This is a genomic window from Pseudomonas anguilliseptica, from assembly GCF_900105355.1.
Taxonomy (GTDB): Bacteria; Pseudomonadota; Gammaproteobacteria; order Pseudomonadales; family Pseudomonadaceae; genus Aquipseudomonas; species Aquipseudomonas anguilliseptica.
Window position 1 is genome coordinate 1595135 of sequence record NZ_FNSC01000001.1, and the last position, 461373, is coordinate 2056507.

395 protein-coding genes, 2 tRNA genes and 33 pseudogenes (1 of these 430 running past the window's edge) are annotated in these 461373 nt (G+C 61.1%); 239 read left to right on the forward strand and 191 right to left on the reverse strand.

Features of this window, described 5'->3' with window-relative positions; all coding sequences use genetic code 11:
• Positions 1-1651 (forward strand): annotated as a pseudogene (locus tag BLW24_RS07770) (metallophosphoesterase family protein) (it extends 316 nt beyond the left edge of the window).
• Between the two features lie 135 nt (positions 1652-1786).
• Here BLW24_RS07770 and BLW24_RS07775 read toward each other — a convergent pair.
• The 4 genes from BLW24_RS07775 to BLW24_RS07785 form a co-directional block, all read right to left on the reverse strand.
• Complete coding sequence (locus BLW24_RS07775; RefSeq protein WP_090378809.1) at positions 1787-3100, reverse strand: NAD(P)/FAD-dependent oxidoreductase; 1314 nt, start codon at positions 3098-3100, stop codon at positions 1787-1789.
• A gap of 95 nt (positions 3101-3195) precedes the next feature.
• Positions 3196-3369, reverse strand: a complete 174-nt coding sequence (locus tag BLW24_RS25890) for a hypothetical protein (RefSeq protein ID WP_167360343.1) — start codon at positions 3367-3369, stop codon at positions 3196-3198.
• Between the two features lie 95 nt (positions 3370-3464).
• The gene (locus tag BLW24_RS07780) at positions 3465-4436 is read right to left on the reverse strand and encodes a hypothetical protein (RefSeq protein WP_090378812.1); all 972 of its coding nucleotides are present in this window, start codon (positions 4434-4436) and stop codon (positions 3465-3467) included.
• A 134-nt stretch (positions 4437-4570) separates the two neighbouring features.
• Positions 4571-4987 carry a MerR family transcriptional regulator gene (locus BLW24_RS07785; protein WP_090378815.1) on the reverse strand — a complete coding sequence of 139 codons (417 nt, stop codon included), beginning with the start codon at positions 4985-4987 and terminating at the stop codon, positions 4571-4573.
• Positions 4988-5064: 77 nt separating this feature from the next.
• Between BLW24_RS07785 and BLW24_RS07790 the strand changes: the two genes are divergently transcribed.
• Entirely contained in the window at positions 5065-6291 is a 1227-nt protein-coding gene (locus BLW24_RS07790; protein ID WP_090378818.1) for an NADH:flavin oxidoreductase/NADH oxidase family protein, read from the forward strand.
• A 12-nt stretch (positions 6292-6303) separates the two neighbouring features.
• Here BLW24_RS07790 and BLW24_RS07795 read toward each other — a convergent pair whose 3' ends face one another.
• From BLW24_RS07795 to arsS, 7 genes are all read right to left on the reverse strand, one after another.
• Positions 6304-8106 carry a methyl-accepting chemotaxis protein gene (locus BLW24_RS07795; protein WP_420874984.1) on the reverse strand — a complete coding sequence of 601 codons (1803 nt, stop codon included), beginning with the start codon at positions 8104-8106 and terminating at the stop codon, positions 6304-6306.
• Between the two features lie 27 nt (positions 8107-8133).
• Positions 8134-9207 (reverse strand): FAD-dependent oxidoreductase, encoded by a 1074-nt coding sequence (locus tag BLW24_RS07800; RefSeq protein WP_090378821.1) that lies wholly within the window; start codon positions 9205-9207, stop codon positions 8134-8136.
• Between the two features lie 38 nt (positions 9208-9245).
• Entirely contained in the window at positions 9246-9977 is a 732-nt protein-coding gene (locus BLW24_RS07805; protein ID WP_090378824.1) for a DUF3047 domain-containing protein, read from the reverse strand.
• The gene (locus tag BLW24_RS07810) at positions 9977-12118 is read right to left on the reverse strand and encodes an FAD-dependent oxidoreductase (RefSeq protein WP_090378827.1); all 2142 of its coding nucleotides are present in this window, start codon (positions 12116-12118) and stop codon (positions 9977-9979) included. The genes BLW24_RS07805 and BLW24_RS07810 overlap by 1 nt, the downstream gene beginning before the upstream one ends.
• A complete protein-coding gene (locus BLW24_RS07815) occupies positions 12111-13079 on the reverse strand; it encodes a hypothetical protein (RefSeq protein WP_090378833.1) in 969 nt (322 codons plus the stop codon). Before BLW24_RS07815 ends, BLW24_RS07810 begins: the two co-directional genes overlap by 8 nt.
• Positions 13079-14470, reverse strand: a complete 1392-nt coding sequence (locus BLW24_RS07820) for an SLC5/6 family protein (RefSeq protein ID WP_090378836.1) — start codon at positions 14468-14470, stop codon at positions 13079-13081. The genes BLW24_RS07815 and BLW24_RS07820 overlap by 1 nt, the downstream gene beginning before the upstream one ends.
• 61 nt (positions 14471-14531) lie before the next feature.
• Complete coding sequence (gene arsS / locus BLW24_RS07825; protein WP_208600221.1) at positions 14532-15497, reverse strand: arsenosugar biosynthesis radical SAM (seleno)protein ArsS; 966 nt, start codon at positions 15495-15497, stop codon at positions 14532-14534.
• Positions 15498-15786: 289 nt separating this feature from the next.
• Between arsS and BLW24_RS07830 the strand changes: the two genes are divergently transcribed.
• Entirely contained in the window at positions 15787-18678 is a 2892-nt protein-coding gene (locus tag BLW24_RS07830; RefSeq protein WP_090378841.1) for an EAL domain-containing protein, read from the forward strand.
• A 104-nt stretch (positions 18679-18782) separates the two neighbouring features.
• Here the strand turns inward: BLW24_RS07830 and BLW24_RS07835 are convergent, their stop codons facing one another.
• A complete protein-coding gene (locus BLW24_RS07835) occupies positions 18783-19436 on the reverse strand; it encodes a class I SAM-dependent methyltransferase (RefSeq protein ID WP_208600152.1) in 654 nt (217 codons plus the stop codon).
• Between the two features lie 172 nt (positions 19437-19608).
• On the opposite strand from BLW24_RS07835, the gene BLW24_RS07840 reads away from it, so the two are divergent.
• Entirely contained in the window at positions 19609-20481 is an 873-nt protein-coding gene (locus BLW24_RS07840; protein WP_090387660.1) for a LysR family transcriptional regulator, read from the forward strand.
• A 22-nt stretch (positions 20482-20503) separates the two neighbouring features.
• Here BLW24_RS07840 and BLW24_RS07845 read toward each other — a convergent pair.
• The 3 genes and pseudogenes from BLW24_RS07845 to gabD form a co-directional block, all read right to left on the reverse strand.
• A pseudogene (locus BLW24_RS07845) lies at positions 20504-21684 on the reverse strand (HDOD domain-containing protein).
• Positions 21685-22024: 340 nt separating this feature from the next.
• Positions 22025-23305 (reverse strand): 4-aminobutyrate--2-oxoglutarate transaminase, encoded by a 1281-nt coding sequence (gene gabT, locus BLW24_RS07850; RefSeq protein ID WP_090378847.1) that lies wholly within the window; start codon positions 23303-23305, stop codon positions 22025-22027.
• A gap of 177 nt (positions 23306-23482) precedes the next feature.
• Complete coding sequence (gene gabD / locus BLW24_RS07855; RefSeq protein ID WP_090378851.1) at positions 23483-24931, reverse strand: NADP-dependent succinate-semialdehyde dehydrogenase; 1449 nt, start codon at positions 24929-24931, stop codon at positions 23483-23485.
• A 337-nt stretch (positions 24932-25268) separates the two neighbouring features.
• Here gabD and BLW24_RS07860 point away from each other — a divergent pair.
• The 4 genes from BLW24_RS07860 to BLW24_RS07880 all read left to right on the forward strand — a co-directional run bounded on the left by BLW24_RS07860 (position 25269) and on the right by BLW24_RS07880 (position 29202).
• Positions 25269-25345: transfer RNA gene (locus tag BLW24_RS07860), tRNA-Arg, on the forward strand.
• Between the two features lie 558 nt (positions 25346-25903).
• A complete protein-coding gene (locus BLW24_RS07870; protein WP_167360344.1) occupies positions 25904-27370 on the forward strand; it encodes a M66 family metalloprotease in 1467 nt (488 codons plus the stop codon).
• 105 nt (positions 27371-27475) lie between these two features.
• Positions 27476-28693 carry a TagA domain-containing protein gene (locus BLW24_RS07875; RefSeq protein WP_167360345.1) on the forward strand — a complete coding sequence of 406 codons (1218 nt, stop codon included), beginning with the start codon at positions 27476-27478 and terminating at the stop codon, positions 28691-28693.
• Entirely contained in the window at positions 28690-29202 is a 513-nt protein-coding gene (locus tag BLW24_RS07880) for a hypothetical protein (protein WP_139272651.1), read from the forward strand. The genes BLW24_RS07875 and BLW24_RS07880 overlap by 4 nt, the downstream gene beginning before the upstream one ends.
• Here the strand turns inward: BLW24_RS07880 and norR are convergent.
• A pseudogene (gene norR, locus BLW24_RS07885) lies at positions 29199-30739 on the reverse strand (nitric oxide reductase transcriptional regulator NorR). The gene BLW24_RS07880 and the pseudogene norR sit on opposite strands and share 4 nt — an antisense overlap.
• A 174-nt stretch (positions 30740-30913) precedes the next feature.
• Here norR and hmpA point away from each other — a divergent pair.
• From hmpA to BLW24_RS07900, 3 genes and pseudogenes are all read left to right on the forward strand, one after another.
• On the forward strand, positions 30914-32095 hold the full coding sequence (gene hmpA / locus BLW24_RS07890; protein WP_090378867.1) for an NO-inducible flavohemoprotein: 1182 nt from the start codon (positions 30914-30916) through the stop codon (positions 32093-32095).
• Between the two features lie 30 nt (positions 32096-32125).
• Positions 32126-32380 (forward strand): hypothetical protein, encoded by a 255-nt coding sequence (locus BLW24_RS07895; RefSeq protein ID WP_090387661.1) that lies wholly within the window; start codon positions 32126-32128, stop codon positions 32378-32380.
• A pseudogene (locus tag BLW24_RS07900) lies at positions 32367-33558 on the forward strand (NnrS family protein). Before BLW24_RS07895 ends, BLW24_RS07900 begins: the two are co-directional and overlap by 14 nt.
• Positions 33559-33668: 110 nt before the next feature.
• Here BLW24_RS07900 and BLW24_RS25550 read toward each other — a convergent pair.
• From BLW24_RS25550 to BLW24_RS07925, 5 genes and pseudogenes are all read right to left on the reverse strand, one after another.
• Positions 33669-33824: pseudogene (locus BLW24_RS25550) on the reverse strand (CoA transferase); the annotation flags it as partial.
• A gap of 130 nt (positions 33825-33954) precedes the next feature.
• Positions 33955-35124: an MFS transporter gene (locus tag BLW24_RS07910; RefSeq protein WP_244161109.1), complete on the reverse strand. Its 1170-nt coding sequence runs from the start codon at positions 35122-35124 to the stop codon at positions 33955-33957.
• An 88-nt stretch (positions 35125-35212) separates the two neighbouring features.
• Entirely contained in the window at positions 35213-36268 is a 1056-nt protein-coding gene (locus BLW24_RS07915) for a zinc-binding dehydrogenase (RefSeq protein ID WP_244161110.1), read from the reverse strand.
• Complete coding sequence (locus BLW24_RS07920) at positions 36265-37386, reverse strand: flavin monoamine oxidase family protein (protein WP_090378876.1); 1122 nt, start codon at positions 37384-37386, stop codon at positions 36265-36267. Before BLW24_RS07920 ends, BLW24_RS07915 begins: the two co-directional genes overlap by 4 nt.
• Positions 37383-38051, reverse strand: a complete 669-nt coding sequence (locus tag BLW24_RS07925) for a cupin domain-containing protein (protein WP_090378879.1) — start codon at positions 38049-38051, stop codon at positions 37383-37385. The genes BLW24_RS07920 and BLW24_RS07925 overlap by 4 nt, the downstream gene beginning before the upstream one ends.
• Before the next feature lie 230 nt (positions 38052-38281).
• Between BLW24_RS07925 and gcvA the strand changes: the two genes are divergently transcribed.
• Positions 38282-39193 carry a transcriptional regulator GcvA gene (gene gcvA, locus BLW24_RS07930; protein WP_090378882.1) on the forward strand — a complete coding sequence of 304 codons (912 nt, stop codon included), beginning with the start codon at positions 38282-38284 and terminating at the stop codon, positions 39191-39193.
• A gap of 52 nt (positions 39194-39245) precedes the next feature.
• Here gcvA and BLW24_RS07935 read toward each other — a convergent pair whose 3' ends face one another.
• Positions 39246-39947: a type 1 glutamine amidotransferase domain-containing protein gene (locus BLW24_RS07935; protein WP_090378885.1), complete on the reverse strand. Its 702-nt coding sequence runs from the start codon at positions 39945-39947 to the stop codon at positions 39246-39248.
• A 301-nt stretch (positions 39948-40248) separates the two neighbouring features.
• Here BLW24_RS07935 and BLW24_RS26425 point away from each other — a divergent pair, with 301 nt between their 5' ends.
• The 3 genes and pseudogenes from BLW24_RS26425 to BLW24_RS25555 form a co-directional block, all read left to right on the forward strand.
• A complete protein-coding gene (locus BLW24_RS26425) occupies positions 40249-40470 on the forward strand; it encodes a hypothetical protein (protein ID WP_244161111.1) in 222 nt (73 codons plus the stop codon).
• A gap of 174 nt (positions 40471-40644) precedes the next feature.
• A pseudogene (locus tag BLW24_RS26430) lies at positions 40645-40794 on the forward strand (diaminopimelate epimerase); the annotation flags it as partial.
• 81 nt (positions 40795-40875) lie between these two features.
• Positions 40876-41101: pseudogene (locus BLW24_RS25555) on the forward strand (NO-inducible flavohemoprotein); the annotation flags it as partial.
• A 96-nt stretch (positions 41102-41197) separates the two neighbouring features.
• Here BLW24_RS25555 and BLW24_RS07945 read toward each other — a convergent pair.
• Both BLW24_RS07945 and BLW24_RS07950 read right to left on the reverse strand, forming a co-directional pair.
• Positions 41198-42421: a CaiB/BaiF CoA transferase family protein gene (locus BLW24_RS07945; RefSeq protein WP_090378889.1), complete on the reverse strand. Its 1224-nt coding sequence runs from the start codon at positions 42419-42421 to the stop codon at positions 41198-41200.
• Positions 42422-42532: 111 nt separating this feature from the next.
• Positions 42533-43711 carry an acyl-CoA dehydrogenase gene (locus BLW24_RS07950; RefSeq protein ID WP_090378891.1) on the reverse strand — a complete coding sequence of 393 codons (1179 nt, stop codon included), beginning with the start codon at positions 43709-43711 and terminating at the stop codon, positions 42533-42535.
• Between the two features lie 195 nt (positions 43712-43906).
• Between BLW24_RS07950 and BLW24_RS07955 the strand changes: the two are divergent.
• The 3 genes and pseudogenes from BLW24_RS07955 (at position 43907) to BLW24_RS07965 (ending at position 46850) form a co-directional block, all read left to right on the forward strand.
• A pseudogene (locus BLW24_RS07955) lies at positions 43907-44815 on the forward strand (LysR family transcriptional regulator).
• 554 nt (positions 44816-45369) lie between these two features.
• Positions 45370-46518 (forward strand): Re/Si-specific NAD(P)(+) transhydrogenase subunit alpha, encoded by a 1149-nt coding sequence (locus BLW24_RS07960; protein ID WP_090378894.1) that lies wholly within the window; start codon positions 45370-45372, stop codon positions 46516-46518.
• A gap of 14 nt (positions 46519-46532) precedes the next feature.
• Positions 46533-46850 carry an NAD(P) transhydrogenase subunit alpha part 2 gene (locus BLW24_RS07965; RefSeq protein WP_090378897.1) on the forward strand — a complete coding sequence of 106 codons (318 nt, stop codon included), beginning with the start codon at positions 46533-46535 and terminating at the stop codon, positions 46848-46850.
• Between the two features lie 210 nt (positions 46851-47060).
• Here the strand turns inward: BLW24_RS07965 and BLW24_RS07970 are convergent, their stop codons facing one another.
• Positions 47061-48041 carry an IS5 family transposase gene (locus BLW24_RS07970; RefSeq protein WP_090375326.1) on the reverse strand — a complete coding sequence of 327 codons (981 nt, stop codon included), beginning with the start codon at positions 48039-48041 and terminating at the stop codon, positions 47061-47063.
• A gap of 31 nt (positions 48042-48072) precedes the next feature.
• On the opposite strand from BLW24_RS07970, the gene BLW24_RS07975 reads away from it, so the two are divergent.
• From BLW24_RS07975 to BLW24_RS08005, 7 genes are all read left to right on the forward strand, one after another.
• Complete coding sequence (locus tag BLW24_RS07975; protein WP_244161112.1) at positions 48073-49476, forward strand: NAD(P)(+) transhydrogenase (Re/Si-specific) subunit beta; 1404 nt, start codon at positions 48073-48075, stop codon at positions 49474-49476.
• A gap of 381 nt (positions 49477-49857) precedes the next feature.
• The gene (locus BLW24_RS07980; protein ID WP_090378900.1) at positions 49858-50073 is read left to right on the forward strand and encodes a DUF1127 domain-containing protein; all 216 of its coding nucleotides are present in this window, start codon (positions 49858-49860) and stop codon (positions 50071-50073) included.
• A gap of 265 nt (positions 50074-50338) precedes the next feature.
• The gene (locus BLW24_RS07985; RefSeq protein WP_090378902.1) at positions 50339-50545 is read left to right on the forward strand and encodes a DUF1127 domain-containing protein; all 207 of its coding nucleotides are present in this window, start codon (positions 50339-50341) and stop codon (positions 50543-50545) included.
• A 93-nt stretch (positions 50546-50638) separates the two neighbouring features.
• Positions 50639-50956, forward strand: a complete 318-nt coding sequence (locus tag BLW24_RS07990; protein ID WP_090378905.1) for a DUF2388 domain-containing protein — start codon at positions 50639-50641, stop codon at positions 50954-50956.
• A 103-nt stretch (positions 50957-51059) separates the two neighbouring features.
• Positions 51060-51380, forward strand: coding sequence for a DUF2388 domain-containing protein (locus BLW24_RS07995; RefSeq protein WP_090378908.1), 321 nt, complete (start codon positions 51060-51062; stop codon positions 51378-51380).
• Positions 51377-53329: a DUF7844 domain-containing protein gene (locus tag BLW24_RS08000; protein WP_090378910.1), complete on the forward strand. Its 1953-nt coding sequence runs from the start codon at positions 51377-51379 to the stop codon at positions 53327-53329. The genes BLW24_RS07995 and BLW24_RS08000 overlap by 4 nt, the downstream gene beginning before the upstream one ends.
• Before the next feature lie 78 nt (positions 53330-53407).
• A complete protein-coding gene (locus BLW24_RS08005; RefSeq protein ID WP_090378913.1) occupies positions 53408-54499 on the forward strand; it encodes an IS630 family transposase in 1092 nt (363 codons plus the stop codon).
• 12 nt (positions 54500-54511) lie between these two features.
• On the opposite strand, the gene BLW24_RS08010 is transcribed toward BLW24_RS08005, so the two are convergent.
• The gene (locus BLW24_RS08010; RefSeq protein WP_090378915.1) at positions 54512-54916 is read right to left on the reverse strand and encodes a GFA family protein; all 405 of its coding nucleotides are present in this window, start codon (positions 54914-54916) and stop codon (positions 54512-54514) included.
• A gap of 80 nt (positions 54917-54996) precedes the next feature.
• Here BLW24_RS08010 and BLW24_RS08015 point away from each other — a divergent pair.
• The 3 genes and pseudogenes from BLW24_RS08015 (at position 54997) to BLW24_RS08025 (ending at position 57961) form a co-directional block, all read left to right on the forward strand.
• A pseudogene (locus BLW24_RS08015) lies at positions 54997-55963 on the forward strand (AEC family transporter).
• 92 nt (positions 55964-56055) lie between these two features.
• The gene (locus BLW24_RS08020) at positions 56056-57114 is read left to right on the forward strand and encodes a PA0069 family radical SAM protein (protein ID WP_090378918.1); all 1059 of its coding nucleotides are present in this window, start codon (positions 56056-56058) and stop codon (positions 57112-57114) included.
• Between the two features lie 118 nt (positions 57115-57232).
• Positions 57233-57961, forward strand: coding sequence for a carbonic anhydrase (locus tag BLW24_RS08025; protein WP_090378921.1), 729 nt, complete (start codon positions 57233-57235; stop codon positions 57959-57961).
• 107 nt (positions 57962-58068) lie between these two features.
• Here BLW24_RS08025 and BLW24_RS08030 read toward each other — a convergent pair whose 3' ends face one another.
• Positions 58069-58725, reverse strand: a complete 657-nt coding sequence (locus BLW24_RS08030; RefSeq protein WP_090378924.1) for a hypothetical protein — start codon at positions 58723-58725, stop codon at positions 58069-58071.
• Positions 58726-59086: 361 nt separating this feature from the next.
• Between BLW24_RS08030 and coxB the strand changes: the two genes are divergently transcribed.
• Genes coxB through BLW24_RS08050 form a run of 4 tightly spaced genes read left to right on the forward strand, consistent with a single transcriptional unit; the run spans position 59087 to position 63295 of the window.
• Positions 59087-60211: a cytochrome c oxidase subunit II gene (gene coxB / locus BLW24_RS08035; RefSeq protein WP_090378927.1), complete on the forward strand. Its 1125-nt coding sequence runs from the start codon at positions 59087-59089 to the stop codon at positions 60209-60211.
• Positions 60212-60215: 4 nt separating this feature from the next.
• The gene (gene ctaD, locus BLW24_RS08040; RefSeq protein WP_090378930.1) at positions 60216-61820 is read left to right on the forward strand and encodes a cytochrome c oxidase subunit I; all 1605 of its coding nucleotides are present in this window, start codon (positions 60216-60218) and stop codon (positions 61818-61820) included.
• Between the two features lie 11 nt (positions 61821-61831).
• The gene (locus tag BLW24_RS08045; RefSeq protein WP_090378933.1) at positions 61832-62386 is read left to right on the forward strand and encodes a cytochrome c oxidase assembly protein; all 555 of its coding nucleotides are present in this window, start codon (positions 61832-61834) and stop codon (positions 62384-62386) included.
• Between the two features lie 12 nt (positions 62387-62398).
• Positions 62399-63295, forward strand: coding sequence for a cytochrome c oxidase subunit 3 (locus BLW24_RS08050; RefSeq protein ID WP_090378936.1), 897 nt, complete (start codon positions 62399-62401; stop codon positions 63293-63295).
• Positions 63296-63300: 5 nt separating this feature from the next.
• On the opposite strand, the gene BLW24_RS08055 is transcribed toward BLW24_RS08050, so the two are convergent.
• On the reverse strand, positions 63301-63504 hold the full coding sequence (locus BLW24_RS08055; RefSeq protein WP_090378939.1) for a twin transmembrane helix small protein: 204 nt from the start codon (positions 63502-63504) through the stop codon (positions 63301-63303).
• A gap of 88 nt (positions 63505-63592) precedes the next feature.
• Between BLW24_RS08055 and BLW24_RS08060 the strand changes: the two genes are divergently transcribed.
• From BLW24_RS08060 to BLW24_RS08080, 5 genes are read left to right on the forward strand one after another with little or no spacing between them, the layout of a single operon-like run.
• Positions 63593-64324 (forward strand): SURF1 family protein, encoded by a 732-nt coding sequence (locus tag BLW24_RS08060; RefSeq protein WP_090378942.1) that lies wholly within the window; start codon positions 63593-63595, stop codon positions 64322-64324.
• Positions 64299-64883, forward strand: a complete 585-nt coding sequence (locus BLW24_RS08065; protein WP_090378945.1) for a hypothetical protein — start codon at positions 64299-64301, stop codon at positions 64881-64883. Before BLW24_RS08060 ends, BLW24_RS08065 begins: the two co-directional genes overlap by 26 nt.
• A 25-nt stretch (positions 64884-64908) precedes the next feature.
• The gene (locus BLW24_RS08070) at positions 64909-65985 is read left to right on the forward strand and encodes a COX15/CtaA family protein (RefSeq protein ID WP_090387664.1); all 1077 of its coding nucleotides are present in this window, start codon (positions 64909-64911) and stop codon (positions 65983-65985) included.
• Entirely contained in the window at positions 65973-66872 is a 900-nt protein-coding gene (gene cyoE / locus BLW24_RS08075) for a heme o synthase (RefSeq protein ID WP_090378948.1), read from the forward strand. Before BLW24_RS08070 ends, cyoE begins: the two co-directional genes overlap by 13 nt.
• Before the next feature lie 11 nt (positions 66873-66883).
• A complete protein-coding gene (locus BLW24_RS08080) occupies positions 66884-67516 on the forward strand; it encodes an SCO family protein (protein WP_090378952.1) in 633 nt (210 codons plus the stop codon).
• Positions 67517-67520: 4 nt separating this feature from the next.
• On the opposite strand, the gene BLW24_RS08085 is transcribed toward BLW24_RS08080, so the two are convergent.
• On the reverse strand, positions 67521-67946 hold the full coding sequence (locus tag BLW24_RS08085; protein ID WP_090378956.1) for a VOC family protein: 426 nt from the start codon (positions 67944-67946) through the stop codon (positions 67521-67523).
• Between the two features lie 110 nt (positions 67947-68056).
• On the opposite strand from BLW24_RS08085, the gene BLW24_RS08090 reads away from it, so the two are divergent.
• A complete protein-coding gene (locus tag BLW24_RS08090) occupies positions 68057-68926 on the forward strand; it encodes a LysR family transcriptional regulator (protein ID WP_090378958.1) in 870 nt (289 codons plus the stop codon).
• A 198-nt stretch (positions 68927-69124) separates the two neighbouring features.
• On the opposite strand, the gene BLW24_RS08095 is transcribed toward BLW24_RS08090, so the two are convergent.
• The 7 genes from BLW24_RS08095 to BLW24_RS08125 form a co-directional block, all read right to left on the reverse strand.
• Positions 69125-69895 (reverse strand): MetQ/NlpA family ABC transporter substrate-binding protein, encoded by a 771-nt coding sequence (locus BLW24_RS08095; protein WP_090378961.1) that lies wholly within the window; start codon positions 69893-69895, stop codon positions 69125-69127.
• Between the two features lie 49 nt (positions 69896-69944).
• Complete coding sequence (locus BLW24_RS08100; protein WP_090378963.1) at positions 69945-70622, reverse strand: methionine ABC transporter permease; 678 nt, start codon at positions 70620-70622, stop codon at positions 69945-69947.
• A complete protein-coding gene (locus BLW24_RS08105; protein WP_090378966.1) occupies positions 70622-71629 on the reverse strand; it encodes a methionine ABC transporter ATP-binding protein in 1008 nt (335 codons plus the stop codon). The genes BLW24_RS08100 and BLW24_RS08105 overlap by 1 nt, the downstream gene beginning before the upstream one ends.
• A gap of 201 nt (positions 71630-71830) precedes the next feature.
• Positions 71831-72682 (reverse strand): PA5502 family lipoprotein, encoded by an 852-nt coding sequence (locus tag BLW24_RS08110; protein WP_090378969.1) that lies wholly within the window; start codon positions 72680-72682, stop codon positions 71831-71833.
• A 68-nt stretch (positions 72683-72750) separates the two neighbouring features.
• Entirely contained in the window at positions 72751-73539 is a 789-nt protein-coding gene (gene znuB / locus BLW24_RS08115) for a zinc ABC transporter permease subunit ZnuB (RefSeq protein WP_090378972.1), read from the reverse strand.
• Positions 73532-74338 carry a zinc ABC transporter ATP-binding protein ZnuC gene (gene znuC, locus BLW24_RS08120; protein ID WP_090378976.1) on the reverse strand — a complete coding sequence of 269 codons (807 nt, stop codon included), beginning with the start codon at positions 74336-74338 and terminating at the stop codon, positions 73532-73534. The genes znuB and znuC overlap by 8 nt, the downstream gene beginning before the upstream one ends.
• Positions 74335-74820, reverse strand: a complete 486-nt coding sequence (locus BLW24_RS08125) for a Fur family transcriptional regulator (protein WP_090378979.1) — start codon at positions 74818-74820, stop codon at positions 74335-74337. The genes znuC and BLW24_RS08125 overlap by 4 nt, the downstream gene beginning before the upstream one ends.
• An 87-nt stretch (positions 74821-74907) precedes the next feature.
• Between BLW24_RS08125 and znuA the strand changes: the two genes are divergently transcribed.
• The gene (gene znuA / locus BLW24_RS08130; protein WP_420875035.1) at positions 74908-75825 is read left to right on the forward strand and encodes a zinc ABC transporter substrate-binding protein ZnuA; all 918 of its coding nucleotides are present in this window, start codon (positions 74908-74910) and stop codon (positions 75823-75825) included.
• Positions 75826-75901: 76 nt separating this feature from the next.
• On the opposite strand, the gene BLW24_RS08135 is transcribed toward znuA, so the two are convergent.
• Positions 75902-76852, reverse strand: coding sequence for a homoserine kinase (locus BLW24_RS08135; protein ID WP_090378988.1), 951 nt, complete (start codon positions 76850-76852; stop codon positions 75902-75904).
• Between the two features lie 15 nt (positions 76853-76867).
• Positions 76868-77152 carry a DUF2782 domain-containing protein gene (locus BLW24_RS08140; protein WP_090254419.1) on the reverse strand — a complete coding sequence of 95 codons (285 nt, stop codon included), beginning with the start codon at positions 77150-77152 and terminating at the stop codon, positions 76868-76870.
• A gap of 207 nt (positions 77153-77359) precedes the next feature.
• Between BLW24_RS08140 and polA the strand changes: the two genes are divergently transcribed.
• Positions 77360-80212 carry a DNA polymerase I gene (gene polA, locus BLW24_RS08145; RefSeq protein WP_090378990.1) on the forward strand — a complete coding sequence of 951 codons (2853 nt, stop codon included), beginning with the start codon at positions 77360-77362 and terminating at the stop codon, positions 80210-80212.
• Positions 80213-80505: 293 nt separating this feature from the next.
• Here polA and yihA read toward each other — a convergent pair whose 3' ends face one another.
• Positions 80506-81159, reverse strand: a complete 654-nt coding sequence (gene yihA / locus BLW24_RS08150) for a ribosome biogenesis GTP-binding protein YihA/YsxC (RefSeq protein WP_090378993.1) — start codon at positions 81157-81159, stop codon at positions 80506-80508.
• Between the two features lie 247 nt (positions 81160-81406).
• Between yihA and BLW24_RS08155 the strand changes: the two genes are divergently transcribed.
• From BLW24_RS08155 to BLW24_RS08175, 5 genes are all read left to right on the forward strand, one after another.
• A complete protein-coding gene (locus BLW24_RS08155) occupies positions 81407-81697 on the forward strand; it encodes a c-type cytochrome (RefSeq protein ID WP_090378996.1) in 291 nt (96 codons plus the stop codon).
• 46 nt (positions 81698-81743) lie between these two features.
• A complete protein-coding gene (locus BLW24_RS08160; RefSeq protein WP_090378999.1) occupies positions 81744-82349 on the forward strand; it encodes a c-type cytochrome in 606 nt (201 codons plus the stop codon).
• A 153-nt stretch (positions 82350-82502) separates the two neighbouring features.
• Complete coding sequence (locus tag BLW24_RS08165) at positions 82503-83132, forward strand: thiol:disulfide interchange protein DsbA/DsbL (RefSeq protein WP_090379001.1); 630 nt, start codon at positions 82503-82505, stop codon at positions 83130-83132.
• 23 nt (positions 83133-83155) lie between these two features.
• A complete protein-coding gene (locus tag BLW24_RS08170; protein WP_090379004.1) occupies positions 83156-84019 on the forward strand; it encodes an endonuclease/exonuclease/phosphatase family protein in 864 nt (287 codons plus the stop codon).
• A 158-nt stretch (positions 84020-84177) separates the two neighbouring features.
• Positions 84178-86040 (forward strand): GGDEF domain-containing protein, encoded by a 1863-nt coding sequence (locus tag BLW24_RS08175; RefSeq protein ID WP_090379007.1) that lies wholly within the window; start codon positions 84178-84180, stop codon positions 86038-86040.
• A 6-nt stretch (positions 86041-86046) separates the two neighbouring features.
• Here BLW24_RS08175 and BLW24_RS08180 read toward each other — a convergent pair whose 3' ends face one another.
• Complete coding sequence (locus BLW24_RS08180; RefSeq protein WP_244161113.1) at positions 86047-87501, reverse strand: DASH family cryptochrome; 1455 nt, start codon at positions 87499-87501, stop codon at positions 86047-86049.
• A 144-nt stretch (positions 87502-87645) separates the two neighbouring features.
• Between BLW24_RS08180 and BLW24_RS08185 the strand changes: the two genes are divergently transcribed.
• The 3 genes and pseudogenes from BLW24_RS08185 to BLW24_RS08195 all read left to right on the forward strand — a co-directional run bounded on the left by BLW24_RS08185 (position 87646) and on the right by BLW24_RS08195 (position 90702).
• Entirely contained in the window at positions 87646-88239 is a 594-nt protein-coding gene (locus BLW24_RS08185) for a MarC family protein (RefSeq protein WP_090379012.1), read from the forward strand.
• Positions 88236-89021 (forward strand): N-acetylmuramoyl-L-alanine amidase, encoded by a 786-nt coding sequence (locus tag BLW24_RS08190; protein ID WP_090379015.1) that lies wholly within the window; start codon positions 88236-88238, stop codon positions 89019-89021. The genes BLW24_RS08185 and BLW24_RS08190 overlap by 4 nt, the downstream gene beginning before the upstream one ends.
• A 207-nt stretch (positions 89022-89228) precedes the next feature.
• A pseudogene (locus BLW24_RS08195) lies at positions 89229-90702 on the forward strand (nucleobase:cation symporter-2 family protein).
• A 20-nt stretch (positions 90703-90722) separates the two neighbouring features.
• Here the strand turns inward: BLW24_RS08195 and BLW24_RS08200 are convergent.
• The 3 genes and pseudogenes from BLW24_RS08200 to algB all read right to left on the reverse strand — a co-directional run bounded on the left by BLW24_RS08200 (position 90723) and on the right by algB (position 94346).
• Complete coding sequence (locus BLW24_RS08200; RefSeq protein WP_090379018.1) at positions 90723-91127, reverse strand: DUF1330 domain-containing protein; 405 nt, start codon at positions 91125-91127, stop codon at positions 90723-90725.
• Between the two features lie 94 nt (positions 91128-91221).
• Positions 91222-92997, reverse strand: a pseudogene (locus BLW24_RS08205) (ATP-binding protein).
• The gene (gene algB / locus BLW24_RS08210) at positions 92994-94346 is read right to left on the reverse strand and encodes a sigma-54-dependent response regulator transcription factor AlgB (RefSeq protein ID WP_090379021.1); all 1353 of its coding nucleotides are present in this window, start codon (positions 94344-94346) and stop codon (positions 92994-92996) included. Before algB ends, BLW24_RS08205 begins: the two are co-directional and overlap by 4 nt.
• Before the next feature lie 252 nt (positions 94347-94598).
• Here algB and BLW24_RS08215 point away from each other — a divergent pair, with 252 nt between their 5' ends.
• The 9 genes and pseudogenes from BLW24_RS08215 to BLW24_RS08245 all read left to right on the forward strand — a co-directional run bounded on the left by BLW24_RS08215 (position 94599) and on the right by BLW24_RS08245 (position 101659).
• Entirely contained in the window at positions 94599-95465 is an 867-nt protein-coding gene (locus BLW24_RS08215; RefSeq protein ID WP_090379024.1) for a BON domain-containing protein, read from the forward strand.
• On the forward strand, positions 95462-95896 hold the full coding sequence (locus tag BLW24_RS08220) for a ferritin-like domain-containing protein (protein ID WP_090379027.1): 435 nt from the start codon (positions 95462-95464) through the stop codon (positions 95894-95896). Before BLW24_RS08215 ends, BLW24_RS08220 begins: the two co-directional genes overlap by 4 nt.
• A gap of 78 nt (positions 95897-95974) precedes the next feature.
• Positions 95975-96139, forward strand: a complete 165-nt coding sequence (locus tag BLW24_RS08225) for a DUF1328 domain-containing protein (protein WP_090379030.1) — start codon at positions 95975-95977, stop codon at positions 96137-96139.
• A 10-nt stretch (positions 96140-96149) separates the two neighbouring features.
• Positions 96150-96607 (forward strand): annotated as a pseudogene (locus BLW24_RS08230) (inhibitor of vertebrate lysozyme family protein).
• A gap of 216 nt (positions 96608-96823) precedes the next feature.
• Positions 96824-98524, forward strand: a complete 1701-nt coding sequence (locus BLW24_RS08235; RefSeq protein WP_208600153.1) for a VIT and vWA domain-containing protein — start codon at positions 96824-96826, stop codon at positions 98522-98524.
• Complete coding sequence (locus BLW24_RS26150) at positions 98475-98846, forward strand: PEP-CTERM sorting domain-containing protein (protein ID WP_208600154.1); 372 nt, start codon at positions 98475-98477, stop codon at positions 98844-98846. The genes BLW24_RS08235 and BLW24_RS26150 overlap by 50 nt, the downstream gene beginning before the upstream one ends.
• On the forward strand, positions 98846-99967 hold the full coding sequence (gene xrtQ, locus BLW24_RS08240; RefSeq protein ID WP_090379033.1) for an exosortase Q: 1122 nt from the start codon (positions 98846-98848) through the stop codon (positions 99965-99967). The genes BLW24_RS26150 and xrtQ overlap by 1 nt, the downstream gene beginning before the upstream one ends.
• Positions 99964-100239 (forward strand): hypothetical protein, encoded by a 276-nt coding sequence (locus tag BLW24_RS25560; RefSeq protein ID WP_139272652.1) that lies wholly within the window; start codon positions 99964-99966, stop codon positions 100237-100239. The genes xrtQ and BLW24_RS25560 overlap by 4 nt, the downstream gene beginning before the upstream one ends.
• Before the next feature lie 190 nt (positions 100240-100429).
• Positions 100430-101659, forward strand: a complete 1230-nt coding sequence (locus tag BLW24_RS08245; RefSeq protein WP_090379035.1) for a nucleoside recognition domain-containing protein — start codon at positions 100430-100432, stop codon at positions 101657-101659.
• 120 nt (positions 101660-101779) lie between these two features.
• Here BLW24_RS08245 and BLW24_RS08250 read toward each other — a convergent pair whose 3' ends face one another.
• Complete coding sequence (locus BLW24_RS08250; protein ID WP_244161114.1) at positions 101780-102793, reverse strand: DUF5924 family protein; 1014 nt, start codon at positions 102791-102793, stop codon at positions 101780-101782.
• An 11-nt stretch (positions 102794-102804) separates the two neighbouring features.
• Entirely contained in the window at positions 102805-103152 is a 348-nt protein-coding gene (locus BLW24_RS08255) for a VOC family protein (protein WP_090379037.1), read from the reverse strand.
• Positions 103153-103357: 205 nt separating this feature from the next.
• On the opposite strand from BLW24_RS08255, the pseudogene BLW24_RS08260 reads away from it, so the two are divergent.
• The 4 genes and pseudogenes from BLW24_RS08260 to BLW24_RS08275 all read left to right on the forward strand — a co-directional run.
• A pseudogene (locus tag BLW24_RS08260) lies at positions 103358-103906 on the forward strand (NAD-dependent epimerase/dehydratase family protein); the annotation flags it as partial.
• A gap of 47 nt (positions 103907-103953) precedes the next feature.
• Positions 103954-104349 carry an IS66 family insertion sequence element accessory protein TnpB gene (gene tnpB / locus BLW24_RS08265; RefSeq protein ID WP_244161054.1) on the forward strand — a complete coding sequence of 132 codons (396 nt, stop codon included), beginning with the start codon at positions 103954-103956 and terminating at the stop codon, positions 104347-104349.
• A gap of 18 nt (positions 104350-104367) precedes the next feature.
• Positions 104368-105924 (forward strand): IS66 family transposase, encoded by a 1557-nt coding sequence (gene tnpC, locus BLW24_RS08270; RefSeq protein WP_090375563.1) that lies wholly within the window; start codon positions 104368-104370, stop codon positions 105922-105924.
• A gap of 42 nt (positions 105925-105966) precedes the next feature.
• Positions 105967-106635 (forward strand): annotated as a pseudogene (locus tag BLW24_RS08275) (IS110 family RNA-guided transposase); the annotation flags it as partial.
• Positions 106636-106769: 134 nt separating this feature from the next.
• On the opposite strand, the gene BLW24_RS08280 reads toward BLW24_RS08275, so the two are convergent.
• From BLW24_RS08280 to BLW24_RS08285, 3 genes are read right to left on the reverse strand one after another with little or no spacing between them, the layout of a single operon-like run.
• Positions 106770-107750: an IS5 family transposase gene (locus BLW24_RS08280; RefSeq protein ID WP_090375425.1), complete on the reverse strand. Its 981-nt coding sequence runs from the start codon at positions 107748-107750 to the stop codon at positions 106770-106772.
• A 54-nt stretch (positions 107751-107804) separates the two neighbouring features.
• Complete coding sequence (locus tag BLW24_RS26435; protein WP_244161115.1) at positions 107805-107987, reverse strand: helix-turn-helix transcriptional regulator; 183 nt, start codon at positions 107985-107987, stop codon at positions 107805-107807.
• Complete coding sequence (locus BLW24_RS08285; protein ID WP_244161116.1) at positions 107912-108688, reverse strand: AraC family transcriptional regulator; 777 nt, start codon at positions 108686-108688, stop codon at positions 107912-107914. The genes BLW24_RS26435 and BLW24_RS08285 overlap by 76 nt, the downstream gene beginning before the upstream one ends.
• 182 nt (positions 108689-108870) lie before the next feature.
• Here BLW24_RS08285 and BLW24_RS08290 point away from each other — a divergent pair, with 182 nt between their 5' ends.
• The 8 genes and pseudogenes from BLW24_RS08290 to BLW24_RS27140 all read left to right on the forward strand — a co-directional run.
• Complete coding sequence (locus BLW24_RS08290; protein ID WP_090379046.1) at positions 108871-109839, forward strand: TAXI family TRAP transporter solute-binding subunit; 969 nt, start codon at positions 108871-108873, stop codon at positions 109837-109839.
• A 109-nt stretch (positions 109840-109948) separates the two neighbouring features.
• On the forward strand, positions 109949-112507 hold the full coding sequence (locus tag BLW24_RS08295; RefSeq protein WP_090387667.1) for a TRAP transporter permease: 2559 nt from the start codon (positions 109949-109951) through the stop codon (positions 112505-112507).
• Positions 112508-112809: 302 nt separating this feature from the next.
• Positions 112810-113328, forward strand: coding sequence for an Hcp family type VI secretion system effector (locus BLW24_RS08300; protein ID WP_090379049.1), 519 nt, complete (start codon positions 112810-112812; stop codon positions 113326-113328).
• Positions 113329-113517: 189 nt separating this feature from the next.
• On the forward strand, positions 113518-115611 hold the full coding sequence (locus BLW24_RS08305) for a type VI secretion system Vgr family protein (RefSeq protein ID WP_090379052.1): 2094 nt from the start codon (positions 113518-113520) through the stop codon (positions 115609-115611).
• On the forward strand, positions 115608-116432 hold the full coding sequence (locus BLW24_RS08310; protein WP_167360346.1) for a DUF4123 domain-containing protein: 825 nt from the start codon (positions 115608-115610) through the stop codon (positions 116430-116432). Before BLW24_RS08305 ends, BLW24_RS08310 begins: the two co-directional genes overlap by 4 nt.
• Positions 116429-120280 carry a toxin VasX gene (locus BLW24_RS08315; RefSeq protein WP_090379059.1) on the forward strand — a complete coding sequence of 1284 codons (3852 nt, stop codon included), beginning with the start codon at positions 116429-116431 and terminating at the stop codon, positions 120278-120280. Before BLW24_RS08310 ends, BLW24_RS08315 begins: the two co-directional genes overlap by 4 nt.
• A 15-nt stretch (positions 120281-120295) precedes the next feature.
• Complete coding sequence (locus BLW24_RS08320; protein ID WP_139272653.1) at positions 120296-121342, forward strand: hypothetical protein; 1047 nt, start codon at positions 120296-120298, stop codon at positions 121340-121342.
• A gap of 822 nt (positions 121343-122164) precedes the next feature.
• A pseudogene (locus tag BLW24_RS27140) lies at positions 122165-122581 on the forward strand (RbmA family biofilm matrix protein); the annotation flags it as partial.
• A 155-nt stretch (positions 122582-122736) separates the two neighbouring features.
• Here the strand turns inward: BLW24_RS27140 and BLW24_RS08325 are convergent.
• The 3 genes from BLW24_RS08325 to BLW24_RS08335 are packed head-to-tail and all read right to left on the reverse strand — an operon-like array spanning position 122737 to position 125565.
• Entirely contained in the window at positions 122737-123327 is a 591-nt protein-coding gene (locus BLW24_RS08325; protein ID WP_090379063.1) for a hypothetical protein, read from the reverse strand.
• Complete coding sequence (locus BLW24_RS08330; protein WP_208600155.1) at positions 123324-124574, reverse strand: peptidylprolyl isomerase; 1251 nt, start codon at positions 124572-124574, stop codon at positions 123324-123326. The genes BLW24_RS08325 and BLW24_RS08330 overlap by 4 nt, the downstream gene beginning before the upstream one ends.
• A gap of 1 nt (position 124575) precedes the next feature.
• On the reverse strand, positions 124576-125565 hold the full coding sequence (locus BLW24_RS08335) for a phospholipase C/P1 nuclease family protein (RefSeq protein ID WP_090379068.1): 990 nt from the start codon (positions 125563-125565) through the stop codon (positions 124576-124578).
• Positions 125566-125906: 341 nt separating this feature from the next.
• On the opposite strand from BLW24_RS08335, the gene loiP reads away from it, so the two are divergent.
• Together loiP and BLW24_RS08345 are read left to right on the forward strand one after the other, a co-directional pair.
• Entirely contained in the window at positions 125907-126659 is a 753-nt protein-coding gene (gene loiP / locus BLW24_RS08340) for a metalloprotease LoiP (RefSeq protein WP_090379071.1), read from the forward strand.
• A gap of 47 nt (positions 126660-126706) precedes the next feature.
• Positions 126707-127108: a lysozyme inhibitor LprI family protein gene (locus tag BLW24_RS08345; protein ID WP_090379074.1), complete on the forward strand. Its 402-nt coding sequence runs from the start codon at positions 126707-126709 to the stop codon at positions 127106-127108.
• Between the two features lie 35 nt (positions 127109-127143).
• On the opposite strand, the gene BLW24_RS08350 is transcribed toward BLW24_RS08345, so the two are convergent.
• Positions 127144-128790, reverse strand: a complete 1647-nt coding sequence (locus tag BLW24_RS08350) for a Na/Pi cotransporter family protein (RefSeq protein ID WP_090379077.1) — start codon at positions 128788-128790, stop codon at positions 127144-127146.
• 212 nt (positions 128791-129002) lie between these two features.
• Here BLW24_RS08350 and recC point away from each other — a divergent pair, with 212 nt between their 5' ends.
• The 9 genes from recC to BLW24_RS08390 all read left to right on the forward strand — a co-directional run bounded on the left by recC (position 129003) and on the right by BLW24_RS08390 (position 143196).
• Positions 129003-132311: an exodeoxyribonuclease V subunit gamma gene (gene recC / locus BLW24_RS08355; protein ID WP_090379080.1), complete on the forward strand. Its 3309-nt coding sequence runs from the start codon at positions 129003-129005 to the stop codon at positions 132309-132311.
• Between the two features lie 181 nt (positions 132312-132492).
• Positions 132493-133566 carry a Fic family protein gene (locus BLW24_RS08360; RefSeq protein WP_090379083.1) on the forward strand — a complete coding sequence of 358 codons (1074 nt, stop codon included), beginning with the start codon at positions 132493-132495 and terminating at the stop codon, positions 133564-133566.
• A 42-nt stretch (positions 133567-133608) separates the two neighbouring features.
• Complete coding sequence (gene recB, locus BLW24_RS08365) at positions 133609-137145, forward strand: exodeoxyribonuclease V subunit beta (RefSeq protein ID WP_090379087.1); 3537 nt, start codon at positions 133609-133611, stop codon at positions 137143-137145.
• Between the two features lie 112 nt (positions 137146-137257).
• Positions 137258-139096, forward strand: a complete 1839-nt coding sequence (gene recD / locus BLW24_RS08370) for an exodeoxyribonuclease V subunit alpha (RefSeq protein WP_090379090.1) — start codon at positions 137258-137260, stop codon at positions 139094-139096.
• 13 nt (positions 139097-139109) lie between these two features.
• Positions 139110-139403: a hypothetical protein gene (locus tag BLW24_RS26440; protein ID WP_244161117.1), complete on the forward strand. Its 294-nt coding sequence runs from the start codon at positions 139110-139112 to the stop codon at positions 139401-139403.
• 340 nt (positions 139404-139743) lie between these two features.
• A complete protein-coding gene (locus BLW24_RS26445) occupies positions 139744-140253 on the forward strand; it encodes a hypothetical protein (RefSeq protein WP_244161118.1) in 510 nt (169 codons plus the stop codon).
• Positions 140254-140462: 209 nt separating this feature from the next.
• Positions 140463-141599: an RNA ligase RtcB family protein gene (locus BLW24_RS08380; protein WP_090379093.1), complete on the forward strand. Its 1137-nt coding sequence runs from the start codon at positions 140463-140465 to the stop codon at positions 141597-141599.
• On the forward strand, positions 141599-142216 hold the full coding sequence (gene prfH / locus BLW24_RS08385) for a peptide chain release factor H (RefSeq protein WP_244161119.1): 618 nt from the start codon (positions 141599-141601) through the stop codon (positions 142214-142216). The genes BLW24_RS08380 and prfH overlap by 1 nt, the downstream gene beginning before the upstream one ends.
• Positions 142217-142425: 209 nt before the next feature.
• Complete coding sequence (locus BLW24_RS08390; RefSeq protein WP_090379097.1) at positions 142426-143196, forward strand: substrate-binding periplasmic protein; 771 nt, start codon at positions 142426-142428, stop codon at positions 143194-143196.
• Between the two features lie 67 nt (positions 143197-143263).
• On the opposite strand, the gene BLW24_RS08395 is transcribed toward BLW24_RS08390, so the two are convergent.
• The gene (locus tag BLW24_RS08395; protein WP_090379101.1) at positions 143264-143551 is read right to left on the reverse strand and encodes a YheV family putative zinc ribbon protein; all 288 of its coding nucleotides are present in this window, start codon (positions 143549-143551) and stop codon (positions 143264-143266) included.
• Complete coding sequence (gene prlC, locus BLW24_RS08400; protein WP_090379103.1) at positions 143548-145596, reverse strand: oligopeptidase A; 2049 nt, start codon at positions 145594-145596, stop codon at positions 143548-143550. The genes BLW24_RS08395 and prlC overlap by 4 nt, the downstream gene beginning before the upstream one ends.
• 172 nt (positions 145597-145768) lie before the next feature.
• Between prlC and BLW24_RS08405 the strand changes: the two genes are divergently transcribed.
• A complete protein-coding gene (locus BLW24_RS08405; RefSeq protein WP_090379106.1) occupies positions 145769-146311 on the forward strand; it encodes a gamma carbonic anhydrase family protein in 543 nt (180 codons plus the stop codon).
• A 14-nt stretch (positions 146312-146325) separates the two neighbouring features.
• On the forward strand, positions 146326-146982 hold the full coding sequence (locus BLW24_RS08410) for an HAD family hydrolase (RefSeq protein ID WP_090387669.1): 657 nt from the start codon (positions 146326-146328) through the stop codon (positions 146980-146982).
• 106 nt (positions 146983-147088) lie between these two features.
• On the opposite strand, the gene BLW24_RS08415 is transcribed toward BLW24_RS08410, so the two are convergent.
• Both BLW24_RS08415 and BLW24_RS08420 read right to left on the reverse strand, forming a co-directional pair.
• Complete coding sequence (locus BLW24_RS08415; RefSeq protein WP_090379109.1) at positions 147089-147319, reverse strand: DUF1161 domain-containing protein; 231 nt, start codon at positions 147317-147319, stop codon at positions 147089-147091.
• 63 nt (positions 147320-147382) lie between these two features.
• Positions 147383-148435, reverse strand: a complete 1053-nt coding sequence (locus tag BLW24_RS08420) for an aminopeptidase (RefSeq protein ID WP_090379112.1) — start codon at positions 148433-148435, stop codon at positions 147383-147385.
• Positions 148436-148544: 109 nt separating this feature from the next.
• On the opposite strand from BLW24_RS08420, the gene BLW24_RS08425 reads away from it, so the two are divergent.
• Positions 148545-148964, forward strand: coding sequence for a PA0061/PA0062 family lipoprotein (locus BLW24_RS08425; protein ID WP_090379115.1), 420 nt, complete (start codon positions 148545-148547; stop codon positions 148962-148964).
• Positions 148965-148973: 9 nt separating this feature from the next.
• Here BLW24_RS08425 and BLW24_RS08430 read toward each other — a convergent pair.
• Positions 148974-149723: pseudogene (locus tag BLW24_RS08430) on the reverse strand (LLM class flavin-dependent oxidoreductase); the annotation flags it as partial.
• Positions 149724-149784: 61 nt separating this feature from the next.
• Here BLW24_RS08430 and BLW24_RS08435 point away from each other — a divergent pair.
• A complete protein-coding gene (locus BLW24_RS08435; protein WP_090375326.1) occupies positions 149785-150765 on the forward strand; it encodes an IS5 family transposase in 981 nt (326 codons plus the stop codon).
• Positions 150766-150913: 148 nt separating this feature from the next.
• Here the strand turns inward: BLW24_RS08435 and BLW24_RS08440 are convergent.
• The 3 genes and pseudogenes from BLW24_RS08440 to BLW24_RS08450 form a co-directional block, all read right to left on the reverse strand.
• Positions 150914-151168 (reverse strand): annotated as a pseudogene (locus BLW24_RS08440) (LLM class flavin-dependent oxidoreductase); the annotation flags it as partial.
• A gap of 148 nt (positions 151169-151316) precedes the next feature.
• A complete protein-coding gene (locus BLW24_RS08445) occupies positions 151317-151532 on the reverse strand; it encodes a dodecin (protein ID WP_090379118.1) in 216 nt (71 codons plus the stop codon).
• A gap of 65 nt (positions 151533-151597) precedes the next feature.
• Positions 151598-152485, reverse strand: a complete 888-nt coding sequence (locus BLW24_RS08450) for a LysR family transcriptional regulator (RefSeq protein WP_090379121.1) — start codon at positions 152483-152485, stop codon at positions 151598-151600.
• A gap of 135 nt (positions 152486-152620) precedes the next feature.
• Here BLW24_RS08450 and trpB point away from each other — a divergent pair, with 135 nt between their 5' ends.
• The 4 genes from trpB (at position 152621) to BLW24_RS08470 (ending at position 157242) form a co-directional block, all read left to right on the forward strand.
• The gene (trpB, locus tag BLW24_RS08455) at positions 152621-153835 is read left to right on the forward strand and encodes a tryptophan synthase subunit beta (protein WP_090379126.1); all 1215 of its coding nucleotides are present in this window, start codon (positions 152621-152623) and stop codon (positions 153833-153835) included.
• The gene (gene trpA / locus BLW24_RS08460) at positions 153835-154644 is read left to right on the forward strand and encodes a tryptophan synthase subunit alpha (protein ID WP_090379129.1); all 810 of its coding nucleotides are present in this window, start codon (positions 153835-153837) and stop codon (positions 154642-154644) included. Before trpB ends, trpA begins: the two co-directional genes overlap by 1 nt.
• A gap of 431 nt (positions 154645-155075) precedes the next feature.
• Positions 155076-156521, forward strand: coding sequence for a GGDEF domain-containing protein (locus tag BLW24_RS08465; RefSeq protein ID WP_090379132.1), 1446 nt, complete (start codon positions 155076-155078; stop codon positions 156519-156521).
• Positions 156522-156609: 88 nt separating this feature from the next.
• A complete protein-coding gene (locus tag BLW24_RS08470; RefSeq protein WP_090379134.1) occupies positions 156610-157242 on the forward strand; it encodes a TetR/AcrR family transcriptional regulator in 633 nt (210 codons plus the stop codon).
• 67 nt (positions 157243-157309) lie between these two features.
• On the opposite strand, the gene argA is transcribed toward BLW24_RS08470, so the two are convergent.
• From argA to BLW24_RS08490, 4 genes and pseudogenes are all read right to left on the reverse strand, one after another.
• Entirely contained in the window at positions 157310-158608 is a 1299-nt protein-coding gene (gene argA / locus BLW24_RS08475; protein WP_090379137.1) for an amino-acid N-acetyltransferase, read from the reverse strand.
• Positions 158609-158711: 103 nt separating this feature from the next.
• Positions 158712-159713: pseudogene (gene argE / locus BLW24_RS08480) on the reverse strand (acetylornithine deacetylase); the annotation flags it as partial.
• Between the two features lie 19 nt (positions 159714-159732).
• On the reverse strand, positions 159733-160998 hold the full coding sequence (locus tag BLW24_RS08485; RefSeq protein ID WP_090379145.1) for an inorganic phosphate transporter: 1266 nt from the start codon (positions 160996-160998) through the stop codon (positions 159733-159735).
• A 39-nt stretch (positions 160999-161037) separates the two neighbouring features.
• The gene (locus tag BLW24_RS08490; RefSeq protein WP_090379148.1) at positions 161038-161715 is read right to left on the reverse strand and encodes a TIGR00153 family protein; all 678 of its coding nucleotides are present in this window, start codon (positions 161713-161715) and stop codon (positions 161038-161040) included.
• Between the two features lie 112 nt (positions 161716-161827).
• Here BLW24_RS08490 and BLW24_RS08495 point away from each other — a divergent pair, with 112 nt between their 5' ends.
• Positions 161828-163192: a CYTH domain-containing protein gene (locus BLW24_RS08495; RefSeq protein WP_090379151.1), complete on the forward strand. Its 1365-nt coding sequence runs from the start codon at positions 161828-161830 to the stop codon at positions 163190-163192.
• A 149-nt stretch (positions 163193-163341) separates the two neighbouring features.
• Here the strand turns inward: BLW24_RS08495 and BLW24_RS08500 are convergent, their stop codons facing one another.
• Positions 163342-164400 carry an extracellular solute-binding protein gene (locus tag BLW24_RS08500; protein ID WP_090379155.1) on the reverse strand — a complete coding sequence of 353 codons (1059 nt, stop codon included), beginning with the start codon at positions 164398-164400 and terminating at the stop codon, positions 163342-163344.
• A gap of 226 nt (positions 164401-164626) precedes the next feature.
• Entirely contained in the window at positions 164627-166003 is a 1377-nt protein-coding gene (locus BLW24_RS08505; RefSeq protein ID WP_090379158.1) for a glutamine synthetase family protein, read from the reverse strand.
• A 276-nt stretch (positions 166004-166279) separates the two neighbouring features.
• Here BLW24_RS08505 and BLW24_RS08510 point away from each other — a divergent pair, with 276 nt between their 5' ends.
• The 10 genes from BLW24_RS08510 to BLW24_RS08555 all read left to right on the forward strand — a co-directional run bounded on the left by BLW24_RS08510 (position 166280) and on the right by BLW24_RS08555 (position 177610).
• The gene (locus BLW24_RS08510; protein ID WP_090379160.1) at positions 166280-167032 is read left to right on the forward strand and encodes a gamma-glutamyl-gamma-aminobutyrate hydrolase family protein; all 753 of its coding nucleotides are present in this window, start codon (positions 166280-166282) and stop codon (positions 167030-167032) included.
• 43 nt (positions 167033-167075) lie between these two features.
• Complete coding sequence (locus BLW24_RS08515; RefSeq protein ID WP_090379163.1) at positions 167076-168434, forward strand: glutamine synthetase family protein; 1359 nt, start codon at positions 167076-167078, stop codon at positions 168432-168434.
• A 95-nt stretch (positions 168435-168529) separates the two neighbouring features.
• A complete protein-coding gene (locus tag BLW24_RS08520; RefSeq protein WP_090379166.1) occupies positions 168530-169903 on the forward strand; it encodes an aspartate aminotransferase family protein in 1374 nt (457 codons plus the stop codon).
• 158 nt (positions 169904-170061) lie between these two features.
• Positions 170062-171159 carry an extracellular solute-binding protein gene (locus tag BLW24_RS08525; RefSeq protein ID WP_090379169.1) on the forward strand — a complete coding sequence of 366 codons (1098 nt, stop codon included), beginning with the start codon at positions 170062-170064 and terminating at the stop codon, positions 171157-171159.
• Between the two features lie 68 nt (positions 171160-171227).
• On the forward strand, positions 171228-172319 hold the full coding sequence (locus BLW24_RS08530; protein WP_090379171.1) for a polyamine ABC transporter substrate-binding protein: 1092 nt from the start codon (positions 171228-171230) through the stop codon (positions 172317-172319).
• Positions 172320-172432: 113 nt separating this feature from the next.
• Positions 172433-173575, forward strand: coding sequence for a polyamine ABC transporter ATP-binding protein (potA, locus tag BLW24_RS08535; protein ID WP_090379174.1), 1143 nt, complete (start codon positions 172433-172435; stop codon positions 173573-173575).
• A gap of 26 nt (positions 173576-173601) precedes the next feature.
• Entirely contained in the window at positions 173602-174483 is an 882-nt protein-coding gene (locus BLW24_RS08540; protein WP_167360443.1) for an ABC transporter permease subunit, read from the forward strand.
• Entirely contained in the window at positions 174480-175373 is an 894-nt protein-coding gene (locus BLW24_RS08545) for an ABC transporter permease subunit (RefSeq protein ID WP_090379180.1), read from the forward strand. The genes BLW24_RS08540 and BLW24_RS08545 overlap by 4 nt, the downstream gene beginning before the upstream one ends.
• 166 nt (positions 175374-175539) lie before the next feature.
• Positions 175540-176478 carry a sensor domain-containing diguanylate cyclase gene (locus BLW24_RS08550; RefSeq protein WP_090379183.1) on the forward strand — a complete coding sequence of 313 codons (939 nt, stop codon included), beginning with the start codon at positions 175540-175542 and terminating at the stop codon, positions 176476-176478.
• A 151-nt stretch (positions 176479-176629) separates the two neighbouring features.
• Positions 176630-177610, forward strand: a complete 981-nt coding sequence (locus tag BLW24_RS08555; protein ID WP_090376416.1) for an IS5 family transposase — start codon at positions 176630-176632, stop codon at positions 177608-177610.
• Positions 177611-177756: 146 nt separating this feature from the next.
• On the opposite strand, the gene BLW24_RS08560 is transcribed toward BLW24_RS08555, so the two are convergent.
• The 3 genes from BLW24_RS08560 to BLW24_RS08570 all read right to left on the reverse strand — a co-directional run bounded on the left by BLW24_RS08560 (position 177757) and on the right by BLW24_RS08570 (position 181110).
• The gene (locus tag BLW24_RS08560; RefSeq protein WP_090379186.1) at positions 177757-178143 is read right to left on the reverse strand and encodes a hypothetical protein; all 387 of its coding nucleotides are present in this window, start codon (positions 178141-178143) and stop codon (positions 177757-177759) included.
• A gap of 83 nt (positions 178144-178226) precedes the next feature.
• Positions 178227-180425 carry an OsmC domain/YcaO domain-containing protein gene (locus BLW24_RS08565; RefSeq protein ID WP_090379189.1) on the reverse strand — a complete coding sequence of 733 codons (2199 nt, stop codon included), beginning with the start codon at positions 180423-180425 and terminating at the stop codon, positions 178227-178229.
• A 235-nt stretch (positions 180426-180660) separates the two neighbouring features.
• On the reverse strand, positions 180661-181110 hold the full coding sequence (locus BLW24_RS08570; protein WP_090379192.1) for an NUDIX hydrolase: 450 nt from the start codon (positions 181108-181110) through the stop codon (positions 180661-180663).
• 259 nt (positions 181111-181369) lie between these two features.
• On the opposite strand from BLW24_RS08570, the gene tnpB (BLW24_RS08575) reads away from it, so the two are divergent.
• Entirely contained in the window at positions 181370-181765 is a 396-nt protein-coding gene (gene tnpB / locus BLW24_RS08575; protein WP_244161054.1) for an IS66 family insertion sequence element accessory protein TnpB, read from the forward strand.
• A gap of 18 nt (positions 181766-181783) precedes the next feature.
• Positions 181784-183340, forward strand: coding sequence for an IS66 family transposase (gene tnpC, locus BLW24_RS08580; RefSeq protein WP_090375563.1), 1557 nt, complete (start codon positions 181784-181786; stop codon positions 183338-183340).
• A gap of 46 nt (positions 183341-183386) precedes the next feature.
• On the opposite strand, the pseudogene BLW24_RS08585 reads toward tnpC (BLW24_RS08580), so the two are convergent.
• A pseudogene (locus BLW24_RS08585) lies at positions 183387-184280 on the reverse strand (IS5 family transposase); the annotation flags it as partial.
• 334 nt (positions 184281-184614) lie between these two features.
• Between BLW24_RS08585 and BLW24_RS08595 the strand changes: the two are divergent.
• Complete coding sequence (locus BLW24_RS08595) at positions 184615-185595, forward strand: IS5 family transposase (RefSeq protein ID WP_090375222.1); 981 nt, start codon at positions 184615-184617, stop codon at positions 185593-185595.
• A 200-nt stretch (positions 185596-185795) separates the two neighbouring features.
• Here BLW24_RS08595 and BLW24_RS08600 read toward each other — a convergent pair whose 3' ends face one another.
• Positions 185796-186824 carry an IS30 family transposase gene (locus BLW24_RS08600; RefSeq protein ID WP_090375993.1) on the reverse strand — a complete coding sequence of 343 codons (1029 nt, stop codon included), beginning with the start codon at positions 186822-186824 and terminating at the stop codon, positions 185796-185798.
• 627 nt (positions 186825-187451) lie between these two features.
• On the opposite strand from BLW24_RS08600, the pseudogene BLW24_RS27145 reads away from it, so the two are divergent.
• The 3 genes and pseudogenes from BLW24_RS27145 to BLW24_RS08615 all read left to right on the forward strand — a co-directional run.
• A pseudogene (locus BLW24_RS27145) lies at positions 187452-188240 on the forward strand (methyl-accepting chemotaxis protein); the annotation flags it as partial.
• Between the two features lie 223 nt (positions 188241-188463).
• A pseudogene (locus BLW24_RS08610) lies at positions 188464-190304 on the forward strand (putative nucleotidyltransferase substrate binding domain-containing protein).
• The gene (locus tag BLW24_RS08615; protein WP_090379200.1) at positions 190301-191005 is read left to right on the forward strand and encodes a 3'-5' exonuclease; all 705 of its coding nucleotides are present in this window, start codon (positions 190301-190303) and stop codon (positions 191003-191005) included. The pseudogene BLW24_RS08610 and the gene BLW24_RS08615 overlap by 4 nt, the downstream one beginning before the upstream one ends.
• A 41-nt stretch (positions 191006-191046) precedes the next feature.
• On the opposite strand, the gene trhP is transcribed toward BLW24_RS08615, so the two are convergent.
• The 6 genes from trhP to creD form a co-directional block, all read right to left on the reverse strand.
• A complete protein-coding gene (gene trhP, locus BLW24_RS08620; protein ID WP_090379203.1) occupies positions 191047-192366 on the reverse strand; it encodes a prephenate-dependent tRNA uridine(34) hydroxylase TrhP in 1320 nt (439 codons plus the stop codon).
• A 179-nt stretch (positions 192367-192545) separates the two neighbouring features.
• Positions 192546-193052: a hypothetical protein gene (locus BLW24_RS08625; RefSeq protein WP_090379206.1), complete on the reverse strand. Its 507-nt coding sequence runs from the start codon at positions 193050-193052 to the stop codon at positions 192546-192548.
• A 155-nt stretch (positions 193053-193207) separates the two neighbouring features.
• A complete protein-coding gene (locus BLW24_RS08630; protein WP_090379207.1) occupies positions 193208-194977 on the reverse strand; it encodes a sodium:solute symporter family protein in 1770 nt (589 codons plus the stop codon).
• 3 nt (positions 194978-194980) lie between these two features.
• A complete protein-coding gene (locus tag BLW24_RS08635) occupies positions 194981-195241 on the reverse strand; it encodes a DUF4212 domain-containing protein (protein ID WP_090379210.1) in 261 nt (86 codons plus the stop codon).
• A gap of 404 nt (positions 195242-195645) precedes the next feature.
• Positions 195646-195951: a hypothetical protein gene (locus BLW24_RS08640; protein WP_244161121.1), complete on the reverse strand. Its 306-nt coding sequence runs from the start codon at positions 195949-195951 to the stop codon at positions 195646-195648.
• 56 nt (positions 195952-196007) lie between these two features.
• Positions 196008-197366, reverse strand: coding sequence for a cell envelope integrity protein CreD (creD, locus tag BLW24_RS08645; protein WP_090379213.1), 1359 nt, complete (start codon positions 197364-197366; stop codon positions 196008-196010).
• A 257-nt stretch (positions 197367-197623) separates the two neighbouring features.
• Between creD and gbpA the strand changes: the two genes are divergently transcribed.
• The 7 genes from gbpA to BLW24_RS08680 all read left to right on the forward strand — a co-directional run bounded on the left by gbpA (position 197624) and on the right by BLW24_RS08680 (position 203967).
• Entirely contained in the window at positions 197624-199045 is a 1422-nt protein-coding gene (gene gbpA, locus BLW24_RS08650; protein ID WP_090379216.1) for an N-acetylglucosamine-binding protein GbpA, read from the forward strand.
• A gap of 388 nt (positions 199046-199433) precedes the next feature.
• Positions 199434-200996 carry a S8 family serine peptidase gene (locus tag BLW24_RS08655; RefSeq protein ID WP_090379219.1) on the forward strand — a complete coding sequence of 521 codons (1563 nt, stop codon included), beginning with the start codon at positions 199434-199436 and terminating at the stop codon, positions 200994-200996.
• 165 nt (positions 200997-201161) lie between these two features.
• A complete protein-coding gene (locus tag BLW24_RS08660; RefSeq protein WP_090379222.1) occupies positions 201162-201602 on the forward strand; it encodes a DUF2628 domain-containing protein in 441 nt (146 codons plus the stop codon).
• 86 nt (positions 201603-201688) lie between these two features.
• Positions 201689-202159, forward strand: coding sequence for an OsmC family protein (locus BLW24_RS08665; protein ID WP_090379224.1), 471 nt, complete (start codon positions 201689-201691; stop codon positions 202157-202159).
• Between the two features lie 74 nt (positions 202160-202233).
• Complete coding sequence (locus tag BLW24_RS08670) at positions 202234-203070, forward strand: alpha/beta fold hydrolase (protein ID WP_139272654.1); 837 nt, start codon at positions 202234-202236, stop codon at positions 203068-203070.
• Between the two features lie 46 nt (positions 203071-203116).
• Complete coding sequence (locus BLW24_RS08675) at positions 203117-203461, forward strand: DUF2834 domain-containing protein (RefSeq protein WP_090379229.1); 345 nt, start codon at positions 203117-203119, stop codon at positions 203459-203461.
• Complete coding sequence (locus tag BLW24_RS08680) at positions 203458-203967, forward strand: DinB family protein (protein ID WP_090379232.1); 510 nt, start codon at positions 203458-203460, stop codon at positions 203965-203967. The genes BLW24_RS08675 and BLW24_RS08680 overlap by 4 nt, the downstream gene beginning before the upstream one ends.
• Here the strand turns inward: BLW24_RS08680 and BLW24_RS08685 are convergent.
• The 6 genes from BLW24_RS08685 to BLW24_RS08710 form a co-directional block, all read right to left on the reverse strand.
• The gene (locus tag BLW24_RS08685; RefSeq protein WP_090379235.1) at positions 203964-204410 is read right to left on the reverse strand and encodes a GNAT family N-acetyltransferase; all 447 of its coding nucleotides are present in this window, start codon (positions 204408-204410) and stop codon (positions 203964-203966) included. The two genes, BLW24_RS08680 and BLW24_RS08685, sit on opposite strands and share 4 nt — an antisense overlap.
• 25 nt (positions 204411-204435) lie before the next feature.
• Complete coding sequence (locus BLW24_RS08690) at positions 204436-204873, reverse strand: CBS domain-containing protein (RefSeq protein WP_090379239.1); 438 nt, start codon at positions 204871-204873, stop codon at positions 204436-204438.
• Positions 204874-205018: 145 nt separating this feature from the next.
• Complete coding sequence (creC, locus tag BLW24_RS08695) at positions 205019-206452, reverse strand: two-component system sensor histidine kinase CreC (protein ID WP_090379242.1); 1434 nt, start codon at positions 206450-206452, stop codon at positions 205019-205021.
• The gene (gene creB / locus BLW24_RS08700) at positions 206452-207138 is read right to left on the reverse strand and encodes a two-component system response regulator CreB (RefSeq protein WP_090379245.1); all 687 of its coding nucleotides are present in this window, start codon (positions 207136-207138) and stop codon (positions 206452-206454) included. Before creB ends, creC begins: the two co-directional genes overlap by 1 nt.
• 219 nt (positions 207139-207357) lie before the next feature.
• Entirely contained in the window at positions 207358-209388 is a 2031-nt protein-coding gene (locus BLW24_RS08705) for a methyl-accepting chemotaxis protein (RefSeq protein ID WP_090379248.1), read from the reverse strand.
• A gap of 172 nt (positions 209389-209560) precedes the next feature.
• Complete coding sequence (locus tag BLW24_RS08710) at positions 209561-210787, reverse strand: cyclic di-GMP phosphodiesterase (protein WP_090379251.1); 1227 nt, start codon at positions 210785-210787, stop codon at positions 209561-209563.
• Positions 210788-210967: 180 nt separating this feature from the next.
• On the opposite strand from BLW24_RS08710, the gene BLW24_RS08715 reads away from it, so the two are divergent.
• Positions 210968-211861, forward strand: coding sequence for an acyltransferase (locus tag BLW24_RS08715; RefSeq protein WP_090379254.1), 894 nt, complete (start codon positions 210968-210970; stop codon positions 211859-211861).
• A 21-nt stretch (positions 211862-211882) separates the two neighbouring features.
• Here the strand turns inward: BLW24_RS08715 and torT are convergent, their stop codons facing one another.
• The 8 genes from torT to glyA form a co-directional block, all read right to left on the reverse strand.
• Positions 211883-212914, reverse strand: a complete 1032-nt coding sequence (gene torT / locus BLW24_RS08720) for a TMAO reductase system periplasmic protein TorT (protein ID WP_090379257.1) — start codon at positions 212912-212914, stop codon at positions 211883-211885.
• A 182-nt stretch (positions 212915-213096) separates the two neighbouring features.
• Positions 213097-214296, reverse strand: a complete 1200-nt coding sequence (gene fdhA / locus BLW24_RS08725; protein WP_090379260.1) for a formaldehyde dehydrogenase, glutathione-independent — start codon at positions 214294-214296, stop codon at positions 213097-213099.
• Positions 214297-214442: 146 nt separating this feature from the next.
• Positions 214443-215306, reverse strand: coding sequence for a formyltetrahydrofolate deformylase (purU, locus tag BLW24_RS08730; protein ID WP_090387671.1), 864 nt, complete (start codon positions 215304-215306; stop codon positions 214443-214445).
• A gap of 185 nt (positions 215307-215491) precedes the next feature.
• A complete protein-coding gene (locus tag BLW24_RS08735) occupies positions 215492-216124 on the reverse strand; it encodes a sarcosine oxidase subunit gamma (protein ID WP_090379263.1) in 633 nt (210 codons plus the stop codon).
• A complete protein-coding gene (locus BLW24_RS08740) occupies positions 216117-219071 on the reverse strand; it encodes a sarcosine oxidase subunit alpha (protein ID WP_090379266.1) in 2955 nt (984 codons plus the stop codon). The genes BLW24_RS08735 and BLW24_RS08740 overlap by 8 nt, the downstream gene beginning before the upstream one ends.
• On the reverse strand, positions 219068-219394 hold the full coding sequence (locus BLW24_RS08745; protein ID WP_090379269.1) for a sarcosine oxidase subunit delta: 327 nt from the start codon (positions 219392-219394) through the stop codon (positions 219068-219070). The genes BLW24_RS08740 and BLW24_RS08745 overlap by 4 nt, the downstream gene beginning before the upstream one ends.
• A 12-nt stretch (positions 219395-219406) precedes the next feature.
• Positions 219407-220657 carry a sarcosine oxidase subunit beta family protein gene (locus BLW24_RS08750; protein ID WP_090379272.1) on the reverse strand — a complete coding sequence of 417 codons (1251 nt, stop codon included), beginning with the start codon at positions 220655-220657 and terminating at the stop codon, positions 219407-219409.
• A gap of 76 nt (positions 220658-220733) precedes the next feature.
• The gene (glyA, locus tag BLW24_RS08755) at positions 220734-221984 is read right to left on the reverse strand and encodes a serine hydroxymethyltransferase (RefSeq protein WP_090379275.1); all 1251 of its coding nucleotides are present in this window, start codon (positions 221982-221984) and stop codon (positions 220734-220736) included.
• Between the two features lie 286 nt (positions 221985-222270).
• On the opposite strand from glyA, the gene BLW24_RS08760 reads away from it, so the two are divergent.
• Entirely contained in the window at positions 222271-223317 is a 1047-nt protein-coding gene (locus BLW24_RS08760; RefSeq protein WP_090379278.1) for a threonine aldolase family protein, read from the forward strand.
• A gap of 164 nt (positions 223318-223481) precedes the next feature.
• Here the strand turns inward: BLW24_RS08760 and BLW24_RS08765 are convergent, their stop codons facing one another.
• The 9 genes and pseudogenes from BLW24_RS08765 to gbcA form a co-directional block, all read right to left on the reverse strand.
• Complete coding sequence (locus BLW24_RS08765) at positions 223482-223727, reverse strand: hypothetical protein (protein WP_090379281.1); 246 nt, start codon at positions 223725-223727, stop codon at positions 223482-223484.
• A 171-nt stretch (positions 223728-223898) separates the two neighbouring features.
• Positions 223899-224672 (reverse strand): annotated as a pseudogene (gene etfB / locus BLW24_RS08770) (electron transfer flavoprotein subunit beta).
• 95 nt (positions 224673-224767) lie between these two features.
• Positions 224768-225991: an electron transfer flavoprotein subunit alpha gene (gene etfA / locus BLW24_RS08775; RefSeq protein ID WP_090379284.1), complete on the reverse strand. Its 1224-nt coding sequence runs from the start codon at positions 225989-225991 to the stop codon at positions 224768-224770.
• Positions 225988-227952 (reverse strand): dimethylglycine demethylation protein DgcB, encoded by a 1965-nt coding sequence (gene dgcB / locus BLW24_RS08780; protein ID WP_090387672.1) that lies wholly within the window; start codon positions 227950-227952, stop codon positions 225988-225990. Before dgcB ends, etfA begins: the two co-directional genes overlap by 4 nt.
• A gap of 172 nt (positions 227953-228124) precedes the next feature.
• A pseudogene (gene dgcA, locus BLW24_RS08785) lies at positions 228125-230192 on the reverse strand (dimethylglycine demethylation protein DgcA).
• 168 nt (positions 230193-230360) lie between these two features.
• Entirely contained in the window at positions 230361-231341 is a 981-nt protein-coding gene (locus tag BLW24_RS08790; RefSeq protein WP_090379286.1) for an IS5 family transposase, read from the reverse strand.
• Positions 231342-231485: 144 nt separating this feature from the next.
• Positions 231486-232016 carry a DUF5943 domain-containing protein gene (locus BLW24_RS08795; RefSeq protein WP_090379289.1) on the reverse strand — a complete coding sequence of 177 codons (531 nt, stop codon included), beginning with the start codon at positions 232014-232016 and terminating at the stop codon, positions 231486-231488.
• 191 nt (positions 232017-232207) lie between these two features.
• Positions 232208-233185, reverse strand: coding sequence for a dipeptidase (locus BLW24_RS08800; protein WP_090379292.1), 978 nt, complete (start codon positions 233183-233185; stop codon positions 232208-232210).
• Positions 233186-233721: 536 nt separating this feature from the next.
• A complete protein-coding gene (gene gbcA, locus BLW24_RS08805) occupies positions 233722-235014 on the reverse strand; it encodes a glycine-betaine demethylase subunit GbcA (protein WP_090379295.1) in 1293 nt (430 codons plus the stop codon).
• Between the two features lie 351 nt (positions 235015-235365).
• Between gbcA and gbcB the strand changes: the two genes are divergently transcribed.
• Positions 235366-236469, forward strand: a complete 1104-nt coding sequence (gene gbcB / locus BLW24_RS08810; protein WP_090379298.1) for a glycine-betaine demethylase subunit GbcB — start codon at positions 235366-235368, stop codon at positions 236467-236469.
• Positions 236470-236657: 188 nt separating this feature from the next.
• Here gbcB and BLW24_RS08815 read toward each other — a convergent pair.
• Positions 236658-236837, reverse strand: a pseudogene (locus BLW24_RS08815) (GlxA family transcriptional regulator); the annotation flags it as partial.
• Positions 236838-236904: 67 nt separating this feature from the next.
• Between BLW24_RS08815 and BLW24_RS08820 the strand changes: the two are divergent.
• Complete coding sequence (locus tag BLW24_RS08820; RefSeq protein WP_090375347.1) at positions 236905-237885, forward strand: IS5 family transposase; 981 nt, start codon at positions 236905-236907, stop codon at positions 237883-237885.
• Positions 237886-238030: 145 nt separating this feature from the next.
• Here BLW24_RS08820 and gbdR read toward each other — a convergent pair.
• A pseudogene (gene gbdR / locus BLW24_RS08825) lies at positions 238031-238971 on the reverse strand (choline metabolism transcriptional regulator GbdR); the annotation flags it as partial.
• Positions 238972-239447: 476 nt separating this feature from the next.
• On the reverse strand, positions 239448-240827 hold the full coding sequence (locus tag BLW24_RS08830) for an L-serine ammonia-lyase (RefSeq protein ID WP_090379305.1): 1380 nt from the start codon (positions 240825-240827) through the stop codon (positions 239448-239450).
• 443 nt (positions 240828-241270) lie between these two features.
• On the opposite strand from BLW24_RS08830, the gene choX reads away from it, so the two are divergent.
• The 5 genes from choX to BLW24_RS08855 all read left to right on the forward strand — a co-directional run bounded on the left by choX (position 241271) and on the right by BLW24_RS08855 (position 247136).
• Entirely contained in the window at positions 241271-242212 is a 942-nt protein-coding gene (choX, locus tag BLW24_RS08835) for a choline ABC transporter substrate-binding protein (protein WP_090379308.1), read from the forward strand.
• Positions 242213-242871: 659 nt separating this feature from the next.
• Entirely contained in the window at positions 242872-244077 is a 1206-nt protein-coding gene (locus tag BLW24_RS08840; RefSeq protein WP_090379312.1) for a quaternary amine ABC transporter ATP-binding protein, read from the forward strand.
• A complete protein-coding gene (locus BLW24_RS08845; protein ID WP_090379315.1) occupies positions 244070-244951 on the forward strand; it encodes an ABC transporter permease in 882 nt (293 codons plus the stop codon). The genes BLW24_RS08840 and BLW24_RS08845 overlap by 8 nt, the downstream gene beginning before the upstream one ends.
• A 30-nt stretch (positions 244952-244981) precedes the next feature.
• Positions 244982-245926 carry a choline ABC transporter substrate-binding protein gene (locus tag BLW24_RS08850; protein WP_090379317.1) on the forward strand — a complete coding sequence of 315 codons (945 nt, stop codon included), beginning with the start codon at positions 244982-244984 and terminating at the stop codon, positions 245924-245926.
• A gap of 349 nt (positions 245927-246275) precedes the next feature.
• Complete coding sequence (locus BLW24_RS08855) at positions 246276-247136, forward strand: glycine betaine ABC transporter substrate-binding protein (RefSeq protein WP_090379321.1); 861 nt, start codon at positions 246276-246278, stop codon at positions 247134-247136.
• A 155-nt stretch (positions 247137-247291) separates the two neighbouring features.
• Here the strand turns inward: BLW24_RS08855 and BLW24_RS08860 are convergent, their stop codons facing one another.
• Complete coding sequence (locus BLW24_RS08860) at positions 247292-248356, reverse strand: cyclic nucleotide-binding domain-containing protein (protein WP_090379325.1); 1065 nt, start codon at positions 248354-248356, stop codon at positions 247292-247294.
• Positions 248357-248719: 363 nt separating this feature from the next.
• Between BLW24_RS08860 and BLW24_RS08865 the strand changes: the two genes are divergently transcribed.
• The 23 genes from BLW24_RS08865 (at position 248720) to BLW24_RS08970 (ending at position 269558) form a co-directional block, all read left to right on the forward strand.
• The gene (locus tag BLW24_RS08865) at positions 248720-248881 is read left to right on the forward strand and encodes a DUF2986 domain-containing protein (RefSeq protein ID WP_090379328.1); all 162 of its coding nucleotides are present in this window, start codon (positions 248720-248722) and stop codon (positions 248879-248881) included.
• 128 nt (positions 248882-249009) lie between these two features.
• Positions 249010-249537, forward strand: coding sequence for an RBBP9/YdeN family alpha/beta hydrolase (locus BLW24_RS08870; RefSeq protein ID WP_090379331.1), 528 nt, complete (start codon positions 249010-249012; stop codon positions 249535-249537).
• Positions 249538-249627: 90 nt separating this feature from the next.
• The gene (locus BLW24_RS08875; RefSeq protein WP_090379334.1) at positions 249628-249933 is read left to right on the forward strand and encodes a cupin domain-containing protein; all 306 of its coding nucleotides are present in this window, start codon (positions 249628-249630) and stop codon (positions 249931-249933) included.
• Positions 249934-249979: 46 nt separating this feature from the next.
• A complete protein-coding gene (locus BLW24_RS08880; RefSeq protein WP_090379337.1) occupies positions 249980-250567 on the forward strand; it encodes a nucleotidyltransferase family protein in 588 nt (195 codons plus the stop codon).
• 129 nt (positions 250568-250696) lie between these two features.
• The gene (locus BLW24_RS26155; protein WP_276326458.1) at positions 250697-251119 is read left to right on the forward strand and encodes an esterase/lipase family protein; all 423 of its coding nucleotides are present in this window, start codon (positions 250697-250699) and stop codon (positions 251117-251119) included.
• 71 nt (positions 251120-251190) lie between these two features.
• On the forward strand, positions 251191-251328 hold the full coding sequence (locus BLW24_RS26160) for a hypothetical protein (RefSeq protein WP_208600157.1): 138 nt from the start codon (positions 251191-251193) through the stop codon (positions 251326-251328).
• A gap of 29 nt (positions 251329-251357) precedes the next feature.
• Positions 251358-252332, forward strand: coding sequence for an endonuclease/exonuclease/phosphatase family protein (locus tag BLW24_RS08890; RefSeq protein ID WP_090379341.1), 975 nt, complete (start codon positions 251358-251360; stop codon positions 252330-252332).
• A gap of 71 nt (positions 252333-252403) precedes the next feature.
• Complete coding sequence (locus BLW24_RS08895; RefSeq protein ID WP_090379344.1) at positions 252404-252712, forward strand: NIPSNAP family protein; 309 nt, start codon at positions 252404-252406, stop codon at positions 252710-252712.
• 28 nt (positions 252713-252740) lie between these two features.
• On the forward strand, positions 252741-253283 hold the full coding sequence (locus BLW24_RS08900; protein WP_090379347.1) for a DinB family protein: 543 nt from the start codon (positions 252741-252743) through the stop codon (positions 253281-253283).
• Positions 253284-253313: 30 nt separating this feature from the next.
• Positions 253314-253550: a hypothetical protein gene (locus BLW24_RS08905; RefSeq protein WP_090379350.1), complete on the forward strand. Its 237-nt coding sequence runs from the start codon at positions 253314-253316 to the stop codon at positions 253548-253550.
• On the forward strand, positions 253547-254230 hold the full coding sequence (locus BLW24_RS08910; RefSeq protein ID WP_090379352.1) for an L-2-amino-thiazoline-4-carboxylic acid hydrolase: 684 nt from the start codon (positions 253547-253549) through the stop codon (positions 254228-254230). The genes BLW24_RS08905 and BLW24_RS08910 overlap by 4 nt, the downstream gene beginning before the upstream one ends.
• 135 nt (positions 254231-254365) lie before the next feature.
• Complete coding sequence (gene betI / locus BLW24_RS08915; RefSeq protein WP_090379355.1) at positions 254366-254956, forward strand: transcriptional regulator BetI; 591 nt, start codon at positions 254366-254368, stop codon at positions 254954-254956.
• A gap of 412 nt (positions 254957-255368) precedes the next feature.
• Positions 255369-256841, forward strand: coding sequence for a betaine-aldehyde dehydrogenase (gene betB, locus BLW24_RS08920; protein WP_090379358.1), 1473 nt, complete (start codon positions 255369-255371; stop codon positions 256839-256841).
• A gap of 163 nt (positions 256842-257004) precedes the next feature.
• Positions 257005-258693, forward strand: a complete 1689-nt coding sequence (gene betA, locus BLW24_RS08925; protein WP_090379361.1) for a choline dehydrogenase — start codon at positions 257005-257007, stop codon at positions 258691-258693.
• A gap of 191 nt (positions 258694-258884) precedes the next feature.
• A complete protein-coding gene (gene argS / locus BLW24_RS08930; protein WP_090379364.1) occupies positions 258885-260624 on the forward strand; it encodes an arginine--tRNA ligase in 1740 nt (579 codons plus the stop codon).
• Positions 260625-261299 (forward strand): SPOR domain-containing protein, encoded by a 675-nt coding sequence (locus BLW24_RS08935; protein ID WP_090379367.1) that lies wholly within the window; start codon positions 260625-260627, stop codon positions 261297-261299.
• A gap of 141 nt (positions 261300-261440) precedes the next feature.
• On the forward strand, positions 261441-261968 hold the full coding sequence (hslV, locus tag BLW24_RS08940; protein WP_090379370.1) for an ATP-dependent protease subunit HslV: 528 nt from the start codon (positions 261441-261443) through the stop codon (positions 261966-261968).
• Between the two features lie 27 nt (positions 261969-261995).
• Entirely contained in the window at positions 261996-263336 is a 1341-nt protein-coding gene (hslU, locus tag BLW24_RS08945) for an HslU--HslV peptidase ATPase subunit (protein WP_090379373.1), read from the forward strand.
• A 57-nt stretch (positions 263337-263393) separates the two neighbouring features.
• Positions 263394-263768, forward strand: coding sequence for a gamma-butyrobetaine hydroxylase family protein (locus tag BLW24_RS08950; protein WP_090379376.1), 375 nt, complete (start codon positions 263394-263396; stop codon positions 263766-263768).
• 515 nt (positions 263769-264283) lie between these two features.
• Positions 264284-265963, forward strand: a complete 1680-nt coding sequence (gene phaC / locus BLW24_RS08955; protein WP_090379379.1) for a class II poly(R)-hydroxyalkanoic acid synthase — start codon at positions 264284-264286, stop codon at positions 265961-265963.
• A 156-nt stretch (positions 265964-266119) separates the two neighbouring features.
• Positions 266120-266980 carry a poly(3-hydroxyalkanoate) depolymerase gene (phaZ, locus tag BLW24_RS08960; RefSeq protein ID WP_090379382.1) on the forward strand — a complete coding sequence of 287 codons (861 nt, stop codon included), beginning with the start codon at positions 266120-266122 and terminating at the stop codon, positions 266978-266980.
• Between the two features lie 193 nt (positions 266981-267173).
• Entirely contained in the window at positions 267174-268856 is a 1683-nt protein-coding gene (gene phaC / locus BLW24_RS08965; protein ID WP_090379386.1) for a class II poly(R)-hydroxyalkanoic acid synthase, read from the forward strand.
• Between the two features lie 87 nt (positions 268857-268943).
• On the forward strand, positions 268944-269558 hold the full coding sequence (locus BLW24_RS08970) for a TetR/AcrR family transcriptional regulator (protein WP_090379388.1): 615 nt from the start codon (positions 268944-268946) through the stop codon (positions 269556-269558).
• 69 nt (positions 269559-269627) lie between these two features.
• On the opposite strand, the pseudogene BLW24_RS08975 reads toward BLW24_RS08970, so the two are convergent.
• The 3 genes and pseudogenes from BLW24_RS08975 to BLW24_RS08985 all read right to left on the reverse strand — a co-directional run.
• Positions 269628-270356, reverse strand: a pseudogene (locus BLW24_RS08975) (phasin family protein); the annotation flags it as partial.
• 10 nt (positions 270357-270366) lie between these two features.
• A complete protein-coding gene (locus BLW24_RS08980) occupies positions 270367-270807 on the reverse strand; it encodes a phasin family protein (RefSeq protein WP_090379394.1) in 441 nt (146 codons plus the stop codon).
• 202 nt (positions 270808-271009) lie between these two features.
• Complete coding sequence (locus BLW24_RS08985) at positions 271010-271288, reverse strand: polyhydroxyalkanoic acid system family protein (protein ID WP_090254902.1); 279 nt, start codon at positions 271286-271288, stop codon at positions 271010-271012.
• A gap of 174 nt (positions 271289-271462) precedes the next feature.
• Between BLW24_RS08985 and ubiE the strand changes: the two genes are divergently transcribed.
• The 9 genes from ubiE (at position 271463) to BLW24_RS09030 (ending at position 277374) form a co-directional block, all read left to right on the forward strand.
• Positions 271463-272233 carry a bifunctional demethylmenaquinone methyltransferase/2-methoxy-6-polyprenyl-1,4-benzoquinol methylase UbiE gene (gene ubiE / locus BLW24_RS08990; protein ID WP_090254901.1) on the forward strand — a complete coding sequence of 257 codons (771 nt, stop codon included), beginning with the start codon at positions 271463-271465 and terminating at the stop codon, positions 272231-272233.
• Positions 272233-272850: a ubiquinone biosynthesis accessory factor UbiJ gene (locus tag BLW24_RS08995; RefSeq protein WP_090379397.1), complete on the forward strand. Its 618-nt coding sequence runs from the start codon at positions 272233-272235 to the stop codon at positions 272848-272850. Before ubiE ends, BLW24_RS08995 begins: the two co-directional genes overlap by 1 nt.
• Positions 272847-274436 (forward strand): ubiquinone biosynthesis regulatory protein kinase UbiB, encoded by a 1590-nt coding sequence (gene ubiB, locus BLW24_RS09000; protein ID WP_090379399.1) that lies wholly within the window; start codon positions 272847-272849, stop codon positions 274434-274436. Before BLW24_RS08995 ends, ubiB begins: the two co-directional genes overlap by 4 nt.
• A gap of 67 nt (positions 274437-274503) precedes the next feature.
• Positions 274504-274905, forward strand: a complete 402-nt coding sequence (gene hisI, locus BLW24_RS09005; RefSeq protein ID WP_090379402.1) for a phosphoribosyl-AMP cyclohydrolase — start codon at positions 274504-274506, stop codon at positions 274903-274905.
• Positions 274906-274912: 7 nt separating this feature from the next.
• Entirely contained in the window at positions 274913-275245 is a 333-nt protein-coding gene (locus tag BLW24_RS09010) for a phosphoribosyl-ATP diphosphatase (RefSeq protein WP_090387673.1), read from the forward strand.
• A gap of 28 nt (positions 275246-275273) precedes the next feature.
• Entirely contained in the window at positions 275274-275513 is a 240-nt protein-coding gene (tatA, locus tag BLW24_RS09015) for a twin-arginine translocase TatA/TatE family subunit (protein ID WP_090379405.1), read from the forward strand.
• Positions 275514-275516: 3 nt separating this feature from the next.
• Positions 275517-275870 carry a Sec-independent protein translocase protein TatB gene (gene tatB / locus BLW24_RS09020; RefSeq protein ID WP_090379408.1) on the forward strand — a complete coding sequence of 118 codons (354 nt, stop codon included), beginning with the start codon at positions 275517-275519 and terminating at the stop codon, positions 275868-275870.
• On the forward strand, positions 275867-276670 hold the full coding sequence (tatC, locus tag BLW24_RS09025; RefSeq protein ID WP_090379411.1) for a twin-arginine translocase subunit TatC: 804 nt from the start codon (positions 275867-275869) through the stop codon (positions 276668-276670). Before tatB ends, tatC begins: the two co-directional genes overlap by 4 nt.
• On the forward strand, positions 276667-277374 hold the full coding sequence (locus BLW24_RS09030) for a 16S rRNA (uracil(1498)-N(3))-methyltransferase (RefSeq protein ID WP_090379414.1): 708 nt from the start codon (positions 276667-276669) through the stop codon (positions 277372-277374). The genes tatC and BLW24_RS09030 overlap by 4 nt, the downstream gene beginning before the upstream one ends.
• Positions 277375-277436: 62 nt before the next feature.
• Here the strand turns inward: BLW24_RS09030 and BLW24_RS09035 are convergent, their stop codons facing one another.
• On the reverse strand, positions 277437-277931 hold the full coding sequence (locus tag BLW24_RS09035) for a winged helix-turn-helix transcriptional regulator (protein WP_090379417.1): 495 nt from the start codon (positions 277929-277931) through the stop codon (positions 277437-277439).
• A gap of 101 nt (positions 277932-278032) precedes the next feature.
• On the opposite strand from BLW24_RS09035, the pseudogene BLW24_RS09040 reads away from it, so the two are divergent.
• Positions 278033-278761, forward strand: a pseudogene (locus tag BLW24_RS09040) (SDR family oxidoreductase).
• A 182-nt stretch (positions 278762-278943) separates the two neighbouring features.
• A complete protein-coding gene (locus BLW24_RS09045) occupies positions 278944-279531 on the forward strand; it encodes a 2-hydroxychromene-2-carboxylate isomerase (protein WP_090379420.1) in 588 nt (195 codons plus the stop codon).
• A 7-nt stretch (positions 279532-279538) separates the two neighbouring features.
• On the opposite strand, the gene dtd is transcribed toward BLW24_RS09045, so the two are convergent.
• Positions 279539-279976, reverse strand: a complete 438-nt coding sequence (gene dtd / locus BLW24_RS09050) for a D-aminoacyl-tRNA deacylase (protein WP_090379423.1) — start codon at positions 279974-279976, stop codon at positions 279539-279541.
• The gene (gene pip / locus BLW24_RS09055; RefSeq protein ID WP_090379426.1) at positions 279973-280944 is read right to left on the reverse strand and encodes a prolyl aminopeptidase; all 972 of its coding nucleotides are present in this window, start codon (positions 280942-280944) and stop codon (positions 279973-279975) included. The genes dtd and pip overlap by 4 nt, the downstream gene beginning before the upstream one ends.
• Before the next feature lie 122 nt (positions 280945-281066).
• On the opposite strand from pip, the gene BLW24_RS09060 reads away from it, so the two are divergent.
• Positions 281067-281501 (forward strand): outer membrane protein assembly factor BamD, encoded by a 435-nt coding sequence (locus BLW24_RS09060; RefSeq protein WP_090387674.1) that lies wholly within the window; start codon positions 281067-281069, stop codon positions 281499-281501.
• A gap of 24 nt (positions 281502-281525) precedes the next feature.
• Here BLW24_RS09060 and BLW24_RS26455 read toward each other — a convergent pair whose 3' ends face one another.
• The gene (locus BLW24_RS26455; RefSeq protein ID WP_244161122.1) at positions 281526-281753 is read right to left on the reverse strand and encodes a methyltransferase family protein; all 228 of its coding nucleotides are present in this window, start codon (positions 281751-281753) and stop codon (positions 281526-281528) included.
• Between the two features lie 3 nt (positions 281754-281756).
• Positions 281757-282071: a hypothetical protein gene (locus BLW24_RS26460; RefSeq protein ID WP_244161123.1), complete on the reverse strand. Its 315-nt coding sequence runs from the start codon at positions 282069-282071 to the stop codon at positions 281757-281759.
• A 453-nt stretch (positions 282072-282524) separates the two neighbouring features.
• On the opposite strand from BLW24_RS26460, the gene BLW24_RS25565 reads away from it, so the two are divergent.
• Positions 282525-282650, forward strand: a complete 126-nt coding sequence (locus tag BLW24_RS25565; RefSeq protein ID WP_244161124.1) for a hypothetical protein — start codon at positions 282525-282527, stop codon at positions 282648-282650.
• A gap of 7 nt (positions 282651-282657) precedes the next feature.
• Here the strand turns inward: BLW24_RS25565 and BLW24_RS09075 are convergent, their stop codons facing one another.
• The 6 genes and pseudogenes from BLW24_RS09075 to BLW24_RS09100 all read right to left on the reverse strand — a co-directional run bounded on the left by BLW24_RS09075 (position 282658) and on the right by BLW24_RS09100 (position 287366).
• Positions 282658-283221: a lipocalin family protein gene (locus BLW24_RS09075; RefSeq protein WP_208600158.1), complete on the reverse strand. Its 564-nt coding sequence runs from the start codon at positions 283219-283221 to the stop codon at positions 282658-282660.
• Positions 283221-283475, reverse strand: a complete 255-nt coding sequence (gene bamE / locus BLW24_RS09080) for an outer membrane protein assembly factor BamE domain-containing protein (protein WP_090379433.1) — start codon at positions 283473-283475, stop codon at positions 283221-283223. Before bamE ends, BLW24_RS09075 begins: the two co-directional genes overlap by 1 nt.
• 68 nt (positions 283476-283543) lie before the next feature.
• The gene (locus tag BLW24_RS09085) at positions 283544-284161 is read right to left on the reverse strand and encodes a DUF924 family protein (RefSeq protein WP_090379436.1); all 618 of its coding nucleotides are present in this window, start codon (positions 284159-284161) and stop codon (positions 283544-283546) included.
• A gap of 3 nt (positions 284162-284164) precedes the next feature.
• Entirely contained in the window at positions 284165-285172 is a 1008-nt protein-coding gene (locus BLW24_RS09090; protein WP_090379440.1) for a class 1 fructose-bisphosphatase, read from the reverse strand.
• A gap of 92 nt (positions 285173-285264) precedes the next feature.
• A pseudogene (locus BLW24_RS09095) lies at positions 285265-286251 on the reverse strand (GGDEF domain-containing protein); the annotation flags it as partial.
• Between the two features lie 134 nt (positions 286252-286385).
• Positions 286386-287366 carry an IS5 family transposase gene (locus tag BLW24_RS09100; RefSeq protein WP_090375326.1) on the reverse strand — a complete coding sequence of 327 codons (981 nt, stop codon included), beginning with the start codon at positions 287364-287366 and terminating at the stop codon, positions 286386-286388.
• A gap of 85 nt (positions 287367-287451) precedes the next feature.
• Here BLW24_RS09100 and BLW24_RS09105 point away from each other — a divergent pair.
• The 15 genes and pseudogenes from BLW24_RS09105 to BLW24_RS09175 all read left to right on the forward strand — a co-directional run bounded on the left by BLW24_RS09105 (position 287452) and on the right by BLW24_RS09175 (position 305229).
• Positions 287452-288951 (forward strand): annotated as a pseudogene (locus tag BLW24_RS09105) (glycosyltransferase).
• Positions 288952-288968: 17 nt separating this feature from the next.
• Positions 288969-290114: a PilZ domain-containing protein gene (locus tag BLW24_RS09110; protein WP_090379446.1), complete on the forward strand. Its 1146-nt coding sequence runs from the start codon at positions 288969-288971 to the stop codon at positions 290112-290114.
• A gap of 8 nt (positions 290115-290122) precedes the next feature.
• Positions 290123-291583 (forward strand): SEL1-like repeat protein, encoded by a 1461-nt coding sequence (locus tag BLW24_RS09115; protein WP_090379449.1) that lies wholly within the window; start codon positions 290123-290125, stop codon positions 291581-291583.
• Positions 291584-291594: 11 nt separating this feature from the next.
• Positions 291595-292986: an alginate export family protein gene (locus BLW24_RS09120; RefSeq protein WP_090379452.1), complete on the forward strand. Its 1392-nt coding sequence runs from the start codon at positions 291595-291597 to the stop codon at positions 292984-292986.
• A 17-nt stretch (positions 292987-293003) separates the two neighbouring features.
• Positions 293004-294437 carry an MBOAT family O-acyltransferase gene (locus BLW24_RS09125; RefSeq protein ID WP_090379454.1) on the forward strand — a complete coding sequence of 478 codons (1434 nt, stop codon included), beginning with the start codon at positions 293004-293006 and terminating at the stop codon, positions 294435-294437.
• A 9-nt stretch (positions 294438-294446) separates the two neighbouring features.
• Positions 294447-295550 carry an alginate O-acetyltransferase gene (locus tag BLW24_RS09130; protein ID WP_090379457.1) on the forward strand — a complete coding sequence of 368 codons (1104 nt, stop codon included), beginning with the start codon at positions 294447-294449 and terminating at the stop codon, positions 295548-295550.
• Positions 295551-295562: 12 nt separating this feature from the next.
• Positions 295563-296228 (forward strand): alginate O-acetyltransferase AlgF, encoded by a 666-nt coding sequence (locus tag BLW24_RS09135; RefSeq protein WP_090379462.1) that lies wholly within the window; start codon positions 295563-295565, stop codon positions 296226-296228.
• A gap of 34 nt (positions 296229-296262) precedes the next feature.
• Entirely contained in the window at positions 296263-297681 is a 1419-nt protein-coding gene (locus tag BLW24_RS09140) for an alginate O-acetyltransferase AlgX-related protein (protein ID WP_244161125.1), read from the forward strand.
• Complete coding sequence (locus BLW24_RS09145; protein WP_090379469.1) at positions 297672-298784, forward strand: polysaccharide lyase; 1113 nt, start codon at positions 297672-297674, stop codon at positions 298782-298784. The genes BLW24_RS09140 and BLW24_RS09145 overlap by 10 nt, the downstream gene beginning before the upstream one ends.
• Before the next feature lie 15 nt (positions 298785-298799).
• Positions 298800-300281 (forward strand): right-handed parallel beta-helix repeat-containing protein, encoded by a 1482-nt coding sequence (locus BLW24_RS09150; protein ID WP_090379472.1) that lies wholly within the window; start codon positions 298800-298802, stop codon positions 300279-300281.
• A 68-nt stretch (positions 300282-300349) separates the two neighbouring features.
• Complete coding sequence (locus BLW24_RS09155) at positions 300350-301171, forward strand: helix-turn-helix domain-containing protein (RefSeq protein WP_090387675.1); 822 nt, start codon at positions 300350-300352, stop codon at positions 301169-301171.
• Positions 301172-301219: 48 nt separating this feature from the next.
• A complete protein-coding gene (locus tag BLW24_RS09160) occupies positions 301220-302626 on the forward strand; it encodes an NAD(P)/FAD-dependent oxidoreductase (RefSeq protein WP_090379475.1) in 1407 nt (468 codons plus the stop codon).
• Positions 302627-302637: 11 nt separating this feature from the next.
• Positions 302638-302979 (forward strand): cupin domain-containing protein, encoded by a 342-nt coding sequence (locus BLW24_RS09165; RefSeq protein ID WP_090379478.1) that lies wholly within the window; start codon positions 302638-302640, stop codon positions 302977-302979.
• 78 nt (positions 302980-303057) lie between these two features.
• Entirely contained in the window at positions 303058-304134 is a 1077-nt protein-coding gene (locus tag BLW24_RS09170) for a polyamine ABC transporter substrate-binding protein (protein ID WP_090379482.1), read from the forward strand.
• A gap of 114 nt (positions 304135-304248) precedes the next feature.
• Positions 304249-305229: an IS5 family transposase gene (locus BLW24_RS09175; protein WP_090375275.1), complete on the forward strand. Its 981-nt coding sequence runs from the start codon at positions 304249-304251 to the stop codon at positions 305227-305229.
• 135 nt (positions 305230-305364) lie between these two features.
• On the opposite strand, the gene BLW24_RS09180 is transcribed toward BLW24_RS09175, so the two are convergent.
• The 7 genes from BLW24_RS09180 to BLW24_RS09210 form a co-directional block, all read right to left on the reverse strand.
• On the reverse strand, positions 305365-306009 hold the full coding sequence (locus tag BLW24_RS09180; protein ID WP_167360347.1) for a hypothetical protein: 645 nt from the start codon (positions 306007-306009) through the stop codon (positions 305365-305367).
• Positions 306010-306032: 23 nt separating this feature from the next.
• Entirely contained in the window at positions 306033-307340 is a 1308-nt protein-coding gene (locus BLW24_RS09185) for a tyrosine-type recombinase/integrase (RefSeq protein ID WP_090379488.1), read from the reverse strand.
• Between the two features lie 161 nt (positions 307341-307501).
• Positions 307502-307577: transfer RNA gene (locus BLW24_RS09190), tRNA-Phe, on the reverse strand.
• A 296-nt stretch (positions 307578-307873) separates the two neighbouring features.
• Complete coding sequence (locus BLW24_RS09195) at positions 307874-308146, reverse strand: oxidative damage protection protein (protein ID WP_090379491.1); 273 nt, start codon at positions 308144-308146, stop codon at positions 307874-307876.
• On the reverse strand, positions 308143-309219 hold the full coding sequence (gene mutY / locus BLW24_RS09200; protein WP_090379495.1) for an A/G-specific adenine glycosylase: 1077 nt from the start codon (positions 309217-309219) through the stop codon (positions 308143-308145). The genes BLW24_RS09195 and mutY overlap by 4 nt, the downstream gene beginning before the upstream one ends.
• A complete protein-coding gene (locus tag BLW24_RS09205; RefSeq protein WP_090379498.1) occupies positions 309216-311450 on the reverse strand; it encodes an AsmA family protein in 2235 nt (744 codons plus the stop codon). The genes mutY and BLW24_RS09205 overlap by 4 nt, the downstream gene beginning before the upstream one ends.
• Positions 311451-311573: 123 nt before the next feature.
• A complete protein-coding gene (locus BLW24_RS09210) occupies positions 311574-312674 on the reverse strand; it encodes an NAD(P)/FAD-dependent oxidoreductase (protein WP_090379501.1) in 1101 nt (366 codons plus the stop codon).
• A gap of 133 nt (positions 312675-312807) precedes the next feature.
• On the opposite strand from BLW24_RS09210, the gene hisB reads away from it, so the two are divergent.
• The 8 genes and pseudogenes from hisB (at position 312808) to BLW24_RS09250 (ending at position 318567) form a co-directional block, all read left to right on the forward strand.
• A complete protein-coding gene (hisB, locus tag BLW24_RS09215; protein ID WP_090255169.1) occupies positions 312808-313401 on the forward strand; it encodes an imidazoleglycerol-phosphate dehydratase HisB in 594 nt (197 codons plus the stop codon).
• Positions 313402-314040 carry an imidazole glycerol phosphate synthase subunit HisH gene (gene hisH, locus BLW24_RS09220; protein ID WP_090379503.1) on the forward strand — a complete coding sequence of 213 codons (639 nt, stop codon included), beginning with the start codon at positions 313402-313404 and terminating at the stop codon, positions 314038-314040. It abuts the gene before it with no gap.
• A complete protein-coding gene (locus BLW24_RS09225; RefSeq protein WP_090379506.1) occupies positions 314041-314304 on the forward strand; it encodes a DUF2164 domain-containing protein in 264 nt (87 codons plus the stop codon).
• Positions 314305-314340: 36 nt separating this feature from the next.
• Entirely contained in the window at positions 314341-315078 is a 738-nt protein-coding gene (gene hisA, locus BLW24_RS09230; protein ID WP_090379509.1) for a 1-(5-phosphoribosyl)-5-[(5-phosphoribosylamino)methylideneamino]imidazole-4-carboxamide isomerase, read from the forward strand.
• Between the two features lie 63 nt (positions 315079-315141).
• Positions 315142-315912: an imidazole glycerol phosphate synthase subunit HisF gene (gene hisF, locus BLW24_RS09235; protein ID WP_090379512.1), complete on the forward strand. Its 771-nt coding sequence runs from the start codon at positions 315142-315144 to the stop codon at positions 315910-315912.
• Positions 315913-316085: 173 nt separating this feature from the next.
• Complete coding sequence (locus BLW24_RS09240; protein ID WP_090379515.1) at positions 316086-316823, forward strand: substrate-binding periplasmic protein; 738 nt, start codon at positions 316086-316088, stop codon at positions 316821-316823.
• A gap of 97 nt (positions 316824-316920) precedes the next feature.
• Positions 316921-317675: pseudogene (locus BLW24_RS09245) on the forward strand (substrate-binding periplasmic protein).
• A gap of 136 nt (positions 317676-317811) precedes the next feature.
• Positions 317812-318567 carry a substrate-binding periplasmic protein gene (locus BLW24_RS09250; RefSeq protein ID WP_090379518.1) on the forward strand — a complete coding sequence of 252 codons (756 nt, stop codon included), beginning with the start codon at positions 317812-317814 and terminating at the stop codon, positions 318565-318567.
• A gap of 96 nt (positions 318568-318663) precedes the next feature.
• On the opposite strand, the gene BLW24_RS09255 is transcribed toward BLW24_RS09250, so the two are convergent.
• The 3 genes from BLW24_RS09255 to gpmI form a co-directional block, all read right to left on the reverse strand.
• A complete protein-coding gene (locus tag BLW24_RS09255) occupies positions 318664-319965 on the reverse strand; it encodes a S41 family peptidase (protein WP_090379521.1) in 1302 nt (433 codons plus the stop codon).
• Between the two features lie 39 nt (positions 319966-320004).
• Positions 320005-321246 carry a murein hydrolase activator EnvC family protein gene (locus BLW24_RS09260; RefSeq protein WP_090379524.1) on the reverse strand — a complete coding sequence of 414 codons (1242 nt, stop codon included), beginning with the start codon at positions 321244-321246 and terminating at the stop codon, positions 320005-320007.
• A 124-nt stretch (positions 321247-321370) separates the two neighbouring features.
• A complete protein-coding gene (gpmI, locus tag BLW24_RS09265) occupies positions 321371-322906 on the reverse strand; it encodes a 2,3-bisphosphoglycerate-independent phosphoglycerate mutase (RefSeq protein WP_090379527.1) in 1536 nt (511 codons plus the stop codon).
• A gap of 147 nt (positions 322907-323053) precedes the next feature.
• Here gpmI and BLW24_RS09270 point away from each other — a divergent pair, with 147 nt between their 5' ends.
• Genes BLW24_RS09270 through secB form a run of 3 tightly spaced genes read left to right on the forward strand, consistent with a single transcriptional unit; the run spans position 323054 to position 324249 of the window.
• Complete coding sequence (locus BLW24_RS09270) at positions 323054-323467, forward strand: rhodanese-like domain-containing protein (protein WP_090379530.1); 414 nt, start codon at positions 323054-323056, stop codon at positions 323465-323467.
• Between the two features lies 1 nt (position 323468).
• A complete protein-coding gene (gene grxC, locus BLW24_RS09275) occupies positions 323469-323723 on the forward strand; it encodes a glutaredoxin 3 (RefSeq protein WP_090254765.1) in 255 nt (84 codons plus the stop codon).
• Between the two features lie 40 nt (positions 323724-323763).
• Positions 323764-324249 carry a protein-export chaperone SecB gene (secB, locus tag BLW24_RS09280; protein ID WP_090379533.1) on the forward strand — a complete coding sequence of 162 codons (486 nt, stop codon included), beginning with the start codon at positions 323764-323766 and terminating at the stop codon, positions 324247-324249.
• 71 nt (positions 324250-324320) lie between these two features.
• On the opposite strand, the gene trmL is transcribed toward secB, so the two are convergent.
• Complete coding sequence (gene trmL / locus BLW24_RS09285; protein WP_090379536.1) at positions 324321-324785, reverse strand: tRNA (uridine(34)/cytosine(34)/5-carboxymethylaminomethyluridine(34)-2'-O)-methyltransferase TrmL; 465 nt, start codon at positions 324783-324785, stop codon at positions 324321-324323.
• Between trmL and BLW24_RS09290 the strand changes: the two genes are divergently transcribed.
• A complete protein-coding gene (locus tag BLW24_RS09290) occupies positions 324784-325215 on the forward strand; it encodes a hypothetical protein (protein ID WP_090379539.1) in 432 nt (143 codons plus the stop codon). The genes trmL and BLW24_RS09290 overlap by 2 nt on opposite strands.
• Positions 325216-325646: 431 nt before the next feature.
• Here BLW24_RS09290 and ntrC read toward each other — a convergent pair whose 3' ends face one another.
• From ntrC to glnA, 5 genes are all read right to left on the reverse strand, one after another.
• Positions 325647-327080, reverse strand: coding sequence for a nitrogen regulation protein NR(I) (gene ntrC / locus BLW24_RS09295; protein ID WP_090379542.1), 1434 nt, complete (start codon positions 327078-327080; stop codon positions 325647-325649).
• The gene (gene glnL, locus BLW24_RS09300) at positions 327077-328162 is read right to left on the reverse strand and encodes a nitrogen regulation protein NR(II) (protein WP_090379545.1); all 1086 of its coding nucleotides are present in this window, start codon (positions 328160-328162) and stop codon (positions 327077-327079) included. The genes ntrC and glnL overlap by 4 nt, the downstream gene beginning before the upstream one ends.
• 207 nt (positions 328163-328369) lie before the next feature.
• Positions 328370-328987 (reverse strand): DUF4124 domain-containing protein, encoded by a 618-nt coding sequence (locus BLW24_RS09305; protein ID WP_090379547.1) that lies wholly within the window; start codon positions 328985-328987, stop codon positions 328370-328372.
• 2 nt (positions 328988-328989) lie between these two features.
• Positions 328990-329544 carry a DUF4124 domain-containing protein gene (locus tag BLW24_RS09310; RefSeq protein WP_090379550.1) on the reverse strand — a complete coding sequence of 185 codons (555 nt, stop codon included), beginning with the start codon at positions 329542-329544 and terminating at the stop codon, positions 328990-328992.
• 174 nt (positions 329545-329718) lie between these two features.
• Complete coding sequence (gene glnA, locus BLW24_RS09315) at positions 329719-331125, reverse strand: glutamate--ammonia ligase (protein ID WP_090379552.1); 1407 nt, start codon at positions 331123-331125, stop codon at positions 329719-329721.
• A 327-nt stretch (positions 331126-331452) separates the two neighbouring features.
• Here glnA and thiI point away from each other — a divergent pair, with 327 nt between their 5' ends.
• The 6 genes and pseudogenes from thiI to BLW24_RS09345 all read left to right on the forward strand — a co-directional run bounded on the left by thiI (position 331453) and on the right by BLW24_RS09345 (position 344253).
• Positions 331453-332907 carry a tRNA uracil 4-sulfurtransferase ThiI gene (gene thiI / locus BLW24_RS09320; protein WP_090379555.1) on the forward strand — a complete coding sequence of 485 codons (1455 nt, stop codon included), beginning with the start codon at positions 331453-331455 and terminating at the stop codon, positions 332905-332907.
• Positions 332908-333061: 154 nt separating this feature from the next.
• Positions 333062-334882, forward strand: coding sequence for a translational GTPase TypA (typA, locus tag BLW24_RS09325; protein ID WP_090379558.1), 1821 nt, complete (start codon positions 333062-333064; stop codon positions 334880-334882).
• A gap of 436 nt (positions 334883-335318) precedes the next feature.
• Positions 335319-336974 carry a ShlB/FhaC/HecB family hemolysin secretion/activation protein gene (locus BLW24_RS09330; protein WP_420874985.1) on the forward strand — a complete coding sequence of 552 codons (1656 nt, stop codon included), beginning with the start codon at positions 335319-335321 and terminating at the stop codon, positions 336972-336974.
• 45 nt (positions 336975-337019) lie between these two features.
• Positions 337020-338236, forward strand: a pseudogene (locus BLW24_RS27395) (filamentous hemagglutinin N-terminal domain-containing protein); the annotation flags it as partial.
• A gap of 57 nt (positions 338237-338293) precedes the next feature.
• Positions 338294-343153 carry a beta strand repeat-containing protein gene (locus BLW24_RS09340; protein ID WP_477742885.1) on the forward strand — a complete coding sequence of 1620 codons (4860 nt, stop codon included), beginning with the start codon at positions 338294-338296 and terminating at the stop codon, positions 343151-343153.
• Between the two features lie 8 nt (positions 343154-343161).
• The gene (locus BLW24_RS09345) at positions 343162-344253 is read left to right on the forward strand and encodes an IS630 family transposase (RefSeq protein ID WP_090375546.1); all 1092 of its coding nucleotides are present in this window, start codon (positions 343162-343164) and stop codon (positions 344251-344253) included.
• Here the strand turns inward: BLW24_RS09345 and tnpB (BLW24_RS09350) are convergent.
• The 28 genes and pseudogenes from tnpB (BLW24_RS09350) to BLW24_RS09485 form a co-directional block, all read right to left on the reverse strand.
• Positions 344250-344648: an IS66 family insertion sequence element accessory protein TnpB gene (gene tnpB / locus BLW24_RS09350; RefSeq protein ID WP_244161126.1), complete on the reverse strand. Its 399-nt coding sequence runs from the start codon at positions 344646-344648 to the stop codon at positions 344250-344252. The genes BLW24_RS09345 and tnpB (BLW24_RS09350) overlap by 4 nt on opposite strands.
• Positions 344649-344944: 296 nt before the next feature.
• Positions 344945-346993, reverse strand: a complete 2049-nt coding sequence (locus BLW24_RS09355; protein WP_090379569.1) for a type VI secretion system Vgr family protein — start codon at positions 346991-346993, stop codon at positions 344945-344947.
• A gap of 72 nt (positions 346994-347065) precedes the next feature.
• Positions 347066-348064, reverse strand: coding sequence for a serine/threonine-protein kinase (locus tag BLW24_RS09360; protein WP_208600159.1), 999 nt, complete (start codon positions 348062-348064; stop codon positions 347066-347068).
• Between the two features lie 10 nt (positions 348065-348074).
• A complete protein-coding gene (locus BLW24_RS09365) occupies positions 348075-348803 on the reverse strand; it encodes a PP2C family protein-serine/threonine phosphatase (RefSeq protein WP_090379571.1) in 729 nt (242 codons plus the stop codon).
• Complete coding sequence (gene tssM / locus BLW24_RS09370) at positions 348803-352342, reverse strand: type VI secretion system membrane subunit TssM (RefSeq protein WP_090379574.1); 3540 nt, start codon at positions 352340-352342, stop codon at positions 348803-348805. Before tssM ends, BLW24_RS09365 begins: the two co-directional genes overlap by 1 nt.
• A complete protein-coding gene (gene icmH / locus BLW24_RS09375) occupies positions 352339-353220 on the reverse strand; it encodes a type IVB secretion system protein IcmH/DotU (protein ID WP_090379577.1) in 882 nt (293 codons plus the stop codon). The genes tssM and icmH overlap by 4 nt, the downstream gene beginning before the upstream one ends.
• A 2-nt stretch (positions 353221-353222) precedes the next feature.
• Complete coding sequence (gene tssK, locus BLW24_RS09380; RefSeq protein ID WP_090379580.1) at positions 353223-354554, reverse strand: type VI secretion system baseplate subunit TssK; 1332 nt, start codon at positions 354552-354554, stop codon at positions 353223-353225.
• A 3-nt stretch (positions 354555-354557) separates the two neighbouring features.
• The gene (gene tssJ / locus BLW24_RS09385; protein WP_090379584.1) at positions 354558-355040 is read right to left on the reverse strand and encodes a type VI secretion system lipoprotein TssJ; all 483 of its coding nucleotides are present in this window, start codon (positions 355038-355040) and stop codon (positions 354558-354560) included.
• Positions 355041-355045: 5 nt separating this feature from the next.
• Positions 355046-356242, reverse strand: coding sequence for a type VI secretion system-associated FHA domain protein TagH (gene tagH, locus BLW24_RS09390; RefSeq protein WP_090379586.1), 1197 nt, complete (start codon positions 356240-356242; stop codon positions 355046-355048).
• 19 nt (positions 356243-356261) lie between these two features.
• On the reverse strand, positions 356262-356396 hold the full coding sequence (locus BLW24_RS09395) for a type VI secretion protein (RefSeq protein WP_090379589.1): 135 nt from the start codon (positions 356394-356396) through the stop codon (positions 356262-356264).
• Between the two features lie 335 nt (positions 356397-356731).
• On the reverse strand, positions 356732-358861 hold the full coding sequence (locus BLW24_RS09400; protein ID WP_090379592.1) for a lipase family protein: 2130 nt from the start codon (positions 358859-358861) through the stop codon (positions 356732-356734).
• A complete protein-coding gene (locus BLW24_RS25570) occupies positions 358821-359732 on the reverse strand; it encodes a hypothetical protein (RefSeq protein ID WP_139272656.1) in 912 nt (303 codons plus the stop codon). The genes BLW24_RS09400 and BLW24_RS25570 overlap by 41 nt, the downstream gene beginning before the upstream one ends.
• Positions 359733-360039: 307 nt before the next feature.
• On the reverse strand, positions 360040-360951 hold the full coding sequence (locus BLW24_RS09415) for a DUF4123 domain-containing protein (protein ID WP_090379600.1): 912 nt from the start codon (positions 360949-360951) through the stop codon (positions 360040-360042).
• Positions 360948-363014 (reverse strand): type VI secretion system Vgr family protein, encoded by a 2067-nt coding sequence (locus BLW24_RS09420; RefSeq protein WP_090387678.1) that lies wholly within the window; start codon positions 363012-363014, stop codon positions 360948-360950. The genes BLW24_RS09415 and BLW24_RS09420 overlap by 4 nt, the downstream gene beginning before the upstream one ends.
• Before the next feature lie 168 nt (positions 363015-363182).
• A pseudogene (locus BLW24_RS26970) lies at positions 363183-363641 on the reverse strand (putative adhesin); the annotation flags it as partial.
• Between the two features lie 103 nt (positions 363642-363744).
• Positions 363745-365256, reverse strand: a complete 1512-nt coding sequence (locus BLW24_RS09425) for a sigma-54 interaction domain-containing protein (RefSeq protein WP_090387680.1) — start codon at positions 365254-365256, stop codon at positions 363745-363747.
• A 10-nt stretch (positions 365257-365266) separates the two neighbouring features.
• On the reverse strand, positions 365267-367888 hold the full coding sequence (gene tssH / locus BLW24_RS09430; protein ID WP_167360349.1) for a type VI secretion system ATPase TssH: 2622 nt from the start codon (positions 367886-367888) through the stop codon (positions 365267-365269).
• A gap of 6 nt (positions 367889-367894) precedes the next feature.
• The gene (gene tssG, locus BLW24_RS09435; protein ID WP_090379603.1) at positions 367895-368902 is read right to left on the reverse strand and encodes a type VI secretion system baseplate subunit TssG; all 1008 of its coding nucleotides are present in this window, start codon (positions 368900-368902) and stop codon (positions 367895-367897) included.
• Positions 368866-370656: a type VI secretion system baseplate subunit TssF gene (gene tssF, locus BLW24_RS09440; protein WP_090379606.1), complete on the reverse strand. Its 1791-nt coding sequence runs from the start codon at positions 370654-370656 to the stop codon at positions 368866-368868. The genes tssG and tssF overlap by 37 nt, the downstream gene beginning before the upstream one ends.
• A gap of 26 nt (positions 370657-370682) precedes the next feature.
• Entirely contained in the window at positions 370683-371069 is a 387-nt protein-coding gene (locus BLW24_RS09445) for a hypothetical protein (protein ID WP_090379609.1), read from the reverse strand.
• Entirely contained in the window at positions 371062-372621 is a 1560-nt protein-coding gene (locus BLW24_RS09450) for a PAAR domain-containing protein (RefSeq protein ID WP_090379612.1), read from the reverse strand. Before BLW24_RS09450 ends, BLW24_RS09445 begins: the two co-directional genes overlap by 8 nt.
• A 9-nt stretch (positions 372622-372630) precedes the next feature.
• Positions 372631-373035, reverse strand: coding sequence for a type VI secretion system baseplate subunit TssE (gene tssE, locus BLW24_RS09455; RefSeq protein ID WP_090379615.1), 405 nt, complete (start codon positions 373033-373035; stop codon positions 372631-372633).
• Positions 373036-373041: 6 nt separating this feature from the next.
• Positions 373042-374517: a type VI secretion system contractile sheath large subunit gene (tssC, locus tag BLW24_RS09460; protein ID WP_090240793.1), complete on the reverse strand. Its 1476-nt coding sequence runs from the start codon at positions 374515-374517 to the stop codon at positions 373042-373044.
• Between the two features lie 24 nt (positions 374518-374541).
• Positions 374542-375048, reverse strand: coding sequence for a type VI secretion system contractile sheath small subunit (gene tssB, locus BLW24_RS09465; RefSeq protein ID WP_090379617.1), 507 nt, complete (start codon positions 375046-375048; stop codon positions 374542-374544).
• Between the two features lie 33 nt (positions 375049-375081).
• Positions 375082-376644 (reverse strand): type VI secretion system protein TssA, encoded by a 1563-nt coding sequence (gene tssA / locus BLW24_RS09470; protein ID WP_090379620.1) that lies wholly within the window; start codon positions 376642-376644, stop codon positions 375082-375084.
• A gap of 444 nt (positions 376645-377088) precedes the next feature.
• Positions 377089-377994 carry a D-hexose-6-phosphate mutarotase gene (locus tag BLW24_RS09475; RefSeq protein WP_090379623.1) on the reverse strand — a complete coding sequence of 302 codons (906 nt, stop codon included), beginning with the start codon at positions 377992-377994 and terminating at the stop codon, positions 377089-377091.
• 106 nt (positions 377995-378100) lie between these two features.
• Positions 378101-379477, reverse strand: a complete 1377-nt coding sequence (locus tag BLW24_RS09480; protein WP_090379626.1) for a TRAP transporter large permease — start codon at positions 379475-379477, stop codon at positions 378101-378103.
• Positions 379470-380015 (reverse strand): TRAP transporter small permease subunit, encoded by a 546-nt coding sequence (locus BLW24_RS09485; RefSeq protein ID WP_090379629.1) that lies wholly within the window; start codon positions 380013-380015, stop codon positions 379470-379472. The genes BLW24_RS09480 and BLW24_RS09485 overlap by 8 nt, the downstream gene beginning before the upstream one ends.
• A gap of 196 nt (positions 380016-380211) precedes the next feature.
• Between BLW24_RS09485 and BLW24_RS09490 the strand changes: the two genes are divergently transcribed.
• The gene (locus BLW24_RS09490; protein WP_090379632.1) at positions 380212-381312 is read left to right on the forward strand and encodes a TRAP transporter substrate-binding protein; all 1101 of its coding nucleotides are present in this window, start codon (positions 380212-380214) and stop codon (positions 381310-381312) included.
• Positions 381313-381453: 141 nt separating this feature from the next.
• Complete coding sequence (locus tag BLW24_RS09495) at positions 381454-382308, forward strand: AraC family transcriptional regulator (protein WP_090379635.1); 855 nt, start codon at positions 381454-381456, stop codon at positions 382306-382308.
• 61 nt (positions 382309-382369) lie between these two features.
• Here BLW24_RS09495 and BLW24_RS09500 read toward each other — a convergent pair whose 3' ends face one another.
• Positions 382370-382771, reverse strand: coding sequence for an acyl-CoA thioesterase (locus tag BLW24_RS09500; protein ID WP_090379640.1), 402 nt, complete (start codon positions 382769-382771; stop codon positions 382370-382372).
• Positions 382772-383138: 367 nt separating this feature from the next.
• Here BLW24_RS09500 and BLW24_RS09505 point away from each other — a divergent pair, with 367 nt between their 5' ends.
• From BLW24_RS09505 to BLW24_RS09540, 8 genes are all read left to right on the forward strand, one after another.
• A complete protein-coding gene (locus tag BLW24_RS09505) occupies positions 383139-384119 on the forward strand; it encodes an IS5 family transposase (protein ID WP_090375775.1) in 981 nt (326 codons plus the stop codon).
• A 159-nt stretch (positions 384120-384278) separates the two neighbouring features.
• Positions 384279-385250: a PstS family phosphate ABC transporter substrate-binding protein gene (locus tag BLW24_RS09510; protein WP_090379644.1), complete on the forward strand. Its 972-nt coding sequence runs from the start codon at positions 384279-384281 to the stop codon at positions 385248-385250.
• A gap of 180 nt (positions 385251-385430) precedes the next feature.
• Positions 385431-387704, forward strand: coding sequence for an ABC transporter permease subunit (locus BLW24_RS09515; RefSeq protein ID WP_090379648.1), 2274 nt, complete (start codon positions 385431-385433; stop codon positions 387702-387704).
• A 15-nt stretch (positions 387705-387719) separates the two neighbouring features.
• Positions 387720-389396 carry a phosphate ABC transporter permease PstA gene (pstA, locus tag BLW24_RS09520; RefSeq protein ID WP_167360350.1) on the forward strand — a complete coding sequence of 559 codons (1677 nt, stop codon included), beginning with the start codon at positions 387720-387722 and terminating at the stop codon, positions 389394-389396.
• 63 nt (positions 389397-389459) lie between these two features.
• Positions 389460-390293 (forward strand): phosphate ABC transporter ATP-binding protein PstB, encoded by an 834-nt coding sequence (gene pstB, locus BLW24_RS09525; RefSeq protein WP_090379651.1) that lies wholly within the window; start codon positions 389460-389462, stop codon positions 390291-390293.
• A gap of 150 nt (positions 390294-390443) precedes the next feature.
• A complete protein-coding gene (phoU, locus tag BLW24_RS09530; protein WP_090379653.1) occupies positions 390444-391175 on the forward strand; it encodes a phosphate signaling complex protein PhoU in 732 nt (243 codons plus the stop codon).
• Between the two features lie 146 nt (positions 391176-391321).
• Positions 391322-392233, forward strand: coding sequence for a response regulator (locus tag BLW24_RS09535; RefSeq protein ID WP_090379656.1), 912 nt, complete (start codon positions 391322-391324; stop codon positions 392231-392233).
• Positions 392234-392443: 210 nt separating this feature from the next.
• Positions 392444-393340, forward strand: a complete 897-nt coding sequence (locus BLW24_RS09540; RefSeq protein WP_090387682.1) for a peptidoglycan DD-metalloendopeptidase family protein — start codon at positions 392444-392446, stop codon at positions 393338-393340.
• 140 nt (positions 393341-393480) lie between these two features.
• Here BLW24_RS09540 and BLW24_RS09545 read toward each other — a convergent pair whose 3' ends face one another.
• The 5 genes from BLW24_RS09545 to BLW24_RS09565 all read right to left on the reverse strand — a co-directional run bounded on the left by BLW24_RS09545 (position 393481) and on the right by BLW24_RS09565 (position 398594).
• Complete coding sequence (locus tag BLW24_RS09545) at positions 393481-394812, reverse strand: hemolysin family protein (RefSeq protein ID WP_090379659.1); 1332 nt, start codon at positions 394810-394812, stop codon at positions 393481-393483.
• Positions 394813-394881: 69 nt separating this feature from the next.
• A complete protein-coding gene (phoR, locus tag BLW24_RS09550) occupies positions 394882-396189 on the reverse strand; it encodes a phosphate regulon sensor histidine kinase PhoR (protein ID WP_090387683.1) in 1308 nt (435 codons plus the stop codon).
• 68 nt (positions 396190-396257) lie between these two features.
• The gene (phoB, locus tag BLW24_RS09555; protein ID WP_090379663.1) at positions 396258-396947 is read right to left on the reverse strand and encodes a phosphate regulon transcriptional regulator PhoB; all 690 of its coding nucleotides are present in this window, start codon (positions 396945-396947) and stop codon (positions 396258-396260) included.
• Between the two features lie 90 nt (positions 396948-397037).
• Positions 397038-397931, reverse strand: coding sequence for a 4-hydroxybenzoate octaprenyltransferase (gene ubiA, locus BLW24_RS09560; RefSeq protein WP_090379667.1), 894 nt, complete (start codon positions 397929-397931; stop codon positions 397038-397040).
• A gap of 111 nt (positions 397932-398042) precedes the next feature.
• Positions 398043-398594, reverse strand: a complete 552-nt coding sequence (locus BLW24_RS09565) for a chorismate--pyruvate lyase family protein (protein ID WP_090379670.1) — start codon at positions 398592-398594, stop codon at positions 398043-398045.
• A 215-nt stretch (positions 398595-398809) separates the two neighbouring features.
• On the opposite strand from BLW24_RS09565, the gene BLW24_RS09570 reads away from it, so the two are divergent.
• The 6 genes from BLW24_RS09570 (at position 398810) to BLW24_RS09595 (ending at position 402403) form a co-directional block, all read left to right on the forward strand.
• Positions 398810-398977, forward strand: a complete 168-nt coding sequence (locus BLW24_RS09570; RefSeq protein WP_090240746.1) for a rubredoxin — start codon at positions 398810-398812, stop codon at positions 398975-398977.
• Positions 398978-399215: 238 nt separating this feature from the next.
• Positions 399216-399383, forward strand: coding sequence for a rubredoxin (locus BLW24_RS09575; protein ID WP_090379673.1), 168 nt, complete (start codon positions 399216-399218; stop codon positions 399381-399383).
• Positions 399384-399439: 56 nt separating this feature from the next.
• Positions 399440-400594, forward strand: a complete 1155-nt coding sequence (locus BLW24_RS09580; protein WP_208600160.1) for an NAD(P)/FAD-dependent oxidoreductase — start codon at positions 399440-399442, stop codon at positions 400592-400594.
• A 186-nt stretch (positions 400595-400780) separates the two neighbouring features.
• Positions 400781-401053, forward strand: a complete 273-nt coding sequence (locus BLW24_RS09585) for an HU family DNA-binding protein (RefSeq protein ID WP_090379678.1) — start codon at positions 400781-400783, stop codon at positions 401051-401053.
• Between the two features lie 140 nt (positions 401054-401193).
• Complete coding sequence (locus tag BLW24_RS09590; RefSeq protein WP_090379681.1) at positions 401194-401586, forward strand: helicase; 393 nt, start codon at positions 401194-401196, stop codon at positions 401584-401586.
• 79 nt (positions 401587-401665) lie between these two features.
• Positions 401666-402403, forward strand: coding sequence for a hypothetical protein (locus BLW24_RS09595; protein ID WP_090379682.1), 738 nt, complete (start codon positions 401666-401668; stop codon positions 402401-402403).
• 199 nt (positions 402404-402602) lie between these two features.
• On the opposite strand, the gene BLW24_RS09600 is transcribed toward BLW24_RS09595, so the two are convergent.
• From BLW24_RS09600 to BLW24_RS09610, 3 genes are all read right to left on the reverse strand, one after another.
• A complete protein-coding gene (locus BLW24_RS09600; protein WP_090379684.1) occupies positions 402603-404018 on the reverse strand; it encodes an aminoacyl-tRNA deacylase and HDOD domain-containing protein in 1416 nt (471 codons plus the stop codon).
• 90 nt (positions 404019-404108) lie between these two features.
• Positions 404109-406184 carry an ATP-dependent DNA helicase RecG gene (gene recG, locus BLW24_RS09605; RefSeq protein WP_208600161.1) on the reverse strand — a complete coding sequence of 692 codons (2076 nt, stop codon included), beginning with the start codon at positions 406182-406184 and terminating at the stop codon, positions 404109-404111.
• Between the two features lie 8 nt (positions 406185-406192).
• Positions 406193-407119 carry a hydrogen peroxide-inducible genes activator gene (locus BLW24_RS09610; protein ID WP_090379691.1) on the reverse strand — a complete coding sequence of 309 codons (927 nt, stop codon included), beginning with the start codon at positions 407117-407119 and terminating at the stop codon, positions 406193-406195.
• A gap of 268 nt (positions 407120-407387) precedes the next feature.
• On the opposite strand from BLW24_RS09610, the gene BLW24_RS09615 reads away from it, so the two are divergent.
• From BLW24_RS09615 to BLW24_RS09680, 14 genes are all read left to right on the forward strand, one after another.
• On the forward strand, positions 407388-407801 hold the full coding sequence (locus tag BLW24_RS09615; protein WP_090379694.1) for an NADH-quinone oxidoreductase subunit A: 414 nt from the start codon (positions 407388-407390) through the stop codon (positions 407799-407801).
• 10 nt (positions 407802-407811) lie between these two features.
• On the forward strand, positions 407812-408489 hold the full coding sequence (locus BLW24_RS09620; protein ID WP_090379697.1) for a NuoB/complex I 20 kDa subunit family protein: 678 nt from the start codon (positions 407812-407814) through the stop codon (positions 408487-408489).
• A gap of 56 nt (positions 408490-408545) precedes the next feature.
• Positions 408546-410327 carry an NADH-quinone oxidoreductase subunit C/D gene (gene nuoC, locus BLW24_RS09625; RefSeq protein WP_090379700.1) on the forward strand — a complete coding sequence of 594 codons (1782 nt, stop codon included), beginning with the start codon at positions 408546-408548 and terminating at the stop codon, positions 410325-410327.
• 1 nt (position 410328) lies between these two features.
• Complete coding sequence (gene nuoE, locus BLW24_RS09630; protein ID WP_090379703.1) at positions 410329-410829, forward strand: NADH-quinone oxidoreductase subunit NuoE; 501 nt, start codon at positions 410329-410331, stop codon at positions 410827-410829.
• Positions 410830-410834: 5 nt separating this feature from the next.
• Positions 410835-412184: an NADH-quinone oxidoreductase subunit NuoF gene (gene nuoF, locus BLW24_RS09635; protein WP_090387684.1), complete on the forward strand. Its 1350-nt coding sequence runs from the start codon at positions 410835-410837 to the stop codon at positions 412182-412184.
• Between the two features lie 96 nt (positions 412185-412280).
• Positions 412281-415016 carry an NADH-quinone oxidoreductase subunit NuoG gene (gene nuoG / locus BLW24_RS09640; RefSeq protein WP_090379707.1) on the forward strand — a complete coding sequence of 912 codons (2736 nt, stop codon included), beginning with the start codon at positions 412281-412283 and terminating at the stop codon, positions 415014-415016.
• A complete protein-coding gene (gene nuoH / locus BLW24_RS09645; RefSeq protein ID WP_090379710.1) occupies positions 415013-416005 on the forward strand; it encodes an NADH-quinone oxidoreductase subunit NuoH in 993 nt (330 codons plus the stop codon). The genes nuoG and nuoH overlap by 4 nt, the downstream gene beginning before the upstream one ends.
• A 12-nt stretch (positions 416006-416017) precedes the next feature.
• A complete protein-coding gene (gene nuoI / locus BLW24_RS09650) occupies positions 416018-416566 on the forward strand; it encodes an NADH-quinone oxidoreductase subunit NuoI (protein ID WP_090379713.1) in 549 nt (182 codons plus the stop codon).
• A gap of 162 nt (positions 416567-416728) precedes the next feature.
• Positions 416729-417238: an NADH-quinone oxidoreductase subunit J gene (gene nuoJ, locus BLW24_RS09655; protein WP_090379716.1), complete on the forward strand. Its 510-nt coding sequence runs from the start codon at positions 416729-416731 to the stop codon at positions 417236-417238.
• The gene (nuoK, locus tag BLW24_RS09660) at positions 417235-417543 is read left to right on the forward strand and encodes an NADH-quinone oxidoreductase subunit NuoK (RefSeq protein ID WP_090379719.1); all 309 of its coding nucleotides are present in this window, start codon (positions 417235-417237) and stop codon (positions 417541-417543) included. Before nuoJ ends, nuoK begins: the two co-directional genes overlap by 4 nt.
• Positions 417540-419390, forward strand: coding sequence for an NADH-quinone oxidoreductase subunit L (nuoL, locus tag BLW24_RS09665; protein WP_090379722.1), 1851 nt, complete (start codon positions 417540-417542; stop codon positions 419388-419390). The genes nuoK and nuoL overlap by 4 nt, the downstream gene beginning before the upstream one ends.
• A 15-nt stretch (positions 419391-419405) precedes the next feature.
• Complete coding sequence (gene nuoM / locus BLW24_RS09670) at positions 419406-420935, forward strand: NADH-quinone oxidoreductase subunit M (RefSeq protein ID WP_090379725.1); 1530 nt, start codon at positions 419406-419408, stop codon at positions 420933-420935.
• Positions 420936-420958: 23 nt separating this feature from the next.
• Positions 420959-422434 (forward strand): NADH-quinone oxidoreductase subunit NuoN, encoded by a 1476-nt coding sequence (gene nuoN / locus BLW24_RS09675; RefSeq protein ID WP_090379728.1) that lies wholly within the window; start codon positions 420959-420961, stop codon positions 422432-422434.
• A 24-nt stretch (positions 422435-422458) separates the two neighbouring features.
• Entirely contained in the window at positions 422459-423310 is an 852-nt protein-coding gene (locus BLW24_RS09680; RefSeq protein WP_090379731.1) for an SDR family oxidoreductase, read from the forward strand.
• Positions 423311-423329: 19 nt separating this feature from the next.
• Here the strand turns inward: BLW24_RS09680 and BLW24_RS09685 are convergent, their stop codons facing one another.
• The 6 genes from BLW24_RS09685 to BLW24_RS09710 form a co-directional block, all read right to left on the reverse strand.
• A complete protein-coding gene (locus BLW24_RS09685; RefSeq protein WP_090379734.1) occupies positions 423330-424064 on the reverse strand; it encodes a hypothetical protein in 735 nt (244 codons plus the stop codon).
• 48 nt (positions 424065-424112) lie between these two features.
• Positions 424113-424493 (reverse strand): RidA family protein, encoded by a 381-nt coding sequence (locus BLW24_RS09690; RefSeq protein WP_090250570.1) that lies wholly within the window; start codon positions 424491-424493, stop codon positions 424113-424115.
• A gap of 147 nt (positions 424494-424640) precedes the next feature.
• Complete coding sequence (gene spoT, locus BLW24_RS09695) at positions 424641-426749, reverse strand: bifunctional GTP diphosphokinase/guanosine-3',5'-bis pyrophosphate 3'-pyrophosphohydrolase (protein WP_090379737.1); 2109 nt, start codon at positions 426747-426749, stop codon at positions 424641-424643.
• A 60-nt stretch (positions 426750-426809) separates the two neighbouring features.
• The gene (gene rpoZ, locus BLW24_RS09700; RefSeq protein WP_090250565.1) at positions 426810-427073 is read right to left on the reverse strand and encodes a DNA-directed RNA polymerase subunit omega; all 264 of its coding nucleotides are present in this window, start codon (positions 427071-427073) and stop codon (positions 426810-426812) included.
• A gap of 114 nt (positions 427074-427187) precedes the next feature.
• Complete coding sequence (gene gmk / locus BLW24_RS09705; protein WP_090379740.1) at positions 427188-427808, reverse strand: guanylate kinase; 621 nt, start codon at positions 427806-427808, stop codon at positions 427188-427190.
• A gap of 49 nt (positions 427809-427857) precedes the next feature.
• Complete coding sequence (locus BLW24_RS09710; protein WP_090379743.1) at positions 427858-428721, reverse strand: YicC/YloC family endoribonuclease; 864 nt, start codon at positions 428719-428721, stop codon at positions 427858-427860.
• 142 nt (positions 428722-428863) lie between these two features.
• Here BLW24_RS09710 and rph point away from each other — a divergent pair, with 142 nt between their 5' ends.
• The 3 genes from rph to BLW24_RS09725 all read left to right on the forward strand — a co-directional run bounded on the left by rph (position 428864) and on the right by BLW24_RS09725 (position 430748).
• Complete coding sequence (gene rph / locus BLW24_RS09715; protein ID WP_090379746.1) at positions 428864-429586, forward strand: ribonuclease PH; 723 nt, start codon at positions 428864-428866, stop codon at positions 429584-429586.
• A 40-nt stretch (positions 429587-429626) separates the two neighbouring features.
• The gene (locus BLW24_RS09720) at positions 429627-429998 is read left to right on the forward strand and encodes a DUF4870 domain-containing protein (protein WP_090379749.1); all 372 of its coding nucleotides are present in this window, start codon (positions 429627-429629) and stop codon (positions 429996-429998) included.
• Positions 429999-430067: 69 nt separating this feature from the next.
• The gene (locus tag BLW24_RS09725; protein WP_244161127.1) at positions 430068-430748 is read left to right on the forward strand and encodes a tetratricopeptide repeat protein; all 681 of its coding nucleotides are present in this window, start codon (positions 430068-430070) and stop codon (positions 430746-430748) included.
• A gap of 48 nt (positions 430749-430796) precedes the next feature.
• On the opposite strand, the gene BLW24_RS09730 is transcribed toward BLW24_RS09725, so the two are convergent.
• Positions 430797-431576: an exodeoxyribonuclease III gene (locus BLW24_RS09730; RefSeq protein WP_090379755.1), complete on the reverse strand. Its 780-nt coding sequence runs from the start codon at positions 431574-431576 to the stop codon at positions 430797-430799.
• A gap of 93 nt (positions 431577-431669) precedes the next feature.
• Between BLW24_RS09730 and pyrE the strand changes: the two genes are divergently transcribed.
• Both pyrE and BLW24_RS09740 read left to right on the forward strand, forming a co-directional pair.
• Entirely contained in the window at positions 431670-432341 is a 672-nt protein-coding gene (gene pyrE / locus BLW24_RS09735) for an orotate phosphoribosyltransferase (RefSeq protein ID WP_090379758.1), read from the forward strand.
• On the forward strand, positions 432334-432927 hold the full coding sequence (locus BLW24_RS09740) for a DUF4124 domain-containing protein (protein ID WP_090379761.1): 594 nt from the start codon (positions 432334-432336) through the stop codon (positions 432925-432927). Before pyrE ends, BLW24_RS09740 begins: the two co-directional genes overlap by 8 nt.
• Positions 432928-432929: 2 nt before the next feature.
• Here the strand turns inward: BLW24_RS09740 and BLW24_RS09745 are convergent, their stop codons facing one another.
• The 5 genes from BLW24_RS09745 to coaBC form a co-directional block, all read right to left on the reverse strand.
• Positions 432930-433376 carry an acyl-CoA thioesterase gene (locus BLW24_RS09745; protein WP_090387685.1) on the reverse strand — a complete coding sequence of 149 codons (447 nt, stop codon included), beginning with the start codon at positions 433374-433376 and terminating at the stop codon, positions 432930-432932.
• Positions 433377-433510: 134 nt separating this feature from the next.
• Positions 433511-434416, reverse strand: coding sequence for an acetylglutamate kinase (gene argB / locus BLW24_RS09750; RefSeq protein WP_090379764.1), 906 nt, complete (start codon positions 434414-434416; stop codon positions 433511-433513).
• 31 nt (positions 434417-434447) lie between these two features.
• Complete coding sequence (locus BLW24_RS27150; protein WP_090379767.1) at positions 434448-437045, reverse strand: phosphomannomutase/phosphoglucomutase; 2598 nt, start codon at positions 437043-437045, stop codon at positions 434448-434450.
• Positions 437046-437089: 44 nt separating this feature from the next.
• On the reverse strand, positions 437090-437545 hold the full coding sequence (gene dut, locus BLW24_RS09760) for a dUTP diphosphatase (protein WP_090379770.1): 456 nt from the start codon (positions 437543-437545) through the stop codon (positions 437090-437092).
• Positions 437546-437571: 26 nt separating this feature from the next.
• On the reverse strand, positions 437572-438780 hold the full coding sequence (gene coaBC / locus BLW24_RS09765; protein ID WP_090379773.1) for a bifunctional phosphopantothenoylcysteine decarboxylase/phosphopantothenate--cysteine ligase CoaBC: 1209 nt from the start codon (positions 438778-438780) through the stop codon (positions 437572-437574).
• A 190-nt stretch (positions 438781-438970) separates the two neighbouring features.
• On the opposite strand from coaBC, the gene radC reads away from it, so the two are divergent.
• Complete coding sequence (gene radC / locus BLW24_RS09770; protein WP_090379776.1) at positions 438971-439645, forward strand: RadC family protein; 675 nt, start codon at positions 438971-438973, stop codon at positions 439643-439645.
• Here radC and BLW24_RS09775 read toward each other — a convergent pair.
• Positions 439642-441147, reverse strand: coding sequence for an ABC transporter substrate-binding protein (locus tag BLW24_RS09775; RefSeq protein WP_090379779.1), 1506 nt, complete (start codon positions 441145-441147; stop codon positions 439642-439644). The two genes, radC and BLW24_RS09775, sit on opposite strands and share 4 nt — an antisense overlap.
• A gap of 345 nt (positions 441148-441492) precedes the next feature.
• Between BLW24_RS09775 and rpmB the strand changes: the two genes are divergently transcribed.
• Both rpmB and rpmG read left to right on the forward strand, forming a co-directional pair.
• Positions 441493-441729 (forward strand): 50S ribosomal protein L28, encoded by a 237-nt coding sequence (gene rpmB, locus BLW24_RS09780; protein ID WP_090240685.1) that lies wholly within the window; start codon positions 441493-441495, stop codon positions 441727-441729.
• A 10-nt stretch (positions 441730-441739) separates the two neighbouring features.
• Entirely contained in the window at positions 441740-441895 is a 156-nt protein-coding gene (rpmG, locus tag BLW24_RS09785; RefSeq protein WP_007894709.1) for a 50S ribosomal protein L33, read from the forward strand.
• A 172-nt stretch (positions 441896-442067) separates the two neighbouring features.
• Here rpmG and BLW24_RS09790 read toward each other — a convergent pair whose 3' ends face one another.
• Positions 442068-442433 (reverse strand): cupin domain-containing protein, encoded by a 366-nt coding sequence (locus BLW24_RS09790; RefSeq protein WP_090379782.1) that lies wholly within the window; start codon positions 442431-442433, stop codon positions 442068-442070.
• 261 nt (positions 442434-442694) lie between these two features.
• Here BLW24_RS09790 and BLW24_RS09795 point away from each other — a divergent pair, with 261 nt between their 5' ends.
• On the forward strand, positions 442695-444188 hold the full coding sequence (locus tag BLW24_RS09795) for an aldehyde dehydrogenase (RefSeq protein ID WP_090379785.1): 1494 nt from the start codon (positions 442695-442697) through the stop codon (positions 444186-444188).
• A gap of 241 nt (positions 444189-444429) precedes the next feature.
• Positions 444430-445578 (forward strand): MFS transporter, encoded by a 1149-nt coding sequence (locus BLW24_RS09800; RefSeq protein WP_090379788.1) that lies wholly within the window; start codon positions 444430-444432, stop codon positions 445576-445578.
• Here the strand turns inward: BLW24_RS09800 and BLW24_RS09805 are convergent.
• Positions 445568-447025 carry an aminotransferase-like domain-containing protein gene (locus BLW24_RS09805; protein WP_090379791.1) on the reverse strand — a complete coding sequence of 486 codons (1458 nt, stop codon included), beginning with the start codon at positions 447023-447025 and terminating at the stop codon, positions 445568-445570. The two genes, BLW24_RS09800 and BLW24_RS09805, sit on opposite strands and share 11 nt — an antisense overlap.
• A gap of 178 nt (positions 447026-447203) precedes the next feature.
• On the opposite strand from BLW24_RS09805, the gene BLW24_RS09810 reads away from it, so the two are divergent.
• Complete coding sequence (locus BLW24_RS09810) at positions 447204-447449, forward strand: DUF1127 domain-containing protein (RefSeq protein WP_090379794.1); 246 nt, start codon at positions 447204-447206, stop codon at positions 447447-447449.
• A 161-nt stretch (positions 447450-447610) separates the two neighbouring features.
• On the opposite strand, the gene BLW24_RS09815 is transcribed toward BLW24_RS09810, so the two are convergent.
• A complete protein-coding gene (locus BLW24_RS09815) occupies positions 447611-448924 on the reverse strand; it encodes an NAD(P)/FAD-dependent oxidoreductase (protein WP_090379796.1) in 1314 nt (437 codons plus the stop codon).
• Between the two features lie 175 nt (positions 448925-449099).
• On the opposite strand from BLW24_RS09815, the gene BLW24_RS09820 reads away from it, so the two are divergent.
• Positions 449100-449453 carry a YkgJ family cysteine cluster protein gene (locus BLW24_RS09820; protein ID WP_090379798.1) on the forward strand — a complete coding sequence of 118 codons (354 nt, stop codon included), beginning with the start codon at positions 449100-449102 and terminating at the stop codon, positions 449451-449453.
• Positions 449454-449620: 167 nt separating this feature from the next.
• Here BLW24_RS09820 and BLW24_RS09825 read toward each other — a convergent pair whose 3' ends face one another.
• Entirely contained in the window at positions 449621-450109 is a 489-nt protein-coding gene (locus tag BLW24_RS09825) for an Lrp/AsnC ligand binding domain-containing protein (RefSeq protein WP_090379800.1), read from the reverse strand.
• Positions 450110-450264: 155 nt separating this feature from the next.
• Between BLW24_RS09825 and dadA the strand changes: the two genes are divergently transcribed.
• The 5 genes from dadA (at position 450265) to BLW24_RS09850 (ending at position 454254) form a co-directional block, all read left to right on the forward strand.
• A complete protein-coding gene (gene dadA / locus BLW24_RS09830) occupies positions 450265-451563 on the forward strand; it encodes a D-amino acid dehydrogenase (RefSeq protein WP_090379803.1) in 1299 nt (432 codons plus the stop codon).
• Entirely contained in the window at positions 451538-451888 is a 351-nt protein-coding gene (locus tag BLW24_RS09835; RefSeq protein ID WP_090379806.1) for a RidA family protein, read from the forward strand. The genes dadA and BLW24_RS09835 overlap by 26 nt, the downstream gene beginning before the upstream one ends.
• An 89-nt stretch (positions 451889-451977) precedes the next feature.
• Positions 451978-453051 (forward strand): alanine racemase, encoded by a 1074-nt coding sequence (alr, locus tag BLW24_RS09840; protein WP_090379809.1) that lies wholly within the window; start codon positions 451978-451980, stop codon positions 453049-453051.
• Positions 453052-453153: 102 nt separating this feature from the next.
• Entirely contained in the window at positions 453154-453702 is a 549-nt protein-coding gene (locus tag BLW24_RS09845) for a cupin domain-containing protein (RefSeq protein WP_090250501.1), read from the forward strand.
• A gap of 129 nt (positions 453703-453831) precedes the next feature.
• Positions 453832-454254 carry a c-type cytochrome gene (locus BLW24_RS09850; RefSeq protein ID WP_090379812.1) on the forward strand — a complete coding sequence of 141 codons (423 nt, stop codon included), beginning with the start codon at positions 453832-453834 and terminating at the stop codon, positions 454252-454254.
• A 94-nt stretch (positions 454255-454348) separates the two neighbouring features.
• On the opposite strand, the gene BLW24_RS09855 is transcribed toward BLW24_RS09850, so the two are convergent.
• Both BLW24_RS09855 and rep read right to left on the reverse strand, forming a co-directional pair.
• Positions 454349-454921, reverse strand: a complete 573-nt coding sequence (locus BLW24_RS09855; protein ID WP_090379815.1) for a xanthine phosphoribosyltransferase — start codon at positions 454919-454921, stop codon at positions 454349-454351.
• A gap of 118 nt (positions 454922-455039) precedes the next feature.
• Complete coding sequence (gene rep / locus BLW24_RS09860; protein WP_090379818.1) at positions 455040-457049, reverse strand: DNA helicase Rep; 2010 nt, start codon at positions 457047-457049, stop codon at positions 455040-455042.
• Positions 457050-457315: 266 nt separating this feature from the next.
• On the opposite strand from rep, the gene BLW24_RS09865 reads away from it, so the two are divergent.
• Positions 457316-458989, forward strand: coding sequence for a putative bifunctional diguanylate cyclase/phosphodiesterase (locus BLW24_RS09865; RefSeq protein WP_090379823.1), 1674 nt, complete (start codon positions 457316-457318; stop codon positions 458987-458989).
• Between the two features lie 57 nt (positions 458990-459046).
• Here BLW24_RS09865 and pbpG read toward each other — a convergent pair whose 3' ends face one another.
• Positions 459047-459964, reverse strand: a complete 918-nt coding sequence (gene pbpG, locus BLW24_RS09870; protein WP_090379826.1) for a D-alanyl-D-alanine endopeptidase — start codon at positions 459962-459964, stop codon at positions 459047-459049.
• Between the two features lie 142 nt (positions 459965-460106).
• Here pbpG and chrA point away from each other — a divergent pair.
• A pseudogene (gene chrA / locus BLW24_RS09875) lies at positions 460107-461315 on the forward strand (chromate efflux transporter); the annotation flags it as partial.
• Positions 461316-461373: the final 58 nt, after the last annotated feature.

Below are 461373 nucleotides of genomic sequence, written 5' to 3' on the forward strand. Positions count from 1 at the left end.
GCATCGCCGACTGGGCGCCGCACCTGCTGTACGACGGCGCGACCCAGGCCAATTTCGTCCTGCGTGCGCAGCTTGATCATCTGCTGCACGGTTCCTGCCGCAAGCCGCATCACCCTGCGGCCGATGGCCTGCTCTGCGCCGACCGTCTGCTGGCCGAAGCACATGCGCCCGAACAGCGTCCGGCGCTGCTGCTGATGAGTGGCGATCAGATCTACGCCGATGATGTCAGCGGGCCGCTGCTGCGGGCGATTCATCAGGTGATCGAGCGCCTGGGTTTGTTCGGCGAGCATCTGCAAGGTGCGGTGGTCGATGACAGCACGGCGCTGTACCAGCACCCCGCCAGCTACTACCAGCGCACCGAGCTGCTGCCGGCGCTGAAAAGCAATGAAACCCTGCGCGAGCGCTTCTTCGGCGGCGTGGAAAAGCCGGTGTTCACCACCAGCAGCGCCGACAACCACCTGGTGACCTGCGCCGAAGTGTTGGCCATGTACCTGCTGGTCTGGTCGCCGGTGCCCTGGACCTTGCTGGATGCCGAAATGCCGGCGCTGAGCGCCGAGGAAGTGCCGCGTTATCAGGCCGAGCGTGGGCGCATCGAAGCCTTTTGTGGCGGTCTGGGCCGGGTCGCCCGCGCCCACCTGCCGACGCTGATGATCACGACATCACCGATGACTGGAACCTTTCCGCGCAGTGGGAAGAAACCGCCTACGGCCACCCGTTTTCCAAGCGCATCATCGGCAATGCGCTGATCGCCTACCTGCTGTGCCAGGGCTGGGGCAATAACCCGGATGTTTTTGCTGAGCAATTGCAGATGATCCGCGCGATGACCGAGGGCCGCGATGCTGAAAACCAGATGGACAGTCAGCCGCAGGACGCGCTGATCGACAGCCTGCTGAGTTTTCACCAGTGGCAATTCGTTCTGCCGAGCACACCGGCGCTGGTGGTGCTGGACACCCGCACCCGGCGCTGGCGCAGCGAGCGCAACCTCAAGCGGCCGTCTGGTCTGCTGGATTGGGAAGCGCTGTGCGAGTTTCAGCAGGAACTGCTTGATCATCCGTCGGCGATCATCGTGTCGCCGGCGCCGATGTTCGGCGTCAAGCTGATCGAGACCATCCAGAAGGTCTTCAGCTGGGCCGGCCATCCGCTGATGGTCGACGCGGAAAACTGGATGGCTCACCGTGGCGCGGCGCAGGTGATGCTGAACATCTTCCGCCACTCGCGCACGCCGGGTAACTACGTGATTCTCTCCGGCGACGTGCATTACTCGTTTGTCTACGAGGTGCTGATCCGCCAGCGCAAACGCGGGCCGAAGCTTTGGCAGATCACCAGCAGCGGCCTGAAAAACGAATTCCCACCGCGCCTGCTTGACTGGTTTGACCGCCTCAACCGCTGGCTGTATGCGCCCTGGTCACCGCTCAACTGGCTGACCACGCGCCGGCGTATGCAGGTCAAACCACGCATCCCCTCGCGCAGCAAGGCCGGCGAACGTCTGTGGAATGGTGCGGGGCTGGGTCAGGTGTTTTTCAACGAGCAAGGCCAGCCCAGTGCGATCTACCAGCTGAATGCCGATGGCTCGCCCGTGGTGGCGTTTGTCGATGAGCGTGATAAGGCGCCTGCCACCCAAACCGTACTCAGTTGCAATCGAGCGGACTAGCATTTCGGATCTCGCGAGCTAGAGCGAGACAAGGCAGAAATGGCCGAGGACGCGGAGTTTACGGGTTTAAATGAGCAGTCCGAGGCCATTTCTAACTCCGTAGTATCGCCGACGCGCAGCAGATCCGCGGGAGTCTTAGCGCAGCTTTTCCAGCATTTGGTAGTACCACATGCCCGCTGCCAGCATCGGGTTGCCGAACACGTCGCCCAGCGGCACCTTGATGTGCTTGCAGGCGGCGAAGGTGTCGTAGTGGCCCATGGTGCCGGTCAGGGCGTTGGCCATGATTTCACCCATGATGTGGGTGGTGGCGATGCCGTGGCCGGAGTAGCCCTGGCAGTACCAGACGTTGTCCGAGAGCTTGCCCAGCTGCGGGATGCGGTTGATCACGATGCCCATGGCGCAGCTCCACTGAAAATCAATGTCGACGCCCTTGAGCTGCGGGAAGGTCTGCTCGATACCGGGGCGCAGTTCGCCGGCGATATCCCGTGAATCACGTCCGGAATAGTTGCAGCCGCCACCAAACAGCAGACGGCCGTCGGCGGTCATGCGGTAGTAATCGAGGACGAAGCGGCAGTCGTACACGGCCAGGTCCTGCGGGTTGATTTCCTTCGCCAGCTCGCCCAGCGGCGCGGTGGTGACGATGCCGCCCATGGCCGGGAAGATCATGCCCTTGAGCTTTTTCGGCTCCAGCTTGTGGTACACATCGCCGGCCAGCAGCACCTGCTTGGCATTGATCCGGCCTTTGGCGGTGACCACCGCCGGTTTGGCGCCATGCACAATCTCCAGCACTTCGGAGTGCTCGAATATCAGCGCACCCAGGCTGGCGGCGGCCTTGGCTTCGCCGATGCACAGGTTCAGCGGGTGCAGGTGCATATTGCGGGTGTTCTTCAGCGCGCCGCTGTACAGGTCGCTGGCCAGATGACTGCGCACCCCGGCGCGGTCGAGCAGGGTCACGTCAGCACTCATGCCGCGGCGCTGTGCTTCGGCGTAGGTGGCTTCCAGCTCCTGCATGTGCGTGGGCTTCATTGCCGCGTGCAGGTGGCCGTGCTTGAGGTCGCACTGAATGCCGTACTTCTCTACGCGGTTCTTGATGATCTCGTGTCCGCGCCAGCGCAGGTGCCAGATAAAGTCTTCAACCTCCTCGCCGAGGGTGTTGCGCATCTGCTTGGTCATCGCCGCATCGCCCGACAGGCTGCCAGTGACCTGCCCGCCGTTGCGCCCGGTCGCGCCCCAGCCGATCTTGTTGGCCTCGACAATTGCCACCTTGAGGCCGCGCTCGGCCAGTTCCACGGCAGACGCCACGCCGGTAAAACCGCCGCCGATGATCACCACATCGACGCTGACCTCGCCTTGCAGGGTCGGGTCGTCGGTTTCTTCATTGAGGGTGGCGCTGTAGTAGGACGGGCAACGTACAGCGGCGGGGGTTACGGGTTTGATGGCGGCGTTCATAAGGCGGTTCCTGAGTACGGATAGCGATGCAGGCAGCGGTTCGTCAGCTCGCGCCAGGCGCAGGCAGCACGGACGTAGGCGGGCGGCTGAAGTGATCAGCGCGAGAGGCTCAGGGCATCCGGCGGGCGCGCGTGGCGGCAATGCCACAGTGCCCAGAAGGCGAGGATCTCCGCCAATAGCGGATTGAGTCGATCCAGGCCAAAGCTCCGCTCGGCCCTGTGCAGGCAGAAGCGGAAGGTGCGGCGCAGATTGGCTATCGATTCACTCATGCGGGCAGACTCGCACGCCGGCGACTGTTGGTTAAATCGTGTTTTTCACATATTCAGGTTGCTGTTGGCTAAACAATCAGGGGCGCGGGTCAGGCTTATGGTTGATAGCGAAACGGCACCCTGAGGCCGCGCTCGATCTGCCCGGACAGTTGATGCACGCCGGCCAGCACGCCATGCTCGGTGCTGCGCATCAGCTCCAGCCACTCATCATCGAAGGCGGCGTTGAGGTTCTTGCGCAGCTGCGCCTCGCTGGCTGGCCGGGTACTTTCCCGCGAGACGGCGGTAAACAGCGCCACACCGAGGGACACCGTGGTGCCGGCCGGGCCGCCGATCAGCGCAGATACGGCACCGGCTGCGCCGCTGACTGCGAGGTCGTCGATCAGACGCTCGCTGGTCTGTTGCGCCACGGCGGAAATTCCAGGGTCCGCCGACCAGTCGCCGAGGCCGCGCGGGGCGTTGCGGATGCGTTCGATAAAAGCGCTATAGGCCGGCAACTCGGTGAGCGGTTCGGCGTGCAGCAGTTCATACAGCGATGCGCCGGGTGCCTGGGTGATGGCCGGGATGGCCCTGAGGCGCTGCTGGAACTGCTCGCGTGGCAGGTCATGTTGTTGAGCAATGCGCGGCAGGTTTTCATCTAGATGCTGAAGGTAGAGCCAGGTACTGCGCGCCATGATCTGCTGCGGGTCGTCGGTCTCGGCGACCGGTTCCAGCACGCGCTCGCGGTATTGCTCCTGCAGGTACAAGGCCAGGCGCCTGACGCTGGGCTCCTTCGCGCCGCCGTTACTGAGTCGGTACCAGGAAACCTTGATGCCCATCCATTGCTGCGTCCAGTAGCCGGAAAACCAGGGGATAAATTCCTCGTCGGTCTGTTGGTAGACCAGGTCCATCCACTGCTCCATCGACAGCAGGGCATGCTCGCGCGCCTGCTGCGCAGCGCTGCGTGACAGCACGCTGATGTCGCGGTCGACCTGCTGCCAGGTGCTCGCACTTACCTGAATCGGCGGATTGCTGGCACAACTCGCCACTGCCAGCAGCAGGGCGAGTAGAACGACGCGCGGACTCGACATGGCAAGCCTCCGCCTGCTGGGTGCCAGCCCCTACTCCAATGGAGTGCTGAAGTTATTCCCCCTGTGGTTTGAGTATAGGCGCGCGGCTCGCGGCTTCCGCCGGCAGCAGACGGCAGCAGACGGCAGGTATGGACCTACTGACTGGCGCGCGTGTCACGCAGATTGGCGAGCACCCGCTCGGCGTTTTCCGTGCAGGGCATGCCCTCTGGTTTGTTCTCGATGGTGGCGATGATGTTCAGCAGCTGCGCCTTGTTCTGCGCCAGACGCTGTTGCATTGCCTCGATCTCGACGACCTTGCGTTGCAGGCTGTCGAGCATCTGCTCATGCGCCCAGCCCTCGGCGTTGGCATCGGGCAGCAGGCGGCGGATTTCCTCCAGGCTGAAACCGGTCTGCTGGGCGCAGCTGATAATGCCCAGGGCTTGCAGTGTTTGTTCCGTATAGCTGCGATAACCGTTGGCCTGACGCTGGGCACTGATCAGCCCGCTGGCTTCGTAGAAGCGGATACGCGAGGCAGCCAGACCGCTGCGGCTGGCCAGTTCACCAATTTTCATAATCTGTGCTCCGGGGTATTGACCTTAAAGTTGACTTTAACCTTAGCCTTGCTACTCACGCTACCCCGGAGTACGCCATGACTGCCTTCCAACCGCTGCAACTGCCAAACGGTACCTACATTCCCAACCGCATCGCCAAAGCGGCGATGGAAGAGAACCTCGCCGACGCCAGCCAGGGCCCGTCCGCCGAGCTGCTGCGGCTTTACCAGGCCTGGGCCGCAGGCGGCGCCGGGTTGCTGCTGACCGGCAACGTGATGGTCGATCGCCGCGCCATGACCGGCCCCTGCGGCGTGGTACTGGAAGACGAGCGCCAGCTGGACAAATTTCGCGAGTGGGCACGTATCGGCCGCGCCCAGGGTGCGCAGATGTGGATGCAGATCAATCATCCCGGCCGGCAGATGCAGGCCAACCTTGGCCAGCAGACCGTCGCCCCCTCGGCCGTGGCCCTGGAGCTGGGCGGCCTGTCGAAGATGTTCCCGCTGCCCAAGGCGCTGGATGAGGTGGAAATTCAGGACCTGGTTCAGCGCTTTGCGCGCACCGCACAGTTGGCCGAACAGGCCGGCTTTACTGGCGTGCAGATCCACGCGGCGCACGGCTATCTGCTGAGCCAGTTTCTTTCGCCCATCAGCAACAAACGCACGGACAGTTGGGGCGGCTCCCTGGAGAACCGCGCGCGGCTGCTGCTGGAGGTGGTCAAGGCGGTGCGCGCGGTGGTGGCACCGGACTTCTGTGTGGCGGTCAAGCTCAACTCGGCGGACTTCCAGCGTGGCGGTTTCGATGCGGCTGATGCCAAGCGCGTGGTGCAGCTGCTCAATGAACAGGCGGTTGATTTGGTCGAACTGTCCGGCGGCAGTTATGAAGCGCCGGCCATGCAGGGCGATGCGCGTGACGGCCGCACCCTGGCACGTGAGGCCTACTTTCTCGAGTTTGCCGGTGAGATTGCCGCTGTGGCGACGATGCCGGTGATGGTCACCGGTGGTATCCGGCGTTTGCCAGTGGTCGAGCAGGTGTTGGCCAGCGGCGTGGCCATGGCCGGGATAGCCACGGCTTTGGCGATCAACCCGGCGCTGCCCAAACAGTGGCAGGCCGGGCAGCCCAGCAGTGCCGAACTTCCGGCGATTCGCTGGAAGCACAAGGCGCTGGCCTCTCTGGCCTATATGGCGGTGGTGAAATTCCAGCTGCGCCAGCTCAGCCTGGGCAAGCACACCCACGCCGGGGTTTCACCGCTGCGCGCACTGCTGCTGGAGCAGCTGAAAAGCGCGCGGCGCACCCGTCAGTACAAACGCCTGATGGCGGCGGGCTGATTTAGTGCGGGTTTAGGGTTCCGGCTTGTAGCCCAGACGTAAGCCGCCCCAATGCCGGCCCTGAACCATGATCGGTACCGACAGGTCGTGCATCAACTCGCCGGTATCACGCATATAGGTCTGTAGCAGCAGCGGCTTCTGGTGGCTGCCGCAGCGGATGCCGGTGCGGTCGTTGAACAGGCGCTTGCTGCGGCTTTTCAGGGTGTCCACGGCACGGTCGCCGCAGGGCGGGTGGTTGAAGGCGTTGTTGTGGGTTGGCACATAGCCTTCGGCGGTGCAGGCGATGGCGAAAACCAGGCCTTCGTGCTGGCTGAGCAGTGGCTCCTGAATCGCCGGCAGCACCTGATCGGCATAGCTGTCGAAGTGGGTCTTGTACTTGGCCGGGAAGCTGCCGGCTATCGGCTGATAGTGGCGGTCGAACAGGTCGCTGGTGCTGATCCGGCCGCTGTGCAGGTCCGCCTCGAACTGCGCGGCAATCTGCGCCGCGGCGCCGCGCGCGAGGTCGTAGATGCGCTGGTGGTAGTCATCCAGGCCGACTTCGGCGAGCTGTTCGCTGACGCTTTCGGCCTGAGTGACTAAGCGCTCGGCAGCACTGCTGAGTTGGCGAGTCTGCCCTTCGCTGTCGCCGACATCGCCGCGCAACTGGCCGACCGCCACCGAGAGTTCGGCCAGGCGTTCGTGGTTCTGTCGGGTGCCACTGTCGATCTGGCTGACCTGGCTTTCCACGTCCACCGCCAGTTCGGCAATCCCCTGCAGTTGTTCGCCAGTGTGCTCGACCTGCTGTGCGGCCAGAGTCAGCTGCTCGGCCTGCTGCTGCATATGGTTGACCACCGCCGTGCTCTGCTGGCGAATATCGCTGACAATCTGCCCGACTTCCTCGGTGGCGCTGCTGGTGCGTCCGGCGAGGTTGCGCACCTCATCGGCAACCACGGCAAAGCCCCGGCCGAGTTCACCGGCGCGGGCTGCTTCGATGGCGGCATTCAGCGCCAGCAGGTTGGTCTGGCTGGCAATCGACTGGATCACCTGGGTGACTTTTTCGATCTGCTCGGTGCGGCTGCTGAGGCCATCGATCAGCTCACGGCTGGTGGCGGTCTGCGCGCTCAGGTGTTGCATGGCATCGATCGCCTGGCGCAGTTCCTGCTGCCCGCTGCTGCTGTTCTGCCGCACGCTCTGCGCCGCCAGCAGGGTTTGCTCGGCGCGCTGGGCGTTGTCCTGTTCGGTATGGGTGATGGCCTCGGCGGCCTGGTTGATCTGCTCGGTGGCACTGAGCTGCGATTGCAGTTTACCGGCCAGCTGCTGCGCGGCGTGGGCCACCTCGGCGGCAGCCAGGGCGTTGTGACAGGTGTGTCGCGACAGGTTCTGGCTCAGGGCGCTGAACGACGCGTGCGGCGCATCGGTGGAAGCTGGCAGCTCTTCATGCTGGCGCTGCCACGGCCCTAGCCAGGGCCATAGGGCCAGCAGCAGAAAGGACGGAATGCTGATAAACCAGGGCAGTTGGATCTGCTGATAGACCGCCATCAACCCGGCCAGCCCGATGGCATGCAGCAGGCAGGCCTTGGGATAGGTAATAAACGCAGAGCGCATGACAAACCTCATTATTTTTATTCTGGTCGAACCAACACCAGAAACTGCCTGTGGCGCGCCGCTTTGCAGTGGGCGGGCCATGCCTGCTGGAACCTGTGTGCGCGCGGCTGGATATGCCTGGGTAGGCAATCGGCCGCTGTCGGCGAATCTATAGACCATAGCGGGTGACGCTCCCTGCGGCCAACCTTTGGTGGGAGGTTGATTCGAGCACCCATGGCGGTTCAGGGCCATGGCACTTTGGTCGCAGGTGATTCGTGTTTAGAGCCGATGGCGCTGAATAAAACCCTTATCTAGAAAATCCTTCCAGCGCCCGTAGAAGCGCCCGCCGGCACTGTGTCCATGCCAGTCCAGCAGTGCGCCGCCATCACCAGTGGCCAGCAGCGCCAGGCTCTGTCGTTGCGGGCGGTAGCGTTTGAGTGGCAGGCCACGCAGCGCGGCGTTGAGGTTGGCGGCCAGCACCGGGCCCTGGCGCACCGAGTACACCCCGCTCTTGCGTGCGCCAGGCAGGCTGGCGCAGTCGCCCACGGCGAAAATCGTCGGGTGGGTGTAGCTCTGCAGCGTGGGGGCGATCAGTACAAAGCCCTGCTCATCGCAGCCCAGGCCGCTATGTGCCGGCCAGGCAAAAGCCTTGGCGCCGCTGGCCAGCAACAGCCGTTGGCCACGCCAGACCGGTTCGTCGCCGCTGAACAGGCAGTCGTCTTCGATACGGCTGATCGGGCAATCCTCGCGCACCCACACACCACGCTGACGCAGGTGGCCGAGGGCGCGCAGGCGCACGCCAGCGGACAATCCATCGAGCAGATGCCCGGCGCAGAACAGCGCCAGCTGCGGCACCTGTCCGGCCAAGGCCAGCGCCAGTTCGACCCCGGCCGCGCCGCCACCGAGAATCGCCAAAGGCTGCGGCGCGGCTTGCCACTGTTGCCAGCCGTCGAGAAATTCCGCAAAGGGTTTGACCGCCAGCAGCTGCATGGCGTCGCCCTGTTGCGCTGGTGCGGCAACCTGCGTGCCGACATTTAGCGACAGCCAGCTGGCGTTAAGGGTTCGGCCATCGACCTGCTGCACCTGCTGCTGGGCGGCCGACAGGCTCTCCAGCGGACTGACGAGCAGTTCGACCTTGGCCGCGCGACACAGTGCCTGCAGTTCGATCTGGCAATCCGCCGCGCTGTGTCGCCCAGCCAGCAGCCCCGGCAGCATGCCCGAGTACCAGGCAACCGGTCCGGCGCTGAGTAATGCGATACGTCCCGGTGGTCGTTCGATCAACGCCCAGCGTCTCAGCACACCGAGGTGGGCGTGGCCGGCGCCGAGCAGCAGGAGGTCGTAGTGATGGTTCAAACGCAGGCATCCATGGCTCAAAACGATGTGCCGTTATGCTACGGGCTTGTGCGGTCGTCTGTCAGGGGATGCTGTAACAGCGGGGTGGCGAAATAGCTGTCGGCGGATTCGCCAGTGTTGTCGCTGTCGGCGGCAAACACCACGCCGAGAATCCTGCGCGGTGCGCTGCCAAAGGCGGCAGTGGCATCGGCATTCAGGTTGCGGCTTTCGCTGAGCCATTGCCCCTGCGGCGCTTCTGGGCCGCGCAGCACGTGCATTTCCACCGTCTCGGTGTAGGCGCTGCGCGCATGGGTGCCCGGTGCCTGGCGGTTATCCCAGACATAGCTGAGGGTCGCCGCTGGCAGGTCGGGGTCGAAGAAGGTGCGGGCTAGGCGCAGCTTCTGCCGGTTGACGAAACTCAGCGAGTCCAGCGGGTAATCCAGCAGCACATAAACCCGCGCGGCGTAGTCGTCGCCTTCGCGGGTGGCGAAGCGTGCCTGGTCCAGCTTCTGCTCGGTGCGCCATTGCCAGCTCAGTTGCCAGGGCTGATCGCCGGGCAGGTCCAGCGGATGCAGCAGGCCGCCCGCCGCCGCATCGGCCTGAATGCGCAACACCGGCTGACCGTCCTGCTCGACCAGCGTGCGTACGGAAGGCTTGAGCTTGGGGATATCCGCAAGGCGCCAGGGTGCCGACCATTCGCCGCTGGGCGGGCCGGCCGTCCAAGGCGTCAGTGGGTTTTCGGCCTGGGCCAGCGGCGACAGCACCAGTAGGGCCAGCAGTAACCCGCGCATCAGCTGCGGCGCCAGCTATGGAAACGCTCGACCAGGCGCAGTAAACCTTGCGGTGCGTGCGCACGCTTCCACTCTCCGGCCGCGTATTTATTGGCCTCGGCCATGGTCGGGTAGCTATGGATGGTGCCGAGAATTTTATTCAGGCCCAGACCATGCTTCATCGCCAGCACATATTCGGCGAGCAGCTCCCCGGCGTGTTCGCCGACGATGGTCACCCCGAGAATCTGATCCTTGCCCGGCACGGTAAGCACTTTGACAAAGCCATGGGCGGCCTCGTCGGCAATCGCCCGATCGAGGTCGTCGATGCCGTAACGGGTCACCTCATAGGCGATGTTCTGCGCCTTGGCTTCGCCTTCGGAGAGGCAGACGCGGGCCACTTCCGGATCGGTAAAGGTGCAGTGCGGGATCACCCGGTAATCCACCTTGAAGCGTTTAAAGCCGCTAAACAGCGCATTGACCGCCGCATACCAGGCCTGGTGCGCGGCGACATGGGTGAACTGGTACGGCCCGGTGACATCGCCCACCGCGTAGATATTGGGAAAACGCGTGGCCAGGTAGTCGTCGGTTTCCAATGTGCCGTTGGGCCGTACGCTCAGGCCCAGTTCCTCCACCCCATAACCGCTGACATTGGCCACCCGGCCGAGGGCCAGCAGCAGGCAGTCGAAGGCGATGGTCACCTCCGCGCCGGTGTCCAGGCAGCGGGCGACCATACGCGGTTCACCGTCGACTACTTCAAAACGTTCGGCCTGATGGCGCAGGCGCAAGTCGACGCCATCGGCGCGCAGGCTGCTCATCACGGCGGCACGGGCATCGGCATCCTCGCGCGGCAGCAGGCGCTCGCCGCGCTCTACCTGAATCACCTGGCTGCCGAGACGCTGGAAGGCCTGGGCCAGCTCGCAGCCAATCGGCCCGCCACCCAGCACCAGCAGCCAGCGCGGCTGCTGGCGCAGGCTCCAGATGCTGTCCGAGGTGTAGGCCTGCACCTGTGCCAGGCCAGGAATGTTCGGTACGAAAGGCCGCGCACCGGCGGCAATGATCAGGTTGCGACTGGTCAGGGTCTGGCCATTCACTTCCACCGCCCAGGGCGAGAGAATCTTCGCCTCGCCCTGAATCACCTCGACGCCGAGGCCGGTGTAACGCTCCACCGAATCATGCGGTTCGATGTCGGCGATCACCCGCTGGATGCGCTGCATCACCGCCGGGAAATCCACCGTGCCCTGCACGCCGGTAAAGCCTAGTGCCGCGCCCTTTTTCAGTTCATTGGCCAGCTTGGCCGAACGTAGCAGCGCCTTGGACGGCACGCAGCCGGTGTTCAGGCAGTCGCCACCCATCTGGTGCTTTTCGATCAGACTGACCTTGGCCTTCACGGCTGCGGCGATATAGGCGCTGACCAGGCCACCGGCACCCGCGCCGATCACCAGCAGGTTGCGGTCGAAGGTCTTCGGTTTGTGCCAGCCGGCATACACCCGCCGTGCCTGGATCAGGCCAAGCAGCTTGCGTGCGATCAGCGGGAACACCCCGAGCAGGACAAAGGCACCGAGCAGCCCCGGCGAGAGGATGCCCGCCAGCGACTCCAGCTGGCCCAGTTCACGCCCGGCGTTCACATACACCAGGGTACCGGGCAGCATGCCGAGCTGGCTGACCCACCAGTAGGTGCGCGCCGGCAGTCGGGTCAGGCCCATGGCCAGGTTGATCAGAAAGAACGGGAATAGCGGCACCAGACGCAGGGCGAACAGATAGAACGCGCCCTCACGCTCTAACCCGGCATCGATGCCGGCGAGGCGCTGGCCGAAGCGGCTCTGCACCCAATCGCGTAGCAGAAAACGGCTGCTGAGCATGGCCAGGGTCGCGCCCAGGGTCGAGGCAAAGGACACTAGGATAAAACCCTGCAACAGGCCGAACAGCGCGCCGGCGAGCAAGGTCATCAAGGCCGCGCCGGGCAGCGACAAGGCTGTTACCGCCACATAGGCGATAAAGAACACGCCAGCGGCGAGCCAGGGCTGCGCGGCCACCTGAGCATTCAGCGCGGTCTGCTGCGCCTTGAGTGCTTCCAGGTTGAGGTACTGGCCGATGTCGAAGACAAAGAAGCTGCCCAGCAGCGCGAGGATCAGGCCCATCAGGGCCAGTTTGCGGCTATTCATCAGTCAGCGCCTCCAGGGCGCACAGGCTTTGGCACAGGCTGAAACCAGCCTGCAGGGCGTGTTCGGGGCGATCGCTCAGTTGGCCGAGCACCCGTGTACGGTAGGACAGCTCCGCCGGGCTTTGCGCAGGCCACTGGCGGTCGAAGTCGGCGAGAAAAGCTGTGTGGTCGTAGCTCAGCGGCAAGGCCTCGATAAACAGGCCATCGCGCTGGCAGCGGTACAACGCTGCCGGGTGCGGCGTGCTGGCGATGCGGCTGAGCAGGCCATAGCGGCCACCGGCAAAGTTCGGCAGCCCGGCTGCGCCATTGTTGATCAGCGTGCCGTGCTCAAGGTTCAACGCCACCGCCGAGCAGGTGTGGCTGGTGGCCAAAACTTGGACGTTGTGCGCGGCAAGCCAGCTATCCAGTTGCTGCTGGCGCGCCGAGTCGCTGAGTGATTCCCGCGAGCAACTCCAGCCGGCCAGGGACTGCTCGTCGCCATGGCTGATCGCCACGCGCTGTCCGGCCACACTGACCAGTGCCGTGCTCGGACGCGACGCCAGGTGTTCGGCCATGCCCGGCAAGCCCTGCACGGTGCCGTTCAGTTCCCGCTGGATGGCGTTGGAGCGTTCGACCACCGGCTCATCCACGCTCATCGGGTAGGCGCAACCACAGCCTGCGCCACCGTCATCGGCTCGGCCCAGCTCGGTTTCGACATTGCCGCGCAGGGCCAGATGGGCGCTGAGGCCCTGCTCGATCTGCTGGAAAATCTCGGGGTCGGGGTCAAACCAGTGGGCGTCGCCGTTAAACACCACCCGTGCCAGTGGCTCGGCGGCCAAGCGCCGTTGCAGCGCCGCCAGAGCCTGGCGATTGCCATACAGGCCGCCAACCACATAGAGCACGTCGCAGTCGAACAGCGGCTCGCCGCAAAAGGCATTCGCAGTCAGGCGGTAGTCCAGCGGACAGTCGCGACCGGCGCGCATCAGGCTGTTCCTGCTTTGCGCTGCAGCAACCAGCCGGGCAGCAGATAGGCGAGTGCACAGAGCCCGAGGCCATACAGATTGGTGCCCAGCAGCAGCGCGTATTTGCCGTCGCCGATGGCCCAGCTCTGCGGAATCCAGCTCAGCGTCAGGGCCACGCCGAGGCCCAGTCCGGTCCAGAAACTCAGGTGAAAGCCCAGCCGGGTCGGAGTGGTCAGGCCGTGCAGGACAAATACCGGGGCCAGGCCGATCACCATGGTGCCGCTGATGGTGGTGGCCTTGAGGATGTCAGTGCCGGCGATCATCGGCAGGTTGCCGAGCAGGGCAAACACCACCATCACCGCCATGCCCACGCCGATGGCTTTTTGCCCCAGGTCGCGGCCGGCCAGTTTCGGTAGCTCGCGCCCGGCCAGTTTGGCCAGGCTGGAGAAGGTCGAATCCAGGGTCGAGCCGGCAGCGGAGACCATCACCACGGTCATGATCAATAGAGCAGCAATACCCAGGCTCTTGGCCAGGGCAGCCGGCACATTGTCCGAGGCGGCAATGCCCACCAGCTGCGCATGCACGCCGATCAGGCTAAAGGCGAGAATAGCGATAAAGCCGAGCACACCGGCGATCACGAAGGAGCGGCGCATGGCCTTCTCTTCGCTGATAAAGCCACGGTCGGTCAGTACCGGGTCATGGAAACCGTAGCTGAAGGCTTGCAGGCCGGCGACCAGCAGCAGGTCGACGCCGGCATTCAGTGCCCAATTACTGGTACTGGCCAGCTCGCTGGGCGAATGCTGCGGCAGCACCAGACCAAGCACCCAAACCAAGGCAATCACGAAGATCGCCGCCTGCGCCGCGTCGGTGAGGATCGAGCTGCGCAAGCCGCCGCGCAGGCTGTAGGCCAGGGTCACGGCGGTAAACAACAACGCCGAGGCAATAAATTCGGAGCTGCCCGAGTCGCCGTAATAGCCGCCGACCACCGCGGTGTTGCTCCACACCTCGTTGAACAGGCGAATCAGAATCGCGGCGGAAAACGCCAGCGCAGCGCCCCGGCCGTAATGGCTGCTGAGAAAGCTCACCAGGCCGGTCGCCGCAAAGCGTCGGCGCAGGCGGTAGATAACAAAGCCGGTGAGCGGAATCGACAGCCAGTACATGGCATAGGCCAGACCGCCGACCAGGCCGTAAGTCGCCCCCAGGTTGGCGGCGTTGGTCACCGATTTGGCGAAGATCCAGCTGATAAAGATGCTCGAGGTGATCAGCCACGGGCTGGCGCTGTGGCCCTGCTTGTCCTCGCCGTTGAAAAAACCGCCGAGGGTCACGGCGCGGGGGGCCAGAGCCAGCATCAGCGCGCCGTAGACCACAAGAAAACCCCAGAAGAACAGGCCGGTCAGACTGGTCGGTTGCATGGATCGATCCTTGTTTGAGGGTTATATCGCCGCTGTAGGGTGTGCTGTGTACACCACGGGTTCAGTCATTGAGCGCCCCGCCGCAGCTGGAACCCTGCCCGGCGGTGCAGGCGTAGCAATGATCGCGGGTCACGATGGAGTTGCCGGCCAGCGTTGCACCGAGCAGGTCGCGCAGATGAGGCCGATCGCGGCCGATCAGTTCAGGCAGCTGCAGCGGCAGATCGAGCATCTGGTTGAAGTCGCAGTCGTACAGGTAGCCCTGCCAGTCGACGCTGACCAGCGAGCGACACATCAGCGGTTCGAGGTTCTCCGAGCGATAGCTGTCACGCAGCAACTGCATATAGTCGTTGAACTGGCCCTTGCTGACCAGGGTGCTGCCAAAGCGCGCAATCGGCTGGTTGGTGATGGTCAGCAGGTGGTTGAAGGCGATGCCAAAGTCTTCAGCCAGGTGCTGTTTGTAATCAGCTTCGAGGCTCTGCTGGGGCGGCGGCAGGCTCGGTCCTTGCGGGTTGTACACCAGGTTGAGGATCAGCCCGCTGCCCGGCTGGCCGTAACCGAGGGCATTGAGTTGCTGCAGGCCGCGAATACTGGCATCGAACACGCCATCGCCGCGTTGTTTGTCGACGTTATCGCGCGAATAGCAGGGCAGCGAGGCGCTGACTTCGACGCCCTGCTCGGCGAGAAACGGCGCCAGGTCTTCATAACCCGGTTCGCTCAAGATGGTCAGGTTGCAGCGGTCGATTACTCGCAGGTCTTCACGGCGTGCGTGGCTGACGATCTCGCGAAAACGCGGGTGCATTTCCGGGGCGCCGCCGGTGAGGTCGAGGGTATGCACCGGGTGCGCGTCGATCACCTGGTGCAGCAGGGCCAGGCTGTCGTCGGTCATGGCCTCGGTGCGGGTCGGCCCGGCATTCACATGGCAATGCAGGCAGCGCTGGTTGCAGCGGTAGGTCAGGTTGATCTGCAGCGCTTCCAGTGGCCCCCGGCGGATGGCCGGGAAGGCCAGTTGGTCGAGCAGGGGAAGCATGGCGTGCACGGTTGGCTCCTTGTTGCTTGGCGACGTGGCAACGCTTTGCGTGATGCGTGTTCGTCTGTAGCCACTATAGATACTGCCTGAGCGCTTTTGTTACGGATTGGTCTTGGAGAATCGTTTCGGCGTGTGCAATCTGGACATTCTGTGACCGGCCCTGAGTGAGGCCGTCAGCGCAATCAAATTGTCAGTTCTCAGCTAGAATTCCCGGGCGTCAACTCGCCAAGCCGGCGAGCGGTGTTCACCCTGAGCCTTGGCGCACCTCGCAGTTTATTGAGGCGCTAGGATGCACCGTCTGCTCAACCTTCCACTGCTGGCTGCACTGCTCTGCTTTGCCCTGGGCAGCGCCCAGGCGTCCACCGAGCTGCCATTGCTGGTGCTCAGCAGCGCGCAGCTCAAGCAGCCGGTGGAGGTTCCCGCGAGCCTGGTGTTGGAAGACCCCAGCGGCAATCTGACCGCTGCCGAGGTGCAGCAGCGCATCGCCAGCGAGGGCCGGCGGATTGATGGCGTGCCGCGCCTGGGGTATTCGGCCAGCGCCTGGTGGCTGGCGTTTCGTCTCGATGCGCCGGTGGCCGAACGCCTCGATCTGATGATCGACCGGCCCTTTCTCGACGATATCGAAGTCTGGCTGTATGACCCTGAACGGCTGATCGCGCCCTTCTACAGCGGTGACCACCGCGATTTCCTTCTGCGTGGCGCGCCATCGCCGCATTTCCAGCTCAACCTGCCGCACCTTGGCGAAGGTCCGCATACGTTGTTACTGCGGGTGCAAAGCGGCTCGGCAGTGAGTGTGCCGATGCAGTTGGTGGCGGCCGAGCAAAGCCCGCTGCTGCTGGCCGAGCACTGGATGCGCAGCGGCCTGCTGCTGGGGGCGCTGCTCAGCCTGACCCTGTTCTTTCTGGTGAAATACAGCGCCCTGCGCGAGACGCAGCTGGTGTGGTTCTGTCTGACGGTGGCCAGCGTGGCGCTGTACAACGCCAGCCTGCATGGCGTTACCAGCCTGCTGGCGCCGCAGTGGGTGTGGCTGTCGACCCAGATGGCCAATCTGGCCAACCCCGGCATGTTGATCTTCAGCAGCCTGTTCCTCGCCAGCTCGCTGAAACTTGACCTGGGCCGTGTGCGCCAGCTGCGCAATGCGCTGTTTGCCGTGACCCTGCTGGTGTGCGGCTGGACCATGGTCAGCTATGGACACTTCCGCTCCTATCAGACGCTGAACGTGCTGATTCTGCTCAACGGGGCGTTCCAGCTGTTGCTGCTGATCCTCGGCGTGCGCCAGCGCCGGCCTTACGCCATTGGCTACCTGCTGTGCTGGAGCTCGGCCCTGCTGCTGATGTTGCTGGTGCCGCTTGGGCGCAGTGGCGTGATTCCGCTGCCGCCGGGCTTCAACTACATGCACGCCTACTTGCCGGTGCTGAGCATGTTGCTGTTTGGCGGCATTCTCGACAAACAGCTAGAGCAGATCCGCCGCGCCCTGCTGCACAGCAAGGCCCAGGCGCTGGGCAACCTGGAGCAATACCAAGCGCTGTTCAGCAGCAGCGGTGAGGGGATTTTCCGCTGTACCCGCAGCGGCGCCCTGATCGAGGCCAACCCCAGTTTTGCCGCCTTGCTCGGGCTTAATCCCGGCAGCACTGCGCTGTTCATGCAGCAGCTGCTGGGCGCCGAGCCATGGGCCGAGCATGTAGCGCAGTTGCACAACGAGCAGCCGGCGATCAGCCAGGAGTGCCAGATCCATGGGCTCGACGGGCAGAGCCATTGGGTCTATCTGTCGCTGCATCTGCGCCCTACCCAGGACTGCATCGAAGGCATCGTGGTCGACCTCAGCGAACGCCGTGCCCTAGAAGAACGTTTGCAGTACCTAGCCGCACATGACTCGCTGACGGGGCTGCTCAATCGCCGCGAACTCGAGCGTCTGCTGCGTGAAAGCCTCAAGGGCGAAGGTGTGCGGCGTTTCAGTCACCTGCTGAGCCTGGACCTGGATCAGTTCAAGCAGGTCAACGACCTCTGTGGTCACTCGGCGGGCGACCAGCTGTTGCGTCAGCTGTCCAGCCACCTGCGCCACCACCTGCCCCGGCATGCCGAGCTGGCACGTATTGGCGGTGATGAGTTCGCCGTGCTGCTGCGTGAGATCAACACCGACATGGCGATGGAGCACGCGGAAAGCCTGCGCCATTGCGTCGAGCAATTCGTTTTCAGCTGGCAGGGCCGGCCGTTTTGTGTGCAGGCCAGCATCGGTCTGCTGGAGCTGGGCAGCGGCGTCAGCGACTGGGAAACCGCGCTGAACTGGGCCGATAGCGCCAGCCAGCTGGCCAAGCTCCTGGGCCGTAACCGCGTGCAGCAGTTCAACCCCGCCGATGGCGTGCTGCTGGAACATCAACGCCAGCTGCAATGGATCACTCGTTTGCGCGAGGCCATCGAGCTGGGCCACTTCGAGTTGTTCTATCAGCCGGTGGTGGCGCTGCAGGGCAACAGCGAAGGCCTGCGTTATGAAGTGCTGCTGCGCTACCACGATCCGCTCAGCGGCGAGTGGGTCAGCCCCGGGCAATTTCTCGGCGCGGCGGAGCGCTATGGCTTTCTCGGTGCCATCGACCGCTGGGTAGTGATGCGCCTGCTGCAATGGCTAGCGGATAACCCGCGGCATGTGCAGCAACTGCAACAGGTGAATTTCAACCTGACCGCCAGCTCGTTGCTCAACGCGCACTTCCACGAGATGCTCCATAGCGAGCTGCTGCGACACAACCTGCCGGCGCACAAGCTGTGCATCGAGGTGACCGAGATGGTCGCCCTGGGCGAGTTGGGGGTGTCATCGCAGTGGATCAAGCAGCTGCGCAGCCTGGGCCTGAAAGTGGCGCTGGACGACTTCGGCAGCGGCTTCGCCTCCTACGCCTACCTGCGCCACCTGCCGCTGGATATCGTGAAGATCGACGGCAGCTTTATCAGCGGGCTGGAGAACGACCCGATCAACCAGGCCATGGTTGGCTCGATGCAGCAGATTGCCAACCAGCTGGGCCTGAGCACCGTGGCCGAGTTTGTCGAATCCCAGGCCACCCTCGACTGTGTGCGCGGGCTGGGGCTCGACTATGCGCAGGGCTACTTCCTCGGCCACCCGCAGCCGCTGACTCAGCTGGCCGATAGCGCCCAGGATGAAGTGCAGATGCAGCTGGTTCTTGACCGCCCTTGATAGTGCATCACTGGATGCGTTCGGCATGACTGCCGGCTGAGTAGTAGGTGCCGCAGTTAGTGGTTTTCTGCTGGCAATGGTTAGGGCGGGCTAGGCAGCGTTGTTCAGGCCGCTAACGTCGGGGCATCGGGCTTGCGCGCCACGATAAACACCCGCCAATCTCTGCTCTTGCTGCCATGGCGCTCGACGGCCAGGATTTGCAGACCTTGCGCGGTCATGGCCGCCTGCAACTGGTGGGCGTCGAAACACAGTACAGGCGGCGCTTTGCCGAAGGCGCGCATCAGCGGCAGCGCCAGCTTGGGAATCAGTGGGTTCATCTCATTCAGGCACGGTGTCTTCGAAATCAGCAAGCCGCCTGGTTTCAAGGCATTGATGGCTGAATTCAGCGTCTGCGGCAGGTCCGTCACGAGATGCAGCAGGTTGAACGCCAGTACGGCATCGTAGGCACCCTGTTCGGCCACCGGCGCGTCGGCGTCGGCCAGTCTGAAGTGCAGCTGTGGCATGGGTTGGCGGGCGAGCCTCTCGCCGGCGATGGCGATCATCTGTTCGGCCACGTCGGTGGCTACCAGCCGCCGCGTAGCAGGCGCCAGAAGCAGGGCGGTAGTGCCCGTGCCACAACCGATTTCCAGCACCTCATGTTGCGTAGACAGCAAGGCTTGTACGCGCTGCAAGGTCCGCTGGTAACCGGCCGGATCTGCAATCGGATCGTTCGCGTATTTACGTGCAATTCGGTTCCAGAAGCGAGCCTTGTCGGCCATGGCAGCCGGTATTGCAGGTGCAGAGCCATGGTCGCTGGTAGAGGTGATGGGTGAGTGCATGGTGCGCGTCCTGTGCATGGATGTAAGGCGATAGCCAACATAGAGCGGATGCTATCCTTGCGAGTCACCATGGGGTATTGCGATAAATTGCAGACAATATATGCATTCGCGTATGGATAAGGTCGATTGGAATCAGTTGCGTGCCTTTCTCGAGACGGCGGAAACCGGCTCGCTGTCGGCGGCCGCGCGTAAGCTCGGGCAGTCGCAACCGACCCTCAGTCGCCAGGTTGCAGCCCTGGAACTGGCACTAGGGGTGACGCTGTTTGAGCGGGTCGGCAAAACCATGGCGCTGACCACCACCGGGCAGGAGCTGTTGGGCCATGCCCGCGTAATGGGCACGGCGGCGCATGAGCTGGGCCTGGCTGCGACCGGGCGTTCAGAAGAGGTGGCGGGCGTGGTGTCCGTTGCCACCAGCGACGCCGTGGCGGCGTACCTGATGCCGAAGATACTCCTGCAGATCCGCGAGGCGGCACCCGGCATCCAGGTCGAGGTGGTCGCTTCGGACGGTGTCAGCGACCTGCTGCGCCGCGAGGCCGACATCGCCATCCGCCATGTGCGTCCCGAACAACCGGAGCTGATTGGCCGTTTGGTGCGGCAGAGTTCCGCCGGTTTTTATGCATCCGAAAGCTGGGTACGCGTGAATGGCCTACCGCGTACTGCGGAAGAGGCTTTGCAGCACGACTTTATCGGCCTGGATCGCACGGGCCATTACCTGCAGCACCTGCACGGCCAAGGCCTGCTGCTGAGTAACACGAATTTTCGCAGCTACGCAGATAACTCCGTCACCTACTGGGAAATGGTCCGCCAGGGCCTGGGCATCGGCGCAATCATGGAGGAGATCGCGCGGGAAACCCCGGGCATGGTTCGCGTGCTGGAGGATGTCGCCCCCTTTCAACTGCCAATCTGGCTGGTTACCCACCGTGAGCTGCGCACGGCGCGGCGTATCCGTATCGTCTTCGATCTGCTGGCCGAGGTCCTGGCCTGATCAGTGTTCGTTGTGGCAGCTGTCAGGCAGCCAGCGGGATGCGTTCCAACAGGCTGAGGTCCAGGCGCAGCATGCGCACACAGCGCTCATCGCGTAGCTCTTTGGGCGACTGGTTGCTGCGCAGGCGCAGCACCTGGCAGACCAGGTTGAGCACCAGCGCCTCGCGGCTAAATACGCCACTGCCGAGGTTGTAGAACGCCGCGATCAGCTCGCGCAGGCCAAACGGCAGGCGCCAGCGGATGCGCAACGCCGAGCCGAAGCTGGCCGCGCGTTGCTGGAAGCTGTTGTGGATGTCCTCATCGCGCAGGGTGCCGCCGGCGTCCTGCCAGTCCTGCAGGCTGCGCAGCAAGGCCAGCTCGCCGATGTTGTGCAGCAGTGCGGCGGTAAAGCACAACTCGGCATCCAGATTCAGTTCGCCTGCCAACCAGCGCGCCAGTTCGGCGCTGCTGGCCAGCTCGGCCAGACGCGGGTCACTGAGCAGCGCATTGCGTTGCACAGCCATGCCCAATACCAGATTCAGCGTGCGCGCCAGGCCCAGACGCGGCAGCGCCTGGCTGAGGGTCTGGCACGGTGCGCCCTGGTGCTGCGCGGCACTGTTGGCGGCGGCGATCAGTCGTGCGGTGATCTGCGGGTCACGGGCAAACACCTCTTCCAGCTCGCGCAGGTCGCTGTCGTCACCGTTCAGGCACTAGCTCACCGAATCGCGTACCGAGGCCAGCAACGGCGCGCCCTGACCTTCTTCGCGCACCGCATTCAGGTAATCATCCAGGCTGTCGACCAGCAAGGGGCTGCAACCGCTGTCTCGCTGGCGGCGGCGCTGCCGAGAATGCCGAGCAGGCGCTGGCGCAGTTGCTCGGCATTGAACGGCTTGGCCAGGTAGGCGGCCGGTGCCAGCGGGCGCGCGGCGCGCACGCTACTGGCATCCAGGCGACTGCTGATCAGGATAAACGGCAGCGCCCGCGTGCGCGGGTGGCGGCGCAACTGGCGCAGCAATTCCAGACCATCCAGGCCCGGCAGGTCGCCATCGGCAATCACCAGCGCCGGCAGGCGGCGCTTGCACTTGGCCAGTGCGGCGTCGCCATCGCTGACCCGGATAATCCGCGCATCGGCGCGCACATCGAGTACCAGTTGCACGAGCAGATCGGCAGTCCAGGGGTCTGCTTCGGCGATCAGAATCTCCGGAGCTTTGGCCAGGGCAGTCATGAAAACCTCAGGGAAAAGCGTGGTGGCAAAATAATGGCGTCAGCGATGTGACGGCGCGCAGTGTACGGGCTGGCCACTTTAAAACCAGCGTCGGCCGATGAAGTGCTGAACAACTCGTCAACTTTCTTATGCGACCTGAACAGGCCGTGCTAGAGCGGTCTGGTTGTCCTACAAGGCGCAGCAGAGAAGGCAGCTAAGGCCGTCCCAGGGTGTGTGGTGCAGGCTATGGATTATTGCCTTCCGATAACGCTTGGCTATCAGCTCTATGGTCTACTCAATCGCCGAAAGCAAAAGACCCGCCGAAGCGGGTCTTTATTACTGCCGGGTTAACGCGGTGTGCTTAGGCCAGTTCGTCGAAGCACTCGGCGATAATCGCCAGGCCCTTGTCGAGCAGGGCGTCTTCGGCGGTCAGCGGTACCAGTACGCGCAACACGTTGCCGTAGGTGCCGCACGACAGCAGGATCAGGCCCTTTTCACGTGCCTTGGCCACCACGGCGGCGGTCAGGGCGGCGTTTGGCTTGTGCAGGTCGCCACCTTCGAACAGCTCGACGGCGATCATCGCACCGAGGGCGCGCACATCACCGATGGCCTTGTGCTTGGCCTGGATGGCCTTGAGGCCAGTGACCAGACGCTCGCCAACGGCCTTGCAGCGGTCCAGCAGCTGCTCTTCTTCGAACACTTGCATCACCGCCAGTGCTGCAGCGCAGGCAATCGGGCTGCCCGCGTAGGTGCCGCCCAGGCCGCCTGGGGCGATGGCGTCCATGTACTCGGCCTTGCCGCACACACCGGCCACCGGGAAACCGCCGGCGATGGATTTGGCGAAGGTGGTCAGGTCGGCGGCGACGCCCATCTGTTCCATGGCGAAGAAGGTGCCGGTACGGCCTGCGCCGGTCTGCACTTCGTCGGCGATCAGCAGGATGCCGTGCTGATCACACAGCGCGCGCAGGCGCAGCATGAAGTCTTTCGGCGCGACGTAGAAACCGCCCTCACCCTGCACTGGCTCGATGATGATGGCGGCGATATCGCGCGGCTCGGCATCGTTCTTGAAGATGCGTTCGATGCTGGCGATCGCGTCATCCGTGCTGACGCCGTGCAGTTCACACGGGTACTGGGCGCGGAAAATGCCGCCGGGCATCAGGCCCATGCCGGCCGAGTAGGGTACGACCTTGCCGGTCAAACCCAGGGTCATCATGGTGCGACCGTGGTAGCCGCCGGTGAAGGCGATCACCCCGGCACGGCCAGTGGCGGCGCGCGCGATCTTGATCGAGTTTTCCACCGCTTCGGAGCCTGTGGTGACCAGCAGGGTCTTCTTGGCGAAGTCGCCCGGCACCTTGGCGTTGACCTTTTCGCACAGCTCGACGTACGGCTCGTAAGCCAGTACCTGGAAGCAGGTGTGGGTCAGCTTGGTCAGCTGTTCCTGCACCGCGGCCACCACTTTGGGGTGCAGGTGGCCGGTGTTGAGCACCGCGATACCGCCGGCGAAGTCGATAAATTCGCGGCCTTCGACGTCGGTCACGGTGGCGTTCTGCGCCTTGTCAGCGAAGATCGGGTGGATCTGGCCCACGCCGCGCGGAACGGCAGCGGTGCGGCGTTGCATCAGGGATTCGTTGGTCTTGCTCATGATGTCCTCATTCGCCGGTTAATCTCGGCGTGGTTCAAGGATGTGTCACCGATGCGGCTTGGCAGTATTCGATGATCGACTGCCGCAGCCCGCCCGGTCACAGCTATGTCCATATAAAAGCAGAAGACGCAGCGCTCTCGTGCGCCTCCTGCGAGTTGTTGCTACTTCGCCAGGCGCTTAGATGCCCAGGCAGAGGTATTTGATTTCCAGGTAATCCTCAATGCCGTACTTCGAGCCTTCGCGGCCGAGGCCCGAGGCTTTCACGCCACCGAACGGCGCGACTTCATTGGAGATCAACCCAGTGTTGACGCCGACCATACCGTATTCCAGGGCTTCCGCCACACGGAACACTCGACCCAGGTCACGGGCATAGAAATACGAGGCCAAGCCGAATTCGGTGTCGTTGGACATGGTGATCACTTCGGCCTCGTCCTTGAAACGGAACAGCGGCGCCAGCGGGCCAAAGGTTTCTTCCTTGGCCACGGCGGCGCTCGATGGCACGTCGACCAGAATGGTCGGCTCGAAGAAGCTGCCACCCAGGGCATGCGGCTTGCCACCAGCGAGCAGGCGCGCGCCTTTGCTCAGGGCGTCGGCGATGTGTTCCTGCACTTTGGCCACGGCCTTGTTGTCGATCAGCGGGCCAGTGGTGGTGCCTTCATCCAGACCGTTGCCGATCTGCAGCTTGGCTACGGCGGCGGCCAGTTTTTCGGCGAAGGCGTCGTACACACCGTCCTGAATGTACAGGCGGTTGGCGCACACGCAGGTCTGGCCGTTGTTGCGGTATTTGGAGATCAGCGCGCCTTCGACGGCCTTATCCAGGTCGGCATCGTCGAACACGATAAACGGCGCGTTGCCGCCCAGTTCCAGAGACACCTTCTTGATGTCCTTGGCGCATTCGGCCATCAGCTGGCGACCGATCTCGGTGGAGCCGGTGAAGCTCAGCTTGCGCACGATCGGGTTGCTGGTCAGCTCGCCGCCGACTTCGCCGGCGCTGCCGGTGACCACGCTCAACACACCTTTTGGAATGCCGGCACGGTGCGCCAGCTCGACCAGGGCCAGGGCGGAGAACGGTGTCTGTGAGGCCGGCTTGATCACCATGGTGCAACCAGCGGCCAGGGCCGGGCCGGCTTTACGGGTGATCATCGCCGCGGGGAAGTTCCACGGAGTAATGGCGGCAGTCACGCCGATTGGCTGTTTAATAACGATCAGGCGCTTGTCCGGCTGGTGGCCTGGGATTACATCGCCATAAACGCGCTTGGCTTCTTCGGCGAACCACTCGATAAAGGACGCTGCATAGGCAATCTCACCCTTGGCTTCGGCCAGCGGCTTGCCCTGCTCCAGAGTCATCAGGCGGCCGAGGTCGTCCTGGTTTTCCATCAACAGTTCGAACCAGCGGCGCAGCTTGCCTGCACGCTCCTTGGCAGTCAGCGCACGCCAGGCCGGCAGCGCACGGTCGGCCGCCTCGATGGCGCGACGGGCTTCTGCGGCGCCCATTTTTGGCACTGTACCGATGATTTCACCGGTGGCTGGGTTGTTGACCTTGATGGTCTGGCCGTTGTCGGCGTCCAGCCAGGTACCGTCGATATAAGCCTGCTGACGGAACAGCTGGGTGTCTTTCAGTTGCATGGCAGTCTCCTAAATTCCGACACCCTGGCATCGGTACGTGTCATCGAATGCGCCGCACTGCAGCGCAGCTGGGCCTAGTCTGTAGGGCTGGTGCTGGCCATGGGCGGGCGTGGGGTGCGCCGCGCACAATTTCAGCAAGAGCGTTTGAAATCTCAAACGAATCCTAGGGTCAAGAGGGGTAAAGGGCAATAGCCTGTTCGAAAAAATTAACGGAATATTGCCGTTATTCAAGGCGTTTATACGAATAGGCAGCTGGCGGTCGCTTTGCGTGCAGAATCACGAACAAGGCAGCAGCATGGACGCCCGCCAGCGACATGCGTATGATTGCGCCCGCGCTGCACCAGTAGCTCAGCTGGATAGAGTACTGCCCTCCGAAGGCAGGGGTCGTGGGTTCGAATCCCGCCTGGTGCGCCATATATAAACGAAAGCCCCAGGTGAAAACCTGGGGCTTTTTTGTTTGCTCTCCACCTTGCGTCCTGCATAAGCCTTAGTCGGTACCGCAGCTTTTGCAGGCTGACTTCAACAAGGCCCACCCCCTTCGATTCTCACCACGCCGTTCCCCGAGAAGAGGAGGTTTCGGTTCCCCGGTGTCCGGCTCAATAGCTGCTCAGCTTCTTGAGACTTCAGGTGCTCCCCGAACACCCACCAGCCGGGCTGAATCTGTGAGTACTATCACAGCGATCATTCAGCAAACTGACCGACTTAGCAGCTTTAATTATGCTCGCGCGCTCTCTGGCGCCGGTTTCCATTTCAAGGTGACGGTGCATAGAAAATTCATCGAGTGCATGGACGCGCGAAACCATATCGAGCCGCTCGCATGTTTCGAGTTTTTCAGGGGTTGCCGCTCCCGCGTGTTCTAGCCTGCTGCACCTGCCTATCCCATGACGATTACCCATCTGTCGAACTGCCTCTGCGCGGCCTGGGTGACTGTGCGGCCGCTATTACGATTTTCCAGAATAAGGTTGAGAAATCATGCTGCGTGTAAGCCTGTTATTGCTGGCGCTGGTTAATCTGACAGGCTGCCTGGATCTGGGGGGCGGCGGTGGTGGCAGCAGTGGCGGCGGTAATAGCACTGGCAGTCGTCCGCCGGCGACTGAGCCACCCGTTGCGCCGCCCGTCGAACCTCCGGTTGTGCCGCCGCCCGTCACGCCGCCAGTGATACCTCCAGTAGAGCCGCCGGTGGTTGCGCCACCGCCTGCTGAGACCTTTCCCGAGCCGTCCGCGGCGGTGGTTGATGAGGTCAACGCGCAGAGTTTCTACGATGTTGCGGCAGACGGCCTGCCGCGCCCGGTGCGCAATGATCTGACGGGTGATCTGGCGGCCATGCTGCAGTTCGTGCAGAGCCATTCGGTCGATCCGCAGGGTAATGAGGCGAAGAACATGCCGCGCCTGACCAGCGAGCGTGAGGCGCTTTTGCTGGTCACCCCGCTGCCGACTGAGCCGCTGCCGCAACAGCTGCGTGTGCAGGTGACGGTGGACGGTGATCTCAAGGGTGAGCTGCTACTGAGCGAGCCGGACAGGCTGCCCAGGGCGGATCGCACCGGGGCGGATGGTCGCCCTGATGTTGTCTATTCACGGCGCGCCTGGTCTGCCGTGTTGCCTTGGGATTGGGTCCGGCCGGGGATGAGCCTGCAGGTTATCGATGAGCGTGGGCGGCGTGGCGAGCGCAGTGCTGCGGCCTTCGATTTTGCCGCGCCGGCCGAGTTGCTGGTGCAGTCGATTCGCTTGGGCATGCTGACCACGCCGCCGACCGGTAATGGTCACTGGTTTCGCGCACGCACTGCTCAAGCCGCTACCGAGTACTTCCAGACCGTGCCTGTGGCCCGTCTGGTGGCCAGCTATTACGAAGACGTAACGCTGGATCGGGTGATGGTCGGCAGCGGCGTTATCTATGACACGGCGAGTGCGCTGAACGGCGATGTTTACAGCGGCGATATGCGCGAGAACACCGCTAAATCGACCTTCAGCACCGGGATCAATCTGGCCAACTGGGGTGTGACCAGTGCGGGCATGAGCAGCCACCCGCAACCGCAATTGACGCAGAGCGCGGTGGCGCATCATGCCGCCGGTAATTATGCCAATGGCATACAGAGCCATGGTTTGAGCGGTGGCAATGGCATCCTCACGCTTTACAGCTCGGTGGGTAATGAGTTCAGCCATGAAATCGGCCACCACTACGGCATAGGCCATTACCCGGGCGAGAAAGACGGCAACTATTTCTGGGCCGTGCATCATCACGACAGTGGCTGGGGCTATATCGCCTACCGCAAGCGCATGCGTGCCAACCTGCTCTGGGCGCGCAACAAGAGCGCGGCCATGAGTGGTACGCCGGTGTTTGCCGATGCCTATGCATTTGCGCCTGATGCCATGTCCGGCGGTGACTTCACCAGTGCGTTGTCCAGCTATACCCATTACACCGGCTACAGCACCAAGAACTAGATTCAGCCCAACCTGAATAACCGTGCGGTCTGGGCCGCTGACTCGCCCACCGGCTACCGCAAGTGGGACGCTGACACGCGCAAGATGGCGACCATTCAGCCCAAGGTGCCGAGCTCGACTCAGGTCTGGTACAACAGCGCCGATGGCAATTACCGCAAGCCACGTCTGTTTGGGGTGCCGGTTTTCACTATCCTCGGCGGCTATGACCCGGTGGCCAACAGTGCCGTACTCTACCCGGCGCTGCGTGGTAACTGGGGCCAGGTGTATGACCTGCCTGCCCCCAATGACGCAGCGGCCACCAAGCAGTGCTGGCTGAAAGTGGATTTTGGCGGCGGTGCCAGCCAGCGCATCGCTGTTGCCCCACTGCGCATGGGCAGCAACGCCAACAAGCTGCATATCAACCTGGCGCAGGCCGAGCAGCCGCTGGCGGCTACCCTGCAGTGCCGCGAAGCGCCGGGTGACAATCCGGTTGATCTGGCCAGCCTCGCCATTACCCAGGGCTTGCCCGCCATGCCGGCTCCCGTAGTGGTGGGCCGCGAGGAGCGCTTCAAGGCGCTGTTCAACGAAGAGCGGCCGAAGCTGCAAGCGGCGTTGGAAGCGATTGCCAATCAGCCTGTGCTGGCCCTAACCGGCGACGCTCGCCTGCTCTATGACAGCTATGCCGAGCAAACTGATAGGCTCTCGGCGACCGCTCAGCAGGTGATGCAGCGGCTGAAAAGTCAGGAGGAGCGTGCATTACGTTTGAACCGCTGGCTTGATGCCCATGGCGCGCAACTGGTGAGCAGCGATGCCGCGCGAACTGCCCTCGACGCGCTACTGGTAACCCTGCAGTTTGATCAGCGCCCCCTGCTCCCGGCGCGACAAAGCTTCACCATGAACAATGGCAACTGTGTGCGCGCAGAGCTGAAGGAGGGTGTGTGGAGCCCCTACGTAGCGGCCAAGGCGCAGTGCACCGGTGCTGTTGATGAGCAGTGGTTGGTCGATGCCAGCGGGCGTATTCGCAGCGTTGCACAGCCGAGCAAATGCCTGACGGCAACCAATGACATCAGCCTCAGCGACTGCGATGCGCTGCGCGATACACAAGCCTGGGACTTTGCTGCCCTGCCCCAGTTGAAGTACGCCGAGCGCTGTGTGGACCTGTCCCAGGGCTTCCTCACCAATGGTCGCGGCAAGCTGATCCTGTACGGCTGTACCGGTGGGGCCAATCAGAAGTGGTTTGGCTTTTCGCTGAATGACCACGCGCTGCTGCCGTTGTTGAAGAGCCGCAATCTGGTGAATTTTATCGACTACGCACAACGGCGAGACACCGTGCCGAGCTTATGACCGAGTGCCGCGTAATTCCCCGGCGCTTCGGGGTTGCTATGAGCCTTACGGTGCTGGGGCTGTGGCTGACCTTTCCGGCTGGCGCGGTGCAGCTGCCGAGTGATCTGCTGCCTGCCGATTTGCCATGGATACTGCCTTCGGCAAAGCCTCTGACTGGCCTCGAGCATTGGCAGTTGCATGGTCTGTTTCGCCAGGGCAATGGCGGCGGTTGGGCGTTGCTCAGCATCGGCCAGGCGGCCGCGCAGCGGGTTGAGTTCGACGCGGTATTGCCGGGTGGCATACGCCTGGCTGCCATCGAGAATGAAGGTGTCTGGCTGCAACACGGTCAGGCGCGAGCCTTTCTGCGCCTCGGCGGCACGCTGCACGCGAGTGTGGCCGGCGAGGTGGTCGCGGAGGTGTCTGCGCCGCCGGCTGCGCCTCCAGCAAGCTGCCAGGAGTACCTGTCCGGTGGCGTGCCGCTGGAAGAGCTGGCAGCCCTAGGAGTGTGCCCGGCGGGCCTCACCGATTAATGGTCCAAACCCAGGCGCTTGGCCAGGCGGATCAGGTTGGCGCGGTCGATGCCCAGCTCGCGGGCGGCGGCGGCCCATTTATGTTGATGGCGCTCGAGTGTCTGGCTGATCAGCTGCTTCTGGTAGGCGTCGAGGGCCTCGCGCAGCGGCAGCCCGTTGTACGGCTCGGTTGTAGTTTGAGCAGCAAGTGCTGTTGCGACTTGGCTGGTCGGCAAATCCAGATGGGGGCTGTCGATGCTGAGGATGCGTGGGCGTTCGTTGCAGCCGGCCAGGGCCTTGAGGGCGGCGCGGCCGATCAGGTGTTCGAGTTCGCGCACATTGCCCGGCCAGTTGTACGCCAGTAGGCTGGCCTGAGCATCGGCGGTCAGGCGCAGGCTGCGCAGCCCCAGGCGGGCGCGGTTTTCTTCGAGGAAGTAGCCGGCCAGCAGCAACACATCGCGGCCGCGTTCGCGCAGCGCTGGGACTTTCAGCGGGTAGACGCTGAGGCGGTGATAGAGGTCGGCGCGAAAACGCCCGGCGCGCACTTCCTCAGCCAGATCGCGGTTGCTGGCGGCCAGCACGCGCACGTTGACCCGCTGTTCCTGGTCGGCACCGACCCGTTGCAGCTGGCCGCTCTGCAGCACGCGCAGCAGCTTGGCCTGCGTGGCCAGCGGCAGTTCACCGATTTCATCGAGAAACAGGCTGCCGCCATCGGCCAATTCGAACTTGCCGCGTCGCTCGTTGTTCGCGCCGGTAAAGGCGCCGCGTACATGGCCGAACAGTTCGCTTTCCACCAGGTTGTCGGGCAGCGCCGCGCAGTTGAGGCTGATCAGTGGTTTGGCGGCGCGGGGCGAGGCGGCGTGCAGGGCTTCGGCGACCAGCTCCTTGCCGACCCCGGTTTCGCCGCTGATCAGCACGCTCAGCTCGCTGTTGCCGACCAGCGCAATTTCCGCCGCCAGGCGCTTGTGCACGGCGCTCTGGCCGATCAGCTCACGCGGGCGTTGCTGGCCGGCGGCCTGTTTGTAGGCCTCGGCCAGTTGGTGCTGATCCTCGGCGCGTTGATCCGTTCGCTGGCCATCACCGTGGCGGCAGCCAGGCTGGCAAAGGCCTGCAGGTTGTCCAAATCGACCCGGCCGAAACTCGCCGGATCCAGCGAGTCGAGGGTCAGCAGGCCCCAGGGCTGATCCTGCACATACAACGGGCAACCGAGGCAGTCGTGCACGGGCAGGTGACCGCGATGACCGTCGACCAGGCCGTCGTAGGGGTCGGGCATCTCGCAGTCGGTGGCAAAACGGGTTGGCCCGCGTTGCGCCAACAGCGCCTGCAGACGTGGGTGTTCGTCGAGCTTGAAGCGCCGGCCGAGGGTGTCAGTACTCAGGCCCTCCACAGCCAGCGGAATCAGCACATCGCCATCGAGCCTGAGCAGCGCTACGGCGTCGCACGGCAGCAGCTGCCGCAGCGCCTGCAGCAGGCGACGATAGCGTTCGGCTTCTGGCAGCTCGCGAGACAGATCGGCGACCAGCGGGATCAGGGCGGTAAGCAGTGGATTTGCTGTCATAAGGACACACTAGCTGTCATTAAGACTCGGAATTCTTGCTGTCATAAAGACACAAGTATTTTTAAACCTATGATTTATATGAATAAAATAATTGGCATGCTTCCTGTAATAGTCAGGGTGATATGAACCGAAGCGCTGCGCAAGTGCAGTGTGTCGCCCTGACGAGGAAGCACTATGTTGACCCCTGCCCAAACCACTCTGATCAAAGCCACCGTACCCCTGCTGGAAAGCGGCGGCGAGGCCCTGACCCGGCACTTCTACCAGATGATGCTGAGCGAGTACCCCGAGCTGCGCGCGCTGTTCAATCAGGCGCACCAGGCCAGCGGCGGCCAACAGCGTGCGCTGGCCAATGCGGTGCTGATGTATGCCCGGCATATCGACCGGCTGGAGGCGTTGGGGCCGCTAGTAGGACAGATCGTCAACAAGCATGTGTCGCTGCAGATCCTGCCCGAGCATTACCCGATTGTCGGCAGCTGCCTGCTGCGGGCGATTCGTGAAGTGCTGGGTGAGGAAATCGCCACCGATGCGGTGATCGATGCCTGGGCCGTGGCCTACGGGCAGCTGGCGGACATCCTTATCGGTGCCGAAGAGGCCGCTTATAGCGCCAACGCCAATGCCGAGGGTGGCTGGCGCGGCGCGCGCAGTTTCCGCCTGAGCCGCAAGGTGCAGGAAAGCGAAGAGATCGTTTCGCTGTACCTGGTGCCGGCCGACGGCGGCGCGCTGGCGGCCTTCAAACCCGGTCAGTACATCGGCCTGCGTCTGCTGCTGGACGGCGGCGAGCAGCGCCGCAACTACTCGCTGTCGGCCCTGGGCAATGGCCGCGAGTACCGCATCAGCGTCAAGCGCGAGGTGGGCGGCAAGGTCTCCAGTTACCTGCATGACCAGCTGCAGGTTGGCGACAGTCTGGAGCTGTTCGCCCCGGCGGGAAATTTCGTCCTGCGCGAGTCGGCCAAGCCGCTGGTGCTGATCAGCGCCGGCGTCGGCATCACCCCGGCGCTGAGCATGCTGGAAGCGGCGCGCGACACGGGCCGTGATATTCACTTTATCCACTGCGCGCGGCACGCCGGTGTGCATGCCTTCCGCGACTGGGTGGAGGCGCAGCGCGCCGAGCGTCCGCAGCTGCGTCACTACGTGTGCTACAGCGAGCCGCGTGAGGGTGATGCGGGCGATGCCGAAGGCTTGCTCAGTCTGGAGCAGCTGGCTGAGTGGTTGCCCGAGCAGCGTGATCTGGATGCCTACTTCCTCGGCCCCAAGCCGTTTATGGCGCAGGTCAAACGCCATCTGCACAGTCTCGGTGTACCGGCGGCGCAGAGTCATTACGAGTTCTTTGGCCCAGCCAGCGCGCTGGATAGCTAAAACAGAGGCTTAACAGTCTGGGAGGTGATTATGTTGGCTTATCTGGCGTGCCCCGCACGGGCACTGCAACTGGCGAATCGCATGCTGCTGGTCGGCGTGCTGCTGTTGCTCAGCGGCCTGCTGGGTGCCTATGGCCTGGAGGCGCAGTTGAGCATGGGCAGCCTGGTCACGGCGCATTCGTTGACCATCATCGGCCCTGGCCTGCTCAAGCTCGGTTATGTGCTGCGCCTGGCCGCGCAGCAGCATTTGCGCAAGCAACAGGAGCCTTGCTGTGCAGTTGCGTGATCGGCAGCAGGAACTGGCCATTGCGCCACTGTGGCGGTTGGGCTTTCGGCCGTTTTTTCTCGGTGGCGCGCTGTTTGCCGCGTTGGCGATTGGCCTGTGGGCGGCCGTGCTGCTGGGCTATCTGCCGGGTTGGCAGCCGGTGGGTGGGAGCCTGGCCTGGCACCGGCATGAGCTGCCGTTCGGTTTTGCCGTGGCGATCATCGCCGGCTTTTTGCTCACCGCCGTGCAGAACTGGACGGGGCGGCCGGGGCTGAGTGGTTGGCCGCTGGTGGTGTTATTCGCGCTCTGGTTGTTGGCGCGGCTGGCCTGGCTGCTGGGTGCGCCATTGCCTGTGCTGCTGGCGCTGCAACTGCCCTTTCTACCGCTGCTGGCGTGGTTGCTTGGGCGACAGCTATGGGCGGTACGCCAGTGGCGCAACTACCCGCTGGTGGCTGTGCTGTTGCTGATGGCCGGCTGCGAGTGGCTGCTGCTGTATGGCCTGACGCTGGGTGATGATGGTTTGCAGCGGCGCGGTGCCTTGGCCGGTTTATGGCTGATCGCGGCGCTGGTGAGCATTATCGGCGGGCGGGTGATTCCGTTCTTTACCCAGCGCGGCCTCAACCAGCTTGCGCCTGCTAGCCCAAGACCACGGCTGGATCTGCTGGTGCTGCTGTTGTCGCTAAGCCTGGCGCTGCTATTTGCCAGTGGTCTGGCCTTGCAGCCATCGCTATGGATGTTGCCGCTGTTGCTGGCCCTGGCTGCGCTGCACGGTTTGCGCCTGTGGCACTGGTACAACGTCGGGATCTGGCGGGTGCCGCTGCTCTGGTCACTGCACCTGGCCTATGCCTGGCTACCGCTGGCGTTACTGACTCTGGCGGCCTGGCATGTCGGTTGGCTGCACAACGTCAGCCTGGCTTACCACGCCCTGGCGTTGGGTGGGGTCGGCGGGGCGATTCTGGCGATGCTCGCGCGGGTCAGCCTCGGTCATACCGGCCGGCCGTTGCAGCCGCCTGTAGCCATGGGGTGGGCGTTTGCCAGCCTGCAGTTGGCGGTTATCGCGCGGGGGGCTGCTGGTGCCGTTTGCCCCGGCTGCAGGGCTGGGCCTGTCCAGCTTGCTGTGGATCACGGCCTTTGCCCTGTTTGTGCGTCATTACGCAGTGATGTTCTGGACGGCGCGAGTGGATGGGCAGCCGGGTTAACGTCATGTCGGAGGGAGGGGCTTTAGCCGCGCAGTGCTGGAAGGCGCGGAATGCATCGCTGCTAAAGCCCCTCCCAGATGATCCGACAGTGCGGCACTTTTACGCTGGGTTTAGAGCACGCCCGCTTCACGCAGCGCTGCGATCTGCTCGGCGCTTAGCCCCAGGTGGCAAGTGAGCACCTGCTCGGTGTGTTCGCCGAGCAGCGGTGGTGCGTTGCGGTATTGCACTGGATTGGCGGACAAGCGCAGTGGGCTTGCCATCTGTTGCTCCGTTCTTGACGCGGCAGTCGCGTCATCCCCGCGCTGAATAAAAAGAGGGCGGTCACCCGCCCTAAAACCAAAGGCCACCCTTTGGAGCGTTCGTTGGCGGGGCAGCATTAGCCGCCCCGTCGGCGCGCTACCTCACGGTAGGCGCGTGTTTGACGCCGAGCCACATCAGCGCGGCAGCGGCCAGGGCCAGCCAGGGCAGCAGGACAAGATTCAGGGTTTTCCAGCCCAGGACGTGGAGCAAGCCACCTGCACCGAAGGAGCACGCCAGCCCGACGGCGAATATCGTCATGTCGTTGATGGCTTGCGCGCTACCTTTTTCGGCCGGGGTGTAGGTGCTGGTCAGCAGGGTGGTGCCGCCGATGTACATGAAGTTCCAGCCCACACCGAGCAGAATCAGGGCGCTGGCGAAGGAACTAAAGCCGGTGCCGGTCAGGGTGAGCAGGATGTGGCCGATAAACAGCAGCACGCCAATCAGCATGATGCGCAGCACGCCGAAGCGGACAATCAGGCTGCCGGTGATAAACGAGGGCAGGAACATGCCGAGCACGTGGAGTTGGATCACAGTGGCGGCGGAACCCAGCCCGTGATCGTGGTGCAGCATCGCCAACGGCGTGGCGGTCATGGCCAAAATCATAATGCCGTAGCCGGTGGCCGCGCCGAACAGGGCAACGCGGTAAGTTGGCTGCGCCACAATCTGCCGCCAAGGGCGACCTGCGCCGCGTTCGCTATGCGCTGGCTCGTCAGCTGGCATGTGCAAGCCCAGCAGAACGCCAGTGGCCAGCAGCGATACCACAGCGAGAATCAGGAACGAGCCCAAGTACTCCGGCTGCTGAATGGGCCCACCCAAGCGCGCCAGGGTCGGGCCAGCCAGGGCGGCGACCACACCGCCGGCCATGACCAGGGAAATGGCGCGTGGTCGGAATGCCGCGTCGGCCACTTCACTGGCGGCGAAGCGATAGAACTGGGCAAAGGCCTGGTAAGCACCGACCAGGAAGGTGCCGAAGGCAAGCATGGGCAGCGACGCCTGAGAGATGCCCAGCGCGGCAATCAGGCCACCGGCCACACCCAGCAGCGAGCCGTACAAAAAGCCAACGCGACGACCCACTCGCACCATCCACAGGGATGCCGGGAAGACCATGACCGCCGTGCCCAGAAACATTGTGGCGATGGGCAGGGTGGCCCAGGTGGGCGATGAAGCGATTTGGCTGCCAGCCAGTGCACCGATGGTCATGACCATGATGGAGGCGACCTGAAACAGGGCCTGCGCAGCAGCCAGGATAAGAACCTGGCGGTGCATGGTTGTGTTGTGCATATGGAGCCTACTGGGTCGTGCTGTTTAGGAAACCGGCGCAGCGCGCACGGCGTAATAAGCGGCTAAGCGGTGTTCATGGCGCTGGCGACGCGCGCGTCATGCTGAGGACCATGCGGAATTTAACGTCGCCAGATTTCATCTTCTGGTAGGCCTCGTTGGCCTGCTCCAGCGGCATGACCTCAATCATCGGGCGCACCCCAGCCAGCACACTGAAGTTCAGGGTTTTCTCGTTCTCATAAGGCGAGCCGGTGATGGAGCCCAAGACGCTGCGTTCGCCGACAACAAGATGCCCAGCCGAAACTGGCAGTGGGTCCTTGCCGGCACCGAGCAGCACCAGCCGTCCTTGCGGGGCCAACCCCGGCATCAGCGCCGCAACGCTGTCGGCATGGCCGACGGTGGTGACGATGGCCTGCGCGCCGCCCATGCGCTGCAGCGTGCTGGCGGCATCAGTCTGCTGACTGTCGATGTAAAGGTGCGCCCCGAGCGCCAGTGCCTCGTCGGCAATATCCGCGCCGCGCCCCACGGCGACCACCTTGAACCCCATGCGACGCGCGTACTGCACGGCCATGTGCCCCAACCCGCCGATACCCAGGATGACGACGCTGTCACCGGCCTGTGCGCCGCATTTCTTCAGGGCATTAAAGGTGGCGATACCGGCGCAGAGGATCGGCGCGGCCTCTTCCGAACTCAGCTCATCGGGAATCGATACCAGCCCCGTGGCGCGCGCGATCATCATTTCGGCGTAGCCACCATCACAGCTGGAACCGACAAAAGGCTGCTGCTGGCACAGCTGAAACTGTCCCTGGCGGCATTGGCTGCATTCACCACAATAACCACCCAAACGCCCGACACCGACACCGACACCGACACGCTGACCGATGCGCCAGATCGACGGAGTATGACTGCCCAGCGCAACGATCCGGCCAACCACTTCATGGCCCGGTACGCGCGGTGGTTGCAGGGCAGGATCGGCCCGTTCGATGTCAGCGACATCCGCCCCGCAAATACCGCAGGCCTCCACCTCAATCAGCACTTCGCCGCGCGCCGGCATCGGTGTTTGTCGCTGCACCCATTGCAGCACGCCGGGGCGGGCAATTTGCATGGCGCCATAGTGTTTTTTCAGGCTCATGTCGGAGCACCTTCGGTGCGCAGCAACAGCGCCTGTACACCCATGCTCGCGGCCTCAATGGCTCCGGCAACGTAGCCGGGGAACTGAGGCGACCACTCGCTGCCAATGCCCGTTAGGTAGCCGAACCACGGCCCTGCATCAGCCGTGGGCATGGGTACCTGCGCATGCTGGGCAGCGCCCTGCTGGTCGGCCACAGTGGTTGTGAACGGTTCCTGCGCCCAATCCTTGAGGAACTCGGCTGTGGGCTTGGCCACCTCCGGGCCGAACAGTCGTTCGAGTTGCACCCGGCAAAGCCGCCGCAACTGCTCTTCGCTCACGGTTTGGCGCATGCTGGCTGGAACGCCGAGAAAGCCAAACAGCGCCGCACTGCCGCCCGGGATTGAGGCGTCGTGAATTTCGCCCAGCGGGCCACGAACGCTTCGCGCTTCACCAGACAGGCCCTGTTCGCGCCAAAAAGGTCGCTCGTAGATGGCCACGTATTTAGCGTGAGGGGCCATCCACGTCGCGGTGGCCTGCCATTGCCGCGCCAACACCTTAGGCAACACAGGCGTAAAGGCGATGCTGGTCTCCGCCAGACGCGGCGGCAGGGCCAGCAGCACATGCTCCACGCACCATGTGGTGCTGCTGCCCGAGGCATCGACACTGTGCAATTGCACATGGTTATTCACGCGATGGAGATGGGTCACCTTGTGCCCGGTCCTGATCCGCGTCACATCCAGACGCTGGTGCAACGCATCGGTCAACGCCGCCATACCGCCCATCAGCCGCATCGACGGCGGGGCATTCAAGTAACCCGGGGAACGCGTGAGCGGCCCTTTGGCTGAGCGCTCCATCACCATGTCGCCCGCCTCAAACTGCTCAAACCGCTTCAGGCCCAAGTCGTGGACAAGGCGATCAAGTTGGCGCTGATAACCCGGCCAAAACCAGGACGGGCCCAGATCGAAACGCTCCTGCGATGACGCACCGGCTGGCGCGACGGAGACAATACGCCCGCCGACCTCTGGGCGCGCCTCAAACACCACATAGTTGCGGATGCCTCTCTGCTCCAACAGGTAGGCGGCATATAGCCCACTCAACCCTGCGCCGACGATGGCCACACGTGCTGTTTGCATGCTCATATCAGCTGCGCCGTTGCGGCCAAGTGGCCCGTTTTCAAATAGAGCGTGACGCCCTGGCTGCCAGCGACAATCACCGGGGGCTGACCGTGCGGCAGGCGCATCCAACTGCCGCCTTGGTAAACCTGCCCGTCGGCCAGCAATTCACCGCTTAGCACCAGCAACTCCGCGCCTTTTACCGGCGCAGAGAACAGCACCTCACCGCCCGCCAAACGCTGCAAGCTGACCTGTTCATGGGCGCTGACAAACAGTGGGCACACCTCGCGGCCATCTTCTTCATGCCAGTTGTCGGGGTCTTGCGTATCGATACGCACACGCTGCTCATCGTCCGCACTCATCTGCCAGAGTTTGACGAAGATGATCGCGCCTTCATGGCTGTATGGCCGATGGCTAGACCCAGGCGGATTACGCAAATACCAGCCGGCCGGGTAGTGCCCGTCTTCTTCGGAAAAGGTCCCGGCAAGCACCAAAATTTCTTCACCACCGGGGTGCGCATGCACGGGGAAATCCGACTCAGGCGCGTAGCGCACGAGGGAAGTCGCACGGGCTTTTTCACCGCCAAGTCGGTCCAGCATCATGCGCTCGATACCCTGCTGAGGAGAGGTTATCCATTGGTACTGTTGTGGCGCGACGACGGCACGACGCGAAAAATCGGCATTGACGAGCATGGGCGTGACTCCAGTATTTATGAGGGCTTACGTGCGCGATTCAGTCCGCACAATGACGCCCCAAGCGAGGGCGGCGAATGCGGCAGAATTGGCAAGAAAAACTTTTATGCTCTTTTGACTTCCTCTCACTGAAGCACTTGGTTTTCCTTCTTAAGGGCTATTTTTGGTTATTCCCAATGCGCAGGCAAACCAGATAAAGTGTCAAAACCAAAAAGAAAATCTTTACTACTATGAAACTTCCCGTGCACCTCAACGCTTTGCGCGCATTTGACGCAAGCGCACGCCATCAGAGCTTTTCCGCGGCAGCGGCCGAGCTGAACGTCACGCCCGCCGCCGTCGGCCAACTGGTTCGCACGCTGGAAGACTGGTTGGGCACGCCGCTGTTTCATCGCACCAGCAGCGGCAAGGTTCGCCTCGTTGCCACGGAAACGGCCGAACGCGCCCTGCCGGACATCCGCGCGGGCTTCGACCGCCTGGCCTTGGGGCTGGAGCGGCTGCGCGAAGGTTCGACCACCGGTGTTTTAACCGTCACCGTGAGCCCGGCTTTCGCCGGCAAGTGGTTGCTGCCGCGCATTGAGAGCTTTTATGCCGCCTGGCCGGATATGGATGTGCGCCTGGATACCAACCTCAAACCGGTGGATTTCGCCGCGCAGCGCGTGGACATCGGCGTGCGCTACGGGCCTGGCAACTGGCCGGGGCTGGTCGCTGAAAAACTGCTGGATGAAGAGGTCTACCCGGTCTGCTCGCCCAACTTGCTGACCGATAAGCAGCGCCTGCAAACGCCGGGCGATCTGACGCGCGAAACGCTGATTCACGACCTGTCGATGGACAGTCATACGGATTTTCCGACTTGGGAAACGTGGCTGCAAAAAGCCGGGGTGACCGCGGCGAGCAGCGCGCGCGGGATGAAAATCAACAACTCGGCAGCGGTGCTGCAAGCGGCGATTGACGGGCATGGTGTGGCGCTCGCCCGCAGCGTGATGGCGCGCGATGACGTGGGGGCGGGTCGCTTGGTGCGGCTATTCCCGTTGGTTGAGTTTGCCTCGGCGCTGGCCTACTACGTGGTGTACCGGCCGGAATGCGCCAGCCTGCCGCGACTGCAGGCGTTTCGTGACTGGCTGCTGGAAATGGCAGCCCGCTAACGCGCAAAACACCGGCTGGAGAAATCTCCAGCCGGTGTAATCCATCAGGCTATTAGCCCTTCAAGCGTACGCTCAGCGCTTCAGCCAGTGGCACTGCCGAAGCCGGGCTCTGGCCAGACATCAGCGCACCATCGATAACAACATGCGGCTGCCAGTTGGCGATGCTGCTGTAGTTGGCACCACGGCCCTTCAACTCGTCTTCGAGCGAGAACAGCAGGTGGTGCAGCAACTCCACTTCGGTGTCTTCGTCGTTCTTGAAGCCAGTGACTTTGAGGCCCTTGACCAGGTACTCGCCGTCGCTCTTCTTCACGTCACGCAGGATGGCCGGTGCATGGCAGACCATGGCGATCGGGCGGTTCGACTCGTAGAAATCACGGATCAGCTTGATCACGTGGGAGTCGGACGCCAGGTCCCACAGCAGGCCGTAACCACCTGGGAAGAACACCGCATCAAAACCGCTGTAGTCGATGTTGCGCAGCTTGCGGGTGTGCTTGGCAGCGAACAGCGCAACTGGGTCAGCGAGGAAGCGCTCGGTGTATTCGGTGGTGAACGGCGCTTTCATGCTCAGCAGGTCGATGGGCGCTTCGCCGCCGGTTGGCGAGGCGAAGACCACTTCGTAACCGGCCTCAGTCAGGATGTAGTAAGGCGCGGCCAGTTCATGGAACCAGGTGCCGGTCTGCTTGCCGCTGGTGCCCATCTCATCCAGCGAGGACATAACGAGGAGGATGCGCTTCTGTTGGTTGATGTAGCTCATGGTGAATCTCCTATCGAGTTGAGAACGACGTTGAGGGCAGTGGCGAAAGGCCTGTTTGTCCCTGAGTCGAAGCTGGCAAAACGCACAAGAAAACCTATTTATCAAACCAGGTATTCGAGATTCGCCGAGTTCCTTAAGGTCCTCGTTGCCTTCGACTTGGTGGAGATTTTGGGTTTATCCGGGATCACCGACAAACCAGATTATGTGTCCATTTCAAAAAGAAAATCTTTATTGATAGGCGGCCTTGCCGGTTATCTATGCGAGGTAGAGTTGGTCCTGCGCACCCACTGGAGATCACCGCATGCAGTTCGTTAAATACCAGGCGGCGGAGCCCTTTGCATTTAGCAGCCAGGACATTGCCAGGATCTGTAACCGCCAGCGCGGCTTGGGCAGAGATGGCATCTTGGTGCCCTTGATCGGTGCCGACAAAACCCTGTCGGTCGCGATCTACAACACCGATGGCTCGCAAGGCGAGAAGAGCGGCAATGGTCTGCGCATCCTTTGCCGCTATCTGTGGGATTAAGGCGTTGCCACGGATGCACCTTTTCGCGTCACCACCTTGGGCGGCGTGGTCGACTGCCGGGTGCTCGACCACGGCGCACGGGTGTCCATCGTCATGGGCCGCGCCCGCTTTCTGACGCTGACTGAGCCACAGGTGGTGAACGAGAGCGTGGCACTTGAACTGCATGCCGTGTCGATGGGCAATCCGCATTGCGTGGTATTTGTCGACTCGCCAACAGCGGCACTGGCCAAACAGTTTGGGCCGCTTATCGAACGACTTGCGCTGTTCCATGATCGCACCAATGTGCAGTTTGTGCGGGTGCTCAACCGTCAACAGATCGAGGTGCAAATCTGGGAACGGGGCGTGGGTTATACGCTGTCATCGGGCACCAGCAGCTGCGCCGCACAGCGCACACCCGCTGCGCCTTACGTGTGCTACAGCGAGCCACGCGCGGGAGATCAGGGCGCCGCCTAGGCTGCACAGCCTTGAACAACTGGCTAAATGGCTGCCTGAGGAACGCGATCTGCACGCCTACTTCCTGCGCCCCACGCCCTTCATGGCGCAGGTCAAACGGCATCTGCAGCAGCTGGGCGTGCTGGCGGCGCAGCGCCATTACGAGTTCTTTGGCCCGGCTAGTGTGCTGGAGAGTTAATCACCCTTTTTCGGATGTCATCATGCTGACGTAACTCACCGGCCCATCGCGGGCACTGCGGCACGCACAGGCGGCTTAGCGGCTTGGGGTAAGGTCTTACAGCACACCCGCCTCACGCAGGGCGCGGATTTGCTCGGCGCTCTGGCCCAGATGGCGGCTCAGCACCAGCTCGGTGTGTTCGCCGAGCAGCGGCGGTGCGTTGCGGTATTGCACGGGGGTTTCCGACAAGCGCAGCGGGCTGGCCACTTGCGGGGTGGTGCTGCCCAGGCTGTTGGGCAGGTCGAGGCGCAGGCCGCGTGCTTGTACTTGCGGGTCAGCAAATACCTGGGCCAGGTCGTTGATCGGCCCGCAGGGCACGCCGGCAGCTTCCAGCAGCGTCACCCATTCGGCGGTGGTCTTGAATACCGTGGCCTGGCGCAGCAGCGGGATCAGCTCGGCGCGATGCGCGACGCGCGCCTTGTTTGAAGAAAAACGCGGGTCATCGGCCAACGCCGTAAGGCCGGCAACCTCGCACAGCTTGCGGAATTGCCCGTCGTTACCCACGGCGATAATGAAGTTGCCGTCGGCCGAGGGGAAATCCTGGTAGGGCACGATATTCGGGTGGGCGTTGCCCAGGCGTTTGGGCGAAACGCCGGTGTTCAGATAATTCATCGCCTGGTTGGCCAGGCAGGCGACCTGCACGTCGAGCAGGGCTACATCGATATGCTGGCCGAGGCCGGATTGCTCGCGCTGGTTGAGTGCCGCCAGTACACCGACTGTGGCGTACAGGCCGGTGAGAATATCGGTGAGGGCGACGCCGACCTTTATGGGGCCGGCACCCTCCTCGCCATCAGGCTTGCCGGTCAGGCTCATCAGCCCACCGAGGCCCTGGATCATAAAGTCATAACCGGCGCGCTTGGCATAGGGCCCGTTTTGCCCGAAGCCGGTGATCGAGCAGTAGATCAGGCGCGGGTTGAGCGCCTTGAGTGATGCATAGTCGAGGCCGTAGGCCGCCAGGCCGCCGACCTTGAAGTTCTCCAGCAGCACGTCGCAGTTCTGCACCAGCTCACGCACCAGGCGCTGGCCTTCGGGCTGGGTGAAGTCCAGGGTCACTGACTGTTTATTACGGTTGGCGCTCTGGAAATAGGCCGCCTCGCGCGAGTCGTTGCCCTCGGCGTCCTTCACATAGGGCGGGCCCCAGTGGCGGGTGTCGTCGCCGCTACCGGGGCGCTCCACCTTGATCACCTCGGCACCGAGGTCACCAAGGATCTGCCCGGCCCAGGGCCCTGCGAGTACGCGGGACAGGTCGAGAACGCGGATATGTGACAGTGCGCCGGGCATGGCGGAGATTCCTGCGTAGGGTGGATCGGGGCGCGCAGCTGGCGCTTTATCCATCCACCAGGCGATAGAGAAGGTGGATGAACAGAGCGTCATCCACCCTACGGATGGGCGTTAGAAAAACGCCTGCAGACCGGTCTGCGCGCGGCCAAGGATCAGCGCGTGGACGTCGTGGGTGCCTTCATAGGTGTTCACCACTTCCAGGTTGACCAGGTGACGGGCCACGCCGTATTCGTCACTGATGCCGTTGCCGCCGAGCATGTCGCGGGCCATACGGGCGATATCCAGGGACTTGCCGCAGCTGTTGCGTTTCATCATCGAGGTGATTTCCACCGCTGCGCTGCCTTCGTCCTTCATCCGGCCGAGGCGCAGGCAGCCTTGCAGGGCCATGGTGATCTCGGTCTGCATGTCGGCGAGTTTCTTCTGGATCAGCTGGGTTTGCGCCAGCGGACGGCCGAACTGTTTGCGGTCGAGGGTGTACTGACGCGCGGTGTGCCAGCAGAACTCGGCGGCACCCAGCGCGCCCCAGCTGATGCCGTAGCGGGCGGAGTTGAGGCAGGTGAACGGGCCTTTCAGGCCGCGCACGTCGGGGAAGGCGTTTTCTTCCGGACAGAACACGTTGTCCATGACGATTTCGCCGGTGATCGACGCACGCAGGCCGACCTTGCCATGAATCGCCGGGGTGCTCAGGCCTTGCCAGCCTTTTTCCAGCACAAAGCCGCGAATCTCGCCGGCGTCATCCTTGGCCCAGACCACAAATACGTCAGCGATTGGCGAGTTGGTGATCCACATTTTTGCGCCGGTCAGGCGGTAGCCGCCGTCGACCTTCTTCGCGCGGGTAATCATCGAGCCTGGGTCGGAGCCGTGATCCGGCTCGGTGAGGCCGAAGCAGCCGATATATTCGCCGCTGGCCAGTTTGGGCAGGTATTTCTGCTTGGTTGCTTCGTTGCCGAATTCGAAGATTGGCACCATTACCAGCGACGACTGCACACTCATCATCGAGCGGTAGCCGGAGTCGATGCGTTCGACTTCGCGGGCAATCAGGCCGTAGCACACATAGTTCAGGCCGCTGCCGCCGTATTCAGCGGGGATGGTGGCGCCGAGCAGGCCGGTGTCGCCCATCTCACGGAAGATTTTCGGGTCGGTCTGCTCATGGCGGAAGGCTTCCAGCACGCGCGGGGCCAGCTTGTCGGCGGCGAACTGCTGGGCGCTGTCACGCACCATGCGTTCTTCTTCGGTCAGTTGCTGGTCGAGCAGCAGCGGGTCGATCCAGTTGAAGCTTGCCTTGGCCATCGCGAAAACCTCGAAATCAGACAGTGAGAGGGCGGGTATCTGCGCAGCCGCGCTGCGCTCGCCGGGAGTGGATTGATCCTAGGCGGCTTGTGGCAGGCAGGCAAACGAGTATTGCGCACGCAGTTGTGCGATTTGCTCACTTCGGGATAGCTTTAATCGGTCTATTTAATAGCTCTAAGTGAGGGTGACGCACAGATGCGCCGCAAGATCCCCAGCGCCGCCGCCCTTATCGCGTTCGAGTCCGCTGCTCGGCACCAGAGTTTTACCAAGGCGGCGCAGGAACTGAGCCTGACCCAGGGTGCGGTGTGCCGGCAGATTGCCGCGCTGGAGGCCTTCCTTAATATCGAGCTGTTTCGCCGTTCGCGGCGTGGCGTGCTGCTCACCGAAGCCGGGCAGTCCTACGCGCGGCGCGTAGCCGGTCAGCTCGATGCCGTGGAGCGCGATACCCTGGCGGTTATGGGCCAGCAAGGTGCGATGAGCATCGAGCTGGCGGTGGTGCCGACCTTTGGTACGCAGTGGTTGCTGCCGCGCCTGAAGGATTTTCAGCGGCTGCACCCGGAGATTACGGTCAACCTGACCAACCGCACGCGGCCCTTTCTATTTGCCGATACCGAGTTTGACGCGGCGGTGTACTTCGGCGATGGCGACTGGTCCGGTACCCAGGCTCATCTGCTGATGGGCGAAAACCCGATGCCAGTGTGTAGCCCGGCGCTACTGGCCGGGCAGGCTGCGCTGAGTGCCGAGCAGATTGCCAGTCTGCCGCTGTTGTAGCAGACCACGCGGCCTTATGCCTGGCGTCAGTGGTTCAACGCCCAGGGCCTGAATACTGCGCGGGATATGGCCGGGCCGCGTTATGAGCTGTTCTCCATGCTGGCCCAGGCGGCTATGCATGAAATGGGTGTGGCGCTGATTCCGCCGTTTCTGATTCGCCGTGAGTTGGATGAAGGTCGCTTGGTGATTGCCGCGCCGCTCAGTCTGCCGACTGGCAAGGCGTATTACCTGATGATCCCCGAGCGCAAGCTGGAATCGGCGGCGCTGTTGCTGCTGCGCGACTGGTTGGTACGTGAGGCCCATGCCTATGCCCTGGCCCATGGCTTGAAATAGACAACGGCTTGTCAGGTTGTTGGCGCAAAAAGCCGTCAAAGCTTCGGCGGCAATTTGTCGGAAAAACCTTTACCTCGCGAGACAGGCCGCCTAGAGTGCGCGCCGGAGTTATGTTGGCCCCGTAGTCAGCTATCTGGATGGCTACACCTGCTCTGCATTTGATGGGCGCTGCGTGTTGCATTTTTTGCACACAATCGTCGCTGCAGCCCAATGAAACAGCGGTTTATCCCGTAAAAGCTGGCGGCGCCGTTGATCTGATGGCGCTGTATTTGTCTCAGGAATGCACAAGCAGCATTTTGCTGCGGCGAATGCGCCACAGGCCTTGCCTCAAAAGGGCTGGAAGGAATTAGCTGCCTGTAAGGTCATGCAGTGACTTGTAGTTATCACAAGGTTTTACTTCATAACGCCTTGAAGGCTATGGCTATCGCCTGAAAAATGCCGCGCCCCGCCATCGTGCAACTGTAGCCTGAGCGGGTTTGTGCTGATCCTCCCCAATGCCCGCGTGCCACCCGCAGTGCGCCGGTTCACCAAAAAGATCACGCAGGAGAATTGAAGTGCACATCGGTGTTCCTCTCGAAACCCATGCTGGTGAGACGCGCGTTGCCGCAACTCCCGAAACCATCAAGAAGCTGATCGGCCAAGGCCATCAGGTGACTGTACAGACCGGTGCTGGCGTGAGCGCGAGCATTCCGGACAGCGCCTATGAAGCGGTTGGCGCGGCTATCGGTAACGATGCTGCTGCCTTTGGTGCCGATCTGGTGCTGAAAGTGGTCGCGCCGACTGATGCTGAGCTGGCGCATATGAAAGCCGGTGCCGTATTGGTGGGCATGCTCAATCCGTTCAGCAATGAGACCATCGCGCGCATCAATGCTCGCGGCGTGACTGCCTTCGCCCTGGAGGCTGCCCCGCGCACTTCCCGCACGCAGAGCCTGGACGTACTCAGCTCGCAAGCCAACATCGCCGGCTACAAGGCCGTGCTGCTGGCTGCGCATCACTACCCGCGCTTTATGCCGATGCTGATGACCGCTGCGGGTACAGTGAAGGCCGCGCGTATTCTGATCCTCGGTGCCGGTGTTGCCGGTGTTGCCGGTGTTGCCGGTGTTGCCGGTCTGCAGGCCATCGCCACGGCCAAGCGCCTGGGTGCGGTAATCGAGGCTTCGGACGTGCGTCCAGCAGTGAAAGAGCAGATCGAGTCGCTCGGCGCCAAGTTCGTCGACGTGCCGTTCGAGACCGATGAAGAGCGCGAATGCGCCCAAGGCGTTGGTGGCTATGCCCGTCCGATGCCAGCGTCGTGGATGGAGCGTCAGGCCAAGGCGGTGCACGAGCGCGCCAAGCAGGCCGATATCGTCGTCACCACTGCGCTGATCCCGGGCCGCAAGGCACCGACCCTGCTGCATGCCGCCACCGTGGCGGAAATGAAGCCTGGCTCGGTGATCATCGACCTGGCTGCAGCGCAAGGCGGCAACTGCCCGCTGACCGTCGCCGAACAGGTGGTGGTGCAGCATGGCGTGACCATCGTCGGCCACAGCAACCTGGCGGCCCTGGTGCCAGCCGATGCTTCGGCGCTGTACGCACGCAATCTGCTGGACTTCCTCAAGCTGGTCATCGACGGCGAAGGCAAGTTCCACCTCAACCTTGAAGACGACATCGTCGCTGCGTGCCTGATGTGCCGTGACGGCAACGTCGTGCGCACTAACGGCTAAGGGGAGCACCGCTCATGGATATGATTTCTGACGGCATCTACAACCTGATCATCTTCGTGCTGGCCATCTACGTGGGCTACCACGTGGTGTGGAACGTGACGCCGGCCCTGCACACCCCGCTGATGGCAGTGACCAACGCGATTTCCGCCATTGTCATCGTCGGCGCCATGCTGGCCGCCGCCCTGACCGTGACCCCACTGGGCAAGACCATGGGCACCCTGGCAGTGGCTCTGGCCGCGGTCAACGTGTTCGGTGGCTTCCTGGTAACCCGGCGCATGCTGGAAATGTTCAAGAAGAAAGCGCCGAAAGCCGCTGCAGTGGAGAAGCATTGATGAGCATGAATCTGATCACTGTTCTCTACCTCGTCGCCTCGATCTGCTTTATCCAGGCCCTTAAGGATCCTCTGAAGTAGCCATGCATTTCTGGCTGACGTCAGCCTCTGCTGATTTCGAAAGTGATAAATCGATCAAAAACGATCAGATTACCGGCTCATTTCTGTGTTTTTAGCCGCCGCGAGCACCTCGCGGCAGCCATTTCCAGCATTACGGGCGCACCTCTCCTGCATTCGTCAGTAAATGTCGGCGCGCCATCCACAGATTTGACAGCGCGAATAAAGTCACCAGTTGCGCCGTGTTTTTGACCAGGCCACGGAAGCGCGTCTTCACATAACCGAACTGACGCTTGATCACCCGAAACGGATGCTCGACCTTGGCTCGCACTTGGGCCTTGGCCTTCTCGATTTTGCGCTTGGCTTTGTACAGCGCGCTGCGCTTACCGAGTTTCTTGTAAGTGCTACGCCGTGCTGCAACCTGCCAGATCACTTGACGGCCCTCATGCTCGGGGCGCTTCTCGACACCGGTATATCCGGCATCGGCCCCCACCATGTTTTCCTCGCCGTGCAGCAGCTTATCGACCTGGGTGACATCCGCCACGTTGGCGGCAGTACCCACCACGCTGTGCACCAAGCCAGACTCGTCATCCACCCCGATGTGCGCCTTCATGCCGAAGTAATACTGATTGCCTTTCTTGGTTGAGTGCATCTCAGGGTCACGCTTACCGTTCTTGTTCTTGGTTGAACTCGGCGCGTTGATCAGCGTGGCATCGACGATGGTGCCTTGGCGCAGCGACAAACCACGGTCACCCAGGTAGCCATTGATCACGGCCAGGATGCCGGCAGCCAGTTCGTGTTTTTCCAGCAAGCGGCGGAAGTTGAGGATGGTGGTTTCGTCAGGAATGCGCTCCAGAGTCAGCCCGGCAAACTGGCGTAGGATGGTGGTCTCGTACAGCGCCTCTTCCATCGCCGGATCGCTGTAACCGAACCAGTTTTGCATCAGATGCACTCGCAGCATCGCCATCAGCGGATAGGACGGTCGGCCGCCTTCACCCTTTGGATAATGCGGCTCGATCAAAGCGATCAACCCTTTCCATGGCACTACCCGATCCATCTCGATCAGGAACAATTCTTTGCGGGTCTGCTTGCGCTTGCCGGCGTACTCGGCGTCGGCGAAGGTCATCTGCTTCATCGGAAAACTCGGCGGGTGGAGTGCGGATATTTTGCCAAAATCAGGAAGTCTTTTTCAGACCATCCTTAAAGGTCTGTCGCACCCGACCACGTCGCGTCGCGGCAATCTGTTCGGCATGATCGGTATGGGCATCGCCGTGCTCACCACTGTTGGCCTGATCTACAAGCTCGGTGCGGAAATCGCCACCCAGGGCATCGGTTATGTGATCGTCGGCCTGCTGGTCGGTGGTACCGCTGGCTCGATCATGGCCAAGCGCGTGGAAATGACCAAAATGCCGGAGCTGGTCGCCTTCATGCACAGCATGATCGGCCTGGCCGCGGTATTCATTGCCATTGCTGCAGTGGTTGAGCCGCAGTCGCTGGGCATCGTTGCTGCTCTGGGTGATGCAATCCCCGCGGGTAACCGTCTGGAGCTGTTCCTCGGTGCGGCCATCGGTGCCATCACCTTCTCCGGTTCGGTAATCGCCTTCGGCAAGCTCTCGGGCAAGTACAAGTTCCGCCTGTTCCAGGGCGCACCGGTACAGTTCAAGGGCCAACACTGGGTCAACCTGGCCATCGGCCTGGCGATTCTCGGTCTGGGCCTGGTGTACACCTTCACCGGTGATATCACCGCCTTCGCCATCCTGCTGGCTCTGGCCTTCGTCATCGGCGTGCTGATCATCATCCCGATTGGCGGCGCGGACATGCCGGTTGTGGTGTCGATGCTCAACAGCTACTCGGGTTGGGCGGCAGCCGGTATCGGCTTCTCGCTGAACAACTCGATGCTGATCATCGCCGGTTCGCTGGTGGGCTCGAGCGGCGCGATCCTCTCGTACATCATGTGCAAGGCGATGAACCGTTCGTTCTTCAACGTGATCCTCGGTGGTTTCGGTGGCGCGGCTGAAGGAGCGGGTCCTGCTGGTGCCAAGGAAGCTCGTCCGGTCAAGTCTGGCTCGAGCGACGATGCGGCCTTCCTGCTGACCAACGCCGACACCGTGATCATTGTTCCGGGCTACGGCCTGGCGGTGGCCCGTGCCCAGCACGCGCTGATGGAGCTGGCGGAAAAGCTGACCCACCGTGGCGTGACTGTTAAGTACGCGATCCACCCGGTTGCCGGTCGTATGCCTGGCCATATGAACGTCCTGCTGGCCGAGGCCGAAGTGCCTTACGAGCAGGTGTTCGAGATGGACGACATCAACTCCGAGTTCGGCCAGGCCGACGTGGTGCTGGGTGCCAACGACGTGGTCAACCCGGCCGCGAAGAACGATGCGAAGTCGCCGATCGCCGGCATGCCGATCCTCGAGGCTTACAAAGCCAAGACCGTGATCGTCAACAAGCGCTCGATGGCCAGCGGCTACGCCGGCCTGGACAACGAACTGTTCTACCTGGACAAGACCATGATGGTCTTCGGCGACGCCAAGAAGGTCATCGAAGATATGGTTAAAGCGGTCGACTAAACCTCACCGCTGCGTTGTAGAAAAAGCCCGGCTCGCTAGCCGGGCTTTTTTCTGTCCGCTCGATCAGAAAAGTGATTTTTCCAGAGGGAAATCTGAAAAACAGGTCAGCTGTCACATAAGTGCAATTTGCAACTGTACCTATATAGATTCACTGAGCTTTAACTATATAAGTAGGGCTTTTATCTGCTTTTGTATGGTTTTTAGGCTAAAGCACTTATGGCCGGTACAGTTGAATGCAAAACAGGCTAAACAGTTACAAGGCAAGCTATCTATTTGTGCTGCAATTTCATTCAGCTGTGGCTACAGCGAAGTGGGGGCAACGGCAATAATTCTCCCATCGCAACACACCACTGACCCGCCACAAGCGGAAGGATGACCACCATGGAACGTACCCTCAGTTCCGACCTGTTTTTCGATCACAGCCAATCCACCGGCTCCAGCGCTCTGCCGCTGCGCATGCTGGCTTCTGTTCTGCTATGGCAGCGCCGCGTTGTTAGCCGCCGCCAGCTTGCTCGCCTGGACGCCCGCCTGCTTGCAGATGCCGGTATCAGCGAAGCACAGCGTCACGCTGAACTGAGCAAGCCCTTCTGGCGTTAACTGCTGCCAGGCACCAATTTCTGCTCCTCCCTTTATGGGATTTTTGAAAGCTCCAGCGCCCTGCGTGCTGGGGCTTTCTTTTTATGTGCTGTGGAAAGTGCTGAAGCAGTTGCCTGGCTGCAACAGTCTGCAGTGCTGTTGAACGGTACAGTTCTTATAAAAAGCTTACTGCGTCATAACAATTTTCAGGTGCTGTCTCTGACCCTGCCCTCCGCTTCCGCGCACCATAGGTTGCTCTCTTTCGTCTCTGACAAGGAATTGCGCCATGGAACGCACGCTCAAGCATCAACCCTCGCAAAACACTCAGGTGGATCACCCACACTGGTTACGCGCCTATGCCGCGCTCTGCAGCTGGCAGCGCAATTTGCATACTCGCAGGCAACTGGCACGCCTCGATAGCCGTCAGTTGGCCGACGCAGGCATCACCGAGGCGCAGCGTCAGGCCGAGTTGGCAAAGCCGTTCTGGCGCTAAGCAGCTGGGCAACCAACCCGTACAACCAACCCGTACAACCGAGGTCTACACTGAACCCAGCCTGACTGTCAGGCCATTTACAGGAGTGTGGATATGAATGTGATAAAGACCTTGAGCCTTGCTGCACTACTGGCGCTGGCAGGCACGGTAAGCGCCACCAGTTTTGTGGTTACCACCGATGCAGTGGTCGGGGCCGTCGGGGCAACTTCGGAAGCGAGCTCTGATGTGTCCTCGTCCTTTACCGATGACAAGGTTGTGTTGGCCGCGCGCGATGACGCCGCCGCGTTTGTTGCCAGTCAGGGCGACATCCGTGGGGTGCGTCTGGAGGCCGCTCTGCAGCATATCCGTCAGCAGGTGCCGACGCTGCAAGGTGACGATATGCAGTTGGCGACGGCAATCCTCAGCCTTTGAGCGCACACCGCCAGCGCTTAGCCAGAAGCGCTGGCGGAACTGTGTGGCACACTGCCCGTCTAAGCCGGTCCAACCGACATAATGGCTGAACTTTGGAGATGCAATGCGCCCTATCTTGCTCAGCACCCTGGTCGCGGCTGTACTGCTCAGTGCCACCGCACAGGCGCAAACCCTGGTGGCGACCAGCAATATTATTGTGCGCGCGCTGGATCGCACCCTGGATTTCACCTCAGATACTACAACCTCTATCCGTGACTCGAAGGTCGTGCTGGCGGCGCGTGATGATGCAGCCAGCTTTGTCGCCAGCCAAGGGCAGATCCGTGGCGCCCAGCTGGAAGCGGCCATCGGCACCATTCGTAGCCAAGTGCCTGAGGCGCGGGGCGCCTCCGACTTGGTACTGGCCGAAGCCATTCTGGCGCTGTGAGTTGGCCGCGTACCTGGCTGTTCGGGTTTGCGCTACTGGCCAGCACCTGCAGTCAGGCCGAGTTGCGCCTGCAGCTCACGGACGCCGAACTCAGCCCTGCTGAGCGTCAGGCTAGCCAGCATCTGCTGCAAGATGCCTTGGCCGCGTTGCCGCCACGCCTCAGACAGCAACTCGATCGCCATGTCAGCGTGCGCTGGCGCAATCTGCCTGCACAGGTGTATGGCCGCGCCGGACGTTTCAGCGGCATCGAGCTGAATGCCGCGTTGCTGCCCGGTTTAAGCGACGGCAGTAGCGCCACCACCCTGACCAATCGACCCCATGGCAGCGTGCGCCGAGAGTTGCTGGCGACCGTGCTGCATGAAATCACTCATCTATATGACCGCGCCCTGCTCTGGCCGCAGGCAGAGCGGCAGTTGCAGCGCCAGTGTCGGCAGCGCGAGCAGAGTGTGGGGGCAGTTGGCCTACCGGATCACTGCCGCGGGCAAACGGCGCGGCGCTTCACCCTGAGCGATGATCCGCTGATGCTCGACCTGGCCGGTTGGCCACAGCAGGTCGGCCGGCGTGGTGCGCGCGAGCCGGACAATCATCAGGTCGCGCGCAGCCCGGATAGCTACGAGCTGAGCAACCCGCGCGAGTTTCTCGCGGTCAACATGGAGTATTTCCTCCTCGACCCCAGCTACGCCTGTCGCCGCCCCTCTCTGGCGCGCTACCTGAGCGCGCACTTCGCCTGGACGCCGGCAAATCAGCAGCCCTGTGCCGAAGGTCTGGCCTACCTGAATGCCGGGCGCGACTTCGCGCGCCAGCCGCTGGGCAGCATCGACCCGCAGCGGGTCTATCAGGTGGATTACCTGCTGGCCGAAGCCAACGACGCGTTGGCCAGCCGCTGGGGCCACAGCATGCTGCGTCTGGTCATCTGTGCGCCTGGGCGGCCGCTGGGGCCGGATTGCCGGCTGGATTTGCAGGAGCATCTGGTGTTGTCCTACCGCGCCTTTGTCGGCGATGTGCAGCTGTCCAGCTGGGATGGTCTGACCGGTGTGTATCCGTCGCGGCTGTTCGTCCTGCCGCTGGAGCAGGTGATCGAGGAATACACCAAGGTCGAGCTGCGCAGCCTGGCCTCGGTGCCGCTCAAGTTGGACCGCACTCAACTGGAGCACCTGGTGACCCGCGCCGCCGAGCAGCACTGGAGCTACGACGGCAACTACTGGTTTATCTCCAACAACTGCGCCGTGGAAACCCTCAAGTTGTTGCGCAGCGGCAGTCAGCACCCGCGCCTGCATGCGCTCGACAGCATCATGCCCAACGGCCTGCTCGACACCCTGGTGGCGCGCGATCTGGCCGACCGCAGCGTACTGGCTGACGCTGCCGAGGCGTTGCGTCTGGGCTATCGCTTCGACTCGTTCCGTGACCGTTACCAGGCCATGTTCAGTGTGCTGCAGGCGCAGCTGCCGATTGAGCAGACGCAGGTCGAGGACTGGCTGGCCCAGCCAGCCGAAAAGCGCCAACCCTGGTTCGCCCGGGCCGATCTGCGTACCAGCGCAGCCCTGCTGCTGCTCGAACAGGCGGCACTGCGCCGGCAACTGTTACTGGCTCAGGATGAGCTTAAGCGCCGCTACCTCAGCGGCCGAGATGGCGTTGACCCCACATTGAACAAGGCCGGTGGCGCGTTGCAGCAGATCCTCGCCAATAGCGGTTTTCTCAGTCGCCCGGCGGAGTTGCTTGAAGGCGGCTACGGCCTGCCGCAGCGCGCCGAATGGCAACGACTGGAAACCGAGAGCCAGATGCGGCAGCAGCAATTGCGTCAGCTCAGCGACAACCTCGACCAGGAAGTGCGCACCCTGCTGGAGCCGGCTCGTTTGGCCGAGCTACAAGCCACTGAAACCAACCTGACACAACTGGGCAAGCATCTGCGCGCCCTGCACAAAGCCGGCGGCGGCCTGCAGTTGCCCTAGTGAACTGTCTGTAAAATTCGTTAATCCAATGCCGGGCCAGTATACTGCGCGCTCTATCGTCATGAATTGAGCTCCCATATGGCCCGGCCAGCAGCCCCATTCTTCTTGAGTCCCAGTGATGCCGACATGCTGCAAGGCTGGTTACGCATGGGATCGCTGCCTCAGAGCATCGGCCAGCGGGCCAGAATTCTGTTGCTGCTGGCCAACGGTCTCACGCCCAAGGAGATCAGCGTGCAGCTGCAAGTCTCTGCGCCAGTGGTCTTCAAATGGCGTAAACGCTACCAGGAGACCGGTCTGGAGGGGCTGAGTGACCTGCGGCGCAGTGGAGCGCCTCGCAAGCTCAACGAAGCGAAGATCAAGGAAATCCTGACGCTGACGACCCAGCGAGTCCCGCGCGAAGCTACCCACTGGAGCCTACGGTTGATGGCCAAGTACGCTGGGGTCAGCATCTGGCAGGTCGCACAGGTGTGGGCTGCTGCCGACCTCAAGCCGCACCGGTTGAAAACCTTCAAGATCAGTAACGACCCGCACTTTGCAGACAAAGTGGTCGATGTCGTCGGGCTCTATTTGAATCCGCCCGACAACGCCCTGGTGCTATCTGTTGACGAAAAAACACAGATCCAGGCGCTGGACCGCACACAGCCCATGCTGCCGCTCAAGCCCGGGCAGATTGAGCGGCGGACGCATGACTATAAGCGCCACGGTACGGCCAGTCTGTACGCAGCCTTTGACATCCTGACGGGTAAGGTCATCGGCCGTATCACCCAGCGGCACAGGGCCAAGGAGTTTTTGGAGTTCCTTCGACAGATCGACCGCAGCACCCCCGCCGAGCTGGACCTGCATGTAATTCTGGACAACAGCTCGACTCACAAGACCGCTGCCGTCAGGGAATGGCTGGAGAAGCATCCCCGTTTCAAGCTGCACTTCACACCGACCAGCGCCTCGTGGCTGAACGCCGTGGAGGGCTGGTTTGCGCAACTGGAAAGACGGGCGCTTTATCGTGATGCCTTCAGCAGCGTGGCTGACCTGAGAGCGGCGATACGTCGCTTCATTGAGGCTCATAACGAACATTCGGCTAAGCCGTTCCGCTGGAGCAAAACGGCTGAGTCGATTATCAGCTCCGTGCATCGAGCAAAGCTGGCTGTAATTCGGAATGAGTTATTGGATTAACCAGACAGGCCGCTAGTCCATGAGTTCCTGATATTCCTCGGGCAACTGCGGGTCGAGGTGCAGCCAGGGCAGACGGCTTTGCACCCAGATATGCCGATCCGCCGGGGCCTGCTCCGGTGCGTCCAGCGTTGCGACGGTCACATCCAGGGTTTCCGGACTGAGTTGGGTGAACAACGCCAGATGTGCGCCGCATTGCCCACAGAAATAGCGCGTGCAGCTGGACGATGAGGAGTACTCGCGCGGCATGCCGGCCAGCCAGCGAAAGCTCGCCAGCGGCACGGTGATCCAGGTGGTGACGATGCCACCCGTGCTGCGTCGGCAGATGCTGCAATGACAGTGGGCGATGTCCTGCAGTGGCGCCGCGAACTGATAGCGCATGGCCCCGCAGTGGCAACCGCCTTGATGGAAAGCAGACATAGGGCGTTCTCGTCGTGACGGTCAGATAAACCAGCCTAATCCCGACGTCGATCTTGCGTCACCCCCTGCGCCTGCTCAAGATGGCGGCTTGCCTGTGGCTGGAGGTTGCCGTGCTGGAGCTGTTGTTGGCCTTGTGGCCGCTGTTTGCCTTGATCGTCGCCGGGTATTACCTGCGCCGCTGGGCGTTCCCCAATGAGGCGTTCTGGCCGGGTGCCGAGCGACTGAACTATTTCATGCTGTTCCCGGCGCTGCTGTTCAGCAGCCTGGCAACCGCGCCGCTGGATAATCCGGCGTTGCCGCGCCTGGGTTTGGCCGTGCTGTTGGCGCTGGGTATCGCCTGGCTGGCACTGCTGCTGGTGCGACGCGTACGGGGCTGGCCAGTGGGGCGTTTTGGCGCGTTCAGCCAAGGCATTCTGCGGTTCAACACCTACCTCGGCCTGGCGGCGGTGGGCAGCCTGTTCGGCCAGGAAGGCCTGACTCTGGCGGCCATCATGCTCGCCCTGATGGTGCCGACGGTGAATGTGCTGTCAGTCTGGTCGCTGACCGCTGACCGCTGACCGCTGACCGCTGACCGCCGAGCGTGGCGTCAGTGCGCGCAGCCTGTTGCTGCCGATCCTGAAGAATCCGTTGATCCTTGCCTGCCTGGGCGGTGCGCTGGTCAACCTCAGTGGCCTTGGCCTGCCGGGCGGCAGTGACCGGCTGCTCAGTCTGTTGGCTGCTGCCAGCCTGCCGTTGGGTCTGCTTTGCGTTGGCGCGGCGCTGAAACCTGAACAGTTGGGCGGCGAGATTCCGGCCCTGGGGTGGAACAGCCTGCTGCGTCTGCTGGGCATGCCGATGCTGGCCTGGGCGGTGGCCTATGGTCTGCAGTTACCGGCGATGGAAAGCACCGTGTTGGTGCTGTTCTTTGCTTTGCCAACTGCGCCCACGGCCTATGTATTGACCCGACAGCTGGGCGGTGACAGCCAACTGATGGCCGGCATCATCACCTTGCAGACCTTGCTGGCGGCGGCCAGTTTGCCGCTGTTGTTGCTGCTGGTGGCGGGTTGATTCATATCCCGGGGAGGGTCAGGCGGACGGCTGGCGCTTGGTGATGCAGATAAATTACTGTATTTATATACAGTAATTTATGGAGCCAGCCCATGTCCGTTTCTCTGCCCCCACGCGGTCGCGGTACCGCCAGTAATCCGCATAACCGCTTTGCCTCGCAGCGCATTATCGCCACTGACGATGGCTGGCTGCAGGAGGTGCCGCCCAGCCGGGCGACCGAGGTGCGCAGTGAAACCGCGAAAAGCATCATCACCCGCAACCAGTCTCCGGACCTGCCGTTTGACCGCTCGCTCAATCCCTACCGCGGCTGTGAACATGGCTGCATTTATTGCTACGCCAGGCCCAGCCACGCTTACTGGGACCTGTCGGCAGGGCTGGATTTCGAAACCAAGCTGATCGCCAAGACCAATGCCGTGGCCCTGCTTGAACAGCAGCTGAGCAAGCCTGGCTATGTCTGTGCGCCGATCAACCTGGGTTCCAACACCGATCCTTATCAACCGATCGAGCGTCAGCACCTGCTGACTCGCAACAGCCTCAAGGTACTGCTCGACTACCGTCACCCAGTCACTATCGTCACCAAGGGTGCGTTGATTCTGCGCGATCTCGATCTGCTCACCGAGCTGGCGCAGCAGCGTCTGGTGGCGGTGATGATCAGCCTGACCACTCTGGACGACGAACTCAAACGCATCATGGAACCGCGCGCCGCTGCGCCGGCAGCGCGCCTGCGGGCGATCCGCGTACTGCGTGACAAGCGTATTCCGGTCGGTGTGCTGTGCTCGCCGATGATCCCGATGATCAACGACATGGAACTGGAGCACTTGCTGACGGCTGCCAAGGAGGCTGGTGCGCAAAGTGCCAATTACATGCTGTTGCGCCTGCCGCGTGAAGTAGCGCCGTTATTCGAAGAGTGGTTGCAGGCGCACTATCCGCAGCGCGCCGAGCATGTACTGAGCCTGATCCGGCAGAGCCGTGGCGGCGCGCTTTATGACAGCCGCTTTGGTCAGCGTTTTCGTGGTGAAGGGGCGTTTGCCGAACTGCTCGCGCAACGTTTTGCCCAGGCCAGCAAGCGCCTGGGCCTGAATCGACGCGAAGCGTTTAACCTGGACTGCACGCGCTTCTGTCCGCCGGGTGGTCAGCTTGCGCTGCTCTAACGGGCAGGCACCGTTAACGGTTGCCGTCAGGGTTCGAGGCAGTAACACTTGGCATGTGACTTGCCAGCCTGCTTGGCTGTCGCTTTAGCAGGTTTTTTCAGGTTCAGAGGTCGCAAACATGCCATACAAGCATCAGTTGATTCCGCTGCAAGGGCGCACAGGCACTGAGAGTGCCGAGGAAGCCCTGCAGACCATCGTCGATGGTTTCAAGCGCTTTCGCAGCGAAATCTTTCCGCAGCAGGAAGAACTGTTCAAAAAGCTCGCCACTGCGCAGAACCCGCGCGCGATGTTTATCACCTGCGCCGACTCGCGGGTGGTGCCGGAGTTGATCACTCAGAGCTCGCCGGGCGACCTGTTCGTCAACCGTAACGTTGGCAATGTGGTGCCGGCCTACGGGCAGATGATGGGCGGGGTATCCACTGCCATCGAGTACGCGGTGCTGGCGTTGGGCGTGCAGCACATCATTGTCTGCGGCCACTCTGACTGCGGTGCGATGAAGGCCGTGCTGGCCCCCGAAACCCTGGAGAGCATGCCGACGGTGAAGGCCTGGCTGCGCCACAGCGAAGTGGCGCTCAAGGTGGTCGAGGCGAACTGCGGCTGCGAAGGCCATGACAGGCTGGGCATTCTCACCGAGGAGAACGTGGTGGCGCAGCTTAATCACCTGTGCCGCCACCCGTCGGTGGCGGCACGCGTGGCCAGCGGCCAGCTGTTTATCCACGGCTGGGTGTATGACATCGAAACCAGCGAGATCAAGGCTTACGACGCGGAGAAAGGCGAATTCCGCCTGATCGGCGACGGCCCACTGCCGATGGCCACCCCCCGCGCGCGCTACCTGCCAAGCAGCTAGCAGGCTGTTGAAAAACTACCTGCGTTGGCAATACTTCGTTAAAAACGGCCTCGCCTACATTTTTCAACGGCCTGCAAGTCAGCAAACGCGCGAGGGGTTAAGGCCTGCTAACCCGCCGCGCGGGTTTCATCCAGCTGCAGCTCAACCCCGAGCTGTCGCGACAGGCACGGCCAGCGCTGCCAGGCCGCGTCGGTTTGTGGGTTGTGCAGGCGCTCGCGGTAGGCCTGCACCGAGTCCTGGGCAAAGCTGGCATCGTCGAGCATACCGTCGACGGCATGGTGTACCGCCTCATCCAACTGGTTGGCGAAGGCTTCGCCAATCAGCTGGTGGGCGATCAGGTTGGCCACCGTGGTATCCAGCGGAATCAACGGTGCGCCCAGGTGGGTGATGTAGCGATCATTCACTTCCTCGACCAGACGATGGGCCAGATAAGCCTCATCCAGCAATCCCTCCAGCCCTTCGTGACCGGCCATCAGCGCAGGTGGCTGTAGAAAAAACTGCTCGGCAACCTTGAGTACCGGCTTGATCTGCGCCTCGATCCCCGCTTCCTGCGACACCTGATGAGCGGCTTGCAACAGTTCCGGCACCTGCTCGATATAGGCGCTGACAAAACGCTGCAGCACACCTTGAGTGTCTTCGTTGGGCAGGCGGATGGACGGATGCAATTGGCCCATGTGGGCCTGCATTTGGCTGGCCAGGTGACCCGTACTGGCTTCGTGCTGGTGCGCACGCTGGATCAGTGCGTGCAAAGCGGCGATGTTCATGACTACTCCTGAAATGAGGACATGGGCGAGAACCTTAGCTGGCTGAGCGCCTCGGCTAAGACCCGATTGTCATAATTATTAAACAGTTATGCGAGTCGGCTATATGCCGCACTCGCCGCCCCTGCCTATCCCGCGCCAGCCGCGGTCTCTAGCGCGTGCCTTGTAGTCTGTTGTTCATTTCGGCTTTCGCGTTGCCAGGTGCAAGTCCGTGTCTATACTCGAATTCGAAAGGCAGTACCTGATAACTCCGAATCGACTGCGGCATGGACAGTCTTCGCAGGCATTTTCACCGTGAAATGTGCGAAGAATTAGCCACTGAGCGATTCGGCGGGATAACAAGAACAATCAAGGGGAACCCGCAATGATGCGACATCCACGAGTCTGGATGGGCCTCCTGTTGTGGCTGGTATTCAGCTCGGCGCACGCCAGCTGGGGCGTCAATATGACGCCGGGTGCCACCGAGGTCAGCCGCTCAGTATTTGACTTGCACATGACGATCTTCTGGATCTGCGTCGTGATTGGCGTAATCGTGTTCGGCGCGATGTTCTGGTCGATGCTCGTCCACCGTCGCTCGACGGGCCAGGAACCTGCGCACTTCCATGAAAGCACCACGGTCGAGATCCTCTGGACGGTCGTGCCGTTGGTGATTCTGGTGCTGATGGCGATACCGGCGACCAAGACCCTGATCGATATCTACGATTCCAGCGAATCCGAGTTGGATATTCAGGTCACGGGCTATCAATGGAAATGGCATTACAAATACTTGGGTGAAGATGTCGAGTTCTTCAGCAACCTGACCACGCCCAAGGATCAGATCAACAACAAGGCTACCAAGGGTGAGCACTACCTGCTCGAGGTGGACGAGCCGTTGGTGGTACCGGTCGGCACCAAAGTGCGCTTTCTGATCACTGCCGCCGACGTGATTCACTCCTGGTGGGTGCCGGCACTTGCGGTGAAGAAGGACGCTATCCCCGGTTTTATCAACGAATCCTGGACGCGTATCGACGAGCCAGGCATCTACCGTGGCCAGTGCACTGAGTTGTGCGGCAAGGATCACGGCTTTATGCCTGTGGTGGTTGAAGTCAAGTCGAAAGAGGACTACGCCGCCTGGCTCGCCGAGCGCAAGGTTGCCGCGGCGGCCGAACGTGAGCTGACTACTAAAGAGTGGACCATGGACGAGCTGATGGCGCGTGGCGAGAAGTCCTACCAGACCAACTGCGCGTCCTGCCACCAGCCAACCGGTGAAGGCCTGCCGCCAATGTTCCCGGCACTCAAAGGCTCGGCCATCGCCAAGGGTGAGGCAAAAGGGCATATCAATATCGTGGTCAACGGCAAGCCGGGCACGTCGATGGCCGCTTTTGGCAAGCAGCTCTCGGAAGTCGATATCGCCGCGATCATCACCTACGAACGCAACGCCTGGGGCAATGCGGTAGGCGACATGGTCACGCCGAAAGACATCCTCGCGTTCAAACAGGCTCAGGAGTAAGGACATGAGTGCAGTGATCGATCCGGGCCACGCTGGCCACGGTCATGCCGGACATGACCATCACCACGGCCCGGCCAAGGGCCTGATGCGCTGGGTGTTGACCACCAATCACAAAGATATCGGCACCATGTACCTGTGGTTCAGCTTCGCCATGTTCCTGCTGGGCGGCAGCATGGCCATGGTGATTCGTGCCGAGCTGTTCCAACCCGGCCTGCAGATCGTGCAGCCGGAGTTCTTCAACCAGATGACCACCATGCATGGCCTGATCATGGTCTTCGGTGCGGTGATGCCGGCCTTCGTCGGTCTGGCCAACTGGATGATTCCGCTGATGATTGGCGCGCCGGACATGGCCCTGCCACGGATGAACAACTTCAGTTTCTGGCTGCTGCCGGCCGCCTTTGGCATGTTGGTCAGTACGCTGTTCATGGAGGGTGGCGGGCCGAACTTCGGCTGGACCTTCTATGCGCCGCTGTCGACCACTTACGCGCCGGAGTCGGTGACCTTCTTTATTTTTGCCGTGCACCTGATGGGCATCAGTTCGATCATGGGCGCGATCAACGTGGTCGCCACCATTCTCAACCTGCGCGCCCCCGGCATGACCCTGATGAAGATGCCGCTGTTCGTCTGGACCTGGCTGATCACCGCATTCCTGTTGATCGCGGTGATGCCGGTTCTGGCCGGTTGCGTGACCATGATGCTGATGGACATCCACTTCGGCACCAGCTTCTTTAGCGCTGCAGGTGGCGGTGACCCAGTGCTGTTCCAGCACGTGTTCTGGTTCTTCGGTCATCCCGAGGTGTACATCATGATCCTGCCGGCCTTCGGCGCGGTCAGCTCGATCATTCCTGCCTTCGCCCGCAAGCCCTTGTTTGGCTACACCTCGATGGTCTATGCGACGGCGAGCATCGCCTTTCTGTCGTTTATCGTCTGGGCGCACCACATGTTCACCGTCGGCATTCCGCTGACCGGCGAATTGTTCTTTATGTACGCCACCATGCTGATTGCCGTGCCGACTGGGGTGAAGGTGTTCAACTGGGCCAGCACCATGTGGCGCGGTTCGATGACCTTTGAGACACCGATGCTGTTCTCGGTGGCCTTCGTCATCCTGTTCACCATCGGCGGTTTCTCCGGCCTGATGCTGGCCATTGCCCCGGCGGACTTCCAGTACCACGACACCTACTTCGTGGTGGCGCACTTCCATTACGTGCTGGTGCCCGGAGCGATCTTCGGCATCTTTGCCTCAGCCTATTACTGGCTGCCTAAGTGGACCGGGCACATGTATGACGAGACCCTCGGCAAGCTGCATTTCTGGATGAGTTTCGTCGGTATGAACCTGGCGTTCTTCCCGATGCACTTTGTCGGCCTGGCCGGCATGCCGCGGCGCATTCCGGACTACAACATGATGTTCGCCAACTTCAACATGGTGTCGAGCATTGGCGCCTTTATGTTCGGTGCCACCCAGTTGCTGTTCCTGTTTATCGTCATCAAGTGCATTCGTGGCGGCAAGCCCGCCGCAGCCAAGCCTTGGGATGGTGCCGAAGGGTTGGAGTGGACGGTGCCGTCGCCTGCGCCCTATCACACCTTCACTACGCCGCCTGAAGTGAAATAGGGAGCCGACCGATGAGTGAAGCCCTGTCGACCCGCCGTCTGGTTATCCGCCTTTTACTGGTGGTGGTCGGCATGTTCGGCTTCGGCTTTGCTCTGGTGCCGATCTATGACGTGATGTGCCAGGCCTTTGGTATCAACGGCAAAACCGCCGGGGCCTATGAGGCCGGGTTGCAAAGCACCGATGAGTCGCGCCAGGTGCGGGTGCAGTTTCTCGCCACCAATGCCGCTGAGATGGTCTGGGAGTTCGGTCCTCAGGCCGACGAGCTTCTGGTGCATCCGGGCGAAAGCACGCAGATGCTGTTTGTCGCCTACAACCCCACGGATAAGCCGATGACCGCCCAGGCAATTCCCAGCGTGGCGCCGTCCAAAGCCGCTGCCTACTTTCACAAGACCGAGTGTTTTTGCTTTACCCAGCAGGTACTGCAACCCGGTGAGCGTATCGAAATGCCGGTGCGCTTTATCGTCGATAGAGACTTACCAGCAGATGTTCGCCACCTGACCCTGGCCTACACCTTGTTTGATATCACCGTGCGCAAACCGCCGGTGGCACAAGCGACGGCTCCATAAGGAGAACAATAAATGTCGAGTCACGAAACTCACGAAAGCTATTACGTCCCGGCCCAGAGCAAGTGGCCGATCATCGCCACCCTGGGCATGCTGTTTTCGGTGTACGGTGTAGGCACCTGGTTTAACGATATGAAGGCCGATCGCGCCGACTCCAACGGCCCGCTGATCTTCTTTATCGGTGGGTTGTTTCTCGCCTATATGCTGTTCGGCTGGTTCGGCAATGTGATCAAGGAAAGCCGCTCCGGCATGTACAGCCCGCAGATGGATCGCTCATTCCGCTGGGGCATGAGCTGGTTCATCTTCTCCGAGGTGATGTTCTTCGCCGCGTTCTTCGGTGTGTTGTTCTACGTGCGCACCTGGGCCGGTCCCTGGCTCGGTGGGGAAGGCGACAAGGGCATCGCCAACATGCTTTGGCCGGGCTTCGAGTACAGCTGGCCGTTGCTCAACACGCCTGATCCGAAGCTCTACCCGGCACCCAGTGGCACCATCAGCGCCTGGGGTCTGCCGCTGATCAATACCATTCTGCTGGTCACTTCCAGCTTCACCCTGACCTTTGCCCACCACGCGTTGCGCAAGAACCACCGCAAACCGCTGGCTCTGTGGCTGGCACTGACAGTGATTCTCGGCATCGCCTTTCTGGTACTGCAGGTCGAGGAGTACATCCATGCCTACACCGAACTGGGCCTGACTCTTGGCTCGGGCATCTACGGCGCAACCTTCTTTATGCTCACTGGCTTTCACGGTGCCCACGTGACCCTGGGGGCGCTGATGCTGAGCATCATGCTGATTCGGGTGATCCGTGGTCATTTCAGCCCCGAGCAGCACTTCGGCTTCGAGGCGGCGGCCTGGTATTGGCACTTTGTGGATGTGGTTTGGATTGGTCTGTTTGTCTTCGTTTATGTGCTGTGACGCGGTTACCAGGTGACATGTGTGACCAGTTGGCCGCTGTAGAAGCCCCAGGCAATAAGGGCAACGGTCAGCGCGGTAAGGGTCACGCGCACAGTCAGCGCGTTGACCACCCGTGAGGTGCGGCCTTCGTCCTTGACCAGAAAAAACAGACCACTGAACAGGCTGACCAGAGTAGCCAGTAGTAACAGGACGATCGCGGCTTTGAGCATGCGTGACTCCCAAGCGGAACTTCGGGGGAAGGGAAATGCGCTTCAGCTGCAGTATAGCCAGCTTGTTCAGGGCTCCAGGGAGGTTGCTATGAGCGCCTTCCGTCCTGGCTGGCTGCCCTGCGTACTGGTGTTGCTGCTATTTCCCTGTCTGATCGCCCTGGGTTTCTGGCAGCTGGCGCGGGCCGAAGAAAAGCGCCAACTGCTGGCCGCACACCAGGCCCAGCAACTGGCCGCACCGATCAGCATCGATGAACTGGAGCGCCAGCCCAATCCGGCGTACCAGCGCGTGCAGCTGCAGGGCTTCTTCGATGCACGGCATACCTTGCTGCTGGACAACCGCACCCGCGACGGCAAGGTCGGCGTTGAAGTGCTGCAACCCTTCTATGACCAAACCAGCGGTCTCTGGCTGCTGCTCAATCGCGGCTGGCTGCCTTGGCCGGACCGGCGCATCAGCCCAACCTTCGCTACCCCGGATACCCCGCTGCGTCTGCAGGCCACGGTGTATGTACCGCTGGGTGAAACGTTTCAGCTGCAGGGTGCGCAACCGACCGCAGGCTGGCCGCAGGTGGTCAGCGAGGTCAAGCCGGACGCCTTGTGGCAGCAATTGGGGCGCGGGGGCCTGAACTATGAAGTCCGGATCGAGCCAGGCCCCGCGTCATTTCAAATCGATTGGCCGGTTATTGCTATGAGCCCTGACAAGCACCTGGGTTACGCCGTGCAATGGTTCGCCCTGGCGGCGGCCTTGCTCTGCCTGTTTATCTATTTAGGTCTATCTAACGCGCGGGAGACTCGCCATGAACCCAGCCATCGCTCTGCCTGAAGTGTCGCCCAGCCAGCGGCGCCGTGGACGGCTGCAACTGATCCTGATTCTTGCCGTGGTCATAGGCCCGATGATCCTCGCCAGCGCCATGTATCAGTGGCGCTTCTGGGTGCCGGAAACCCGCAGCTACCACGGCGAACTGATCGGCACCGGGCAGACCCGCGCCGACCTCGGTGTGCTCGGTGTCGATGAGCAGCGCTGGCAACTGCTGGTGACCGTGCCGGATGTCTGCGATGCGGCTTGCAAGGAGCTGGTGTTTCTCGCCCGCCAGGTGCATATCGGCCTCAACCGGGATGTCGGCCGTGCCGCGCATGGCCTGGCCACTGCCAAACCTCTCGCTGGCGACTATGACGCCCAGCTGCGCCGTGAATACCCGCAGCTGGCGCGCTATCAGCTGCAACTGGAGGCCTACGGCAAGATGGCCGGCTCTGCCTCCGGCGCGCAGCTGTGGATCATTGATCCTCACGGCAATCTGGTGCTGCGTTATGACGCCACTAGCAAGGGCAAGGCGATTCTCAACGATCTGCGGCATCTGCTGAAAATCTCGCAAATTGGTTAATGCTGCCCACGGCTAAGGACTGATGATGAGCAAGCCCGGTTACCGTTTTGCCCTGTTCGCCACGCTGTTGGCGGTCGTGGTGGTGCTGCTCGGTGCCTATACCCGCTTGACCCACGCCGGCCTCGGTTGCCCGGACTGGCCAGGTTGCTACGGCTTTATCGGCGTGCCGATGAGCGAGCATAAACAGACCCTGGCCGAGGCACGCTTCCCCGAAGCGCCAGTGGAAGTGGCTAAAGGCTGGTACGAGATGATTCACCGCTATTTTGCCGGTGCTCTGGGTTTGGTGATTCTCGGCCTGGCTGTACAGGCTTTGCGCCGCCGTGGCGAGGCGGATCAGCCCCTCAAACTGCCCCTGCTGTTGCTCGGGCTGGTGACGTTGCAGGCCGCCTTTGGCATGTGGACGGTGACCCTCAAACTCTGGCCGCAAGTCGTTACGGCGCATCTGCTGGGCGGCTTTGCCACCCTCAGTCTGTTGTTTCTTCTAACCCTGCGCCTATCCGGCAAGGTGGCCGCCTTGGCCAATCTACCGGCGCGGCTGCGCAGCCTGGCGGCGCTCGGCCTGCTGCTGGTGATCGGGCAGATCGCCCTCGGCGGCTGGGTCAGCAGCAACTATGCGGCGGTCGCCTGCGTCGATCTGCCGACCTGTCATGGCGAATGGTGGCCGGCGATGGACTTCGCCAACGGTTTTCACCTGACCCAGCATATCGGTCCCAACTACCTCGGTGGCCAACTCGACAGCGATGCCCGTACCGCCATCCATATGACTCACCGTATCGGCGCGCTGCTGATCACCCTGGTGCTGCTGCTGTTGGCCTGGCAACTCAAGCGCCATGGCCTGGTGCGCTTGGCCGGGCTGCTGGTGCTGGCGCTGGCCGTGCAGATCAGTCTGGGCATCAGCAACGTGGTGTTTCACCTGCCGCTGCTGGTGGCGGTGGCGCATAACCTCGGCGGCGCGGCGCTGCTGCTGACTCTGGTGCTGACCAATTACCGGTTGCGCAGCCCGCACGGCTGGCATCCCCTGCGACAGACGCGTCCGTCGGCTTCGCCGCGTTACCCGGCAAATAACCAGAACAATCGAGGAGAGACCTTATGGCTACTCTAGTGCGCGAACAGCAAGCCCACGCCACATGGCGCGATTATCTGGAGCTGACCAAACCGCGGGTGGTAGTGCTGATGCTGATCACCTCCCTGGTCGGCATGTTTCTCGCCACCCGTGCCGGGGTCGCCTGGCAGGTGCTGATCTTCGGCAACCTGGGTATCGGTTTGTGCGCCGGCGCCGCGGCGGCGGTCAACCATGTGGTCGATCGGCGTATCGACTCGATCATGGCGCGTACCCACAAACGGCCGGTGACGGCCGGGCGTTTGTCACCGACTGCGGCACTGGGCTTCGCCTTGCTGTTGGCGGTGGCCGGTATGGCGTTGTTGCTGACCTTTACCAACGAGCTGGCCGCCTGGCTGACCCTGGCCTCACTGCTCGGCTACGCGGTGCTCTACACCGGCTTTCTCAAACGTGCCACGCCGCAAAATATCGTCATCGGCGGGCTGGCTGGCGCAGCGCCACCGCTGCTGGGCTGGGTCGCTGTAACCGGGCATATCAGCGCCGAATCGCTGCTGCTGGTGCTGATCATCTTCGCCTGGACACCGCCGCACTTCTGGGCCCTGGCCATCCACCGCAAGGAGGAATACGCCAAGGCCGATATCCCCATGCTGCCGGTGACCCACGGTGAGCACTACACCAAGGTGCATATCCTGCTCTACACCCTGGTGATGTTTGCCGTGACCCTGCTGCCTTACGCCATCCATATGAGCGGGCTGCTCTATCTGGCTTGCGCCGTGCTGCTGGGCGGGCGCTTCCTGCATTGGGCAGTGGTGCTGTACCGTGACAGCAAACCGCATGCGGCGATCAACACCTTCAAATACAGCATCTGGTATCTTTTCGCGCTGTTTATCGCCCTGCTGGTCGACCACTATCTGCTGTTAAACCTGTAATCGTTGGTGCCATGACCCGAACCCAGATCACCGTTTTTGTTCTCGTTGCCATCGTCGCCCTGGTGCTGGGCCTGACCGTCAACAAGGTGCTGACCAGCAAGGGCCAGGGTGATCCCACCGTGTTGCTGGATGCCGGCATCGTGTTGCTGCCACAGAGCCGCAACCTGCCGGAGCTGAGCCTGACCAATCAGGACGGGCAGAGCGTGGCGGTGGATCAGCTCAAGGATCAGTGGAGCCTGCTGTTCTTCGGCTACACCTTCTGCCCGGACATTTGCCCGGCCACCCTCGCCCAGCTGCGCCAGCTGCAGGGCCAACTACCGCCGGAAACGCTGGCCAAGTTGCGCATCGTTCTGGTCACGGTAGATCCGCACCGCGACACCCCGGAGCAGTTGAAGAAGTACCTGGACTATTTCGATGCCGGTTTTATTGGCCTGACCGGTGAGGAAGCGACCATCCAGAAACTGGCTAACGGCGTCAGCATTCCGTTTATTCCGGCCGATACCAGCAAGGAAAACTACACCGTCGACCACAGCGGTAACCTGGTGCTGATCGGCCCCGACGGCAAGCAGCGCGGTTTTATCCGCGCGCCGATCAACAACACCAAGCTGGCCGCGCAGCTGCCCGGCCTGCTCGACCGGCCCTAAGCAGCTATTTGGCAAATAGCTGGCTGATGTCCTTGAACGCCTTGAACTCCAGGGCGTTGCCGCACGGGTCGAGCAGGAACAGCGTGGCCTGCTCGCCAACCTGGCCGGCGAAGCGCACATAGGGTTCGATCACAAACTGCGTGCCCTTGGCCTGTAGCCGTGCCGCCAGCGTTTGCCAATCTTCCCAGCCCAATACCACACCGAAATGCGGCACCGGCACGTCGTGGCCGTCCACCGGGTTGCTGTGCGCGGCTTCCTGATGCGCCATTTTCGGTGCCTGGTGGATCACCAGCTGGTGGCCGAAGAAATCGAAATCCACCCAGTGGTCGCTGCTGCGGCCTTCGGCACAGCCGAACACCTCGCCATAGAAATGCCGGGCGGCAGCCAGGTCGTAGACGGGAATTGCTAGGTGAAAGGGTGCGAGCGCCATGATTGAGATCCTTCAGGTTACGGTCTGCGGATTCTCAGCAGCAGCGTTACTGATGAAAAGCGAATATCCTTGCTCGCAAACACCAATAAAATTGATCAATCGAGGCGCCGATGCTGCGCGAATTGAAAACCTTTGTGGCGGTGGCGCGGCATGGCACCTTTGCAGCGGCTGGGCAGCAGGTTGGCTTGACTCAGTCGGCGGTCAGCGCACAGATGCGCGTACTGGAGCAGGGGCTGGGCGTTCGCTTGTTCGAGCGCAGTGGGCGTGCGGCGGTGCTCAATGCGGCCGGTCGGGATGCTTTGCCGCTGGCGGAGCAGATGCTTGGGTTGTATGCGCAGATGGCCCTGCCGACCAGCGCGGCCGAGTGGCAGGGTGAGCTCAAGGTCGGTGCGATTGCCACGCTACAGACCGGATTGCTGCCGGAGGCCTTGCCGCGATTTCGTGCGGCCGCGCCACGGGTTGAGCTGAAACTGGTGCCGGGCGTGTCGCTGAATCTGCTGAATCAGATCGATGCCGGCGAGCTGGACCTGGCGCTGCTGATCAAGCCGCCGTTTGAGCTGCCCAAGGAGCTGCTGCAGATCAGTCTGGCGCGCGAGCCGTTTGTGCTGATCACCCCGCTCGGCGTGACGGTGGATGACCCGTTGCAGATCCTCGCCGAACAGCCGTTCGTGCGTTACGACCGGCGCTCGTTTGGCGGGCGGCGGGTCAACCAGTTCCTCCGCGAGCAGCGCCTCGTGGTGCAGGAAGCGCTGGAGCTGGATGAACTGGAGGCCATCGTACGGATGGTCGAGTGCGGCCTTGGCGTGTCGCTGATTCCGCGTGCCGGCCTGTGGCTGCAGCGGCCAACCCAGTTGCGGGTGATCGAGCTGGGCGAGCTGACCTTCCACCGCGAACTGGTAGCGGTATTGCGCCGCGCTCAGCGTCAGCCAGCTCTGGACTGCCTGCTGGAGTGCCTGCGCGAAGCTGCTGCCCGGCCCTAAACGACAAACCCCGCACGAGGCGGGGTTTGGCAGAGGATGTAGCTAACGTTGGTGCATAGAATCTGTTTCGGAGCTCGCGAGCTAGAGCCAAACAAGGCGAAAACGGTTGAGGAAGCGCAGTTTACGAGCTGTAAATGAGCATTCCGAAGCCGTTTTCAACGCAGTTTGGCCGACGCGCAGCAGATCCGAGGCAGGTTCTTAGAACGCTGGAACCACAGCGCCCTGATACTTCTCTGCGATAAAGGCCTTCACCTCGGCGCTGTTCAGCGCCTTGGCCAGCTTCTGCAGGGCGGCGTTGTCCTTGTTGTCGGCACGCGCCACCAGGATGTTGACGTACGGTGAGTCGCTGCCTTCGATGGCCAGAGCATCCTTGGTTGGGTTGAGCTTGGCTTCCAGGGCGTAGTTGGTATTGATCAGCGCCAGGTCAACCTGAGTCAGCACGCGCGGTAGAGTGGCCGCTTCCAGCTCACGCACCTTGATGGCTTTCGGGTTCTCGACGATGTCTTTCGGTGTGGCGAGGATACCTGCTTCCGGCTTCAGGGTAATCACCCCGGCCTTTTGCAGCAGCAACAGAGCGCGACCGCCATTGGTGGCGTCGTTCGGGATCACCACGTTGGCGCCTTGTGGCAGCTCATTCAGGCTTTTGTGCTTGCTGGAGTAGGCGCCGAAGGGCTCGACGTGCACGCCGGCTACGCTGACCAACTCGGTGCCACGGCTCTTGTTGAACTCATCGAGGTACGGCTGGTGCTGGAAGAAGTTGGCGTCCAGACGCTGCTCGGCAACCTGCACGTTGGGTTGCACGTAGTCGGTGAAGACCTTGATGTTCAGTTCAACGCCTTCTTTGGCCAGGGTCGGCTTAACGAACTCGAGGATTTCCGCGTGCGGTACGGCAGTGGCGGCGACGCTCAGGCTCTCGGCCTGTACGGAGAACGCGGCCAGGGCAGCGACTGCGGCGATCAGTTTTTTCATGACTAACTCCTTGTGGGATCGGGGTTGGCGACGAGTAGTCGCCGGCGGTTTATTTGCGAGAAAAATGCACCACCAGCTTGTCGCCGACGGTTTGTAGGATCTGTACCAACACCAGCAGGAGGATCACCGTCACCGCCATCACGTCCGGTTGATAACGCTGATAGCCATAACGTACCGCCAGGTCGCCCAGACCGCCGCCGCCAATCAGGCCGCTCATGGCGGTATAGGACACCAGGGTAATGGCGGTCACGGTGATCGCGGCGATGATGCCGGGTAGCGCCTCGGGCAGCAGGGCGTTGAGCACAATCTGCCGGGTTGTGGCGCCCATGGCCTGGGTCGCTTCGATAATGCCGCGGTCGACTTCACGCAGCGCGGTTTCAACCAGGCGGGCGAAGAACGGCGTGGCCCCGACCACCAGCGGCGGGATGGCCCCGGCGACGCCCAGCGAGGTTCCGGTGACGATCACCGTGAAGGGGATCATCACGATCAGCAGGATCACGAATGGCACCGAGCGCAGGATATTTACCAGCAGCGACAGGAAGCCGTAGAAGGCCTTCTGTTCGAACATCTGCCGTGGGCTGGTAAGGAATAGCAGTACGCCCAGCGGCAGGCCGAGCAGCACGGTAAACAGCATGGAGCCGCCGAGCATGCTCAGGGTGTCCAGGCTGGCGTAGCCGATTTCCGCCCAATCGACGTTGGGGAGTAGACGAGTCAGTAGGGCGTCCATTAGCGCAGCACCTCCAGATGCACGTCGGCGGCTTCAAAGCGCGCCAGCGCGGCGTCGAGATCGCCGCCGGTCAGGGCCAGGGTCAGCTGGCCGTAGGGGGTGTCTTTGATGCGGTCGATGCGTCCGGCGAGGATGCTGTAATCCACCCCGGTTTCGCGCGCTACGGTGCCCAGCAGCGGTGCATAGGTGGCTTCGCCCTGGAAGGTCAGGCGCAGAATGCGGCCCTGCACATGGGCGAAATCATCGCGTTGCTCGTTCTCGTCGATCTGCTCGGCTTCCTGCACGAAGCGCTTGGTGGTGGCGTGCTGTGGGTGCAGAAACACCTCGGCCACCGGGCCCGACTCGACGATCACGCCGGCATCCATGACGGCCACGCGGTCACACACGCGGCGGATCACATCCATCTCGTGGGTGATCAGCACGATGGTCAGGTTCAGCTCGCGGTTGATCTCGGCCAGCAGCTGCAATACCGAGGCGGTGGTCTGCGGGTCGAGGGCGCTGGTGGCTTCGTCGCACAGCAGAATCTTTGGCTCGGTGGCCAGGGCGCGGGCAATGCCGACGCGCTGTTTCTGTCCGCCGGAAAGCTGCGCTGGGTACTTGTTGGCGTGATCCTGCAGGCCGACGCGGGCCAGCAACTCCGTCACGCGGGCATTGATCGCGCCACGCGGCAACTCACCGGCCAGCTTCAGTGGCAGGGCGACGTTGTCGGCGACGGTCTTCGATGAAAGCAGATTGAAGTGCTGGAAAATCATCCCGACCTGCTGACGAAAGCGCCGCAGGCCTGTGGCATCGAGCGCGGTGACGTCTTCGCCGTCGATCTCGATACGCCCGCCGGAGGGCTGCTCCAGACGGTTGATCAGGCGCAACAGGGTGCTTTTGCCGGCGCCGGAATGGCCGATGATGCCGAACACTTCGCCCCGGGCAATCTGCAGATCGCTCGGTTGCAACGCGGGGATGTCCTGACCACTGACGCGATACGCCTTGTGGACCTGGTGAAAATTGATCACGGAATAAACCTTTTGGGTTTTTCGGGCTGCCGGGTAGGCCGAAACGGCGGCTAGTCTACCCGGCGCTGTTTAGGGCGCAAAAATCTTTGTAGACCTATGGTTATAGCTAAATTGCATTAGCTGGCTGACTGCTCTGGGCAGTGTAGCCAGCGCCAATGCAAACGACCGGGCAAGCCCGGTCGTGATCGCAGTGCACCGTGGTTAACGCTGCGGGCTAAGTACCAGCTGCGGCACCTGAGCGGGCTTGATCACCTGACTCATGCGCGGGCTGAAACTCGGGTCCAGGCGCTTGATCCGTGCATTGAGCAGGGAGGCGACCCAGGGGACATTCTTGGCCTGGCGCACTTCGATGCGCACCACGCAATTGAACGCGACCATATCCGCCGCCACCCCATCGAGCAGGCTGCGCAGGCGCTCGTTGTCTTGATTTTCGAGGATCGGCATGCCGATCACGCTGCTGGCGGCGGTCGGGTCGATCAGCCGGGCCTGCGGTTTGGCTGGTACGGACTCTTCGACTGGCGGGGTATTCGGCAGTTGAGTGGCCTGAATCGCGGCGGCCTGACGCTCGGCCGCCAGGCGCAGCTGGCGTGCTTGCTCCAGACGGGTGGCTTCGGCCTGGGCGGCCGCTTGCTCAGCGGTACGACGGCGCCGTTCGGCGGCGGCCAGTTCGGCTTCGCGGGCCTGGGCGATGGCGCCATCCAGGCCAGTGGTCAGCGCCGGTGCTTGCGGCATCAGGCTGCGCGCGCGGCTCAGGGCTTTGGTAGCGTTATCCAGATCACCGGCCTGCAGGGCTTTCTGGCCCTGTTGCAGATGGGCTTCGGCGAGCTGGCGCTGGTATTGCTCCAGGCGGGTATCGCCGGTAGCGCGTTGCTGCAGGCTGCCAAGCTGGCTTTCGGCGCTGCTCAGGTCGCCGCTGGCCAGGCTCTGGTCGAGCTGGCGAAAGGCGCTGACCAGGTCATCCACCGGCAGGTTGGCCGGTTGCGGCGCGCTCTGGCAGCCGGCCAGCAGCAGAACCAGGCTCAGGGCAAATCCACGGAAAACGAACGATTTCATGACTGCGCGTCTCGAATTGTGCAAAAAACGCGCAAGTTTACACTGTGCCCGGAGGCATCACCAATCTTTCAGGCGGTGCGCCGTGGCAAGGCAAAGCTCAGTAGAAACAACGCCGCAGCGCTGACCACGATGGAGGGGCCGGCCGGTGTGTCCTGAAACCACGACAGACTCAGCCCACCGCACACCGCGACGATGCCCAGCAGGCTGGCGCCGAAGGCCATTTGCTCAGGCGTGCGCGCATGGCGCTGGGCGGCAGCGGCGGGGATGATCAGCAGCGAGGTGATCAACAGCACGCCGACAATCTTCATCGCCACGGCGATCACCACGGCGATCAGCAGCATCAGGCTCAGGCGAATCGCCGCCACGGGCAGGCCTTCGACCTTGGCCAGTTCCTCGTGCACGGTAATCGCCAGCAACGGCCGCCACAGTAGGGCCAGCAGCACCAGCACCAGGGCGCTGCCGCCGATGATCCAGGCCAGGTCGGTCGGGCCGACGGCTAGCAAATCGCCGAACAGATAACCCATCAGGTCGATGCGCACATCCTGCATAAAGCTCAGCACCACCAGGCCCAGCGACAGGGTGCTGTGGGCGAGGATGCCGAGCAGGGTGTCGGAGGCCAGCGGCTGGCGGCTTTGCAGGGTGACCAGCAGCACCGCCAGCAGCACGCAGCCGACAGTTACCGCCAGGGTCGGGCTGACGTCGAGCATCAGGCCCAGTGCCACGCCGAGTAGCGCGGCATGTGACAGGGTGTCGCCGAAATAGGCCATGCGCCGCCACACCACAAAGGAACCCAGGGGGCCGGCAACCAGCGCCAGGGCGAGGCCGGCGAGCAGGGCGTTGAGCAGAAAATCAGCCATGCTTGCAGCCATCTCCGTGAATATGCGGTTTTACCGGGCCTTTGATGCTCAGGCCCGCAGGCGTTTCAGTAACTACTGCACCGTGCAGGTCGTGCTCATGGTCATGGTGGTGGGTATAGACGGCCAGGCTCTTGGCGTCTTCGCCGAACAGCTCGACAAAGGCCGGGTCGAAACTGACCCGCTCGGGGTGACCCGAACAGCAGACGTGGCGGTTGAGGCAGACCACTTGATCAGTGGTGCTCATCACCAGGTGCAGGTCGTGGGAGACCATCAGCACGCCGCAGCCGTGGCGGTCGCGCAGCAGGGTGATCAGGCGGTACAGCTCGGCCTGGCCGGCGACGTCGACGCCCTGCACCGGTTCATCCAGCACCAGCAGTTCCGGCTTGCGCAACAGGGCCCGGGCCAACAGCACGCGCTGCAGCTCGCCGCCGGAGATGCTTTGCAGGGGGCTATCGATCACCTGTTCGGCGCCCACTTCGGCCAATGCATCCTGCACATCCGCGCGGCTGACGCCCGGCACCAGGCGCAGAAAGCGCAGCACCGAGAGCGGCAGGGTGGCATCCACGTGTAGCTTTTGCGGCATATAGCCGACGCGCAGTTTGGGTTTGCGCCAGACGCTGCCGCTGTCGGGTTTAAGCAGGCCGAGCACGGCGCGCACCAGGGTGGTTTTGCCGGCGCCATTGGGGCCGATCAGGGTGACGATTTCCCCCGGCTTTACACTGAGCTGCACATCCTGCAGCACGTTCTGTCCGGCGAAGGTCACGCCCACCCCGGCGAGGCGGATCAGGGCGTCGCTCATGTCGGCTCCTGGCAGCCTGCGCAGAGGCCGACCACTTCCACCGTCTGGCTTTCCACGGCAAAACCGACCCCTGCCGCACTACTGATAATGGCGTCGCTGATCGTCGCCTGCTCCAGCTCAATGGCCGCATTGCAGCTTCGGCAGATCAGGAACTGGCCCTGGTGGGCGTGTTCCGGGTGGCTGCAGCCGACAAATGCGTTCAGCGAGGCGATGCGGTGCACCAGGCCGTTTTCCAGGAGGAAATCCAGGGCGCGGTACACCGTGGGCGGTGCGGCACGGCGGCCGTCTTCGTCGCTCAGCACTCCGAGGATGTCATAGGCCCCCAGCGGCTTGTGGCTGGCCCAGACCAGTTCCAGCACGCGTTTGCGCAGGGCGGTCAGGCGCAGGCCCTGGCGCGCGCAGATGGCTTCGGCCTCGGCCAGGGCATGGCTGACGCAGTGGGAGTGGTCGTGTGGGCGTGAGGCCAGCGGGGCTTGGGTCATGGGCAACGACGAATAAGGTGAGAGACGTTATTATATTACCCGTTCCTTCCTGTTTGAGTGTTCCCCGTGTTGCGTCTTTTTCCGGCTGTGTGCCTGCTGTTGATCACCTTTTCCCTGAGTTTTGCGGTCCGCGCCGATGTGCGCGTGCTGACCAGCATCAAGCCGCTGCAGCTGATTGCCGCTGCCGTGCAGGACGGCGTCGGCCAGCCGGAGGTGCTGCTGCCGCCGGGCGCATCGCCGCACCATTACGCCCTGCGTCCCTCCGATGTACGCCGGGTGCGCGATGCTGACCTGCTGTATTGGGTTGGCGCGGATCTGGAGAGCTTTCTGCCGCGTGTGCTGGCCGGTCGCGATAAGCCTAGTGTGGCAGTGCAGGATGTTCCGGGTATGTCCTTGCGTCATTTTGGTGATGGCGCTGAGCATCAGGATGACCACGCAGATCATGCGCATGCTGCCGACCAGCATGACCATGCCCACCGTCCCGGCAGCCTGGATGCGCACCTCTGGCTGCTGCCGGCCAATGCCCGGGTGATTGCCGGCAAAATCGCCACCGACCTGGCGCAAGTCGATCCGGCCAATGCCGCGCGTTATCAGGCCAATGCCAAGGCATTCGGCGCGCGTCTGGATGCTCTGGATCAGCGTCTGAAAAGTCGCCTGAACGGCCTGGCTGGCAAGCCCTACTTCGTTTTCCACGAAGCCTACGACTACTTCGAGGCCGCCTATGGCCTTAAGCACGCCGGGGTATTCAGTGTGCTTGGCGAGGTGCAACCCGGCGCCCAGCACGTGGCCGCCATGCGTGAACGCTTGCAGCAGGCTGGGCCGAGTTGCGTCTTCAGCGAGCCGCCGTTTCGCCCGCGCCTGGCGCAAACCCTGACTGCCGGGCTGCCGGTCACCCTGACCGAGCTGGACGCCATGGGCGGCGCTTTGCCAGTAGATGCAAACGGCTACGAAGCCCTGCTGGAGAATATGGCGGGCGAATTGGCCGGGTGTCTTGAGGCGTTGTAGGTTGAGCTGCGCAGCAGCGAAGCCCAACGCCAATGAATTTCTGGAGTTGTTAGGCTTCGCTACGTATTAGCACTTCTTAGAAGGCGAATGGCAGCGCCAGCTCAACCTGTTGACGCTGGGCCAGGCGCCGCTGGAATTCCGCCGGGTCGTGGATCAGCACTTCCTGGCCGGCGAAGGATTCGGCGGCGATCAGGCGCGACAGCCAGAAGCGCACACAGGCGATGCGCAGCATGGCCGGCCACAATTCAGCTTCTGCCGCAGTAAAGGGCCGTAAACCTGCGTAAGCACCGAGCAGCGCCTGCGCGCGTTTGCTGTCCAGGCTGCCGTCATCCCGTGAGCACCAGTCGTTCAAGGCGATCGCCAGGTCATAGAGCATCGGCCCCGAACAGGCGTTGTAGAAGTCGATCACTCCGGCCAGATGGTTGCCGTCGAACAGCACGTTGTCGCGGAACAGGTCGGCATGCAGATTGGCCAGCGGCAAGGCGAGGATGCGTGGCTTGAGCGCGTGGATTTCCGCCAGCGCATCACGCAGCAGCGGCAGTTGTTCAGCGGGCAGCTGTAAGGCCAGGCTCGGTCCTTCGGCCAGCATCCAGTCCAGGCCCCGGTCACTCTTGCGCGGTAGCACCTGTGCACGGGTGGCTAGGTGGATGCGCGCCAGCAGTGCGCCGACTTCCTGGCAGTGATGCGGGTTGGCCTCGTGCACATGCTGGCCGGCCAGGCGTGGCTGCAGCAGCGCCGGCTTCTCCGCCAGGCTGCGCAGCGCCTCACCGCTGTCAGTGCGCAGTGCGTAAGGCACCGGCAGGCCGGCTTCGTGCAGCACGTCGAGCAGTTCGATAAAGAACGGCAGGTCGGCGCTTGGGCCGCGCTCGATCAGGGTCAGAACGAATTCGCCCTGCTCCAGGCTGACGAAGAAATTGCTGTTCTCGCTGCCCGCAGCAATCCCCTGGAAGTCGCGCAAGCGACCCAGGCCATAGGGGGCGAGAAACTCCTCGAGCTCGTGGCGCTCAAGCGGGGTAAACACCGACATTGCAGAACCGCCTTCTTACCAGCTGAAAATTTCCCAGGCCGGAATCAACATATCCGGGCTGTCCGAACGGACGAAGTTGCCATCGCTGCCATCGGCGCGTACCAGAAAGTACGGCTTGCCGCCTTTAGGGATGACCTTGACCGCGTAGAGAAAACCGTTGACCCGGTATTCATGGATGGTGCGGTCGCCGTCCTGGCGAATGGTTACATCCGGGTCGGCCGAAACCGGATCTTCGGCGTGAGCGACCAGGGTGGTGAATGCCAGCAGGCTGGCGAGCAACAGGCGATTGAGTGCGCGCATGATAACCTTGTCCCTTTGATTGCAATGGTGCGGCCATTCTAACAGGCTGTTGAAAAACTACCTGCGTTGGCAATCCTGCGTTAAAAACAGGCTCGGAATGCTCATTTACAACACGTAAACTGCGCGTCCTCGCCTGGTATTGCCGGCCTCGCTTACGTTTTTAAACGGCCTGTTACCGCCGCCCCGCCGAAAAGGTTGATCCTGCTCATGAGCCAAGCCCCTCTCGTTCTGGTTGACGGTTCGTCTTACCTTTACCGTGCCTTTCACGCCCTGCCGCCGCTGACCACCTCCAAGGGCTTGCCCACCGGCGCGGTGAAGGGCGTGCTGAACATGCTCAAGAGCCTGCGCAAGCAGTACCCGAAAAGCCCGTTTGCCGTGGTGTTTGATGCCAAGGGCGGGACCTTTCGCGATGAAATGTTCGCCGAGTACAAGGCCAACCGCCCGTCGATGCCCGATGAGCTGCGCGTCCAGGTCGAGCCGCTGCACGCCAGCGTCAGGGCCATGGGCTACCCGCTGCTGTGCGTCGAGGGCGTCGAGGCCGATGATGTGATCGGCACCCTGGCCCGCCAGTGCGCCGCCGAGGGCCGCGATGTGGTGATCTCTACCGGCGACAAGGACATGGCCCAGCTGGTTTGCCCGCACGTTACGCTGGTCAACACCATGACCGGTAGCGTCTATGACATCGATGGCGTGAAAGCGAAATTCGGTGTCGGTCCTGAGCTGATCATCGATTACCTGGCGCTGATGGGCGACAAGGTCGACAACATTCCCGGCGTGCCGGGCGTGGGTGAAAAGACCGCGCTGGGCTTGCTGGTAGGTGTTGGTGGTGGCCTCGATGTGCTCTACGCCAACCTCGATAAGGTGCCGGAGCTGCCGATCCGCGGTGCCAAGACCCTGCCGGCCAAACTCGCCGAGCACAAGGACATGGCCTACCTGTCCTACGCGCTGGCGACCATCAAGCTGGATGTGCCGCTGAATATCGCCATCGACTCGCTGCACCCGGGCGAGATGGATGTGCCGGCCCTGATGGAGCTGTACGCCGAGCTGGAATTCAAAACCTGGCGCGATGAGTTGCTGCGCAGCAACCCGGCCCCGGCGATCAAAGCCCCAGCCGTAGCGCCTGCCGATGACCTGTTTGCTCTGGCGCCCAGCGCCAGTGCCGCTCCTGTCGTTACGCCGGCCAATTCGGCCGCTGATGCTCCGAGTGTCGAGGCTGAGGTTGCCGAGTTGCCCGCAGCGGCTGCGTTCGATTACCAGTGCATCCTCGAGCAGGCGCAGTTCGACGTCTGGCTGGAGAAATTGCGCAATGCCGAGCTGATCGCCTTCGACACCGAAACCACCGGTCTGGACGCCCAGCAGGCTCAACTGGTCGGCCTGTCCTTTGCGGTCAAGGCTGGCGAAGCGGCGTATATCCCGGTCGCGCATTCTTATATGGGCGTACCGAGTCAGCTCGATCGCGATGCGGTGCTCAAGGCGCTAAGGCCGATCCTCGAAGACCCAAGCAAGGCCAAGGTCGGTCAGCACGCCAAGTACGACATCAATATTCTCGCCAATGCCTCGACACCGATTGCGGTACAGGGTGTGGCCTTCGACACCATGCTCGAATCCTACGTGCTGGATTCCACCGCCACCCGTCATGATATGGACAGCCTGGCGCTCAAGTACCTGGATCACAGCAACATCCGCTTCGAGGACATCGCCGGCAAAGGCGCCAAGCAGCTGACCTTCGACCAGATCGACCTGGCCCAGGCTGCACCCTATGCCGCCGAAGATGCCGATGTGACCCTGCGTCTGCACCAGCACCTGTGGAGCAAACTGTCGGCTGAGCCGAGCCTGGCCAAGGTGCTGCAGGAAATCGAAATGCCGCTGGTGCCGGTGCTGGCGCGCATCGAGCGTCAGGGCGCGCTGGTCGACGCCAACTTGTTGGGGCTGCAAAGCAACGAACTGGGTGAGAAGCTGGTGGCACTGGAGCGCCAGGCGTTCGAGATTGCCGGTGAGGAGTTCAACCTGGCCTCGCCCAAGCAACTGGGTGTGATTCTCTACGAGAAACTGGGTTTGCCGGTGCTTAGCAAGACCGCCAAGGGCCAGGCATCCACCGCCGAAGCGGTGCTGGCCGAACTGGCTGAGCAGGATTTCGAACTGCCCAAGGTGTTGATGCAGTACCGCTCCCTGAGCAAGCTGAAAAGCACCTACACCGACCGTTTACCGGAGCAGATCAACCCGCGCACCGGGCGTATCCACACCAGCTATCACCAGGCGGTGGCGGCGACCGGGCGCTTGTCGTCCACCGACCCGAACCTGCAGAACATCCCGATCCGCACCGCCGAGGGACGGCGGATTCGCCAGGCCTTCGTCGCACCCACGGGTTACAAGCTGCTGGCGGCGGACTATTCGCAGATCGAGCTGCGCATCATGGCTCACCTGGCCAAGGACGAGAGCCTGTTGGACGCTTTCCGCCATGGCCGCGATGTGCACAAGGCCACTGCTGCCGAGGTGTTCGGCGTGCCTTTGGAGGCGGTCACCAGTGATCAGCGCCGCAGCGCCAAGGCGATCAACTTTGGCCTGATCTACGGCATGAGCGCCTTCGGCCTGGCCAAGCAGATCGGCTGCGACCGCAAGCAGGCGCAGGCCTATATCGATGTGTATTTCGCCCGCTATCCCGGCGTACTGGCCTATATGGAGCGCACCCGCGAGCAGGCGTCTGAGCAGGGCTTTGTCGAAACCCTGTTCGGCCGTCGTCTGTACTTGCCGGATATCCATGCGAAGAACCAGGCGCTGCGCAAAGGCGCCGAGCGCACCGCGATCAACGCGCCGATGCAGGGTACGGCTGCGGACATCATCAAGCGTGCGATGGTCACCGTGAACAACTGGCTGAGTGAATCCGGCCTGGATGCCAAGGTCATCCTGCAGGTGCACGACGAACTGGTGCTGGAAGTGCGTGAGGATCTGGTCGAGCAGGTCAGTGAGCAGATCAGGCCGCTGATGGGCAATGCCGCCGCGCTGGATGTACCGCTGCTGGTTGAGGTCGGTGTGGGCGATAACTGGGATGAGGCCCATTGATGTCGGACCGCAGCATCGCTGCAGCGCCCGAGTGACGGGCACTAAAGGCGTATGAGTATCAATACGGGCTTGCTTATAACTAATTAATTACAGCTAGCGTCTGAACTTTGCGTCTGCCTACCTACTCAGAGCTTACGAATGGCCTAGACAACCATTCGATGCTCCTTTGTTGTGTTAAGTGTTGGCAGATTCTGGACCCCGCCCTAGCGGTTCAGATGTTGAACCCCGAAACTTCCCTCCCCCATAAGAAGTTTCGGGGTTTTTTTATGGCTGCCAGCCAGCGAGCGCTTTAATCAGGCGTCGACTTCTTCGTCATCTGGCAGGGCAAACTCGCCCAGTTGCATCCATTGCGCCAGCACTTCCTGAGCCTCTTCGATGCCAATGCGCTTGGGCGCAGAGAACAGCTGGATGCTGACGCGATCCCCCCAGCCCTTGTGAATATCCTGACGCACCTTGAGCAAGGTGTTCTTCGCTGTGCCAAAAGCCAGCTTATCGGCCTTGGTCAACAGGATATGCATGGGCATTTCGCTGGCAACCGACCAATCCAGCATGAGGATATCGAACTCGGTCAGCGGCTTGCGGATGTCCATCATCAGCATCAGCCCACGCAGGCATTCGCGGCTGCCCAGGTAGGCTTCGAGGTGCTTCTGCCAGTGCAGTTTCAACGGGATCGGCACCTTGGCGTAGCCATAACCCGGAAGGTCGACCAGGCGGCGCTCTTCGTCGAGCTTGAAGAAGTTGAGCAGCTGGGTGCGTCCCGGCGTCTTCGAGGTGCGCGCCAGGCTGGCGTGGGTCAGGGTATTCAGGGCGCTGGATTTACCGGCGTTGGAGCGCCCGGCAAAGGCCACTTCATGGCCGAAATCCTCGGGGCACTGGTCAACTTTGGCCGCGCTGATAAGGAAAGTGGCCTGTTGGCACAGGCCGATAATGGGGTTCTTGGCTTGCATCTGGGTATCCGTGAGGGCGAGCGTGGGGTGGCGTTACAGGCGCGATGCCCTTGCGACATTTGCGCGCAGCCTGCCTGTTGCCGCATAGCGCGGCAAGCTGCGTCGTTTCCGTTTCAATGGCGCCAGTATATAATGGCGCAGATTTTGTGTGCGCTTTCTCCCGCTGTTGGATAAGTGTTCACGGGAACGATTTAGATCATCTGCCCCTAGAAAGCAGTACGTTCCCCTCCCTGATGAGGTTGATCTGATGAAAAACTTGCTGATTGCAGCCGGTGTATTGATGCTGTCGCTGAGTGCTCAGGCTGCACAGGACCCAGAAGCCGTTTACGCGCGCTCTTGTGGGGTGTGCCACAACGGGGCGATCCCCACCGCGCCGCTGAAAGGCGACAAGGCTGCCTGGGAACCGCGCCTGGCCAAAGGCACCGATGCACTGGTACAGAGCGTCACCAATGGTTTAGGTGCCATGCCGCCACGTGGCTTGTGCATGGACTGCTCGGCCGAGGATTACCAAGCCGTCATCAAGTTGATGACCGAGTAAGCCCGGCTTATAAACTCTTTCTCTTAGCCGTAAATTGGATTAGCTGATGAACAAAGTACTCGTGAGTCTGCTGTTGACCCTGGGCATCACCGGCCTGGCACATGCCGCAGGCAATGCTGAAGCCGGTCAGGGTAAGGTTGTTGTGTGTGGTGCGTGCCATGCTGCCGATGGTAATAGCGCTGCACCGAACTTCCCGAAACTGGCTGGTCAAGGCGAGCGTTACTTGCTCAAACAGCTGAAGGACATCAAGTCCGGCGCCCGCCCTGTGGTGGAAATGACCGGTTTGCTGGATAACCTCAGCGACCAGGATCTGGAAGATATCTCCGCCTATTTCGCCAGCCAGCAGATGAGCGTTGGCGCAGCCGACCCGAAACTGGTCGAGCGTGGCGGCGAGCTGTTCCGCGGCGGCAAACTGGCTGAAGGCATGCCTGCCTGCACCGGTTGCCATTCGCCGAATGGCGCTGGCCTGGATGCCGCCGGTTACCCGCAACTGGGTGGCCAGCACGCAACCTATATCGCCAAGCAGCTGACTGACTTCCGCGAAGGCAACCGCACCAATGACGGCGACAGCATGATCATGCGTTCGATCGCAGCCAAGCTGAGCAACAAGGACATCGAAGCGGTATCCAGCTTTATTCAGGGTCTGCATTGATCCGCTGACACCGCGACATGTCGTAATGAAATAGGGTGGCTTAGGCCACCCTTTTTCGTTATGGGCACCGCTACAATGCACGGAACCCCAGTTTGCTTCGCGGGTCGAACTTCGGTTCGTCATCACGCACCGTTTATAGCCAAGGAGTAACGCATGCGTAATCTGATTCTCAGTGCCACTCTCGTCACCGCCAGCCTGTTTGGCCTGAGCGCCCACGCCGAGCCAATCGAGGCCGGCAAACACTACGTCGAGCTGAATAACCCGGTTGCGGTTGCCAAGCCAGGCAAGATCGAAGTGGTCGAGCTGTTCTGGTACGGCTGTGGCCATTGCTACAAGTTTGAAGAAACTATCAATCCGTGGATCGACACCCTGCCGGATGATGTCAATTTTGTGCGCATCCCGGCCATGTTTGGCGGCATGTGGAACGTCCACGGCCAGCTGTTTATCACCCTTGAAGCGATGAAAGCCGAGCACAAGGTGCATGCCGCAGTGTTCGACGCCATCCACGTGCAGGGCAAGAAACTCGCCACTCCGGAAGAAATGGCAGACTTCCTGGCCGCCGAAGGCATCGACAAGGACGCCTTCCTCAAGACCTACAATTCCTTCGGCGTGAAGAGCCAGCTGGAAAAGGCCAAGAAACTCGCTATGGCTTACCAGATATCTGGCGTGCCGGTGATGATCGTCAACGGCAAATACCGTTTCGACATCAGCAGTTCGGGCGGTCCGCAGCAAACCCTGCAAGTGGCGGATCACCTGATCGCCAAAGAACGCGCCGCGCAGTAACTGGCGTGCGCGGATAACGCGTAATGCTCAGGCGCTGGCCGGCCAGACGGGCGATTGACCTGTGCGATCCACAGGTCAATCCACGTTGCGCGGCAGCGGACGAATGGCCGCAGAATGGCAGCCTGCGATTGCTCAGTTTCAATATCCAGGTCGGCATCAGTACCCAGCGTTATCACCACTACCTGACACGCAGCTGGCAGCATCTGCTACCGCATGCCGGGCGCAGCGGCAATCTGCAACGGATTGGCGATCTGCTCGGTGATTTCGACCTGGTCGCGTTGCAGGAGGTCGATGGCGGCAGCCTGCGTTCGGGCTACGTCAATCAGGTCGAGCACCTCGCGCACCTCGGGGCTTTCCCTTACTGGTATCAGCAACTCAACCGCAACTTCGGCCGTCTGGCGCAGCACAGCAATGGCGTGCTCAGCCGTTTGCGACCCAGCCTGCTGGAAGATCATCCATTGCCCGGCCCGCCTGGCCGTGGCGCGATGTTGCTGCGCCTGGGCGAAGGGCCGGATGCAGTCGCCGTGGTAATGATGCACCTGTCCCTTGGCGCGCGTACCCGTACGCGCCAGTTGGCTTATATCCGCGAACTGCTGGGTGACTATCGGCACATAGTGCTGATGGGTGACATGAACACCCATGCCAATGACCTGCTGCAGCACTCACCGCTGCGCGATCTTGATCTGGTTGCTCCGCAGATCGAAGCGACCTTCCCCAGCTGGCGGCCGCAGCGCTGCCTTGATCACATTCTGCTTAGTCCTGGCCTACCGCTGGAGCGCTGTGAGGTGTTGTCGCAGCCGATCTCCGATCACTTGCCGGTGGCGGTGCAAATTCGTCTGCCCACTTCACTGTATGGGCCGGCAACGCCTATGCTGATTGAACCCTAAGAACCTGTTTATGATCTGCTGCGCGTCGGCCCTGCTGCGTTAAAAACAGGCTCGGAATGCTCATTTACACCAGTAAACTCCGCTTCCTCGCCTGTTTTTGCCTTGCAGGACTCTAGCTCGCGAGATCGTAAAACAGCTTCTACGTTTGGACTGCAACCATGACCGATGATGCCCAGCGCTGGAAAAGCAAGTATCTGGAAAGCCTGGAAAAGCAAGAGAAGCTCGAACGCAGCTGGGATGCCCGACTCGATCTGCTAAGACGCGGCTTGGTGCGTAGCTCGCTGGCTGCCGAAGGCAGTGACAAGTCGGTCGACCAGTGCATGCAGGAGCTGCGCGGTATTCTGCGCCGCGATGATATCGATAAGGGGCTTTCGGCACTGATTCCGCGTCTGGAAAAGGCTGTGCTTGACTCTGAAAAACACCGTCAGGATCGCGTCGAGCAGAACATTTCCGGTGTGACGAGTCTGACCGATCAACTGCTCGCCCTGGAGCCGCCGCGCGAGGTGCGCAAAGCGCTCAAGCAATTTGCCAAACGCATCGAGGAACGTGCCAGTCAACCGCGCGAACTGCCCGCGCTGCTCAGTGAATTAAGCAATCTGCAGCAGCAGGCCCTGGCCGCGCTTGATTGCGAGGTCAGCCAGGCGCGTCCGGGGTTTCTCCAGCGTCTGTTTGGCAGCAAGGAGGCTGCGCCTGGTAGCCCTGATGACAGCGCGCCGGCGTCAGCCGATATGCTGCCACCCGCAACGTCAGCCCCGGCTGTTATCGCGCAACCTCAAGCCGCAGTACAGGCTGCTGAAGTGGCGGTAAACCCGAACAACGAGGCGCCTGCGCCCGCCGCACCTGCCACGCCAAATCCCGTGTTAGAAGCACAGCCGGTGGTGGCAATCCCGCCCAGCGCAGCAGCGCCAGCAACAGTTGCACCCGCTCAGGGCTCTGGCGATCCGGTCTATGCCCTGCCGGAAATTCCCGAGCCGGGTTATAGCGCCGTCGCCCCGCATATCGGTGACAGCCTGATGGGCCTGCTCGATGAACTGGAGCTGCCGGAGCGCCATCAACCGCAGGGCGAGGCCTTGCGCCAGCGCGTGCAGGGCGGCTTGAACTGGTACGAGCTGGTGGCGGTGCTGGACGATCTGGCGGTGCTGGTGCTGGCCGTGACCGACAGTGGTCAGCGTGAGTTTGCCAGTTACCTGAAGCAGCTCAATGAGCGCCTGGCATCGTTTCTCAGCACCCTCAGTGAGGCCCATGAGGGCTACAGCGAGTCGGTAGAAAGCGCGCGAAGCTTTAATCAGGAGCTGCGTGAGCAGGTCAGCGGTTTGCAGGCCAGCGTGCAGGATGCGGTTGATCTGCCGACCCTCAAGCAATCACTGGAAGCGCGCCTGGATGGCTTGCTCAGCACCGTCAGTGAGCATCAGAAGCATCGCGACGGTCATGAGGACGAAGTGGCGCAACGCCTGCAAAGCCTGACTCAGAAGGTCGCGGATATGGAGCAGGAAGCGCAGAGCTTCCGCGATCACCTCGAAGAGCAGCGGCAGAAAGCTCTGATCGATCCGCTTACCGGCCTACCTAATCGGGCCGGCTGGAGCGAGCGCCTGGAGCTGGAGATGGCGCGCTGGAAACGCTATGGCGGTGAGTTGCTGCTGGCGGTGCTGGATATTGATCACTTCAAACGGATCAATGATGGTTACGGCCACCTGGCTGGCGACAAGGTGTTGAAGATCATTGCCGGCGAGCTGGCCAAGCGTCTGCGCAAAACCGATTTCATTGCCCGTTTCGGCGGCGAAGAGTTTGTTCTGCTGATACCTTCGACACCCATGGAAGGTGGGCAACAGCTGCTGCAAACCTTGCTCGAGGGCGTCGAGCAGTGTCCGTTCCACTTTCGTGGTGAGCGCGTGACCATCACCCTGTCTGCGGGCTTGACCGCTTTTACCGGTGAGGAAGGCAGCGACCAGGTGTTCGAGCGGGCCGATCAAGCGCTGTATCGGGCCAAGAGCGGCGGACGCAACCGGGTTGAGCTGAGTTAATTCGGCTCAGGCCACTGCGTGCAGGTAGGGCTTCCAGCTTTCCGGAATGCTGTCCAGCTGCGGGTAGCCGAGGCTGCGCAGGTGTCCGCCGGCGAGCAGGAAGGGCGTATGCCGCAGCGCCTGCGGCACATCGCGCAGCTCGGGTAGCCAGAGGCTGACGTACTGCGCCTCGGGATCATATTCACGGGCCTGGCGTAGGGCATTGAACACCCGGTTGTGCCGTGGATCGTTGCCCACGCCAGCCAGGTAAGCCCAGTTGCCCCAGTTGCTGGCCGGGTCGTAATCGATCAGGTGTTCCTCGAACCAGGCCGCACCGTGGCGCCAGTCTTGTTGCAGGTCATTGATCAGGTAGCTGGCAACCACCTGCCTGCCGCGGTTGGACATAAATCCGGTGGCAGCCAGTTCGCGCATATTGGCATCCACCAGTGGCATGCCAGTGCGCCCGCGTGACCAATCCTGAAAGCGTTGATCCAGTTGCTGCGGCGCGCGTTCGGTGGCCTTCAGGCCGCCGGCTTTGAACAGTGCGCTGCCGTGGCGAAGCAGGGTCCAGCGGAAGAAATCACGCCAGAGCATTTCCACCCACAGCCACTGGGTCGAGTCGTTGCGTTTGTACTGTGCCTCGTGACGGCGCAGCTCGGCCACCACGCGGCGTGCAGACAGGCTGCCGTTGGCCAGCCAGGGCGAGAATTTCGATGAATACTCGCTGCCGATCATGCCGTTGCGGGTTTCCTTGTACTGCCGTACGCCCTGGGTTTTCCAAAGGTAGTCACGCAGCCGGCCTAGCGCAGCGGGTTCGCCACCGGAGAACGGGAAGGCACTGGCCGGCACACTGAGCGGTTCGCCCAGGCCCAGTTGTGACAGTGTCGGCAACGGTTGCAGCAGCGCCAGCGCGCCATCCGGCAGCACTGGTAGACGATCCGGGGCATGGCGTGGCTGGAACACCTGCAGGCGCTCTTCCACCAGGCTTCGAAAGCGGCTGAATACCTGCGGCAGTTGCTCGATGCTGAACGGCAGTTCATCCGCGCGCAGCAGGTTGTTGGCTGGCGCCTGTTGCAGGGGAATGTCACCGAGGCGCCGAGCGACACGGGCCACCTGCGCGCGTTCGTCGGGAGCGATTTCTTCCAGGGTCAGCACCTGGTTCAGGTTGAACTGAGCAACCAGCTGAGCAATGGCCTGTTCCGCCGAACCGATCACCACCAGCAGGTGTGAGCCGCGCTGGCGCAATTCGCCTTCCAGCGCCAACAGGCTTTCCAGCAGAAAGCGCGCGCGGTGTACGCCCATGCGGCGCATGCCGAATTCGTTGAGCTGCAGCAGTGCAGGGTCCAGTACATACACCGGCAGCAGACATTCTGCCGTCAGGCCAGCCTGCAGGGCGGGGTGGTCATCAAGGCGTAAATCCTGTTTGAACCACAGCAATGCGCGCATGGTGTTGATCTCTTGGTTGATACGATAGCTGTACAAAATCTCCATATTTGTACAGCTATTAGTCTAGCAGCGCCAATCCGCTCTTGCTTAGGCAATAGACCAGCGTGGTTGTTCTGCCGGATCAAAGGCGTTTTCTACTGCCAGAGGCACTAAACTCTGCCGATCTGTTGAGGAGTAGCTATGGATATTTTCGGCATCGCCGCGTTGATCTTTCTGGTCACCGACCCCTTCGGCAATATCGCCATCTTTATCGCCGCACTGAAGAACGTGCCGGCCAAGCGTCGCCTGTGGGTTGCCGCGCGTGAGCTGTTGTTTGCTCTGGCACTGTTGCTGCTGTTCCTTACCTTTGGTGACAAAGTGCTCAGCGCCCTGGGCCTGTCGCGGGAGGCAACTGCGATTGCCGGCGGTATCATCCTGTTCGTGATCGCCATGCGCCTGATCTTCCCCGGCCCGCAAGGGGTGTTGGGTGATGTGCCGGATGGCGAGCCGATGCTGGTGCCATTGGCCACCCCGGCGGTGGCTGGGCCTTCCGCTCTGGCAGTGTTGATGACCTTGCGCAATACCCACGACGGGCCGCTCTGGGAGCTCTACGCCGCCGTGCTGCTGGCCTGGGCGGCGACCGCATTTATTCTGTTGCAGGCCTCGTTGCTGCAGCGTTTTCTCGGACCTCGCGGGTTGACCGCAGTAGAGCGGCTGATGGGCATGCTGTTGATCATGCTCAGCGTCGATATGCTGCTGGATAACCTGCAAAGCGTGTTGCATATCAGCCCATGAGAGTTCTTTGCCTCAGTTTTCTACTTCTAGCGCTGGCCGGTTGCAGCAGCGGTTTACACATCGACGACAGCCATACCGCCACTGGACAGAACAGCCGCGTGCAGTACATCGTGCTGCACTACACCTCCACCGACATGGCGCGCTCGCTGCAGCTGCTGACCGAGACCGACGTCAGCAGTCATTACCTTATCGGCGAAGCCCCGCCGACCATCTACCGCCTGGTCGATGAAAACCGCCGCGCCTGGCATGCCGGCGACAGCCAGTGGCAGGGGCGTACCTGGCTAAATGGCACCACGATTGGCATCGAGCTAGTCAATCAGGGTTTCTATGACGGGCCCAATGGTCGCTACTGGCAGCCCTTTGCCCCGGCGCAGATCGATGCACTGATTGTGCTGCTCAAAGACATCATGCAGCGCCACCAGTTGCCACCTGGCAGCATCCTGGCGCACAGCGATGTCGCGCCGCAGCGCAAGGTCGACCCCGGCCCGCTGTTCCCCTGGAAACGTCTGGCCGATGCCGGCCTGATGCCTTGGCCAGATGCCGGTGCCGTGGCACGTCAGCAGGCGCTGTTCAGTGCCAGTCTGCCAAGCGTGCAGTGGTTTCAGGAGCAGCTGGCACGCCAGGGTTATGCCGTGCCCAGCCATGGCGAATTGGACCAGGCCACGCGTAACGTGATCGCCGCCCTGCAGATGAAATACCGCCCGGCCCGCTATGACGGCGAGCCGGACGCCGAAACGGCGGCGCTATTGGTGGTGCTGGCCGGAATGGCTACGCAGTACTAAGTCGCGCTTTTCGGTTCTAGTGATTGTTAACCGCCGAAGCAGAGTCTGCCTCGGCGGTTCTTTATGTCTACATGTTTGCTTTTAGACTGTGCGTCCATGATTCGTTTTGGCGACGCTCTTTTGATCTGAAATGTATACAAAGTTGTAGCCAAGACACTTTTCGTTTGTCTACATTGCTCGCACAAAAACAACAGCGAGCAACTCAGCATGACGATTTCACCTGTTACGCCGTCGTCCGCGCAGCGTCCGGAAGACGAAAACCTTGGTATCGGTGCCAACCTCGCCTATGGCCTGCAGCATGTACTGACCATGTACGGCGGCATCGTTGCGGCGCCCCTGATCATTGGTCAGGCCGCCGGTCTGTCCCCTGCCGAAATCGGCTTGCTGATCGCCGCCTCACTGTTTGCCGGCGGCCTGGCGACCTTGCTGCAAACCCTCGGGTTGCCGTTCTTCGGCTCACAGCTACCGCTGGTACAAGGGGTGTCCTTTGCCGGGGTGGCGACCATGATTGCGATCCTCGGCAGTGACGGCGCCGGCGGTCTCCCTGCGGTGTTCGGCGCGGTGATCGCAGCCTCGATTATCGGGCTGTTGATCACCCCGGTATTCTCGCGAATCACCAAATTCTTCCCGCCGCTGGTCAATGGCATTGTCATCACCGTCATCGGCCTGACGCTGATGCCGGTGGCGGCGCGTTGGGCCATGGGCGGCAACAGTGCCGCGGCGGATTTCGGCAGCATGGCCAATATCGGCTTGGCCGCGTTGACCCTGGTCACCGTGCTGCTGTTGAGCAAACTGGGCAGTTCGAGCATCTCGCGCCTGTCGATCCTGCTGGCCATGGTCATCGGTACCCTGGTAGCCGTGGCCCTGGGCATGGCGGATTTTTCCAAGGTGACTGAGGGGCCGATGGTGGCGCTGCCCAGTCCGTTCCACTTCGGCATGCCGACCTTTCATGTCACGGCCATTATTTCGATGCTGATCGTGATTATCGTCACCCTGGTGGAAACCTCGGCGGACATCCTCGCGGTCGGTGACATCATCGAAACCAAGGTCGACTCCAAACGCCTGGGTAACGGTCTGCGTGCGGACATGATCTCCAGCGTGTTTGCGCCGATCTTCGGCTCTTTCACCCAGAGTGCCTTTGCCCAGAACGTCGGCCTGGTGGCCGTGACCGGGGTGAAAAGCCGCTATGTGGTGGCCTCGGCCGGTTTGATTCTGGTCACCCTCGGCCTGCTGCCGGTGATGGGTCGTCTGGTTGCTGCCGTGCCCACGGCGGTGCTGGGTGGTGCTGTTCGGCACCGTGGCGGCCAGCGGGATTCGCACCCTGTCCAAGGTCGATTACCGCAATAACATGAACCTGATCATCGTCGCGACTTCGATCGGTTTCGGCATGATCCCGATTGCTGCGCCGACCTTCTATCATCACTTTCCAACCTGGTTCGAGACCATTTTCCACTCGGGCATCAGCTCGGCGGCGATCATGGCGATTGCGCTCAACCTGGCCTTCAACCATTTCAAGACCGGCAACTCGGACCAGCAGTCGGTATTTGTTGCCGGCCACGAGCGTACCCTGCGTTACCAGGACATTGCCGCACTCAACGATGGCGATTACTTCAAGGGCGGCAAGCTGTTCGACGCCGAGGGCAAGGAAGTGCCGCTGATCAAGGAAGCGTCAGGGCACTAGCCGGGCTGGCCACCACGTCATTAACGCGGCGTGGTGGCGATCAGGCGTGAGTCGGCCAGGGCCGCCGTACGGTGTTCGGTGGCTGTGCGGTACTCCGGGTCGGCAAGCATGCTGAGAAAGGCCGCCTTGGACGGATAACGCACCAACAGCAGTTCATCCCACTGCTCGTCCGCTGGGGCAATCAGGGCCGCTTGTGCGGCGGCCATGACCTGCACCTCACCACCCACTCCGCGCACTTTGCGCAGCGCCGTCTGGCTGTAGCGTGTATAGGCTTCGCGGCCACTGCAAGGGGCATGGATGCTGCCGTTGGGGTAGCTGGCCTGGGCCTGAAAGCGCAGCAGGTTGAGCATCAGCAGCGGCGTGTCATCCGCCACCTTGGCGGTGAATGCGGCCAGTTGGTCAGGACTGGGGTTGATGCTGGGCATGGCGGCGCTCCTCATGTGTGGAGCGCCCAGTGTCGGCATGCATCGGCCAACAGGCAATCTGCATCAGCCTTGCTGATTGCGCGTAATCGATGCCTTAAACCGGCAACGCCACATAGAACTGCGCGCCTTGCCCTGCGCGTGAATGCACGCCGATCTGTCCGCCATGCAGCTGGACGATTTCCTTGCACAGCGCCAGGCCGAGACCGGCGCCGCCTTTCTTGCGGCTGACCTGGACGAAGGGATCGAAGATCCGCGTCTGCTGGCGATAGGGGATGCCCTCGCCGTTATCTTCCACGCTAAGCACCACCCGCTCGTCCTGCTGCCGTGCCTGCAGGCGGATGTGCCCGCCAGGGTGGCTGTGGCGCAGGGCGTTGCCGATCAGGTTGTCGAGCACCCGTTCGATCTGCAGCGGGTCGATCTGTACGTCCGGCAGCTCGCCGTGCACCTCGCAGGCCAGACTGACCTGCAGTTCGGCGGCCTGGGTGCTGAAACGTTGCTGGGTTTGCAGCAGCAGTGGCTCTAGAGCGCAGGCCGACAGCTCCAGGGCTTGCAGGCCGTTCTGGTAGCTCGAGAAATTCAGCAGATCGTTGATCAGTCGCAGCAGGCGCTGCATTTCCTCGTCCACGGTAGTCAGCAGGTCGGCCTCGCGGGACTCGGCGGCAAACTGCAGGCGCTCCTGCAGCAGGGCGAACGCCATCAGCATGCCGGTCACCGGGGTGCGCAGCTCGTGTGAGGCGCGCAGCACGAACTCGCTGCGCACCCGTTCAAAGGCGCGTTGCTCGGTCACGTCGCGCAGCACCATCACCGCGCACATCAGCCGCCCCTCACTGTGGCTGACGCCTGACAGGCTGTAGGCGAGCAGGCGTTTCTCTCCGTCGACCTGCACCTGCACATCGTCCAGCAACTCATCCAGGCTCTCGCCCTGCAGCACCTTGTGCAGCTGCTCGGCCAGATCGGCGCGTTGCAGCGCCACATCGAGGGTCTGTCCGAGCTGCTCGGCGCCCCAGCCCAACTGGCACAGGGCCACCGGGTTGACGTGCTCGACCCGGCCGGCGCAATCGAAGATCAGCAGGCCGTCATCGATGCTGTCGAGTACCGCCTGCAGGCGTTGCTGCTCGGCCTGCAATGCTTCGACATCGCTGTTCTTGAATTCGCGCAGGGCCTCGGCCATCAGGCCGAAACGCTGGCTCAGCGCGGACATTTCCGCCACCGGGGTCAGCGGCAGGGTGACCTGGAAGTCGCCCTGACCGATCTGGTCAGCGGCCCGCGCCAAAGCCTCAATCGGCCGGACGAAGCGCTGGGCGATGCTATGCGCGGGGACAAAGCCGATCACCAGCACCGCCAGGCCGATCATTCCGAGCAAGCCGGCGATCAACCAGGCGCGCTCACGTGCGCGGGCTTCTTCGTATGCGGCGGCATCAACGTAGCGCGTCTGTACCGCGTTGATGCGATCACGCAGGGCTTCGATGGCGCGGCCGAAGCTGTCATTGCGCAGCAACTCGCGGCGTACGGTCAGGGGTTTGGCCAGCAGGTCATCGAGGTTGGCGTAGGCGCGCTCGACTTCGGCAATCGCCTGGCGGTCGCTGTCATCGGTTGCGCTTGCGGCGGCCCGTTGCAGCCAGCGTTTGAACTGCAGATCGGAGGCTTTCAGGGCCTCGCGGTCGAGGTCTTCGGCGAGCAGCAGAATCACCTGCTTGCCCAGCTCCTAACGCAATCCGAGGCTGGCGTCGATGATCTGCAAATTGCGGGTCATCGCCTGGCTCTGCACCTGAGTCAGCTGCAACACGCTGAACATCCCCAGCAGCAGCCCGACAATAGCCACGGTGAGCAGCGCGCTACTGCTGATAAACAGCCGGCTGCGCAGGTTCACAGGCTGAGCTGCTTGCGCTTGCGGTACAGGGTAGAGGCGTCGATGCCGAGGGTTTTGGCCGCCTGGTCGAGGCTTTCGCTGTTGGCCATCACGGCGCTGATATGGGCTTTTTCCAGGGCCTCCAGGCTCAGCTGGTCACCGATCTGCGGCGCGCACTGGCTGCTCGACGCGTTCAGCCCGAGGTGGCTGACCTGCACCAGCTCTTCGCTGCAGATGATACTGGCGCGCTCAATCACATTGCGCAGCTCGGGGGTATTGCCCGGGCAGGCGTAGCTCAGCATCGCCTCGCGCGCTTCGTCGCTGAAGTTGCGCGCGGGGCGCGTATAGTCGACGACAAAGCGCGCGAGAAAACGCTCGGCCAGGTCGAGGATGTCCTCGCGGCGCTCGCGCAGCGGCGGCAGGGTCAGGGTGATGACATTGAGGCGATACAGCAGGTCTTCACGAAAACGCCCCTGCTGAACCATCTCATCGAGATTGAGGTTGGTCGCCGCGAGAATCCTTACATCGGCCTGGCGGGTCACCGGGTCGCCGATGCGCTCGTATTGTTTGTCCTGAATAAAGCGCAGCAGCTTGAGCTGCAGGGCCAGGGGAAAATCGCCGATTTCGTCGAGGAACAGGCTGCCGCCATCGGCCTGGTTGACCCGCCCCAGAGTGCTTCCGCTGGCGCCGGTAAAAGCGCCGCGGTTATGCCCGAACAGCTCGCTTTCCATCAGTTCGGCACTGAGTGACGGGCAGTTGATGGTGATGCAGGACTTCTTCGCGCGTTTGCTCCAGCGGTGAATGGCCTGCGCCAGCTCGCCCTTGCCAGTGTCGGATTCGCCGAGAATCAGGATATTGGCGTCGGTGTCGGCCACCTGTTTGGCGGTTTGCAGCACCGCCATCAGCGCCGGGCTCTGCGAGTCGAGACCATCGCCGGGCTTGCGCACATAGCCTTCCAGGCGCTCCAGGCGTTCGATCAGCTGGCGCGCTTCCAGCTGTTTGGCGGCGGCCAGGCGCAGCTGCTCCGGGCTGCACGGCTTGACTAGATAATCCGCTGCACCGGCCTGGATGGCATCCACGGCAGTGTCCACCGCCGAGTGCGCGGTGACGATCACCACGCGCATCCAGGGCGCCTGCAGGCGCATCTGCGCCAGCACCTCCAGGCCGTCATCCGCGCCCAGGCGCAGGTCGAGAAAGCACAGATCGAAGACCTGACGCAGCAACAAGGCATCGGCCTGGGCCGCGCTGCTCGCGGTACTCACCTGGTAACCCTGGTCTTCCAGGCAATAGCGGAAGGTGCGCAGGATGGCGCTCTCGTCATCCACCAGCAGAATGCGTCCCAGACAGTGTTCTTCTGTGCTTGCGTGCATAGCCATCTCCTTCTTGTCCCGCCCCCAGTCATTGCGTGCACAGGGTTAGCCCACGGTGCGTCGTGCAAGTTGCACGGCTGTTCTGTGACGATCATGCAAGCTGCAAGCCTGGCGTCTTCGCTGATCTTTAATAAGTTATTGATATTTATGAACTTATATCGATAGATAAAGCTGGCATGGCACTTGCCATCTATCAGTAACGACGGCGATAAACGGCCGTCTGCTTGATTGTTATCCATTGGAGGAACTGCCATGCATCAATTGAAAACTCTGGCTCTGGCTCTGGCTCTGGCTCTGGCCACTGCGACCGCCGGCCTGATCGTCCTGGCCCCTTTCGCTGCCTATGCTGCCGAGGGTGATACCAGCCGTGCGTTGAGCGAGGCGCGCCAGGAAGGCTCGATCTGGACTGCGTTTGCCCTTAACCGCCACCTCAACCCCTTCACCATCGACGTGGATGTGGAAAACGTCAGCGCCAAGCTGACCGGTAAGGTGGAAACCGATGTCGAGCGCGATTTGGCTGATCAGATCGCCCTGGGTATTGAAGGGGTGAAGAAGGTCGACAACCTGCTGACCCTCGAGCCGAACTTCGAAGCCAAGGCCAGCGCCGAGCCGAACCTGTCGCAACGTTTTGACGATGCAACTCTGGTAGCCACGGTGAAATCCAAGCTGTTGTGGAACAGTAATACCGAAGGGTTGGACATCAACGTCAACGCGCTCAACGGCAAAGTCAGCCTGATCGGTAGTGCGCAGAGCGCTGAGGCCAAGGACCTGGCCGGTCGTCTGGCGGCCAGCACCGAAGGCGTGCGTGAGGTGAACAACCTGCTTAGCGTTAGCGCCACTGACAGCAGTGCGGCCAAGGCACAGAACGCGGCCGATGAAACCGCTGCGGCGATCAGCGATGCGTGGATCACCAGCAAGGTGAAATCCAGCTTTATCTATAGCCGCAACCTCGACGGTTTGAATATTTCGGTCGACACCCAGAAGGGCATGGTCAGCCTCAGCGGCAGTGTGCTGAGCAACGCCGAGAAGCAATTGGCCGTTGAAACCGCCCGCTACCTGTTGTCTGAGGCTGCCTTGCCGCTTGGGCAGCCGCTACATCTCACAGGAGATCCACCATGACTGACACCACCGAACAACTCAACGAACTGATCGAAATCACCCGTGACGGCCAGCGCTTCTACCAGCACGCTCACGATGAAGTGAAGGACGTACGCCTGCAGGTGCTGTTTCGCGACATGTCGCAGAGCAAGAGCGAGTTGATCCGCGCGCTGTCGGTGAAAGTTGCCGCCAACCAGGAAGTCCCGGCCAGCGGCGGTACCTTTGTCGGCAAGCTGCGTCAGGTTTATGCCGATACCAAAGCTAGCTTGGCCAGCGACACCGAGGCCACCTACGTGGCGCAACTGGAAGAAGCCGAAGACCGCATTCTGCATGCGTTTGAGGATGCTCTAGAAGGTTCAGAGCCGAGTGTGCAGGCCCTGTTGGCGGTAGAAATGCCGAAAGTTCGTGCCAATCATGACCGTATGCGCACCTTGAAGCAGTCCATGCAGTAAGCACGCTACGGTGTGGCCTGTGCCACACCGGGTCATCTAGCGCCGCGGCGCACACCTGAGTAGACAAGGAGTATCGCCATGCTGAGTTGGGCCATTACCTTTCTGATTATCGCCATCATCGCTGCAGTTCTGGGCTTCGGTGGTATCGCCGGCACCGCCACGGGTATCGCGAAGATTCTCTTCGTGGTGTTCCTGGTGATGTTTATCGTCTCGTTCATCATGGGCCGTCGTCCGCGTGGCTAAAGGAGCACTCATGACCATCAAGACGCTGCTTGCCGCCCTGTTGCTGGGCGGCAAGCAGCGGCTTTGGCCGCAGACACCGACGGCCAATTCCGCCTCAATGAACTGCTCGCCAGTGACCCTGCTTATCAGCAAAGCTGGCAGGATCTGGTGCAAGAGGAAAGCCGTTTGCCGGAGTGGGTGATCAACCTCAACGGCATCGCCAGCCCTATGCAAAGCCTGGATGATGATGGCGACAAGTACCTGGTCGGCCAGCTGTGCGAAGCGCACAACTGCTTCAACCAGCGCCTCTACGTGGCCTTCAGCTGGGACAAGGAAGACGCCTATGCACTCTATGTGCAACTGCCCGACGGCCTGCCGACGGACAGGGCTCCCAGCCAGCACGCCACCCTGCGCTAGCTTGGCGAGCCGGACGAAGGGACTCAGCAGTTGCTGCAGGAGCAACTGAAGAGCGATCCAAACTGGTACTAGCAGGTGGTTGAATAATCACCTGCGCTTCCTCGCCTGTTTTTGCCTTGTCTCGGCTGCCTCGCCTAGGTTTCTCAACGGCCAGCTAAGTGGCGCAGCTCCGTTATGGCGATCTGTGGATGCAAGAATCCACACAATCGCCACAACGACTACTAACTCCCACCACAAAGCGACCTCAGCATGGCCCCCGTGTTTGCATAACTTACGGGGAACTTCGCCATGTTTGATTGTTTATCCATTCCTAAGATCAGCGTCGGTCGCCGGTTTGTGCTGCTGATCGCCTTGGTTCTGGCGCAGCCCGCGCTGGCCAGCGAGCAATCCGCCGCCGAGCACAGCGAAAGTCCTTATTTCGCGGTACAGAGCGACGATCCCGCAGTGGATCGCTTACCGCTCAAGGCCACCAAAGTCGAGGTGCGGGTATTGGGGGTGATCGCCGATGTGCGGGTTGTTCAGCAATACCGCAACGAGGGTACGCGGGCGCTGGAGGCGCGTTATGTGTTTCCCGGCTCGACCCGCGCGGCGGTGTACGGCATGACCGTGCGCTTGGGCGAGCGTGAACTACAGGCGCAGATCCGCGAGAAGCAGAAGGCCCAGCAGGAATATCAACAGGCCAAGAGCGCCGGTAAAACTGCGGCCCTGCTCGAACAACAGCGCGAAAATGTATTCCAGATGAATGTCGCCAATATCCTGCCCGGTGATGTGGTCGACGTGGAGCTGCGTTATACCGAGTTGCTGCTGCCCACCGATGGCGTCTACAGCTTCGTTTTCCCTACCGTGGTCGGGCCGCGCTACAACGGCAGTGCCGGCAGTGAGAGCCACAAGGCTGGCCCCTGGGTCAGCACACCATATTTGCCCGAGGGCGAAGCGACGGGCGATGCTTTCTCGCTCGCGGTGGAGTTGCAGTCGCCGGTGCCGTTGGCCGATATCCGCTCGCCAAGCCACAAGATCGAACTGCAACAGAGCACGCCGAGTCAGGCGCGGGTCAGCCTGGGCAGCGATGCGGGGCAGAGCAATAACCGCGATTTCATCCTCGACTATCGTTTGAGTGGCGCCACTTTCGAGAGCGGCGTGCTGCTGTCCAAAGGCACCGAAGATAACTTCTTCCTGGCCTTGATCGCGCCGCCGGCGAAGGTGAAAAGCCAGATGCTGGTGCCGCGCGAATATATCTTCGTGGTGGATATCTCCGGCTCCATGCATGGCTTCCCGCTGGATACCGCCAAGCGCCTGCTGAAGAATCTGCTCGGGCGTTTGCGCCCGGTCGACAGCTTCAATGTGCTGTTGTTCTCTGGCAGTAGCAGCATGCTCGCCGATGAGTCGCAGGCGGCTACCCCAGCGAATATCGAGACTGCGTTGGGTATGCTCGACACCACGATGGGCTCGGGCGGCACCGAGCTGCTGCCGGCGTTGCGCAAGGCACTGGCTGTGCCGAGCGATCCCGAGCGGGCGCGTAGCTTTGTAGTGGTCACCGATGGTTTTGTGTCGGTTGAACGCGAGGCCTTCGAGCTGGTGCGCAACAATCTGGACAAGGCCAATATGTTCGCCTTCGGTATTGGCAGCTCGGTCAATCGTCAGCTGATCGAGGGCCTGGCGCGGGCCGGGCAAGGCGAGCCTTTTGTAGTCCTCAACGAGGCGGCGGCGGACGAGCAGGCCGAGCGCTTTCGGCAGATGATCGATGCGCCGGTGCTGGCCAATCCGCAGGTGCGTTTCGCTGGCTTGCAGGTCTATGACGTCGAGCCCGTGGCCCTGCCGGATCTGTTCGCTCAGCGGCCTCTGGTAGTGTTCGGCAAATGGCGCGGCGAGGCGCGCGGCAGCCTGCAAGTGGAGGGGCGCGGCGCGGCCGGGCCGTATCGAGGTACCGATCAAACCCGAGATGGCCAGCGAGAACAATCGGGCGCTGGGCTATTTATGGGCGCGGCATAAGGTCGCCAGCCTTACCGATCAGGAAACCCTCGAAGGTGACTACGTCCATAGCCAGGCGATTCTCGACTTGGGTCTGAAATACAGCCTGCTGACGCCTTACACCTCGTTTATCGCCGTGGACGAACAGGTGCGCAACCCCGACCCGGCCGCTGCCGCCAGCGTCAAGCAAGCGCTGCCGTTGCCCCAGGGCGTGAGCAATCAGGCGATAGGTGCGCTGGTGTCGAGCACCCCGGAGCCGAGTACCTGGCTGATGTTGCTGGTCGCGGCTCTGGGTATGGGTTGGCTGGCGCGCCAGCATGCTCGTCAGGAGCAACTTGAGTGATGTCGGCGCTCCCAATGGCTTGGTCGCGCGTAGGGGCTAACCCGCCGACGTGGCTGTGGTTGCTGCTGCCGGCATTGGCGCTGTGGCCGGTGTGGCAGTGGAGCGCGCGGCGAATGAGCGATGGCTCCGACGATCCGTTCGGCATAGTCGCGCTGCTTGCCTTAGTGCTGATGCTCTGGCGCGAGCGCCGCCAGTTATCGGCCGCGCCGCGGCTGCCCTGGTTACTGCTGACAGTGCTGCTCTGCGCGGCGGCCGGGTTGGTGCCAGGCTTGCCGCCGTTATTGCGCGCGGTAGTGGCGGTGCTGACGCTGTTCGCCGGGGTGCTGGCGCTGCGCGCGCCGGGCCAGGCGCTGCTGGCCTGGCTGGGGTTGGGCTTGTTGGCGCTGCCGATCATGTCGTCCCTGCAGTTCTTTATCGGCTATCCGCTGCGGGTGCTGACCGCTGAGGTCAGCGCCTGGTTGCTGCGCGCCGGCGGGCTGGAGGTGCTACGCCAGGGCAGCACGCTGGAAGTGTCCGGGCAACTCATCATGGTCGATGCACCCTGTTCGGGCATTCAGATGGCCTGGGTCGCCTACTTCACTGCGTTCGCCACCGCCGCCTGGCTACGCATGGGCGATCGTCAGTTACTGCGCCGTTTGCCGCTGCTCGGGGTGTTGATACTGGCCGGCAATATTCTGCGCAATAGCCTGCTGATCCTGCAGGAAACCGGGCGCCTGGATTGGCCCGGCTGGATGCACGAGGGCACCGGCTTGCTGGTGTTCATCGGCGTTTGTGCGCTGGTGCTGCGCTATATGATGGCGAACGGTGTGGCCCACGAAGTCACGCTTGCGCCACTGGCGCCTGAGCTGCCGGGCCACCGGCCGTCGTTGCAGCCGGCGTTGCAAGTGGTGGTGCTCACGGCGTTCGTGGCTGTGGCGCTGTGGCGCTGTGGCCGCTGTTGGCAGCGCCTGCGGCTATTGAGCCAAGGTATGGCAGCTTTGTCGAGTGGCCAGCGCAATACGCTGGCGAGCCACTGCAACCTTTGGCCTTGTCGGCGGTGGAGCAGCGTTTCGCCGCGCAGTTTCCCGGTGCTATCGCCCGTTTTAGTGCGGGCGCGCGGGCGGTCACGCTGCGCCATGTGACTCGTCCCACGCGTAAGTTGCATCCGGCCGCAGACTGCTACCGCGGTCTGGGGTATCGCATTCAGGCCATCCATCTGGAGCAGCGCAGTGATGGCGCCGGCTTGCAGCGCTGTTTTGTCGCCAGTGGTCATGGCGTCGACCTGCGTGTATGCGAGTACATCGAGGACGCCGCTGGGCAGAGTTTTAGCGATAACTCGGCTTGGTACTGGTCGGCGCTCAGTGGGAGCTCGGTGGGGCCATGGCGAGCTGTGAGTACGGCTGAGCGGTTGTGAAAGCGCCCGCTGCGGCGGACAAGGTTTCGCCCTCTCCGCCCGGCGACTGCTAGTGTTGTATGCCTCGCGGCTCAAGCGGTTAACCCCACCCCAGCCTGTTTTTAACGCCGCGATGGCAACGCAGGTAGTTTTTCAACAGCCTGCTAAGCCGCGCTATCATCCCGACCATTGATCGGGGGGGAGATACGGCATGCTCAATTGGCTGTGGCTGGGTTTTTTCGTGGTGGCGGCCATTGCCGGCCTTTCGCGCTGGTTGCTCGGTGACGACCCGGCGGTATTCGCTGCCATGGTCGAAAGTCTGTTTGCCATGGCCAAGTTGTCGGTCGAGGTGATGGTGCTGCTGTTCGGCACCCTGACCCTCTGGCTCGGGCTGCTGCGCATTGCCGAGAAAGCCGGCCTGGTCGATGCCCTGGCGCGCATGCTCGGCCCGCTGTTTGCGCGGTTGATGCCGGAAGTGCCACGCGGTCATCCCGCCCTCGGCTTGATCACCATGAACTTCGCTGCCAATGGCCTGGGCCTGGATAACGCCGCCACGCCGATTGGCCTGAAAGCCATGCGCGCGCTGCAAACCCTCAACCCCAGCAGCACCACGGCGACTAATGCGCAGATCCTGTTTCTGGTGCTTAACGCCTCGTCGCTGACCCTGCTGCCGGTGACCATCTTTATGTACCGCGCCCAGCAGGGTGCGCCGGACCCGACTCTGGTGTTTCTGCCGATTCTGCTGGCTACCAGCGCCTCGACCCTGGTCGGCTTGCTGTCGGTGGCGCTGATGCAGCGCCTGCGCCTGTGGGCCCCGGTGGTGCTGGCGTACCTGATCCCCGGTGCGCTGCTGCTGGGTAGCTTTATGGCCGTGTTGGCGACTATGTCCGCCACGGCCTTGGCGGCGCTGTCGTCGCTGGCCGGCAACCTCACGCTGTTCGGTATCGTCCTGCTGTTTCTGCTGCTCGGCGCGTTGAGGAAGGTTGCGGTGTACGAGGAGTTTGTCGAAGGCGCGAAAGAAGGCTTCGATGTGGCCAAGAGCCTGCTGCCCTATCTGGTGGCGATGCTCTGCGCGATTGGCGTGCTGCGTGCCTCCGGTGCGCTGGAGTTCGGCCTCGATGGCATTCGCTGGCTGGTCGAAGCCGTGGGTTGGGATACGCGCTTTGTCGAGGCGCTGCCCACCGCGCTGGTCAAGCCGTTCTCCGGCAGCGCAGCGCGCGCCATGCTGATCGAAACCATGCAGACTCACGGCGTCGACAGCTTCCCGGCGTTGATTGCTGCGACCATCCAGGGCAGTACGGAAACCACCTTCTATGTGCTAGCGGTGTACTTCGGCGCGGTCGGCATCCAGCGCGTGCGGCATGCTGTGGGTTGCGCGCTGCTGGCCGAGTTGGCCGGTGTGGTGGCGGCCATCTTCGTCTGTTACTGGTTCTTCGGCTAAGCGTTCGGTAACGATCTGCTGCGCAAGAACCGTAGGTTGGCGTTGAGCGCCGCGAAGCCCAACAGGACGTTGAAGCGGCGTTGGGCTTCGTAGCTTTGCTCCTCAACACCAACCTACCGGCTACTCCACCACCTTAAACCGCAGCACCCCAATCATCTGCCCGGCTTCGGTCAGCACCTGCACCTGCCAGCGGCCGACGGCGTCGGCGGGGAAGTTCTGTTTGTGGGTCCAGGCGCGGTAGCCTTCCTTGCGCCCGCCGTGGATATCCAGGGCGATGCGTTCGACTTCACCGCCATCGCGGCGCCAGACGTGATAAATCCGCTCGTTCAGCCCGCGCGGTGCACTGATCGCGGTGTAGGCGAACAGGCCCTGGCTGCGCAGTTGCGCCACGCTCAATTCCTTGATGCTTTCGCCCGGAGCGCGGTTCTGGTTATCGAACTCACTGGTAACCGCCACCTCGGTCAGCCACAGGGTGGCCGGTGGCACCCAGGTGCGCGCCAGCCAGCCGGTTGCACCAATCGCTAGAGTCAGGCCGACCAGCAGCAGGCCACGCCACCAGCGTTGTACGGTGATGATCGTGAACAGCGAGGGAAACGACAGCAGCACAGCCGCCGCCAGCGCCAGTTGATAACTCTGTGGCGTGGTCAGTTTGAAGATGATCGGCAGCGCGGTGAGCAGCACCGCGAACAGCGCCAGGGTGTGATAGGCGAGAAACAGCCAGCGCTTGGGCGCCAACCACTTGTAGTACAGCGGGTCAATGATCGAGATCAGCGCCGCGCAAGCCAGCAGGCCGCTGAACAGCAATTGGCCGCTGTTCCAGGTGGTGGTGATAAAGAAGAACGGCAGAACGAAGAACAGGCTCTCCTGGTGGATCATCTGCGTGGCATAGCGCAGCAGCGGCGGCGGCAGCTCGAAGCCGAACCAGCGGGCGATGCGCTCGCGCAGGATGTTTTCCAGAATCAGCCACAACAAGCTGACCAGCATCACCAGCGCCAGTACTCGCGCCAGCTCGGCCTGGCGCTCGACCAGCAGAAAGCTCGCCAGCCCCGAGGCAAAGCCGAAGATCGCTACCATCCCGGGATTGCGCTGAATCAGCGTGATCAGTTTGAACAGCTGTTGTTTCACGGCGTGCACGGGGCGTCCGCTTACTCCGACCACACGGCCAGGCGATTGCCACTGGGATCGCGAAACTCGAAACGTCGCCCGCCGGGAAAACTGAAGATCGCCTGGGTGATCTGCCCACCGGCGGCGGCCACCTGGGCGCACACGCCTTCCAGGTCCGAGGCGTAGATCACCACCAGTGGCCCAACACCGGCGGCGCTGTCGGTGGTAAAGCCGCCCGTCATGCGTCCGTCGGTAAAGCTGCTGTAGTGCGGGCCATAGTCGGTAAAGCGCCAACCGAAAACCTGTTCATAGAACTGCTTGAGCAGCGGCAGGTCGACGGCGGCGAACTCGATGTAGTCGATACGCAGATTCTGTTCGGCTTGGCTCATGGCGGCATACCTGGGGAATGGCGGGGCGCAGAGCATAGCGCGCCCAGCCGGCCAGGGCACAGGCATCTGTCGCCTTTGGCCACGCTGTTTGGCCAGCCTCGCCACTGTCTCCCCGCAACGCGCTGGATAGCCTGCAATGGGTAAACACAGTCGATGAAAACGCAGCGCCCGCACCATGGGACCGCGCTGCGTTATGGAGAGTTAAATGCGCGTCTTGATCACGGGGGCAGCCGGCTATATCGGCCAGCAGCTGCTTAACCAACTGGCCGTTCAGCACCCGCAGTGGCTGCTGATTGCCGCCGATATCCGCCCGCAGAACCGTGCAGGGATGAAGCTGAATATCGAACCGGTGCTGCTCGATATCAGCCAGCCGGCCGCCGTGGAGGATTGCGTCGCGACCTGGCAGCCACAGGCGATTGTTCACCTGGCCTCGGTAGTCACTCCGCCACCAGGCATGAGCGAGGCACAGCTGCATGCCATCGATGTCGGCGGCACCCAGGCGCTGATCCAGGCGGCTGCGGCCCATGGCGTCGAACACCTGATCGTCACCAGTTCCGGCGCTGCCTATGGCTATGACCCGCAGAATGCCGAGTGGCTGGATGAAGACCAGCCGCTGCGCGGCCATGCGCAGTTCGCCTACGCCAAGCACAAACGTGAAGTGGAGGTGCTGCTGGCTGAAGCGCGGGTGCAGCATCCGCACCTCAAGCAGATGGTGCTGCGCCCCGGCACCATCCTCGGCAAACAGGTGAACAACGTAAGCGCTCCATAAACCTCATCTACAAATGATCCGCAGGCCAGCCAATGCTGAGCTCCAATTTCTTTCTGGAGCCAGCCGTCATGATGCGCCCCGACGCCAAAGTCGAAAAAGTCTATCTATACCCCAAGCCGGTGGATTTCCGAAAATCCATCGATGGCCTGGCCGCCCTGGTCGAGCTGGATATCAAGGTGGCGGTGTTCGACCCGGTGCTGTTCGTCTTCCTCAACCGCGCGCGCAGCCGGGTGAAGATTTTGTATTGGGAGCGCAACGGCTTTTGCCTGTGGCTCAAGCGATTGGAGGCTGAACGCTTCAAGTCGCATCCGGAACCTGGCGAAGATGCGATCGTGCTGACGGCCCAGGAGTTGAACTGGTTGTTGGACGGTATCGACCTGTGGCGCAACCGGCCGCACCAGGTTTTGACCCCTAGGTTCGTCACCTGAGCCGGTATAATCCACGGCATGATTTCTGTGCCCGAAACCCTTCCTGATGACCCCGCCGCGCTCAAGCAATTGCTCGCTGAGGTGTTGTCGTCGGCGCAGGAATTGGCCAAGGACAAGGATGGGCAGATCGAGCGCCTGCGCGAACAAAACGCGCTGTTGATCCAGCGCCTGTTCGGCCGTAAATCCGAGCAGAGCAGCGACCCGGATTCACCGCAGCTAGAGATGTTCAACGAAGCGGAAAGCCTGGCCGAAGCGGCGGCTGAAGCTCCGGCCGCTGAGGTCGAGGAAGAAGTCGTTGCGCCGACCAAGCGCCGCGGCAAGCGCAAGCCGTTACCGGCCGAACTACCGCGTGTCGAGGTCATCCACGAACTGCCCGAACACGAACTGACCTGCGAATGCGGTTGCCGCAAGCAGGCCATCGGCGAAGAAACCAGCGAGCAGCTGGAAATCATCCCGATGCAGGTTCAGGTGATCCGCCACATTCGCAAGACCTATGCCTGCAAGGCCTGCGAAAGCGCGCCGGTCACCGCTGACAAACCGGCCCAACTGATCGAGAAAAGGCTGGCCAGCCCGAGCGTGCTGGCGATGCTGCTGACCAGCAAATACGCCGACGGCATCCCACTGTATCGCTTCGAAAAGATGCTCAGTCGCCATGGCATCGACATCCCCCGGCAGACCCTGGCGCGCTGGGTGATCCAGTGCGGCGAACTGCTACAACCGTTGCTCAACCTGATGCGCGACAGGCTGCTGGACAGTCCGGTGATCCACTGCGATGAAACCCGCGTGCAGGTGCTCAAGGAGCCTGGGCGCGATCCGAGCAGCCACTCCTGGATGTGGGTGCAGACCGGTGGCCCGCCTGGCAAACCGGTGATCCTCTTCGACTACACAACCAGCCGCGCGCAGGAGGTGCCGCTGCGCCTGCTCGACGGTTATCGCGGCTACCTGATGACCGACGATTACGCCGGCTACAACGCCGTGGCCGCACAACAAGGTGTTGAGCGCCTGGCCTGCTGGGCGCATGCGCGGCGCAAGTTCGTCGAAGCGCAAAAGGTGCAACCGAAGGGCAAAACCGGGCGTGCCGACATCGCGTTGGGGATGATCAACAAGCTCTACGGCATCGAGCGCGAACTTAAGGATGCCAGCGATGAACAGCGCTACCGGGGCCGCCAGCAGCACAGCCTACCGCTCCTCGATCAGCTCAAGACCTGGCTGGAGAAAACCCAGCCGCAGGTCACGGCGCAGAATGCCCTGGGCAAAGCAGTGAACTACCTGGCGAGCAACTGGAGCCGACTCGAACGCTACATCGAGGCTGGCCACCTGCCGATCGATAACAACGCTGCCGAGCGCGCGATCCGGCCCTTCGTCATAGGTCGCAAGAACTGGCTGTTCAGCGACACGCCGAAAGGCGCGACCGCCAGCGCCCAACTCTACAGCCTGGTGGAAACCGCCAAGACCAATGGCCAGGAGCCCTACGCCTGGCTGCGCCATGTCCTCGAACGCCTGCCGCTGGCCAACAGCGTTGAAGCCTACGAAGCGCTGCTGCCTTGGAACTGCCAACCAACGACGCCACTGTAAAACGCAAAACCTCTCCAGAGGGAGGTGGGGTCTATGGAGCGCTTACGGAAGAAAAGCCGTACCCAGCGGATCAACCTGCTGCGCGGCATCCTGCGCGAAGCGGGTATCGAAGCCCCGGTCGCCACCGCCGCGTTTATCCGTGCGGCCCACGAGTTGGTTGAGCGCCCAGAAGTCGCCCCCTTGAGCCATCAACTGCATATCGTCCTTGCGGAAATCAACCTGCACGAACAGTGCGTGGCCGAGTGTGAGCAGCAACTCAAACGCTGGCACGCCGACGATGAAGTGGTGCGCAAACTCGATGAAGTCAGCGGTATTGGCCTGCTGACCGCCAGCGCCCTGAAAAACGCAGTCGGCAAGCCCGAGCGCTTTGCCAGTGGTCGTCAACTCAGCGCCTGGCTGGGCCTGACACCACGCGAATTCAGTAGCGGCGACCGGCGCAAGTTGGGTCACATCAGCCGACAGGGCAACGTCTATGTGCGCACCTTGTTAATCCACGGCTCGCGAGCGGCCTTGCTGGCAGCACAGCGCTGTCAGGCTCGCTCACCGGAAAAACTGACCCAATTGCAACGCTGGGCCGTCGAGACGGCAGCCCGTATCGGCCACAACAAAGCGGCTGTAGCCCTGGCCAACAAGTTGGTCAGGATTTGCTGGGCCGTGTGGTGCCATGAGCGGCGTTTCAGTGGTAACTGGCAAAGCCTAAGGATGGTCTGAAGTAGCCATGTATTTCTGGCTGACTTCAGCCCCGCCGATTTTGAAAGCGGCAAATCGATCAAAAACGATCAGATTACCCATTCATTTCTGTGTTTTTAGCCGCCGCGAGTAGCTCGCGGCAGCCATTTCCCGCATTACAGGCGCACCTCTCCTGCATTGGTCAGTAAATGTCGGCGTGCCATCCACAGGTTCGACAGCGCGAACAGCGTCACCAGTTGCGCCGTGTTCTTGGCCAAGCCACGGAAGCGTGTCTTTACATAACTGAACTGACGCTTGATCACCCGGAACGGGTGCTCAACCTTGGCGCGCACCTGGGCCTTGGCCTTCTCGATCTTGCGTTTGGCTTTGTACAGCGGGCTGCTCTTACCCAGCTTCTTATAGGTGCTGCGGCGGGCAGCAACCTGCCAGATCACCTCGCGCCCATCATGTTCGGGGCGCTTTTCGACGCCGGTATAACCCGCATCGGCGCACACCACGTTTTCCTCGCCGTGCAGCAACTTGTCGACCTGAGTGACATCCGCCACGTTGGCCGCCGTGCCTACCACGCTGTGTACCAGCCCCGACTCGTCATCCACGCCAATGTGCGCCTTCATGCCGAAGTAGTATTGGTTGCCCTTCTTGGCCTGGTGCATCTCTGGGTCGCGTTTGCCGTCCTTGTTCTTGGTCGAACTCGGCGCATTGATCAGCGTGGCATCGACGATGGTGCCTTGGCGCAACGACAGGCCACGGTCGCCAAGATAGCCATTGATGACGGCCAGGATGCCGGCAGCCAACTCATGTTTCTCCAGCAGACGACGGAAGTTGAGGATGGTGGTTTCGTCGGGGATACGTTCCAGACTCAGCCCGGCGAACTGCCGCAGGATAGTGGTCTCGTACAGCGCTTCTTCCATCGCCGGGTCGCTGTAGCCGAACCAGTTCTGCATCAGGTGCACACGTAGCATCGCCATCAGCGGATAGGCCGGCCGACCGCCTTCACCCTTGGGGTAATACGGTTCGATCAGTGCGATCAAACCCTTCCACGGCACCACCCGATCCATCTCGATCAGGAACAACTCTTTGCGGGTCTGCTTGCGTTTGCCGGCGTACTCGGCATCGGCGAAGGTCATTTGCTTCATCGGAAAACTCGGCGGGTGGCGTCCGGGCATTTTGCCAAAATCAGGAAGTCTTATTCAGAGTTTCCTTAGGTGTTGTTCGGCCAGTTGCTGGCGGGTGTCGTTAAGCAGTTGTTGGTAGTTGCAGCCTTCATCGGCCAGGCGTCGTTGCAGGGTGCGTTCGCTCAGGTGCAGGTGCCGCGCCAGTTCACTGCGGTCCGGCTCGCCACGTGCCAGCTGCTCACCCAGTAAGGCCACCACGCGGGCGCTGAGCCCTTCGCTGGGCAGGCGCGCTGGCGCAGCAGGTTCTGCAGCGGCGGATTGGCCTGGATCAGCGGCGCACTGGCCAGGCTGCGCGGCAGGACGATGCCGTAATCACTGGCGGCAAACTGCAGCGGGCAGGCAAAGGTCTTGGTGTAACTGCCCAGTGTCGGCGGCTCTGGGTGAACAAACTGCGCACGCAGCAGCTGCCAGTTATCCAGCAGCGGATGCAGCATCTGCACCCAACAGGCCATCAGCGCCAGGACGCGGGTGCGGGTGGCCGGCAGTTCGGGATGCAGGGGGCGATAGAGCAGTTGCAGCTCCTCGCCTTGTTCGCGCAATTGCACCTCGCCGCCCTCGCCGCCCAGACGCTGATAGCGCAGCCCGGCAGCCAGGGCGTCGCCCAGGGTCGGGCTACTCTGCAACAGGTAGCCGAGCACGCTGAACGGGCCAGGGGCGAGGTTGCAACCCAGGGCCAGGCCGGGTTCGGCATGCTCGATGCGGCTGAGGTGTTGCCACAGGTGTTCCTGCGTGGCGAAGGGCACGCGTGCATCGGGGTCGCTAAGCTGGCTGCCGTGCAGCTCGCAGGCGCTCATCAAGTGGGCACGATCAACGCCCAGGCGGCTGGCGGCATGCAGCACTGCGAGGGTGATGCTGGCGCTGACCGAGGTGTGTTGCGAATCGAGTGTGTGCTTGGGCATAGCCTGATTCTGCCCAAAGCTGTGGCTTGGCGGTAGCGTTAAGACGTCTAGCTCAACACTTGGTTACTGGTGCAGCCGGGATTACTCCGTGCAACCTGTGGCTGAGCAGTTAGACTCTTGTCCTTCCGGGCGCACTCAAAAGGTGCGAACGGTTCAAAAATAAACAGAAAAGGAGAACTCCCATGAAAGGTAAATCCCTGGCATGGGCCCTGTCGGCTGCACTCGCAGGTATTACCCTGAGCAGCGCCGTACAGGCCGAAGAGCAATTCGTCACCATCGGCACCGGTGGTCAGACCGGCGTTTATTACGTTGCCGGTCAATCGATTTGCCGCTTCCTCAATCGCGGTGCTGCTGAGCATGGCATCAAGTGCAACGCCCCAGCCAGCGGCGGCGGTGTGGCCAACGTCAACGGCATCCGCAGTGGCGAATTCAATTTCGGCATCATGCAGTCGGACCACCAGTTCAAGGCCATGAAGGGCGTCGCGCCGTTCGAGAAAGAAGGCGCCATGAAGGACATCCGTGCGGTGTTCTCGCTGCAGAGTGAGGTGTTCACCATCCTCGCCCGCCGTGATGCCAAGATCGCCAGCTTCGATGACCTCAAAGGCAAGCGCGTCAATATCGGCAACCCAGGTTCCGGTCAGCGTGACACCCTGGAAGAGATCATGCAGGTCAAAGGCTGGGACCGTTCAGCGTTCTCCCTGGCGGCCGAATTGAAGCCGGCCGAGCAGGCTTCTGCTCTGGGCGACAACAATATCGATGCAATGACCTACTTCGTTGGCCACCCTAACGGTGCCATCCAGGAAGCCACCACCACTGACGCGGTACTGGTACCGGTGACCGGTGCGGAAATCGACAAGCTGCTGGCTGAGAAGAGCTACTACACCAAGGCTGATATCCCAGGTGGCGTGTACAAGGGCAACGATGCGCCAACCCCGTCGATTGGCGGCAAAGCGGTGCTTTCCACCTCGGCCAAGGCCAGCCCGGACGTGGTCTACCAGCTGGTTAAATCGGTATTCGACAACATCGATCGCTTCAAGCGTCTGCACCCTGCATTTGCCGACCTGAAAGAAGAAGACATGATCAAAGTCGGGCTCAGCGCTCCGCTGCACGAAGGCGCAGTGCGCTATTACAAAGAGCGCGGCTGGCTGTAAGCGGCCCACGCTGCCCGTCCCAACGGGCTAGTGTCTCTAGATAAGCAAACCCGCAGCTGCAAGGCTGCGGGTTTTGCCGTTTCCGTACTCTCGAATGCAGGTTCAACCCATGCATGACAAGCAACTGTCCACCGAAGAACTGATCGCTCAGGATGTCGGCGCGCGTCTGCCCGTCGGCGCCATGGCCCAGGTGATTACCGGCCTGGCTCTGCTCTGGTCGCTGTTTCAGCTGTGGATCGCCTCGCCGCTGCCGTTCGTGTTCGGCATTGGCGTGTTCAACGACACCGAAACCCGCTCGATCCACCTAGCGTTTGCCCTGTTGCTGGCGTTTCTCGCCTACCCGGCATTTCGCAAGTCGCCGCGTGACCGCGTGCCGCTGCTGGATATCGATCTGGGCCTGGTCGCTGCCGCCAGCGCCGCCTACCTGTTTATCTTCTACCAGCAGCTGGCCTTGCGCCCCGGTAGCCTGACCACCGCGGACATGCTCACCGCCTGTATCGGCATCCCGCTGCTGCTGGAGGCCACCCGCCGCGTACTCGGCCCGCCGTTGGCAATCATCGCCTTGCTGTTCCTCGTCTACAGCCTGGCCGGGCCCTATATGCCAGGGATGCTGGCGCACCGTGGGGTCAGCTTCAATGCGATGGCCAACCACCAGTGGATCACTACCGAAGGGGTGTTCGGCATCGCCCTCGGCGTATCCACCAGCTTCGTATTTCTCTTTGTGCTGTTTGGCGCCTTGCTCGAGCGCGCCGGCGCGGGGCATTACTTTATTCAGCTGGCCTTCAGCATGCTTGGCCACTTCCGCGGCGGCCCGGCCAAGGCGGCCGTGGTGGCGTCGGGGTTGACCGGGTTGATCTCCGGCTCCTCGATTGCCAACGTAGTGACCACCGGCACCTTCACCATTCCGATGATGAAGCGCACTGGCTTCTCGGCCGAGAAGGCCGGCGCGGTGGAAGTGGCGTCGTCGGTGAATGGCCAGATCATGCCGCCAGTAATGGGTGCGGCGGCCTTTCTGATGGTCGAGTACATCGGTATGCCCTATGTCGAGATCATCAAGCACGCCTTCCTGCCGGCAGCGATCTCCTATATCGCCCTGCTGTATATCGTCCATCTGGAATCCCTCAAGCTCGGCCTGCAGCCAGTGGGCGGGCATCAGCCCAAGCCCTGGCTGCGCCGCCTGACTGGTTTCGCCTTTGGTGCGGCGCTGATCAGCGGCCTGTCGCTGGCGGTGTATTACGGCCTTGGCTGGCTCAAACCGGCACTGGGTGAATACGCCCTGCCAGGCATCGGCGCGCTGCTGGCGCTGGTCTATCTGGCGCTGCTGAAAATCGCTGCCAGCGTGCCGGTATTGCCGGCCGAAGACCCGGATGCGCCGCTCGACGAACTGCCGCAAACCCGCGCCGTACTGCTTTCCGGCCTGCACTTTCTGCTGCCGGTGGTGGTGCTGGTCTGGTGCCTGATGATCGAGCGTCTGTCCCCTGGCCTGTCAGCCTTCTGGGGCAGCGTGATGCTGGTGATCATCCTGCTGACTCAGCGCCCGCTGCTGAGTTGGATGCGCCACGACGGCAGCCATGACCACGGCACTTTCATGGACGGCGTGATCGATCTGCGTGAAGGCCTGATCGCCGGCGCGCGCAATATGATCGGCATTGGCATTGCCACAGCGGCGGCGGGCATCATTGTTGGCGCGGTGTCGCAAACCGGGGTTGGCCTGGTGCTGGCCGATCTGGTCGAACTGCTGTCGATGGGCAATCTGCTGCTGATGCTGGTACTCACGGCGATCTTCAGCCTGGTGCTGGGCATGGGCCTGCCGACCACTGCCAACTACATTGTGGTGTCCAGCCTGTTGGTGCCGGTGATCGTCACCCTCGGCCAGCAGAACGGCTTGATCGTGCCGCTGATCGCGGTACACCTGTTCGTTTTCTACTTCGGCATCATGGCCGATGTGACGCCGCCGGTGGGTCTGGCTTCGTTCGCCGCTGCAGCGGTGTCCAAGGGCGACCCGATCAAGACTGGGATTCAGGCCTTCTACTACAGCCTGCGTACGGCGGTGTTGCCGTTCCTGTTTATCTTCAACACTGACCTGCTGCTGATCGACGTGGATTTCTGGCACGGCGTGCTGATCTTTATCATCGCCACTGTCGCCATGCTGATCTTCGCTGCTGGCAGCCAGGGCTATTTCCTGGTGCGCAGTCGCTGGTACGAGAACGTGCTGCTGCTGTTGGTGGCCTTCACCCTGTTCCGTCCGGGTTTCTGGATGGACATCGTGCATGACCCTTACCGCGACATCCCGCCGGCACAACTGGCCCAGGCTCTGAGTGATGTGGCCGATGGTAGCCAGCTGCGCCTGCGCATCAAAGGTGAGGATGCGGTCGGTGACGCCCGGGAATTCAGCCTGCTGCTGCCTGTGCCGGAAGGTGCCACGGGTGAAGAACGTCTGGAGAAACTCGACCTGCTGACGTATGAAGAGGGCGGCAAGGTACTGGTCGACAGCGTCACCTTCGGCAGCCCGGCGGCCGAAGCGGGCCTGGAGTTCGATCAGGAAATCCTCAAGGTCCGCGCGCCAACGGATCGCTGGACCAAGGAGCTGATGTGGATTCCGGGCTTCCTGCTGTTCGCCCTGGTGGTCTGGTTGCAGCGTCGCCGGCGGGCCAACGGTACGGCTTGAGTTGAGCCTGACGCCCCACCCGCTGCGCAGCTTGTTGCGCAGCGGGCTGTTGATAAGTCTCTGGGGATCAGGCTGTAGGCCTTGTAGCCATTGGCTTTGAGCGTGCTGCGCAGAAACCTGCGCAGTCCTGCGCAGCAAGTTGCTCAGCTTTTAGTGATCTGGCGCACAGTGGGTTTGAGTTCTCGCTTTAAATGATCACAAGACATTGATTTATAAGGTTTTTATTTAATTGGCATGCTTGTCGCTACAGGGAAGGCTCCCGGATCACTGCAGATCCATGACCCAAGGCAAGGAAAGCACTCATGCCAACACCCGCGTATCTGTCCCTCGAAGGCACCAAACAAGGCCTGATCACTGCCGGCACCTTCACCGAAGACTCCGTCGGTAACATCTTCCAGGAAGGTCATGAACACCAGATCCTGGTTCAAGCCTTCAACCACCAGGTCATCATCCCGCGTGATCCGCAGTCCGGTCAGCCGACTGGCCAGCGCGTACACAAGCCGCTGATGATCACCAAAGTTTTCGACAAGTCCTCGCCGCTGATCTTCAATTCCCTGACCTCCGGTGAGCGTCTGAACAAGTGCCGTCTGGAGTGGTACCGCACTTCCTCCACCGGTACTCAAGAGCACTACTTCACCATCGAGCTGGAAGATGCCGTGATCGTTGACGTGCAGTCGCGTATGCCGAACTGCCAGGATCCGAACATGTCTCACTTCACCCACCTCGAAGACGTGTACTTCACCTACCGCAAAATCGTCTGGACCCACGAAGTCTCCGGCACTTCCGGCTCCGACGACTGGCGTACCCCGATCTCCGCCTAAGCATTGGCTGAGTTCGCGTAATACCGCTTCGGCCAGGCTTGTCCTGGCCGAAGCGTTTCTAGTGAGACCTGCGTCGCCAAACACTGACAGGCATCGCGCAAAATCGCGAACAGGCACGGCTGCCAGGCCAAGCCTGGGTTAGAAATGCGCAGTGGTTTGATTCATGGAACGAAACAAGAGGAACAACGAATGTTCGCCGCCGCCAACCAGACGCATTTCAGCCTGACGATCGAAGGCGTTAGCCACGATCTACAGGTGCTCGAATTCAACGGTCGCGAGGCGATCAGTCAGCCCTTCGAGTTCGAACTGGAACTGGTCAGCGAACGTCCTGACCTGGATCTGGAAAGCCTGCTGCATCAGGCCGCCTTTCTCGCCTTCGATCAGGCCGGCCACGGCATTCACGGGCAGATCTACCGCGTCGCCCAGGGCGAGTCTGGTAAACGCCTGACCCGATACCACGTGACCTTGCGCCCACAGCTGGCGTACCTGGCGCATCGCACCAACCAACGCATCTTCCAGCACCTGACGGTGGAGAAGATCATCAGCCAAGTGCTGCAAGAGCACGGCATTCAGGCCAACGCCTACCAATTCCAGCTCGGCTCGATCTACCCCGAGCGTGAGTACTGCGTGCAGTACGACGAATCTGACCTGCACTTCGTCCAGCGCCTGTGCGAGGAAGAAGGTATCCACTACCACTTCCAGCACAGCGAACAAGGCCACGTACTGACCTTTGGCGACGACCAAACAGCCTTCCCCAAACTCGCGCCAACGGCCTATCAGCAAGACAGCGGCCTGGTCGCTGACAAACCGGTGATCAAGCGCTTCGGCGTGCGCGTGGAAACCCGCTCGAGCCGGGTGACCCGCCGTGACTATGACTTCGAAAAACCCAAGCTGCTGATGGAGGCGGACGCCAAGAGCGCGTTCAAACCCGATCTTGAGGATTACGACTACCCCGGCCGTTTTGTCGACCGCGAGCGCGGCAAACACCTCAGCCAGCGCAGTCTGGAACGCCATCGCCACGACTTCGAATTGGCGCAGGGCGACGGCGATCAGCCGCTGCTGGTCAGCGGCCACTTTCTGGCGCTGACCGAGCACCCGCGCGCCAGCTGGAACGACCTCTGGTTGCTCACTGAAATCCACCACGAAGGCAAACAGCCGCAGGTGCTGGAAGAGTCGGTGACCAGCCACACCGAAGTCAGCGATGGTTTCCAGCAGGGCTACCGCAACCGCTTTACCGCCACGCCCTGGACCGTGCTGTATCGCCCGCCGCTTAATCATCCGAAACCGCGCATCCTCGGTAGCCAAAGTGCGGTGGTCACCGGGCCTGCGGGTGAAGAAATCCACTGCGACCAATATGGTCGGGTCAAGGTGCAGTTCTTCTGGGACCGCGAAGGCCAGGCTGACGACAAAACCAGCTGCTGGCTGCGTGTAAGCTCAAGCTGGGCCGGCGACCGCTACGGCGGCATCGCCATCCCGCGCGTGGGCATGGAGGTGCTGATCACCTTCCTCGAAGGCGACCCCGATCAACCGCTGGTCACCGGCTGCCTGTACCACGCCGAACACGTGGTGCCCTACGATCTGCCGACGAACAAAACCCGCAGCCTGTTCAAAACCCTCAGCAGCCCCGGCGGTGGTGGCTATAACGAACTGCGTATCGAAGATAAAAAGGGCGCCGAACAGATCTACATCCACGCCGAGCGCGACTGGGATGAAAACATCGAGCACGACCAGAAAATCCGCATCGGCAACGAGCGCCACGACACCGTCGAGGCCAACAGCTACAGCGAATTCAAAGCCGAAGAACACCGCACCACTCACGCCGACCGCAAAAGCGAAATCAAAGCCAACGACCACCTGACAGTGGGCAACAACCAGCATATCAAGATCGGCACCGGCCAATTTATCAACGTAGGCCAAGAGATCCATCTCTCCAGCGGTCAGAAAGTCGTACTCGAAGCCGGCAGCGAACTGACCTTAAAAGCCGCCGGCAGCTTTATCAAGCTGGATGCCAGCGGCATCACCCTGGTCGGCCCGATCATCAAAATCAACTCCGGCGGCGCGCCGGGAAGTGGGTCGGGGGCGGCGCCCATACTACCGGGGATGGTTAAACCGGCGGATGCGGATGTGCCCGGCGCCGTGCTTGAGCACAGGCTCAAGCAGGCGCGCTTGGCCAACAGCCCGCTGGTCGAGCTTTGCCAGAAGCCTAAAGGCGGTACACCGCTGCAATGTCCGTTGGCCAACTGTCCGTGTCGCGCCGCACTTCAGGCGGAGTCACAAGTATGACAACGCGTATTCAGCAGGGCTTCCCAGGCGTGACCGGGAAAACCTATTTGCTACTGGAAAACGGCGATGAAAAGCTAGAGCGCGTCTATGCCCTGGAGCAAGCTCCAGAGCCCATTTATCTGTTCGCCGATACCGATCTGGCGGCTCATCAGGAGCAAGGTCCACTGCTCCTATGCTTGTCCGGCAGTGCTCTGCTTGATGAATACCGCAATGCACCCAACGAATGGCGCGGCCTGCTTCTGAGCAGCCCGCAACCCCTCGAAGAGCTATTGGCGCATTTGAGGCGCATGCTGATTGTCAGCTTCGATGGCAATCGTAAAGCCCTGCTGCGCTACTACGACCCACGCGTCGCCAGTTACTTTTTTCCCGCTTGCGATGCGGACAGCGTTACGCCCTGGCTAGGGCCTATTCAGCAACTGATCTGGCATGGCGGCACCTGGGCCGACAGCGCCCAAGGCCTGAGCCACTGGCACCGCTTGAGCAATCTCAATGGCACCGCTGTGACCGAACAACCGCTACTGATGCCGCTCAACCAGCAGCAGACCAACGCGTTAGAGCGCCAGCAGCTCGAACACTTCACCTACGAGTGGCTACAAGGCCAATCCGGAATGCCCTTTAGCTTGGCCTGGGATTACCTGCAGCAGGGACTGGCCGCCAGCTTCGATGAAGCTGACGCTCTGCAGGCTTATCTCGATTTGCGCACCCAATATCCTGACCACGCCACTCACCCAATCCCCCCTGCCGGCGACACGCAGCAGCGACTACAGCAGTTGCGTGCCTACCTGGAAGTATCGCCGACACTCAAGGAGTCCCACGCATGACTGCAAAAGTTGGAAGTCTGAGCGGTGGTCCGGCCTGCGAGGCCGGCAAGCTGATCGTCGAAGTCATCGGCAAGGATCACCCGCCAGGACAGCGAATCGTCATCTACGATGAAACCGACAACCAGCAGCAGGAGGCGCTGACCAAACGCCGCAAGTTGGAGCCGCTGGTCGCCCCGGCCTTTAGCAGTACCCTGCATATCTGGCCCTGGGACAATGAACCAACCCGCCACCTTTGGCTGGAAGTTGAAACGGAAAAAGGTGGCCCCCTATTCCTGCCACTGATGAATGATGCCAAGGCCACGCCAAGGCAAGTCGATCAGCAATGGAATCAGATCGTACCGATTGTGCCTCTAACGCCCATGCGTAGTAGCACGAACGAAAAGGATCAAGGCATCCCTGTCCTAGCCAGGCCCGGCTACCTCTATGTTTTTTACCGCGGCAAGCTCTGGCGCGAACTCGAAATCCGTCAGAGCGAAGGTAAGAACACCTATCACGACATAGACGTAAAAGCCTTTCGCCAACAGGACGGATTCTGTATCGGCCCACGTGATGCTTGCGGTAAAGGCTTGCAAGAAATCTGGCTGCCGGCCCGCTGGAATCGCGATCAAGTGAGCGACGTTGAACTTGCCTTTGCCGAGGTGCAACTGCCTGCCGCTCGCCTGCACCGCCTGGAACAGGACACTAAGCTGCGCGCCCAGCGTTGCCAGCGTTTCAATATGCAGGCATCCGCTCAGCAGTTTAAAAAGCTCGGTGCTGGCCCTGACGGGCGTTCCTTGGCTCAGGGATTACTGTTGGCCATTCTCAGTCAGAATGCATCTGCCATGCAGCCTGCCGCAGAAGCCGAAGCGCGCCGCCGTAGCTTGAACAATCGAATCTTCCCCTTGAATCTGACAGAACCGCAGCGCCTGCGTGAACCTCTGTACGAACCGCAATTCGATCATCCCACGCACTATCTACATGATCTTGCCGGCGGCTATCCGGCGAAGTGCTACCAAACAGCGCAGAAGCTTGTCGACGGTTACGAAGCCGGACGCGCTCCCCATCTGCGCAAAGCACCGGAGCTTGACCCGCTGGCGATTTGCCTGGAGCGCAAACTGCTGGCGATGCGTCCATCGCAAGACAAAACCCAGCAAACAAAGCAGAAAGAAAAGCTCGAAGAAAGCGTTAAGAACTGGCAGGCACAACCTGCTGTTGCCGATGCGCTAGCCGATGCTCGCACCCGGCAAATCGCCGGTTTGTTGGTGGAGGACGCGGTATACCGCATGCGTCAATTGCGCGACCGCATTGAAGCCGCCCAAGCAGCGGTGAGCCTGGCCGCCGAACGCGCCAGCCTTCAGCCCCACTATGCGAGTGCACTGCTCGTGAGCAATTTCGTGCTGCCGTTGCGGATCGACGGCAAAACCAATCCCCTGAGCAGCAGCGCCAAGGCGCTGGATGCGGAGGGCCATGAACGCATCAGGCATATTCTTGCCGAGCCGCTTGGTCATCATGCTCAAATCGCTCATGGTCAGGCGCGTAGGTGTCTGGCGAGTTGCCTTAAAGAGCCGTCCAACCAACAGACCCTGGGTGATCTGTTTTGCTTGGACGGTTTCGACTACTTGGGCGCTTTCGCCCTGACCGGGCAATGCATGGCCAGCATGGCCAAGCGACTGAATGACCCGCTGAACCTCAGCTTTCGACGCAAGGCCACCGATCAGGAAAAGCTCCTTCTCGATATCGCCGACAACAATCGTCATCCCTTAAATGCGATGCTCTGGCCAACAGCTGACCAACAGATCTGCATGGCGCCCTACCAAAGCCCAGCGGGCAAGGAAGAGAACCTGGGCGATGGTCGTTTGCGTCCAAAGGCACTTGCTGCACTGGAAAACGCCGCACTGCCCAAGCCAGACAAGGTGCAACTACTGGAAGCCGCTGTTCTGATCGCTGCCGCCCAGCGGGGCGACTTCAAGAGCTTGCTCGGCTTCAAGAGCTCGATTAACGCACTTATGAGCGTACTGGGTGTATTGCAGGGTATCTTGAAGGCAGCGGAAAACGCCGTCACCACTGCCCAAGGCCGAGTCAATCAGGCGACGGCAGAAGTGGACACCTCCGGCCGTAGTGTAGGCCAGAGCCAGGAGGTGCTGCGCAATGACGCCCGCTTGGCCCGATTGAACATATATGAAGCCAGAAGCTTTCAACTGGCTCGCACCATGCTTCCCGAAACCCTGGGCGCAATGCGCTTCGAACGCAGTGGCCGAGTCAATACCCGTGACCACTACATAGTGCGCCCCGACCTGTTGGGCATGACAACAACCGGCCCAGGAACGCGCATGAATGGCACCGTGCGCGACGGGCAGGGCGGTGTAACCGCTACCAGCAATGCCAGCGAGGCCAGAGCCGCGGGCCTTCCCGCCGGTAAACAGGAACATTTACTGGTGGTATTACCGGTTCGTCATGAAACCACCCAGCGCTTGGAGCGGCTCTACCAGCAATTGCGCGAACTCTTCCAGGCACAAGAGAACCTTAACCGGCAGCAAACGAGTTTGAATGAAGCTAACCGGGCCTATCAGGCACGGTTACGCAGTGGGGTATATCGCACACTTAACTCGCCGATCATGCCGCCGCTGATGATGATGTTTGAGTTGTTTAATGTGCGGGCCGAATGGGCCTCTTTGGAGGTGACTTTTCGTAGTCGGAGTAGACTTCGCGCTGGTGTTGGTGTGTTCAGTGCCCTTTATGATGCAGGTCTAGCGCTTGAGCTTCTTGCCGAGCGTGTGGCCCATGATACGAGAGTTATGCGAACGCTGAGTGCGGGCTTGGATCGCACTCTGTTTCGTAACCGACTTGCGGTGGGCAACCTCTTTGCCGCCAATGTCACTACGCGAATGACCCTAGGGGCGGTGGGCGCGGTTCTGTTCACCGGGTTGAATATCTCTGATTCGATCAATGAATTTGCTTTGGGCGACGATGCGGGTTGGGGCTATGCCCTGATGGCCGCCGGCGGTGTCGCCACCTTCGCCAGCGCCTTTATGGTTGGTCCTGCGGCCGGCGCCCCCTTGCTGGCACTGGGGCCCGCGGGCTGGATGATCGCCATCGGCCTGGCTCTGACCCTGGCGGGGGCAGCCCTGGTCTGGTGGCTGGACGATACCCCAGTCGAGGAGTGGCTTAAGCTGGGGCCGTTCGGTAAGGATCAGCCCGGCATTTTTATAGACACGGTGCGCCCAGCCCATCTACTGGATGAGAAAGAGGCCTTCTATCGCCTGGTCGGTTTGTTTGCCGGCGTGCACATACAGGTTGAAGCCAACCCCGAGCAAGCCAAAGCTCGTAGCAGCTATCCCATACCCGGCCAGGAGGCCAGGCACCAAGCCATGCGCGAAGCCAATATACGTATCCAGATTGCCAGCAACTTACCGGGCCTAATCAGCTCCCTGGGGGCCAGTCAGATGCGTGTTGGCATTTGGCAGCGCTTACACCGCAGCTCTCCCAGCCCAAGGGGGGATCGTATGGTGGAAACTGTGGAGCTGCTGCCGGGGCAGAATTTCTATCTGGACACCAGCCTGCATGCGGATAAGGCCAAGCCCAAACCCGCTTATCTGTTGTATCAAGAGCAGACCCCGGCGGGGCTCGATCTGTATCTACGGCAGCCGCCAACCCCACCCGCCCAGCGCAGCGGCATTAGCATTACCATTCACCGCTATAGCTGGGCCGTACGTGCGCAGGTGATTGCAGATGATGGTAAGCAGCAGTGGCATTTCCCTGCCCCGCCACCGGTAGCCCCCCTGCGTTTCAATGCCAGTGAGCATGGCAAACCTAATTACACGGCAACTCAACAGGCTTTCTGGGCCGATGAACAAAGTAATCAGAACTAAGAGGCTGCACCTGCTATGAATACGGCTGTCACCACCCACTATGCCGAAGGTGCCTATGACTCCCGGCATATCCCTAATCAGTCGCCGCAAATCCGTAAGCATGCAGGATTACTGACAACAACTTTGCCTTGGGGTGATACGGAAGATATAGCGCCGTTCAGTTTTATCGATGACTACTCACCAGAACGGTTACGGGATTTGGAAGAAGATGAGCGAAAGAATCCCGGTATTCGGCAGCGCAATGAAGCCATTTTTCATAACTCCTGCAACCATCTTTGTTACCGGCGAGCACATGCATCGCTTTGGACGCAAATATGGTTATATATGTGGGGGCTGGGCCGGGCGCTTACTTTAATCGGAGCTGCCCTGTATTTTTTTATATTTGTTCCGATAATGGCATACATGGAGATAAAGATAGCAGGAGGACTGCGTGAGGCTGTGGATGATCTAGTAACTTCAGCGTGCTGGGTTTTTATTCCCACACTCTCTTGTTGGCTAATAGGTCACATAGCTATATATCGGCTTCCCAGTCATTGGATCTTAAAACCCTCAGAAGGCCCGCTCTGGGAGCTTAATCGACAAACCGGCCAGGTCACTGTTTTTGCGCGTAAGCCCGGACAGTTTTCACATCTAGGTATTGACGGCGATTTCGTTCGGCCATTTTATGAATTCGACGCCTGCGTACATATCCTGCCAAGTCGCCAAGGCCTGCCGCAGTACTCCCTGCACTTGGTGCATCGCTATCAGCCCGTAGCCATCGACTTCAAGTCAGTCATCGGTTTGCAGAGTTCGGAACAGGCCTGTTTTGCGCTCTGGGATATGTGGCAGAACTATATGGATATCAGCCATCCGTTGCCGGAAATACCCACCTGGGAGGAATTCCGCCCGCTTGACCCAACAACCGCCGAACATGACCGTTTGACGGGTCGCAATCCCAGATATTGGCGCGATATGGATAAGGAAACTTATAAGAACGTCATCGATGAGTTGCTAATCCGCATCCAAAAACTCGACGCATTCTCCCGCCCTAATCTGATGAGTCAGCATGTGCGGTATCTGTGACAATATCTTGTATATGACAAGTAAAGGGGCAGATTTGTTTGTTGGCTTGCACCATTAGTCGAAAATAAATCCGCCCTGTTGTCGAGAGCTCGGTGGTTGCTTTCTTGTTGGGGAGAAAGTTGAGAGCGGGTCGGTAGGGTTTTTTAATGAGCTGTTGATGTGCAGGCTACTTTAGTTAAAGTAAGCTCCAGCACGGAAGGATTTAAGTGTTTTCTCAGCAACCACAACATGGATGATATCGATGCGTACAAAACCATTACTTGCGATTCTTTCTTTGGCGCTGTTCAGCCAGTTTTCCTATTCAGCTGTTTTATACGATGCTCGCTTTGCCTCGCCGCCAAATATCGAAGGGCAGTCCATCGTTGTTGACGGTACCCCGCATACGCCTAGCCGGGTAACCATGGGCGCAGTGGAGATGCGTTCCGGCTTCGCGGGGCAGCTGGGCAGCTGGGCAGCTGGGCGGTTTTCAATGCCCCGGGCTGCAGCTATGACCAGATCCAGTTCAATCTCCCGACAGGGCTGACGATGGCCTACGTCAGTTGGGATATGTTCCCGAGCATGCTTAACAACAGCGAGAGTGCCTTTAACGTGCATCTGGACAGTACAGGCTATGGTGCCCGTAGCCTGTCCATGCATGGCGGTCAGAACAGCATCCAGCTATTCAATTTCGGCAAATCAGCAACGCTTTCCAGTCTTTCCAACCAGACGAAGTACCGTGTACTGGCTCGGGTGGATGCGGCGAGCGATCAGCTGGAAATTTCGATTAATGGCAATCCGGTATACAGCGGCACCTTCGGTAGTCCTGACCTTACCAGCGTGCGCATGACCCTCTCACCTTGGAAGGGCGGGGCAACTCAATGCAATGACAGCGCTGCAGCACTCAGTAATGTCCTGATTTATGAGGACCCAAGCGACCTTGAAACGCCGCCTGCGCAGAGCATTGGAGTGACCTTCAAGTTGGTACCCGGTTATCCGACCTCCGTATCGGCTAATGGTGGATACCTCAGTTATTACCGTGGTATTCAAAATAGTGGTGACGTGCCGCTGAATCTCTATACCTGGATCACCGTCGACTTGCCCGATGGCACGGGGTTTCCGTTACGCCAGAGCCACTCAGTGAGCTTGCAGCCGGGAGCCAGCATGGCCACGGTACAAAACGGTTTATTCATTCCGAAATGGTTTCCAGCCGGTGATTACAAGGCACGCATGGTGGTGGTCAACCAAGTGACTGGGGAACAGTTTAATCACGATATCCCTTTTTCACTAAGCGACCCTAATCGACGCTCGGTACTCCTGAACAAACGCCCCGTTAATGGGGCGTTTGTTTGTGAGCCGTGTGCAGGGCATAACCCTGCAAGATTTCCAGCTCAGTTCTGTGTTCAGGCCAAGTGCCCTCAGGGTAATTCTGCTGAGGCCGGCATTAACTCCGGCCTTTCCCTCTGCAGTTTGCTCTGCAGCATTTCCAGCTGCTCCAGCGCGGCGCGGGCTTCGTCTAGTTCGGTTTGGCTGCGTTCGCCTGATTGGGCGGCTTGTTCGATGCGCTCGCGGATGGCGGGGATTTGTTGGACACCGCTGGCGTAGGCCATTATCTGATCACGGGTTTGTTGTTCTTCGAAGGCGTTGTACTGCGCCGGGTCGGCCAGTTGGGCGGCGGACGCGGGTTGACGGGGGTTGAGTTGGCCGAGGGCCGGGCTGCGTGGGTCGCCTTGGTCGGCCATTAGCTGGATCAGCATTTGCGCTTCCTGCGCATTCAATTGCGCTTCGTTGGGCGGTTCTTCCATCGGCTTTTCTGCCGGCGCTGGGATTGCTACTGGTTGCTGTGTTGGCAGCGCGGCGGGTATCTCTGGCGAGCGAATGGCCTGGTTAGATGGCGTTGAGGATTGTGGCGCAACGGCTGGCGCGGTGTCGGCCTGGGGCGTGCGCACAACTACGATGGTCACTGCAGTGATCACCCCAAGCAGGCCGATGCCGAGCCAGGCCTTCATAGCCCTTCTACCTTGGCATTGGTCAGCAGGGCGTCGACGCGAGCCTGGAAGGCTTGGGTTAGCTGCTCCTTGGCGACGGCCTGGTTGACCTCATAACGCACGCTGGGGTCGCTAAGCGGCAGTTGCTTATCCTCACGGCTGCGCACCTGGACGATCTCGAATGTACCGTCGATCAGCATCGGCTGGGAAATGCTATTGGCCTTTTGCAGCAGTGCGGTCTTGCGCAGAAAATCCAGTTGCGCATCCTGCGGACGAATCAGGCCGAGGTCGCCGGGTGGCGTGTGGCTCTTGGTATCGGCCAGTGAGTAGCGGCGCACGGCTTCATCGAAGCTCAAGCCCTTTTGCAGTTCGGCATACACCCGGTCGGCACTGGCTTGATCGGCCAGGCGGATATGGCTGGCCTGCACTTGGGTAACGTTGAGGTAGAGCTGCAGGTTGCGCTGGTAGTAGGCCTCGGCATCCGCATCACTGATCTGGCTGGCGCGCTCGCGCAGGCTGGCGGTTTCATGGTGGAAGTCGTTATGCAGACCAAGCTGGTGCAGGTACTTGTGGCGGACGAGTTTGTCGCGCACCAGCTGGCGGATGCCGGCCTGTTCTTCCGCGCTAAAGCCTTTCTCTCCGAGTTGATACCAGAGGTAGTCACGCAGCGCCTGTTGGCGCACCTGTTCGGCCAGGTACACTAGGTTGCCCTGTTGCAGCTCCACTCGACCTTGTACGTTGTCTCCCTGATACAGCTCCAGCAGGTTCAGACGTTGTTCGGCCTGACCGGGGAACTGCCAGCTGATTAGCTGTACCTGCGCGGCGTCGGCCTGCTGTTGGGGGCTCAATTGCAGGCTATCGAGCACTACGCCCTGCGTTTGCGTAGTCAGCACCTGGCGCAGGCGCGCGCTGCTCAGCGCCTGTGGCTGGCGCAGAAAGGGCCGTACATCGTGGTCGAACTGACGGCCATAAACTTGCTCGATCAGGTTGGCCGCCTCGCGCTCGACCAGCGCATCCAGATCGCTGCGGTATTTGCTGCTCAGCTCGGCTTCCACCTCGCGGGCCAGCAGGTGGTTTTCTGCCAGCCCCGTGCGTAGCAGGCGCAGGTCGGTATTGAATTTGACCCGGGTCATGGCCTGCTCCAGCAGGCCGATGCTCTTGCCGGGCAGGCGTTCACCGTTGATGCACATGTCCTGGCTGCCCAGGGCTGACAGGCAAATGCCGGTCAGCCCCAGTACCAGCAAACTGCGCTGGATAAGCCCGCGCACCTTACAGGCCTCCCTGGCCATAGAAGGTGTTGGCACCCTTGGTCAGCACGCTGACGGTGAGGGCGATGGACTCCGGAATCAGCTCCTTGGCCACCCGCAGGCGCGTGGCGTAGCTGGTGTCGTACAGCGGCTCGGGGCGCTGATAGGCGACCTGGGCGGTCTGGGTCAGCAGATCGCGGATCGGCTTCTGTGCGTCATAGCTGCCGACGCGATTGGCCACTGCCGCCATATTGTTCAGGCCTTCGCTGAAGTAATGATCGTCCACCCAGCCTTCCCAGCCGGAGTGGCCATTGCCCGAGGTGACCCAGGCATGGTGCGGCTGCGCCACATCACCGGTGGTGTGCAGCGAGTAGCCGATGGTTTGCAGGGACGGTGCGTTCTTGAACTGATCGAACCAGTATTTGGCCAGGTTATCGATAGGCTGGAAGGCCGCTGTCTGGAAGTCGCCGTAGTGCGTCTGCCCGTTGGAGGACGTGCCCTGACGGTAATGCGCTTCGGTAGTGTCGAAGTCGCTTTTCTTCAGCTCGCGGTTGTACAGGTAAACCATGGCGTACCAGTCAACGTCGCCGCTCCAGCTGCCATCCACCTTGCTGTAGCGGTAGTCGTAGCCGCCGTGGTCGTTGCCGTGGGCGTCGCCCTGGCGGGCCATGTTGATAAAGTGCCAGTAGGACGTGTAATTGACGATGGAGGCCGCTGCGCCATACACCGGCGCGTGCTCGTAGCCGACCCACCAACCGCCCAGGCGGGTGTCCTGGAAGTCATCGACGTCGTAGGCGGCCTGGCCGAGGATTTCCCCCGCGCGGGCTTCGCTGCCGGCGGCGCCGACGTAGAACTGGTAGGCGCGTTTCATCTCGGGCGTGGCGTGCGCCGAGTTGAGGAAGGCCAGGGCGTCCTTGACGATATTCTTGTGTGTAGGTTGCGACCAGGCGCAGGCGTGGCTGGCGCTAAAAGCCAGGCCTAGACCAACGGCCAGGGAGGTGAGGGTTTTCATAGGGAAGGCGCTCTTTTGTTGTTGGAGTTGAGCAGTATTAGCGGTCATTGATGGCAAAACTGTTGCAATGCCGCACGCCAACTTAAAGCCTATGCGCCGGGTTGTCTCAACCCAACTAAGGGTTGGTGGTGTAGGCCAGCTTCCTTGCGCGCTTTAGGCCGCACCGCTGTTCTTATGGCGCAAGGGCGTCTGGATGCTGAGGCATTGGCCGCCTGAGCCAAGCTGCAGAGTGTGAGACGTGTCTCGCTTTGGGGCTGCGCATATCACCGACAATGCCGCGCCGGCCGGGACGCCGCTGCCTCTCGGCTACTCCATTGCCTCAATCCTCAAGGACGATGACCATGAAACTGCAGTTCTCCCTTTCCGCGCTCGCGCTCGCCACCCTGCTTTCCGGCTGCCAGAACATGAGCCCTGACGCCATGCTTAGCACCGGGCTGCAAACCATGCAGGCTGTCACTCTCAGCGATGCTGAAGTGAAGAGCATGGCTGACGATGCCTGTGTGCAGATGGACGCCCAGTCGCCAATCGCGCCAGCCGATAGCACCTACAGCAAACGCCTGGAAACGATTGCCCGCAACCTCGGCAGCCAGGTCAACGGGACGCCGGTTACTTACAAGGTTTACCTGACTGACGAAGTCAACGCCTGGGCCATGGCCAACGGTTGCGTGCGTGTGTACAGAGGTCTGATGGACCTGATGAACGACAACGAAGTGGAAGGCGTGCTGGGCCACGAGATGGGGCACGTTGCCCTCGGCCACACCAAGAAGGCGATGCAAGCGGCCTACGCTACTTCGGTGGCTCGTGGCGCAATTGCCTCTTCCGGCAACAGTGCCGCCATGGCGTTGTCCAACTCGCAACTAGGTGATTTGGGTGAGGCGCTGATCAACGCGCAGTTTTCCCCGTCTCAGGAAAGCGCAGCCGATGACTTCTCTTTTGATCTGCTGAAACAGCGCAATATTCCGCTGCAGGGTTTGGCCAGTGCCTTCGACAAGCTGGCTCAGCTCGGCGGTGGCGACAGCAGCATGTTTGACTCCCACCCAGGCTCGGCCGATCGCGCCGCGCATATCCGCCAGCGTATCGCTGCCGAGAAGTGATCGACGATGGGCCACAATAGCGGCCCCATCTGTTTCAGGAGTTACCCATGCATAACCGATGCGCTCTGTTGATCTGTGCTTCTTTGCTACTGGCTCCGCAGATAAATGCCGCTAGCAGCGATGAGTTGGATGCTCGCTACAATGACTGCCTGGAGACTAGCGAGGGGCTTGCTAACAGCCTGGTTGCAGCCTGCGCTGAGGGTGTTTCGGATGTTGCGAAGAAACAGATGAACCTTACTTACCAGCGCCTATACCTCACGCTGCAACAAGCTTCGCCGGAAGATGCCAAGCAGCTCGAGGAGGCGCAGAAGGCCTGGCTTATCTATCGCACCGCGCATTGCGATATGCAGGGCAAGCATATTGGCTCGCCGATGTACTACACCTGCCCAATGGAGCTGAACATCGACAGGCTCGTCGAACTGGAATTTTTGCTCGATAACGGCGGCTAGAATCCATCGTTCGCCCGAGGCTAACCCGCGGCAGATTACTCACCCGCTATGTCCTGACTGTGCAGTGCCCCTGTCTCGCTGCTTTCCAGCACCACATAGGCACTGGCGCAGAACAACGAGTTGAGGCGTTTCATATCGGCGATCAGCTCCATATGCAGGCCGCTGGTTTCGATGCTCTGCACCACCTGATGGTGCAAGCGGCTGACGTGGGCGTGGGCCAGACGGCGTTCCTGAGCGCGGAAGCGGCGCTTTTCACGCAGCAGTTGGCGCGCGCTTTCCTTGTCGGCGGAGAGAAATACCGACAGGCCCAGGCGCAGGTTGGCGGTTAGTTGTTGATGCAGATTGGCCAGCTCTGCCAGGCCGCTATCGGAGAAGGAGTGACGCTGGGCAGTTTTCTGATCCTGCACCTTGCCGAGCATGCGTTCGATGATGTCGCCGGCCTGCTCCAGGTTGACCGCCAGCTCGATGATCTCTGCCCAACGTCGGTTGTCGTGGTCGCTCAGGGCTTCGCGCTGGATCTGCGCCAGGTAGAGTTTCACTGCACTGTAGAGCGCATCGACATCATCATCGAGGCGGCGCAGTTCCTTGCTAAGTGCCGTATGTCCGCCCTGCAGCACCTCCAGTAGATGGTTGAGCATGGTCTCGATCAGGTCGCCGATGCGCAGGGTTTCACGCACCGCATTGGCCAGCGCCAGGCTCGGTGTGGCCAGCGCTGTAGGGTCGAGGTGGCGCGGGCGGGCGACGCCGTTCTCATCCGGGCGATCCGGCAGCAGCCAGTTGCAGAAGCGCGCCATCAGCCCGACCGTGGGCAGCATCAGCAGGCAGCGTAGGCCGTTGTAGAGCAGGTGAAAGCCGATCACCAACTCTTCGGGGCGCCAGTTCAGGCTGTCCAGCCAGTTGGCCAGCGGGTCGAGCAGCGGCATCACCAGCAGCAGGCCAATCAGCTTGTACAGCAGACTGCCCAGGGCCACGCGCCGCCCTGCAGGGGTTTGCAGGCTACTGGTGAGAAAGGCCAGCACGCCGCTGCCGATATTGGCGCCAATCACCAGGCCGATGGCCACGGGCAGGCTGATCAGGCCGGCACCGGTCAGGGTTGCGGTGAGCAGCACGGCGGCCAGGCTGGAATAGGAAATCAGCGCGAACAGCGCGCCGACCAGCGCATCCAGCAGCAGGTCGCCGGTCAGTGAGGCGAACAGCACGCGGATACCTTGCTCCTGGGTGATTGGCGTGGCGGCAGCGACGATCAGCTCGAGGGCCAACAGCATCAGCCCCAGGCCAATGGCCACGCGGCCGAGCTGGCCGGCGCGGGTCTGTTTGCGCGAGAGAAAGAAGATCACGCCGAGGAAGATCAGCAGCGGGCTCAACCAGCTCAGATCAAGGGTCAGCACCCGCGCCATCAGCGCCGTACCGACGTCCGCGCCGAGCATGATCGCCAGTGCCGGAGTCAGCGCCATCAGCCCCTGAGCAACGAACGAGGTAACCAGTAATGCAGTGGCGTTGCTGCTCTGCACCAGCGCGGTAACACCGATGCCGGCGGCAAAGGCCAGCGGGCGCTTGCTGACGTTATGGCTAAGCACCTTGCGCAGGTGCGAGCCATACACCCGCAGGATGCCGGTACGGACGATATGAGTGCCCCAGATCAGCAAGGCGACGGCAGACAGCAGATTCAGCAGGGTGAGCATGGTGCTGCTCCCTGGCGCGTCAGCCCGGTTGCAGCGTGACGCGCGGCTTTTACTTGTTATAAAGGTCCATCGTGTAGAAGCGCAGACCCTGTATTTAGCTTTAGCTGGGGTTGGCGCTGCGCGCCAGCGCGCGACACAGCCTGTCGTGCAATCCCGCCAGGCTGCGTGAGCTGATAACCTTGCCCGCTACTGAACGGAAGCGACTCCCTCTGATGCTGACGCTTTATCACGCCCCTGACCTGGAAACCCTTGGCGAGCTGGCCACCACCCTGCTCGCCACCCCCATGCATGACCCCTTCGCCCCGGCGCTGGTGGTGGTGCCGAGCCAGGGCATGGGGCGCTGGCTGACCCTGGAGCTGGCGCGCAAGCAGGGCATTGCCATGCAGCTGGAGGTGCAGCTGCCGGCCAAGTTCGTCTGGGACCTCTCGCGCCTGTGCCTGGGGCAACTGCCGGAGCAGTCGGCGTTCAGCCCTACCAGCCTGAGCTGGCGCTTGTATGACTGGCTGTGCGAGCCGGCTCACCTGAGTGAGGCGCCGCGTCTGGCGCATTACCTGGACGGTGGCGATGAGCGGCGGCGTTTGTCACTTGCCGTGAAGATCGCCGACGTATTCGACCAATACCTGCTGTATCGCGACGACTGGCTGGCCGCCTGGGAGCGCAATGAGCAGCAGGACCTCGGCCCGGATGAAGCCTGGCAGGCGCTGCTGTGGCGCGAGCTGACCCGTGACGGCCACCCGCACCGCGCGCGTTTGCTGGAAGAACTGCTCACCCGCCTGTATGACGCCACACCTATCGCCGAACTGCCCGAGCGCATGCTGGTGTTCGGTATCAGCTCGCTGCCGCCACACCATATGCGCGTGCTCGAAGGCCTGGCGCGGCACACCCAGGTAATTGTTTTCGCCCTCAACCCATGCCGTGAAGCCTGGGGCGAGATTCGCGATATTCGAGAGCTGGCGCGGCAACCCGAAGCCAGCCCTGAAGACTGGTACCTGGATGTTGGCCACCCACTGCTGGCCAGCCTGGGCAAGCAGGGGCGCGACTTTTTCGACAGACTGTTCAGCCTGGCCTCCAGCGAGGGCAGTCAGGAAATCGGCTTGTATTCCGAAGACGCTGACCTGCACGATGCCAGCCTGTTGCAGGCATTGCAGAACGACATCCTGCGCCTGCGCACACGCACTGCTGATGAGCGTTTGCGGCTGCGCGAAGACGACCGCTCGCTGGAGCTGCACGTCGCCCACTCGCCGCTGCGCGAAGTGGAAATCCTGCATGACCAGCTACTCGCCCGCTTTGCCGCCGAGCCCAGTCTGACCCCGGATCAGGTGGTGGTGCTGACTCCGGACATTGAGCGTTACGCACCCTATATCGAAGCGGTGTTTGCCCCGCGCGAGGGCGTGCCGCGTATTCCCTTCAGCCTGGCCGATCGCAGCCTGCGCGCGGAAATCCCGCTGATCGAAGCCTTCCTTAACCTGTTGGCGCTGCCCGATAGCCGCTTTGCCGCCGAGGAAATCCTCGCCTGGCTGGAACAGCCGGCCATCGCCCGCCGCGTCGGCATCGAGGCGGAGGATTTACCGCTGCTGCGCGACTGGCTGCGCGAAGCCGGCGTGCGCTGGGGTCGCGATGAAACGCACCGCGAGCAACTGGGGCTGCCGGCCGACGCAGCCTTTACCTGGCGCCAAGGGCTGGATCGCCTGCTGCTGGGCTTTGCTGCGCCACCGCAGTTGGCCGGTCTGGCTGCGCCACTGTTGGGTACCAACTGGCCGCTGGATGCGCTGGAAGGAGGGAGGGCACAACTGCTCGGGCGCCTGGCTGGTTTTGTCGAGCGTTTGGCTACGCTGGCGCAAGGGCTGCAACGGCCGCGCGGCCTGGGTGAATGGGCCGAATCCCTGCAAGGGCTGATCGATCAGCTGTTTGATGAGCGCGAGGCCGGTGACACCCTGTTGCTGCTGTCCAAGGCCTGCGCCGCGCTCAAGGAGCAGGGCGAGGCCTCGGGTGTTGAACGGCCGATCGAGTTGGCGCTGATCCGTCAGCAACTGACCGCCGCCTTGGAACAGGGCAGCGCCGCCTCGGGCTTTCTCACTGGCGCGGTGACCTTCTGCACCATGGTGCCGATGCGCAGCCTGCCGTTTCGCCTGGTCTGCCTGCTTGGCCTGGATGACGGTGCCTTGCCGCGCCGCACCCCGGCAGCGGGCTTTGACCTGATCAGCCAGAAGCCCCGCTGTGGCGACCGTGCACGCCGGCTGGATGACCGTTACCTGCTGCTGGAAACCCTGCTCTCGGCCCGTGGCGGCCTGTACCTGAGCTACGTCGGCCGCGACCCGCGCAGCAATGCCGAGCTGCCGCCTTCGGTATTGGTCAGCGAGCTGCTGGATGTGGTCGACCTCACCGCCGTTTGTGAAAGTGGTTGTGGGAGGGGCTTTAGCCGCGACGAGTCCGAGCTCGGCGGAAAAGCCAGCGCTCATATCACCCATCACCACCCGCTGCAGCCCTTCGCCCACGGCAACTTCGCCGGCAACCGCCATGCCGGCTTTGCCGCGCCCTGGTTCCACGCTGCGCAGCGCTTGAGTCAGGCGGTGCAAACCCCAACGCCCTTTGCCAGTCCGTTGGATAAGCCGGATCAATATTTGCCGGGCGGCGTTCCGCTCAGCATCGAGCCGAGCCAGCTGATCCACTGCTTCAAACACCCGGCGCGCTACCTGCTGGAACAGCGTCTCGGCCTGCGCCTGGCGCAGAGCGAGGAAACTCTGGCCGGTGACGAGCCGTTCAGCGTCGAGTGGACCAGCCAGCATGGCCTGCGCCAGTTGGCCTTGCAGGCCATCGAGAACGGTTGGAGTGAACGCCAGGAACGCGCCGTGGCGGCGGCGTCAGGCTGGTTACCGGTGGGCGAGTTGGGCCAGGCGCACTGGGGACAGATTCGCGGGCCGATCCGCGCCTTCGCCCCGACGCTGTTCGATGAACGTCCGGAGGATGCGCCGCAACCATTGCTGGTGGACCTGGAGGTGGCCGGTGTACGCATCCATGGCTGGCTGGATGGAGTGACCCGCGCGGGCCTGTTCGACTACCGCCTGCGTGATCTCGGCGCCTGGGAGCTGGCACCGTTCTGGCTGCGCCATCTACTGCTTAACTGCGCTGCCACACCTGACATCAGCCGCGATAGCCGTCTGCTCTCGCCGAAAAGTGAATGGCGTCTGGGCGCGTTGGCCAATGCCCGTGAACTGCTGCTGCCCTGGCTCGAAGCCTACAAAAGCGTGCTGTGCGAGCCGCTGCCACTGTTCGCCAAATGCAGCCACGGCTTTGCCCGCAAATGGCGCAACCCCGGGCGCAAAGAGCCAATTGACGCCGCCCGCAGCGAAGCGCGGGTGATGTGGCAAGGCAATGACTTTATGACCGGCGAAGGCCAGGACCCCTGGAATGCCCTGGCTTTTCGCGACCGTGAAGCGCTGGATGAGCGCTTTGAAACGCTGGCCGAGCAGCTTTACGGCCCGGCGCTGGATGCCCTGCAAGGCAGCGGGGAGGATGAGTGACGGATATTTCTTGCCATGTAGGTACATAAATACTCTGGCGGGATCTGTAGCGAGACGTGCCACTAGCTATACAGATGCTTCTTGATATGTATAGAAAAATCGGATAACTATACATATTGTGCTTGGCCCGTATAGCAAACGACAGTTTGCTCTACATATGACGGAAACTAGGAAGACTGATATGCAGGCGCTACAGAACCTCGCCCCAGAACGTTTTGAGACCCGCGCCATCCTGAGGAGGCTTAACGCGACTAGTCGGGTACTGGCCGAGCTCAAGGGGGTTGCATCGTCTATTCCGCACCAAGGCATCCTGATCAATACCTTGGGTATGCAGGAGGCCAAGGACAGCTCTGCCATCGAAAATATCGTCACCACTTATGACGACTTGTTCCGAGATGATGCTTTCCCCGAGTCGGGTGACAACCTAGCGGCAAAAGAAGTACTGCGTTATCGGCAAGCGCTGCGTATCGGTTTTGCCAGTGTCTGCAAGACCGGCCTCCTGACTACCAACCAGATCATCGAGATCCAAGCCGAACTGGAGCGCAACAATGCCGGCTTGCGCTGCTTGCCGGGCACTACACTCAAGGATGGCCATGGCCGGGTCGTTTATACCCCGCCACAGTCGGCCTCCGAGGTGATCGAGTTGATGCGCGATCTGGAACAGTTCATCAACGATGACGAGAGCTTCGATGCCGACCCTTTGGTGAAGATGGCGCTGATTCATCACCAGTTCGAGAGTATCCACCCGTTTTACGACGGCAATGGCCGCGCCGGACGCATTGTAAATGTGCTTTACCTGCTCAAGTGTGGGCTGCTGGATATCCCAGTGCTCTACCTGAGCCGCTATATAGTGCGGCACAAGGCGGAGTACTACCGCTTGCTACAGGCGGTGCGGGAAGAGGACTGTTGGGAGGGCTGGGTGCTGTTTATGCTTGCAGCCATCGAGGAAACCGCGCGTCAGGCGATAGAAACTATTCAGGCCATCAAACAGGTGCTGATGGACTACAAGCACCGAATTCGAGACAAGCACAGGTTCTACAGCCAGGACCTGATCAACAACCTGTTTACCCACCCCTACACCAAGATCGAGTTCATCGTGCGTGACCTCAAAGTATCTCGGTTGACTGCCACCAAGTACCTAGATGCGCTGGCTGCCAGCGGTTTTGTCGAGAAACGCAAGGTGGGCCGCTGCAACTTCTATATCAACCTGGGACTCAACGCGATCTTGACCGGGGAGAACTTGCGTGATGATTGATACCAAGTCCTGCCTGGTGACTCCAGGGCAAAAGTTGGGCGCATGAATCTCGATCTGCAAACCTCCTCCTTCACCGGCCGCTCGCTGATCGAGGCCAGCGCCGGCACCGGCAAGACCTGGACCCTGACCGCGCTGTACGCGCGCCTGTTGCTGGAGAAGCAACTCAACGTCAGCCAGATTCTGGTGGTGACTTTTACCACCGCTGCCACCGCCGAGTTGCGCGAGCGTATCCGCAAACGCCTGGCCGAGTTGCTGGTGGTGTACGAACAGGGGCCAGGCGACGACGCCTTGCTCAATGCGCTGCACGCCCAGTACCCGGATGCCGCCAGCCACCGGCGTTTGCTGCTGGCAGTGCATGGCTTTGACGAAGCGGCGATTTTCACCATCCACGGCTTCTGTCAGCGCGCGTTGCAGGATGCCGCGTTTGAAGCGGGTGGCGACTTCGACAACGAGCTGACCTTTGATGACCGCGAAATTATCGACGCCCTGCTCGCCGACCTCTGGCGGCATGAACTGGCCAGCGCCGAGGCCGAATGGGCAGCGTTTCTGGTGCAGCAGAAAATCACTCCGCAGGTTCTGCGCCAGCGTTTGCGCAACCACCTGGGCAAACCCTACCTGCGCATCGAACCGCAACCCGGTACGCGCAGTGAGATGAGCGCCCTGCGCGCCGCCTGGCAGCAGGCGCAGCGTCTCTGGCAGGGCGAAAGTACGGCCTGGCTGGAGCAGCTGAAAGCCTTCGACGGCTTCAAAAGCAATATGTGCACCGCGGCCAAACTCAGCGTCTGGCAGGCCGAGCTGGACGGTTTTTTCAGCGACGCCGCCGCGCTGTTCAGCAAGACCGAAGCGCACTGCCGCCTGGCCCGCGAAGGCTTGAACAAGGCCAGCAAGAAGGGCTGCGAAGCGCCGGCCAATCCGCTGGCCGCCGCGCTGCAGGAACTCTGCGATGCCCTCGATGCTGCGCAACCCGAAGCCGAGCAACGCCTGATCGATCTTCAGGTACGCCTGATCCATCAGCTCAACGAACAACTGCCCGCGCGCAAGGCGGCGCAACGCTTGCTGGCCTTCGATGACCTGCTCAACAAGCTGCAGCAAGCGCTGCAGGGCGATGGCGGCGAACACCTGGCCAGCACCTTGCGCACGCAGTATCCGGTGGCGCTGATCGACGAGTTTCAGGACACCGATCCGGTGCAGTACCGGGTGTTTCACCGTATTTATCAGGACGCCGGCGACCTGTGTTTTGTCGGTGACCCCAAGCAGGCCATCTACGCCTTCCGTGGCGCGGATCTGGCGACTTACCTCAAGGCGCGCAGCGAAGCCGCGAGGCAATACAGCCTAGCCATCAACCACCGCTCCACGCCTGAGCTGATCGCGGCGCTGAATCAGCTGTTCGACCGGCCCATGCCCTTTGCCGAGAAGGGGCTGGCCTATCAGCAGGTCGGTGCCAGCAGCAAGGCGCGAGCAAAGTTGGTGTTGCCGAATGTTGAGGAGGAAACCGACGCGCCGCTGGCGTTGGTCTGGCTGGATAACGACTACCTGGGCAAGGGCGAAGCGGGGGTATTGGTGGCGCGCGACACCGCGCGGCGAATCGCGGCGGTGCTAAGCGCCAGCAGTCAGGGCCAAGCCTATTTTGAACAGAACGGTACTCGCATACCGCTCAAAGGTGGCGATATCGCCGTGCTGGTCGCCAGCCACCGCCAGGCTGGCGAAGTGGCTGCCGAGCTGGCCGCCCGTGGCGTGCCCAGCGTGCGCCGGGGTAAGGAAAACGTCTGGCACAGCGAAGAAGCGGATGAACTGTCCGCTGTGCTCGCGGCTTACGCCGAACCGGGCCGCGAGGGCGCATTGCGTTATGCCCTTGCCAGCCGTCTGCTGGGCCGTAGTGCCGCCGATCTGGCCGCCTGCAGTGAGGACGCTCAAGCCTGGGACCGCGAGCGCGAAGCCGCCGAACGCTACCACCAACTCTGGCAGCAACAAGGCTTTATGCGCGCCTTCCGCGCCTGGCTGGATGAGCAGCAGGTGGCCCAGCGCCTGCTGGCCCTGGTCGATGGCGAGCGCCGTCTGACTAACCTGCTGCACCTGGCCGAGTTGCTACAAACCGAAAGCCTGCAACGCCCGGGTCTGGAGCAATTGCTCGCCTGGTTCAACGCCCAACGCAGCGCCGAGGCCCATGGCGAAGACGCCCTGCTGCGTCTGGAAAGCGATGCCGAGCGGGTGCAGATCGTTACCATCCACACCTCCAAAGGCCTGGAATACCCGCTGGTATTCTGCCCCTACCTGTGGGACGGCGCGCTGCTGCGTCAGCACGAGGACATCACTTGTCACTCCGACGACGGCACGCCGCTGCTGGACCTCGGTAGCGAGCAGCTCGACACGCACCGCGAGCGCGCCCGTCATGAGCGCTTCGCCGAGAAACTGCGCCTGACCTACGTCGCCCTGACCCGCGCCCGCGATCGCCTGTGGCTGCACTGGGGGCCGGTGGACTGCAAACCGAAAAAGGACGGCACCCTTGGCGACAGCGGCCTGCACAGCAGCGCCTTGGCCTGGCTGCTGCACGGCCGCGCGTTGCCCGGTGAGGATGCTCTGGCCGAGCTCGCCGGCCATCTGCAAAGCCTTAGCCCGCAGGGTTTGCGTGCAGAAGTCGAACAGTTGATCGCTAGCAGCCAAGGCCAGATGGCCCTTCAACCGTTGCGTGAAAGCGAGGCCAACGCCGCCGGCGAACAACGCGCCCCGGCCCCGCAGCAACTCGCCACCTTGCAGCGCAGCCTGCACAGCGCCTGGCGCATCGGCAGCTTTTCGGGATTGGCGGCGGGTATGCACATGGAAGCCCCGGACCGCGACGGCCTGGTGCTGCCGGACGCCAGCGAGCCGGGCACGGGCTTTTTCGCCTTCCCCCGGGGTGCGCGGGCCGGTACTTGCCTGCACGCGATTCTGGAAGATTGGGCGCGGGGCAAGGCGTCGCTGGCTGAGCTGGTGGAGCCGGGGCTGAGCGGCCACGGCATTAGCAGCGACTGGAGCGCGGTGGCGCTGACGCAATTGCAGCAGGTGATCGACACCGATCTGGATGGCCAGGGTCTGACTCTCGCTGGTATTAATCCAAGCAGGCGTTTGCCCGAACTGGGCTTTACCTTCCCTCTGGCCGGGCTGGATGTGCAGCGTCTACGCGCGATTCTCTGCGACCCGGCCCATGGCCTGGCCGCACCGATGCGCGAGGCGGCGGCGCGGCTGGAATTCGACAGCCTCAAGGGCTTTCTCAAGGGCTTTATCGACCTGACCTTCGAGCACGATGGGCGCTGGTACATCGCCGACTACAAATCCAACTGGCTCGGCCCGGACGCCAGCTACTACGGCGGCGAACGCCTGCTGCAAGCCCTGGCCGCCGAGCATTACTACCTGCAATACCTGATCTACCTGGTGGCGCTGCGGCGCTTTCTGCGTCAGCGTCTGGACGATTTCCAGAATGAGCAACTGGGCGGCGCCTACTACCTGTTTCTGCGCGGCATGCCGAGTGCCGGGGTGTATTTCTCGCGACCCAGCGATGGCTTGCTCGATGCGCTGGATAACCTGTTTGCGGAGGGGCGCTGATGCTGTTGGGTGACCCGGCGGGGATGTGTTGCGTAGGGTGGATGACGCTGTTTTCATCCACCACGGCTAACGGTGGATGGATGAAGCGCCATCCACCCTACGGGAGTGGACTATGACGCTTGCTGATCTGCCCCTTGGCCCACTGGAGCGCGCCTTGGTCGATAGCCTGCAGCGCCTTGATCCGCAGGCGTCGCCGGTGGTGCTGGCTTCTGCGGCGCTGCTGTGTGTGGCCTTGGACAAAGGGGATGTCTGCCTGCCGCTGGCGCGATTGGCCGGGCAGCGGCCCTGGCCGGAGCATGAACTGCGCTTGCCGGCGCTCAGCGACTGGCAGGCGCAGTTGCAGGCATCGCCGTTGGTTGGCGCTGAGGGCGCTTTCACACCGCTGATCCTTGAGCACAGTCGCCTCTATCTCGCGCGCTACCAGGCCTACGAACGGCAGTTGGCCGAACAGCTGTTGCAGCGCGCCGCCGATTTACCCGAGGTGGATGAAGCCCAGCTCAGTGAAAGCCTGACTCGGCTATTCGCGTTCAACTCTTTATCACCGGCGGGGCAGCAGCAACCCGACTGGCAGCGCCTGGCTGCCGCGCAAGCGGTGCGGCGCAAGCTGGCGGTGATTTCCGGCGGTCCCGGCACGGGTAAAACCACTACTGTGGTGCGTCTGCTGGCGGCATTGCTGGAGCAGCCCGGCTGCGAACATCTGGCTATCGGCCTGGCCGCGCCGACGGGTAAAGCGGCGGCACGCATGGCCGAAGCGATCCGCAATGCCAAAGCTCAGCTGCCGGTCAGCGAGGCGATCAAAGCCGCGTTGCCGGATGAAGCGCGCACCCTGCATCGCCTGCTCGGCAGCCGCGGCGACAGCCCGCAGGTGCGCCATCACGCGGCCAACCTGCTGGCGCTGGACGTGCTGGTGGTGGACGAAGCGTCGATGGTCGATCTGGCCCTGATGGCCAAGCTGCTCGACGCCCTGCCGCCCACTGCGCGACTGATCCTGCTCGGCGACAAAGACCAGCTGTGCGCCGTGGAAGCCGGCGCGGTGTTCGCCGAACTCTGCGAAGGCCGTGGTTTTGATGCTCAGGCGGCGAATGAGCTGCAACGCTTAACCGGTCAGCAGGTGCCGGTCAGCCAGCCAAGCTCGCAACTCGGCGATGCGGTGGTGTTGCTGACCCACAGCCACCGCTTTGCCGGCGACAGCGGCATTGGCGAGCTGGCGCGGCGGATCAATGGCGGCGATGTCAGCGGCACGCTGAACCTGCTCAAGGAAGACCGCCATGACCTGGCCTGGAATGCCCAGCCAACGCCCAATGATCTGCTTGAGCGTCTGGATCAAGGCTATGGACCCTATATCAGCGCTGCAAAAAGCGCCGACCCAGCGGCGGCCTTCGCTGCATTCAATACCTTCCGCGCGCTCTGCGCCCAGCGTGAAGGGGCCTGGGGCGTGGCCGGGATCAACGAAGCCCTGGAGGCGCGGATCAAGAGCCGCAGCCAGGTCTCCGCGCGTGAACGCTGGTATGTCGGCCGGCCGATCATGGTGCGGCAGAACGACTACGCCCTCGGCCTGTTCAATGGCGATATCGGTATCTGCCTGCACAGCGAATACGGCCTGCGGGTGTTGTTTGAAGGTGAGGATGGCTACCGCCCCTTCGCCCCGGCGCGCCTGCCCAGCCACGACAGCGCCTTCGCCATGACCGTTCATAAAAGCCAGGGCTCGGAATTCAGCGAAGTGCTGCTGGTGCTGCCCGAACTGCCCAGCCCATTGCTCAGCCGCAGCCTGTTCTACACCGGCATCACCCGCGCCAAACACAAGGTAGAAATCTGGGCCCTGCCTGCGCGCGTGGGTGAAGCCGTAGCCACCCGAGCCGAGCGGGCGGCGGGGTTGGCTGAGCGATTGGAGATACCAATGTCTGAAAATGCTGCATCTGTGACAACGCAGGAACAGCTCGATCTTTTCTAGCCAGGAGTTTTTGATGAGCAACGGAATGTTCTGGTGCCGATTGTTGGCGCTCTGCCTGTGTGTGGTTTCACCTGCACTACTCGCTGTCGAAGGGCCGCAGGTCTACAGCGGGATGCTGGGCAAGATGGCGATAGTAGTGGAACTCGATCTACGCGACCCCGAGCAGGTCACTGGCCGCTACTTTTATCGCAAGCATCACCACGACTTGGCCCTGGAAGGCCGACTGCAAGGCCAGCAGCTCAGTCTGGTCGAAGGCCGAGACCAGTACGACGACGTTCCGCGTCCCGAACTGCGCTTGCAGGGGTGACAGGGCGAATGGGTCGGGCCCCAGGGCAAACGGCTGGCCGTTACGCTTACCCAGCCGACTATCGAGGAGCCGCCAGCGGGAGCCGAACCCTTCTGGTATCGCCTATACGACACATCACCCTACGAGTTCCTGCGTCTCAAGGAGTTGCCGCTAACGTCTGGCAAACGGCAGGAGTTTATGGGCCATGAGTTGCAGTGGTGGACGGAGCCCGTTTCGGGGCTGACGATGTTCGAAGTGCTGAGTGGTTATCCCCAGGCACAGCTGGATTCGATCAACCAGCAGTTGCGCGCACGCTTGCAAGCTGGGGGCGGGTGGTAGAGGGGGGGAGTTTCTGCAAACCGTGCAGCCGCGACTGCTGTCGGCGGATGTTGTAAGCCTGAGCATTTTTACCAGCTACGACTGCGGTGGAGCCCATCCGGATTTCGGTGATGCGCCGCTTACGCTGGATGTACGTAGCGGAAAACCGCTGGGTCTGGAGGATCTGCTCTGGGTCGGTGACGGCCCCGCTTTTCACTATCGCGAAACGCGAGAGCACAAGCCGGATGAAGACTCGGTGAACTTCGATGTGTTCTCCCAATACCGTAATCGGTACTTCGCACCCTGGTTGGTCGAGCAGTGGCGGCGGATCGTTCCGGAGATGTTGCCAGAGCCTGCAGACGACTTTGAATGCACCTATGCCGACCCGGACATGTGGGATTTTCCCAGTTGGTACCTCAATGAGGACGGTATTGTGTTCGACCCGATCTTCCCGCGTGTTGCACGTGCCTGTGAGGGCGCCGAGTGGTCGGTGCTGCCTTATGCGGTGGTCAAGAAGCATCCCGGTCGATTGCGCTTGGCATTGCCGGACTAAGGCGGGTATTGCACTGCGCGCATCATCGGCCTAGGATGCGCGCCTTCTCTCAACCGACAGCAAAGGAGGCACATCATGCAGCAACTGATTACCCTTTGCAGGTCGCGCCTGGCTTAACGCATTCCCCACCGCTGCACAGCGGTTTCTGCAACGCCCTGCTTCGACCTGCCAATCCAACTATTTTCGTTTCAACCCATCAGGATTGGACTATGGGCACTTGCATTCGCAATTTGTCCGACGGCATCGTTTTGATCGCCGCGGACGACACCTGGATCGAAGGAAAAGCGATCCAACAACTTGAAACCACCGCACGCCTGCCGGGCATGCAACGGGTCGCCGGGATGCCGGATCTGCACCCGGGGCGCGGTTATCCGGTCGGTGCGGCATTCTTTTCCGTGGGCCGCTTGTATCCGGCCTTGGTCGGCAACGACATCGGCTGCGGCATGGCGCTATGGCGCACCGATATTGGCGTGGCCAAGCTGAATCTGGACAAGCTGGAAAAGCGCCTCGGTAGCCTCGAAGGTTCCCTTGACGATGATTGGCAGGAGGCCATCGCGGCTTTCGGTCTGCCGCCGAGCGGTCATGAGCGTGCCCTCGGCACCATTGGCGGCGGCAATCACTTCGCCGAACTGCAGCAACTCGATCAGAGCTTCGACGATGAAGCGCTGGCGAACCTCGGTATCGACCGCAAGCAGCTGTTGTTACTGGTGCACAGCGGTTCGCGTGGGCTGGGCGAGGCGATTCTGCGCGAGCAGGTCGACTTGTTCGGTCATCAAGGGTTGGAGGCCGGCTCTGCGGCTTGCGCCCATTACCTGGGACGCCACGATGGCGCCTTGCGCTTCGTCGAGGCCAATCGGCAGCTGATCGCTCGGCGCATGCTCGAACGGCTGCACGCCGAGGGCGGACAGTTACTGGATATCAACCACAACCTGGTATCGCCGGCACATATTGCGGGTCAGGACGGCTGGCTGCACCGCAAGGGCGCCACGCCGTCCGATCAGGGTGTGCTGGTGATTCCTGGCTCTCGGGGCGATTACAGCTACCTGGTGCAGCCGCTGGCCGACGAGCGCAGCCTGTTGTCTCTGGCCCATGGCGCAGGGCGTAAATGGATGCGCAGTGACTGCAAGGAGCGCCTTGCTACGCGTTACAGCGCCAAGCAACTGGAGCGCACGGCGCTGGGCAGCCGGGTGATTTGTGCTGACCGGGCGCTGATCTACGAGGAAGCGCCAGAAGCCTACAAGGCCATCGACTCGGTGGTCGGTGCGCTGCGCGAGGCCGGTTTGCTGCGGGTTTTGGCACGGCTGAAGCCGGTACTGACCTACAAGACACGGGGAGGCTGCTGCTGATGATGATCCTTCTGCAATTGTCGGCGGCCCAAGGGCCGCAAGAATGCGCCTTGGCGGTGGCCAAAGCGCTCAAGTGTCTGCTGGGGGAAGCCATAGAGCTGGGCGTCGAGGTGCGGGTGCTGGAGGAGGAAGCCGGCGAACGTCAGGCAACTTTGCTTTCGGTCTTGCTGGCGCTGAGCGGTGAGGCAGCCGAGCAACTGGCGGATGCCTGGAGCGGTTCGCTGCAATGGGTCTGCGTCAGCCCTTATCGGCCGGCGCATCGGCGCAAGAACTGGTTCTTTGGCGGCGCGCGGTTCGCTGCGCCGCCGGCCCACCTGGAAAGCCAGATCCGTTTCGAAACCCTGCGCTCCTCCGGTCCCGGCGGCCAGCATGTCAACACCACGGACTCGGCAGTGCGCGCCACTCACGTGGCCAGTGGCATTAGCGTCAAGGTGCAGTCCGAACGCAGTCAGCACGCCAACAAGCGTCTGGCGTTGATGCTGATCGCTCAAAAGCTAAGTCAGCGTGCGGAGCAGGCACATGGCGACTTGAGGGCCGAACGGCGCCTGTTTCATCATCAGGTGGATAGGGGCAGCCCGGCACGGATTTTCCGTGGCTTGAGTTTTACATCCGAGTGATGCGAACGGTACTCGCTTAAAGCCCCGGCATTTGCTGTGCTGCTCGTTTGGGCAGTACAGCCACTACCTGTGCAAGATCAGCTCTTGGCGTCCAGGCACTGCTCTGGCCTAACTGGGCTAGCCATGACAAGTGTGTCGCCTACACTCAAGCGCTAACTCTCTGGAGTTATCACCTGCGCCGTCGTATCTGGAGCTAAGGTCAAGAACTTATGTGTGCGCGACTATTTGCCAGCCTGCTACTGGGCCTGCTGTGTTGTCATAGCGCGGTAAGCGAGGAACTGCGGCTGGTTACGGGGGACGACTACGCACCGTTTACCGGGGAAATGCTACCCGCTGGGGGCATGCTCACCCAGGTTGTTCAAGCGGTGCTGGCGCTGAGCGATATCGACAGCACACTGGACTGGCAGCCTTGGAATCGCGGCTATCTGAAAACTTTACGAGGCGAGTACGACGCCACATTTCCCTATGTGCCCACGCCTGAGCGAGAGAAAGAATACATCTACTCGGCACCATTACTGGTGGTTGAGCATCATATTTTCAGTCGTAGTAATGATCCCATCGAGGCCTTGGATCCTGAGCAGATTCGGGGGCGGAGCGAGTGCATACCGCTGGGTTGGCAACCCTCTGCTCTGCTCCAGGGATTTCTGGATCAGGGGGTTGTGCGACGTCACTCGCCGATAGGCATCAAGGAGTGTGCGAGGCTGGTATTGATTGGCCGTGATGATTTCTTTGTCGCTGATCGACGCCTCGGTGATACGGCATTGCAGTTGATTGGTGCCAACAATGGCCAGCTACAGCGCTCGGCCGAAATGATCAGTACTAGTTCTCTGCACCTGATCGTGCCGCACAATCACCCTCGCGGCTCGCTGATCATCGCGCAGTTCGATGCCGGCCTAGATCGTCTTATGGTCAGCGGTGCTTATCAGCAAGTTATAGAGGGGTATATAGAGTCTCGGGCGCTGGTGCAGAGCAGCCAGTAGCTCGGTGAACCGTCTTGTCGCTGCCCTCTGATGGGTCTTGGTTGGCTCGCGGTCCCTGGCGATGCCGTCACTCAGCCGGTTTCTTCAGCTTCGGATTAGGAAAAAACTGCACGACTTGCACCTTGGGATCCGCGGCCTTGGGTTTTAGCGCGCTGATATTGACCCGCGTCGGCAGTTCGCGCGGTACCGAGTTGCCGCGCTCGTCCAGGGTGTCGGCGTAGCCGCAGGCCACGCATTCGCGGTGCGGCACGTCGTCGACATTCCACATCTGGATCTTGTCCATTTCGCTGCACGCCGGGCAGACCGCCCCGGCGATAAAGCGTTTTGCGCTGACATTCACAGGTACATCTGTCATGCGGCCTCCTGGCTCAAGCCGAGGTGGCGCAGCAGGGCGTCGATGGAGGGTGGGCGGCCACGGAAGTCGACAAACAGCACCATCGGTTCCTGCGAACCGCCGCGAGCCAGGATCGCCTCACGGAAGGCGCGACCGGTGGCGCTGTTGAATACGCCTTCTTCCTCGAACTTGGAGAAGGCGTCGGCGCTCAGCACTTCGGCCCACTTGTAGCTGTAGTAACCGGCCGCGTAACCGCCGGCGAAGATGTGCGCGAAGCTGTTGGGGAAGCGGTTGTAGGCCGGCGGACGCAGCACCGAGACTTCCTGGCGGATGCCTTCGAGGACGTCCAGCACGCTGCGGCCGTCACCGTGGGTGGCGTGCAGTTCGAAGTCGAACAGGCTGAATTCGATCTGCCGCACCATCATCAAGCCGGACTGGAAGTTCTTCGCCGCCAGCATCTTGTCCAGCAGATCCTGCGGTAGCGGTTCGCCGCTCTCGTAGTGGGCGGAAATCAGCGCCAGGCCCTCGGGCTCCCAGCACCAGTTCTCCATAAACTGGCTGGGCAGCTCGACCGCATCCCAGGCCACGCCATTGATACCGGACGCCCCGGCGTGTTCGACGCGGGTCAGCAGGTGGTGCAGGCCGTGGCCGAATTCATGGAACAGAGTGGTGACTTCATCGTGAGTCAACAGCGCCGGCTTGCCGGGGGCGGCTGGGGTGAAGTTGCACACCAGATTGGCCACTGGGCTGATCTGCTGACCGGAAGCGTCGCGGCGTTTGTCCCGCGCGCCGTCCATCCAGGCGCCGCCGCGCTTGTTGGCGCGGGCGTAGAGGTCGAAGAAGAAGCGTCCGACGTGCGCGCCGTTCTCCTTGATTTCGAACAGGCGTACATCCGGGTGCCAGGTGTCGAAACCGCTCAATTCCTCGATCTGGATGCCGTAAAGCTTTTCGACGATGGCGAACAGGCCGCTGAGCACTTTGTCGATGGGGAAGTAGGCGCGCAGGATCTCCTGGGAAATGCTGTAGCGCTGCTCGCGCAGTTTCTCGCTGTAGTAGCCGACATCCCAGCTTTGCAGATCGCTGCAGCCCTGTTCCGCGGCGAAGGCTTGCAGCTCGCGTAGGTCCTGCTCGGCAAACGGTTTGCCACGCGTGCCGAGATCACGCAGGAAGTGCAGCACCTGATCGGTGGTCTCGGCCATCTTGCTGGCCAGGCTCAGTTCGGCGTAATTGGCAAAACCCAACAGCTTGGCCAGCTCCTGACGCAGGGTGAGGATTTCCAGCATCACCGGGCCGTTGTCGTGCTTGCCGGCATTCGGCCCCTGATCGGAGGCGCGGGTGCAGTAGGCGGCATACAGCTCTTCGCGCAGCGCGCGGTCGTTGGCGTAGGTCATTACCGCGAAATAGCTGGGGAACTCCAGGCTGATCAACCAGCCATCCAGACCCTTGGCCTCGGCGGCTTGTTTCATCTGCGCCTTGGCCGAATCGGTCAGGCCATCCAGCGCGGCTTCGTCGGTGACATGCTTGGTCCAGGCCTGGGTGGCATCCAGCAGCTGGTTGGAGAATTTGCTGGCCAGCTCGGAGAGCTTCATCTGAATCTCGCCGTAGCGCTTCTGCTGCTCGTCCGGCAGGTCGATACCGGACAGGCGGAAATCACGCAGGGCGTGTTCGAGGATGGTCTTCTGCGCCACGTCGAAGCCGGCGGCTGCAGGGCTCTCGGCCAGCGCCTGATAGGCTTGAAACAGCGGCTGGTTCTGGCCGATTTCGGTCCAGTATTCGGACAGCTTGGGCAGGCAGGCCTCGTAGGCGGCGCGAAGCTCGGGGCTGTTGCACACCGCATTCAGGTGGCTAACCGGGCTCCAGGCCTGGCCCAGGCGTGCGCCCAGCTCATCAAGCGCCAGCACCAGGCTATCCCAGCTCGGTGTGCCAGACTGTTGTTCAAGCAGCCGGCTCATGGCCGCGCGGTTATCGGCAAGAATGCTGTCCACCGCCGACTCGACATGCTCCGGACGAATGGCGGCATAAGACGGCAGATCGAAAGCTTGCAGCAGTGGGTTGTTGGCAGTCACGACAGGTCACCTGTAACGGAATGGGGTTGCAGCTGTGACCCCGGTGGGCGCAAAAGGCTCCCAGGGACAGGCTTGAGTGGACACCGCCGTCGAGATAACAGCGCGCATGTCCTGAACATGGGTGCCATCTTAATTACAATCAAGGTCTGACGCAGCCTAAGAGGTTTCTATCGTGGCGATTCGTACTTATCAACAGTTCACCCCCTTGCTCGGCCCGCGGGCCTTTGTCGATGCCTCGGCCGTGGTTCTCGGCGATGTGGAAATCGGCGCGGATAGCTCGATCTGGCCGCTGGTGGTGATCCGTGGCGACATGCACAGCATTCGCATTGGCGAGCGCAGCAGCATCCAGGATGGCAGCGTGCTGCACATCACCCATGCAGGCCCCTTCAACCCGCGCGGCTACCCGCTGAATATTGGCGACGATGTGACCATCGGCCATAACGTCACCCTGCACGGCTGCAACATCGGCAATCGGGTGCTGATCGGCATGGGCAGCATCATCATGGATGGCGTGGTAATCGATGACGAAGTGATGCTCGGCGCCGGTAGCCTGGTGCCGCCGGGCAGCCATCTGCAAAGCGGCTATCTGTACGTTGGCAGCCCGGCCAAGCAAGCGCGTGAGCTGAGTGAGAAGGAGCGCAGTTACTTCCGCTACAGCGCCGACAACTACGTACGGCTGAAGGATCAGCATCTGATGGAAGGTTACGGCAGCTGATGACTCAACCGGCTTTGCATTACTCGAACATCCTGTTTGACCTTGATGGCACCCTGACCGACCCGCGTGAAGGGATTACCCGCTCGGTGCAGCATGCGCTGGCCAAGCTGGGCATCGATGAGCCTGATCTGCGGGCGCTTGAGCACTATATCGGCCCGCCGCTGCTGCAGTGCTTTATGCAGACCTACCAGTTCGACGAGGTGACGGCCTGGCAGGCGGTGAACCATTACCGCGAGCGATTCCGTGAAGTGGGTCTGTATGAGAATCAGCTGTTCGACGGCGTGGGCGAGTTGCTGCAGCTGCTGCAGCTGCTGCAGAGCCAGCAGCGCACGCTGTATGTCGCCACCAGCAAACCGACGGTGTTTGCCGAGCAGATTGCCCGGCACTTTGGCTTTGCTCAGCACTTCAAGGTGATTTACGGCAGCGAGCTGGACGGCACGCGCACTGACAAGGTCGAGCTGATCGCCCATCTGCTGGAAAGAGAACAGCTTGCGCCAGAGGCGACGCTGATGATCGGTGATCGCAAGCACGACCTGATCGGCGCCCGGCGCAATGGCCTGGATGCGGCAGCGGTGGGCTATGGCTTTGGCAGCCTGGCCGAATTGCAGGCCGAGGCGCCGACCTATCACTTCCACAGCCTGGCCGAGTTGCATCAGGCGTTTGTGGGGTAGTTGGATGCCTGCTGCGCTCGACACGCGTAGGTTGGGGCGGGCGGCGCTCCGCTGAGCTCGGCGAAGCCCAACAAAGCTGGGCGGATAGCCTTAGGCTGACGTCTGATCAGCCGTTTTTCTGGTAGATGATCTTCTTGGTGCCGCCGTCGCAGCTGCCGACCACCATATTGGGGTCCTGTGCGTCTTCGTTGGGCACGATTTCCAGGGTGTAGCTGGCAACACCGGCGGCCTGGATTTTCACTTCAATCTCCGCGCGCAGCTCTTCGCAGGGCTTGGGCGCGGCCAATAGGCTGGTGCTGAACAGACCAAGCAGCACGGCCAGGGTGAATTTGTTCATTGCATCGCTCCTTTTGCGTGCACAGAAACTACTTATGTTGGAGTGGGGCTCGGTACCTAAGTTCTAAGAGCCCGGAGATAAGTCGGCCAGCGCCTGATGCCGTTCGCGTTCGGACAGCTTGCCGAGGGCGGCGACGCGCTGATAAAAGCGCGGCCAGTCGCGCTCAACCTGCTCGAACAGTGCGGCAAAAGCCGGCACCCATTGATCATAGAGGCCAAACGGCAACAGCTTGGCGTTGTTGATCGGTGCGTTGATCCAGTCGTCGTAACGGCCTTTGCCACCCCACTCGCGGGTGCTGAGCGCATGGTATTCGGCGCGCAGGCGGCTGATCTCAGCCTGCTTGCGGCTGCGCATCTGCGTGGGCGACAGGTCACTGGCGTAGAGCTGCTGCAGGCGTGTTCGGCTGGCCAGCACCAGGGTGATAAATTGCTCGCGCTGCTGTTCGCCCTGCGGATCGTTAGGCAGCAGCCCCTGTTTGATGCGCCATTGGCGCAGGCCTTCACGCTCGACAAAGCTGGCGAAGGATTCGTTGAACGCGGTGTCATCCGCCACATACAACTGCTGGTGCGCCAGCTCGTGGAAAATCACCGCCACCAGGCGTTCATCGCTCCAGCGCAGCATGGTGTTGAGAATCGGGTCATCGAACCAGCCCAGGGTGGAATAGGCCTCGACACCGCCCATATAGGTATCCAGGCCCTGCTGTTTCAGCAGTGCTGCCGAGCCGCGCGCGCGGCTCTGGTTGTAGAAACCGCGATAGGCCACGCAACCGGCGATGGGAAAACAGTGCAGTTCAGGCGATAGGGAAAATTCCGCGGTGGCAAACACATTCCACACCACAAACGGCCGTTGAATATCGGCGTACAGGCGATAGCTGTCATTGTCAGGCAGGCTCAGCTTGGCGCTGGCGAAATCCCGCGCCTGTTGCGCGAGTGCCAGGCGTTGCTTGAGTTCGGGGGCGGCAGTCGGGTTCTCCAGCAGCTCGGCAATCGGCTCGCGCGCCTGCAGCAGGTGCAGTTGCCCGCCGGCCAGGTGGCTGTAGTAATCCAGGGTGCTGCAACCGCTCAGCAGCAGCGCAGCGACCAGCGGAACCCAGCGCCAGAGCAGAGCGTCGAACATGAATCAGTACCCGTGAGTAAACAGGCTGTCACGCTAGCGCATCGGCGCTGCTGCCTCCACCACGGGATCGGCGTAGGCTAGGGTCTGTTGCGATTTATGGAGGTGCCCCATGCGTTATCTGGCTTTGCTTGGCGCTGTGCTGGTGCTCAGCGCCTGCGCCTCGGCCGTGCCTGATCCTGATCCGAGTCAGGCCTGGGTGGAGCTGCGCAGTAATGCCGGCACCGTGTTGATGGCCGATCGGCTTGATGGCCAGCGCCTCAACGATGGTCGTTACTTCCAGGTGCCGGCCGGTGCCCATGAACTGCAGGCGCGCTTTCAGTTCGAGGTGAACAGCGGTGGTGGCCTGGATGGCGCCTATGAGCCGCGTCAGGTGACTTGCGAGATTCGCGTGCGGCATGACAACTTCGTGGCCGGCCAGCGCTACCGGCTGGAGGCCAGGCCCATGCAGATGAAGGCGCAGGCCTGGTTCTATGATGAGCAGCGCAATGTGCTGGCGCGCGGCCAGGTGTTGCGCTGCGGCACGTTTTGATGGCCCTGGTTAGCCGCGTAATTGTGCCAGCAGCTCGAAGGCATGCAGGCGGTCGGCAAAGTCGTATAGGTCGCAGGTGAAGATCAGTTCATCGGCACCGGTCTGTTCCAGCAGTACTTCCAGGCGCGCGCGCACCTTGTCCGGGCCGCCAATCATCGCCATGCCGAGGAAGCTGCTGACGGCCTCTTTCTCGTGCGGCAGCCACAGGCCCTGCATGCTGGTCACCGGCGGTTTCTGCACCAGGCTTTGGCCGCGAATCAGCGCGAGGATGCGCTGGTAAGCCGAGGTGGCCAGGTATTCGGCCTGTTCATCGCTGTCGGCGGCAATCAGCGGTACGCCGAGCATCACGTAGGGCTTGTCGAGCACCGCCGAGGGTTTGAAGTGGTTGCGGTAGACGCGAATCGCTTCATGCATATAGCGCGGCGCGAAGTGCGAGGCGAAGGCGTAGGGCAGGCCCTTTTCGCCCGCCAGTTGAGCGCTGAACAGGCTGGAGCCGAGTAGCCAGATCGGCACGTTGGTATCGCTGCCGGGCATGGCGATCACCCGTTGATCCGGCGTGCGTGGGCCGAGATAGCGCTGCAGCTCCTCGACATCCATCGGGAAGTCATCGGCGTTGCCAATCCGGTCGCGACGCAGTGCCTGGGCGGTGAAGTGATCGGCCCCCGGCGCGCGCCCCAGGCCCAGCTCAATGCGCCCAGGATATAGCGTGGCCAGGGTGCCGAACTGCTCGGCAATCACCAGCGGTGCATGGTTAGGGATGGTCTGAAAAAGACTTCCTGATTTTGGCAAAATATCCGCACTCCACCCGCCGAGTTTTCCGATGAAGCAGATGACCTTCGCCGACGCCGAGTATGCCGGCAAGCGCAAGCAGACCCGCAAAGAATTGTTCCTGATCGAGATGGATCGGGTAGTGCCATGGAAAGGGTTGATCGCTTTGATCGAGCCGCATTATCCAAAGGGTGAAGGCGGCCGACCGTCCTATCCGCTGATGGCGATGCTGCGAGTGCATCTGATGCAAAACTGGTTCGGTTACAGCGATCCGGCGATGGAAGAGGCGCTGTACGAGACCACCATCCTACGCCAGTTTGCCGGGCTGACTCTGGAGCGCATTCCTGACGAAACCACCATCCTCAACTTCCGCCGCTTGCTGGAAAAACACGAACTGGCTGCCGGCATCCTGGCCGTGATCAATGGCTACCTGGGTGACCGTGGTTTGTCGCTGCGCCAAGGCACCATCGTCGATGCCACGCTGATCAACGCGCCGAGTTCAACCAAGAACAAGAACGGTAAGCGTGACCCTGAGATGCACTCAACCAAGAAAGGCAATCAGTATTACTTCGGCATGAAGGCGCACATCGGGGTGGATGACGAGTCTGGCTTGGTGCACAGCGTGGTGGGTACTGCCGCCAACGTGGCGGATGTCACCCAGGTCGATAAGCTGCTGCACGGCGAGGAAAACATGGTGGGGGCCGATGCCGGATATACCGGTGTCGAGAAGCGCCCCGAGCATGAGGGCCGTCAAGTGATCTGGCAGGTTGCAGCACGGCGTAGCACTTACAAGAAACTCGGTAAGCGCAGCGCGCTGTACAAAGCCAAGCGCAAAATCGAGAAGGCCAAGGCCCAAGTGCGAGCCAAGGTCGAGCATCCGTTTCGGGTGATCAAGCGTCAGTTCGGTTATGTGAAGACGCGCTTCCGTGGCCTGGTCAAAAACACGGCGCAACTGGTGACTTTATTCGCGCTGTCAAATCTGTGGATGGCGCGCCGACATTTACTGACGAATGCAGGAGAGGTGCGCCCGTAATGCTGGAAATGGCTGCCGCGAGGTGCTCGCGGCGGCTAAAAACACAGAAATGAGCCGGTAATCTGATCGTTTTTGATCGATTTATCACTTTCGAAATCAGCAGAGGCTGACGTCAGCCAGAAATGCATGGCTACTTCAGAGGATCCTTAGGCAGCATCACCCCGCCGGAGCCCAGGCGAATCTTCGACGTGCCGGCGGCCAGATAACCGAGCAACACGGCGGTGGCCGAGCTGGCGATGCCATCCATATTGTGGTGCTCGGCCACCCAGAAACGCTCGAAGCCCAGGCGCTCGACATGCTGCGCCAGCGCCAGTGAGTTGTGCAGGGCCTGGGCGGCGTTGCCGTCATCGCGAATCGGGGCGAGATCCAGGGTGGAGAATTTACTCTGTGCGAGTGCGCTCATCGGGCTGCCTGTGGGTTATCCGTATGTTCAGGCGCAACAAGGCGCCAATACCTGAGTTAGATAGTGGGGTTTGTTCTACGGATTCCAAGGGGTAGGTGCTTCTGTGGCGATAACCGGGCCGTGCGCAGGCGACGGCCCGTGGTGTGGGTCAGCTACTGCTCAGGCGGAAACCGATTTTCAGGGTGACCTGATAGTGGCCGACCTTGCCATCAACGATATGCCCGCGGGTTTCTACCACCTCGAACCAGTCCATATTGCGTACCGACTTGGCGCATTCGGTCAGGGCACTTTCGATGGCGTCCTCGATACTGACTTTCGAGGAACCGACGATTTCGATTTTCTTGTAGGTGTGATGATCAGACATGGGCGTTCTCCACAGGTTGATGATTCAACGCTAGTTGAGTCGCCAAGGTTCTGCCTGCGGTCGCTTCAACCTTGCAGTTCGTGACGTAACCACTCGGCCAGTAGTTGCGCACGTTTATCCAGGCGCCGCGCTGGCACCCACAGGGCCAGGCGTGCCGAGGTTTCGACAAAACCCCAGGGCGCGACCAGGCGACCGCCGGCCAGGTCGTCGGCCACCAGTTGCTGCGGCGCGATGGCGACGCCCAGGCCGGCGGCCGCGGCTTCCAGCAGGTAATACAGATGCTCGAAACCCTGGCCGAGCTTTAGCGCGCCGGCATCCAAGGCATTGCTGGCGGCCCAGCTGGGCCAGGCTTGCGGGCGTGAGTTGGTATGCAGCAGCGGCTCGCCCAGCAGCGCCGCAGCGGGTGCCTGATGCAATGCGGCGAAGTGTGCATAACGCGGGCTAAGCACCGGGCCGATACGCTCCACAGTCAATTCATAGACCTGCATATCCGCTGGCCACGGCGGTTCGGCGAACCACAGGGTGGCATCTACCCCGCTGCGCCGTGGGTCCAGGTCGCCTTCGCTGGCGGACAGTTGCAGGCGCAGTTCCGGCAGCTCGCGGTTAAGCCGGTCCAGACGCGGGATAAACCAGCGCGCCAGCAGACTGCCCGGGCAGGCCAGCACAAACGGCGCATCGGCCTGACCCTGCTGCAGCTCGGCACAGGTGCTGCGCAGGCGGTTGAACAGTTCGGCGCTGACATCGCGCAGGCGAATGCCGAAATCTGTGAGTTTAAGGCCACGACCTTCCTTGCTGAACAAGGCCACACCCAGGTGTTCCTCCAGGGCCCGAACTTGTCGACTGACCGCACCATGGGTGACATGCAGTTCATTGGCGGCCTGGCTGATACTGTTCAGCCGCGCGGCCGCTTCGAAGGCGCGCAATGCGTTAAGCGGTGGAAGGTCTTGGCTCATATGTGAGTTTTCCTGACAGGTTGCAGCGATCTTATCGCTTTTGCCGCGCGCACCACAGTTTTATCCTGTGCCCATTGCCGTAGACGCGGGCATCACTGCCCGCCAAACGCGCCCGAATTTTCTGAGGAGAACGCCATGACTTCCTTGCGCACTGGCCCTGACGCCAACGGCCTGTTCGGCTCGTTCGGCGGCCAATATGTTGCCGAAACCCTGATGCCGCTGATCCATGACCTGGCCGAAGAGTACGAAAAGGCCAAGCTCGACCCCGAGTTCCAGAAGGAGCTGGCCTACTTCCAGCGTGATTTCGTCGGCCGCCCGAGCCCGCTGTATTTCGCCGAGCGCCTGACCGAGATGTGCGGCGGCGCGAAGATCTACTTCAAGCGCGAAGAGCTCAATCACACCGGCGCGCACAAGATCAACAACTGCATCGGTCAGGCCCTGCTGGCCAAACGCATGGGCAAAAAGCGCATCATCGCCGAGACCGGTGCCGGCATGCACGGCGTGGCCACCGCCACTGTGGCGGCGCGTTTCGGCATGGAATGCGTGATCTTTATGGGCACCACCGACATCGATCGCCAGCAGGCCAACGTGTTCCGCATGAAGCTACTGGGTGCCACCGTGATTCCGGTGGTCGCCGGTACCGGCACCCTGAAAGATGCGATGAATGAAGCGCTGCGCGACTGGGTAACCAACGTGCACAACACCTTCTACATGATCGGCACCGTGGCCGGCCCACACCCGTACCCGGCGATGGTACGCGACTTCCAGGCCGTTATCGGCAAGGAAACCCGCGAGCAGATCCTCGCCCAGGAAGGCCGTCTGCCCGACAGCCTGGTGGCCTGCATCGGTGGTGGCTCGAACGCCATCGGCCTGTTCCACCCGTTCCTCGACGATAAAGACGTACAGATCGTCGGCGTCGAAGCGGCCGGTTACGGCATCGAAACCGGCAAGCACGCCGCCAGCCTGAATGGTGGCGTACCGGGCGTGCTGCACGGCAACCGCACCTTCCTGCTGCAGAACGACGATGGCCAGATCATCGATGCCCACTCGATTTCCGCCGGCCTGGATTACCCCGGCATCGGCCCGGAACACGCCTGGTTGCACGACGTTGGCCGGGTTGAATACACCTCGGTGACCGACGACGAAGCCCTGGCCGCCTTCCACACCTGCTGCCGCCAGGAAGGGATCATTCCTGCCCTGGAAAGCGCTCACGCCCTGGCCGAAGCCTTCAAACGTGCGCCGACCTTGCCCAAGGAGCACCTGATGGTGATCAACCTGTCCGGGCGTGGCGACAAGGACATGCAGACCGTTATGCACCACATGGAAAACACTGTGCAGGAGAACCACTGATGAGCCGCCTGCAAACCCGCTTTGCCGAGCTGAAAGAGCAGAACCGCGCCGCTCTGGTGACCTTCGTCACCGCCGGCGACCCGAATTACGACGCCTCCCTGGCGATTCTCAAGGGCCTGCCCAAAGCCGGTGCCGATGTGATCGAGCTGGGCATGCCCTTCACCGACCCGATGGCCGATGGCCCGGCGATCCAGCTGGCGAACATCCGCGCGCTGGAAGGCGGTCAGGACCTGGCGAAAACCTTGCAGATGGTCCGCGCGTTCCGCGAAGGCGAGCAGATGACGCCGCTGGTGCTGATGGGCTACTTCAACCCGATCCACAAGTACGGCGTTGAGCGGTTTATCGCCGAAGCCAAGGAAGCCGGTGTCGATGGTCTGATCGTCGTCGACCTGCCGCCCGAGCATAACGCTGATCTGTGTGATCCCGCCCAGGCGGCGGGTCTGGACTTTATCCGCCTGACCACGCCGACCACCGACGACAAGCGTCTGCCCAAGGTGCTCAATGGCAGCTCCGGTTTCGTCTACTACGTCTCGGTCGCCGGTGTGACCGGTGCCGGCTCGGCCACCCTGAATCATGTCGAGCAGGCCGTTACCCGCCTGCGTCGTCATACCGATCTGCCGCTGTGCATCGGCTTCGGCATCCGCACCCCGGAGCATGCGGCGACCATCGCCCGTCTGGCTGAGGGCGTGGTGGTTGGTTCGGCGCTGATTGATCAGATCGCCAATGCCAGCAGCCACGAGCAGGCGGTGGATGGCGTGCTGAGTCTGTGCAGCCAACTGGCTGAAGGCGTACGCAGCGCGCGGGCCTGAGCGTCAGGCAACGCCACGGCGTTTCCAGATGAACGACATGGCATGAATTCGCCAGTCGACCTAGCCTGAGCAGTGACAACCTGCGGTAGTTCTACCGTGGGTTGTTCTGCATTAACGCTAGGAGTAGTGCCATGGCAAACCTAGACTTCATCGAACCTTCCTTGCCAAGCCCTGCCGTAGACACACCGCCGGCGCAGGCCTCGCCCCGCCCAAGAACGCCACTTCTCAATCGATCCCCGCGACAAGGCCAAGAGCGAACGCCGGCAGAGTGGTGAGCGCCGAGAAAGCATTCGTTTTGGAGAGGATCGACGCAGTCATCAGGATCGTCGCCCGCAAAACCCGGACTGGACCCAGGTCCTCGATATCTGGCGAGCGTTTGCAGCAGCTGTTCACATCTACCTCGGGCTCGCCCCCAACGTTTGGACCGTCTGATGAAAGCCGTTGATCAGAGCATAAACGCGCCGCTGCCCAGCCCCGATCCCAGCCCGACCTTGCTGCGTGTGTTGGCTAGCGCGTTGTTGGTGGCCGGGGTGGTGTTCATCGCCAGCCTGTTTGGAATTCTGACCCGGCCGCTGGGCTTTCTCGCCGCCTTCTGGCCCGCCAATGCGATCCTGCTTGGCCTGTTTGTGCGCTTTCCACGGCTGGCTTCGCGCTGGGGCTGGCTGGCCGCCATTGGTGGTTATATGGCGGCAGACCTGCTGACCGGCGGCAAACTGCCACTGACCCTGTGGCTGACTGCCGCCAACCTGGTGGGGGTGGCGACCGGCTTTTGGTTGTTTCGCCGGCTTGAGCCTGCTGACCGTATGCTACGACGGCCGCAATCTGTGCTCTACCTGTTCGGTATCTGCCTGCTCGCCGCGGTGCCCACGGCGTTGGTCGGTGCCGGTATCGCACCGGTGGCATTTGGCCAAAGCCTGCTGACCGGGCTGGAATTCTGGTTCACCACCGAGCTGGTCAACAGCCTGGTCGTGTTGCCGGTGATTCTCACCGCGCCGGTCTGGTCGTTGAAGGCCATGCGCATTGGTCGTCCCGTGCGGCGTTGGCGGGCCGATCTGCTGCATCTGACACCGCTGCTCGCGCTGATCCTGTCAATCGTGGCGGGCCTGCTTGTGCGCGGCCCGGGGGCGATTGCCTTCCCGATTCCGGCGTTGCTCTGGTGTGCGCTGACGTACAGCCTGTTCGGTACCGTGCTGCTGACTCTGGCCGTCAGTATATGCATCCTGATTGCCGTCTCGACCGGTGTGCTGCACGCCCCGCCCAGTTCGGAGTTTATCTACTCCACCCTGTCGGTACGCCTCGGTGTGATCTTCCTGGCGCTCGGCCCCCTTACGGTGGCCAGTATCAATGCCGCGCGCAACGAATTGCTGCGTACCCTTGACTATGCCGCCAACCATGATTCGCTGACAGGCACTTTGTTGCGTCGGGCCTTTATCGAGCGCAGCGAGGCCTGCATTGCGCAGCAGCGCGAGCGTTCAGCGAGTGTCGCGGTGCTGATGCTGGATATTGACCATTTCAAGCGGATCAATGATCAGTACGGGCATGCATCGGGGGATACGGCGCTGATTGAGTTTGTCGCCGCCATCACCCCGGCGCTGCGTGCCGAGGATCTGCTGGGGCGGCTGGGCGGTGAGGAGTTTGCCGTGCTGATGCCGGATGTCAGCCTCGACGCCGCGCTGCGGGTTGCCGAGCGGCTGCGCAGTCAGGTGCAGGCGCACCCGGTAGCGCTGGACAGTGGCGAGACGATCAACCTGACGGTCAGTATCGGTTTGAACTGGCAGGCCGATGCCGGCACAGAGCTGAGGGCGATGTTGCTGAGCGCCGATCAAGCGCTCTACCAGGCCAAAGCTGCCGGGCGCAACCAGACCGTAAGCCTTTAACCCGCGTTGGCAAAACCGTTGCCGCAGTGCTTGCGGCAGGGGTGTCGGCTGGCGTCCAATAGCCCACCCCTTGCTCTAGAGTCTCGCCATGTCACGTTCACCTGTAGCTCGCAAACCCCGCGCCAGTAGTCAGAGCCGCATCGCCGGTATTCTGGTCGCTGCCCGTGAGTTGCTGGCCGAGCAGGGCGTAGCTGGCCTGTCGATCTACAGCGTGGCCGAGCGCGCGCAGATTCCGCCGTCTTCGGTCTATCACTTCTTTGCCAGTGTGCCGGCCTTGCTGGAAGGGCTGACGGCGGATATCCACGGCGCGTTTCGCGCCTGCCTGCAGGAACCTATCGAGCATGCGCAGCTGCGTGACTGGCGTGATCTGTCGCGTTTAGTGGAGCAGCGCATGCTGGCGATCTATGCCGCCGATGCCGCTGCGCGCCAGTTGATTCTGGCGCAGCACGGCCTTGCGGAGGTGACTCAGGCAGATCGGCAGCACGACATCGAGCTTGGGCAGTTGATGCAGCAGTTGTTCGACCACCACTTCCCGTTGCCGCAGCTGCCGGAGGATGTCGATGTATTCGCCCTGGCCATGGAGTTGGGCGACCGCGTCTATGCGCGCTCGGTGCAGTTGCACGGCGAAATCACCCCGCGTATGGCTGAGGAAGGTATGCGGGTGTTCGATGCCTATCTGAGTTTGTACCTGCCGCCCCATCTGCCAAAACGCAACCTGTAGGAGCGGCCTTGGCCGCGATGGCGGACACCGCTGATCGCGGGCAAGCCCGCTCCTACAACCGCTGGATTCACAGCGCCTTTTCAAACACCTGCGAGTTGCGCTGGTAGTTGTACAGCGAGGCGCGCGCAGCCGGCAGGCGGTCGACGCTGCTGGGCATAAAGCCGCGTTCGCGGAACCAGTGGGCCGTGCGCGTGGTGAGTACGAACAGGGTCTTCAGGCCCTGGGCGCGGGCGCGCTCCTCGATGCGTTCGAGCAGCTCATCACCGCGTCCGCCGTGGCGGTAGGCCGGATTCACCGCCAGGCACGCCAGCTCGCCGAAATCCGAGTCGGCAATTTGGTACAGCGCGGCGCAGGCGATGATCAGCCCTTCGCGTTCGACAATGCTGAACTGTTCGATCTCGCGCTCCAGCACCTCGCGTGAGCGGCGCACCAGAATGCCCTGGTCTTCCAGTGGGGTGATCAGCTCCATCAGCCCGCCAACATCCTCGATGGTTGCTTCGCGCAGCGATTCGAACTGCTCCTGCGCCACCAGGGTGCCGTTGCCGGTGCGGGTGAACAGCTCGCTGAGCAGTGCGCCATCTTCGGCATAACTGACGATATGGCTGCGCCGCACTCCGGCTTTGCAGGCTTCGGCGGCGGCGTCGAGCAGTTCGGCCTGGTAGCTGCTGCCCAGGCGTTGCAGGTGTGCGGGTACCTGCTGCGGGCGCAGTTCGCGTACCAGCTTGCCGGCTTCGTCGAGCAGGCCGCATTCGGCGCCGAACAGCAGCAGCTTGTCGGCATCCAGGTCGATGGCGGCACGGGTGGCGACGTCTTCGCAGGCCAGGTTGAAGATCTCCCCGGTGGGCGAATAACCGAGCGGTGACAGCAGGACGATGCTGCGCTCATCCAGCTGGCGGTTGATGCCCTTGCGGTCGATGCGCCGTACTTCGCCGGTGTGGTGATAGTCGACGCCATCGACCACGCCGATCGGCCGCGCGGTGACGAAGTTGCCGCTGGTGATGCGCAGGCGCGAGCCCTGCATCGGCGAGCGCGCCATATCCATCGACAGGCGTGCCTCGATGGCGATGCGCAGCTGGCCGACGGCGTCGATCACGCATTCCAGGGTCGGGCTGTCGGTGATCCGCAGGTCACGGTGAAAGCGTGGAGTCAGGCCGTTACTGGCCAGACGTGCCTCAATCTGCGGGCGTGAGCCATGCACCAGCACTAGGCGCACGCCGAGGCTGTGCAGCAGCACCAGATCGTGGACGATATTGCCGAAATTCGGGTGGGCAACGCCCTCGCCCGGCAGCATCACCACAAAGGTGCAGTCGCGGTGGGCATTGATATAGGGCGAAGCGTGGCGGAGCCAGTTGACGTGGTCGTGCATTGCTTGAAGAACCTGTGTCGAATACGGAACGCATGGGAGGGGCGCAGAGTCGCGCCAGGCGGCAGCCGAGAGCAGCGGTTTTATCGTCGCAGTTGGGGCAGCTTCACGCGTTCTCTCCTCCGGATGACTCAGGTTGTTTGGCTTGCAGGCAGTAATGTTCGATCAGCTGTTGCAGCAGACGCACAGTAGGCTGCAAACGTGACATTTCCAGGTACTCGCCGGGCTGGTGGGCGCAGTCGATATCGCCGGGGCCGAGTACCAGGGTTTCGCAGCCAAGCCGCTGAAGATAAGGCGCTTCGGTGGCAAATGCCACCGCTGTGGCGCTATGCCCGGTCAGGCGCTCGGCAATGCGCACCAGTTCACTGGCTGCGTCTTGCTCGAAGGGCGGCACACTGGGGAACAGTGGGGCGAAGTCGATCTTCACCTGATGCTGCTGAGCTAACGGTTGCAGCTTCTGGCGAATAGCCGCGCGCAGGGCTTCCGGCTGCATGCCCGGCAGCGGGCGCAGGTCGAACTCCAGTGAGCACTGTCCGCAGATGCGGTTGGGGTTGTCGCCGCCGTGGATGCAGCCGAAGTTCAGCGTCGGCGTGGGCACGCTGAATTGTGGGTTGTTGTATTCGCGCTGCCATTGCGCACGCAGGCCACGCAGCTCCAGCATCACGTCTTGCATGGCTTCCAGGGCGCTGTGGCCGAGGCTTGGGTCGGAAGAATGGCCGCTCTGCCCGAGAATATCGATGCGCTCCATCATGATGCCCTTGTGCAGGCGAATGGGCTTGAGGCCGGTCGGCTCGCCGATCACCGCGGCGCGGCCTAGCGGCCGTCCGGCCTCCGCCAGGGCGCGGGCACCGGACATCGAGCTTTCTTCATCGCAGGTGGCGAGAATCAGCAGCGGCTGCTGGAAACGTTGCGTCAGCAAGGGTTGCACGGCTTCGATGATCAGGGCGAAGAAACCCTTCATATCGCAGCTGCCGAGGCCCACCCAGCGGCCGTCGACTTCGGTGAGCTTGAGCGGGTCGGTCTGCCACAGCGCGGCGTCGAACGGCACGGTGTCGCTGTGGCCGGCCAGTACCAGGCCGCCAGGGCCACTGCCATCGCCTGCGCAGATAAAACCGTGCAGCGGGTGTTTAGAGGAAAACGCCGCGCAGAATGTAGAAGAACAGGATCGACAGGGCAGCACCCACGGGCAGGGTAATCAGCCAGGACATAAAGATCTTGCCGATCACGCCCAGGTTCAACGCGCCGATACCGCGGGCCAGGCCGACACCGAGCACTGCACCGACCAGGGTGTGGGTGGTGGACACTGGCAGGCCGATGGCCGAAGCACCAACCACGGTGGTGACAGTGGCCAGTTCAGCGGCGAAACCACGGCTTGGGGTCAGCTCGGTGATTTCCTTGCCGATGGTGGCGATCACCTTGTAGCCATAGGTGGCCAGACCAATCACGATACCCACCGCGCCGAGCAGCAATACCCAGCCAGGCACGGCCGACTTGGCGCCAACGGCCATCTCGCCGCCGGACTGGATCACCCCGACAATCGCTGCCAGTGGGCCGACGGCGTTGGCCACGTCGTTGGAGCCGTGGGCAAAGGCCATGGCGCAGGCGGTGAAGATCATCAGCACGGCGAAGACCTTCTCCACGCTGGCGTAGTGGAAGTTCTTGTCCGCTTCGACGTCGATCTTGATCCGACTGAGCAGGACGATACCCAGCAGCATGACCAGGCCGCCAACACCCAGTGAGAGGAAGAAGCCTTCAGTGGCGGAGAGGTTCAGGCCGATATGCTTGAGGCCCTTGGTCAGGGTCATGATGCTGACCATAAAACCAGTGGCAAACATATACAGCGGCACGAAGCGCTTGCCGTTGCGGAAGGGGTTGTCGGTGTCGATGATCAGCTTCTGCACGCTGACAAACAGGCCGAAGGCGACGATACCGGACAGCACCGGAGACACTACCCAGCTGGCCACGATTGGGCCAACGCCGGCCCAGTTCACCGCATCCATGGACACGCCAACGGCGGCAAAGCCGATCACCGCGCCGACGATGGAGTGGGTGGTGGAAACCGGCCAGCCCTTGGTAGAAGCCACCAGCAGCCAGGTACCAGCCGCCAGCAGGGCCGACATCATGCCCAACACCATCAGGTCTGGGCTGATCATCGACGCATCGACGATACCGCTCTTGATGGTTTCGGTGACTTGGCCGCCGGCCAGGTAGGCGCCGGCGAACTCGAAGACCATGGCAATCAGGATCGCCTGTTTGATGGTCAGGGCTTTGGAGCCCACCGAGGTGCCCATGGCGTTGGCCACGTCGTTGGCGCCCACCCCCCAAGCCATGAAAAAGCCGAAGAGACAGGCAAGCAGCAGCAATACGAGGCCGTAGTCCGCAATCAGAGACATAAATAATTAATCCGTAGATTCCAGAAAGGACACTGGCGCTTAGCGCGCCAGCAGTTGTTCCAGTCGGTTGCCGACACGTTCGGCACGATCGGCTACGTCGCCGATCCATTCGATGATCTTGTAGAGGAACATCACATCAACAGCGGGAAGGTCCTTCTCCAGTTTGAACAGCGCACGCCGCACTTCGATCTGCATCTTGTCGGTGTCGCGTTCGATCTGTTCCAGCTCCATGACCATGGATTCGACCAGCGCCGCTTCACGGCCACCAAAGCCGCTTTCCAGCAGCTCGTCGAGCTCGTTCATGGCTTTCAGGGCCTGGGCGCTGGCATCCACGGTGCGTTGCACAAAGGCGCGCATCAGTGGCTGCAGAGCCTGCGGAATAGCCATTTCGCGGCCGAGCATGAGGCCGGCGATGTCCTTGGCGCGGTTGGCGACTTTGTCCTGTACACTCAGCAGCTCAAGCAGATCCGAGCGCGGTACGGGCAGGAACAGGCTCTTGGGCAGGTGCAAACGCACACTTTTCTTGAGCTTGTCGGCCTCATGTTCGAGGCTGGCCATTTCCTGTTGTACCTGTTCCACCTTGGCCCAATCTTCCACCATCACGGCATCGAAGAAGGGCACCAGATTGGCTGCGCACTCGTGGGCTTTGGCAAAGTGTTTTTGCATCGGCCCAATCGGTGAACGGCCAAACAGGCTGGCAAATGGATTGACTGGCATAGGGTGAGCCCCGGCGTTAAGAAGGCGGCAAGTATACGGATCAGTCCGCAGGCTCGCCAGCGCATGTAATCGGACTGTCACAATTTCATAGTAGGCGTTGATTCCCACCATCATGAACAAAGAAACCGAAATCAAACTGCGGGTTAGCCGTGAAACCCTGGCCGCCCTGCGTGATCACCCGTTGCTGAAGAAGCGCAACAAGAGTGGTTGGGATCAGCGCGAACTGTTCAATCAGTACTTCGATACCCCCGAGCGTGATCTGGCCGCCGCCAAGGTGGCCCTGCGCGTGCGGCGTGACGGTGAGCAGTTTATTCAGACCCTGAAAACCCGCGGGCAGAGCGTGGCCGGCTTGTCGGAACGCAATGAGTGGGACTGGTATCTGGCCAAGGCCAAGCTGGACCTGAAGAAACTTGATGACAGCTGCTGGCCGGTGGCTCTGGCCGAACTGGACAAGAAGCAGCTGGTGCCGATCTTCACCACCGACTTTATTCGCGAGAAGGCGGAAATCGCCTGGGGCCGTGGCAAGGCCAAGGTAGTGATCGAAGCCGCGCTGGACCTGGGCAAGGTGATTGCCGGCGAAGGCGAAGAGGAAATCTGCGAGCTGGAGCTGGAGCTGCGTCAGGGTGAACCTGAGGCGCTGTTGGAATTTGCCGCCGAGCTGGCGGCTGACCTGGCGCTGATGCCCTGCGATATCAGCAAGGCTGAGCGCGGTTATCGCCTGTTCGATGCTGGCAGCTACAGCCTGAGTCTGCCGGCGCCAAGCCTAAGCGCGGAAACCAGCCTGGATGACAGCGTTGCGGCATTGGCTTGGCACCTGCTGGGCAGTAGCCAGCGTCTGGCCGAGCAGTACCGCTTCAATGGCCACTGGCGTTTGCTGGTCGACTGGTTGGAGCAACTGATCGGCCTGCGCGCACTGCTCAGCAGTCTTGGTCAGGCCGCGCCGCGTGCCAGCAGCCATGCTTTGCGTGAGCTATTGGATGGCTTGCTGCTGGAATGGCGTCCGCGCGTCCTGGCTGGCCAGGACGATGACAGCCTGCGCAAAAACGCCCCGGCGTTGTTCGCCGCTGAACTGCAGGGCAATCGCTGGGGCCTGTTCTCGCTGAACCTGTCGCGCTGGCTGTTGGCCCGCAGCTGGACTGTGGAGCGCAACAACCGGGGCAATCGCCAGGGCGCTGCGCCACTGGGCAACTGGTTGCCGACGCTGATTGCTGAAGAGGGCGCGGCCCTGCAGTTGCGCCGTTATCAGCAGCAGCCGGAAGACCTCGCCGAACAGCTGCCGCGTATTGAGCGCTTGCTGGTCTGGCTGCATCTGGCCCGCGAGGTGCTGGAGGTGGCGGAAGTCGACCGTCTGTACGGTGAGCTAAACAAGTTGGTTGAATTGGCCAACCAGCCCATCGATCCAGACGTGCTGGCTGCGCGCAAGGCGCAGCTGCTGACCATCGGCTCCCTCAAGGCCTGGCGTCAGTTGGTCAAGTAAGCGCCCGGTCTTTTGTGGGAGGCGCTGGGCGGCATTCCGCTTTAGCGGCGAGCCTGTTGTTTTTGTCGCGGCTACGACTGCATGGATGCAGGAGGTAGTGCGAAGCAGGATGCCCAAGCCGAAAGCCCCTCCCACCTATCTGTTTTCATTCAACTGCCATCACGAAAGCGCGCCCAGACCGCGTCGCGGATCGCGCCGTGTTTTTCGGGCAGGGTTTCCAGCGGATGCAGGCGGCGCTTGGTGTCACTATCCGGGTAGAGACCGGGTTGGTTGCGCAGGGTTTCGTCGAGAAACTCGCGGGAATCGGCATTGCCGCTGGGGTACAGGGTTTCGGCTGTAATCAGCGCGGCCACTTCAGGTTGCATCAAGTAATCGATAAAGCGGTGCGCGAGGTCGGGGCGTTTGGCGCTGCTGGGGATCACCAGGTTGTCGATAAACAGGACTGAGCCTTCGTCAGGCACCAAAAAACGCACCGGCTGGCCTGCGTCAGCCGCCGCCAGCGCGTCGCCGACCCAGGCCATGGCTACACACAGTTTGCCTTGGTTGAGGTCATCAATGTAACGCTCGCTGTCGACATAGCGCAGGTTTGGCCGCAAGCCATCCAGCACCTGGCTTGAGCGCTCAATACGGCTCGGTGCGCTGCGCGCCAGGCTGCGACCTTGGTAGTTGAGCAGCAAAGTCAGGGTTTCATCGGGGGCGTCAAGCACGCTGATGCCGCAGCTTGCCAAGCGCGAACTCTGCTCGGCATCGAACGGCAGGCTCCAACTATTGGGCAGCGGGCCGCCGAAGGCCGCTTCAGCTTGTGGGGTATTGATCGCCAAGCCCACTGCACCCCAGAGATAGGGCACGGCGTGACGATTGGCTGGATCGCGCGCAGCCAAGGTGCTGAGCAGATGTTTATCCAGGTGCTTACGGTGCGGCAATTGGGTGAAATCCAATGGCTGGATCAAGCCCTTCTTGATCAGGCCGGGCAGGGAATCATGGGACGGCACCGTCACATCAATCGCTTCTCCGCTGGCCAGCGCCGCATCCAGCTCTTCAGCGGTGCTGAAGAGCTGGTAATCGACGCGAATGCCGGTTTTCGCCTCGAAATCCTTGAGTGCCTGTGGGGCGATGTAGTCGTTCCAGCTGTAGACGCGAATCACCTCCTCGGCGCTGGCCAGCAGCGGCGTCAGGGCAAGCAGCAGTAAGGCAAACAGGCGTGGCATGGAGATCTCCCGAGCAAGTTGATGTCGCGTCAGTAGGAATTCGCGGCGCAGCTTAGGCGTTATCGCGCCATGATGTGGATAAATATGGCATGTGCTGCGCAGTGGGCGTAATAAAGAATGGCCAGGAGCCATTATTAACGTCGCGAGGCGACGGCCCGCAGGGTGGCCGCCATGGAGGGCAGGCCATAAAAAAACGCCGGCTCAAGGGCCGGCGTTGGGCGTTGCGTCAAACCGTGTGCAGGTACCAGTTGTATTCAAGGTCAGAGATCGAGTTTTCGAACTCGGCCAGCTCGCTTTCTTTACAGGCCACGAAGATGTCGATGTATTTCGGGTCGATGTAGCGTGCCAATACTTCGCTGTCGTCCAGCTCGCGCAGGGCGTCACGCAGGTTGTTCGGCAGGCTTTGCTCGTTCTGCTCGTAGGAGTTGCCTTCTACCGGTGCGTTTGGCTCGATCTTGTTGGTCAGGCCGTGGTGCACGCCCGCCAGTACGGCCGACATCAGCAGGTAGGGGTTGGCGTCGGCGCCGGCCACGCGGTGCTCAATGCGCACGGCATCGGCTGTGTCATTGGGTACGCGCAGCGCAACGGTGCGATTGTCGATGCCCCAGCACGGCGAGTTCGGCACATAGTATTGCGCGCCGAAACGACGGTAGGAGTTGACGTTCGGGCAGAGGAAGGCCATCGAGGCCGGCATGGTTTCCAGCACCCCGCCAATGGCGTGGCGCAGGGCGTCATTCTGCACTGGGTCGTCGCAGGCGAAGATGTTGTTGCCCTGCTTGTCGAGAATCGAGATATGCACGTGCAGCCCGTTACCCGCCTGGTTGGGGTAGGGCTTGGCCATAAAGGTGGTGTCCATCTCATGGTCATAGGCGATGTTCTTGATCAGGCGCTTGAGCAGTAGCGCGTGGTCGCAGGCCTTGATCGGGGCGGCGACGTGGTGAAGGTTGACCTCGAATTGCGCTGGAGCGCTTTCCTTGACGATGGCGTCAGCAGGGATGCCCTGCTCCTTGGCGCCTTCGAGGATGTCCTGCAGGCACTCGGCGTATTCGTCGAGGTCATCGATCAGGTACACCTGGGTCGACTGTGGGCGTTTGCCCGACAGCGGCGACAGTGGTGGCTGTGGACGGCCGTTCACGTTGGCCTGGTCGATCAGGTAGAACTCGATTTCGAAGGCTGCGCAAATGGTAAGGCCCAGTTCGTCGAACTTCGTAACCACCTGGCGCAACACTTCCCGTGGGTCGGCAAAGAACGGCTCGCCTTCCATTTCATGCATGGTCATCAACAGCTGCGCGGTTGGGCGCTTCTGCCATGGTTCATTGCTCAGGGTGTTGGGGATGGGAAAGCAGACCCGGTCGGCGTCGCCGATATCCAGACCTAGGCCGGTGCTTTCCACCGTCGAGCCGTTGATATCCAGGGCGAACAGCGAAGCCGGGAGATTAATGCCGCGCTCGTAAACCTTATGCAGGCTCGCACGCTCGATACGCTTGCCGCGCACCACACCATTCATATCTGCGATCAGAAGGTCGACGAACAGGACCTCAGGATGTTTCTTAAGGAACGCGTTCGCTTCGTTAAGCTGAACGGCACGCGGGGGTACCGACATGATGCAACACCTTTTATGTTAAAAATATCAATCATGCAACTGCGCGGGTGTGAGTCAATCTTAAACACCAGATGCTGTCAAGAGAGGCGCATTTTGCCCCAAAAGGGGGCTTGGTGGCCAGTTTTAGGGCATTGCAGGGCAGTGCAGCCCTGCTCAAAGCCTTGTCTGCCGGGGTGCTCAGTCGGGTGTGTTCAATTTTTTACATGACTATTGTGAAAAAAAATGAACAAGGCTAAGCTCGGTCGAAACCCATAACAGCAATAAAACGGGTGTCTCATGTCGCGCCAGCCGATTATCGGCGTTAGTGCCTGCACCAAGCAGATCGGGCACAACATCTACCACACCGCAGGCGATAAATACTTGCAGGCCATCGTTCAGGTGGTTGGCGGTATGCCAGTGATCATTCCCGCACTGGGCGAGCAGCTTGATCAGGCTTACCTGTTGCAGCACCTCGATGGCCTGGTGTTTACCGGCTCGCCATCCAACGTTGAACCACGCCACTATGCTGGCGATGCCAGCGAACCCGGCACCGCCCATGACCCGGCGCGTGACAGTACGACTCTTCCTTTGATTAAAGCAGCAATTGTCGCCGGTATCCCGGTGCTCGGTATTTGCCGTGGCTTTCAGGAGATGAATGTGGCCTTCGGTGGCGCGCTGCACCAGCGTGTACACGAGGTTGCAGGGCTGATGGATCACCGCGAGCCCGGTGACCTGTCCGCAGAACAGCAATATGGCCTGCGTCACGCGCTGCATGTGCAGCCGGGCGGGCTGCTCGCCGGCATCGGCTTGCCGGACGAGATTCAAGTCAATTCCATTCATGGCCAGGGCGTTCAGCGTCTGGCGCCGGGCCTTCGCGTAGAAGCACTAGCGCCTGACGGGTTGATCGAAGCCTTCTCCGTCGAAGGTGCCAAAAGCTTTGCATTGGGGGTGCAATGGCACCCTGAATGGCAGGTACGATCCAACCCGAATTATCTCGCCATCTTCCAGGCCTTTGGTGGGGCTTGCAGGAAGAAGGCGGGGCAACGCTGAGCCGACTATATATAGGTCGGCTCTCACCAACCCTGAGGTCTCTATGAGTACCAAACTAGACCAGCTTTCGAGCTGGCTGAAAGAACGCAAAATCACCGAAGTTGAATGCCTGATCAGCGATCTTACCGGCATTGCCCGTGGCAAGATTTCGCCGACCAACAAGTTCCTCGACGAGAAGGGCATGCGCCTCCCCGAGAGTGTGCTGCTGCAGACCGTGACCGGCGACTACGTCGAGGACGACATCTATTACGACCTGCTCGACGAAGCGGACATCGATATGTTCTGCCGCCCGGACGAGAACGCCGTATTCCTCGTGCCCTGGGCCATTGAGCCGACTGCGATGGTGATCCACGACACCTTCGACAAGCAGGGCAACCCGATTGAGCTGTCGCCGCGCAACATTCTCAAGAATGTGCTCAAGCTCTACGCGGACAAGGGCTGGAAGCCAATCGTCGCGCCGGAAATGGAGTTCTACCTGACCAAGCGCAACAGCGACCCGGATTTTCCACTGGTCGCCCCGATGGGTCGTTCCGGTCGTCCGGAAGTGGGCCGTCAGTCGTTCTCCATTGATGCCGCCAACGAATTCGATCCGCTGTTTGAAGACGTGTACGACTGGTGCGAAATCCAGGGCCTGGATCTCGACACGCTGATCCATGAAGACGGTCCGGCGCAGATGGAGATCAACTTCCGTCACGGCGAGGCCCTGCACCTAGCCGACCAGATCACCGTGTTCAAGCGCACCATGCGTGAAGCCGCGCTCAAGCACGATGTGGCCGCCACCTTTATGGCCAAGCCGATTACCGATCAGCCGGGCAGCGCGATGCACATCCACCAGAGCGTGGTTGACATCAAAACCGGCAAGAACCTGTTCTCCAATCCGGATGGCAGCATGAGCGAGCTGTTCATGCTGCACATCGGTGGCCTGCAGAAATACATCCCCGAGCTGTTGCCGCTGTTCGCACCGAACGTCAACTCGTTCCGCCGCTTCCTGCCCGATACCTCGGCGCCGGTGAACGTCGAGTGGGGCGAAGAGAACCGCACTGTGGGCCTGCGTGTACCGGAAGCCGGGCCGCAAAACCGCCGCGTGGAAAACCGCCTGGCCGGTGCCGATGCCAACCCTTACCTGGTGCTGGCGGCTTCGCTGCTGTGCGGCTACATGGGCATGGTCGGCGACTTCAAACCAAGCGCGCCGGTCAAGGGCCGCGCCTACGAACGTCGCAACCTGCGCCTGCCGATCACCATCGAGCACGCCCTGGAGCGCATGGAAGCCTGTAAGGAAGCGGAGAAATACCTCGGCGACAAGTTCATGCGCGGCTATGTCGCGGTGAAGCGCGCCGAGCACGAGAACTACAAGCGGGTCATCAGCTCCTGGGAGCGTGAGTTCCTGCTGCTGTCGGTGTAACCGTTAGGTGGCTGGCGTGGGTGATCCCTGCGCCAGTCACTGCCAAGAATTTTTATCGGGCTGCAACGCGCAGCCTGTGTAAGCAAGGTGTCGTTATGAACAGTCAAGTGACCAACCCGAAAACCCGCGAGTGGCAGGCCATGAGCCGCGAACACCACCTCGCGCCGTTCAGCGATTTCAAACAGCTGGCGGAAAGTGGGCCGCGCATCATTACCCAGGCTGACGGGGTGTACCTGTGGGACAGCGAGGGCAACAAGATCCTCGATGCCATGGCCGGGCTCTGGTGTGTGGCGATCGGCTATGGTCGAAAGGAGCTGGCAGACGCCGCGGCGAAACAGATGCAAGAGCTGCCCTACTACAACATGTTCTTCCAGACCGCCACGCCGCCCGCGCTGGAACTGGCCAAGGCGATTTCTGAGCTGGCTCCGGCCGGCATGAACCACGTGTTTTTCACCGGTTCGGGTTCGGAAGGCAACGACACCATGCTGCGTATGGTGCGCCATTACTGGGCGATCAAGGGGCAGCCGAACAAGAAGGTGATCATCAGTCGGGTGAACGGTTACCACGGCTCCACCGTGGCTGGCGCCAGCCTGGGTGGCATGCAGTACATGCATGAGCAGGGCGACCTGCCGATTCCGGGCATCGTGCACATCCCCCAGCCGTACTGGTTCGGTGAAGGCGGCGATATGAGCCCCGAAGCGTTCGGTATCTGGGCCGCCGACCAGCTGGAGCAGAAGATCCTCGAAGTCGGCGAAGAGAATGTCGCCGCCTTTATCGCCGAGCCGATCCAGGGCGCGGGCGGCGTGATCATTCCGCCGGACAGCTACTGGCCGCGCATCCGCGAAATCCTTGCCAAGTACGACATCCTGTTTATCGCCGATGAAGTGATCTGCGGTTTCGGTCGTACCGGCGAGTGGTTCGGCAGCGATTATTTCGGCAACACCCCGCACATGATGACCATCGCCAAGGGCCTGACCAGCGGCTACATCCCCATGGGTGGGCTGATTGTGCGCGACGATATCGTCGAGGTGCTCAATCAGGGCGGAGACTTCAACCACGGTTTTACCTATTCCGGGCACCCAGTGGCTGCTGCGGTGGCTCTGGAGAACCTGCGCATTCTGCGTGAAGAAAAGATTGTTGAACGGGTCAAGGCAGAAACGGCACCGTACTTGCAGAAGCGTTTGCGTGAGCTGGCCGATCACCCGCTGGTGGGTGAAGTGCGTGGCGTCGGCATGTTGGGCGCCATCGAGCTGGTGCAGGACAAGGCCAGCCGCAAGCGCTTCAGCGCAGATGTGGGCGTTGGCATGATCTGCCGCGGTCACTGCTTTAATAATGGTCTGATCATGCGCGCCGTAGGCGACACCATGATCATTTCGCCGCCGCTGGTAATCAGCTTTGCTGAGATCGACGAGCTGCTGGAAAAGGCCCGAAGATGCCTCGATCTGACCGCTGCAGAGGTGCTGGTTTAAGGTTTAATAATCTTTGGTTTCAGATGCTTACGTCTGAATGTTGTCAGCCGGGGTGTGACCTTGCCAGACTGCGCTAATGCGTAGGTCAGGCTCACCTGAAGGTGTTGCAGATGGCTGCGCATCTTTCGGATATGACTACAACAACAGGAGCTGTACGCATGAAAACTTTCGGCAAAACCCTTCTCGCGTTGTCCCTTGCTGGGGCTGTGGTGAGTACCGCACACGCGGATGACAAAGTCCTTCACGTTTACAACTGGTCCGACTACATCGCAGAAGACACCATCGACAACTTCCAGAAGGAAACCGGCATCAAGGTCGTCTACGACGTCTTTGACAGCAATGAAACCCTGGAAGCCAAATTGCTGGCCGGCAGCTCCGGTTACGACGTCGTCGTACCGTCCAACCCATTCCTGGCCAAGCAGATCAAGGCTGGTGTTTACCAGAAGCTGGACAAGTCCAAGCTGCCAAACTGGGAAAACCTTGATAAGAACCTGCTCAAGGCCCTCGATCCGAGCGATCCGGGTAACCAGTACTCGATTCCCTACATGTGGGGCACTATCGGTATTGGTTACAACGTCGACAAGGTCAAGGCTGCGCTCGGCGCGGACGCACCGGTCAACTCCTGGGATCTGGTGTTCAAACCGGAGAACATCGCCAAGCTGAAAGACTGCAGCGTGTCGTTCCTGGATTCGCCGACTGAAATCCTCCCGGCGGCACTCAACTACCTGGGCTTCAAGTCTGATAGCACCGACGCTGGTGAGCTGAGGAAAGCCGAAGAACTGTTCCTCTCGATCCGTTCCTCGACCTCCTACTTCCACAGCTCCAAGTACATCGGCGACCTGGCCAACGGCAACATCTGCGTGGCCATCGGCTATTCGGGCGACCTGTACCAGTCCAAGTCCCGTGCTGAAGAAGCCAAGAACGGCGTGAACATCTCCTACAGCATCCCGAAAGAAGGTGCTGGCAGCTTCTTCGACATGATGGCCATCCCGGCTGATGCGAAAAACGTCGAAGCCGCTCACGTGTTCCTCAACTACCTGATGAAGCCAGAAGTCATGGCCAACATCACCAACTTCGTGCAGTTCCCTAACGGCAACGCCGCGGCCACCCCGCTGGTTGACGAAGCACTGCGTAACGACCCGGGCATTTACCCGGACGCGGCCACCATGGCCAAGATCTACACCTTCCCGGATCTGCCAGCTAACGCGCAACGCGCAATGAACCGCAGCTGGACCAAGATCAAATCGGGTCAGTAATGCCATAGCCCTAACGGTGTGCGGCGGGTTGCTCCGCCGCATTCACCCACAACAATAAGGAAGCTCCTATGCGTCGTACTCCACTTCTGGCTGGCCTGCTGGCCGCCGCCGTCAGCATCAGCGCCGTGCAAGCCGCTGAGCCTGTGGTCAATGTCTACAACTGGTCTGACTATATCGGCGAAACCACCCTGGCCGATTTCCAGAAGGCTACTGGCATTAAAGCCATGTATGACGTGTTCGACTCCAACGAAACCCTGGAAGGCAAACTGCTGGCGGGCCGTTCCGGCTACGACATCGTGGTGCCGTCCAACCATTTCCTCGGCAAGCAGATCAAGGCGGGTGCGTTCCAGAAGCTCGACCGCAGTCTGCTGCCGAATTGGGAGAACCTTGACCCGGTGCTGCTCAAGCAACTGGAAGTCAACGATCCCGGTAACCTGTATTCGGTGCCGTACCTGTGGGGTACCAACGGTATTGGCTACAACGTGGCCAAAATCAAGGAAGTGCTTGGGGTCGACGAGATCGACTCCTGGGCCAGGATCTTCGAGCCGGAGAACCTGAAGAAACTCAACGCCTGTGGCGTGGCCTTCATGGACTCTCCAGACGAGATGTTCCCTTCCGTCCTCAACTACATGGGCCTCGACCCGCGCAGCACTAATCCTGAGGACTACAAGAAGGCCGAGGCCAAGCTGATGGCCGTGCGTCCTTACGTCACCTACTTCCATTCCTCGAAGTACATCGGTGACCTGGCCAATGGCGACATCTGCGTAGCGTTCGGCTACTCCGGCGACGTATTCCAGGCGGCGGCACGCGCTGAGGAAGCGGGCAAGGGCATCGAGATCGCCTACAGCATTCCCAAGGAAGGCGCCAACCTGTGGTTCGACATGATGGCCATCCCGGCCGATGCGAAGAACGTCAAGGAAGCGCACGCCTTTATCAACTACCTGCTCGACCCCGCAGTGATCGCCACGGTCAGCGACTATGTCGGCTATGCCAACCCAACCCCCAAGGCCGGCGAGCTGATGGACCAGGAAGTGCGTAACGATCCTTCGATTTATCCATCGCAGGCCGTGTTGGACAAACTCTACATCTCCGCTGAGTTGCCGCCGAAGATCCAGCGTGCCATGACTCGCGCCTGGTCGAAGATCAAGTCGGGCCAGTAAGCGGAAGCTGAAAGACCCCGTACGCCAGGCCGGGCCTGAGCGTACGGCCCGCTGCGCCAAGCGCGGCAGATTATATTCGGGTCAGTGACCCAATTTTTGCGGGGGTTTTGGTAATGGCAGTTGCTTCCAGTGCCTATAAAAAGGTTCTCGAGGGTGATCAGCAACCGAAAGAGGTGCTGGTCAAGATCGAGCGTGTGACGAAGAAGTTCGACGAAACCATCGCGGTTGATGACGTTTCGCTGACCATCAACAAAGGCGAGATATTTGCCCTGCTTGGTGGCTCCGGCTCGGGTAAATCGACCCTGCTGCGCATGCTCGCCGGCTTCGAACGTCCGACCGAAGGGCGCATTCTGCTCGACGGTGAAGACATCACCGACCTGCCGCCCTACGAGCGGCCGATCAACATGATGTTCCAGTCCTACGCGCTGTTCCCGCACATGAGCGTGGCTGACAACATCGCCTTTGGCCTCAAGCAGGACAAGCTGCCGAAAGCCGAAATCGCCGCCCGCGTCGAAGAAATGCTCAAGCTGGTGCACATGACCCAGTACGCCAAGCGTAAGCCGCACCAGCTTTCCGGTGGTCAGCGTCAGCGTGTTGCTCTGGCGCGCTCGCTGGCCAAACGGCCGAAACTGCTGCTGCTCGACGAGCCCATGGGTGCTTTGGACAAGAAGCTGCGTTCGCAGATGCAGCTTGAGCTTGTCGAGATCATCGAGCGCGTCGGTGTGACCTGCGTCATGGTGACCCACGACCAGGAAGAGGCCATGACCATGGCCCAGCGTATCGCCATCATGCACCTGGGCTGGATCGCGCAGATCGGCAGCCCGGTGGACATCTACGAAACCCCAACCAGTCGTCTGGTCTGCGAATTTATCGGCAACGTCAACCTGTTCGAAGGCCAGGTGGTCGAGGACATGGAAGGCCATGCGCTGATCGCTAGCCCGGATCTGGAACGCAATATCTACGTCGGCCACGGCGTCAGCACCTCGGTGCAGGACAAGAGCATCACCTACGCCATCCGCCCGGAGAAGCTGATCGTCACCACCGAGCAACCGACCTGCGAATACAACTGGTCGCGCGGCACCGTGCACGATATCGCCTACCTCGGCGGCCATTCGGTATTCCACGTATTGCTGCCAAGCGGCAAGGTGGTTCAGTCCTTCGTTGCCAACGCCGAACGGCGTGGCGCACGGCCTACCTGGGACGACGAAGTGTTCGTCTGGTGGGAGGACGATAGCGGGGTGGCATTGCGCTCATGAACATTATCCGAAGCATCAGCCGCCGTATGCCCAAGGGCCGGCACCTGGTTATCGGGGTGCCGTTCCTCTGGCTGTTCCTGTTCTTCATGTTGCCGTTCTTCATCGTTCTGAAGATCAGCTTCGCCGAAGCCGACGTAGCCATCCCGCCCTACACCGACGTGTACAGCTGGGCGGAAAACAAGCTCACCCTAATCATCAATCTGGGTAACTACATCTTCCTCAGCGAGGATGCGCTGTACCTGGCGGCCTATCTGGGCTCGCTGAAGATGGCGACAATCAGCACCCTGCTCTGCCTGGTGATCGGTTTCCCCATGGCTTATGCCATCGCCCGTGCCGACAAGGACAAGCAGATGGTCCTGTTGCTGCTGATCATGATGCCGACCTGGACGGCGATCCTGATCCGCGTGTATGCCTGGATGGGTATTCTCAGCAATAACGGCCTGCTCAATGGCTTCCTGATGTGGCTGGGGCTGATCAACGAGCCGTTGCAGATCCTCAACACCAACCTGGCGGTGTACATCGGTATTGTCTATTCGTACCTGCCATTCATGATCCTGCCGCTGTTTGCCAACCTGGTAAAACACGACCAGAGCCTGCTGGAAGCTGCAGCGGACCTGGGTTCGAGCACCTTCAACAGCTTCTGGAAGATCACCGTGCCGCTGGCCAAGAACGGCATCATCGCCGGCTGCATGCTGGTGTTTATCCCGGTGGTGGGTGAGTTCGTGATTCCTGAACTGCTCGGCGGCCCGGAGACCCTGATGATCGGCAAGGTGCTGTGGCAGGAGTTCTTCAACAACCGCGACTGGCCTGTTGCCTCTGCTCTGGCTGTGGTGATGCTGGCGATCCTGATCGTCCCCATCATTCTGTTTAACCGCAACCAAGCTAAAGAAATGGAGGGTCGGCCATGAAGCGTTTCAGTTTCTCCAACATCATGCTGTGGGCCGGCCTGACCTTTATCTACCTGCCGATGCTGATCCTGGTGCTCTACTCGTTCAACGCCTCGCGGCTGGTAACGGTGTGGGGCGGCTGGTCGGTGAAGTGGTACGTCGGCCTGCTCGACAATACCCAGCTGATGAACTCGGTGATGCGCTCGCTGGAAATCGCCTGCTACACCGCGATTGCCGCCGTAGCGCTGGGCACCATGGCCGCCTTCGTGCTGACCCGCGTCACCCGCTTCAAGGGCCGCACGCTGTTCGGCGGCCTGGTCACCGCGCCGCTGGTGATGCCCGAGGTGATTACCGGTCTGTCGCTGCTACTGCTGTTCGTGGCCATGGCCCAGCTGATCGGCTGGCCTGCCGAGCGTGGCGTGCTGACCATCTGGATCGCCCACACCACCTTCTGTTCGGCCTATGTGGCGGTGGTGGTGTCGTCGCGCTTGCGTGAGTTGGACCTGTCCATCGAAGAAGCGGCCATGGACCTGGGCGCCAAACCGTGGAAGGTGTTCTTCCTGATCACCATCCCGATGATTGCGCCTTCGTTGGCGGCCGGCGGCATGATGTCCTTTGCCCTGTCGCTGGACGATCTGGTACTCGCCAGCTTCGTCTCTGGGCCGGGTTCGACCACTCTGCCGATGGAAGTCTTCTCTGCCGTGCGTCTGGGCGTGAAGCCGGAAATCAACGCCGTGGCCAGTCTGATCCTGCTGGCAGTGTCATTCGCCACCTTCCTGGTGTGGTTCTTTGCCCACCGTGCCGAAGAGAAGCGCAAGAAGGCCCTGCAGCAGGCCATGGATGAAACCACTGGCGCTGCGCTGATGACCGGCCCGGACAGCCGTCGTGATCCGTCCCAGGTGCATGCCTGATCGCACCCCGGCGTAACACCCACAAGGGCCACATTCGTGGCCCTTGTGCTTTCTGCTCTGCGTTATCCGGCGCCTGCCAGCAGTACTGGCCAGTCATCCCGGCCGTTGTTGCGCCCACCCCTGATCTTGGTTACAACCTCAGCTATCAGTCGTCCGGATTGCTTCCATGACCGATTCAAACAGCACTGACAGCGCGGTGTACAAGACCCTGTTGGAGTCGACAAAGGCCATCCCTTGGAAGATCGACTGGGCCAGCATGACCTTCGCCTATATCGGCCCGCAGATCGAGACTCTGCTGGGTTGGCCGCAGGCCAGTTGGATCAGCGCCAACGACTGGGCCGAGCGCATGCACCCCGACGACCGCGACACGGTGGTGGCTTTCTGCGTCTCGCAGTCCCAGGCCGGCACTGACCATGAGGCCGACTACCGCGCCCTGACTCGCGATGGCCGCTATGTGTGGATTCGCGATGTGGTGCACGTGCTGCGCAACGAAGCCGGCGAGGTGGAGTCGCTGATCGGCTTTATGTTCGACATCAGCGAGCGCAAGCAGACCGAGCAGCAGCTGCTGCAATTGCAGCAACAGCTCGAAGAGCTGTCCTACCTCGACGGCCTCACCGGCGTGGCCAACCGGCGCATGTTCGACAACCGTCTGCAGGTGGAGTGGAGCAACGCTCAGCGCACCGGCCAGCCGCTGTCGCTGATCCTGCTGGATATCGACTACTTCAAGGAATACAACGACCACTACGGCCACATCCAGGGCGATGATTGCCTGAAAAGCGTCGGCCAGGCCCTGAGCGGCGCAGCCGTGCGCCCGCGTGACCTGATGGCCCGCTATGGTGGTGAAGAGTTTGTTCTGCTGCTGCCGGAAACCGATGCCCAGGCTGCGGTCCAGGTTGCCGAACGCTGCCGCCAGTTGATCCGCGAACAGAATATTCAGCACGCCCATTCCCAGGTCGGGCCGTTGCTGACCTTAAGCCTGGGCGTTGGCACCCTGACGCCCGGTCCGCTTGACCAGCCCCAGGCCTTTATCGAAACAGTCGACCGCCTGCTCTACAAGGCCAAACACCAGGGCCGCAACTGCGCGGTGCTGGCCGCAGTGCCATAAGCCAGAGCGTAGGGTGGATGACGCTGTACCCATCCACCACGATTGCGCTTTGATATTTCAGGATGGCATGACGCTATGCGGCCTAGGGATGGTCTGAAAAAGACTTCCTGATTTTGGCAAAATATCCGCACTCCACCCGCCGAGTTTTCCGATGAAGCAGATGACCTTCGCCGACGCCGAGTACGCCGGCAAGCGCAAGCAGACCCGCAAAGAATTGTTCCTGATCGAGATGGATCGGGTAGTGCCATGGAAAGGGTTGATCGCTTTGATCGAGCCGCATTATCCAAAGGGTGAAGGCGGCCGACCGTCCTATCCGCTGATGGCGATGCTGCGAGTGCATCTGATGCAAAACTGGTTCGGTTACAGCGATCCGGCGATGGAAGAGGCGCTGTACGAGACCACCATCCTACGCCAGTTTGCCGGGCTGACTCTGGAGCGCATTCCTGACGAAACCACCATCCTCAACTTCCGCCGCTTGCTGGAAAAACACGAACTGGCTGCCGGCATCCTGGCCGTGATCAATGGCTACCTGGGTGACCGTGGTTTGTCGCTGCGCCAAGGCACCATCGTCGATGCCACGCTGATCAACGCGCCGAGTTCAACCAAGAACAAGAACGGTAAGCGTGACCCTGAGATGCACTCAACCAAGAAAGGCAATCAGTATTACTTCGGCATGAAGGCGCACATCGGGGTGGATGACGAGTCTGGCTTGGTGCACAGCGTGGTGGGTACTGCCGCCAACGTGGCGGATGTCACCCAGGTCGATAAGCTGCTGCACGGCGAGGAAAACATGGTGGGGGCCGATGCCGGATATACCGGTGTCGAGAAGCGCCCCGAGCATGAGGGCCGTCAAGTGATCTGGCAGGTTGCAGCACGGCGTAGCACTTACAAGAAACTCGGTAAGCGCAGCGCGCTGTACAAAGCCAAGCGCAAAATCGAGAAGGCCAAGGCCCAAGTGCGAGCCAAGGTCGAGCATCCGTTTCGGGTGATCAAGCGTCAGTTCGGTTATGTGAAGACGCGCTTCCGTGGCCTGGTCAAAAACACGGCGCAACTGGTGACTTTATTCGCGCTGTCAAATCTGTGGATGGCGCGCCGAGATTTACTGACGAATGCAGGAGAGGTGCGCCCGTAATGCTGGAAATGGCTGCCGCGAGGTGCTCGCGGCGGCTAAAAACACAGAAATGAGCCGGTAATCTGATCGTTTTTGATCGATTTATCACTTTCGAAATCAGCAGAGGCTGACGTCAGCCAGAAATGCATGGCTACTTCAGAGGATCCCTAGCGCTTGATCCGCAACGCCAGCAGGTAGATCAGCGTGGCGGCGATCACCACGCCATCCATGATGATCGCGGCCGCGGCTTTGCCGAGAAACGCCTGGCCATATACCAGCACCAGGGTGACGAAAATCGCCTTGCTCGTTGCCGCGATGGCGGCGCAGAAAGCGCGGTGTTTTTCGCTCAGCGCGCCATAAATCAGGATCACACCCATCAGTCCAACCAGCGCTGACCAGCTGCGAATCACGATGGATTCCAGCTGGCCGGTAAACGACGCGCCAAACATCGACTCAAGCGCTGCCTGCGGCGCGAACAAGCCGTAGAGCATGCTGGCGGTAAGCACGCCGGACACCAGCATCAGCCATTTGAAGTTCCCTATTACAACGTTCATGCAATCCCTCGTGTGTGTTGTGGCCATGCCAGTGGTCTCAGTGAGACTTGTAGGAGCGGCGGGGACGCCTGCATCTGATGCGCTCAGCCCGATATCGCGGCCACTTTGGCTCGTGCCGCGTGCAGCTTCTTGTAGCTCTCAATCAGGCGCAGATGGCGGTCCAGCCCTTCCAGCTGCATGTTGGTCGGCGTCAGACCGTAGAAGCGCACGCTGCCATCCAGCGAGCCGAGCACCGCGTCCATGCGCTCATTGCCAAACATGCGGCGGAAGTTCGGTTCGAAGTCGCTCATCTCCAGCTCATCGTCCAACTGAACTTCCAACGTCGCGTTCAACGCCTGATAGAACAGGCCGCGCTCGACGGTGTTGTCGTTGTACTGCAGGAAGGCCTCGGTCAGTTCCTTGGCGTCGTCGAATTTCTTCAGCGCCAGATAGATCAGCAGCTTCAGTTCAAGAATGGTCAGCTGGCCCCACACCGTGTTGTCGTCGAACTCGACCCCGATCAGCGTGGTGATATCGGTGTAATCGTCGACATCGCTGTTTTCCAGATTGCGCAGCAGGGATTTCAAGCCGCGATCATTCAGGCTGTGCAGGTTGAGGATGTCCGCGCGGAACAGCAGCGCCTTGTTGGTGTTATCCCAGATCAGGTCCTCAACCGGATAAATCTCCGAATAGCTCGGCACCAGGATGCGGCAGGCCGTGGCGCCCAGGTGCTCGTATACCGCCATATAGGCTTCTTTACCCAGCTCTTCGAGGATGCCGAACAGCGTTGCGGCCTCCTGCTCGTTCGAGTCTGCGCCCTGCCCGGAGAAGTCCCACTCGACGAACTCGTAATCGGCCTTGGCACTGAAGAAGCACCACGACACCACGCCGCTGGAGTCGATGAAATGCTCGACGAAGTTGTTCGGCTCCATCAGCGCCTGGCTTTCAAAGGTCGGCGGCGGCAGATCATTCAAACCCTCGAAGCTGCGGCCTTGCAGCAGCTCGGTCAGGCTGCGCTCCAGCGCCACTTCAAAGCTTGGGTGCGCGCCGAACGAGGCGAATACGCCGCCGGTGCGCGGGTTCATCAGGGTCACGCACATCACTGGGAATTCGCCGCCCAGGGACGCGTCTTTCACCAGCACCGGGAAGCCCTGGGCTTCCAGGCCCTGAATACCGGCGAGGATGGCTGGGTACTTGGCCAGCACGGCCTGTGGCACGTCCGGCAGGCACAGCTCGCCTTCGAGGATTTCGCGTTTGACCGCGCGTTCGAAGATTTCCGACAGGCACTGCACCTGCGCCTCGGCCAGGGTGTTGCCGGCGCTCATGCCATTACTGAGGTAGAGGTTTTCGATCAGGTTGGACGGGAAGTACACCACTTCGCCATCGGACTGGCGCACAAACGGCAGCGAGCAGATGCCGCGCAGGGTGTTGCCGGAGTTGGTGTCATACAGGTGCGAGCCGCGCAGTTCATCGTCCGCGTTGTAAATCGCCAGGCAGTGGTCGTCGAGAATCTCTGCCGGCAGGGCATCTTTGGGCCCCGGTTTGAACCAGCGCTCGTCCGGGTAATGCACAAACGCCGCATTGGCGATCTCCTCGCCCCAGAACTGATCGTTGTAGAAGAAATTGCAGTTCAGCCGCTCGATAAACTCGCCCAGCGCCGAGGCCAGGGCGCTCTCCTTGGTCGCGCCCTTGCCGTTGGTAAAACACATCGGCGACTGCGCATCGCGGATATGCAGCGACCACACGTTGGGCACGATATTGCGCCACGAAGCGATCTCAATCTTCATGCCGAGCTTGGCCATGATGCCCGACATATTGGCAATGGTTTCTTCCAGCGGCAGGTCCTTGCCGGGAATGTAGGTGCTGGTCCCCGCCACGGGCATCAGCAAGGCCTGGGCGTCGGCATCCAGGTTGTCGACTTCTTCGATGATGAACTCGGGACCTTGCTGAACCACTTTCTTCACGGTGCAACGGTCGATGGAGCGCAGGATGCCCAATCGATCCTTCTCGGAAATATCCGCCGGCAACTCGACCTGGATCTTGAAGATCTGCGCGTAGCGGTTTTCCGGGTCAACGATGTTGTTCTGCGACAGGCGGATGTTGTCGGTGGGGATGTTGCGCGTGTCGCAATACAGCTTCACAAAGTACGCTGCACACAGCGCCGAAGAGGCCAGGAAGTAATCAAACGGCCCCGGCGCCGAGCCATCGCCCTTGTAGCGGATGGGCTGGTCAGCCACCACCGTGAAGTCATCGAACTTGGCTTCGAGTCGGAGGTTGTCGAGAAACTTGACCTTGATTTCCATGCGGGATTACCAGAATACGAGCTAAACGAATGGCGGCCATTATCCGGGTTTTCAGCGGGAAGTCTTGCGCAGTGCGGGTTTGGCAGGCCGTTGGAAAACGTTGGCGAGGCAGCCAGTGCAAGACAAAACAGGCGAAAGCGGAGTTTACGAGCTGTGAATGAGCATTTTGAGACGTCGTGTCCCGGCCTGTTTTTAAACACCGCAATGGCAAGGCAGATAGTTATTCAACAGCCTGCTAGGGCTGACGAGCGAGCAGTACCTGCTGCAACAGTTCGGGTAGCCATTCAGGTTTCAAGAGTGACGGCGGCGTTTGCTGCAGCTGCGCCAGATCCCACCACTGCCACTGTTGAATCGTGCTCTGTTCTTCCTCTGTCCAGTCGGCGGCAAACACCGGTGTATTGGCCGGGCACTCCACCAGAAAGTACTGCTCAAGCCATCTGGCCGGCACCGAGCGGGCTACGGCGTAAACCTCATCGCGCTCTTTCAGTAGCGCGCGGATCTCCAGCTTGAGTCCGGTTTCCTCATACAGCTCGCGAGCGGCGGCAGCCCGGTAATCTTCTCCAACCTTCAACTCCCCGCCAGCGGTCGCCCAGAAGGGCACCTGATGCTCGTCCTTGTAGTTAAACAGCAGCAGCCGACCATCGGCATCGACGATCAATAAACGCGCGGATTTTCTGACTTCCATGCTTGTCTCGCAGTGATTGAAGTTGAACAGGGCGGTTTACCCGGTTGGAACATGCAATAGGCATTGAACGCTGCCAGTTGGGTTGCTGGAACCAGCCTATGCGCCGAGCAGTGGCAAATGCTTCAGGCTCCGGTACTGCAACGCCAGCAGCAGACAATGCCTTGGTGGCGTTTGCTCAATATTTGCATCCAGAGGTGACAGATTCATCAATCGTAAGCGCTCCATAAACCTCATCTACAAATGATCCGCAGGCCAGCCAATGCTGAGCTCCAATTTCTTTCTGGAGCCAGCCGTCATGATGCGCCCCGACGCCAAAGTCGAAAAAGTCTATCTATACCCCAAGCCGGTGGATTTCCGAAAATCCATCGATGGCCTGGCCGCCCTGGTCGAGCTGGATATCAAGGTGGCGGTGTTCGACCCGGTGCTGTTCGTCTTCCTCAACCGCGCGCGCAGCCGGGTGAAGATTTTGTATTGGGAGCGCAACGGCTTTTGCCTGTGGCTCAAGCGATTGGAGGCTGAACGCTTCAAGTCGCATCCGGAACCTGGCGAAGATGCGATCGTGCTGACGGCCCAGGAGTTGAACTGGTTGTTGGACGGTATCGACCTGTGGCGCAACCGGCCGCACCAGGTTTTGACCCCTAGGTTCGTCACCTGAGCCGGTATAATCCACGGCATGATTTCTGTGCCCGAAACCCTTCCTGATGACCCCGCCGCGCTCAAGCAATTGCTCGCTGAGGTGTTGTCGTCGGCGCAGGAATTGGCCAAGGACAAGGATGGGCAGATCGAGCGCCTGCGCGAACAAAACGCGCTGTTGATCCAGCGCCTGTTCGGCCGTAAATCCGAGCAGAGCAGCGACCCGGATTCACCGCAGCTAGAGATGTTCAACGAAGCGGAAAGCCTGGCCGAAGCGGCGGCTGAAGCTCCGGCCGCTGAGGTCGAGGAAGAAGTCGTTGCGCCGACCAAGCGCCGCGGCAAGCGCAAGCCGTTACCGGCCGAACTACCGCGTGTCGAGGTCATCCACGAACTGCCCGAACACGAACTGACCTGCGAATGCGGTTGCCGCAAGCAGGCCATCGGCGAAGAAACCAGCGAGCAGCTGGAAATCATCCCGATGCAGGTTCAGGTGATCCGCCACATTCGCAAGACCTATGCCTGCAAGGCCTGCGAAAGCGCGCCGGTCACCGCTGACAAACCGGCCCAACTGATCGAGAAAAGGCTGGCCAGCCCGAGCGTGCTGGCGATGCTGCTGACCAGCAAATACGCCGACGGCATCCCACTGTATCGCTTCGAAAAGATGCTCAGTCGCCATGGCATCGACATCCCCCGGCAGACCCTGGCGCGCTGGGTGATCCAGTGCGGCGAACTGCTACAACCGTTGCTCAACCTGATGCGCGACAGGCTGCTGGACAGTCCGGTGATCCACTGCGATGAAACCCGCGTGCAGGTGCTCAAGGAGCCTGGGCGCGATCCGAGCAGCCACTCCTGGATGTGGGTGCAGACCGGTGGCCCGCCTGGCAAACCGGTGATCCTCTTCGACTACACAACCAGCCGCGCGCAGGAGGTGCCGCTGCGCCTGCTCGACGGTTATCGCGGCTACCTGATGACCGACGATTACGCCGGCTACAACGCCGTGGCCGCACAACAAGGTGTTGAGCGCCTGGCCTGCTGGGCGCATGCGCGGCGCAAGTTCGTCGAAGCGCAAAAGGTGCAACCGAAGGGCAAAACCGGGCGTGCCGACATCGCGTTGGGGATGATCAACAAGCTCTACGGCATCGAGCGCGAACTTAAGGATGCCAGCGATGAACAGCGCTACCGGGGCCGCCAGCAGCACAGCCTACCGCTCCTCGATCAGCTCAAGACCTGGCTGGAGAAAACCCAGCCGCAGGTCACGGCGCAGAATGCCCTGGGCAAAGCAGTGAACTACCTGGCGAGCAACTGGAGCCGACTCGAACGCTACATCGAGGCTGGCCACCTGCCGATCGATAACAACGCTGCCGAGCGCGCGATCCGGCCCTTCGTCATAGGTCGCAAGAACTGGCTGTTCAGCGACACGCCGAAAGGCGCGACCGCCAGCGCCCAACTCTACAGCCTGGTGGAAACCGCCAAGACCAATGGCCAGGAGCCCTACGCCTGGCTGCGCCATGTCCTCGAACGCCTGCCGCTGGCCAACAGCGTTGAAGCCTACGAAGCGCTGCTGCCTTGGAACTGCCAACCAACGACGCCACTGTAAAACGCAAAACCTCTCCAGAGGGAGGTGGGGTCTATGGAGCGCTTACGGTGTTTTTGGCCAGGCCACGGAAACGCGTCTTCACATAACCGAACTGACGCTTGATCACCCGGAACGGGTGCTCGACCTTGGCGCGAACTTGCGCCTTGGCCTTCTCGATCTTGCGCTTGGCTTTGTACAGCGCGCTGCGCTTACTCAACGTGTTGTACGTACTGCGGCGGGCTGCGATCTGCCAGATCACTTCACGGCCTTCATGTTCTGGCCGCTTCTCTACGCCGGTGTAACCCGCGTCGGCACCCACCATGTTTTCTTTGCCGTGTAGCAGCTTGTCGACCTGAGTAACGTCTGCAACATTGGCTGCCGTGCCGACCACGCTATGCACTAAACCCGACTCGTCATCGACGCCGATGTGCGCCTTCATGCCGAAGTAATACTGGTTTCCCTTCTTGGTCTGGTGCATTTCCGGGTCACGCTTACCGTCCTTGTTCTTGGTCGAACTCGGCGCATTGATCAGCGTGGCATCGACGATGGTGCCTTGGCGCAATGACAAACCGCGGTCACCCAAATAGCCATTGATGACGGCCAAGATGCCCGCAGCCAGTTCGTGTTTCTCCAGCAATCGGCGGAAGTTGAGGATGGTGGTTTCGTCGGGAATGCGCTCCAGGCTCAGACCCGCAAACTGGCGCAGGATGGTGGTCTCGTACAGAGCCTCCTCCATCGCCGGGTCGCTGTAGCCGAACCAGTTCTGCATCAAATGAACCCGTAACATCGCCATCAGCGGATAGGCTGGACGTCCGCCTTCACCCTTGGGGTAATGCGGTTCGATCAAGGCAATCAAACCCTTCCACGGCACAACCTGATCCATCTCGATCAGGAACAGCTCTTTGCGGGTTTGCTTGCGCTTGCCGGCGTACTCGGCGTCGGCGAAGGTCATCTGCTTCATCGGAAAACTCGGCGGGTGGAGTTCAGGTATTTTGCCAAATTCAGGAAGTCTTCTTCAGGGTTTCCTAAGACAAAGTTCAGACGACCTGACTCGACTCGGGAGAACTTATGTTGTAACTGGGGACGCGGAGTATGAACGGCAGTATATGAGAATATTGGATATCCGTAATGGCAAGGCGCCGCGCCCACAAAGTTACGAACGAATTTACTGGGATTTTGTAGCCGCAGGAGACACCAAGCCCCGCCCCGACACCGTGAGTATTTCCCTGAGGAAACTCTGAATAAGTCTTCCTGATTTTGGCAAAATGCCCGGACGCCACCCACCGAGTTTTCCGATGAAGCAGATGACCTTCGCCGATGCCGAGTACGCCGGCAAGCGCAAGCAGACCCGCAAAGAGTTGTTCCTGATCGAGATGGATCGGGTGGTGCCGTGGAAGGGCTTGATTGCCCTGATCGATCCACATTACCCCAAGGGTGAAGGCGGTCGCCCGGCGTACCCGTTGATGGCGATGCTGCGTGTTCATCTGATGCAAAACTGGCTCGGTTACAGCGATCCTGCGATGGAAGAGGCGCTGTACGAAACGACCATTCTGCGGCAGTTCGCCGGGTTGAGCCTGGAGCGTATCCCTGACGAAACCACCATCCTCAACTTCCGTCGCGTACTGGAAAAAAACGAACTGGCGGCTGGCATCTTGGCTGTGATCAACGGCTACCTGGGGGATCGCGGCCTGTCCCTGCGCCAGGGCACCATCGTCGATGCGACGTTGATCAATGCGCCCAGCTCGACCAAAAACAAAGACGGTAAACGCGACCCGGAGATGCACCAGACCAAGAAGGGCAACCAGTACTACTTCGGCATGAAGGCCCACATCGGTGTGGATGACAAGTCTGGACTGGTGCACAGCGTGGTGGGCACGGCGGCCAACGTGGCGGACGTCACCCAGGTGGATAAGCTGCTGCATGGCGACGAGAACGTGGTTTGTACCGACGCAGGTTACACCGGTGTGGAAAAGCGTCCGGAGCATGAGGGTCGGAAGGTTATCTGGCAGGTGGCGGCACGCCGCAGCACCTACAAGAAACTCGATAAGCGCAGCGCGCTATACAAAGCCAAGCGCAAGATCGAGAAGGCCAAAGCCCAGGTGCGCGCCAAGGTCGAGCACCCGTTTCGGGTGATCAAGCGGCAGTTCGGCTATGTGAAGACGCGCTTCCGCGGCCTGGCCAAGAACACGGCGCAGTTGGTCACGCTGTTTGCGCTGTCGAACCTGTGGATGGCACGCAGACATTTACTGGCAACTGCAGGAGAGGTGCGCCCGTAATATGGGCAATAGCCGCCGCGAGGTGCTCGCGGCGGCTAAAAACACAAAAATAAGCGGATGATATGATCGTTTTTGATCGATTTTCCGCTTTCAAAATCAGCGGAGGCTGAAGTCGGCCTGAAACGCATGGCTACTTCAGAGGATCCCTGACAGAGCTGATGAAAGAAACAGGGCGGTTGCAGGAGCTGAGTGCAACACGGTTATTGAATTGACGCTGGCGCATCATGCCGCATAGCCATGGCTTCTTGCATTACTTCGCTCATGACTTCGATCGGGCACTTGAAGTCGAAGCGCTTACGCGGCCGCATATTCAGTTGCAGTGCAATGGCATCCAACTGTTCTTGGCTGTGTCCCGACAAGTCTGTGCCCTTGGGCAGGTACTGGCGAATGAGGCCGTTGATGTTTTCGTTGCTGCCGCGCTGCCAGGGGCTGTGTGGGTCGCAGAAGTAGATCGCTATGCCGGTTCTCTGGGTGATCTCGGCGTGCCGCGCCATCTCCCGGCCCTGGTCGTAGGTCATGCTCTTACGCATCGCCAGCGGCATACGATTGAGTGCGGCGCTGAAACCTTCCATCGCCGAGGTCGCCGTCGCATCGTTCATCTTGATCAGCATCAGGTAGCCACTGGTGCGTTCTACCAAGGTGCCGACCGACGAGGCGTTGGCCTTGCCCTTGATAAGGTCGCCCTCCCAGTGGCCCGGCATCAGGCGGTCTTCAATCTCCGGCGGGCGCACGTGAATACTGACCAGCTCTGGGAGCTGGCCACGTCGATCCACGCCGCCAGAGCGCGGCCTGCGCGTCGTCTTGCTTTGGCGCAGGCAGATAATCAGCTCCTTACGCAGCTCGCCGACCGGCAAGGCATAGATCGCGGTATAGATCGTCTCGCGACAGACGTAGGCATCTCTGAGGCTGGGTATGTTCATGCTGCGCAGCTTGCCGGCAATCTGCTCGGGAGACAAACGCTCACGCAGCATATGGGTCACCAACTCGAAGCGTTCACTACCGGGCAGCAGCTTTCGCTTGGGCCGGCAGACTTGGCGCCGGGCTCTCATCTGCTGCTGCGCCGCACGGGCCGAGTAACGACCGCAGACCTCTCGATTACGGCGCAACTCGCGACTGATAGTCGAGGGGGATCGGTTGATCAGGTGGGCAATCTTGCGCAGGCTAAAGCCTTGGGCATGACCGATTTGAATAGTGGCGCGCTCTTCAACGCTGAGTTCGGAATAAGACATAGGGGCAGCACCGTATCGGAAAGATCAGGTGTTGCACTCAGTTTTTGCCGCCGCCCAGGCTTTACCGATGCTGAGTTTTCCAAACTCAAAGAAGCCCAAGATAATTCAAATGAATTAGTCAACCTTGAAGTCAAGGCCATGAATGCCATAAAGGGCCTTTATGCAGACCCCAGCGGTAATTACATGACTAAAGGCGAGCCAGATTTTGCCATGGCACGTGAGCTTCTGCACAGCAAGGAGTATCACGCTTATAAAGCCAAAATAATGAAACCAATTGACGATTTTTTCGTATTGCTCGACGCGCGCACACAGGCCGTGGTCAATACCACGGCTAAAGAGATGGTCAATGCAAAATTAATTTTCATCGGTGTTCTTTTTGTTTTACTCATCGCCATTGGACTGCTGATATATTTTAACAAGCGCTCACTGCATGCATTATTAGGAACCACTCCCGGCGAGATTGATCGCGTGGTCAGTGAGTTAAGTCGCGGTAATTTGGCAGTCCAATTCCCCGCTGCCTCTGCTGACAGCGTTATCGGTAATTTGAACACGATGAACGGCACCTTAAAGACCATGATTGAGGGTGCGCTGAACACAAGCCATAAACTGCTGACTGCAGCAAACGATATTGCGCAGCGTGTAGACAATACATCGACACGCACTCATCAGCAGACTGACATGACCGATCTTGTAGCCACGGCCGTGCATGAAATGGCGTTGACGGTACAAGAAATTGCCCGTAATGCCAGTCGCTCGGCGGAAGCCACGCATGAGGTCAGGCAGGAAGGCCTACAGGCCAATGATTCGGTCAATGAATTCACTCAGAACATCCAAGGCATGGCAAGCGACATTAACCGTGCCTCCGATGCGGTTAGCCAGTTGGCTACGCAGGTGGCCTCCATCGACCAAGTACTCGCGGTTATCCGAAGTATTTCCGAACAAACCAACTTACTTGCACTCAACGCGGCTATTGAAGCAGCTCGGGCCGGTGAAATGGGCCGAGGCTTTGCCGTGGTCGCCGACGAAGTACGCACCTTGGCTGGGCGCACACAAGGCTCCACAGATGAAATCCAACAAATGATAGCCGCACTTAAAAAAGGGGCTGACGACGCTGTAACGTCGATGCAAACCGGCCAGCGCGCCACTGAGAAAGGCGTATCTGGCAGTCTTAAAACCAGCCAATCCTTACATGTAATTGCTGCGCAGATTGATGAGCTTAGTAACATGAATCAGCAAGCGGCTACTGCAACCGAAGAGCAAGCCTCGGTAACAGAAGAAATCAACCGTAATGTTTTGAGCATTGCTGACTTGGCCAAGTCAACCAGTGCCGACATCGGACGCTGCGCGCAGGGCTGTAATGAATTGCGCCAGCTCTCTACCGAATTGGCGCAGGCGATGAACCGCTTCAAACTCTAAACAGCGCGTATTAGCCTTATGCAGTCGGATGTTTTTACGTCCGGCTGCCCCCACACAGACGCCCGATTGAGTTACGGCCTTGGTGTACAGCACTAGTACAGCGTACTCAGACTATATATCCGGCGCACCAAGACTTCTTTGCCCCACGCATGGGACTTACGTCCAATGGCGCAGCCTGCTAGCTCAGCCGACGATGAATACTCAAAAAAAGGTGAGAGCCCTCATGAGTACAGCGGACGCCTTAAGCCAGGCCGGCAAGACTGCCGTGCTGCAGAATATCCACGGCACCATGGAATTTCTGCAAAAATTCCCACCCTTTAATCAGATGGATACAGCGCACCTCGCCTATCTGGTGGAAAACTGCCAACTGCGCTTCTACAGCGAAGGCGAAACCATCATCAAGCCGACTGATGGCCCGGTTGAGCATTTTTTTATCGTCAAACAGGGTCAGGTGCATGGTGAGCGTCCGCATTCGGCGCGCCGCGGCACGGAAACCACGTTTGAAATCACCACGGGGGAATGCTTCCCGTTGGCAGCGTTGATCGGTGAGCGCGCGACCCGCACCGAACACCTAGCAGCCGAAGACACCTTCTGCCTGCTGCTGAACAAAGCCGCTTTCGTAAAACTTTTTTCGCTGTCGACGCCGCTGCGCGACTTTGCCCTGCGTGGGGTCAGCAGCCTGTTGGATCAGGTCAATCAACAGGTGCAGATGCGCGCGGTTGAAACCCTCGGCGCACAATATTCGATCGACACCCGGCTGGGCGAGTTGGCAATGCGCAACCCGATCAACTGCGCACCAGAGATGCCACTGCGCGACGCCGTCAAACTGATGCATGAACAGCAAGTCGGCAGCATTGTCATTACCAATTCGGCGCTTAATCCGCTGGGCATCTTCACCCTGCGCGACCTGCGCCGGGTGGTCGCCGACGGGGTCGATTTGGCGCAACCGATTGAACAGCTGATGACCCAATCACCCTTTCACTTGCCGCCCGATGCCAGCGCCTTCGATGCCGCCATGGCCATGACCGAGCGGCATATTGCTCACGTCTGCCTGGTGGAAAATGACCAGCTCTGCGGCGTTATTTCCGAACGCGATCTGTTTAGCCTACAGCGCGTTGATCTGGTGCACCTGGCGCGCACCATCCGCCATGCCGGACGGGTGGAAACCCTCGCGGCGCTGCGCAGCGAGGTGCGGCAACTGGTCGACAGCATGCTCGCCCACGGTGCCAGCTCCACACAGATCACCCAGCTGATTACCCTGCTCAACGACCATACCGTTTGCCGGGTGATCGAACTGACCCTGGAAGACATGGGCGACCCTGGCATTCCCTTCACCTGGCTGCCGCAATTCGCGGCCGCCTGCTGCCGCTGGCCCATGAAATCAACCTGCGTCTGGCGCAGTGTGACTTCACCCTGTGCAAGGGCAACATCATGGCGGGCAACCCCGAGCTGTGCTTGTCACGTCAGGAGTGGGCGCAACGTTTTAATTCATTCGTGTTGCAGGCCACGCCGGAGAACCTGCTGGCCTCGAGCATCTATTTCGATCTGCGCGCCGTATGGGGCGACCCGCACGGCTGTGAGCAACTGCGCCAAGGCCTGCTGGATATGGTGGCTGGCAACAGCCTGTTCCAGCGCATGCTGGCCAATAACGCCCTGCAACAACGCCCACCCGTGGGTATGTTTCGCGATTTCTTGGTGGCGCGCAAAGGCGCAGAGAAAGACACCCTGGACCTTAAAGTGCAGGGCCTGACCCCCTTTGTCGATGGCGCACGCCTACTGGCCCTGGCCAACGGCATTGCCGCCTGCAACACCCTAGAGCGCCTCCGTGCACTGGTGCAGCAAGGTGTAATCGAGGCTCAGGATGGCGGCGCTTATGAAGAGGCCTACCACTTCATTCAGCAGGCCCGTATGCAACAGCACCAGCAGCAAGCCCGCAATGCATTGCCGTATTCCAACCGTGTTGACCCCGACAACCTCAATCATCTGGATCGACGCATTCTGCGTGAGTCGTTCCGGCAGGCGCAGCGCCTGCAAAGCAGCTTGTCGGTGAGGTATCAGCTATGAGCACCTTCACCTGGTTTACCGGGCGCAAACCCGCTTTGACCCAAGAGCAACTGCAACGCCGAGAGCGCTTGGCGACGGCATCAACCCTTGGCGAGCGCCCCTTGCAGCAGCAGCGTTTTGTTGTGTTGGATCTGGAAACCAGCGGTTTGAACATGCGCCGCGATATGGTGCTGTCGATTGGCGCGGTGGTGATCGAAAACGCCTCCATCGACCTGAGCCAGCAGTTTGAATGCACCCTGCAACGCCATGACCATCAGGCCAGCGCCAGCACCTTGATTCATGGCATCGCCCCCAGCGAAATCGCCAACGGTGAAGACCCGGCGCAAGCCTTGCTGGCGTTTATGGAGTTTGTCGGCGACAGCCCGCTGCTGGCCTTCCACGCCGAATTCGACCAGCGCATGCTGGCCCGCGCGCTCAAGCAGAGCCTGGGCTACCGCTTGCAGCACACCTTTGTGGATGTGGCCGAAATCGCCCCGCTGCTGTGCCCAAAAGCCAAGCCCACAGGACACGGCCTGGACGCATGGACACAGCATTTCGGCCTGCAAGTGCTGCAGCGCCATCACGCCAGCGCCGATGCACTGGTGACGGCAGAACTGGCGCTGATTCTGCTCAGCAAGGCACGCCAACAAGGCCTCGATAGCCTGCCGTTGCTGCTGCAACAACTCAGCAGCCGTCGCCGTCAGCAGGCGCATTCGCTGTAAGGCGCATTCCCGCGTGTCGGATTACGCTTCGCTAATCCAACCTACAGATCGCGCATCAACAGGCCGTACTCCAGCTGCACCTCAGGCGGCACCGGCAGGTACAGCACATGGCCGTCGCCGGGTGCGACTGCCATGGCCTGGCCCTGGCGGTTTTCCAGTTGTTCAAGGGTAAAACTCAGGTTGCCCTGCGGCGTCATCAGCTCCAGACCATCGCCGATGGCAAAGCGATTTTTCACTTTCACCTCAGCCAAGTCGCCGCGCCGCTCGCCGGTTAGCTCGCCGACAAATTGCTGCTGCTCCGACACCGAACTGCCGCGCTGGTAGTTCTGGTATTCGTCATGCACGTGGCGGCGCAGAAAGCCCTCGGTGTAACCGCGATGGGCCAGCGACTCCAAGGTGTTCATCAGGCTCTTGTCGAAAGGCTTGCCCGCCACCGCATCATCAATCGCCTTGCGGTACACCTGCGCGGTACGGGCTACGTAATAGTGGGATTTAGTGCGGCCTTCAATTTTCAATGAGTGCACACCCATCTGCACCAAGCGCTCAACATGCTGCACCGCGCGCAGGTCTTTGGAGTTCATGATGTACGTGCCGTGCTCATCCTCAAATGCAGGCATGGGTTCGTCCGGGCGCGAGGCATCCTGCAGCAGAAACACCTGATCGGTGGGCGCACCTGCACCCAGGGTGGGTTCGACAATCCGCACAATATCGCCCAACTCGTTCTCACTGCCCGGCTCTGCCTTGTACTCCCAGCGGCAAGCATTGGTGCAGCTGCCCTGGTTGGGGTCCCGCTTGTTGATATAGCCCGACAGCAGGCAGCGCCCGGAATAGGCCATGCACAGCGCGCCGTGGACGAATACTTCCAGCTCCATGCCCGGCACTTCGCTACGTATCTCGCCGATCTCTTCCAATGACAATTCGCGCGACAGAATCACCCGGGAGAGCCCCTGCTGCTGCCAGAACTTGACGCTGGCCCAGTTGACCGCGTTGGCCTGCACCGACAGGTGAATCGGTATCTGCGGAAAGTGTTCGCGCACCAGCATGATCAGGCCGGGGTCGGACATGATCAGCGCGTCCGGGCCCATCTCGATCACCGGCGCCAGATCCTTCAAGAAGGTCTTCAGCTTGGCGTTGTGCGGCGCGATATTGACCACCACGTAGAACTGCTTGCCCTGGGCATGGGCTTCGGCGATGCCCAGGGCCAGGTTGGCGTGATCGAACTCGTTGTTGCGCACTCGCAGGCTGTAGCGCGGCTGCCCGGCATACACCGCATCCGCGCCATAGGCGAAGGCGTAGCGCATGTTTTTGAGGGTGCCGGCAGGGGACAGCAGTTCGGGGTGGCTATAGGTGGAGGTGGCCATAAACCGCGGGCTCGGAAATCAAGGGGGATGGGATTCTAGAGAGCCGGCCGACTGACCGCATTGATCTGGGTCTATGGCAGCGCCTGCGACTCCAAATGGAGGCAGGCGGTTAAAGCACAAGCTGTTACTGCAAAGCTCTGACCCCGAGTTGCAAATCAGGGGCTATCTCAAACCATTACTTACTGGCAGACCTGCCGGTAGAGAACATCGTCCTTGGCAATCCGCTTCAGCTGATCCAGCAGCGGCTTTTTCTCTGCATCCAGAGGCAGCAGCTCCGCCGTGGAGCAATTAAGCAGATGGGGCTGGTGGGTAACGCGGTCGACGTGCTGCTTTTCAAAGCGGTACAGGTTAAAGGCGACAACCGCACTGCCGTCCGCCTCCTGGCGCTGCAGGCTTTTGCTATCGAGCACGGTAAAAGCCTTGGTCATCGGCCAGTAGAACGTCCAGGGCCGCCAGAACACCTCGCCGGTTTCACTGGCCACCAGTACGGACTCAGCCGGCTGACGCTGCAGTTGGTGCTCAAACCAGGAGTACTCGTAGTAAATCTGGTAGCTCAGCATGCCCAAACCGCCAAACGCCGGAATGATCCACTTCGGCAAGCGGTTGCGCGTCAGTTTGCGCAGCAGCATGGCAATACCAGCCGCCCCAAGCCCTGACACCACGATGGCAAGTATTGTCCACAGCATTGAATGACTCCCGATAATAAAAACCCGGCGCAATCGATAACCTTGCGCCGCGACGCAACCACGTGTGGCTGCCATGGATAGCTGGAAATAAAACGGGCCTCCTGAAGGAGGCCCGCTGGTAAGACCCTGATCAAACATGATCCGGGGGATTATGCTCAGTGGCTCAACGCGCCACCAGCACCTTTGGGAGTACGCACGCTTTCCACCAGCTCCTGAATTTCCTTCGGCGGAGCAACGCTGACCAGCGACACGGCATAGGCAACCGCAAAGTTGATCAGGGCACCCACAGTACCAATGGACAGCGGCGAGATGCCGAACATCCAGTTATCCGGGGTGTTGGCGAAGGTCGCAGTGCCAGGGATAAAGAACCAGCCCAGGTACAGGAAGATATAAACGACAGTGAATACCAGGCCTACCAGCATGCCGGCAATTGCGCCCTTGTCGTTTACCCGCTTGGAGAAGATCCCCATCATCAACGCCGGGAACAGCGTAGCCGCGGCAATGCCGAAGGCCAGTGCCACCACCTGCGCGGCAAAACCTGGCGGATTGAGCCCCAGATAGGTCGCCAGCAGAATCGCGATGGCCATGGAGATGCGTGCAGCGCGCATTTCCCCCTTCTCGCTGATCTTCGGATTGATCATGTTCTTGATCAGGTCATGACTCACCGTCGAGGAAATCGCCAGCAGCAAACCGGCAGCCGTCGACAACGCGGCGGCAATGGCACCCGCGGCAATCAGGCCAATCACCCAACCCGGCAGGTTGGCAATTTCCGGGTTAGCCAGTACTAGAATGTCGTTGTTCACAGTCAGCTCGTTGCCCTTCCAGCCGCGAGTTTCGGCGGTTGGGGTGAAGGCAGGCGCAGCATCGTTGTACAGCTGGATGCGACCGTCAGCATTCTTGTCTTCCCACTTGATCAGGCCGGTGGTTTCCCAGGTCTTGACCCACTCCGGACGCTCTTCATAGGCCAGCGCTGGCGCTTCGGCACCCTGCGGATAGACAGTGGTCAGCAGGTTCAGACGCGCCATGGACGCCACGGCTGGAGCAGTGAGGTACAGCAAGGCGATAAACACCAGGGTCCAGCCAGCCGACCAACGTGCATCGGCAACTTTCGGCACAGTGAAGAAGCGAATGATCACGTGCGGCAGACCGGCCGTACCAATCATCAGCGACATGGTAAAGAGCACCATGTTCAGCTTGTTGCTGACATCGGCGGTGTAGTCGGTAAAGCCCAGACCCGCGACGACTTCATTGAGCTTCTGCAGCAGCGGCACGCCTGACTCAGTGTGCTCGCTGAACATGCCGAACATCGGAATCGGATTGCCTGTCAGTTGCAGGGAGATAAATACCGCCGGAATGGTGTAGGCGATGATCAACACCACGTACTGGGCAACCTGGGTGTAGGTAATGCCCTTCATTCCGCCGAACACCGCGTAGCAGAACACCACGCCGGCCGCGATCCAGATACCGGTGGAGTTGCTCACTTCGAGGAAGCGCGAGAACGCCACACCAGCACCCGCCATCTGACCGATTACGTAGGTCACGCAGATGATGATCAGGCAGACTACTGCAGCCAGGCGTGCGCCGTTGCTGTAGAAGCGATCACCGATAAAGTCCGGCACGGTGAATTTGCCGAATTTGCGCAGGTACGGCGCCAGCAGCATGGCCAACAGCACATAACCACCGGTCCAGCCCATCAGGAAGGTTGAGTTGGCATAACCGCCAGCGGCGATCAGACCGGCCATGGAAATAAAAGATGCCGCGGACATCCAGTCGGCCGCAGTTGCCATGCCATTGGTGACGGGGTGAACACCACCGCCGGCGACGTAGAATTCCTTGGTCGAACCGGCACGTGCCCAGACAGCGATGCCGAAGTAGAGCGCGAAGGAAGCACCCACAAACAGCATATTGATTACAAACTGGCTCATGGATTATTCCTCGACACCGAATTGTTTATCGAGTCTGTTCATTTTCCAGGCGTAGACGAAAATGATCACGATAAAGGTGATGATCGAACCTTGCTGGGCGAACCAGAAGCCAAGGTCGGTACCGCCGACAGAAATACCTGCCAGCATCGGGCGAAGAAGTATGGCGAAGCCGTAAGACACCAGGGCCCAGATAATCAGGCTCCAGGTAATCAACCGAACATTCGCCTTCCAGTACGCTGCAGCGTTAGCTTGATCAGAAGTCATAAACTCCTCCGGTTATTATTGTTATTCTCGTGCACCTTCAAGCTAGCAGCAGGCCACTAGGGCCGACAGATAGACATTGGTATTAGCCGCCTGATAACGCTCCTCAAGTAAAAATTTATTCTTATATAACAGTTAGTTAACTTGCCAATCGAAAGAATAGACAGCAGCCCTAGGACGTTAGTCGGACGACATAACAGCTAAGACCCGCTAAACGCCCTCGCACAGCGCCTAGCCACGCGCCTCAAGCCGCCTTGATCCAGAACGCGCAAGCGCATCGCCACCCCCTGCCGGCTTGCCAGTTATGCGCTTCCCCTGCTGGCCCGCTGTAGCAGCAAACAACCGCGCGATCCGCCGCGCCAGCAAGTGCCCGGCGCGCGACTCTTCGCGCAAGCCGATATGCCCGCTTATCGCACATACCACAGACGAAAGAAGCCAAACGCCAGCAGCAGCCCCACCTGGCCCAGCGCCGTGCACAGACTGAGAAAGGACTGCACCTCACGGTTCTGCGGGGCGTTGGCCAGGCCAGTCAGGCTCTCCCAGAACGCCTCCGGCAACAGCACCAGGCTCATCTGCGCCAGGGGTTGGCCGGTCAGCTGCAGGCCTTTGATCAGGTCAAACTGGCCACAGAACATCAGGCCCAGCAGCACCATAAAGGCCACCGCCAACCCCAGGGCGAAACAAGCAGAAAACTGCATCAATAAACGCATCATGCTCAACTCCCGCACAGGTAAAGAAGCGGCGCAGGCTGGGCCCGCGCCGCGATTCGTCAAAGGTCGCTGGCTGGGCTGGCCAGTGGCAGGCGGCCGACGCCGTACCAATCGAGCTTGCGGGTCAGCACCATCACCCCGGCAAGCACGCCGAACACCAGCACCGAGCCCATCAGCAAGGCGTAGTCTTCGGCCCCGAGCAGGCCGAACAACATGCCGTAGAGCAGCGCCAGCAGGGCGCCAAAACCCACCCCACGCTGGACGCTGTGCAGCACATGACTGACGTAGAAGCCGATCAGCAGCACACAGGCAGTCGCGGCAATACCGTAGGCCAGGGCAAAACTCAGGTGCTCGGACAGCGACAACAGCAGCAGGTAGAACAACGCCAACGACATGCCCACCAGGGCGTACTGCACCGGGTGCACGGACATGCGCTTGAGCACTTCAAAGAGGAAGAACACGGCGAAGGTCAGGCCGATAAACAGCAGCGCGTATTTGATCGCCCGCTCGGTCTTCAGGTACTGGTCCACCGGGTCGACAAAGCTCACTCCGAAGTTACGTGCGGTCAGCGCATTGCAGCTGTCACCGCGTACACAGTCGGTCAGCGCCTCTTCCAGGTTGGTGGCGAAGAAACTGGTCTGCCAGTGCGCCTTAAATCCCTCGGCCGACACTTCACGGCTGCTCGGCAGGTACTCACCAACAAAGCTCGGATGCTGCCAGTCGGAGGTCAGCTCGACCTGACTATCACGTCCCACCGGGGTGATACTCAGCTGCTCGGTGCCCTGTAATTTCAGGTCGAAAGCGAACTCCAGCACCTGCCCACCCTGGGTATCCAGTGCCGGCAGCGGTGCATGCACTCCTGCGCCGAAACGCTCTTCGGCACTGCCAGGAGCAAAGCTCAGGTTCACGCCGTTGAAGCGCAGCTGCAGATCATTGCTGATACCGCGGATATCGCTGATACCGACCGAGAGAAACGGCCGATCAAACTGATACAGGCCCAGATCATCACCCAATCCCAGACGGGCCGGTAGTTTGAATGCGCCACTGATCTGGTTGTCGCTGCGGTACAGCAGCGCCTTGTAGATGCCGCGTGCACGCTCCTCGGTGGAGACATGACCGTTGAGCACAAAGCGCTCCGGCAGGAAGTACAGACGGCCGCGGCTCTTCTGCTCTTCCAGGTAACGCTCGCCGGTCTTGGCATGGGTTTTCCATTGGTGCCAGACCTTGGTGTAAGGCATCACCAGAATCGGCCCGGTGAGCTGCTGGCGGTAGCTGGAACTGCGCGCGATGTCCTGCAGCACCTCTGCGCGCTGATACTGCCGCTCGTCCACTAGCCCGTCGATCATCGACAGCGGGACCAGCAATAACAAAATCAGCAGGGCAATAGCGCCCAGCTTGAAACCCAGAATGCGGCTCATGGCGCAACTCTCCGATGCGGTTTAGGTAGGCAGAGTCTGGGCGGCGCAGGTGGTGGCTTTATGGAGGGCAGATGGAGAGTGTGTGGAGATCGATCTGCCACAACGTGTAAATGACTTCGGCGGCAGACACCTGCGACCGTTCGTCCATTCCACTGGAAGCAAGAGTTTTCTGCACTAGAGTGCTAACTCACTTGTTGCTCAGAAGGCGACCGGTAAGCGGCTTCACCAAGATTTATCCAATCTGATAAGGGACAGTCATGAATAAGCGCCAATGGACTTGCGCGGCCAGCGCACTATTAATGCTCGGTAGCAGCAACGTATTCGCCCACGGCTATATCAAACAACCTGAAGCACGTGGCTATCTGTGCAAGCTCGGTGAAAACAGCCAATGCGGCGCAGTGCAATGGGAACCGCAAAGCCTGGAAGGCTACTCCGGCTTCCCGCAAAACGGCCCTGCCGATGGCCAGATCGCCAGTGCCGGCCTGGCGCAATTCTCCCCCCTCAATGAACAGACCGTCAGCCGCTGGGCCAAGCGCCCAATCACCGCAGGCCCGACGAACTTCACCTGGCGCTTTACCGCCAACCACGTCACACGCAACTGGCGCTACTACATCACTCGCCCCGACTGGCTGGCCAATCAGCCGTTAAACCGCGCAGCGTTCGAGCCGGTACCGTTCTGCGTGGTCGATGGCGGCATGCAACAGCCGCCCCAGGAAGTCACCCATAACTGCGATATACCGCCGCGCGAGGGCTACCAGGTGATCCTCGGAGTGTGGGAAGTGGGCGACACGCCGATGAGTTTCTACAACGTGATGGATGTGATGTTCGGTGATGTCACAACCCCACCCGATCCGTCCGCCTGGCAAGCCAAGGGCATGCTCTACCCCTCGGTAGACCTGCAAGTCGGCGACCAGGCGATGACCCGGGTCTTCGATGCCAACGGCGAGCGCAGTGACTTGCAGACGCGGCTGCAGGTTGAAACCAGCGAGCAGGGCCAACGCAACCAGTGGACCTACCTGCTGGCCAGCCGGATCAACCAGCAGCAGAGTCTGCTCAAGGCCGGTCAGCGCGGCAGCGACGGTGCCATCTCGCCGGTATACGGCCAGAACAGCCTGTTTGCCCGCGCTGACAGCGGCATCCAGCGCATCGAGGTGCAGATCGACAAGGCTACTGCACCGGACCACGATCTGCTGGTCGATGGTCTGCAGCCCAGCTACCGCATCCGTAACGGCCAGCTGCGCCTCGAATTCAACGTCACCGCCGTGGGCGCGCTGCAGATCAGCAGCTACGTCTACGACCACGACGGCAATGCCAAAGGCTTTGCCGCAACCGAACTGGCCAACGGCAGCCAGCCCTTGAGCATCAATGTCGAGAACCCTGTGCCCGGTCATCACCAACTGGTGGTCAGTGGCAAGGTCGCTGGCAGCGAACAAGTGCTGCAGAAAACCTTCGACATGATGTTCGTCGCAGACGATGGCAGCGCCAACTACGACTTCACCTTCCCGGACGGTCTGCGCAGTTACACGGCCGGCCCCCGGGTGCTGCAACCCAAGACGGGACAGCTGTATCAGTGTCTTCCCTTTCCGAAGAGTGGCTATTGCACGCAATGGTCAGCGGCCTCGACCCAGTTCGAGCCCGGTATCGGTAGCCATTGGCAAGACGCCTGGATAGCCGACTGAGATAAGCGCCGCGCCCGCCGGGCTGTTTTGCCGGCGCGGACACCCCATCCCCCTGAACACACGTACGACACAGGCGCATGCACTGCGCCTTGGCGTATGTCTTTGTGGAGCCGCAGGTATGCCCAGACACTGACGTATAGGCGCTCACCCCGCGTTGCGCGCATCACGACACTGACCCCGAGCCGATATAGCGGCGCCCGGAGACAGCTAGCAAACAGTGCGCTTCACTCCCCCTTCTCGACAGCTGAACGGGTGGTGCTTTATCGCATTAAGTATTTGATTTAATTGATTATTTTTAAATAAAAAGCGACGAACGACCTTGGCTTTTCAACACAGTCTCCTAGGGTTCTGGCAGCTGCACTACGCGGCACACAATTGGGAGATAACCATGCAAGGATTCCAACGCACCACTGCCTTACTGCTGTTGCTCAGCGCAGGCTGGGCCTACGCCCAGGCCGATGAAAAACCCAGCTTCGCGGCCCAGGCGCAGATCGCCGTCGATGATCAGCAGTCACCGCGCTACATCATCAAATACAAGGAGCTGACGCCCTCGCCAATGAGTCAGGCCAACCAGCCGCAACCTCTAAGCGCAGGCAAATTCGAAAGCCTCGCCGCGCAGCGCCTGCTCAGCCAGGCGCAGGTACAACCGCTGATGCAACTGGACAGTCAGGCCGCTAGCGTGGCACACCTCAGCCCAGCGCAACTCAAGCAACTGCAGGCCAACCCGGCCGTCGACTATATCGAGCTCGACCCACGCCGCTATCTGATGGCCGAACAAGTGCCCTATGGCATTCCCATGGTGCAGGCCGATCTGCTACCGGATAACGCCATTTCCAATATGAAGGTGTGCATCGTCGACTCTGGTTACGACCTCGGCCATCAGGATCTGCCATCAGCCGGCATCACCGGTAATGACGGCTATGGCAGCGTCGACAGTGGCAACTGGTACGAAGATGGCGATGGCCACGGCACTCACGTTGCAGGGACCATCGCCGCACTGGGTGGCAATGATCTAGGCGTGGTCGGCGTCAGCCCATCGGGCAACCTCGGCCTGCATATCGTCAAAGTATTAAATAACAGTGGCAACTGGGCCTACGGCTCTGATCTGGTGATGGCCATCCAGCAGTGCCGTGCGGCGGGTTCGACGGTGATCAGCATGAGCCTGGGCGGCGGTGCCTCGTCGGTAACCGAGCGTAATGCCATGGATGCGGCTTATCAGAACGGTGTACTGGTCGTCGCAGCAGCCGGTAACAGTGGTAATAGCACCCTCTCCTACCCGGCCTCCTACGACTCGGTCGTATCGGTTGCGGCGGTCGACAGCAGCGGTAATCGTGCCTCGTTTTCGCAATACAACAATCAGGTCGAAGTCGCCGCGCCCGGGGTTGGTGTGCGCTCCACCCTGCCTGGCAACAACTATGCGAGCTACAACGGCACCTCGATGGCTACACCGCATGTTTCAGCGGTCTACGCCCTGGTGTGGAGTCAGCACCGTCAATGCACCCCTGCGCAGATTCGCAAGGTGGTCAACAGCACCGCCGAAGACCGTGGCACTCCAGGCCGCGACCCCTACTACGGCTACGGAATCGTCAAAGCCAAACGCGCCAGCGACCTGATCGCCCAGCGTGGCTGTGATGCCACGGGTGGCGACAATGGCGAGGAAAAGACCTACCCCAACCTCTCCGGCGCGCGGGACGCCTGGGTACGTTACAACGTGGTCGTGCCAAGCGGCGCCCAGCGTCTGACCGTGCGAATCAGCGGCGGCAGCGGTGATGCCGACCTTTACACCCGCCTGGGCAACCAGCCCAGCACCAGCCAATGGACCTGCCGGCCCTACCTCGACGGCAACCAGGAAACCTGCACCCAGGAAAACCCTGCCGCCGGTACCTGGCATATCGGTGTGCGGGGCTACTCCAGCTTCTCCGGTGTGACCCTTTACTGGCGCTACGAGTAATTCGCCTGATCCCGGGGCAGGCAGCTGCCCCGGGCCCTTTATCGGCTAAGGTCACTCAGCCAGGCAGAAATAATCGCGCAATAACACAAACCGCCAGGGCACAAATGGACAGTATTTAAAGAAATGCGTAGCGTGCCGCTGATCGCCACTTAAGGATGAACGGCCATGACCCAGCCCAACCCCTACGCCACCCCGCAAGCCAGCGTCGCCGACGCAGAATCACTGGTTTCCGACGAGCAGATCGCCGCATTCCCCATCTCGGATAAATGGAAGCAGCGCTTTAGCGCGATCCACCATGCCGGCGGCATCAAGATGCCCAAGTTCAAGGAGCTTCCCGCCGAGGAGCGGCGCAAGGCCTTCAGCTTCAACTTTCTGGCGTTCTTCTTCGGGCCGATCTACTACGCCATCAAGGGCATGTGGAAAAAGGGTCTGGCGCTGTTCTTCGTCTGCGCGGCGGTGGTGATCATCCTCGGCATCGGCCTGGACTATCTCGGCTACAGCAAAATCGCCAACGCACTGGGCTATGGCATCAGCGCGGTATTCGCCACGCGCGCCAATATCGATTACTACAAGAAGATGCTGCTGAACGATAACGGCTGGTGGTAAGTGCCCAGCGCCTGCTGGAAGCACCTGCATTGCTACTGCCTGTACCTTCGACGGCCTGCTAACCCAACTGCATCAGGAGAATAAACGTGACGGAGTATGTCGCTGAGGTGATCTGGCAACGCGGCGAGCAGGACTTTCTCGGCAACCGCTACAGCCGCAAGCATCTGCTGCGTTTTGATGGCGGTCTGGAGGTCGCCGGCTCGTCCTCACCGCATGTGGTGCCGCTGCCGATGTCGGATGCCAACGCCGTCGACCCCGAGGAAGCCTTTGTCGCCTCACTCGCCAGCTGCCATATGCTGTGGTTTCTCTCCATCGCCGCCAAGCGCCGCTTCTGCGTCGATGACTACCGCGACAGTGCCAGCGGTCTGATGCAGGAAAATGCTGCCGGCAAGCTGTTTATCGCCCAGGTCACCCTGCGCCCTGCGGTCAGTTTCTCTGGCAAACGCCTACCCAGCCGCGAACAGATTGAGCACATGCACCACCAGGCCCATGAAGAGTGCTTTATCGCCAATTCGGTAAAGTCCGAAGTACGCTGCCAACCGCGATTTAGCGAGTAACGCCACACAGGCGGCATCGACTACAACGCGAAGATGCCGTTTAACCATAACGGATGATGCGAGGGGGATAAGGCGTGAACCCAACTGCATACGGCTGCCCCGATGGACAGCCATTGTTCTACTTCCATGGCGTGCCGGGCGCAGCGGTTGAGGCGGCGATGCTGCATCAGGCTGCCTTGGCACACAGCATCCAGCTGCTGGTGGTGGAGCGCAATCTGCCCGGCGAACTCGGCAGCACGGCTTACCTGCAACAGCTGGCGCAACAGATCAGTGATCGCGCGGCGGGCCAGCCGATTCGTTTGCTCGGTTTTTCCATTGGTGCCTGCCTGGCGTTGCGGGTCGCCGCGCTGCTGGGAGAGCGGGTAGCTGAGGTGTACCTGCTATCGGCCGCCGCACCGCTGGAAATTCCCAGCAATAGCGTCGGCATGGGCGCGGGCCGTTATACCTTCCTTTGGGCGCAGCATTACCCATGGCTGTTCCGGGCCTTTGCCGGGTATCAGGCGCTGCTGGCGAAAGTCAGCCCGCACCTGCTGCTGAAGTTGCTGTTCAGCGGCGCTGGCGGCAAAGACCCCGAGTTACTGCATCAAGCCGACACCCAGACCCGGCTGGCAGATATTCAGCGCGCGTGTTTCAAGCATGGCACTCGCAGCTATGTGCGTGACGTAAAACTCTACGTCGAGCCCTGGGCGACAGAACTGGATAACGTCACGGCGGCAGTCAGCCTGTGGCATGGCGACGCAGATAACTGGGCACCCATTGCCATGTCGAGTTACCTGCAGGAGCATCTGCGCAATGCCAACACGGTGATCCGTTGTGCCGAACAAGCGCACTACTCCTGCCTGCTGGAGAATGCTCAAGCCGTGATGGCGACGGTGCAGCTGAATAGCTCAGCCACCCGCGTGCCAGGCTGATAACTCCCCCGGCTCCCTAGACTGACAACAACCCAAGGATGGCACCATGAAAAAGCTCGCACTGCCGCTGATCACCCTGCTGGCCTTCAGCGCCTACACCCTGTACGTGATGCTGCACGCAGAACAATCGCTGCTGCAATTTGGCATGCAGTTGATGTCCAGACCCGATACCGCCCAGGTGGTGATCGATCTGTATATCCTCGCGGCGCTGGCGTGTGTGTGGATGTATCGCGATGGTCGTGCGCGAGGCAAGTCGTTGCTCTACCTGCTGCCATTCTTTGCCCTGACCGTGATTTTCGTATCAGTGGGGCCTTTGCTGTACCTGGTGCTTCGCGCCTTGCCAAATCCCGCTTCGCCGTACAGCGACGCTGCGTCCGGAGCACGCCAATGAGCAACCACGCCCTGCTCAGCTCCTTGCTGCATTACAAGGCCTGGGCCAATCAGGAACTCTTTGCTGAGCTGCAGCGACTTGACCCGCGCACCCAACAAAGCGAGCTGCACGCCGCCCTGCGCATCCTCAATCACATCCACGTGGTCGAGCGGATATTTGTCGCTAACCTGCAAGGCATCAACCACAGCTACAGCGCCACCAACACAGCGGAAACACCCACGCTGGCAGCACTGCAGCAGGCGGTGCAGGAGACGGATCGCTGGTATCTGGACTATGCCGCAAGACTAAGCGCCGAACAGTTGGCCGAGCGCCTGAGCTTCACGTTTGTCGATGGTGATACCGGCTGCATGAGCCGCGAGGAAATGCTCGCGCATGTCGTCACCCACGGCGCTTACCAGCGTGGCGCCGTCGGCCGGATCATGGCGCAACTGCAACTGGCACCACCACGGGACATCTACACGCGCTTTCTGCATCAGGATCAGCCGCAGCGCCGCGAAGCGAGCTAAGCCGGAGGCTTGGCAATAAAGGCCTGCTTGTCATGCCGATCAAATCCGGCGCGCTCATAGAAACGCAGGGTGGCGGGGTCCTTGCTGCTGGTCATCAGCATGACCTTGTAGCAGCCCTGGCCCCAGGCAAACGCTTTGGCGTGCGCCAGCAACGCCTGACCATAGCCACACCCGCGATGCTCGCTATGGGTGACTACATTTTCGATCACGGCAAAGGGCCGGCAGCCGCGGGTCAGGTTGGCCACCAGGTTGATACTGCAGCTGGCCACCAGCCGCGCATCGCGGTACAGGCCAAAACACTGCTGGCCGGGGTTGGCGATGATCGCCTGCCACACCACCTCAACCTGATCGCGTGCGGGCAGCGGTTGATCCTCAGGATGTAAATGCTCATACAGGGCGAGCAGCGCATCCAGCTCACCGGGCCCAACACTGCGGATCTCCATCAACCTATCCCTGTTACGCGCAGCTTTATTCGCCGCGAATGTACTGTTCCAGCTGCTGGATCAGGCTGGCCTGTTCGGCGATGGTGTGTTTGACCAGGTCACCAATCGACAACAAGCCGATCAACTCGCCTTCGGCCAATACGGGTAGATGGCGCAGATGACGATCGGTCATCAGTTGCATGCAGTGCTGCGAGGTGTCGCGCGGCCCGACAGTCAGGACATCTGCTGTCATAATTTCGCTGATCATCGCACTGAATGCGGAGCGCTCCAGCAGCGCCACTTTGCGTGCGTAGTCACGTTCGCTGACGATGCCAGCCAGGCGACCTTTTTCATCCAGCACCACCAGTGCACCAATGCCTTTCTCGGCCATCAGTTTGATCGCATCAAGCACCGAGGTACTGGGCGTAACGCTGTACACGGCGGCCTGGGGCTTGGCGCGAAGAATCTCGGCAACTGTTTTCATGCAGCGGCTCCTGCTCTGTTTCTTATTGGCATTGAGGATAGTGCGCAGGCCGACCATTGCTGGCCAACCCGATGACCCGATCAGAGCATCTGTGCGGGCTCAGCGCAACCATTGCAGGCCAGCAAGGTCGGTGCCAAGCAACGCATCAATTGCCCGGAAATAGCGGCAGACGCAGTTGCACCTCGACTCCGCCTGCGACATTGCCGATATGCAGTTCGCCGCCGTGCAGCTGCATTACTTCCTCAACAAAATTCAGCCCCAAACCGGTGCTCTTGCGCCCGCTGCCGGGGCGCGCCAGGGAGTAGAACCGCTCGCTCAGGCGCGCCAGGGCGTAATCAGGAATCGCCTCGCCCTGGTTAAACAGGCGCAGCTCAATCTGCCCGGAGCGGGCCTCAGCGCTAAAGCGGATCAGCCCGCCTGGCGGGGTGAAGTCCAACGCGTTATCCAGCAGATTGGCCAGCGCCTGGCGCAGCAGAAAGGCCTCACCACGCGCGTTTAATTCAGCACCGATATGGTTTTCAATCTGCAGGCCGGCAGCTTCGATACGCGCCATCTGCGCCTGCAGCAGGGAGTCGACCAGCGCTTGCAGCGGCACTGCCACCTGCTCTTCCAGGCCCTGGCGCTGTTCGACCTGAGCCAGGTGCAGCAGGCGCTCGATCAACTGCTGCATGCGTGCACTTTCCTGCTCGATGTTGGCGACAAAACGCTGCCGTTGCGGTGCCGGCATCTCGCCCTCGAGCAATTCCGCCGCGCCACGAATCGCCGCCAGCGGACTTTTCAACTCATGAGTCAGGGTGTGCACGTAGCGCTCGACATAGGCCTTGCCTTCCAGCTCGGTGCGCATGCGCTCGATGGCTTCGGCCAGTTGCGCCAGCTCACCACCGCGCACACTGGGCAGTTCGGCACGCTGCCCAGCGCTGACCGCCTGGGCGTAGCGGGTCAGCTTGCGCAAGGCGCCGCTGAGCCACCAGGACAACAGCGCACCGATCAACAGACCGAGCACGATCAAGCCGCCGCCGAGCCAGGCCAGACGCTGCTCGGAACGTTCGATATAAGGCTGCAGAGTGCGATTGGGCTTGGCCACCGAGACCACGCCGATAATCTGTGCGCCATCCATGATCGGTGCGGCCACGTACATCACCGAGGAGTCGGGATCGTTCGGGTCTTCCTTGGTCGAGCGCGCGCCGTACTCGCCGCGCAGGGTGCGCAGCACGTCGTTCCAGCGCGAATAGTCCTCGCCCACCGCCGCGCCGGTTGAGTCGAGCAACACAATGCCCTTGGCGTCGGTGACATAGATGCGGTGGTTGACCTGAGTCTTCTCCACGCCCCAGATCTGCGCCTGCGGTTGACGCTGACCGTAGGCTTGCAGCAACGCGGGCAGGCGGCTCTGCTGCAGGCGCCCGGCCTTGACCTCATCACGCAGGATTTCCGCCAGCAGGTTGGCGGTGTCGACCAGGGTTTCCTCGGTGCTCTGGCGCACGCCAGGGCGGATTTCGTCCATCACCGTGCTCAGCACAAACCAGCCGGCCAGCCCGACAAACAGGAAGTACACCAGAAAGATGCGAATCCCCAAGGGCATCAGGCGTGCCTCGGCGAGTAGCTATAACCCAGGCCGCGGTGAGTCTGGATCGGCTCAGCCGCAGCAGCCACCTGACGCAGCTTGGCGCGCAGGCTTTTGATATGACTGTCGATGGTGCGCTCGTAGCCGACATCGGCGGCCACGCCCAATCCGTCAAGCAACTGCTCGCGGGAGAACACCCGCTCGGGTTGCGCCAGCAGGCTTTGTAGCAAACGGAATTCGTGGCGGGTCAGACTCAGTAGCTGGCCGTGGTAGTGGATTTGTCCCCGCTCGATATCCAGCTGGAACGGGCCACTGTCGGAGTTGGTGGCCGGCGCTTCACGCGGAGCCATGCGTTTGAGGATGGCCTTGACCCGCGCGGCAACTTCCCGCGGGCTAAAGGGTTTGACCACGTAATCGTCGGCACCGATTTCCAGGCCCACTACGCGGTCGATTTCCTCGCTGCGCGCAGTGAGAAAAATCACCGGCACCTCGGAGAAGCGCCGCAGCCGCTTGCAGGCCTCAAAGCCGCTGATATCCGGCAGGCCGACATCGAGAATCAGCAAGTCGGCCGGATTGCGCTGCTGTTCGGCCAGAGCCTGCTCCGCCAGGCTCAGCCAGGTGGTGGTAAAGCCTTCGCTCTGCAGGGCGAAAATCAGGGTATCGGCGATGGCGGCTTCGTCTTCGACAATCAGAATATGCGGCATTGGCGTCCTGCTCGTGGCAACTCGGCGAGGAGCCTGCGGCAGGCCGCTGCCAGCGTCAAGCATGCCGCCGGTGCAGCCCGACTCGTAGGTTGGCGTTGAGCGCAGCGAAGCCCAACAGGTGGCGGCCATATCGTTGGGCTTCGCCGCTGCGCGACTCAACCCAACCTACACTGCGGCCAGCGTAAAGGCTGAACGCAGAACCTCACCCATCCTACGACCTCAGTCGAGTTTGAAGCGCCCAGTATTGTGCTCCAACGCCTGACTGCCCTGACGCAGCTGTTCGGCGGCATTACTCACCGCCTGCGCACCTTCCAGCAAGGTGCTGGCCGCGTGATCAACCTGCTGAATATTGCCGCTGACTTCATCGGCAGTAGCCGCCTGCTGCTCGGCGGCAGTGGCAATCTGCGCCAGGCGGTCAGTCACCAGCTGCACCGACTCGACAATGGCACTCAGGTCCTCGCCCATGGCCAGCACGCTGCCGACATCGCCTTCTGCCTGACGCACGGCATCTTCCATCTGGGTCACCGACTGGCCGACCACGCGGTGCAGGTTGGCCACGGTTTCGGCGATTTCCGCCGTGGAGTTCTGCGTGCGTTGCGACAGCGAACGCACCTCATCGGCGACCACGGCAAAGCCGCGGCCTTGATCACCAGCGCGCGCGGCTTCGATGGCCGCGTTGAGCGCCAGCAGGTTGGTCTGCTCGGCGATGCCCTTGATCACGTCCACCACCCGGGTGATCTGCTCGGTCTGGCTGCGTAACTGTTGCAGCGTGGTAGCGCTGTCACCCAGGCGACTGCTGAGCTGGCGCATGCTCTCGCTGGTACGCGCGCTGCGCTGATTGCTCTGGTTGGCGATCTCACGGGTCTGGCTGGCTTCCACCGCGGCCTGCTCGCAGCTCTGTGCCACGCTTTGCGCTGTGGCGGCCATTTCGGTGGCGGCAGCGGCAATCTGGCTCATCTGCGCCTGTTGCTGTTCCACCGATTCCAGGGCATTGCGCGCCTCGCCGTTAAGCATCTGCACAGTGCCGCCCAGTTGCTGGCTCTGCTGGTTGACGCCCTGCATGGAGTCGCGCAGCTGGCCAACCGCGGTATTCAGCACCATCGCGATACTCGCCAGGTCATCCGCGCCATGCACCTGCATGCGCACGCGCAGGTCACCATCGCGCAGACCTTCGGCGGCCTCAATGATGCCAGCGGTGCTACGACGTATCGACGCGTTGAGGCAGAACAATACATACAGCGCCAGCAGGGTCAGCAGGCTGAACACGCCGACCACTTCGATCATCGCGGTCAGAGCCTTGCGCCGGTAATCACCAAGACTGGCAGCAAACTGCTGGTACAACGCGGCCTGCAGACTGCGCAATTGGCCCTGCAGGGCATCGGTGCGCTGCACAAACTGCTCCGGGGTCAGGGCCATGGGGCTAGCCTCGAACATGTCGCGGTCAATACCCGCGAGAAAGGCTTCGTAACCCTGCAGAGCCTCATCATAGGGCCCCTGCAGCTGGCGCATGGCACGCGGCGCCTCCAGCTTGAGCGTGGCCTGGGCCTTGAGCAGTTGGCTGCGCGACTCATCCAGGCTGCGGCGCAAATCACGGATCAGCACCCGGCTCTGCAAGGTGAAATGCTGCGACACCACCGCGCCATAGCCCTGACTGGTAAAGCTGCCCAATTGTTCGAGCAGACGCGGCAAGGTGTAGGTCAGCTGCTCCATCATCAGGTAGGTGTCGAGCTGCGGATCGAGGATCAACCCGCTGTCGGTTGCTACCTGCTCGCGCAGGGCCAGCAGGCTCAGCAGGTTCTTTTGGTAACGTTCGAGGGCATCGGGCAAGGCCAGCTTACCCAGTACATCGACACTCAGCTCGGCCTGACCGGCGCTGAGACTCTGCAAATGCTGGCGCGCCTGATCACTCAACAGCTCGGACTCAAGCGGCTGCTCCAGAGCTTGCAGGGCAGGACCAAGACCATTGGCCTGCTCACGCAGCAGTGCTTCGGCAGCTTTCTCGGTGCCCTTCCAGCGTGACAGCAACGTGCGTTGCTCTATCAGCTCCTGCTGCACGTCAGCCATGCCCTGCAGGGCATTGATACCTTCCAGTTCGTTATCGATGGCGTTGAGTCGATCCTGATAGTTGCTACTGATAACCCACAGAGAGAAGCCCAGCGGCAAAGCGAACAGGACAAACACCAACTGAAACTTGCGCGCGAAACTGAAACGTTCCAGCAACCGCACACCCGGTTTGAGTACTCCAGTCATACACACCTCAACCTGTTGAGCACGCCAACTTCAGGGGCGCGCCAAAGCAAAACTTCAAGCAAGAAGCACGCCCAAGCAGCGCGCCTGCAGGCGGTAATGTTTAATGAGCATAGATGAGTGGCCGGACCACGGCCCGTTACCCGATCGCGAGCAGCGCTAGCGGTCGAAAAACCTAGCGGGAAATACCGTTCCAGAGTTCCTCGACATTGCGGAAGCCCCATTCTTCGGCAGACTTACGACCGACAATCCTGTCGCGCCCAACCAGCTTGCTCAGGTCGAGAATTTCCTGCGGGATCGGGGTTTTCGATTTGGCCGAGAAGAACACCTTGACCCTCGGCGCGAGCAGAGACTTCGCCTGTTGTTCCATGACCACGCCGATGCGCCCGCTCTCCAGACGCACCAGCGAACCCACCGGGTAGATACCCACGGTTTTGACAAAGGCCTGGAACACCACAGGATCAAAATGGCCCTTCCACTCGGCCATCTTGCGGATCGACTCGGCTGGATCCCAACCCTGCTTGTACGGTCGGCTGGAGGTGATCGCGTCATACACGTCGCACACCGCGCCCATGCGCGCGTACAGGCTGATCTGCTCACCGACCAGACGGTGCGGATAGCCACTGCCATCAACCTTTTCGTGGTGATGCAGGCACACGTCCAGCACCAGCGCGCTGACTTGCTTGCTATCAATCAACATGCGCGAACCGGCTTCAGGATGGTCGCGCACGGTGGCGAATTCGTTGTCAGTGAGCTTGCCGGGCTTGTTCAGCACCTCATTGGGAATCGCCATCTTGCCGATGTCATGCAGCAGCCCGGCCAGCCCAGCTTCGCGCACCTGACTTTCGTTGAGGCCCAGGTTACGCGCCAAAGCAATCATCAGCGCGCAGACCGCCACCGAATGCATATAGGTGTATTCATCGGCGTTTTTCAGCCGCGCCAGGCTGATCAGCGCATTGGGGTGACGCATGATCGAGTCGGAAATTTCCTCAACCAGCTCTCCGGCCTGCTCAAACTGCAAGGCTTGGCCCATGCGCGCATCGCCAAACATGCTGACCACCGCAGCCTTGGAGCGGTCGCAGAGCTTGGCCGCACGCTGCACCTCATCCTCCATCGACACCGCCAGGTTGACTGGCGGGCTCTGCACCGCAGCCAAGAGAGCGACCTCGGCTTCGGCTGCGACCTCCTCGGGACTGACACTGACGGTGCCGTCCTCGACATCCAAACCTTTGCTGACATCGATCCACAGCTCACCAATGCTGCTGGCCTTGATCCGCTGCAGGTCTTTTTCAGACTTGAGCAGAAACTTGGACTTCCAGAAGGGGTGGTCCATCCATGCGCCACAAAACTCGTGAACATACATACCGACGCGTACATCGGTCACAGCAATGCACTTCAACATGGGTGCCCTCAGACGGGAAAGTAACCCGGCTCTTGTCGGACAAGAATAGATGAACAATAGCCAGCATTACGCTGACTTGATACAACCAATGGCCAATGGACATCAGTTGCAGATCAGCGGCTTGGAAGCCTTGGCACGACTGCTTATCATTGCCGCTCAAGCGCACCCTAAGGAGTTGCCATGCGCCGCCTGTTGACCGGTCTTAGCGTCATTATTCTGCTGCTCCTCAACACGCTGATCCTGATCGGCCCGCTATTGCTAATCGCCCTCGGCAAGTTCGTCCTGCCGGGCAAGGCACTGAAAACTGCCAGCTCGCGCGGGGTGATGTGGGTGGCGGAAACCTGGGCAGAGCTCAACAAGCTGATCTTCGCCAGCCTGCTCCCGGTGCACTGGGATATTCGCGGCAGTGCCGACCTGCGTCAGAGCACCTCCTACCTGGTGATCAGCAACCACCAGTCATGGGTCGATATTCCTGCGCTGGTACAGGCCTTCAACCGCAAGACGCCCTACTTCAAGTTCTTCCTCAAGCAGCAGCTGATCTGGGTACCCTTCCTCGGCCTGGCGTTCTGGGCGCTGGATTACCCCTTTATGCGCCGTTATTCCAAGGCATTTCTGGCCAAACATCCCGAACTCAAGGGCCAGGACCTGGAGATCACCAAGCGCGCCTGCGAGAAGTTCAAGGACTTGCCGGTTACCGTGGTCAACTACCTCGAAGGCACCCGCTGCACCCCAGCCAAACAGGCCCAGCAAGGCTCGCCCTATCAGTATCTGCTCAAACCAAAGGCCGGTGGTGTGGCCTTTGTTCTGGCCGCACTCGGCGAGCAACTGGACACCGTGCTGGACGTGACCGTGATCTATCCAGGCACGCATGTACCCGGCTTCTGGGAGCTGATCAGTGGCCAGGTGGACAAGGTGATCGTCGATATCCAGACCCGCGAACTGGACCCGGCGCTGTGGCAGGGCGACTACGAAAACGACCCGGTATTCCGTCAGTTTGTGCAGAACTGGGTCACGCAGATGTGGCAAGACAAGGATGCGCGGATCGCGCGGATTCGCGCCGAACAGCCCAGCTGACCAGGCACCGCTGCTGATCAACTACTGCGGCAGCTCACGGCGAATCATCCAATGCTCCGGCGGCGGCATCAGACGGCTGATATCGAACTGCTCCAGGCTAGCCTGATCGAGCATCTCGATCATCGGACCGACCCGCCGCGCATGCGCACGACCTTCCAGCGCGCGCACCGCCAGGTCTACCGCAATCCGTGCCTGCAGCACCGGGGAATCGGTGGGCGCGGCAACAATAAAGCCATCACGAATCTGCTCGACAATCCGTTCCGTGGTGTAGGTAGCCAGAACCCGGGCCTGGTAGTTCTGCCCTGAGGTCTGCACCAGCTGCGCGGCAAAGCCGGCAGCCTCAGCATTACCCAGCAGGTAGTCGAGGCGCGGATGCTGCCTGAGCAGCTCGCGCACCAGTTGCGCCTGGCTGGCACGATCCACCGGGCCATAGCCACCGTGTTGCACGGTCATCGGCTTGCTCTGCTCAGCCTGACGCAGTGTCTTTTCCGAATCCAGCACCCAGCCTGCGCCTTGCGGCCCGGGTAACCAGCCCAGACTGAAAGGCCCTGGCGAGCGATGGTCATCGATATAGGTCAGAGCAGCGCCAGTCATATCGGCAAAGTCCACGCTGGAGCTGGCGCTCAGCCCCGGACAGGCGATGCCGTTGACCAGATCGATCACCGGCTTGCCCTGTTCGACCAGCTGGGCGATGGACGCACAGAGGGCCTGGGCATCAATCGCCGCAATCACATAGGCATCGGCATTGCGCTGCTGACAGGTGCGCAACTGCTGCGCTTGCACCTGCGGGTTTTCATAGCCTCCGGCCTCATAGATACCTAGCCGCACACCTTGGCGCGCTGCCTCTTCATCCAGGCCACAGGCCACACCCCACCAATAGCGATCCTTGCCATGCGGCAACAATGCACAGACCCGCCAGGGTTTGGCCGCTTGCGACAAAGGTTGATACTGCTGCGATACCCCATCGGCCAGCACCTCAACGGGGTACCAGTCCGTAGCCCATGCCTGGCCGCTGATCCAAAGCCAACAGAGGGTGAAGCAGATCGCCCGCATAAGACCCTGCCCTGGAAAGTGAGCACTGAGCAGCCGTGCCGTGCACTTACTTTAGCCACTTTTCGGGTTCTATTTGGGCGGAGAAGAAGACAAGCAGAGCGCGAGCACGCTCCTCGGTTGAGGAGCCGTGCATACCACGACAGGCGGGCAAACTGGCTGCCCGCCTGCATCGCTGAGGGCAATCAGGCCGCGCTGAACAGCTTGTGCGGGTCGATGACGAATTTCTTCGGCACGCCGGCATCGAACTCGCCGTAACCGCGCGGCGCGTCGTCCAGGCTGATCACCTGCACGCCAACCACTTCGGCGATATTGATGCGGTCCCACATGATCGCCTGCATCAACTGGCGGTTGTATTTCATCACCGGGGTCTGGCCGGTGTGGAAGCTGTGCGACTTGGCCCAGCCGAGGCCGAAGCGGATGCTCAGGGAACCAATCTTCGCCGCCGCGTCCACCGCGCCCGGATCTTCGGTGACATACAGGCCGGGAATGCCAATCTTGCCGGCCACCCGCACCACCCCCATCAGCGAGTTGAGCACGGTGGCCGGCGCTTCATGCTGAACGCCTGCGTGACCATGGCCACGGGCCTCGAAGCCCACCGCATCGACGGCGCAATCGACTTCCGGCTCGCCCAGCAGCGCAGCAATCTGCTCATGCAGCGGGGTGTCCTGGGACAGGTCGGCGATCTCGAAGCCCTGGGCTTTGGCATGGGCCAGACGCACCGGGTTGACGTCGCCGACGATCACCACCGCCGCACCGAGCAAGCGTGCCGAGGCGGCGGCCGCCAGGCCCACCGGGCCGGCACCGGCGATATACACGCGGCTGCCCGGCCCCACTCCAGCAGTCACAGCCCCGTGATAACCGGTCGGCAGGATGTCGGACAGGCAGGTCAGGTCGCGGATCTTCTCCATGGCCTTGTCGCGGTCCGGCAGTTTGAGCAGGTTGAAATCGGCGTAGGGCACCAGCACATACTCGGCCTGACCGCCGGTCCAGTCACCCATGTCGACATAACCATAGGCACCACCGGCACGCGCCGGGTTGACGGTCAGGCAGACGCCGGTGTGCATTTCCTTGCAGCTGCGGCAGCGACCGCAAGCGACGTTGAACGGCACCGAAACCAGATCACCGATCTTCAGGTTTTCCACGTCGCTGCCCTTCTCGATCACCTCACCGGTGATCTCGTGGCCCAGCACCAGGCCCACTTGCGCTGTCGTGCGACCGCGCACCATATGCTGGTCGGAGCCGCAGATATTGGTGGAGACCACACGCAGGATGACCCCGTGTTCGATCTTGCGACCGCGCGGATCCTGCATTTTCGGATAGTCGATTTTCTGCACTTCGACCTTGCCAGCGCCGAGATAGACGACGCCACGATTACCAGACATACGTATTTCTCCTTTCTTGTTGTGAATACAAAGGCGCAGCCAACGGTCGCGCGGCCTTGTACTGGAGCGTTTAAGTCTGTTGCCGGGTGGGCCGAGGACTTGGCAGTCGGTGATCCACCCGTAGCGGGAACTTCCAGCGCTGCGGCTTAGGCGTGCAGCACCACCGTGCGGCCGTCATTGAGAAACACGCGGCGTTCAAGGTGATAACCGATGGCCTTGGCCAGGGTCTGGCACTCGATATCGCGGCCCTTGGCGATCAGGTCTTCGGGGTAGTGGGCATGGTCCACCGGCTCCACACCCTGGGCGATAATCGGCCCCTCGTCGAGGTCGTTGTTGATGTAATGGGCGGTGGCGCCGACCAGCTTGACGCCCTTCTCGTAGGCCTGGTGATAGGGTTTGGCGCCCTTGAAACCGGGCAGCAGCGAGTGGTGAATATTGATCGCCCAGCCGTCCAGCCGGCAGCACAGCTCGGGTGAGAGCACCTGCATATAACGGGCGAGTACCACCAGCTCGGCACCGCTGTCCTCGATCACCTGCAGCACCCTGCTTTCCTGCGCCGGCTTGTCTTTCGGGTCGAGCGGGAAATGGTAATAGGGGATGTCGTGCCAGCGTGCCAGCGGCTCCAGATCCGGGTGGTTGGACACCACCGCCACCACGTCCATGGCCAAATGGCCGATGCGCTGGCGGTAGAGCAGGTCGTTGAGGCAGTGATCGGCCTTGCTGACCATCAGCACCACCTTGGCCCGGTATCCCGGCGGGGTCAGTTCAACCTGCATGCCGAAGGCGCTCAGGCGATCGTTCAGACCGGCGCGAAAGGCCTGCTCGTCAAAGTCATCCGGCTGGCGGAATTCCACACGAATAAAGAATCTTGCCGACAGGCGATCATCGAAGGAATGGTGCTCGGTGACGTAGCAGCGCTGCTCGAACAGAAAGCGCGTCACCGCATCCACAGTGCCGAGCACGCTCGGGCACTGGGCGGTGAGAATCCAGGTATCGGGGGTGCGGCTCATGGTCAGTCCCTCGGTGGTCTGCATCTTTGCAGCGCTCGTGGGAGGGGCTTTAGCCGCGAGAAGCAGTCGCGGCTAAAGCCCCTCCAACAGGATGTTTGTTGCCGTCAGGCGTAGGGTGGATGGCGCTTCATCCATCCACCTTTGCGGGCCTCTGGTGGACGAAAAAGGCGTCGTCCACCCTACATTCAGGCTTTGATCGCCAAGCCATATTCAGCGCTGGCATCCTGCAGCCACAGCCAGAAGTAATCGGAGAAACTGCGGCGGATCAGCAGCTCCCAGGTGTCTTCGCCAGTGTGGCGGATCACCAGTTGCGACTTGGCGAAGTGGGTGCCCACCGCCTTGCCCACCGGAAAATTGCTTGGGTGCACGTCGTAGCTGGTGGACTTCATCAGCACCTCACGTACCTTCGGCCCGCTCAGTTCCAGCAGGGTCTGCCCGCCGCTGACGTTGACGATCGAAATATGCTGGCCATCCAAGGTTTCACGCAGCTTCTGTTCGACCGCGAACTCGCTGCCGCTCGGCACAATCAGCAGCCATTCATCCGGCGCCAGCCATTGCAGCGAGGTGTCGCCAGCCGCCACCAGGGTCAGCGCCACCGGCAGCTCCAGGCCCAGAGCCTTGTGCACACCACCGGCAAACGCCGGATCCTTGGCATCGCCACGCAGGGTCAGGTGACCGAGCAACTTCTTCTCGCGCACGGTCACCCCGGCGTTGGCCGAGCCTTTACCCGCCAGCTGTTCAAGGCCGGCATGGAACAGTGGCGATTCGGCGTGAGCGGCGGCCGGGCGTTGCTGATAAACGTTGATCAAATTAGACATTCTGGCGATCCCCTTTCGGGTCATAGAACACGGAGCTGACGATTTCGGCTTCGATCAGGCTGCCATCGGCCAGCGGTGCGAACACCCGCTCACCCATGCGTTTGAGCCCGCCCTTGACCACGCCCATGGCGAAGGAATAGCCCAGCGCCGCGCTCATATAGCTGGAGGTGACGTGGCCGACCATCTGCATCGGGATGCTCTGTTTCGGGTCGAAAACCAGTTGCGCGCCTTCCGGCAGTACCTTGTTGGGGTCGACGGGTTTGAGCCCGACCAATTGCTTGCGGTCTTCGCGCAGGCTGTCCTCGCGGTTCATGCCGCGCCAGCCGATCCACGAGAAGGGTTTGCTCCGGCCTACGCACCAGCCCATATTGAGGTCGTCCGGGGTGAGCGAACCGTCGGTGTCCTGACCGACGATGATGAAGCCCTTCTCGGCGCGCAGCACGTGCATGGTCTCGGTGCCGTAAGGCGTCAGGCCATGCTTCTTGCCGGCTTCGATGAGCTTTTCCCACACGCCCAGAGCATAGTCGGCCTGCACGTTGACTTCGTAGCTCAGCTCACCGGTAAAGGAGATGCGGAACACTCGCGCCGGCACGCCGCCAACCAGGCCTTCCTTCCACGTCATAAACGGGAAGCCTTCCTTGTCCAGGTCGATGTCAGTGACCTCGGCCAGCAACTTGCGGCTGTTGGGGCCGGACAGGGTCATGGTCGCCCAGTGGTCGGTGACCGAAGTGAAGTACACCTTCAGCTCCGGCCACTCGGTCTGGTGGTAAATCTCCAGCCATTCCATCACCCATGCGGCACCGCCGGTGGTGGTGGTCATCAGGAAGTGGTTATCGGCCAGGCAGGCGGTTACGCCGTCGTCGAAGACCATGCCGTCTTCCTTGCACATCAGGCCGTAGCGCGCCTTGCCCACATCCAGTTTGGTCCAGGCGTTGGTGTAGACGCGGTTGAGAAACTCGCGGGCATCCGGGCCTTGAATATCGATCTTGCCCAGGGTCGAGGCATCGAGAATGCCCACCGCGTTACGCACCGCCAGGCACTCGCGGGCCACGGCGGCGTGCAGGTCTTCGCCGGCTTTGGGGAAGTACCAGGGGCGCTTCCACTGACCCACGTCCTCGAACTCGGCACCGTTTTGCAGGTGCCAGCTTTGCATCGCGGTGTAACGCTTGGGCTCGAACAGCGCGCCACAGTGACGACCGGCCACCGCGCCGAAGGTCACCGGCGTGTAGTTCGGGCGGAACATGGTGGTGCCCATCTGCGGGATGCTGATGCCCAGCGCGGTGTAGCGTTTGACGTGCTCGACCGACTCAAAGCCTTCACGCGTGGCCAGCTCGATACCGGCCGCCGTGACGTCGTTCTGTAGATCGACAAACTGCTTGGGCGCACGCGCCGTCGGCTTGTCGTGCGGCACCTGAAAGAGCGCCAGGGACGGCTCTTCCAAACGTGGTGCGACCTGCGGCAGGCTCGCGGAGACCGCCTTGAAGCCGGCTTCGGCAGCGGCTGAAACGCCCGCTTCGAAACCATCGGCCAGGGCATCACCCAGGCTGAACACACCATTCACTGCACCGGCGCACAGGCGCTTCTGGAAGCCGCCCTCGCCCGGCACAAAGGCCAGAATGTCTTCACGCCAGGTCGGCCGACCGCCCAGGTGCGACGCCAGGTGCACCACCGGACTGTAACCGCCGGAGCTGACGATCAGGTCGCAATCGAGCACCTCGCCGGGGCTGCTGACCTTATGGCTGTGCACATCGATGGCGCAGATGCGCGCCGCGGTCACCCGCTTGCTGCCGGCCGCTTCCACCACGGCGCTGCCGGTAAGGATGCGCACGCCACGCTTGCGCGCCTCTTCCACCCAGCTACCGCGTGGGTTGCTGCGGGCATCGGCCACAGCTACCACCTGCAGACCGGCGTCGAGCCAGTCGAGCACCACGCGGTAGGCGTAATCGTTGTTGGTCGACAGCACCAGCTGTTTGCCCGGCGCCACGCCATAACGGCGCACGTAGGTGGACACGGCATCGGCGAGCATATTGCCCGGCACGTCGTTGTTGGCGTACACCAGCGGCCGCTCGTGGGCACCGGTGGCCAGCACCACACGTGTGGCGCGTACGCGGTGCATACGTTGACGCACCATGCCGAGTGGTGCGACTTCACCGAGGTGATCGGTCAGGCGCTGGTGAATGGTGAGGAAGTTGTGGTCGTGGTAACCGTTTACCGTAGAACGCGGCAACAGGGTAACTTCAGGCATGCCGGACAATTCGGCAATCACCTGCGCGGCCCAGTCGGCCGCCGGTTTGCCGTCGAGGGTTTCGCGGGTGCTGAGCAGGCTGCCGCCAAACTCTTCCTGCTCGTCCGCCAGAATCACCCGGGCACCGCTGCGTGCAGCTGCCAATGCTGCCGCCAGGCCCGCCGGGCCGGTACCAACCACCAGCACGTCGCAGTGCTGGTTCATGTAGTCGTAGCTGTCCGGGTCCACGGCGGTCGGCGCACGACCAAGCCCTGCGGCCTTACGGATGTATTTCTCGTAGGTCAGCCAGAGATTCTGCGGGTACATAAAGGTCTTGTAGTAGAACCCCGGCGGCATCATCTTGCCGCCGACCTTGCCGAGAATGCCCATCAGGTCGGTGTTTACGCTCGGCCAGCCGTTGGTGCTGCTGGCGACAAGGCCGGCGTACAGCGCTTGCTGGGTAGCGCGCACGTTGGGGATCTGCGCCGCTTCAGTGCTGCCAATCTGCAGCACGGCATTCGGCTCTTCCGCACCGGCGGCAACGATGCCGCGCGGCCGCGAATACTTGAAGCTACGGCCGACAATATCCACGCCGTTGGCCAACAAGGCGGCGGCCAGGGTGTCACCGGCAAAGCCTTGGTAACTCTGGCCGTTGAAGCTGAATGTCAGGGGCTGGCTGCGGTCAACGCGGCCGCCGCTGGCAAGACGATTGACCTGGCTCATGCCGTTACTCCTTGGTCGATGGCCTTTTTCTCGGCAGTGCCGGCAGCGGTGACGCTGGGCTTCTCGCCGATCTTGTAGGTTTCGAGAATTTCGTAGGTCACCGTGTGACGGGTGGCGTTGAAGTACTTGCGGCAACCGGCCGAATGCACCCACAGCTCGTGGTGAATGCCGCGCGGGTTATCGCGGAAGAACAGGTATTCGCCCCACTCGGCATCAGTGCAGGCGGCTGGGTCCAGCGGGCGCGGAATGTGCGCCTGGCCCTTGGCGTGGAATTCCTCTTCGGAGCGCAGTTCGCCGCAGTGAGGGCAGAAGATATGCAACATGGGTAAGCCCTCTTAGTGAGCCACGGCAGCAGCGCCGTGTTCGTCGATCAATGCGCCGGTGTGGAAACGGTCCATGGAGAACGGTTTGGCCAGCGGGTGCATCTCACCCTTGGCCAGGCTGGCAGCAAACACGTGGCCCGAACCCGGCGTGGCCTTGAAGCCGCCGGTGCCCCACCCGCAGTTGAAGAACAGATTCGGCACCGGGGTCTTGGAAATAATCGGGCAGGCGTCCGGCGAGGTGTCGACGATGCCGCCCCACTGACGGTTCATGCGCACCCGCGAGAGCACCGGGAACATCTCGACGATGGCCTGCAGGGTGTGTTCGATGGTGCCGTAGGAGCCGCGCTGGCCGTAGCCGTTGTAACCGTCGATACCGGCGCCGATGACCAGGTCGCCTTTGTCCGACTGGCTGATATAGCCGTGCACGGCGTTGGACATGATCACGCTGTCGATAATCGGCTTGATCGGCTCGGACACCAGCGCCTGCAGCGGATGGGATTCCAGCGGCAGACGAAAGCCAGCCAGGCCAGCCATATGCCCGGAGTTACCGGCGGTGACCACGCCCACGCGCTTGCCGCCGATAAAGCCCTTGTTGGTTTCCACGCCGATGCACACACCGTTTTCCTTACGGAAACCGATCACTTCGGTCTGCTGGATCAGGTCCACGCCCAGGGCATCGGCGGCGCGGGCATAGCCCCAGGCCACGGCGTCGTGACGGGCCACTCCACCACGGCGCTGCACGGTAGAGCCCATCACCGGGTAGCGGGTGTTCTTGCTGCAATCGAGGTAGGGAATCTCTGCGGCCACCTGCTTGGCATCCAGCAGTTCGCCATCCACGCCATTCAGGCGGTTGGCGCTGACGCGGCGCTCGGAGTCGCGCATGTCCTGCAGCGTATGGCACAGGTTGTAGACGCCGCGCTGGCTGAACATGACGTTGTAGTTGAGGTCCTGGGACAGGCCTTCCCACAGCTTCATCGCGTGCTCATACAGGTGCGCCGACTCATCCCACAGGTAGTTGGAACGCACGATGGTGGTGTTGCGCGCGGTGTTGCCACCGCCCAGCCAGCCCTTCTCGATCACCGCGACGTTCTTCACGCCGAACTGTTTCGCCAGGTAATAGGCCGTGGCCAAACCGTGACCGCCACCGCCGACGATGATCACGTCGTACACCGGCTTGGGCGTTGGGTTGCGCCACATGCGCTGCCAGTTTTCGTGGTGGCTGAACGCGTGCTTGAACAGGCCGAAGCCGGAATAACGTTGCATAAAGGTGCTCCTGAAACGGAAAGCTGGAACCTTGTCGCCGGGCGCGGCAGTTACCGAACCGGGTGGATCATTGCACTCAACGGTAGACCGGGTAATCGGCGCACAGCCCTGCCGCCAGGGTCGCCACCTGCGCTTCCACATCGGCATCGCCGAGGTGGTCGAGGATGTTGCAGATCCACCCGGCCAGCTCGATGCTCTGCGCTTCCTTGAAACCGCGCGTGGTGATCGCCGGGGTGCCGATACGCAGGCCCGAGGTGACAAACGGCGACTGCGGGTCATTCGGCACGGCGTTCTTGTTGACCGTGATGCCAGCTCGGCCCAGGGCGGCATCGGCGTCTTTGCCGGTCAGGCCCTGACGGATCAGGCTGACCAGGAACAGGTGGTTGTCGGTGCCGCCGGAGACCACGTCGTAGCCGCGCTCGATAAACACCTTGGCCATGGCCTGGGCATTCTTGATCACCTGCGCTTGGTATTCCTTGAAGCCCGGCTCCATGGCCTCCTTGAAGCACACCGCCTTGGCGGCGATCACATGCATCAACGGGCCGCCCTGGGCGCCGGGGAAGACCGCCGCGTTGAGTTTCTTCTCGATATCAGGATTGGCCTTGGCCAGGATCAGCCCGCCACGCGGACCGCGCAGGGTCTTGTGGGTGGTGGTGACCACATCGGCAAAGGGAATCGGATTGGGATACAGGCCAGCGGCAACCAGACCGGCGACGTGGGCCATGTCGACAAACAGCAGCGCCCCGACCTTGTCGGCGATGGCACGGAAACGCGGGAAATCCAGAGTCTTCGAGTAGGCAGAGAAACCGGCGACGATCATCTTCGGCTGGCACTCCACGGCCAGGCGCTCAACTTCGTCGTAATCGATCAAGCCAGTGGCGGTGTCGATACCGTACTGCACGGCGTTGTACAGCTTGCCAGAGGACGACACCTTGGCGCCGTGGGTCAGGTGGCCGCCGTGGGCCAGGCTCATACCGAGAATGGTGTCGCCGGCATTGATCAGCGCCAGGTACACCGCGCTGTTGGCGGAGGAGCCGGAGTGCGGCTGGACGTTGGCGTAGTCGGCACCGAACAGCGCCTTGGCGCGGTCGATGGCCAGCTGCTCGACCACATCGACATGCTCGCAGCCGCCGTAATAGCGCTTGCCCGGATAGCCTTCGGCGTACTTGTTGGTCAGGCCGCTGCCCTGGGCTTCCATGACCCGCTGGCTGGTGTAGTTTCCCGAGGCGATCAGCTCGATATGGTGCTCCTGACGGCTTTCCTCGGCGTTGATGGCGCTGAGCAATTCGTCGTCGTAGCCTTGAATCTGGTCGTGCTTGCTGAACATCGCGGATCTCCTGCGGCGCCTGGGCAGCGCATCTGTGTCGATAGCGGGCTGAGCCCTTGTGAGCCGATGGTATGACTGGCCCTGATCGGTCAGATGCCTAGGCACGCCACGGGGGATTGCGTTTGCGACATGCACAGGTCGCAATTGCGCAGACCCTCGCGACAGCGCGTTGCGGCTTCGCCTGTATGGCAGAGGATGTCGCCCACGTATCTGCACGCGGGCGTGACCGCGGATACAGTAGAAGCATCCCAAACGGCTTAGCGTTAGCGCTCACAAGGAAGCTCCCATGCCCGATCTCTCGCAACAATTCGCCAGCGACAACTACTCCGGTATCTGCCCGGAAGCCTGGGCAGCCATGGCCGAAGCCAATCAGGGGCACCAGCGTGCGTACGGCGACGACGAATGGACGGCACGCGCCGCAGACCATTTCCGCCGCCTGTTTGAAACCGACTGCGAGGTGTTCTTCGCCTTTAACGGCACGGCGGCCAACTCCCTGGCCCTGGCCTCGTTGTGCCAGAGCTACCACAGCGTGATCTGCTCGGAGACCGCCCACGTCGAAACCGACGAATGCGGCGCGCCGGAGTTCTTCTCCAACGGTTCCAAACTGCTGCTGGCCAAGACCGAGAATGGCAAACTGACGCCCGAAGCGATCCGCGACATTGCCCTCAAACGCCAGGACATCCACTACCCAAAACCGCGCGTTGTCACCCTGACCCAGGCCACGGAAGTCGGCACCGTTTACAGCCTCGATGAAGTGCGCGCGATCAGTGCGGTGTGTCGCGAACTGGGCCTGCACCTGCATATGGACGGCGCACGCTTCTCCAATGCCTGCGCTTTTCTCGGCTGCAGCCCGGCCGACCTGACCTGGAAGGCCGGCGTCGATGTGCTGTGTTTTGGCGGTACCAAAAACGGCATGGCCGTGGGCGAGGCGATCCTGTTCTTCAACAAGGACCTGGCCGAAGATTTCGACTACCGCTGCAAGCAGGCCGGTCAGCTGGCCTCGAAGATGCGTTACCTGTCCGCGCCCTGGGTCGGCATCCTGCAGAACGATGCCTGGCTGAAATACGCCCTGCACGCCAACCGCTGCGCGCAGCTGCTTGCCGAGTTGGTCAACGACATTCCGGGGGTCAGCCTGATGTTCCCGGTGCAGGCCAACGGCGTGTTCCTGCAGATGTCGGAACCGGCGCTGGAAACCCTCCGCGGCCAAGGCTGGCGCTTCTACACCTTTATCGGGGCCGGCGGCGCGCGCTTTATGTGCTCCTGCGACACCGACGAAGCGCGGGTGCGCCAGCTGGCAGGGGATATTCGCCAGGCGATGACAGCAACGAACTAGAACCTGCTCAAGGGCTCGCGAGCTAGAGCCATGCAAGGCGCTACATTAGTAACAGCCTCCGGCTGGTCAAAGCGGCGAGGAAGCGGAGTGTACTTTTGTACATGAGCATTCCGAACCTGCTTTTAACGCAGCAGAGCCGACGCGCAGCAGACCTTGAGCCGGTTCTAGCGCGGCACCAGCGCCGGCAGCAAGGTGCGCGAGATCGCCTCACGTACATTCGGCAGCAGCGTCGCGCTGCCACCCAGCAACTCCTCCACCAACCGCCGCAGCGCCACGGCGCGTTCTGGGCTTAGCCCGCTGACGGCATGCTCGCACGCCTGCTCGGCAGTGACCCCAGGTGGAATCGACAACCCCAGCGCCACCAGGCGTTCGCGTAGATCCTCCTGATCGATCAGGTCGGCGTGCATCATGGTCAATTCCTCCAGTGGTGCGTTAATAAAGAAGGCTTTCGAGTCTGGCCCAACGTTTAAACGTTGCCAAATGCAATCCAGCAAATACAGGACTGTGGGAGGCGCTTTAGCGGCGAGTTTTTAATGGTGAATGCGCGGCTAAAGCCCCTCCCACATCTACGATGACAACTCTTAACGCAGGACACCCTCTTCCAACAGTAACTTGAAGATAGCCTCGGCACCGGCCTGTGGCGATACATCCTTGAGCACCTGCCCGCCTCCGCCGGATGCCTTGGCCGTAGCAGCCTTCATCCGCTCGGCGCCGGTCTTGGCCTTGATCACCTTGAGGCGCTTGGGCCGGGGCTTGGCCGGTTGCAGCTGAGCGCTGGCAAACAGCGGGTCAGCGACCAGCTCCACCTCTTCAGCGGTCAACAGGCCACGGCGAGCCGGGCCGAAGGCGCTTTGGCGGGCGACAGGTGCCGCGTTATCCACACTGGCGACAAACGGCAGACGCACCTGCAAACGCCGGCGCTGACCGCGCGGCAAGGCTTGCAGCACCTGAGCCACGCCATTGCTGACCTGCTCCACCGCCGCCAGCCCGACCACCAGCGGCCAGCCGAGCTGTTCCGCCAGCAGGTAAGGCAGCATGCCGGAGCCTTCGCCGGTTTCCGCCTGACTGCCGGTCAACACCAGCTGCGCGCTGGAGTCGGCCAGGTAGTCGGCCAGCACCGGCAGCGCATCGCTGTGCGCCGGTTTTTCGAGAACTTTGATCTGATTAAGGCCCATGCCCAGGTAAGCGCGCAGCGCTTCCTGCTACGGGTCGCCGGCATGCAGCACCTGCAAGCGCTCACCGGCCAGGCGCAGGCCCAGCTCGACCGCTCGAGCATCCTGCTCGGCGCGACGTGGGCGGCCGGAGGTCGGGTGAGCACCTACGGAAACCAGCGTAACTACCTGCAAATCAGTCATGGCGCAGCTCCGTAGGGTGGAAGACGCTGTGTTCTTCCACCATGTCGGTGTGGGCAATGGTGGATTGGTGAAACGTCATCCACCCTACTGTTTGGTTACGCCGCATCGCATTCTGCTCCCTGCCGGTGGGCGGCAACACGCTCGATCAACGCCTGCAGGATCGCCGCAGACTCACCGATCACCGACAGATCAGCGCGCTTGATCATGTCGCAGGTCGGGTCGAGGTTGATCGCCACCACCTTGTCGCAGGCGTCAATGCCTTGCAGGTGCTGGATCGCCCCGGAAATCCCCACGGCCACATACACCCGCGCCGTGACCCAGATGCCCGACGCGCCAACCTGGCGCTCGCGGCCCATAAAGCCATCGTCCACCGCCACCCGCGAGGCGCCTTCGGTGGCGCCCAGCGCCGCAGCGGCCTGGTGGAACAGCGCCCAGTCCTTCACGCCATTGCCGCCGGAGAGAATAAATTCGGCCTCGGCCATGGGGATCTGCGCGGGATCGACCGCCACCGCGCCCAGATTCTGAATTCGTGGCAAGTGGCTGACCAGCGCCTCACTGAACGCCAGCGGCCGCACTTCATGGCGGGTTTCGCTGACCGGCTCAGCGCATTCCACCGCCGCCAGAATCAGGCGTGGTGCTTGTTGCACCAGGTCTTCCCGACCGGCACCGGCACGCCCGCTGGCCATGCCATCAGCCACCTGCCAGACCCGCGTGGCCGGGCGTTCGCCGAGCTTAGCGGCCAGGCGACGGCCCAGCTCTCCGCCACCGCTGCGGCTGTCGGGCAGCAACCAGTGGCGCGGCGACAATTGCCGCTCCAGCGCACCCAACGCCAGCACACGCGCTTCCGGGGCATAGCCGTCGAAATCGTCACCGGCAAACTGCAGCAGGCGGTCGACGCCGTTGCTGTCGAAGGCGCTTTCCTTGTGCTCGCCAAAGATCACTGCGACCACCGCGCCGTCGCGACCGGCAAGCTTGTGCGCCAGGCCGAGCAGGTCCTTGTCATGGGCGCTCAGGCGGCCGCCAACCATGTCCGGCACCACGGCGATATAGAACGCCGGTTGCTCGATCACATGCAGTGGCAATTGCACCACGGCACTGGCCGTCGAGCGCTTGGCCGCGCCGCCCTGCTGCGCGCCGGAACGGTCGATGCGTTTAAGGCCGTTGGGGCCGACAAAGCCCACCGCATGCGGGTTCTTGCGCAGCACCCCGGCAGGGCTGAGCCAGCTGGCCACCGCCGGCTGCGTGGCGGCATGCAGCGGGTGCAGACGGTTGCGGGCAATCCATTCGGCCCGTGGATCACGGCGGATCAGGTCGCTCATGGGCTTACCTCGGCTGCTTCACGCGGGGCCGGCGCAGGCTGCTTCGCCTCGACCACGCCATCGATCAACACATCGGCCACCAGCTCGGCAATGTCCTTGACCTCAGGGCGCGGGCCGACCACGCCTTCGAGCATCGCGGTGCACTGCGGGCAACCCACGGCGACCAGCTCGGCGGCGGTTTCCTTGATATCGGCCATGCGCATATCGGGAATCCGCTGCTTGCCAGGAATATCGGTGATCGGCGCACCGCCACCACCGCCACAGCAGCGGGAACGGAAGCCCGAACGCTGCATTTCCTTCACTTCGATGCCGATAGCATTCAGCACATTGCGCGGTGCTTCGTATTCACCGTTGTAGCGGCCCAGGTAGCACGGATCGTGGTAAGTGACCGAGCCGCCCTTGTGGGTGCCAAGGTTGAGTTTCTGGCCGCTGATCAGCTGGTCCATATAGGTGCTGTGATGCAGCACCGTATAGCGACCGCCCAGCTCACCGTATTCGTTTTTCAGCACATGGAAGCTGTGCGGATCGCAGGTGACGATGCGCTTGAACTGGTACTTGGCCAGGGTGGCAATATTGCGTTTGGCCAGCAGCTGGAAGGTTGCTTCATCGCCCAGACGGCGGGCCACGTCGCCGCTGTCGCGCTCTTCCAGGCCAAGCACGGCGAAGTCGACCTTGGCGGCTTTCAGCACTTTGACAGAGGCGCGCAGGGTGCGCTGGTTGCGCATGTCGAAGGCACCGTCGCCGACCCAGAACAGCACATCGACCTTCTGTTTGTCGCTCATCAGCGGCAGGTTCAAATCCGCTGCCCAGTTCAGCCGACCACCGGGGTTGAAGCCGCCGGGGTTGTCGGTGGCGATCAGGTTGTCCAACACCTCGGCGCCCTTGTTCGGCGTCGCGCCCTTTTCCAGGGTGAGATGGCGGCGCATATCGACGATGGCATCGACGTGCTCGATCATCATCGGGCACTCCTCGACGCAGGCGCGGCAGGTGGTGCACGACCACAGCGTTTCGGCATCGACCAGGGCTTTGCCATGCAGATTGACGATGGGCAGATGCGGGCCGCCGCTGTGTTCGCCTACTGGTTTTCCTGGGTACGGCGAACCGGCGAACTTGGCATCGCTGCCGCCGGCCAGGCCAACCACCATGTCCTGAATCAGCTTTTTCGGATTAAGCGGCTGGCCGGCAGCAAAGGCAGGGCAGGCCGCCTCGCACTTGCCGCACTGCACGCAGGCATCGAAGTCGAGCAACTGGTTCCAGGTGAAATCCGTAGGCTTTTCCACACCCAGCGGGGCTTTAATATCGTCCAGATTCAAGGCCTTCAGCCCGGTCGAGCGACCGCCACCGAAGCGTTCGCTGCGGCGGTGCCAGGCCAGGTGCAGGGCGCCGGCGAAGGCGTGCTTCATCGGCCCACCCCAGGTCATGCCGAAGAACAGCTCGGACACACCCCAGGCCACACCGACAGTCAACAGCAGCGCCAGCACCCAACCACCAAATCCTTCCGGCAGGATGCCGGCAACAGGAAGCGTGGCGATAAAGAAGCTGCCGGCAAACACCAGCAGGCTTTTCGGCAGACGCATCCACGGGCCTTTCGACAAGCGCGATGGCGGGTCGAGGCGGCGCTTGGCGACAAACAGCGCGCCGCCGAACATCAGCGCGGTCGCCGCCAGCAGGGCGAAGCCGAGGATGCGATTGTGCAGGCCCAAGCCGTGTACCAGAATCGCCAGCATGGCGGCCAGAACAAAACCACCGGCCGTGGCCACGTGGGTGTTGGCGATGTATTTATCGCGCGCCACCACATGGTGCAGATCAACCATATAGCGACGCGGCATGGCCAGCAGCCCGCCTAGCCAGTCGACCTGAGCCGGGCGGCCACGGCGCCACATCAGAAAGCGTTTGACAGCACCCATCACCGCCAACGCCAGCGCGGCGAACAACAGAATGGGCAGGATGGTGTTCAGCATGGCCGCACCCTTCAGATGATCCGTAGGGTGGATGGACGAAGCCATCCACCGTATTCAATTGCGCGTTGACCCGTGGTGGATAAGCAGAGCGTTATCCACCCTACAAAGGCCGCATCGCGTCAGCCGTTAAGCTCCGTCGGGAGATGGCAGAAGCCATCCCCCGAGCCCTGACTTAGACGTCCTTGCACAACCGCAGCGCGTCGTAGATCGCCGCGTGGGTGTTGCGCTGGGCCACGCAATCGCCGATACGGAACAGCAGATAGCCTTCACTCGCCTCGGATAAACAAGGCTGCGGCTGAATGGCGAACAGCGCTTCCACGTCGATCTGACCCTTGTTGCGCGAGCCGTCCTTGAGCGCGTAGTACAGGCGCTCATCGGGACGCACGCCGTTCTCCACCACAACCTGATCGACCACCCGCTCTTCTTTCGCGCCGGTGTATTCGTTCTCCAGCACCGCCACCAGCTTGTCGCCTTCGCGGTAGACCTTCTCCAACATCAGGTCGCCGGTCATGATCACTTCTTTCGGATACAGGCTGCGGTAATAGGTCGGGAAGCTGGTGCCGCCAATGGCTACACCCGGTTTGATGTCGTCGGTGACGATCTCCACTTTCGCGCCCTTCTCGGCAATAAAGTCGGCCACCGACATGCCGGTGAATTCACAGATGGTGTCGTAAACCAGCACGTTGTTGCCCGGCGCGACCTTGCCGTCGAGGATGTCCCAACTGCTGACCACCAGGCCTTCGGCCGCGCCCCAGTGCTCGTTCTGCTCTAGGAACGGATGGCCGCCGTTGGCCAGCACGACGATATCCGGGCTCAGGTCCATGATGCTCGCCTCGTCCGCGCCGGTACCCAGGCGCAGGTCGATATTCAGGCGTGCCAGCTCCAGCTGGAACCAGCGGGTGATGCCGGCCATCTGATCACGCTGCGGCGCTTTGGCGGCCAGGCTGATCTGCCCGCCGAGGCTGTCTCTCTTCTCGAACAGGGTTACGTCGTGGCCGCGCTCGGCGGCGACGCGTGCGGCTTCCATCCCGGCCGGGCCACCACCGACGATCACCACCTTGCGCTTCGGCCCGCTGGTTTTCTCGATGATATGCGGCAGGCCCATATATTCACGGCTGGTCGCGGCATTCTGAATGCACAGCACATCCAGGCCCTGGTACTGGCGGTCGATGCAGTAGTTGGCACCGACGCACTGCTTGATCTGGTCGACCTGGCCCATCTTGATCTTGGCGATCAGGTGCGGGTCGGCGATGTGCGCGCGGGTCATGCCGACCATGTCGACATAGCCGCCTTCCAAAATCCGCGTGGCCTGATTGGGGTCCTTGATGTTCTGCGCGTGCAGCACCGGCACCTTGACCACTTCCTTGATCCCGGCGGCCAGGTGCAGGAACGGCTCCGGCGGGTAGCTCATGTTGGGGATGACGTTGGCCAGGGTGTTGTGGGTGTCGCAGCCCGAGCCGACCACGCCGATGAAGTCGATCATGCCGGTGGCGTCGTAATAGGCCGCGATCTGCTTCATGTCCTCATGCGACAGGCCGTCCGGGTGGAACTCGTCACCGCAGATGCGCATACCGACGCAGAAGTCATCACCCACCTCTGCACGCACGGCCTTGATCACTTCCAGGCCGAACTTCATCCGACCCTCGAAGGTGCCGCCCCACTCGTCAGTACGCTTGTTGACCCGAGGCGACCAGAACTGGTCGATCATATGTTGGTGCACCGCCGAGAGCTCCACCCCGTCCAGGCTGCCCTCTTTCGCGCGGCGCGCGGCGCGCGGCGCTGGCGTAGTTGCCGATCACCCGCCAGATTTCCTCGACCTCAATGGCCTTGCAGGTGGCGCGGTGCACCGGCTCACGAATGCCCGATGGCGACATCAGAGTCGGCCAGTGAAACCCATCCCATCTGGACCGGCGGCCCATATGGGTAATCTGGATCATGATCTTGGCGCCGTGCTTGTGCATGGCGTCGGCCAGATTCTGGAAGTGCGGAATGATTCGGTCGGTGGACAGATTGACCGAACTCCACCACTGCTGCGGGCTGTCGATGGCCACTACCGAGGAGCCGCCACAGATGGCCAGACCGATGCCGCCCTTGGCCTTCTCTTCGTAGTACTGCACATACCGTTCGGTGGTCATGCCGCCGTCGGTGGCATACACCTCGGCGTGCGCAGTGCTGAGCACGCGGTTGCGGATGGTCAGCTTGCCGATCTGGATCGGCTGGAACATTGCTTCGAAAGCCATTACGGCACCCTCACGGAACTAAGGATGGTCTGAAGTAGCCATGTATTTCTGGCTGACTTCAGCCCCCGCCGATTTTGAAAGCGGCAAATCGATCAAAAACGATCAGATTACCCATTCATTTCTGTGTTTTTAGCCGCCGCGAGTAGCTCGCGGCAGCCATTTCCCGCATTACAGGCGCACCTCTCCTGCATTGGTCAGTAAATGTCGGCGTGCCATCCACAGGTTCGACAGCGCGAACAGCGTCATCAGTTGCGCCGTGTTCTTGGCCAAGCCACGGAAGCGTGTCTTTACATAACTGAACTGACGCTTGATCACCCGGAACGGGTGCTCAACCTTGGCGCGCACCTGGGCCTTGGCCTTCTCGATCTTGCGTTTGGCTTTGTACAGCGGGCTGCTCTTACCCAGCTTCTTATAGGTGCTGCGGCGGGCAGCAACCTGCCAGATCACCTCGCGCCCATCATGTTCGGGGCGCTTTTCGACGCCGGTATAACCCGCATCGGCGCGCACCACGTTTTCCTCGCCGTGCAGCAACTTGTCGACCTGAGTGACATCCGCCACGTTGGCCGCCGTGCCTACCACGCTGTGTACCAGCCCCGACTCGTCATCCACGCCAATGTGCGCCTTCATGCCGAAGTAGTATTGGTTGCCCTTCTTGGCCTGGTGCATCTCTGGGTCGCGTTTGCCGTCCTTGTTCTTGGTCGAACTCGGCGCATTGATCAGCGTGGCATCGACGATGGTGCCTTGGCGCAACGACAGGCCACGGTCGCCAAGATAGCCATTGATGACGGCCAGGATGCCGGCAGCCAACTCATGTTTCTCCAGCAGACGACGGAAGTTGAGGATGGTGGTTTCGTCGGGGATACGTTCCAGACTCAGCCCGGCGAACTGCCGCAGGATAGTGGTCTCGTACAGCGCTTCTTCCATCGCCGGGTCGCTGTAGCCGAACCAGTTCTGCATCAGGTGCACACGTAGCATCGCCATCAGCGGATAGGCCGGCCGACCGCCTTCACCCTTGGGGTAATACGGTTCGATCAGTGCGATCAAACCCTTCCACGGCACCACCCGATCCATCTCGATCAGGAACAACTCTTTGCGGGTCTGCTTGCGTTTGCCGGCGTACTCGGCATCGGCGAAGGTCATTTGCTTCATCGGAAAACTCGGCGGGTGGCGTCCGGGCATTTTGCCAAAATCAGGAAGTCTTATTCAGAGTTTTCCTAAGGATTGTGGGAGGCGTTTTAGCGGCGATAGCGGTCGGCCAATCGCGGCTAAAGCCCCTCCCACACAGGGTTGTCTTTAGCGTGGCTTGACCACAAACAGGCCATCGTCGTGGCCCTCTTCGGAACCGCCATAGACCTGCTCGGCCACGGTGCGCAGCGCACTGCCCTGGGCCTGGAGAATCTGGTCCATGGCGCCGGCAAACCAGCCGGTAAACATGTAGTCGACCTTGCGCCCGCACTTGCCGTAGACGTACACAAAGGCCGAGTGCTTCAGACGCACGCTGGCGGTGCCTTTCTCCAAATCGATGGCTTCGATCTCGAACAGACCCCAGCCGCGTTGCGACAGGCGCTTCATATAGTGTTCGAACACCGCCACACCCGAGAGGCCATGGCATTCAGCTTCCTTCTCGCACCAGTGCCAGGCGGACTTGTAGCCAGCCTTGTAAAGGATCTCGGCATAGGCCTCAGCGCCCAGTACTTCCTCGATACCGATGTGGTTATTGACGAAGAAATGCCGCGGCACATAGAGCATCGGCAGCGCGTCGGTGGTCCAGACGCCGGTTTCGTCGTCTACCTGGATAGGCATTTCGGGTGCGTGGGTGGCCATGTGTTCAGTGCTCCAGAATTCGTTGTCTTGCGTATTTGAAAAGTGCCGATGGATACCTGTGGAGCCGTAGCGAGCATGCCGAGAGCAAGGAGACCCACAGCGACAAGCGAGAGCAGTACGCATGCACGGCGAGCTTGTCGCGAGGACGCGACGCAGCTATCGGTGGGCGCAGTAAGCTCCGGAGGTATTCATCACTCGCCCCAGACGTCTGCCAGTCCCCTTACCCAGTTCTCGCCCATGATCTTGCGTACCACACGCTCGGAATGGCCGCGCTTGAGCAGAGTCTCGGTGAGGTTGGGGAATTCGCCGACGGTGCGGATGCCGAACGGGTTGATGATCTTGCCGAAGCTGGTCAGCCGGCGGGCATAGCCTTTGTCGTGGGTCAGGTACTCGAAGAAGTCCTGGCCATGGCCCTGGGTGAAATCGGTGCCAATACCGATGGCGTCTTCGCCGACGATGTTCATCACGTACTCGATGGCTTCGGCGTAGTCGTCGATGGTCGAGTCGATGCCTTTGGCCAGGAACGGCGCGAACATGGTCACGCCGACAAAGCCGCCGTGATCGGCGATAAATTTCAGCTCGGCATCGGACTTGTTGCGCGGGTGCTCTTTCAGCCCCGACGGCAGGCAGTGGGAATAGGTGACCGGCTTCTTCGATTCGAGGATGACTTCCTCGGAAGTCTTCGAACCCACATGCGAGAGGTCGCACATGATGCCGACACGGTTCATCTCGGCAACGATCTCGCGGCCGAAGCCGGACAGCCCGCCGTCACGCTCGTAGCAGCCGGTGCCGACCAGGTTCTGGGTGTTGTAGCACATCTGCACAATGCCCACGCCGAGCTGCTTGAACACCTCGACATAGCCGATCTGGTCCTCGAATGCGTGGGCGTTCTGGAAGCCGAAGAGGATGCCGGTCTTGCCCTGCTCTTTAGCCTTGCGGATGTCGGCGGTGCTGCGCACCGGCATCACCAGGTCGCTATTCTCGCGGATCAGCTTCTGGCTGGCGGCGATATTGTTCACCGTGGCCTGAAAGCCTTCCCACACCGACACGGTGCAGTTGGCCGCAGTCAGGCCGCCTTTGCGCATGTCTTCGAACAGTTCGCGGTTCCACTTGGCGATGATCAGCCCGTCAATAACGATGCTGTCGGCGTGCAATTCGGCTGGGTTCATCAGGCAGTCCCCTTTTTAGCTGTGTCGCCAAACCCGTTGTTGGCGCTTTGGACTGAGCATATCCCCGAGGGCTCTGGCGACCCGGTGCAAAAACGACCGGGGTATTGCCGAAAGCGTCAAAGCCGGGTCGCAGGCGGATATGCGCAGGCCAGAGGGCCGGTACAAGGCAGCGACTACCCGTAGGGTGGGTTAGGCGCGAACCGGAATCAGGCAAATACCACCGATTATCAACGCGCCGTAACCCACCATGACGATCTACCGGCAAACCGCAATGGTGGGTTACGCAGCGCCCGAGTTGCGTGGTGCAGTCAATAACTAGCCCCGGCGCCACTGACCCACCCTACAAAAGCAGCCTGCATACAGTTCTGATACATCGCCAATAAAAAAAGCCCCTGCCCGGGGGTATCCGGCAGAGGCCAAAGTGACCCTTGAGGTGGGTCTCAGTGTGTTGCAGAGGTCACAGGCCTGCGCCGCGCCGCCAGCAGACCGTAGGCGGTCAGGCCAAGCAGCAGCCACAGGCCGAACGTCATGCCGGCTTACTCTGCGCCGACCTGACGCAGGTATGGCGCCGGCGCCGCACCGAGGTTGTTGAGCACGCGTTCGCTGTACCAGTCGATAAAGTTGACCACGCCGAACTCGTAGGTCTTCGAGTAGGGGCCGGGCTGGTAAGCGGTGGAGTTGATGCCGCGCTGGTTCTCTTCAGCCAGACGACGGTCCTGGTCGTTGGTGGCGTCCCACACCTGACGCAGGCGGGCGACGTAGTAATCAACGCCTTCCACGGCATCCTTGTGCACCAACCATTTGGTGGTGACCATGGTTTCCTGCGCGCTGATCGGCCACACGGTGAAGACGATCATATGGTCGCCCATGCAGTGGTTCCACGAATGCGGCAGGTGCAGGATACGCATCGAGCCGAGGTCCGGATCGGTAATGCGGCCCATGAGTTTCTTGCAGCCCTGCTTGCCATCCATTGTCATGGACACGGTGCCCTTGAGCAGCGGCATGCGCACGATGCGGTTGCGCAGGCCGAAGCTGGCATGGGCGTAGGGAATATTGTCCTTGTCCCAGCGAGTGGTGCACTCGCTGACCTGATCCTTGAACGCCTGAGTAGCGCGCGGGTCGGTGACGTCATCCCACTCCAGCAGGGTATTTAGCAGTTCCGGGTGCGAACCGTTGCAGTGGTAGCACTCGCGGTTGTTCTCCAGCACCAGCTTCCAGTTGGCTTTTTCCATCAAGGTGGTTTGCACCGCCACCTTGGTGTTTTCCATGTCGTAGGGCTCCATATAGTGAGCCAGGGTGCTGAGGAAATCGTCGATGGCCGGCGGGTTCTCTGCCAGCGAGATAAAGATGTAACCGCCTGCCACCTTGCAGTTGACCGGCTTCAGGCTGTAGTCCTTGAGGTCAAAATCCGCGCCCATTTCAGTGCCGGCGAACAGCAGGCGACCGTCCAGCTCGTAGGTCCACTGGTGATAAGGGCACACCAGCTTGGCCACCTTGCCCTTTTCGCTGGTGCACAGGCGCGAGCCACGATGACGGCAGACGTTATGGAACGCATGCACCACACCATCGGCGCCACGAATCACCATGATCGGGTTGTCGCCGAGCTGCAGGGTGAGGAAGTTGCCCTTGGCCGGAATCTCGCAGGTCATGCCGGCGATCAGCCATTCCTTGTGGAAGATCTCCTGCATGTCGATCTTGAACAGACGCTCGTCGTTATAGAACGGCTGCGGCAGGGAAAAGGTCCGTTCGCGGGTCTGCAGCATCTCTGCGGCGGCCTTGCGTGCGGGCTCCAGCGGATCGCCCAGGCTCAGGGTGGAAGTGACGTCCATCGGTAACTCCTCAATGGCTCATCGTCTAGTGCGACGGCCGTAAAAGTGGCTAATCGGTTGCTACGCAAGGTGGCGTCATTGCCCCGTTCTGCGCCTGCCGATGGCGACTGGATGAAAGAGGAATTCGCTCGTGACCTTTTGCTTCGGCTGGCTGCGAGTGTGGCGCTCGCCGTGGGCGAAACCTTATCTATGGGCGACATGGCCACATCCGTTTCCGACGCGGTAAACCAAGGCCTGCGCGGCAGGTCGCGATAAGCATGTAAATGTCGCTGGCAGATAAATGAGCGTGCCGGCCAGTACGCACAATCCGCCCCATACAAGGCCGATGTCCGGCCGCGCGGAGAGACGTCCATGACGACGAACGACTTCCTCAACCCGGTTACCACGCAGACCTGGAGCAATGGTCGGCACATGGTGCGCTGCGTCAAAGTCATCCAGGAAACCTGGGACGTGCGCACCTTCTGCTTTATGGCCGATCAACCGGTGCTGTACTTCTTCAAGCCTGGGCAGTTCGTCACCCTGGAGCTGGAGATCGACGGCCAGCCGGTAATGCGCTCCTACACCATATCCAGTTCCCCTTCGGTGCCCTACAGCTTTTCCATCACCATCAAGCGGGTGCCGGGCGGCAAGGTTTCCAACTGGCTGCACGACAACCTCAATGAAGGCAACGAGTTGCCGGTGCACGGCCCGGTCGGGCTGTTCAACGCCATCGACTTTCCCGCCGAGAAGGTGCTCTACCTCAGCGGCGGTGTCGGCATTACCCCAGTGATGTCGATGGCTCGCTGGTTTTACGACACCAACGCCAACGTCGACATGGTCTTCGTGCACAGCGCACGCTCGCCGAAAGACATCATTTACCACCGCGAGCTGGAACATATGGCCGCGCGGATCAACAACTTCAGCCTGCACGTGATCTGCGAGAAACATGGCCTGGGTGAGGCCTGGGCCGGTTATCGCGGCTACCTCAATCAGAAGATGCTGGAGCTGATTGCCCCGGATTATCTGGAGCGGGAGATCTTCTGCTGCGGCCCGACGCCCTATATGAACGCGGCCAAGCGCCTGCTCGAAGCCAACCACTACGACATGAACCGCTACCACGAAGAATCTTTCGGTGCGACGCCGCCGGAAGTACGCGCCGAAGTCAAGGAACTGGCCGCCGAAGCCGCCGATGCCGATCCAGTGCCAGCCGCTGACCAGCACCAAGTGGCCTTCACCAGCACCGGCAAGAGCATTCGTGTCGACCCGGGCGAAACCGTGCACGCCGCCGCTGCCAAACTTGGCCTGCACATCCCCAAAGCCTGCGGCATGGGCATTTGCGGCACCTGCAAGGTCATGAAAACTTCGGGTGAAGTGGCCATGGAACACAACGGCGGCATTACCGACGAAGACGTGGCCGAGGGCTATATCCTGTCCTGCTGCAGCGTGCCGCAGGGTGATGTGGCCATCGAGTATTAAGACCTCTTACAGCAGCACGACACACAGCAAAACGCCGCACCCGCCCTCAAGGCCCGTGTGGCGTTTTTGTTTGGTGCTACCAATCCCGTGGGAGGGGCTTTAGCCGCGACGGAAGCAAAAGCTCGCCGCTAAAGCCCCTCCCACGAATCCATAGCGCCCAGCAACTCCTACAAGGTATTCAGTACGGCTTAGAGCCTGACACTGGCGTACGTCGACTCGCCCTGCGCGCGGGTCAATGCGGCCATGGCCGAGGATGGCGAAGGGCGCATCAGGTCTTCCGGCATAGGCATCAGCGCCACCACATTGCCGCCCTGCTGGCCGGCGCGCTCGTCACGCGGCGGAATACCGAAGTATTCGCGGTAGCACTTGGGGATGGTCTGAAAAAGACTTCCTGATTTTGGCAAAATATCCGCACTCCACCCGCCGAGTTTTCCGATGAAGCAGATGACCTTCGCCGACGCCGAGTATGCCGGCAAGCGCAAGCAGACCCGCAAAGAATTGTTCCTGATCGAGATGGATCGGGTAGTGCCATGGAAAGGGTTGATCGCTTTGATCGAGCCGCATTATCCAAAGGGTGAAGGCGGCCGACCGTCCTATCCGCTGATGGCGATGCTGCGAGTGCATCTGATGCAAAACTGGTTCGGTTACAGCGATCCGGCGATGGAAGAGGCGCTGTACGAGACCACCATCCTACGCCAGTTTGCCGGGCTGACTCTGGAGCGCATTCCTGACGAAACCACCATCCTCAACTTCCGCCGCTTGCTGGAAACACACGAACTGGCTGCCGGCATCCTGGCCGTGATCAATGGCTACCTGGGTGACCGTGGTTTGTCGCTGCGCCAAGGCACCATCGTCGATGCCACGCTGATCAACGCGCCGAGTTCAACCAAGAACAAGAACGGTAAGCGTGACCCTGAGATGCACTCAACCAAGAAAGGCAATCAGTATTACTTCGGCATGAAGGCGCACATCGGGGTGGATGACGAGTCTGGCTTGGTGCACAGCGTGGTGGGTACTGCCGCCAACGTGGCGGATGTCACCCAGGTCGATAAGCTGCTGCACGGCGAGGAAAACATGGTGGGGGCCGATGCCGGATATACCGGTGTCGAGAAGCGCCCCGAGCATGAGGGCCGTCAAGTGATCTGGCAGGTTGCAGCACGGCGTAGCACTTACAAGAAACTCGGTAAGCGCAGCGCGCTGTACAAAGCCAAGCGCAAAATCGAGAAGGCCAAGGCCCAAGTGCGAGCCAAGGTCGAGCATCCGTTTCGGGTGATCAAGCGTCAGTTCGGTTATGTGAAGACGCGCTTCCGTGGCCTGGTCAAAAACACGGCGCAACTGGTGACTTTATTCGCGCTGTCAAATCTGTGGATGGCGCGCCGACATTTACTGACGAATGCAGGAGAGGTGCGCCCGTAATGCTGGAAATGGCTGCCGCGAGGTGCTCGCGGCGGCTAAAAACACAGAAATGAGCCGGTAATCTGATCGTTTTTGATCGATTTATCACTTTCGAAATCAGCAGAGGCTGACGTCAGCCAGAAATGCATGGCTACTTCAGAGGATCCTTGGAGAAGTGCGGCGTGGAGACAAAGCCACACACCGAGGCCACTTCGATGATCGACATGCTGGTCTGCTTGAGCAGTTGGCGCGCGCGAATCAGCCGCAACTTGAGGTAGTAGCGCGACGGCGAGCAGTGCAGGTATTTCTGGAACAAGCGCTCCAGCTGACGCCGCGACACGTCGACATACAACGCCAGCTGGTCGAGGTCGATCGGCTCTTCCAGATTGGCTTCCATCAGCGCGACGATTTCCTGCAGCTTCGGCTGGTTGGTGCCGAGCATGTGCTTGAGCGGCACGCGCTGGTGATCCTGTTCATTACGGATGCGCTCGTAGATGAACATCTCGGAAATCGCCGCCGCCAGTTCGCGACCATGCTCACGGCCAATCACGTGCAGCATCATGTCCATCGGCGCCGTGCCACCGGAGCTGGTGTAGCGGTTGCGGTCGATGGAGAACAAGCGAGTGGTCACGGCCGTACGCGGAAATGCTTCCTGCATGGCGGCCAAAAACTCCCAATGCACACTGCAATCATGGGCATCAAGCAACCCAGCCTTAGCCAGCGCCCAGCGCCCAGCGCCCAGCTGCCAGTGCACACCGCACCCAGCTGCGCACCATGACGCGCCTGGCTTTGCAGCCACTGCACGTGTTCGCGGGTGACGCTGTGCTGGATATCCACGCCACCACAAACGACCACCGCATCCAAGCGCGGTGCAGTCAGCAGACTGGCGTCCGGGGTGATCTGCAGGCCATCGCTGGCGCATACCGGCAAGCCGCTCTGGCTGAGGGTGTGCCAGCGATACAACTCCTTGCCGGACAGCTGGTTGGCCATCCGCAGCGGCTCGACGGCAGACGCCAGGGAAATCAGGGTGAAGTTGTCGAGCAGGAGAAAGCCGATGGACTGCGGCGCACGGCTCTGGGGTTGTGCCCCTTGAGTGAACTGTGACATCAGGTAAACCCTGACGCGAAGCAAAGCACGGTAGTGAGCCCCTCTATAGGGTGGCTCTTTTTATGGGGCTGGGACTGCACAACACCAGATCGACAACCAGCACAACGCAAAGGCCGTGCCTAAATTGATTGGGCGTTCAATTAAAAATAGCGCCGTTAGTCCAAGGCTAGTGCCACTAGGCGTTGGCAGGAGCGACAGAAGCATTCTGATTACGACCGCAAACGCCCGTTTGACGGGTGCTTGAGCATTTCGGTAGCACTGCCTAACCGGTGCTTTGTCACCCCGCTACGCAGGGTAAAAATGCAGCGGTAACGGACCAACGGTCAGGCCTTGCTCAGCGCCACTGCACCGCCCTTTTCAGCGCACCGAACACAGCTGCACCGCAATCGTGCACAGCACTCGCTACGCACCCAAATTGGCCACACAAACCTGCATCCAACCCAGCAGGATTGCTACACAACCGGCCGTAAACCGACTCAGCACTCGACAGCGCTAACCGCCAGCCCACCGCGCGAGGTTTCCTTGTACTTGTCGTGCATATCGGCACCGGTATCGCGCATGGTGCGGATCACCCGGTCCAAGGAGATAAAGTGCTGGCCGTCGCCACGCAAGGCCATCTGCGCGGCGTTGATCGCTTTCACTGCCGCAATCGCGTTGCGCTCGATACACGGCACCTGCACCAGGCCGCCGACCGGGTCGCAGGTCAGGCCGAGATTGTGCTCCAGGCCAATCTCGGCAGCGTTTTCCACCTGTTCGGGCGTTGCGCCAAGAATCTCCGCCAGCCCGGCCGCGGCCATGGCACAGGCCGAACCGACCTCGCCCTGACAGCCGACTTCGGCCCCAGAGATGGAGGCGTTCTTCTTGCACAGAATGCCAATGGCCGCCGCGGCCAGCAGGTAGTCCACCACATTGGCTTCACTGCCCCCCGGACTGAACCGCACAAAGTAATGCAGCACCGCCGGGATGATCCCCGCCGCACCATTGGTCGGCGCGGTGACCATGCGCCCTCCGGCAGCGTTTTCCTCGTTGACCGCCAGGGCAAACAGGTTGACCCATTCCATGCCGCTGAGGGTCGAGCCGATCACATTGGGTTTGCTCATTTCCTGCAGGCTGCGGTGCAATTTGGCAGCGCGGCGCTTCACATTCAGCCCGCCGGGCAGAATGCCTTCGTGCTTAAGGCCTTGCTCCACACACTCACGCATGGCTTGCCACAGGCGCATCAAGCCGCTGCGGATTTCCGCCTCACTGCGCCAGGCCTTTTCGTTGGCCATCATCAGCTCGGAGACGCGCAGACCATTGCTCTGGCACAGCTGCAACAGCTGCTCGGCGCTATTGAAGTCGTAGGGCAGCACGGTGTGGTCCTGATCCAGTTGGCCGCTGGCGGCCTGCTCGGCATCCACCACAAAGCCGCCGCCCACCGAGTAATAGGTGTTCTCGTGCAGCAGGCTGCCGTCGTCGGCAAAGGCACTGAGGGTCATGGCGTTGGGGTGATAGGGCAGATTCTCGTCGAGCAGCAGCATGTCGCGCTGCCAGTCGAAGGCGATGCTGACCCGCCCGCCAAGCTGCAACTGGCCGCTGGCCAATAACTCGGCGATACGCGGCTCAATGCTGCTCGGGTCGACCTGATCCGGCCACTCGCCCATCAGCCCCATGATCACCGCGCGGTCGCTGCCGTGGCCAACACCGGTGGCCGACAGCGAACCGTACAGGCGCACCTGCAGCCGTTCCGTGCGCTCCAGCAAACGCCGCTCGGCCAATGCTCCGCTGAACAGCACCGCCGCGCGCATCGGCCCGACAGTATGCGAACTGGACGGCCCGATGCCGATCTTGAACAAGTCAAACACGCTGATAGCCACGACTCTCTCCTGCACTGATGCTACGTGCAGGCCATGATCAGGATTTCCCCGGCGCACAGTCGCCCCACACCGACTTGCCCATGCCTAAATCCGTCAGCTGGCCATCCATATGGCGGATCGCGGGCGCGAGGCTCTCTGTACCTGGGTGCAATCCGGGGAGATCAATAGCGAGGCCGTGATGACCTGCTCCATGCAGTAATTCCCTGTAGGAGCGCGGTTTGCCCCCCCTCGGATTTCATCCGGGCTACGGGTTCACACTTTCAGGCGGCGCAGCAGCAATTCACGACAGCAGCGTTCTAGTTGCGACTTCACACATAGGCAGCGGAGGAAATCTGTCGGCATGATCGCCGCGCCCATGGATCGGCCAGCTGCATTCGCCTGCCACCCGTGGCCCGACTGCGCGCTTGCACGCGCGCCCTGTCACTGCAACTGGGAGAGGCTTGATGAAACTGAATATGCGTCGTGGCCTGCTGGCCGCCGCCCTGTGCACTCCACTGCTGGCCCAGGCTGCAGAGCCGGCGCAGTGCGGGTTGATTCGCTTCGCCGATGTGGGCTGGACCGACATCACCGTGACCACCGCGGTCACTCGCCAGCTCTTCAGCGAGCTGGGCTACCGCACCCAGGTCAAACGCCTGTCTGTGCCGGACACCTACCAAGCCATGCAGGACGGCAAGATTGATGTGTTCCTCGGCAACTGGATGCCGAGCATGGAAAACGACATCAAACCCTACACCGCCAACGGCTCGGTAAAGACCCTCGGCGCCAACCTCGAAGGTGCCAAGTACACCCTTGCAGTGAATCAGGCCGCCTATGACGGCGGCTTGAAGAACTTCGCCGATCTTGCGCGCTTCAGCAAGGAACTTGGTGGCAAACTCTACGGTATCGAGCCCGGCAACGATGGCAACAAGCTGATCCAGTCGATGATCGACAAGAACGCCTTTGGCCTTGCCGGTTTCAGCCTGGTGGAGTCTAGCGAGAACGGCATGCTGGCCCAGGTCAAACGCGCCGAACACCTCAAGCAATGGGTGGTGTTTCTCGGCTGGGCGCCGCACCCGATGAACAACCAGCTGCAGATGCATTATCTGGACGGCGGTGATGAGTTCTTCGGTCCCAACTACGGCGGCGCGTCGGTGTACACCAATGTGCGTGCCGGCCTGGCCGAAGAGTGTCCGAACGCCACCCAGCTGCTGAAAAATCTGCGCTTCAGCCTGGAGATGGAAAGCTACCTGATGGGCGCCATTCTCAACAAAAACACCAACCCACGGCGCGAGGCCAAAGCCTGGCTTAAGGCTAATCCACAGGCACGGGCAAATTGGCTGCAAGGCGTAACAAGACTGAACGGTCAATCAATAAAAACCGCCGAAAACCTTGCCGATGGAAATTAATTTGTCATTTTTTTCGAACAGCGCGCAGCCCCCAGCTCATCGCGCCTGTGGCCATTTGAAACGCTGCAAACCACGGCCGCTGTGGCTTGCAGCCTTGGCAACGGAACAATAAAGTCTGTTATGGTTTTTAAAGAGTCTGTCGCCGCGCAACACGTCAGAGTCGCAAACCGACAATTGCGACAGGCCGAAGACTATATCGTTGAGTCAGCCGATTTCGTCGCTGTCGCCTTAGCAGGGTCGACAGACCGGGCGCCCACAGCCCCGGACCGAAGAATATATAAGTGCTGGCTCACCACGTGATGGGTGCCAGCCCAACAAGAAATTTCGGATGTACGCGCACCTCGGGTCGAGGTGTGTAAAACCCAAGGATGGGACTTCGTAACACTGCCAGAGGGTTTGGAACGCGGTTTGCAGCACGGCACAGCAAGGTTGACTCGACAGTACGCCCCCATAGCGTCCATTGCCCACAAGGCAACTGGAGCGTTGCAGCGGTTGTGCCTGAGCACCCTGAATGTGTTGCGCGGCAAGGCACGGCCCCGACCCCGGAACCCAGTAAACCCACACAGGCAAGAACAGTCGGCATCACCGTACGTACGCCAGCTGGCGTAGGCGCGGTTCCGCAGCACTGATCTGGATGTCTACTGAAGGGGAATCATCCCATGCAGTCTGGAAAAATCGTCGTCGAAAACCTCTACAAGGTGTTCGGCGCAGAGCCACAAGAAGCCATCGACCTGCTCAAACAGGGCTGGAGCAAGGAACGAATTCTTGCGGAAAAAGGCGCGGTAATCGGCGTCAGCGACGTGTCCTTCAGCGTCGAGGAAGGTGAAATTTTCGTGCTGATGGGCCTCTCCGGCTCCGGCAAATCCACCCTGATCCGCCTGATCAACCGCCTAGTTGAACCCAGCAGCGGCAACGTCTACATCGACGGGCAGAACGTCGCCAAGATGCCCAAGGCGGAGCTGATTGATCTGCGCCGCCGCGACATGAGCATGGTCTTCCAGTCCTTCGCCCTGATGCCTTCGCGCAGTGTGCTGGACAACGCCGCCTTCGGCCTCGAAGTGGCCGGCAAGGGCAAAAAGGAGCGCGAACAACGCGCCATGCAGGTACTCAAGCAGGTCGGCCTGGACACCTTTGCGCACAAGATGCCGCATGAGCTGTCCGGCGGCATGCAACAGCGCGTCGGCCTGGCCCGCGCCCTGACGGTTGACCCGTCAATGATCATCATGGACGAGGCGTTTTCCGCCCTCGATCCGCTCAAGCGCCGCGAGATGCAGGACGTGCTGCTGGAGCTGCAGAAGACTGATCGCCGCACCATCATCTTCGTCTCCCACGACATCGAAGAGGCCATGCGCATCGGCACCCGCATCGGCATCATGGAAGGCGGCAAACTGGTTCAGGTCGGCACTCCGCAGGAGCTGATCGACAACCCCGCCAATGACTACGTGCGCAACTTCTTCAACACAGTCGACACCAACCGCTACCTCACCGCCGGCCAATTGATGGCCGACAGCGTGCCGATCTACGTGCACAACGGCAAAGCACCGGACGCACAGACGGTCTGCCAGGAGCTGCAGGCGCTGGACAAGCACTACGCCTTTATCGTCGGCGAGCAGAACACCTTTCAGGGCTCCATCAGCCTGGAGCGGATCGCCCTGCTGGTCGAGGGCGGCACCACCTGCGGCCTCGACGGCCAGGTGCTCAAGCCAATCCAACCGATCCCCGAAGACCTGCCGCTGGACCAGGTGATTGAACGCCTGGTGGACAACGAAGGGCCGATCCCGGTGGTCGACAGCAATGGCCGCTACAGCGGCGCCATCAGCAAAGGTCGCCTGCTGACCCGCCTGCAGGGAGAGTTCCATGAGTGAGAAACAGCTCGACCTGGGCAGCTGGGTCAATGACGTGGTGCAGCACCTGCTGGACAACTACAGCGATGGCTTTGACAGCATCGGCGCCGTGGTCAACGGCTTTTCCGAAGGCATCGAATGGCTGCTGATGCTGCCGCCGGCCTGGCTGCTGATCGCCATCTTCGTCGGCCTCGGCCTGTGGCGTATCGGCTACAAGTTCGCCATCTTCACCACCGTGGCCTTTGTGCTGATCGTGCTCACCGGCTTCTGGGAACAGACCGTGGTCACCCTCGGCCTGACCTTCTCCGCCACGCTGATCAGCCTGCTACTCGGCATCCCCCTGGGTATCTGGGCAGCGCGCAGTGAGCGGGTAGCGACCATCATCCGGCCGATTCTCGACTTTATGCAGACCATGCCGGCGTTCGTTTACCTGATTCCCGCCGCCATGCTCTTCGGCCTCGGCCGCGTGCCGGGGATCATCGCCACGGTGATCTTCGCCATGCCACCGGCGGTGCGCCTGACCAACCTGGGCATCCGCCAGGTTAATAAAGAGATCATCGAGGCCGGCCAATCCTTCGGCTGCACCCCGCGTCAGCTACTGTTCAAGGTCCAGCTGCCCAACGCCATGCCGTCGATCATGGCCGGGGTCAACCAGACCATCATGATGGCCCTGTCGATGGTGATCATCGCCTCGATGGTTGGCGCAGGCGGCCTGGGCAACGACGTACTGGCGAGTATCCAGCGCCTGGACATCGGCCTCGGTTTCGAAAGCGGCATGGCCGTAGTGTTGCTGGCGATCATTCTCGACCGCATCACGGAAAGTTTCGGTACTCCGCAAACCGCCAAACGCAGCAGTCTGTTCAGTTGGTTCAGCGGCAAGCTTCAACGCCAGTAATCTAAATTTAACCATCACAGGGAATCGCAGATGAAGACGATTAAACAGCTCGCAGGTGTCGGCCTGCTCTCCGTGGCCATGTTGCAAAGCGCCTGGGCGCAGGAGCCGGAGAGTTGCAAAATGGTGCGCTTCGCCGAAATCGGCTGGGCCGACATCGCCGCCACCACCGGTGTCGCCATGACCCTCAGCGAAGGCCTGGGCTACCAGACCCGCAAGATCATGGCCTCCGTGCCTATCGCCTTTACCGGGGTGAAAAGCGGACAGATCGACGTCTTCCTCGGCTACTGGGCGCCCTCGATGGACGCCGTGATCGAGCCCTTCACCAAGGATGGCGGCGTCAAAGTGCTGCCCAAAGCCAACCTTGAAGGCGCCAAGTACACCCTCGCCGTGCCGACCTACGCCGCAGAAGCCGGACTGAAAAGCTTTGCCGACATCGCCAAGTTCAAGGACCAGCTGGGCGGCAAGATCTTCGGCATCGAGCCGGGTAACGACGGCAACCTGCTGATCGACGGCATGATCAAGAGCAACCAGTTCGGCCTCGGCGAATTCAAGATGGTCGAGTCCAGCGAAGCCGGCATGCTGGTTCAGCTGCAACGCGCGGTGAAAAAGCAGGAACCTGCCGTGTTCCTCGGCTGGGCACCGCACCCGATGAACACCCAGTTCGACATCACCTACCTGGAAGGCGGCGATGACGTGTTCGGCCCCGACTACGGCGCCGCCAAGGTCTACACCGTGGTACCGCCGGATTACGAAGCGCGCTGCGCCAACGTCGGCAAACTGCTGAACAACCTGCAGTTCACCGTGGAAATCGAAAGCCAGCTGATGGAAAAGGTTCTGGAAAAACAGAACCCAACCAAAGTCGCGGCCGACTGGATCAAAGCCAACCCGGCGATCCTCGACCAGTGGCTGGCCGGCGTTACCACCTATGACGGCCAGGACGGCGTTGCAGCGGTGAAGAAACACCTCGGCATGTAAGCCACACCGCGCCGCCCCAGTGATCTGCAGGCGGCGTGGCTAGCTAAAACACCTTGATCAGCACCCGACCCGCGAGGCCACACGGCCATCGCCTGGTTTGTTGCAGCCCGGATTTACCACGCAGCACCTGAGCAACACCGATCACCCCTCACCCCATTGGGGAAACGACTGCATAGATGCAGAAAGTAGGGCGAAGCAGGATGCCAAAGCCGAGGGTTGGAGAGAGGGATAACACACAACCCCTCCCGAGCAAGCCATACCACGCAGACCTGTAACACCCAGCTAGGCCCGCAAGAAGAACGCGCCAGTAACTCACTGAACTGCCACTCTCACTGACGGAGCACACCCTATGCGAAACCTGAAAAACCTCTGCCTGCAAAGCCTCGTCGTCGCCGCCCTGGCACTCAGCATGAGCAGCGCCATGGCGGCGGACAAAGCCACCCTGAAAATCGGCTACGTAAACGGCTGGGACGACAGCGTCGCCGCCACCCACGTAGCAGGTGACATCCTCCAGAGCAAACTCGGTTACACCGTCGAGCTGAAGGCCGTAGAACCGGCCATCATGTGGCAAGGCGTAGCCCGTGGCGACCTCGACGCCACCCTCTCCGCCTGGCTGCCCGCCACCCACGGCGAATACTTTGAAAAACTCAAAGACAAAGTCGAAGTGCTCGGCACCAACTACGCTGGCGCCAAAATCGGCCTGATCGTACCGGACTACGTACAAGCCAAAACCATCGCCGACCTGCAAACCTACGCCAAAGACTTCGACGGCAAAATCACCGGCATCGACGCCGGCGCCGGCGTCATGCGCCGCGCCGAAGAAGCCATCAAGGAATACGCCCTGGCTGACATCAAACTGATGCCAAGCTCCGGCCCGGCCATGGCCACCGCCCTGACCCGCGCCGAGAAAAACAAACAAGCCATCGTCGTCACCGGCTGGATCCCGCACTGGATGTTCGCCAAATGGAACCTGCGCTTCCTCGAAGACCCGAAAAAAGTCTTCGGCGATGACGAACACGTCGACACTGTGGCTAACCCCAGCATCAACAGCAAAGCACCAGAAGCCGCTGCCTTCCTGAAGAAATTCTCCTGGAGCGGTGAAGAAGTCGGCGCCGTCATGCTCGCCATCCGCGAAGGCGCCAAACCGGAAGACGCCGCCAAAGCCTGGATCAGCAAAAACCCAGAGCGCGTCGCCGAGTGGCTTAAATAAGCGCTGTTAGCACGCAGGATAAAAACGGGCTTCGCCCCGTTTTTTTAATGACCCCGTCAGGTGCCGTGCCATTGGCAGGGTGCGCTGTGCGCACCAACACGGCGCTACTCAAGACGTATCACGGCGTTACGACCCGAGCACCGTCCGCCACGCCGTCAAGCCGCCACCGTGGGCTGCCCTGGCGGCGCAGTCAGCAGGTAGGCCTCGAAACCCAGCTGGTTGAGCAGGTGCACCGCCAGTTCGCTACGGATCCCGCCTTCCGGCGTAACCGCATAGAGCGTATTCGGCGCCAGGCTACTGGCATGGGTACGCAGATTGGCCACCGGCAGGCTGATGCTGCCCGGCTGGTGGCCCTGGCGGTATTCGAAGGGCAGGCGTACATCCAGCAGCAGGCCGGCGCGCTGGCCGAGCCGGGTCAGCTGTTGTAGTTGCTCTGGGCTGATCTGCGGAATCAGCGCGGGATGCACCAGTTCGACAAACAACTCGCGCTCCAGGCGCGCCAGCACACCGTCCTCAAGCATGGTCACGGTGGCCGAGCGCACCGCACCGCTGACCAGCGCTTCCTCACCGAAGAAATCCCCCGCCTGAAGAATCTGCCGCGGCCCTTCTTCATAGGCCGCTGGCAGGGTCACCGCAGCGCGGCCCTGCTTGATTACATAAAAGTGTTCGCCGGGCTCGCCATAACGCACCACAGTCTGGCCAGCCTTTAACTCGGTAAACTCAAAGCGCGCCAGCAAGGTATGCAGATGGGCAGGCGGCAGCCGGCCGAACAATGGCGAGCGCAACAGCTTGGCCAGCCAGTCGTCCTGACCGGACTCCTCCTCGGCCGCCCCATCCAGGCTGATCACCCCGTAATCGGCGCTCTGGCTCCAGTTCAGCAGGCGTTCGAGCAGGCCGCGCTCCAGGGCGAACAGGATCACATCAGTCTGCGCCACCACCGTTTGCTGCTGCGGCTGGGTTTCGTTGAGGGCATAACCGGCCTCCTGGCTGCCGGCCAGCAGCGGCTGGCGCGCCCCCTCTTCGCCCAGGCCGACCTGGCCGTGCAGCAGGTAATAAAGCGCCAGGGATTTCTCGCCACGCTTGAACAGCAGGCTACCGGCCTTGCGCTGCACATACTGCAGGCTGTCCAGCGCCTGCTGCTGATAGAGCGGGCTGAGATAATCGAACGGACTGAAGCGCAACAGCTGCTCCAGCGTCAGGCAAGGTGTAGCGTAACTCATGGTAGGGCCCTCCGCTCATGCGGCCGGCGCAAGCTGGGTCGTCAATCAGGCGCAGCGCGCGGGCCACTTATTTACCCTAGTTCAGCGCACACCGCCGGGACGTTCATTTCGTCTGATAGCACAGAGCCATAACCGCCCCCCCCCGACAGAGGTCGCTGCCCTCGGTGATAATATCCGCCGTGCCAGCGCCCCCTAGCGGGCGGCCAGCTTGAGTCAGCAGCGCAACCATACTGTCTCTCGCCCCTACAGGCTAAAGCGCTCGGAGTGATTTATTTTTGATCTACTCAGAACCCTCACACCGCTATACAGCCCAGCCAAACCGCTTTCTTTGTATGCCCCATTTAACTGACCCGGCCTAAAACAATGAACCGCCGCAAAAAAATCAAACAGCTCCTCGAAGCGCACGCCAAAAAGGCCAACGCCAAATTGGCACCCAAGAAAAAATCTACCTACATCAGCAAAGCCGACCGATTAAAACTGGCCGAAGAAGCTAACCAAGACTCAGGAACCATGCCTGAGAGCTGACTTATTTGATTTAAGCGCACAGGATGTGCCTGCATATTAAGCCGAATCACCAGTAGCTTTATCCAGAGCATGCAATCGCCTAAAAAGCAGCAATAGTGTCGCTCGATAGCAAAAGGAAACTTGCCAATATGAACGTACTTATACTTCCAGGTATCGGAAACTCAGGACAAGATCACTGGCAAAGCCACTGGGAACAGACGAATAGCAACTATAGCCGCGTCAACCAATCGGACTGGGACAACCCCAGTTGCGCTGACTGGATAGCGTCACTCGAAGACAGCGTCAAACGCTCTGGCACAGATACGATTCTGGTTGCGCATAGCCTGGCGTGCCTGCTGGTGTCGCACTGGGCGGCGCAAACCAAGCTGCAGATCAAAGCAGCCTTGCTGGTCGCAGTACCAAACCCTAAAGGCCCAGCTTTCCCCACCCAGACAATAGGGTTTGATCCAGTACCAATGCAGCGTCTGCCGTTCAAATCTAAGGTTATCGCCAGCACCAACGACCCCTACGGTGGAGTTGCATACGCTGAAGAATGTGCAGCTATTTGGGGCAGCAATCTTGTAAACATCGGCGCGGCTGGCCACATCAACAGCGCTAGCGGCTTGGGCACTTGGCCCGAAGGGTACAGGCTCCTGCAGCAACTTAAAGCCGACTGACAACGTTTAATCTTGCTCGCCTCATTCGCAATTAATGGGTACAGCTCGCAGCTTAATAACCCGTGATGGACCACAAGGAAGAGCATTCATATGCCAGGCCAATACCCAAACAGAATCAAACAACTGCCCTTATTCGATGGCCGCTTTGACGCCTATAAGCTTGAGGCCAAAGACAGCACTGTTCTGTTTGCCTCCTACCCCGCCGGCACCTCCATCGCGCCGCATACCCATGACACCGACAACCATGGCGTGATTACGCGCGGCGAATTGATCCTGACGATGAATAACCAAACGGTCAGGGTTGGCGTCGGCGAGTGGTATCACGTGCCTGCATACGTTGAGCACTCGGCTGTCTTTGAGGTCGAGACCGATGAGGTTGAATTCTGGTTTGTATAAGGCATAACAACCCCGGATAAACCTGCCGCCTTTTGTGTAGATCCGCATGCAAGCAAAGTTTCGCGCCGACGTACTGCATAACCGCCATAACGCACAGATCATCGAGCGCTGGGATGCGTTGAATCTCACGGATGGCTGGCTAGTCGCCGGCTGCCTTTTTCAGACGGTGTGGAATGTGCTTTCTGGGCAGCCGCCGGAGAGCAAGATCAAGGATTACGACTTCTTTTACTTCGACCCTGCCGACCTGAGCGAAGCGGCTGAGAACGCCGTGCAGTGTCATGTAGAAACCGTGCTGGCAGACCTGGACATAACCGTGGAAGTCGCCAACCAGGCGCGGATTCACCTTTGGTATGAAGCACATTTTGGCCATCCCTATGCAGCGCTAAGCAGCGCCAGGGAAGGCATTGACCGCTTTCTGATTCCCGGCACGTGCGTTGGCATTAACCCCGATGAAGTCTACGCCCCCAATGGCCTCGCGCTTTTGTATAACGGAACCCTGACGCCAAACCCGCTGACACCGCACAGAAGCCTTTTTGCCCAAAAGGCTGCGTCCTATCAGCAGCGCTGGCCTTGGCTCAGCATCAACTCAGATGAGTCGCCACACACCAAGCTAATGGGGCCAGCCAGGTGCTGAGCAGAGCGTCGTAGCAAGACCAATAGCCTCTTATCTAGCGCACTTTTTTGCAGGGTTAACCCAAATGCGCCTCACGCTCTTTATCTCTTGTTGTTTGTCGCGCCGGTATCACTGGCCAGTGAGTGCGTGGTGCTATTGCATGGCATGGGCCGCACCAGCTACTCGATGAGTGCAATCGAAGACTCGTTAGCCAAAGAGCATTACACCGTTATCAACAACAGCTACCCGTCCACTGAACAAGACATTCAACAGCTGGCATCAGCAGTCGGGGCTGGCATTGCCGAGTGTAAAAAAGCGGGCGCGCAGAGCATCCACTTTGTTACCCATTCTTTGGGCGGCATCTTGGTCAGGCAGTATTTTCAGAACAACGTCGTTGCCGAAGCCAAGCGAGTGGTCATGCTCGGCCCGCCCAACCAAGGCAGTGAGGTGGCGACGAACAAGAAAGACCGATGGTGGTACAAATTGGCCACCGGGCCAGCCGGACAGCAGCTCGGCACTGAAGCCGACAGCACACCCAACCAACTTAAATCGATCCCCTGGAGATCGGCATAGTCGCCGGCACGGAAAGCCTGGACCCGTGGTTTGCTGGCGATTTGCCCAAGCCAAACGATGGCAAGGTTTCAGTGGAGAGCGCCAAGCTCCCAGAAATGAAGGACTTTATTACTGTTCCGCACAGCCATACGTTTATGACCAATGCCGATGTTGTGGCCAGTCAGATCAAGCAGTTTCTGCAGCATGGCCATTTCAGCCATGAGCCTTAAACCGTTTTTGACAGCGCGAATAATCAAATATGGCCACAACCAGCCAACCCGATAAGCCCAAGCCAGACCGCAGCACCTTTTGGGCCCGTCGCGTTAATACGCTTGCGCTGCTGTGCCTACTCGGCCTGCTGCTACCGCTGCTCTCGCATCTGCTCGCAGACTCCTCCGGCACACTGGCCTGGCTGGTAGATCTGGCCAGCCATTGGCAGTGGTTGTTCTTGCTCGGATTAGCGATGTTTGCCGGACTGGCTTGTTGCCTCGATAAGCGCTGGGCCGTTCTGTTATTGGCGCTGCCGTTGCCCTGGCTGACGGCATCCGCGCCGGCACCGGCGGGCGATCCGCAGGCCCAGGTGTTTGCCGTAGCCAGTGCCAACGTACATTTAGATAGCCGAAACACTCAGGCATTGGCCACCTGGTTGGCACAGGAAAAACCGGATCTGGTGGTGCTGCTGGAGGTTTCCCCAGCCTACGCGCAAGGCTTGCGCACGCTGCGCGATTATCCCTTTCAACACATAGTTGCCCGGGACAGCCCCTTTGGCATCGCCGTGCTGTCGCGCCATCCGCTGCAGCAGGTGGAGGTGATCGAGGATGTGCAGGGGATTGCCCATATCGAGGCGCAGTTGCAGTGGCGCGGCCAGCCGATCGGGATTATTGCCCTGCATCCGATGCCGCCGCTTTCGCCGCAGTATCACAGCGTGCGTAACGCCAAGCTGGCGGCCCTGGCCAAGCGAGCAGCCGCAAACGCCATACCGACGGTTTTAGCTGGCGACCTGAATGCCACGCCCTGGTCGTCGGCCTTTAGCGGGCTGACGCAGTTGGGTTTGCGCCGTGCCAGCGGCTTGGCCGCGACCTGGCCGGCCGTCTTGCAGGGCGTGCTCGGGCTGCCTATCGACCAGGTGCTGGTCACACAGCATTGGGCGGTGGTGGCGCGCCAGGTAGGCCCACAGTTGGGCTCGGACCATTTGCCGGTACTGGTTCGCCTGGTGCCGGCGCTAGAGAAATAAAGACGACAGGTTTACCTTGCCTAACCGCCTGCACCCGCACAACACGCCATTCCAATCATTGAGGGACCAGCATGATCACCTGTCATATCCGCTATGTACTCGACCCGCGCAAACTCAAGGAATTCGAGCATTACGGCAAGCTGTGGATTGCCCTGGTAGCGAAGTTTGGCGGCACGCATCACGGCTACTTTCTGCCATCCGAAGGCGCCAACAATATCGGCCTGGCGATGTTCAGCTTCCCCAGTCTGGCGGAATACGAGCAGTATCGACTGAAATCCTTTGCCGACGCCGAGTGCCTGGCGGCCTTTAAATATGCCGAAGAGACCCAGTGCGTGCTCAGCTACGAGCGCACCTTTTTCCGTCCGGTATTTGATGCCTGACTGAACCTTAATTACCGAGTTAAGCGCCATGTCCCAGCTCGCCCACTTCCAGTTGATGGCCCGCTATAACGCGTGGATGAATGACAAGCTCTACGCGGCCGCCGGCCAGCTGTCGGCCCAGGCGCTGAGTGAGGATCGCGGAGCGTTTTTCCCGTCCATCCTCGCCACGCTCAACCATATTGCGGTGGGCGATATCATCTGGCTCAAGCGCTTTGCCGAGCACCCGGCCTGCGCTGAGCTACGCGAGGCAATCAGCGATCTGCAACGCCCAGCGGCGCTGGATCAGCTGTTGTTCGACACTTTCGCGCCGCTGCAGGCGTTGCGCAGCAGGCTGGATGGGCATATCAGCGACTGGGTCGCAGCGCTGACCGAGGTGGACCTGGAGCATGTGCTGGCCTACGGCAATATGAAGGGCGTGCCGGCGCAGCGCCCCTTTGCCAGCCTGATGCTGCATTTCTTTAATCACCATACTCATCATCGCGGCCAGGCCAGTACTCTGCTGTTCCAGGCGGGTCAGGATATCGGCGTGACCGATTTACTGACGCTAATCGCCGATGTAGACCCGCGCTAACGCGTACAACCAGCGGACAGGACGTCACCCATGGCTTTTAACCACACCGAACGCCTCAGCCTGCTCGCCATCAAAGGTGTCGGCCCCACGGTGATCAAACGCTTCGAGGAACTGGGCATCGACTCCCTGGCGCAATTGGCCACATACCGGGCCGAGGATATCGCCGAGATGGTTGCCGCCATGCTCGGCAGCACCTGCTGGAAGAACAGCCCACAGGCCAAGGCCGCGCTGAATGCGGCCATCGCCAGAGCCAAAGACAGCCAATGAAGCCCCTCGCCCTGCTGCAGGTTTATCTGCCGTTGATGGCCTTTCGCCAGGCAGCGCAGGCGCAGCTGGGTGGGTGTTTGCCGACAAGTACGGCGGCTGCGGTATGGGCCAGAACCCAGGAAATACAGCGTGAGTTGCAACGGACGCGGGTGCGCCATTCGCCTGGGGTGAATCTGCTGCTGCGTTATATACAGTGGGATTACGCGCTGTACCGCGCCTTGCAGGAGCACGGAATAGGCCAACAGCAGGCCGGCGAGTGGATCGAGCAGATCAACTGGCAGATCTTCGCCCCTGCCAGCGCTCTGGCCTTCAAGCTGTCGCGCCTGCGCAGCAACCGTTTGCAGGCGCGCATCAAGTGGCTGCTCGATGCGTTATTCAGCCTGGTGTTTACCCGCCCTTTCCAACGCAGCAATCTCCCCGAGGTCGCTGGCGTGGCCTTTGATGTGCAGGTGTGTCCACTGGCCAGTTACCTGCGCGAGCAGGGGGCGCCGGAGCTGACCCACTTTGCCGCGTGCAGCCTGGATTACCGTATGGCCAGCGATTGGGGCGTAACCTTGCAGCGCAGACAAACCCTCGCAGGCGGCGCGGCCTACTGCGATTTCCGCTTTAGCGTGCCCCCCACCCAGTTGATTGCCCGTGAAGGCACGAGCAACAGCGCTGCCAGCAGCGCGGAAAACTAGCCGCGATCGGGTTTGCGCCAGGCCTTATCCCTGACCGACAGGTCATCCCTGGAACGTCATGTTTGATTGATCGTTCAACAATAACCGGCCTAGACTGCGCGCATTCCGGGGACGCCCCCATCGATGGAGAAGCAGATGCCCAAGGTCGGAATGCAACCGATCCGCCGCTCGCAATTGATCGCGGCCACCCTCGAAGCGGTTGATCAGGTCGGCATGGGCGATGCCAGCATCGCCTATATCGCGCGGATCGCCGGGGTCTCCAACGGCATCATCAGCCACTATTTCCGCGATAAGAACGGCCTGCTCGACGCCACCATGCGCCACCTGATGCAGGCGCTCAGCGATGCCGTGCGCGAACGCCGCGCCAGCCTGCCGCCGGACCAGCCGCGCGAGCACCTGCGGGCAATGATTGAAGGCAACTTCGACGACAGCCAGGTCAACGGCCCGGCGATGAAAACCTGGCTGGCATTCTGGGCCACCAGCATGCACCAGCCGGCGCTACGGCGTTTGCAGCGGGTCAACGATCTCCGTCTGTACTCCAACCTGTGCGGGCAGTTCAGCCGCGTGTTGCCGCAGGAGCAGGCGCGCAGCGCCGCCCGTGGTCTGGCGGCCTTGATCGATGGCTTGTGGCTACGCGGGGCGCTGTCCGGCGAAGGTTTCGACACCCGCCAGGCGATTGCAATCGCCTACGAATACCTCGACCTGCAATTGGCCAAGACCACGTAGGGTGGGTAGGCGCCGCCCACTACCGGCCAACCACAGAGGGCTTAATTGGCCGCAACCCACCATGGGACTCAACCCGCCTCCTGCCTGGTGGGTTACGCATTACTTTAGGAATGCTCAGCTCTCGTAGGAGCTTGCCCGCGATCTCTTGTGGACTCAAAAGCATCGCGGCCAAGGCCGCTCCTACAGGTCTCGCAGCACCCGCCAGCACGGCTGGCTGGCACTTGATTTGTGCCTAGCCTGAAACAACCCGAATACCAACGCCTACATGCCCTGCGTGTCGTGTTTGGCTGCGCCCTGTCGTTTTTATTGATTGATCGTTCAATTAAGATAATTTAGCCTTGGGTCTATATTGCCTAGACCAGCAACCTGCGCCAGGCAGCTCGCATCGCCCACCGCACACAAGGAAAGCGCCATGCCCCGCTTCGACGAACAGCAGCTCTTTATCGGCGGCCGCTATGTGGCAGCCAGCAGCGGCGAAACCTTCAACAGCATCAACCCGGCCACCGGCGAAGTACTCGCCCGCGTGCAGCGCGCCAGCCAGGCAGACGTGGAACTGGCCGTGGCCAGCGCCACTGAAGGCCAGAAGGTGTGGGCGGCGATGACCGCCATGCAGCGCTCGCGCATCCTGCGCAAGGCTGTGGACATCCTGCATGAGCGCAACGATGAACTGGCCGAGCTGGAAACCCTCGACACCGGCAAGCCGCTCTCGGAAACCCGCTACGTCGATATCGTCACCGGCGCCGACGTGCTGGAGTACTACGCTGGCTTGATTCCGGCCATCGAAGGCGAGCAGATCCCGCTGCGCGACACCAGTTTCGTCTACACCCGCCGCGAGCCCCTGGGCGTGGTCGCCGGCATCGGCGCGTGGAACTACCCGATCCAGATTGCTCTGTGGAAATCCGCCCCGGCCCTGGCCGCCGGCAACGCGATGATCTTCAAACCGAGCGAAGTGACTTCACTCAGCGCATTGAAACTGGCAGAGATTTACAGCGCAGCCGGCCTGCCGGATGGCGTGTTCAACGTGCTCACGGGCAGCGGCCGGGAAGTCGGCCAGTGGCTGACCGAACATCCGGGCATCGAGAAGATTTCCTTTACCGGCGGCACCGTGACCGGCAAGAAGGTCATGGCCAGCGCCTCCAGCTCGTCGCTCAAGGAAGTGACCATGGAGCTGGGCGGCAAGTCGCCGCTGATCATCTTCGAAGACGCCGACCTCGACCGCGCCGCCGATATCGCGGTAATGGCCAACTTCTACAGCTCCGGCCAGGTCTGCACCAACGGCACGCGGGTGTTTGTGCCGCGCATGCTGCAGGCGCGCTTCGAGGCCAAAGTGGTTGAGCGGGTCAAACGCATCCGCCTCGGCGACCCGCTTGCCGAGGCCTCCAACTTCGGCCCGCTGGTCAGCGCGGCACATATGGAAAGCGTGCTCGGTTATATCGACAAAGGCCGCAGCGAAGGCGCACGCCTGCTGATCGGCGGCAACCGCGTGACCGAGGGCGACTACGCCAAGGGCGCCTATGTCGCGCCGACGGTGTTCACCGACTGCAACGACGGCATGACCATCGTCCGTGAAGAAATCTTCGGCCCGGTGATGAGCATTCTGGTGTACGACAGCGAAGAGGAAGTGATCCGCCGCGCCAACGCCACCGAATATGGCCTGGCCGCCGGCGTGGTGACCCGCGACCTGAACCGCGCGCACCGGGTGATCCATAAGCTGGAAGCCGGCATCTGCTGGATCAACACCTGGGGCGAGTCGCCGGCGGAAATGCCAGTCGGCGGCTACAAGCAATCCGGCGTCGGCCGCGAAAACGGTTTGACCACCCTGGCGCACTACACGCGAATCAAATCGGTACAGCTGGAAATGGGCGACTACGCCTCGGTTTTCTAACCACTGTGTTGTGGGAGGGGCTTTAGCCGCGACACCTTTCGCGGCTAAAGCGGAACGCCGCCTGACCCTTGCCACGGATTGAATCGTCGCCCCGTAGCCCGGATGCAATCCGGGAACAGTCACCGCGTTTTCCCCGGAGTGCATCCGGGCTACAGGAGCTTTTATGCCCCAAGAATTCGACTACATCATCATCGGCGCCGGCTCGGCCGGTAACGTGCTGGCCACCCGCCTGACCGAAGACGCCGACGTCAGCGTGCTGTTGCTAGAAGCCGGCGGCCCGGATTACCGCCTGGACTTCCGCACCCAGATGCCCGCCGCCCTGGCCTTCCCGCTGCAAGGCCGGCGCTACAACTGGGCCTACCTGACCGACCCCGAACCGCATATGAACAACCGCCGTATGGAATGCGGACGTGGCAAGGGCCTCGGCGGTTCATCCTTGATCAACGGCATGTGCTATATCCGCGGCAACGCCATGGATTACGACGGCTGGGCTGCGGAAAAGGGCCTGGAAGACTGGAGCTACCTGGATTGCCTGCCGTATTTCCGCAAGGCGGAAACTCGCGATATCGGCGCCAATGCCTACCACGGCGGTGATGGACCGGTGTCGGTAACCACCCCGAAAAACGGCAATAACCCGCTGTTCCACGCCATGATCGAAGCCGGCGTGCAGGCCGGTTACCCGCGTACCGACGACCTAAACGGCTACCAGCAAGAAGGCTTCGGCCCGATGGACCGTACTGTTACGCCCAAGGGCCGTCGCGCCAGCACCGCACGCGGTTACCTTGATCAGGCCCGCGAACGACCGAACCTGACCATCGTCACCCACGCCCTCACCGACCGCATTCTGTTCAGCGGCAAACGCGCCAGCGGCGTGGCCTATCTGCAGGGCGACAACGACACACCGATCACCGTCAATGCGCGCCGCGAAGTGCTGCTGTGCAGCGGCGCGATTGCCTCGCCACAGGTGCTGCAACGCTCCGGCGTCGGCCCGGCGGCGCTGCTGCGCGAGCTGGACATCCCGCTGGTGCATGACCTGCCCGGCGTCGGCCAGAACCTGCAGGACCATCTGGAGGTGTACCTGCAATACGCCTGCAAGCAGCCGGTGTCGCTGTACCCGGCGCTGCAATGGTGGAACCAGCCGATGATCGGCGCCAATTGGCTATTCCTCGGCAAGGGCATCGGCGCCAGCAACCAGTTCGAGGCCGGCGGTTTTATCCGCTCCAGCGCGGACTTTACCTGGCCGAATATCCAATACCACTTCCTGCCGGTGGCGATTAACTACAACGGCAGCAATGCGGTGAAGGAGCACGGTTTCCAGGCGCACATGGGTTCCATGCGCTCGCCGAGCCGTGGGCGCATTCAGATCAAATCCAAGGACCCGCGCCAGCACCCGAGCATCCTGTTCAACTACATGGCGCACGAGCAGGATTGGCGCGAGTTCCGCGACGGCATCCGCATCACCCGCGAAATCATGGCGCAGGCGGCGCTGGACCCGTATCGCGGCCGTGAGATCAGCCCAGGGGCAGAACTGCAGAGCGACGCCGAACTGGACGCCTTTATCCGCGAACACGCAGAAACCGCCTACCATCCGTCGTGTTCTTGCAAGATGGGTGAAGACGCTATGGCGGTGGTCGATGGCCGGGGCCGGGTACATGGCATCGAGGGTCTGCGCGTGGTGGACGCGTCGATCATGCCGCTGATCGTTACCGGCAATCTGAATGCGCCAACCATCATGATGGCCGAGAAGATTGCCGACAAAATCCGTGGCCGCGCCCCGCTGCCGCGCAGTACTGCGCCGTATTTCGTCGCCGGTAATGCAGCCGTGCGCGGCACGGCGCAGCGCTCCGCTTAACGCCGCAGCGGTTTCGCCTCTGCGGCGTTTTCTTATGCAGGCTTGGTGGCGTGATCGGCCGCCCAGAACGCTGGCCTTTAGCCCGGAGAAACCACGCGCTGCTTGAAGCTGCGGGCGAAGGGCGTCGATAATGCGCAGTTTTCAACTAGCGCCGTTGTGCGCCGCCGCCCCCACGGCCGACCGAGCAGACCATGAAAGACAGCATTCGCCACCTGATCCAGCAAGCCCTGACCCGCCTCACTGCCGACGGCGTGCTGCCGGAAGGCCTGAGCCCGGCCATTCAAGTGGAGAACACCAAGGACAAGACCCACGGCGATTTCGCCAGCAACATCGCCATGATGCTGGCCAAGCCGGCCGGCATGAAGCCGCGTGACCTGGCCGAAAAGCTGATTGCCGCACTGCCGACCGACGCCAGCATCAGCAAGGTCGAGATTGCCGGGCCGGGCTTCCTCAATTTCTATCAGAACACCCAAGCCTTAGCCGCGCGCCTCGACGCCCTGCTGGCCGACGCCACGCTCGGCGTGCGCAAAAATGGCCCGGCGCAGCGCGTGGTGGTCGACCTGTCGGCGCCCAACCTGGCCAAAGAGATGCACGTCGGCCACCTGCGCTCAACCATCATCGGTGACGGCGTAGCGCGGGTGCTGGAGTTCCTCGGTGACGAAGTAATCCGGCAGAACCACGTCGGCGACTGGGGCACCCAGTTCGGCATGCTGCTGGCTTATATGCAGGAAAACCCAGAGGCTGCCGAAAGCGAGCTGGCCGATCTGGAAGGCTTCTACCGCGCGGCGAAGAAGCGCTTCGACGACTCTGCCGAGTTCGCCGAGCGTGCCCGCGAGCTGGTGGTGCAGTTGCAAGCCGGCGATGCCGAATGCCTGCGCCTGTGGCACTGCTTCAACGACATTTCCCTGAGCCACTGCCAGGCGTTGTATGACCGCCTCGGCGTGAAGCTGAGCATGGCCGACGTCAAGGGTGAAAGCGCCTACAACGACGACCTGGCCAACGTGGTTGCTGACCTCAAGGCCAAGGGCCTGCTCAGCGAAAGCGACGGCGCGCAGTGCGTGTTTATGGACGAGTTCAAGAACGCCGAAGGCAACCCACTGCCGCTGATCGTGCAGAAAGCCGGCGGCGGTTACCTGTACGCCACCACCGACCTCGCCGCCACCCGCTACCGTGCAGGCGTACTGAAAGCTGACCGCGCGCTGTACTTCGTCGATCAGCGCCAGGCCCTGCACTTCCAGATGGTCTTCACCGCCGCGCGCCTGGCCGGTTTCGTCCCTGCCAGCATGCAGCTGGAACATATGGGTTTCGGCACAATGAACGGCGCCGATGGCCGCCCGTTCAAGACCCGCGACGGCGGCACCGTGAAGCTGGTCGACCTGCTCGATGAAGCCGAAGAGCGCGCCTACGCCCTGGTCAAAGGCAAAAACCCTGAACTGGACGAAGCCGAACTGCGCCAGATCGCTCGCGCGGTGGGCATCGGTGCAGTGAAATACGCCGACCTGTCCAAGCACCGCACCAGCGACTACCGCTTCAACTTCGAGCTGATGCTGAGCTTCGAGGGCAACACCGCGCCCTACCTGCTGTACGCCTACACCCGCGTGGCTAGCGTGTTCCGCAAACTGGGCAAGGGTTTTGCCGAGGTTGAGGGCCAGCTCAACCTGCAGGCCGCCCACGAAATCGAACTGGGCGGCAAGCTCGCGCAGTTCGCGGAAGTGCTCGCCAGCGTTGCCGACAAGGGCGAGCCGCACCTGCTCTGCGCTTACCTGTACGACCTGGCCGGGCTGTTCTCCAGCTTCTACGAGAACTGCCCGATCCTCTCCACCGAGGACGAGGCTGTACGCAACAGCCGCCTGCGCCTGGCCGCACTGACCGCGCGCACACTCAAGCAAGGCCTGGAACTGCTCGGTCTGGAAACCCTGGAGCGCATGTAAGTGGCGGCGAAAAAGAAACCCTCCGCCAAACGCGGCGCCAGCCGTTACCAGGCGCCAGCGAAAAAACCGGTACCGGGCTGGTTCTGGCTGGTCTGTGGCCTGGTGATCGGCGGCTTTATGGTGTTTCTGTTCAGCCTCGAACCGGGCCGCGACGAGATCAAGCGCAGCAAGGTCGAACAGGCCCGCGCCACGCAGGCCAGCAAAGCTGCTGCCGCCAAGCCGGCGACCCAGCCGGCCAAGCCCAAGTACGACTTCTACACCTTGCTGCCGGAATCGGAAGTGATCCTGCCGCCGCAAAGCATCGAGCCCGTCGCTCCGCCTGCGCAGAAACCGGTCAGCCCGGAAGAAGCGGCAAAGATCGACGCCGCCCGCGCCGAAGCTGCGCTCAACGGCCAGGTGCCGCCACCACCAGTGGTCGCCAAAGGCCCGGTCAGCTCACAGCTCTTCCTTCAGGCTGGCTCGTTCCGCCGCAAGGACGACGCCGACAGCCTGCGTGCACAGATCATCCTGCTCGGGCAGAACGTCAAGGTAGAGTCCGGCACGGTGCGCGAAGAAACCTGGCACCGCGTACTGGTCGGCCCCTTCGCCACCCGTGAGCAGCTCGGCCAGGCACAGAAATCCCTGGCGGCCAGCGGCTTTAGCAATCTGTTGTTACAGCAGCGACAGGCGCAATAAACCGCGCGACTTCAGGCCCTGCGGCCCGTTCTGACGACTATTTGTCGGACGGGATACACCCCAGGGCTTGAAGCAGGCCACCGCTGCCCCCACTTCATTCGGCATTGGGCACTTTCGCCCCGCTGCGTGGAGACTCTCCCCTTGACCACCATCGTTTCAGTACGCCGCAACGGCAAAGTCGTCATGGGCGGCGACGGCCAGGTGTCCCTCGGCAATACCGTGATGAAAGGCAACGCGAAAAAAGTTCGCCGCCTGTACCACGGCCAGGTGCTGGCTGGCTTCGCCGGTGCCACCGCCGACGCCTTTACCCTGTTCGAACGCTTCGAAGGCCAGTTGGAGAAACACCAGGGCCATCTGGTGCGCGCGGCCGTCGAGTTGGCCAAAGACTGGCGCACCGACCGCTCCCTGAGCCGCCTGGAAGCCATGCTGGCCGTCGCCAACAAGGACGCCTCACTGATCATCACCGGCAACGGCGACGTGGTTGAACCCGAACACGGCCTGATCGCCATGGGCTCCGGTGGCGGCTTCGCCCAGGCCGCGGCCATGGCCCTGCTGCAGAAAACTGACCTGAGCGCCCGTGAAATCACCGAAACCGCGCTGAACATTGCCGGCTCCATCTGTGTCTTCACTAACCAAACCCTGACAATTGAGGAGGATTGCGCTGAATAAGCGCGTCTTCCTCTGGAGTATCGCCGCATGTCCATGACGCCCCGCGAGATCGTTCACGAGCTCAACCGCCATATCATCGGTCAGGACGACGCCAAGCGCGCCGTGGCCATTGCCCTGCGCAACCGCTGGCGGCGCATGCAGCTGCCGCTTGAGCTGCGCGCCGAGGTGACGCCGAAGAACATTCTGATGATCGGCCCGACCGGCGTCGGCAAAACCGAAATCGCCCGCCGCCTGGCCAAGCTGGCCAATGCGCCATTTATCAAGGTGGAAGCGACCAAGTTCACCGAGGTCGGCTATGTCGGCCGCGATGTCGAGTCGATCATCCGAGACCTCGCCGATGCAGCGATCAAGATGCTGCGCGAGCAGGAGATGATCAAGGTCCGCCACCGCGCCGAAGATGCCGCCGAGGAGCGCATTCTCGACGCCCTGCTGCCGCCGGCCCGCACCGGGTTCAACGAAGAAGCCGCACCGGCCAGTGATTCCAACACCCGCCAGCTGTTCCGCAAGCGCCTGCGCGAAGGCCAGCTGGACGACAAGGACATCGAGATCGAAGTGGCCGACAGCCCGGCCGGCATCGAAATCATGACCCCGCCAGGCATGGAAGAGATGACCAACCAGCTGCAGAGCCTGTTTTCCAACATGGGCAAGGGCAAGAAGAAAAGCCGCAAGCTCAAGGTCAAGGAAGCCCTGAAGATGGTGCGCGACGAAGAAGCCGCGCGCCTGGTCAACGAGGAAGAACTCAAGGCCCAGGCCCTGGAAGCCGTGGAACAGAACGGCATCGTGTTTATCGACGAGATCGACAAGGTCGCCAAGCGCGGCAATACCGGCGGCACCGACGCGTCCCGCGAAGGCGTGCAGCGCGACCTGCTGCCGCTGATCGAAGGCTGCACGGTGAACACCAAGCTGGGCATGGTGAAAACCGACCACATCCTTTTTATCGCCTCCGGCGCGTTCCACCTGAGCAAGCCGAGCGACCTGGTGCCCGAACTGCAAGGTCGTCTGCCGATTCGCGTTGAGCTGAAAGCCCTGACCCCGCAGGACTTCGAGCGCATCCTCAGCGAGCCGCACGCCTCGCTCACCGAGCAATACGCCGCACTGCTGAACACCGAAGGCCTGGGCATCGAGTTTGTTGCCGAGGGCATCAAGCGCATTGCCGAGATTGCCTACCAGGTCAACGAGAAGACCGAGAACATCGGTGCGCGCCGCCTGCACACCCTGCTCGAGCGCCTGCTCGAGGAAGTGTCCTTCAGCGCCGGCTACCTGGCCGGCCAGCAGAATGGCACGCCGATCGTGATCGACGCGGCCTACGTCAACAGCCATCTCGGCGAGCTGGCGCAGGACGAAGACCTCTCGCGCTATATTCTGTAACGCGTCCCTCCCTGGCCCGGATGCTCTCCGGGCCAGGGATCCATTCAGGAAGCGAGCATGCGCATCCCAACCGCAATAAAACTACACAAAGCCTCGAAAACCCTGGAGCTGCACTACGGGGCCGACGAGCACTACACCCTGCCCGCCGAGTTTCTGCGCGTGCATTCGCCATCGGCGGAAGTGCAGGGCCATGGCAAACCCATTCTGCAAACCGGCAAGCTCGGCGTCGGCCTGAGCAAGATCGAGCCTGCGGGTAATTACGCACTCAAACTGACCTTTGATGACGGCCACGACAGCGGTCTGTTCACCTGGGATTATCTGGAACAGCTATCCCTGCGCCAGACTGAGCTGTGGAACGATTACCTCGCCACCCTCGCCGCCGCAGGCAAGTCCCGCGATCCCAGCGAGAGCGTGGTCAAACTGATGCTCTGAAGTGCCCAGGCGATATACCGTCAGGAATTGACTCAGACACGTCAGCTATTTCCTCACGCACATACCACCAAGCGGCAATCTGCCGCAGCGCAGCAGCCCGTCTAGCCCGTTGATCCTGGCTGGTTAGAGCGCATTTTCTAATCCTTCCCTGCATACTCATCGCGCATTCGGCCTGGATCGCGGCCGGCTTGCACAAATTCTCAAACTCGGGTAACCAAGTAGTTGGAAGTTTCTCGCGCCAGGCAGCCCCTGCGACGAGGAAGATTGCGGAGCGATCCGCCCTTGGCAATCCGGGCAATACCTGGTTCAGGGAACCTGTTCAAAGTCTCGCGAGCTAGAGTCATGCAAGGCAAAAACAGGCGAGAAAGCGCAGTGTACTTTTGTACATGAGCATTCCGAGCCGGTTTTTAACGCAGCAGGATCGACGCGCAGCAGACTTGGAGCAGGTCCCAGCCCTGTGTCGCCGTGCACAGCAGTACGCCGGTATTTCGTCTCAGGACAATGGAGCGTTGTAGATGACAGATAAGAATAATGATGACCTGAAACACCAGGCCTCGGAGAACACGTTGGGCCTTAACCCGGTGATCGGCATCCGCGGTAAAGACCTACTTAGCTCCGCCCGAGTCGTACTCAAGCAAGCCCTCAAGCAACCCCTGCACAGCGCCAAACACCTTGCCCACTTCAGCATGGAGCTGAAGAACGTGATGCTCGGCCAATCCGACCTCACCCCCGCCGAGGGCGACCGGCGCTTTGCCGATCCGGCCTGGAGCCAGAATCCGCTGTACCGCCGCTACCTGCAGACCTACCTGGCCTGGCGCAAGGAACTGCATGACTGGGTCGAGCACAGCAACCTGTCCGAACAGGATGCCAGCCGTGGCCACTTCGTCATCAACCTGATGACCGAAGCCATGGCCCCCAGCAACAGCATGGCCAACCCGGCCGCGGTTAAACGCTTCTTCGAAACCGGCGGCAAGAGCCTGCTCGACGGCCTGTCACACCTGGCCCAGGACATCGTCAACAACGGCGGCATGCCCAGCCAGGTCAACATGAACGCCTTCGAAGTCGGCAAAAGCCTGGCCACAACCGATGGCGCAGTGATTTTCCGCAATGACCTGCTCGAACTGATCCAGTACAAACCGATCACCGAACAGGTACACGAGCGCCCACTGCTGGTGGTGCCGCCACAGATCAACAAGTTCTACGTATTCGACCTGTCACCGGAAAAAAGTGTGGCGCGCTTCCTGCTGCGCAACGGCATTCAGACCTTCGTGGTGAGCTGGCGCAACCCGACCAAGGCACACCGCGAGTGGGGCCTGTCGACCTATATCGAGGCGCTGAAAGAAGCCATCGACGTGGTCACTGCCGTCACCGGCAGCAAGGACATCAACATGCTCGGCGCCTGCTCCGGCGGCCTGACCACCACCTCGCTGCTGGGCCATTACGCCGCGCTGGGTGAGAAGAAGGTGCATGCCCTGACCCTGCTGGTCAGCGTGCTGGATAACCGCCTGGAAACCGATGTGGCGCTGTTCGCCGACGAGAAAAGCCTGGAGCTGGCCAAGCGCCGTTCCTATCAGGCCGGTGTGCTGGAAGGCAGCGACATGGCCAAGGTGTTCGCCTGGATGCGCCCCAACGACCTGATCTGGAACTACTGGGTCAACAACTACCTGCTCGGCAACGAGCCACCGGTATTCGACATCCTTTACTGGAACAACGACACCACGCGCCTGCCGGCTGCCCTGCATGGTGAGTTTATCGAGATGTTCCAGTCCAACCCGCTGATCCGCGCGGGCGCACTGGAAGTCTGCGGCACGCCAATTGACCTCAAGCAGGTCACCAGCGACCTCTACTGCGTGGCCGGCACCACCGACCACATTACGCCGTGGGAGTCGTGCTACAAGTCGGCCAACCTGTTCGGTGGCAATGTCGAGTTCGTCCTGTCCAACAGCGGGCATATTCAGAGCATTCTCAACCCGCCGGGCAACCCTAAAGCACGCTACATGACCAACACCCAGATGCACGCGGACCCGAAAACCTGGCAAGCCAGCTCAACCAAGCACGCCGACTCCTGGTGGCTGCATTGGCAGGTCTGGCTGGGCGAGCGCTCCGGCGCGCAGAAAAAGGCACCGAGCCAACTGGGCAACAAGAAACATCCGGCCGGCGAAGCAGCCCCCGGCACCTACGTTCACGAACGTTGATCACCTGCGCACTGCGCAATACTGCCTGCGGCACTGGAGGTGTCGCTCGCCCACCCGCTCATTGATGCGGGTGAGGCGAACCAGGCTTTGCCCTGGTGTTTCTGGAAAAGACCCGGAGGGTCTGATCCAGCGCTTTAATTGATAGGGCTTTTGCGCATGTCGCTACCTTTCGTATTCCGTACCATTGAACTGGACGGCCAGACCATCCGTACCGCGGTTCGCCCCGGCAACGGCAAGATGACCCCGCTGCTGATCTTTAACGGCATCGGGGCCAACCTGGAGCTGGTCATGCCCTTCGTGCGCGCTCTGGATCCAGGTCTGGAGGTCATCGCCTTCGACGTGCCTGGCGTTGGTGGTTCCTCCACGCCCAGCACGCCATATCGCTTTCCTGGCCTGGCCAAGCTCGCCGCACGCATGCTCGATTATCTCGACTACGGTCAGGTCAATGCGATTGGCGTGTCCTGGGGCGGCGCCCTGGCGCAGCAATTCGCCCACGACTACCCCGAGCGCTGCAAGAAACTGATCCTCGCCGCCACCTCGGCCGGCGCGGTGATGGTACCCGGTAAACCCAAGGTGCTCTGGTGTATGGCCAGCCCGCGGCGTTATGTGCAGCCGTCCTACGGCGTGCAGATTGCCCCGGAAATCTACGGTGGTGCCTTCCGCCGCGACCCGAAACTGGCGCTGGCACATGCCAGTAAAGTGCGTTCGGGCGGCAAGATGGGCTACTACTGGCAGCTGTTTGCCGGCCTCGGCTGGACCAGCATCCATTGGCTGCACAAGATCCGCCAACCGACGCTGGTGATGGCTGGGGACGACGATCCGCTGATCCCTCTGGTGAATATGCGCCTGCTGGCCTGGCGTATCCCCAACTCCGAGCTGCACGTGATCGACGATGGTCACCTGTTCCTGGTGACCCGTGCCGAAGCGGTGGCACCGATCATCATGAAATTCCTCGAGGAAGAACGTCAGCGCGCGATTATGCACCCACAGCCCGCGCCAGCCCGCACGCTCAGCTAACCGCACCTTGGTTGGGCAAAGGCCTCAACTGCACGCTCTGAGACTGTGCCGCAAGCACAGTGCTTGACCCACTTTCGGGCACGTTGTATTACCTGGGACTTGACGCGCGGCAGTCTGGAACGCCCATGCGCGCGCCTTGGTATAAGCCTTGCTGCTTATCAAGTCTCATGGTTTGACGACGGAGTGTTGCCCAATGCGAGACCAACCAGCCAAACGCGCCTTGCCGGCGCACAAAAGCGTGATGAACGTGCAAAATGCAGTGGTCGGTCTGCGCGGCCGTGATCTGCTATCCACCCTGCGCGGCCTGGCCTTGCAGGGGATCAAGCAACCTATTCACAGCGCCCGGCATGTTGCTGCGCTAGGCGGCCAACTGGGTCGCGTGTTGATGGGCGACAAGCCGTTCAAAGTCAACTCGCAAGACCCGCGCTTCGCCGATCCCACCTGGCGAGACAATCCGATCTACAGCCGCAGCCTGCAAGCCTACCTGGCTTGCCAGAAGCAGCTGAACAGCTGGATCGATGAGAGCAATCTGGACGCCGATAACCGCGCCCGCGCGCGCTTTGTCGCCACCCTGCTGGGCGACGCACTGGCGCCCAGCAACACCCTGCTCAACCCGCAGGTGATCAAGGAACTGTTCAACAGCGGCGGCAGCAGTCTGCTCAAAGGTGTGACGCATCTATTCGATGATCTGGTGAACAACGACGGCATGCCCAGCCAGGTCAGCAAACACGCCTTCGAAGTCGGCCGCAACCTGGCCACCACCCCAGGCGCGGTGGTGTTTCGCAGCGAGTTGCTGGAACTGATCCAGTACAAGCCGATGAGCGAAAAGCAGTACACCAAACCGCTGCTGATCGTGCCGCCGCAAATCAACAAGTTTTATATCTTCGACCTCTCCAACGAGAAGAGCTTCGCCCAGTACGCACTAGAAGGCGGCCTGCAGACCTTCGTCATCAGCTGGCGCAACCCTGACCCGCGGCACCGCGAGTGGGGCCTGTCGAGCTACGTGGAAGCGCTGGAAGTCGCCATCGATGCCTGCCGTGAAATCACCGGCAGCAAGGACGTCAACCTCCTCGGCGCCTGCGCCGGCGGCCTGACCATCGCCGCGCTGCAAGGGCATCTGCAAGCCAAACGTCAGCTGCGCAAAGTGGCCAGCGCCACCTATATGGTCAGCCTGCTGGACAGCCAGATCGACAGCCCGGCCATGCTGTTTGCTGACGAGCTGACCCTCGAGGCCGCCAAGCGCCGCTCCTACCAGCAAGGCGTGCTGGATGGACGCGACATGGCGCGAGTGTTCGCCTGGATGCGCCCCAACGATCTGATCTGGAACTACTGGGTCAACAACTACCTGCTCGGCAAGCAGCCACCGGCCTTTGACATTCTCTACTGGAACAACGACAACACCCGTCTGCCGGCCGCCCTGCATGGCGACCTGATCGACTTCTTCAAGCACAACCCGCTGACTCACCCGCGCGGCCTGGAAGTCTGCGGCACACCGGTCGATCTGCAGAAGGTCACGGTCGACAGCTTCAGCGTCGCCGGAATCAACGACCACATCACCCCCTGGGATGCGGTGTACCGCTCGACCCTGCTGCTGGGCGGTGACCGGCGCTTTATTCTGTCCAACAGCGGGCACATCCAGAGCATTCTCAACCCACCGGGTAATCCGAAATCCAATTACCTGGAGAACCCCAAACTCACTGGCGACCCGCGCGCCTGGTACCACGACGCCGAACATGTGCAGGGCAGCTGGTGGCCAGTGTGGCTGAACTGGATGCAGGAGCGTTCTGGCGAGCAAAAGGACACCCTAATGGCCCTGGGCAACCAGAACTACCCGGTCATGGAAGCCGCGCCCGGCACCTATGTGCATGTGCGCTAAAACACCCAGCCACGCATGATCAGACTGGCCGCAAGCCATTGCGGCCAGGTATCGTCAGCCGTCCCGCGGCCAGAATAAGAAGACCGGATGAAAACCCGCGACAGAATCCTTGAATGCGCCCTGCTGCTGTTCAACCAGAAGGGCGAACCGAATGTCTCCACCCTGGAAATCGCCAACGAACTGGGCATCAGTCCGGGCAATCTGTACTACCACTTTCACGGCAAGGAACCGCTGATCCTCGGTTTGTTCGAGCGCTTTCAGGCGGAACTCGCGCCACTGCTCTCACCGCCCGAAGACGTGCAGCTGGATGTGGAGGATTACTGGCTGTTTCTGCACCTGATTGTCGAACGCCTGGCGCACTACCGCTTCCTGTTCCAGGACCTGTCCAACCTGACCAGCCGCCTGCCAAAACTGGAACGTGGCATGCGTCACTGGCTCAACAACCTCAAACGCGCACTGGCCGAACTGCTTGCACAACTGCAACTCGATGGCCAGTTGCAAAGCGATACCCAGTCACTGGGCCAACTGGTCGAGCAGATCACCCTGACCCTGCTCTTCTCCCTGGATTACCAACGCATCATCGGCCGCGAAGGCGAGAGTCGCCTGGTGGTCTATCAGGTGATGATGCTGGTGGCTCCGCACCTGGCTGAAGAATCGCGCTACGCTGCCGAACACCTGGCGCAGCGCTATCTGGAAGATTAACCCACACGCCTAAACGCAAACACCCGGCACTAGGCCGGGCGTTTGCGTTGACTGCTACGCGTCTTACGACTGGGCGGCAGGTGTCACGGGTGCAGCAGGTGCAGCGGCCGGCGCAGGCGCAGCAGCTACCGGAGCAGCAGCGGGTTTGGCAACTGCAGGCTTGGCAGCAGCTGGCTTGGCTGCAGGTTTCGCCACTGGTTTGGCTGCAGGCTTAGCGGCTGCTTTAGCAGCAGGTTTCGCCGCTGGTTTGGCTGCAGCCTTGACGGCCGGTTTAGCCGCTGGCTTGGCTGCTGCTTTAGCGGCCGGCTTAGCTGCTGGCTTAGCAGCAGGTTTGGCCGCTACTTTCTTCACCGCAGGCTTTACCGACTTGACCGAAACACCGGTCAGTTGCTCGATCTGCTTGGTCAGGCTTTCAACTTTGGCGTTGAGCGCTTTCACTTCATTGCGGCTCGGTACACCAAGACGCGAAATGGCATTGTTCAGACGCTTGTCGAAGGCTTCTTCCAGCTCGCCCCACTTGCCAATAGCCTTGTCTTTGACTTCATCAACTTTCGATTTGGCAGTGTCCACTTTCGAACCCACAGTGGACTTCACTGCGCCAACTTGCTTGTCGACTTCGGTCTTGGCTTGCTTCTCAGCTTTCTCGCCATCCTTGACCAGCGTGTCGAACAGCTTGTTGCCGTCCTTGCTGACCTTGGAGTAGGCACCCAAACCAGCCAACCAGATCTGACGCGAGTATTTTTCTACTTCGCCGATCCAGGAAGTGGTTTGCTTTTCGGTTTTCTTTTTGACAGCCATCCTGCTCTCCTTACTTGGTACGCGCGACGTGCTCGAGCAACGCGCTCAGCTCATCCAGCTTAGCAGAGAGTGCTTCAACATCCTGCTTGGACGGGATACCAATGCGGTTCAGGGCGCTGGCAACACGGTTGTCGAAGGCTTTCTCGATCTTGTCGAGCTGCACTTCAAACTTGCCTTTCACGCTGCTGACGTTGCTGGTGACAGTGCTCTTAACGCTGTCGATCTGGCTGCTGGCTGCTTCAACTTGTTCGTTGACCAGTTTTTTGCCTTGCTTTTCAACACCTTCGCCGCTCTTCACGAGTTCTTTGAAGTACTCGGAACCTTCCTGACCGGCTTTGGCGTATGCGCCCAGACCAGCCAGCCAGATTTTGCGGGCATAAACTTTTGCGTCGCTCAGCACGCTGCTGGGGTCTTCAACGACGGCTTTCTTTTTAACGGCAACTTTCGACATGGTGCACCTCACTCTAAGTGTTTCGAGGAAACGCCCACGGAATGCAGGCTTAGGAGCACGGTATCGATGAAAATTAGAAACCGCATACTAAGCGTAAGAAAAAACTGCCTGGAGCAGTTTTTAACGTCGCGCAGCGACGGCCCGAAGAATGACTGACAAAGATAGCCGCCCATAAAATTTCCAAGGGCCGTCAGGCAACACCTTATGCCTGCAGATTTTTGTCCAGCACCTCTTCGATTTCGCGTTTGATGCTGCCGCTCATCGCCGACAACAACAGTCCAAGGCTGAGCTGTACGCGCACACTGTGGTCATGCACCTCAATACGCCCATCTGCGCCGCTGCGCTTGAACTCCAGCGTGTCGCCATTCCAGCGGTAGCGTACGTCGTATTCGCGAGCAAGGCGCTCGGCCAGTTGCTCGGCTTTTTCTCGGGCGACTTCGCGCCCCAGGGTGTGAGGACGTTCTACGGTGATCTTGGCCATGGCATTTCTCCTCGCCAGTTAACTGCGACCTTAGGTCGCGAGACTATAGCAAGCTGCGCGGGTGCAAAGCCTTCGGGCTTTTACTTGCGCGCGTGGCTTGAAGCCTAGGGCTGCTTTTAGGTTTAGAATGGCCGCCACTTTAGATGCAGCCTCTGTGTTTTAGGAAAGGCCACGATGAACGATCCTCGCAAGAGCAGCGACAGCGAACCCACCACGCACTTTGGTTTCCAGAGCGTGCCGGAAAGCCAGAAGGCGGAAAAAGTCGCCGAGGTCTTTCACTCGGTCGCGGCCAAGTACGACCTGATGAACGACGTGTTGTCTGGCGGCATGCACCGTTTGTGGAAGCGCTTCACCATCGAACTGTCTGGCGTACGCAGCGGCAACCGGGTGCTGGATATCGCGGGAGGTACGGGCGATCTGACCCGCAAGTTTTCCAGCCTGGTCGGCCCGACTGGCGAAGTGGTGCTGGCCGACATCAACGAATCGATGCTGCGCGTCGGCCGTGATCGTCTGCTCGACAAGGGCGTGGCAGGCAACGTCAGCTTCGTCCAGGCCGACGCGGAGAAGCTGCCGTTCCCGGATAACCACTTCGACGTGGTGACCATCGCCTTTGGCCTGCGCAACGTGACGCATAAAGAAGATGCCATCCGCTCGATGCTGCGCGTACTCAAGCCCGGCGGCCGCCTGCTGATCCTGGAGTTCTCCAAGCCATCCAGCCCGCTGCTGTCAAAGTTCTACGATGCCTACTCGTTCAAGTTCATGCCGCTGGCCGGCAAGCTGATCACCAACGACGCCGAAAGCTACCGCTACCTGGCCGAGTCGATCCGCATGCACCCAGATCAGGACACTCTCAAGGCGATGATGGTTGAAGCCGGCTTCGAGCGTGTGACCTTCCATAACATGACCGGCGGCATCGTCGCCCTGCACCGCGGCATCAAGCCCTGATGTTACTCACCGGGCTGCTGGCCGGCGTCGAGCTCGGCCTCAATCGCGTATTGGCCATGGACAGCACGGCGCTGCCACGCCTGTCGCGCTTGAGTGGCAAAGTGATTACCGTGGAATGCGCCGCGCCAAACCTGCAGCTATTTATTCTGCCCAGTGCCAGCGGCCTGCAACTGGCTGCGCAATGGGCCGGCGAAGCCGATTGTCACTTGCGCGCCCCCGCCGCCAGCCTGTTGCGCCTGGCCCTGAGCCGCGACAAGACCAGCATCCTGCACAGCCCTGACGTCAGTCTGGATGGCGACAGCGCCGCCCTGCTGGAGCTGGCCGGAATCCTTCAGGACCTTGAGCTGGACTGGGAGTACGAGCTGTCGCACTGGCTCGGCCCGGTCGGCAGCCAGCTGCTCGGCGGCCATCTGCGCAGCCGGGTGAACTGGAGCAGCCAGGCTCTCGACAGCCTGCGCCTGAACCTGGCCGATTACCTCAGTGAAGAATCCCGCAGCCTGGTAGGCCAGCGCGAAGCCGATGCGCGCTTCGCCGAACTGGACCACCTCAAGCTGTCCCTTGATCGACTCGACGCGCGCATCGAGCGCCTCGCCCAACGCCATAAGCCCATCGCATGAAGCTGCTTGCCGTTCGTCGCCTGTTGCGTATCCAGCGCGTAGTCATTCGCTACCAGCTGGACGACCTGTTGTTCGCCCTGCCGCTGCCTTTCTGGGCGAGAGTCCTGCGCTATGTACTGCCCTGGCGCTGGCTGCCGCGCCGCGACCTGCTACTGTCGCGCGGCGCACGTCTGCGCCTGGCTCTGGAAGAGCTGGGGCCGATCTTTATCAAGTTCGGCCAGCTGCTTTCCACCCGCCGCGACCTGCTGCCCAGCGATATCGCCGATGAGCTGGCCAAGCTGCAGGATCAGGTACCGCCCTTCGATCCGGCCAAGGCGCTGGCGCTGATCGAATCGCAGCTGGGTGCCAAGGTCGGTGAAGTCTTTGCCCGCTTTGACACGCAACCGCTGGCCTCGGCCTCCGTCGCCCAGGTACATGCCGCGCAACTGAAAAGCGGCGAAGAAGTGGTGGTCAAAGTCATCCGCCCAGGCCTCAAACCAGTCATCGAACAGGACATCGCCTGGCTATTTCTGCTGGCCAAACTGGCGGAGAAATCTTCCGCCGATGCCCGCCGCCTGCGCCCGGTGGAAGTGGTCAGCGATTACGAAAAAACCATTTACGACGAACTCGATCTGCTGCGCGAAGCTGCAAATGCCAGCCAGCTGCGGCGCAACTTCGAAGGCTCGCCGCTGCTCTATGTGCCGCAGGTGTATTGGGATTATTGCCGGCCGAAAGTGCTAGTGATGGAGCGCATCTACGGCATCCAGGTTACCGACCTGGAAACCCTGGCCGATCAGCGCACCGACATGAAACTGCTGGCCGAGCGCGGCGTGGAAATCTTCTTCACCCAGGTGTTTCGCGACAGCTTCTTCCACGCCGACATGCACCCCGGCAATATCTTCGTCAGCACGCGCACGCCGTGGAACCCGCAGTACATTGCCATCGACTGCGGCATCATCGGCAGCCTCACCGCCGAAGATCAGGACTACCTGGCGCGCAACCTGATCGCCTTCTTCAAGCGCGATTACCGCCGCGTGGCGCAGCTGCACATCGATTCCGGCTGGGTGCCAGCAGAAACCAAAATCAATGACTTCGAAGCGGCGATCCGCACCGTGTGCGAGCCGATCTTCGAAAAGCCACTGAAGGACATCTCCTTCGGCCAGGTGCTGTTGCGTCTGTTCCAGACCGCGCGGCGCTTCAATATGGAAGTGCAACCGCAGCTGGTACTGCTGCAGAAAACCCTGCTGAATATCGAAGGCCTGGGCCGCCAGTTGTACCCGGATCTGGATCTGTGGAGCACCGCACAGCCGTTCCTCGAGCGCTGGATGCGTGAGCGCATCAGCCCGCTGCAGCTGCTGCGCAACCTGCAGCTGCAGGCCGAGCAGGTGCCGCACCTGTCGCAAATTGCCCGCGAAACCCTCGAACGCCTCAACCAGCAGCCGGCCAGCCGCCAGGAACAGCCCGTCACGCGTCGCCAATGGCCTGCACGCTTGCTTGGCGCAGCACTGATCGGCGGAGCCGCTACTCAGGGCCTGGTGCTGAGCCTGATCGCCTGGCCCAGCTGGCTGATGCTGGCGGGCGGCCTCTATCTAGTGCTGCGCCGATAGCCACACCGGGTATGCACTGGCACACTAGCTTTCTGAATTAGACAGCCCGAGATGGGCGGAACTTGCAATGACTGACTGGCTCGACGAAATCAACTGGAACAGCGACGGCCTGGTACCAGCCATCGCCCAGGACCACAAGACCGGCCGCGTGCTGATGATGGCCTGGATGAACCGTGAGGCGCTGGCCCTGACGGCTACCGAGCAGCGAGCCATCTACTGGTCACGCTCGCGCGGCAAACTGTGGCGTAAAGGCGAGGAATCCGGGCATGTGCAGAAATTGCACGAGCTGCGCCTGGACTGCGACGCTGATGTGATCATCCTGATGGTCGAACAGCTGGGCGGCATCGCCTGCCACACCGGCCGCGAGAGCTGCTTCTACCGGGTGTTCGAGAACCGCACCTGGACAATCGTCGATGCGGTGCTGAAAGACCCGCACGCCATTTATGCTGCAGGACACAACCATGAGTGACACGGCCATGACTGATACCTTGAGCCGCCTGGCAGAAGTGCTGGAGTCGCGTAAAGGCGCGACTGCCGACAGTTCCTATGTCGCCAGCCTGTACCACAAGGGCCTGAACAAGATTCTGGAAAAGGTCGGTGAGGAGTCGGTGGAAACCATCCTCGCGGCCAAAGATGCAGCCGTAAGCGGCGACTGCAGCGATGTGATTTATGAAACCGCCGACCTGTGGTTCCACAGCCTGGTCATGCTCGCCGCACTCGGCCAGCACCCGCAGGCGGTACTGGACGAACTGGACCGGCGCTTTGGCCTCTCCGGGCATGCGGAAAAAGCCGCACGCTCGCAAGACTGATTAAACCTTCACTTACGGAGTACGCGTTATGGGATTCGGTGGCATAAGCATCTGGCAACTCCTGATCGTCCTGCTGATCGTGGTCATGCTGTTCGGCACCAAGCGCCTTAAAGGCCTGGGTTCCGATCTGGGTGATGCGATCAAGGGTTTCCGCAAGTCGATGGACAACAGCGATGCCGAAAAGCCCGCCCCCGCCGTGGACGAGCCGAAAGGTCAGACCATCGACGCCCAGGCGCGCAAGGTCGAAGAACCGGCGAAAAAAGACTAAGCCATGTTCGATATCGGCTTTACCGAGCTGCTGCTGGTCGGCATCGTCGCCCTGGTGGTACTGGGGCCTGATCGCCTGCCCGGCGCGGTGCGCACAGCCGGTTTGTGGATCGGCCGGATCAAGCGCAGCTTCAGCGCGATCAAGGCTGAAGTCGAGCGTGAGATCGGCGCGGACGAAATCCGTCGCCAGCTGCATAACGAACATATCCTTGAGCTGGAACGGGAAATGAACGCGATGAAGCAGAGCCTCAGCGCGCCGCTTAGCAGCATCACCGAAACGAGCCCTGCCGCTGCACCCGCCGCAGAGCCAGTAGCCGCTACCGATAGCACCCGCCAGGATAAAAGCCCGCAGCCATGAGCCAACGACCGGACAGCGATCAGGAAATGCCCCTGGTCTCCCACCTGACCGAACTGCGCACGCGTCTGCTGCGCATTGTGGCGGCGGTGTTCGCGCTGTTTGCCGGATTGTTCTACTTCTCCCAGGACATCTACGCGCTGGTCGCCGCGCCGCTACGCGCCTATCTGCCGGAAGGTGCGACGATGATCGCCACCGGCGTGGCCTCGCCGTTTCTCACGCCGTTCAAGTTGACCCTGATGGTCGCGCTGTTTCTCGCCATCCCGATCATCCTGCATCAGATCTGGGGCTTTATCGCGCCTGGGCTGTACAAGCATGAGAAGCGCATCGCCATACCGCTGCTGATCTCCAGCATCCTGCTGTTTTACGCCGGCATGGCCTTCGCCTACTTCGTGGTGTTCCCGATCATGTTCGGCTTCTTCGCCAGCGTGACCCCGGAAGGCGTGGCGATGATGACCGACATCGGCCAGTACCTGGATTTCGTCCTGACCCTGTTCTTCGCCTTCGGCGTGGCGTTCGAAATCCCCATCGCGACCTTTTTGCTGATCTGGGTCGGCGTGGTCGATGTCGCCACCCTGCGCAAGAGCCGGCCCTATGTCGTTGTGGGCTGCTTTGTCGTCGGCATGGTACTGACCCCGCCAGATGTGTTCTCGCAAACCCTGTTGGCCGTGCCCATGTGGCTGCTGTTCGAAGCCGGCCTGCTGTGCGGCGGCCTGGTCAAGCGCCGCGCCGAGGAGGAGGAGGAGGCTGCGACTGAAGCTGACAGCTCCTCCAACGACCAGCCGCCTGCCGCGCAACCGTGAACCTGCTGATTCTGGAAGACGGCGACTTTATCGCCGCTGACCGCGTGCTGCTCAGCGGCCGCCGCCTCAAGCACCTGCACGAAGTGCACCGCGCCGAAACGGGCGACAGCCTGCGCGTCGGCCGCCTGAATGGCCTGATGGGCAGCGGCCAGCTGCTACGCCTGGATGCACAAGAAGCCGAGCTGTCCGTGCAGCTCGACCAACCACCGCCAGAGAAACTGCCCCTGACCCTGCTGCTCGCCCTACCTCGGCCGAAAATGTTGCGCCGCGTGCTGCAAACTGTCAGCAGCATGGGCGTGTCACGGCTGGTGCTGCTGAACAGCTATCGGGTGGAAAAAAGCTTCTGGCAGACGCCTTTCCTCGAACCCGCAGCCATTCGCGAACAGCTGATTCTCGGCCTGGAACAGGCCCGCGATACCGTGCTGCCGGACGTCACCATCGAGAAACGCTTCAAGCCCTTTGTCGAAGACCAGCTGCCGGGTATTGCCGCCGGCACTCTGGGCCTGGTCGGCCATCCTGGCGACTACCCGGCCTGCCCACGGGCCGTCGAACAGCCAGTGACGCTGGCCATCGGCCCGGAAGGCGGCTGGATTCCCTACGAAGTGGAAAAGCTCAACGAAGCCGGCCTGCAACCGGTGCAACTCGGCGCGCGGATTCTGCGGGTGGAAACCGCGGTGACTGCCTTGCTGGCGCGACTGTTCTAAGCAGACATCCCTGCCCTAGGTAGTGTCACCGTATCCATCCACTAGCTAAAGCGTCATCCACCCTACACAACCTGCTTTTCGTGCCAATGCGCCGGTAGCAGCTGGCCCTTGAACGCAGGCGCTTCCTCCAGCTGTACATCCCTCGGCTGCAGCGGCCCACCACAATCCGAACACACCAGCACGCCATGCATAGGCCTGCCGCACGTACGATGGATATGCCGAATCGGCGCTCCCTCGGCGCCGCTCATATGGCGGTCGCCCCAGTTCACCAAGGCCATAATGGCCGGGTACAGATCACGGCCCTTGGCGCTCAGGCAATATTCCTCACGCAGCGGCCGCTGCTGATAAGCCACCTTGTCCAGCACACCCGCTTCAGCCAGTTTTTTCAGGCGATCGGCCAGCACATGGCGGGTAATGCCCAGGCGTTTCTCGAACTCGTCAAAGCGACGAATACCGAGAAAACTCTCGCGCAGCACCAGCAGGGTCCAGCGATCACCCACCACCGACAGGGTGCGGGCCAGCGAGCAGGGTTGCTGCTCCAGTTCTTCCCAACGCATAAGCCGATCTCCAACAGCAGTGGCTCACCATAGCTTGACAGGTTCCAAAATGGAACCGACTATCGAGACAAGTTCCAAAACAGAACTGATGGAGAGCAACGATGACAGAACGCAAGGCAATCTTGGTAGTCGGTGCCGGTGACGCCACTGGCGGCGCCATCGCCAAACGCTTCGCTCGCTAAGGCTATGTGGCCTGCGTGGCACGGCGCAATGCTGAAAAACTCGAGCCGCTGGTCGCGGAGATTGAATCGGCAGGTGGCAGCGCACGAGCCTTTGGCTGCGATGCTCGAGTCGAGGAACAAGTAATCGACATGTTCAGTACCATCGAGCGCGAGGTCGGGCCACTGCATGCTGTGGTATTCAATATCGGCGCCAATGTGCAGTTCTCCATCACCGAAACCACCGAGCGGGTCTATCGCAAGGTCTGGGAAATGGCCGCGCTGGCCGGTTTTCTCACCGGTCGTGAAGCGGCCAAAGTGATGCTGCCGCGTGGCCAGGGCACGATCATCTTTACCGGCGCCACAGCTTCCTTGCGCGGCCGGGCCAATTTCTCTGCCTTCGCCAGCGCCAAGTTTGCTCTGCGTGCGTTAGCCCAAAGCATGGCCCGCGAACTTGGCCCCAAGGGCATTCATGTCGCTCACCCGATAATCGACGGGGCCATCGACACCGCGTTTATCCGCGACACCTTTCCGCAGCTGTACCAGCTCAAGGATCAGGACGGCATCCTCAACCCCGACCACATTGCCGAGACCTACTGGCAGATCCACTGCCAGCCTCGCGATTGCTGGGTGCATGAGCTTGACCTACGCCCATGGAGCGAAACCTTCTAAGAACCTTTTGAAAGGCTGCTGCGCGTCGGCCCTGCTGCGTTAAAAACAGGCTCGGATGCTCATGTACAACAGTACACTCCGCTTCCTCGCCTGTTTTTGCCTTGCATGGCTCTAGCTCGCGAGCCTTTGAAAAGGCTCTAAGTCACCCACAACTGACCTCGAACCTGAGCACAGGACACAGCATGAACAAGACCGTTGAGTTCTTTTTCGACTTCGGCAGCCCGGCCAGCTACCTGGCCTGGACCCAGGTGCCGCGAATTGCCCGCGAAGCCGGCGCGCAACTTATCTGGCGACCGATGTTGCTCGGCGGCGTATTCAAGGCCACCGGTAACCAGTCGCCAGTCATGATCCCGAGCAAGGGCGCCTGGATGCTCAAGGACCTGGCACGCTTTGCCAGCCGTTATGGCGTGCCGATGGCCTTCAACCCGCACTTCCCGATCAACACCCTGACGCTGATGCGTGGCGCGGCCGGCTACCTCGACAACAAGCGCTTCGAACACTTTGTAAGAACCATTTTCGAGGCGCTGTGGGTGCAGCAGAAGAACCTCGGCAAGCCCGAAGTAGTCGCCGAGGTGCTCAGCGCCGCCGGCTTCGATCCCGCCGAGTTCGAGCGCCTGGTCAACGATGAAGCAGTCAAGGAGCGCCTCAAGGCCACCACCGAAGAGGCGATCAAGCGCGGCGTATTCGGCGCGCCGACCTTCTTTATCGGCAGCGAGATGCACTTCGGTCAGGATCGCCTCGACTTCGTCGCCGAAGCCCTGGCGCGCTAGCAGGCTGCTAGCTCTCTAGAAGAAAGGTCACCGGCCCGTCGTTAACCAGATGCACCTGCATATCGGCACCGAACTGACCGGTGGCAACCTGTGGGTGTTTGGCGCGGGCCTGAGCGACCAGCAGGTCGAACAGTTCCGCCCCCAGCGCCGGTGGTGCGGCACTGGAAAAGCTCGGGCGCAGGCCGCTCTTGGTATCGGCCGCCAGGGTGAATTGCGAGACCAGCAATAGCCCGCCGCCACTATCGCTGAGCGACAGGTTCATCTTGCCAGCGGCATCGCTGAACACGCGGTAGTTGAGCAGCTTGTGCAGAATTTTCTCGACGCTGGCCGGGGTGTCCTGCGGCTCGACGCCAACCAGCGCCAGCAGGCCCTGATCAATCGCCCCAACTACTTCACCCGCCACTTCTACTCGGGCGCCACGCACCCGTTGAATCAATGCCTTCATGCTTCGTCCGGCGCCAGGTTGAGCAGGCGCCGCGCCAGTTCGTCCGCGGCACGTACCAGGGCGTCGGTGATCCCGGTTTCGGCGGCCGAATGGCCGGCATCGCGAATGATCTGCAGCTCGCTGTTCGGCCAGGCCTGGTGCAGCGCCCAGGCATTATCCAGCGGGCAGATCACGTCATAGCGGCCATGCACAATCACCCCGGGCAGATGGGCGATCTTCGGCATGTCGCGCAGCAGCTGATCTCTTTCGAGGAAGGCACTGTTGACGAAGTAATGGCATTCGATGCGAGCGATCGACAGCGCGCGATGCGCATCACTGAAACGGTCGACCACCTGCGGATTGGGGCGCAGGGTGGCGGTACGGCCCTCCCAGGTCGACCAGGCTTTGGCGGCATGCATCTGGGCAATCTGATCCGGGCCGGTCAGGCGCTTGTAGAAGGCTTGTACCAGATCACCGCGCTCATCCGCCGGGATTGGCGCGAGGTAATCTTCCCAATAATCGGGGAACAGACGGCTGGCACCTTCCTGATAAAACCACTGAATTTCCTGTGGGCGACACAGGAAGATGCCGCGCAGAATCAGCCCATGCACGCGCTGCGGATGAGCCTGGGCGTAAGCCAGCGCCAGGGTCGAGCCCCAGGAGCCGCCGAACAGCGCCCACTTGTCGATACCGAGGTGCTCGCGGATCTGTTCCATGTCGGCGATCAGCGCCTGAGTGGTGTTGTGCTCCAGGCTGGCGTGCGGGGTGGAACGGCCGCAACCACGCTGATCGAAGGTGACGATGCGATAGAGGTTGGGATCGAAATAGCGCCGGCTCGCTGCGTCGCAGCCGGCGCCTGGACCACCATGAATAAACACCACAGGCAAACCATCCGGTGAACCGCTTTCGTCGACATACAGCACGTGCGGCGCCTGCACCGCCAGCTCATGACGGGCGTAGGGTTTAATCTCCGGATACAAGGTCTGCATGGCACGCTCCTGACTTGACCTGAATAATGCGCGGCGTAACGTTGACGGCCTTGCGCCGAACAACCACGGGCGCACCGCTTTAAGCTCTGCCGGGCATCATAACCATGAAAAAGGAGTTCAGCATGCCAACACGGATATTTGCCTTAGCTTTCCTACTGTTTTGCACCCTAATCGCCGGTTGCGGCGCCAAGGATGATCCGCAGGCTGCGCTGGAAGCAGCCGTGCAACAACTGCAGGACAACCTGGAGGCGAAGAACAACAGCGCGGTACTCGACCAGCTGCACCCGCAGTTCTCGGCCCAGGGCGAATTTGACCGTGAGTGGGCGCAGCGCACCATGTTGCTGCTGTTTATGCGCCACAAGAACGTCGAAGTACTGGCCCTGAGCACAGCCAGCTACGTCCACGAGACCTATCGCGAGAAAGGCTTCACCGAAGCCCAGGTTGCCCTGGTCGGCGCCGAAAGCCTGGTCCCCGACAGCGCCCGCCACTTTATCGTTGAGATGGAATGGTGGCTGGAGGGTGATGAATGGAAGCTGGCGCGCCTGAAGTGGCAATAACGGCCCAGCTCCTGATTAAAACAGTCAGGGAATAAACATCTTGCTGCGCCGCATATAGTCGCGGTACGCCTCGCCGAACTGCACCAAGCACTCGGCCTCATCGCGCTTGGCGGTCAGCCAAAGTGCCAGGCTGGCCAGCAGCGCCAGAACCAGACTCAGGCCATTGGGCTGCTTGCAGGCCACCCCCCAGGCCAGCAACAGCAGCGAGGCGTACAGCGGGTGACGGATCAGGCGAAAGATGCCACTGGTCACCAGTTACGAAGTGCGCTCGAAGGCAAACAGCTCGGCATCCGTACGCTGCCCATCGGGGCGCCCCATCCGCCGTAGCTGATAGAGACCGGCAAATAGCAGCAGCAGGGATGCAAACAGCAGTGCCCAGGACAGACGCTGGTGCAGGGCAAACCGGTCGACAAACCAGACCGGCCCATTGAGTACCAGCAAGGCCAGAATCGCCTCCCAGGCGAAGAACCGGTAGAAGCAGTGGGACTGCGGACGGCGTACTGCCCGCCAGGACAACGCCAGCAGCAGCAACGTCCCCAGCCCGAAAACCACCCCCTGCAACCACGCCATAAGATCCTCTCCAACTCCGCCCGATAGTCCGTCAAAGCCAGGCGCTACGCGACCTGCAGCCCCTCTGTTACACTGCCGGCCTGTTCACCTCGGCCGCCCGCAATGGATCGCACTCAACTGCACAGCCTGCTGCCCCACCAGGGCCCAGCTCTCTGGCTGGATGGTCTGTTGGCGCATGACCGCCTGAGCACCAAGGCCTGAGTGCCTGGCGCTTTCTCGAGACCTTTGGGGCCAGTGCCTCACCTTGCCTGCTGTTCGAGGCGGCGGCCCAGTTGTGCGCCGCGCATGGTGCCTTATACGGCGATGCCAGTGCCATTGAAATGGCACTGGTTGGCAAGCTCTCGCAATTGCAGCTGCATCATGAACCGACGCAACGTAGCGGCGCGCTGCAGGTCAGCGCCCAGCAAGAGGCGCTAAGCCCGGCGGGGGCGACGCGGCATCCCGCTGGAGCCGGTGGGCTTCTCGACCAACCCGCCACTGCTCAACGGCAAACCCTCACCGCGTGACAGTCAATTCGAGCACAGCACGGCGGACACTCAACTGCACATCCGCCTACAGAGCCCGAAAGCCAAGAAATAAGCCGCAGCTAGCGCTGCAGAGCCATCTCAGCAGCCGTACGGCGCCAGATCAGCTCACGGGTGTCATAACCACGGCTGCGCGCTTCTTCAAGTAGCGTCGCAAGGTATTTCGCGCTGGCATCCTGATCACGTGTCAGCAACCAGAGGTACTTGCGATTGGGATGCCCAACCAGCGCGGCCTGGTAGCCATCATCCAGATACAGCACCCAGTATTCGCCCTTGGTCAGCCCTGGCAGCAGGCTGCTGGCCCAGTTATCGAAACGCACCCAGAGTTTATTGGTCTTGCCCGGCACCTGCGCCACCGCCTGACCCTGTACCTGCTGCATATCGCCATCGTCTGTGCGGCAGCGATTGGTCACGCCGATAGTGCCGTCTTCCTGCAGCTCATAAAGCGCCTCAGACTGCGCGCAATTGCGCTGAAAGAACATCGGCAAACGCGCCTGCTCGTACCAGAGGCCTTGATAACGCGTTAGATCGACCTGTTCGACAGTCCTCGGCGGCACCACGCCCGTGCAGGAATTGGCGCAGCCCACCAGCAGCGCCGCTGCGGCCAACGCCGCCAGCAGGCGCATCACTTCAAACCCTTGCCGGAAAACATCATGACCTTGTCACCGGCGTACTGAACGCTGATAAAGCGCTGTTCATCGCCCCAGGTACAGCTGGACATGCCCAGCGCGCCAGCGCACTCGCCGGGCTTGCCCAGCAGGCTCTCGACCTCATCCTTGCTCATGCCCGCCTTGAGCTGGGTGTAATTATCCTGACTGATCTTGTTGCAGGCAGCCAGCAGCAGGCAACCGGCGAGTAGTGCGACGACACGCAGAGACATGGGGAAACTCCTGAGGAAAGAATCAAGACCAGCTTGGCATAGCAATACCGAGCTTGCCTGCTTGGATGCTAGAAGCGCGAGCCAGGTTCCAGCAGAAAGGCAGATTCCTCCGCACTGGAAACGCGCCCGAGTATCTGATTGCGATGGGGGAAGCGGCCAAAGCGCGCAATTACGCGCTGATGGCGCTCGGCATAATCCAGATAGCCGGCAAACAGGTCGCGTTCGGCGACTATGGCCTGCTCGCGCAACACCTGAAACAGCTGCACGGCCTGATCCTGTAGCGCCAGATCTTCGGCGTGCTCCAACACCAGATAGGTAAATACCCGCTGGATTGGTGGCAATTGCTGATCCCAGCCCTGCGCCAGCCCGTGCAGGGCCAACGGTCGAGCCAGCCGATCACCGGCAAAAGCGCGCGGGGTATCGCGAAAGACCATCCGCGGCAGCTGATCGAGCAACAGCAAGTTTGCCAGCCAGCCTTCAGGCTCGCGCTGCCAGTCTTGCAGCTGGTTGCCCAGAGCCTGCTCAACCAGCGCGCCAAACTGCTCACGGGCCTGATCGTCCTGACGGTCCTGCTTGCCGAACCACAGCGTGGTACGACTGGCAGCCACCTCGGCAGCCGTCATACCGGTGCCGCAGCCGGCCACACCAAACCACCACTCGAGTAACGGTTGCCAGGGCGCGTTCATCGCTTACTCGCGGTGATAGGCGCTGATGCGCAGTACTTCTTCCTTGGAGCCAAGGAAGACTGCGACGCGCTGGTGCAGGGAAGTCGGCTGAATATCGAGAATGCGCTGAGTGCCATTGGTGGCCACACCGCCAGCCTGCTCGATAATCATCGACATCGGGTTGGCTTCGTACATCAGACGCAGCTTGCCCGGTTTCTCAGGCTCACGGCTGTCGCGCGGGTACATGAACACGCCGCCACGGGTGAGAATGCGATGCACATCGGCCACCATCGAGGCGATCCAGCGCATGTTGTAGTTCTTACCCAGCGGGCCTTCTTCGCCCGCCAGCAACTCGCTGACATAGCGCTGTACCGGCGCTTCCCAGTGACGCTGGTTGGACATGTTGATGGCGAATTCCTTGGTCGACTCCGGCACCTTGATGTTGTCGTGGGTCAGCACGAAGCTGCCCAGCTCGCGGTCCAGGGTAAAGCCCTTGACGCCATCACCGAGGGTCAGCAGCAGCATGGTCTGCGGGCCGTAGATTGCATAACCGGCAGCCACCTGCTCGGTGCCTGGCTGGAGGAAGGCTTCCTCACCCAGATCGCCTTCATCACCATTGCGATCCGGGCAACGCAGTACCGAGAAGATGGTGCCGACCGAGACGTTGACATCAATGTTGCTGGAGCCGTCCAGCGGGTCGAAAACCAGCAGGTAGGCACCTTTCGGGTACTTGCCGGGAATCTGGTAGGCATTGTCCATTTCTTCGGACGCCATACCGGCCAGGTGACCGCCCCACTCGTTGGCTTCCAACAGGATTTCGTTGGAAATCACGTCGAGCTTCTTCTGCACCTCGCCCTGCACGTTCTCGGTGCCCATGCTGCCCAGCACGCTGCCCAGTGCGCCCTTGGATACCTGATGGCTGATCTCCTTACAGGCCCGTGCGACCACTTCGATAAGGAAACGCAGATCGGCCGGGGTGTGGTTGCAGCGGGTCTGCTCGATCAGGTAGCGGCTGAGGGTAACGCGGGACATGGATGGCTCCGGGAAGGAAGAAAAATCGCGCGCAGTTTACCCTTTTAGCGGGGAAAGCGCTTTAGCACTGGATGGAAGGAGTTGCCGGCCCCTCAAGCCAGACTGCAGACCCTATTGCGCCCCGCATGTTTGGCTTGATAGAGCGCAGCATCGGCCACCTGCAGCAGCTCATCGAGTACCAAGCCCTGATCTGGCCACAGCGCCAGGCCCGCAGACAGTGTCACATAGCGTGCGCCGCCACGGGTCGGCAGAGGGTGTGCGGCCAGTTCGCGGCAGATGGTTTCCAGACGCGCACGCGCCTCAGGGGCATCGGCGCGCGGCAGGATCAACAGGAACTCTTCACCACCGATGCGGAATACCGCGTCCGAACTGCGCAAATTCTCCAGCAGGTGCTGGGCCACGCCCTTGAGCACATCGTCGCCCTCCAGATGGCCATATTCATCGTTGAGCTGCTTGAAATGATCCAGGTCAATCAGCGCCAGGGAAATCGGCGTGCGCTCGCGCTGCGCCACGGCCAGCTCACGGGCAAAGAATTCGTCCAGATAACGCCGGTTGTACAGCCCAGTCAGCGGGTCACATAGCGCCTGCTCCTGCAGCTTCTCATGCAGCGTGGTGATGGTGCGCAGGCGCTCCTCACTCAGGGCCAGGGCTTCGGCCAGCTTCAGTTCGCTGAGATGACGCTGAGTGACATCACGCAGGTAAAGCATCTGCCCGAGCACCAGGGTGCCGCGATGGGTTACCCGTTCAATGGCACGGATGCGCACCTCGAAATATCGCGCCGAGTTGGCCAGGGTCAGCAGGCGCTCATGCTCGCCCTGAACCTGCTGGCTCAGCAGCTGCTGCAAATCCGCGCCGAGAATCGGCCAGTCGGCCAGCTGCCGGCCCTGCCAACCACTGCGTAACCCCGCCAGTTTCAATGCGGCCGGGTTCGCTTCGATCACTCGCAACTGTGCATCGACCACCAGCACCGGATCGAGCAAGGCATCCAGTAGCAGATGGCGGGCCACCGGCAGCAGGTCAAACAAGCGCACACCAACAATCAGCCAGGCAAAGGCCACCAGAGTAAAGGATCCTCTGAAGTAGCCATGCATTTCTGGCTGACGTCAGCCTCTGCTGATTTCGAAAGTGATAAATCGATCAAAAACGATCAGATTACCGGCTCATTTCTGTGTTTTTAGCCGCCGCGAGCACCTCGCGGCAGCCATTTCCAGCATTACGGGCGCACCTCTCCTGCATTCGTCAGTAAATGTCGGCGCGCCATCCACAGATTTGACAGCGCGAATAAAGTCACCAGTTGCGCCGTGTTTTTGACCAGGCCACGGAAGCGCGTCTTCACATAACCGAACTGACGCTTGATCACCCGAAACGGATGCTCGACCTTGGCTCGCACTTGGGCCTTGGCCTTCTCGATTTTGCGCTTGGCTTTGTACAGCGCGCTGCGCTTACCGAGTTTCTTGTAAGTGCTACGCCGTGCTGCAACCTGCCAGATCACTTGACGGCCCTCATGCTCGGGGCGCTTCTCGACACCGGTATATCCGGCATCGGCCCCCACCATGTTTTCCTCGCCGTGCAGCAGCTTATCGACCTGGGTGACATCCGCCACGTTGGCGGCAGTACCCACCACGCTGTGCACCAAGCCAGACTCGTCATCCACCCCGATGTGCGCCTTCATGCCGAAGTAATACTGATTGCCTTTCTTGGTTGAGTGCATCTCAGGGTCACGCTTACCGTTCTTGTTCTTGGTTGAACTCGGCGCGTTGATCAGCGTGGCATCGACGATGGTGCCTTGGCGCAGCGACAAACCACGGTCACCCAGGTAGCCATTGATCACGGCCAGGATGCCGGCAGCCAGTTCGTGTTTTTCCAGCAAGCGGCGGAAGTTGAGGATGGTGGTTTCGTCAGGAATGCGCTCCAGAGTCAGCCCGGCAAACTGGCGTAGGATGGTGGTCTCGTACAGCGCCTCTTCCATCGCCGGATCGCTGTAACCGAACCAGTTTTGCATCAGATGCACTCGCAGCATCGCCATCAGCGGATAGGACGGTCGGCCGCCTTCACCCTTTGGATAATGCGGCTCGATCAAAGCGATCAACCCTTTCCATGGCACTACCCGATCCATCTCGATCAGGAACAATTCTTTGCGGGTCTGCTTGCGCTTGCCGGCGTACTCGGCGTCGGCGAAGGTCATCTGCTTCATCGGAAAACTCGGCGGGTGGAGTGCGGATATTTTGCCAAAATCAGGAAGTCTTTTTCAGACCATCCTTAGGTTTTTTGTAGGGGCACTGAAGTGGGTCGAGACTTCGCCAGCGTTCGGCAAGCTGTGCGGCTGGGCCTGCCTGATCGCACTCGCCTCTGAGATGATCGACTCGAGCTACCTGGACCCGTCGCATCAGAAATTCATCTTTCTGATCGGCGCCCTAGGCATGTGGCGTTATGGCAATGCGGCAATCCACTACACACGCGGCATGTACTTCCTGCACTGGCGCTTTCCACGCATGCGCAAAGCAGTAGAACGCATGGGCGCTGCGGCGCTGCCTGAGCACATGTTCATGGTCGTCACCAGTTTCCGTATCCCGACGCACACCACCTACAAGGTCTATCAGTAGGTGTTTCAGGAAGTTCAGCGCCTGCAGGTGCCGTGCACGGTCATCGCCTCGATCGTGGAGAAAGGCGACGAGAATTTCATCAAAGACATCATGCGTCAGGAAGTACGCGGGCGCGATGACATCAAGCTGATCATCGTGCGGGCACGCGGCACCGGCAAACGTGACGGCCTGGCCCATGCCTTCCGCGCCCTGTCGCGGCAGATGCCGCTGGAAAACGCAGTCGTCGGCGTGGTCGACGGCGACACCATGATGCTGCCAGGCTGTGTCGAGCGCGCAGTGACCATGTTTGCCTACCTGCCTAGCGTCGGCGGCCTTACCACCAATGAGTTCTGCGAGGTGGAAGGCAGCAAGCTGATGCAGGAGTGGCACACCATGCGCTTCGTCCAGCGGCACATCAACATGTGCTCAATGGCGCTCTCCAAACGCGTACTGACCATGACCGGGCGCTTGTCATTTTTCCGTGCCAGTGTGATGACCGACCCCGAGTTCATCAAAGATGTAGAGGCCGACTTTCTCGATCACTGGCGCCTGGGACGCTTTCAGTTCCTTACCGGCGATGACAAATCCTCCTGGTTCAGCCTGATGCGTGCCGGCTGGGACACTTTTTACGTGCCTGACAGCCACACCCTGACGGTCGAGCATCCACCAGACAGCAGCTTCCTGCGCGCAACACGCCAACTGATGTACCGCTGGTATGGCAACTCGCTGCGGCAGAATTTTCGCATCACCAAATTACTGGGTATGGAGCGCCTCGGCCTATTCACCATGTACGTGCTCTACGACCAACGGGTGTCCATGTGGACCTGCCTGATGGGGTTGAGCGCATCAATCGTCGCCGGCCTGCTGTTCGGTATCCAGTACCTGCTGCTGTACCTGTTCTGGGTGTTGCTGTCGCGCACCCTGGTGACCCTGCTGTTCTTCTTCAGCAAGCACCCGGTGGACCCGATTTACCCCTTCGTTCTGTATTACAACCAGATCGTCGGCTCGGTGATGAAGGTTTACACCATGTTCCACATGGACCGGCAGAGCTGGACCCGGCAAAAAACCACACTCAGCAACGGCAGCGTCAGTTTCGATGCAGCCCTTAACCGATGGACCTCGAAGGCGATGCTGCTGTCCTCAATCGCCATCTTCTTCGGGGTCATTTCGGTCCTGCTAGATATCACGCAACCTTAAGTAAAGGCGCGAATGCTATGAGTAGCACCACTGTCTTACCTGGAAATGTTGTTCACGAAGCGATTGATGAACGTCAGTTCGTGCGCACCAAAATACCGGCTCGCATTACCCTCGAAGGCAATGGCCTGAAAGGCCTGGAATGCGAAATACAGGATATTTCCCTGGGCGGCCTGGGCCTGCTGATCGAACAGCCAATGAAGCTCGGCAGCCTGTTCACCGCGTCAATCCAGCTGAAGCTGAACAAGATCGATCTGAACATCGACACCAAGGTGAAGATCGTTTCACAACGCGGCCAGGAAGTCGGAGCCGAGTTCATTGAGCTGGATCGGCAGAAGCGCGACATTTTGCGCTACATCATTTCAGCCTATATGTCCGGCGAGATTGCCGACATAAACGGTCTGTTCAACGTGATGCAGCGTGAAAACTACATCAAGGAACGCAAGACCAAACACGCCAGCGCGCGTACCCCAGCAGACCGTTTGAAAGCGGCACTGGGCACTCTGCTGTTCCTCAGTGCCGGCCTGGCAGCACTCAGCCTGATTCTCTACAAGAGCTATCTGCTGTTCTTCCATATGCCTGCAGCACAAGCCGTGGTCAGCGCCAATGCTTACATCGTGAGCATGCCGGAGAACGGCAACCTCAAATACCTGATTAACGCCGAGCAAACCAGCGTTACCAGCGGCCAGCCGCTGGCCAGTGTTTCCACCCAACTGGCCAGCAGCCTGACCAGCCCAGCCGATGTTGCGGCACTGGCCGACCTGTCGGCACCGGACGTGGCGGCACTGCTCGGCCGCGTCACGGTGGAAACCGTGATCGCCAGCCCGTGCAATTGCACCCTGTATTTCCCCAAGCTGCGCCTGGATGGCTTTGCCTACAAGCAGGACGCGTTGATGCATCTGCTGCCGCAGGATCAGCCGCTGCATATCAAGGCCAGCGTGCCCTTCGAGAAGATGGACAAGCTGGAGCGCGTGCACTCGGTTGAGCTACGCGTACTGGGTAGCCACGACAGCATCGCCGGGGAAATCGTGGCCAGCCGCCTGGACGAGGTCAACCAGATGGTCGAACTGACCATCAAACCGGAAAGCGAGCTGCCACTCAGTGCCTATCAGCTGCCGGCAGCTGTCGACTTCGGGCTCGGCCTACCCCTGCGCTGGACATTCTGAGGTTGCCCATGCAGGTCAGATACCTCATTTGCACCGCCGCCCTGACGCTGTCACTGAGTGGCGGCGTGCAAGCAGCCCGCAGCCTTGAGCAAGTTCGCTATGCGCTATTCCAGGACAGCCAGGCGCAGGTCGAAGAAGACCTGCGTCATCTGGCAGAGCGTGGCGACCTGGGCGCCACACGCTTGCTTGGCGAGGTGCTGATCGGCCGCAGCCCGAGCAATGCAGCGCAAGCCATCAGGCTGTTCAAGCAGGCATTTGCCGACGGCCGCGGTGATATCGGCGCATTGATCCCGCTGGCACGCCTGGTGGACTACAAGCCACGCTTACGCGAGGCCAATCGGGACTATATCCGCCAAGCGCTTGAGCGCTTCGCTACAGGTCGTGACTTTATTGCTGTTGATACGCGCCTCGAAGTGTTCCTGGTCTACCCCAAGCTGTTTCAGCAGGCTGAGGTCGCACGGCTGATTGAGCTGTATGACCGCGCTTGCCTGATCTACTGCCACGCCCCCCTCTATCGCGCGGTTGCGGCGGTGCATAACGGTGATCGGACGAATGCCGATAAGTGGTTCAAGCAGGCCATTGAAAGCGATACCCGCGCGGTGTATCGCTACTACGAATTCCTCGGGGAAGAACGCAATGCGCGCTTTCGCGCTTTCGCCAGCGAATTGAGTCCGCGCATGCAGGCGCTACCGGTTGATCTGGTGCACCGCATTGGCCAACAGCTGACCAACGTGCGTAACTCCGAAATCAGCGCCTACAACAACAGCCGCCCGCAGAACCGTGCGGATACACCCGAGGAAGTGAAAGCTCGCGACCTCAAGGCGCAGGCACACGCCAGCCTGGTCGAACAACTCGACCGTGAAGTCCTGCAATGGCTGGACAATGCCATTGAGCGCGACTTCGGCCCGGCCATGCTGAGCAAAGCCGGCTTCCTGATGACCGCCCCGGACCGCTATGGCCCTGAGCCGGTCGAAGCCCTGATCCAGCGTTTGGAGCAACGCCAGGGCGAAAACCTGACCCTGAGCATGGCCGAGCGGGAGCAACCGATCACCCCGCAGCGCATAAAAGCCTTGCGCGCCAGTTTTCATCTGGTGCTATGGCGCACGCTCGACCCACTGTTGAGCCAACGCCTGATTGCCGAGCTACAGGCCGAACACTACGAAGAAGCCGTGCTGCTCGAAGGTGACCTGTACAGCCAGGGCGGGCTGGACGAGCCCGACCAGGACCGCGCCCTGGCGCTGTACATGCAGGAAGCACAAAAAGGCTCCGTCAACGCCCTGCTACGCATCGCCCGGCTGTACACCTACGGCCGCGCCATTTGTCGCGATAACGCCAAGGCCTACACCTTCGCCTATGCCGCCCACGAGCTGGGTGACCAACGTGCCACAGACCTGATGCTGGCCCTGCAAACGCGCATCACCCCGCTGCAGCGCGATGTAGCCACTGCCGACGGCAATCGCCTTATCTAGGACTCAGCACTGTGAGACTCAACATCACTTTCGGCCCCGTGACACTGGCGCTTGCCTGCCTACCGCTGGCCACGCTGCATGCCGAAGAAGCCGCCGCACCCACGCCAGAGCTGGAGCCCGTTACTTCGCTGGTGACCCACAAACTGTTCCTGCGCAGCGGCTACGGCCCTGACGAAACGCGCCTGGGCGAAGATCGCCGCAGCTTCTTCAGCCTGCGTTATGAACCCTCCTACCGCTGGTACTCGCCCGAACAACGCTGGGCGAAGTGGGAAGCGTTCGGCCGTTTGTGGCTGAACTACGACACCGACCCGAATGCACTACAGGACACCGAGGGCAACAGTGACAGCCAGTCGAGCCGGCGCCACGCCTATGCCGAAGCTCGCGAATTCTATGTGCGGCGTAACCTGTTGGGCGACGATCCGCGCTTCTCGCTGACCTTTGGCCGTCAGCGCTTCAGTGATCGCTTTGGCATCTGGTGGGACGACAGCCTGGAAGCCCTGCGCCTGGACTACAACGACACTTTCGCCAGTGGTTTTGTCGCGGTTGGCGAAAAATTCTACTACTACAATTCGGACGACAACCGACTCGACCCGCGCGACAAGAAGATTCGCTATCTGATGGCCGAGTACGCCTGGCGCTGGCATGCCGACCATTGGCTCGGCGCTCGCCTGCTGCACGAAGATGATTACTCGGGCAGCTCCCGGGATGATCGCCAGGACTTCGACGGCCTGCGCTACGGCGTATTTCTACGCGGCGATACCCGCCAGCTGACGCCCCTGATCAGCGATTACCACCTGGAAGTTGCCGCACTCGACGGCGACCTGGAAACCACGCAAAGCAATGGCCTGCGCGAGAGCGGCGACAAACAAGGCTGGGCCGTAGTGGGTGACATCGACAAGCGCTTTGACACTCTGCCGTGGACCCCTCGGGTTGCCCTCACAGCAGGCATCACTGATCGTCCGGATGACAGCGGCAACGATGGGTTCAACCTCAATCGCATTCAATCCGATCGGCGCAATGATCCGCTCAGCTACAGCAGCCGCCTGGTCAGTAATCTGGTCGGGGTCAACCTGAGCAACCTGGCGTTCTATGGCGTGGCGCTGGAAACCCAGCCTACTGACCGTACCGCGCTGGATTTCCGCCTGAGTGACCTACGCCTGCGCAACAGCACCGCCCAGCTGCCTCTGCGCACCACCACCGAAGGCGAGGTCCGCGATACGCGCTCTTCCCACCTGGGCCAGGCACTGGACATCAACCATTACTGGCGCATGTTCCCGCTGGCCTATGACGGCAAGCGCGTGCAACTCAACACCCTGACCAGCCTGAGTTACTTCAGGGCCGGCAGTGCGCTGGAGATCGGTGACGACTACCAGCTGACCATTGGCGTCACCTTGAGCTACTGACCGAGAGAAGCGCCAGCATGATCTTCGCCTCCAACGTATTCCTGTTCCTGTTTCTGCCGGTGTTCCTGCTCTGCTATTACGCAGCCAAGGATCACTGGCACTCGTACGTGATCATGCTTGGCAGCTATCTGTTCTACGCCTGGTGGCGGCCGGACTTCCTCCTGCTGTTCGTTGCCATCTCGTACTGGAACTACTGGTTCGGCCTGCGCATCAAGGCGCGGATGGATGCTGGCGAGAAGACAATTGCCTTTCGTCTGCTAACCGTTGGGGTCATCGGCAACCTGGCCACCCTGGGCTATTTCAAGTACGCCAACTTCGGTGCGGATGTGCTCGTCGCGGTACTGGAGCCGCTGGGCATCAATACCTTCACCCTTGAGCACATCATCCTGCCGCTGGGGATCTCCTTCTACGTCTTCCAGGCGCTGAGCTATATCGTCGACATCTATCGGCGCAACGCAGAACCCACTGAGCGCTTTGTCGATTTCGCGGCTTACATTGCGATTTTCCCGCAGCTGATTGCGGGACCAATTCTGCGCTACAGCCTGATCGACAAGCAGCTCAAGCACCGCACCCACTCCCTAGAGCTGTTCTCCCTCGGTGCCTGTCGTTTCATGCTCGGCTTTATCAAGAAAGTGCTGATAGCCGACTCCCTCGCGCCGATGAACACCCTGTTTATCGGTTGGGGCGGCGAGTTGCAAATGGCCGACGCCTGGTTCGGCATACTCATCTCCGCCTTGCAGTTGTATTTCGACTTCTCCGGCTACAGCGATATGGCCATCGGCCTGGGCATGATGATGGGCTTTCGCTTCGCGGAGAACTTCAACCAGCCGTGGATCGCACAGAGCATTACCGAGTTCTGGCAACGTTGGCACATGACCCTGGCCCATTTTCTGCGCGACTACGTGTATATGCCGCTAGTACGCAAACGCCTGGTTGGCATGCTCACCGGGCTGGTGATCACCATGCTGCTGTCCGGGCTCTGGCATGGGCCAAGCTTCGCCTTCATCTTCTGGGGGCTGTTCTTTGGTATCGCCATGGTGGTCGAGCGCAAGCTGGGCATCGCTACCAAGGTCAGTACGCCCTACAAGTTCTGGCGCAACGGGCGGACCTGCTTTCTGCTGCTGTCGAGCATGCCGCTGTTCTTTACCGGCAACCTGCCACACAGCCTGGAAGTGTACAAAGCGATGATCGGACTAAATGGTTTCGGATCGCTGGACATGTACTGGTTTGGCACCTCAGCCATGACCCTGTCATTCACCCTGATTGCCTTGCTGTGGATCGTTATCGCCGGCGGCATCAACATCCGCTACTACGCCGGAGCCAACAAGGACCAGTACTTCATGCAGCATGTCGGCGGAGTCAACGCACTGCTGCTGTGGGCTGGTTTCATCCTGACGCTAAGCCGTCTGGCAGCTAATTCCTTCTCACCCTTTCTGTACTTCCAGTTCTGAGGACGCCCCATGTTTCCCGTGATGAACTCGGCCAGCAAGATCAATGGCATCCTCTTCTGCGTAATGCTAATCGGCATGTTCCTGTATTCCTTGCCTGCGGTTTTCGGCTTCGCCGGCACCCAGACCCAAGCCATGTCACTGTTTCTCGACGGCAAGCTGGTGCGCCGGCTCGAGCAGTTCTATGACAAGAATCTGTTTCTGCGCGACCCGTCCGTCAAGCTGTGGGCCAATATCCAGCACACGATTTTCCGCGAAGGCACCAGCGGCGTCGTACTGGGGCGCGATGGCTGGCTGTTTACCAATCAGGAATATCTGGTTCCCAACAATCTGCTGCGCAACCTGGACAAGCAGCTGGCACAGATCAGCAAAGTCCAAGAGCAACTGGCGCAGCAAGGCAAACGCCTGATTCTGCTGCCCATCCCGATGAAGCTGGACACCTACGCTCAGCACTCGGCCTACGCACCTACAGAACAGATCACCGGCCTGTACGAGCGCTTCAGCGAAGCGCTGCGCGAACGTGGCATCGCTACGGTGAACCTGCGCAGCGCCTATCTGACAGCTGCGGCAGATGAACAACTGTTCTTGCGCAACGACACCCACTGGAGCCCGAAGGGCGCTGAGCTTGCCGCGCAAACCCTGGCACTGCAGTTCCCCGAGCTACGTGCGGACACAGCTTATGTCACCCGCGCGGTCAGCGAAAAAGCCGTGGAAGGTGACCTGCTCAACTACCTGAAATTCGATCCTCGGCTTGATCCAAGCTACTTCAAACCGGTGCATATCAATCTCTACGAGACGCTGAAGCAGAACCAACCCCTGGCGGCAGACAGCCTGTTCGGTGACGAAAGCCTGTCCCTGGCGCTGGTGGGCACCAGCTATACCCGCATCGACGACTGGAACTTCATCGGTTTTCTCAAACAGGCGCTGCAACGTGACCTGATCAGCGTTGCGCTGGAAGCACGCGGGCCGTTCCAGTCCATGGACGAATTCCTCGCCACCTCGGCGGCCGCAAGCAGCGACCTGCAAACGATCATCTGGGAATTCCCCCTGCGCACCCTACTCGCCCAGCGCCAGATGCCCTCGGCCTTGGCCACTCCAACCACTGCACAACATTAACGAGGTGTTTTCATGCCGGCTTCCATACTTCGCGCCTTAAGCGTACTGCTACTGACATTCAGCTGGAGCATCAGCCAGGCGGCTCAGGACGGTAATGCCGACCTTTACGACGCGGTAGCTCCAGCGAACTCGGCTTTTGTCCGTGTGCTGAACCTGAGCGAGCGCAATATCGAGGTCACCCTCAGCGGCAAGAACAAACCCCAGGCTGTCACCAGCGGCCAATTTGGCGGCTATCGCTTCGTCGCACCGGGCAAGCAGCGGATTGCCGTGGGCGACAAGGCACTGGAAAGCGAGCTGAAAGCCAACACCGCAAGCACCGTAATCTACCGTGACGGCACACTGCTGCTGATTGCCGACCAGTTCGTCAATGAACCGCGTAAGGCGCAGATCGCTTTCTACAACCTCACCGAGAAACCAGCGGCCTTGAAGACGGTCGACGGCCAACACGTGGTGGTGGAGATGATCACCCGCGATCAGACCGGCAGCCGCATGGTCAATGAGTTGAAGATCGCTTTCGCCGCTTTCGCCGCTTTCGCCGCTTATGCCGAGGCTGACAAGCTGGCCAGCTTCGATGAGTTGTTCCTGAAGAAGGGCCGTTCCTACAGCTATGCCCTGCTGCCCGAAGGCAATGGCTACCGTGCGATTACCCTGGCCAACAGTATCGACCCCACCGAATGAACCCTGGCCTGGTGGTTATACAAGTGAGCGGACGATGAACCCGACGACCATGAAACGCTATTTCTCGCTGGCTCTCGGCAGCCTGCTCGCAACCTGTGCGCAAGTCGCCTTGGCTGCCGCTCCGGCGGAGAAAAAGGAACAATGCACGGATCTGCAGTGCCTGATCTGCCCTGGGCTAAGCTCGCCGGCCGAGTACGCCGAAGGCAACATGAAGTTGCTCAAGCAAATCGTGCCGGGGCGGGATCGTTGGCTGTTTCGCTCGGAAGTCGACCTGACCAACGAGTTCGGCATCCCTGCCGCAATGCAGCCGGAGTTCGCCCGCTTGATGCGCGCCTTTGCCAGCCACGGCACACAGGTCGCCATGGCAATACAACCGACCCGAGGCCTGATGCACCGCACCCAGTTGCTGCCTGGGCAGACTCACGGCTTTGACTATCAACTGGCCAGCGCCAACCTGAGTCGGTTCCTGCAGCAGATGCGCGATGCCGGCGCCATCGTCCCGGACATCATGAGCCTGGTGGAACAACCACCGAAGGACTTCTTCTTCCGCCGTGACCACCACTGGACCCCCGTTGGCGCGCAGACCACCGCCAAGGTCACCGCCGATGCCATTCGCCAGCCCCCGGTCTATGCCCAGCTACCGCGCAAGGTCTATACAACCGAGCAAAGCCTGACCCTGTACAAAGACGGCACCCTCAACCTGGGCTTATCGAGCATTTGCGGTAACCACTTCGGCTACCAGTTTGTGCCTGGCTACCAGACCGTGCCGGAAAGCAACGATGCGGCCCAGTTGTTCGAAGAGCAGCCAGCCCCGGAAATCGTCCTGGTCGGCACCAGTAACTCCGCCGCCCGTGAAGATGAAACCAAGCAATTCAACTTCGATGGTTTTCTCAAGGACTACCTGGGTAGCGACCTGATCAACTACGCCCTGCCTGGTGCCGGCCAGGACGGCTCACTGCTGGAATACCTGCTCTCGGCCAACTACAGCCCGGACAAGGCGCCCAAGCTGATCGTCTGGGAGCTGCCCGCCAACTACCGTCTGGATGGCGAGCTGACCTACCGCCAGCTGATCCCGGCGGTGAATGGCGGCTGTAAAGCCAGCGAGAACGTAGTGGAAGGCAAGATAGAGCGCCCGGGCATGGCCCTCAATGATCGCCTGGAACTGCTCAGTAACGCCGGCGAAGGGCGCAAGGCCCTGAAAGGCCTGGACGCCGTGCTCGACATCCGCATCAGCGATCCCAACATCAAGAATTTCTACATCATTGCCTATTACGACAATGGCGCACGCGACAAGGTGTGGTTCCGCCGTGAAGCCATCGTCACGGGCGGCCAGTACTACCTGGAGCTCAGTCGCGCGGCAGAGTTTCGTGATGCCAACCTGCTGTCGGTGTTCCTAGAGCCAACCCAGGTCGTCGAGCAGCCCTTCCAGGTTGAGACCAAGCTATGCCTTTGAGCACCTCGACCCGCCGCATGGCGGCAGCCCTGCTGCTGCTCGCCAGCCCGCTGAGTGCCAGTGCAGCACAACCGATCTGGGCTAACCAATCGACCGCAGCGGCGCAACTGGTCACAGACTACCGCAGCGAGCAGTGCCCGAAAAAACCACCTGCTGCCTATACCGGACACCTGCAACTCGACAGCAAGTACGACCAGAGCGACGCGAGCAAAACCAAGCTGGTTCAGCGCCAGGGCAAGGACACCCAGCGCATCCGCAAACAGGTGCAACAGTACATCGGCGGCCTGGTCAAAGCCGGCCAGGTGTTCCAACGCACCCGCAAGGCCAGCGAGGCGAATACCGCACTGGCCTGCCTGGATCAGTGGCTGGATGCCTGGGCCAACCAATCCGCGCTGCTCAACGATGATGCCAGCAAGACCGGCGTCGCTTCGCGCAAATGGGCCCTGGCCGCCATCGCCTCGACGTTGCTCAAGGTGCAGGCCCTGAGTGATCAGCGCTACCAGCTGAGCGAGGCCCAGGCGCGCTGGCTTGGCCAGCTGTCGGACAAAGTGGTCGCGGAATACGAACCGCGCCGCTATGACCCTGGCATCTACTTCAACAACCACGACTACTGGGCGGCATGGGCTGTCGCGGCCACAGGCATGCTGCTCAACGATGACAAGGCGCTGGCATGGGCCGATGTCGCCTTGCGCCGCGCCTTTACCCAGCTCACCCCAGGCCAGGGCGATTACGACTACCTGCCACGGGAAGTCGCACGGGGCCGCTTGGCGGCCGACTACAGCCACTACGCACTGGTACCCTTGGTGCTGTTGGTGGAAGCCGCCGAACTGAACAACCGCGCGCTGACGGTGCAGGAGCGCGAGAAACTCGCCCGCCTTGCCAACTTTGCCGCCCGCGCCGTACTTGAGCCTGACACCCTGGCGGAACTGACGACGCGTCAGGAGGATGTCGGCGAACACAAGATGGTCTGGCTACTGCCCTTCCTCAATCGCTACCCACAACACCAGTGGGCCCGACGCTTGTACCAGGAGTACGGCGAAGACATAAACCACTACAGCCAGGTAGGCGGCGACCTCAGGCCGCTTTACCCCCAGCTCAACTGACCCAGGATGGAACCCATGTCACAGGCACTGTCCTTCTGCCGTTTCCTGCTGTTGGCGACCAGCTTCGGCTGCAGCCTGGCGGCCCAGTCCGCCCCGGCCACACTGCACACGCTGGACCCGCAATGGCAGCAACAGCAACAGCAAGAGGTTCGCCAGCGCACCCTGGATGAAAGCCAGCCGCCGACCTTCGACCTGCGTGCGCCTACCGCGCGCGGCAGCGCCAGCCTGGAGCCGATGTACTCGGCACAGGCTGGCAGCTGGCCTTTCGAACCCTTTGTGCATAACGGCCTGTTCCGGGCGATTGCCGGTTACCAGGCGCAACACCCACGTGCCGTGGTGATTCGTGGTGGTGCCGTGACCCTGGCGCAGCTGCAGGCCCAGCTGAACGACCCGCAGGCCCTGCGCCGACATGAAGATGGCTACCTGCTCAGCTACCCGCTGATGATTGCCGAAGACGCTGCCCTGCTGGTCGACAATCAGGTGTTGTACCTCTTCGGCCCTTCCGGCACCGCGCTGATCAACCAGGGTCTGCTGCGTGTACAAGGATCGCGCCTGGAGAGCTGGAGCGACGGACGCCCCCTGGCCACCGATCGACCAACCCGCCCCTTTATCATGAACTGGGCCGGCAGCCGCCTGCAGGTCGATAATTCGCAGCTGGTAAAAATCGGCTACAACGCCAACTTTTCCCGTGGCATCAGCAGTGGCCTGAGCACTCAGCAATCGCCAACCAGCCCGGTAGCCCGCATCCAGGTGAGCAACAGCCACTTCAACGGTATGTCGAGCCCACTGGAGCTGCGCCACAGCAACGCGCTGATCCGCAATAACCAGTTCAACAAACAGCAGCAATACGCCATTGATCTCGGCAACAGCCGTTTCCTGATCGCCGACAACCGTATCGACGGCGTGCAGCACAACAGCGGCATCCGCATCAGTGGCAGCAGCAGCGGACGCATCCAGAACAACCTGGTCCTGCACACCGGCAAGAGCGCTATCGAAGTCAGTGACCAGGCCGGCGCCCTGCTGATCAAGGGCAACCGTCTGGGCGCCTCGAATGGCTATGGCCTGATGCTGCGCCGCCTCAACGGCAGCGCGGCCTTGCTGATCGAGGACAACCTGATCGCCAATAGCCGGCTGAGTGCAATTGATGCCGGTGAGCTGAACGGCGCATTCATCCTCGACAACCGAATCCTGTCGACACCGGAATACGCCATCAGCCTGCGTAACGCCAAGCTGACTGCCGGACAACTGGTGATCACCGGCAATACCCTGGAAGGCATCGGCAAGGCCATGATCCGCGTGGAAGGCATGCAGAATACGGTGCTCGGGGACAATCACTACCGCGCCAACCCGCTGCTGCAAAACTTGCTGACCGGTGATCTGCTGCCCCTGCAAAGCCAGGTGCTCGACAGCACGTTGCGGCGTAACTGCCACCTGCAGATTTCCCGGAGTCTGGCCGGGGCAGCCGACACCTCAGATGCGCCCATCTGCAATAACTGAGTTCCTGAGGCAAAGGTGCAGCGACCGCAGGATTGAGCTGCGCCCTGCCCTCGGGCAAGCTGAGCAGCATGGATAATCCCGACTTCCCCGATGACGCCCTGCAGACCGAGCGCACCCGCGCCACGGTGCTGCGCTATCACTACAGCTGGAAAGACCGCGACCTCGACGCGGTGATGGCGCTGTATCACCCGGATATCCAGTACCACGACTTCTTCCAGCAGCGCTGCATGGGCTTTGCCGAACTGCGCGAGTATGTGCGCAACAACCTGCCGCGCCAGCCCGGTGAGGCCCTGGAGCACACCGACCGCATCCGCATCGACGGGCATACCGCGTTTATCCAGTACCGCATCAGCCTGCACGGCAGTGGCGGCCTGCTGGCGTTTCGCACCGGCGAAGCCATCACCGTGCGCGACGGCCTGATCTGGCGCATCCATGAATACGCCACGCTAATGCGCGAGGAGCGCGAGCAACCCTCCGCCAGTGATTCACGCCCGGCCCTTAGCCGCCTCGGCCTCAGCGCCCGTCAGCTGGGCCTGCTCGCGCAGGATCTGGAAGACTACATGCAGCGCGCCCAGGCCTACCTCGACCCGCAGCTCAGCCTGCAACAGGTCGCCGCGAGCACCGGCTACAGCCGCAACCAGATCTCCCACCTGCTCAACCAGGTGCTCGGCCAGAGCTTCTACCGCTATATCAACCTCAAGCGCCTGCAGCACCTGCTGGCGGGCCTGGAATCCGGCAACGACCTGCAGCGTATCGATGAGCAGGCCTTCGCCGCCGGCTTCAATTCGCTCTCGGCGTTCTACAGCTGCTTCCGTCGGCATACCGGGTTGTCGCCCAAGGCCTACCTCAAACAAATTTCCTTGCGGGCACGCACACAAGACACGCCTTGATCGCTCTCCTACTCTCTGCGCAACGCTACTCACTTGCCGGAGATCACGATGAGCCCATGGCGCTCCCTCAGCCTATGGATGGATCAGCTGGACGAACCGCTGACCGCCCGCCCCGCGCTGACCGAAGACCTGCACGCCGATGTGGCGATCATCGGCGCGGGCTACACCGGCCTATGGACCGCCTATTACCTCAAGCGCCAAGCGCCACACCTACGCATCGTCATCCTCGAAGGTGAGATTGCCGGCTTCGGCGCCTCCGGGCGCAATGGCGGCTGGCTGATGGGCAACCTGCTTGGCCAGGATCACCTGCTCGCCGACCAGCCCAGCGCCGCACGGCAGAGTGCCTATGCCCTGCTGCACGGCATTCCCGATGAAGTCGCCAGCGTGTTACAGCGTGAACAGATCGCCTGCGATTACCGCAAAGCCGGCGTGCTGTATTGCGCCGCGCGCTACCCGGAGCAGCTGACCAGCCTGCGCCAGCACCTGGCCGAGCTGCGCGACCTGGGCCTGGATGAACACGACTACCGCTGGCTGACCCCCTTCGATCTGGGCAAGCAACTGCAACTGGCCAATGCCTTCGGCGCCATCTACACCCCGCACTGCGCGACCATCCAGCCGGCCAAGCTGGTGCGCGGCCTGGCGCGCTGCGTGGCGGCCATGGGCGTCGAGCTGTATGAACAGAGTCGGGTGATCGACTGGCAAACCGGCCTGGTGCGCACCACCAGTGGCAGCGTGCGCGCCGACTGGATCGTCCCCGCCGTGGAAGGCTATGCCGCCAGCCTGCCGTCCCTAGGCAAGCATCAACTGCCGGTACAAAGCCTGCTGGTGGCCACCGAACCGCTACCCAAGGAAGTCTGGGCCGATATCGGCCTGGAGCGCGGCCAGGCCTTCAGCGAGAACAGCCGCCAGGTCACCTACGGCCAGCGCAGCGCCGACGACCGTTTGGTGTTTGGCGCCCGTGGTGGCTATCGCTTTGGCGGGCAACTGCGCCACGATTTCAACCTCAGTGCGGACGAGCGCGACCTGCGTCGCTACCTGTTCGGCGAGCTGTTCCCGCAACTCAAGCAAGTACGCATCACCCACGCCTGGGGCGGCAACCTGGGCATGGCGCGGCGCTTTCGCCCGCACATGCTGGTGGACCGCAGCAACGGCATCGCCTTGTCCGGCGGTTACGGCGGCGAAGGCGTGGGCGCGAGCAACCTCGGCGGTCGCACCCTGGCCGACTTGATTCTCGACCAGCAAAGCGAGCTGACCCGCCAGCCTTGGGTGCTCGGCGACCAGCCGATCAACCGCCTGCCGCGCTGGGAACCGGAACCCCTGCGCTGGCTCGGCTACAACGCAATCATTCAGAGCTTTGTGCATGAGGACCGTGTGCTGGCCAACCCAGACAGCGCGCCCTGGCGGCGCAAGCTGGCCAGCAGCCTGGCCGGCACCATGGAAAAATTCATGCGTTAACGGAGAGTTTCATGAGCATCGAACACTTCAAGAACTCCGCCCCAATGATCCTGGCGGATATCACTCCGGTTGCCGTACCGCTTAGCGAGCCGGTGGCCATCACCAGCAGCCACGGCATTGAGCACGCCGACGGCGTCGCAGCCGGTATCTGGGAATGCACACCCGGGCGTTGGCGCCGGCAGATCGCCCAGCAGGAGTTCTGCCACTTTATCGCCGGGCGCTGCACCTTCACCCCGGATGGCGGCGAGCCCATGCAGATCCAGGCCGGCGACGCCCTGTTGCTGCCCGCCAACACCTTCGGCGTGTGGGACATCACGGAAACCGTGCGCAAGAGCTTCGTCCTGCTCAAATAACCCAGCCCAGCGCAGGCCAACGCCATTCACTTGCTACTGCCACTTCGACAACACCGATAAAAACAATGAGGTACTCCCATGTTGAAGAAATTGCTTCCTCTGCTGCTGCTCAGCAGCGTCAGCCAGGCCGCAGAAACCGTGCGCATCTACAACTGGACTGACTACATCGCCCCGGACACCCTCAAGCAATTCGAGCAAAGCAGCGGCATCAGCAGCCACTACGATGTGTACGACAGCAATGAAACCCTCGACGCCAAACTGATGGCAGGGCGCTCGGGTTACGACGTGGTGTTCCCGTCCAACCACTACATGGCCCGGCAGATCCAGGGCGGCGCACTGAAGACGCTCGACAAGAGCCGCCTACCGGGCTGGAACAACCTCAACCCGATTTTGATGAAAGCCTTGGAAACCAACGACCCCGGCAACCAGTACGGCTTCCCCTACCTGTGGGGCAGCACCGGCATTGGCTACAACGTCGCCAAGGTGCGCGAAGTGCTCGGAGAAGATGTACCGCTCGATTCCTGGGACCTGATCTTCAAGCCCGAATACCTGGCCAAGCTCAGCCAGTGCGGCGTGGCGATTCTCGACAACGGCCCGGAACTGCTGCCCATCGCCTTGCATTACCTGGGGCTGCCGCACCACAGCCAGAACCTTGAGGACTACCAAAAGGCCGAAGAGCTGCTGCTGGAGATGCGCAAGAACGTGCGCTATTTCCACTCATCCAAGTACGTCGGCGACCTGGCCAATGGCGATATCTGTATGGCCGTGGGCTTCTCCGGCGACATCATGCAGGCCGACAACCGCGCCACTGAGGCGAACAACGGTATCAGCATCAACTACGTGATCCCTAAGGAAGGCACGCCGATCTGGTTCGACATGGTCACCATGCCCGCCGACAGCAACAACGAGCAGGCCGCCTACGCCTTTATGAACTACCTGCTGCAGCCCGAGGTCATCGCGCAGATCACCAATCACGTGCAATACGCCAATGGCAACAGCGCCGCCGACAGCCTGGTCGACCCCAAGCTGAAAGCCGATGCCACGGTCTACCCGCCGCAGGACGCGATGGACAACCTCTACGCCCTGGAAGCCATGCCGCTGAAAATCGACCGCGTACGCACGTGCATCTGGAGCAAGGTCAAAAGCGGGATCTAAGCCGTCGCAAACATAAAATCACAACCAATAAAAAGCCCCGCCAACCTAAGGATGGTCTGAAAAAGACTTCCTGATTTTGGCAAAATATCCGCACTCCACCCGCCGAGTTTTCCGATGAAGCAGATGACCTTCGCCGACGCCGAGTATGCCGGCAAGCGCAAGCAGACCCGCAAAGAATTGTTCCTGATCGAGATGGATCGGGTAGTGCCATGGAAAGGGTTGATCGCTTTGATCGAGCCGCATTATCCAAAGGGTGAAGGCGGCCGACCGTCCTATCCGCTGATGGCGATGCTGCGAGTGCATCTGATGCAAAACTGGTTCGGTTACAGCGATCCGGCGATGGAAGAGGCGCTGTACGAGACCACCATCCTACGCCAGTTTGCCGGGCTGACTCTGGAGCGCATTCCTGACGAAACCACCATCCTCAACTTCCGCCGCTTGCTGGAAAAACACGAACTGGCTGCCGGCATCCTGGCCGTGATCAATGGCTACCTGGGTGACCGTGGTTTGTCGCTGCGCCAAGGCACCATCGTCGATGCCACGCTGATCAACGCGCCGAGTTCAACCAAGAACAAGAACGGTAAGCGTGACCCTGAGATGCACTCAACCAAGAAAGGCAATCAGTATTACTTCGGCATGAAGGCGCACATCGGGGTGGATGACGAGTCTGGCTTGGTGCACAGCGTGGTGGGTACTGCCGCCAACGTGGCGGATGTCACCCAGGTCGATAAGCTGCTGCACGGCGAGGAAAACATGGTGGGGGGCGATGCCGGATATACCGGTGTCGAGAAGCGCCCCGAGCATGAGGGCCGTCAAGTGATCTGGCAGGTTGCAGCACGGCGTAGCACTTACAAGAAACTCGGTAAGCGCAGCGCGCTGTACAAAGCCAAGCGCAAAATCGAGAAGGCCAAGGCCCAAGTGCGAGCCAAGGTCGAGCATCCGTTTCGGGTGATCAAGCGTCAGTTCGGTTATGTGAAGACGCGCTTCCGTGGCCTGGTCAAAAACACGGCGCAACTGGTGACTTTATTCGCGCTGTCAAATCTGTGGATGGCGCGCCGACATTTACTGACGAATGCAGGAGAGGTGCGCCCGTAATGCTGGAAATGGCTGCCGCGAGGTGCTCGCGGCGGCTAAAAACACAGAAATGAGCCGGTAATCTGATCGTTTTTGATCGATTTATCACTTTCGAAATCAGCAGAGGCTGACGTCAGCCAGAAATGCATGGCTACTTCAGAGGATCCTTAGAGCAGAAACTGCGTTATGTATTAGCTCTGGGGTTGTGACCGGTATGGCTTGGGTTTTTCGAAAAATGACCACTCTTTGCCCGTTACGTGTCTCTTCGTGAAGAGATAGCCCGGCGCGACTTTCGATGTGCTCTTTGACTACAGTCACGGCCCCATCACGCCACTCTCCGTGAAAGAAAGCCTGTTCTAGCTGAGCTTTTACCGTTTTTGGGTTCGTGGTCTGGGCAACCATCGCAAGCTCAGATAAGGCGGATGCGGCCATGTGCTCCAATTTATAGAAAAGCCAGAGTAGTTGGGGGCCATCAAGCCCAGATGCGCAGACATCACCTAGGCGTTCAAGGCGCATATCAAGCTGCTCGCGAGTAGAGGGGGCCTCCTTGACGTCGTCAGTAAACGTAAGCGTGAGCGTTATATTTTCGCAAAAGGCGTCTATCAGTCCTTGCATAATATTCTGTGGATTAGGCCTTTGGGACAGCGCTTGATCCACGAGCGTCAGCATGTGCGTTCGTCGATTGATAAATTCTTCCGCTGAGCAGTGTTGAATCTCCGCTCGTAGTAATTTCAACGCGGCTTGTGAAAGGGGCATGCTCTCTAGATCTCTGCGGCAGTACTCGGAAACGTTGTTAATCAAGATTGGGTATTTAAATTCGGTTCTTATGCCCGTCTGATCTCCACCACATTTCCCACCTTTGGCCTGGCGTAGTCAAATGGAGTCACTGCCTCGTTCCGGTTGGCGTCGAGGTAGTTGCTCCACCAGTTGAGCATCAGTCGGCGCTCATCCAAGTGCTCGGCGCGATGGATATACGCGGCACGTACACCGTTTCGCTCCTTGTGACTCATTTGTCGTTCGACTGCATCGCGTGACCACATGCCCGACTCGACCAGGGCTGAACATGCCATTGTGCGAAATCCATGCCCGCAGATATCCACTTTGGTGTCGTAGCCCATGCGGCGAAGGGCCGCGTTCACTGTGTTTTCAGACATCGGTTTGCTGGCTACCGAGTCGCTGGGGAACACGAGCTCGCCTCGACCAGTCATGGCGTGAATCTCACGCAGGATTAATAGGGACTGGGGTGACAGCGGCACCAAGTGTTCATCGCGCATTTTGCTACCGCGAGTAGAGTGCTTCACGCCGGGCATCGCTTTGCGCTCTGAGGGAATTATCCAAATGGAGCGTTCGAAATCGATTTCGCTCCACCGGGCAAAACGCAGCTCTGAAGATCGAACGAACACATTTAGCGTCAGCAGCATCGCAAGGCGAGTGAGGGGGCGACCCGAGTAGCTCTGGAACTTCTCCAGGAGTTCTCCCAGACGCTTTAGCGGCAGCGCTGGGCGATGTGTCGCCTTGCGACTCGAAATCGCGCCAGTGAGGTCTTGGGCGGGGTTGTAGGTGATTAATCCGATCTGCACTGCGTGACGCATCACTGCGCACAGGCGTTGCTTGAGGCGAGCAGCCATATCCAGAGCGTCTCGCGCCTCGACCGCCAGGAGGGGGGCCAGTAGTTCGCGGGTCGTGAGCCTCTCTACTGGCTTGTTGCCAATCGCAGGAAATAGATCGACCTCCATCTCCCGCAGGATGCGTTCAGCATGAGATGCCGACCATTTGCCGCGCTTAAGCTGGGTCTTGTGCCAGTCGCGTGTAATGGTTTCGAACGTAGTGGCGTCGCTTGCTCGCGCTTTTTCCAGTGATGCCTGCTCAGCTGGGTCGATATCTTGAGCAAGCAGCTCTTTGGCCTCTGCGCGCTTCTGTCGAGCGAGTTTGAGCGACAGAGCGGGATACTCGCCGAACGTCAGGAGGTTCTCTTTTCCGTTGGGGCGGTTGTATTTAAGACGCCAAACCTTGCTTCCCGTCGGGCGCACCAGCAGATACAGGCCCTGCCCATCGCTGAGCTTGTAGGGCTTGTCCTTGGCCTTTGCGGCCTCGCACTTGGGGCCTGACAACGGGATGACAGTTCTGGCCATGGGGGTACGCTCAATATCGAATCGGGCAATACCCCTATTTGTACCCCTATATCTCGGGAATGTGTAGAGACACCCGAGTTTATGCGGGCACAAAAAAACCGGCTCAAGGGCCGGTTTCTCTGACTTTCCAAGTCATGCGTGAGCATGTGGAAATATAATAATGGTGCCCGGGGACGGAATCGAACCGCCGACACGGGGATTTTCAATCCCCTGCTCTACCGACTGAGCTACCCGGGCTAACGGGGCGCTATTAGACGGATTTGAGGGGGAGGTGTCAAGCGTGAGTTTGAAAAATATTTAATTATTACGGGCGCTTAGTTGCGGCAGGGGCTTTGCTGGGGGTTGGGCTGGTGGGGCGAGCTGATCGCGGGCAAGCCCGCTCCTACAGGTGAGTGGGGCGCAGGGGAGTTCGGATGCAATCCGGGGAGGGATTCGTAGGAGCGGCGGGGACGCTTAGTCCCATGGCCGCGAATAGGCCGTGCCCGGCAAAGTTATCGCGGGCATGGCCCGCTCCTACAAAGGCGACGCTGTTGTTACTCGCTGGGCGGCACGTAGCCTTCGGCCTGGGCGTATTCCTCGCCGGAGAGGAATTTGTCCATTTCAGCCTGGAGGAACTTGCGATCTTCGGCGTTCATCATGTTCAGGCGGCGTTCGTTGATCAGCAGGGTCTGGTGCTTCTGCCATTCGTCCCAGGCTTGTTTGGAAACGTTGTTGAAGATGTCCTCACCTTTGGCGCCCGGATACGGTGGGCGGTCCAGGCCGGGGAGTTCCTGCTTGTGTTTGCGGCACTGTACGGTGCGGGTCATGGTGTTTCTCCAGTGTTCGGGGTTGCGAGTGCATCGGCCGCGCGCTTCAGCAATTTCTTTACTGGGGCGGCGAGGCCCAGGCGCGGCGGGGTGGCGAGGTTATACCAGAGCCAGTCAGCCTCGGCCACGGCGGCTGGTGCGGCGTCGACCTGGATCAGCCAGGGTTCGATGGCCAGCTGGAAGTGGCTAAAGGTGTGGGTCAGGCCGCTCAGCTCGCGTTGTGCGCCGAGCTGCAAGCTGTGGCGGCTGGCCAGGCTGCTGATGGCGTTGGCTTGCTCCAGCTCCGGCAGGCTCCACAGGCCGCCCCAGAGGCCGCTGGATGGACGGCGATAGAGCAGCACCTCGCCGTTGCGGTTAGCGAAGATCGGCATTAGCGTGCGTTTCTGCGGCAGCGCCTTGCGCGGTTTGGGGATCGGGTAGCGGATCTCCAGGCCGAGCAGGTGCGCCTGACAGCCGCTCTGCAGCGGGCAGAGCAGGCAGCTGGGTTTGCTGCGGGTACATAGGGTGGCGCCCAGATCCATCATCGCCTGGGTGTAGTGGTTGACTCGGGCGTGCGGGGTAAAGCGCTCGGCCACATCCCACAGTTGTTTCGCCACCTTTGGCTCGCCGGGATAGCCCTCCTGGGCGACATAGCGCGCCAGTACGCGTTTGACGTTGCCGTCGAGGATCGGCGCGCGCAGGCCCATGCTGAGGCTGGCGATGGCGCCGGCGGTGGAGCGGCCGATGCCGGGAAGTTCGGTGAGCTGGTCGACATCGCGGGGAAAGTCGCCGGCATGTTCGGTCATCACGATCTGCGCGGTTTTCTGTAGGTTGCGCGCGCGGGTGTAGTAACCGAGGCCCGTCCACAGGTGCAGCACTTCGTCTTCCGGCGCTGCGGCCAGATCATTGACCGTCGGCAAGGCGGCCATAAAACGGTCGAAATAGCCGAGTACGGTGCTGACCTGGGTCTGCTGCAGCATGATCTCCGAGACCCATACGCGGTACGGCGTGATGCCCTGTTGCCAGGGCAGGTCCTTGCGGCCGTGGCTGTCGTACCAGTTCAGTACCGCGTCAGAAAACTGCTCGGGGTTCATCGGTTGAACAGGCCCTTGAGTGCGTCTTTCAGCTCTGGACTGACCTTGTCGCCGAGTTTTTCTTCAATCTTCTCGCTGAGCTTGTTGCCGGCCAGTTTGGCGGCGACCTTGCCCAGGCCGTCCTGATCCAGGCGGCAGGCCTTGCCGCCCATTTCCAGCGGGCCGCGGCAGCGCACCGGCCATTCGATGCCGACATAGCGCTCGTTGACCTGGCAGGCCGGATCGGGCATTTCGCGCTGGTCGCCAATGACGGTGATGCCGACGCGGTAGTCGAGGCCGAGGATGCGCAGGTCCAGATCGCCCTTGCCGCTGACGGCCAGGCCCGGAATCACGGCCTTGAGGTCGGGGTTGTGGGCCACGCCGTTGCGCAGGGTCAGGCTGCCTTGCAGGGTTTCGAAGGGTGTGTCCTTGCCGCGTGGGTCGCTGCTCAGGGATTTGCGATTGAGCGTGGCGATGCCGCGGCACAGCTGTTGTTCCAGGTTGGCGTCGACCAGCACGCCGTCATTCAGCATAAAGCTGGCGTCGCCCGTCAGCCCATCGACCCAGGCACGCTGGCTGTTGCCGCTGGTGGTCAGGTTGGCTTTGAAATCCAGCAGACCTTTTACCGGCGAAGGCTGGTCGGGCTTTTTCAGGAACGGCTCAATCGGGATGTTGTTGAGATTCTTCTGCACGCTGAGCATTGGGATAGCCGGGCGTACATCGATGCTGGCCTTGGCATTGAAGCTGCCGTTGCCGATAGTGCCGCGCACATCCTGCAGGGTCAGCAGGCCGCCCTTGCTCTGCGCCTTGGCGCTGAAGGCGCTGATCACCTGCTGTTGGGCGGTGAGCTGATCCAGGCCGAGGTCGAGCCGTACGTCGAGCTTACGCAGTGTCTCGATCGGCAGCACTTCACTGTTGCTCCAGGCGTGCTGGGTCGGTGCGTCGGGCAGCGGCGTACTGCCGCTCTGTCCGGCGCTGGCGACGCTGGCCTTGACCTCGGCCTGGCGCGCGGCGCCGGCATCCTTGGTGTCTTTGGATGGCGCGGGCAGGTAGCGGTCGAGGTTCAGCTGGTCGCCCTTGAGTTGCACGCGCAGAGCCTGTTTGGCGAAATCGGCAATCGCCAGCTGGCCGCTGAAGTGGCTGTCATCCAGGGTTAGCTTGAGGTCTTCGAAGGTCAGGCTGTTGTCAGTGCCGCTGAGGCGGGTGACCAGCTCGAACTGGTTGAGGGTCTTGTCATCGTTCATCGGCGGCAGTTTCTGGCCGATGGTGGCGAGGAACTCACGCAGGTTGAACGGTGCGATGGACAGGCCGCCGCTGAGTTTTGGCTGCTTGTCGAGGTCGCGGACTTTCAGCTCGCCCAAGGCGCGCAGCTGGTTGGCGGAGAGTTTCAGGCTGTTCCACTCGGCGACCTGGGCGGCCAGGTCGACCAGCAGTTGGCCCTGGACTGAGTAGGTCAGGGTCTGGCCATCGAAGGGCTCGCCGGACACTTCACCAGAAAACTTGGCGTCTTCCAGTTGATAGCGCTTGAGGGCGCGATCGAAGCGCAGTTCACCCTGCAGCTCGCTGCGAGCGCGCAGCACCGGCTTGTTGAGGCCGAAGAAGGCGCTGAGTTTGACCGGTATGCCTGCGCCTTCGCGGATCGCTCCGGTGGTCAGCTGAATGCTTTCGGCGTTGAATTGCTGGCCTTTCTGTACGTCGTGGTAGTCGATGCGCGCGCTGTTGACGATCAGGCTATCGATATCCAGTTTCAGCGGCTGGCTGCTTTCGCCGGGCTCGGTGGCTGGGCTGTCGGTCTGCGTGCTGTCGGTGCTCGCTGCTGGTGCGTCGGTTGTTGCGGTCGCGGCGTTGGCCGGTTTGCCGACATCTTCCCAGTTGCTGCGGCCTTTCTCGTCGCGCTGCAGGTTGAGGTTGAGGCCGTCGATGCGGATGTCGCTCATCTGCACTTCCTTGCGCAGCAGCGGCAGCACGCGTACCGAGAGGCCAAGCAGGCGCAGGTCGGCGAACGGCTTGTCCGGGGTGCTGGGGCTGGCGAGGGTGGCGTCGGTCAATTCCAGACCGAGCCAGGGGAACAGGCTCCAGCCGATGTCGCCCTTGAGGGTCAGCTCCAGATTGGCCTTGTCGCGGGCCAGCTGACGGATTTCGTCTTTGTAGTCGTTGGGATCGAACAGGTGGGTAAGGGCAAAGCCCAGCGCCACAATGATCAGCAATAGCCCGAGAAAAAACAGGCCGAGAATTTTGCCGAGCGCTTTCATGTGCGAATCCTTGTTTAGAAACTGGATGGTGAAGTGCAGCAATTCAAGCCGGCGAGTATAGCGCCAGCGTTTTTACCTTGACCGCCGACAGTCCCGTTTACGCGGTGATTTTGCAAGCGGCTTTTACAGGGCTTGCGCCACGCGCTCGGCAATAGCCAGGCTGGCGGTAAGCCCTGGCGACTCGATGCCGAACAGGTTGACCAGGCCTGGCAGGCCGTGATCATTGGGCGTTTGGATAATGAAGTCGGCGACCGGTTCCCCGGGGCCTGCGAGTTTCGGCCGGATGCCGCTATAGCCAGGCACCAGGCGCGTGCTGTCGATGGCGGGAAAGTAGCGGCGGATGGCGTCGGCGAACGGCTCGCGCTGGCTTTCCTCGACCTGATAATCGATCTGCGTGAGGTAGTGAGTATCCGGGCCGAAACGCAGCTGGCCGCCAAGATCCAGAGTGGCGTGGATGCCAAGGCCGGCGGTATTGGCTTCCGGCATCGGGTAAATCAGGTGCTGGAAGGGCGAACGGCCGCTGTAGCTGAAGTAGCGGCCCTGGCACAGGTGTAGTGGCGGCACGTCCGTCAGGCCCGGGGTGTGGCTGGCCAGCTGCTGGGCGAACAGGCCGCCGGCATTGATCACCCGTTGGGCTTTGAGCTGGAACGGCTCGCCGTTGCTCTGACCGTGGGCTATCCAGCCATCGCCATTTGCTTCGAGCTGTTCGACGCGGGTATGCAGCACCAGCTGCGCGCCACGCTGCTCGGCTGCGGCCAGCAGCGATTGCAGATAGGCGTGGCTGTCGATAATCCCAGTGCTGGGTGAGAGCAGGGCGCAAACGCCGCGCACGGCGGGCTCCAGTTCGTGCAGGCGGTTCTGCTCGATAGGCTGCAAGTCATGCACGCCGCAGGCTTGGGCATTGCGCTGCAGCTGTTCGAGTTTGGCTATTTCCGCCGTTTCCACCGCCACCAGCAGTTTGCCGAGCTGGCGGTGCGCCACCTGATGGCTGTTGCACCAGGCATACAGGCGCTCGCGGCCTTCCAGGCACAGTTCGGCCTTGAGCGAGCCGGGGGCGTAGTAGATGCCGGCGTGGATCACCTCGGAGTTGCGGCTGGAGGTATGGCTGCCGATCAGGTTCTCGGCTTCGACTATCAGGGTGCTCTGCTCCGGTCTAGTCAGGCGTGCGGCGCAGGCCAGGCCGAGGGCGCCTGCGCCAATAATCAGGGTGTCGATACTGTCCATATGCGTTCCGTTCGTTGTCTGGTGTGAGGCTATGTGCTCGATAGCGGTGCCTCTGATCGCCGCTGGTAGCCGCCTGGGTGGATGCCCGCCTATAATGCCAGCCTTTTTCCGTGGGCAATTTCTGGAGCTGGTGATGGCCGAACGTACGGCATCCGTCGAGCGCAATACCCTGGAGACCCAGATCAAGGTCTCGATCAACCTGGATGGTACCGGCAAGGCCAAGTTCGATATTGGCGTGCCGTTCCTTGAGCACATGCTCGATCAGATTGCCCGTCACGGCCTGATCGACCTGGATATCCAGTGCAAGGGCGACCTGCATATCGATGACCACCACACCGTGGAAGACGTCGGCATCACCCTCGGCCAGGCTTTCACCCAGGCCATCGGCGACAAGAAGGGCATGACCCGTTACGGCCATTCTTATGTGCCGCTGGACGAAGCGCTGTCGCGCGTGGTGATCGACTTCTCCGGGCGCCCAGGCTTGCAGATGCACGTGCCGTTCACTCGCGCCGTGGTCGGTGGCTTCGATGTGGATCTGTTCCAGGAGTTCTTCCAGGGCTTCGTCAACCACGCTCTGGTGTCGCTGCATATCGACAACCTGCGTGGCACTAACACCCACCACCAGATTGAAACCGTATTCAAAGCCTTCGGCCGCGCGTTGCGCATGGCCGTGACGCTGGATGAACGCATGGCCGGGCAAATGCCGTCGACCAAGGGCTGCCTGTAAATGCAGACGGTTGCAGTAATCGACTATGGCATGGGCAACCTGCACTCGGTGGCCAAGGCCCTGGAGCACGTAGGGGCCGGCAAGGTGCTGGTGACCAGCGATGCTCAGGTGATTCGCGAGGCTGACCGGGTGGTATTTCCCGGCGTTGGCGCGATCCGCGATTGCATGGCCGAGATCAAGCGCCTGGGCTTCGACAGCCTGGTGCGGGAAGTCAGTGCCGATCGACCGTTTCTTGGCATCTGCGTAGGCATGCAGGCGCTGCTGGAGCACAGCGAAGAGAACGATGGCGTCGATTGCATCGGCCTGTTCCCTGGCCAGGTGCGTTTCTTCGGCAAGGACATGGTCGAAGGTGGCGAGCCGCTGAAGGTGCCGCACATGGGCTGGAACGAGGTGTCGCAGTCGGTCAAACATCCGCTGTGGCACAACATTCCGGATCTCGCGCGCTTCTACTTTGTGCACAGCTATTACATCGAGGCCGGCAACCCCAAGCAGGTGGTCGGTCGCGGTCATTACGGCAAGGACTTCGCCGCCGCGCTGGCCGAAGGCTCGCGCTTTGCCGTGCAGTTCCACCCGGAAAAGAGCCACACCCACGGTCTGCAGCTGCTGCAGAACTTCGCCGCCTGGGATGGCCGCTGGTAAATGAGCCGGGTGAGAAAGGATGCGCCACTGCTTTTCCAGTTCAGCGTTGAGCAGCGAGCAGGTATTGCCCGTGAGCTAAAGCATTTCATGGCTGAGCGTTTCGAATTAGAGATGGGCGGTTTCGAGGCCGAGGAGCTATTCGATTTCTTCGCCTTGAAATGTGGCCCCTTGTTCTACAACCAAGCAGTGCTCGATGTGCAAACGGTGCTAAAAGACCGGTTCGAGAGCATCGAAAGCGACCTCTGGGCACTCGAAAAGAGTTGATCCACCGAATTTACACGACTTGAGCAGGTTCAACCGATGCTGATTATCCCCGCTATCGATCTGAAGGACGGCGCCTGCGTGCGTCTGCGTCAGGGCCGCATGGAAGACTCCACGGTGTTTTCCGATGACCCGGTGAGCATGGCGGCCAAGTGGGTTGAGGGCGGCTGCCGTCGTCTGCACCTGGTCGACCTCAATGGCGCCTTCGAAGGCCAGCCGGTCAACGGCGAAGTGGTCACCGCCATCGCCAAGCGCTACCCGACCCTGCCGATCCAGATCGGCGGCGGCATCCGCACTCTGGAAACCATCGAACACTACGTGCGCGCCGGCGTCAGCTACGTGATCATCGGCACCAAGGCGGTGAAGGATCCGCAGTTCGTCACCGACGCCTGCAAAGCCTTCCCCGGCAAGGTGATCGTCGGTCTGGATGCCAAAGATGGTTTCGTTGCCACCGACGGTTGGGCGGAAGTCTCGACCGTGCAGGCCACCGACCTGGCCAAGCGTTTCGAGGCTGATGGCGTGTCCGCCATCGTTTATACCGATATCGCTAAAGACGGCATGATGCAGGGCTGCAACGTCGAGGCCACCGCGGCGCTGGCTGCTGCCAGCCGCATCCCGGTGATTGCCTCCGGCGGCATCCACAACCTCGGCGATATCGAGAAGCTGCTGCTGGCCCGCTCGCCCGGCATTATCGGTGCCATCACCGGCCGGGCCATCTACGAAGGCACCCTGGATGTGGCTGAAGCGCAGGCCTTCTGCGACAACTTCAAAGGCTGATTCGCCTGCTCTGGCGGTGCGCTCCGCCTGGGCGGCCCCGCGACACCCTACGGGAATACCGATATGGCACTGGCTAAACGCATCATCCCCTGCCTCGACGTGGACAACGGCCGCGTGGTCAAAGGCGTGCAGTTCGAGAATATCCGCGACGCCGGTGATCCGGTGGAGATTGCCCGTCGTTATGACGAGCAGGGCGCAGACGAGATTACTTTTCTCGACATCACCGCCAGCGTCGACGGCCGCGACACCACGCTGCACACCGTCGAACGCATGGCCAGCCAGGTGTTTATCCCGCTGACCGTCGGCGGCGGCGTGCGCACCGTGCAGGACATTCGCAACCTGCTCAACGCGGGTGCCGACAAGGTGTCGATCAACACGGCGGCGGTATTCACCCCGGAGTTTGTCGGCGAAGCGGCCTCACGCTTCGGCTCGCAGTGCATCGTCGTCGCCATCGACGCGAAAAAAGTCTCCAAGCCGGGCGAAACCCCGCGCTGGGAAATCTTCACCCACGGCGGGCGCAAGCCGACCGGCCTGGATGCGGTGCTCTGGGCAAAGAAGATGGAAGACCTCGGTGCCGGCGAAATCCTCCTCACCAGCATGGATCAGGATGGCGTCAAGAGCGGCTATGACCTGGGCGTAACCCGCGCCATCAGCGAAATGGTCGGTATTCCGGTGATCGCCTCTGGCGGCGTTGGCAACCTGCAGCACCTGGCTGACGGCATCATCGAAGGCAAGGCCGCGGCCGTACTGGCGGCGAGCATCTTCCACTTCGGCGAATACACCGTGCCGGAAGCCAAGGCCTATATGGCCGCTCGCGGCATCGTCGTGCGCTAAATCTCGCCCGCAGCAGTGGCCAGCAGTCCTGCCGGCCACTGCTGCGGGCGAGTCGACAGCAAAATGTCGACTGGCCCGCTAAAATCAGAATGTTTGCGCTCAGGTCGATGCATTGGGCACCCCTTTGAGCGCTCCTCTTTCTAATATATGGTTTTTCCATACACGGAGTTCTTATGCCTGCTATCCGGCTATTCACCGCGGTTTGGCTGTTGTGTGCTGTCAGCCTGGCTCGCGCAGAGCCTCTGGTTCTGCTTACCGAAAACCTGCCGCCGTTCAGCATGGCGGCCAGTGGTGGCAGTTTTGCCAAGGATGCTGATGTGCAGGGCATTAGCAGCGATACGGTGCGTGCGCTGTGCAGTAAGGCGCAGCTTGAGTGTCAGATGATTCTGCGTTTCCCCTGGGATCGCCAGTACAAGCAGGCGTTGGAAAACAAGGGCTACGGAGTCTTCTCCACTGCTCGTACGCCGGAGCGTGAGTCGCAGTTCAAGTGGGTTGGGCCGATTGTAGTGAGCGACTGGGTGTTGCTGGCCAAGGTCGATAGCAACATTACGTTGAACAGCCTGGATCAGGCCGGTGCATACAAGATTGGCGGTTATCGCAATGATGCGATTTCACAGTTTCTGATCGACCGTGGCGTGACGGTACAAACCAGCCTGCAGGACAAGGAAAACCTCAACAAGCTGGAAAAGGGCTTGATTGATCTATGGGCCACCGATGAAACTGGTGGGCGCTATCAGGCCAAGTTGTCGCCACTCGGCGCGCTCAAGGTGGTGCATCGCTTCAACAGTGCTGACCTTTATCTGGCGATGAACAAAGAGACGCCTGATGATGTGGTGCAGAAGTTGCAGAAAGCCCTGGACGATATGCGTGCTCAAGGTGAGCTGGGCAAGATCAAAGACGGTTATCTGTAAGCCTCTTGCGTCCCTACCAGCGTAAAACCTGGGCTGGGCTTAGTCGGACGTGCTGGGTATGCTTGCATGCTCAGCCCAACTATCGATGTGAGACAGCATGTTCAAACAATTACTAGTCGCCCTCGCTGGCACAGTTATGGTACTCGCGGGCAGTGCTCGGGCCGAAATTGACCCGAACTACCGCATGGTCCTGCTGACCGAGAATTTCCCGCCTTACAACATGGCGATCAATGGCAAGAATTTCGCTCAGGAAGACAATATCGACGGTATTGCCGTGGATATCATCCGCGAGATGTTCAAGCGCGCCGGCATTCAATACAACATGACCCTGCGTTTCCCCTGGGATCGTATCTACAAGCTGGCGCTGGAAAAGCCAGGCTATGGCGTATTTGTTGCGGCGCGTCTGCCGGAGCGTGAGGCGCTGTTCAAATGGGTTGGCCCTATTGGTCCGGATGACTGGGTGCTGCTCGGCAAGGCCGATAGCAGCATTACCCTGAACAGCCTGGAGGAGGCCAAGCAGTACAAGGTCGGCGCCTACAAAGGTGACGCGATTGCTGAGCATCTGGTGGAGAAAGGCCTGGAGCCGATTACTGCCTTGCGCGACACAGAAAACGCCAAGAAGCTGATGGCTGGTCAGATTGATCTGTGGGCCACCGGTGACCCAGCGGGGCGCTACTTGGCAAAACAGGATGGCTTTCCGGTCTAAAAACCATTCTGCGTTTCGATAGTGCAGAGCTGTATCTGGCGCTGAACAAAGAGGTGCCGGACGAGGTTGTACAGAAGCTGCAAGCTGAGTTGGACAAGATGCGCAGCGAAGGCTTTGTCGAAGATATTCTGAACAACTACCTATAATAAGTAGCAGCAGCGGGTCGGCAATAAACCGGCTCGCAGCCATGGATGGTTGACGCCAAGTACCATACGTCGCCGGGCATCGCCCGAGCAGGGATGCCGCTAGCCATAATCACAATTCATGCGAGCGGAATGACTTATGTTGAAAACCCTGAAAGCCGGCCTGTTGTTCGGGCTTGTTCTGAGTGCCTGCGCAGCCCGTGCAGAGCTGCCAGCCGATTACAAAGTGGTGTTGCTGACCGAGAACTTCCCGCCGTTCAACATGGCGGTGGATGACAAGAACTTTGCCCGTGACGACGGCGTCGACGGCATCAATGCCGAGGTCGTCCGAGCAATGTTCAAGCGTGCCGGCATCAATTACACCCTGACCCTGCGCTTCCCTTGGGATCGCCTGTATCGCCTGACCCTGGACAAGCCCAACTATGGCCTGTTCTCCACCACCTTTACGCCCGAGCGTCAGCCACTGTTCAAGTGGGTGGGGCCATTGGCGAAAACCGGTTGGGTGCTGTTGGCTGCGCCGGGTAATAACCTGAGCGTCGCCAGCCTTAAGGATGCTGGGCAGTATCAGATCGGTGCCTATAAGAACGACGCGGTCAGTCAGCACCTGGAAAGCCAGGGCCTGAGTCCGGTCAACGCGCTGCGTGATCAGGAGAACATCAAAAAGCTGCTCAGCGGCAAGATCGACCTGTGGGCTACCACTGACCCGGTGGGCCGCTATTTGGCCAAACAGGAAGGCGTCAGTGGCTTGAATACCGCATTGCGCTTCAATGACGCCGAGCTGTATCTGGCGCTGAACAAGGACACCCCGGATGAGGTGGTGCAGCGTCTGCAGAAGGCTCTGGACGAGTTGCGTGCCGAAGGCTTTATCGACGAAATGACCAATAACTACCTGTAGCTTCAGGCGTTATTAAAAAGCCCGACCTTGAGTGATCAAGGTCGGGCTTTTTCTTGCTGCAGTTTTACCGGCATGCCTGCACCTGCAAGCGCATTCCTAGTCGCCGCGGGTAACGCTCAGCCCTTTGAGCAGGTTGAGTGCCTGGCTCAACTGATAGTCGTCATCCTGTGGGCGTACCGGGGTGCTGGTCTTGCCTTTGCTTGGCCTGTCTGCGCCGCCGTTGCCATTGCCCAGGTGACCTTGCAGGTCGGCTTCCTTGATGGTTTCGTCGCCCTGCTCGCGGGTCAGCTTGGCGCGCGCCACTTCGATGTCCGGGACGATGCCCTGAGCCTGAATTGAGCGACCGTTGGGGGTGAAGTACAGCGCGGTGGTGAGTTTCAGGGCGCGATCGTTGTTCAGCGGCAGCACGGTCTGCACCGAGCCTTTGCCGAAGCTGTCGGTACCCATCAGCACACCGCGTTTGTGATCCTGCAGAGCGCCAGCAACGATTTCGGAGGCCGAGGCGCTACCGCCGTTGATCAGCACCACCAGCGGCACGCCTTCACTGGCGTCAGCCGGGTCGGCATTGAAGCGCAGTTCGGAGTTGGCGATGCGTCCCTCGGTGTAGACGATCAGGCCTTTCTTGAGAAAGTGGTCGGTGACCTCAACGGCCGCCTGGAGCACGCCGCCGGGGTTGTTGCGCAGGTCCAGCACCAGGCCGCGCAGCTTCTTGCCATTTTCCTTGCGCAGTTTGGCCAGGGCCTTGCCGACTTCTTCGCCACTGTTGACCTGGAACTGGGTGATGCGCACGTAGCCGTAGCCATCATCGAGTAGCTGGCTTTTCACGCTCTTGACCTTGATCACGGCGCGGGTCAGCTCGACATCGAAGGGTTTGCCACCTTCACGCACCAGCGTCAGTTCGATGTCGCTGCCAGCTTTGCCGCGCATCTTCTCTACGGCTTCCATCAGCGACAGGCCCTTGGTTGGCTGACCGTCGATCTTCACGATCAGGTCGCCTGGCTGGATGCCTGCAGCGGAAGCCGGGGTGTCATCGATCGGCGAGACCACCTTGAGAAAGCCGTCTTCGGTACCGAGCTCAATACCCAGGCCGCCGAATTCGCCGCTGGTGCTTTCCTGCAGGTCGCGAAAGGCTTCCGGCTCCAGGTAGGCCGAGTGCGGGTCAAGGTTGCTGAGCATGCCCTTGATCGCGTTTTCCAGCAGGGTCTTGTCGCTGACCGGCTCGACATAGGCGGACTTGATACGGTCCATCACCTCGGCAAAGGTGCGCAGGTCGTCCAGCGGCAGTGGCGCGCTGTCGTTGGCGGTGGCCGGTGCTTCGGCGGGCGCGGCAAAGGCGGCAGTGCTGCCCAGCAGGGTAACGGCCAGCGCGAGGGCGGTGAGGCGGAACAGATGCGGCATGTCGAACTTACTCCTGTCCTAAATCGGTAATCGCAACACTTATCCTTGTGCGCGGCACCATTGAGCGGGGTCGGTCGGGCGGCCCTGCTGGCGAATTGCGAAATACAGTGCTGGGGTGTTCTGGCCGCCGCTGTTGCCAACGGTGGCGATGGCTTCACCGGCCTTGACCTCGTCGCCGGCGTCCTTGAGCAGGCTCTGGTTATGCCCATAGAGGCTCAGGTAGCCGTTGCCATGGTCGAGAATGACCAGAAGCCCGGCGCCACGCAACCAGTCGGCAAATACCACGCGCCCGCCGTGTACGGCGTGCACCTGGCTACCGGCGGAGGCACCGATCAGCACGCCATCCCATTTTGTTCGTGCATCGCCGCCACGCGGTGTGCCGTAGCGAGCCACCACGCGACCGTTAACCGGCCAGGGTAATTTACCGCGGGCTTTGGCGAACGGACCGCCAAAGCTGGCGCCGGAACTCACCAGTGGACCCGTCGGTGCGGGATTAGTGCTGCTACGCGGCTGCTCGCGTTCAGCGAGCAGGGCTTGCTGACGCGCCGCTTCAGCTTCGCGGGCCTGGCGGGCGAGGGTTTCCTCGATGGTTTTCAGCACGCGCGCCAGGTTGGCTTGTTCCTGCTGGCGGGCCTTGAGCTTCTGGTCGCGGGCAGAGAATTCCTTGTTCAGCTTGGCCAGCGCCAGCTGGCGCTCCTTGCGTACGCTGGCGAGCTGTTCGCGGCGGCCATCCAGCGCGCTTTTCTGCTCCAGCAGCTGGCGTTGCTGGTTGGCGATGTCCAGCTCGACGTTGGCTAGCTGGCGCAGGGTTTCATTGAAGGCGGCGAGCTGTTCCATGCGCGCTTCGCTGAGGTAGTCGTAGTAGGTCAGGGTGCGCGAGAACTTTTCCGGGTTTTGCTGGTTGAGCAGCAGCTTGACGTATTCCTGGCGACCGCTCTGGTAGGCGGCACGGGCCTGGATGCCGATCAGGCGCTGCTGTTCAAGGCGCGCGCCCTCGAGTTTTTTTTTCTCGCTATCGAGACGCTGAATCTCTTCTTCGCTCTTTTTCAGGTCCTGCTGCAGGCCTTTGACCTGTTTCTCCAGCTGGCCCATCTCGCTTTCGGTTTTCTTCAGGTCTTTCTGCACGCCGGATTTCTCCTGCTGCAGCTTTTCCAGCAGTTGCTTCAGCTCGGCGACATCGGCGCGCGCGGCGTCCAGTTGCTTCTGCGCATCGCTCTTCTCGTCGGCGATCGCAGGCGTCAGCAGGAGGGTCAGGAAAATAAGGGCAAGGGCACGAAGCATGGGGCTGGCAGCACCTGAATTAAGAACGCGCCTAGTATGCCTAAAAAATGGCCGGGAGCCATGGTTAACGTCACGTTGCGACGGCCCGCAGACCAGGCATTGCGCCTGGCTTGCGGGCAGCTGCTTAGTTCAGCTCGACGATGCTGGTGCCGGTCATTTCCGTCGGTACTGGCAGGCCCATCAGGGTCAGCAGGGTCGGCGCTACGTCGGCTAGCACGCCGCCTGGGCGGATAGTCGCTGAGCGCTTGCCAACATAGATAAACGGCACCGGCTCGCAGGTGTGCGCGGTGTGCGCCTGACCGGTGCTTTCATCTTCCATCTGTTCGACGTTGCCGTGGTCTGCGGTGATCAGTGCTTCGCCGCCGACCTTGGCCAGCGCGGCGACGATGCGGCCGACGCAGCTGTCCAGGCATTCCACCGCCGCCACGGCGGCGGAGAACACGCCGGTATGGCCAACCATGTCGCCGTTGGCGTAGTTGGCGACGATTACGTCATAGCGCTGGTTTTCGATGGCGTCGACGATCTTGTCGGTGACTTCCTGCGCGCTCATCTGCGGCTGCAGGTCGTAGGTGGCGACATTCGGTGACGGAATCAGGATGCGCTCTTCGCCGGCAAACGGCTCTTCACGCCCGCCGGAGAAGAAGAAGGTGACGTGGGCGTATTTCTCGGTTTCGGCGATGCGCAGCTGGGTCTTGCCGTTATTCGCCAGATACTCGCCGAGCACGTTGGTCAGTGCCTCCGGCTTATACGCGCTGGGCGCCGGGATGCTCGCGGCATACTGGGTGAGCATGACGAAGCCGGCCAGTTGCGGCACGCGCTTGCGCTCGAATTCCTTGAAGCCCGGCTCGACAAAGGCGCGGGTCAGTTCGCGGGCACGGTCGGCGCGGAAGTTCATAAAGACTACGGCGTCACCGTCTTCCATGCGCACGGGCCCGCCAATGCTGGTGGCCTTGACGAACTCGTCGCTTTCGCCGCGTTCGTAGGCGGCCTGCAGGCCTTCGATGGCAGTGGCTGCATTGAGCTGGCCGCTACCCTCAACCAGCAAGTCGTAGGCCTGCGCAACGCGCTCCCAGCGGTTATCACGGTCCATGGCGAAATAACGGCCGCTGAGGCTGGCGATGCGGCCCTTGCCCAGCTTGGCGAAGGTGGCGTCAAGTAGTTCGATGGACGGCTGGGCGCTTTTCGGCGGGGTGTCGCGGCCATCGAGGAAGGCGTGCAGGTAGATATTCTCTGCCCCGCGCTGGGCGGCCAGTTCGGCCATGGCCACCAGGTGGTCCTGATGGCTGTGCACGCCGCCGTCGGAGAGCAGGCCGAGGATATGCACGGCTTTGCCAGCGCTGACGGCTTTATCGACTGCAGTGGTGATGGTCGGGTTGGTGAAGAACTCGCCATCGCGAATGGCTTTGGTCACCCGGGTGAAGTCCTGATACACCACGCGGCCCGCGCCGAGGTTCATATGACCGACCTCTGAATTGCCCATTTGCCCGTCCGGCAGGCCGACATCCATGCCCGAGCCCGAGATCAGGCCGTGGGGCTGGGTGGCGCGCAGGTGGTCGTAGACCGGCGTATTGGCGGCCATGATGGCGTTGGATTCGGGGCTGTCACTGTGGCCGAAGCCATCGAGGATGATCAGTACCAGGGGTTTGGGCGTGGCGCTCATAAAGCTGGTTCGCTCTGGGTCGATGGGCGGAAAACAAAGGAGGGGCATTTTACGGCCAAGTGGCGCAAACGTCACCGCCGGGCGGGGTTTGGCCGACCTGTGTGGCTGTGTATACTGGCCGACATTTTACCGCCCCGGAACCGCACAATGCTTGCCAACTTGATTGAATTTGCCACTACCCACTATGTCCTGAGCGGTTTGTTCGCAACTCTGCTCGCGCTGCTGATCTTCACCGAAGCACGCAAGGGCGGGCAGAGCCTGAGCAGCCGCGAGCTGACTGCACTGGTTAACAGCGAGCAGGGCGTGGTGCTGGATATTCGCGGGCAGAAGGATTTTTCCGTTGGCCATATCGTTGGCGCATTGAATATTCCCTTTGAAAAACTCGCTAGCCGCATGGTCGAGCTGGACAAGCACAAGGCCAAGACCCTTATCGTGGTCGACGCCATGGGCCAGCACGCCGGCGCTGTCTGCCGTGATCTGAAGAAGGCTGGTTTTACTGCGGCCAAGCTGTCTGGCGGTGTCGCGAGCTGGCGCGGTGACAATCTGCCGCTGGTGAAGTGAGATGCAACCTGTCGTCATTTACTCCAGTGATTGGTGTCCGTACTGCATCCGCGCCAAGCAGCTGCTGACTCATAAAGGCGTGGCCTTTAACGAGATCAAGGTTGATGGCAAGCCGGATGTGCGGGCAGAAATGACCCGCAAGGCGCGGCAGACCTCGGTGCCGCAGATCTGGATCGGTGACACCCATGTGGGTGGTTGCGATGACCTTTACGCCCTGGAGCGCGCCGGCAAGCTCGACGCGCTGCTCAAGGCTTAATTCCCTGTATATCCGTACCTAACGACAAGAAGGCTTTGCCATGACAGAACAAGCTAGCAACGGCGCCGCTCAGGGCGAACAAAACCCGCAATTCTCCCTGCAGCGTATCTATGTACATGACCTGTCTTTCGAAGCGCCGAAGAGCCCGGAAATCTTCCGTCAGGAGTGGGTACCTAGCGTCGCCATGGACCTCAACACCCGCCAGAAGGCGCTGGATGGCGACTTCCACGAAGTGGTGCTGACCCTCTCGGTGACCGTGAAGACGGGCGAAGAAACCGCTTTTATCGCTGAGGTTCAGCAGGCTGGTATCTTCCTGATCAAGGGCCTGGATGCAGCGTCCATGAGCCATACCCTGGGTGCGTTCTGCCCGAATATCCTCTTCCCCTATGCCCGCGAAACCCTGGACAGCCTGGTCGTGCGTGGCTCGTTCCCGGCGCTGATGCTGGCTCCGGTGAACTTCGATGCCCTCTACGCGCAGGAGCTGCAGCGCATGCAGCAGGCTGGCGAAGCGGCCACCGCGCACTAAGATTTGCGGCTGGAACAAAAAACGCCCTGCGGGGCGTTTTTTTTGGCCGCAGGTTTCTACAGCTGCCCGGTTTAATTGGCGCCGGCAAAACCCTGCTGGCGCCAGGCTTCATAGACCGCCACCGCAACGGTATTGGACAGGTTCAGGCTGCGGCAGCCTTCGCGCATCGGCAGGCGCAGGCGTTGCTCGGGCGGCAGGCTGTCGCGAATTTCCTGTGGCAGGCCACGGCTTTCCGGGCCGAACAGGAAAGCGTCACCAGGCTGGTAGCTGACCTGGTGGAACGCTTGCGAACCCTTGGTGGTAAAGGCAAACACGCGTGGCTGGCCGATGCTGGCCAGGCAGCTGTCGAGGTCGGCGTGGCGCTGCAGGGTGGCGTATTCGTGGTAATCCAGGCCGGCGCGGCGCAGGCGTTTGTCATCCAGCTCGAAGCCCAGCGGTTCGATCAGGTGCAGGTGGCAGCCGCTGTTGGCGCAGAGCCTGATAATGTTGCCGGTATTGGGCGGAATTTCCGGTTGAAAAAGGATGACGTGAAACATGCGCGGCTCCGAGCTTGAAGACGAGCAGCATTCTACAGACCCGCGCCCCCGTCCGTGGGTGCGGGTGATTGCTTCATTGGCGGTGTTTGGTTTTTTAATCGGGTTGATGATTGGCCGGCTGCTGCAGCCTGACCCGCTGTGGCTTGACCGCGTGGAGGTGACCGAACAAGGCCTTGAACTGTGGTTCAACGTCGAACCGGTGCCGCGCGAGGAGCATGCCGGTGGGGTGTTTATCCTGCGCCTGCAGAGTTTTGGTCGCCAGCAACACGGTCAGTTGCATGTGCAAGGGAAGTTGGCCAATTGGCGTTTGCAGCGAGAGAGACGGGATTTACTGCTGAGAGTGGTGGCAGCCCGCCCATTGCGCGGCGAGTGGCGCGCTGAGGAGGTGGACGGGCGCTGGCGGCTGATGGTCAGCCTGGTGGAGCAATAAAAGAGGGGAATCCCCGGCCTGCCTGTACCAAGGTCCCCAAAACTGGGATTGCTTGAGTCTATGCAGGCTGTGTGCCAGTTTTATTACGTTGGCTGCGGGCCGCGTAAATACTGAGTTTACGGGTATCTATCGGCCGCGTTGGGCGCTACGCGCGCGCAGGGGGGTGAACCGCCGCTGTGCACTTGATCGATGCCAGTGCATTGCTCTGGCGCATTTTCAGTTGCTGGCCGGCGTAAATAAAAACGGGCCCTATGGGCCCGTTTTGCATGCTGCGGTGCGTGAGTGGTTTAGCAGGCTGTTGAAAAACTACCTGCGTTGCCATCACGGCGTTAAAAACAGGTTCGGAATGCTCATGTACAGCTCGTACACTCCGCTTCCTCGCCTGTTTTTGCCTTGAGCTGACTACCTTGCCAACGTTTTTCAACGGCTTGCTAGTCGTCGCTGTCCTCGTCATCGGCGCTTTCGACGTTCATGCCCAGTTCCTTGATCTTGCGCGTCAAGGTGTTGCGGCCCCAGCCCAGCAGCACGGCGGCGTCGCGGCGGCGACCGGCGGTGTGCTTGAGCGCGGTTTCGATCATGATCCGCTCGAAAGCCGGCACGGCAGTATCCAGCAGGCTGGATTGACCGCGCCCCAGCGCCTGATCGGCCCACAGGCGCAGCGCCTGCTCCCAGTTGCTGACAGGCGCGCTTTCCTGCGGTTGGCTGAGCAGCTCGGGCGGCAGGTCGTCGACATGCACCTCACGACCCGAAGCCATGACGGTGATCCAGCGACAGGTGTTTTCCAGCTGGCGCACGTTGCCCGGCCACGGCAGTTGTTGCAGGTAGTCTTCGGTTTCACTTTTCAGCAGCTTGGGCTCGACCGCCAGTTCCAGCGCGGCGCGGCTGAGGAAGTGCCGAGCCAACGTGGGGATGTCTTCGCGGCGATCCGACAGGCGTGGAATATGGATGCGGATCACGTTGAGGCGGTGGAACAGGTCTTCACGGAACTTGCCGGCCTGCACCAGGCTTTCCAGGTTCTGGTGGGTAGCAGCGATGATGCGCACGTCCACTTTGACCGGGGTGTGGCCGCCGACCCGGTAGAACTCGCCGTCGGCCAGTACGCGCAGCAGACGGGTCTGGGTGTCGGCCGGCATGTCGCCGATCTCGTCGAGGAACAGGGTGCCGCCGTCGGCCTGTTCGAAGCGGCCGCGGCGCTGGTTGGTCGCGCCGGTAAACGCGCCTTTTTCGTGGCCGAACAGCTCGGACTCCATCAGGTCCTTGGGGATCGCTGCCATGTTCAGTGCGATAAACGGTGAGGCGGCACGCGGGCTATGGCGGTGCAGGGCGTGGGCTACCAGCTCTTTACCGGTGCCGGATTCGCCGTTGATCAGTACAGTGATGTTGGAGTGCGACAGGCGACCGATGGCGCGGAACACCTCCTGCATGGCCGGCGCTTCGCCGATGATCTCAGGTGTACGTGGCTGCTCGACCGGCACGGCCAGGCTCTGCTGCTCCTGCGCATGCATATTGGCGCGCTTGACCAACGACACCGCCTCGTCGACGTCGAACGGCTTGGGTAGGTATTCGAACGCGCCGCCCTGATAGGACGCTACCGCGCTGTCCAGGTCGGAATGGGCGGTCATGATGATCACCGGCAAGCGCGGATACAGCTCGCGGATGCGCGCCAGCAGGTCGAGGCCGCTGGCACCCGGCATGCGGATGTCAGAAATAATCACGTCCGGCTGCTGGCGGGTTAGTCGGCTGAGCACGCCATCAGCACTGTCAAAGCTCTGGGTGGTCATGCCTTCCTGTTGCAGGGCCTTTTCCAGGACCCAGCGGATGGAGCGGTCGTCATCGACAATCCAGACGGTTTCACTGCGACTCATGACGGAGTTACTCCTTGTTCCAGCGGCAGGAAGATCGAGAACACGGTGTGGCCAGGATGGCTCTCGCACTCGATCAGACCTTGGTGCTGACTGATGATGTTCTGGGTAATAGCCAGGCCCAGGCCGGTGCCGTCGGCACGCCCGCTGACCATGGGGTAGAAGATGGTTTCCTGCAGCTCGGGCGGAATGCCGGGGCCGTTGTCGATAATCTCGATCTTGGTCACCAGGCGATGGCGGCAGTGACCAATGGTGAATTGGCGCAGAGTGCGGGTGCGCAGGGTGATACGTCCCAGGCGCAGATCGCTTTGCCCGGACAGCGCCTGCATGGCATTGCGCACGATATTCAGCACCGCCTGGATCATCTGTTCGCGGTCGATCAGCACATCCGGAATGCTTGGGTCGTAATCGCGCACCAAAATGATGCTGCCCTGGCTTTCCGCTTCCACCAGACTGCCGACACGTTCGAGCACTTCATGCACGTTGGTCAGTGCCAGGGATGGCAGCTTGTTCGAACCGAGTATACGGTCGACCAGGTTTCTTAACCGGTCGGCCTCCTCGATGATCACATTGGTGTAGTCCTTGAGGCTTTCTTCGGGCAGCTCGCGCGCCAGCAATTGCGCCGCACCGCGAATGCCACCCAACGGGTTTTTGATCTCATGGGCCAGGCCGCGCACCAGCAGTTTGGTGGTTTCCTGCTTGGACAGCTGCGCCTCTTCCTTGGTGATGCGCAGCAGGCGGTCACGCGGATGCACTTCTAGTAGCAACAGGGTTTCGCCACGGCTGAGCACCGGCGTCACCGCGTAGTCGACAGTCAGAGTCTGGCCGCTGACCGACGTCACCACCGCTTCGCGTTTGTTGAACGGGTGGGCCTGTTGAACGGCCTGGCGCAGGGCGCTCAGCGCCTCACTGGATTCGGTAAACAGCTCGCTGATGAATTGCCCGTGGCTGCGCTGGCCGCTGACGGCCAGGAGCATCTCCGCTGCCGGGTTCATGTACTCAAGACGCAGGTCGTCGTTGAGCAGCAGCGTGGCAGTGGTCAGGTTGTCCAGCAGCAGGCGGTGCAGTGCGTCGTTGATGATCATATGGGATGTCAGCAGACCCTTGGGTTCCAGCAATGCAGCTGGAAAATGCAAGAAGCAAACCAAAGCCCCGAAAAGAAGCGTGTTTGGCCGTGGGATGCCGGGAATTAGCTGCTTTTCAGCGCAGCCGGGTCGTGCGTGGCGACCCAAAACAGGGAGAGTATAGAAATGCCGGGCAATATGCGCACTGCTTTGGTGCGCAATGCCGGTTTAGATAAATGGAACGAAAGGAATGTCTTTCTTTTCCGGCGGCTTGTCCTTCAGTGGACACTCCGGGCGCACGCCGTAATCGGCTTTCTTGCAGGGATTGACCTTGCGCTTCTGTGCCAGGGATATGCGCAGCATGTGGAACGGTTGAGTGGGCGTACGCTCGATGATGCGTCCCTGCTGGTCGATGATTTCTACCGCCAGCTGATGGGTGCCGCGGTCGATATTTTCCAGCGGGAACACTGGGCTAGTACCTACTTCGCCCACCTGTACACCATCCAGCAGCAGGCGATAGTTGTGTTGGGGGAAAAGTTTCGGTTCGCTGTTGACGCTGACAATCAGGTTGCCGGCGCTGTCGCGGATGGTCGCATCGGGCTGTGGTACCAGAATCCGCAGCAGGCTGTAGCGCTGGCTTGGTTCGGGTGGCGCTTCAATTAGGGGCGCCGTTTGCGTCTGGATGGTCGGCATCGAGTTGCTGGGCGCCAGCTCGACGCGTTCGGCATCGCCCGAGCGGGGCTTATCGGTGAAGACGCGATTCCCTTCGGCATCTATATAGGTGTAGACCTGCGCAACGGCAGGTAGAGCGAGCAGCATCAGGCCGCACAACAGCAGATTGCGCATAGTCAGGGGGCTGGCTTGGGTTTTGGTGGGGGCGGACGCAGGGCCGGGCTGCTGGTGTTGACCCGCTGTACGGTAAAGGTGGCCGTGGCGCTCTGCTGGATCGCTCGCTCGCCGCTGAGCACTTCCACAGCCAGGCTGTGTTCGCCACGATCGGCATTGCTTATCTGCAGGCGCGGTACGTTGCTTGGCTGGCCGTGTGGCTTGCCGTCGAGCAGCAGGCGCAGGCGATGGTTGGTGGCCAGGCGCGGCTGGATATCCACGCCAACGCTGAAGGTGCCGTTGTTGGCACGCATGGCCTCATCGTCGGGGATGCCGGTCAGCTGCAGGGTGCTGTAAGGCGCGGTGTTGTCGACGGGTTCGGGGGTAGTTGCTGCGGGCAGGCTGGGTACTGGCATCGACACGCTATTGGTTTTCGGCAGCTCGACATTCTGTGTCGCCTGGCCTTCCGGTGGCTGGTCGGTGAATACCGTGTTGCCATTGGCGTCGGTGTATTTGTAGATCTGCGCACTGGCCGGCAACGCCAGGCCCAGCAGCAGGCAGATAAGTAGAGGGCGCATGCCTGACTCTCCCTAGTAATGTGCCCTAAGACTTGCACTGGTGAAGCGCTCTGGCAAGCGTGTTGATGGCCGGGCGTGTACCAGCGCAGAAAACTGCGGGGTGAAAGGTGGCTTGTGCCAGGCGCCAGACGCAAAAAGGCCACCCGAAGGTGGCCTCTTGTGTTGCGTGCGGGATTAGACGCTGTAGTACAGGTCGTATTCCAGCGGGTGTACGAAGGTGCGTACTTTGATTTCTTCTTCCGACTTCAGCTCAAGGTAAGCGTCGATGAAGTCGTCGGAGAACACGCCGCCTTTGGTCAGGAACGCACGACCTTTATCCAGCTCTTCCAGGGCTTCTTTCAGGCTGCCGCACACTTGCGGGATCAGCTTGCCTTCTTCTGGTGGCAGGTCGTACAGGTTCTTGTCAGCAGCATCGCCAGGGTGGATCTTGTTCTGGATACCGTCGATACCGGCCATCAGCAGAGCAGCGAAGGCCAGGTATGGGTTGGCAGCTGGATCCGGGAAGCGTGCTTCGATGCGGCGAGCTTTCGGGCTGGAAACGTAAGGGATACGGATCGAAGCCGAACGGTTACGCGCCGAGTAAGCCAGCATTACTGGAGCTTCGAAGCCTGGGACCAGGCGCTTGTAGGAGTTGGTCGACGGGTTGGTGAAGCCGTTCAGTGCTTTACCGTGCTTGATGATGCCGCCGATGAAATACAGGGCAGTATCGGACAGGCCGGCATAGCCTTCGCCGGAGAAGGTGTTCTTGCCATCTTTGGAGATGGACATGTGTACGTGCATACCCGAACCGTTGTCGCCGTACAGTGGCTTCGGCATAAAGGTCGCGGTCTTGCCATAGGCATCGGCCACGTTGTGTACGCAGTACTTCAGGGTCTGAACTTCGTCAGCCTTGGCCACCAGGGTGTTGAACTTCACGCCGATTTCGTTCTGACCGGCGGTCGCCACTTCGTGGTGGTGAACTTCGATGACCAGGCCCATTTCTTCCATGGCATTACACATGGCAGTACGGATTTCGTGGTCATGGTCGCACGGCGGAACCGGGAAGTAGCCGCCTTTGACAGCTGGGCGGTGACCCTTGTTGCCGCCTTCGATGTCGGCGTCGGTGTTCCAGGAGCCCTGTTCGGAGAAGATCTTGAACATGGAGCCAGAGATATCGGACTTGAACTTCACTTCGTCGAAGATAAAGAACTCAGGCTCCGGGCCGACGAATACGGTGTCGCCGATGCCGGTGGTTTTCAGGAACTCTTCGGCGCGCTTGGCGATCGAGCGCGGGTCGCGGTCGTAGCCCTGCATGGTGCTCGGCTCGACGATGTCGCAGACCAGGATCAGGGTCGGCTCTTCGGTGAACGGATCCAGTACAGCGGTTTCGTCAACCGGCATCAGGATCATGTCGGAGGCTTCGATGCCTTTCCAGCCGTGGATGGAGGAGCCGTCGAACATTTTGCCGTGCTCGAAAAATTCGTCGTCCAGGGCGTCGCGTGCCGGCATGGTCACGTGGTGCTGTTTGCCCTTGGTGTCGGTGAAGCGCAGGTCAACCCACTTCACGTCGTGTTCTTTAATCAGTTGAATCGACTTCGACATGCTGTCCTCCAGGTGGATAAGGCTCGAATCATGAGCCCTCAATCAGTTCGGTACGGCTGCGGCATACTCCGCAAGGGCATCCTGCCTCACAAGGGAGCAAATTGCATGCCAGTGCACAGGAATGGGTGTGGGGCCTGAAACTCAGGTTTGGCGGGGGCTGCGCGGCGCTGCCTGATAAATATTTGCACTGTTATGGGTCGCCAAATTTAATGCGTGCACTTAAATGGTGCTTGTTTTGGTCGGGTGAGGATTTTTGATCAAAGCGTGAGCAGTTTCCGCTATAATCCGCGCCCCTGTTTTTTCGCGGCCTCGGCACCCCCTGTTTTCATGAAACTGATCGTTAAAGTCTTCCCGGAAATCACCATTAAAAGTCGGCCGGTGCGTAAGCACTTTATCCGGCAGCTGGCGAAGAACATTCGTTCGGTTTTGCGTGAGTTTGATCCACAGCTGCAAGTCAGTGGTGTGTGGGACAACCTGGAAGTCGAAACCCAGATCAGTGAGCCGAAAACCCTGCAGGCGATGATTGAGCGCCTGAGCTGCACGCCAGGCATCACCCATTTCCTGCAAGTTGATGAATACCCGCTGGGTGACTTCGACGATGTGCTGGAAAAGTGCAAGCTGCACTTCGCCGATCAGATGCCGGGCAAAATCTTCGCCGTGCGCTGCAAGCGCGCCGGCAAGCACGCGTTCAGCTCCATGGATGTCGAGCGCTATGTCGGCAGCCAGTTGCGCCAGCAGTGCGGCGCCGCCGGCATCTCGCTGAAAGATCCGGACGTTGTCGTGCGTATGGAAATCCGCGACCAGCGCTTATTCGTTATTCACCATCAGCACGAAGGCTTGGGCGGTTATCCGCTCGGCTCGCTGGAGCAGACCCTGGTGTTGATGAGTGGTGGTTTTGACTCCACCGTCGCCGCTTATCAGATGATGCGCCGCGGCCTGATCACCCACTTCTGCTTCTTTAATCTTGGCGGCCGCGCCCACGAACTGGGCGTGATGGAAGTGGCGCATTACCTCTGGCAGAAGTTCGGCAGCTCGCAGCGCGTGCTGTTTATCAGCGTGCCGTTCGAGGAAGTGCTGGGCGAGATTCTCGGCAAGGTCGACAACAGCCAGATGGGCGTCATCCTCAAGCGCATGATGCTGCGCGCATCTACGCGTATGGCCGAGCGCCTGCAGATTGATGCGCTGGTTACTGGTGAGGCGATTTCTCAGGTATCGAGTCAGACCCTGCCGAACCTCGCGGTGATCGACTCGGCCACCGATATGCTGGTGCTGCGTCCCCTGCTCGCCAGCCATAAGCAAGACATCATCGACACTGCTACGCGCATCGGCACCGCCGAGTTCGCCAAGCATATGCCGGAGTATTGCGGGGTGATTTCGGTCAATCCGACCACCAAGGCGAAGAAGCTGCGCATTGAGCACGAGGAAAGCCAGTTCGACATGGCCATTCTCGAGCGCGCCCTGGAACGTGCGACCTTGCTGCCGATCGACAAAGTGATCGATGAGCTGGGCAAGGACGTGCAGGTCGAGGAAGTCAGCGAAGCCCTGGCTAGCCATGTGGTCATCGATATTCGCCACCCCGATGCCGCCGAGGACGAGCCGCTCGCCCTGCCTGGCGTCGAGGTCATGGTGCTGCCGTTCTATGCCTTGAACAGCAAGTTCAAGGAGCTGGATGAGGCGCGCCAGTACCTGTTGTATTGCGATAAAGGTGTGATGAGTCGTTTGCACGCCCACCACTTGCTGAGTGAGGGGCATGCCAATGTGCGCGTTTATCGTCCGACATAAGATGCCCGGGTTGAATGGTGGCAGTATCCGCCATCGCCCTCCCGACCTACAGGCGGCGTGATTAACACGCACGCCGCCTGGCAGAAATCGCAATTAGTTAATACTCGCCGCCTAGACTAAGCGGCACACCGAATCCTCTGATCGAGATACACACGTGATCGAAAATCTACGCAACATCGCCATCATTGCCCACGTTGACCATGGTAAGACCACCCTGGTAGACAAACTTCTGCGTCAGTCTGGCACTCTCGAGCGCGGCGAGCTCAACGACGAGCGCGTGATGGACAGCAACGACCAGGAAAAAGAGCGCGGCATTACCATTCTCGCGAAGAACACCGCGATCAACTGGAACGGCTACCACATCAACATCGTCGACACCCCCGGCCACGCCGACTTCGGCGGTGAAGTTGAGCGCGTAATGTCGATGGTTGACTCCGTGCTGCTGCTGGTTGATGCCCAAGACGGCCCGATGCCACAGACCCGTTTCGTGACCAAGAAGGCTTTCGAAGCCGGCCTGCGTCCAATCGTGGTCATCAACAAGGTTGACCGTCCAGGCGCACGTCCGGACTGGGTTCTGGACCAGATCTTCGACCTGTTCGACAACCTCGGCGCCACCGAAGAGCAGCTGGACTTCAAAGTTGTCTACGCCTCGGCCCTGAACGGCATTGCCGGTCTGGAGCACACCGCCATGGCTGAAGACATGACCCCGCTGTATCAGTCCATCGTCGACAACGTACCGTCGCCTAAGGTTGATATCGACGGCCCGTTCCAGATGCAAATCTCGGCACTGGACTACAACAGCTTCCTCGGCATTATCGGTGTTGGCCGTATTGCTCGCGGCAAGGTCAAGCCAAACACCCCAGTGGTTGCCATCGACGCCGACGGCAAGCGCCGCAACGGTCGTATCCTCAAGCTGATGGGTCACCACGGTCTGCACCGTATCGACGTTGAAGAAGCCACTGCCGGCGACATCGTCTGCGTCAGCGGTATGGACCAGCTGTTCATCTCCGACACCCTGTGCGACATCAACAATGTTGAAGCGATGAAGCCGCTGACCGTCGACGAGCCAACCGTATCCATGACCTTCCAGGTCAACGATTCGCCGTTCTGCGGTAAAGAAGGCAAGTTCGTCACCAGCCGTAACATCAAAGAGCGTCTGGACAAAGAGCTGCTGTACAACGTTGCTCTGCGCGTTGAAGAAGGCGACTCGGCTGACAAGTTCAAGGTCTCCGGCCGTGGTGAGCTGCACCTCTCGGTACTGATCGAAACCATGCGTCGCGAAGGCTTCGAAATGGGTGTTGGTCGTCCAGAAGTGATCATCCGTCAGGTAGACGGCGTGAAGCACGAACCGTTCGAAAACGTCACCATCGACACCCCGGAAGAATCCCAGGGCAAGGTCATGGAAGAGATGGGCCTGCGTAAAGGCGACCTGACCAACATGGTGCCGGATGGCAAGGGCCGTGTACGTCTGGAATACAGCATCCCTGCTCGCGGTCTGATCGGTTTCCGTAACCAGTTCCTGACCCTGACCAACGGTGCTGGCATCCTGACCTCGATCTTCGATCGTTACGACACCATGAAGTCCGGTCAAATGTCTGGCCGTCAGAACGGCGTACTGGTTTCGGTTGAAACCGGCAAGGCACTGACCTACTCCCTGGAAACTCTGCAGGCGCGTGGCAAGCTGTTCGTTGAGCACGGTCAAGAGATCTACAACGGTCAGATCGTTGGTCTGAACAGCCGTGACACCGACATGGGCGTTAATCCAACCAAAGGCAAGAAGCTCGACAACATGCGTGCTTCCGGTAAAGACGAAACCATCGCTCTGGTTCCACCTGTTCGTTTCACCCTGGAGCAGGCTCTGGAATTCATCCAAGACGACGAACTGTGCGAAGTCACGCCGAAGTCGATCCGTCTGCGCAAGAAGATCCTCGACGAAGGCGAGCGCACCCGCGCTGCCAAGAAAGCCAAGAACTGATCCAGTGCTAGCTAACTAAAAAGCCCCCGCCGGCGCGAGCCTGCGGGGGCTTTTTTATTGGGCTGTCGCCGCGTGTGGCCACTCCCCTGTATGACGATTAAATAATGCTCTCAACGATTTTATGCCTGGTATTTAGCTGTGCTGCTTCTCAATCGTGGGCGCCTTGTGTAAGGTTCGTCGCGACAGTAACCGGTGTCAGAAGTTCAGGATGAGCGGCCGGTTCTGTGATGTGGTTCACGCGTGATGTGGGTGATGGCAACTCGCCATGTGTTCTAATGCGCGCCGCATTTTCCTCTGTTAATTCGCTATTCAAAGGATTGAAGGCATGTCCCTTCGTAGTAACCCTTTATGGTCTGCCACCCTTGGCAGCCACCCTGCGTGCCGTCGCCGCGCGACGTTAAAAATGGCTCCAGACCATTTTTTGGCCGTTTGGCTGATGTGTGCCCTTATTCCCGCTGCTGCGCTGGCGCAAACGCCAGGTGATCGTGACCTTATCCGTGAACGTCAGGAGCGTCTGCTGCAAGAACAGGAGCGCCGCCTGGATGAGTTGCGCCAATTGCCTGGCAAGGTCGAGCAACTACCCGCGCAACCCGTTGCTGAAGACCAGCGCTGCTTTGCCATCGAACAGATCAATCTGGTCGGCGCCACGCTGCTCAGCCCAGCCGATCAGGCCAGCATTCTCAAACCCTACAACGGCCAATGTCTGGGCGTTGGTCAGCTCAATCAGCTGCTTAAGGACATCACCAATCACTACCTCGGTCGTGGTTATGTCACCACGCGTGCCTACCTGCCGCAGCAAGATCTGGCCAGCGGCATTCTGCAGGTCACGGTGGTCGAGGGGCAGCTGGAAGGCTTGAACAGCTCGGAGCTGGCTTCGGATCGTGAGCTGGCCATGAGCTTTCCTGGTGCAACCGAGCGCGTGCTGAACCTGCGCGAGTTGGAGCAACTGGTCGAGCAACTCAATCGTTTGCCGTCGCGTCAGGCACAGCTGGAACTGGTACCCGGTGAGCAGGTTGGTGGTAGCCGCGTACAGCTGCAAGGTCAGCGCAGCAAGCCATGGCGTGTCAGCCTGGCGCGGCATAACGATGGCCAGTTGAGTACCGGTGAGCAGCAGTGGGGGCTGGGTTTGGATTGGGACAGCCCGCTGGGCCTGGCGGATCAGTTAAGCCTGCGTGCCGGCCGCGATGCAGTCAGCGACAGTTACCGCCATTCTCACAACCAGAGCCTCAACTACAGCCTGCCGTATGGCTGGTGGACCTTCAATTACAGCTACAGCCAGAGCTACTACCGCACCGAAAGCGAAGCCAACGGTTTTGCCTTTGATCAGGATGGCGACAGCAAAACCCACGCCTTGCGTGCCGAACGTGTGCTGCACCGCGACAGCCTGAGCAAAACCGCCGCCAGCCTGGGCGTCAGTCATCTGCGCAGCAACAACTTTATCCTCGGCAATCTGATTGATGTCTCCAGCCAGCGTCTGTCCGAAGCGCAGTTGGGCTTTAACCATGGTCGACGTATCGGCAGTGCCTTCGTCAACGCTGACCTCGGTTGGCAACACGGCACCGGCGCATTTGATGCTCAGCGCAGCGGCAGCCCACATGGCGGTCAGCCGGTGGCGCGGTACAACAAATACAGTCTGCCCCTGAGCTACCTGCAACCGTTTCAGCTGTGGGGCGAGTCGTTCAGCTTCGACAGCCTGGCTAACGGCCAACGCAGTGAAGATGTGCTGTACAGCCCGCAACGCATCAGCGTCGGCGGCCTGAGTTCGGTGCGTGGCTTCAAGGAGCAATCGCTGTCCGGCGATAGCGGCGCCTACTGGCGCAACCAAGTGCGCTGGCGCAAGGCGGTGAGCTGGCAACCGCTGCAACCCTTTGTCAGTGAGTACGGCGTGGCATTCGCCTACGACATGGGCGTGATCAGCGGCGGGCGTTACAACCCGGACCAGCACGGTCGCCTCTCTGGCAACGCCATTGAGCTGAGTGCTCGCGGTCAGCATCTGGCCGCATCGGTGACCTTCGCCCGTTCACTGGAACGCCCGGACGCCATCGAGCGTCAGGAGCATCCGGTGTATTTCCGGGGCGACCTGTTCTTCTGATTTTTCTGATTTCTGCTTTATAGCCCTACGGGTTGGAGTTATTACATGGACGTTCGCACGCCATTTTTCCAAAACATTGCCTGTGTCCTGATCGGCGTACTGTTCCTTAACCCGATTGTTTCTACGGCGGCCGAACTGGCGCTGGATGCCCAGGCCGGCAGCAATGCTGTGGTAACCCAGGCAGCTAATGGCGTGCCCATGGTCAATATCGCCACGCCGAATGGCAGTGGCCTGTCGCACAACAAATTCACCGACTTCAACGTCAGTCAGCAGGGCTTGATTCTCAACAACAGCGCCCAGGTCGTGGTGCAGACGCAGTTGGGCGGCTATGTGATGGGTAACCCCAACCTCAAGGGTGGGGCGGCGAATATCATCCTCAATGAGGTCAACGGCGGTAGCCCCAGCCAGCTCAAGGGCTACACCGAAGTGGCCGGCAAGTCCGCTGCGGTCATCGTCGCTAACCCGCATGGCATCAGCTGCGACGGCTGCGGTTTTATCAATACCCCGCGCGTCACCCTCAGCACCGGCAAGCCGATTGTCGAAGGCGGGCGTCTGGATCGCTTTGATGTCGATGGCGGGCAGATCAGCATCGAAGGCGCGGGCCTTAATGCGCGCAATGTCAGCCAGTTTGACCTGATTACCCGCAGTGCGCAGATCAACGCCGAACTGCATGCCAACCAGCTGAATGTGATTACCGGGCGTAACGAGGTTGACGCCGCCAACCTCACTGCAGCCGCCAAAGCCGATGATGGCAGCGCCAAACCGCAACTGGCCATCGACAGTTCAGCGCTGGGGGGATGTACGCCGGCGCAATTCGCCTAGTCGGTACCGAACAAGGCGTTGGGGTAAAGCTTGCTGGCGATATGGCTGCCAGTGCCGGTGATATTCAGATCGACGCCAATGGTCAGCTTCGTCTGGCGCAGGCTGCAGCCAGCCGTGACATCCGCCTCACGGGCGAGAGCATCGCGCTAACCAGTAAGGCCTATGCTGGGCGTCATGTTGACGCGCAGGCGCAGCAGGGCCTGACCCTCGCTCAGGGGCAGAGCTTGGCGGCCCGCGACAGCATCAAGCTGAAGGGTGGCCAACTGGATAACCAGGGCCTTATCGAAGCCGGTGTGAACGCCGACAACAGCCGCAACCTGAACGGCGATATCACCCTGATAGGTGGCGGCCTGCGCAACAGTGGCAGCGTGATCGCCAGCCGCGAGCTGAGTAGCACTGTGGCGGGACTGCTGGATAATCGTGCCGGCACCCTCAGTGGTAAAGCCAACACTAACCTCACTGCCGCCGGCTTGAGCAACGGCGCTGAGGGCCGCATCGTGTCCCAAGGCAACCTGGCAGTCGGCGTCGATGAGCTGGATAACCGTGGCAGCCTGATCGCTAGCGCTAATGGGTTGCGTGTCATTGCCGGGGCCGATGTGCACAACCAGGGTGGCGAAATTTCTAGCCAGGCTTCCGTCACCCTGGAGGGGCGAAACCTGAATAATCAGGGTGGTTTGATCGCCGCGAAACAACACCTGAGCATTGATGGCAAGAGCCTCGACAACCGTGGCGGCCAGGTCAGCGGCAAGGCGGATCTCAGCGTCAGCGTGGACACTGTGCTGGACAATCGCAGCCAAGGCACCGTGGTCGCCGATGGCAAGCTGACCCTCGATGCCGCCGAACTGCGCAACGGCGACCGTGGCCAGGTGGCCGCCAAGGGCGACCTGGCGATTAGCGTCGGCGAGCTGAGCCAGCAGGGCGACGTCGCGACACAGGCCGGCGAGCTACTCAGCCAGGGCAAACTGACCCTGGTGGCCGATAGTATCGATAACCGTAAGGGCGGCCTGATCGCTGCCAGCAAGGGGCTGGATATTAGCGCCAGCAAGCTGCTGTGCAATGGCGGCGGCGAAATCTTCACCCAGGGCCAAGCCAGCGTTCGGGTAAAAGCTGCTGGCGGGCAACCAACTGCGTTGCTGGACAACAGCGGCGCCGGCACCATTATCGGCGACCAAGGGCTGACCCTGACTGTCCAGCGCCTGCTGAACAACGCCAAGGGTTTGCTCGCCGGTCGCGATAGCCTGGTGCTGATCGGCGACAGCCTAGATAACCGCGACGCGGGCACCCTGAGCAGCCAGCAGGCGCTGAGCGTGCAATTGACTGGTGAACTCCAGAACCAGATACAGGGCGCGCTGCTCAGCGGCGGCAGCCTGACAGTTAACGCGGCCAGTTTGAACAACAGTGTCGGTGGCTTGCTCTCCAGCGCCACTAAGCTGGAAGTCGGTGGCGGCAGCCTGAGCAACCAGGGCGGCAAGCTGGTCAGCGATGGCCAACTGACGATTAGCAACAGCCGTCTGGACAACAGCAATAGCGGCATCATCAGCGCCAAACAAGCGTTGACCATCGGTACTGGGCAGCTGGATAACCAGAGCAAGGGTCTGATCACCAGCGGCGCTGGCTTGAAGGTCACGGCGGGCCAGATCAACAACTACGAGCAGGGGCTGATCGCAGCCAAAGGCGATGCGCAGGTCACCGCGACCGGTCTCGATCAACACGCCAGCGGTGAGCTGATCAGCGAAGCTGCATTGACCCTCGACCTGCAAGGTGGTGCGCTGAACAACAGTGGTAAAGGCCTGATCGCAACCCCTGGCGCGCTGTTGCTGAATAACCTCGGTGCGGTCAACAACAGTGCCGGCGGCGAGATCTCCAGTAGTCAGAGTTTCCTGCTCAAAGCCAACCAGCTGAACAACAGCGCCGGCCGCGTGATCAGTGGCCAGCATCTGCAAGTGCAGATTACCCAGGCGCTGCTGAACAACCTCAAGGGCGTGCTCTCTGCCGCCAAGCTCACAGTCGCCGCCGCCAGCCTGGACAACTCCGCCGCAGGCGTGCTCGCCAGCAAGGGCGATATCCAGGTGAGCCTCACCGGCAAGCTGGACAACCACGACCAAGGCGTTATCTCCGCGGCTAAGGCGCTGAACATTGCCAGTGCGTCGCTGGATAACTCGAACAATGGCCTGCTGGCCAGCGGTGGTGCTTTGCAGTTGGATACAGGCGCGGCGAATAACCAGGGCGGCAGCATCCTCAGCCAGGCCGAACTGGACGTCAGCACCGCCGCTCTTGACAACCGCGGTGGGGTGCTGAGCAGCCAACAGGCGCTGACGCTCAGCGCCGGCGCCATCGACAACCGCGATAAGGGCCTGATCACCAGTGCCAGCCAGCTGACCCTGAGCGCCGCCAGCCTCGACTCCAGCCGTGATCTAGGCACTAGCGGCGGCGAAGTTTCGGCCAAGCAGAGGCTGCACCTGACGGTCAACAAACTGATTCAACAGCAGGGCCGCTTGATCGGCGAAGCCGGTGTGAGCATCGACTTCAAAGGTGGCGACCTGGATAACCGCGGCGGCTTGCTCGGCGCCACAGGTCCCTTGACCCTGCTTAACCTGGGGAAATTGGATAACCGCAACGCCGGTGAAATCTCCAGCAGCCAGAGCTATAGCCTCAACGCCAGCGCAATCGACAACGGCGAACAGGGCCGCTTGATCAGTGCCGGCAACCTTAACCTCGATCTGGGCAACGGCAACTTACGTAACGCCACCGGTGGCCTGATTTCTGGCTGGCAAGGTTTGACGGTGAAAGCCGGCAATCTGGACAACAGCGCCCTGGGCACCCTCTCCAGCCGCAACGGCGCACTTAAGGTCGAACTGAGCGGCAGCGAGCGTGTGCTGAACAACAGCGGTGAAGGTGCACTGGTCAGCAAGGGCACGCTCAGCGTCGATGCTGGCAGCCTGAATAACAGCGGCAAGGACATCCTCTCCAGCGAAGGTGACCTTGAACTGAGCCTCAGTGGCGCGCTGAATAACAAGGATGGCGGTCTGATCGACAGCCAAGGCGCGCTGAGTGCAAGCGCAGGTGCAGTCAACAACCACAGCGGGCAGATCGGCAGCCTGAAGGCCGCAAGCCTGACCGCCAGCAGCCTGGATAACAGCGCCGGCCAGCTCTCCAGCAATGCGGCTCTGACCCTGACCCTCGCGGGCAATCTGATCAACACCCAGCAGGCCAAACTGGCCAGCGCTGGCCCGCTGGTACTCAAGGCCGCTGCTGTAGACAATCAGGGCGGAAGCCTCATTAGCCAGAACTTGCTCAGTCTTACTGGTAGCAGTCTAAACAATGCCAATGGCGGCACTCTGGCGGCTCGCGATGGTCTCAGCGTGCTGCTCACGGGGGCACTGAACAACAGCTCTGATGGTCTCATCCATACCCAGCTGGGCGCCCTCGATATCGAGGCTCAGAGTCTGAATAACAACGGTGGTGCGCTGAGCAGCCAACAGGATCTGACCGTCGATCTGGATGGCAAGCTGAGTAACCAAAACGGCCGTATCGAAAGCCTTGCAGGCAACCTCGATTTGCAAGAATCCAGCGCAGTGGACAATAGTTCCGGTGTTCTCAGCAGCCTTACAGGCTGGTTGAAACTGGTCACCACTGGCCTATTCGATAACGATGCCGGTACCACCCAGGCGCAATCCCTGGCAATCGACGCCAAGGGTTTAGACAACCGCAGCGGACATCTCTCAGCGTTGTCTGGCGACACGTTGATAGATATTGGTACGGCCACCTTTAACAACCAGGGCGGCGGCCTTTACGCCCACCAATTGCTCAAAGTCATTGCGGGTGACTTCAACAACCAGGGCGTGGCATCCGGCCAGGGCGGTAAAGTAGCAGCGGGGCGGATTGACTTCGGCCTCTCGGGAGCACTGAACAACAGCTACGGCATTTTGGAGAGTGCCAGCACCCTGAACCTGACAGCTACCAGTCTCGACAACCGGCATGGCAGGTTGCGCGCTCTTGGAACCAGTGGCGATACCCGCATCAATGCGCTCAGTTTGGATAATCGCAGCGGCCTCATCGAAACTGTCAACACTAACTTCAAGATGAACTCCAGCAGCTTGCAAAGCGAAGGTGGCAACATCCGGCACGTTGGCACTGGCAATTTGGGGCTAAGCGCCGCTCAGGTCATGGGTGCGGGTGGTGATCTCAGCACGAGTGGCTTGCTCACCCTCACAGCAGACAGTTGGATCAACAGTGGCGTGCTGCAAGCCGGCCAGTTGGTGTTGAACATCGGCAACTTCACACAGACCGCCAGTGGCCAACTGCTGGCTGGTAATTCCTTTAGTGGCAGTGGTGGCAACTGGGTCAACCACGGCCTGCTGGCCAGTGATGGCAGCTTCAGCTTGAACCTGACTGGTGCTTACAGCGGCAATGGCCAGGCAACCAGCCTTGGTGACCTAACGCTCAGCGCCGGCAGCATCAACCTCAGTAGCAGTGCGCGTATTGCAGGTGGAGGTTTAACAACTATCACCAGCGCTGGCCTATTGAGTAACAGCGGTAAGCTCACATCCGCAGACAATATGGTTGTTACCGGCAGTGCGCTAAGTAACTTTGGCACGCTTGGCAGTGCGGAAAATCTGCGCATACACACGCCGACGCTGCTTAACGAAAGAGGGTTGGTGTTTAGCGGCGGGGATATGGCATTTCGTGTGAATGATTTCACCAATAAGTATGCCGATGTGTACAGCTTAGGGGCGCTAAGCATCGCCGCCAATGATCAGTTGGCGCGCTCTAATTCAGTCGAGAATATTTCTGCTGCTATAGAAAGTGGTGGAGATATGATGTTTTTTTCGAATTCAATCATAAATAAGAAGGAAAAATTTGACACTGTTGCTGAGTTGAAGTCTGGTGCTATAGGTGTTCGTTGTTACAGTTGTTCTTCGTCTGCGGCAGGTTATGCAGGGTTATCATCACATCTGGTCTGGGTTGAGAGTTTCACAACTAAGGTGTTGCTGGACTCTCCATCTTCAAGGATTTCTACTGGGCGTAATTTTACAACAAATAGCACTATATTCTTGAATTCGAACTCTTCGGTAAGCGCTGTAGGCGATGTGGAAATAAACACGGATTTATTTGAGGATTCAGGGGCGGCATTGGAAGATTTCTCTCGTCGCCGATATATAGATGTTAAGCCTGGGAAGAGCCTGTGGCAGCAGATAGTTGATTATAATTCATATAATGATGCAGCCTACAATAAGAGTATTCACTTCTGGAACTCTTCTGATCAGGAGTCAATCGTTAAGCCTAGTGAGCTGTCTGTAAAATTCGTTAATCCAATGCCGAGCCAGTATACTGCGCGCTCTATCGTCATGAATTGAGCTCCCATATGGCCCGGCCAGCAGCCCCATTCTTCTTGAGTCCCAGTGATGCCGACATGCTGCAAGGCTGGTTACGCATGGGATCGCTGCCTCAGAGCATCGGCCAGCGGGCCAGAATTCTGTTGCTGCTGGCCAACGGTCTCACGCCCAAGGAGATCAGCGAGCAGCTGCAAGTCTCTGCGCCAGTGGTCTTCAAATGGCGTAAACGCTACCAGGAGACCGGTCTGGAGGGGCTGAGTGACCTGCGGCGCAGTGGAGCGCCTCGCAAGCTCAACGAAGCGAAGATCAAGGAAATCCTGACGCTGACGACCCAGCGAGTCCCGCGCGAAGCTACCCACTGGAGCCTACGGTTGATGGCCAAGTACGCTGGGGTCAGCATCTGGCAGGTCGCACAGGTGTGGGCTGCTGCCGACCTCAAGCCGCACCGGTTGAAAACCTTCAAGATCAGTAACGACCCGCACTTTGCAGACAAAGTGGTCGATGTCGTCGGGCTCTATTTGAATCCGCCCGACAACGCCCTGGTGCTATCTGTTGACGAAAAAACACAGATCCAGGCGCTGGACCGCACACAGCCCATGCTGCCGCTCAAGCCCGGGCAGATTGAGCGGCGGACGCATGACTATAAGCGCCACGGTACGGCCAGTCTGTACGCAGCCTTTGACATCCTGACGGGTAAGGTCATCGGCCGTATCACCCAGCGGCACAGGGCCAAGGAGTTTTTGGAGTTCCTTCGACAGATCGACCGCAGCACCCCCGCCGAGCTGGACCTGCATGTAATTCTGGACAACAGCTCGACTCACAAGACCGCTGCCGTCAGGGAATGGCTGGAGAAGCATCCCCGTTTCAAGCTGCACTTCACACCGACCAGCGCCTCGTGGCTGAACGCCGTGGAGGGCTGGTTTGCGCAACTGGAAAGACGGGCGCTTTATCGTGATGCCTTCAGCAGCGTGGCTGACCTGAGAGCGGCGATACGTCGCTTCATTGAGGCTCATAACGAACATTCGGCTAAGCCGTTCCGCTGGAGCAAAACGGCTGAGTCGATTATCAGCTCCGTGCATCGAGCAAAGCTGGCTGTAATTCGGAATGAGTTATTGGATTAACCAGACAGGCCGCTAGGGGTCAAAACCTGGTGCGGCCGGTTGCGCCACAGGTCGATACCGTCCAACAACCAGTTCAACTCCTGGGCCGTCAGCACGATCGCATCTTCGCCAGGTTCCGGATGCGACTTGAAGCGTTCAGCCTCCAATCGCTTGAGCCACAGGCAAAAGCCGTTGCGCTCCCAATACAAAATCTTCACCCGGCTGCGCGCGCGGTTGAGGAAGACGAACAGCACCGGGTCGAACACCGCCACCTTGATATCCAGCTCGACCAGGGCGGCCAGGCCATCGATGGATTTTCGGAAATCCACCGGCTTGGGGTATAGATAGACTTTTTCGACTTTGGCGTCGGGGCGCATCATGACGGCTGGCTCCAGAAAGAAATTGGAGCTCAGCATTGGCTGGCCTGCGGATCATTTGTAGATGAGGTTTATGGAGCGCTTACAAAACACCGCACAACTGGTAACGCTGTTCGCCCTGTCGAACCTGTGGATGGCCCGTCGACATTTGCTGACGAATGCAGGAGAGGTGAGCCTGTAATGTGGGAAATGACCGCTGCGAGGTGCTCGCGGCGGCCAGAAACACCGAAATGAGCGGATGACTTGATCGTTTTTGATCAGTTTTCCGCTTTCAAAATCAGCGGAGGCTGAAGTTGACCGGAAATACAGGGCTACTTCAGACCATCCCTAGGTAATTATTCGGAAAACAGAAAGAATGTTTGCGGCTGCTTTTCAGTCTTTTGCAGTGAGTTCACCAGCGCCTCATCCAGCAAATTCCCCGCCTTATCGCTATCCGCTGCTCCCGGCAGCACAGGAGGTTTGATCTTGATCCCCGAGCCCTTGCCCGGCGCGCCGCCGGCGTTGATTTTGGCTTGTGGGCCGAGCAGGGTGATGCCGCCGGGGTCGAGTTTTATAAAGCTGCCGCCGGCTTTGATCGTCAGTTCGACGCCGGCTTCGATGACCATTTTTTGCCCGGCTTTGAGGTGGATTTCGCGGCCGGCTTTGGTCAGTTGCGCGGTGCCGAGTTTGATGTGCTGGTTTTGCCCAACGGTGAGGTGGTCGTCGGGTTTGACTTCGACTTTGCGCTCGGTTTTCACCGTGAGGTTTTCTTCGGCCAGCAGCTCGGTGTAGCTGTTGGCTTCGACGGTGTCGTGGCGTTCGTTACCGACGCGGATCTTCTGGTCGTGCTCGATGTTCTCGTCCCAGTCGCGTTGGGCGTGCAGGTAGATCTGTTCGGCACCTTTCTTGTCTTCGATGCGCAGCTCGTTGTAGCCGCCACCGCCCGGTGTGCTGAGTGTTTTGAACACGGTGCGGGTTTTGTTTGCGGGCAGGTCGTAGGGCACCACGTGCTCGGCGTGGTACAGGCAGCCGGTGACCAGTGGTTGATCGGGGTCGCCTTCAAGGAAGGTCACCAACACTTCCATGCCGATTCGTGGAATGGCGATGCCACCGTAAGCATCGCCAGCCCAGCTGGAGGCCACGCGCAGCCAGCAACTGGTGGTGTCGTCGGCCTGGCCTTCGCGGTCCCAGAAGAACTGCACCTTGATCCGGCCGTACTCGTCGCAGTGGATTTCTTCACCGGCCGGCCCTGTGACTACAGCGGTTTGGCTGCCCAGTACGCGCGGTTTTGGATGCGCCAGTGGTGGGCGGAAAGGCACGTCCCACGGCGTGGCGATAAAGTGGTTGCGGTAGCCCTGCTGGAAACCGTCGCTGGCTGCGGTATGGCTGGTGACGGACTCTTCCAGCACCTGCGGCTGTTTGCCCTGGTGAATCACCTCATGCAGCAGCCAGAGGTCGTTGTAGTCCTGGCGCGGGTGGTCGGAGATTTCGAGGAAATGCCCGCTGACCAGCTTTGGCTGATCGCCCCGGCCTTCGGCCAGGCGATAGTCGGCGCGATGCCGTTCCAGGTTGCGTTGGCTGAGATGCTTGCCGCGTGTGCGGTCAACGAACCGGCCGGGGTAGTCGTAATCCTCAAGGTCCGGCAGCGGCTTGGCCTCGGGGTCGCGCTCTTCCTTAAACGCCGCCTCCATCAGCAAACGTGGCTGTTCGAAGTCGTAATCACGGCGGGTGATGCGGCTGGTGCGGGTTTCCAGGCGCACGGCGAAGCGCTTGATCACCGGCTCATCGGCGGTCATGCCGTTGTCTTGCAGGTAGGCGGTGGGTTGGCCGAGTCTGCCAAACGCAGTCTGGTCATCACCAAAGGTCAGTACGTGGCCCTGACTGCTGTGCTGGAAGTGGTAGTGAATGCCTTCCTCTTCGCATAGACGCTGGATGAAGTGCAGGTCGCTCTCGTCGTACTGCACGCAGTAATCGCGCTCCGGGTACACCGTGGGGCCGAGCAGGAACTGGTAGCCGCCTTCGACTATGCCGTGCTCTTGCAGCACCTGAGCAACAATCTGCGGCACCGTCAGGTGCTGGAAAATGCGCTGGTTGGTGCGCAGGGCTAGGTAGCTCAGCTGCGGCACGATGCTCAGTTTGTAGCGGGTCAGGCGCTTGCCGGATTCGGCTTGGGCGACCTGATAGATCAGGCCGTGAATGCCTAGGTCGTCTGGGGTAAAGGCGAGGAAGGCGCGCTGATGCAACAGGCTTTGCAGATCCAGCTCGGCGTTCTCGCTGATCAGCTCCACCTCGAAACGATAAGGCTGACTGATGGCTTCGCGGCCGCTGAACTCGAGCACTTGCAGGTCGTGCTCAAGGCCTTCGATGCTTAGGCTGAAGTGGGTTTCATTGGCCGGGTTGAACATAGTCATTTCCTTGTTAAAAGATCATCCATTGGTGTTGCTAGGTGCCGTTGGGCTTCGTGCCTCAGCGCCAACCTACGAGTTGCGCCACAGCCAGCGCCGCCACCCGCTGGGCGTGGGTTGGCGAAATACTTCGAGCAACTGTGCGCAACTGATATTGCGCTGCGCTTCATCGAACGCCAGCGCGGTACGCACAGCGGGCCAGCAATGCGTTGGTAACTGCTCTGGACGCTGCAGCTGCTTATCCAGCTCCATGACCTTTGCCTGTTTGGCGCTTTGCCGGCTGAACGGATGGCGTCCACTGGCCAGTTCATACAGTACGCACGCCACGGCATAGACATCGGCAGCGGCGGTCAGCGGCGCACCGTCGAGCAATTCCAGGGCGGCGTAGCGCGGCGTCCAGGCGGTGAAGCGGTTGCGGCACAGGCGCGGCAGGCCAGGCAGCAGACCTTCCACGGGCTGGCCGAGACCATAATCGAACAGGCGCAGGCCGTCTTCGGCGAGCATCACATTGCTGGGCTTCAGGTCGCCATGCAGCACGCCGAGGCTGTGCGAATAGCTCAGGGCATCGAGCAGAGCGATGGCGATTTCCTGCAGTTCGCTCCAGGGCAGGCCTTCGGGGCGTTCGCTAAGTAGCTGGTCGAGGGTCAGGCCCTTGAGCAGCTCCAGAGTGAGGAAGGCGCGCTGGCTTGGCACATCCACCTCGAAGCCGAACAGGCGCACTACATGCGGGTGATTGATCCGTGCGGTGAGGGCGAACTCGCTATACAGCAGCGAGTTGGCGTCCGGGTATTCGGCGAAGTCATCGCTGAGGGTTTTCAACGCCACATACGGCTCGGGGTCACCGAACTGTTCGCGCAGCAGATCACGGGCGCGATACACCGCACCCATGCCGCCGACGCCGAGCAGGCGCTCGATCTTGTAGCGGCCGCCGAGCACTTCCGGCAGTTCGCTGAGTACTTCACGCGGGGCTTGCGTAGCCGGTTTGGCGGCAGTCGCAGCCAGGGCGAAGTAGGTCAGGTCGCTGGCCGGGCTGCTGGCCAGCTGCAGTTCATCGAGCAACTGTTCACTCATCCATGAGCCCTCATCGGCGAATCACCACCGCACTCAGGTTGTCCCGCGCGGGGCCGTCGAGGGCCTGCTGGAACAAACGATTCAGCGTCAGCTGCGGTGACGGCAGGTTCAGCGCTGCGCCCAAAGCATCGGCCGACAGGCCCTGGTACAGGCCATCGCTGCACAGCAGAAAGGCATCGCCAGGCAGCACATCCAGTTCGAGGATCTCCAGCTTCAGCTCGTCACTGGCACCGATGGCGCGGGTCAGCGCGTGCGCTGCCGGGTGCCGAGCCGCTTCACTGGGGCTCAGTTGCTGTTCATCGATCAGTTGCTGCAGCAGCGAGTGATCGCGGCTGAGCTGATACAGCCGACTGCCGCGCCACAGATAGCAGCGGCTGTCGCCGGCCCATACGCAGGCGGCACGGTCGCCTTCGATCAGCAGCGCCACCACCGTGCTGCCGATCACCGGGTCGGGATGGGCGGCGGTGACCGTCAGCTCCTGGCCGAGGCGCCGGTTCAGTGAATGCAGGCGCTTGCGCAGTTCATCCAGACGCTGCGGCAAATCGCCTGCGCTTGGCTCGGCCAACTGCTCGACAATCAAGCGGCTGGCCAGGGCACCGTTCTGGTGTCCGCCCATACCGTCGGCAACCACCCACAGGCCCTGCTCTGGCAGGGCCAGAAAGGCATCCTCGTTGCGCGCCCGCACCTTGCCGGTGTCGGTACGCGCAGCGCTGCGCCAGAGGTTGGCAACCTCCTGCATCAGAGCGTGGCCGGCAGTTTGAAGCTGCGCAGCTGGTCGAGGTCAAACGGGTTCGGCGAGCGCTGGCTGTGCAACAGGTAGTTGGTACGCAAGCCGCCCAGGTCGGCCTTGAGCATCAGCACGTCACGACCACTGTGGTAGTCCACGCTCATCAGGTCGAGCAGACGGAACAGCGACCAGGGGCCGGTGTTTTTCTCGATCCCCACCTTGCGTCCACCGAGCTCTTCCACAACCAGGCTGGTGCGGCCTTCATTGGCCTCGGTCGGCCAGCTGAAGGCGGTTTGCACGATAGGTCCGTGGCGGTATTCCATCTGCTGGTTGCCGAAACGGAAATCGGCGCGGCCCAGGCTGGAATCCAGCGAGTAGGGTTCGAGCTTGAACAGGACTTTTGGCTCGTTGGGATTCTCGGCAAAGAAGCTGCGGCGGATAGTTTGCGCATGGCTCATCTGCAACAGGAGCTCGCGCGACAGCGGTAGGCCACGGCCATCCATGCGGCGCAGTTGATACTGGCCGGCGGTGCCACTGACGAAGGGCTTGAGATAGCTGTCGAAGAAGCGCTCGGCAATACCCTGAGCCTTGAAGAACTCGCGGAAGTCGGCAATCGCCACATCGCTTTCGCTGTGCGCGCTGAACGGATAACGCTGCTTCAACGAGCCATCGTAAGCGGCATAGAGCTCGCTCTTATAGCGTTGGTTGAGGTAGTGGTAGGCGTCGTTGAGCACCAGCATCCAGCTGTCTTCGGCGAGCAGGCCGAGCCAATTACCAACCGGTTGCGGCAGCCGCGCGGCACTGCTGCGTACCTGGTTGATCGCATCACGCTGGCCGCCCATGCGCGCCTTGGCCAGCTCGAACGCAGCCTGCTCCGGTGCGCTGGCGTGGGCCAGGCTGGCCAGTTGCAGTTGCAGGGCATCCAGCGCTTGCATGCTGGCCGCCAGCTCAGCCCCGGCACCGCCATTTTCATCAAGCAGGCGGTGCAGCGGTTCGAAGCGGCGCTCCAGGGTTTTACGTGCGGTATCCGGCAGGTTTTTCACCAGTGCCGCTTGCGCCTGTTCGGCGGCAGCACCGGCGAGCTTGGCAACTTTGCCCAGCTTGCCCTTGGCGCCTTTCAGGGCGTCGGCTGCCGCGCCAGCATCATCCGCCGCTTCGGCCATGCCTTTGAAACGGGTGTTGTCACGTACTTCGACCAACAGCTGCAGCAGCGGCGAATTGGCTGCCGTGAGGCTGGACAGTTGTATAGCGCCCTGATTGGCGCTGCCGATCGGGTCCAGCGACAGCTGCGCGATGGCCTCACCCCAGTAGTTGGCGTAATCGCGGAAGTACAGCTGTTCCATCTCCACCAACAGGCGGCTGAGGTCGCTGCTGCTGAGGGTGTCGCTGTCGCCCAGTACCCAGTTATCGCGCAGCAGTTCGCGTACCAGGTCGGCACCCTTGGCGGTAAAGGTTTTCTGGTAGCCAGCCTGGGTATAGAAGCCTGGAATGGCGTAGTCGCTGCCGACAAATACCCCGGCTTGTGGACCGAGCCTCTGGCTCAGACGGTACTCCGGCAGGCTGCGGGCCTGGTCGCGGAGCATGCGATACACCACATTGGCCAGCGATTCGCTGCGCAGGATCTTGCGCGCTTCGGCGACCAGTGGCGCGTTGAGCGAGTAGGGCGTAAACGACTCGGACAGCAGGCGGTCGAAGTGCTCGTTGAGGCCACGCTGACCGACGCTGTTGCCGGCATAACGCAGCGACCAATCGGCTGCCAGCCACTCTTGCAGGAAGGCTTTGTCGCGGCGCTCTTCGAGGTTGAGCATGAGGTAAGCGCGCAGGCTGTTGAGCAGGCGCTCACGGTCATTGAGGTTGGCGCGAACCTGGGCTTCCAGCTGACGGCCAACACGGCTTAGCAGCAGGTTTTCCAACTCGCCACGATAAGCCCGTTGAACGGTCGGGTCGGTTTTTTCACCCTGATACAAACCACCGCGTTGCAGGTAGGAGGCTTGGTCCACCGGTGGGAACACCTGAGTGGCGGCGTAGCTGTGATCCAGCGCCTTGAGAGTGCGTAATGCATCGTCTTGCGCACTCAGGCCTTCGTGCTGCTGAATCAGTTGCTGAGCCAGATCGCGCAGTTGTTCCAGGCGGCCGTGGTTGCCGGAAAAACCATTGGCCCAGACCACACCAAACACACCGAGCACGACCAGGGCCGTGGCGTACATGGCGCGCTGGCCCCAGTCGATACGACGGACTTCTTTTTGATCCAGCCCGGCCAGGTCGGCCTCGGGGAAGATCACGCGGTTGAGCACATGATTGATAAAGCGTGCGCGGCCGCTGCGGAAGGTCGGCAGGGCGCTGCTGGCCAAGCCGAGGTTGCGACCAATACTGCTGGTGCTTGCATCGAGTTGGTCATTCAGTTCCGGTGCGCTGGTCAGGTAGAAACCACGCAACTGGCTGGCGCGCTGATAGCGGTTGCCGCTGAACGCCAGCTCGCTGAACAGGCACAGACGCTCGCCCAGCAGGCCGAGTTGGTGCGGGAAGTCGAGGATGCGGCCACGGCGCTGGGTGTCGCGCTCCTGGTGCATGCGCAGGATCACCTGGCTGTTGAGGCGGCGCAGCAGCTCTTCGAACTCCTGGCGGATCACTTGTACGTCGGTGGCGTTCTGCTCCTTGCGGAAGCTGGCGCCGAGCACCTGATCGCTTTCTTCACGTGACAGCTGGTCGAAGAACTCATCGAAGCCCAGCACCTTGTCGGCTTTACTCAGCACCAGGTACACCGGTACGTTGGCGCCAAGGCGCTGATGAATATCCTGCAAACGCTGACGGGTCTGACGCGCGAGGTTTTCCAGTTCGACTTCGCTACCGCCTTGCAGGTACTCGACGGGGATATTCACCAGCACACCATTGAGCGGGCGCGCGCGGCGTTTGCGCAGCAGGCCGAGCAGGGTTTCCCAGGCGCGGCCGTCGATGGCCGGGTCAGGCTGGGTCAGGTAGCGCCCGGCGGTGTCGATCAACACGGCGTGGTCGGCAAAGTACCAGTCGGCGTAGCGCGTGCCGGATACGTCCTTGGTCATGCGTTGCTGGTCACCACGGTTGAGTGGGAAGTCCAGGCCGGAGAAGTCCAGCAGGCTGGTTTTACCACTGCCTTGTGGGCCGAGCAGCATGTACCAGGGCAATTCACTGCGCCATTTTTCGCTGCGGCCACGGTACAGGCTGGAGCGTTTCAGGGTATGCAGCGCCTGCTTGAAGCGATGGCGCAACTCCATCTGTTCTTCATTGATCAGGCCTTCACGGCGCAGGCGCTCTTGGGCGTCGGCGTCATCTTCTTCGGCCTTCTTGCGGGCGGTGGCCTTCCAGCTGGCGAACACCATGGCCAGGCCCCAGATCAGGAACAGCAGGCTGATGCTCAGCAAGCGGCTGGTGGCCGATTCCCAGAACTTGTAATCACTGACCGCCAGCAGCGGGCCGACGAACCACACCAGCAACGCCAGCACCAGTACCAGGCACAGGCTCCAGACCCAGGTCTTGCGGAAAAAAGCGGCTAACTTGCCGAAGAAACTCTTCATTTCGTCTCATCCATGAATACACCCGCGGACGGGTCAAGTTGCTCGTATGGCTGCAAAATTGTTTCGCGCTGCTCGCCCAGTACCCAGGCAAAACCGCCATACATCACTACCAGGCAAACCACTGTGAACAGTGCCACCAGCCACCACGGCACGATGCGCACCAGGCGTCGGCGGGTGTCTTTCAGGCCCTGCCAGTGCGGCGAGACTTCGCGCGGCACGTCACCGCGCATCTGGCGGATCTGCCGATAGAGGCTGTCGCGCACCGCTTCCAGTTCGAGCATGCCGCGTGGCAGAACGCGGTATTTGCCCTCGAAACCGAGCGACAGACACAGATACATCAGCTCAAGCATCGGCAGGTGCTTGACCGGGTTGCGCGACAGGCGCTCGAGCAGCTGGAAGAACTTCTCACCACCGAAGGTTTCGTTGTGGAAGCTCGACAGCAGGCTCATCTGCGACCACGTGCTCTCATTGCCCCACGGCGTGGTCACCACGGCTTCATCGACCACGGTGCAGAGCACGTAACGGGCGGCCATCACCTGGCTGCTTTCCGCACCCTCATGCAGGGCGCGGTGCTCGAACAGCTTGATGGCGCTGGACAGACGTTGGTTGAGCGCGTGCATGTCTTCACTGTCGAAGCTGTGCTTGAGCCGCACGACTTCCGAGAGCAGGTTGGCGGCGGCAGCCACCAGCGGATTGAGGCTGATATTGAAGCTCTCGGCCGGGCGCAGACGTGCGGCGTAGATCATCCGCTCTTCCAGCTGTTCGAACTTCGGCGGTGCGGCAAAATCGGTCAGCGGGCTGTGCGCTGGGGCATCACCTTTACGGTTGAGGATGACGGTTTTGTCGTCCTGGCCGTATTCCATTTCCTTGGTAGTCATCGTCAGTTCCTGATCGCCCAGAATTTCATCTCAAGCCCGGAGAACTCGCCGGACACGTGGAAAGCGAAGCCGCCGGAGCGTTCCAGTTGCGCCAGGTCTTCGGAGCCCAGTTCCAGGGCGAAGTAGGTTTTGCCCGAATGGAAGGGGATCTGCCGTGGCGCCACGGGCATCGGTTTGACCTTGATCCCCGGCAGGTGCAGGTTGACCAGTTGGCGGATCTGCTCCACTGGGCCGACCTTGAGGTGCGCCGGCAGGCGGTTACGCAGCTCTTCCGAGTCGCATTGGGCGCTGGCCGCGAGGACGAAGGTGGAGGTGGCGAGCAACTTGTGGTCGTGCAGCGGCGACACTTGAATGCCGTACTGACGCTGTTGCAGGAGCATTTCGATAGCGTGCTGCTCCAGTACCATCGACAGCACCTGACGGATTGCATCCATCAACTTGCGGAAGCTGGTGCCCTGATCGCTGTGCAGGTAACGGCCTTCCAGGCGCGGGCGTTTGATCTCGCTGGAGAAGGTCGCCAGCTCGCCGAGCAGGCCGAGCAACTCGCGGTAGATCTGCTCCGGGTGCACCTGTTCGATGCCCAGGTAATGACGCAGCACCGGCTCGAAGCGGTTGATCAGTTGCAGCATCATAAAGTCGCCGACTTCCGCACCGCCGACCTTGCCGGTGGCGCGAATCCGTTCGGCGAGGATGTCGCCACGGTGCGCGAGCATGCTGATCACTTCTTTCAGGCAGCTGAGCAGGTAGCCGGATGCCTGGAGGTTGACGTAGGTCGGGATGAACTCTGGGTCAATGCTGATCACCCCGTCCGGGGTGGTGTCGAGCACATCGCACAGTTGCAGTTTGACGTAGGCCTGGTCGCTCTGGTGTTCACCCAGCAGCAGGCGGAAATCCGGGCGGCCGCAGCTGACCTGACTCGACGCGCTGTCGCCGGCGTTGGAATCGGCCACTTCTTCATCGAATGCGGTGAAACGTGCCAGTACGTCCTGCTGTTCCGGGCGGCGGCTCTCGATATGGTTGCCGGTGACCAATGGCAGGGCCAGGTAGACCGGGGTGTTACCGGTATTCGGCGGCACGTCGAGAGCCAGTGGCTCGCGCTCAGCACCGATATCGAACAAGGTGCCATCGGGCAGGATGCCGCTGGCCTTGCTTACGACCAGCTTGCCCATGTTGAGGAACTGGCGGTCGATCTCCAGCTCGAAAAAGCCCCAGGCGTAGCTGTCGAGCTTCTGCGTGCGGGTTTTCAGCTGGTAATCGTAGTAACGGTCGTTCTGCTGGAAGTGCTGCGGGCGCAGCAACATGCCTTCCTGCCAGACCACTTTATGCATGGCCATGGCTTAGTCCTCGTCCTTGTCGGCTTTATCCGGGGCTTGAATGCCTTTGGCATCCAGCGTCAGCACGCTGTAGTTGTGCTCTTTTTCCTGCAACACAATCACTGTGCGCCAGTTGCTTTCTGGCAGGTCGCGGTAAGCGGCCAATACACCGACATAGCGGCTGCCAGGCTGTACCGAGAGTTTCAGTTTGCGCTGCTCACCAGGACGCAGCTCCAGCTCTTCGAGCACCACCATGTCCGGCGACAGGGCTTCTTTCGGGCGCTGGTACAGCGAAAAGAAATCGGCTGTTTCAAACGACACAGGGTGCTTCAGCTCGACCAGTCGCAGGACGATCGGTGAAGGGCGGCCATTGAGGTCCGGATTGAGTTCGTCCCGACCGTTCAGGGTCAGGTCGAGTTTGGTCATGTCCGAATAGGGCGACAGTGCGGCGCAGCCTGTCAGGCTGAGCAGGGCGGCCAACAGGGCCAGGGGGAGCAAGCGGTACATGGAAATCATCCTTGAACGTCGTTGTTGAGGGTGGCGATCAGGCGAACCTGCTCTTCATAGGTGCGGGCAAAGTCGCGGGCGAACAGACGGTCGCTCCAGTCGTCGTTCTGCTCCAGCGCGCTGTGCAGGCGCCGGTAAGCGCGCCAACGGCTGCCCGCAGTGGCGATCAGTGGCTTGCGCCCTTCACGCTCGAAACGCAGGCTCAGTTGCTCAGGCGACAGCTGCTCGAACATGCCTTTGACGGCCGCGCGGCTGGCCGCCAGCAGCGCCACCTGATGCGCCTGCAGGTCACGGAAGCTGCGGCTGATGGTCTGCTCGGCACTGAGTTGCCCAGCCTTGCCGCCACGCAACAGCGCGCTCAGCGCTTCACTGCTGTCGGCGGTGTGTTTGAGTGGGTTGTTGCCAGCGCTCTGCACCGTGGTCAGGGCCAGGCGCAGCTCGTTTTTCAGTTCGCTACGGGTGCGCAGGCTCTGTTGCAGGCTGCCGACGCTCTGCTTGAGCAGCTTGGCGGCATTCAGCGCCAGCGCTTCGCGGGCGTCATCGTCAAGGTCATCCAGTTTGACCCCGAGTGCTTCGCCGAATTTTTCCCAGAAGCTCAAAGGCAGGCGCACCGGTTCCGGCGCGGGCTTGGGCGGCGTGATTACTGGCGGTGCAACCAGCTCCGGTACCAGCAGGTTCTCTTCATCGATCTGCGCGTAGTCGCGTTGCTGCGCATGCACGTTGTGCGGCTGCAGCACGGCCGTCAGGTCATCGGCTTGGGCGTACACACGCTCCTGCTGATCAAGCGCGGTCATCGGGTCAAGATCAAGAAAGGCGTCATCCGGAATGATGCTGCCGGCCGGCTGCGCACGGCCGATATCGCCGGCGAATATGGCCGGGTCCTGAATCAGCCGCGCCCGCAGCTCGAAATCACCAAAGCAATACACGCTGCCATGTTCGATACGCTGGGCCTCACCCTTGCGCAGACTGGCGCCCGTGTCTTTCAGCTGAATACCGTTGCTGCTGGTATCGGTCAGATAGAAGGAGCCATTGCGATAGCTCACCTCGGCATGCCGGCTGGACAGCACACGCTTGCGATCGGGAATCACCCAGTCGCATTCCTCCGCCCGACCAATAATGCCGCCGGCCTGCTTGAAGGTTTTGGTGGTCAATAGACCTGGCACGAACTGCTGTGCACTGACCACATCGAAGACCAGTTCCATGGTTGTTAACTCCTTGCGGTCAGTTGCCGCGTTTCACTGCTTGCGGTTCGCCCAGGGGGCGGTATTCGTCGTCGCTGAACTTGTAATTGCCGCTGCAGGCGGAGAGGCATAGAGCCAGGGCGAGCAGGGCGAGGGTGTGGCGGGGTAAGTGCATGCGGATTTCCTCCTTGAAAACGTGAGTGGCAACGGCAGTCACCGTTATAGTGGCGAAGTGATGCACAGGGGCCGGCATTGGAACGCAAGGTTTGGCCTTGCAAGGTTGACCTGGTTCAAGGAATCGGCGGATGACTGCTTGAAAGTGGGAGCTGTACCCGCAGGGGTTGTGTTGGCCTTCACTGATGTTCCTTGTGTATTTGCGGGGCATCGACTCACCACCACAGACCGTGTGTTGTTTGCCATTTGCAACTCGCTCTCCCTGCCTGATTAAGGCGGGGCAAATGCTTGCGCCCCTGGGATGGATCAGAGGGTCAATATTGAAAGCAACTAGAGTCATGCGTATTGGCGGGTACTTGGCCCCGGTATACGGGCCAGCTGGGGCGGCTTTCTGTTTTCGTTATGCGCTTGCCAGCGTGCGACCGACTTCTCGAACTCGGGGTGGCTATCAGCCTGGCCATATACTGCGCTGGACGTGATTGGCTGCCGTGCCAACAGTTCCAGGCGCTGGAGCGTCATACTCAGCTTGTCGATTTCGACTGTTACGTCTTCTTCGATTGCGGCTTTGGCTTCCTGGTAGTTACGGCGCAGATCCCAGGTTGGGATAGAACGATGACGTGGGTCATTTTTGTATTGCGACCAAGTGACGTTCTTCCACTGGCGTAATTTTTTGCCGTATATCTGGATCTCCTCGGCGAGCCACTCTTGTTCTCGGTTGGTTAGAGTGCTACCACCGCGCTTGAGGCTTTCCTGCCAGCGCAGCAAGGTGGCGTGGCACGCCGGGATATAGCCACCGAGCATCGTATGATCCAGGACGGACAGGCTACTGCGTTCGGGCATATCACCTTTCAGGGCCTGGTAGTTGTAGCGGGCGCAAGTGGCTTGCTCGATACCCGCGCAACCAGGCTTCCAGAGCACAGAAGTTGCCGGCCCATCGGCTTGCGGCAGCGGCATAAAGTGCCATTGCTGGCCATGATGCTGATAGTTGTCGCCGCTAAAGTTGTATACGCCAGCGAGGAACAGCAGCGCCCCCACGCCGGTGGACCCGCCGATCAAGGCGGCAGCGCCCGGCCATAGCAAGGTCCCTTTGGTATCCATCCAGGGTGCTGGCACGGTGGGGATCAGGTCGTTATGGTTGACGATGCGGTGGTGGGTCAGCGCGCTAGCGCCTTTTACAAAGCCCTCGTCGCCGGCGCGTGGAGAGCCATAGGTGTAGAGCAGCACGTCTTCGGACAAATTATTTCTTAGCCATTCGGCCATCAACAAAGCGATGGCCCCTCCCAGGCTATGGCCGCAAACCACTATTTTCTGATTGTTCCTGCGGAAAGCGTCCAGATAGGGCACTACAAAATCGCGCACAGCTTTAAAGGACTCATGGAAACCATGATGGGCTTGGCCCTCACCCGCCTCATTAGGCACTTGAGTGGCATTCACGTCGCGTACCCAGTCGGCAATTTCCTGAGTGCCACGGGCAACGATCAATATCATCCGATCATCATGGGTAATAAAGGCCTGGGCCTCACCAAGTGTGCCGCGCAGGATATTTGCAGGCTGATGCAGAAAGTGCACGGCTTGCGGTGTTCTGCGCTCCTCATTCAAACCGGCAAAGTGCTCATCATCATAGGGCACAATTTCCAGCCGTTTTGAGTAGGGCACTTCCTCGGTCAGCAGGTGATAGGGGGTTGCGCCGCCAAAGGTATCGGGTTCCGCGCAGTGCGCCAGCGTGGTGTCCAGTACATGGCCGAGGGTGCCGGGAACTGAATAGGGTGGCTTTGCTTCGCCCTTCGGGTCTTCTTCAAAAGGCAGATTGAACGGGGCATAGGATTGCGTGGCCATCAGGGCAAACTGGTAGGCATCCAGCGTATTGAATTCTTTGCTGAGGGAAAGCAGCGGCCGATAAGCGCGCAGGGCTTTGACCTCCAGCACATGGTGCTGGCCAGTAAGCAGGGCAACCCCTGTGGCCGCGGGGGCTTTTTGCTGCACACAGGTTGCAAGATTATCCGCAGGTTTTGGAGCCAAGGTGGCGTCCGGCACAGGTAGGTGGCTGGTAACTGTTACCAGGCTGCTGACCTCTATCCGGTAGAAGGTGGCTTTTTCTTGTTGGACGCGCTGCTTGGCTTCAAAGGTCTTACCACTCGCATCCCTAGGGCCTCTAGGCGACTTTTCGGCAGCTACCTGTAAGGCGGTCAAGGGGAGTGGGAAACCTCGGCGCTCCATGAGGTCTTTATACCAAGGATCAGCATCCACATATGGGGCTGTGAAACTCAGCAAAGCAGGGCCGGCGTAGATGTTATCGATGCGTGCATAGCCTTCTGCATCCAGCGTGCCGGAATGATGTAGGCCTTGGTTGTCGGTCAACTCGTAGGCCAGGCCTGCATAGGGCTCTCCCTTGCCATGTTCGTCCACTAGACGAAAGCTCAGCCAATTACCCGCTAACGGGCATTGCAAAGTATTGCTTGCACTCATGGTGTTTATCCCTGTCACTCGGTGCAGTTCGGGTAGACCGTGCAGGTCTGCCCATTCCTTTTGAAGGTTTTAAACTGGGGGGGGGTGTACATGCTTCTTCAGTAATTCTTCCCCAGTTGTTAAGGCAGGGCTTCCAGCCGGCAGGTGTTTTTAGCCAATAACTATGCATGGCAGGCTGTTCTTCTGGGGAAAGACGGAAGCGCATATTGACGGTCTTGCCGGAAAGTTCGTCCCGGTCCAGTGCGGTGCCTACGCCCTGCCGCTTGAAGCGATCATCCGTAACTTGCCACTGTTCATCGGCCCCGTAGCAGTAAAGAAGCTTCGCAATGCCTCCTTTGCGTGCCAGCGCGTCGCTGATTTGAAAGAACCAGGTACAGAGTCCACGAACTTCCAGGGTACCGTTTGCCGGAAAGCGCGGTGCTTGCTCCGGGCGCTTGTCGTAGATCTTCAGACCGCCGCCGGAAGGGAACTTGTCGAATACCGGATCAGGGCCGTAGTGTCCCACTACCTTGAAATCGACCGAAGCCAGTTGCAATGTGCAACCTACCAGTTTGTAGCTCAGCGGTATTTGTTGCTTGATCTGTTGGGGTTGCGGGTTGCGCTCAGTTTCGAAGATCGCGAAGTGCTGATTGAGTTCAGTAACTTCTTTGCCAAGCCCATAGCTATAGAAGGTGCGCGTACAGCCTTCGCGTTGAGTGGGGTTGTAGGTGGCGGTGATTTTTGAAGAAAAATCAGCGGGTAATTCACCCACCAAAGTAAAGTGCTCAAACCCCGGTACTGCCAAGTTTAGTGAGCTGCATGCGCTGCTACCGACAAGTGCGCTTGTAAGTAGCAAGGTTTTAATCAGTTGCCTTTTCACTAATTGAGTCATATCTCTCACGCCGTGCAGTCGGGAAAACATAAGTTCTAATTAAAAGCGTCAAAAGGGACTAGCAAGGTATCGATCGAAATGTCGATTGGCAGTGAAGCTAATGTGATTACTGGACATACCACCGTCATCCAGCAGAATACAGTTGCGCCATTGGCTTCTTTGTTATTGTTATTCAGACCTGGCAACATAAGATTGCCTTGTGTTCCTTTGTAGTAATTACTTTCTATGGCGGTGTTTTCGGACCTTCCGATAAAAGTTCCGCAAGCCGTCAGACAAAGTAACGTTGCCACTAAGAATCCAGTGCGTATTACAGTGCACACACTAATTCCCCTTCTGAATTTTTATATTGATTGGCGCTTGGCTGCACAACATTTCCGTTGTGTAGAATTTTGCAGGCAGCCAACTCTCGGCTAGTACGTGCGAAGTGCACGTCTGGGGTTTCGCCATCTAAGGCGGCCCATGCGGAATGATCGATAAGTGCAGGTTCAAGTTGATACTGAAGAAGAAACTGAATGCGTTCCAACGACTGCCACTGCCATCTTTGGGCTTGCTCAAGTTGTGCGTCCAGCCAGCTGTTCACAGGCTGTGTCTCGGCTAGCTGAGCGGTTGCAGTGCTGTGGTTCTGCCACAACCACTGCTCCAGGTTATGCCGCAGAATTTCCTGGGTGACGGCCTCAGGCTCTGCAAGCTCCTGCCAGGGCTTGTCGAATGGAGCTGAGTACAGAGCCGGGTGCTGGTTATTGAAGGTCTGCCAAGCTTGGCCGTCCCAGCATAGAGCGCTGTTTAATGGCCCCAGCAGCAAGGGACGTTGAGCGTCGCTGAGCTCGGCAAGATGGCGGGCGATTACGCGGTTGTCCTGGAAACGGTAGAGCGCGCGTTGCGCTTGCTCATCGAGCAACAGGCGTTCGCGCCAGTGCTGGGCAAGGGCGACTAGATCAATGTGGTCTGCGCTGGCCAGCCAGCCCCAGTCGCTCTCAGGTGTATTGAGCAGCGTTTGTACAAATGCGGTATCAGGATTGTGCAGCCGAACGAGCCAGGGGCCGACATCCGCCATATCGGCGAACTCGGTGCCTTGGTAGAGGTTGACGTAGTCCTGCATCAGGTCCGCGCTGAACAGGGCCTTGATTGGGTCTGGTTCGGCGAGACGGTCGACGATCAACAGCAGTTCGCGTTGTTGGGCAAGCTGGTCAGCGATCCAGCTTTGAGCGACTTCGATCATGCGCGGAGTCCTGTGTCACAGATGCCATCCCGGCAGGCTTCACAAATCGGGCAGCGACTTGCGCCAATCTGACGTGCTTTGCGGGCCATTTGCAGTTGGACGTTGGCCAGGGCGAGCTGAGGCTTCTCTCCTGCCTTATCCGCATCCGCCGCCCCCGGAATAATCGGCAGCACAATGCCGATCCCAGTGCCTACGCCCGGTGCGCCGCCGGAGTTGATCTTGATGGTTGCGCCGCTGAGGGTGACGCCGCTGGGGTCGAGTTTGAGGAAGCTGCCGCCGCCGCTGGCGGTTAGTTCCATGCCGGCGTCGATTACCACTTTGCTGCCGGCGTAGTAGTGGATTTCGTTACCGGCTTCGACGAATTGGCCGGTGCCGACTTTCACATGCTGTTTTTGCCCGACGGTGAGGTGGTCGTTGCTGCGGGTTTCCACTTTGCGGTCGGCGTGGGTGGTGCGGTGTTCTTCGGCCTGGAATTCGCTGTAGCTATTGGCTTCGACCGTATCGTGGCGCTCGTTACCCACGCGGATTTTCTGGTCGTGCTCGATGTTCTCGTCCCAGTCGCGCTGTGCATGCAGGTAGATCTGCTCGGCACCTTTTTTGTCTTCGATGCGCAGTTCGTTATAACCGCCACCGCCGGGGCTGCTCAGGGTTTTGAACAGGCTGCGGGTTTTGTTGGCGGGCAGTTCGTAGGGCACCACATGTGCGGCGTGATACAGGCAGCCGGTGACAAGGGGCTGATCGGGATCACCCTCGAGGAAGGTCACCAGCACTTCCATACCGATACGCGGAATAGCGATAGCACCATAGCGGTCGCCAGCCCAGCTGGAGCTGACGCGCAACCAGCAACTGGTGGTGTCGTTGGCTTGGCCTTCGCGGTCCCAGTGAAATTGCACTTTGACCCGACCGTATTGGTCGCAGTGGATTTCTTCACCGGCGGGCCCCGTGACTACGACCGTCTGGCTGCCCAAGACTTTGGGTTTTGCATGCTTAAGTGCGGGGCGGTGCAGCACGTCCCAGGGGGTGGCACTGAAGCGGTTGCGGTAGCCCTGTTGGAAGCCGTCACTGGCTTGGGTGTCGCTGGTGACGGACTCTTCCAGCACCTGCGGCTGTTTGCCCTCGTGGTGGATTTCCGTCAGCAGCCAGAGCTGGTTCCAGTCGCTACGCGGGTGGTCGCTGAGGTTGAGATAGTGGCCGCTGAGCAGCAGCGGTTGGTCGCTTTCACCCTGGGCTAATTCGTAATCGCTGCGATGACGTTCGAGGTTGCGCTTGGCCAGGTGTTTGCCACGTTCACGCTCAACAAAGCGGCCGGGGTAATCGTAGTCTTCCAGGTCGGGGCTGAACTCACTGGTAAAAGCAGCTTCCATCAACAGCTTGGGTTTTTCGAAGTCGTAGTCGCGGCGGGTTACGCGGCTGGTGCGGGTTTCCAGGCGTAAGGCGAAGCGCTTGACCACCGGCTCATCAGCCACCAGGCCTGTGTCCTGCTGGTAGGCCGTTGGCGCGAGTTTGGGGAAGACGGTTTGGTCATCACCGAAGACCAGCACATGGCCTTGCTCGCTGTGCTGGAAGTGGTAATGAATGCCTTCTTCCTCGCACAGGCGCTGGATAAAGTGCAGGTCGGACTCGTCGTACTGCACGCAGTATTCGCGTTCTGGGTAGACGGTCTGGCCGAACTCGAACTTATAGGCGTTGCTTTGGATGCCATGTTCCTCGAGCACCTGGCTGATGATCTTTTCTACCGTCAGGTGCTGAAAGATGCGCTGGTTGATGCGGTGTGCCAGGTACGCCAGTTGCGGGCGCAGGGTGATGTGATAGCGAGTCAGACGATGGCCGGAGTCACCTTGGGCAACGCGATAAACCAGGCCATGAATGCCACCGCCATCGGCTGTGAATTCTAAAAAGGCTGGCTGATGTAGCAGGCTTTCCAGATCAAGGTCAGGGCGTTCACTGATCAGCTCGAGCTCGAATGCAAAGGGTTGGCTGATGGCCTCGCGGCCTTTAAATTCAAGCACTTGCAGATCGTGACCGAGACCGTCGATGGCCAGGGTAAAGCGGTTTGGCGCCAGGCTTGTGGCAAGGTTGGCGGCGTTGCCGGTCAAGGCGCGAACGACTGCGGAGGCCGATACCGCGCTGCTTCTGGCATTGGCTGTAACAGCCTCAGCCGGTGGCTGGGTCGTCGCGGCCGGAGCAATATGGGTTGCGGGCTTGGGGTGAAAGAGAAAATTGCGGCAAAACACACAGTGGATTTCGTCGTACTGCAGGCCGTGTTTGCTCAACTCGCTGAATACATCGCTCAGCGCGATGGTGCTGTTCTGCAACAACAGGGTCGGGGTTTTGCGGTTGCGCACGGTGAGGATGTCAACGCCTTCGAGCTTGGCACCGTAGGCAATGCTCGAGTACTGGTCGTAGCTGTACTTGGAAACCAAATAGTTACGCGTGGATTCCCCCGGTCCTTTCTGTTCGTGCGGCGCGATTTCACCGCGCATCACCTTGCCCAGGCGGGGGTCTTGCAGGGTTTTACCGTCCGGGCCATAAAACACCAGCGAGGTGTTGGCGGGCACGTTCAAGTGCATGCCAGGCATATAAGCGCCATGGCTGGTGATGATCAGTTTCTTGCTTGGCTGCCCAGAGGACTTCTGGAACAGATAGAAATGTTCGCCGAGAGCGGTTGCGTTCGCTGGAGTAGGTTTCACGCGAAGACTCCTACATGACCACGTTGCGGCTGGACAAGCACAGCGCTGACGGGATTGACGTAACTCTGATTGGCGGCGTTGAACATGCTCTTCTCCTTAAGCCTTACACGTCAGCCGGGCTGATACTCAGCCGCTGCATGCGGTACAGCAGGGTGCGGCGCGGCAGGCCCAGTTCGCAGGCGGCGCTGGTCTGGTTGCCACGGTTTTTGCGTAGGCAGTCGAGCAGCAGGCTGCGTTCGACGCGCTCCATGCGTTCGCGCAGGTTCATACCACTGTCATCCGGGCTGCTGTCCTGGCGCAGGTTGAAGTACTCGGGCAGTAGCTCGCCGCCTTCACACAACAGCACCGCGCGTTCGACCATGCCTTTGAGTTCACGCACGTTACCGGGGAAGGCGTAGCTGGCCAGTTGTTCCAGGGTGCGGTCGGCCCATCGGCAAGGGTTGCGCTGCAGGAAGGCGCTGGCCTTGTCGGCAAAGTGCCGGGCCAGGGTGAGAATGTCTTGCTCACGTTCGCGCAGGGCCGGCAGCTCGATAGGGAACTGCGCCAAGCGGTAGTACAGGTCTTCGCGGAAACGACCTTCTTCGACCAGGCTGCGCAGGTTGTGGTGAGTGGCCGAGACGATGCGTACATCGACTTTGTGCGTGCTGGTTGAGCCGAGCGGGCGCACTTCACCTTCCTGCAAGACGCGCAGCAGCTTGGCTTGCAGGCTCAGCGGCATATCACCGATTTCATCGAGGAACAGGGTGCCGCCATTGGCCGCATCGAACAGGCCTTGATGGTCGCGGTCGGCGCCGCTGAACGCGCCTTTGCGGTAGCCGAACAGTTCACTTTCCAGCAGGTTTTCCGGCAGCGAGGCGCAGTTCTGCACCACAAAGGCTTTGCTGCGGCGGAAGCCGCAATCGTGAATGGCGCGGGCTACCAGCTCTTTACCGGTGCCGGTTTCACCCGCCAGCAATACGCTGACTGGGTTGTGCAGCACTTTGCTGATCAGCTGGTAGACGCTGCGCATCGCCGGGCTGTCGCCAATCAGGCCATAGCCGCTGGCGCAGGGCGTACTGACCACGGCAACCGGCTGGTCGTCGCTCGGAGCGCGCAGGCGTTGCAGCAGGTGCAGTTGGGCGACGACAAAACTGCCCAGCTGGCCAAGCGAGTCGGCAAAGCCTTGCAGCTCCCGCGAGCGCTGGCTGGCAATCAGCAACAGGCCGGTGACGCCTTTCTGCTCATCCAGCAGCGGTTGGCACAGCAAGCTGCGCCAAGGCTGTTGCGCCTCGGGCAGGAAGCCGGTCTGGTGCAGGTTGCGGTCCAGCTCATTGAGGCTCAGCGTCTGGTTCTGGCACAGGCAGTACTGCAGCAGATGTTCGCCGTCGTAGTCGCTGGACAGGCTGGCATCCGCACGCGGTTGCAACAGGCCGTCCTGCCATTCGGCGGACAGCGTCAGGCGCGTGTGGGTATCGTCGAGCAGGTACAGCTGGCTCAGTTCGCTGCCGGACAGCTGCGCGGCACTTTCCACCAGGCCGCCGAGCAGGGCATCGCTAGTGGACGCACGCGCCAGCGTGGCGAAACGTTGCAACAGCGCTTCTGCATAGCGCAGCGGCTGCGGCACCTGACTGAACATCAGCGACACGTTAAGCGAACTCACAGGCCACCGATCCTTCGCCGTCCAGGGTGGCGTGCACACGTTGCAGGTTTTCGCCGCTGGCCATGGCGTCGAGCAGGCGGTCGACCACCAGCGGTTGCAGGTGTTGGTCAATCAGGTGATCGATCAGGCGTGCGCCGCTGTCGCTGTGGCTGCAGCGTTCGGCCAGATTCTCCAGCAGGGCAGGGGCGTAGCTGAACTGCAATTGGCGACGTTGCAGGCGCTCAGCGAAGCGCTCCAGCTTGAGACCGACCAGTTCGTTGAGCACCTCGCCATTGATCGGGTAGTACGGCACCACGCGCATACGGCCGAGCAGTGCCGGCTTGAAGTGCTGGGTCAGGGGCGGGCGAATCGCTTGCTCAAGGTCTTCCGCATCCGGGCGCTGGCCGCCCTGGCAGAGGCTGGCGATCCGCTCGCTGGCCAGGTTGCTGGTCATCAGGATCAGCGTGTTGCGGAAGTTGATCTCGCGGCCTTCGCCGTCGTTGGCCACGCCCTTGTCAAAGATCTGATAGAAGACGTTCATCACGTCCGGATCGGCTTTTTCCACTTCATCGAGCAGCACCACCGAGTAGGGCTTCTGCCGCACGGCTTCGGTGAGCATGCCGCCTTCGCCGTAGCCGACGTAGCCGGGTGGTGCGCCGATCAGGCGGGAGACGGTGTGCTTCTCCTGGAATTCGGACATGTTGATGGTGGTAAGGAAGCGCTCGCCGCCGTACAGCAGATCCGCCAGGGCCAGGGCGGTTTCGGTCTTGCCGACGCCGCTGGGGCCGACCAGCAGAAACACGCCGACCGGTGCATCGGCGCGATTGAGGCCAGCGGCGGTGGCACGCATCGAACGGTCCAGGGCGGCGATGGCTTGCTCCTGGCCGCGCACGCGCAGGCCGAGGTCGCGGGCGAAGGTCAGCACTTTGTTGTTGTGCTCGCGGGCCAGCTGGCTCAGCGGCACGCCGGTCCAGTGGCTGATCACTTCGGCCACCAGGCGTGGGCAGACTTCGAAACTGACCAGGCGCTCATTCACCTGAGCACTGGCCAGCTCGGCTTGCACGGCGCGCAGTTCGTCTTCCAATTGCTCCAGCGGCACGGCCTGGCCGTCGCTGTCTTCCGGTTTGGCTTCGGCTTCGCTCGGGTTCTGGCGCAGGCTGGCGCACTGCTTGCGCAACTCCAGCAGACGTTCGGCCAGTTCGCGCTGCACCGACCAGCGGGTTTCGATCTGCTCAAGTTCAGCGCGGGCCTGGCTCAGGCGCGCTTCGAGCTGTTCGAGGATTTCGCTGTCGATCTGCAAACCGGCTTGTTTGTCGCGGCCCATGGCTTCGCTCTGCCGTTCGCCTTCGGCAATTTCACCGCGCAGACGCTCCAGTGCCTCCGGTGCAGCGGCCAGGCTGATGCGCACGCGGGCGCAGGCGGTGTCGAGGACATCGACGGCTTTGTCCGGCAGCTGACGGCCAGCCAGGTAGCGCGCCGACAGTTCGGCGGCGGCGACCACGGCGTCATCACGCAGGTAGATGCCGTGGCTCTTCTCATACACTGGCGCCAGGCCGCGCAGAATGGTCACGGCCTCTTCGACTGTTGGTTCGTGCAGTTGCACGGGCTGGAAGCGCCGGGCCAGGGCCGGGTCCTTCTCGAAGTACTTCTTGTATTCGCTCCAGGTGGTGGCGGCGATGGTGCGCAGCTCGCCACGCGCCAGGGCGGGCTTGAGCAGGTTGGCTGCGTCGCCGCTGCCGGCCTGGCCGCCGGCACCGATCAGGGTGTGGGCTTCATCGATAAACAGGATGATCGGCTTGGGCGAGCCTTTGACCTCATCGATTACGCCTTGCAGGCGGCGTTCGAACTCACCTTTGACACTGGCGCCGGCTTGCAGCAGGCCGAGGTCCAGGCACAGCAGTTCGACACCCTTGAGCGCGGCGGGTACCTCACCAGCGGCGATGCGCAGGGCCAGGCCTTCGACGATGGCGGTCTTGCCGACACCGGCTTCGCCGACCACGATCGGGTTGCTTTTACGGCGGCGGGCGAGGATGTCGATCATCTGGCGGATCGCGCCATCGCGGCACAGCACCGGGTCGAGCTTGCCGTCACGGGCCTGCTGGGTAAAGTTGTGGGTGAAGCGCGAGAGGTTCGACTCACCACTGGCTGCTGGCTTGCCAGCGGTGGTTTGCGGCTGCTGGGCCAGGGCGAATTCGCGCAGGCGTTCGGCATTCAGCTTGGCCAGCAATGGTTGGTAATGGCTGCCGGCATAGCGCATTGGGTTGCGCAGCAGGGCGAGGATTAGCGCGGCTTCATCAACCTGGCTCTGGCCGAGCTCCAGGCTGGCGACTAACAGAGCATCCTGCAGCCATTGCACCAGTTCGGTGGCAAATATCGGGTTGCGCGATTCACTGTGTTCGCCACGCGGTTGTAGGGCGCGGGCCAGCTCGCCGGCGTCCACTTCGGCATCCTGCAGTGCGCGGGGCAGCAAGCCTTCCGGGCGCTCAAGCAGGCCGAGCAGCAGATCTTCGACGAGAATCTTGCTGCCGCCGCGAACCACGCAGCGCTCGGCGGCGCATTCCAGGTCATGTTTGCTGGCCGCGTCGAGGGCTTGAACCAGTTGCTGTAAATCGACGTTGATCATCTTCATCAATCCTTAATGAGCTTTGCTGCCGAGGGTGACCACGCCGTCGGCGTTGTCACGCCCCAGCCAAGTGGTCCAGCCCAGCAGGCAGGGGGTGTCCGCGCCGAGGCGCAATTCGCGTATTTCGTCCTGGCGCAGTTCCAGGCGGATGTCGTAATCCAGCGGGTCGCGCAGGGTGAAGCGCACCAGCGCGCAGAGCGGTTGGTAGCCGCTGCCGATGGGCAGAAATTCATGGAGGCGATCCCAGTTCAGCTGGCGTACATGGATGCGGAACTTGCCGCCGCGGTCACGCACGAACTCGCCGAGCACCAGGCTTTCACCCAGCTGGCTGTTGGCCTGGCCGAGGCGGTTGCGCTGCTCACCGAGGATTTCCACCTGACGCTCCAGGCACTGCTCGATATGCAGGTCGGCATGCTTGAAGTAGTAACGCAGCACCGACTCGATCAGCGCCGCCGAGTGGGCACGCAGACTGAGCAGGCCCAGATAAGGCAGCAGGCGCTTCCAGTTCAGCTCCTTGGCCTGGCGAATGGTTTCCCCGCCTAAGCCGATCAGGGCAAACAGGTGTGCGGAGAACGCGTCGACCGCGCCGCTTTGAAAGCGGGTGTGGTAGCGGTATTTCTGCCAGGTTGGCAGTAGCAGACGCTGCAGGCGGTTGTTGAACAGGTCGAGGAAGTCGCGGGTCGGGTTGCCATCTTCACTGTCACCCAGCGCTTGCTCACCGTAGAACGCTGGCAGTGGTGAGCCGGCACCAAACAGGCTGACCAAGTTGATGCGCAGGCGCGCGCGCAGCTCGCCGTGCTCTTCAAAGAACTGCACGCGATCAATATCGCTACCGGGGAACCCCATGCTCGGGTTGGCCTGCAGTTCCAGTCGCTGATACAGCGCCTCTTCATCCAGTTCAGGATGAGCGGCGTGCAAGCGTTCCAGCACCAGCTGCACACCCTGGAACAGGCTGTACTCGCGGATGCCCCGGCTAAGCCGGTTTAGAGCAGGGGCTGTAGCCCCATGCGCGGCGTCCATTGGTACACCTCTCCCTGTGTGCTCTGTACGCGCAGCTCGTGGTACGAGTTCAAGCTGGCATACAGGGCGAAAAATTCATTGAGTACGGTGGCGAAGAGAAACAGGTCACCCTCACCCACATAACCCTCGGGGTTGATCGTCAATTGCGTACGTACACCGCGCACCGGCAGGCCGCGATGCAGTCGGTCGACGTGCTGGTGGCTGATGCTTTTCAGGCCGTCGAGCAGGCGCTTGCTGACCTTCTCCGCGTGCTGGTCGTAGTAGCGCGGCAGGTCGTAGGTTTCGAGAATTACCTTGAGTGCCTCGACGTTGGCCAGCGACAGGTAGTTCAGCGACATGTTGCTGATCAGTTTCCACAGAAAGTCGCGATGCAACGGCGGTGCATAGCTCGGCGTGACTGCGCTGATATTGCGGAAGGTGAGAAACTCCGGGGTGTCCTCGCAGGGCATGCAGATATCACCGAGGCCCAGCTGACGCGGCAGGTTCTGGTTGGTGCAGGTCAGCTCGATGGATAGCGTTTCATGCTGATCGAGGTTGCGTAGGCCAAAGCTCAGGTAGGTTTCCAGGCCGTCGCCAAGCAGCGACGGTTGCTGGCGCACGCTGTAGTGCGGGCGCGCCAGGGGCACGTCGAAGCTGGCGTCGTGCTCGAAGGATTCGAACGGCACGTACTCTTCGTAACCCTTGCCGCCAGGCTTCCAGCCGGTGACGCGATCCACCGAGAACACCCCGCAATGCTCGGAATCGAGCTCCGAGGGCAGCAGCAGGTATTGATCCTGCTTGCCGTCGAGGCGAATCGGGATAGCGTCATGGGCGAACAGGTTGACCACCGGCGTGCAATACAGCCGCACGTTATCCAGGGTCGGGCGGATACGTTGCACGCCGGCTTTGTGGATATCGAAACGCAGTTCGATGCCACGCGCCTGTTTGAGCACGTCTTCTGGGACGCGCTTGAGTGCATCGATGCCGAGCAGGTCGACAAACAGGAACTTGTCCTGGAAGGCGAAGTATTCCTGCAGGTAGCGGTAACCGCGGAAGGTATTCAGCGGGTAGGGGATCAGCGCTTGATCTTCGGCAAAACCGACAGGTTGGACATTGCTGCTGGGTAGGCCCAGGGGATCCAACGGCCGGCCTAAGGTGTCCTGCAGCGGCTTGCCAGCTGCATCGAGCAGCACCAGCTGCACGCCGCCGAGATGGCGCAACAGGCTGAGGAACAACAGCTGGCTGATATAGCGTTCGCCAGCCAGGTGTAGGCGCAACTGCTTGAGGTTGAGCTCGCCAAGGTGGCCGTCTGCAGTCATGCCCAGGAGCAGGCTGAGCATCGCACCATCGCCCTTGACCGAGTAATCCAGGCCATTGAGCGCCAGCGGCAGCACTTCGGTGGCAAAGGCAGTGCGGAAACGGCAGGTCACGCCCTGGATCGGCTTGGATTCTACCGGCGTATGGCGAGGCACCAGCAAGGCACCGCCGGGGCGTTTGAGCGGGTCGAACTGCAACATGCTGAACGCTGGCAGCGGACGCATATAGTTCGGCCACAGCAGGTGCATCAGCGAGTGGGTCAGCTCCGGCAGTTCGTCATCAAGCTTCTGCCGCAACCGCCCAGTGAGAAAGGCGAAACCTTCCAGCAGTCGCTCGACATCCGGGTCGCGCCCGCTCTGCCCAAGAAACGGCGCCAATGCCGGGCTGCGCTCGGCAAACCGCTTGCCGAGTTGGCGCAGGGCGGTGAGTTCGCTCTGGTAGTAGTGGTTAAAAGACATTCAAGGTGCTCATCCGTGGGCGTTGATCATGGACACAGAGTCGTGTCGCTGATTCTCCAGTTGTATATAGCGTTGCCTCTGCGCTCGTGGTGCGAGCGTTCGAGCAGGGCTAGGAAACGTGGCTTGTCCAGCGAGTGGGAGCGGCCATTCGCGGCGATATTGAGGCGATAGGTGTCCGGGAAACTGTTCTGCAACTCGTCGTCGAAGGAGATATAGGACAGCACTTCGGTGACTTCACCCGGCGCCAGGAGTTGGTCCTGTACGAAAGGTTCTTTGGCATTGGAGTATTCGTGGGTGGTGATGCTTACCGGGTAGGCGCAGGCGTTCTCGAAGTCGGCAATAAACACCGTTTTCGATTGCGCGGTGCAACCTCCGAGAACGAGCAAGCAGAGCAGAGCAAATGGCTTAGTCATGGAACTGCACCCGCGTTAGCCACAGCAAGCCCTTGACGTCTTGTTCCGAGGCAACGGAGCGGCTCCAGAAATTTTGGTATCCAGATGGGCCGCTGGGGTAGTCGGAGTGGTAGTGCATCACATCAATTTCCCCGCTGCCCGGCACTGGGTGGTTTTCCAGCGGGGATTGGGTCAGCACTGTGGAGGTTTTCTTGTGGCTCCAGGAATATTTCGGGACCAGCCCGCGGTCGCCGTATTTGTTAAGGATTAGATGACCCACTTCATGGGCGGCAGTGTGCTCAAAATCGCCGTCGGCGAAATCCGCCGGGTATCTCGCGGCGCTCCAGAAACCCTGGTTGTGATAGATCTTCTTGAAGATGGCAAAGCTGGTGGAGCGGCAGAAGTCGGCATCGAGCGCCTCGATCAAGGGAAAGTTCTTGGCGCTTGGCTCGGCGTTCACGTCCGCCACCACTGTCACTTTGTAGGCGCCCTTGGCTGTTTGGATTGCTGCGCCTATACCTGGCGCACGACTGCCATTACGCGACCAGTAGCGTTCGATACCGGCCTTGGCCATGGCCTTGAGTTGGGTAAAGGTTTTCGCCGTCAGCTTGGCGTCCTTGCCCGACACGCCGCCATCGGAAAAACTCGGCCGAACGGTGATCTCGACTGTCTTGGCGTTGCGGTCGATGCGGGCGTCGACCCAGCGGATTTCTTCCGCCGAGTTGTCCAGGCGCAGCTCGGCGATCTGGCGCTGACCGCCTTTATGAGCGGTCAGGCGGATGCAGAGGTTCGGGCTCTTCAGCACTTGGGTATCCAGTACCCCGGCCATGTCGTAGCCGTCCCACTGCCACGGATGTTTGCCTGCAGGTAGCAATGCAGAGGTATCCGACTCGGAATAGAGAAGTGTGCTGCCGTCGAAGACTTCCAAGGTCAGGCTGTCCGCCGCTTGCTTGCGGTTGTCGACGAGGAAATCAATGCTTTCCTGGTTCTTCGTCGTCGCGCCAGCGAGTTCGTCGTAGTCCGGGATTTCCAGTGGGGTCAGCAAATGGTTGCCGCCCGACTTGAGCTTGAGGCGGTAGTCCAGCTCAATGGCCTCCTGCTTGGCGTTATTCGCCTGGCTGGCAGTCGCGGCAGCTACCGGGGTTGTGCTCGCCGCGGCAGTGGAGGATGTACCGCCACCGCCACCGCCACCGCCACCGCCACCGCCACCGCCACCGCCACCGCCGGATGCGGCTTTCGGCGCAGCAATCGCTGCCATCGTCAGGGCTGCAACGGGGCTGACGGCAGCGCCGCCGCCACTGGTACCGATCAGCACCGTCCCCGAACCCGCGATCACCGGATTGCCATGGTTGCCCACGGTGCCGAGCACGGTGGCCGGTTTGCCGTTGATCAGCACGGTGGGGATGACCGCGCTGGCCAGGGTGCTGCCGCAGCCGGTCGGGTCGCCCATGCGCGCAGCGGGCAGGTTGTCGAACAGCACGTCGGGGGAGCCGGCGACAATCGGATTGGTGCCGTGGCCGGGAATTGGGCAGGCAGTAGGGTCGCTGGCGCGGGCTGCGGGTTTACCGGACATGGGCTCTCCTTAATTGACCTTGACCTGTCCGCTGCCGTCCAGGCGCGCGGAGAAACTGACTTGGCGTTTAAAACCGTCGACTTCCAGTAGGCCTTCGATGGCAAAGGCCAGGCTCAGCGGGTTGTTGTCGCGCGGCAGGGAAATCACCCGCACGTCGCTTAAACGCGGTTCGTACGCTTCGATAAAGCGTTCGATGGCAATACGCGCCTGCTGCAGCGAATCGTGCAGCGACAGGCGCATATCGTTGAGATCGGGCAACCCGTAGTCCGGCAGCGTTTGCACGCTACCGGCTCGGGTGCTGAGCATTTTCGCCAGATGAGTCGCCACGGAGGCCATTGCGGCGACCTCGCGGCTCCAGCCAGCGCGCTGGCTGGCTTCACCGCCGAGGCGCTCGAATAGGCTTCCGTAGCTCACTGGGTGTTACTCCTTGTCCAGCTTGCCAACTAAGGACAGGGTGAAATCGGCACCCATGTACTTGAAGTGCGGACGCACGTTGAGGCTGACGCGGTACCAGCCTGGCTCACCATCAACATCACTGACGATCACTTGCGCGGCGCGCAGCGGACGACGGCTACGGACTTCGGAGCTTGGGTTTTCCTGGTCAGCAACAAACTGACGGATCCACTTGTTGAGTTCCAGTTCGAGGTCAGTGCGCTCTTTCCACGCGCCGATCTGCTCGCGCTGCAGCACTTTCAGGTAGTGAGCCAGACGGTTGATGATGAACATGTACGGCAGTTGGGTGCCGAGTTTGTAGTTCAGCTCAGCGGTTTTGCCTTCTTCACTGATGCCGAAGAACTTCGGCTTCTGCGTCGAGTTGGCGGAGAAGAACGCGGCGTTGTCGCTGCCTTTGCGCATGGTTAGGGCGATAAAGCCTTCTTCGGCCAGTTCGTATTCACGACGGTCGGAGACCAGTACTTCGGTCGGGATCTTGGTTTCAATCTCGCCCATGCTTTCGAAGTGGTGCAACGGCAGGTCTTCTACTGCGCCGCCGCTCTGTGGGCCGATGATGTTCGGGCACCAGCGGAACTTGGCGAAGCTGTCGGTCAGTTTGGAGGCGAAGGTGTAGGCGGTGTTGCCCCACAGGTAATGCTCGTGGCTGTTGGCGACGTTTTCTTTGTAGACGAAGGTCTTCACCGGGTTGTCTTCCGGGTCGTACGGGTTGCGCAGCAGGAAGCGCGGTACGGTCAGACCAACATAGCGGGCATCTTCTTGCTCGCGGAAGCTCTGCCATTTGGCGAACTGCGGGCCTTCGAAGTGATCCTTCAGATCTTTCAGGTCCGGCAGGCCGGTGTAGCTTTCCAGGCCGAAGAACTTCGGACCGGCAGCGGCGATAAACGGCGCGTGGGACATGCTGGCGACACTGGCAACGTATTGCAGGGTCTTGACGTCCGGCGCGCTCGGGTCGAAGAAGTAGTTGGCGATCAGAGCAGCGACCGGCTGGCCACCGAACTGGCCGTATTCGGCGGTGTAGATGTGCTTGTACAGGCCGGACTGCATGATTTCCGGGCTGTCCTCGAAGTCATCGAGCAGATCTTGCTTGGAGGCGTTGATGATCTCCAGCTTGATGTTTTCGCGGAAGTTGGTGCGATCCACCAGCAGCTTGAGGCCGCGCCAGGAGGATTCCAGCGCCTGGAATTCGGCGTTGTGGAGGATTTCGTCCATCTGCCGGCTGAGCTTGGCGTCGATCTCCGCGATCATGCGGTCGACCATGGCCTTTTTCACCGGCTCATTTTCGTTCTGCGGCTTCAGCAACTCTTCGATAAAGGCCGACACGCCACGCTTGGCGATGTCATAGGCTTCGTCGTCCGGAGTCAGTTTGGTCTCGGCAATGATGCGGTCGAGGATGCCGAGGTCGGCGGCGCTGCGACCGCTTTCTACTGCTGCACTAGTGCTCATGAATTAGCTTCCTTGTTAATTGAATCAGGAGTCCAGCTTGCCTTGGGCAGCCAGGCCGAGTTCGCCGAGTACGCGGTCACGCGAGTCGTCGTCAGCCAGCACGCTTTCGATGGCCTTGCGGAAGGCCGGGGCATTGCCCAGTGGGCCTTTCAGAGCCACCAGGGCGTCGCGCAGTTCCATCAGTTTTTTCAACTCAGGGACCTGGTCGACGACATTGGCCGGGTTGAAGTCCTTCATCGAGTTGATGCGCAGCTGCACGGCCATGTCGTCGCCTTCAGCGTCGTCCTGCAGACGGTTAGGCACGGCGAAGGTCAGGTTGAGTTCCTGCTTGGCCAGCACTTCGTCGAAGCTGTTCTTGTCGATGCTGATCGGCTTGCGGTCTTCGATCTTGCGATCGTCGGCGCGCTGGGTGAAGTCACCCAGAACCATCAGTTTCAGTGGCAGTTCGATCTCTTCCTGAGCACCGCCAGTGGCGGGTTTGAAAGTGACGTTGATGCGTTCCTTGGGGGCTACCGAGCCTTCTTTGGCCATGGTCATTCTCCGTTACGGTTATGGCCCGAGGGCCTAGTCCAGTACCACTTCAAGATCGAGGTGGCACAACCTGCGGTAGATCTCTTCCTTGCTTTCACGCACCGCGTGGTTCTGCGGCAACAGCTCACAACAGCTGTGCAGCATGCGCAGTACGTCCAGGGCGAGATCGGGTTCCCAGTCGCCGAGGCCGGTGGCCTGTAGCGTCTGGTCGAGCGATTCGAGTTGGGTCTTGGCCAGTTCGTATTTCTTTGCGCTGTAGCACAGGCGCGCCAGGGTCAGCTGCCAGAAGAAGCGTTCACGGCCGCCGCGCGCCTTGGCCAGGCCGAGCTTGAGTTGCTGCACGGCGGATTTCAGGCCGTCCTTGCGCAGCTTGGGCAGGGTTTCCTGCAGGGCGATATCCCAGGCCGGCAGGCTGTTGCCGTCGTTGGCGACTGGGGCGTTTTCGCTGACCGGCGCCTGTACATGCGGCATTACGTGGGAGCTGAGCCAGGCCCGGGTCTGTGCATCGGCGAAGGCGCTGCCGTCGTGGAAGCGCAGTTCTTCCAAGCCGCTCATGCGCTGCATAAACAGTGCGAGCTGGATTTCCACTTCACGCATCGCCTGCTCGGCGTCCAGTTCGTGCAGGCACTGCCAGACGAGATGCTGGCCGTCGAGCCAGAAGGGCGCGCGGGCGATGCTGGCTTCCAGGTCGACCAGCAGGTCGGCGTATTGGCCGTTCTGGTAGCGCTCCTGATAGCTGGCCAGCTTGTCGGCAGGTAGACCGCGCAGCGCGGTGATCTGTTCGGCGTTGCGTTCCGGCAGGCTGTCGATGGGCAGCCAGAGCAGGGTGCGCGCCAGGCGCAGGGCGCGCAGGTCGCTGGCTTTCTGTTTCAGCCAATAGGCGCAGAGCGGACGGGCCTGGTCTTGCAGGCTGCGCAGGCTCTTGTGCGCTTCCTTTTCACTTTCCACCGGTGCGCCAGGGGTGAGCATCTGGCTGGCGGCCTGTTTGACCTGGGCAATCGCCGCGCCGACGGAACCGGGCTCCGGCTGACCCTGGCTGGCGCGCTTGACCAGCTCATCCAGGCGCCGGCACAGCGGTAGCAGCAGCGGTGCATCTTCGCCCAGGTGCTCGGCCAGGCAGGCTTCCAGAGCGCGCAGTTGCTCGGCCAGGCTGCGGAACAGCGCCAGTTGTTCGCCAATCGGTACATGTTCGGCCAGCGCCTGCTCCAGGCGAGGAATCAGCCAGCTGATGGCGGCGGCGCGGGTGCGCTGTTTGCGCGGATGCAACTCGACCCAGTGGTTGAGGCACAGGTAGTGCAGCAGGCTGAAACCGGCTTGCAGGCCGGGGAAGGATTCACGCTGGTAAAGCCCCCAGATCAGCCAGGCGGCAACGCGCAAATCCTTGGAGTGGGCGCTGAGCAGTATCTCGCTGTTTTCGCGGACCTTTTGCCAGTCGATCGCCGCCGTTTCGTACAGTGCGGTGGCCTTGCCCAGCTCGTTTTCGAGAACTTCATATTCCGTGGAATAACGCACGTCATTACCGGCAAAGTTCCCTTCATTTATAGGAAGTTTGGCCAGCTCTAAATAATGAGCAGTGAGTTTGTTTGAATAGGTCATTCCATGACTCGATTATCGCTGCGGGTAACTTCGGAGAAGCCGGTGAAGCTTGCGAAGATCATCTTGCTGCGCTGTGGGTGCGCAAGAAGTTGCGCGCGTCCTAGTGAGGTGGGCATCCTAGCCCTATGAAGAGTGTCGGACAACCGTTGAAAGTATGAAATATGTAACAGTGAGAGATATTCGACGATTATTAACTGGAACGATAGTTCCTAAAAATTATGAGTGTTTCGTCACAATAAGAAGGGCCTGAAAAGTTATGTCGGGATATGGCTCTATATATGTAAGTAATTGCTTGCTGGCAAATTAGTGGCGCGTCACAGAAGTTGTCTGATTACTGCGAGTTAGTGTGACGTAGTGCAGGTTCTGCCGGGTTGGCCTGTGACCGCAGTGCTACGGCCGAGCCCGGACGAGCTCGGCGCGGGGAGGGGGTAAACCGTTGGTCGGTTAATCGCGGCAGGATTCGGCCCAGAGACTCACATCGAGCTGATGCTGCTCACCCGCCGCCAGTACACGGATATCGTCCAGTACGTTGGCGTGTTCGATACACAGCATGCCGGGCCAGGCATCGGCGGCGAATTGCGAGAGGCGTTGCGCCTTGTCGATCCAGGGGTTCCACAGTACGGCCGAGTTTGAGCCACTGCTGTGCAGCTGGATGCGCCGCCGCCAGGCGCGGTCAAGGATGCTCAGCTGCGCCGGGGTGTTCAGGTAGATGCGGTCGGTCTCGCCGCTGAAGTGCAGCAGGCCGTCCTGCTGGCGTTGCTGCCAGTCTTCCAGGGTTTCGATATAGCGGCAGCCGTGCAGGCCTTCGACCGCGACGTGGCGGATATCGCTGACGGCAAAGTAGCTGTGCAGCGCCTGGCTGATGGCCAGCGGCGTTTCGCCCAGGTTGCGGCTGCTCAGTTGGATATGCAGGCGCTCGTCCAGGCGAATGCTCAGGCGCAGTTCGGCGGTGTGGGGCCAGTCGATCAGCGGTTGGGTGGCGCTGTTGTAGACGAATTCCAGCTGGACGCCATCATCGTGCTGATCGATGCCTTGCAGCTGCCAGTCAAGGTTGCGTACCAGGCCGTGGGCGGGTGCAGTGTCGGGCTGCAGGTGCATGCTTTGTATGGCCTGCGGGTTGCGTTGCAGGCTGCCAAACCATGGCCAGCACACCGGCACGCCGCCGCGCACGCCTTGGCCGCGCTTGTAGGCCGCTTGCCCGCTGAGCCAGATCAGCGGCGGCTGGTCATCTTCCTGATAGCTGAGTATCTGCGCGCCTTGCTGGCTGATCAGCAGTTCGCGGGCACCAACCCGTGCGCGCCAGCAGGTCAGCTCATCCAGCTCAAGGCGTTCAACGTGGGATCTGGCCATCGGTGTACTCGTAGAGATAGGGATTAAAGAAGGCTATTGGAGCCCAGCTTGCGCGCAGAAAGCAAAACGCCCGTCAGTGACGGGCGTTCTGTGGCTGGAGTCAGGCTTACTTGCCGTAGACCTGTTCCGGCAGCCAGGTGATCAGTCCCGGGAACTGGTAGGCAATCACCAGCAGCAGGATCTGGATCAGGATAAACGGCAGCGCACCTTTATAGATGGTGCTGGTGGGTACCGAGGCCGGGGTGACCCCGCGCAGGTAGAACAGCGCAAAGCCGAACGGCGGAGTCAGGAAGGACGTCTGCAGGTTCAGTGCGATCATCACGCCCAGCCATACCGGGTCCAGGCCCATGGCCAGCAATACCGGACCGACAATCGGCACCACCACAAAGGTGATCTCGATAAAGTCGAGGATAAAGCCGAGCAGGAAGATCACCACCATTACCAGGAAGAACGCGCCGAGCACGCCGCCAGGCAACTGAGCAAAGATGTCCTCGATCATCGCCTCGCCGCCGAAGCCGCGGAACACCAGGGAGAACAGCGAGGCGCCGATCAGAATGAGGAACACCATGGCGCTGATTTCGGTGGTGCCGTAGGCCACTTCGCGCAGCTGGCCGAAGTTCAGCTTGCCCTTGTAGAAGGCCAGCAGCATGGCACCGAGGGCGCCGAGTGCAGCGGCTTCGGTGGGGGTGGCGTAACCGGCGAGGATCGAGCCGAGCACCGCGCCGATCAGCAGCAGCGGCGGTGCCAGGGCGTTGATCAGCTTGCCCCATTCGATCGGGCCCAGTTCTTCCTGCGGCAGCGCTGGCAGCTTCTTCGGCTGGAAGATTGCCACGCCAATGATGTAGGCGATATACAGCCCCACCAGCAGCAGGCCAGGTAGCAGCGCACCGACGAACAGGTCACCGACCGAGACGGTTTTGGGCGAGAAGATGCCCATCTTCAGCTGCGCCTGTTGGTAGGCGCTGGACATCACGTCACCCAGCAGCACCAACACGATGGACGGCGGAATGATCTGCCCCAGGGTGCCGGTGGCGGCCAGGGTGCCGGTGGCAATCGCCGGGTCATAGCCACGGCGCAGCATGGTCGGCAGGGCCAGCAGGCCCATGGTCACCACGGTGGCGCCAACGATACCGGTGGAGGCCGCCAGCAACGCGCCGACCACACACACGGAAATCGCCAGACCGCCGCGCAAGGTGCCGAACAGCCGCGACATGGATTCGAGCAGGTCTTCGGCGACCCTGGACTTCTCCAGCATCACTCCCATAAACACGAACAACGGCACCGCCAGCATGGTCTGGTTGTTCATGATGCCGAACAGGCGGTTGGGCAGGGCGCTCAGGTAGCCGCCATCGAAGGTGCCAGTCAGAATGCCGATGCCGGCAAACAACAGTGATACGCCGCCCAGAGTGAAGGCCACCGGGTAGCCAGCCATCAGGGCCGCGCAGATGCTGATAAACAGCAGAATCGCCATCAATTCAGCCATGCTTCACCTCCGCGCTTTGCAGGCGGCCGGTGAGGATATTGGCGAATTTGATCAAGTCGGAGATTCCTTGCAGGAGCAGGCTGACCACCAGCACCAGGATGATGCTCTTCTGCAGGTAGACAAATTTCAGGCCGCCCGACTCGCTGGAGCCTTCCAGGGTTGCCCAGGAATTGCTGACGTAATCCCAGCTGGCCCAGCCGAGGAACAGGCACACCGGTAGCAGAAATAGCAAGGTGCCGAGACTGTCGACCAGGGCTTTACGTTTGGCGCTGAACTTCTGATAGAAGATGTCGACGCGCACGTGGCCGTTGCGTTGCAGCACCCAGGCGGCAGCACCCATGAATACCAGCGCGTGGCTATACAGCACAGCTTCCTGCAGGGCGGTGGCGCCAATGCCGAAACCGTAACGCAGGATCACCACGATGGCGGTGCCCAGCACCAGAAACAGCGTCAGCCAGGCACAGGCCTTGCCGAAACGGGCGTTGAATGAGTCGATCAGATGAGCAAGGCCGAGCAGCAGAGGCGGTTTATCGGACATTATGAGTCCTTATGGTTATGGGCTTTGTGGGCAGGCAAGCCGGCGATTCTAGGCAGGCCCGGGCACGTGCGGCAATGGCACTACAACTTTAGTCGTATCCGCTAGGCTTGAGAGTCACTTACCCCTATGTTACTCAGGCGCGGTGGGTCCGCAGCGATCCTGTGGTCAGACCACTACAACAATAAAGGAGCTTTGCATGAAACGTCGTCAAATTCTCGCAGCAGCCGGCGTAGGCCTTGCAGCCACGGCACTGGCCGGCTGCAAACAAGAGGCTGAAACCGCTGGTAAGCCCCAAGAAGGCGCGAGCAGCCAAACTTTCAACTGGAAAATGGTTACCTCCTGGCCGAAGAACTTCCCTGGCGTAGGTGTCGGTGCTGAGCGCTTCGCCAAACTGGTTGATGAAATGAGCAACGGCCGCTTGAAGGTCAAGGTCTATGCCGCTGGAGAGCTGGTGCCGGCACTGGAAGTGTTCGATGCAGTGAGCCGCGGTACCGCCGAGATGGGCCACGGTGCGCCTTACTACTGGAAAGGTAAAGTGCCGGCCGCGCAGTTCTTCTGCGCTTCGCCATTTGGCCCCAATGCTCAGGAAATGAACGCCTGGCTGCACCGTGGTGGCGGTATCGAGCTGTGGGAAGAGGTGTACAAGCCGTTCGGCGTGCTGCCGATGGCCTGTGGCTCAACCGGCGTGCAGACTGCCGGCTGGTTCAACAAGGAAATCAACTCGGTTGAGGACTTCCAGGGCCTGAAGATGCGCACCCCGGGCCTGGGCGGCGAAGTGCTGACCAAGATGGGCGGTACCGTGGTCAACATGCCGGCCGGTGAGATCTTCACTGCGCTGCAAACCGGCGCCATCGACGCCACCGAGTGGATTGGCCCATACAACGATCAGGCCCTGGGCCTGCACAAAGCCGCCAAGTATTACTACACCCCGGGCTGGCAAGAGCCGAACGTCACCTTCGAGCTGGATATCAACATCAAGGCGTGGGAAACCCTGCCGGCGGATCTGCAGGCCATCGTTCGCGCCGCTGCGCGTGATGTGAACGGCGACATGCTCGACGATTACAACGGGAAGAACATGGAAGCCCTGGAGCAGCTCAAGGGCGAGGGCGTGGAAGTGCGCCGTCTGCCGGACGAAGTGTTGGCCAAACTCAAGGAAGTGGCCGCCGAAGTGGTCGACACCAGCGCCGCCGCCGATCCGGTAGCAAGCAAGGTGTGGGCGCAGCAGAAGGCTTATCTGCAGCGCCTGTACGAATACGCCGAGCTGAACGAGAAGGACATCTACAATATCCGCGGCTAATGCCCGGGGTTCCAAGGAATGCCGGCTTATGCCGGCATTCTGCGTTTCGGGCACAGGGAAAAGCGCAATCCGGGTTAACCGGGGCCGTTTAAGGTCGTTCTACACCGTGGCGATCGCCGCGGTGCGAACAGGGAGCCATGTATGAAGGTCGTCACTCGTCAACGTTATGCCGTCGCCTTGCAGCAAGTCCTCGACTGGCTGTTGGCGCATCTCGACGAGCCGATGGATTTCTATCGCCTGGCCGACGAGGCCTGCCTTTCGCCGTTCCACTTCCACCGCGTGTACCGCGGGCTGACCGGCGAAACCCCGCAGGACACCCAGCGGCGCATGCGTCTGCACCGGGCCGCGGTGGCCTTGTGCGGATCGTCGCAAGGCATTGCCCGGCTGGCCCGCACGGCCGGCTATGGCAGCGTGCAGGCCTTCAGCCGAGCTTTCCGCGAGGCCTATGGCGAAGCGCCCACGGCGTACCGGGCGCGCACGCAGGCGGTGGCTCCCCTGACTTTCCCGCCCTTTCAGGAGCATACAAACATGTATCAGGTGGAAATCCGTACCCTCAGCCCACAATCCGTCGCCGCCATGGCTCATTGCGGCAATTATCAGGCTATTGGCGAAACCTTCGAGCGGCTCAACGCCTGGGCCGCAGGCCAAGGGCTGGCGGTCGCGCAGAGTCGTTCATTCGGCATCTACTATGACGATCCGCTGTCGCAGCCGGTCGCTTCACTACGCGCCGACGCCTGTATCGAGGCGCCCGAGAATCTGATGCTGAGTGCGCCGCTGCGCCGTCTGCAGACTCCAGGCGGGCGGTGTGCGGTGCTGGAGTTTGTCGGTCCCTACGCCGAGCTGGATCAGGCCTACCACTGGCTATATAGCCAATGGCTGCCAAATTCCGGCGAGCAACCCGGAGAAGCGCCCTGCTTTGAGGAATATCTGAATGATGTGCGCAGTGTGCCGCCGGCCCAGTTGCGTACGGCGATTTGTATTCCGCTGGCGGGTTAGTTCACTGCAGTCATGCTCGGAGCGGGCTATGCCCGTTCCGATGCAGCCCCTCCGCTCGGTTTCAGCTGCGCTTGGGCACCGGGCGCGTGCGGCCGCTGCCGTCGATGGCGACAAACACGAACACCGCCTCGGTGACCTTGCGCCACTCGCTGGACAGCGGATCGTCGCTCCACACTTCGACCAGCATCTGGATCGAGCTACGGCCGACTTCCACGGTTTGCGTATAGAAGGACAGTTGTGCGCCAACCGCTACCGGCACCAGGAAGGCCATGCGGTCGATGGCCACTGTGGCTACGCGGCCGCCGGCTACCTTGCTGGCCATGGCGGTGCCGGCCAGGTCCATCTGCGACACCAGCCAGCCGCCGAAAATATCGCCAAAACCGTTGGTTTCACGTGGCAATGCGGTGATCTGCAAAGCCAGGTCGCCTTGCGGGATGGGGTCTTCCTGTTCGAAATCGTGCATCGGATAGGCTCGCGGCGCGGTTGTTGTTATTGGCGCGGTGCAGGGCTTGGCGGTGGCGGCGAGTCAGGCTCTGCGGCTATCGCGGGTAGGCCCAGCAGGCCCGCGGGAGTGCGGGCGCAGCGAGTATAGCGACTCTGCAGTCGCAGGGCGACCATGGCACTTGGCCGCCTGGGCTTTGCACCTCAGTTCATCGACTGCAGCAAAACATGGGTTGCATTCATCTAACTGTCACATTGCTTACATACAGTCGTCACGCGGCCTACAGATACTTGGCCCCGTTCAATCCAACACTAGTCTGCTAGGGAAACCCTGAAGAAGACTTCCTGAATTTGGCAAAATACCTGAACTCCACCCGCCGAGTTTTCCGATGAAGCAGATGACCTTCGCCGACGCCGAGTACGCCGGCAAGCGCAAGCAAACCCGCAAAGAGCTGTTCCTGATCGAGATGGATCAGGTTGTGCCGTGGAAGGGTTTGATTGCCTTGATCGAACCGCATTACCCCAAGGGTGAAGGCGGACGTCCAGCCTATCCGCTGATGGCGATGTTACGGGTTCATTTGATGCAGAACTGGTTCGGCTACAGCGACCCGGCGATGGAGGAGGCTCTGTACGAGACCACCATCCTGCGCCAGTTTGCGGGTCTGAGCCTGGAGCGCATTCCCGACGAAACCACCATCCTCAACTTCCGCCGATTGCTGGAGAAACACGAACTGGCTGCGGGCATCTTGGCCGTCATCAATGGCTATTTGGGTGACCGCGGTTTGTCATTGCGCCAAGGCACCATCGTCGATGCCACGCTGATCAATGCGCCGAGTTCGACCAAGAACAAGGACGGTAAGCGTGACCCGGAAATGCACCAGACCAAGAAGGGAAACCAGTATTACTTCGGCATGAAGGCGCACATCGGCGTCGATGACGAGTCGGGTTTAGTGCATAGCGTGGTCGGCACGGCAGCCAATGTTGCAGACGTTACTCAGGTCGACAAGCTGCTACACGGCAAAGAAAACATGGTGGGTGCCGACGCGGGTTACACCGGCGTAGAGAAGCGGCCAGAACATGAAGGCCGTGAAGTGATCTGGCAGATCGCAGCCCGCCGCAGTACGTACAACACGTTGAGTAAGCGCAGCGCGCTGTACAAAGCCAAGCGCAAGATCGAGAAGGCCAAGGCGCAAGTTCGCGCCAAGGTCGAGCACCCGTTCCGGGTGATCAAGCGTCAGTTCGGTTATGTGAAGACGCGTTTCCGTGGCCTGGCCAAAAACACCGCACAACTGGTAACGCTGTTCGCCCTGTCGAACCTGTGGATGGCCCGTCGACATTTGCTGACGAATGCAGGAGAGGTGCGCCTGTAATGTGGGAAATGACCGCTGCGAGGTGCTCGCGGCGGCCAGAAACACCGAAATGAGCGGATGACTTGATCGTTTTTGATCAGTTTTCCGCTTTCAAAATCAGCGGAGGCTGAAGTTGACCGGAAATACAGGGCTACTTCAGACCATCCCTAGGAGTAAGGCATGAAACTTAAGCGTTTGATGGCGGCCATGACTTTTGTCGCCGCTGGCGTGGCTACCGCCACTGCGGTTGCTGCTGTCGATCCGGCTCTGCCGAGCTACACCAAAACTTCCGGCGTGTCGGGCAACCTGTCCAGCGTTGGCTCCGACTCCCTGGCCAACCTGATGACGCTGTGGGCTGAAGAGTTCAAAAAGGAATACCCGAGCGTCAACATTCAGATCCAAGCCGCCGGTTCTTCCACCGCGCCACCGGCTATGACTGAAGGCACTGCCAGCATGGGCCCAATGAGCCGTGCGATGAAAGATGCCGAGATCCAAGCGTTTGAAGAGAAGTACGGCTACAAGCCGACAGCCGTACCGGTGGCTATCGATGCCCTGGCAGTGTTCGTGCACAAGGACAACCCGATTAAGTCCCTGGACATGGCTCAGGTTGACGCAATCTTCTCCAGCACCCGCCTGTGCGGTGGCGCCAGCGATATCAAAACCTGGGGTGACCTGGGCATGACCGGCGAGTGGGCTGCCAAGCCGATCCAGCTGTTCGGTCGCAACTCGGTATCCGGCACCTACGGCTACTTCAAAGAAGAAGCCCTGTGCAAAGGCGACTTCAAGGCCAACGTCAACGAGCAGCCGGGTTCGGCTTCCGTGGTGCAGTCGATCTCCAGCACCATCAACGCCATCGGTTACTCGGGCATCGGCTACAAGACTTCCAGCGTGAAGACTGTACCGCTGTCGAAGAAAGGCGGCGAAGCTTTTGACGCCAACGAAGAAAACGCCCTGGCTGGCAAGTTCCCGCTGGCTCGCTTCTTCTACGTTTACGTCAACAAGGCGCCGAACAAGCCGCTGAGCCCGCTGGATGCTGAATTCATCAAGCTGGTGCTGTCCAAGCAAGGTCAGGAAGTGGTCGTAAAAGACGGCTACATCCCACTGCCGAGCAAAGTGGCTGCGAAAACCCTGAAGGAACTGGGTCTGGAGTAATCCTGGTACAGGCAAGGACGCCTAAGTAAGTCGCACGCCCGCCTTCGTTTACGACAGGTGGGCGTTGCTTTGTCCAAGCGTTGTAACTTTTCTGTCATATAAGGCGGCTAGAGTTGGCGCCTCGCATAGCGACAGAAAACACGATGGCGCGCTCATGGCTGCGCAGAGACGCTCTTACTTATGAATGACTTGGCTAGTGAAACCATGACCGCCATCGGCCTGGACTTCAATACCCCAGCCCTACAGCGCAAGCGGCGTATCCGCGCGCTGAAAGATCGTTTCGCCCGCTGGGCGGTATCCATCGGTGGTATGGCCGTACTCGGCGCCATCACCCTGATCTTCTTCTACCTGGCCTACGTGGTGCTGCCGATGTTCCAGGGCGCAAGCCTGGACACTCGCAAGCCGGTGCAGGTCGCCTGGTTGAATGAAGCTGCCGCGCCACTGCTGCTGACTCTGGAAGAACAGAACCAGATGGCCATGCGCCTGGACCAGAGCGGCAAGGTGCAGTTCTTCGATGCGAAGAAGATGCAGCCGCTGAGCAGTGTGCAGCTGCCGATCCCGGCAGATGTGCGGATTGCTTCGGTCGGCCAGGATCAGCCGGGCAGCAATCGTGTCGCCCTGGGCCTGTCCAACGGCCAGGTGCTGGTGTTCCAGCATGTCTACAAACTCAGCTACCCGAATGATGTGCAAACCATCACGCCGAGTATCGAGTACCCGTTCGGCGAGGCGCCGATCGAGCTCGACCCTCAGGGTCGCGAGCTTGATCACATGGGCATCAGCCTGAACAGCGGCACGCTGATGCTGGCTGGCTCCACCGGTACCGAGCTGCACGTACTGAGCCTGGGCCGCGAAGAAAACATGATGACCGGCGAGGTGACCCTCAGCGAAGAGCGCGTGGACCTGCCGCAGATCGCCGAACCGATCAAGGCACTGATCATCGATCCACGTCACCTGTGGCTGTATGTGGTCAATGGCCGTGCCACGGCCGATGTGTTCGACATGCGCAGCAACAGCCTGAACGGCCGCTACAAGCTGCTGGATGACGGCAAGCTGGAAGTCAGCAACGCCACCTCGCTGCTCGGCGGTATCTCGCTGATGATCGGCGACAGCAGCGGCGGCATCGCTCAGTGGTTTATGGTGCGTGAAGCAGACGGCAAGGCCGTGCTGAAGTCGATCCGCAGCTTTCAGCTGGCCGGCAACCCTATCGTGCAGATCCTCCCGGAAGAGCGCCGCAAGGGCTTCTTCGCCCTGGACGCCAAAGGTAACCTGGGTATCTTCCACAGTACTGCGCACCGCACCCTGCTGGTTGAGCCAGTTGCTGACGGTCAGGCCCTGGCTGCTCTGTCGCCCCGCGCCAACCGCGTGCTGGTGGAGAGCGATGGTCAGCTGCAGCGTTTGATCATCGACAACCCGCACCCGGAAATCTCCTGGAGCTCGCTGTGGGGCAAGGTCTGGTACGAGAACTACGACGCACCCGGCCACGTCTGGCAGTCGACCTCGGCCAGCACCGACAACGAACCCAAGCTGAGCCTTGCGCCGCTGGCCTTCGGTACCCTGAAAGCCGCGTTCTACGCCATGCTCCTGGCCGCCCCGCTGGCCATCGCCGCCGCGCTGTACACCGCCTACTTTATGGCCCCGGCGCTGCGCCGCAAGGTCAAGCCGGTGATCGAGCTGATGGAAGCGCTACCGACGGTGATTCTCGGCTTCTTTGCCGGTCTGTTCCTCGCGCCTTATGTGGAAGGTCATCTACCGGGCATCTTCAGCCTGCTGATCTTTACCCCGATCGGCATTCTGCTGGCCGGTTACCTGTGGAGTCGCCTGCCGGAGTCGATTCGCCTGAGCGTGCCAGATGGCTGGGAGTCGGCGCTGCTGATTCCGGTGATCCTGCTGGTGGGCTACTTGTCGCTGGCTCTTAGCGGCCATCTTGAGAATTTGCTGTTCGACGGCAATATGCGCATGTGGCTGAGCAACGACCTGGGCATTCCGTTCGACCAGCGCAACGCTCTGGTAGTCGGCCTTGCCATGGGTTTTGCGGTGATCCCGACCATTTACTCGATCGCCGAAGACGCCGTGTTCAGCGTGCCGAAGAGCCTGACCTTCGGCTCCCTGGCCCTGGGGGCCACGCCCTGGCAGACCCTGACCCGGGTGGTGATCCTCACCGCCAGCCCAGGCATCTTCTCGGCGGTGATGATCGGTATGGGCCGCGCCGTTGGTGAAACCATGATCGTGCTGATGGCCACCGGCAACACCGCGATCATGGACATGAACATCTTCGAAGGTCTGCGCACCCTGGCCGCCAACGTGGCGGTGGAAATGCCCGAATCGGAAGTCGGTGGTACTCACTACCGCGTGCTGTCCCTCTCGGCGCTGGTGCTGCTCGGCTTCACCTTTGTCATGAACACCCTGGCGGAGCTGGTGCGCCAGCGTCTGCGCGTCAAGTACGCCTCGCTCTAAGGCTTGGGAAGGTATATGTCCGTGAAACAGAACAACCTGAAAACCTGGTTCAAGAGCGGTACGCCGTGGATCTGGATGAATGCCGGCGCGGTGTCGATCGCGGTGATCATGACCCTGGGTCTGATGATGGTGATTGCCGTGCGCGGCCTCGGCCACTTCTGGCCGGCGGATATCATTGAGGCCGACTACCAGATCCCTGGTCAAGAAGCCAAGGTGATGGCCGGTGAGGTCACCCAAATCGAGGAAGTGCCACGTGCGCGTCTGGCGGCTTCCGGCTTGCCGGTGACTGCCGAGGGCGGCGAATTTATGACCCGCGAGCTGTTCAAGGTGGGCAACCGCGATGTGTATGGCGCGGACTTCACCTGGGTGGTCGGCGAATGGCTGAGCAACCTGCGCACTCCGGAAAACCTTACGGCGCTGGAGCGCCGCGAATGGGGCAACTTCTACGGCTACCTGGTCAACGTCAAGGAAAGCGGCGAACTGGTTGCTGAAGGCGACGCCAGCTGGCCCGCCCTGCAAGAGCGACTTGAGCGCGTCGAGCAGCTGCACAAGCAACTGGTGCGCCTGGAGAAGAAAGACATCGGCCGGATCAACGCCGGGCTTGAGCGCATCCGTCTGCAAACCCGCAAGCTGGAGCTGCAGGGCAAGCTGGACGAGGTTGTCCAGGCCGAGCTGGACGCCGAGCGTGCGCAGTGGGACGCCGAGTACAAGGTGCTGGAAACCGAGCTGATCGCCCTTAATCAGGCGTTCAACCGCGACAGCGTCACTCTGAAGACCGTCGATGGCCGTGAAGTAACCATCAGCCTCGGTAAGGTGGTGCGCGCGTTCCAGCCAAATGCCATGGGCCTGGGCGACAAGTTCGGCTTCTACCTCGCCAAACTGTGGGAATTTGTCAGCGACGACCCGCGTGAGGCCAACACCGAAGGCGGTATCTTCCCGGCGATCTTCGGCACCGTGATGATGACCCTGATCATGGCCGTGATCGTTACCCCGTTCGGTGTGGTCGCGGCCATCTACCTGCGTGAGTATGCCAAGCAGGGTCCGCTGACTCGGGTGATCCGTATTGCGGTCAACAACCTGGCCGGCGTGCCGGCCATCGTTTACGGGGTGTTCGGCCTGGGCTTCTTCGTCTATGTGCTGGGCGGCTCGCTGGACCGCCTGTTCTTCCCGGAAGCCGCACCGGCGCCGACCTTTGGCACGCCCGGTCTGCTGTGGGCTTCGCTGACCCTGGCGATCCTCACTCTGCCGGTGGTGATTGTGGCCACCGAAGAAGGCCTGGCGCGGATTCCACGGGCCGTACGCGAAGGCTCCCTGGCCCTCGGCGCGACCAAGGTGGAAACCCTCTGGCGCGTGGTGCTGCCCATGGCCAGCCCGGCAATGATGACCGGCCTGATCCTCGCCGTGGCCCGCGCCGCCGGTGAAGTGGCACCGCTGATGCTGGTGGGGGTGGTCAAGCTGGCCCCGAGCCTGCCGGTGGATGGTAACTACCCGTACTTGCACCTTGATCAGAAGATCATGCACCTGGGCTTCCACATCTACGACGTCGGCTTCCAGAGCCCCAACGTCGAGGCCGCGCGGCCGCTGGTGTACGCCACCGCGTTGCTGCTGGTGTTGGTCATCGTGGTGCTGAACATGTCAGCGGTTTATATCCGCAACCACCTGCGCGAGAAGTACAAGGCGCTGGATCACTAATCATTGCGCCGCGGCCCGCTGGCCGTGGCGGCTCAACGTATTTGTTAGCGTAGGGAGCATCCCATGCAGTACGAAGCACACACACACGGTATCGACATGGCGGCCCTTGGTCGTGACCGCCAGGGCCTGAACATGGCCAACGAGCGTGTGGCCATCGGCGTCCCCGGTCTGAATCTGTACTACGGCGAAAAGCAGGCGCTGTTCGACGTGCAGATGACTATCCCCAACCAGCGCGTGACGGCCTTTATCGGACCAAGCGGTTGTGGCAAGTCGACCCTGCTGCGCACCTTCAACCGGATGAATGATCTGGTCGACGGCTGCCGCGTAGAAGGCGAAATCAACCTCGACGGCAAGAACATCTACCGCAAGGGCGAAGACGTCGCTGAGCTGCGTCGCCGCGTCGGCATGGTATTCCAGAAGCCCAACCCGTTTCCCAAGAGCATCTACGAGAACGTGGTCTACGGCCTGCGCATCCAGGGCATCAACCAGAAGCGCGTGCTTGATGAAGCGGTGGAATGGGCACTGAAAAGCGCCGCACTGTGGGATGAGGTGAAGGATCGTCTGCACGAGTCGGCACTCGGCCTGTCCGGTGGTCAGCAACAGCGTCTGGTGATCGCCCGTACCGTGGCGGTGCAGCCGGAAGTGCTGCTGCTCGATGAGCCCTGCTCGGCGCTGGACCCGATCTCGACACTGAAAGTCGAAGAGCTGATCTACGAACTGAAATCCAAATACACCATCGTCATCGTTACCCACAACATGCAGCAGGCGGCGCGGGTCTCGGATTACACGGCGTTTATGTACATGGGCAAACTGATCGAGTTCGGTGATACCGATACGCTGTTCACCAACCCGGCGAAGAAGCAGACAGAGGACTACATCACCGGCCGCTATGGCTGACCGGCTATGGCAAACCGCGCTGCGCGTTGTCGGCGGCGCGTGCCGTACGCGTTTGTACTGTCTGCGCGCCGCCTCCTAGCTCAGCACGCTTTGCCAAAGGCCGGTTAACACTTCGATAGGACTTTCATCCAGTTTCGCAAGGGCTCGATCATGATCAACAAAGAAAACCTTACCCAGCATATCTCCCAGCAGTTCAACGTCGAGCTGGAGGAGGTGCGCAGCCACCTGCTGGCGATGGGCGGCCTGGTCGAGAAGCAGGTCAACGACGCGGTTACTGCACTGATCGATGCCGACTCCGGTCTGGCTCAGCAAGTGCGCGAGATCGATGACCAGATCAACCAGATGGAACGCAATATCGACGAGGAGTGCGTGCGCATTCTCGCTCGTCGTCAGCCAGCTGCGTCCGACCTGCGTCTGATCATCAGCATCTCCAAATCGGTGATCGACCTCGAACGCATTGGCGACGAAGCCACCAAGATCGCCAAGCGCGCGATCCTGCTGTGCGAAGAAGGCGAAGCGCCGCGCGGCTACGTCGAAGTACGGCATATCGGTGATCAGGTGCGCCGGATGGTCCAAGAAGCGCTGGACGCGTTCGCCCGTTTCGACGCCGACCTGGCGCTGTCGGTGGCGCAATACGACAAGACCGTCGACCGCGAATACAAGACCGCACTGCGTGAGCTGGTGACTTTCATGATGGAAGACCCGCGCTCGATTTCGCGCGTGCTCAACATCATCTGGGCCCTGCGTTCGCTGGAGCGCATCGGCGACCACGCGCGCAATATCGCCGAACTGGTGATCTACCTGGTACGCGGCACCGACGTGAAACACATCGGCCTGACCCGCATGCAGGAAGAAGTGCAGGGCACCAACAAGGGCAACTGAGTCGGCTGTTACGGGCGGTGTTGACGCGCCGCCCCGTACCGCGCTGCATGGCAAAGATGCACCTGATCGCGACATATGGTGCATTTCGGTTGGCCTTTGGCCAGTAGCCGTGACTATGCTTAAGGCCATTAGAACAGGAGTGGCCGATGAGCAAAGTCAGCGTGCTGGTAGTGGACGACGCAACCTTCATCCGCGATTTGGTGAAAAAGGGGTTGCGCGATCACTTCCCAGGCATCCAGATCGAAGAAGCCGTCAACGGGCGCAAAGCCCAGCAGATGCTGACGCGCCAGCCGGTCGACCTGATTCTCTGTGACTGGGAAATGCCGGAAATGTCCGGCCTGGAACTGCTTACCTGGTGCCGCGAACAAGACAGCCTGAAAATCGTGCCGTTTATCATGGTCACCAGTCGCGGTGACAAAGAGAATGTGGTGCAGGCGATTCAGGCCGGCGTTTCCGACTTTATCGGCAAACCCTTTTCCAACGAGCAGCTGATCACTAAGGTGAAGAAGGCCCTCAGCCGTGCCGGCAAGTTGCAGGCGCTGATGTCCAGCGCACCGCCGAAAATGCTCAGCAGCGGCGCCTTTGCCAACGACTCTTTATCTGCACTGACTGGCGGCAAGGCCGATGTGGTCAAGCCAGCAGCAGGGCCTGCCGTGCAAGCCGCCGCGGCCTTTGCCGGCAAACCTGCCGCCAAAGCACCTGCATCCAGCGCGCCTAGCGGCCGTGGTCAGGGCCAGTTGCGTTTGCCTGGCGGTGCCACCATGTCCTGCGTGATCAAGGCGCTGAGCCTCAAGGAAGCACTGCTGGTGGTCAAACGCACCGAGGTACTGCCACAGGTGCTGGAAAGCGCCGTGCTCGATCTGGAGCAGGGCGAGGCGGCGGAAACCGCACGACTCAACGGCTATCTGCATGCCGTCGCGGCGTTCGAGCCAAAACCCGACAGCGAGTGGCTGCAACTGACCTTCAGATTCGTCGACCGCGATCCGCAGAAGCTCGACTACATCTCCCGACTGATCGCACGCGGTACCGCGCAGAAACATTTTAGCCCCGGCGCGTAGGGCGACGCTGCGCATAGCGCCAGCCTATCCGCAACTCCCCGCAATGTGTTTCACGCAGGCTGAAGTCTGGCCATCCGGGGAAACTGGCGGCATATGCCGACCGGTGGCGGTGAGCCGGTTCACAGCCTGACCCATGGTGCCTCGCACGGTGGCGGTAGCGCTGCTAATCTCAATGGTCCGGACACAGCACATCATAAGATCCGAGTCGTTATGCTAGGGCGCTTGATACTTCTCTGCAGTTTGTTGACCCTTGCCGGCCAGGCAGCGGCGTTGACTATTTATAAGTACACCGATGCCAACGGCGTGGTCACCTATACCGACCAGGCCGCGCCTGGTGCGCAGGTGTTCGTGTTTCGCGACCGCATGGTTGAGCGCCTGGACAACCAGGTAAAGCTGGAAACCAAGAAGCACGAAGCCGGTGAAACCCTGTTGGTACGCAACGACCTGCACGCCCCTGTACAGATCGAACTGCGCCTGGAAGCCACTGACAACGTCACCGGTGTGCCGAACAAGCCGATCAGCTGGGTGCTGCCGCCACGCAGTAATATCCGCCTGGCTACCCTGGCCCCGCGCGATGCCAGCAAACCCATGCGTTATACGCCCAAGCTGCGCTACGCCATGGGCGATCCGCGCCTGCTGCCGACGCAGAAGAGCTATCCGCTGCCGTGGCGCGGCGGCCCGTTCCGCCTGACCCAGGGCGCCAATGGCAAGTACAGCCACTTCACCCCGAAAGGCCGTTACGCCATGGATATCGCCATGCCCGAAGGCACGCCGATTGTCGCGGCCCGCAGCGGCATTGTGGTGAAAACCGAGAATCGGCAGAGTGGACGCGGCAACAACCCGGCCGGCAACTATGTGCGCATCCTGCATGATGACGGCACCATGGGCGTTTACCTGCACCTGATGAAGGGTTCGGTGGCGGTCAGCGAGGGTAGTCGTGTGCGCGCCGGCAGCCTGCTTGCGCGCTCTGGCAATACCGGCAACAGCACCGGCCCGCACCTGCATTTTGTGGTGCAGCGCAATGTCGGCCTGGCGCTGGAGTCGATTCCTTTCAACTTTGCCCAGCCGGTCAATAGCCTGCCTAGCTTTGCCGTTGGTGGGGAATAGGCTGGCTTGGTCGCATGCCCATGCGGGTCGTAGGTTGGTCGTGCGGCGCTTCGTTGAGGAGCCGCGCGACGAAGCCCAATGCAGCTGACTAGCAGCTGTTGGGCTTCGCTTCGCTCGGCAGCAACCTACGCCCACTTCTCTCAATCCAGCTTCAATACCTTGGCCAGCACGATCTTCGGGCCTTTCATCTTCTTGACGATGATCCGTAGGCCGTCGACTTCCAGCACTTCCTCTTCTTTGGGCATGCGCTTGAGGGTTTCGTAGATCAGCCCGGCGAGGGTTTCCGCTTCGACGTGATCGAGGTCGACGCCGAGCAGGCGTTCGACTTTGGCCAGTGGTGTATCGCCGCGGACCAGCAGCTTACCCGGCTGATAGGCGAGGATCCCGCGTTCGGCCTTGCGGTGTTCGTCCTGAATATCGCCAACCAGAGCTTCCAGCACGTCTTCCATGGTCAGGTAGCCGATCACCTTGCCATCGGCTTCTTCGACCAGAGCGAAGTGCGAGCCGCCGATGCGGAACTGCTCCAGCAGGGTGGACAGAGGCATATGCCGGCCGACTCGCTCGATCGGGTGCATCAGTTCGGCCAGTTTCAGCGCCGAAGGCAGCATTTCCAGCAGCGACAGGTGCAGCAGCAGGTCCTTGATATGCAGCACGCCGACGTATTCGCCGCTGGTGTCGTCGTAGATCGGGTAGCGGCTGTACTTGTGCCGGCGGAATACGCTGAACACTTCATCCAGTGCGGCTGTCAGCGGCAGGGATACCAGGTCTTCGCGGGAGTTGGCCCAGTCCACCACTTCCAGTTCGCCCAACTCCACGGCCGAGGCCAGTACGCGCATGTCCTGGTCGCTGGCGCGGCTGGAGTGGAGGATCAGCTTGAGTTCGTCGCGGCTGTAGTGGTGCTCATGGTGCGGCCCCGGCTCGCCCTGGCCAGCCACGCGCAGAATGGCGTTGGCGCTGGCGTTGAGCAGGAAGATTGCCGGGTACATGGCCCAGTAGAACATGTACAGCGGCGCGGCCGTCCACAGCGACAGCAGCTCGGGTTTGCGGATGGCCCAGGACTTGGGCGCCAGCTCGCCGACCACGATATGCAGGTAGGAAATGATAAAGAACGCGGTAAAGAAGGCGATGCCATGCACCAGCTTCGGCGATTCAATGCCGATACTCGCCAGCAGCGGTTCGAGCAGGTGGGCAAAGGCCGGTTCGCCGACCCAGCCGAGGCCGAGGGAGGCCAGGGTGATACCCAGCTGACAGGCTGAGAGGTAGGCGTCGAGCTGGTTGTGTACGGTGCGCAGGATGTGTCCGCGCCAGCCATTTTTTTCCGCCAGGGCATCGACCTTGGTGGCGCGCAGTTTGACGATGGCGAATTCGGCAGCAACGAAGAATCCGTTGAGCAGCACTAGAAACAGGGCGAATAGAACGAGGCCGAAATCGGCGAAATAGTTGCTGGCGACGTAACTCGTGGAGGGGTCCATAAAGGGTTCGGGTAGTGAATGACCGCTAAAGGGTGGGGTCTGACAGCCGGCTTTGCAAGTAGGGCGCGGTTACTGGCCGCGCCGCACCACTTGCTGCGTGGGGAAGTGGCAGGTGAAGGTGCTGCCCTTGCCCAGGTTGCTGACGATATCCAGCCGCGCGCGGTGGCGCAGCAGTACATGCTTGACGATGGCCAGGCCCAGACCGGTGCCGCCGGTGTTGCTGGCGCGACTGGAATCGACCCGGTAGAAGCGCTCGGTCAGACGCGGCAGATGTTTGGCTTCGATACCCAGGCCGCTGTCCTGCACGCTGAGGTGCGCGCCCTGTTCATCGCCCCACCAGCGAATCTGGATGCTGCCTTCATCCGGGGTGTATTTCACCGCGTTGAACACCAGGTTGGAGAAGGCGCTGCGCAGCTCGGTTTCACTGCCCTTGAGTTTGAGGTGCGGATCCGCTTCCAGGCTGATGCGGTGATGACGCTCGCCGGACAGCGCCTGGGCATCGTTCTTGATGCTCAGCAGCAGCAGGTCGACGGCTACTGGCTGGTTGTCCGAGGGGTAGTCGGTGGCTTCCAGCTTGGCCAGCAACAGCAGATCGTTGAGCAGGTTCTGCATGCGTCCGCCTTGCTGCTGCATCTGCTGCAGGGCGCGCAGCCAGCGCGGATTCACGTCCTCGACGTTATCCAGCAGGGTTTCCAGGTATCCGCTGATCACCGTCAGCGGGGTGCGCAGTTCGTGGGAGACGTTGGCAACGAAGTCCTTACGCATCTGCTCCAGCTGATACAGGCGGGTGATGTCGCGCACCAGCATCAGGTGTTCGCGGTTGCCGTACTGGGTGATATGGAATTGCAGGCGTACACGGTCGCTGACCGGAGAGGGCAGTTCCAGCGGCTCGTTGTAATTGTGGTTCTCGAAATACTCGATAAAGCGCGGGTCGCGTACCAGGTTGGTGATCTGCTGGCCGCTGTCCTGTGGGGTTTTCAGCCCCAGGAGTTTTTCGGCGGCGATGTTCCACCATTCCAGGTTGCCGTCGCGGTCGAGCATGATCACCGCATCTTTCAGGGCCGCAGTGGACTCCTGCACACGGTCGATTACCGCCTGCAGGCGGCCACGGACTTTCTGGTCGCGGCGCTGCAGGTGGTAGATGCTGTCGAACACTTCGCCCCACAGGCCATAGCCATCGGGCGGCGCTTCGTCACCCTGGCGGGTGCGCAGCCATTTGTGCAAGCGCAGCAATTGCTGCAGGTGCCAGCCAAGGTAGCCGGCGAGGCCGAGGAGCAGAGTCCAGGCGTATTCGCCAGTGATCAGCCCGAGCAGCAGGCAGACACCGACCAGAAGCAACAAGCGACGTATCAGGGGGCCGCGCCAGTCTTGATTCAATTCGAGCTCATCCGCCAAGCAATCCTTTATGCAGACCCAAGCTGGGTCTGCAGGCCATCCTAACCGTCTTAGCTCTTGGTGGAAAAACGATAGCCGGTGCCGCGCACGGTTTGCACCAGGTTTTCGTAAACCTCACCGAGGGCTTTGCGCAGGCGACGGATATGCACGTCGACAGTGCGTTCCTCGACATACACGTTGCCGCCCCAGACCTGATCGAGCAGCTGGCCACGTGTGTAGGCGCGCTCCTGGTGGGTCATAAAGAACTGCAGCAGGCGGTATTCGGTGGGCCCCATTTCGGCCGGTTTACCGTCGATGGTGACGCGGTGGCTGACTGGGTCGAGCAGCAGGCCGCCAACTTCGATTGGCCCTTCGCTGTCGGTTGGGCCGGCGCGGCGCAGTACGGCCTTCAGGCGGGCGACCAGTTCGCGTGGGGAGAACGGCTTGGTGATGTAGTCGTCGGCGCCGACTTCCAGGCCCTGGATCTTGTTGTCCTCTTCGCCCTTGGCAGTGAGCATGATGATCGGGATGTCGCCGGTCAGCTCATCACGCTTGAGGCGGCGTGCCAGTTCGATGCCGCTGGTGCCGGGGAGCATCCAGTCGAGCAGGATCAGATCGGGTTTGCGGTCGACGATGATGGCGTGTGCCTGCTGGGTATTTTCCGCTTCCAGGCACTCGTAGCCGGCCATTTCCAGGGCCACGGCGATCATTTCACGGATCGGTGCTTCGTCATCGACGATCAGGATGTTCTTGCCAACCATGGGGGGGCCTCGGGTCATCTCGCTGTAATGGGCTGCATTAGATAACGGAATTATTGCAGCGATATGACAGGCGCGCGGCAAAGCTTCTTTCTAGCCGCGCAAGGCGTAGTCCAGCACCAGGCCGATAAAGATCGCCAAGCCCGCCCAGTGGTTGTGTAGAAAGGCATTGAAACAGGCCATCGGCTTGCGATTGCGGGTCTTGTGAAACTCCCAGGCAAAGCAGCCGGCGGCCGCCAGCAGGCCAAGGTGGAAGTACAGGCCCAGCTCGAAGCGTGCTGCCGCCAGCAGCAGGCAAAGCAGCGCCAGGCCCTGGAGGATGACGATGATCAGGCGATCGGCATCGCCAAACAGAATGGCAGTGGAGCGCACGCCGATTTTCAGGTCGTCCTCGCGGTCGGCCATGGCGTAGTAGGTGTCGTAGGCCACCGTCCACAGCAGGTTGGCGATATACAGCAGCCAGGCTTCCGCTGGCAGGCTGCCGGTTTCAGCAGTAAAGGCCATCGGCATACCCCAGGAGAATGCCGCCCCTAGCACCACCTGCGGATAGAAGGTGTAGCGCTTCATAAAGGGGTAGCAGGCGGCCAGGGCAAGGCCGCCGAAGGACAGCCAGATGGTGGTGGCGTTGGTAAACAGCACCAGCACGAAGCTCAACGTCACCAGCACGGCAAACAGGATCAGCGCCTCCCGTGGCTGCACCTTGCCACTGGCCAGCGGGCGGGCCTTGGTGCGGCTGACGTGGCCGTCGAAGTTGCGGTCGGCGTAGTCGTTGATTACGCAGCCGGCGGCGCGCATCAGAATCACCCCGAACACGAAGATCAGCAGGTTCTTCACGCTCGGCACGCCTTCGGCGGCGACCCACAGCGCCCACAGCGTTGGCCACAGCAGCAAATAGATGCCGATGGGCTTGTCCAGGCGCATCAGCTGGATAAAGTCCCAGGCGCGTGGGTGCAGGCGATTAAGTGAATGCAGCAGGCGGGTATACATCGAGCGCGTCTCCATGCGAGGTGCGGCTGATTATACGGAGGGCGTAGGGTGGTTCACGTTTTATCGATCCACCATTGTGGCTGCAAGGTTGATGTAAAAACGACATCCACCCTACGACTCGATGTCAGCTGCGGCCCAGAACTCAGGAAGGAAGACCTCGGCCACCAGCACACCCAAAGCCCCACGGCTAAAACACGAACGCCGCGCCCACAGACGCTCGCTGCAGGCTTCCGCTGGTAGCCACTGTGCCGGGTAGCGGCACACCTGCAACTCACCACGATCGAAGGCACGGTCGCTGAACAGCAACTCCCCCAGCGAGCGGCTGCCGAGTTGGTCCAGCGCTAGGCCGGATCCTTCCAGGGCGCTACGCGCCGCCACGCTGCGGGCAAATACCCAGGGCTGGCCGTGACCGCGCAGGTACACCTCGCGCACCCAGCCCTGGCTGCCGCCGACCACGCCCAGCGCGCTGCACTCATCGTTGCGCAGGCGCTGCCAGCCTTCCTGCAGCGGGGTGACGCTGAAACCATTGGCCGACAGAGCGGTGAGCCGCCGTGTCAGCGAGTCTTCATTGAATAGCCAGTCACGCACCGCCGCCGTGGGTGCGGGATGCAGTTGGCTGGCAGTCAGCCAGCGCGGCGGATGGGCGAGGGCGGCGTGGGGCACGAGCTGGTTTCACCGTAGGCAGAGGCGCGCGAGTCTAGCATGGGCATTACGCCTGGGCAGATGGCGCAAGGCGCGGCGATTGGCCGCTACGTCGGGCAGAACCCGACTTTGGTTGGCCTCGATGACGGGCTATTCATCGTCCGGCGGCTTGGCGCACCTGCGCATATACGGTAGTTTTCCCGGCGCATTAGCCGTGTGATCCGCCTGAGGTAGTTATGAAGAAGTGGCAATGTGTAGTCTGTGGACTGATTTACGACGAGAGCCAAGGCTGGCCTGATGAAGGCATCGCCGCCGGCACGCTCTGGCAGGATGTCCCGGAAGACTGGCTGTGCCCTGACTGTGGCGTGGGTAAGCTGGATTTTGAAATGATAGAAATCGGCTAAGAACCGTCTCCGATCTGCTGCGCGTCGGCGCTGCTGCGTTAAAAACAGGCTCGAAATGCTCATTTACAGCCGTAAACTCCGCTTTCTCGCCTGTTTTTGCCTTGCATCGCTCTAGCTCGCGAGATCTGAAAACAGGTTCTAAGTAGATACTGCTCTAGGCGGCGAAAGGGTCGCCGTTTTGTTTGGCGAGTGCCCATACTCAATACCTCGAACGAGCTGAACCAGCTACGAGGTGTTTATGCGTAAGTGGCAGTGTGTGGTGTGCGGGTTTATCTATGACGAAGCCCTCGGCCTGCCCGAGGAAGGCATTGCCCCTGGCACGGCCTGGGAAGATATTCCCGCCGATTGGCTGTGCCCCGATTGCGGCGTCGGCAAGCTGGATTTCGAGATGATCGAGATCGCCTGAGCCGCGTCAGCCCTGAAATCTATTACGGCCGCCGCAGTGCGCGGCCTGTGTGAGGAATGAGCATGAGTGCACCTGTCGTCATCGTCGGCACCGGCCTGGCCGGCTACAACCTGGCCCGTGAATTTCGCAAGCTGGACAGCGAAACTCCGCTGCTGTTGATCACTGCTGACGACGGGCGTTCGTACTCCAAGCCGATGCTCTCTACCGGTTTTGCCAAGAACAAGGACGCCGATGGCCTGAGCATGGCCGAGCCGGGCGCCATGGCGGATCAGCTCAAGGCGGAAATTCGCACCCATACCCGCATCAGCGGCATCGATCCTGGCCACAAGCAACTGTGGATCGGCGAAGAGGCTGTGCCGTACCGCGACCTGGTGCTGGCCTGGGGTGCCGAGGTGATTCGCGTACCGGTGCAAGGTGATGCCGATGATGCGATCTTCTCGATCAATGACCTGGAGGATTACGCGCGTTTTCGCACTGCAGCTGCCGGCAAGCAGCGTGTCCTGCTACTGGGCGCCGGGCTAATCGGTTGTGAGTTTGCCAATGACCTGAGCCTGGGCGGCTATCAGGTCGAACTGGTCGCCCCCTGCGAGCAGGTGATGCCTGGTCTGCTGCATCCGGCTGCCGCCGCCGCGGTTCAAGCTGGCCTGGAAGGGTTGGGGGCGCGTTTTCACCTCGGTCCGGTGTTGGCCAGCCTGAATCACAAAGGCGATGCACTGGAAGCGCACCTGTCCGATGGCACCCTGATCGAGTGTGACCTGGTGTTGTCAGCTGTGGGTTTGCGCCCGCGTATCGAACTGGCTGCCGCTGCCGGGCTGGCGGTCAATCGCGGGGTTTTGGTCGACCGCCAGCTGCGCACCTCTCACGCCAATATCTATGCCCTGGGCGACTGCGCTGAGGTTGAGGGGATCAACCTGCTCTATGTCATGCCGCTGATGACCAGCGCCCGTGCCCTGGCGCAAACCCTGGCCGGCACCCCGACGGCAGTAAGCTACGGGCCGATGCCGGTGACGGTAAAAACCCCGGTCTGCCCGCTGGTGGTGTCGCCGCCACCGCGTGGCCTGCAGGGCGAGTGGAGCGTTGAAGGCAGCGGCTCCGACATCAAGGCGCTGTGCCATGACAGTACTGGTGCGCTGCTCGGCTATGCCCTCACCGGTACGGCCGTGCAGGATAAATTGGCCCTGAATAAGCTGCTGCCTGCACTTTTGGCCTGAATGGCGGCCGTTCTGTCGGATATGCCACAAAATTGCCTGGGTTAACTGTCGGACAAGACTGGCGCAGGGCCCAATGGCATGCCATCCTCCATCAGTCTGCCGCAGCCTAGAGCTGTTGCGGCGCCTTGGTATCTGCTCGCGCAGAGCAGCCCGGACACAACAACAAAAAACCGTAAAGAGGCATTTATGCGTAAACCGGAACTCGCCGCCGCCATCGCCGATAAGGCGGATCTGACTAAAGATCAGGCAAGCCGTGTACTTAACGCGGTACTCGAAGAAATCACCAATGCACTGAACCGCAAGGACAGCGTCACCCTGGTGGGCTTCGGTACTTTCGTGCAACGCCACCGCGGTGCTCGCACCGGTAAAAATCCGCAAACCGGTGAGCCGGTAAAGATCAAGGCCAGCAACACCGTTGCCTTCAAACCGGGCAAGTCCCTGAAAGACGCGGTCAACTGAGTCCTCAGGCCCGGGGCCTTTGGCCTCGGGCTGCACCACCCCGGCCAGCGTGTTCACGCCCTTCTTTCAGCCGGATGTAGTCCCTGCCGCAAACCGCTACAATGCGCCGCCTTTTCCCTACCCTTTGCGAGGCCTCGCGCATGAAATTCCGTTTTCTTCTGTGGATGCTGGGCCGTCTGATGGCCAAGGCCAGCCGTGAAAATCCGGCATTCCAACAGCAACTGGTTGACCGCGATATGGTCTTTCAGCTGCATACTCTGGACGGTAAAGTCGCCCGTCACTTCATCGTCAAAGACCAGCGCATTACCAGCAAGCGTGGCCCGGCTACCGAGCCTGCCTTTGCCCTTGGCTTCAAGGATGCCGCCTACGGCTTCGCCACCATGAGCGCGAAAAACAAGCAGCTGGCGTTTATGCAGGGCATCCAGAACAAGGATATCCAGATCCAGGGCAACCCCGCGCTGGTGATCTGGTTCCAGGGGCTGACCAAATACCTGATGCCGAAAAAGAAAGACGCTGTCAAAAAAGCTGCCTGATTCGCAGCAGTGCGCGCCAGGGCTGGCCTGCGCGCACTGCATTCGCTAGGCTGGGCATAGCCCTAGTGAGAGTTTGCCCATGCGTCTGCTGCTGAGTGCCCTGCTGTTTTCCACCTCCGTTGCCCATGCCGCGCCCCCTAAAGCCGAAGCCTTTGCGCCGTTATTTGAGCTGGCCGGCATCCGTTTGCTCTGCGAGCAGAGCGCACCGCTGGTGCAGCGTGGTCTGAGCGATAAACAGCAAGCGCAGTTGGCCAAGGTGTTTGCCGCTGATGCTCTGTGTCTGGACTTGGCCAGGAAACTGACCGGCAAGCTCGATCAAACCCAGCTGGAACAGGCCAAGAACTTGCTGGAAAGCCCGCTGGCGCAGGGCTTTACCGCTGCCGAGCGTTCTGTGGGCGAGGGCGGTGCAGAAGGCTTGGCGGCCTATCGCAAACAGCTGGGCGAACGCCCGCCGCGTGAGGAGCGTATGGCTCTGGTGCGGCGCCTGGATGCCGCTGCGCACACCACCACCCTGGCCACCCTGTTGCGCTATGAAGTCGGCAAGACTCAGGCATTTCTGGCCCTGCAGGGCCGTGGTGAAAGCATCGACGAGAAGGCCCTGAGCACTCAGACCAAGGCTCAGGAAGACGCGCTGCGGGCCTCCAGCGCCGAAGCGGTGGAGTCTTTTATGCTGTATGCCTATCGGCAGATGCCCAGCGAAAAACTGGCCGAATATGCTGCTCTGTATGAGCAACCAGCCGTGGCGCAGTTGCTCGATGGTAGCGTGCAGGTGCTGCCGGAGCTGTTCGCCGCACGACGCGCACAGCTGAAGAAGTAATCATCCGACTGAAACGAAAAAGGGGCCCGTAGGCCCCTTTGTGTTTTCTGCAGCTTTAGCAGGCTGTTGAAAAACTACCTGCGTTGCCATCGCGGCGTTAAAAACAGGCTCAAAATGCTCATTTACAACTCGTAAACTCCGCTTTCTCGCCTGTTTTTGCCTTGCGCTGGCTGCCTCGCCAACGTTTTTAAACGGCCTGCTAGTGCGCGGGATGGAATTGCGCGGCCAGTTCGCGCAGCGCGACTTCAGCCGCCAGCACCTTGCTTACGGCTTCTTCGGCTTCTTCGGCTTTTTCCCGGCTGATGCCGAGGTTGTCGAACAGGCTTTGCGGAATCTCGCTCTGCGGGCCGGCACCGATGCCGCGATTGCGCAACAGGCTAACCGACAGGCACACCAGGTTCGGGTAGGTGGCGTGGGGGCCGGTGTATTCAGGGTCGTGCTGGAAGCGCAGGGCGCTGGCCAGTTCTTCCGGCATATCCCAGTAACGCATCAGCCAGGCACCGATCTGCTCGCGGCTTATGCCGAGCAGATGCTGCTCGATATAGCTGTGCGACAGGTGGGGGTTGACCTCCAGATGGCGGCAGATCAGCGAGAAATGCGGTGGAAACACATGCGCCAGCACCAGATAGCCGAAGTTGTGCAGCAGGCCGGCGAGGTAGGTCAGGCCGGCTTCCGGACGCTGCGCGCGCGGGATGGCGCGGGTCAGACCCTCGATCACCGCAGCGCTGTAGATCGCCTGTTGCCAGTACGGTGTGGCCTGTTGCGGATGATCCTTGGGCAGGCTCAGGGTTTTGCCCAAGGCCAGGCCGAGGGCCAGGTTGATCACCAGGTCGAAGCCCAGCACGCGGACGATGGCGTCTTCCACTGAGCGGATCTTGCCGGGTGCCGCGTAGTAGGGCGAGGCGGCCCAGCTGACCACCTGGGCGGCCAGTGCCGGGTCGGTTTCGACCACGCCGGTGATGTCATCCACGGTGGCATCCGGGTCGACACGCAGCTTGATGATCTTCTGCGCGGTTTCCGGCAGCGGCGGAATCTCGATGGTTTCTTCCAGGCGTTGCTGGATGCGCCGCGCGGTAAAGGCCTGCACCGCCAGGGTGATCTCGGCGCGGTCGTCGTCCGGGCGATCGAGGTTCAGGCGGATATTGTTCAGCGGCTCGCCGAAGCGCGCGGCGCTGGCCTTGCTCAGCAGAGTTTTGAAAGCGTCGGTGCTCAACTCCAGCAGCACGCCGCGCTGGCCGGACTCGATATACAGACTGGGCACCTGCAGCAGGCGCTCGTCATACAGGGAGGGCGAGCTGGTCAGCGGTGGCAGGCCAGGCAACACCTTCAGGCTGTGTTTGCCGAGCATGCGCTCCAGGCGCTCTGGCTTGACTGCGGTCAGTTGGCGGCCGGTCAGTTCGGTCAGGCGATTGAGGTCGAGCAGCTGGCTCTGTGGATAGAGCACCAGTAGTGCGCCCACGGCGTCATCCAGCAGTACCGCTTGCAGGCGTTGAGCGGCTGGCAGGCCGGGCAGGTCGCGGCAGACTTGGTAGGGCAGGCCGAGCTTCTCCAGCAATTGCAGAATCACCGCTGGCGGGCGCGGAGCGGTGTCGGGAGCAAGGGCAAGTTCGGTCATGACGGTATCCAGCAGAAGTAGCAATACCCCGAGTATAAACAGCGGGATGAGTAAAATGCGGCGCAGGCGACGGTTGCACTGTGCGTTGGCTCACGCTTGTCCGTATTGTTGGCCATGCCGCAACCAGCGTTCAAGTAGCGGGCTGACATGCTGCGGCCAGTGCTCCAGCAGCGCTTGCGCGGCATCGCGCACTGCCGGAAGTAGGTCAGCATCACGCATCAGATCGGCCACCTTGAACTGCAGCAAGCCGGTCTGACGGGTGCCGAGCATCTCGCCGGGGCCGCGCAGCTCCAGATCCTTTTCGGCGATAACGAAGCCATCGCAGGTCTCGCGCATGATTGCCAGGCGCTCACGGCCCAGCTGCGACAACGGCGGGTGATAGAGCAGCAGGCAATGGCTGGCGGCGCTGCCGCGCCCGACCCGGCCACGCAGCTGGTGCAGCTGGGCCAGGCCCAGGCGCTCCGGGTTTTCGATAATCATCAGGCTGGCATTGGGCACGTCGACGCCGACCTCGATCACTGTGGTGGCCACCAGCAGCTGCAGTTGGCCCTGTTTGAACTGATCCATCACTGCGGCTTTTTCCGCCGGTTTCATGCGCCCGTGAATCAAGCCGACATTCAGCCCGCCGAGTGCCGCCGATAAATCTTCGAAGGTGGTTTCCGCGGCCTGGCAGGTCAGCTCTTCGGATTCTTCGATCAGTGTGCAGACCCAGTAGGCCTGGCGCCCTTCGTTACAGGCCAGGCGCACGCGTTCGACCACTTCCAGGCGGCGGCTGTCGGCGATCACCAGGGTGTTCACCGGGGTACGTCCGGGCGGCAGCTCGTCGAGGATCGAGGTGTCGAGGTCAGCGTAGGCACTCATCGCCAGGGTTCGCGGGATCGGCGTGGCGGTCATGATCAGCTGGTGTGGGCACATACGTCCGCCGATGCCTTTCTGCCGTAGGGCTAGGCGCTGCTGCACGCCGAAGCGGTGCTGTTCATCGATAATCACCAGTGCGAGTTTCTGAAACTGCACTTCATCCTGAAACAGCGCATGGGTGCCGACCACCATGGGTGCGCCAGCGGCGATCTGCTCCAGGGCGCTGGCACGGGCCTTGCCCTTGAGCTTGCCGGCCAGCCAGGCAACCTCCAGGCCCAGCGGGGCCAGCCATTTGCTGAAGTTGATGAAATGCTGCTCGGCAAGAATCTCGGTGGGGGCCATCAGCGCTACCTGATAACCGGCTTCCAGCGCCTGCAGTGCGGCAAAGGCGGCGACCACGGTCTTGCCGGCACCCACATCGCCCTGCACCAGGCGTAGCATCGGCTCGCTCTGGCTGAGGTCGTAGGCGATTTCCGCGCCGACCCGTTGCTGTGCACCGGTGGGGGTAAAGCCCAGGTTGGCCAGGTATTGCTGCGGCAGCGTTTTCGCAAGGGGCAGCGCAGGAGCCTGCTGCGCACGCACGCTTTCGCGCAGACGTTGCAGCGACAGTTGATGGGTCAGCAATTCCTCGAAGGCCAGGCGGTGCTGGGCCCAGTGACGGCCTTCGGCGAGTTCTTCCAGATCGGCATCCGGCGGCGGCCGATGCAGGTAGCGAATCGCCTGATCCAGTGGGCTGAGCTGGTAATCGTCGGCCAGTTCGCGCGGCAGCCAATCCGGCAGGCTGTGCGGGCCCAGGCGTGCCAGGGCTTGCTCGCTGAGCTGGCGCAGGCGTTGCTGGGTCAGGCCTTCGGTGGTCGGGTAGATCGGCGTCAGGGTCTGTTCCACGGCAATCGGTTCGCTGCCGGACAGCGCACGGTATTCCGGGTGATAGATCTCCAGGCCCGATGAGCCTGGGCGCACTTCACCGTAGCAGCGTACCTGGGTGCCGCGCTTGAGGCCTTCCTTTTGTGCCTGGCTGAAATGGTAGAAACGCAAGGAGAGGGTGCCACTGCCGTCCTGCAGGCGTACCAGCAGGCTACGCCGACGGCCCATGACCACATCGGCGCCGGCGACTATGCCTTCGACCACGGCGTCCTGACCGGGGCGCAGTGCGCCAATCGGCACGATGCGGGTGCGGTCCTGGTAACGCAGCGGCAGGTGGAACAGCACATCCTGCAGGGTTTCCAGGCCGACCTTGGCGAGCTTTTCGGCCAGGGCCGCCCCCACGCCTTTCAGCGCGGTGACAGAAACCGCGGCCAGTTCGGTCATGGTCTGTTTTAGCTGCTCTTGGGCAGTGGTTTGGCCACCGAGCACAGGCGAATCGAATCGGTCAGGACTTCGATGGCATTCGGCCGTGGGAAGCTGGCGCGCCAGGCGATGGCCACGGTGCGGAACGGCGTCGGCGGGCTGAGTGGGCGCACTTCAATCACGCCAGGGGCATAGTGATGGCTGTCGACGGCGGAGAACGGCAGGATCGACACGCCGAGCCCCGAGGCGACCATATGGCGGATGGTTTCCAGCGAGCTGGATTCCACGGTGGTGTGCTTGGCGCTGTCTTCGCCGCCCTTGCGCAGGGTCGGGCAGGCTTCCAGCACCTGATCGCGGAAGCAGTGACCTTCACCGAGCAGCAGCAGGCTCTTGTCATTCAGCAGCTTGCTGTCGATGGTTTTCATCGCGGCCCAGGGGTGGCCGGCGGGCAGCAGGGCGTAGAACGGCTCGTCGTACAGCGGTTTGGTCAGCACATCGGCTTCGTGGAACGGCAGGGCGATGATGATTGCGTCCAGCTCGCCATTGCGCAGTTTGTCGCGCAGCACGTGAGTGAAGTTCTCTTCGATATACAGCGGCATCTGCGGCGCGACGCGGTGCAGTTGCGGAATCAGATGGGGGAATAGATAAGGACCGACGGTGTAGATCGCACCGATCTTCAGGGGGGCGGCCATCTGGTTCTTGCCGGCCTGGGCCAGCTCGCGAATGCCCTGGGCTTGCTCCAGCACTTTCTGTGCCTGGGTGACGATGCCTTCACCGACCGGAGTCAGGCGCACTGCGCTTTTGCTGCGCTCGAAGATCAGTACGCCCAGTTCATCTTCGAGCTTCTTCACCCCCACCGACAGCGTCGGTTGACTGACATGGCAACGCTCGGCGGCGCGGCCGAAGTGCTGTTCCTGAGCGAGGGTGACTATGTAGCGCAGTTCGGTGAGGGTCATAGTCTTTATCCATTGAGATGCAGCGAAGCATAGCGGCTGTATTCAATGGAACCAACTGTTGATGCGCTTCAGCCCCCGCGGCTGAGGAGGCGAAGCGGTTTTGGCGATTGGCTACGCTTTAATGTCGCTTTGTGAACAGAAAATAATTAGTTACTAAAGCGTTGTGCGCATAGAATTGCGACCATACTTTGCGAGCGACCCAGGCCGGGTTTTGCGCTCGTCACAATAAAATTATAGAAGCCGTTCCTTTCACCCAAGGAGTACCGGCATGCCTGATGCGGTAACGACCATGTCCCATAACTGGGCTTTTGCTGTGTTCCTGCTGGGAGTCTTCGGGCTCATTGCGTTCATGCTTGGGCTGTCCAGCCTGCTGGGTAGCAAAGCCTGGGGTCGCAGCAAGAATGAGCCCTTTGAGTCCGGCATGTTGCCCGTCGGCAGCGCGCGTCTGCGCCTGTCAGCCAAATTCTATCTGGTCGCGATGCTCTTCGTGATCTTCGACGTCGAAGCCCTCTTTCTCTTCGCTTGGGCAGTTTCAGTGCGCGAAAGCGGCTGGGCTGGGCTGATCGAAGCTACAGTCTTTATAGCAATTCTGTTGGCAGGTCTTGTCTACCTTTGGCGGATCGGGGCGCTCGATTGGGCACCTCAGGGCCGTCGCGAGCGGCAGGCGAAGCTAAAACAATGAGGCTTTGGCGATGCACTACAAACTTACTCGGATCGATCCGGATGCGCCCAATGAGCGCTATCCGGTCGGCGAGCGGGAGACTGTTTCCGACCCGCTGCTAGACGATCAAGTCCACAAGAACATCTACATGGGCAAACTTGCCGATGTACTCAATGGCGCAGTGAACTGGGGGCGCAAGAACTCCCTGTGGCCGTACAACTTCGGCCTGTCCTGCTGCTATGTGGAAATGACCACCGCCTTTACTGCGCCGCATGACGTGGCCCGGTTTGGTGCGGAAGTGATCCGGGCCTCCCCACGCCAGGCGGACTTCATGGTCATCGCAGGCACCTGCTTTATCAAGATGGCTCCGGTCATCCAGCGCCTGTACGAGCAGATGCTGGAACCCAAGTGGGTGATCTCGATGGGCTCCTGCGCCAACTCTGGCGGCATGTACGACATCTACTCGGTGGTCCAGGGCGTCGACAAGTTTCTGCCGGTCGACGTCTATATTCCCGGTTGTCCGCCGCGTCCCGAGGCGTTTCTGCAAGGCTTGATGCTGCTGCAGGAATCCATCGGTCAGGAGCGTCGGCCGTTGTCCTGGGTGGTCGGTGATCAGGGTGTTTACCGTGCCGACATGCCTTCGCAGAAAGAACAGCGTCGCGCCGAGCGCATCGCCGTGACCAATCTGCGTAGCCCCGACGAAGTGTGAGTCTGGGCTCGACTGAGCCCGCCTACTGACGCCGTTGACCGATAGCGACCGAGACCATGACTGCAGACAGCATTCTGTCCATACCGCCGTACAAGGCTGACGACCACGATGTGGTCGTCGAACTGAATTCCCGTTTTGGCGCTGACGCCTTTACCGCACAGAGCACCCGTACCGGCATGCCGGTGCTGTGGGTGGCCCGCGAGCGCCTGGTCGAGATCCTGACCTTTCTGCGCAACCTGCCGCGCCCCTACGTGATGCTGTATGACCTGCATGGCGTCGACGAGCGTCTGCGCACCCAGCGTCGCGGTCTGCCGGATGCGGATTTCACCGTGTTCTATCACCTGATGTCGCTGGAGCGGAACAGCGATGTGATGATCAAGGTCGCCCTGTCCGAACGCGACCTCAATCTGCCCAGCGTCACCAGTATCTGGCCCAACGCCAACTGGTACGAGCGCGAAGTCTGGGACCTCTACGGCATTCACTTCAGCGGCCACCCGCACCTGACCCGCATCATGATGCCGCCGACCTGGGAAGGTCACCCGCTGCGCAAGGACTATCCGGCGCGCGCCACCGAATTCGACCCGTTCAGCCTGACCCTGGCCAAGCAGCAGCACGAAGAAGAAGCTGCGCGTTTCAAGCCGGAAGACTGGGGCATGAAACGCGGCAGCGAGCATGAGGACTATATGTTCCTCAACCTCGGTCCCAACCACCCTTCGGCCCACGGTGCCTTCCGTATCATTCTGCAACTGGACGGCGAAGAGATCGTCGACTGCGTGCCGGAAGTCGGCTACCACCACCGTGGTGCCGAGAAGATGGCCGAACGGCAGAGCTGGCACAGTTTTATTCCCTACACCGACCGCATCGACTACCTCGGTGGGGTGATGAACAACCTGCCGTACGTGCTGGCCGTGGAAAAGCTCGCGGGCATCACCGTGCCGCAGCGGGTCGACGTGATTCGCATCATGCTGGCCGAGTTCTTCCGCATCACCAGCCACCTGCTGTTCCTCGGTACCTATATTCAGGACGTCGGTGCGATGACACCGGTGTTCTTCACCTTCACCGACCGCCAGCGCGCCTACAAGGTGATCGAAGCCATCACCGGCTTCCGCCTGCACCCGGCCTGGTACCGCATCGGTGGTGTCGCTCATGATCTGCCGCGCGGCTGGGACAAACTGGTCAAGGAGTTCGTCGACTGGCTGCCCAAGCGCCTTGACGAATACGAGAAAGCCGCGTTGAAAAACAGCATTCTCAAGGCGCGGACCATCGGTGTGGCGCAGTACAACACCAAGGAAGCCCTGGAGTGGGGCACCACCGGTGCCGGCCTACGCGCGACCGGCTGCGACTTCGACCTGCGCAAGGCGCGGCCGTATTCCGGTTATGAGAACTTCGAATTTGAAGTGCCGCTGGCCGCCAATGGCGATGCCTACGACCGCTGCATGGTGCGTGTGGAAGAGATGCGCCAGAGCATCAAGATCATCGACCAGTGCCTGCGCAATATGCCGGAAGGCCCGTACAAGGCCGATCACCCGCTGACCACGCCGCCGCCGAAAGAGCGCACGCTGCAGCACATCGAAACCCTGATCACCCACTTCCTGCAGGTTTCCTGGGGCCCGGTGATGCCGGCCAACGAAAGCTTGCAGATGATCGAGGCGACCAAGGGCATCAACAGCTACTACCTGACCAGCGACGGCAGCACCATGAGCTACCGCACGCGCATTCGTACGCCGAGCTTCCCGCACCTGCAGCAGATCCCCTCGGTGATTCGCGGCAGCATGGTCGCTGACCTGATCGCGTACCTGGGCAGTATCGACTTCGTTATGGCTGACGTGGACCGCTGATATGAGCCAGACAACCCTGATTCAAACCGACCGTTTTGCTCTGAGCGAAGCCGAACAGGCGGTCATCGAACACGAGATGCACCACTACGAAGACCCGCGCGCGGCGTCGATCGAAGCCCTGAAAATCGTGCAGAAGGCCCGTGGCTGGGTGCCGGATGGCGCCGCCGATGCGATTGGCGAAATCCTCGGTATTCCCGCCAGCGATGTCGAAGGCGTAGCCACCTTCTATAGTCAGATTTTCCGTCAGCCAGTGGGCCGTCACATCATCCGCGTATGCGACAGCATGACCTGCTATGTCGGTGGCCACGAATCGGTCGTCGCTGAAATGCAGAAACAGCTCGGTATTGGCCTCGGCGAGACCACCACCGACAACCGCTTTACCCTGCTGCCGGTGTGCTGCCTGGGCAACTGCGACAAAGCCCCGGCGCTAATGATCGATGACGACACCTTTGGCGACGTGCAACCAAGTGGCGTGGCTCAACTGCTGGAGGCCTATCAATGAGTGGTATGAAAACGCTGACCTCCATCGGCCCGGCCAACCGCATCACCCGCAGTGAAGAGACTCATCCGCTGACCTGGCGCTTGCGTGACGACGCCCAGTCGGTATGGCTGGAGGAGTACCAGCAGAAGAACGGCTACGCCGCAGCGCGCAAAGCCCTGAGCGAAATGGCCCAGGCCGATATTGTGCAGACCGTTAAGGATTCCGGCCTCAAGGGCCGTGGCGGTGCTGGCTTCCCCACCGGGGTGAAGTGGGGGCTGATGCCCGCCGATGAATCCATGAACATCCGCTACCTGCTGTGCAATGCGGACGAGATGGAACCGAATACCTGGAAAGACCGCATGCTGATGGAGCAGTTGCCGCACCTGCTGGTGGAAGGCATGCTGATTTCCGCCCGTGCGCTCAAGGCTTATCGCGGCTACATCTTCCTGCGCGGCGAATACGTCGATGCGGCGGCGAATCTGAATCGCGCCATTGAGGAAGCCAAGGCCGCCGGCCTGCTCGGCAAGAACATCCTCGGCAGTGGTTTCGATTTCGAGCTGTTCGTCCATACCGGTGCCGGTCGTTATATCTGCGGTGAAGAAACCGCACTGATCAACTCCCTCGAAGGTCGCCGCGCCAACCCGCGTGCCAAGCCGCCGTTCCCGGCAGCCGTCGGCGTGTGGGGTAAGCCGACCTGCGTCAACAACGTCGAAACCCTGTGCAACGTGCCGGCCATCGTTGGTAATGGCGTGGACTGGTACAAGAGCCTGGCCCGCCCGGAGAGTGAAGACCACGGCACCAAGCTGATGGGCTTCTCCGGCAAGGTGAAGAAGCCCGGCCTTTGGGAACTGCCCTTCGGCATCAGCGCCCGCGAGCTGTTCGAGGACTACGCCGGCGGCATGCGCGATGGCTACAGGCTGAAGTGCTGGCAACCTGGTGGTGCCGGCACCGGCTTTCTGCTCCCCGAGCACCTGGATGCGCTGATGTACGCCGGTGGTATCGGCAAGGTCGGTACGCGCATGGGCACAGGCCTGGCGCTGGCGGTGGACGACAGCATCAGCATGGTTTCCTTGCTGCGCAATATGGAAGAGTTCTTCGCCCGTGAGTCCTGCGGCTGGTGTACCCCGTGTCGCGACGGCCTGCCGTGGAGCGTGAAGATTCTCCGTGCTCTGGAGCGCAAGCAAGGCACGCAGCAGGATATCGACACGCTGCTCGGTCTGGTCAACTTCCTTGGCCCGGGCAAAACCTTCTGTGCTCACGCACCGGGTGCGGTTGAGCCGTTGGGCAGTGCGATCAAGTATTTCCGTTCGGAGTTCGAGGCTGGCGTGGCCTGCTCGGCGGCTCCGGCAACGACGGGGCAATTCGTCCCCGCGTAAAACAATGGCGCTCTGGCGGCCACTGACCTGGCCCCGCAGCACAACGTGATTCCATTAGCCAAGCCCGCTTCGGTGGGCAAAGAAGAAACCTGAACCATGGCCACTATCCACGTAGACGGCAAAGATTTCGAAGTCGATGGGGCGGACAACCTGCTGCAGGCCTGCCTGTCCCTCGGTCTCGATATCCCTTACTTCTGCTGGCACCCGGCGCTCGGTAGCGTCGGCGCCTGCCGCCAGTGCGCGGTCAAGCAGTACACCGATGAAAACGATACGCGCGGGCGCATCGTCATGTCGTGCATGACGCCGGCCACCGACAACACCTGGATCAGCATCGACGATGAAGAATCCAAGGCGTTCCGCGCCAGCGTCGTCGAGTGGCTGATGACCAACCACCCGCATGACTGCCCGGTGTGCGAGGAGGGCGGCCATTGCCACCTGCAGGACATGACGGTGATGACGGGCCACAACCAGCGCCGTTATCGCTTCAGCAAACGCACCCACCAGAACCAGCAGCTCGGGCCGTTTATCTCTCATGAGATGAACCGCTGCATCGCCTGCTACCGCTGCGTGCGCTACTACAAGGATTACGCCGGCGGCACTGACCTTGGCGTGTATGGCGCGCACGACAACGTGTACTTCGGCCGGGTCGAAGACGGCGTGCTGGAAAGCGAGTTCTCCGGCAATCTGGTCGAGGTCTGCCCGACCGGTGTGTTCACCGACAAGACCCACTCCGAGCGCTACAACCGCAAGTGGGACATGCAGTTTGCCCCGAGCATCTGCCACGGCTGCGCCAGCGGCTGCAACACCAGCCCAGGCGAGCGCTACGGCGAACTGCGGCGCATCGAAAACCGCTTCAATGGCGATGTAAACCAGTATTTCCTCTGCGACCGTGGTCGTTTCGGCTACGGCTACGTCAACCGCACTGATCGTCCGCGTCAGCCGCTGCTGGTTAATCAAGACGGTGGCGAAAAGCTCGGCATCGACGCTGCGCTGGACAAGGCCGCCGAGCTGCTCAAAGGCAAACGCGTAATCGGCATCGGTTCGCCGCGCGCCAGCTTGGAAAGCAACTTCGCCCTGCGTGAGCTGGTCGGCGAGGCCAACTACTACTCCGGTATCGCCGCGGGCGAGTTGGAAAATATCCGCTTGATCCGCGACGTCCTGCAGAACGGCCCGCTGCCGGTGCCGACCCTGCGTGAAGTCGAACTGCATGACGCGGTGTTTATCCTCGGTGAAGACCTCACCCAGACCGCTGCACGCATGGCCCTGGCCCTGCGTCAGGCGGTCAAGGGCAAGGCCACTGAAATCGCTGCCTCGATGAAGATTCAGGACTGGCACATGGCGGCGGTGCAGAACGTTGCACAGGACGCGCTGAACCCGCTGTTTATCGCCAGCGTTACCGCGACCCGCCTGGATGATGTGGCTGAAGCCTGCGTGCATGCCGCGCCGGCCGATCTGGCGCGTATCGGTTTTGCTGTGGCCCATGCCATCGACCCGAGTGCCCCGGCAGTAAGCGGTTTGGATGCCGATGCAGCCGAGCTGGTGCAATTGATTGCCGAAGCGCTGCTTGAAGCCAAGCGGCCGCTGATCGTCTCCGGTGCATCTCTCGGTGAGAAGAGCCTGATCGAAGCCGCGGCGAATATCGCCAGCGCCCTGAAGAATCGCGAAAAGAACGCCTCCATCAGCCTGGTGGTGCCGGAAGCCAACAGCATGGGCCTGGCCCTGCTTTTGGGTGAAGAGTGTGGGGAGAGGTCCGTCGATGCGGCCTTGCAAGCGTTGACGACTGGGCAGGCCGATGCCGTGATTGTGCTGGAGAACGATCTGTACCGACGTGCCGATGCGGTCCAGGTTGATGCCGCATTGGCGGCCGCCCAGCTGGTGATCGTCGCTGACCATCAGCACACCGCCACCAGTGAAAAAGCCCACCTGCTGCTGCCGGTGGCCAGCTTCGCCGAAGGCGATGGCACCCTGGTTAGCTTCGAAGGCCGTGCCCAGCGCTTCTTCCAGGTGTTCGAGCCGAGTTACTACGACGCCAACATCCTGATTCGTGAGGGCTGGCGCTGGCTGCATGCCTTGCACAGCACCCTTCAGGGCAAACCGCTCGACTGGACCCAGCTGGATGCGGTGACCACGGCTGTTGCTGCGAGCAACCGCCAGTTGGCGCGTATCGTCGACGCGGCACCCAAGTCCTCGTTCCGCATTAAGGGCCTCAAGCTGGCCCGTGAACCGCACCGTTACAGTGGTCGCACCGCCATGCGCGCCAATATCAGCGTGCACGAGCCGCGCCAGCCGCAGGACCAGGACTCGGCCTTCGCCTTCTCCATGGAAGGTTATTCGGGCAGCAAGGAAGACCGTCAGCAGATTCCCTTCGCCTGGTCGCCAGGCTGGAACTCGCCGCAAGCCTGGAACAAATTCCAGGACGAAGTCGGCGGCCACCTGCGTGCCGGTGATCCCGGTGTGCGCCTGCTGGAAGCCAAAGGCAGCGTGCTGCCCTGGTTCAGCGTACCGGCGGCCTTCAACCCGGCACCGGGCACCTTGCAGGCCGTGGCCTTGCATCACCTGTTCGGCAGTGAGGAAACCTCGGCTGGGGCCGCGCCGCTGCAGGAGCGCATTCCCGCGCCGTACGCGCTGCTGGCCAAGGCCGAAGCGGATCGCCTGGGCGTAAATGACGGTGCGCTGCTGAGTCTGAGCGTCGCCGGACAGACTCTGCGCCTGCCATTGCAGATCACCGAAGAGCTGGCCATCGGTGTGGTCGGCTTGCCAGTCGGTTTGGCGGGCATGCCTGCGCTAATCGCAGGTAGCGTGGTCACTCGCATTGAGGAGGCCGCGCAATGAGTTGGTTGACCCCTGAAGTGCTGGATGTGCTGGTCGCCGTACTCAAGGCCATCGTGATTCTGCTGGTGGTGGTGGTCTGTGGCGCGCTGCTGAGCTTTGTCGAACGGCGCCTGCTGGGCTGGTGGCAGGACCGCTATGGCCCCAACCGGGTCGGCCCGTTTGGCATGTTTCAGATCGCTGCCGACATGATCAAGATGTTCTTCAAGGAGGACTGGACGCCGCCGTTTGCTGACAAGTTCATCTTTATCCTGGCGCCGATGATCGCGTTCTCGGCCATGCTGATTGCCTTTGCGATCATCCCGATCACCCCGACCTGGGGCGTGGCGGACCTGAACATCGGCATCCTGTTCTTCTTCGCCATGGCCGGTTTGTCGGTGTACGCGGTGCTGTTCGCCGGCTGGGCCAGTAACAACAAGTTCGCCCTGCTCGGTGCGCTGCGTGCTTCGGCACAGACGGTGTCCTACGAGGTGTTTCTGGCGTTGGCGCTGATGGGTGTGGTGGCGCAGGTCGGCTCGTTCAACATGCGCGATATCGTCGATTACCAGGCCGAGAACCTGTGGTTCATCATTCCGCAGTTCTTTGGCTTCTGTACCTTCTTTATCGCTGCCGTTGCCGTGACCCACCGTCACCCGTTCGACCAGCCGGAAGCTGAGCAGGAGCTGGCTGACGGTTACCACATCGAATATGCCGGGATGAAATGGGGCATGTTCTTCGTCGGCGAATACGTGGCCATCGTCACCGTGTCGGCGTTGCTGGTGACGCTGTTCTTCGGTGGCTGGCACGGCCCGTTCGGCCTTCTGCCGCAGATTCCGTTCTTCTGGTTCGCCCTGAAGACCTGCTTCTTCATCATGATCTTCATCCTGTTGCGCGCCTCGATTCCGCGCCCACGGTATGACCAGGTCATGGCCTTCAGCTGGAAGTTCTGCCTGCCGCTGACCCTGATCAACCTGCTGGTGACCGGCGCATTCGTGCTGGCCGCGGCCCAGTAAGGAGAACCACGAATGTTCAAATACATATGGGATGTGCTGGTCGGCACCGGCACCCAACTGCGCAGCCTGGCGATGGTGTTCAGCCATGGTTTTCGCAAGCGCGACACCCTGCAGTACCCGGAAGAAGCCGTGTACCTGCCGCCGCGCTATCGCGGGCGCATCGTGCTGACCCGCGACCCCGACGGCGAAGAGCGCTGCGTAGCCTGCAACCTGTGCGCAGTGGCCTGCCCAGTGGGCTGCATCTCGCTGCAGAAGGCGGAAACCCCGGATGGCCGCTGGTACCCGGATTTCTTCCGCATCAACTTCTCGCGCTGCATCTTCTGCGGCCTCTGTGAAGAAGCCTGCCCGACCACGGCGATCCAGCTCACCCCGGATTTCGAGATGGGCGAGTTCAAGCGCCAGGACCTGGTGTACGAGAAGGAAGACCTGCTGATCAGCGGCCCGGGCAAGAACCCGGACTACAACTTCTACCGCGTCGCCGGTATGGCCATTGCCGGCAAGCCGAAAGGCGCGGCGCAGAATGAAGCCGAACCCATCAACGTCAAAGGCCTGCTGCCCTAAGGAGTCCGTTTAATGCCTGCTGCGCTTGCTGAAACTGCGTTGAAAACAGACTCGGAATGCTCATGTACAAAAGTACACTCCGCTTCCTCGCCTGTTTTCGCCTTGCCTCAGCTGCGCTCGCGACGGCCTAAACAGACTCCTACGGAGATATAGAGGATCTATATGGAATTCGCGTTCTACTTCGCCGCCGGTGTGGCGGTGGCATCGACGGTGGGGGTGATCACCAACACCAACCCGGTGCATGCCTTGCTCTATCTCATCGTCTCGCTGCTGGCGGTGGCGATGACTTTCTTCGCCCTCGGCGCGCCCTTTGCCGGAGCCCTGGAGATCATCGTTTACGCCGGCGCCATCATGGTGCTGTTCGTCTTCGTGGTGATGATGCTCAACCTCGGTCCGGCGGCGGTCGAGCAGGAGCGCCAGTGGCTGAGGCCCGGTATCTGGTTTGGGCCGGCGCTGCTTTCGGCGCTGCTGCTGGGTCAGCTGCTGTATGTGTTGTTCGAGTCGCCCAGTGGCGCAGTGCTGGGTTTGCAGACGGTTGATGCCAAGGCGGTGGGTATCGCGCTGTACGGGCCTTATCTGCTGGTGGTCGAGCTGGCCTCGATGCTGCTGCTCGGTGCACTGGTCGCGGCCTATCACCTCGGCCGTCACGATGCCAAGGAGCCAACCGCATGAATGCGATTCCCATGGAGCACGGCCTGGCACTGGCCTGCGTGCTGTTCAGCCTCGGCCTGATTGGCCTGATGGTGCGGCGCAATATCCTCTTCGTGCTGATGAGCCTGGAGGTGATGATGAACGCCACCGCCCTGGCCTTTATCGTGGCCGGCAGCCGTTGGGCTCAGCCTGACGGCCACGTGATGTACATTCTGGTGATCACCCTGGCGGCCGCCGAAGCCAGTATTGGCCTGGCGATCCTGTTGCAGCTGTATCGCCGCTTCAACACCCTCGATGTCGACGCTGCCAGCGAGATGCGCGGATGAACCTTCTATTGCTGACCTGTGTCTTTCCGCTGCTGGGCTGGTTTCTCCTGGCCTTCTCGCGCGGGCGTTTCTCGGAAAACCTCTCGGCGCTGATCGGCGTGGGCTCGGTGGGCCTGTCTGCCCTGACTGCGGCCTGGGTGATCGTGCAGTTCAACCTCAATCCGCCGGCAAATGGCGTGTTCACCCAGGTGCTGTGGCAGTGGATGAGCGTGGCCGGTTTCGCGCCGAGCTTCACCCTCTACCTGGACGGCCTGTCCGTGACCATGCTCGGCGTGGTCACGGGTGTGGGCTTTCTGATCCACCTGTTCGCCAGCTGGTACATGCGCGGTGAAGAGGGCTACTCGCGGTTCTTCGCCTACACCAACCTGTTTATCTTCAGCATGTTGCTGCTGGTGCTGGGCGATAACCTGCTGCTGCTGTATTTCGGTTGGGAAGGTGTGGGGCTGTGCTCCTACCTGCTGATCGGGTTCTACTTCAAGCACACGCCGAACGGCAATGCAGCACTGAAGGCCTTTATCGTCACCCGTATCGGTGATGTATTCATGGCCATCGGCCTGTTTATCCTGTTCCTCCACTTGGGCACCCTGAATATTCAGGAGCTGATGGTGCTGGCGCCGCAGAAGTATGTGGAAGGCGACAGCTGGCTGTGGATCGCCACGCTGATGCTGCTCGGCGGCGCAGTCGGTAAATCCGCCCAACTGCCGCTGCAAACCTGGCTGGCTGACGCGATGGTGGGGCCGACTCCAGTCTCCGCACTGATCCACGCGGCCACCATGGTCACCGCCGGCGTCTACCTGATCGCCCGTACCCATGGCCTGTTCCTGCTGACGCCGGACATTCTCGAGCTGGTCGGCATCGTCGGCGGTGTGACCCTGGTGCTGGCTGGTTTTGCCGCGCTGGTGCAGACCGACATCAAGCGCATCCTCGCCTATTCGACCATGAGCCAAATCGGCTACATGTTCCTCGCCCTCGGCGTGGGTGCCTGGGACGCAGCGATCTTCCACCTGATGACCCACGCCTTCTTCAAGGCCCTGCTGTTCCTCGCTTCCGGTGCGGTGATCAACGCCTGTCACCACGAGCAGAACATCTTCAAGATGGGCGGCCTGTGGAAGAAACTGCCGTTGGCCTACGCCAGCTTTATCGTCGGCGGCGCGGCCCTGGCGGCGCTGCCGCTGATAACCGCCGGCTTCTACTCCAAGGATAAAATCCTCTGGGAAGCCTTTGCAAGTGGTCATCAGTGGTTGCTCTATGCCGGCCTGGCGGGCGCCTTCCTGACCTCGATCTACACCTTCCGCCTGATCTTCATCGCCTTTCATGGCGAGCAGCAGACCGAAGCCCATGCCGGCCATGGCGTCGCTCACTGGCTGCCGCTGGTGACGCTGATCGTGCTGTCGACCTTCGTCGGTGCGCTGATCAGCCCGCCTCTGGCCGGTGTGCTGCCGCAAAGCGTCGGGCATGCCGGCGGTGAGGCCAAGCACAGTCTGGAAATCGTCTCCGGGGCCATCGCGATCATCGGCATCGTCCTGGCTGCGCTGCTGTTCCTCGGCAAGCGTAGCTTCGCCACGGCGGTGGCGCAGAGTGCACCGGGGCGCTTCCTCTCGGCCTGGTGGTTCGCCGCCTGGGGCTTCGACTGGCTCTACGACAAGCTGTTTGTGCAGCCCTACCTGCTGCTTTGCCGGCTGCTCGGGCGTGACCCGATCGACCGCAGCATTGGCCTGATTCCGCGTCTGGCGCGAGGCGGCAACGCCTTGCTGGCCAGCAGCGAGACTGGTCAGGTGCGTTGGTATGCCACTTCGATTGCCGGGGGCGCCGTGCTGGTGCTCGCCGTCCTCCTGTTTCTGAATTAAGGAAAATAGCCCGTCATGATTCTGCCCTGGCTAATCCTGATCCCCTTTATTGGCGGCTTGCTGTGCTGGCAGTGCGAGCGCTTCGGCAGCACCTTGCCGCGCTGGATCGCCCTGCTGACCATGTGCCTGCTGTTCGGTCTGGGTCTGTGGCTGTGGGCCACCGGCGACTTCAGCCTGGCCCCGGCGCCAGGCGCTGCGCCGCAGTGGGCGGCGGAGTTCCAAGTGCCGTGGGTCGAGCGCTTCGGCATAAGCGTGCACCTGGCGCTGGATGGCCTGTCAGTGCTGATGATCAGCCTCACCGGCCTGCTCGGTGTGCTGTCGGTGCTCTGCTCGTGGAACGAGATTCAGAACCGCGTCGGTTTCTTCCACCTCAACCTGATGTGGATTCTCGGCGGCGTGGTCGGCGTGTTCCTCGCCGTCGACCTGTTTCTGTTCTTCTTCTTCTGGGAAATGATGCTGGTGCCGATGTTCTTCCTCATCGCGCTCTGGGGTCACAGCGGCAGCGACGGCAAGACACGCATCTACGCCGCCACCAAGTTCTTCATCTTCACCCAGGCCAGCGGCCTTGTGATGCTGGTGGCAATCCTCGCCCTGGTGTTCGTGCACTTCGATCAAACCGGCGTGCTGACCTTCAGCTACGCCGACCTGCTGAAGACCCAGATGGCGGCGGGCACCGAGTACATCCTGATGCTCGGCTTCTTCATCGCCTTCGCGGTGAAGTTCCCGGTCGTGCCGTTCCACTCCTGGCTGCCCGATGCCCACGCACAGGCCCCGACCGCCGGCTCCGTGGACCTGGCCGGCATCCTGCTGAAAACTGCCGCCTATGGCCTGATGCGCTTCGCCCTGCCGCTTTTCCCCAATGCGTCGGCAGAGTTTGCACCGATCGCCCAGTGGCTCGGCGTGTTCGCCATCATCTATGGCGCCCTGCTGTCCTTCGCGCAGACCGATATCAAGCGCCTGGTGGCCTTCTCCAGCGTGTCGCACATGGGTTTTGTGCTGATCGCCATCTACTCCGCCAGTGAAATTGCCCTGCAGGGCTCGGTGGTGCAGATGATGGCCCATGGCCTCTCCGCTGCGGCACTGTTCATCCTTTGCGGCCAGCTCTACGAGCGTGTGCATACTCGTGACATGCGCGAGATGGGCGGAATCTGGGCACGCATGCCCTGGTTGCCGGCCGTTAGCTTGTTCTTTGCGGCCGCAGCACTGGGCCTGCCGGGTACCGGCAACTTCGTCGGTGAGTTCCTGATTCTGATTGGCAGTTTCCAGAGTGCGCCGTGGGTCACTGTGCTGGCCGCTACCGGCCTGGTATTTGGCTCGGTCTACTCGCTGATCATGATTCATCGCGCCTACTTCGGCCCGGCCAAGGCGGACACTGCCCTGCCTGGCCTGAAAGCGCGCGAATTGAGCATGGTGCTGGGCCTGGCCGTGCTGCTGATCTTGCTGGGTGTCTACCCGCAGCCGGTGCTCGACACCTCGGCCGCCACCATGCAAGGCGTGCAGCAGTGGCTGGGTAGCGCCCTCAATCAACCTGTTCTGGCCCGGTAAGCTGCTCAATGGAAAGTCATGCTATGCAACTGACGACTCAACATTTCATCGCGCTGCTGCCGCTGCTGATCACCAGTGCCACTGCGGTGCTGGTGATGCTGGCAATTGCCTGGAAACGCAACCATGCGATGACCTTCGGCATATCGGTGCTGGGCCTCAACCTGGCCCTGCTGTCGCTGATACCAGCCCTGGGCGTGACGCCCATCGAGGTCACCCCGCTGCTGCTGGTGGACAAGTTCGCCTGCTACTACATGGCCCTGGTGCTGGCTTCGACCCTGGCCTGCGTGACACTGATCCACGCCTATCTTGGCGGCGAATCGGGCAAGGGCTATCCGGGCAACCGCGAAGAGCTGTATCTGCTGATGCTGCTGTCCGCCGCTGGCGGCCTGGTACTGGTCAGCGCGCAGCATCTGGCTGGCCTGTTCATCGGCCTGGAACTGCTGTCCGTGCCGACCTACGGCATGATTGCCTACGCCTTCTTCAACAAGCGCTCGCTGGAAGCCGGCATCAAGTACATGGTGCTGTCGGCCGCCGGTTCGGCCTTCCTGTTGTTCGGCATGGCCCTGCTCTATGCCGAGTCCGGCAGCCTGACCTTCGCCGGTATCGGTGCCAAGCTGGCCGCCGATGGCCTGCCGAGCATGCTGGCGCAGATTGGCGTAGGCATGATGCTGATCGGTCTGGCGTTCAAACTGTCGCTGGTGCCGTTCCACCTTTGGACGCCAGACGTCTATGAAGGTGCGCCGGCACCGGTGGCCGCCTTTCTCGCTACGGCCAGCAAAGTTGCGGTGTTTGCCGTGCTGCTGCGCCTGTATCAGGTATCGCCAGCGGCTGCCGGCGGCTGGCTGAATGACCTGCTGACGCTGATTGCGATTGCCTCGATCATCTTTGGCAACCTGCTGGCGCTGCTGCAGAACAACCTCAAGCGTCTGCTCGGTTATTCCTCCATCGCGCACTTCGGTTACCTGCTGGTGGCGTTGATCGCCAGCAAGGGCCTGGCCGTGGAAGCGGTTGGCGTTTACCTGGCCACCTATGTGCTGACCAGCCTGGGTGCGTTCGGCGTGATCACTTTGATGTCGACGCCCTACAGCGGCCGTGATGCCGATGCCCTGTACGAATACCGTGGGCTGTTCTGGCGCCGTCCGTACCTGACCGCTGTGCTGACCGTGATGATGTTGTCGCTGGCCGGCATTCCGCTGACGGCCGGGTTTATCGGCAAGTTCTACGTGGTTGCTGCCGGTGTGCAATCGCAGCAATGGTGGCTGCTGGCCGCTCTGGTGCTCGGTAGCGCCATTGGCGTGTTCTATTACCTGCGGGTGATGGTCACCCTGTTTATGCTCGAGCCGAACCTGCGTCGCCACGATGCACCCTTCAACTGGGCGCAGCGTGCTGGCGGCATGATGCTGCTATTCGTTGCCGTGCTGGCCTTCTTCCTCGGTGTGTATCCACAGCCGCTATTGGTGCTGGTGCAACAGGCCAGCTTGGTGGCACTGTTGCCCTGATAAATAACCAGGGAATACGCAACGATGAGTAAGACACTGATGATCGCCGGCTGTGGCGATGTCGGCAGCCGTCTGGGTCAGCAGCTAAGCGCTGCAGGCTGGACGGTGTATGGCCTGCGCCGTAGCGTGGCACTGCTGCCACAGGGTATTCGTCCGGTTGCCGGTGATCTGCAGGCCGATGCCTGCCCGGCCACCTGGCCGAGCGAACCGCTGGATTACCTGGTGTATTGCGCGGCCGCCACCGAACACGATGAGGCCGGCTATCGCGCCGCCTATGTCGACGGTCTGCGCCGCGTGCTTGGCTGGTTGGCGCAACAGGGGCAACGGCCCAAGCGCCTGCTGTTTGTCTCCAGCAGTGGCGTGTATGGCCAACAGCTCGGTGAGTGGGTGGATGAGGCTTCGCCAGCAGAAGCCGATAGCTACTCCGGGCGGATCATGCGCGAGGCCGAGCAGCTGGCTTTGCATAGCGGACTGCCCGCCAGTCTGGTACGCCTTACCGGCATCTACGGCCCAGGCCGCGAATGGTTGCTCAAGCAGGTGCGCCAAGGCTATCGCGTGGTCAGCGAACCGCCGCTGTACGGCAACCGCATCCATGTCGATGACGCGGCGGGGCTACTGGCCTATCTGCTGCAGGCCGATGCCCGTGGTGTGGAGCTGGATGACTGCTATATCGGCGTCGACGATCAGCCGGCGCCGCTGCATGAGGTGGTGGCCTGGTTGCGCGAGCAGCTGGAGGTCAGCCATTGGTCCGAGCAGTCGACGGTGCGCCGCTCGGGCAGCAAGCGTTGCAGCAACGCCCGCGCCCGCGCCCTGGGCTGGGAGCCGCATTACCCGAGTTATCGCGAGGGGTACCGGGCGATTCTGCAGCAGCTGTAGCTTGGCGTTTTGCGCGGGTTTAGCGTTTGACCAGCAGCCAGCGCTGCTGGCCTTTGTAGTAGCTGGGCATTTCATCGATCTGCGAGCGATTGAGCGCTTTGAAGACGCGCAACTGATCGCCTTCACGCTCGAACAGCCAGCTTTGCCCCTGGTCGCCCAGTTGCAGCCAGAGGCTGTCGAACTCGCCGCTCATGGCCGCACAGTCACCTGCCAGACACAACGCATAACGCTCTGCGCCTGGCAGCCCCAGCAGGCTGCCATCGGCCTGGAACAGCACCAGGGCGCCTTCGCCCAGGCCTTCCTTGATCAGCCAGGTGCCGCCCAGGTAAGCGCTGTACAGCGCCTGCTCGAAGCTGCTCCCCGGTGGCGCCAGTAGGCCGGGCGCTGCGGGTGCGCGGACAAAGCGCTGCTCCGGCCAGGTATCGCTCTGCGCCTGAATCAGTTCGCCGTGGCTGAGGCTCAGGGTTTCCTGAAAGTCACCATAGAAGTGCACGCGCAACTGGCCATCGGCCTGGCGCTCGAAGCTGCCTTCGCCATGCTCGAAACCATTGCTGAAGCTGGCGAGCTGGCGCTGGTTGTCGAGTTGCCATTCCAGATTGGGGCCGTAGGCCTGCAGGGCCTCGCGCAGGTTGCCGCTTTCGACGGCCGCTTCAATGGCGGCCTGGTTGATCCAGGTGCCGCTGGGGTCGTGTGAAGGGCTGGCGCAACCGCTGAGCAGGACGCCGGAGAGCAAAGCAACAAACAGGCAACGCATGCGGCGTCCTCAAGAGGGATGGGCGGGGCAGCGGCCCCGCCGAGGGGCTTATTCAAGAACCAGAATAGCGTCCATTTCTACCTGCGAGCCACGTGGCAGGGCGGCTACGCCGATGGCGGCACGGGCCGGGTAGGGCTGCTCGAAGTAACGGCCCATGACTTCATTGACCTTGGCAAAGTGCGACAGGTCGGTGAGGAAGATGTTCAGCTTGACGATGTCCTTGAACGAGCCGCCAGCCGCTTCGGCCACGGCCTTGAGGTTCTCGAATACCTGCACGGTCTGGGCTTCGAAGCCTTCCACCAGTTCCATGGTTTTCGGGTCCAGCGGGATCTGCCCGGACATGTACACGGTGTTGCCTGCCTTGATCGCCTGGGAGTAAGTGCCGATTGCGGCTGGGGCCTTGTCGCTGGTGATAACGCTCTTGCTCATGGGAACTCCTGTAAAGCTGATGTGGAGGAACACTGCAGCGCAAATGGGCGCGCTGCCAGTTAGATTGCCTAGGTTGGGTGAAAGCCACAGCGGCTGTCAAAGTACAGCTGGTGGCTGATTGCGCTGTTCAATTTTGAAGTTGGCCGATCAGGCGCGCGCGCGGGTGATGCGGATTACCCCGGTCAAGGCGCGTAGTTTCTTGATCACCCGGGCCAGGTGTACACGGTCATGCACGCTGACCACCAGCTGTACGACGCTGATACGACCATCGCGCTCGTCCATGCTGATCTTCTCGATGTTGCCGTCAGCGGCGTTGACGCTGCCGGCCAGCAGGGCGATCAGGCCGCGCTGGTGCTCAAGCTCGACGCGCAGTTCGACATTGAACTCGCCGGTAACGTCCTTGGCCCAGGACAGCTGGATGCATTTTTCCGGGTTGTGGCGGATCTCGCCGATGTTCTTGCAGCTGTCCAGGTGCGCCACCATGCCTTTGCCGGCGGACAGGTGGCCGACAATCGGATCGCCCGGAATCGGCGTGCAGCATTTGGCGTAGCTCAGCACCAGGCCTTCGGTGCCACGGATGGCCAGTGGGCCCTCGCTGCTTGGCAGCGCTTCGTTGCTGTCGCTGAGCAGGCGGCGCGCGACCACGTAGGCCATGCGGTTGCCCAGGCCGATGTCTTCGAGCAGGTCTTCGATAACGTCCTGATGGTATTCGGCCAGCACCGCCTTCACCCGCTCCGGCGAGAGCTTGTCGACGCGGCTGTCGAAACCGGCGAGCACCTTGTTCAGCAGGCGCTCGCCGAGGCTGATGGATTCCGAGCGGCGCTGCAGCTTCAGAGCGTGACGAATATGCGTGCGGGCCTTGCCGGTGACCACGAAGCTCAGCCAGGCCGGGTTTGGCCGGGCGCCGGGGGCGGTGACGATTTCCACCGTCGAACCGCTTTCCAGGGCTTGCGACAGCGGCGCCAGGCGGCGGTTGATGCGGCAGGCGATGCAGGTGTTGCCGACATCGGTGTGCACCGCGTAAGCGAAATCGACCGCCGTGGAGCCTTTCGGCAGCTCCATGATGCGGCCCTTGGGCGTGAACACGTAGACCTCGTCGGGGAACAGGTCGATCTTCACGCTCTCGATAAATTCCAGCGAGTTGCCGGCGCGTTGCTGCATCTCCAGCACGCCCTTGACCCACTGCCGCGCGCGCGCGTGGCTGCCCTTGGGCTGGTCTTCCTCGTTGGATTTGTACAGCCAGTGTGCGGCAATGCCGTTGTTGGCCAGTTCTTCCATCTCGCGGGTACGGATTTGAATCTCGATCGGTACGCCGTGCATGCCGAACAGCGTGGTGTGCAGCGACTGGTAGCCGTTGGCCTTGGGGATTGCGATGTAATCCTTGAAGCGGCCGGGCAAGGGCTTGTACAGGTTGTGCACGGCGCCGAGCACGCGGTAACAGGTGTCGACCTTGTCGACGACGATGCGGAAGGCATAGACGTCCATGATTTCGTTGAACGCCCGGCGCTTGCCGCGCATCTTCTGGTAGATGCCGTAGAGGTGCTTCTCGCGGCCCATCACCTCGCCTTCCATGCCTTCACGGGCCAGACAGTGGGTGATCGACTCTTCGATCTTGTTGACGATTTCCTTGCGGTTGCCCCGAGCACGCTTGACCGCTGTGCGGATGCGCTCGGAGCGCATCGGGTGCATGGCCTTGAAGCCCAGGTCTTCGAACTCGATGCGCATGCTGTGCATGCCCAGGCGGTTGGCAATCGGTGCGTAGATTTCCAGGGTTTCCTTGGCAATGCGTCGGCGTTTTTCGCCGGACAGCACTTCCAGGGTGCGCATGTTGTGCAGGCGGTCGGCCAGCTTGACCAGAATTACCCGGATATCGCGGGCCATGGCCATGGCCATTTTCTGGAAGTTTTCGGCTTGCGCTTCGGCCTTGGTCTCGAAGTTCATCTGGGTCAGTTTGCTGACCCCGTCGACCAGTTCCGCCACGGATTCGCCGAACTGCGCGTCCAGAGCTTCTTTGGCGATGCCGGTGTCTTCGATCACGTCATGCAGCATCGCGGCCATCAGGCTCTGATGGTCCATGTGCATGTCAGCCAGGATGCTCGCCACCGCCAGGGGATGGGTGACGTAGGCTTCGCCGCTACGGCGGCGTTGGCCGTCGTGGGCTTGTTCGGCGTAGAAATAGGCGCGGCGAACCAGGTTGACCTGGTCGCCGTCGAGGTAGGTCGAAAGTCTGTCGGCGAGGGCGTCTATGCTCGGCATGGGCGTTCCCCTTGCCGATTCAGATGACCCTGCGCCTGACGACGTCGACCCGGCATAGGCTTACAGAGGCTCGTTAGCCTCTTCCTCGAATGCAGCAAACAGTGGTTCTTCTTCGACGATATCGTCTTGGGCGATGACATCGTAGCTCATCAGGCCAGCGGCGATTTCGCGCAGCGCGACTACGGTCGGCTTGTCATTTTCCCAAGCCAGCTTCGGCTCTTTGCCACCGGTAGCCAGTTGGCGCGAGCGCTTGGTAGCGAGCATGACCAGCTCGAAGCGGTTATCAACGTGATCCAGGCAATCTTCGACGGTAACGCGGGCCATGGTGTTCCTCGTAGCAAATGCGTAATAGAGCTGGGCCCAAATGGGCGAGCGGACTGGATAGTCTAAAAAATCACCAGCATTAAGGGAAGCTTTGATTTGTCGCGGCGGGATAAGTCAGACCAGTAACTCGCTGAGCAAACCGCTGTGGCGTTGCTGCTGCGGGCCTTGCAGCAGCTGATTGGCGCGGAAAATCGCCTTCAGATCGCTCAGCGCGTGGGCGAAGTCATCGTTGATCAGCAGGTAGTCGTATTCGACGTAGTGGCTCATCTCGCTGACGGCTTCACGCATGCGTCGCTCGATGATCTCGCCGCTGTCCTGGCCGCGATTGGTCAGGCGGTGACGCAGCGCTTCCTGGGTCGGCGGCAGAATAAAGATGGATTTGGCTTCCGGCATCAGCCGACGTACCTGCTGCGCGCCTTGCCAGTCGATCTCCAGAATCAGGTCGAAGCCGTCGCGCAGGGTCTGTTTGACCCATTCCTGCGAGGTGCCATAGAGGTTGCCGAAGACTTCCGCGTGTTCGAGGAATTCGGTCTTGTCGAGCATGGCGTGGAATTGCTCGCGACTGACGAAGTGGTAGTTCACCCCGTCTACCTCGCCTGGGCGCATGGCGCGCGTGGTGTGCGACACGGACACGCGGATCTGCGCTTCGCTGTCGATCAGCGCCTTGACCAGGCTGGTCTTGCCCGCGCCGGATGGGGCGGAAACGATATAGAGGGTGCCGGTGGTTATGCTCATGGATCAATCCTGAAACGCGTTGTTCGAAGAGTAGCAGTAGCGGTTTGCCTTACTCGATGTTCTGCACTTGTTCGCGCATCTGCTCGATCAGCACTTTCAGGTTTACCGCCGCCTGGGTGCTGCGGGTGTCGAAAGCCTTGGAGCCAAGGGTGTTGGCTTCGCGGTTGAGTTCCTGCATCAGGAAGTCCAGGCGCCGGCCGGCTTGCCCACCGGTTTTCAGCACGCGTCGCACTTCACTGACGTGAGTGCTGAGGCGGTCCAGCTCTTCGGTGACATCGCTTTTCTGCGCCAGAATCACCAGCTCTTGCTCCAGGCGCTGCGGGTCGAGTTCGGCCTGCATCTCGGCACAACGGTCGATAATTTTCTGGCGTTGTCCGGCAAGCATCTGCGGTACCAGTTCGCGTAGGGCAGCCACCTGTTCGAGGATGCTGTCCAGGCGCTCATTGAGTAGCTTGGCCAGCTCTGCGCCCTCGCGTTCGCGGCCTTTCTTCAACTCGGTCAACGCTTCGTTGAACAGCGCCAGAGCCCTCTGGTTCAGGGCTTGCGGGTCGGCAGCATCGGCTACCAGTACACCAGGCCAGCCAAGCACTTCCAGTGGGTTGAGTGCGGCGGGCTGCTTGATCAGGCCAGCCACGCTTTCGGCGGCGGCGACCAGTTGCGCGGCGCGCTCCAGGTCAACTTGCAGGGCTTTACCAGCATTGTCGTCGCTAAAGCGCAGGGTGCACTCGACTTTGCCGCGCGACAGGCCATTGCGCAGTGCTTCGCGCGCCGCGCCTTCGAGGTCACGAAAGCTTTCCGGCAGGCGCAGGTGAGGTTCCAGGTAGCGATGGTTGACCGAGCGCAGCTCCCAGCTCAGGGTGCCGTTGGCTCCGGCCTGCTCGGCGCGGGCGAAGGCGGTCATGCTGTGGATCATGGGGCGAACCTCGCGAAAAGTCGGAACGAAAGGCGCAGGATTGTAGCGCAGTGCGTCGGCCGCTCCCAATTCGGCACACCCGCTACGGGCTTACGGCCCTATAATGCCGAGCAGATTTTTTATTCAGAGCAGGAATTCCTAAATGAAACGTCCTAGTGGCCGCGCCGCCGATCAGTTGCGCTCGATTCGCATCACCCGCAACTACACCAAGCATGCCGAGGGTTCGGTGCTGGTGGAGTTTGGCGATACCAAAGTGATTTGCACGGTCAGTGTCGAATCGGGCGTTCCGCGCTTTCTCAAAGGCCAGGGCCAGGGTTGGTTGACCGCCGAGTACGGCATGCTGCCGCGCGCCACTGGCGACCGTAACCAGCGTGAAGCCAGCCGTGGCAAGCAGGGCGGCCGCACCCTGGAAATTCAGCGCCTGATTGGCCGTTCGCTGCGCGCCGCGCTGGATATGTCTAAGCTGGGCGAGAACACCCTGTATGTCGATTGCGATGTGATCCAGGCGGATGGTGGCACGCGCACCGCATCTATCACCGGCGCCATGGTGGCGGTGATAGATGCGCTGAAAGTGATCAAGAAGCGTGGCGGCCTGAAAGGCGGCGATCCGCTCAAGCAGATGATTGCTGCCGTATCAGTGGGCATGTATCAGGGCGAGCCAGTGCTGGATCTGGACTACCTGGAAGACTCCGCGGCTGAAACCGATCTCAACGTGGTGATGACCAGCACTGGCGGCTTTATCGAAGTGCAGGGCACTGCCGAAGGTGCGCCGTTCCAGCCGGCCGAACTGAACGCCATGCTGGCGTTGGCGCAGAAGGGCATGACTGAGCTGTTCGAGCTGCAGCAAGCGGCTCTGGCTGACTGATTGAGCTGTACTACAAGTCTGTAACGCAAGGAGAAGCACCATGAGCGACGAGTCCCAAGCGCCACAGCCGGTTCCCGGCCCTGAAGCCCGCCAGTGGGCGATGTTCTGCCACTTTGCTGCCTTTCTCGGACTGGTGTTTCCCTTTGGTAATTTGCTTGGGCCGTTGATCGTCTGGCAGATCAAGAAGGATCTGGATCCGTTCGTCGATGCTCAAGGCAAGGAAGCGCTGAACTTCCAGATCAGCGTGGCCCTGGCTGCACTGTTGTGCTTCCTGCTGATGGTGGTGGTGGTTGGCTTCCCGCTGCTGGTGCTGGTCAGCATCGCAGCGTTGGTGCTGACCATCATTGCCGGGATCAAGGCTAATGAAGGCCAAGCGTATCGTTATCCGTTCTGCTGGCGGCTGGTGAAGTAATTTTTAGAAGTGAGAGGGCGTTGACCCTCTCTTGTGAGCAGGGATGACGTGGTAATGAACGCAAGGGTTATGTTGTTGGCGCTGCTGTGTCTGGGTTTGGCAGGCTGTGGTGAGGCGCCGGAGGCGCTGGCTGCCATCAGTGAGCGGGCGCAGGTACAGGCGCTCAAGACTGAGGCGGAGCAGCTTCACGACGAAGGGCAGACAGGGCAGGCCATCGCCAAGTTCGAGGCGGTGGTAAAGAGTCCCGCCGTCAGTCCTGCGCAGAAGGCCGACGTCTTACGTTATATCTCGCTGGGCTATTACGAGTTGGGGGATTACCCACGTTCGGGCGAGTATGCCGCGAAGGCCGCGGCTCTCTATCCCGAGGGTAGCTACAACTATCTGGTGAACATGGCGGACGCCGATCTTATGCAGGATAGGGTCCCTGACGCCGTGGCCAAGCTTGAACGGGCCTTCGCGCTTGAGCCACGCCAGTTGGCAGTGAATAACGTGCTGGGCCTGGTTTATCTGGGAGACAACGGCGCCGAGTACGCGGATTACGACAAGGCGCTGCCCTATAACAAGACCGTCTTCGAGATTGCACCGGGGCGGATCACCGAGATCGTGCTGGCGCGCAACTACCTGATGCTCGAGGACTACGCGCTGGCCGGGCAGCACCTGAGCGATCTCAGTCGGCGTTATGCGGATGATGCATACGTGCACAGCCTATTGGCTCAAGCGCAGGCTGGAGTCGACGCAGCAGGTGAGTGAAACGCTGAAATAGAGACATGAAAGCCGGTTGATGCCGGCTTGTCATGTTCAGACGCTGAGTAGCCAGTCGTAGTCGACGATCAGCGGCGCGTGCTGCGAGAAGCGTGGCTGGCGCGGCAGGCGGGCGCTGCGGATGCTGCGGCGCATGCCGGGCGTGAGCAGCTGATAGTCGAAGCGGTAGCCGAGGTTGAGCAGTTCGGCCTGCTCGCTGTCCGGCCACCAGCTGAACTGGTCGCCTTCGCGGCTGACTTCGCGCAGCGCATCGACATAGCCCATGGTGCCGATCACTTCATCCAGCCAGGCGCGCTCCGGGGCAAGGAAGCCTGGTGATTGCTGGCAGTCGCGCCAGTTCTTCACGTCGAGCTTCTGATGCGCCACATAGAACGAGCCGCAATAGATGTACTCGCGGCGCTTGCGGCGCTGCTTGTCCAAATAATGGGTGAAGTCGTCCATAAACTTGAATTTCTGATTCAAGCTTTCATCACCCTGCTGCCCCGAAGGCATCAGCATGGTGGCAATACTTACTTTGTCGAAATCGGCCTGCAGGTAGCGCCCATAGCGATCGGCCATTTCAAAGCCGAGGCCGCTGATTACCGCCTTGGGTTGCAACCGCGAATACAGCGCCACGCCACCTTGGCTTGGCACTTCTGCATCGCAGGCATAGAGGAAATAGCCATCCAGTTGGAGGGCTTGGTCGTCCAGTTCAAAGGCGGAGGCGCGGGTGTCCTGCAGGCAGATGACGTCGGCATTCTGTGCTTGCAGCCAACTGAGCAAACCGCGCTCGACTGCAGCATGAATACCATTCACGTTCACACTGATGATCCGCATAAATGGCCCCCAAAATCACGTGCGTGTATGATACCCTAGCTCACCTCTATTAGCTAAATTACCTAGTAAATCCGTGCTGTCCGGGGCTTTTTAATGCAAGCGTATCAACGTGACTTCATCCGTTTTGCCATCGAGCGTGGGGTTCTGCGCTTTGGCCAGTTCACCCTGAAATCCGGGCGTATCAGTCCTTATTTCTTCAATGCCGGGCTGTTTGACAGCGGTTTGGCCCTGGCTCAGCTCGGGCGCTTCTATGCGGCGGCTGTAGTGGACAGCGGTATCGAATTCGATGTGCTGTTTGGCCCGGCATACAAGGGTATTCCCCTGGCGGCGACCACTGCAGTGGCGCTGGCCGAGCACCATCAGCGTGATGTGCCCTGGTGTTTCAACCGCAAGGAAGCCAAGGATCACGGCGAAGGTGGCACCCTGGTGGGTGCTCCGCTGGCGGGTCGTGTGTTGATCATCGATGACGTGATTACCGCTGGCACGGCGATTCGTGAAGTGATGCAGATCATCCAGGCCCAGGGCGCGCAAGCCGCCGGAGTGCTGATCGCGTTGAACCGCCAGGAACGCGGTACAGGCGAGCTGTCGGCGATTCAGGAAGTCGAGCGCGACTATGGCATGCCAGTGGTGAGCATTGTGTCGCTCGAACAGGTACTGGAATATCTGGCAGAGGATGCTGAACTCAAGCAGTATCTGCCAGCGGTAGAAGCTTACCGTGCTGAATACGGATCTAACCTGCCGATAAGGTGCTGTATCGATGCATAGACCTGCCCTGACCTGCTGTTCGCTGTTGCTAGGCCTACTGCTGCCGGTTGTAGCGGGTGCGGCTGAGTTGTACCGCTATGTCGATGACAAGGGCACCACGGTGCTTAGCCGTCAGGGTGTGCCGCCGGAGCACATCAGCAAAGGCTATGAAGTGCTGAATGATCAGGGGCGAGTGATTCAGGTGATCCCGCCTGCCCCGAGCCCTGAGGAGATGAAGCGCATTCTTGCCGAAAAGGCCCGGGCCAGCTCTGATGCACAGCTACTGCGGCTGTACAGTACGCCGGACGAGGTCGAGCGTGCACGTGAGCGTAAGCTGGTCGAGCTGGATGGTCTGATTGGGGTGGCGCGCGGTAATCTGCAGTCGGTGCGTACGCAGCAGGCCAATCTGCAGAGTCAGGCCGCCGACCACGAGCGCGCTGGGCGTGCGGTGCCGGCGCATCTGCTGGCGCGGATCGATAATCAGAAAGCCGAACAGGCGCGCCTCAAGGGCGACATCCAGCGTTATCAGGCCGCGCGTAAAGAGGCGGACAGCAGCTTCAATGCTGGCCGTGATCGGCTCAAGGAACTGCTGGGCCGTAACCAGTAGTTTTATTGCTCGGGCGCGCAGTGCTCAAAGGCCAGAATTTTCTCCTTCAACCATGCCGGTAGCGGACTGCTGCTGCGGCTTGTGCTGTCCGCGTGTACGTAAATCACTTCGCCGGCGGTCAGCGCCTGCTCGCCGCACCAGATGCCCACGGCAAAGCTCAGGCTGGAGCGGCCAAGGCGGGCGACGCGAATACTGATGTGCAGCTGATCATCAAAGCGTGCGGGTGCCAGGTATTCCAGTACGGTCTTGATTGCGAAGAAGTCGCTGCCGTTACGGCTCAGGTCATCCGGGTAGCGAATGCCCAGGGCGCGAAAGTATTCGGTGATGGCGACATCGGCATAGGTCAGGTAGTGACCGTTGAACACGATGCTCTGCGGATCCACTTCGGCCCAGCGCACGCGCAGCGTGTGGAAAAAACTGAAGGCTTCGCGGGGCGGTACGGTTGGCATGCGGTACACCTCTGGCTGGCAGTGCAGGTTCACTGAGCTTCGGTGTTGCGGCGGCCTGCTGCAAGAGTTGCAGCAGGCTATCAGGCGGCTGAATCAGCCAGGATAATCGGCTGATTCGCATTGCAGGTAGCGACTTAGTGGCGCTTGCGGTTGCAGATCAGGGTACCCACACCGCTGTCGGTGAAGATTTCCAGCAGTACGGCGTTCGGTACGCGACCGTCGATGATATGGGCGCTGGTCACTCCGCCTTGCACCGCTTCCAGGGCGCAGCGGATCTTCGGCAGCATGCCGCCGTAGATGGTGCCATCGGCGATCAGGCTGTCGACCTGTTCGGTGGTCAGGCCGGTGAGCACCTGGCCTTGCTTGTCCATCAGCCCGGCGATATTGGTCAGCAACATCAGCTTCTCGGCCTTCAGGGCTTCGGCGACCTTGCCGGCCACCAGGTCGGCGTTGATGTTGTACGACTCGCCGTCCGGACCGACGCCAATCGGTGCGATTACCGGAATAAAGTCGCCTTTGACCAGCATGTTCAGCAGGTCGATGTTGACCCCAGTAACTTCGCCGACATGGCCGATATCGATGATTTCAGGCTGGGTCATCTCCGGCGTCTGCCGGGTTACGGTAAGTTTCTTCGCGCGGATCAGTTGGGCGTCTTTGCCGGTCAGGCCGATGGCGCTGCCGCCGTGCTGGTTGATCAGGTTGACGATGCTTTTGTTGACCTGGCCGCCGAGGACCATTTCCACCACGTCCATGGTCGCGGTATCGGTGACGCGCATGCCGTCGACAAAGTGGCTTTCGATGGACAGGCGCTTGAGCAGATCACCGATCTGCGGGCCGCCGCCATGCACCACCGCCGGGTTGATGCCGACCGCTTTCATCAGCACGATGTCGCGAGCGAAGCCTTGCTTGAGCTCTTCACTTTCCATGGCGTTGCCGCCGTATTTGATTACCAGCGTCTTGCCGACGAAGCGGCGGATATACGGCAGCGCTTCGGACAGTACCTTGGCGACGTTGGTGGCGGCATCACGTTCGAGGGTCATGCAGGGCTCCAGTAGACAATTCGCTAATCAATCAGAACGGCAGGTCGAGGTCGGGCGCCGCGCTGTACAGCTGGGCGCGGAAGACTTCCTTGATCCGTTCGAGTTCTTCTTCGGTTTCCGCCTCGAAGCGCAATACCAGCACCGGTGTGGTGTTGGAAGCGCGCACCAGGCCCCAGCCTTTTGGGTAGTCGACGCGCACGCCATCGAGGCTAGTGATATTGCCTTCACCCCATACGCCGTCGCGCTGCAGGCGTTCGATGATGCTGAACTTGCTCTGCTCGGTGACCTGGATATTGATTTCCGGGGTGGCAATGTCGTTGGGGAAGGCGCTGAACACGTGTTCGGCGTTGCGGCGATCCTGGCTGAGGATTTCCAGCAGGCGCGCGGCGGCATAGATGCCATCGTCAAAGCCGAACCAGCGTTCCTTGAAGAAGATATGCCCGCTCATCTCGCCGGCCAGCAGCGCGCCGGTTTCCTTCATTTTTTTCTTGATCAGCGAGTGGCCGGTTTTCCACATCACCGGCCGGCCGCCGTAGCCGCTGATCAGCGGGGTCAGGCGGCGCGTGCATTTGACGTCGAAGATGATGTCGGCGCCGGGGTTGCGTGACACCACGTCCTTGGCGAACAGCATCAGCAGGCGGTCCGGATAGACAACGGTGCCGGTATTGGTCACCACGCCGACGCGGTCGCCGTCGCCATCGAAGGCCAGGCCGATGTCAGCTTTCTCGCTTTTCACCTTGGCGATCAGGTCCACCAGATTTTCCGGCTTGCCGGGATCGGGGTGGTGGTTGGGGAAGTTGCCGTCGACTTCGCAGTACAATGGAATGACCGAGCAGCCCAGCGCCTCGATCAATTGCGGGGCGATCACTCCGGCCACGCCGTTGCCGCAATCGACTACCACGCGCATGGGCTTGGCCATGGCGATATCGTCGCGGATCTGCGTGAAGTAGCGTTCCAGCACATCAACCTGTTCGACCGTGCCGACACCGCTGGCCAGGTCGTTGTTGTCGATGCGTGCTTTCAGGGCCTGGATCTGTTCGTTGGCCAGGGTGTCGCCGGCGATGACGATCTTGAAGCCGTTGTAGTCGCGCGGGTTATGGCTGCCAGTGAGCATCACTGCTGATTTACCAGTGAGGATATGCCCGGCGTAATACACCACGGGCGTCGGCACCATACCGACATCGCTGACGTTACAACCGCAGTCGAGCAGGCCCTGGATCAGCTGCTGCGCAAGCTCTGGACCGGACAGGCGACCGTCGCGGCCGACGGCGATGTTCGGCTCGCCCTGGGCCAGGCTCTGCGAGCCGATGGCGCGGCCGATCCAGTAGGCGGTTTCGGCGTTCAGGGTGCGGCCGACCACGCCGCGAATGTCGTAGGCGCGGAAGATATCGGCGGGCAGCTTGGGCGCTTTCGCCTGCACGGGAGCGGGCGCCGGCTCATCGAGGCCAAGCAGGTCCTGATCTTCGTCGAGAATATCGATGTCGAGGATGTCGGTGTCCTGAAACAGTGGGTCGGCCATGGCGCTGGCAGGCGTCTGCATGGCGGCGACTCCTGGATTGGCTGCACCTGCATTGGCCGTCGGGGCGGCGGCCTGTTCAGTGGCGCGGCGCGGCATGCGCGCGAGGTTCTGCGCGAGGATATCCAGAGCGGGCAGGCTCAGGCTAAAGGCTTTGACGGCCTTGCCTGCGCTCAGCTCCTTGAGCATCTGCCCCAGTTGCAGCACGTCGTCACGCAGGTGACGTTGCAGATTGCTCTGCAGCAGGTAGAGGCCGGCAATTGCACCAGCCAGGGCCAGCAGCCCGGCGATGGCCAGTAGCAGCGGCGAGAATACCGGGTTGGTCAGTGACGGGCCGGGGGTAAAGCTGACTGTCCAGTTGGGGTTGCCGGTGCTAAATGCTTGCGCGGTGCCTTGCGCGTCGCCGCGCTGGGCGAGGACCTGGGCCGCGGTGTTGTTGAACTGCTGGATCAGCTGGATCTGGCCGATTTCGGCGGGCATCACCGGCAGACTGGCGAGCAGGCGCTCCAGGTCCACGGCCAGCAGCAGCGTGCCATGCAGCGGCTCACCTTCGCTCAGGCGCAAGGGCGCGGCGCTATACACCAGCCAGCGTTGGCCGACCTTGTAGGCCTCCGGTGCGGGCGTCTGGCCGTTTTCTGCACGGCGCAGCATGTCCAGTGCGGCGAAGTTCATCGGCGCGCTGCGGCCCATGTCATGCACAGCCTGGCCGCGGGCGTTGAGGTGCGCGTCGACCACCCCGTGCCAGTAAGTGAGATTGCGTTCGGCGTTGCGGATCTGATTGATGTCCTGGCTTTGCAGGGCTTGTAGCAGTTGCGGGTTGCGCGCGGCTGCTTGGGTGTCGGCGCTCAGTTGCTGCAGGGCTTTCTGCAACACGGTCGCCTGACCGCCACCCCAGGCTTGGCTGAGTTGTTGCAGCTGCTGTTGGTAGGCGCTGTTGAGCGGCCCGAACCAGAGCAACGCACCGGCCAGAATGATGCCGGCCAACGCCGCCAGCACACCTGGCAACAGGGCGTTGGGGCTGTTCTTGGCCGCTTTGGCGGCGGGGGCACTGGTCAATTGGGCGCTGGCGGTTACTCCGTCAGCGTCCTTGGCCGTGCGCTTGAAGAGTTTCATGCAGCGTCTCCTCGGCAATTCATTCTGGAATTAGATTAAGGCAATCAATGGCTACCGGAGTGGCCGAAGCCGCCTGCGCCGCGTTGGCTCTCATCAAACTGTTCAACCAGCTCGAAATGCGCCTGTACCACCGGTACCAGAATCAGTTGCGCGATACGCTCACCGATAGCGACGGTGAAGGCGCTCTGCCCACGGTTCCAGCAGGACACCATCAATTCGCCCTGGTAGTCCGAGTCGATCAGGCCGACGAGGTTCCCCAGGACGATGCCATGTTTGTGACCCAGGCCCGAGCGCGGCAGGATCATCGCGGCCAAACCGGGGTCACCGATGTAGATCGACAGGCCGGTAGGGATCAGTACGGTTTGTCCGGGTTCCAGCACCAATTCCTGCTTGAGCATGGCGCGCAGGTCGAGGCCAGCGGAGCCTGGCGTGGCGTAGTGCGGCAGGGGAAATTCATTGCCCAGGCGCGGGTCGAGAATCTTGGCTTGTAAGGCGTGCATATCGGACTCGGTTCTGTAAGTGGGTGTCAGCAGTTGGCCATGCGATCGGCAATAAAGCTCACCAGCTGACGGGCAATCTTGTTCTTGCTGGTCTGGGCGAAGCTGCTTTGTTGAAGTTCACGGTCGATGATGGTGATGGCGTTTTCTTCGCTGTTAAAGCCGATGCTGGGATTGGCCACGTCATTGGCGACGATCAGGTCGAGATTCTTGTCACGCAACTTGCGCGAGGCGTATTCCAGCAGGTTCTCGGTTTCGGCGGCAAAACCGACGCTGAACGGGCGATCAGAGCGCCCCGCAAGGGTGGCGAGAATATCAGGGTTGCGCACCATTTGCAGGAGCAGGCCATCACCACTGGTGGGGTCTTTTTTCAATTTGTGCTGGGCGACCACTTCCGGGCGGTAATCAGCGACGGCGGCCGCGGCGATCAGCAGGTCGCAGGGCATTGCGGCTTCACAGGCGGCAAGCATGTCGCGGGCGCTGGTGACGTTGATGCGGGTGACGCGCTCGGGGGGGGGCAGGTGCACCGGGCCGCTGATCAGGGTGACCTTGGCCCCTGCTTCGGCAGCGGCTTCGGCGAGGGCAAAGCCCATCTTGCCGGAGCTGTGGTTGGTGATGTAGCGCACCGGATCAATGTTTTCCTGGGTCGGGCCGGCGGTGATCAGCACATGCTTGCCGGTCAGTGCCTGATGCTGGAAGCAGTCGGCGGCACATTGCACCAGTTGCTCGGCTTCGAGCATGCGGCCCAGGCCGACATCGCCGCAGGCCTGGCTGCCGGCGGCAGGGCCGAACAGGTGCAGGCCGCGTTGGCTCAGCAGTTGGGCATTGGCCTGGGTCGCCGGGTCGCGCCACATGGCCTGGTTCATGGCCGGTGCTAATGCCACAGGCGCATCGGTGGCCAGTACCAGGGTGGTCAGCAGGTCATCCGCGACGCCCTGGGCCAGGCGCGCCATCAGGTCGGCAGTGGCGGGGGCGATCAGCACCAGATCAGTCCAGCGTGCCAGCTCGATATGACCCATCGCGGCTTCGGCTTCGGGGTCAAGCAGGTCGAGGTGTACCGGATGCCCGGAGAGGGCCTGGAGGGTCAGCGGGGTGATGAATTCGCGACCACCTTTGGTCATGACCACGCGCACGTCGGCGTCCTGGTCCTTGAGTCGGCGAATCAGCTCGGCACTCTTATACGCGGCAATACCGCCGCCCACGCCAACAATGATGCGTTTCCGATACAGCCGCTGCATAGGCCTGCCTTTTATAGAGATGGATATACACCGCGACGCTGACACCTCCCCAGGTCAGGCGCCGCGCAAAAGTTGGGCTACGATAGCACAAGGGTTGTATGCGAGTAGCGCTGCCAAATGCTTGCCTGGCTTGGCTTTGCGCGCGCTGGCGTGGCGCGTTGTCGCGCCTTTTAGCACACATGGAGGTGTGATGAGTATTCGTGATTGGCCTGCGGCAGAGCGCCCGCGGGAAAAGTTGCTGGCACAGGGCGCAGTCACCCTGACCGACGCGGAGTTGCTGGCGATTTTCTTGCGCACCGGGGTGGCCGGGCAAAGCGCGGTTGATCTGGCGCGTCATCTGTTGGGGGATTTCGGCAGTCTACGGGCCTTGTTGCAGGCGGATCTGCCCTCGTTCAGCCAGCGCCTGGGCCTGGGGCCGGCCAAATTCGCCCAGTTGCAGGCGGTGCTGGAGATGGCGCGTCGTCATCTGGCCGAGCAGTTGCGCCGGGATTCGGCGCTGGAAAGCCCGCAAGCTGTGCGTGATTACCTGAAGGCGCTGCTGCGCCATGAGCCGCATGAGGTATTTGGCTGTTTGTTTCTCGATGCCAAGCACCGTGTGCTGGCGTTCGAGGCGCTGTTTCACGGCTCCATCGACAGTGCCAGCGTTTATCCCCGGCAGGTGGTCAAGCGCGCCTTGGCACACAACGCGGCGGCACTGATTCTGACCCATAACCATCCGTCCGGTGTTGCCGAGCCCAGTCAGGCGGATCGGGTGCTAACCCGTCGCCTGAAAGAAGCACTGGAGCTGGTGGATGTGCGCGTACTCGACCACTTTATCGTTGGCGACGGTGAGCCGCTGTCGATGGCCGAGTACGGCTGGCTTTAAGGGTTCAAACGCACTTTGGAAAAGTCCTGGCGACCGAACGGGCTGACCTGATAACCCTCGACCTGCTTGCGCGTCAGCGCATAGGCGGTCGGGTGGGCCAGTGGCAGCCACAGCGCCTGCTGCTGAATGATCTGCTGCGCTTCCTTATATATCCGGCTGCGCTGCGCCTGGTCGCTGGTGCGTTTGCCGTCGGCGATCAGCTTGTCCAGTTGCGGGTTGCAATAACGGGCGAAGTTCAGCCCGGACTCAAGCGAGGCGCAGGCAAATTGCGGGGTGAGGAAGTTGTCCGGGTCACCGTTGTCGCCGGCCCAGCCCATGAATAGCAGGTCATGTTCGCCGGCCTTGGCGCGGCGAATCAGCTCGCCCCATTCGATCACGCGAATTTCCGCCTTGATGCCGACTTTGCCCAAGTCAGCCTGCAGCAGTTGTGCGCCCAGGTTCGGGTTAGGGTTGAGCACGCTACCGGTGGGGCGGGTCCAGATGGTGGTGCTGAAACCATCGGCCAGACCGGCCTGCTTGAGCAGGTCGCGGGCTTTTTGCGGGTCATGTGGGTAGCCAGCTAACTCGCTGGCGTAACTCCAGGTATTGGGCGGGTAGGGGCCGTTGGCCGCTTCGGCGCTGTTCTCGAATACCGCCTTGAGGTAGCTGGATTTGTCGAAGGCCAGGTTGATTGCCTGGCGCACGGTGGGTTGGTCCAGTGGCGGGTGCTGGCTGTTAATGCCGACGAAGGCGGTCATAAAGGCGGCGGTATGTGCACTCTTTAGCGTGTTGTCGCCGCTGATGGCCTGCACATCCTGTGGTTTTGGTGACAGGGCGATATGGCACTCGCCACGGCGCAGCTTCTGCAAGCGCACGTTGGCGTCTTTCTGAAAACGCTTGAAGACGAACGGACCGCTGCCAATCGGCTGGCTGTTGAGCGCTTGCGGGGCGCCGGCCTTCAGCAGTTGCGCGACATATTCGGCGGAATAAATCGAGGCGAAGCCCATGCTCAGGGTGGCGAGAAAAGTGGCGTCCGGGCTGTTGAGGGTGAAACGCAGGCTGTGTTCGCCGGTCTTGTCGATGCTTTTGATCAGGCTTGGCAGCTGCATCGACTGCGCGTGGGGATAGCCGCTGGGCGCAACCTTGTGCCACGGATGGGTCGGGTCGAGCATGCGCTGAAAGCTGAACAGCACGTCATCGGCATTCAGCGGGCGGCTGGGAGTGAAATAGTCGGTTTGATGAAACTGCACGTCCGGACGCAGGGTGAAGCTGTAGCTCAGGCCATCCGCGCTGACCTCCCAGGCCAGCGCCAGGCTCGGCTGCAACGTGCCGCTGACAGCATCGAAATCCACCAGGCGGTTCATCAATACGTCAGCCGAGGCGTTGGTGGTGGTCAGCGAGTTGTACTGCACCACGTCGAAACCATCCGGGCTGGCTTCTGTACAGACGCTAAGTGTGTTGGCCTGGGCCAGGGCGGGAGCCAGTAGCGGGGCGAGCAGCAGCGGCAGGTTGGCAAGGCGCATGGCAAACTCCTGACAAGGGGGGCGTGCGGGCGAGGGTCTTACCCTAGGCCATTATCCGGCGGGGGGCAATCAGGTCTTGGCGACGAGCGGTCGATCTGCGCTGTTACCGCCACCGGCTGGCCTGGGCGCCGGAATTGTGAGTTGGTCTTTGCCGGGTAAAGTACGGTTAACCTTGTTGCGCTGGGGGCTTTCTGGTATAAAGCAGCGCTCTTTTGTAGGGGCCCGGTTCTTGCGCTTTCAGGTACGGCCGGTAAGACCCTCGAGATACGCGGCGCTAAGCGCCAAGATTGAATATTAGCGGCCAACCCATGCCGGGTTGGGCATGTGGTTTTAGAGGGCTGAGGCATGTCGAGAGTCTGTCAAGTTACCGGTAAGGGTCCGGTAACCGGGAATAACATTTCCCACGCAAACAACAAAACCCGTCGTCGTTTCCTGCCGAACCTGCAGCATCACCGCTTCTGGGTCGAGTCTGAGAACCGTTTCGTGCGTCTGCGCGTTTCTGCCAAAGGCATGCGTTGCATCGACAAGCGTGGTATTGACGTCGTTCTGTCCGAGCTGCGTGCTCGCGGCGAAAAGGTTTAAGGGGAAAGTCATGCGTGAATTGATTCGTTTGATCTCGAGTGCCGGTACTGGTCACTTCTACACTACCGACAAAAACAAGCGCACCACTCCGGACAAAATCGAAATCAAAAAATTCGATCCGGTTGTGCGTAAGCACGTGATCTACAAGGAAGGCAAGATCAAGTAATTGATCTGGCTCCTTGCCGAAAAAGCCCGCCTATATGGCGGGCTTTTTCTTGCCCGGCATTCAGCCCTGTCAGCTCGGATGGCAGAGATGGATGCGTTACATGGCCATGGTCGGAAGCCCAGGCAATAAAAAGCCCGCGCAAGGCGGGCGAAGGGTGACGCATGAATAGTGATCAGTTGCTGGCTTGCTCAAAGATCACGTAGACCTTGCGGCAGGGCTCCAGCACTTCCCAGGTGCCGGAGAAGCCGGCCGGGATCACGAAACGGTCGCCGGCGCGCAGGGTCTTGGCGTTGCCATCCTTGTCGCGCAGTACCGAGACGCCTTGCAGAATCTCGCAGTACTCGTGTTCGGTGTAGTTGATGGTCCAGTGGCCGATGTCACCTTCCCAGATTCCCGCATTGAACTGCCCGCACGGGCTGCCGTAATGGTTGCGCACACTTTGCGCGGGGTCGCCCTTGAGGACTTTTTCCGCCGCTGGGCGATAGTGTTCCGGGGCGGTGGTGGCAGTGGCGAAGTCGACAATCTGTTCGATGTTCATAAGCGGGTCCGGTTGGGGATGTGCGCCTGTTCTGGCCAGGCTTGTTGTCGGTTGGGGTGGAAGTTTTCGCAGTCTATGTTTAATAAAGCACACATAACAAGGCGGCTTTGCCAGTTTTTGTAAAAAATATTGGAAGTGTGCAGGCCTCTGGTTTAGTGTTGCCGGCAGGATTGGGTAAGCATGTTCTTGCAGCCCATGCAGAATAATTGACAGCGCGTGCGGCAGACCTGCGGCGCTTTACTAGCGATAGAGGATGTAGCAATGACTAGCCTGACTCGTGCCGACTGGGAGCAGCGCGCCAACAACCTGAAGATCGAGGGCCGCGCCTTCGTGCATGGCGAGTACCGCGCCGCCGTCTCCGGGGCCGCCTTCGAGTGCATCAGCCCGGTCGACGGACGCCTGCTCGGCCTGGTGGCCAGCTGTGACCTGGCCGATGCCGAGCTGGCCGTCGCAGATGCTCGCGTCACCTTCGAGTCTGGCGTCTGGTCGCGCATGGCGCCGGCCCAGCGCAAGCGCATCATGATCCGTTTTGCCGATCTGATGGATCAGCACGCTGAAGAGCTGGCGCTGCTGGAAACCCTCGACATGGGCAAGCCGATCAGCGATGCCCTGGGTGTCGATGTGCCGGGTGCCTCGCGGGCGATTCGCTGGAGTGGCGAAGCGGTCGACAAGATTTACGACGAAGTGGCGGCTACTCCACATGATGAACTGGGTCTGGTGACCCGTGAGCCGGTCGGCGTAGTGGCGGCCATCGTGCCGTGGAACTTCCCGATGATCATGACTGCCTGGAAGCTTGGCCCGGCCCTTGCCACCGGCAACTCGGTGATCGTCAAACCATCCGAAAAATCCCCGCTGACCGCTCTGCGCATGGCTCAGCTGGCGCTGGATGCTGGCATCCCGGCGGGCGTGCTCAACGTGCTGCCTGGTTACGGCCATACCGTCGGCAAGGCGCTGGCGCTGCATATGGATGTCGACACCCTGGTGTTCACCGGCTCGACCAAGATCGCCAAGCAACTGATGATCTACGCTGGCGAATCGAACATGAAGCGCGTCTGGCTGGAAGCCGGCGGCAAGAGTGCCAACATCGTCTTTGCCGATGCGCCGGATCTCAAGGCGGCGGCGGAAGCCGCTGCTGCGGCGATCTGCTTCAACCAGGGCGAGATGTGCACCGCAGGCTCGCGCTTGCTGGTGGAGCGCTCGATCAAGGACACCTTCATGCCAATGGTGCTGGAAGCCATGCAGGACTGGAAGGCTGGCCATGCTCTGGACCCGGACACCAAGGTCGGCGCCCTGGTCGATGCCGGCCACCTGAATGCGGTACTCGGCTATATCGACGCCGGCCACAAGGACCAGGCCAAGCTGCTCTGCGGTGGCAAGCGCACCCTGGAAGAGACCGGCGGCGTCTACGTCGAGCCGACCATCTTCGATGACGCACACAACGCCATGCGCATCGCCCAGGAAGAAATCTTTGGCCCGGTGCTGACGGTGATCCCGTTCGACAGCACCGAAGAGGCGATTCAGATTGCTAACGACAGCATCTACGGTCTGGCAGCCGCCATCTGGACCAGCAATCTGTCCAAGGCGCACCTGGCTGCCAAGGCCCTGCGCGTCGGCAGCATGTGGGTCAACCAGTATGACGGCGGCGATATGACCGCTCCGTTCGGTGGCTTCAAGCAGTCGGGCAACGGCCGCGACAAGTCGCTGCATGCCTTCGATAAGTACACCGAGATCAAGGCGACCTGGATCAAGCTGTAACGCTACCGGGGCGACCTCCGGGCCGTCGGCCATGCTGCGTTGCGTCCTCGCTTTTAATGCTCACGTACTGCAGTACGCTGCGCTTAAAAGCTCCGGGGCGCCTTGCCTGGCCTTAGTCCCGTAGCTCTTGATTGACTGGTTTGGCGCAACTAAATCCATTTGCGGCCGGGTTCCCCATGGAGCCCGGCCGTTTTGCATCTGTGCTGCGGGTGCCGAACGAGCCAGGGAATGGAGTGAAAAAATGAATTGGATGACCTATTTCGCCGTCAGTGCGGCGGTGGTGATCGTCGGGTTGGCGCTGGGCGTGACGCTGCCGCTGGTGTCGTTTCGCCTTGAGTCCTGGGGTTACGGCCCCTTTGCCATCGGTGTGATGGCCGGTATGCCGGCGATTGGTGTGCTGGTCGGGGCGCGCCTAACGGGGCGCCTGGCGGGCTGGTTTGGCACGCCGCAGACGCTGCGCCTGTGCTTGCTGGCTAGCGCCGCGTCGGTTGCACTGCTGAGTGTGATGCCGAATTATCCGCTGTGGCTGTTGCTGCGCTTGCTGATTGGTATCTCCTTGACCGTAGTGTTTGTGCTCGGCGAAAGCTGGATCAACCAGCTGGTCGAGGACCGCCTGCGCGGCCGTCTGGTGGCGCTGTATGGCACCGGCTTTGCGCTCAGCCAGCTGTGCGGACCGCTGCTGCTGACCCTGCTGGGTACGGAAAGTGACCGCGGCTTCTGGTTCTCTGCCACGCTGCTGGTGGGCGGTAGCCTGCTGCTGTTGGGGCGCGATGGCGCGCCCAAGGTCGATGCGCAGAGTGCGTCCGGGCGCGGCATTCTGGCGTTTTGCCGCTCTTCACCGGCGATTGCCTGGGCCGTGGTGCTGTTTGCCGGGTTCGAAGCCATGGTGCTGACCTTGCTGCCGGTGTATCTGGTGCGCGAAGGTTTTGCCCAGCAGCTGGCGTTGATCATGGTCAGTGCGGTGGTGGTCGGCGATGCGGCGCTGCAGTTGCCGATTGGCTGGATGGCCGACCGGGTGCCCCGGCAGACGCTGTTCCGCTGCTGCGGGGTGGTATTGCTGCTGTCGAGCCTGAGCATTCCCGCGTTGCTGCACACGCCGCTGATCTGGGCGGTGCTGGTGTTGTTCGGCGCCAGCGCAGGCGGCCTGTACACCCTGTCGCTGATTTTGGTGGGGCAGCGCTACCGCGACGATGCGCTGGTGCGCGCCAACTCGCATATCGCCCTGCTCTGGGGCGCGGGCTGCCTGCTCGGGCCGCTGTCGACCGGCGCCGCCAGCCAGTGGGTCAGCGGCCATGCGCTGCCGATCCTGATGGCGATTGGCGCGGCGCTGTTTGTCTGGCTGGCGTTTCAGCGCGGTGCATTTAGCGAGGTGGCGGCCATCAAGGCGTGACCGCACCCTCTGCGCTGTTGTGTACGAGCTGTTGCTCGGCGAGCAGCGCAGCCACGCATTCGCCGACCTGGCAAATCGCCTGTTCAAGCGCTGGGGAGGGTTGGCTGGCGTAGTTGATGCGCAGGCAATTGCGGTATTTGCCGGCGGCGGAAAAGATGCTGCCGGGCGCGATCTGGATGTTGTGTGGCTGCAGCACGCGGTTCAGGCGCTGGCTGTCAAAGCCCTGTGGCAGCTCCAGCCACAGCATAAAGCCGCCCTGGGGCCGGCTGACGCGTGTTCCAGCGGGGAAGTAGCGGCTGACCCAGTCGATCATGCAATCGCGGTTGCGCGCGTACTGGCTGCGCATACGCCGCAGGTGCGGTTCGTAATGCCCGCTGGCGATAAATTCGGCCAGGGCCAGTTGTGGCAGCTGTGCGGCCATGCCGGTGCTCATGTATTTGAGGTGCAGCACCTGTTGCAGGTAGCGGCCCGGGGCAATCCAGCCGGCCCGCAGGCCAGGTGCCAGGGTCTTGGAAAACGAGCTGCAGAACAGCACGCGACCGTCCTCGTCGAATGATTTGATGCTGCGCGGGCGTGGGTAGCTGTAGGCCAGTTCGCCGTAGACATCATCCTCGATAATCGCCACGTCATAGCGCTGCGCCAGGGCCAGCAGGGCGCGCTTGTTGGCTTCCGGCATGATGTAGCCGAGCGGGTTGTTGCAGTTGGGGGTGAGCTGAATGGCCTTGATCGGCCATTGTTCCAGCGCGAGCTCCAGCGCCTCCAGGCTGATGCCGGTGAGCGGGTCGGTGGGCAGCTCCAGGGCCTTCATGCCGTAGCCCTTGAGTGCCTGCATCACGCCATGAAAGCTCGGTGAATCCACGGCCACGATGTCGCCAGGCTCGCACACGGCGCGAATCGCTACGGACAGGGCCTCGTGGCAGCCGGTGGTGGTGACGATTTCTTCAATGGCAATCTGGCAGCCAGAATCGAGCATCAGGCGTGACAGTTGTGCGCGCAGGCCTGGGTCACCATACAGGCTGCCATAGCTCAGCTCCTTGACCGCCTGGCGGCGGCTCATGCGTGACAGGGTGCGCAGCAGCGGTTTCAGGGCTGGGCTGCTGATATCCGGCATGCCGCGCCCCAGTTGCAGCACATCACCGCCTGGCGGTCGGCTGATCAGTTCGAGCACCTGGTCCCACTGGGAAATATCCACCGGCCGCTGGGCGGCGCGGCTGACCATCGGCAGCGCCGGCTGCTGGCGCGCCTGGGGCACAAAGTAGCCGGACTTGGGCTTGGGTGTGGCCAGGCCCTGATCCTCCAGGTGGCGATAGGCCTGTTGCACGGTGCTCAGGCTGACGCCATGTTCCAGGCTGAGGGCGCGCACAGAGGGCAGGCGATCACCGGGGCGATACAGGCCCTGTTCAATACGGGCGCCGAGCAACTCGGCCAGGTTGACGTAGAGCGTCATAACAGTTGCCTCGTAATTTCTCTGTGTGCCGCACCAAGCCAGTACAGATAGGCGATAAATCCACCATTCAGAGCCTGGTTTCGGAAATCTGTATGGATTTAAAAATATATTTTTGAATCTGTCATGCTTTTCCTGCGTCACTCATCATGCTCTCCAGGCTTACGGGCAGGAGAAGGTGATGAACGGATTGAGTGATGTCAGGCTGACAATGAAATCAGGCGAACTGCAGCAGGAGTCCGTGGGGAGGCATCTGTATGCTCAAACGGATAAAGCGAAGCCAACTGTAGGCCGCTGGAGCGCATTCTGGCTGCGCCTGACCACTCGTCGGGCGCTATTGAGGCTGACTGATGAGCAGCTCAAAGATATCGGCTTGAGCCGCGCGCAGGCCCAGCGCGAGGCGCAGCTGCCGTTCTGGAAGCTGTGAGGGGGGATGCGCAAAACGCTCAGAATCTGCTTAGGATCCTGCGAGCTAGAGTCCTGCAAGGCAAAACAGGCGAGGAAGCTGAGTGTACGAGCCGTACATGAGCATTCCGAGCCTGTTTTTAACGCAGTAGGGCCGACGCGCAGCAGATCATAAGCAGATTCTCAGACCAGCTCTTTCATCCGATGCCAGAGCATGCCTAGGGCTAGCAGCGGCGAGCGCAGGTGTTTGCCGCCAGGGAAGGTCATGTGGGGCACCTTGGCGAACAGGTCGAAGCCGCTGCTGGCCTGGCCGGCGATGGCCTCGCCGAGCAGCTTGCCAGCCAGGTGCGTGGCGTTGACGCCATGGCCTGAGTAGGCCTGGGCGTAATACACGTTGGGTTGTTCCTTGAGGCGGCCGATCTGCGGCAGGCGGTTGGCACCGATGCCGATCATGCCGCCCCACTGGTAGTCGATCTTCACGTCTTTCAGGTGCGGGAAGACTTCCAGCATTTTCGGTCGCATATAGCCGGCGATGTCTGCAGGATCTCGGCCTGAATAGTGGCAGGCACCGCCGAACAACAGGCGCCGGTCGGCGGACAGGCGGTAATAATCCAGGGCTACACGCTGGTCACACAGCGCCATATTCTGCGGAATGATTGCCCGCGCTTCGGCTTCGGACATCGGCTCGGTGGCGATCACGTAGCTGCCGGCGGGCAGCACCTTGCCGCCCAGGTTGCTGTTAAGGCCATTCAGGTAAGCGTTGCAGCCGAGCACCAGGGTAGCGGCGTGCACCACGCCTTGGGCGGTGTGCACCTTGACCTCGCTGCCATAGTCGATGCGCGACACTGCCGAGTTCTCGAACAGCTGTACGCCCAGGCTCTGCGCTGCGGCGGCTTCGCCGAGGGCCAGGTTGAGCGGGTGCAGGTGGCCGGAACCCATATCGATCATGCCGCCGACGTAGCGGTTGGAGCCAACTACCTCATGCATCTGTTCCGGTTGCAGCAGGCGCATTTCATGGCGATAACCCAGCTGTTTGAGTTCGGCCATGTCTTCGGCGAAGTCGGCGAGGTGGCTGGGTTTGTTGGCCAGGTCGCAGTAGCCCCAGGTCAGGTCGCAATCGATATTGAACTGCTCGATGCGCTGGCGGACGATTTCCACCGCTTCCAGGCCCATCAGTTTCAGTTCGCGCACGCCCTGCGCGCCAATCACCGATTCAAATTGCTCAACGCCATGGCCGACGCCGCGAATCAGCTGGCCGCCGTTGCGCCCGCTGGCGCCCCAGCCAATCTTGTGCGCTTCCAGCAGCACCACCGAGAGGCCTTTCTGCGCCAGCTCAATGGCCGTGTTGAGGCCGGAAAAACCGCCACCGACAATGCACACATCGGCACGCAACTCACCGCCTAGGGCGGGGTAGTCGAGTTGGCGATTGGCGCTGGCGGCGTAATAGGAGTTGGCGTGCTGGCTGTTGTGCACCGGCTGGTGAACGCGGGCGTTCATGTGTGGAATCCTGATTATTGTGTTTGGAAAATTTTACGAAGCATAAGCGCGAGATTTGCCAAACGCCAAGAGGCAATCGTGAAATAAGCGGATTTTCGTCGGTTAGCCCTGGCTCCTGCCGCGATTCAACCCTGGGCGCGGTTACTATGCTGGCCTGTGTTTCAGGATCCCGCCCATGAGTTGCACCAGCCGCAAGATCGACCAGCTGCGTTTGCAGATTCCCAGTTTCGCCTGCGTGCCGGGTTGCCACGATTGCTGCGGCCCGGTCACCGCGTCATCCGAGGAAATGGCGCGGCTGCCGGTGAAAAGTGCCGCCGAGCATGACGCCGCGCTGGCCGAGTACAACTGCGTACACCTCGGCCCGCAAGGGTGCACGGTGTATGACCAGCGCCCGCTGATCTGTCGTCTGTTCGGCACCACGCCGAGCCTGCCGTGCCCGCGTGGCCAGGGGCCGGAGCAGCTGACCGAGCCGACGGTGGAACAGCGGGTACACCAGCTGATCGCCACAACCCGGCAGGTGCTGGTATAGGTTGGATTTGGTTGGGCTAAGCGCCAATCTGACTTTATCGCCGCTAAAGCGCCTCCCACCAGTGGTGGTGCTAGTGAAGATGCATTGGGTGGGAGGGGCTTTAGCCGCGACTGGCGCAGCCTCGTTCTCACCAATCGGGCGGCGTTCTGGCGGATGCAGTGCGGGCTTCAGTCGGCAATCGGCAGGCTCAGGCTCTCTTTCACTTCCTCCATCACGATGTAGCTCTTCGACTCGCGTACGTGCGGCAGCTTGAGCAGGATGTCGCCGAGCAGTTTGCGGTAGCTGGCCATTTCGTTGATTCGCGCCTTCACCAGGTAGTCGAAGTCACCGGACACTAGGTGGCATTCGAGTACGTGCGGCAGTTTCAGCACTGCGCGGCGGAATTCCTCGAAGGTGTCGCCGGACTTGTAGTCCAGGCTGATCTCGACAAACACCAGCAGGCTGGCCTTGAGCTGCTGCGGGTTGAGCCGGGCGTGGTAGCCCATGATGATCCCTTCGCGCTCCAGGCGGCGCACGCGCTCGGTACAGGGCGTGGTCGACAGGCCGGCCCGCTCGCCCAGCTCGGTAAAGCTGATGCGCCCATCTTCCTGCAGGATGCGCAGGATATTGCGGTCGATCTTGTCCAGTTCGCGGCGGCTCTGATGCTGGGTGCGCACGGTGGATACCCCTCTAGATAAGGCGATATTGCCAAGAATTGTCGCCAAATATAGCTATTTATATAGTGAAAAGCACTGGTGATCTCTTCCTATACTGCGCTCAATTGTGATCTCAGGAATTATCCGTCGCGCATTGTCGCGGCGAGGAGCGTGTCATGCGGATTCTGGTTCTCGGTAGCGGTGTGATTGGTACAGCCAGTGCGTATTACCTGGCGCGTCAGGGTTTTGAAGTGGTGGTGGTCGACCGGCAGCACGCCCCGGCCATGGAAACCAGCTTCGCCAACGCCGGTCAGGTGTCACCTGGCTACGCCTCGCCGTGGGCGGCGCCAGGCGTGCCGTTGAAAGCCATCAAGTGGCTGCTGCAAAAACATGCACCGCTGGCGATCAAGGCAACCGCTGATATCGACCAGTACCTGTGGATGGCGCAGATGCTGCGCAACTGCACTGCCAGCCGTTATGCGGTGAACAAGGAGCGCATGGTGCGCCTGTCCGAATACAGCCGCGATTGCCTCGACGAGCTGCGTGCGGAAACCGGCATCGCCTATGAAGGCCGCAGCCTGGGCACCACCCAACTGTTCCGCACCCAGGCGCAATTGGATAACGCGGCGAAAGATATTGCCGTGCTCAAGCAGTCCGGCGTGCCCTATGAGCTGCTCGACCGCGCCGGCATCGCCCGCGTTGAGCCGGCCTTGGCTGCAGTCACCGACAAACTGGCCGGCGCACTGCGCCTGCCGAATGACCAGACCGGCGATTGCCAGCTGTTCACCAGCAAACTGGCCGAGATGGCCAAGGCGTTGGGTGTGGAATTCCGCTTCGGCCAGAACATCCAGCGTATCGACGCTGTGGGCGATCGGGTTAATGGCGTGTGGATTGACGGCAAGCTGGAAACCGCTGATCGCTACGTGCTGGCGCTCGGCAGCTTTAGCCCGCAATTGCTCAAGCCGCTGGGTATCAAGGCACCGGTGTACCCGCTCAAGGGCTATTCGCTGACTGTGCCGATCACCAATGCGGCGATGGCGCCGACCTCGACCATCCTCGATGAAACCTACAAGGTGGCGATCACCCGTTTCGACAACCGCATCCGCGTCGGCGGCATGGCTGAGATTGCCGGCTTTGATCTGAGCCTCAACCCGCGTCGCCGCGCCACCCTGGAAATGATCACTGCCGATCTCTACCCGCAGGGCGGAGATCTGCGTCAGGCCGAATTCTGGACTGGTCTGCGTCCAGCCACTCCGGACGGCACGCCGATTGTTGGTGCCACCGGCTTGCGCAATTTGTTCCTCAACACCGGTCACGGCACACTGGGCTGGACCATGGCCTGCGGCTCCGGTCGCCTGCTTGCCGACCTGATGGCGAAAAAGCGTCCGCAGATCAGCGCCGAAGGTCTGGATATTTCCCGTTATAGCCGTTCCCAGGAGAGTCATAAGCATGTCAGTACAGCGCCTGCACACTGAAAGCCGTTACAGCGAAATCGTCATCCACAACAGCACGGTCTACCTGGCCGGCCAGCTGGCGGACGACTACAGCGGCGATATCGTGCAGCAAACCCGTGAAACCCTGGCCAACACCGATCGTATGCTGGCCGAGGCCGGTAGCGACAAGTCGAAGATCCTTTCCGTGACCATCTACCTGAAGGACATGGAGCGCGATTACGTCGGGCTTAATCAGGTCTGGGATGCCTGGGTCGCGCCAGGCGCGGCGCCTGCACGGGCCTGTGTCGAGGCGAAGATGTACAAGCCTGAGGTGCTGGTGGAAATGATGATCGTGGCCGCCCTGTAAATCGGCCGATCCCGTTTGCGATAAGTGTTTGCCCGGCCATCACACCGGGCTTTTTTATAGTCTGAAAACTGCTGATAGCCGAGAACGTCATGCGTCCTTCCCGCGCCCTGATCGACCTGCAAGCCTTGCGTCACAACTACCAACTGGCCCGTGAAGTCAGCGGCGCGCGCGCCCTGGCGGTGATCAAGGCGGATGCCTACGGCCATGGCGCGGTGCGTTGTGCCCAGGCGTTGCAGGAACAGGCCGATGGTTTTGCCGTGGCCTGTATCGAGGAAGCGCTGCAGCTGCGCGAGGCCGGTATTCGCGGGCCGATTCTGTTGCTGGAGGGCTTTTTCGAGGCCGACGAGTTACCGCTGATCGAGCAGCACGAATTGTGGTGCGTGGTGCATTCGCTGTGGCAGCTTGAAGCGATTGAGCGCAGCGCAGTGCGCGGCCCGCTGACGGTCTGGTTGAAGCTGGACAGCGGCATGCACCGGGTCGGCCTGCATCCGGCCGATTACCAGGCGGCCTATCAGCGCCTGCTGGCCAGCGGCAAGGTGGCGAAGATTGTGCTGATGAGCCATTTCGCTCGTGCCGACGAGCTGGATTGCCCGCGCAGTACTGAACAGTTGGCGGTTTTTCAGCAGGCGCGGCAGGGCATTGTCGCCGAGGTCAGCCTGCGCAATTCGCCTGCCGTATTGGGCTGGCCGAGCGTGCCGAGCGACTGGGTGCGCCCCGGCATCATGCTCTACGGTGCGACCCCATTCGAACAGGCGCAGGCCGTGGCGGCACGGTTGCAGCCGGTGATGACCTTGGAATCGAAGATCATCAGCGTGCGCGAACTGCCGGCCGGCGAGCCGCTGGGCTATGGCGCGCGCTTTGTCAGCGAGCGGCCGACCCGCGTCGGTGTGGTCGCCATGGGCTATGCCGACGGCTACCCACGTCATGCACCGACCGGTACGCCAGTGGCGGTGGACGGCCAGCTGACCCGCCTGATCGGCCGCGTGTCGATGGACATGCTCACCGTCGATTTGACCGATCTGCCGCAAGCAGGCCTGGGCAGTCGGGTCGAACTCTGGGGCAAACAGGTGCTGGCCAGCGACGTGGCCACCCAGGCGGGCAGCATTCCCTATCAGCTTTTCTGCAATCTGCGGAGGGCGCCGCTGTTCTACCTCGGGGACTAACAGCCGCGCTGTAGACGAGTTTGAACGCGAGTGTTGTAAATTCTGAACGCTATGCCATGATACGGCGACTTTTCCGTATCTATCCCAAGGGGGACTCCAGCATTGGACGTCGGTGTACGACTGCAATCCATTCGCAAACTCAAAGGCCTTTCCCAGCGTGAACTCGCCAAACGGGCGGGCGTCACCAACAGCACCATTTCGATGATCGAGAAGAACAGCGTAAGCCCTTCGATCAGTTCGTTGAAAAAGGTGTTGGCGGGTATCCCCATGTCGCTGGTGGAGTTCTTCTCCCTGGATGTGGAGCAGGATAGCCAGGCCCAGGTGGTCTATCGCGCCGCCGAACTCACCGATATCTGCAGCGGGGCCATCACCATGAAGCTGGTAGGCAAGGCGCATCCGAGCCGAGCCATTTCCTTCCTTGATGAAACCTACCCCAGCGGCACCGACACCGGTGACGAAATGTACGCCCACGAAGGTGAAGAGGCTGGCATGCTGGTCGAAGGCAAGCTGGAGCTGACCGTGGGCGACGAGGTGTTTATCCTTGAACCGGGCGACAGCTACTACTTCGAGAGCAGCAAGCCGCACCGTTTCCGTAATCCGTTCGAGCAGCCGGCACGCCTGATCAGTGCCACCACGCCGGCAAACTTCTAACGGATGGGTCAGGCTGCTAATAACCCTGCGACAATATGGGTTGTTTCGGCGGCGGCGGCTTGCCGTTATACTGTCGCCCGCTCGCGAAACCGTGGCCGCGAGCGTGACTAGCCACGAAGAGGGTGTACCGTGAACCTGATTAAAAAGCTCCTGGTAGCACCGGCTACCGTATTGGCCCTGTGGGCAGTGACTGCTCAAGCCACGACCGACGAAGCCATTGCCGAGCGACTGAAGCCGGTTGGCCAAGTCTGTGTGATGGGCGAAGAATGCAAGGGCGTGGGTGCTGTAGCAGCCACAACCGGCGGCGCTGCGCGTACTGCCGATGACATCATTGCCAAGCACTGCGGTGCCTGCCATACCCCGGGTATTCTGGGTGCGCCGAAAATTGGCGACACAGCTGCCTGGAAAGAGCGCGCTGATCACCAGGGCGGCCTCGACGGCATCCTGGCCAAGGCAATCTCCGGTATCAACGCCATGCCGCCAAAAGGCACCTGCGCTGATTGCTCGGACGACGAGCTGCGTGAAGCGATTCAAAAGATGTCCGGCCTGTAATACGCCTGACGCTGCTGTAAAAAAGCCGCCTATTCAGGCGGCTTTTTTGTGCACAGGAGAAACTGTGGCAGGCATCTCTCCAGGCTAGTGGCGCTTAGTCGATAAAACTGACCTGACCATCCTTGAGTGAATCGATGCGCGCCAGCGACTCGACCCGGTAGCCCTGAGCATCCAGTTCGGCGCGGCCGCGCTGGAAGGACTTCTCGATCACTACGCCAATGCCGGCAATACTCGCACCGGCCTGGCCGATCAGGTCGATGAGGGCGCGGGCGGCATGGCCGTTGGCCAGGAAGTCGTCGATCAGCAGCACATGATCCTTGGCGTTCAGGTGCTTGGCCGAAATGGCCAGGGTGCTTTCGGTCTGCTTGGTGAAGGAAAACACCTTGGAGATGTACAGGTCGTCCTTGAGTGTCAGCGACTGGTACTTGCGCGCGAAGATTACAGGCACGCTCAGCTCCAGGCCGGCCATCACTGCCGGGGCAATGCCCGAGGCCTCGATGGTGACGATCTTGGTGATGCCCTGGTCGGCAAAACGCTGGGCAAATTCGTGGCCGATCTGCTGCATCAGCGCCGGGTCGATCTGGTGATTGAGAAAGGCATCGACCTTGAGTACGTGCTCCGAAAGCACGGTACCTTCATCGCGAATCTTCTGTTTCAGCGCTTCCACGCGGTTACCCTCGTCGTTCTTTCTGATACCCGGTCTGTGCCGGGATGTAATGGTGCAGCGTAGCGCGGATGCAGGAGGTGACGAAATACGTCTGTCTGCGCCCGCGCGCTGTTGCCGGTTATTTCTTCAGCATGGCGCGCATATTGGCCAGTGCCGAGTTGCCGGTGGCGGCCTTGACCTCGGGCGCGGCGTCTTCCAGACCTTCCCAGACCAGGTCCTCGGGCGGCAGTTCATCGAGGAAACGGCTCGGTGAGCAGTCGATGATCTCGCCGTACTGTTTGCGCTTGGCGGCGAAGGTCATGGTCAGGTTGCGCTTGGCGCGGGTGATGCCGACGTAGGCCAGACGGCGCTCTTCCTCGACCGTATCGGCTTCGATGCTGGAGCGGTGCGGGAGAATTTCTTCTTCTACGCCGAGGATATACACCGACGGATATTCCAGACCCTTGGACGCGTGCAGGGTCATCATCTGCACGCCTTCGGCGCCTTCCTCTTCTTCCTGCTGGCGTTCGAGCATGTCGCGCAGCACCAGCTTGCCGATGGCGTCCTCGATGGTCATGTCGCCGTCTTCGTCGCGCTCCAGGGTGTTCTTCAGCGCCTCGACGAGAAACCAGACGTTGCCCATGCGCGCGTCGGCGACCTTGTCGCTTGAGGCGTTCTGGCGCAACCAGTTTTCGTAGTCGATGTCCATGACCATGCTGCGGATCGCCGCTATCGGGTCGTTCTGCGCACATTCCTGGCGCACCCGGTCCATCCACGTGGTAAAGCGTGCCAGGCGTTCGGTGTAGCGCGCGTCCAGCTGCTCGCCGAGGCCGATCTCGCCGGCGGCAGCGTACATGCTGATCTTGCGGCTGGTGGCGTAGTTGCCGAGCTTCTCCAGGGTGGTTGAGCCGATCTCGCGGCGCGGTACGTTGATCACGCGCAGGAAGGCGTTGTCATCGTCCGGGTTGACCAGCAGGCGGAAGTAGCTCATCAGGTCCTTCACCTCCTGGCGGGCGAAGAAGCTGGTGCCGCCCGACAGTCGATAGGGAATCTGATGGTGCTGCAGTTTCAGCTCCATCAGCTTGGCCTGGTAGTTGCCGCGATAGAGGATGGCGTAATCGCTGTAAGGGCGCTGGGTGCGCAAGTGTTCGGTGAGAATTTCCAGGGCCACTCGTTCGCACTCGGCGTCTTCGTTGCGGCAACGGATTACGCGGATCTCGTCGCCCATGCCCATCTCGCTCCACAGCTGCTTTTCGAACGCATGCGGGTTGTTGGCGATAAGGATGTTGGCGCACTTGAGAATGCGGCTGGTGGAGCGGTAGTTCTGCTCGAGCATCACCACTTTCAGCGAGGGGTAATCCTCTTTCAGCAGCATCAGGTTTTCCGGGCGCGCGCCGCGCCAGGCGTAGATCGACTGGTCGTCGTCGCCAACCACGGTGAACTGGTTGCGCATGCCCACCAGCATCTTCACCAGCAGGTACTGGCTGGCGTTGGTGTCCTGATATTCGTCGACCAGCAGGTAGCGGATGCGGTTCTGCCATTTTTCCAGGATGTCGGCGTGCTCCTGGAACAGCACCACCGGCATCAGGATCAGGTCGTTGAAGTCCACTGCGTTGTACGCGCGCAGGGTGCGCTGGTAGTGCAGATAGACAATGGCGGCGGTCTGTTCCTTGGGGTTGCGCGCGCCTGCCAGCGCCTGCTCGGGCAGGATCAGGTCATTCTTCCAGCTGTCGATGTAGTTCTTGATCTCGTCCGCACCATCATCACCGGCATATTCCTTCTGCATGATGTCGGTCAGCAGGGCCTTGATATCGCCATCATCGAAGATCGAGAAGCCCGGCTTGTAGCCCAGGCGGGCGTATTCCTTGCGGATGATGTTCATGCCCAGGTTGTGGAAGGTCGATACCGTCAGGCCCCGGGCCTCGGGGCCCTTGAGCAGAGTGCCGACGCGCTCTTTCATCTCGCGCGCGGCCTTGTTGGTAAAGGTCATGGCGACAATGTGGCGGGCCTGGATGCCGCAGTTCTGTACCAGGTGGGCGATCTTGCGGGTAATCACGCTGGTTTTGCCGGAGCCTGCGCCGGCGAGCACCAAAAGTGGGCCGCCGACATAGTTCACGGCTTCCTGCTGCCGGGGGTTCAGTCGGGACATGGAGTCAATCGTCAGGCGGAATGGGCGCGCATTTTAACAGGCCTGGCGCTTTCTGCCGTGACCATCTGGAAGTGTGTTGCAGTGCACATAATGGCAAACAGCCAGGCTTGGTTAATTTTCCTAATCCAGTACTCTGGTGCCACTTTCGGGTTCTTGCCATGCGCGCAGGGCGCGCGCCACTGACACAAGGATGTGCGTGATTAGACGTCGATTACGACGCATCCGAGCGGGTTCAATGCTCTTTATTTGTGCAGTGGGGGAAGTTTTTGTCCGCGTTCGTCGAACCATTACGGTTGCTTTTGCTGGCGGAAACGCCAGGCTGGGCGCAGTTGCTGCGCGAGCGCCTGAGTGCGCTCGGCAGTGGTTATGCGCTGATTACCGCACCGTCCTGGGAGGCAGCCAGCGCGCTGTTCGATAAACCCAGCAACGCCCTGCTCCTGACCACCGCGAAATACCTGCCTGCCTCCGGGCGCTGTTCCCTGCCGATTGTCCTGCTGCTGGATGCCGAGCCTGAAGCCGAGCCCGAGGGCGTGTGCGACTGGCTGGTGCGCGACCAGCTCAGTAGTGAAGTACTGCGCCGCTGTCTGCGCTATGCGCGCGAACAAGGCAACCTGAAGGACACCCTGCACCGCCTGGCCGAACAGGATGCCCTCACCGGCATTGCCAACCGTCAGGGCTTTCAGACCCTGCTTGCCGCGCGTCTGGCTGAATATGAAGGTCGCGGCCTGACCCTCGGCCATCTCGACCTGGACAACTTTCGTCACGCCAACGATGCCCTTGGCTATCAGGGCGGTGACAGCCTGATTCTGCAAGTGGTGGCGCGGATCAAGGCGCAGCTGCAGGCCGGCGATCAGGTGGCCCGGTTGGGCAGCGATGAATTTGCCTTGCTGCTCGACAGCCGCCGCGATCCGCAGCGTGCCGAACGGCTGGCCGCGCAGATTACCGAAGCCCTCGGCGAGCCGTACTGGATCGACGGTGAAAGCCTGCTGATCGGCTGCAGTCTGGGCCTGGCCCACTCCCGTGCCGAAGGCAGCGCTGACCCGCTGATGTGGCACGCACATATCGCCATGCAACAGGCCAAGAGCCAGCAGGGCTGCACTTTTCATATCTATGACGAACGGATCAATCGCAGCGCCCGCAACCAGGCCGACCTGGAAAGCGAGCTGCGCCGCGCCCTACGACGTGATGAGCTGGAGCTGCATTACCAGCCGCGTCTGTGCCTGCAGAGCGGGCGCATCGTCGGCCTGGAGGCGCTGGTGCGCTGGCGCCATAGCGAACATGGCCTGCTGGCCCCCAACGAATTTGTACCGCTGGCCGAGGAAAGCGGGCTGATCGTGCCGCTCGGCTACTGGGTGATCAGCCGTGCCCTGCGCGATATGCAGTGGTTACGTGGGCGTGGCCTGCCGGCGCTGCATATGGCGATCAACCTGTCATTCCGCCAGTTCCAGGACAGCCAGTTGCTGCCGACCCTCAGTCGCCTGATCGAAGAGCGCGGTGTCGATGCGCAGTGGCTGGAGTTCGAGCTGACCGAAACCGCCGTAATGCGCCGCAGTGATCAGGTGCAGCAGACCATGCTGGCCCTCGGTCGCCTCGGCGTGCGCTTCTCGCTGGACGACTTTGGCACCGGTTTCTCTTCTTTCGTGCACCTGAACAACCTGCCGATCACCTTGCTGAAAATCGACAAAAGCTTTGTCGGCGGCATGAGCGAGCGTGCGGAAAATCGGCAACTGGTGCGGGCGATGATCAACCTGGCGCACAACCTCAACTTGCAGGTGGTGGGCGAGGGCGTGGAAAACGCCGAGCAGCTGGCGCTGCTGCGTCAGTACGGCTGCGACCAGGTGCAGGGCTACCTGATCAGCAAGGCTTTGCCGCTCCCCGAGCTGGCGCGTTTTTTGGTGTTTGGCATGCGCCAGCCATTATTCGGGCTGAATAACAGCTGAGCCGCTCGCTGATACCAAAAGGCTCGCACTTGCTGCGGGCCTTTCTGTTTTACGGGGTTACTGCGCGGGCTTGCCTTGGGCTTGGGCTTGGGCTTGGGCCTGGCGCTGCGCCAGTTTCTGCTGGCGGTAGCTGATGGCCGCCGGCGGCACGGCAGTGACCTTGCCGGTTTCCAACCAACGCTTGAGGCGGTTGGCATCGGCCGTGTGGGTGTATTTGCCGAAGGCATCCAGCACCACGAAGGCCACCGGGCGGTTATTCATCACCAGGCAGCGACCCGCTTCGCCGGTGTAGCCGGTCTTGCTCAGCTGCACGCTCCAGCCGGGCTTGCGCACCAGGTTGTTGGTGTTGCGAAAACCCAGGGTGTAGTTGGGCTTGCGGAACGCCTGGGTCTTTTCCGCGGTGGTGCTGAACTGGCTGATCAGTGGGTACTGCCGCGCGGCCTTGAGCATCAGCACCAGGTCGCGGGCGCTGGAGACGTTCTGTTCCGACAGCCCGGTGGGTTCGACAAAGCGCGAATGCTTCATGCCCAGGGCGCGGGCCTTGGCGTTCATCGCCGTGACAAAGGCCGCGTGGCCACCCGGATAGTGGTGCGCCAGGCTGGCTGCGGCGCGGTTTTCCGAAGCCATCAGGGCCAACAGGAGCATGTCGCGGCGGCTCAGCTCGCTGCCCACGCGCACACGGGAGAACACGCCGCGCAGGTCATGGGTGTCGCGAATCATGATCGGCAGCACCTGATCCAGCGGCAGCTTGGCGTCAAGGGTGACCATGGCGGTCATCAGCTTGGTCACCGAGGCAATCGACACCACGCTGTCGGCGTTGCGCTCGTAGAGTACCTGATTGGTCTGCAGATCGACCAGCAGGGCGCTGCCGGCGGCCAGGTCCTGATGTTTGGCGGGGGCGGCCTGGGTGTTCGATGCAACTACAACGCAGCTGCAGATCAGCAGCAGGCTTACTATCGAATGGCGGATTTTCACAGGGAGCTTCACGGGCAGGTTGGAAGGAGGGCGCTGCACTGCCAAGTATACGGAAATCCGCGCGGCGGCTTGAGTGGGCGGGCTTAAATCGTCATGCACTCGCGCTATAGTGCGAGCGCGTTTATTGCCATGAGTTGCCCGCATGTCCGAATCGTCTGCTCCGCCTGCGCCGCCCGCTGTCAGCCTGGGTGAAGCCTTCTGGTTCTGGCTCAAACTGGGGCTGATCAGCTTCGGCGGGCCGGCTGGGCAAATTGCGATCATGCATCAGGAGTTGGTAGAGAAGCGCCGCTGGCTGTCCGAGCGGCGTTTTCTGCATGCACTGAACTGCTGCATGCTGCTGCCGGGGCCGGAAGCGCAGCAGCTGGCCACCTACATCGGCTGGCTGCTGCACCGTACCTGGGGCGGGGTGATTGCCGGGGTGCTATTCGTGCTGCCGTCGTTGTTTATCCTGATCGGCCTGTCCTGGCTGTATATCGCTTATGGCGATGTGCCGCTGGTGGCGGGGATTTTTTACGGGATCAAACCGGCGGTGACCGCCATCGTGGTGCAGGCGGCTTGGCGCATCGGCTCACGGGCGCTGAGGAACAACTGGCTGTGGGGCATCGCTGGGGCGTCCTTTGTCGCCATCTTTGCCTTCAATCTGCCGTTTCCCTTGATCGTGATTGGCGCGGCGCTGCTCGGCTATTGCGGTGGTCGGCTGTTGCCGCAGCAGTTCAGCCTGGGTGGTGGACATGCGGCGGCCAGTCATTCCTACGGTCCTGCGCTGATCGATGATGACAGCCCGCCGTTGGCGCATACGCGCTTTCGCGCCTCGCGCCTGGCGCTGTTGCTGCTGGTCGGCGCGCTGCTCTGGCTGCTGCCGATGGGCCTGCTGACCTGGCTGTATGGCTGGGATGGCACGCTGACGCAGATGGCCTGGTTTTTTTCCAAGGCGGCGCTGCTGACCTTTGGCGGCGCCTATGCGGTGCTGCCCTATGTCTACCAGGGCGCTATTGGTCATTACGGCTGGCTGACGCCGACGCAGATGATCGACGGGCTGGCCCTGGGCGAAACCACGCCAGGGCCGCTGATCATGGTGGTGGCGTTCGTGGCCTTTGTCGGCGCTTATCTGCAGCCGATGTTTGGCGGCGATTCGGGCTTTGTCAGTGGCGCAGTGGCGGCGGCGCTGGTCACCTGGTTCACCTTTCTGCCGTCCTTTCTGTTCATTCTCGCCGGCGGACCGCTGGTGGAATCGACCCATGGCGAGCTGACATTCACCGCACCGCTGACCGCGATTACTGCGGCCGTAGTGGGGGTGATTCTGAATCTGGCGCTGTTCTTTGCCTACCATGTGCTCTGGCCGCAAGGCTTTGTGTGAGGGGGTTCTAGGTATGGCACAGGTAGGGAAGTCGGTGGGATTACCTGGGACA

Coding starts and splice junctions, on each gene's coding strand:
- BLW24_RS07775 (WP_090378809.1), bottom strand. CDS start 3,100: ATGAACGCCGCCATCAAACCCGTAACCCCCGCCGCTGTACGTTGCCCG.
- BLW24_RS25890 (WP_167360343.1), bottom strand. CDS start 3,369: ATGAGTGAATCGATAGCCAATCTGCGCCGCACCTTCCGCTTCTGCCTG.
- BLW24_RS07780 (WP_090378812.1), bottom strand. CDS start 4,436: ATGTCGAGTCCGCGCGTCGTTCTACTCGCCCTGCTGCTGGCAGTGGCG.
- BLW24_RS07785 (WP_090378815.1), bottom strand. CDS start 4,987: ATGAAAATTGGTGAACTGGCCAGCCGCAGCGGTCTGGCTGCCTCGCGT.
- BLW24_RS07790 (WP_090378818.1), top strand. CDS start 5,065: ATGACTGCCTTCCAACCGCTGCAACTGCCAAACGGTACCTACATTCCC.
- BLW24_RS07795 (WP_420874984.1), bottom strand. CDS start 8,106: ATGGCCCTGAACCGCCATGGGTGCTCGAATCAACCTCCCACCAAAGGT.
- BLW24_RS07805 (WP_090378824.1), bottom strand. CDS start 9,977: ATGCGCGGGTTACTGCTGGCCCTACTGGTGCTGTCGCCGCTGGCCCAG.
- BLW24_RS07810 (WP_090378827.1), bottom strand. CDS start 12,118: ATGAATAGCCGCAAACTGGCCCTGATGGGCCTGATCCTCGCGCTGCTG.
- BLW24_RS07815 (WP_090378833.1), bottom strand. CDS start 13,079: ATGCGCGCCGGTCGCGACTGTCCGCTGGACTACCGCCTGACTGCGAAT.
- BLW24_RS07820 (WP_090378836.1), bottom strand. CDS start 14,470: ATGCAACCGACCAGTCTGACCGGCCTGTTCTTCTGGGGTTTTCTTGTG.
- arsS (WP_208600221.1), bottom strand. CDS start 15,497: ATGCTTCCCCTGCTCGACCAACTGGCCTTCCCGGCCATCCGCCGGGGG.
- BLW24_RS07830 (WP_090378841.1), top strand. CDS start 15,787: ATGCACCGTCTGCTCAACCTTCCACTGCTGGCTGCACTGCTCTGCTTT.
- BLW24_RS07835 (WP_208600152.1), bottom strand. CDS start 19,436: ATGGCCGACAAGGCTCGCTTCTGGAACCGAATTGCACGTAAATACGCG.
- BLW24_RS07840 (WP_090387660.1), top strand. CDS start 19,609: ATGGATAAGGTCGATTGGAATCAGTTGCGTGCCTTTCTCGAGACGGCG.
- gabT (WP_090378847.1), bottom strand. CDS start 23,305: ATGAGCAAGACCAACGAATCCCTGATGCAACGCCGCACCGCTGCCGTT.
- gabD (WP_090378851.1), bottom strand. CDS start 24,931: ATGCAACTGAAAGACACCCAGCTGTTCCGTCAGCAGGCTTATATCGAC.
- BLW24_RS07870 (WP_167360344.1), top strand. CDS start 25,904: ATGCTGCGTGTAAGCCTGTTATTGCTGGCGCTGGTTAATCTGACAGGC.
- BLW24_RS07880 (WP_139272651.1), top strand. CDS start 28,690: ATGACCGAGTGCCGCGTAATTCCCCGGCGCTTCGGGGTTGCTATGAGC.
- hmpA (WP_090378867.1), top strand. CDS start 30,914: ATGTTGACCCCTGCCCAAACCACTCTGATCAAAGCCACCGTACCCCTG.
- BLW24_RS07895 (WP_090387661.1), top strand. CDS start 32,126: ATGTTGGCTTATCTGGCGTGCCCCGCACGGGCACTGCAACTGGCGAAT.
- BLW24_RS07910 (WP_244161109.1), bottom strand. CDS start 35,124: ATGCACCGCCAGGTTCTTATCCTGGCTGCTGCGCAGGCCCTGTTTCAG.
- BLW24_RS07915 (WP_244161110.1), bottom strand. CDS start 36,268: ATGAGCCTGAAAAAACACTATGGCGCCATGCAAATTGCCCGCCCCGGC.
- BLW24_RS07920 (WP_090378876.1), bottom strand. CDS start 37,386: ATGAGCATGCAAACAGCACGTGTGGCCATCGTCGGCGCAGGGTTGAGT.
- BLW24_RS07925 (WP_090378879.1), bottom strand. CDS start 38,051: ATGCTCGTCAATGCCGATTTTTCGCGTCGTGCCGTCGTCGCGCCACAA.
- gcvA (WP_090378882.1), top strand. CDS start 38,282: ATGAAACTTCCCGTGCACCTCAACGCTTTGCGCGCATTTGACGCAAGC.
- BLW24_RS07935 (WP_090378885.1), bottom strand. CDS start 39,947: ATGAGCTACATCAACCAACAGAAGCGCATCCTCCTCGTTATGTCCTCG.
- BLW24_RS26425 (WP_244161111.1), top strand. CDS start 40,249: ATGCAGTTCGTTAAATACCAGGCGGCGGAGCCCTTTGCATTTAGCAGC.
- BLW24_RS07945 (WP_090378889.1), bottom strand. CDS start 42,421: ATGCCCGGCGCACTGTCACATATCCGCGTTCTCGACCTGTCCCGCGTA.
- BLW24_RS07950 (WP_090378891.1), bottom strand. CDS start 43,711: ATGGCCAAGGCAAGCTTCAACTGGATCGACCCGCTGCTGCTCGACCAG.
- BLW24_RS07965 (WP_090378897.1), top strand. CDS start 46,533: ATGGATATGATTTCTGACGGCATCTACAACCTGATCATCTTCGTGCTG.
- BLW24_RS07970 (WP_090375326.1), bottom strand. CDS start 48,041: ATGAAGCAGATGACCTTCGCCGACGCCGAGTACGCCGGCAAGCGCAAG.
- BLW24_RS07980 (WP_090378900.1), top strand. CDS start 49,858: ATGGAACGTACCCTCAGTTCCGACCTGTTTTTCGATCACAGCCAATCC.
- BLW24_RS07985 (WP_090378902.1), top strand. CDS start 50,339: ATGGAACGCACGCTCAAGCATCAACCCTCGCAAAACACTCAGGTGGAT.
- BLW24_RS07990 (WP_090378905.1), top strand. CDS start 50,639: ATGAATGTGATAAAGACCTTGAGCCTTGCTGCACTACTGGCGCTGGCA.
- BLW24_RS07995 (WP_090378908.1), top strand. CDS start 51,060: ATGCGCCCTATCTTGCTCAGCACCCTGGTCGCGGCTGTACTGCTCAGT.
- BLW24_RS08005 (WP_090378913.1), top strand. CDS start 53,408: ATGGCCCGGCCAGCAGCCCCATTCTTCTTGAGTCCCAGTGATGCCGAC.
- BLW24_RS08010 (WP_090378915.1), bottom strand. CDS start 54,916: ATGTCTGCTTTCCATCAAGGCGGTTGCCACTGCGGGGCCATGCGCTAT.
- BLW24_RS08020 (WP_090378918.1), top strand. CDS start 56,056: ATGTCCGTTTCTCTGCCCCCACGCGGTCGCGGTACCGCCAGTAATCCG.
- BLW24_RS08025 (WP_090378921.1), top strand. CDS start 57,233: ATGCCATACAAGCATCAGTTGATTCCGCTGCAAGGGCGCACAGGCACT.
- BLW24_RS08030 (WP_090378924.1), bottom strand. CDS start 58,725: ATGAACATCGCCGCTTTGCACGCACTGATCCAGCGTGCGCACCAGCAC.
- coxB (WP_090378927.1), top strand. CDS start 59,087: ATGATGCGACATCCACGAGTCTGGATGGGCCTCCTGTTGTGGCTGGTA.
- ctaD (WP_090378930.1), top strand. CDS start 60,216: ATGAGTGCAGTGATCGATCCGGGCCACGCTGGCCACGGTCATGCCGGA.
- BLW24_RS08045 (WP_090378933.1), top strand. CDS start 61,832: ATGAGTGAAGCCCTGTCGACCCGCCGTCTGGTTATCCGCCTTTTACTG.
- BLW24_RS08050 (WP_090378936.1), top strand. CDS start 62,399: ATGTCGAGTCACGAAACTCACGAAAGCTATTACGTCCCGGCCCAGAGC.
- BLW24_RS08055 (WP_090378939.1), bottom strand. CDS start 63,504: ATGCTCAAAGCCGCGATCGTCCTGTTACTACTGGCTACTCTGGTCAGC.
- BLW24_RS08060 (WP_090378942.1), top strand. CDS start 63,593: ATGAGCGCCTTCCGTCCTGGCTGGCTGCCCTGCGTACTGGTGTTGCTG.
- BLW24_RS08065 (WP_090378945.1), top strand. CDS start 64,299: ATGAACCCAGCCATCGCTCTGCCTGAAGTGTCGCCCAGCCAGCGGCGC.
- BLW24_RS08070 (WP_090387664.1), top strand. CDS start 64,909: ATGAGCAAGCCCGGTTACCGTTTTGCCCTGTTCGCCACGCTGTTGGCG.
- cyoE (WP_090378948.1), top strand. CDS start 65,973: ATGGCTACTCTAGTGCGCGAACAGCAAGCCCACGCCACATGGCGCGAT.
- BLW24_RS08080 (WP_090378952.1), top strand. CDS start 66,884: ATGACCCGAACCCAGATCACCGTTTTTGTTCTCGTTGCCATCGTCGCC.
- BLW24_RS08085 (WP_090378956.1), bottom strand. CDS start 67,946: ATGGCGCTCGCACCCTTTCACCTAGCAATTCCCGTCTACGACCTGGCT.
- BLW24_RS08090 (WP_090378958.1), top strand. CDS start 68,057: ATGCTGCGCGAATTGAAAACCTTTGTGGCGGTGGCGCGGCATGGCACC.
- BLW24_RS08095 (WP_090378961.1), bottom strand. CDS start 69,895: ATGAAAAAACTGATCGCCGCAGTCGCTGCCCTGGCCGCGTTCTCCGTA.
- BLW24_RS08100 (WP_090378963.1), bottom strand. CDS start 70,622: ATGGACGCCCTACTGACTCGTCTACTCCCCAACGTCGATTGGGCGGAA.
- BLW24_RS08110 (WP_090378969.1), bottom strand. CDS start 72,682: ATGAAATCGTTCGTTTTCCGTGGATTTGCCCTGAGCCTGGTTCTGCTG.
- znuB (WP_090378972.1), bottom strand. CDS start 73,539: ATGGCTGATTTTCTGCTCAACGCCCTGCTCGCCGGCCTCGCCCTGGCG.
- znuC (WP_090378976.1), bottom strand. CDS start 74,338: ATGAGCGACGCCCTGATCCGCCTCGCCGGGGTGGGCGTGACCTTCGCC.
- BLW24_RS08125 (WP_090378979.1), bottom strand. CDS start 74,820: ATGACCCAAGCCCCGCTGGCCTCACGCCCACACGACCACTCCCACTGC.
- BLW24_RS08135 (WP_090378988.1), bottom strand. CDS start 76,852: ATGTCGGTGTTTACCCCGCTTGAGCGCCACGAGCTCGAGGAGTTTCTC.
- BLW24_RS08140 (WP_090254419.1), bottom strand. CDS start 77,152: ATGCGCGCACTCAATCGCCTGTTGCTCGCCAGCCTGCTGGCATTCACC.
- polA (WP_090378990.1), top strand. CDS start 77,360: ATGAGCCAAGCCCCTCTCGTTCTGGTTGACGGTTCGTCTTACCTTTAC.
- yihA (WP_090378993.1), bottom strand. CDS start 81,159: ATGCAAGCCAAGAACCCCATTATCGGCCTGTGCCAACAGGCCACTTTC.
- BLW24_RS08155 (WP_090378996.1), top strand. CDS start 81,407: ATGAAAAACTTGCTGATTGCAGCCGGTGTATTGATGCTGTCGCTGAGT.
- BLW24_RS08160 (WP_090378999.1), top strand. CDS start 81,744: ATGAACAAAGTACTCGTGAGTCTGCTGTTGACCCTGGGCATCACCGGC.
- BLW24_RS08165 (WP_090379001.1), top strand. CDS start 82,503: ATGCGTAATCTGATTCTCAGTGCCACTCTCGTCACCGCCAGCCTGTTT.
- BLW24_RS08170 (WP_090379004.1), top strand. CDS start 83,156: ATGCTCAGGCGCTGGCCGGCCAGACGGGCGATTGACCTGTGCGATCCA.
- BLW24_RS08175 (WP_090379007.1), top strand. CDS start 84,178: ATGACCGATGATGCCCAGCGCTGGAAAAGCAAGTATCTGGAAAGCCTG.
- BLW24_RS08185 (WP_090379012.1), top strand. CDS start 87,646: ATGGATATTTTCGGCATCGCCGCGTTGATCTTTCTGGTCACCGACCCC.
- BLW24_RS08190 (WP_090379015.1), top strand. CDS start 88,236: ATGAGAGTTCTTTGCCTCAGTTTTCTACTTCTAGCGCTGGCCGGTTGC.
- BLW24_RS08200 (WP_090379018.1), bottom strand. CDS start 91,127: ATGCCCAGCATCAACCCCAGTCCTGACCAACTGGCCGCATTCACCGCC.
- algB (WP_090379021.1), bottom strand. CDS start 94,346: ATGCACGCAAGCACAGAAGAACACTGTCTGGGACGCATTCTGCTGGTG.
- BLW24_RS08215 (WP_090379024.1), top strand. CDS start 94,599: ATGCATCAATTGAAAACTCTGGCTCTGGCTCTGGCTCTGGCTCTGGCC.
- BLW24_RS08220 (WP_090379027.1), top strand. CDS start 95,462: ATGACTGACACCACCGAACAACTCAACGAACTGATCGAAATCACCCGT.
- BLW24_RS08225 (WP_090379030.1), top strand. CDS start 95,975: ATGCTGAGTTGGGCCATTACCTTTCTGATTATCGCCATCATCGCTGCA.
- BLW24_RS08235 (WP_208600153.1), top strand. CDS start 96,824: ATGTTTGATTGTTTATCCATTCCTAAGATCAGCGTCGGTCGCCGGTTT.
- BLW24_RS26150 (WP_208600154.1), top strand. CDS start 98,475: ATGGCCAGCGAGAACAATCGGGCGCTGGGCTATTTATGGGCGCGGCAT.
- xrtQ (WP_090379033.1), top strand. CDS start 98,846: ATGTCGGCGCTCCCAATGGCTTGGTCGCGCGTAGGGGCTAACCCGCCG.
- BLW24_RS08245 (WP_090379035.1), top strand. CDS start 100,430: ATGCTCAATTGGCTGTGGCTGGGTTTTTTCGTGGTGGCGGCCATTGCC.
- BLW24_RS08255 (WP_090379037.1), bottom strand. CDS start 103,152: ATGAGCCAAGCCGAACAGAATCTGCGTATCGACTACATCGAGTTCGCC.
- tnpB (WP_244161054.1), top strand. CDS start 103,954: ATGCTGAGCTCCAATTTCTTTCTGGAGCCAGCCGTCATGATGCGCCCC.
- tnpC (WP_090375563.1), top strand. CDS start 104,368: ATGATTTCTGTGCCCGAAACCCTTCCTGATGACCCCGCCGCGCTCAAG.
- BLW24_RS08280 (WP_090375425.1), bottom strand. CDS start 107,750: ATGAAGCAAATGACCTTCGCCGATGCCGAGTACGCCGGCAAACGCAAG.
- BLW24_RS08285 (WP_244161116.1), bottom strand. CDS start 108,688: ATGCCCAAGCACACACTCGATTCGCAACACACCTCGGTCAGCGCCAGC.
- BLW24_RS08290 (WP_090379046.1), top strand. CDS start 108,871: ATGAAAGGTAAATCCCTGGCATGGGCCCTGTCGGCTGCACTCGCAGGT.
- BLW24_RS08295 (WP_090387667.1), top strand. CDS start 109,949: ATGCATGACAAGCAACTGTCCACCGAAGAACTGATCGCTCAGGATGTC.
- BLW24_RS08300 (WP_090379049.1), top strand. CDS start 112,810: ATGCCAACACCCGCGTATCTGTCCCTCGAAGGCACCAAACAAGGCCTG.
- BLW24_RS08305 (WP_090379052.1), top strand. CDS start 113,518: ATGTTCGCCGCCGCCAACCAGACGCATTTCAGCCTGACGATCGAAGGC.
- BLW24_RS08310 (WP_167360346.1), top strand. CDS start 115,608: ATGACAACGCGTATTCAGCAGGGCTTCCCAGGCGTGACCGGGAAAACC.
- BLW24_RS08315 (WP_090379059.1), top strand. CDS start 116,429: ATGACTGCAAAAGTTGGAAGTCTGAGCGGTGGTCCGGCCTGCGAGGCC.
- BLW24_RS08320 (WP_139272653.1), top strand. CDS start 120,296: ATGAATACGGCTGTCACCACCCACTATGCCGAAGGTGCCTATGACTCC.
- BLW24_RS08325 (WP_090379063.1), bottom strand. CDS start 123,327: ATGAAGGCCTGGCTCGGCATCGGCCTGCTTGGGGTGATCACTGCAGTG.
- BLW24_RS08335 (WP_090379068.1), bottom strand. CDS start 125,565: ATGAAAACCCTCACCTCCCTGGCCGTTGGTCTAGGCCTGGCTTTTAGC.
- loiP (WP_090379071.1), top strand. CDS start 125,907: ATGAAACTGCAGTTCTCCCTTTCCGCGCTCGCGCTCGCCACCCTGCTT.
- BLW24_RS08345 (WP_090379074.1), top strand. CDS start 126,707: ATGCATAACCGATGCGCTCTGTTGATCTGTGCTTCTTTGCTACTGGCT.
- BLW24_RS08350 (WP_090379077.1), bottom strand. CDS start 128,790: ATGCTCACCCTGCTGAATCTGCTGTCTGCCGTCGCCTTGCTGATCTGG.
- recC (WP_090379080.1), top strand. CDS start 129,003: ATGCTGACGCTTTATCACGCCCCTGACCTGGAAACCCTTGGCGAGCTG.
- BLW24_RS08360 (WP_090379083.1), top strand. CDS start 132,493: ATGCAGGCGCTACAGAACCTCGCCCCAGAACGTTTTGAGACCCGCGCC.
- recB (WP_090379087.1), top strand. CDS start 133,609: ATGAATCTCGATCTGCAAACCTCCTCCTTCACCGGCCGCTCGCTGATC.
- recD (WP_090379090.1), top strand. CDS start 137,258: ATGACGCTTGCTGATCTGCCCCTTGGCCCACTGGAGCGCGCCTTGGTC.
- BLW24_RS26440 (WP_244161117.1), top strand. CDS start 139,110: ATGAGCAACGGAATGTTCTGGTGCCGATTGTTGGCGCTCTGCCTGTGT.
- BLW24_RS08380 (WP_090379093.1), top strand. CDS start 140,463: ATGGGCACTTGCATTCGCAATTTGTCCGACGGCATCGTTTTGATCGCC.
- prfH (WP_244161119.1), top strand. CDS start 141,599: ATGATGATCCTTCTGCAATTGTCGGCGGCCCAAGGGCCGCAAGAATGC.
- BLW24_RS08390 (WP_090379097.1), top strand. CDS start 142,426: ATGTGTGCGCGACTATTTGCCAGCCTGCTACTGGGCCTGCTGTGTTGT.
- BLW24_RS08395 (WP_090379101.1), bottom strand. CDS start 143,551: ATGACAGATGTACCTGTGAATGTCAGCGCAAAACGCTTTATCGCCGGG.
- BLW24_RS08415 (WP_090379109.1), bottom strand. CDS start 147,319: ATGAACAAATTCACCCTGGCCGTGCTGCTTGGTCTGTTCAGCACCAGC.
- BLW24_RS08420 (WP_090379112.1), bottom strand. CDS start 148,435: ATGTTCGACGCTCTGCTCTGGCGCTGGGTTCCGCTGGTCGCTGCGCTG.
- BLW24_RS08425 (WP_090379115.1), top strand. CDS start 148,545: ATGCGTTATCTGGCTTTGCTTGGCGCTGTGCTGGTGCTCAGCGCCTGC.
- BLW24_RS08435 (WP_090375326.1), top strand. CDS start 149,785: ATGAAGCAGATGACCTTCGCCGACGCCGAGTATGCCGGCAAGCGCAAG.
- BLW24_RS08445 (WP_090379118.1), bottom strand. CDS start 151,532: ATGTCTGATCATCACACCTACAAGAAAATCGAAATCGTCGGTTCCTCG.
- BLW24_RS08450 (WP_090379121.1), bottom strand. CDS start 152,485: ATGAGCCAAGACCTTCCACCGCTTAACGCATTGCGCGCCTTCGAAGCG.
- trpB (WP_090379126.1), top strand. CDS start 152,621: ATGACTTCCTTGCGCACTGGCCCTGACGCCAACGGCCTGTTCGGCTCG.
- trpA (WP_090379129.1), top strand. CDS start 153,835: ATGAGCCGCCTGCAAACCCGCTTTGCCGAGCTGAAAGAGCAGAACCGC.
- BLW24_RS08465 (WP_090379132.1), top strand. CDS start 155,076: ATGAAAGCCGTTGATCAGAGCATAAACGCGCCGCTGCCCAGCCCCGAT.
- BLW24_RS08470 (WP_090379134.1), top strand. CDS start 156,610: ATGTCACGTTCACCTGTAGCTCGCAAACCCCGCGCCAGTAGTCAGAGC.
- argA (WP_090379137.1), bottom strand. CDS start 158,608: ATGCACGACCACGTCAACTGGCTCCGCCACGCTTCGCCCTATATCAAT.
- BLW24_RS08485 (WP_090379145.1), bottom strand. CDS start 160,998: ATGTCTCTGATTGCGGACTACGGCCTCGTATTGCTGCTGCTTGCCTGT.
- BLW24_RS08490 (WP_090379148.1), bottom strand. CDS start 161,715: ATGCCAGTCAATCCATTTGCCAGCCTGTTTGGCCGTTCACCGATTGGG.
- BLW24_RS08495 (WP_090379151.1), top strand. CDS start 161,828: ATGAACAAAGAAACCGAAATCAAACTGCGGGTTAGCCGTGAAACCCTG.
- BLW24_RS08500 (WP_090379155.1), bottom strand. CDS start 164,400: ATGCCACGCCTGTTTGCCTTACTGCTGCTTGCCCTGACGCCGCTGCTG.
- BLW24_RS08505 (WP_090379158.1), bottom strand. CDS start 166,003: ATGTCGGTACCCCCGCGTGCCGTTCAGCTTAACGAAGCGAACGCGTTC.
- BLW24_RS08510 (WP_090379160.1), top strand. CDS start 166,280: ATGTCGCGCCAGCCGATTATCGGCGTTAGTGCCTGCACCAAGCAGATC.
- BLW24_RS08515 (WP_090379163.1), top strand. CDS start 167,076: ATGAGTACCAAACTAGACCAGCTTTCGAGCTGGCTGAAAGAACGCAAA.
- BLW24_RS08520 (WP_090379166.1), top strand. CDS start 168,530: ATGAACAGTCAAGTGACCAACCCGAAAACCCGCGAGTGGCAGGCCATG.
- BLW24_RS08525 (WP_090379169.1), top strand. CDS start 170,062: ATGAAAACTTTCGGCAAAACCCTTCTCGCGTTGTCCCTTGCTGGGGCT.
- BLW24_RS08530 (WP_090379171.1), top strand. CDS start 171,228: ATGCGTCGTACTCCACTTCTGGCTGGCCTGCTGGCCGCCGCCGTCAGC.
- potA (WP_090379174.1), top strand. CDS start 172,433: ATGGCAGTTGCTTCCAGTGCCTATAAAAAGGTTCTCGAGGGTGATCAG.
- BLW24_RS08540 (WP_167360443.1), top strand. CDS start 173,602: ATGCCCAAGGGCCGGCACCTGGTTATCGGGGTGCCGTTCCTCTGGCTG.
- BLW24_RS08545 (WP_090379180.1), top strand. CDS start 174,480: ATGAAGCGTTTCAGTTTCTCCAACATCATGCTGTGGGCCGGCCTGACC.
- BLW24_RS08550 (WP_090379183.1), top strand. CDS start 175,540: ATGACCGATTCAAACAGCACTGACAGCGCGGTGTACAAGACCCTGTTG.
- BLW24_RS08555 (WP_090376416.1), top strand. CDS start 176,630: ATGAAGCAGATGACCTTCGCCGACGCCGAGTACGCCGGCAAGCGCAAG.
- BLW24_RS08560 (WP_090379186.1), bottom strand. CDS start 178,143: ATGAACGTTGTAATAGGGAACTTCAAATGGCTGATGCTGGTGTCCGGC.
- BLW24_RS08565 (WP_090379189.1), bottom strand. CDS start 180,425: ATGGAAATCAAGGTCAAGTTTCTCGACAACCTCCGACTCGAAGCCAAG.
- BLW24_RS08570 (WP_090379192.1), bottom strand. CDS start 181,110: ATGGAAGTCAGAAAATCCGCGCGTTTATTGATCGTCGATGCCGATGGT.
- tnpB (WP_244161054.1), top strand. CDS start 181,370: ATGCTGAGCTCCAATTTCTTTCTGGAGCCAGCCGTCATGATGCGCCCC.
- tnpC (WP_090375563.1), top strand. CDS start 181,784: ATGATTTCTGTGCCCGAAACCCTTCCTGATGACCCCGCCGCGCTCAAG.
- BLW24_RS08595 (WP_090375222.1), top strand. CDS start 184,615: ATGAAGCAGATGACCTTCGCCGATGCCGAGTACGCCGGCAAGCGCAAG.
- BLW24_RS08600 (WP_090375993.1), bottom strand. CDS start 186,824: ATGTCTTATTCCGAACTCAGCGTTGAAGAGCGCGCCACTATTCAAATC.
- BLW24_RS08615 (WP_090379200.1), top strand. CDS start 190,301: ATGAGCACCTTCACCTGGTTTACCGGGCGCAAACCCGCTTTGACCCAA.
- trhP (WP_090379203.1), bottom strand. CDS start 192,366: ATGGCCACCTCCACCTATAGCCACCCCGAACTGCTGTCCCCTGCCGGC.
- BLW24_RS08625 (WP_090379206.1), bottom strand. CDS start 193,052: ATGCTGTGGACAATACTTGCCATCGTGGTGTCAGGGCTTGGGGCGGCT.
- BLW24_RS08630 (WP_090379207.1), bottom strand. CDS start 194,977: ATGAGCCAGTTTGTAATCAATATGCTGTTTGTGGGTGCTTCCTTCGCG.
- BLW24_RS08635 (WP_090379210.1), bottom strand. CDS start 195,241: ATGACTTCTGATCAAGCTAACGCTGCAGCGTACTGGAAGGCGAATGTT.
- BLW24_RS08640 (WP_244161121.1), bottom strand. CDS start 195,951: ATGATGCGTTTATTGATGCAGTTTTCTGCTTGTTTCGCCCTGGGGTTG.
- creD (WP_090379213.1), bottom strand. CDS start 197,366: ATGAGCCGCATTCTGGGTTTCAAGCTGGGCGCTATTGCCCTGCTGATT.
- gbpA (WP_090379216.1), top strand. CDS start 197,624: ATGAATAAGCGCCAATGGACTTGCGCGGCCAGCGCACTATTAATGCTC.
- BLW24_RS08655 (WP_090379219.1), top strand. CDS start 199,434: ATGCAAGGATTCCAACGCACCACTGCCTTACTGCTGTTGCTCAGCGCA.
- BLW24_RS08660 (WP_090379222.1), top strand. CDS start 201,162: ATGACCCAGCCCAACCCCTACGCCACCCCGCAAGCCAGCGTCGCCGAC.
- BLW24_RS08675 (WP_090379229.1), top strand. CDS start 203,117: ATGAAAAAGCTCGCACTGCCGCTGATCACCCTGCTGGCCTTCAGCGCC.
- BLW24_RS08680 (WP_090379232.1), top strand. CDS start 203,458: ATGAGCAACCACGCCCTGCTCAGCTCCTTGCTGCATTACAAGGCCTGG.
- BLW24_RS08685 (WP_090379235.1), bottom strand. CDS start 204,410: ATGGAGATCCGCAGTGTTGGGCCCGGTGAGCTGGATGCGCTGCTCGCC.
- BLW24_RS08690 (WP_090379239.1), bottom strand. CDS start 204,873: ATGAAAACAGTTGCCGAGATTCTTCGCGCCAAGCCCCAGGCCGCCGTG.
- creC (WP_090379242.1), bottom strand. CDS start 206,452: ATGCCCTTGGGGATTCGCATCTTTCTGGTGTACTTCCTGTTTGTCGGG.
- creB (WP_090379245.1), bottom strand. CDS start 207,138: ATGCCGCATATTCTGATTGTCGAAGACGAAGCCGCCATCGCCGATACC.
- BLW24_RS08705 (WP_090379248.1), bottom strand. CDS start 209,388: ATGACTGGAGTACTCAAACCGGGTGTGCGGTTGCTGGAACGTTTCAGT.
- BLW24_RS08710 (WP_090379251.1), bottom strand. CDS start 210,787: ATGTTGAAGTGCATTGCTGTGACCGATGTACGCGTCGGTATGTATGTT.
- BLW24_RS08715 (WP_090379254.1), top strand. CDS start 210,968: ATGCGCCGCCTGTTGACCGGTCTTAGCGTCATTATTCTGCTGCTCCTC.
- torT (WP_090379257.1), bottom strand. CDS start 212,914: ATGCGGGCGATCTGCTTCACCCTCTGTTGGCTTTGGATCAGCGGCCAG.
- fdhA (WP_090379260.1), bottom strand. CDS start 214,296: ATGTCTGGTAATCGTGGCGTCGTCTATCTCGGCGCTGGCAAGGTCGAA.
- purU (WP_090387671.1), bottom strand. CDS start 215,306: ATGAGCCGCACCCCCGATACCTGGATTCTCACCGCCCAGTGCCCGAGC.
- BLW24_RS08735 (WP_090379263.1), bottom strand. CDS start 216,124: ATGTCTAATTTGATCAACGTTTATCAGCAACGCCCGGCCGCCGCTCAC.
- BLW24_RS08740 (WP_090379266.1), bottom strand. CDS start 219,071: ATGAGCCAGGTCAATCGTCTTGCCAGCGGCGGCCGCGTTGACCGCAGC.
- BLW24_RS08745 (WP_090379269.1), bottom strand. CDS start 219,394: ATGTTGCATATCTTCTGCCCTCACTGCGGCGAACTGCGCTCCGAAGAG.
- BLW24_RS08750 (WP_090379272.1), bottom strand. CDS start 220,657: ATGCAACGTTATTCCGGCTTCGGCCTGTTCAAGCACGCGTTCAGCCAC.
- glyA (WP_090379275.1), bottom strand. CDS start 221,984: ATGTTCAGCAAGCACGACCAGATTCAAGGCTACGACGACGAATTGCTC.
- BLW24_RS08760 (WP_090379278.1), top strand. CDS start 222,271: ATGCCCGATCTCTCGCAACAATTCGCCAGCGACAACTACTCCGGTATC.
- BLW24_RS08765 (WP_090379281.1), bottom strand. CDS start 223,727: ATGATGCACGCCGACCTGATCGATCAGGAGGATCTACGCGAACGCCTG.
- etfA (WP_090379284.1), bottom strand. CDS start 225,991: ATGAGCGACCTGATCCGCCGTGATCCACGGGCCGAATGGATTGCCCGC.
- dgcB (WP_090387672.1), bottom strand. CDS start 227,952: ATGCTGAACACCATCCTGCCCATTCTGTTGTTCGCCGCGCTGGCGTTG.
- BLW24_RS08790 (WP_090379286.1), bottom strand. CDS start 231,341: ATGAAGCAAATGACCTTCGCCGATGCCGAGTACGCCGGCAAACGCAAG.
- BLW24_RS08795 (WP_090379289.1), bottom strand. CDS start 232,016: ATGGCCACCCACGCACCCGAAATGCCTATCCAGGTAGACGACGAAACC.
- BLW24_RS08800 (WP_090379292.1), bottom strand. CDS start 233,185: ATGAACCCAGCCGAATTGCACGCCGACAGCATCGTTATTGACGGGCTG.
- gbcA (WP_090379295.1), bottom strand. CDS start 235,014: ATGGACGTCACTTCCACCCTGAGCCTGGGCGATCCGCTGGAGCCCGCA.
- gbcB (WP_090379298.1), top strand. CDS start 235,366: ATGACGACGAACGACTTCCTCAACCCGGTTACCACGCAGACCTGGAGC.
- BLW24_RS08820 (WP_090375347.1), top strand. CDS start 236,905: ATGAAGCAGATGACCTTCGCCGACGCCGAGTATGCCGGCAAGCGCAAG.
- choX (WP_090379308.1), top strand. CDS start 241,271: ATGAAACTGAATATGCGTCGTGGCCTGCTGGCCGCCGCCCTGTGCACT.
- BLW24_RS08840 (WP_090379312.1), top strand. CDS start 242,872: ATGCAGTCTGGAAAAATCGTCGTCGAAAACCTCTACAAGGTGTTCGGC.
- BLW24_RS08845 (WP_090379315.1), top strand. CDS start 244,070: ATGAGTGAGAAACAGCTCGACCTGGGCAGCTGGGTCAATGACGTGGTG.
- BLW24_RS08850 (WP_090379317.1), top strand. CDS start 244,982: ATGAAGACGATTAAACAGCTCGCAGGTGTCGGCCTGCTCTCCGTGGCC.
- BLW24_RS08855 (WP_090379321.1), top strand. CDS start 246,276: ATGCGAAACCTGAAAAACCTCTGCCTGCAAAGCCTCGTCGTCGCCGCC.
- BLW24_RS08860 (WP_090379325.1), bottom strand. CDS start 248,356: ATGAGTTACGCTACACCTTGCCTGACGCTGGAGCAGCTGTTGCGCTTC.
- BLW24_RS08865 (WP_090379328.1), top strand. CDS start 248,720: ATGAACCGCCGCAAAAAAATCAAACAGCTCCTCGAAGCGCACGCCAAA.
- BLW24_RS08870 (WP_090379331.1), top strand. CDS start 249,010: ATGAACGTACTTATACTTCCAGGTATCGGAAACTCAGGACAAGATCAC.
- BLW24_RS08875 (WP_090379334.1), top strand. CDS start 249,628: ATGCCAGGCCAATACCCAAACAGAATCAAACAACTGCCCTTATTCGAT.
- BLW24_RS08880 (WP_090379337.1), top strand. CDS start 249,980: ATGCAAGCAAAGTTTCGCGCCGACGTACTGCATAACCGCCATAACGCA.
- BLW24_RS08890 (WP_090379341.1), top strand. CDS start 251,358: ATGGCCACAACCAGCCAACCCGATAAGCCCAAGCCAGACCGCAGCACC.
- BLW24_RS08895 (WP_090379344.1), top strand. CDS start 252,404: ATGATCACCTGTCATATCCGCTATGTACTCGACCCGCGCAAACTCAAG.
- BLW24_RS08900 (WP_090379347.1), top strand. CDS start 252,741: ATGTCCCAGCTCGCCCACTTCCAGTTGATGGCCCGCTATAACGCGTGG.
- BLW24_RS08905 (WP_090379350.1), top strand. CDS start 253,314: ATGGCTTTTAACCACACCGAACGCCTCAGCCTGCTCGCCATCAAAGGT.
- BLW24_RS08910 (WP_090379352.1), top strand. CDS start 253,547: ATGAAGCCCCTCGCCCTGCTGCAGGTTTATCTGCCGTTGATGGCCTTT.
- betI (WP_090379355.1), top strand. CDS start 254,366: ATGCCCAAGGTCGGAATGCAACCGATCCGCCGCTCGCAATTGATCGCG.
- betB (WP_090379358.1), top strand. CDS start 255,369: ATGCCCCGCTTCGACGAACAGCAGCTCTTTATCGGCGGCCGCTATGTG.
- betA (WP_090379361.1), top strand. CDS start 257,005: ATGCCCCAAGAATTCGACTACATCATCATCGGCGCCGGCTCGGCCGGT.
- argS (WP_090379364.1), top strand. CDS start 258,885: ATGAAAGACAGCATTCGCCACCTGATCCAGCAAGCCCTGACCCGCCTC.
- hslU (WP_090379373.1), top strand. CDS start 261,996: ATGTCCATGACGCCCCGCGAGATCGTTCACGAGCTCAACCGCCATATC.
- BLW24_RS08950 (WP_090379376.1), top strand. CDS start 263,394: ATGCGCATCCCAACCGCAATAAAACTACACAAAGCCTCGAAAACCCTG.
- phaC (WP_090379379.1), top strand. CDS start 264,284: ATGACAGATAAGAATAATGATGACCTGAAACACCAGGCCTCGGAGAAC.
- phaZ (WP_090379382.1), top strand. CDS start 266,120: ATGTCGCTACCTTTCGTATTCCGTACCATTGAACTGGACGGCCAGACC.
- phaC (WP_090379386.1), top strand. CDS start 267,174: ATGCGAGACCAACCAGCCAAACGCGCCTTGCCGGCGCACAAAAGCGTG.
- BLW24_RS08970 (WP_090379388.1), top strand. CDS start 268,944: ATGAAAACCCGCGACAGAATCCTTGAATGCGCCCTGCTGCTGTTCAAC.
- BLW24_RS08980 (WP_090379394.1), bottom strand. CDS start 270,807: ATGTCGAAAGTTGCCGTTAAAAAGAAAGCCGTCGTTGAAGACCCCAGC.
- BLW24_RS08985 (WP_090254902.1), bottom strand. CDS start 271,288: ATGGCCAAGATCACCGTAGAACGTCCTCACACCCTGGGGCGCGAAGTC.
- ubiE (WP_090254901.1), top strand. CDS start 271,463: ATGAACGATCCTCGCAAGAGCAGCGACAGCGAACCCACCACGCACTTT.
- BLW24_RS08995 (WP_090379397.1), top strand. CDS start 272,233: ATGTTACTCACCGGGCTGCTGGCCGGCGTCGAGCTCGGCCTCAATCGC.
- ubiB (WP_090379399.1), top strand. CDS start 272,847: ATGAAGCTGCTTGCCGTTCGTCGCCTGTTGCGTATCCAGCGCGTAGTC.
- hisI (WP_090379402.1), top strand. CDS start 274,504: ATGACTGACTGGCTCGACGAAATCAACTGGAACAGCGACGGCCTGGTA.
- BLW24_RS09010 (WP_090387673.1), top strand. CDS start 274,913: ATGACTGATACCTTGAGCCGCCTGGCAGAAGTGCTGGAGTCGCGTAAA.
- tatA (WP_090379405.1), top strand. CDS start 275,274: ATGGGATTCGGTGGCATAAGCATCTGGCAACTCCTGATCGTCCTGCTG.
- tatB (WP_090379408.1), top strand. CDS start 275,517: ATGTTCGATATCGGCTTTACCGAGCTGCTGCTGGTCGGCATCGTCGCC.
- tatC (WP_090379411.1), top strand. CDS start 275,867: ATGAGCCAACGACCGGACAGCGATCAGGAAATGCCCCTGGTCTCCCAC.
- BLW24_RS09035 (WP_090379417.1), bottom strand. CDS start 277,931: ATGCGTTGGGAAGAACTGGAGCAGCAACCCTGCTCGCTGGCCCGCACC.
- BLW24_RS09045 (WP_090379420.1), top strand. CDS start 278,944: ATGAACAAGACCGTTGAGTTCTTTTTCGACTTCGGCAGCCCGGCCAGC.
- dtd (WP_090379423.1), bottom strand. CDS start 279,976: ATGAAGGCATTGATTCAACGGGTGCGTGGCGCCCGAGTAGAAGTGGCG.
- pip (WP_090379426.1), bottom strand. CDS start 280,944: ATGCAGACCTTGTATCCGGAGATTAAACCCTACGCCCGTCATGAGCTG.
- BLW24_RS09060 (WP_090387674.1), top strand. CDS start 281,067: ATGCCAACACGGATATTTGCCTTAGCTTTCCTACTGTTTTGCACCCTA.
- BLW24_RS26460 (WP_244161123.1), bottom strand. CDS start 282,071: ATGGCGTGGTTGCAGGGGGTGGTTTTCGGGCTGGGGACGTTGCTGCTG.
- BLW24_RS09075 (WP_208600158.1), bottom strand. CDS start 283,221: ATGCGCCTGCTGGCGGCGTTGGCCGCAGCGGCGCTGCTGGTGGGCTGC.
- bamE (WP_090379433.1), bottom strand. CDS start 283,475: ATGTCTCTGCGTGTCGTCGCACTACTCGCCGGTTGCCTGCTGCTGGCT.
- BLW24_RS09085 (WP_090379436.1), bottom strand. CDS start 284,161: ATGAACGCGCCCTGGCAACCGTTACTCGAGTGGTGGTTTGGTGTGGCC.
- BLW24_RS09090 (WP_090379440.1), bottom strand. CDS start 285,172: ATGTCCCGCGTTACCCTCAGCCGCTACCTGATCGAGCAGACCCGCTGC.
- BLW24_RS09100 (WP_090375326.1), bottom strand. CDS start 287,366: ATGAAGCAGATGACCTTCGCCGACGCCGAGTACGCCGGCAAGCGCAAG.
- BLW24_RS09110 (WP_090379446.1), top strand. CDS start 288,969: ATGAGTAGCACCACTGTCTTACCTGGAAATGTTGTTCACGAAGCGATT.
- BLW24_RS09115 (WP_090379449.1), top strand. CDS start 290,123: ATGCAGGTCAGATACCTCATTTGCACCGCCGCCCTGACGCTGTCACTG.
- BLW24_RS09125 (WP_090379454.1), top strand. CDS start 293,004: ATGATCTTCGCCTCCAACGTATTCCTGTTCCTGTTTCTGCCGGTGTTC.
- BLW24_RS09130 (WP_090379457.1), top strand. CDS start 294,447: ATGTTTCCCGTGATGAACTCGGCCAGCAAGATCAATGGCATCCTCTTC.
- BLW24_RS09135 (WP_090379462.1), top strand. CDS start 295,563: ATGCCGGCTTCCATACTTCGCGCCTTAAGCGTACTGCTACTGACATTC.
- BLW24_RS09140 (WP_244161125.1), top strand. CDS start 296,263: ATGAACCCGACGACCATGAAACGCTATTTCTCGCTGGCTCTCGGCAGC.
- BLW24_RS09145 (WP_090379469.1), top strand. CDS start 297,672: ATGCCTTTGAGCACCTCGACCCGCCGCATGGCGGCAGCCCTGCTGCTG.
- BLW24_RS09150 (WP_090379472.1), top strand. CDS start 298,800: ATGTCACAGGCACTGTCCTTCTGCCGTTTCCTGCTGTTGGCGACCAGC.
- BLW24_RS09155 (WP_090387675.1), top strand. CDS start 300,350: ATGGATAATCCCGACTTCCCCGATGACGCCCTGCAGACCGAGCGCACC.
- BLW24_RS09160 (WP_090379475.1), top strand. CDS start 301,220: ATGAGCCCATGGCGCTCCCTCAGCCTATGGATGGATCAGCTGGACGAA.
- BLW24_RS09165 (WP_090379478.1), top strand. CDS start 302,638: ATGAGCATCGAACACTTCAAGAACTCCGCCCCAATGATCCTGGCGGAT.
- BLW24_RS09170 (WP_090379482.1), top strand. CDS start 303,058: ATGTTGAAGAAATTGCTTCCTCTGCTGCTGCTCAGCAGCGTCAGCCAG.
- BLW24_RS09175 (WP_090375275.1), top strand. CDS start 304,249: ATGAAGCAGATGACCTTCGCCGACGCCGAGTATGCCGGCAAGCGCAAG.
- BLW24_RS09185 (WP_090379488.1), bottom strand. CDS start 307,340: ATGGCCAGAACTGTCATCCCGTTGTCAGGCCCCAAGTGCGAGGCCGCA.
- BLW24_RS09195 (WP_090379491.1), bottom strand. CDS start 308,146: ATGACCCGCACCGTACAGTGCCGCAAACACAAGCAGGAACTCCCCGGC.
- mutY (WP_090379495.1), bottom strand. CDS start 309,219: ATGAACCCCGAGCAGTTTTCTGACGCGGTACTGAACTGGTACGACAGC.
- BLW24_RS09205 (WP_090379498.1), bottom strand. CDS start 311,450: ATGAAAGCGCTCGGCAAAATTCTCGGCCTGTTTTTTCTCGGGCTATTG.
- BLW24_RS09210 (WP_090379501.1), bottom strand. CDS start 312,674: ATGGACAGTATCGACACCCTGATTATTGGCGCAGGCGCCCTCGGCCTG.
- hisB (WP_090255169.1), top strand. CDS start 312,808: ATGGCCGAACGTACGGCATCCGTCGAGCGCAATACCCTGGAGACCCAG.
- hisH (WP_090379503.1), top strand. CDS start 313,402: ATGCAGACGGTTGCAGTAATCGACTATGGCATGGGCAACCTGCACTCG.
- BLW24_RS09225 (WP_090379506.1), top strand. CDS start 314,041: ATGAGCCGGGTGAGAAAGGATGCGCCACTGCTTTTCCAGTTCAGCGTT.
- hisA (WP_090379509.1), top strand. CDS start 314,341: ATGCTGATTATCCCCGCTATCGATCTGAAGGACGGCGCCTGCGTGCGT.
- hisF (WP_090379512.1), top strand. CDS start 315,142: ATGGCACTGGCTAAACGCATCATCCCCTGCCTCGACGTGGACAACGGC.
- BLW24_RS09240 (WP_090379515.1), top strand. CDS start 316,086: ATGCCTGCTATCCGGCTATTCACCGCGGTTTGGCTGTTGTGTGCTGTC.
- BLW24_RS09250 (WP_090379518.1), top strand. CDS start 317,812: ATGTTGAAAACCCTGAAAGCCGGCCTGTTGTTCGGGCTTGTTCTGAGT.
- BLW24_RS09255 (WP_090379521.1), bottom strand. CDS start 319,965: ATGCCGCATCTGTTCCGCCTCACCGCCCTCGCGCTGGCCGTTACCCTG.
- BLW24_RS09260 (WP_090379524.1), bottom strand. CDS start 321,246: ATGCTTCGTGCCCTTGCCCTTATTTTCCTGACCCTCCTGCTGACGCCT.
- gpmI (WP_090379527.1), bottom strand. CDS start 322,906: ATGAGCGCCACGCCCAAACCCCTGGTACTGATCATCCTCGATGGCTTC.
- BLW24_RS09270 (WP_090379530.1), top strand. CDS start 323,054: ATGCTTGCCAACTTGATTGAATTTGCCACTACCCACTATGTCCTGAGC.
- grxC (WP_090254765.1), top strand. CDS start 323,469: ATGCAACCTGTCGTCATTTACTCCAGTGATTGGTGTCCGTACTGCATC.
- secB (WP_090379533.1), top strand. CDS start 323,764: ATGACAGAACAAGCTAGCAACGGCGCCGCTCAGGGCGAACAAAACCCG.
- BLW24_RS09290 (WP_090379539.1), top strand. CDS start 324,784: ATGCGCGGCTCCGAGCTTGAAGACGAGCAGCATTCTACAGACCCGCGC.
- trmL (WP_090379536.1), bottom strand. CDS start 324,785: ATGTTTCACGTCATCCTTTTTCAACCGGAAATTCCGCCCAATACCGGC.
- ntrC (WP_090379542.1), bottom strand. CDS start 327,080: ATGAGTCGCAGTGAAACCGTCTGGATTGTCGATGACGACCGCTCCATC.
- glnL (WP_090379545.1), bottom strand. CDS start 328,162: ATGATCATCAACGACGCACTGCACCGCCTGCTGCTGGACAACCTGACC.
- BLW24_RS09305 (WP_090379547.1), bottom strand. CDS start 328,987: ATGCGCAATCTGCTGTTGTGCGGCCTGATGCTGCTCGCTCTACCTGCC.
- BLW24_RS09310 (WP_090379550.1), bottom strand. CDS start 329,544: ATGCGCCCTCTACTTATCTGCCTGCTGCTGGGCCTGGCGTTGCCGGCC.
- glnA (WP_090379552.1), bottom strand. CDS start 331,125: ATGTCGAAGTCGATTCAACTGATTAAAGAACACGACGTGAAGTGGGTT.
- thiI (WP_090379555.1), top strand. CDS start 331,453: ATGAAACTGATCGTTAAAGTCTTCCCGGAAATCACCATTAAAAGTCGG.
- BLW24_RS09330 (WP_420874985.1), top strand. CDS start 335,319: ATGTGTGCCCTTATTCCCGCTGCTGCGCTGGCGCAAACGCCAGGTGAT.
- BLW24_RS09345 (WP_090375546.1), top strand. CDS start 343,162: ATGGCCCGGCCAGCAGCCCCATTCTTCTTGAGTCCCAGTGATGCCGAC.
- tnpB (WP_244161126.1), bottom strand. CDS start 344,648: ATGCTGAGCTCCAATTTCTTTCTGGAGCCAGCCGTCATGATGCGCCCC.
- BLW24_RS09355 (WP_090379569.1), bottom strand. CDS start 346,993: ATGTTCAACCCGGCCAATGAAACCCACTTCAGCCTAAGCATCGAAGGC.
- BLW24_RS09360 (WP_208600159.1), bottom strand. CDS start 348,064: ATGAGTGAACAGTTGCTCGATGAACTGCAGCTGGCCAGCAGCCCGGCC.
- BLW24_RS09365 (WP_090379571.1), bottom strand. CDS start 348,803: ATGCAGGAGGTTGCCAACCTCTGGCGCAGCGCTGCGCGTACCGACACC.
- tssM (WP_090379574.1), bottom strand. CDS start 352,342: ATGAAGAGTTTCTTCGGCAAGTTAGCCGCTTTTTTCCGCAAGACCTGG.
- icmH (WP_090379577.1), bottom strand. CDS start 353,220: ATGACTACCAAGGAAATGGAATACGGCCAGGACGACAAAACCGTCATC.
- tssK (WP_090379580.1), bottom strand. CDS start 354,554: ATGGCCATGCATAAAGTGGTCTGGCAGGAAGGCATGTTGCTGCGCCCG.
- tssJ (WP_090379584.1), bottom strand. CDS start 355,040: ATGTACCGCTTGCTCCCCCTGGCCCTGTTGGCCGCCCTGCTCAGCCTG.
- tagH (WP_090379586.1), bottom strand. CDS start 356,242: ATGGAACTGGTCTTCGATGTGGTCAGTGCACAGCAGTTCGTGCCAGGT.
- BLW24_RS09395 (WP_090379589.1), bottom strand. CDS start 356,396: ATGCACTTACCCCGCCACACCCTCGCCCTGCTCGCCCTGGCTCTATGC.
- BLW24_RS09400 (WP_090379592.1), bottom strand. CDS start 358,861: ATGAGTGCAAGCAATACTTTGCAATGCCCGTTAGCGGGTAATTGGCTG.
- BLW24_RS25570 (WP_139272656.1), bottom strand. CDS start 359,732: ATGACTCAATTAGTGAAAAGGCAACTGATTAAAACCTTGCTACTTACA.
- BLW24_RS09415 (WP_090379600.1), bottom strand. CDS start 360,951: ATGATCGAAGTCGCTCAAAGCTGGATCGCTGACCAGCTTGCCCAACAA.
- BLW24_RS09425 (WP_090387680.1), bottom strand. CDS start 365,256: ATGTTCAGTCAGGTGCCGCAGCCGCTGCGCTATGCAGAAGCGCTGTTG.
- tssH (WP_167360349.1), bottom strand. CDS start 367,888: ATGAAGATGATCAACGTCGATTTACAGCAACTGGTTCAAGCCCTCGAC.
- tssG (WP_090379603.1), bottom strand. CDS start 368,902: ATGGACGCCGCGCATGGGGCTACAGCCCCTGCTCTAAACCGGCTTAGC.
- tssF (WP_090379606.1), bottom strand. CDS start 370,656: ATGTCTTTTAACCACTACTACCAGAGCGAACTCACCGCCCTGCGCCAA.
- BLW24_RS09445 (WP_090379609.1), bottom strand. CDS start 371,069: ATGACTAAGCCATTTGCTCTGCTCTGCTTGCTCGTTCTCGGAGGTTGC.
- BLW24_RS09450 (WP_090379612.1), bottom strand. CDS start 372,621: ATGTCCGGTAAACCCGCAGCCCGCGCCAGCGACCCTACTGCCTGCCCA.
- tssC (WP_090240793.1), bottom strand. CDS start 374,517: ATGAGCACTAGTGCAGCAGTAGAAAGCGGTCGCAGCGCCGCCGACCTC.
- tssB (WP_090379617.1), bottom strand. CDS start 375,048: ATGGCCAAAGAAGGCTCGGTAGCCCCCAAGGAACGCATCAACGTCACT.
- tssA (WP_090379620.1), bottom strand. CDS start 376,644: ATGACCTATTCAAACAAACTCACTGCTCATTATTTAGAGCTGGCCAAA.
- BLW24_RS09475 (WP_090379623.1), bottom strand. CDS start 377,994: ATGGCCAGATCCCACGTTGAACGCCTTGAGCTGGATGAGCTGACCTGC.
- BLW24_RS09480 (WP_090379626.1), bottom strand. CDS start 379,477: ATGGCTGAATTGATGGCGATTCTGCTGTTTATCAGCATCTGCGCGGCC.
- BLW24_RS09485 (WP_090379629.1), bottom strand. CDS start 380,015: ATGTCCGATAAACCGCCTCTGCTGCTCGGCCTTGCTCATCTGATCGAC.
- BLW24_RS09490 (WP_090379632.1), top strand. CDS start 380,212: ATGAAACGTCGTCAAATTCTCGCAGCAGCCGGCGTAGGCCTTGCAGCC.
- BLW24_RS09495 (WP_090379635.1), top strand. CDS start 381,454: ATGAAGGTCGTCACTCGTCAACGTTATGCCGTCGCCTTGCAGCAAGTC.
- BLW24_RS09500 (WP_090379640.1), bottom strand. CDS start 382,771: ATGCACGATTTCGAACAGGAAGACCCCATCCCGCAAGGCGACCTGGCT.
- BLW24_RS09505 (WP_090375775.1), top strand. CDS start 383,139: ATGAAGCAGATGACCTTCGCCGACGCCGAGTACGCCGGCAAGCGCAAG.
- BLW24_RS09510 (WP_090379644.1), top strand. CDS start 384,279: ATGAAACTTAAGCGTTTGATGGCGGCCATGACTTTTGTCGCCGCTGGC.
- BLW24_RS09515 (WP_090379648.1), top strand. CDS start 385,431: ATGAATGACTTGGCTAGTGAAACCATGACCGCCATCGGCCTGGACTTC.
- pstA (WP_167360350.1), top strand. CDS start 387,720: ATGTCCGTGAAACAGAACAACCTGAAAACCTGGTTCAAGAGCGGTACG.
- pstB (WP_090379651.1), top strand. CDS start 389,460: ATGCAGTACGAAGCACACACACACGGTATCGACATGGCGGCCCTTGGT.
- phoU (WP_090379653.1), top strand. CDS start 390,444: ATGATCAACAAAGAAAACCTTACCCAGCATATCTCCCAGCAGTTCAAC.
- BLW24_RS09535 (WP_090379656.1), top strand. CDS start 391,322: ATGAGCAAAGTCAGCGTGCTGGTAGTGGACGACGCAACCTTCATCCGC.
- BLW24_RS09540 (WP_090387682.1), top strand. CDS start 392,444: ATGCTAGGGCGCTTGATACTTCTCTGCAGTTTGTTGACCCTTGCCGGC.
- BLW24_RS09545 (WP_090379659.1), bottom strand. CDS start 394,812: ATGGACCCCTCCACGAGTTACGTCGCCAGCAACTATTTCGCCGATTTC.
- phoB (WP_090379663.1), bottom strand. CDS start 396,947: ATGGTTGGCAAGAACATCCTGATCGTCGATGACGAAGCACCGATCCGT.
- ubiA (WP_090379667.1), bottom strand. CDS start 397,931: ATGTATACCCGCCTGCTGCATTCACTTAATCGCCTGCACCCACGCGCC.
- BLW24_RS09570 (WP_090240746.1), top strand. CDS start 398,810: ATGAAGAAGTGGCAATGTGTAGTCTGTGGACTGATTTACGACGAGAGC.
- BLW24_RS09575 (WP_090379673.1), top strand. CDS start 399,216: ATGCGTAAGTGGCAGTGTGTGGTGTGCGGGTTTATCTATGACGAAGCC.
- BLW24_RS09580 (WP_208600160.1), top strand. CDS start 399,440: ATGAGCATGAGTGCACCTGTCGTCATCGTCGGCACCGGCCTGGCCGGC.
- BLW24_RS09585 (WP_090379678.1), top strand. CDS start 400,781: ATGCGTAAACCGGAACTCGCCGCCGCCATCGCCGATAAGGCGGATCTG.
- BLW24_RS09590 (WP_090379681.1), top strand. CDS start 401,194: ATGAAATTCCGTTTTCTTCTGTGGATGCTGGGCCGTCTGATGGCCAAG.
- BLW24_RS09595 (WP_090379682.1), top strand. CDS start 401,666: ATGCGTCTGCTGCTGAGTGCCCTGCTGTTTTCCACCTCCGTTGCCCAT.
- BLW24_RS09600 (WP_090379684.1), bottom strand. CDS start 404,018: ATGACCGAACTTGCCCTTGCTCCCGACACCGCTCCGCGCCCGCCAGCG.
- recG (WP_208600161.1), bottom strand. CDS start 406,184: ATGACCGAACTGGCCGCGGTTTCTGTCACCGCGCTGAAAGGCGTGGGG.
- BLW24_RS09610 (WP_090379691.1), bottom strand. CDS start 407,119: ATGACCCTCACCGAACTGCGCTACATAGTCACCCTCGCTCAGGAACAG.
- BLW24_RS09615 (WP_090379694.1), top strand. CDS start 407,388: ATGCCTGATGCGGTAACGACCATGTCCCATAACTGGGCTTTTGCTGTG.
- BLW24_RS09620 (WP_090379697.1), top strand. CDS start 407,812: ATGCACTACAAACTTACTCGGATCGATCCGGATGCGCCCAATGAGCGC.
- nuoC (WP_090379700.1), top strand. CDS start 408,546: ATGACTGCAGACAGCATTCTGTCCATACCGCCGTACAAGGCTGACGAC.
- nuoE (WP_090379703.1), top strand. CDS start 410,329: ATGAGCCAGACAACCCTGATTCAAACCGACCGTTTTGCTCTGAGCGAA.
- nuoF (WP_090387684.1), top strand. CDS start 410,835: ATGAAAACGCTGACCTCCATCGGCCCGGCCAACCGCATCACCCGCAGT.
- nuoG (WP_090379707.1), top strand. CDS start 412,281: ATGGCCACTATCCACGTAGACGGCAAAGATTTCGAAGTCGATGGGGCG.
- nuoH (WP_090379710.1), top strand. CDS start 415,013: ATGAGTTGGTTGACCCCTGAAGTGCTGGATGTGCTGGTCGCCGTACTC.
- nuoI (WP_090379713.1), top strand. CDS start 416,018: ATGTTCAAATACATATGGGATGTGCTGGTCGGCACCGGCACCCAACTG.
- nuoJ (WP_090379716.1), top strand. CDS start 416,729: ATGGAATTCGCGTTCTACTTCGCCGCCGGTGTGGCGGTGGCATCGACG.
- nuoK (WP_090379719.1), top strand. CDS start 417,235: ATGAATGCGATTCCCATGGAGCACGGCCTGGCACTGGCCTGCGTGCTG.
- nuoL (WP_090379722.1), top strand. CDS start 417,540: ATGAACCTTCTATTGCTGACCTGTGTCTTTCCGCTGCTGGGCTGGTTT.
- nuoM (WP_090379725.1), top strand. CDS start 419,406: ATGATTCTGCCCTGGCTAATCCTGATCCCCTTTATTGGCGGCTTGCTG.
- nuoN (WP_090379728.1), top strand. CDS start 420,959: ATGCAACTGACGACTCAACATTTCATCGCGCTGCTGCCGCTGCTGATC.
- BLW24_RS09680 (WP_090379731.1), top strand. CDS start 422,459: ATGAGTAAGACACTGATGATCGCCGGCTGTGGCGATGTCGGCAGCCGT.
- BLW24_RS09685 (WP_090379734.1), bottom strand. CDS start 424,064: ATGCGTTGCCTGTTTGTTGCTTTGCTCTCCGGCGTCCTGCTCAGCGGT.
- BLW24_RS09690 (WP_090250570.1), bottom strand. CDS start 424,493: ATGAGCAAGAGCGTTATCACCAGCGACAAGGCCCCAGCCGCAATCGGC.
- spoT (WP_090379737.1), bottom strand. CDS start 426,749: ATGCCGAGCATAGACGCCCTCGCCGACAGACTTTCGACCTACCTCGAC.
- rpoZ (WP_090250565.1), bottom strand. CDS start 427,073: ATGGCCCGCGTTACCGTCGAAGATTGCCTGGATCACGTTGATAACCGC.
- gmk (WP_090379740.1), bottom strand. CDS start 427,808: ATGAGCATAACCACCGGCACCCTCTATATCGTTTCCGCCCCATCCGGC.
- BLW24_RS09710 (WP_090379743.1), bottom strand. CDS start 428,721: ATGATCCACAGCATGACCGCCTTCGCCCGCGCCGAGCAGGCCGGAGCC.
- rph (WP_090379746.1), top strand. CDS start 428,864: ATGAAACGTCCTAGTGGCCGCGCCGCCGATCAGTTGCGCTCGATTCGC.
- BLW24_RS09720 (WP_090379749.1), top strand. CDS start 429,627: ATGAGCGACGAGTCCCAAGCGCCACAGCCGGTTCCCGGCCCTGAAGCC.
- BLW24_RS09725 (WP_244161127.1), top strand. CDS start 430,068: ATGTTGTTGGCGCTGCTGTGTCTGGGTTTGGCAGGCTGTGGTGAGGCG.
- BLW24_RS09730 (WP_090379755.1), bottom strand. CDS start 431,576: ATGCGGATCATCAGTGTGAACGTGAATGGTATTCATGCTGCAGTCGAG.
- pyrE (WP_090379758.1), top strand. CDS start 431,670: ATGCAAGCGTATCAACGTGACTTCATCCGTTTTGCCATCGAGCGTGGG.
- BLW24_RS09740 (WP_090379761.1), top strand. CDS start 432,334: ATGCATAGACCTGCCCTGACCTGCTGTTCGCTGTTGCTAGGCCTACTG.
- BLW24_RS09745 (WP_090387685.1), bottom strand. CDS start 433,376: ATGCCAACCGTACCGCCCCGCGAAGCCTTCAGTTTTTTCCACACGCTG.
- argB (WP_090379764.1), bottom strand. CDS start 434,416: ATGACCCTCGAACGTGATGCCGCCACCAACGTCGCCAAGGTACTGTCC.
- BLW24_RS27150 (WP_090379767.1), bottom strand. CDS start 437,045: ATGAAACTCTTCAAGCGCACGGCCAAGGACGCTGACGGAGTAACCGCC.
- dut (WP_090379770.1), bottom strand. CDS start 437,545: ATGCACGCCTTACAAGCCAAGATTCTCGACCCGCGCCTGGGCAATGAA.
- coaBC (WP_090379773.1), bottom strand. CDS start 438,780: ATGCAGCGGCTGTATCGGAAACGCATCATTGTTGGCGTGGGCGGCGGT.
- radC (WP_090379776.1), top strand. CDS start 438,971: ATGAGTATTCGTGATTGGCCTGCGGCAGAGCGCCCGCGGGAAAAGTTG.
- BLW24_RS09775 (WP_090379779.1), bottom strand. CDS start 441,147: ATGCGCCTTGCCAACCTGCCGCTGCTGCTCGCCCCGCTACTGGCTCCC.
- rpmB (WP_090240685.1), top strand. CDS start 441,493: ATGTCGAGAGTCTGTCAAGTTACCGGTAAGGGTCCGGTAACCGGGAAT.
- rpmG (WP_007894709.1), top strand. CDS start 441,740: ATGCGTGAATTGATTCGTTTGATCTCGAGTGCCGGTACTGGTCACTTC.
- BLW24_RS09790 (WP_090379782.1), bottom strand. CDS start 442,433: ATGAACATCGAACAGATTGTCGACTTCGCCACTGCCACCACCGCCCCG.
- BLW24_RS09795 (WP_090379785.1), top strand. CDS start 442,695: ATGACTAGCCTGACTCGTGCCGACTGGGAGCAGCGCGCCAACAACCTG.
- BLW24_RS09800 (WP_090379788.1), top strand. CDS start 444,430: ATGAATTGGATGACCTATTTCGCCGTCAGTGCGGCGGTGGTGATCGTC.
- BLW24_RS09805 (WP_090379791.1), bottom strand. CDS start 447,025: ATGACGCTCTACGTCAACCTGGCCGAGTTGCTCGGCGCCCGTATTGAA.
- BLW24_RS09810 (WP_090379794.1), top strand. CDS start 447,204: ATGAACGGATTGAGTGATGTCAGGCTGACAATGAAATCAGGCGAACTG.
- BLW24_RS09815 (WP_090379796.1), bottom strand. CDS start 448,924: ATGAACGCCCGCGTTCACCAGCCGGTGCACAACAGCCAGCACGCCAAC.
- BLW24_RS09820 (WP_090379798.1), top strand. CDS start 449,100: ATGAGTTGCACCAGCCGCAAGATCGACCAGCTGCGTTTGCAGATTCCC.
- dadA (WP_090379803.1), top strand. CDS start 450,265: ATGCGGATTCTGGTTCTCGGTAGCGGTGTGATTGGTACAGCCAGTGCG.
- BLW24_RS09835 (WP_090379806.1), top strand. CDS start 451,538: ATGTCAGTACAGCGCCTGCACACTGAAAGCCGTTACAGCGAAATCGTC.
- alr (WP_090379809.1), top strand. CDS start 451,978: ATGCGTCCTTCCCGCGCCCTGATCGACCTGCAAGCCTTGCGTCACAAC.
- rep (WP_090379818.1), bottom strand. CDS start 457,049: ATGTCCCGACTGAACCCCCGGCAGCAGGAAGCCGTGAACTATGTCGGC.